The organism is Pilosibacter sp. NGB245 (assembly GCF_057397225.1).
Map to the genome: position 1 here is coordinate 2,967,501 of NZ_CM171584.1, position 461,373 is coordinate 3,428,873.

Consider the following 461,373-nt stretch of genomic DNA (forward strand, 5'->3'; position numbering starts at 1 on the left):
GAAGACAGATACACGGACGAGTCCGTTCTCCGGGATCATCCTGATGATGATCTTTTTCTCGCCGTCAATGTGGTGGATCGCATTGCTCAGATAGTTGGTAACTACCTGCTCGATCTTAAACTCGTCCGCCCAGACATAGACCGGTGTCTGATCGTCGAACTCCACCTGGATCTGGTTCTGCTCAATGAGGATCTTTGACGCATTCACAACGCCTTTGATCAGTTCCGTCAGGTTAAAGCGGTCCATCACCGGCTTGTCGTTTCCGCTCTCGAGAGAAGAGAGTGTCAGAAGCTGTTTTACCATCTGATTCATCTTGTTGGCTTCATCCACGATGACATCGCAATAGTAATCACGGCTCTCTTTCTCCTCTCCCATTCCTTCCTGAAGTCCCTCCGCGTATCCCTGGATCAGGGCGATCGGAGTTTTCAGTTCATGGGAGACATTGGCGATGAATTCTTTTCGCATCTCATCGATCTTTGTCTTTTCCTCAATATCCTTCGTGAGCTGGTTATTTGCGGATTTCAGTTCTGAGATCGTCTCTTCCAGGCGTTCTGACAGCGTGTTCATGCTGTTGCCAAGGACCTGGATCTCCTCCATCTCATGCTTTTCCGGCTCATATTTCGCTTCGAAATCGAGATTCGACATCCGCTCAGAGAGGTTTGACAGGCGGTAGATCGGTTTTGAGATCTGTCGCGCTGTCAGGTAGATGACCAGACCTCCGATCGCCGCTGCGATGATTCCCACATAGAGCAGGAACTGGTTTGCAAGCCGGACGCTCTCCCCGACGCTCGAGAGCGGCGCGCTCATGATGAAGGCCGTGCTGTTGTCCGTGAAAAAGCCCCAGCTTTCCAGGTACATACTCTCGCGCTGCGGGTCGTACGTCTTCTGGATCTTGTACTGTTCGTTTTCTTCCAGGATCGTATACTTTGCCTTTGCCCAGCCGAAGATATACCGGTCCACGCGGTCTTTTAAGAACTTCGTATCCCGGGACGTCGAGTAGACCGTCGCGTCCTCCGTGCTGTTATCAATGATCAGGACCGAAACATTCGCACTGTCGCTGAAGTTCCGGATCAGGCGCTGTAAGTTTCCTTCCGTGATGTTTCCGTTCGCGTCGCGATCGCGCTCCATCGCTTCCTCGATCGTGATCCCGTTGTCTTTATTCTCCGCGATCTGGGCATCGATCGCCGTGTACATGGTGTTTAATGCCTGGACTTTCTTCGTCACATAGAAGTCTTCCAGGTACCACTTGTTGACGCCCCAGATCACAGCCAGGATCACCGCGATCAGTCCAATGAACGTAACCGTCAGACGGGAACGTACCGATTTCATCATGCATCCACCTCGAGTTTATATCCCATGCCCCAGATGGTCTTGATGTTGTCGCCTTTCGGACCAAGTTTGCTTCTCAGCTTCTTGACATGTGTATCGATCGTTCTCGCATCACCGAAATAGTCATAGTTCCAGACATTATTCAGAATCTTTTCTCTGGAAAGTGCAATTCCTTTGTTTTCCATAAAGTAGGTGAGCAGCTCGAATTCCTTGTTGCTCAGATCCACCGGTTTTCCGTCGACTGTCACCTCGTGGGCGTCCTTGTCCACGCGGATTCCGTCCGCCTCCAGGATCTCGCCGGTCGCCACTCCGTTTCTACGGCGCAGGATCGCCTCGATCCTTGCAACAAGAATCTTCGGGCTGAACGGTTTTGAGATATATTCGTCCACGCCGAGCTCGAAGCCGAGAAGTTCATCTCTCTCTTCACTTCTCGCTGTCAGCATGATGATCGGAACCTGCGAGTAGCGGCGGATCGTTTTGCAGACCTCCCAGCCGTCCATCTTCGGCATCATGACATCCAGGATCACAAGGCTGATATCCTTTTCTTTAAAGAAGATATCGATCGCCTCCTCGCCGTCCCCTGCTTCCACAACACGGTATCCTTTGATCGTCAGGAAGTCCTTTACGAGCTTGCGCATTCTCTCTTCATCGTCGACCATAAGTACTTTTATTGCATCCATGAGTATTACCTCCGTATCTATTGTCTCACAAATTTCCTATAGAATAGAAAAATCCCACTTATCATCAGCTATATTTTAGCAGATAATAAGTGGGATTTCTATAAGTTCACGAACATTTCACAAAGGGATATTTCCGTTGTTCACGGGCATTTCTCTGAATGAAATTTCTCGTTTTATTCTTCTTCCTTCTTCTCCACGATCGCGATATCGAGATCCTCAAGCTGCTTCGGATCTACCGGAGCCGGAGCTTCCATCATGAGGCAGGATGCGTCTTTTACCTTCGGGAAGGCGATGACGTCACGGATGCTGTCTGCGCCTACCATGAGCATAACGACACGGTCGAGACCGTATGCGAGACCAGCGTGCGGCGGTACTCCGTACTTGAACGCGTCAAGAAGGAAACCGAACTGCTCTCTTGCTCTCTCTTTTGTGAAGCCGAGAACTTCGAACATCTTCTCCTGGATGTCATCCTGGTGGATACGGACGGATCCGCCGCCGAGCTCGGTACCGTTTAATACGATATCGTATGCTTTCGCGCGGACTGCACCCGGATCGGTGTCGATAAGTGGAAGGTCTTCCTCCATCGGCATTGTGAATGGGTGGTGCATTGCAACATAACGTCCCTCTTCCTCAGAGTACTCTAAGAGCGGGAACTCGGTTACCCACAGGAACTTGAAGTCGTCTTTCTTTAAGAGGTCTAACTGTCTTGCGATCTCGAGACGGAGATTTCCAAGAACATCGAATACAACTTTATTCTTGTCTGCTGCGAAGAACAGAAGGTCGCCCGGCTGTCCATCCATAGCCTTTACAAGAGCATCTAACTCTTCCGGCTTCATGAACTTGCCGAAGGAGCACTTGTAGGAACCATCCTCGTGAATTGCGAGGTATGCAAGTCCCTTTGCACCGAAGCCCTTTGCGTACTCAACGAGAGCATCGATCTTCTTTCTCGGCATTCCAGCCTGTCCGTTTGCGTTGATACCGCGGACAGAACCGCCGTTCTCAAGAGCGCTCTTGAATACAACGAACTCACAGTCTTTTACGACGTCAGATACATTCTTTAATTCCATGCCAAAACGCATATCCGGCTTATCGGAACCGAAACGGTCCATCGCCTCGCGCCATGTCATACGAAGGATCGGAGTCTGGACATCCACGTTGCAGATCTCCTTGAAGAGTTTCTTTAAGAGTCTCTCATTGACTTCGAGAACGTCTTCCACGTCAACGAAGGATAACTCCATATCGATCTGTGTGAACTCCGGCTGACGGTCTGCACGGAGGTCCTCGTCACGGTAGCATCTTGCGAGCTGGAAGTAACGGTCCATACCGGAGCACATTAATAACTGTTTTAATAACTGCGGAGACTGCGGAAGAGCATAGAACTCGCCCGGATGTACACGGCTCGGTACGAGGTAGTCTCTCGCGCCTTCCGGTGTACTCTTAATAAGAGTCGGTGTCTCGATCTCAAGGAAACCTTCATCTGCAAGGAACTGGCGGACCATAGTTGCCACGCGGCTTCTTGTCATGATGTTTCTCTGGAGATCCGGACGGCGGAGGTCAAGATAACGATATTTTAAGCGGAGATCTTCTTTTGTCTTGCTGTTCTCCTCGATCGGGAACGGCGGTACCTCGGACTCAGAGAGGATTCTTAAAGATTTCGCTCTCATCTCGATCGTACCTGTCTTTAAGTTCGGGTTTGCTGCGCCGGAACGCTTTTCGATCGTGCCGACAACTGCTACTGTGAACTCACTTCTTAATTTCTCAGCTTTCGCGAAGCTCTCAGCTCCGCAGTCGCTCTCCTCAAAGATAATCTGGATGATTCCGGAGCGGTCACGAAGGTCGGTGAAGATAATGCCGCCTTTGTTTCTGCTCTTCTGGACCCATCCCATAAGTGTCATTTCCTGGCCTACGTTTGCCTCTGTGACTTCAGCACAGCGGCAGGAACGTTTTAAGCCTGCCATTGATTCTGCCATGATTTTCCTCCTGAAACAGCCAGGATGTCAACGATCCCAACTGAATGTATTATGGTATATTTAGTGTTTTAAGTCTTCCTTATAGAATTCCTTAAACTCACTGTAGCCTTCTTTTCCAAGCTGTTCCTTCTGGAACTTCTTGTTCTTGTTCATCTGTGCGACAAGGATGATCTTTCCTTCCTTGCGGGCCGCCATCGCCTCTTTCATGATGGAAGCAAGTTTCTCGGAGCTCATGCCCTTTTCAAAGAGCCATGCCTCTTTCTCGTTGCCGCCCGGAACGGTAAATCCGTTGTCGAGAAGAATGGTAACAATACGCTCAAATCCGATGGAGAAACCGCAGGCCGGTGTGTCCATGCCTGTGAATTTTCCGATCATCTTGTCATATCTTCCGCCACCCGCTACGGAGCCGCCGAATCCTTCCATTGATACTTCAAAGATGGTTCCGGTGTAGTAGCCCATTCCACGGACTAAGGTCGGGTCAAACGCAAGTTTGAAGCTTCCGTCAGAAACATCGCCGACTGTCTCCATGATCTGTGCAAGATTCTCAGCTGCACCGTCCTCCAACACACCCGCAAGGATCTCTCCCATACGGCGGACACCTGAGGCATCGTTTGTTGCCTGCCCCATAAGCTCTAAGTATTTATCAGCCGTCTCCTCGGAGTAGCCGTTTTCCATAAGCTCTGCCTTTACACCATCCGTACCGATCTTGTCCATTTTATCGACGGTGATGAATACCTTATCGATATCTTCCTCCGGGAATCCGCTGTATACGGCCATCGCACGGAGAAGCTTTCTGTCGTTGACGCGTACCTCAAAGCTGTTGTCCGGGCAGATCTTCTTTAACGCGGTCGTTGTCGCGAGGATCAGCTCGATCTCGGCCTGATTCGTTGCGTCACCGAGAATATCGATATCACACTGGACGAACTGTCTGAAACGTCCCTTCTGCGGACGGTCTGCACGCCATACGCTGCCTACCTGAAGTGCCTTAAACGGAGACGGAAGGTTTGCGGAGTTGTTGGAGTAATATCTGGATAACGGAAGTGTCAGATCATAGCGGAGTCCGCCGTCTGCCAGATCGTTCTCCGTCTCTGCTGTCTCGATATTTAATTTCTCGCCGCGCTTTAAGATCTTGAAGATCAGCTTCTCATTGTCGCCGCCCTGTTTGCTAAGGAGGTTCTCAATGTGCTCCACGCACGGAGTCTCGATCGCGGAGAATCCGAAGCCGCGGTATGTCTCCTTGATCTGGTTCAGCACATAATCCCGGATCTGCATCTCTGCCGGGAGAATATCTTTCATGCCGGTGACCGGCTTTTTCTTTAATGCCATAAAGGTACCTCTGTTTCTCTCTTTATCGCGCAATTTCACGCCTACGTTCACCATAATACGCTGATTGCCTTAGGTTTTCAAGGGTTTTTTCTTTCCTTAATAAAAGTATTATATTTTTCGGACATGGATAAGTCAACTTATTTTGTGAGTTTTTCCCATCCCTCAGCGAAAAGATCGTTACTGTACACGGGTAGGAATTTTCTGAACTGAAAATTCCGTACAGTACAGTGGTGGTAGTGGATTTTGCCGATTTGGAATGCGAAGCATCGGCAAAATCAGTTACTGTTTGCGCAAGGCGTGAACAGTAACAAAAGAGCGGCGGGATCAGCCGCCTGCATAGAAAAAGGACCTCCGCCAGGAAACGGAAGTCCTTTTTCCTTATATTATACGTCTTTCTACAGTCCGGTCCAGCCGATGCTCTGTAAAATCGTTAAAGATACGAATGAGAGGATCACCTGGCATCCGAGGAGCGGCATGAGCCACTTTGCGTATTTTGTCCAGTCTGTCTTTGCGATCGCGAGGGAACCCATCAGAGTACCTGCTGTCGGGAAGAGGCAGTTGGAGAAGCCGTCACCGAACTGGAATGCCTGTACAGCAACCTGTCTTGTGATGCCTGCAAGATCAGCAACCGGAACCATAAGCGGCATAACTGCTACAGCCTGTCCGGAACCGGACGGAATGAAAAGGTTGATAATCAGGTTTGCGACGAACATGAAGTTCGCTCCGAGGATGGAACCCATTCCGGACATCGGGATGGACAGCCAGTAAACGATCGTATTTAAGATGTTTCCGCTTGCAAGGATCACAGAAATACCATTTGCGAAGCCAACAATGAACGCGGCGTTTACCATCTTGGAACAGCCACCGATAAATACCTTCGTTGTTCCGTTGATACCCATACCATTGAGAAGGCCAACAACAACCGCAAGTGTAAAGAATGTAGCTGCGATCTGATCATAGCCCCATTTATATTTTACAGAGCCAACCAGGATTGCCGCAACCGCTACGACAAGACCGATCAGGCTGATCAGGTGCTTCGTTGTTAAATGTGCTTCGATCGCCTTCGCTCCATCTTTTCCTGCGCCCATGCTGTCAGATGCACTCATACCAGCTTCATAGTTTAAGCTCTTCTTCGGATCCGCCTTGATGGTTTTCATGTAACGGATCGTAAAGAAATAGCAGATCGCGAAGTTGATGATGTTTAATACGACACGGACACTGAAACCGGAGAAGATCGGGAGCTCCGCGATCGGCTGTGCAGTACCGATAGTGGAGGCGTTCGCCCAACCTACGTTGAATCCGGAATAAGCGCCTATATATACAAGCAGGAAGCCTGTGAAGGCATCATACCCTAAGTTTGTTGCAAGGATGATTCCGATCGGGACCAGGGCAACGACCGCGTTTGCGAAAACGCCTGCTGCGCCGCCGATGGACATGAATGCCATTACTAAGAATACAAGTACGTTTACATTTAAGTTCTGCTTGGAAGCAAGTTTTCCGAACGCAGCGTGGATCGCTCCTGTCTTTTCAAGGACCTCAACGGCACCGCCGACAAACATGACCATGACCATTAACTTTGCGGCTTTGTAGAATCCCTGTACGACTGCCATGATAGTTGCCCACGGACCGACCGGGGAAGCTTCTACGGTGTGATAGGTACCTGCGATAACCTTGTTTAAGTTGCCCACTTTCTCTGTATCGAATTCACCTGCCGGAACGATCCAGGTCAGGATGGCGCAGACGATCATGAGCATGAATAACAGTGCACATGTACTTGGGATCTGCAGCTTTTTCTTGTTGTTTTCCATAAGTATTCTCCTTTATCTTAAGAAATCTCTCGCGTACTGGATGATGACGGATGCGCCTGTGCGGATGCACTTCTCATCGAATACGTTTTTAGAGTTATGAAGACCGTGTCTGGAATTCGGATCCTCGTTATTTCCGGATCCTAAGCGGAACTGTGCGCCCGGTCCGAACTTCGGGAAGAGAACAGAAAAGTCCTCGGAACCCATTGACGGATTCTTCACGTAGGAAACATGGTCAGCACCGATGGTCTTTGCAGCGGCCTCAGCAACTGCCTCGATGATGGAATCGTCATTTACGAGCGGCGGAACTCCGATTTCCCATTCAACCTCCGCAGTTCCTCTCATAGACTCGGCGCAGCCTTTTACGACGCGGTCGATGGCAGCCATCATTTTTTTGCGGCAGTCCGGATCAAGGCTTCTCAGTGTTCCATGCATCTCCACATAATCCGGGATGATATTGTTTACTGTTCCGCCGTGGATGCTGCCGATGGTAAGAACGCCCGGATATACCGGATAGTTTTCACGGGAGATCACGGTCTGAAGCTGTGTGATCACATAACCGGAGATTACGACCGGATCGATGCAGTTTTCCGGATGAGCGCCATGTCCGCCCTTTCCTTTGATCTTGATATTAAAGAAATCATTGGACGCGTTTGCCGGTCCCTTTTTTAATCCGATGCTTCCGGCATCGATCTCCGGTGATACGTGGAGACCGATAAATGCGTCCGGTTTCGCAACCTGCGTGAAATTGCAGTCGACAAGCTCTCCGGCTCCCATATGCTCTTCTGCCGGCTGGAAGATCAGCATGACCGTTCCGGCAAGCTCCTCACGGATCTCTGATAATACCTTCGCGCAGTAGAGAAGCACGGTTGTGTGGATATCATGTCCGCAGGAATGGCAGGCACCATCATTCTCGGAGGCGAACGGAAGTCCTGTGAGTTCCTTCATCGGAAGTGCGTCGATATCCTCGCGGATCGCAACGGTTTTTCCCGGTTTTCCGCCGCGGATAACGGCAACAACGCCGGTCTTCATCCCGATCTCAGCGATCTCCACACCGTATTCCGTCAGTTTTTCGCGGATGAACTCCGTTGTCTTATATTCCTTGTTGCTAAGCTCCGGATGTCTATGAATATGCCTGCGAATGGCAATCATTTCATCTTCATACTTTGCTGTGAGACTCATTGTATCCATATTGGAGTACCCCTTTCTAATTTATTTATAAAATTTTAACATTTCCATTATAATACATTGTTCTTTAAAGTTCAACCACTTTAATTCGGTAGCACTATAAGAATAAGATATGTCTGTCATAGACATTTTTTATTCTGAATCAGGAACGCCCCGTATAAGAGTCCCCGGATCAGGGAATCCTTCCGGAAAGCAGCGGCCTAAAACCGCAACAAAACGATTGCAATTTATGCCAAAAAATTTTATAATGGTTGGTATATTTCAGGAGTGTCTGCTTTTGTCGAAAATACCGGGAAAACGACGGATTTCTGCGGCGGACATGACCGGATGGTACGCTAAAAATGAAGGTGGGAGATTTTATGGAAGAAAACAAACTGAAAACGATCGAAGGCGAGCTGGAAGCGCCTGCTGATTTCACAAGTCCTGATATTCTTTACCGGGATCTTGTTGCCAGTATCAGAAAGTACCATCCGTCCGATGATCTGAGCATGATCGAGAAGGCATATCAGCTTGCGGATAATGCCCATAAAGACCAGAAGCGAAAATCCGGGGAACCGTACATTATCCATCCACTCTGTGTGGCGATCATCCTCGCGGATCTCGAGATGGATAAAGAGACGATCGCAGCCGGACTTCTCCACGACGTGGTGGAAGATACCGTATATACAGAGGAACAGCTCGCCGAGATATTCGGAAAAGAGGTTGCCCTCTTAGTCGACGGTGTTACAAAGCTGACCCAGTTATCCTGGTCGGCGGATAAGGTGGAAATGCAGGCGGAGAACTTAAGAAAAATGTTCCTCGCCATGGCAAAAGATATCCGTGTCATTATCATCAAGCTTGCGGACCGTCTCCACAATATGCGGACGCTTCAGTACATGCGCCCGGAAAAGCAGAAGGAGAAGGCGAGAGAGACCATCGAGATCTACTCCCCTCTTGCTGACAGACTCGGTATTTCCAAGATCAAGATCGAACTGGATGACCTTGCGTTACGGTATCTCGAGCCAAATGTATACAAAGAACTGGAAGAAAAGATTGCCCTGACTAGCGAAGCGCGCCAGAAATTCATCGATGACATTATCGCCGAGATCAAGGCCCACATGGAAAATGCTGAGATCAGGTGCGAGGTCAACGGACGCGTCAAGCACTTCTTCAGTATTTATAAAAAGATGTTAAACCAGCACAAGACGCTGGACCAGATCTACGATATCTTCGCGGTCCGCATCATCGTGGACTCCGTAAAAGACTGTTACGCGGCTCTGGGTGTGATCCACGAGATGTACAAACCGATCCCCGGCCGTTTTAAAGATTATATCGCGATGCCGAAGCCGAATATGTATCAGTCCTTACATACGACACTGATCGGCACAAACGGCCAGCCATTTGAGATCCAGATCCGTACCTTCGAGATGCACCGTACAGCGGAATATGGTATCGCTGCCCACTGGAAATATAAAGAGAGCGGCAGCGGACAGGTTGCTGCCGGTGATGAGGCGAAGAAGTTAAGCTGGCTGCGTCAGATCCTCGAGTGGCAGCAGGATATGTCCGACAACAAGGAATTCTTAAATGCCATCAAGAGCGACCTCGATATGTTCTCCGACAGCGTGTACTGTTTTACACCGACCGGAGACGTAAAGGCACTGCCAAGCGGCTCCACACCGATCGACTTTGCTTACTCGATCCACACGGCTGTCGGAAACAAGATGGTGGGCGCGAGAGTCAACGGAAAGCTCGTAAATATTGACTATGTGATCCAGAACGGTGACCGGATCGAGATCATGACATCCCAGAATTCCAAGGGACCAAGCCGTGACTGGTTAAATATCATCAAGAGCAGCCAGGCGAGAAACAAGATCAACGCCTGGTTCAAGCAGGAGCGGAAGGCTGACAATATCTTAAAAGGCCGCGAAATGATCGACCGCTACTGTAAGGCAAAGGGGATCAACTTCTCCGATATCAATAAGCCGGAATTCGTAGATAAGGTTTTAAAACGCTACGCGTTCCAGGACTGGGATTCTGTTCTGGCATCCGTCGGACACGGCGGATTAAAAGAAGGTCAGGTCATCAACAAGATGATCGAGGAGCGCACAAAGAAGCTGAAACGCGAAGTAACCGACGCGACGATCCTTGATGCCATCGGCGAGAATAACAAACCGGCGGTAGTTCCGATCAGAGGCAGCAAGTCAAAGAGCGGCATCATCGTAAAAGGCATCCATGACCTTGCAGTTCGTTTCTCCAAGTGCTGCAGCCCGGTTCCGGGTGACGAGATCGTTGGTTTCGTGACGAGAGGCCGCGGAATTACGATCCACAGAACCGACTGCATCAACGTCTTAAATCTCCCGGAGATTGAGAGAAGCCGCCTGATCGACGCGGAGTGGCAGGGCGTTGAGGAGGACAACAGTGCCGCGACCTACTCCACAGAGATCTCGATCTTCGCGAACAACCGGATCGGCATGTTCGTGGATATCTCCAAGATCTTCACAGAACGCGAGATCGATATCAAGGCCATGAGCTCCCGCGTGAACAAGCAGGGCAAAGCGACGATCACCATGAGCTTCGATATCCATGGAATCGAAGAATTAAACAACCTGATGGCAAAGTTGCGCCAGATCGACGGCGTGCTGGATATTGAGAGAACCACGGGCTGATAACTACAATTTCAAATGAATGTCTGCCGCCGGCTGTTCTGAAACAGAGCAGGTCGAATGCAGTCGGAAAAAGGTCTGCCGGAGGTATTACGGACGGTAGACCTTTTTATACATGGATTTTAAAGAAACATTTCCGTTACTGTACACGGCACAGGGCCGGAGTCCCTGCTTTGTGCCAGGAAAAATGGAGGAAAAGTAAGATATGAGCGAAATTCGCATTAAGACTCTGGTAGTCGGCATGGTCGGAACGAACTGCTACCTGGTCTATGATAATGAGACAAAAAAAGCTGCCGTCGTGGACCCGGGCGACAGCGCCGACAAGATCGTCAATATGGCAGTATCTCTGGGTTTAAAGCCGGAGGCGATCCTTCTGACCCACGGTCACTTCGACCACATGATGGCCGCAAAGGAATTGAAAGAAGCATGGCATGTGCCGATCTACGCCTGTGAAAAGGAGATCGAGGTGCTTTCAGACAGCAGAAAAAGCCTTGTATCCAGCTACTACAGGGAACCATATACGCTGACACCGGATATTACGGTGAAGGAGGGTGACGAGCTTTCCATCGCCGGATTTACATGGAAAGTATTTGAAACACCGGGACACACCATCGGTTCCTGCTGTTACTATATCGAAAAAGAATCTGTTCTCTTCTCCGGGGATACCCTGTTTGCAGGCTCCTACGGCCGCACGGATTTCCCGACGGGAAGCGGACGCCAGATCGCGGAGTCTGTAAGACGCCTGCTCTCCACACTGCCGGACGACACCATGGTCTATCCGGGGCATATGGACACGACTACCATCGGTTTTGAAAAGAAGTATAATCCTCTTTCGGGGGCAATGGAATGATTGGAATTTTATTGAACGATACTGCTTATGAGCAGGATATCCGGGAGCTTTTGATGGCGTTTTATCCGGGTGAGATTTTTGTCCATGAGAAACAGGACGATGTGGATTTTTACGTGGAGGGAACCTGCTCACAAAATGCGGATGAGACGAAATTTGGTTTGAAGATCACGGATCCGGCGGGCACCGTCGCAGATGAGACCGTATTTCCGATCGACTACGATGTGCGGTTAAACGCAAAGACAACGATCAAGAAAGAGCTTTACGGCATGTTAAAAAAGCGGACGGGAAAAGAACTCCCCTGGGGGACCCTGACCGGTATCCGCCCGACAAAGATCGCCATGACGAGACTTGATCAGGGTGAGGATGAGGAGAGCATCCGCTCCTTCATGCGGGACATGTACCTGACAAGCAAAGAGAAGATCGACTTAAGTGTGGAGGTCGCGAAACGGGAGCGGGAGCTCTTAAGCCATATCGACTATGAGACGGGATACAGCCTCTATGTGGGAATTCCGTTCTGTCCGACCACCTGCCTCTACTGTTCCTTCACCTCCTACCCGATCGGAGCGTGGGAAAAGAAGGTTCATCTCTATCTTGAAGCGCTGTTTAAAGAATTAGACTATGTGGCAGAAAAGATGAAGGGACGTACTCTCGACACGGTTTACTTTGGCGGCGGAACTCCGACATCCTTAAAGGCCGAGGAACTGGACGCCCTGCTCACAAAGATCGAGAATACCTTTGACCTCTCAAAGGTACAGGAATTCACTGTGGAAGCCGGACGTCCGGACAGCATCACCGAAGACAAGTTCAAAGTTCTCCGTGCCCACAATATCTCCAGGATCTCCATCAATCCGCAGACGATGAAGCAGGCAACTCTGGATCTGATCGGACGCCATCACACCGTGGATATGGTGAAGGAAAAATTCCGCATGGCAAGAGATCTTGGCTTTGACAATATCAATATGGACCTCATCATCGGACTTCCGGAGGAAGATATCGATGACGTCCGCAGCACCATGGAGCAGGTCAGAGAGCTTGCCCCAGACAGCGTGACGGTCCACTCTCTCGCCATCAAGCGTGCGGCGAGACTCAATATCTTCAAGGAGCGCTACGCGAACTTAAAGATCCAGAACACTCAGGAGATGATCGATCTCACCGCGAAGTACGCCCGCGAGATGGGTCTTGAGCCGTATTACCTGTACCGTCAGAAAAATATGGCCGGAAATTTCGAGAATGTCGGCTATGCGGCACCCGGAAAAGCATGTATCTACAATATCCTCATTATGGAGGAAAAGCAGACCATCGTGGCCTGCGGTGCCGGAACCACCACGAAAGTCACGTTCCCGGCGGAAAACCGTCTGGAACGCGCGGAGAATGTGAAGGATGTAGCTTCCTATATCGAGAGGATCGACGAGATGATCGAGAGAAAAGAGAAGCTGTTGAGTAAGTTAGTTTAAATATACCTGCTGCGCTGACTGCAGGATAGCGCAGATCAAACGCCAGATCTGGGCACGCGGCAACAAAATACGCTGTACATGGGGTTCATTCTCCTGTACAGCGTATTTTTTAGATTCAACATTTCATAGGCTGGAAGGCAAAAATCCCATCAGCGAAGCTGATCTGGAATGGATTTTTGCACGTAACTATGAAGGTACTGAATAGTTACCTTTTCTTTTTACCAGGTCTTCCTCATGTATAAAAGTCCTGTGAGATCTGCCAGTATCCAGCCGATCGGGATCGCCATCCAGATTCCTGTCTCACCGAGGAATGTGGCAGAGAGCACGTAGGCAAGTAACACACGGATTCCGAGGGAGATCACTGTAAGTACCACAGACATCTCCGCCCTCTTGATCGCCCTGTAATATCCGTAAAGCAGGAACAGGCAGCCGATTCCAAAATAGAACGCACCCTCGATCCTGAGATAACGGACGCCGGAGGCGATGACCGCCGTCTCTGCGGAGCTCACGAAGATCTGCATGAGCGGTGCCGCGAAGGCAAAGACCAGCGCTGAGATCACAAGGCTGAATGCCGTGCTGATGGCAAAGGATTCCTTTGTGCCGCGGCGGATCCGTTCTTTATTTCCCGCGCCGTAGTTCTGGGCAACGAAGGTCGAATAGGCATTTCCAAAGTCCTGAACCGGCAGATACGCGAAGGTGTCGATCTTTACTGCCGCCGCGAAAGCCGCCATGGTGGTGGCGCCAAAGCTGTTTACAAGCCCCTGCACCATGAGGATTCCAAAGTTCATAACCGACTGCTGCAGGCAGGTCAGGGAGGAAAGGCCCGCGATCTCCTTTAAAATTCCGCCGTCAAAGCAAAGATCCTTTCTCTCCGGAAAAAGGCTTCTGCATCGGAAAAGAACGTAGAGCAAAATACCGATCCCGGATACGTACTGGGCAAAGATCGTCGCATAGGCCGCACCGACGATTCCCCAATGAAAGACCGCCACAAATAAAAGATCCCACGCGATGTTTAAGATCGCGGATACCGCAAGAAACACCAGCGGAACCGTAGAGTTTCCCAGTGCTCTTAACAGACAGGAGAAGAAATTATAGAGGGACGTGGCGAGCAGACCCGCGAAAATGATCAGCAAATACTCTCTCATACCGCCCCAGACCTCCTCAGGGACCCGTAAGAAGCTTAAAATCGGATCAATGAAAATATAGACAACTGCGTTCAAAACAAGCGTTACAGCGAGGATCAGGCCGCAGGCGTGGGCGATGGAAGACTTCAGTGCTCTCTCATCTCCTTTTCCCCTGTAAATGGAAAACAGTGCGCCGGAGCCCATGCTGAGTCCCAGAAAGATCGAGGTCAGGAATGTCATCAGCGTGTAGGAAGATCCCACCGCCGCCAGAGCATTTTTTCCAAGGACACGGCCGACGATCAGGGTGTCCGCAATGTTGTAGAACTGCTGTAAAAGATTTCCTGCCATCATGGGCAGGGCAAATAAAAGAAGGGAGCGTGAGATGCTCCCCTTTGTAAGATCATGGTACATGGAAACTCACTCCGTTATCACAGATTTATAAACGTACTGCACAGATATTTCACTGCACCGTACAGTTCTTCCATCATAGCATGATTCCTGTTCTTTTACAAGGTGATCCCCACGGTCAAAGTCCTGTCAGCTTCCGCCGCGTTTTCATATAGACCGGTCACTCACAGCCATGTACCTTATCAGCACCGCCCTTTACGCAGGCGCAGACTTTGGCTCGTTGTTCGCGTAAACAAAAAGAAGGCAGAATCCACACCAGCTCGATTCTGCCTTCTGCTATTTTTATGTTGCTTAGATCACACCAGTCATCTTCAGAATGATCTGTGCGATGATCGTGGAGCCCAGGAATGTTCCTGCGAAAGTAAAGATCGCTACGATCACGATCGCAAGTCCCTGTTCCTTGAAGGTATCCACATCCTTGCCGATGGAAATTCCCGCATATGCAAGGATCGGAGTGCAGAGCGGAAGAAGTCCGATCTTTCCAATCTGTTCGATCGCATAATCTGCGATCGGGCTGACACCCGGGATCGTGATCAGGATCGCGATAAATGAGATATAAGCGATTGCCGGAAGATTCTTCGGTGAAACCTTATTGATCAGCTCATAAATGATACAGCCCACCAGCGTGCATAAAAGAAGAAGCACGAGCCCGGGCACTGCCTCAAGCGGGGTTACCGGGTTTCCGGCCTTTGATGTACTGATAAAATTGCCGATGGATGCGAAGATGCATACAAGGACAAGACATTTGATTCTTTTAAACCATACTGCTGCGTCCATATGGATCCCTCCTATTCTTCCCCGGCTGCTTTAACTTTTACCTTAGCGCCGATCGGGAGTCCGTCTTTATAATGCCTGTTGTTCTTTGTAAACAGCTTATACATGAATTCACACATCGGAAGTGCGATGAAAAGACTCATATAAAGGCCATCCACACTGCTCAGCATATTTGAGGTCGCCGCATAAGCAGTGATCTCCGCTTCCATATCCGGATATGCCTCAACGACTGCCGCAAGGCTGGCAGAAAGCATGGATGCGGAACCTGTTCCACACGCCATTCCAAGCGCGTACGGATGGAAGATATTTAAGGAGCAGAGGAGGGAAACAAAGATACCGTTGAACATGGTTCCGAATACAGTACCTGTGATATATCCACCCATAACACCGATTCCTTCATCTGAATCAAGACCGTATTTATCGGCAACGACCGCAAGGGAGCTCTCTCTTGAAATAGAGAAGGAAGTTCCAATTGCAGCGCGTCCCATATGGAATACAAATACGGCGATCGGGAGCGCTAAAACCGCAGTTCCCAGATTTCCGAATTCCTGAAGGATCAGCGCCGGTCCGGCTTTGACAACCGCGCCGAGGTTCGGTCCGATCGTGGATGCGATCTTTGCTGTCAGCATCATAACGCTGATTCCAATATACGGTGATGCTTCTGTCATCATCTTCTGTGGAATCATTTTCGCGATTCCAAGGATTGCTCCAAGGATCAGTACATACAGCATCGGAAACAGTGAGAAGGACAAAGGCCCGAAACTGAATTTTTTGGTGCCGATAAATTCGGCAATTACGGTGAGTACGAAAGCAAGTGCATGGATACGCCAGTCAGCCATATGCTCTTTCATATTCAATCCCTCCTTTTCTTTTTCGGCAGCCGCATCGAAATTCAACAACTACCCTTTTTCGCCTCTGCACGTTTCACTTTTGCTGAAATCATGTACCTGTACCATGTCCGTTCAGACAAAAAACACGTCTCTTTTCCGCAAACATTTGTCCGCAACGCAGAAACAATTTAACATTGATTCTATCAGATTCCCGGGAAAATGCAAGCATTTTTTGGCTTGTTTCGCGAAAAATACCGTGGTGATCAGGTACTGTATCACAGTATGCGATTTGTTTTTTCTATGTTTCATATTGTGGAATCTCTTTTGTATCATGGAATTTCCTGCTAAACAAAAAAGTTCCATCAGCCTTGTATTCAGCTGACAGAACTTTTTTATACGGTCTGTGCACGAGCCAGGAACATTATTCCCACATCATACTGATGGGTATCTTCTCTACTGTGACTCCTTCGTCAGTGTCACGTTCATATACTGATACGGGATCTCGATCCCTTCCCGGTCAAATGTGAGTTTGATCTCCTCCGTGATCGCCCATTTTGTTTTCCAATAGTCCTCACAGAGCACCCAGCCTCTCGCGCTCAAGTTCACGCTGCTGTCTCCGAGGCTGTCCACGATCACCTGGATATCCTGGTCTTTCATGATATATGGATTCTCCTCAAAGATCTGTTTCAGAACGTTTTTCGCCTTTAAGAGATCCGAGGAATATCCGATCCCGACGTTGATGATCAGGCGGCGTTTTCCCATTCTCGTGAGGTTTGTGAGCGGTGCGCTCGATACCGAGCTGTTCGGGATCGTGATCACACGGTTGTCGATCGTCAAAAGTGTCGTGTATACAAGACCGATCGTCTCGACTGTTCCCTCACCTGCCGATGTGCTGATATAATCCCCGACCTTAAACGGTTTTAAGAGCAGGATCAGCGTTCCGCCTGCGAAATTTGAGAGTGTATTCTGCATCGCAAGGCTGAATGCCAGCGTTACGGTACCGATAACCGCAACGAAGGACGTTGTCTTGATCCCCAGCTGGTCCGCTGCCATGAACACCATGACTCCGAAGAGGACGGCGTGCAACAGCATATCCAGAAACTTCTTTAACGTGATCTCCACGCCGGCGCGGTCCATGATCTGCCCTGCTGCGGTCCGGACCATCCGAATCACGCGGAGACCGACAAATACGATCACCGCGGTCCAGAAGATCCTGGTCCCGTATTTGATGGCCGTCGTAGTAAGAAAATCCAGTGTGTATTCTTTCATGTCTGTTTCCCTGCTGTTTTTCGGACATTTTCATGCCCTGTATTTTTCTGTCTATCCTTTGTTTCTTTTTCCCGTCTGGCTCTCCCGCGCCGTCTTTATGATCTGCCCGACTTTCTCAGAGATCACATCCAGCGGACTCGCCGGTATCTTTACGGACGGCTGCTTCGCCGGACGTTTTTTCTTTTCCGCCGGTTTCTTCTTTTCCGCCGGTTTCTTCTTTCCCGTCACAGGTTCTTCCTCATACGGGGTACAGGAGAATACCGCCACGGACATCGGAGCCAGGTTGATCACGATCGAGTTTTCTCTCGCGTCCCACTCCTCTTTCTTCGACATCTTGACTCTCGGATTTACCATGCCACTGCCGCCGAACTGCTTCGCGTCGCTGTTCAGGATCTCCTTGTACTTTCCGGCAAACGGAACTCCGAGGCGGAATTTCTCATGTTCCACCGGGACAAAGTTACAGACAAAGAGCAGTGTCTCCTCCGGTTTGTCCGTCTTCCTCTCGAAGATCACGATATTCTCGTCATTGTAAGTGCAGTTGATCCACTCGAAGCCTTCCGGCTCATAGTCCATTTTATAGAGAGCCGGCTGTGTGCGGTACAGGTGGTTTAACGCCTTCACATAATCCCTCATCTGGCTGTGGATATCGTACTTCAAGAGTCCCCATTCCAGACTCTCCTTCTCGTTCCACTCGTCCATCTGACCGAAATCCTGGCCCATAAAGAGCAGTTTCTTACCAGGATGCCCCATCATGAACCCATAGGCGGTACGGAGGTTTGCGAACTTTTTCTCCTGGGTGTCCCCCGGCATTTTTCCAGCCATGGAACCTTTTCCGTGGACCACCTCATCGTGTGAGAATACGAGAACAAACTTCTCACTGTATGCGTACAGCATGCTGAAAGTCAGCTCTCCATAATGGTCATGGCGGAAATACGGGTCGCACTGCATGTAATCGAGGAAATCATTCATCCAGCCCATATTCCACTTGAAGTCAAAGCCGAGTCCTCCGTCATTCTCATCGCCGGAAACCTTCGGCCATGCTGTGGATTCCTCCGCGATCAGGACTGCGCCCTCTGTGTCCCGTGCAAAGATGGAATTCAGGTGTTTCAGGAATTCCACCGCCTCCAGGTTCTCATTTCCGCCGTACATGTTCGCGATCCACTCGCCCGCGTTCTTTCCATAATCAAGATACAGCATGGATGCCACAGCGTCCATCCGGATCCCGTCGGCGTGAAACTCCCTCGCCCAGTATAAAGCGTTGGAGATCAGGAAGTTCGATACCTGCGGACGGCCGTAATTGTAGATCAGCGTTCCCCAGTGCGGATGTGATCCCTGGCGCGGGTCCTTGTGCTCGTAGAGACAGGTCCCGTCAAAGGCCGCGAGACCATGCGCATCACGCGGGAAATGGGCCGGAACCCAGTCGAGGATGACGCCGATCCCCTCTTTATGCATATAGTCCATAAACGCCTTAAAATCGTCCGGAGTCCCGAAACGACTCGTCGGCGCATAGTAACCGGTCACCTGGTAACCCCAGGACTCATCGAGCGGGTGCTCCATCACCGGGAGAAGCTCCACATGGGTGTAGCCCATCTCCTTGACGTAAGCAGCAAGTTTTTCCGCGATCTCCCTGTAATTATAAAACTGGCTGCCGTTGATGTCATCCCCATTTTCATCCTGAGCTACCGGTTTCTGCATCCAGGAGCCGAGATGGACCTCATAGATCGACATCGGCGAGTCCTTCAGCCGGTCTTTTGCCGCTTTTCTCTTTTCGATCCACTCGCCATCGTTCCACTGATAATCAGTCATATCCCAGATCACGGACGCCGTATTCGGTCGGAGCTCTGAGAAATTCGCATACGGATCCGCCTTTAACATCGGATCTCCCGCTTTTGTCTTGATCTCATATTTATAGATCGCACCCGGCTTCAGTCCCGGAATAAAGATCTCATAGATCCCAGACGGTCCGCGTTTTTTCATCTGGTGGCGTCTTCCGTCCCAGAAGTTGAAGTCGCCCACAACACTGACACGCATCGCATCCGGAGCCCAGACTGCAAAGTGCACTCCGGAGATCCCGGCTTCCACGGTCGGGTGCGCGCCAAACTTTTGATAGGAATCATAATAGATCCCGGCGCCGAATTTCTTTACTTCCGCCTCGGTAAACGCGGTGTAGAACTGGTAACTGTAGGGATCCACGATCTCCTCACTGTCCCCGTCCTCGTAAGTCACGAGAAAATGGTACGGCACTAACTCCAGACGGTCCTCAAGAAGGACTGCGAAGAATCCGTTCTCATCCGCCATCTCCATCGGAAAGCTTTCTTCCCCGATCTTTACGGAGACTTTCGCCGCATTCGGAAGGAACGCCTGGATCAGAAGTCCTTCCTTTATTACATGTTCCCCTAAAAGCCGTCCCGGATCGCTCGCCTCAGAATATACGAGTTCCTCGATCCCGGCCCAGTCCATCAGATCATATAAGATTTTTTCCATAAGCACTCCCCCTGTCGTGTTCCAATGCCGTTTTCCGGCATGGTCCACAAAGACCTGTCCATTTCTGGAATTTTCTGCGGCTGCGGATATCTGTTTCCTGATGTCCGAAGCCATTTTTTTCTTAACAATATTTTAGCATCATCATCTCTCTGATACAAGTGGCAGTATCGGCAAATATCCGTTTTTCCATCCGCATGGCGCTCCCGCATATTTTCCCATTAAAAAATTCCTTACCTTTTTCGAAATTCTCTTGCGAAACTTGACAATTTATCATAAACTCTTTATTGTATGTTGTGATGCCAGGGTCAAAAGTCCGGAAATCCGATGCCGGCTTGCCTGCAGGAAGATTTTTGAATCTGGGATCTGCCAAAAACAGGAATGTTTTTGAGTATATTAGTCAAACGAGGTTATCATCTTTATATGGAAAATAACGGAAAAGAAAAGAAAGAAAAAACAGGCTGGGTAGCGGAGCTGATCAGCTGGGTCCAGGTTCTTGTATCCGCCGCCGTCATTGCCTTCGTTCTCACGACTTTTGTCATCGCAAACAGTGAGATCCCGACCGGTTCCATGGAAAACACCATCATGGCAGGAAGCCGCGTCATCGGCTCCAGGCTGCACTACAAATTCGCAGATCCGGAACGCGGAGATGTCGCGATCTTCGTCTTTGGCTGGCAATGCCCGGAATGCAACGCCATCATCGAAGGCGACAAGCAGGATACCTGCCCGGCCTGCGGTTCCGAAGTTGGAAAACGTGGTCATACGATCTACTATGTAAAGCGTGTGATCGGTATGCCGGGTGATGTCATCGATATCATCGACGATAAGGTCTATCTGAACGGTTCCGACACTCCGCTCGACGAGCCGTATCTGGCAGAACCGATGAACCAGCATGAAACTTACCATTTTGAAGTTCCGGAAAACTGCTACTTTATGATGGGCGACAACCGAAATTATTCTCTGGATGCCCGCTACTGGCAGAATCACTACATTTCCAGAGACAAGATGGTTGCAAAGGTATTCTTCGAATACTTCCCGACACCGAAGGTAATCCACTAATCGGCAAAATCCGCGACCACAACGGTATCATACGGAATTTTCAGTTCAGAAAATTCCTACCCATGAAAAGTAACAAATATTTCACTTACACAGGAGACAAATTATGAAAAAGGTTGTAAAGTTCGGCGGCAGCTCTCTCGCAAGTGCCCGTCAGTTTAAAAAAGTAAAGGCGATCATCGACGCCGATAAGACACGCTGCTATGTCGTTCCGTCCGCTCCGGGAAAGAGAGACAGCAAAGACACAAAAGTAACTGACATGTTATACCAGTGCTACGATGCAGCCAGCACAGGACAGAGCTACAAGCGCATTCTCGACCAGATCAAAAAGCGCTACACAGACATCATCGACGGTCTTGAGCTCAACTTAAACCTTGACTTTGAATTTTCAAAGATCGAAGAAAATTTCTTAAATAAAGTCGGACGCGACTATGCGGCTTCCAGAGGAGAATATTTAAACGGTCTCATCATGGCAAACTACCTCGGATTCACCTTCGTGGACGCGGCTGACGTGATCCGTTTCGATGCAGACGGAAACTTCCTCTCCGAGGAGACAAACGAGGAGATGAGAGAACACCTCGCTTCCTTAAAGCAGGCTGTCATCCCGGGATTCTACGGTGCTAAGCCGGATGGAACAATCCACACCTTCTCCCGCGGCGGCTCCGATATCACAGGTTCCATCGTTGCCCGTGCGATCCAGGCTGATCTCTATGAGAACTGGACCGATGTCTCCGGTTTCCTTGTCGCTGACCCGAGGATCGTCGACAATCCGGCTCCGATCGAAACGATCACTTACACAGAGCTCCGTGAGCTCTCCTACATGGGCGCAAGCGTTCTCCACGAGGATGCGATCTTCCCGGTAAGAAAAGAGGGAATCCCGATCAACATCCGCAACACAAACCGTCCGGAAGATCCGGGTACCATGATCGTTGAGAACACCAGCAAACGCCCGCGCTACACGATCACAGGCGTTGCAGGAAAGAAAGGCTTCTGCGCAGTGAACATCGACAAGGCGATGATGAACTCCGAAGTCGGTTTTGGGAGAAAAGTCCTTGAGGTCTTTGAGAAGAACGGCATCTCCTTCGAACATATGCCGTCCGGGATCGATACGATGTCCGTTCTCGTCCATCAGGATGAGTTCCAGGAGAAAGAGCAGTCCGTTCTTGCAGGAATCCAGCGTGCAGTTCACCCGGATATCGTGACTCTCGAGTCCGATCTCGCAGTGATCGCAGTCGTAGGACGCGGCATGAAAGCAATGCGCGGGACTGCTGCAAGAATCTTCGCAGCACTTGCACACGCAAAGATCAACGTTAAGATGATCGACCAGGGATCCAGTGAACTGAACATCATCATCGGTGTCACAGATGACGATTTCGAGCCGGCGATCCGCGCGATCTATGATATTTTTGTAAAGACAGAGTTATAAGGGATCGCAATTCCATAAATTCTTAAAAATCCCCATGCACCGGTGAATGTTTCATAGCGGTGTGTGGGGATTTTTTTAATGAATCATCTTCGCACGAGTGTACATCTCAGACACGCAGTGCCTCTTTATTGAATAAAAAATTTTCTAAACAAGCGAAAACAAGCTTCGCGAGTTTCCACTTGTTATCGCTACAGTCGCCAAGTTCTCGCGCAAGCGCGGACTTTGACTCGTTGTTCGCGTAAAATAAAACTCCCCACACCGGTCATGTCCTCCGGTACAGGGAGCTTTTCCTGTCACTTTTCAATTCTTTATTCCGACTTGACTTCCTTCCACAGCGCACTGTAGAGGTCATCCGCCTCGGTTCCGAGATAACTGTATACCTCAGAGTTTTCCAGCTTATCGGTATCCGGGAATACAGCTTTGTTCTCCTGATATTCCGGATCCAGAAGGTCGAACGCAGCCTTGTTCGGCGTCGCGTAGGTGATGTACTCGAAGTTCTTCACCGCGATATCCGGACGGCAGAGGAAGTTGATCCACTTCTCCGCATTCTCTTTGTTCTTCGCATTGTACGGGATCACCCAGGAATCGATCCAGATGTTTGTTCCCTCTTCCGGAAGTACATACTCCAGATCATAATCAAGATTCAGCGTCTCCGCCTCCTCCTGCAGATAGAGCAGCTCACCGGAATAGATGACTCCTACCGCCGCCTCACCGTTCAACATCTTGTCGCGGACCTGATCCACGACATAGGCCTGTACGAGCGGTTTCTGTGCGAGAAGCAGCTTCTTCGCCTCCTGGAGCTCCGCCTCATCGGTCGTATTCATCGAATAGCCGAGTTCCTTGAGCGCCACCATAAAGGCGTCGCGGACGCTGTCCTGCATCAGGATCTCGCCCTTTAAGCGCTCATCCCAGAGATCCGACCATTTCGTCGGTGCCGGAACTCCGAGTTCTTCCAGTTTCTGGACATTGTAGATGATCCCGACGGTTCCCCATGTATACGGAACAGAATAGCGGTTATCCGGGTCAAATGCCTTCGACTTTTCAAGGTAAACCTGGTCGATGTTTTTGATGTTCGGAACATTGTCAAAATTGATCTCCGCAAGAAGTCCGTTCTCCGCCATCTTCTGGATCATATAGTCGGATGGACATACGACGTCGTAATTCACGCCGCCGGCCTCGATGACCGGGTACATCTCCTCGTTCGTCTCGAAAAGGTCATAGGTCACATGGATCCCGGTCTCCGCCTCAAATTCGTCTATCACGCTCTCATCGATGTATTCGCCCCAGTTGTATACATAGAGCTCATCCGAGTGGGAGGAAGAAAAGTGCAGGTAGCTGGTATATGCCACGCTTCCAACGATCAGGAAGGAGGCAAGCACGATCGCTGCCTTTCCGGTCCATGCCGGTTTCTTTCCGCGGTCCGGTGCTGCGTTCGGTCCGAAGCTGCCCGCTCCCGCCTTCGCCTGCGGTTTTGCCGGAGCAAAGTTTGTAATGAGTAGCAGCGCGAGCACAGTCACAAAGATCACTGTGGAGAGCGCGTACATGGACGGCTTGATGCCGCGGCGCACCTCACTGTAGATCAGCGTGGACAGGGTGTTGATCCCGGCGCCTTTTGTGAAGTGGGTGATGATAAAATCATCCAGAGACATCGTAAACGCCATCAGGAAGCCCGATAACACGCCCGGAAGGATATCAGGGAAGACAACCTTGAAAAACGCCTTTACAGGGCCTGCTCCGAGGTCCATGGCCGCCTCGTAAGTGTTCCGGCTCGTCTGTTTTAGCTTCGGCATAACGCTTAACATCACATACGGCACGTTGAACGTGATGTGCGCAAAAAGGATCGTCTTGAATCCCAGGGAGATACCGAACGCGATGAACATCAGCATCAGGGAGATGCCGGTCACGATATCGGAGTTTAACATCGGGATATTGTTGAGTCCCATGCAGATCGTTCTCGGGAGCTTCTTCATCGAGGAGATCCCGATCGCCGCGGCCGTTCCGAGGATCGTCGCGATCAGCGCCGACAGGAAGGCAATCAGCAGCGTATTATAGAGGGCGTCCATGATCGACGCGCTCTCAAACATCTGTTTATACCACTGTAACGTGAACCCGCCCCACTGGGATCTCGATTTCGAGCTGTTGAAGGACAGGACCATCATGACGAGGATCGGTGCATATAAGAAGATCAGTACCAGCACCAGATAAAAATCCTCAAAAAATTTCTTCAGTCTTTCTCTTACGGTTTTCATCAGAATGCAGTGCCCTCCCCATTCTTATCGTATTTTGCGATCATGGTCATGCTGAGAAGGATGAAGATCATGAGCACCATGGAAAGTCCGGCACCGAGGTTCCAGTTGCTTCCCTTTGTAAATTCCTGCTCGATGACGTTTCCGATGAGCAGGATCTTGCTGCCGCCCAGGAGGTTTGAAATAACGAACGTCGTGAGCGCCGGGACAAACACCATCGTGATCCCGCTGACAATGCCCGGAACGCTCAACGGGATCAGGATCTTTGTGAGTGTCTGGTAATTATCCGCTCCGAGGTCCCGCGCAGCATTGATCACATTGTCATCGATCTTCACGAGTGTGTTGTAGATCGGCAGGACCATGAACGGCAGGAAATTGTAGACCATGCCGAGAATGATCGCCGCCGGAGTGTTGATGATCGCAACATTCGGCAGATGCAGCAGCGTGAGGAAGGTATTGATCACACCGTTCTTCTCAAGCAGGGTCTGCCACGCCATGGTTCTTAAAAGGAAGTTCATCCACATCGGAAGGATAAAGATAAACACCACAAAGCTTCCTTTTCCGATATGGCGCTTTCTTAAGATCAGCGCCAGCGGATATGCGAGGATCAGACAGATCACCGTGCTGACACCCGCGAGAAGTAAGGACAGCCACAGCGCCTTTAAATGCTCGGAGGAACCGATCGCCAGGATATTTGCCAGCGTGAACGCGCCGCTGCGGTCCGTCAGACCATAGTAAAATACCATGAGCAGCGGGATCACGGTAAATCCCGCCATCCATATGATATAAGGATAAGCCAGAAATCTGGATGCTTTTCTATTCATTGACTCCAACGGCCTCCTCGTCCTCGGACTCCGGCTTGTTCATAATCTGGATATCGAACGGATCCACATGAATGCCGACTTTCTGTCCGACCGGGAACATGTCCGTGCTGTGGACCAGCCACTCGTAGCCGTCCGGGGTCGTCACTTCCATCTCGTAGTGTACGCCTTTGAAGATCAGGTGTGTAACAACGCCCTGGAGAGTGCCGTTCTCCGGCTTCACAAGATCGATATCCTCCGGCCGGATCACCACGTCGACCGGCTTGTTGTTTCCGAATCCTTTATCCACACAGGCGAATTTCGCGCCGAAGATCTCCACAAGCTCGTCGTGGATCATCGTTCCACCCACGATATTGCTCTCGCCGATAAAGTCCGCGACAAAGGCATTTTCCGGCTCATTGTAGATCTGCTCCGGCGTTCCCATCTGCTGGATATAGCCCTGGTTCATGACAACGATCGTGTCGGACATCGTGAGCGCCTCTTCCTGGTCGTGGGTGACATAGATAAAGGTGATTCCCAGCTCATTTTTCAGGCGGATCAGCTCATATTGCATGTCCTGGCGGAGCTTCAGGTCGAGAGCGCCGAGCGGCTCGTCGAGAAGCAGAAGCTTCGGCTCGTTTACGATCGCGCGGGCGATGGCAATCCGCTGCTGCTGGCCGCCGCTTAAAGAATCCACGCTCCGGTTCTCAAATCCGTCAAGGTTTACAAGTTTCAATGCATATTTGATCTTATCATCAATATAGCTCTTCGATTTGCCTTTGATCTTCAGACCGAACGCGATGTTCTCCGCAATACTCATGTGCGTGAACAGGGCGTACTTCTGAAACACTGTATTTAACTGGCGCTTGTTCGGCGGCATATTTGTGATGTCTTCCCCATCAAAGATCACCTGACCTTTATCCGGTTTCTCAAACCCACCGATGATTCTTAAGGTCGTTGTCTTTCCGCAGCCGCTCGGGCCGAGCAGCGTCACGAAGGAGTTTTCCTTTACGGAAAGGCTCAGATCGTCGAGGATCAGATCCCCGTCATAACTCTTAAAAATGTGGGACAAATCAATGAGCGGATGCTCCATTCCTTTTTCCTCCTGATGTAAACAGATTTCATACGATAGATTCCGCTGTTTTTGTGTTCGGCTTGAATGTATTTTTATACATGGTTTTCTTCAGATATACGAAAAACGGCAAAATGCCTATCATAGTATATTTACGCATTGTTTTCCCGTTCTGTCAATAGATTTCTCTTGTTTCTTTTTCTTGTTTTTTGTACACGATCGCATCCATACAATTTTCAGATTTCAGTTAACAAACCGGTCAGATTATGATAAAATGAGTACATCTATGAATCTCCGGAGGAGGTTGGCAAAATCGGCAGTTTTTGCGTCTCCGGACATCGAAAGCAAAGGGGAATTTACCTATGACTGGAAAATACATGGCCTATGTTGGCTCTTATTCCTATACGGGAAAGGCAAAAGGGATCACCGTATATGATGTTGATGTGGAGGCAGGAAAATTCATCTACCGCTGCGAAGTGGAAGTGGACAACTCTTCCTATCTGAAATCATCCCAGAACGGAAAAATCCTGTACTCTATCGCCGATGAGGGCGTTGTCGCGTTCCGCGTTCTTCCAAATGGAAGTCTCGCACGTTTAAACAGTGCTAAGATCAAGGGCATGCGCGGATGCCACCTTTCTACGAGCAAAGCAGATGACTATATCTTTATCTCCGGTTTCCACGATGGAAAGATCACGGTCCTTCATCTGAACGAGGACGGATCGGTCGGAGATATCGCCGACGGTGTCTTCCACAAGGGACTTGGCTCCGTCGCTGAGCGAAGCTTCCGTCCGCATGTGAGCTGCAGCCGCCTGACTCCGGACGAGCGCTTCTTAATGGTCGCAGACCTCGGGATCGACCAGATCAAAGTTTACCGTTTTGACCATAAGGACGGAAAGATCGCTCTCGTGGACACGATCCGCTGTGAGCTCGAATCCGCCCCGAAATATTTCATGTTCAGCTCCGACGGCCGTTTCTTCTATGTCCTGTATGAGATGAAAAATGTGATCGAGGTTTATTCCTATAAAGAAGGCGAACGTGTTCCGATCGTCGAGAAGATCCAGACGATCTCATCCACAGGAAGCAAACCGAACCAGCTGACCGCTGCCTGTGCGATGCATTTCTCCCCGGATGAGAAACATGTATTCTGTAGCAATGCCGGCGACAATACGGTGTCCATGTACGACCGCGATGATGAGACCGGAATGCTGACCCTGCGCTTCTGTCTTCCGATCAGCGGGGATTATCCGAAGGATATCGCGATCTTCCCGGGCGGAGAACATCTCGCTTCTATCAACCACGAGGGAAGTATTTCCTTCTTTAAGATCGACTATGAAAAAGGTCTTCTTGTCATGAGCGACCGCAGCATCAAGGTCAATGAGCCGAACTGCTGTGAAATTGTAAAGATTGGAGATTAAAATAACATGGCAGCAGGTTCTACCATCGGCACAATATTTAAAGTAACAACCTGGGGAGAATCCCACGGAAAAGCCATCGGCGTTGTCGTTGACGGCTGCCCGGCGGGACTTCCTTTAGAGGAATCCGATATCCAGAAACTTTTAGACCGAAGGAAACCGGGACAGAGCCGCTTTACGACCCAGCGAAAAGAGGGAGATGAGGTCGAGATCCTCTCCGGCGTTTTCGAGGGAAAGACAACCGGAACCCCGATCTCCATGATCGTGCGGAACACAGACCAGCGTTCCAAAGACTACTCCAATATCGCTTCCTGTTTCCGCCCGGGACATGCCGACTACACGTTTGAGGAAAAATACGGATTCCGCGATTACCGCGGCGGCGGACGTTCCTCCGCCCGTGAGACGATCGGCCGTGTTGCGGCGGGTGCGATCGCTGAAAAGTTCTTAAAACAGTTAAATATCTCTGTGACTGCCTATGCGAAATCGATCGGTCCGGTTGAGGTATCCCCGGAGCGCATGGACCTTTCAGAGATCCCGAATAACCAGTTCTGTCTCCCGGATGCGGACTCCGCAAAGGAGGCGGAGCACTATCTTGACCAGAAGATCGCAGAATGTGACTCCGTCGGCGGAGTCGTTGAGTGTGTGATCTCCGGTCTTCCGGCCGGTCTCGGTGAGCCGGTCTTCGAAAAGCTGGATGCCAACCTCGCAAAAGCGATCCTCTCGATCGGTGCTGTCAAAGGTTTTGAGATCGGAGACGGATTTGCCGCGACGAAAGCGTGCGGATCGGAAAATAACGATGAATTCCGTATGGATGGAGATAAGATCGTGAAGGAGACGAACCATGCCGGCGGCGTTCTCGGCGGCATCAGCGACGGAAGTGCTGTGATCTTCCGCGCCGCATTCAAGCCGACTCCATCGATCGCAAAATCCCAGGAGACAGTGACAAAGGACGGCGAGAATATCGATCTCGTGATCCACGGTCGTCACGACCCGGTGGTTGTTCCGAGAGCTGTTGTTGTAGTCGAATCTATGGCTGCGATCACCGCGATGGATATGCTCTTAATGTCCATGACTTCCAGACTTGACCTGATCCAGATGTTCTTCCAGGTGGAGAATGTCGATGATTCACCGGAACAGTAATATTGATCCGATTCCCACATGGCAGAGAGTCTGCTCTCTGTTCATGGAATAATAGTAAATAACAGGAGAAGAAAGAAATGAAAATCGCAATCGCTAACGACCACTCAGCTGTAGAGCTGAAAAACATCATCAAGGAGCACCTCGAGAGCAATGGCTACGAAGTATTAAACCTCGGAACAGACTCCACAGAGAGCTGTGATTACCCGGTATACGGTGAGAAGGTTGGCCGCGCAGTCGCTGACGGCGAAGCAGATCTCGGAATTGCCATCTGCGGAACCGGCGTCGGCATCTCTTTAGCTGCCAACAAGGTAAAAGGCATCCGCGCATGTGTCTGCAGCGAGCCGTACACCGCAAAGCTTTCCAGAATGCATAACAACTCCAACATTCTCGCGTTTGGTGCACGCGTTGTCGGAAGTGAGCTCGCAAAGATGATCGTTGACGAGTGGCTGAACGCAAGCTTTGAGGGTGGCCGCCACCAGAGACGTGTGGATATGATCATGGATATTGAGAATAAGTAATTGACGATAAAAACCCCCGAAGTGTACCAGACTTCGGGGGTTTTGTTTTATCTTCTGTTCGCCTTCTCCACATGAACGCTCTTACCTTTGATCTTCACATGGTTCATCGCATCCATGACGATATCGGCCTGGTCCTTCGGTACTTCGACGAAGGTGTATTTGTCGTACATATCGATGCTGCCGACAAGACGGCCCGGGATTCCGGATTCTCCGGCGATCGCGCCTAAAATGTCTCCCGGCTTCACATTCTGGTTCTTTCCGAGGTTGATGAACAGTCTCGTCATGCCGCCTCTGGCATTCTTTCTGTCCACATATTCCTCGTCATCGCCTCTGCCGCGTCTGCGTCCGTTTCTTCCGCGGTCATTTCTGCCGCCGCGGCGGTCGAGATCATCAAGGTCGCGGAGCGGTCTTCCCTCATCCACGATATCCTCGTAGTCATCTCCCATCGCCATCTTTAAGAACGCTGCTGCGAGCTCTAAGGAAGTATAATCCTCCGCGAGCAGGCGCTTTTCGATAATATCTGTCATGCGCTCGAGGTCGCTGTCCTCACCGATATGCTGCTGCACATCGTCCAAGATTTTCTCCGCCTTGATCGCTGTGACGTCATCTAAGGACGGGATCGGCTGCGGAACGATCTTTGTCTTACAGAATCTCTGGATGTCACGGAGTTTGTAGACTTCGCTTCCGACTGCAAGGCTGAACGCACGTCCCTCTCTTCCGGCACGTCCGGTACGCCCGATTCTGTGTACATAATACTCGTCATCCTGCGGGATATCGTAGTTGAATACCGCTTCCACGTCGTCCACGTCGATTCCTCGTGCAGCGACATCCGTTGCAACAAGAATCTCGGTCGCTCCGTTCCGGAAGCTGCTCATAACGCGGTCTCGCTGCTCCTGCTTTAAGTCTCCGTGAAGACCTTCCGCGAAATATCCGCGTCCCTGAAGCGCCTGTACCAGCTCATCTACCTGCTTTTTCGTGTTGCAGAATGCAACAGAGAGCTTCGGGGAATAGAGGTCCAACAGACGGCACATTACTTCCACTTTGTTTCTCGGTTTTACTTCATAATAATACTGGGTTACCTTCGGAACCGTCAGTTCCTTCTTTACGACCTGGACCATCTTCGGGTCTTTCTGGAACTTCTGGGCAATCTGGGCGATCGCGTGCGGCATCGTCGCGGAGAACATCACGGTCTGGCGCTCCTCCGGAAGTTCACCGAGGATCGTCTCCATGTCCTCAAGGAATCCCATGTTTAACATCTCATCCGCCTCATCGAGAACGACCGTGTGGATCGCATCGGTGCGGATCGTCTTTCTTCTCATGTGGTCCATCACACGTCCCGGGGTTCCGACGATGATCTGGACTCCGCCCTTTAAGGAACGGATCTGCTTTACGATTTCCTGTCCGCCGTATACCGGGAGGATCTTGATCCCGGACATATATTTCGCAAGACGGCGAAGTTCTTCCGCTACCTGGATCGCAAGTTCTCTTGTCGGGCAGAGGATCATTGCCTGTGTCTTTCTGTTTTCCGGATCCATCTTCATAAGAAGCGGGATTCCAAACGCTGCTGTCTTACCGGTTCCTGTCTGGGCCTGACCGATCATATCGTGGCCTTCCATCTCAACCGGGATCGCCTGGGCCTGGATCGGGGACGCTGCCTCAAATCCCATATCGGTAACTGCGCGGAGGATCCGCGGGTCTAAATTAAGTTCATCAAATCTGATTGTTTCCATTCAATATCCTTTCTGTTTTGTCTGCATAACGATTCCATGCCTCGGATATATTCCTATATCATATGGAATTTTCCATTCAGAAAATTCCTGCCCGTGAAAAGTCCCGATATTTCTTCCTTACTTTTCTATAACGATTCACCCGGATTCCCGGATTTCCATACCGGTCACAGAATTCTATATACAATGCTGACAGCTGCCTTTTGATTTCCAGCCGTGCGGGGTGCAAATGTAAAATATCTTATAACATAGAAAGAAAAAAGTCAAGCAAAAGCCTGCAAGGAAACAGAAAACCCCGGAAAACATGTTTTTGACGCCATGTTTTTCGGGGAAACTGCCTGATTTGCAGTGTTTCGGTCATACGTGAAATAATCTGAACAACTGCCTGTATCATGTCATAAAATGATTCTTTTTATAACCGTGTATGATTCTTTCCGCTATACACGGTAAATGAACATCCTCTACACCTCTTTTTTATGGTAGCACAGATATCCGAACGCCGCCGCAACGCCAACCGAGTAGATCACGAAGGTGCATGCAAACGGAAGCTTTGCATTTACAGAATAGATAAATCCGGCTGTCAGGGAACCCGCGATACTTCCCAGGGACTGGGTCGCGTTGAAGAATCCCATGACAAGGTTTTTCTGTTTCGGATCCGCCTGATTCGCCACCATGTTCTGGAGGACCGGGACGCTGACGGAGTAACCCGCATAGACAAGGATGCTGAAGAAGATGAAGATTCCGATATTCACGGAGATCAACGTTCCGATCGCCGCCAGCGCACAGAAGGCGGTGAGGACGACCATGGACTTTTTGACATTCGTCTTTTTGATGATCCAGATGCAGAGACTCATATTTGCGATAAAGGATACGAAACCAACGCCTGCCTTGATAATTCCGTTGTAGGAGGAAGTCAGACCAAGCTGTGCCTTTAAGTAATAGTTGAAAGCCTGGTCAAAACCGGTATTTCCGAAGTTGATAAAGATATTGATCGCGAACAGGAACACAAACGCCATGCACATAAAGTTTTTGCTGTCGATGAACGCCTGGAACGGATTTGCCTCTTTCATGAGCTGTTTTGCCGGAATATCCTTTAAATTTGCGGTACTGTCCGGCTCGCAGATCATAAAGAACGCAACTGCGACCGCGATCAGGGTTCCCGCCTGCACCAGGAATGCCAGCCGAACGGAAAACTCGCCTAAGAAGCCGCCAATCATATAGCCGAACGCACTGGCCACACTCTTGATCGTCGCGCTGTAAGTCAGATATTTTCCCTGGTCTTCCGGGTTTGACTTGTTTACGATGTAAGTCAGGAAGCTTACAAAGATCCCGCCGGTAAAGAGTCCCGCGAACATTCTCGCGAGGATGATCATGAGTTCCGTAGTCGCGTAGGCGAACCAGATCTGTGCCACGCCGTATCCAAGACAGCAGATCAATAAGGAAAGTCTCGAGGAAATATAGTTATTGATCTTTCCCCAGAACGGCGACAGCAGGAAATTCGTGATCAGCATGACTGCCAGCGCCACGCCAAACATATAGTCGTGGAGGCGGAGTTCCTGGATCACCGTCGGCGTTACCGGATGGGCAAAGTTCGCTGCCAGGTTGAATACGACCATGGCGGCGAAAAAGGCGAAAAATCTCATTTTGTACTTCATAGGCGGTGTCTTCCTTTGTCTTTATTCAGTTTCTGCCGGGCAGGCATTTCCAGTCGGCAACATTGCCTGCATCATGGCACACAAAGCCATATTGCGATCCGGATGCGCTTATCCATCAAGAACTGTTCTATCTTTTCTGTATTTACTTCGCTTTTTACAGAAAATTCGCATAATTCAAGTTTAAACGGATACAGTCGAAATGTCAAGCGCAAAACATCGCGGTGACCACTGCTGTTAAATAAAAAATACCTCTGAAGCAGATCTGTTTTTTCAACCAGTCTGCTTCAGAGGTATCTTCTCACATATCATGTTTCCCATGCGTCTGAGCGGGATTTCACGGCATCTTTTCTAAAAGTTTTCTTCTACCCATCTTCGTCTCCTGCAGATCAGACTTTAAACCGGTAGCCGACTCCCCAGATCGTCTCGATATACTGCGGTTTTGCCGTATTCATCTCGATCTTTTCACGGATCTTCTTAATGTGAACTGTGACGGTCGCAATATCGCCGATGGATTCCATATCCCAGATCTTTGAGAAGAGTTCTTCCTTTGTAAATACATGATTCGGGTTCTGGGCGAGGAACGCCAGAAGGTCGAATTCCTTTGTCGTAAAGTTCTTCTCCTCGCCGTTTACATAGACGCGGCGGGCGGTCTTATCGATCTTTAAGCCACGGATCTCGATAATGTCGTTTGCCGGGGTTCCGCTTCCGATCAGTCTCTCGTAACGGGAAAGATGGGCTTTGACTCTCGCTACCATCTCACTCGGGCTGAACGGCTTGGTGATATAATCATCCGCGCCGAGGCCGAGACCGCGGATCTTGTCGATATCGTCTTTTTTCGCGGAGATCATGATGATCGGGGTGTTTTTTGTCTCCCTGATCTTTTTGCAGATTTCAAATCCATCAACGCCCGGAAGCATCAGATCCAGGATAAAAAGATCAAATTCTTCCGACATGGCTCTCTTTAAGCCTGCTTCCCCATCATTTTCTATTTCAACTTCAAAGCCCGATAATTCCAGATAGTCTTTCTCGAGCTCTGCAATACTTTCCTCATCTTCCACGATCAGAATTTTGCTCATATTGTTGTTTCCTCCTATTAATCTGCTGTCGTCTTTCTCAGCACAAAATGGATCTCTGTTCCGATCCCTTCCTTGCTCGTCGCCCAGATCTTTCCGCCGTGATCCTCGATGATCTTCTTTACGATGGAAAGTCCGATGCCGCTTCCGCCCTTGCTGGAATTTCTCGAAGAATCAGTCCGGTAGAACCTGTCAAAGATGTACGGAAGCTCCTTCTGGCCGATCCCCTTTCCATTATCCTCGATCTCGATCTGGACAAAATCACCGACATCAAGGATCCGGATATTGATGATCCCATGCTTTTTGTCCATATATTTCAATGAATTTCCGATGATGTTGTTGATCACGCGCTTCATCTGCTCCGCGTCGGCGATCACCATCACGTCCTCATCCACAAAGTTAAAGTAGCCGAGCTCGATTCCTCTCGCTTCAAGCTCCAGGCCGACTTCCTCCACACAGTCACGGAAATAGTTTGCCACATTGATCTTTGAAAATGTGTACGGGATCTTATTTGTGTCGATCTTTGAGTAGAATGTCAGCTCATTGATCAGACGGTCCATATCATTCGCCTTATTGTAGATCGTCCGGATATATTTGTCCCGTTTCTCCGGCGAGGACGCGACACCTTCCATCAGTCCTTCCGCGTATCCCTTGATCGCTGTGATCGGGGTCTTTAAGTCGTGGGAGATGTTGCTGATCAGTTCCTTGCTCTCTTTGTCGTACTGGATCTTCTCCTCCGTGGATTCCTTCAGCCGGATCCTCATCTCCTCAAAGTTCTGGCAGAGCTGCCCGATCTCATCATCATCCTCAACGTCAAGAGTAAAGTCCAGATTGCCGTCACGGATCTGTTTTGTCGCCTCCTGGAGCTTTCCAATCGGCCATAAGATCGACCGGTATACCCACGCCGTCAGCATACCTCCGGTGATAAAAAGGATCATCGCGCTGCTGAGGAACATCTCCGTGATCAGGGATTTCACCTCCGGGATCACGTCCACCACGTTTGTCACGAGGTAGATCCCGATCCGGCATCCATCCGAAAGTTCAAATTCACGCTGTTTGATCAGGTGTTCCGTATTCTTATCCAGATAATTTCCCCACGAATCCACATCATTGATCTCCGCATAATCCGAGATCTGGCTCTCGAGCACCGATGCCGCTTCCTCATTTCCCGAATAGAAGAGTTTTCCATTCTTTGTCACCATCAAAAAGGAGTGCTTTAATTTCATCTGGTCATTCAGCGTTGCCAGATAAGTCAGGTCCTCGAAGTCAGACGGATCATTTTTGATTTCCTCCTCGATCTCTTTCTGGATACTCTCTGTCAGATGGCTGAACACGCGGATCGACGCGCCTGCCGAGAGATCCACCTGGCCGACTCCATATGTCTCACTGAATACCCGGTTCTGATATGTGCTGAGTCCCATGATCGCGATATAGATCAGGATGATCGGCACCACCGTGATCGTACAAAAGGTTACCAGTAATTTTGTTCGTATTTTCATGAGCGTCCGCGCGCTCCCTTCTTATTTTTCATCCGGTCTTCCGGTCATTCATCCGTTGTCAGGACTCCTGTCTGTATACAGAAAACCGACATATGATAAGTATAACACAACTCAGGGGTGGTGTTTATAAAAGTATTCTAAAATGTGGAATCTTCACATTGTTATCGCGACAGTCGCCAGAGTCTTACGCAAGTGTGGACTTTGGCTCATTGTTCGCGTAATATAGAAACAACGGCACAGTTTCCCGAACACCCCGGGGACTGTGCCGCTGCTTCCGATCATTTTCATGATATATGTCCATGATCTTTCTGTTCTTTTATCCTACAGATATTTCTTTAAATCCTCAACCTTGTCGATCTTCTCCCACGGAAGATCTACATCGGTTCTTCCGAAGTGACCGTATGCTGCGGTCTGCTTGTAGATCGGACGGCGGAGATCAAGCATCTTGATGATTCCTGCCGGGCGAAGGTCAAAGTTGTCACGGATGATCTCAACTAACTTCTCGTCGGATACCTTTCCGGTTCCCTCTGTCTCGACCATGATGGAAGTCGGATGAGCAACACCGATCGCATAGGAAAGCTGGATCTCACACTGATCTGCAAGTCCTGCTGCTACAATGTTCTTTGCAACATAACGGGCTGCGTATGCTGCGGAACGGTCTACCTTTGTGCAGTCCTTTCCGGAGAAAGCTCCGCCGCCGTGACGTGCATATCCGCCGTAGGTGTCAACGATGATCTTTCTTCCTGTAAGTCCACTGTCTCCGTGCGGTCCGCCGATCACGAAACGTCCGGTCGGGTTGATGAAGAATTTGGTATCTGCATCTACCATCTCCTGCGGAAGGATCTCATCGAATACATATTTTTTGATATCCTCATGGATCTGCTCCTGAGTCACATTCTCATCATGCTGTGTGGAGAGAACGACTGCATCGAGGCGGAACGGCTTTCCGTTCTCATCGTACTCAACAGTAACCTGGGTCTTTCCATCCGGTCTTAAGTACGGAAGAGTTCCGTTCTTTCTTACCTCTGTGAGACGTCTTGCAAGCTTATGTGCAAGAGCGATCGGGTACGGCATGTACTCCGGTGTCTCGTTTGTAGCGAAGCCGAACATCATACCCTGGTCACCGGCGCCGATCGCGTCTAACTCGTCATCGGTCATGTTGTTCTCTTTGGCCTCGAGTGCCTTGTCAACTCCCATCGCGATATCGGTAGACTGCTCATCGATCGCAGTGAGAACACCGCAGGTATCGCAGTCAAAACCATATTTTGCACGGTCATAGCCGATCTCGCGGACTGTCTCACGGACGATCTTCTGGATATCCACGTATGCCTTTGTTGTGATCTCACCCATTACCATAACAAGACCTGTTGTTGTGCATGTCTCACACGCAACACGGCTCATCGGATCCTGCTCCATTAAAGCGTCGAGGATCGCATCGGAGATCGCGTCGCACATCTTATCCGGATGTCCTTCAGTTACGGACTCGGAAGTAAATAATCTCTTTTCCATTGTAACTCCTTTCGATTTTAAACAAAACAAAAGTCCGCTCATGCTAAGCGGACTTGACAAACTTATCATCGGTCAAATCCTCTTATTGCTCGATTACTCGCTCAGGTTGGCACCTTCCTGCCCTCTCGCGAACGCGATTAACAGGGGTTGCCGTGACTTCACCGGTCCTATGTACCTCCATCACTCTGAATAAGGGATATTGCGAACTTTTTCACATTATGGCCGTAAGCCATCCCATGAATGACTCACGGACTGTATCTTATACGATTCAGAACAGAATGTCAAGCGGGAATCATAAAAAAAGCCCGAAAACCTGGAAAATCGGAAAAAATTCCCATAAATTCCGGGGTTTCGGACCGTTTCTTTATTCTCAGCCGACTCTCAGTCTGAATTTCTGTGCTTCCTTCTCGGAATCTACACGCTCGATCACAGCACCGAGAGAACGAAGTTTCTCTTCAAAATTTTCGTATCCGCGCTCGACATAGCCGATCTCATCAACAGTCGTATATCCGTCTGCAGCCAGTCCTGCAAGCACAAGAGCTGCGCCCGCGCGGAGATCCGGTGCGACGACCTGGGCACCTGTGAAGTTTGTGACACCGTCAACAATGGCAACACTGCCTTCTACCTTGATGTTTGCTCCCATGCGGGAAAGCTCATCCACATATTTGAAGCGGTTCTCAAAAATACTCTCTGTCACCACGCTTGTTCCGTCCGCCAGAGCAAGTGCCACCGTCATCTGCGGCTGCATATCGGTCGGGAATCCCGGGTACGGCAGAGTCTTAAAGTTCATGTGGCGCTGTTTCGGTTTTCCGACTACGCGGATCTCCTCATCGAACTCGACCACTTCACAGCCCATTTCCATCAGTTTTGCGGAGATTGCCTCCAGATGTTTCGGGATCACATTCTTTACGGTGATATCACCGCGGGTAATCGCCGCCGCACACATGAAGGTTCCGGCCTCGATCTGATCCGGGATGATCGAATAATTTGTTCCGTGAAGACGTCTGACTCCTTTGATCCTGATCACATCCGTACCTGCGCCTTTGATGTTCGCACCCATGCTGTTTAAGAAGTTCGCAACATCAACGACATGCGGCTCTTTTGCAACGTTCTCAAGAATCGTCTCGCCCTCGGCCATCGTTGCCGCCATCATGATATTGATGGTTGCTCCGACGGAAACCACATCAAGGTAGATATGGCTTGCGACAAGATCGATCGCGTGGGCTACAACTGCTCCGCGGACGATCTTCACATCGGATCCCAAGGCACGGAAACCCTTTAAATGCTGGTCGATCGGACGGCTTCCGATCGTACATCCGCCCGGAAGCGGAACTTCTGCACTCTTATATTTTCCGAGAAGCGCGCCGATAAAATAATATGACGCGCGGATCTTTCTCATATGCTCATCTTCCACGGTCACGGCGTGGATATTTGCGGCATTGATCCTTACGGTATGGCGGTCGATCCGGTCAACTTTCGCTCCAAGATGACTGATCGCATCCAGGAGAGCATTGATATCGCTGACATCCGGGAGATTATCGATCACAACATCGTCATCCGTCATAATCGCCGCCGCTAAGATTCCCAGAGCCGCATTCTTCGCGCCGCTTATAGTCACTTCACCTACAAGCGGGTTTCCGCCCTTCATAATGTACTGTTCCATTACGCACCTCTATCTATATATCTAAAAAAGGACATAGCTATCCTGCATCCGTCCCAGCTCGTTTTCGTTATGATTATAACATATCTGGGAAAAATGTAAAGTTTTTCTTAAGATACTCCCCTATACCGGTACACAGCAGATAAAATCATACCCCGCTGCGCCGAACATCTGGTTCGCCGTCTCCATGGACAGGACTTCCGTTGTCCCGCTTTCCGGATGGTACACGCGGACATGCGTCTGGTCATAGCCGGTCAGGTACATGCAGGTTCCCTCTCCTGTATACACCAGTACCGGGATATTCTGTCCCACAAAGTACAGGACCTGAACGATACTGCTGCCCGACGCATCCAGAAGGAAGGTTCCGTCTTCCATTGTCTGGTTCTTCTCAAAGGAATCCCGATAGCGCTCCAGCAGAGCGGAACCCGCGGTGAGATCCCTGATATAGAAGGCGCTCGCGCGGTTTCCGCGGACCCAGATGGTCCGGTCACGTCCCGCGGTCACGAATCCCATATGATCGTATGCTGCCTGCGCCGCATCGGCAAAGTCCACAAAACGTCCGAGGAATCGTCCTCGTCCATACGCATAAAATTCCGTAGTCTTACAAGCTGCCGCTGCGATCGGTTTGACTGTCGAACTGCTCTCCGCAAGCTTCGGAGATGTCTGGCGGATCTTTTTCTTTGACGCATCGACATCACGGTCAAGCTGTACAAACATGATCTGACCTTTCTGGTCTGATGCGTACCAGCCGATATCATCCGTCTTTCCTGGAAGGATCTCCGCATTGCAGACAAGCGTGTCCTCAGAATATGCTCCGAAAAATCCGTCCCGGCTGTTCACAGTCTTCATATGGATCCTGCTGTCATCCACAGACACCTCACGAATCCAGGAACCCGGCTTCTCATAATGCATGACCGACTTCATCTCCCGGTCAACGATATCGATGCTGTTCAGATAAGTCCCCATCACACGGCCGTTGGACATCAGATAGTCTCCGCTGTCCCCGGTTCCATAAATGCAGTCGTTTCCGACAAAACCAAGGATCCTCGTTACAGAACCACTCTGTCCGCCCACCTGAGTCTTGTCCCCGGTGTCGAGGTCCATGATCTGGATCGTCTGTGAATCCCAGATCCCGGTATTCTCCTGCCATGCCGCCCGGGAATGGTCCGCGCTGACCGCGAACTGCTCTTTTGTAAGTCCGGAGGCAAGTGCCACATACTCCAGACTCTTTAAGTCGATCCCATAGATCCCGTGATCCATATAGAAGTAGAAGATTCCATTCGTTCCGCGATGGGCAAGTACCGAGAGATCATCTTTTAACTCCTGATAAGGTTCCGACGATGGAATAAAGAATTTTTCTTCCAGCGCATTCTGTCCCATATCATAATGATAGTACGCGATCCCCGTGCTTCCTTCATGTGTTCCGCGGTTCATTCTCCCGTAAACGATAAAATCGATCCCGCCGTCCTCATCGACAGCGAGGATCTCGACGCCATGCTCCGGCACATTGTCCCTGATATCATCGGACGCTGCTCCGCCGAACGCGAACACCCGCGCCCCCACGTTCTCACCGCTGTCGTAAGCCCACAGTTCCCGGTCTGTCACAAATGCCGTATACTGGCCACCTGTGCTCTTTACGGCGTGAACTCCGTCACCGTTTCCGATCCCCAGAAGGATCCTCTTTCCGGAGAACAGTTCCGTGTCTCCGGTGAAAAGTTCCGTCATCGTGCGCTCGTAATCCATCATGTAGATCCTCTGGGATGACCATTTCATCGTGAAGTTTTCTGTCACTTCATAGTTTTCTGTCTTTTCACCATTTTTCGCCGTCACTCTCGACGTGATCTCCACATTCGCGAGATTGCCGGAAAGTTCCTTCAGCTTCGTGTATGCCTCTCCGGACCGCTCCACACCGAGCGATCCCCAGGTGAGCTGGGTAAATGTGTCCTTCAGTGTCACCGTCCCCAGGGATGTGCTGCCTGCGGTCGGGGATGTCTCCATATACATGGTCAGACTCTGGGCATCACTATACTTATAAGTTTTTGAAGAAAAGTCCTCCGCCAGCGACAGCATCTCATTCGCATGTCCCTGGTCCTGTTCCGTGATCCGCATATAGTACCAGGCCTCGGATCCATCAGAGAGTTCTGCACATACCCCGAGCAGATATTCCTTTCCTGCATCCAGAAGGTTCTGGATCGGAAGCTCTGTACTCAAGGCGTTCTCACTGTCCCCGTTTAATGACGTTTCAAACGATCCAATTCTCGTTCTCTCGATCAGATCCTCCGTATCGAGACTGCGGATTTCATAACGCACTCCCTGGATCTTCGTAGTCCCTGCAAACCGGATCTTTAGTTTCCGGTCCTCCGGAAGCAGGATCAGGCTGTCACGCCCTGCGGTCACGCCGCGCTCATCCGTCTGTCCGAACACGGGTGCCATCTCCCGTTCTCCCATCGTCGCATAGAGCACCGGGAATTTTGCTTTTTCCATCGCCGTGTACTCCGTGACTCCGTGCTCTTCTTTCTTCCCTACTGGGTGTACAAAATAAACCATTGCCGCCGCTACAAAAACAAGCAGCAGGATCATGACTTTCTTTCCGGTCTTCATCTCACTGTTTCCTCACTCTGTCTATCTGTCACTGCCTGTCGGCAGAATTTTTCAATTTCCGTAACTGTTCAGTACCTTCAAACCCGTGCTTTATTACAGTCAACGCAGCAAGTGCGCAGACCTGCTGAACAGTTATCAATTTTCAACTCTGTTTAAAATTCTTCTCCGGTAAATCTCATTCACAAACAGGACCTGCAGCAGATCCTGTTCTTCTGTTCCGCCCATAGTCTCCTCCGGGTGGCGTTCTCTGACTTTTAACAGTTCCCGGTATAAGAATTCCCGGTCCGGATATTCGTCATACATCGGACTCCCGGGGTATTCCAAAAGGTCACACGCCTCCTCGGCCAAAACCTGTTTTCTCTTCGCTGCTGAAGGATAGAGTCCTCTCAGATAGTCCATCTCCGACCGGAGCTCATTTCCGGTCAGGACCGGTCCTGCGCTCTGTTCCTCTCTCCGATAAAGCATCCAGGGCACTTTTTTCACTTCCGGGGGGTATCCCCGGTATCTCTTCTCCATAAAAACGTTCCCGCTCCTTTGCTGATCCCTATACAGGATTATCATATGCAAAAAGGAGCGGGAAAGCTACCATCTCATTTTATGATAATTTCGATCCACAGCCGGCAATTTCATGAAGTCTGACATGTCGGCGCCGGACCGGCTAAAACAGTTTTTTCGGATAAACACCCGCATCGACCAGCTTCTGGATCGACGCGACAACTGCCGGTTTGTCCTCTTTGTAGGTCACACCAAACCATTTATCCTTTGTCTCAAGGACGCGGACTGTACCTTTTCCGTTATGAATACAGCTGTCGATCACCGCTGGGAGAAGGTATTCCGCTTTCAGATCCCCCTCTTTCACGCCGGAGAGGAATTCCGGGAATCCTTTTTCCAGTTCTTTTACGAAAGATGCCGGCAGTCCGAACATATTCATGGAAACGTGCTGGTCTTCTTTTACAATAACCGGGTTGCCATCGTGGTCAGCCGCATGCATGCCGTCTTCCGCTTTGTAGACGTCGTATGTCTCTGTGACCTTGGAGAGATATCCATTGGCATCCACCGTGCACACGCCGCGGGTCACCGGACCATTTTCGCTTAACGTGTTGGAGAGGATAAAACCAGCCATACACATATCGAATGTAGCCTTCGTATCATCCATCTCATTTACCATATAGTCATGGACGATCTTAAAGCCTTCTTTTCCGTAGTAGTCATCGGCATTGATGACAAGGAACGGTTCCTTGATCAGATCTCTCGCCGCAAGAATCGCCTGACCGGTTCCCCACGGTTTTTTTCTACCTTCCGGAACAGAAAAACCTTCCGGGAGATCATCCATCTCCTGGTACGCATACTCGACCGGAGCGATCTTCTCGATCCTGTTTCCGATGATCCCCTTAAAATCTTTCTCCAGATCTTTTCTGATGATAAAAATAATTTTATCAAAACCCGCTTCCAGAGCGTCATGGATCGAATAGTCCATAATGATCTCACCGCTCGGACCAACCGGGGCAAGCTGCTTGATCCCGCCGCCAAAACGGCTTCCAATTCCTGCTGCCATGATGACAAGAGATGTCTTTTTCATGTAACAGTCCTCCTTTTTTCTGCAGATTCTTTCACACTCATATGGAGGTATCATAACACAGATTCAGATTCTTTTCAATCAGACAAAGAGTCCGGCTGCACTCTTTTAAGAAATTCGTAGGAATTTCTGCCAAAAAGCAGTTGCTTCCTTCGCATTTCCTAAGAGAACCACCGGACCCTTCCAAATGATCTTCTATACTACTGTTTCTCTACATTTTTCGTCGCGACCAGATCGCTTCCAAGACCTAAAATATTTTCTACGATCAGATCACCGGTATGGACCGGTGCATTTAAAGACAGCTTGCGGATCTCCGCCATCACCTCAAACAGCTTCTCCTTCGGCACTGCACGATTTAACCGCACGCTGACAAGTGGGAGAACTCCGTCTCTCACAGCCACGGAGCTTGCAATCGTACGCTTCGGCGCTTCGACCTCCTGCGCCGCGTACTGAGCCCCCTTCGGGCATAAATTTCCACTCACGGAGATGCATTTTCCATCCACGATCTCCGCCTCAAGCTCACAGCCATTCGGACATACGATACATGTCATTTTTCTAATCATAAGATGCACACCTCCACTTCCTGCTCTCCTTCAAACGCCTCTTTCTTAACCGGAATCTGGATCATCTCTGCCGGAAGCGCCTTCTTTAAATGCTTTTTCGCAAGAACCTTTTCTCCCTGTCTGACCTCGATCGTACAATTTTCGAATTTCCGTCCGACACGCATGGAGATCGTCACATCTTTCTTTCCACTAACCTTCATCGGCACCGTATGATTGATGCCGGAAGCTGCTTTCACCGGGATCGTGCACTCCGGCAGACTGCCGTTTTCTATATATTCCGCAACACCGTCTGCCAGCTTTTCTGCTTCCATGGACACAAAGTCTACCAGATCATGAACATGGAGGACATTGCCTGCTGCAAAGAAGCCGGATTTTTCTGTCTGGAAATATTCATCGACCACCGCACCCTTTGTTCTTGCATCAAGCGTAACACCGGCATCGATGGAAAGCTCGTTTTCCGGAATCAGACCGACCGAGAGGATCACCGTATCACAGTTGTATTCCTTCTCCGTTCCCGGAATCGGCTTCATGTGCTCATCCACCTGTGCAACAGTAACGCCTGTCACACGCTCATTTCCGCGGATGTCTGTGATCGTGTGGCTCAGATACAGCGGGATTCCGTAGTCATTCAGGCACTGTTCGATGTTTCTCGGAAGTCCGCTCGGGATCGGCTGGATCTCAAACACAGCCTGTACATGAGCGCCCTCTAAGGTTAAACGTCTCGCCATGATCATTCCGATATCTCCGGAACCAAGGATCACGACCTCTTTTCCGACCATGCGATTATAAAGATTGATGTAAGCCTGTGCAACACCTGCTGTGAATACTCCCGTCGGACGTTCGCCCGGGATTCCCAGAGCACCTCTTGTCCTCTCTCTGCAGCCCATGGTGAGGATCACAGCTTTTGCCTGAATCTTCTTTAAACCATTCGAAGAAGCAAGGGTTACAACCTTGTCCGGAGATACAGAAAGAACAGTCGTATCGGTCACATACGGTATCTTTAATTCCATGACCTTGTCAATAAATTTCTGTGCATATTCCGGTCCGCTCAAGGTCTCTCCAAATCTCGTCAGACCGAAACCGTCATGAATACACTGACGTAAAATACCGCCCATGGTCTTTTCACGTTCTACGATCAGAACATTCCTGATCCCTTTTTTATAAAGCTCTACGGCTGCCGCAAGTCCGGCCGGACCTCCGCCGACAATTACCACATCACGTGTTTCCATCCTACTGTTCCTCCTTTCTCACTTCTCCGGTAAACATCCAGGAATTCTGTCTTGCATACCGGATATCCGTATCCTTCACACCGAGCTCATCCTCGATCATTTTTTCAATTCTCATCTGGCAGTAACCGCCCTGACAGCGCCCCATCATGGATCTTGTACGGTACTTGATTCCTGTCATCGTATGAACTCCGAGCGGATTGTGGATCGCCTTGAGGATCTCCGCCTTTGTTACCTTCTCACAGCGGCAGATCACCTCACCGTAATTCGGATCTTCTGCGATCAGCTTTGCTTTTGTCTCGTCATCCTGCTCATCAAACCGGATAATTCCCTCCCGTTTCGGGTTAAATTCCGGATTTTCCTTAAATGCTTCGTATTCCTGCATCATCCGTGCCACCATACGTCCGATCGGAACTGCTGCCGTAAGTCCCGGAGACTCGATTCCTACAAGGTTCACCGCATGCGGCGCAAGCTCCGGACGGATCTCGATCTTGAAATCCTGGATCGTTCCGTTCTCATCCACCCACTTCGGCAGGATTCCGGAGTAGTTGCGGATATAATCTGACTTTTTAATATACGGCCAGATCTCAGATGCACTCTTTGCAAGGTAATCCATGTTCTCCTGCGGCACTCCATAGTACGTGAAATTCTCTGTCATCTCTGCATTCGGTCCGATAATTACATTTCCATCCGTCGTATTGGTAACATGGATTCCCATATATGTATTACTTGGAACCGGATAGATCGGCATCGGAAGAAGCTCTCCGGTCCTGCGGTCCAGAATGATGTAATCTCCCTTGGAGCCGATCACGCGATATCCTTTGATACCAAGCATATCAGAAATCTTTCCGCAGCCAAGTCCGGCACTGTTGACCACCCAACGGGACTCAAAGGTTCCGTGCGTTGTCGTTACCGTATAAAGATCTTCTCCTGTCTCGCCTGTTCCACGGCTGATTCCTGTCACTTCATGATCGAAGAAATATTCTGCTCCGTTCTGAGCTGCATTCTCCGCCAGTGCGATCGTATAGTTAAAGGGATCTACGATTCCGGAATTTTCCGAGAACATGGCAAACTCTCCAACTGCTGTCGGAACCAATTCATGAAGCTCTTCTTTATTCAGCAGACGAAGCTTTGTTGCTCCGTTCTTTTCGCCCTGAGCGATCGTCCGTTTTAATATCTCCAGATCCTCCGGAGTTTTTCCTACAAGAACCTTTCCACAGCGTTTGAATACAAAGCCAAGCTCCCTGGACAGTTCATCCATCCCCTGATTGCCTTCCACACAAAGCTTTGCTTTCAGTGTTCCTACATCATATGCGAATCCGCCGTGGACCACTCCGGAATTTCGTCCGCTCGTCTCATAACAGACATCCAGATTCTTTTCCAGCACACCGATCCGGAGCTGATATCTTGTAAGCTCTCTTGCGATTGCACTGCCGACAACACCGCCGCCAATGATAAGCACATCAAATCGTCCCATAACTTTTCTCCTTTTTGGATATTTTATCTCGTTGCTATTATTTTCTACAATGGTCAGGTCAAAATTTGTCCTACCTATTTTATGTTTGAATCTTACCACAGATCCCAGCGTTTTACAAGGACTTTTCTTGATCTCCCTGATATTTTTTCATTGCTTTTTCGCAGTATCCCAAAGGGGATCAGCACGCAGGATTTTTTGATCCCTCTTTCCTTTTATAAAAAAAATCTCCGAAAATTTGTCCTACAAATTCTCGAAGACTTTTCTTGCTCCAATCAGCCGGGCAGACGCAGAACCGTCATCGCTTAAAGTCCGTTCTGCTCTTCCTCATACCGGCTCGTATTATAAAGAAGATGATACTGCATCTCCATCTCTGCCTCAAAGGGCTTGTGATCCCGGATATAGCAAAAGATCTTTCGGTGCGAGATCCATGTCCGGTCATATTCTGTCTGTGCAACCTCCTTTGCAAAAACAGCCACGCCTTTTCCAATCACCGGAAGAAGGTTTTCCATCACGATATTATGCGTACACTGGGCAATCTTCGTGTGGAATTTCGTATCCAGCTCCGAATAATCCTCCCTCTTTTTCATTGCCGCTTCCATCTCTTCGAGGATCTCTTCCAGTTCTTTGATCTCGTGCTCCTTTGCACACTGGGCCGCAAGTGCCGCGATCTGCGGCTCCAGCATGATCCTCACCTGAAGCAGATCCTTTGTAAGCTTAACATGATCATTCACCATTGAAAATCCAAGAGGATCATCCGGGATCCCCTGTTTTTCAGACACAAAGGTTCCTGCGCCCTGACGGATCTCTAAGACATTTCTGGATGCAAGGATCTTTAAGGCCTCACGGACCGTATTTCTTCCTGCTCCCGTACTCTCACAGAGTTCCTTTTCTGTCGGAAGCTTGTCTCCCGCTTTGTATGGTGTCTCCTGGATCAGATTCATGATTCCGTCCGCAACCTGCTCCGCAAGTGTTTTCGTCTGTGTACCCATCAATTCCCGCCTCCTGTTCCTTCCCTGTCATATCCGGACAATGATCTGATCACAGCTCTTTCAATGTGATCGTATCAAGCCGTTTCTGTAATTCGTTAATAAACATGGACGTATGATATCCGTCTGCCGCTGCATGAGCTATATTCACACAGAACGGCATCTTCAGCCGTCCATCCCACTCCGTAAATTTTCCGCAGGTAATGATTGGGAACAGCATCGGTGTTCCGCTCTCCGTATACGCAGAATATCCGGTAAAATCAAGCCACGGCACCATGGAAATACAATAAAAGTTCTGTGGCTGTCCGGGCTTTGCTTTTACCGCCTTTACATGCCGATATGTTTCCATGTCACTGCACATATTTTTATAAAACGTCGAAAATTCTTCCGTATAGGCAGTCCATACATCGGAAAAGGTATGGTCATCCTCATGAAAGATCGTATAATTCGGATGAAGGACATCATAATATCCCGGATTCCCGTCTTTGTCCCGTCCCATTCGAAATTCCTTCGTTGCCGCGATCTGCCTCGACACGCAGTACACAAACACCGGATAAAATCTCAATCCTTTTTCCTTTACCTGACGGTGCAGCTTGGTGATATCAAGAGACACCGTCACACTGTAGCCGCATTTTAACAGGTTTGTATAATACTCGTAATGGGATCTTCTCTCCCAGCTATCCATATCGACTGGCGTAAATGTCATGGTCCTGACTCCTTCTTACGGATATCATGATTTCACATTCATGCAGCCTCATATGCACGTTCTTTCACAATGATATCCGGTCTCTACTTAAAAATATGGCAACTATTCAGTGCCTTCATATTTACAAAATATGAATCTTAATTTCTGCATCTACGATAACATATCCACCACAATAAGGCAATGAACAGAAACATTTATTTTGCTTTACAGGGAATTTTTCGGGATTTCCTATTGCTCACCACCTAAAAGAAGTGGGAGTCTTCTAGACTGAGATAAAAAAGGATCCGCAGACAGATTTTATCCGGCTGCAGATCCTTCATTATCTTATTTTGCAGTTTTTTTCGTCGCCGCAACTAACAGCAATACAATGAAAATACCCTGAATCAATCTCTGTCCGCCGACGCTTATGCTTGCGGCATTCAGGAAGGTAGACATCAATGTCATCATAAACGCACCAATGCATACGGCAATAATATTGGATTTACCACCTGCTGCATTTGTACCTCCCACAAAGCAGGCTGCGATCGACGGCAGAAAATATGTAGTACCAAGATCCTGATTTGCACCTCCGCAATATGCAGCATTCAACGCACCTGCAAGTCCGCAGAGAGCACCATTGATCACAAATGCAATAATTACCGTCTTATTCACATTGATTCCTGCAAGTCTTGCTGCCTCACGTTTCTGACCAACTGCATGAAGGTTCATACCATATTTTGTCCTGTACAGTACAAAGAAAAGAATGACCGCAATCAGAATCGCTATAGCCGTCATGGTATTGATCCCACAGATGTTTGCATTCGTAAACTTCACAAACGTACTGTTCGGAGAATTTGCAAACTTGTTGGATACAAGCAGGATCACCGTATAATACAGATATCCTGTAGCCATCGTCGTAATCATTGCGTGAATATTCAAATAAACATTGACGCTTGCGTTGATCAAGCCGCAGATCATGCCGACCACAATTGCTGCCACCAGTCCAAGAAGAATATTGTGCTGCATCAGCTCACAGGAAACATACGCTGCCAATGTCAAAATATATTTCTGGGAAATATCGATCGCACCTTTTCCACTCGTTACAACGATCATCTGTGCAACACCGAGAAGCATGGCGAATACACACAGTTTTAAACCAGAAGTAATAACACGGGCATTCACGCTGCCGGATACGATGCAGATTAGGATATACAGGATAATACAACCGGCAACCGGCCAGATCACCGGACTTTCTAATGCTTTTTTCATCTTATTATTCACGATGATCACGCTCCCCTCTATGAATCAGGAACTTTAAGGCAAGAACTCCTATCAGGATAAGTCCGATGATAGCAGTCTGATAATTCGAATTCATCTTCATTGCAGTTAAAAGCGAATTGATCAGATTCATAACGATCGCAGCCATAACAACTCCCACCGGAACTGGAAGTCCTCCGGCCATATCGCAGCCGCCAAGAATAACTGTTGCGATCGACATCATGTTATAGTTTACAGAGCTGTTTGCATCCGCACCGTTACATGTATTTGTATATGCCATACCAGCAAGAACTACAAAGAAACCAGCAATTCCATACGCAACCACTTTTGCAAGAAGATAGCTCCATCCGGAACGCTCCAATGCCTGGACATTGTTTCCTGCGCCTCTAAGAACGATACCATATCTGCATCGGTAAAGAAGATACCAGCATGCCAATCCGGTAACCACGGCAATGATGATCGGAAGCGGAATGACCGGTGTCTTAATTCTGAGGAAATCAGAAAGCCATTGCGGACATTTTCCTCCGGGTGTCGGGCAGATGATAAGGGCAAGTCCATACCATACAAACTGCGCTCCCATCGTAACAACGATTGCAGGGATCTGACGGATCTTGATCAAAGCTGCAAGAGCCATGTAAAGTCCTACAAATATTACAAGCCCAAGGAATCCAACCAGAGGGTTTCCGGTCAGCCAGATACCAACGATCACATTTACAAGTCCGATCGAATATCCATTTCCCATATCTACATCACCGCACATGACAATGAACATCTGACCAAGAGCTGCAAAGATCAGCGGCAATGCAGAACTGATTTTCATTCTCATACCGGCATAGGTCATTAATTTCGGATTGATGCAGACATTCGCCGCAAAAATAAGAATCAATGTGATAAGCGGAAGCATCCATGGCGCAGATAAGTACTGTGCAAACGCACTTTTCTTTTTTTCCTTTACCTCTTTCTTTTCTGTCTCGATAAAAGCCGCCTTTACGATATTCGGTACATCGATCTCGTCACCAATCAATTCTTTTGTAACATATCCGTCACGCATTACATAGACACGGTCACAGATCTCCATCTCCAGATCTTCCGTTGAATACAGGATGATGGATTTTCCCATTTCTCTTGTATCATCCAGCAATTTATAAATATCCTGCTTCGTTCCTATATCAACACCTGCCGTCGGATCGTTTAAGATAATGATGTCTGCCTCAGATGCAATACCACGCGCAATCAAAGCCTTCTGCTGATTGCCGCCGGAAAGTGACATAATGTTGCTCTCGATTCCTTCTGCACGGAACTTCAATTTGTCATACCACTCCTGAGCCGAAGCGTTTGCTTTTCCTGAATCGATCAGCAGTTTTCCTTTCACACGGTCAAGGTTGGCCACCAGAATGTTATTCTTAATATTCCAGAACTGAAATACTCCTTCTGTCGCACGATCTCCGGAAACATAGGCAATCGAACCGTTTAATTCGATTCCCTCTTTCTGTTTCTTTCTCGCTCCGTAGATCTGCTGTAAAAGTTCCTGTTGCCCGGAACCGGCAAGACCGGAAATGCCAATGATCTCTCCACGTTTCAAATTAAGGCTGACACCGTTCAAGCCCTTCGCCTTCAGATCCGTGATCGTTAACATGTCCTCGTTTTCAGAGAAATCACGAGCCACCCGTTCCTTCTTCTCTGATGCTCCGCCCATGTGCATGATCAATTCTTCCTGCGTGATTTCATCTGAATAGAATTCTCCGCGATTCTGACCATTTGTGAGCATCACGATACGGTCCGATACTTTACGGATCTCATCCAGCTTATGGGAAATATAGATCACTGCAACGCCTTTTTCACTGAGTTCTGCCACGATCTTATGCAGCTGTTCCGCTTTATCGGAGGATAATGCACTTGTCGGTTCATCCAGGATCAGAATCTTTAAGTGATCTGCCATCAGGGTTTTGCAAATCTCAACGACCTGACGATCCGTAAGGCTCAATGTCTCGATCGGTTTTGTAACATCAATATTGCTTCCCGGAAAATATTTTTCAAGGAGCTTTTCCACCTCTGTCTTTGTCTTATTTCTCCAGTTTTTGCTTGGTGCAATACTGTGGCTGACATTCAGCATCGCAAAATTTTCGAAAATACTAAGGTTGGTACAAAGTGACAGATCCTGGTATGCACAGCTAACACCAATCTGTTTTGCAATTTTTGCATTGTAGTTTTCTTCCGGAACTCCATTATAAATAATTTGACCTGCAGTTTTTGGAAGCACGCCTGTCAGAATTTTCATCATTGTGGATTTTCCGGCTCCGTTAGGTCCTACAAGTCCAATAACCTCGCCTTCATAGATATCCAGATCAACCTTCTGAAGTGCCTTGGTGATTCCAAAAAAACGGTCAATGCCTTTCAAGCTTAAGTATGGCTTTTGTCCCTCTTTATGCTTCAAGCGAATCACTTCCTTTCTATATTTTTACTTGTCGATCAATGCGATCAAACGCAAAGTCGAACCTGATCCCTTTTTAAGCCGACACGGAAGACCAATCACGCCAAAAAAGGGCGGAAGTATGTCGAGCTTGTCCACATTTTCAATAATATAAATCCCGTTTCCCAGAAGAACCTTATGCGCCGGATTTGTAGTTCCGATCGCATCCAGTGCGGATGCATCTGTTGCTGCTGCACTTACTTTTTTCGAAAGCAGATATTCCGCTGTCTCCTTTGAAATTCCGGGCCAGTCCTCCATAAATGCTTTTCCCTCTTCCCCGGCTTTCCACTTTTTGTCCCATCCAAAGCGGAAACATACGATATCTCCTTCTTTAAGCTCTCCGTGTTCGTTCTCGAACCTTTTTACATCTTCTACTGTCGTTACACCTCTTGCAAGTGTATGAGTCACATCGATATTCACGCCTCTTCCGATCAGGCGTTTCAGCGGGATTTCGTCCACATTTTCCGAATCCTTAAAGAAATGAGAAAGCGCATCAATATGTGTACCGGAATGCTCACAAAGCGTAACGCCTCTCCAATAAGAACCATCTTCAACATAATTCATACCGGTGTGAAATTTTACTCCCGGTTGTGTTGGCCAATGTGGAATCTCTTCTTCCAACGGGTGTGTCATATCGATCACTTCACAAGTACCAACTAAATCCAGCAATTTTTCAAGTGTCTTCATATTTCTTCCTCATTTCCACAAAAGAATCCTGATAGAAAAAGGGGGAAACAGCAGAAACTTGCTGTATCCCCCTCCTGCATCATGTTCGATCTGATATTCTCGTTCGTAAAGCTTTTCAGCTAATCACTACTGAGTCTCGATCTGAGCTCTGATATCATCCCATGACATTTCTGTAAAGGCAACATCATCATCGCCTAAACCTGTATACTGAGAAAGTGTATCTGCATCAACCATGCCAAACGGAATACTCATATTGTTAACTACCTTCTCACCATTGCAGATATCAACTGCTACGTAAAGAGACATTGCACCGATCCACGGGTTACTTGCTGCGGATAATGTCTTGTAACCTTCCGGAGCTTCATTTGCCCACCAGTTAAGGAAGCTTCCTCTGTTATCACCTGCGATAACCGGAAGAGTATCTGCGGAATATCCAGCGGAAAGGAATGCCTGTACTGCAGCGTAAGCATCTCCGCCCTGTGTTACAAGACCCTTCACATCAGAGAGTGTCGGAAGAACACTGTTTAACTCTGTCTGTGCTTTCGATGCTGTCCAGTCTGTATAGATCTCAGAAACGATCTTTACATCCGGATATTTTTCAAGAGCTGCTAAAACACCCTGATGGAACTGATCATCTGTCGTTGTACCTGCTGTACCACGAAGCTCGATCAGGTTGCCGGAGCCACCCATCTGCTCACATACATACTCGGTAAGAGCCTTTGTCATCTCTTCATTCTCAAAGTACATCTGGTATAACAGATCAGCTTCACAATCAACCGGACCATCATTGACAGTGATAACCGGAATGCCGGCATCACACGCTTCCATGATCGCATTGTTTAAAGAGCTTGTGGAAGCCGGATCAACAATGATAATGTCATATCCCTGAGTGATAAAATCCTCGATCTGGGCGATCTGGGTCGCTGTATCCTGATTTGCCTCAGCAACTGTATACTCACTGATATATCCATCTGCCTTCAGCTTATCCGCAACGATCTGCATCTGTTTTTCTTCTGTCTGACGGTAACTGTTTCCGTTGTAGCTGTTTGTAAAGCCAACCTTGATTCCTTTTGCTTCTCCGTCTTTTGCTGCAGCTGCGGTTGTTTCTGCCGCCTTTGTTTCTGCTGCGGCTGCGGTTGTCTCTGCTGCTGCGGTGGTTGCGGATCCACCGGAAGAACTGCTGCATGCAACGAGATTTGTTGCTACAGCGCCGACCGCTACGAGTGCTACTACTTTTTTCAGTTTCATAATTTTTCCTCCATTTAAAAATTTATTGTTGTTTTCCTCAAGGAAAACTTTTTCCCCTGCACATTACATCCAAATCCCCATTTGTACATAATTACCTTTTTTCGTCTTGTATATCCTCTTGTATACAACAGATTATACATGGTAATGTATCAAGTGTCAATGATTCATCGTAAAATATTAATTTTTTTGTGTGATTTATACAGAACGTCTGTTTTTTGTATGAATCGAATATATTTTTCGTTTTTTATCCATTTATTACAAAGGCCAAAGTAAACAGCTACACCCCGATATCGTTTCCGGCAGGATTGCTTCATAAGTAAAATAGATCTGGTTACTTATATCCCCCTGTTAAGATACTAATATATTGCCATATCATCCCAATAATATCTATTCATAATTTTTCCATAAATTCTTTCTATTTTTTGTGCATATTTTCATACGCATCTTCTGTTTTGTATATATTGCATATTATTTTTTCTTATGTAGATGGTTTTAAATCTGTTTTTTTGTCTATTTTGTATAATATATTTTGTTTTATTTTCCGTCTGCTTTCTCATTTCGTTGCCCATTCAAGCGGTCCAACAGCCTATACGTCTCAATAAAACACAATATTTTTCTTTTGTTAAAGCTTCTAATATATTTATTGTGCAAAGTTTTCGTTAAATTTGTTCAAAAAAGCCTGATATAACAGCATTACTGCCGTATACCAGGCTTAGTGATTCATATGATCTGTCTGCGATCTCCTACTCCGTAAAATATTCCGGATACAGTTCGATCTTTTTCTGGAGATCTCTCCGGAATCGTCCCAGATGTCCGGTCATAAAGTCTTCTACATTGACATCATTTGGGATCCCCATCATCATGTAATAATACATCCGGTTATGCTCCTCTAAGATCTGCTCCCGGTTGATATCATTCTCCCTTGTATCCAGATATCGAACACGGTCATAATGCGACCCGATATTATGGACACAGTACCATACATCCATTTTATGGCTGAACTCATACAACATACAGTGCATCTCATTGTCCAGATCAAAGAAATAATCGCTCATGGTTGTCTCACGGTTGATCTCCTGCTCCTGAAGCTGCAGATTGGTCTTCATGTTTCTTAGCTGCTCTGGCGAAAGTGTTCCGGCGGTTTCCTTAAAGATCGCTGTTTCGATCACACGTCTCGTAAAATATCCCTGTCTGACTAAATTCAGATCGATAAAGCTGACCTTGCTTCCTTTTTGTGGAAGAATGTCCACAAGCTTTTCATTTTTCAACAGGATCAAAGCCTCACGAACCGGAGTTCTGCTTGTTCCGAACTGTTCACTGATCACCGTCTCATCCAGAGCCTCTCCCGGAAGAAGCTTAAAGCTCATAATGCTTTCCCTCAGAAGACGGTATGCATATTTACTGTTTGTCTCTCCGTTTTTCCGTTCACTGAATATTTCAAATGGCATATAAATACCTCCATTTCCTTTCCCTGCTTTTATTTATAACAGAAAACCGTCATTTTGCCAATATAGCTTTTTGTTTTCTTATTGCAACTAATATACTATGTTTTTTACTATAATCACACGTTTTATCGCTTATTTATCTTGGTTTCTTTTCCTATTTTTCCAATCTAATATGTTTATTCCATCGTCATTTCGTCTGTTCTATTGGCTTTTCTTCACTTTCCAGCTCTTCATTCGTCATTTTTACCCAAATATATTGATATTATCCTGTTTGTATAGTATAATAATCCCTGTATAACTAATATATTATGTGTTCATAATCAAATGTGTCAAACCATTTTTTTGCGAAGCTCTCCGGAATCAAAAAAAGGACACTAAAATATCATCATAAAAACATGGAGGAACAAGATATGAAAGCAGTACAAATCGTAAGTCCTAACAACCTTCAGGTCATCGACGTAGAAAAGCCGTCGATCGATGAAAAAAACAATGTTATGATCAAAATGACCGCAGCCGGTATCTGCGGATCTGATGTCGGAATCTATCATGGAACAAATGCTGCCGCAACCTACCCACGCATCATCGGCCACGAAATGGTCGGACGTGTTGACGAGGTTGGAAGTAACGTAAAGAATTTAAAGGTCGGCGACCGCGTGATCGTCAATCAGGTAACAAGCTGCGGTCACTGCTATCCGTGCAAGATTGGCCGCGGAAATGTCTGCGACAATCTGAAGGTCCGCGGTGTTCATATCGACGGCGGATATCGTGAATATATTGCTGTTCCGGAATCTGACTGCTACCTTCTTCCGGATTCTCTTTCCGATCAGGATGCTGTTATGATCGAGCCGACAACGATCGCGATCCAGTCCTGTACAAGAGCACAGCTCGAAAAGGACGATATGCTTCTGATCTTCGGCGCCGGCGCTCTCGGAAGCACGATTTTAAAGGTAGCCCGTCAGCTCTGCGACCACATCATCGTGGCTGATATCATGGATGAGAAGCTTGAGGCTGCAAAGAAAAACGGAGCAAAATATACGATCAACGTATTAAAAGAAGATCTTGTTGAGAAGGTAAGGGAATACACCTTTGGTCATGGTGCAACTGTTTCCATCGACTCTGCATGCACAAAGGATTCCCTGATCAATCTTCTTCAGGCGACCGGCAATGCCGGAAGAGTCATGACCATGGGCTTCTCCACTGCACCAACAGAGGTCAACCAGTTCGCGATTACATCAAAAGAGCTGGATGTTCGCGGTTCCAGACTTCAGAATAAGATGTTCGGAAAAGCGATCGAGATGATCAATGCCGGAACTCTCGACCTGTCAAACTCTATTTCCCACACCTTCCCGCTTACAAAAGCACAGGAAGCATTCGATTTTGTTGATTCCCGCGATCCATCCATCCGAAAGATCGTATTTACCTTTGATAACCTTTAATCATTCTTTTTCATAATATTGCCGGTAGCAAAAGGCGGATGTATCCCCCTGAGATTTTTCAGTCACATCCGCCCTTGTTTCTCTCTTAAAGCATATTATTCAGGAGGTTCACTATGAAAGCAGTAAGAATCAACGAGCCAAAGAACGTTGTACTCGCAGACATTGAAAAACCAACGCCAAAGGCCGGTGAGGCTTTGATCAGGATCATAACAGCCGGAATCTGCGGATCCGATATCGGTGCATTCCGCGGAACTAACAACCTCGTTTCCTATCCGAGGATTATTGGACATGAGTTAGCCGGAATCATCGAATCCATTCCGGAGGACAATCCAAAAGGACTGAAGATCGGCGACAAAGTCATCGCAGATCCGTATTTGTACTGTGGCCACTGCTATCCATGCAGCATCGGACGTACAAACTGCTGTACCGATCTTCATGTACTCGGTGTCCATGTTGACGGCGGCATGGCAGAATACTTCTGTCACCCGGCAGACATGCTCGTAAAAATGCCGGATGATATGAGCTGGGAAGAGGCTGCAATGGCAGAGCCGCTTACAATCTCCCTTCACGGCATTCACCGCGGCGGTTTAAAGGCAGGCGAGTACTGCGCGATCATCGGTGCCGGTCCGATCGGTCTTCTTGCCGGAATGATCGCACAGGCATACGGCGCTCACGCGATCTTACTCGATCTTGTCGACGAACGTCTGCAGTTTGCAAAGGAGCTTGGCATCGAATATGTGATCAATTCCAAAACAGAAGACACGGTAAAACGAATCAGTGAGATCACAAACGGTGTTATGGCACAGCAGGTTATGGAATGCAGCGGTGCAAATGCAGCGATCCGCTCCACCCTTGATCTTGTAAGTAATGCCGGAAGGATCACCCTGACCGGATGGCCGAAAACAGAAACTCCGCTCCCGACCGATCTGATCACGAAAAAGGAAGTGGATATCCGCGGTGCACGTACAAGTGCCGGTGAGTTTGAGGAAGCGATCGAACTCATCCACAGTGGAAGAGTTGATATCAAGAAGATCCTGACAAAGGTCATCTCCATTAATGAAGCGCCGGCAACCATCATTGATATCGAAAAGAATCCGGGTAATTATATGAAGGTCGTTGTTCAGGTTAACGAGCCGTAATTCAAGTCGAATGTCTATGAGGCCCGACTGAGATAAAAATACCTTTGACAGTTTAAGAGCTGTTGTGTCTGTCACATCAGTTCCCGGCTGTCAAAGGTATTTTTGTATAAGGAATGCGCCTTGGCACATTCTCGCGCCTCGTGCGGCCGCTCACGACAATCGATGTCTTCGTACGAATTTCCTAATGCAAAAAGGTATCCACCCTGCGGCGGATACCTTTTCTATTCTCTGTTTAAGCCATATATTTCTTTAAAACTGTTCTTACTGCTCCAGGTCCTGCAATCTCTTCTAAGAACATCTCCTCGATCTTCTCACCGATTCCGGCCTTGTAAAGATCGATTCCGAAAATATTCTCATTGGAAAGAATGCTCTTTAACTGTCCATGGTAGGTTTCCGGCTTTCCAAGCTCGATTCCCTTCATTACCTCTGTAAGCTCCGCAAGCATCGGATCGGAGGAACGTTCGAAAGCTTCCCCGTCATCCTGTACACCGAGAAGATAACGGCACCAGCCTGCGATCGCAAGTGGAATTGCTGTCAGCTTCTTTGCATCTCCGTATTTTGCAACATAAGACTTGATCGTCTCTCCATAACGGATTCCGACCTTCTGGGATGTATCGGTTGCGATACGCTGCGGGGTATCCGGCATGAACGGATTCGGGATCCGGACATTGATCACCTCATCAACAAAGTCCTTCGGAGACAGAATTCCCGGATCTGTAACGACCGGCATTCCTTCTACCGGACCGATCTCATGAACCAGTTTGTTTAATTCCTGATCCTTCATCTCATCTGCGATCAGTGTATATCCAAGGACACAGCCGTAAACGGCAAGTGCTGTATGTAACGGATTCAGGCAGGTTGTAACCTTCATGCGCTCCACCTTGTTTACTGTATCGCGGTCTGTCATATAGACACCGGCTTTTTCCAGCGCCGGACGTCCATTCGGGAATTTATCCTCAATAACAAGGTACTGCGGCCCCTCGGCGTTAACAAACGGAGCGATATAGGTTTTCTTGGATGTGATGACCGGAGCAATATCTTCAACACCGGCTTTCTCCAACTCCTTGCATACAGAATCTGCCGGACGCGGAGTGATCTTATCGATCATGCTCCACGGGAAGGAGATCTGCTTTTCATCAGAAAGGTATGCAACAAAGTCTGCGCCTACAAAGCCCTTCTTTTCCCATTCCTTCGCCATTGTGAGAATGGAATTCTGGAGCTTTTCTCCATTATGGGAACAGTTGTCCATGGATACGACTGCCAACGGATGCTTTCCTGCCTTGAAACGCTCAAACAGCAGCGCACATACAACTGCCATCGCAGCGCCCGGCTTCTCCGGACCATTGTCGATATCTGCCTGAACAAATGGGAAGTAATTTCCCTCAGCATTTTTCAAAGCGTAACCTTTTTCTGTGATCGTGAAGGAGATCATCTGGAGACCAGGATCTGTAAAGATCTCTTTCAGGCGGTTCCACTCCTCCGGAACATTTGACTGTGCCTTGATCGCTTCCGCAAGGGAACCGATCACCTGCTTATCTGTAGAACCGTCTGCCTTTAAAGTGACAGCCAAAACCAGATTGTCATATGGCTTGTAAATCTTATCCACTACGTCAAAATCAAAAGTCTCCACACAGGTGATTCCTTTTTTCATTTCTCCCTGTGCGATCAGACGGTCAGCAAGCCCGCCAATAAAGATACGGAAAATATTTCCCGCACCGAAATGAACCCATACCGGTGCTTTTTTTGTTTCCTCTGCCACCTGTTCGATCGAATAGGACGGAAGCTTGATTCCTGCTGCTTCCCAGGCAGCTGTCTCTTTGATTCCATTTAATGTCAGTTTCATATTTGCCACGCTTTCTTTTTCGTATAACAGGATGTTGGGGCCAAAAGCTTTTGACCCCTCTGATACCGGACTGCTCTGCACCGCGTGCTCCCGCAATCCTCAAAACATTCGTAATTCGCTCATTTTTCTTCGAAAAATGGCTACAGATTATTTCTCGGAAGCTTTGGCATTTTTGTCGATTGCTTCCCAGAGTCCGTTCAGATAAGTTGCACCGAGTGCACGGTCATATAAACCATATCCCGGTCTGCCGATCTCATCCCAGATCATTCTGCCATGATCCGGACGGATATATGTATCCGGGCATGTATCGTAGATCGCCTTCATGATCTCGTAAAGATCCAGGGATCCGTCAGAGGAAAGGTGGGATGCCTCACGGAATTTGTGGTATCCGAGGAATTTTACGTTGCGGACATGCATTGCATTGATTCTATTCATCTCACCAAAGTGACGGATGATCTCCGGGATATTGTTGTCCGGATTGGATCCAAGTGAACCAGTGCAAAGGCAGAGTCCGTTTGCCGGTGAATCATGCAGAGCGCAGATCTTATCGAAATCCTCCTGGCTGTGAGCGATTCTCGGAAGACCGAAGATCGGCCAGGCCGGATCATCCGGATGACATGCCATCTTGACACCAACCTCTTCACATACCGGAATGATCGCATCAAGGAAATACTTATAGTTTCTGCGAAGATCATCTGCTGTGATATTCTCATACTGTTTTAATGTCTTTTCAAGCTCTGCAAGGCGCTCCGGCTCCCAGCCCGGAAGGGAGAAGCCATTGCTGTCTCCTGCTGTTTTCTTTACAATATCAAGCGGAGTCATCTCTCCAAGATCCTTTTCGTCAAAGTACAGGCTGTTGGAGCCATCCTCCGGGATCTCTCTTGCAAGATCTGTTCTTAACCAGTCAAATACCGGCATGAAGTTGTAAATGATTACCTTTACGCCGTATTTTGCGAGGTTACGGATCGTGGTGATATAATTCTCGATATATTTGTCTCTTGTCGGAAGTCCCATCTTGATATCCTCGTGAACGTTTACGCTCTCGATGACTTCACACTCAAGACCGGATGCATGGACATGCTCCATATATGCTTTGATCTCTTCTTCTGTCCATACCTCGCCTGCTGCCTTATAATCAAGTAAGCCCATCAACCCGGTCATCCCCGGGATCTGACGGATCTGTTTTAATTTGATCGGATCACTGTCTTCGCCGTACCAGCGGAATGTCATTTTCATAGTTTTTCCTCCTTAGGGTTCTGCCCTTTCCTCACATTGGTCTACTAATATATTTACTATACGATATTTTCCAATATGTGTCAACTGATATGCGCTTATATTAAGCATATTCTCATGTCTTTACTAATATATTTCTATGTTTTTATACGATGTGCATAAATATATTTTGCTCTTTTCCCTGTTTTATCCTGAAATTTTTTCCTTTTTGATCGTAACTAATATATTTGTTGCTTTTTTAATCCTATGATATTAAAAACAATCCCCCGGAACAGATCCATAAAATCTGTTTCAGGGGATATCATAAGGGGAGTTCCTCTCCCAGGGAGTTCGGTCAATCGGTGTAAATTTCATATGATGGGGCTTCACAATTTCTATACTTCCAGTACCTCTGCTCTGCACACTTTTTTGTTGCATGCAATTCCATAGTACAAGATTCTTCTTATACCTTCCTGACGAAATTCATATCCATAGTCTTTATCCTGTATCTGCCTTAACGCTTTTTGAACCATTTCCTCCTCATGACCTGCTTCCGCATATTTTACTTCAATAACAATTCCTGTGCCAGAATTTGAGATCCGGATCGTAATATCACTGAATCCTTCCCCTGATTCCCGGTTGGATCTGACGATCCAATCACTCTTATAACTCAGAATTCCAAGCAGGATTCCCTGATAAAAGTTTTCTTTCCGCGAGTGCTGTACAAAAGTGTCTCTGATACTGATCGTCTGTCTCATATATTCTGTAAATAGAGCTTCTACCTGTTCTGCGTTTCCCACTTCCAATGCGCTGCAGAATGAATCGGCCATCGTTCCATCGTTTTTTACATTTTTCTGGAACATTTGCAAAATATGTTCTGTGATGATGTTGCGAATCTCCTGATTTGGAATTGCCAGATCATATCGGTTTCCAACCGGTTCCCCTCTCTGCGTTAAATACCCTGTCATAAACAAAGTGCTCCAGAGATTGTCCATAGATGAATACAATTCCTTATAGGTAAGTTCCTGATTAATATTTTTTTGAACCGAACCACCATTGACAAGAAGTTCCAGTTCTTCTTTCGTTACTCCCGTCTGATCTTCCAGTCCATCAATAAAGTGGTAGATCATTTCATTTCCGCTTGTGTTCAGCCAATAATTCTGAGGCGGAAGATATGGATCTTCAATATGGTCACTGCAATAATTGATCACATCCCACGGACAATAAACATCCGCTTTTCCGAATCGGTATCCATCATACCAGTTCTTTACTGTTTCATAATCCGAATCCAATTCGTAATAGTGAAGCATATCTCTCACTTCATCGTCTGTAAAACCGAAATATTCATCAAATGCAACTTTTGTGATTGGAAATATTTTAAAATTATTAAGTCCTGTAAATATACTTTCCTTCGCTACACGCAGACACCCGGTCAGAACCGCAAATTTCAAACTATCATTTGTTTTCAGAACATTCTCAAATAAGTTCCGAATCAGCAATGCCATCTCGTCATAATATCCATTCTCATTTGCCTTTGCCAGCGGAACATCATACTCATCAATAAGGACAATAACTTTTCTGCCATAGCTTCGTTCGAGCAATTCCGAAAGTTCCTTTAAGCTGTATACAAGTGTATCCTGCGTCATACCGCGGTCCATTAATTCTTCAAACAGCTTTTTGTCGACATCACTGAGTTTCTGGCTATCCAGGGAAATAAATGCCCGCCTCGTCTCTGCATTCATGATTTTTACAAGGCTGCTGCAGGCACCTGAAAAATCACTGGCATTTACACCTTTCAGGCTAATGGAGATCACAGGGAACTGCCCCATATATTTTTCACATAGTGCTGACTTCTGCGAAATATACAATCCCCGGAAAAGTTCAGGGTCCGCCCCAATTTCAAAGAAGCTGCGGAGCATACTCATATTCAGTGACTTTCCGAAACGCCGCGGGCGTGTAAATAGGTTAGCCTTTCCCCACTGGCTCAAAAGCTGCTCGATCAATTTTGTTTTATCTACATAATAGAAATTATCTCTTCTTATTTCTTCGAAATTTTCGATTCCTACCGGAAGTTTCAAAAGCTCTGTCATATGTGTCTCCTCCTTTCCCTGTACTGTTTTCTTCATTTTACCATCTGGCATTTGCACATGCAAGTTGAATCATTTCACTCCATTCATCTTCACTTAATCCTTTGGAAATATCCAAAGAGTACGAGTAATTCCCATCTGTCCAGACAGCCAGCGTGAATACATTATTCTCGCCTTTCAATGTCACAGGATTCGCTCCAGCCATAATTTCTTTTACGCTGGAATACACATTATAATCTCCAGAGACATCATCCGTTCCCGTGCCCTTTCGGAATACGGCTGTCTCGCCTTCTCCGGTATACTCGATCTGCGCCATCTCTCCCCAGTAGGAGATGTATACCTCTTTTTCAACAGTAAACGGGAGTCCCTCCACTTCGTTTACCGGGAAACCTACTGCCGCGGAAAGCTCATCGATAGATTTTACTTCCACCATGCCGTTCGCGATGCTTACGCTTTCTTTCGTTTCCAGTTCTCCCGGTCCCGTGAGCTTCGGCCAGGCGAAGATACATACCAGAAGGATCGCGATACAGGCAGCCGCAGCTGTTATATTTCTCACCGTTCGTCTGCGGAACTGGCGGATCTTTGACTCTTCTCTGCTTTTTGCCGGCTTTTCCGTTTCCAGATTCAAGTTCTCCACATAGCTGAGGATCCGTTTGCGCATCGCCTCGTCTACCTCGATTTTGTTCATGATCTCATCATATTTCTTCAAAATCGTACTCTCCCTTCAGAACTTCCTTAAGCTTCTCCCTGCCCCGGCGAAGATCAGAACGGACTGTCGATTCATTTCTTCCGAGAACCTTCGCGATCTGAGCTGTCTGGTAACCTTCATGGTAAAACAGGTGGATCACCTCCCGGTATTTTACCGGCAGACTCTTTACCGCCTCCCACACAAAGGACAGATCCTCACGCTCTTCCGCGACAAGCTCATCATTCAATTCATCCGTCTCCCGAAGTTTATTATACCTGATCCTGTTTTTGCTCAAGTTCGCAGCGACTCGCAGAAGCCAGGCTTTTTCATGATTCTCACTTTCAAATTCCGGTGCTGTCTTTAAAAACTGCATCAACGTGTCCTGAAGGACTTCCTCTGCATCGCTCATATTATGAAGATATGTATAAGCATAGCGCAGGATGCTGTCTCCAAACCTAGTCAGAATCATTTCCGCCCGGCCGTTCGTCTCCGCCTGACGCATCCGCGCTTCCCATTCTTCTTTTTCGACCATATTCTGCCGGTTTTCGTCCTTTACCCCCGGCATAAAGGCCCAGATAAGGGCTTGCAGCCACCGGAGCAGGCGAAATCCCGGCAGCTCCCATGCTGTCCATATTCCCATTCCCGTTTTTCTCCCTGTTTTATCGTATCCTGTCATATGAAGCTCTATCCGTAGTCCGAGCAGTCCGCTCCGATATCCATTCTCAGCAGACCTGTCCCGCCATTCCAGTCATCTCATCCGCTGAAATTCCGGCTTCTACATACATAGAATAAGTATAACCATCCTCCGTCCAGGTGGCAAGGAATACCTTATCTTCCTCTCCCTTTAAGGTCAGTTCACGATTTTCCGCCTGAACTTTCTGCTCCTGCGCATAAGCAGTGTAATCTCCGCTGATATCCCCGGTTCCCGGTGCTTTCCGGATTCGTATTTCCTTATCCTCATTATTCCAGAAGATCACTTCGATCGTCAGAGCATCAGCAGAGTCCAGCACCTGGATCATCTTCTTTCCGTATTCTGCCGGAATTTCCGGAAGTTTTAAGTCAAAACCAGCCATATTTTTCGCCTCCTCCATCGTTTTTACCTCGATCCATGGATTCGCAATCTGAGCATTTTCAGATGCCTCCTGTGAGTCTTTCATTGTCTCGATTACTGCAGTCTCCTTTATTTCCTGTTTTCCATTTCCGCAGGCGCTCACGAAAGCCGCCATCATAACTACTGTTGCAAGCATTACTAAATTCTTCTTATACATATTGATTCCCTCACAATTCTTCATTTTGACTCCGGCATTTTTGCCTTTCTACCCTATATACAACCAGCCGAACGAAAATGTTGCGGTAAAAAATATTTTTTCGAATATCAGAATTAAAATGCTCAAAAAGAATATGCCCTGGCACATTCGGGTGTCTCGTGCAGTCGCTTGCGATAACCTACAGCCTCGCGTGAATGCACATCATTGGCACATTCGTGCTTTTTTCATCGGAGAACTCCCCCCGAATTTCCTGTTACAAAAAACACTCTCAGCACAGGCCAATTACGGTCTGTTCCAAGAGTGTCTCTGATGCATATTCCATATTTTATTTTATACGATCTTGCTTCCGTTCGCCGTCATCTTGAATTTCGCTCCGAGCATTTCACACGCACGACGGCACATGAGCATGCGCTGTAAGAAGATCTCGAAGTACTCCAGCATGGAGCAGATGTTTTCGTCGATCTTTAAGTTCAGGGTGATCACTTTCTTTTCCTCATTTACCTTTAATTTTGCCTCTGTAACCGCATAGTTTACGCGGTCGTGGATATCAAATGATGCCATCTCCTTCTGGCGGACGCGGTTTCTGCGTACATCCGTCTTGTCGGCGATGATGAGCGCCGCGGAGATCGGATCTACAGCTCCGCCCGTTGACTCATCATGGTTTCCGATCGCGGAGACGATGATCGCGCGGTCTGTGATCGGAAGATCCGTCTTTTCCAGGATCTGGGATGCCAGAAGGGCACCATACTCCGCATGGGCATGCCTGTTGATCGCATTTCCCATATCATGCATGAAACCGGCGATCTTCACCAGCTCGATATCGTGATCTGAGTAACCGAATTTCTTTAAGATCATTGCTGCCCGCTCCGCAACCATCGCGCAGTGCGCGTCCGAATGATCTGTAAATCCCATAGTCCCCAGATTGTCGTTTCCTTTTTTCAGGTAAGCTAAAACTTCCTCGTTTTTCTTGATTTCCTTATATGTCATATTCTTTTTCCTCTGCCGCAGTCGACCCAGCTCGTGACTGCTCTTTCTTTTTTCTCTCATTTTCACTTCTATATCATATAGCAGAAAAAAGAAAGGAACAATCACGCTCCGGTAAAGGAATGTAAAATCTGTGTAAAAACTCATTCTGTGAGATTTCCATCTTAATTCGAGGCGAACCTCCGTGAGGCAGGACGCAAAGTTCATATCTGTGAGACAGTATGCAAAGTTTTTCTTGACATATGTATGTAATCGTACTATGATTCTACGTACGATTTCGTACATTCATAACTGTAAAACTGTCCGATAGAAAAGACACGATTTTCCCCCGCGGGCAGACACAGTCAAAAACTGAAAGGGCACACGATGAATATTTCACTTTCCGACCACTTTACCTACAAAAAACTCCTGCGGTTCACGTTTCCGTCTATCGTCATGATGATTTTAACGTCCATCTACGGTGTTGTGGACGGTGTTTTCGTCTCGAACTTTGTGGGTTCCGAGGCCTTCGCCTCCATCAATATCATTATGCCGTTTCTCATGATCCTCGGTGCCATCGGCTTTATGACCGGCAGCGGCGGCAGTGCCCTGGTGGCTCTGACCTTCGGAACCGGGAATGAAAAAAAGGCAAAGGAGATCTTTTCCCTCCTCGTCTACGTTCTGATCGCGGTGGGCTTCCTCTTTACGGTAGGCGGTGAGATCCTTTTAGCCCCGATGGCAAGACTCTTAGGTGCTGATGAGATCCTTCTCCCCTACTGCGTCCGTTACGGCCGGATCATCCTGCTGGCTCTGATCCCCTTTATGCTGCAGAATGTATTCCAGAGCTTTCTCGTTGTAGCGGAACGCCCGCAGCTCGGACTCCTGATCACCATCGCGTCAGGACTTACAAATATGATCCTCGATGCTTATTTTATCGCTGTTCTGCGTCTCGGCGTTGTGGGAGCTGCCGCCGCAACGGCGATCAGCCAGTCCATCGGCGGATTGATCCCCCTGCTCTACTTTATCTTTCCGAACAGGAGCCGACTCCGTCTCGGAAGGACCTGTATGGACTTTAGTGCCCTGTTGAAGGCCTGTACAAACGGCGCTTCCGAGTTTATGACGAACATCTCCATGTCCATCGTTAACATGCTCTACAACTGGCAGCTCATGCGCCTTGCCGGTTCCGACGGTGTTGCCGTATACGGCGTCATCATGTACGTGAGCTTTATCTTTGCAGCGCTCTTTATCGGCTACTCTATGGGAAGTGCCCCGATCGTGGGCTATCACTGCGGTGCAGGAAATAAGAGCGAGTTAAAGAATCTGCTCGGAAAAAGCTTCCGGCTGATTCTGACCTTCCAGATCATCCTGACGATCGTGGCAGAAGCGGGTGCCCCGTTTCTTGCCGGAATTTTCGTCCGCTATAACACGAACCTCTTAGACATGACGGTCCATGCATTCCGCTCATACTCGATTTCTTTCCTGTTCATGGGCTTCAGTATCTACGCATCTTCCTTCTTTACGGCACTCAACGACGGATTCGTCTCCGCTGTGATCTCCTTCTGCCGTACCATGATCTTTGAAACAGGGGCCGTCATCATCCTGCCGTTTTTCCTCGGTGTCTCCGGGATCTGGTATTCCATCATCGCGGCGGAATTTATGGCGGTATGCCTGTCGCTCTTCTTCCTGATCCGGAAGGCAAAGAAGTACGGATACACATAGACTGACAGTCCGGGCCGGCGGATGCAAAGCCCTGCACTGCCCCCATACACTTATATTTTCAGGAGACCTGCCATGTACTCTGCATTTAAAGAATTTTACAACCTGCTCAGCCAGGTCAACAGTGTCTACCATGACGCTGCATTAAAGCTCGGTCTCACGGACAGCGAGCTTGATATTCTCTACTCCCTCAATGAACACGGTTCCGGCTGCAATCAAAGTATTTTTTACAAAGAGACCGGCACCACAAAATCCACGATCAACTCTGCAGTACGCAGGATGGAACAGGCCGGCTATCTGTATCTGAAACCCGGAACCGGGAGGAACACCTGTGTTTTTCTCACTGAAAAAGGAGAGGAACTCATGAAAAATACCGCCCATCGCCTGATCGCCATCGAAAATGCGATTTTTGAGAGCTGGTCTCCCGAGGAGCAGCAGCTCTTCATGAAACTGAACCGGGATTTCGCGGCTAAATTCATGGAGGAGACGAAAACCTTATAAGCTCTGCTAAAGCAGAATGTGCCTTTTGTGTAATAGGAAATTCCGAGGAATCCCTATTACGCAAAAATCAGCGCCTCTGAAAAATGTTTTCAGGCGCTGATCTTTTATGTCTATATGATCTGAAATTAAAACTGTCTGTAACTGTTCAGCACCTCACAGTTACGCGCAAAAATCCATTCCAAATCGGCTGTGCCGATAGGATTTTTGCCTTCTAGTCTAAGTTTTCTTACGGTCAGCGCAGTAAATGCGCAGACCTACTGAACAGTTAGAACTGTCTCATAAGATTTACCATCTCAATCGCGGAAAGTGCACAGTCATATCCCTTATTTCCGCCTTTGCTTCCGGCACGGGCGATGGCCTGCTCGATGTTCTCGGTTGTCAGGACGCCAAAGAGTACCGGCATCTTCTCTGCCAGTCCCACCTGCGCGATTCCCTTGGAGACCTCACTGCACACGTAATCATAGTGTGTGGTATCACCGCGGATCACAGCGCCGACGCAGATGATCGCGTCGTACTTGCCGGACTTTGCCATGGCAGATGCCGCAACCGGGATCTCGAACGCCCCCGGAACCCAGGCTGCCGTGATATTTTCTTCCTCCACACCGTGGCGGACAAGTCCGTCAACTGCTCCGCCTAAAAGCTTATTTACGATGATCTCGTTGAAACGGGAAGCTACGATCCCCACTTTCATGCCTTCCGGTGCTACAACTTTTCCTTCTAATACTTTGATCTCTTTCATGATGTTTCTCCTTTTCTTATGCTTACTGCTATTCAGAAGTCTTCATAATTACATATAAAATTCTATTTCCAATTGCCCATCACTTCCATCCGTGCGGGATGCATGCCCGTAGATCTGTGCCGCCTGCGCGGCTGTAATCATCTCAGCACTTCCGTCCGTGCGGGATGCATGCCGCCGGTGTACAGGACTTTCAGCAATGGTCGTTCCATCCTATCACACTTTAATTTTTGTAAAGATATGTCCCATCTTGTCCTGCTTCGTCTTCAGATAGAAGCTGTCGTACTGCTGCGGATCGATCTCGATCGGCACGCGCTCATGGATCTCAAGTCCGAAGCCGGAAAGTCCGTAGATCTTCTCCGGATTGTTCGTGAGAAGTCTCAAGGACTTCACGCCGAGATCCCTTAAGATCTGTGCCCCGATCCAGTATTCCCTGAGATCCGGAGCAAAACCAAGCTTGATATTGGCCTCCACCGTGTCAAAGCCCTGCTCCTGAAGCACATACGTCTTCAGTTTGTTGATCAGACCGATGCCGCGGCCCTCCTGGCGCATGTAGAGGATGATGCCACGGCCTTCCGCCTCCACCTGGCGCATCGCGGTCTGGAGCTGTTTTCCGCAGTCACAGCGCATGGAACCGAACACATCTCCGGTCAGGCACTCGGAATGCACGCGGCAGAGCACATCCTCGCCGTCCCCGATATCACCCTTCACAAGAGCCACATGGTGCTCGCCGGTAATATCGTTCACATAGCCGTAGATCTTAAAGTGTCCGTACTGGGTCGGCATGTCCGCGCAGGCCTCCTGCACCACATGTTTTTCATGGACACGGCAGTAATCCTGTAGTTCCTTGATCGTGATAAATTTCAGTCCGTACTCCTTCGCCAGCTTCCACAGGTTTGTGGTCCGCATCATGGTTCCGTCTTCCTCCATGATCTCACAGCACACGCCGCACTCGGAAAGTCCCGCCAGACGCATGAGGTCCACAGTTGCCTCGGTGTGGCCGTTTCTCACAAGGACACCGCCACGTCTTGCCACGAGAGGAAATACATGACCCGGTCTTCTGAGATCCTGAGGCTTTGTCGCCGGGTCCACGCATTTCATCATCGTGTAAGAGCGCTCCGCCGCGGAAATTCCTGTTGTCGTGTCCACATGGTCAATGGAGACCGTGAATGCCGTGCAGTGGTTATCCGTGTTCTCGGATACCATCTGCGGAAGTCCCAGCCGCTCTGCCACTGCCGCGCTCATCGGCGTACAGATCAGTCCCTTTGCGTGGCTTGCCATGAAATTGATATTTGCCTGTGTCGCGAACTCTGCCGCGCAGATCATATCTCCCTCATTCTCCCGGTCCGGGTCATCTGTTACGAGAATGATCTTTCCCGCCCGCAGATCTTCGATCGCTTCTTCGATTGTGTTGTATTGCTCGTTCATATTTTCCTGCCTTTCCAGAGCCTTTTATTAAAAGTTTTTCTTTCAGCAGGATTCCTACTGCTGAAACTTTAACCGCTCTGATCTCATATTTTCTGGATGTTTCTAAATATCTTCAAAGCATCTGTTTTAAAATCCATATTTCTGAAGAAACTCCATGCTGAGCCCCGAGTTCCCCTTTGCGTTTCCCGCAGCATTTTCATCGTCAGGCATTTTTCCCCGGTCCGCACCGGAATTTCTTCCGATATCCACAAATTTCTGAATATATTTCCCCACAATGTCGTTTTCCAGATTGACCGGATCTCCTGCTTTTTTCTTCAAAAGCGTTGTCTCCTCGCCGGTATGCGGGATTACCGACACCGAAAAGTTCCTCTTTGTCACCGCCGCCACCGTGAGGCTGATCCCGTCGATGCAGATCGACCCTTTTTCCACAATCAGATCCAGGATCTTATCTGTACATGCGATCGTGACCCAGACTGCATTCTCTTCCCGTCTCATCGATTCGATCTGACCGGTTCCGTCAATATGACCGGAGACGATATGACCGCCAAACCGACCGTCTGCCGCCATGGCCCGCTCCAGGTTTACATAACTTCCATCCTGCAGTGCTCCTAGGCTGCTTCTCCTCACTGTCTCCGCCATCACATCGGCGGAAAATTCATTATTTTTCATATTCGTGACCGTAAGGCAGACACCATTGACCGCGATGCTGTCACCGATCTTTGTTCCTTCCAGGACTTTTTTCGCTTTTACCGTCAGTGTACCGGAATTTCCGCGCAGGGAAAGTGCCTTCACCTGTCCGAGTTCTTCTACGATCCCTGTAAACATGCCCTTACTTCCTTTCCCATCTTCAATCTACCGAATATCTGAGCATCAGATCATCCCCGATCGTCTCCATCTGTCTCAACGTCAGCATCACGGCTTCCGCCGGATGCGCCACACCGATCCCGGAAACCGGAGTCTTCGCACCGGCACCGCCGAAGATCTTCGGGGCGATAAATGCACAGATCTCGTTTACGATCCCGGCTGACAGCGCCGCGTCATTTAAGGTACCTCCGCCCTCTAAAAGCACGCTGTCGATGCCCTGTTTTCCGAGATATTCCATGAGCTTTCTAAGATCCACACGCCCGTCTGCGTCCGGGACCGACACAGTCTCCACGCCGGCCGTGTGAAGCTGTTCCTCTTTCTCTTCCGCTTCTTTACAGCCTTCCCCGGAATGCTCCCCCGCATATGCTACGATGGTCCGGTACTCCTTTGCCGTCTTCACGATCTGTGAATCCATCGGGATCCTGAGTCCGCTGTCGCAGATGATCCGCACCGGACTCTTCAGCCCGGGGATCCGGACGTTTAACATCGGATCGTCTGCCAGGACCGTGCCGATCCCCGCCATGATCCCCATATACTGGTGGCGCAGCTCCTGCACCTTTTTCCTTGCGCTTTCTCCTGTGATCCACTTGGAGTCGCCGGTCCGCGCAGCGATCTTTCCGTCCGCCGTCATGGCGTATTTCATGACTACATAGGGCGTTTTCTTTGTGATGTAATGGAAGAATACCGGATTTAACGCATCGCATTCCTCACGCATAAAGTCCTCTTCCACCCGGACTCCCGCTGCTCTTAAGATCGCCGCTCCTTTTCCTGCTACCAGGGGATTCGGATCTCTTGAACCGATCACAACTTTTGCGATCTTCTGCTCGAGGATCGCCTCCGTACAGGGCGGTGTCTTTCCGTAATGGCAGCACGGCTCTAACGTCACATAGAGTGTCGCGCCCTCCGCGCTTTCCGTAAGCGACGCAATGGCGTTTCGCTCCGCGTGGAGTTTTCCGCACCGCTCATGATAACCTTCCCCTATGATCCTTCCGTCTTTCACGATCACAGCTCCCACGAGGGGATTCGGACTTGTCCAGCCAAGTCCCCCTTTTGCAAGCTCAATGGCCCGCAGCATATAATCCCGGTCCGTCATCTTTTTCACTCCTTTCCGCAAACCTGCCTTACGGGCGCAAGCAGGAAGTTCCATAGGAATTTTCTGTTAAAAAAAGCCCTGTAAAGCAGATGCCTACAGGGTTTTCCATATTCGGTCCGTTGTTTCATTCGGAAATATAAATTTCCGTTATTCCCAGCTTTTCCCGGATCCCTTTCATTAAAAAAGCCCTGAAACAGTTTCCTATTCCAGAGCTACTGATCCGATCTTCCGTGATCCGGAATTCCTCGATCCCATCCTCTTTTTCGAGCACCGGATCGCTTCCGCATATCACAAACAAACCTGAAATTCTTCTTTCATCCAGACTATACTGTCGGCCCCGGAATCTCACCGGATCATGCCTCTCGGCTCGCGGGCTTTACCGCCGGTAGGGACTTGCACCCTGCCCTGAAGACTTATTATTGAATTGTCCTATCGCTGACCGTTATTTTCATCAGCGGTTGTTTACAATATACTCCCGTTCTCTGCATTTGTAAAGTATTTTCGATAGGAATTTTTGTCATTGCCAGACAATATTTCCAGACAGCCCAATCCATACCCCTGACCGGCTCCGCAGTCCAGAAAGATCTTATCGTCCCTTATGATCATATCTCCCGCGTACTGTGTTCCATATTTGAATGTCGGCGTGTGTCCCACTACGGCAGTCATTCCCGCTGGAAGCCGGTTATCCGCGTCTGGTGATTCATATCGGTTTATGAGGACATCATAATCCGCTGTTTTTCTTTTCCCACCGGGATCTTTTTGCACTGCCAGAAGTTCTTTTTTCATTTCATCATCCGGCGCTCCGTGAATCAACACATACTTTCTGCCGCAGATCTCCATGGCTGCCCAGAGCGGCATCGTTTTGATAAACTCCAGAACCTTCCTGCGTCCTGTCTCTGACAGCATATTCATCTGCCTGATGATCCCCGCCCCGTCTCCGGCCACCCAGGGCCGCATCGTGGAATCCGGGATCCCGGCCGCGCGGTCTGTTCCAAAATACTGTAAGAGCCGCTGTTCATGATTCCCTCTCAGCGCCAGAATATTCTTATGTTCCATCACAAAGCACAAAAGTCCCAGGGAATCCGGTCCTTTCGCCACAAGATCCCCCAGGATCACCATCCGATTCGCATCCGTAAACCGGATCTTTTTCAGTATTTGCAGAAAGGGAATAAAATATCCATGAATGTCACTCATCAGATACAGGTTCCCGCTCATGCCGCTGTCTCCGGGCCGTACACATAGAGACGGTCCCCTTCCACATTCACGTAGCCTTCCGTGCCTTTTTCCAGATAGTTACGGCTTAAGAAGCAGAGCGGTTCTCCCATTCCCATCTTCGCCATAACGCGGTAATAATCCCCCTCGAAGGAGGAATACTCGACCGCCACCGGAAAACTGTTCTCCTGCCGCTCGTTTCCGGTCCACACCGTGTTCTCCGCGCGGAAGCGGACAGTCACCATGTCATCTTTGCGGATTCCGTTTCTTCCGAGTGTTCCGCAGACACTGCCACCGAGATCGATCTGCGTGCCGCCATCCTTCCTCGCGTATCCATGTACCCGGTTTCCGGCACCTAAAAGAGCCGCCACCGACTCCGTTCCCGGATTCCTGTAACAGTTTTTCGGGGAATCGATCTGGTCGATATTTCCCTTGTTCATGATCACGATCCGGTCCGCCATCGCGAACGCCTCCGATGGGTCATGGGTGACGTGAAAGACGGTCGTCCCAAGCTTCCGGAACAAGAACGCCATTTCGGTTCTCATCTCCACTCGGAGCTGGACATCCAGATTGCAGAGCGGCTCATCCATCAGGAGAATATCCGGCTTCGTGATCAGTGCCCGGGCGATCGCGACTCTCTGCTGCTGACCACCGGAAAGCTCCGCCGGATACCGTTTTTCCAGTCCCTCCAGATGCAGAAGCTTTAAGAGCTCCTGTACCCGCTCCTCGATCTCCTCTTTTCCGGTTTTGCTCCGCTTTAAGCCGTAAGCGATGTTATCATACGCTGTCATATGTGGCCACAGTGCAAAATCCTGAAACACCATGTTCATATGGCGTTTCTCCGGCGGTAGGACTTTTCCCGCCTCAGAGATCATCTGCCCGTTCATAGTCACGCGTCCGCCATCGGGAGCCAGCATGCCTGCGATAATGTTCAGCAAGGTGGACTTTCCGCAGCCGGACGGACCCAATACGCTGATGATCTCGTTTTTATGGACTTCCATGCTGATTCCCTTAAGCACTTCCGTCTTTCCAAAGCTTTTTGTCAGATCTTCTATTTTTAAGATGACTTCCTGTTTCTGAATCTCCATATATTCCTCCAAAAGCAGTTAGCGTGTACCCTATAAAGTCTCCCACTGTATCTGCTTTATTTCCTGATCGTCTAACTATTCTGTACCTTCATCGTTACCCGCTTATTTTCTTTCTGCCCCCGGAAGAGCTTCACCACAGATCCGGCTGCTCTTCTTCTCTGGAACAGCTGAGAATAAAGCGGTAAAAGCTCCATCAGTAAAATGAGAAGGACCACGATTCCGCCGCCAAACACCGTTGCCGCCGCAGAATATCCGAATTTCAGATTTTCCACTCCTTTGCTGATGTAGACCGGCAGTGTCTGATAGTTCGGCGGATAGAGGATCGTATTGATCGCAAGGTTGAACACGCTTCCGCCAAATGCGGATAAAAATGCGGACAAAACGGTTGCTTTTAAGAGCGGCCAGAGAATCGTCCGAATCCGCGTGATAAGACCGGCGCCGGAAAGCCGGGCCGCAAACAGGATCGGTCTCGGGATCTTTGCCATACCGCCGGTCAGAACTCTCGTGATGACCGGAATCGCCGCCGCAACGCTGGCAAGGACAATGATCCTGGGCGTTCCGTACATCTTAACCCCCACGGATTCGATCCATCGCTGGTTCCATACAAAGATATAGCCGATACCTAAAACGACTCCCGGCACTGCTAACGCAACCAGGGACAGCACATCGATCACGCGCTTTAAAACGAAGTCTGAATAGTTCAGCACATAGGAAACGAAAAATCCGAGAACCAGCCCAATGATGGCTGCCGCAAAGGCAATCATCAAGGAGTGTTCCAGACCATTTAAGAGCTCTTTGCTGTCTACGATGACCTTCTCATAATTCTTTAACGTGAAACTGAAATTTGCAACGGAGATCGAGTCGGAGAAGGACATGACCACTGTGGAACCAAGCGGCACGAACAGTGTGATAAATGCCAGAAATGCCCCTAAGAAATCGAGGATGATCCCGACTCCAAATGCAGGGCGGACCGGCACCGCCTTCACGGTTCCCGTATCAAAGAAATCATACCGTTTTTTACCAATGATCCTGTACTGGACGATCATGGCTGCGATGATGATCAGTACCAGATAGAAGGATAACACACCTGCCATATCCAGGCGGATCGGGGAACTGTAAAGCGCCGTATAGATCGCGTATGGCAATGTCGGGAAGCGATATACTCCGGAGATCGCTGCCGGAAGTCCGAAATCACCGATCGTATCCATAAAGATCAAGATCGCCGCGGAACAATAGGCCGGAATGCATAAAGGTGCCTGCACAGTCTTCCACTCTTCCCACGGAGATGCCCCATTCATTCTTGCTGCCAGAGACAGCCGTTCCGGTTTCCACTCCAGGGCCGCCTTGATCGTCACATAAGCAAAGGGGAACTTGTTGAGTACCATGATAAACACCAGCCCCGGAAAGCTGAATACCAGACTGTTTATGTTGTTCCAGTGAAGCCAGGACCTCGCGATCCCGTTTCCGGAAGCGAAATAGACCCAGCCTTGGGCAATGATGAAGGACGGCATGATCATCAGGATCCACGCCGCGATGTCTAAAAGTTTCGCTGTCTTAAACTCCCATTTTACCCGGAAATTTGCAAGAAACGCCCCAAACACCGTACCAAAAAATGTTGTCCAGATGCCAAGAGACATGGAATTTCCGAGTGCCTTATACCAGAGCGGTTTTTCAAAGACCTCAAAGAGCAGGCTCATTCCATCTGCTTTTTCCGTATTTCCAAAAAATCCGGGACTTACGATCTGTAAAAGAACGGCCCCCAGCGGCAAGATAATTAAAACAGCAAGCACGGAAAGGACGATCCAGCCGATCGCCCCTTCTGCCTGTCCTCTATGTGCTGCGCTTCTTAATTTTCCACTATTTCGCGGACTCATCTGCAAACCACTCCTTGATCTCTGCTTCGTGTTCAGATGCCCAGGATGCCTCTGCATAGACAAGCTTTCCATCTTTCTCGCGATCTTCTTTTTCGTTTACACCTGCAACGGACGGTTCAAAATATCCTTCATCTCCCGCATCCACCAGCTGCTGCTGTGTCTCCGGCTGTAAAAGGAATTCGATGAATTTCTTCGCAACCTCCGGCTGATCCGTCTTCGCGCTGATCGCTGCCACACGTACAGATGCCGGTGCGCCTTCTTCCGGCCAGATGATGCTGATCGGCTCTCCGGAAGCGATCATGCCGTATGCGTTGCTCTCCTGAAGTCCTGCCACCGCGATCTCACCGCTGGCAAGCGCCTGAACCACCTGCGGATTCTTTGGGTAGACCTTTAAGCCATTTTCGAACAATGAGCCGAAGTACTCTTTTCCGCTGTCCATTCCCTTCGAGTTGAAGAAGTATGACACGAAGGGATATGCCGGAGCCGCTACGCTCGGGTCTGCGATCCCGATCTTATCTTTATATTCCGGTTTTGCGAAGTCTTCCCAGGCCTTCGGAGCTGTTTCTTCTGTGAAAACATCATTCCTGTACGCGATCACGCCTGCCGCGTGTGCCCCGGTCGGATAGTATGCCTTGTCCGCCGGAACGATCTCCTTAAAGAAATCGGTGAGGTTTCCCGCATTGGATGGTTCCCAGTCTGTGAGAAGCATTCCCTTCTTTCCGAGAGAGTTGATACTTGGCATGGAATCCAGCCATACGATATCCCACTGTGGGTTGTCGCCCTCCGTCTCGATCCTTGCAAGTGTCTCCGCACCGTTTCCTGCTACGACTTCCACATCATATCCGGTCGCCTTTTTAAACATCTCTGGGATAATATCATCGAAGTCGTTTAAATATACTACAAGCGGTTTGGTCTGGGACACCTTCCCAGCCGTCTCCGCCACAGTTGTTGTCTCTGCCGCCATCGTCCCTGCTGCTGTCGTTGTCTCCGAAGCCGCTGTGGTCTCCGCTGTTTTCGCACCGCAGCCGGTCATGGATGCCGCCGCCATCAGTCCCGCCATGGTAAGTGCTGTCAGTCTTATTTTTTTCATAATGTGTTTCCTCCTGCAGATCGTCTCTGCCTTTTTCTTTTATGCCTGTCTGTCAGTTTCTGTCTTTATCCTATGCGTCCTCTGTAAAATCTGGTGCCGTCATCACCTAAAGTCTGTGTAAAATCTGTGTCAGGTAAGCTTCCGAAAATCCGGAAAGTTCCAAAGGTATTTCTTGCAGATCACTGCGATCCTTAGTATACTTGATCTATTAGGAGGGTGTCTTATGTTTAATTTTAATTTCTATACCCCGACCCGCGTCGTATTCGGAAAAGAAACCGAATACCGGATCGGAAAACTTGTAAAAAATGTCAACTGTAAAAAAGTCCTGCTCCACTACGGAAGCGGCAGCGTGATCCGCTCCGGTCTTCTCGGACGCATTAAGGAATCCCTGGACGCGTCCGGAGTCACCTATGTGGAGCTTGGCGGTGTTGTCCCAAACCCACGTCTTTCCTTAGTCCGTGAGGGGATCGAGCTCTGCAGAAAGGAGGGCGTTGATTTTCTCCTTGCGGTAGGCGGCGGCAGCGTCATCGACTCCGCGAAAGCCATCGGTTACGGTCTCGCGAACGACGGTGATGTCTGGGATTTCTATGAGCACACCCGTCAGGCATCCGCATGCCTTCCGATCGGCGTTGTTCTGACCATCGCGGCTTCCGGAAGTGAGATGAGCAACAGCTCTGTCATCACAAACGATGAAACACTGGAAAAACGCGGCTACAACAATGATATCTCCCGCCCTGTATTCGCTGTCATGAACCCGGAGATCACAATGACTCTCCCGCCGTACCAGACAGCCTGCGGCTGCACCGATATTCTGATGCATACCATGGAGCGCTATTTCACAAACGGCGGAAATATGGAGATCACCGATGCCATTGCGGAAGGTCTTATGCGCACCGTGATCACGAACGCGAAGATCCTTGTGGACGATCCAGACAACTATGACGCGAGAGCCGAGGTGATGTGGTCCGGAAGTCTCTCCCACAACGGCCTCACCGGCTGCGGAAACGACGGCGGAGACTTCGCCTCCCACCTCTTAGAGCATGAGATCGGCGGAATGTTCGACGTTGCCCACGGTGCGGGTCTTGCGGCGATCTGGGGCAGCTGGGCGAGATATGTGATCGATAACTGTACACCGCGGTTCGCGAAATTTGCAGTGAATGTCATGGGTGTTGAGCCTGGAAAAGATGATATGGAGACGGGTTTAAAGGGCATCGAGGCCATGGAAGACTTCTACCGCGCCATCAATATGCCGACAAACTTAAAGGAACTCGGGATCGACCCGACAGAAGAACAGCTTGAGACTATGGCGAAAAACGCGAGAATCGCTGCAGGCGGCCCGAAGGGATCCGCGAAGAAGCTGGAAGCGGAAGATATGCTTAAGATCTATCAGATGGCTGCAGGGAAATAGCAGAAATCTATCAAAATCGCATGAAGAAAACCGGGATGCCATCTATCTGCGCAGCATCCCGGTTTTCATATAATACCATGAATCCTTGTTTTCATCTATGCGTAATCTCTGACTAAGAACACCGGCTTGATCGCCATGATCTCGTCGAATTCCTCCTGGGTGACGGATACATCCGCGTTGATCTTTTTCAGATCATTTTTTACAACGTCAAACGCGTCCTCCACAGACTCGGCGCGCCCCTCACGGACAGCACGCTGCATCCGCTCTACAGTCACCGGATGAAGATAACAGGCCGGAACCGGAAGTCCAAGATGAAGGCTGTCCACATAACCCGTAACGGCTTCTTCCGCCACCGCAAGACGTTTTTCGATGGCTTTCCGGTTATTCGTACTCGTCGGCATGACATTCGCTCCGGAGAACAGAAAGATCGCCGCCATTCCAAAGAGGACAAAGTATACGGCAAACGCATCGTGATTCATAAAGGAGAATACGCCATATGCAAGTGCCGCCGCCCCCATGACTACCATGAATAAAGCGAGCCATTTGTAAAACGGCTTTGTCTTCTCATACGTTCTCTTTTTCTTTGCCGCGTTGGTGAGCTCTGTGAACAGGGACAACCGTTTCGTGAGAGCTGCTTTTGCCTGTTCCAGAACATTTACCGTCTCCTTCGCCTGCTCTGAGAGAGGAATGAGACGTTTCTCCGCCTGCTTTTTCTCAGCTTCCGCAAGGCGCTTTTCTGCCGCTTCACTCACGGTCTTTATCTGCGGGAACCGTTCCTTCACGGATGCCACGAAAGCGTCCACCTGATCCTCATATTTAAAGTTGCACTGTTTTTCCTTACCGTCCTCATAGACAACCACCAGATACGGCATGGTGGCAAACAGGCCTTTTCCCGTGAATCCACCTTTGCTCATCGCCACGCGCTTAAAGACACGGGAGACGGAAGCTACTGGGACATAATACCGCCGCTCCAGATAAAAGCTGTTGAGGTACAGTGCCTCTTTTCCGATTCCGCAGGGACCGATCTTCTTACAGTGCTTTTTGTCCTCTGAAAGAATACTCTCCGGAATCTCTTTTTCTCCAAGTTTTGCCGGTTTTAAGAACATAACTCTCGCCTCCCAAATACTGAATAACCAGTATAAGCTGCCCTCAGCCTTTCACCGGGGCAGCTTATACTTTCTGCATCATCTGCAGTCAGACACTCCCAGCTTTGCAGCCTGTCTTTCGTGTCATTATAATCTTACATTATGCTGTCTGTTTCTTCGTTGCGCGGATGAAGATTCCAAGGAATACAACCGCAAGTACGATACCTACCGGGTACGCAACTGCAGTACCGAGGTTTAAGCACTCTTTTGCGCAGAAGAAATATGTCATGGAAACAGCGCTCATGAAGGTTGCCGGAACTGCTGTGAGCCAGTAGTTCTTCTTTGCCTTGTAGAGGTACATGCTTGCTGTCCAGAGAACGATCATAGCCAGTGTCTGGTTTGTCCAGCTGAAGTATCTCCATACGATGCTGTAATCCATATGTCCAACGATAGCGCCGATTCCAAGTAACGGTACGCAAAGAATCAGACGGTTCTTCCAGTTCTTCTGGTCAACCTTGAACCAGTCAGCAAGTGTTAAACGTGCGCTTCTGAATGCTGTATCACCGGAAGTGATCGGGCAGGCGATAACACCTAACATAGCAAGAGCAATGCCGACACCGCCCATGGTCTTCTGGCAGACATCATAGATGGCTGCGGACTGACCGTTCTTCATGATCTCTGCGAGACCTGTGTTTAAACCACCTGTCACTTCGTAGAGAGAGCATCCTGCTGCTGCCCAGATCAGGGCGATAATACCTTCACATACCATTGCGCCATAGAATACGAAATGACCCTGTTTCTCAGATTTCATACAACGCGCCATAAGAGGTGACTGTGTTGCGTGGAAACCAGAGATCGCACCGCAGGCAACGGTGATGAACATGAAGCTCCATACCGGTGTTCCGCTCGGATGCATGTTTCTGAAATTGCTCCAGATCTCCGGGATCACATATTCCGGTTTTGTGAAGATACCAAAAGCAACACCGAGTGCCATGATGATCAGGCAGATACCAAAGATCGGATAGACCTTACCGATGATCTTGTCGATAGAAATAAAGGTCGCGATAAAGTAGTAAGCCAGAATGATCCAGAGCCACATCTCTTTGTTTACGACCAGACCCTGTGCTCCGCCATTGCTGAACAGAGTTACGATCAGACCGGCCGGACCAACTGCGAAAACAGTACCAACCATGACAAGAAGTACAACACTGAATACACGCATCACGTTCTGCATCAGGCCGCCGAGGTAGATTCCGCATACCTCTGAGATCGAAGCACCATCATTTCTCTCGGACATCATGCCGGAGAAGAAGTCATGAACACCGCCGGCAAAGATCGTACCGAAGGTGATCCACAGAAATACGATCGGTCCCCACAATGCACCCTGCATGGCTCCGAAGATCGGGCCCAGACCAGCGATATTAAGAAGCTGGATCAGAAAGAGTTTCCATTGGGGCATGACTACGTAGTCGACACCATCGTTGATTCTGACTGCCGGTGTCTCTCTGTCATCCGGACTGAAAATGTTATTTACGAGGTTGCCGTAAACAAAGTAACCTCCGATCAAAAGTGCCAGACAGACGAGAAAACTAATCATACAAATCCCTCCTTGAATATACATTATGCTTAGTTCTTTTTCTTCAAGCAAATGCATTATAGTATATTTTGCACAATATTTAAAGGTGGTCTGCATGAACAGCATGGTTATCTGCACAAACGGCACTCCTTTCGTCATGAACGGAGTGCCGCAGTTTCTCTTTCTGTCAGCTGATCTTCAACAGCTGTTTTAATGTTTTCAGTTTTTCTCTTCCCACCGGGAGTTCCCGGCTCTCATACCCCTTCATATGTACGGAAAGTCCGTTTCCGCTGCCTGCGAAAAGTTCCGAAATAAATGGCAGATTTATAAGATAGCTCTTATGGATCCGAAAGAATCCGAAGTCCGCCAGCTTTTTCTCAAGTTCTCCCAAAAGCTGGTTGACCTCATAGGATTTCGACGTGGTGTGGACCACACATCCGTGTCCATCGGTCTCCGCATACACGATCTGGGCGATCTCCAGAAACAAGATCCCGTGGCTGGCCGTCACAGGGATCTTGCCGAATACCGTTGCTTCGCGCCTCTCTTCCACACCTGCGTTTTCCTGCTCTGCCCCCTGTTTTTCTGCTGCTACCGGTTCCGTTTTTTCCTCCTGCTCCTCCACTTTCCCCGCGGGATCACGTTTTCCTTCTCCAATGCATTTTTTCACAACATGGTGCACCCGCTCTGGATCGAACGGTTTTAAAATATAGTCATCGATCTCCATCTCGTATGCTTTCGCGGCATACTGGGAATAGGCGGTGGCAAAGACGATCTTCGCCTTGGGAAACAGTCTTTTTGCCGTAGCCGCCAGCGTCGTCCCCTCCATGTCCCCGAGGTCCATATCCACAAAGATCAGATCAAACGAATCCGCCTCATTAAACATCTTTAAGGCGTCCGCTCCGCTCTCCGCTTCCGTGATCTCACAGTCCGGACGCACTTCCTTCACCCTGCGGATCAGCATTTTTCTTGCCGGTCTCTCATCATCGATCACTGCGATCTTCAAAACATCTCCCCCTGTCTCTCATAGTTTCCCCAATTTATAAAATAGTCCGGTCGTAACTGTTCAGTAGGTCTGCGCACTTGCTGCGCTGACCGTAAGAAAACATAGGCTGGAAGGCAAAAATCCCATCAGCGAAGCTGATCTGGAATGGATTTTTGCACGTAACTATGAAGGTACTGAATAGTTACGTCCGGTCACAGTATTTTCCTGTCAGCTCTCTGCCTGATACGGAATGCAGAACGAAACATCCGCCCCGTCATCCGTATTCCGGATCTCCAGCCCATAACGCTTTCCGTATGTACTCTTCAAACGTTCATTCACATTTTTTAATCCAACGCTGCCGGTCTTGTTTCCGGTCAGGATCCTCTCTGCCTCTCCCGGTTCAAAACCTTTTCCATGATCCCTGACTCCGATCCTCACCAGCTCCTCCCCGGGCCCGCTTTGCACCCGTTTTGCTGAAATCTCCACTCTGCGCACCCCGTCCGCACTGTTTCCATACCGGACAGCATTCTCCACGATGGGCTGCAGGATAAAGGACGGGACCTGACAGGAGAGACCGTCTTCCACGTTGATCTCCACCCGGAGCTTCTCCTCAAATCTCGCCTTCTCGATCTCCAGATACGTCCGGACATGGTTGATCTCCGTATCGATATCCAGCATGTACTGGTCGTTCTCCAGAGTCTGACGGTAGTAGGACGCTAACGTTAAGATCAGGTCACTGGCCTTTCCCGCATCCTCATCGCAGATGCAGGAGATCGTATTCAGCGCGTTGTAGAGAAAATGCGGGTTTACCTGAGACTGCAGCGCCTTAAACTCCGCTTTTTTCCGCAATTTCTTCTGATATTCTACATTGTAGACCCCTAACTGTGTGGAAAACATCTTCGCAAGTTCCTCCAGAAAATCCCCGATGCTTCGTTCCACACGGCGTCTCTTTTTCACGACAATGGACAGACTTCCGATCTTCTCATCTCCGGTCATGACCGGAACTGTCACCGTCACGAGGGAGTGAAACAGCGGCCGTATCTCCTCATCGAGATCTTCCTCCCAGATACATTCTGCTTTCATTCCTTTTGCCGGTCCTGTCAGATGTTCCAGAAACTTTTCCCGGCGGAAACGGCTGTCATCGATCAGGGAACTCACCGCCAGAACTTCCTTTTCATCCGTGATGATCACCGCCTGACATGGAATCTCACCGAAAATGATATCGGTCACGGCTTCCATATTTTCCCGCTTTCCGAAACCTTTTCTCAGATAGACGAGACTCTTGTCCGCGATTCCCATGGAAAGGCGCATCCGCTCCGCAAACAGGCTGTCCTCACGCATATACACCATATCAAAGGTCTTGAAAAAGAGCACCATTCCCACAGAATTCATGACGATCATCGGAACGGCAATCTTTCCCACAAGTTCCATGGCCGCACCGAGAGGCTTCGAGATCATCAGAATGATCACCATCTGCAGGATCTCCGCCTCGGCAGTCAGGAAAAACAGATCGACGCTGTCCATCTCCCCCGCCTTGTACTTTTTATAGACCAGGCTTCCCAGCACGCCTTCCACCAGCGTTGAGACCGCGCAGGAGACTGCTGTAAAGCCGCCGATATCAAACAGGAACCGGTGGGCTCCGGCGATGAGTGCCGTCATCATTCCAACAAACGGTCCGCCCATGATTCCTGCGGTCAGAACGCCGATGACGCGGGTATTGACGATGGCCCCGCCGGTCTTTGTCCCTGTGTAGGTCGACACGATGCTGATGGCACCGAAGATCACTGCCAACGCCATCTTCTGGATGATCGTGCTGCTCTCTCCCCGGAACAGCTTCCGCACCGATGCCATATTGGTGAGCAGCGTTGCCAGAAGCACCAGCAGTCCGATATTTAAAAGCATGTTGAAAAACATGGTTCCTGTCATAAAGCTCCCCCTGTCCCCGCAGACTGAATGTTCTTGTCTGCCTCTTTCACATGTTTTTATCATATCACATTTTTCTGTTTATTTGTTCAGAAAATGTCAAGCGGAGACGCATCACAGGCACGCTGTTTCAGAAAAAAGAATGTGCCTTGGCACATTCTCGCGCCTCGCGCGGTCGCTTGCGACAGTCTACATCTTCGCGCGAGTGCGCATCTTTGGCACGTCAGTGCCTTTTTATGTAACAGGGAATTCCCCGGGATTTCCTGTTACATAAAAAAGCTCCGGAAGACCTGGGCTTCTTCCCTCAGGTCTTCCGGAGCTTTGCACACCGACCATAAACCAGACCGGTATTTTCCTTATGAATTGTAGATATCCTCGTTTAACATTCCCTCGGATTTCGCAACGTAGATTGCAGTTGCGGAGTCGCCGACAACGTTAAGCGCCGTTACTAACATCTCGATCGGGCGGTTGATCGCAAGGATCAGGCTGTATGCTAAGAGTGCACCGTCGTTGATGTAGCCAAGACCGGAAAGGATCGTGAACAGGATGATCGCGCCTGCGCCCGGAGCTGCCGGTGTACCAGCGGATGCGATCAGGGCTAAGAGAGCGATCACGATGAGCTGGGACAGGGTTACATCGTAGCCTGCGCAGCCTGCGATAAACAGAGTCGCAACGACCTGCATGATCGCGGTACCGTTCATGTTGATGGTCATACCGAGCGGAAGTACGAAGGAAGCGATCTTCTCATCAACACCGAGCTCCTCTGTGGTCGTCTTCACGTTAAGCGGAAGAGCAGCCGCACTGGAGGAAGTGGAGAATCCGAATACTGCTACACGGAAGATCTTCTTTGCGAACTTCACCGGATTCTGCTTTGTTGTAACTGCTACAAAGATCGGGTATCCTACAAAGAGGAATAAGAGAAGCAGGATAACGGTTACGACAACGTATGCCAGAGCCGGTTTTAAGTGATTGATTCCGTATGTCGCGAATGTTCTTGCAAGGAGAACGAAAATCGCGAACGGACCGAACTTTGTAACAACGTAGTTTAAGAATACAACAACGATATCGTTTACTTCTGTGATGAGCTTCTTTAATGTTGCGCTCTTCTCGTCGCCGACTGCCTTCATGCAGAGACCGAGGGAAACCGCTAAGAACACGATCGCGAGAACGGAAGTGTTTGTGCTGAATACCGCTGTGATATTGGACGGAACAATGTTAAGGATCACATTTAACGGGTTGGAACCGGTAGATCCGGCGGAACCTTCAAGACCCTCCACCTGAATATTGAATACACCTGCATTGTAGATCATGATTCCGACTACGCATGCCATAAGTAATGCAAAGAAAGAGCAGATCAGGAAACCTGCGATCGTTTTTACGGAAATTCTGCCGAGAGTTCTTGTATCGGAAATCTGTCCGATCGCAAGTGTGATGGATGTGAATACCATCGGTACGATGACAAGCTGTAAAGAACGGATAAACAACTGACCAATAATATAGAAGATACCGAGTGCCTTTTCAGCGCCTGCCGCTGTGATGTCCTGGAACAGGATGCTGTTGATCGTTGCCCATACGGCTTCCTTGCCTGTGCTGTTGAGGTTTTCTCTTAAGAACATTAACAGAAGACCTGCTACCAGACCGCAGACGAGGGAAATACTCATTCTGACAGCGAGTGAACTTTTCTTTTTCTCCATGTAATCCTCCTTTTTTTAACCGCGCAACACACCCGGAAACATAAGCTTTGGGGCGGCTCTCCAAAACATTCCTGATATGCGGACACAGGCTTAGACTCATTGCCCGCATAAAAATCTCCGGGACACTGACAGGTTTTTATCGATCCCTGTCAAACTATCCCGGAGATTATATCGTAGTCTGAGCAATTCCGCAAGTAGGAATTTCAAATTTCTTTATGTTTTTTTTACAGAAATTTTATTTACTGGAATCGGCTGCCGGAACAGGCTCCGAAGTCTGTGTCTGATCCAGTGCCGCATTTAACTCCCGGAACGCCGCCGCGAGATCCTGCTCGTTGCCGTCTGTGTCATAGATCCTGCCGTACTGCTCGTGGGAATACATTTTAATATTGTCCAGTGTCACGCTTCGGTCTGTCGTGATCGAGAGATTGTAGTTTTCCTGCCACGGGATGGAACACTCATAATTTCCCGCTTCCGTCACCTGGACCGACTTTTTAGCGTCACCGATCTGGAAGGTGACCTTCGCTGCACCGTTCTTCGGTGCCGCCCAGAATTTTACATAGATCTTGTCCCTTTTTCCAAGACGCCCATGGACATTCTGGCTGAGCACACTGTCTTTTGCCAGAGTGACTGCCTTTGATCCGTCATGTTCCGTTTTCTCAACCTTTCCGGTGGTATCCCAGCCTGTCAGTCCCAGAGCGAACTGGCCATTGTATACACAATCATTTACATAATTCCGGTATACCCAGAGACCGTAGCCGCAGGTAGTATCCTTTAAGATCGGAGCGGTATTCTTCACAAAGTCCGCCACCTGGGACTCCTCGATCTGGGTATTGTAGGAGAATGCCTCTGTGGAATCCATATAGAGGAACTGCTCCATAAAATACTTCTTTCCGCTCTTTTCCACCAGACCGTTCATGCTGTTCTGCATGGATGCCAGCGCTGTTTCCGCGGAAATATGGTCTCCCACGTTCTGCTGTCCGAGGGACACGCTGTACATAAGAGCGGAGTACTCGGCATCGTCACACGGATACGTGGCGGAGTGGGAATAGTAGGTATAGCTTCCATCCAGCTGGTAGATCGGGTCTCCGTCGGACCGAACCTCCATGGATAGTCCGGGGAACACTCCCTGACTCTCGGAGAGGAGCTTATTTAAAAAGCTGTCATAGAACTCAAAAAACAGCTTCGCCTCCGGGCGCTTTCTCTCCGGGATCCAGATCTCGGAATAATCCCGGAATGTCTTTCCGTAGACCGCGCCGACCTCCGCAAGGGAGTAGTGGGCCTTCAGGTAATCCTGATATCCGCATCTGGATGCCAGACGGATACTGAGGGCTCTTGTGAGATCCCGGTCCATGTTTGACGTATAGTCCCAGAAGTCCTCCCAGGTAATAAATCCACCCTGAAAGTTCCCGTAGTCGGATACCCGGTCATAGATCGTCTTACAGTAATCCAGCCACAGCTTCCTATCACTGCTTCCGTCCTGCACCACACCGGCATATCGCTCCGGAAGGGACGCGTCACCGCTGTAATCCCAGCAGTAACCGATCCGCAGCGTCACCATAAGTCCATGGTCATCCGCGCACTTCATGACCTGATCGAGTTTGGCGAAAGCAGCCTCATTGTACATATTTCCCATATCTCCCGGCTGAAACTCTCTCCACGGGATCACGAGAATGATGCTGTTGAAGCCGTCCGCCTTGATGCGGGCAAAATTTGCCCCCATGTTGTCATCCTCTGTCCCCCAGTAGTTGATAGGCCAGGCATCACCGAAGTAGGTCACGGATTTTAAGTATTCCGGAAACGCCGCCTGCGCTTCCATCCGAAGTTCAGGGATCCCCGCCATCAGGGCTGCGGCGGCCAAAAGCGCTGCCGCTGGTCTTGCCAGTTTTCTTATGTTCATACGATCACCTTTTATAACTGTTCTTCACAGCTTCCTTTTTTGTTTCTGGTATGCATCGGCACACACCGATTCCCGTTTACTATACCACAATGTAAAAATTTCTGCAAAATTTATCCTAAAAAAATTCCGCAAAATTTATCCTTGACTAATTTAAGACTTACGGGGATACTTTTATTAGAAAGATCGTAACGGTTCAGCAGGCTGCGCGCTGACCGCACTGGTCGCGCCGGCCGTACTCGCCGCAGTAAAACGCAGACTTTACGGTAATGGAGCGTTGCGAAGTATTTATTAAAGGAGGACTTTATAAGCATGGAAAAATCAACGGTTTATTTTACCGATTTCCGGTGTTCGGTTGGAACCAGCCAGTTGGACAAGTTGAAAAAGCTCTGCGTTGCTGCAGGAATCAAAAACATTGACATGGACGGAAAATTCGTCGCGATCAAAATGCATTTCGGTGAGCTCGGAAATCTCGCCTTCCTTCGTCCGAACTACGCGAAAGCCGTTGCGGATCTCTGTAAGGAACAGGGCGGCATGCCGTTTCTGACCGACTGCAACACCCTGTATCCGGGCAGCAGAAAAAATGCTCTGGATCATTTAGACTGTGCAAACCTCAATGGCTTCAACCCGATCTCCACCGGCTGCCAGATCATCATCGGTGACGGTCTTCGCGGAACTGACGAGGTGGAGGTTCCGGTCGTGAACGGAGAATACTGCAAGACGGCCTTCATCGGCCACGCGATTATGGACGCCGACGTCTTTATCAGCCTGACCCATTTCAAAGGTCATGAATCCACCGGTTTCGGTGGTGCCATCAAAAACATCGGTATGGGCTGCGGAAGCCGTGCCGGAAAAATGCAGCAGCATGCAAGCGGAAAGCCGTCCGTCCGTGAGAAGCTCTGCCGCGGCTGCAGACGCTGTGCGAAGGAGTGCGGAAGCGATGCTATTACATATGTAAATAAGAAAGCCGTCATCGATTATGACAAGTGCAAAGGTTGCGGCCGCTGTATCGGTGCCTGCAGCTTTGATGCTATCTACAACCCGAACTACAATGCCAACGAGCTTTTAGACCGCAAGATGGCAGAGTACGCGCAGGCTGTCTGTTATGACCGCCCGTGCTTCCATATTTCCCTTGTGCAGGATATCAGCCCGAACTGTGACTGCCACGGTGAAAATGATGCCCCGATCCTTCCGGATATCGGAATGTTCGCAAGCTTCGATCCGGTGGCTCTGGACCAGGCCTGCGCGGATGCCTGTCTGAAGGCGGCTCCAATCGCCAATAGCCAGCTTGGAGAACATCTCTCCCAGCCGGGATGGCACTGCCACCATGATCATTTCAAAGATTCCAACCCGAATATCGAATGGCAGGCAACTCTCGATCAGGCGGAAAAGATCGGTCTCGGCACGAGACAGTATGAGCTGAAACGGATCTGATTGGGATTTTTCATGAAAAATGGGGAGAAGTTCCATTTTACGGAACTTCTCCCCGTTTTTTATGTACAATTGCAGCGCGTCATTCCGTTCACGCTCAATCGTATCAATCAATTTTTTACATCTTCATTCCAATCGCTCTCGGCTTGCATCCGTCCGGGATCGGGCAGTGATAGGTGTCGCCATCCAGCTCCTCCTCCATCTCCGCTTTCGCCTTCGCGATGATCTCCGGATCCTCATACATATCGATCGCTGCGCCTGCCATTGCCTTCGCCGCGTAGATCAGTCCCTTGTGTGCCAGTCCGCTCTTGCCCTGGGAAACAACCTGCCATGAGTGGCCCGGTGTTCCAGCCGCCCATGTAGCAACGTAGGCCTGGGCAGTCGGGCAGTTCCAGCTCACATCACCAACGTCCGTGGAACCGAAGGACATGATTCCGTCCGGGTTGAATGGAGCGACAAAGCGGTACATGCTCTCGCCCTTATGAGAAAGGACTTCCGCCTTAGCTGCTTTGTCCTTGCAGTTCTTTGCGATCTTCTCTAAGGACTCAAAACGGCTGTCGCCAACGCCCTCACTGATGGCTTTGGCAAACTTCATCTCCTCTTCCGTGTACTCCGGAGCGCCAAGCTCCACAAGATTGTCCCAGAGTTCCTTCGCGATCACCTTGTTGCTCATGAGGTTCGAGCAGCCCTTTACGAAATCGATCTCCACGCGGGTCTCTGTCATATGGGCAGCGCCCTCAGCGATCTTGTTGACACGCTGATAGATCTCCTCCACCTGACTGTTCTTCGGGGCACGGATCAGATACAGAACTTCCGCATACGGCTGTACAACGTTCGGGGAGTATCCGCCGGTGTTTGTGATCGCGTAGTGGATTCTCGCCTCCGGAACCACATGCTCTCTTAAGAACTGTACACCCATGTTCATAAGCTCCAGCGCGTCAAGGGCGCTTCGTCCAAGATGCGGTGCGCCGCCTGCGTGGGCGCTCTTTCCATAGAATTTATACGCTACCTGATAGTTTGCGAGGGAGCTTCCCGTGTCGGCCTGCGTTAAATCTCCCGGATGCCATGTGATCGCGGCGTCAAGGTTTGCGAACACTCCGCCTTTCGCCATAAATGCCTTTCCGGATCCGCCTTCCTCACCCGGGCAGCCAAAATAGATCACGGTTCCCGGTTTTCCGCTTTCTTCCAGATACTTTTTGATTCCGATCGCCGCGGAGAGGGACGCTGTGCCGAGCATGTTATGTCCGCAGCCGTGTCCGCTGGCGCCATCATGCACAACGATCTTCTCGGTAGCTCCCGCTTCCTGATCCAGTCCGGACAGGGCATCAAACTCGCCTAAGATACCGATCACAGGTTTTCCGGAACCGAATGTGCCCTTAAATGCTGTCTTTACGTCCGCAAGACCTGTCTCAACTGTAAAACCTTCTGCTTTCAGAACATCGCAGAGGATCTTCATCGACTTTTCTTCCGTGAAGGCAGTCTCCGCGCAGCCCCAGATCTCGTCGCTGGCGGTAAAGATCTCGCTGGATTTCTTATCAATTTCTTCCCAAGCTGTCTGTTTTCCCATCTCCATATCACCTTTCTTGTACATGATTTCCGGCTGTTGTCCACGCTGCCCTTTCATTTTCCGATCAGGCAGCTCTCAAAATTTAATTTTCGAGTTGTTCTGAATTTTTATATGAATCCCAACCAGTTATCAATAATTATACTATCGCATCCGTCAATGCGCAACCTTTTTCATGTTTTGTGCATAAAGTAAATGTATCATTTCGGATGTTCGCAAATTTTCCATCTATTTATTTTGGTTTTCTCAGCTTTCCCTGCCGCACATATTTTCTGTTCTGACTGCGCGAAGAGGGGTGGAATTTAATTTTGCAGGTGGGGCTTCTTACTGTTGGCACATCCTCTTCTTGAAAACTGCTTGCGCTTTTATACCTGCGATGGTATAATTTACAGGTAATGCCCTGTGATACAGGGCGAACGTGAACACACTGGAGGTATCCACATGAACTGGAGTATCGTAGCAAATGTCATTCTTGTCATTCTCCTGATCCTTGTCGTTGTCCTCGCTGTGCTTTACTTCCTCGGACGTAAGATGGAAAAGCGCCAGGTAGAACAGCAGAGCGCAATCGATGCCGCTAAGCAGACCGTGAGTCTGATGGCGATCGACAAGAAAAAGTTGAAAATAAAGGAAGCCGGACTCCCGCCGATCGTTTATGAGCAGACTCCATGGTATGCAAAGCGGATGAAGGTTCCGGTAGTAAAAGCAAAGATCGGCACAAAGATCATGACCATGATCGCCGATGAGAAAGTTTTCCTTCAGCTCCCGTTAAAGACTGAGGTCAAAGTTGTGATCAGCGGTCTCTATATCACAGAGATCAAATCCGTTCCGCGCGGAGGACTGATCCCGCTTCCAAAGAAGAAAACGATCGGTCAGCGTATCAAAGGAATTTTCAAAAAAGACTGAATCGACAAGAAAAAGACAAAATAAAAAAGCCCCTCTTCTGATGAATTTAGTTTCATTCAGAAGACAGGGCTTTTTTATTTGATTTTAAATCAGTCCCACGGATTTCATAAAGAAGATCCATAAGAACAGTGTAAACATGGACACCGCCGTACTGATCACGACAAACTGTCCGGCAAGCTCTCCGTCACCGCCCATATTCTGTGCCATGGGGTAGGATGCGGCTGCAACCGGTGTCGCGTAGACAGCGATCAGAAGGAACAGCTCAAGTCCACGAAGTCCAAAGGCGTAAGCGATCGCGATGATGATCGCCGGAAGAAAAAACAGCTTACAGGTAAGCGTTGGAACCAGATATTTGAGGTTTTTCCGGATCGCCTTAAACTGTAAGGTTCCTCCGAGCACATAGATCGCTAACGGAGAAGTCATATTGGAGAAGGCGGAAATCGGTGTCACAAGGCTTCCCGGCAGCTTGATCCCAAGGAAAAAGAAGATCAGACCTACGACGGCACCCTGCAGGAGTGGATTCGCTGCCACCGCCTTCAGCGTCTTCTTAATATCCGATTTTCCCTCTCCGTTGAACATCTCAAGAATAAATACCGACGTGGTATTGTAGATCGACACAACGACCGTAACCATCATAGCCGCGATCGATGCCGCTGAATCTCCAAATACCTCGATCGTGAGCGGCAGTCCAAACAGAACAAAGTTGCTTCGGAAGATCGCCTGAATGATAACGCCTCTTCTGGGGTTTTCCTTTACGATCTTCGGAATGATCACGATCAGGATCGCTTCCACGATCAGGATACTTGCACCCGTGAAGATCAAAAGCAATGGTCTCGGAAGCGACTCGGCATCGGCTTTATAAATATTGTAGAAGGTCATAAACGGATAAAATACCCGGAAGACCATCTGGTTCAGCTTCTGTAAAAATTCCTCTTTCACAACTCCTCTGATCTTCATCGTATATCCGAGCGCCAGATAACAGAAGAACGGGATGACCGCATTAACCGCGACTAAAAAACTCTCCATACATCGTTTGTCCTCTCACAGCTTCCCCTTTGACCGCGATCTTTCCAAATACAGTCCGCGGGACCCGCTGCGTCCTTTCTTTTTTATCCTGTAACCTTCCAATACCTCACATCCGTTTTCCGTTACATCGGGATTCCCAATACCTCTTCTTTTCTTGATGACGCCAGGATCTCTGTATTACAGTCGAATGCGTACTCCCCGTTCATCTCCATGGAATATTTGATTCTTAGAAGAATGGACTCTTCGTCCTCCTCAACTTCGAGCAGGGAAGTCGTGATCCCCATCAGGAACAGTCCCATCGGCGTCCGGTAGTTTGCTGTCGTCCGTCTTCCGGGTTCAAAGATCATGTGGCTCTCCACAAGTCCGCGTTTCATGACCTCGATCCGGTTCTCCATCACTTTCACCGTATTGTGGGTCGGTGTGCCCGTCTCGTCAAGCGACTCATCATAGATCAGATACTGCTTGCCGTTTTTCACATAATACGTCCCCGGGGTGATCATCTCGACCGTGTCCTCTTCCTCACCGATCGTCTGTACCCCCCGGACACGGACTAAAATATCCTTTGTCATGTAAATCTCCCCTGATATATCATTTTGAACGGTCCGCACGGCTTCAGGCACGGACCGCTGTGAACATTTTTATCTCTCGTATCTCCGAAACGCGTGATCGATCAGATCGTCGATCAGCTGTCTCTTGTTTACACCTCTTGCCTCCCACAACATCGGATACATGCTGATGGCAGTGAAGCCCGGAAGTGTGTTGATCTCATTGAATACGACCGTTCCGTCTGCTTTTACGAAGAAATCCACGCGGGATAAGCCGTAGCCGTCCACCGCGTTGAAGATCTTAACGGCAGCCTCACGGACACGCTCTGTGGCTCCGTCAGGAAGCTCCGGGTCAACGACGGTCTTGGACTCCGCATTGTAGTATTTCGCGTCGAAATCATAGAACTCAGCCGCAGCAAGGATCTCACCCACGCCGGAGGCTTTCGTGGAAGCACCGTCACCGAATACACCGCACTCAATCTCACGGCCCACGATCATCTCCTCAACGAGGATACGGCGGTCATTGTCAGCCGCTTCCTTTAAACCGGTAATCAGCTCTTCTCGGTTGTCTGCTCTTGTAACACCTCTGGAGGAACCGGCGTTAGACGGCTTTACAAATACCGGATATGGGATCTCTTTTTCGATTTTCGCGATAACCGCATCCATATCCTTTAATTCCGCTTTCATAACGGAAACGTAAGCTGCCTGACAGATGCCGAGTCCGCTTACCATGCGCTTTGTGGAAAGCTTATCCATCGATACCGCGGAAGCGAGAACGCCGCAGCCGACGTACGGGATCTTCGCAAGCTCAAGGATTCCCTGTACGGTTCCGTCCTCACCGTAGAGACCGTGAAGGACCGGGAATACCACATCCACCGGAATCTTCTCAAAAGATCCGTTCTCTGTGACGATCAGGCATTTCTCCTTTGCGTCCGGAGACAGCACCGCCCCAGCTTTTGACTCTCTCCAGGTATCATCTTTGACCTGGCTTAAGGAGTCCACCTTTACCCAGTGTCCGTCCTCCGTGATCCCGACGAGGATCACATTATATTTCTCCTCATTGATATTTGCTGCCACATTCTGTACAGACATACAGGATACCACATGCTCAGATGACTGTCCGCCAAACAGGACAACGATATTTTTCTTTTCCATGATATTTTTTGATTCCTCTCTGATTTTCTATTCAAGTCGAACGTCCGTGAGATTTTGCGCGTGATCCCGGTCAGCAAAGCCGGCAGATTCCTTACAGGACCACTGTGCACCCGAATCATTTACCCCGATGCACTGGCACTGGACGGGCTGTTTTGACATGTTATCGTTTAGATTATAGCACAACTGGTAATAATTACAAACAGGAAATAACATTTGCCTCTGACATAAAAAGCAAAAAGCAAAGAAGGTGTATCTATGAAACGAACCTGTAAGCTCAGTCTCTCTTTCCTGTGTTTTTTGATCTGTTTTCTTCTTTCCATGTCCGGCATCCGGGCGCGGGACGAGGCTCTGGCGGCGGATATTGCCCCAAAGATCCTGCGGTTCCATGTTCTCGCGAACAGTGATTCCGCCAAAGACCAGGCGTTAAAGCTTCGGGTGAAGGATCTTCTTCTGGAAAAGATCCGGGACGGGGCCGCCGCGGGTCAGATCGCCGGAAAAGAGGAGCTGAAAGCATATATACTGTCTGAATCTTCCACACTGGAAGCCGCTGCTGAAGACTTTATCCACAGCTTCGGGTATGATTACGGTGTGCATGTGGGGATCGAGACCTGCAGGTTTCCGGTGCGCACCTACGGGGATATGACATTTCCCGCCGGGATGTATGAAGCCGTCCGGGTAACCATCGGAAACGGTGCCGGACACAACTTCTGGTGCGTTCTGTACCCATCCTTATGCTACACGGACAGCGTTCATGCGTCGATGCCGGAGGAATCGAAGGAAATGTTGAAAAGTCTGATCCCAGAGGACGATTTTCAGTCGCTGCTAAAGGCAAGACCGGCCTGTTTCCTGAAAAGCACCAGCCCAGCGGCCACTGGCGAACACACTTCCCATACAGCTATCGCCTCTGCAGCCACCCCTGATAATACTGCCAAAACTTCGGGTAAAAAAAGTGAACAGGGAACATCTTCCCTGCCCACTGTGAAAGTCCGTTTTCGGATCGCTGAACTATTTTCAGCGCATCTGCAGCTTACTGACTAAGGCTTAAGTTTCCCTTAACCGCCCAGTCATAGGTCTCCATCGCCTGGAACAATGAGAGGTCTCCGGTCTTCACCGCGATCTCCTTTGTCTTTAAGGAGTTCTGCTGCTGCATATACTCAAGGCGTCCGATGGTTCCTAACTGCCATTTTCTCTCGGCAGTCTCCATCTTCGTCTTTTCCAGCTCGTAAGCTGCCTTTGCTGTCTGGAGCTCGTTTCTCTTCTGGAGAACGTCGTTGTAAAGGTTTACGAGGGAGGATGCGACTTCTTCCTTCTCCTGCTTGATCGTGCGCTGTAAGTTCTGGTACTCGACGGAGCCTGCGTCCTTGTTGTCGAGGTCCAGCACGTTGTATCGGATCGTAAAGTTGTTGTCCTGCGCCGCCTGTTTGTCCTTCTCCGGGTTCATTCCGTCGATCCTTGTGAGATCAGCTGCCGGGACATCCTTGATCTCCGGCTTTGCGTCATACTTCCATCCGAGCATCGTGCAGAGGGTCTGACGGAGCTTCTGCTCACTGGATGTCAGTGTCAGTTTCGTTGCCTGGGTGGACTCCAGCTGCTGTCTCGCGGAAAGGACCTGGCTCTGGGTCGCAAGACCGTTGGCTGCCTGGTTCTGGGTGGACTGGTAGACTGCCTCTAAGAGTGTGAGTCCGCTCTCTAAGCTCTCCTCGTTGAGCTTTAACTGCTTGTAGCCGATCATGGCGCTCTGGGCGCCGGCGGACAGCGCCGCGCGGGTGCTGTCCACAAGCTTGATATGCATCTGCTCTGGGGATACCTGTTCCAGGCTGTCGCCCTGCAGCGCAATTGCATCTGCCTGGTAGTCCATGAGTTCTGAACTGTAATAGAGCTGTGCGTAGTTTGTCGGAGTCATTGCCGGAACTTTACCGATCATCTCTTTGGCTGCGTCAAGAGAGCCTTTCAGTGTACTTGCCGTATCCGCAAGCTCTCCCGAACTATCCAGTAATTTTGATTTCAGCTTCACGACATCCTTTGCTGCGTCCTTCTTATCGGAATATGTCTCTTTCACTGTCTTAAACGTCGGGCTGTAGACCTCAACAAGCTTCCCGATCTCGTCATATTCCAGCATGTTATCCGCGAGCTTCTTCATCGTCGCGTCATCGTACTCATTTCCCGGCTGGGATATAAATCCGTTCTCATCCGCAACACCGGTCGCCTGAACCGCCTTCGTCGCTGCGAAAGAGTTCACAGGCGCTGCCGCAAGCGCAAGCGCAAGCGCCGCCGGGATCACACGTCCTGTCAAATTTCTTTTCATTCTGCTTCTCCTTTAGCTCTGTGATGAGGAACCGATATCGAGAAGTCCCTCAAGCGCCCACTGATAATTTTCGATCGCTCCTGTGAGGTCCAGCTTCGCCGCCGTGTGGGATGCTTCACTGGAAAGCCATGCAGACTCTGCCTGAAGGTATTCCTGACGGCTCAACATCCCCAGCTCATTCTTCCGGTCAGCAGCCGCTTTATCGGCCTTTGCCGCCTCATAGAGCGTTTCTGATGCCTCATAGGCTTTCTGTTTCTGTTTCAGGTCCTTATACATAAGATCCAGAGAAGAACGGACGGAATCTTCCTGATCCTTGATATTTCTTGCCTTCGTGATTACTCCGCCCGCCGATTTGGAACTCGTCATCCTTGTATCATACAAAGTGTAGTTCATCTCGATGGCCTTCGCCTCATCCTTCTTCGGATCAAAGGACGCGATCACGGAAAGATCCGGCTCCGGAACCTTCGCGATCTCCGGATCAGCGTTGTAATCCCAGCCCAACATTGTGATCAGCGTCTGTTTCTGGGTATTGAGACCGGACGCTGCCTGAAGAGCACTTCCGTTCGCGGAATTCAGTGCGTCCTCCACGGTCAGAACATCTTCCTTCGACATCATTCCAAGATCCTTTTTCTTTAACGCCGCCTCGTAATTCTGCTTTGCGATCTCCTGATTTAAAAGGGCGATCTCATACTGGTCCTTTAAGGTCTCATAGGTCCGCATTGCTTCCCTCGCGGTCTTTGTTTTCTCATTTCTCGTGATGCGGAGTCCGCGGAGTGCAGAGGAACCACCGGCTCCCTTTCCCTTTGCGGCATCCTCCAGCTGCTGCGCATATGCCCGCAGAGCATGCATATTTGCTTTATATCCTTTATACACGTCGCGGGATACTGTCTCGTCATACTGAACATCATTCGCATCCCGTTCCATTTCATCCGCCTCCGCGCGCAGATCCGCCGCCATCGCTAACATCTGATCCTTCGTAAGACCCGTGGATCCGCCCGGATTGTAATAATACTTCTGCAGCTGGTTCTGATAATCGGTATTGTAGCGCTCAATGAGTCCGGGGAGTTCCCAGTATTCCAGCGTGTTGTCCTTAAACTTTTCAAGCGCTGCTTCGTCATATTCTGTGACCGCGACGTCCTTCGTCGCAGCTAACGCAGGTATTCCGGTATCCGCTGCCGCTATGGAAAGACTTCCCATAAAAACAGCTGAGAACATGATCAGACCTGCTTTTTTCCATTTATTTCGTCTCATAGGTTTCCCTCCGTCTATGAGCATAACGATTTCATCGCAGAAACGCAATAACGTTTCTCTTACATTTTCTTTCCAAATACGGCAATCCGGTGGCAATTTTTATCCCCTGGCTGCCGCCTCCAAAAGCAGGAAGCCCCGCAGAGCGTTCCGCATTCCGGCTGACTGCCTCCCGACCGGGCAGCGGCCGTCTCTTGCAGACTCTGCAGGGATCCGCTTTCAATGTTCAAAGCTTTAATCTACGTCAATGATCTCTTTCTTATCCTGATTCTTTCCGCTCATGATCACATAGAAGACCGGAAGAACAAGAAGTGCCATCGCCGTAGAGACGATCAGTCCACCGACATCCACAAGTGCGAGTCCCTGCATCGTCTTACCGGCATTTCCATAAGCCGCCGCCATCGGGATCATTGCCACGATCGTCGTGAGTGTTGTCATGAACATAGGGCGCATACGGGTCGCGCCGGCTTCAATGACCGCCTCCTTAAAGTCCATCGTTGCCCGATACTGGTTCGCCGTATCGACGTACAAAATACCGTTGTTTACTACCGTACCGACTAACATTAAGAAGCCTAACAGGGAAGTCATGCTGATCGGGCAGTCCACAAGCCATAAAAACAGGAAAGAACCGATCAGGGCGAACGGGATCGTTGTCATCACCATGATGGAGAACTTCGGTGACTCGAACTGTGCAGCCATTACAACGAATACGAGGAATACGGCTGTGGCGATCGCCTGTCCCAGGGACGCAAACTCTTCGTTCATCATCTTTGTGGATGTGTTTTCCTGCATAGAGATCGTGCCGGATAAGTACTTATCGATGACCTCTTTCTGGATCTTATCCTTCGTGGTGCTGTCCGCTCCCTCTGTCAGCGTACCGGTGATCGTCACCTGATACTGCTTATCGCTCTTTGTGATACTCTGTGGACTGTCCTTAAAGCCGATATCCGCGATATCCATAAGGGCTACAGATCCGCCGGTCGCTGTCGGAAGAACGATTCCCTGGAGCTTATCGATCGTATCGTACTCATCATCCGCGTACTCAACCTTTACATCGATATCATTTCCGTCAACATTCAGGGTCGTTGCCGTCGTTCCGCTGACCATCATGTATACCTGGGAAGCAACGGCGGTCGGGGAAAGTCCCTCCGCTGCCGCCTTGACCGGATCCACATTGATCTTTACAAGTGGAGCGCTGTTTTCAAGGGAAGAGTGGATGTTTGTCGCATCCGGGCGCTTCTGGAGTTCGGAAACGATCTCATCCGATACCTTCTTTAAGTCATCGTACTGTGTGCTGACAAGAAGATATTCGAGATCCTCTGCTGCTCCCATGGACATGGTGCTCATGGAGTTCTGGCTCTCGAGGCTCACGGAGCAGTCGGACCACTTCTGCATGTCACGTTTCCATTCCTTGAGCACCTGATCCGTCTTTCTGCCTCTGTCATCCTTTAAATATGCCGTCAGGGTCGCTCCGCTTCCGCCCATATTCATGGAAAGTCCGGAACTTCCGTAGGAGAGCATGTAGGAATCAAGATCCGGATCCTGAGTCACATAGTCCTCTGCTCTCTGGAGGATCTTATCGACCTCCTCGATCTTAAGACCCGGCTGGGTCTCGATCGTCACCGCGATCGTTCCCTGATCATCTGCCGGCATAAGCTCTGTCTTTAACTTTGTCGCAAGGAACAGGGAGAAGATCACAAGCACAACGGCGGTTCCCATGACCATCGCTTTTTTCTTTAAAAGCTTCTCCATCAGGGAACGGTATCCGTTCTGCAGAGCTCTCATGATGCCGGAGGCCGGGGTATTTTCCTTCTCCTTCGGACGGTAGTACACGTAGCAGAGCGGTACAAGCGTCATCGCGGAGATCAGGGACGCGATCATACAGAATACGATCGTGAAGCCCAGCGGCTTGAACATCTGTCCGCTCATTCCGGAGATCAGAGCTAACGGGATAAATACGACACAGGTCGTAACGGTACCACCGATGATGGATTCCAGCACAGCTGCAGTACCATCGATTGCGGCTTTTCTCGTTTCAACAAAGCCACCGCCCTTATCCGTAAAGCGGAAGCAGCTTTCCAGAACTACGATCGAGTTATCGACCATCATTCCGACACCGAGAACCAGACTCGACAGGGTGATGACGTTTAGCGTAAAGCCTATGGCTTTCATGAGGATGAGGGCAGCTAAAATTGATACCGGGATGGAAGTTCCGACGATCAGGGATGCCTTGATATCCCCGAAGAACAGCCAGATGATGAGCATCGCGATAATGACTGCCATGATCATGGTCTGGAATACGCTGTTTAAGGAATCGCTGATCTGATCACTGTAATCATTGACAACGACGTACTCCAGAGACGGATCCTGTGCTTTTAACGTTTGCATTGTCTCCTGGACTGCCTTGGAAACGGTAATGTGGTCGCTGTCCTGATTTTTCTTGACACCGATCGTCATCGTGTCCTTGCCGTCGTAACGTCCGATACTGTCCTTTGCCTCAACGGTATTGTAGATATTGGCAACATCTTCCATATAGATGATGTTTCCGTTACCCAGTGTGATCGGGATCTTCTTTAAAAGCTCCATCGTGTCAAAGGATGTTCCGGATGTCACGGAAAGATCCTTGTTTCCAACGGAGGTACTTCCGATCGGCATAGAAAAGTCCGCAGACTTTAAAGCCGCAACGATGGTATTCATGTTCACATGATACTGGCTTAATTTTTCCGGGATCAGCTCCGCCTTGATATAAGCCTCCTGACCACCGGATACATCGACACTGGCTACGGAGGTCAGCTTTTCGATTTCCGGAACGATATCGTCATTTACGTAGTTATAGAGGTTATCCACGCTGTCATTGTTGACCGCGAGGGTGATGGACGGCGTACTGTTGATATCCATCTCGATGATCGTCGGGGTATCGACATCATCCGGGAGATCCGACTTGATCCCATCCAGCTTTTTCTTTAAGTCATCGTAAGCTTTATCGATATCCTGGTCATAGTCATACTGGACCAGGACCATTCCGAAGTTTTCCGAAGACATGCTGGTGACGGAATCGACACCGGAAAGCGTTCCGATCTCATCCTCTATCTTACTGATCACAAGCTGATCCACGTCATCCGGGCTTGCTCCCGGGTAGACCGCGCTGACGATCAGCATCGGCATCTCCATTTCCGGGATCAGCTCAAGCTGGGATGAAAAGATCGAGCTGAGACCGAATACGATCAGGCAGAGCACAACAAGAACGGTTGTGACCGGCCGTTTTAAGACCTTTTTGGTAAGTCCCATGTTCCTTGTGCCTCCTTATTTTGCTGCCGCTTCCGCGGCTTCTGTAGTCTCTTCTGCTGTTGTCTCACTGCTGTCGGCTGTCGTTTCCGCACTGTCATCACTGCCCTGAATATTTACCGCGGCGCCGTCATAAAGCTCCTTGGACCAGCTTGTGATGACCTCGTCGTCGTAGGAAAGTCCGGAAACAATCTGAATCTTGTCAGAATCGATGAGTCCGTCTTCCACCGGAGTCTTTTTCGCCGTTGCTGTCGCGGCATCATATGTATACACGTAAGCGTCTCCATTGCTGTAGTTCACACAATCTGCCGGAACGACCATGACGTTGTCCGCCTTCTCTGCTGTCACATAAACCTTTACCATCGTTCCGCTGGCAAGTCCGTCCGCGTCACCCAGGGTCGCTTTCACCTTGAAAAGTCCTGTGGACGCGTCCACCATGCTGCCGATCTCAGAGATCGCGCCGCTGTAGTCCGTTCCGTTCTTCTCCACCGTCACAGGATCACCGATATTTAATCCCTTCATGACACGCTCCGACACGTTGAAGGTCAGTGTTTTTCCGCCTGCACCGGATACAACGCCTGCGACAGAACCGCCCGCAGACATATCATGTACCTGCACGCCAAACTGTTCTAAGACACCGGCGATCGGCGCGGTAACGACCGTGTTCTCGCTCTGGGTATCATAGTTTAATTTTGCGGAATCATACTGGAGCTTCGCCATGGACAGACCGCTTACCGCCTGCTCGTAGGCCTGAGCGGAAATATCCCCGCTCTCGTAGAGCGCCTTCATCCTGTTTACAGATGTCTGGGCATCATTTAAGGATACCTGAGTCGTATTTAACGTGATCCTTGCCGCGTCTAACTGCTTGTTGTCGATGCGGAACAGCTTCTGTCCCTTCTGTACGGTATCGCCCTGATTTACATAAACCTCCAGTACTTCTCCGCTTCCCTTCGGGATAATGTATACCTGATCTGCCGGTTCCACGGTACCTGTCAGTCCTGTGGAAAGTTCAATATTTCCTGTCTCCGGTGTCTGGACGACGACGGTCGGGTTCGGAACGGCCTCGATCGGCTCTTCTTTTTTCGTAAATCTTGTGAACATCAGGACTCCAAATGCGCCGACGCATACAAGTCCGATTACGATCTTACCTGCTTTCTTCATGGTTCCTCCTCATTTTCTGCAACCTGTTGCTTTTTGATCTCTCCTGCGGATCCTTTTCCTTCTTCCGGTCCGCACGTTCTGTTTCGCGGGCAGCTTTTCTTTTCTATTCCTTACCGCTGCTCCTCTTCCCTGCTGTCTGATCTATATGCACATATGCCATAGTGGAGCATACGGATATGGCGTTTGTAATACGCGGAAGCTTCCTCTCTCTTCTCCCCGTCACGGAAAAAGCGCTTGAGCGACATCAGAAATACAACCATATGCATTTCGATCAGCTCATTTAAAGTCTCCCTGCTGATCGGCTCTTTGTCCTGATCGATATTTTCATATAATAGCTTCATAAAGCTCTGATTCTCCCGGCATACCTGCGGGTCATACTCCGGATCACCCCTGAAAATATCCATGAACTTTGCGCTCTTGATCAGATTCTGAAAAATATTGATCAGACCTGCCCGCTCCATAAGATCCAGTCCGCGGTCGAACACATTCTCAAGCATATCCCAAAGGTCGTCTCCGTTTTCCCGGAGCCGCTCGATATAGTTGTTAAAATGCTGTTCTGCCTGGGCGTAGATCAGCCACTTCAACAGATCCTGCTTATCTTCAAAATATGTATAAAAGCTTCCTCTTGATATGTCCGCGTCGTGGACGATCCGGTTGATCGACGCCTCCTCGAGAGGCACTCTTGTAAACTCCTTTGTCGCTGCGATCCGAATTGCTTCAATTTTTTCTTTCGGAAGCCGCAAAAACCGCTCGGTCGGCATAATTCCATCTCCCTTCTGTCGAAATCACAAAACGTATTTCTGACATTTCCCTTCTTTTGCAAAAGTGACAACCTGTTAACATTATAGTGACACCCTGTCATTCTGTCAATATCTGTTTTTTCACTTTATAATGATTTTATATTTTCGTAAGGTTTGCAAAATTTCTGTATAGAAACTCCTGCCTCCGGTCCGATCCCGTCTGTGATTTCCGCTGTTTTGCTCAGCCTACCATGCCCATGTTTCAGAATTGTTTTCCGATTGTTGCAGTTTCATGAATCCTGCAGATTTTGCCGGAAATATCGGATTGTACAGGAATAAATACCAATTCATAGCATGTTTGTAGGAATTGCTTCTTGCATATTTTTCTCAATACATGTATAATATCATTGAATCACCTAGTAAGTAACTAGGTTTAGTCCCGGCAGACGGAACGTATCCCGGAGATCAGCTCCGGTGCCGGTTCATATCTGTCCGGAAATTGCTGAAACTTACATTTTTACCTTATATAAAATACATGGAGGAATCCGATATGTCAGAACTATTATTAAATGTAAAAAATCTCTCCGTGAATGTGGAAGAGAAATCCATTCTTCACGGGATCAACTTAACGATCAACAAAGGCGAGACCCACGTACTCATGGGACCGAACGGTGCCGGAAAATCCACACTCGGCTGCACCCTGATGGGGAACCCGAACTATCATGTGACAGACGGTGAGATCTTCTTCGGAGGCGAGAACATCACAAAAGAAGCCGCTGACAAGCGTGCAAAGCTCGGCATGTTCCTCTCCTTCCAGAATCCGCTTGAGGTTCCGGGGATCTCCCTCTCCAACTTTATCCGCAGCGCTCTCTCCGCGAGAACCGGAAAGAATGTCCGCATCTGGGATTTCAATAAAGAACTCCAGAAAGCGATGGAGGTTCTCGACATGGATCCGTCCTATGGCTTCCGTGATCTGAACGTCGGCTTCTCCGGCGGTGAGAAAAAGAAAGCGGAGATCCTGCAGCTTCTCCTCTTAAATCCGTCCTTAGCGATCCTCGATGAGACAGACTCCGGTCTCGATGTCGACGCGGTCCGCACCGTTTCCAAGGGAATCGAGGAGTACCAGAAGAGCAAGGACGGCGCTCTCCTCATCATCACCCACAGCACAAGGATCCTGGAGTCTCTCCATGTGGACAAGACCCATGTTCTCGTAGACGGCCGCCTGGTTGCCGAGGGCGATGGTTCTCTCGTCGATGAGATCAATGAGAACGGCTTCGAGCAGTTTATCGCTTCCGCAAATGAGAAGGGAGAGAACGATTAATGAAGGAAAAGACGTATGTTGAGGACGTTGACCGCAACATGTACGACTTCCGCAATGACGAGAAGGACGCTTACCGTATTAAAAACGGTCTCACCGAGGACATTGTGGAAAAGATCTCCGAGGAGAAACATGACCCGGAGTGGATGCATGATTTCCGGTTGAACTCCTTAAAAATATATCATGAAATGAAGGTTCCGGACTGGGGCCCGTCCATCGAAGGATTAAACATGGACAACATCGCCACCTACGTCCGTGCCAACACAAAGATGAAAGGGGACTGGTCCGAGGTTCCGGAAGAGATCAAGGACACCTTCGAAAAGCTCGGGATCCCGCAGGCGGAGCGCACCTCCCTCGCCGGCGTGGGTGCCCAGTACGACTCCGAGCTCGTCTACCATAATGTCCGCAAGGAGGTCGCAGAGCAGGGCGTGATCTACACCGATATGGAGAGTGCTCTGACCGGTGAATATGCCGATATGGTAAAGGACCACTTTATGAAGCTCGTGACACCCCATGACCATAAATTCGCAGCCCTGCACGGCGCTGTCTGGTCCGGCGGTTCCTTCGTCTATGTTCCGAAGGGAGTTTCCGTCGAGATCCCGCTGCAGTCCTACTTCCGTTTAAATGCCGCAGGTGCCGGACAATTTGAGCACACCCTGATCATCGTCGATGAGGGCGCGTCCTTACATTTCATCGAAGGATGTTCCGCTCCGAAGTACAACGTGGCAAACCTCCATGCCGGCTGTGTCGAGCTTTACATCGGAAAAAACGCAAAGCTCCGCTACTCTACGATCGAAAACTGGTCGAAAAATATGTACAATTTAAACACAAAACGGGCGAAGGTCGAGGAGGGCGGAGTCATCGAGTGGGTATCCGGTTCCTTCGGTTCCCATGTTTCTTACCTCTACCCGATGAGCGTGTTAAACGGTGAGGGCGCAAGATCCGAGTTCACCGGAATCACATTCGCGGGCAAAGGACAGAACCTCGATACCGGATGTAAGGTCGTCCACAACGCACCGAAAACTTCTTCCTATGTAAATACGAGATCAATCTCCAAGGATGGCGGGATCAGCACCTTCCGAAGCTCCGTTGTCGTATCCGCAAAGGCAAAGGGCAGCAAATCCGCTGTCTCCTGCCAGTCCCTGATGCTCGACGATATCTCCCGTTCCGACACGATCCCGGCGATGGATATCCGCACAAAGGACGCCGATGTCGGACATGAGGCAAAGATCGGTCGCATCAGCGATGACGCCGTCTTCTATCTGATGTCCCGCGGTATCTCCGAGGAGGACGCGAGAGCCCTGATCGTCAGCGGCTTCGCCGACAATGTCTCGAAGGAGCTTCCGCTTGAATACGCGGTGGAGATGAACAATCTGATCCACCTGGAAATGAAAGGAAGTATTGGATGATGGAGAATATGAAGATCAACCAGCTCCCTTCAAAGACATGGAACTGGCTCAAAATGAATGAAACCGCGATCTCCGGGATCACTGTATCCGGAGCGCATGAAATAAAAGCTGAGATCCCGGCGGGGATCTCAAAAACAAACTGCCCTGCCGGCCTTCCGGATCAGTTCCGGGAGATCGCAGGCGGAATGGGACCGGATATGGATGTTCTCGTCAGAGAGTCCGCAGCCGGTGCCGTCCTGCTCTCGACGGATGGAGACCTCGCAGAGACACCGGTGCGCATCGGCTTCACATACGGCTCTTCCGAGCATAGCTTAAATACGTTCGGAATCTTCGCAAAAGAAGGAAGTAAGATGACCGTCATCATGGATATGGCGGCTGAGGCCGACGGTACTTCGGGTGCAGACCACACTGCTCTCTCCGGCGTCCAGACAAAACTGATCCTCGAAAAAGACGCCGAAGTGACTCTCGTCCAGATCATCCGCAATGACAATGCAAAAACCGTCTTAAACGACATCGGTGCAAAGGTTGCTGACGGAGCAAAATTCTCCGTGATCCACCTCTTCCTCCCCGGTGGTCATGTATACAACGGCTGTAAGGCAGATCTCGTCGGCAAAAAGAGTACGTTCACCGCGGACATCGCCTACACGGTCGGAAACGATGCAGTTCTTGATATGAACTACGTCGCTCTCCACGAAGGAAAGAAATCCGTCAGCGAGATCAAGACCGACGGCGTGCTTCATGAAAATTCGAAGAAACTCTTCCGCGGAACGATCGACTTTAAGAAAGGCGCGGCAGGCGCTGTCGGAAACGAGAAAGAGGACGTTCTTCTTCTCGACGATGACGTTGTAAACCAGACGATTCCGCTGATCCTCTGCGCGGAGGAAGATGTCGAAGGAAACCACGGTGCAACGATCGGAAAGCTTGACGATGACATGGTCTTCTATCTGGAAAGCCGCGGCATGGAGCTTCCAAAGATCTACAAGATGATGGCGAAGGCACGGATCGACGCCGTTCTCCGTCTGGTACCTGATGAAAAGACAAAGGCAGATGTTGCCTCTTATTTAGAAAGTGAGGCCACCAATGGACGTATCTAAGATCCGGGAAGATTTCCCGCTTCTCAAAAACCGTGACATCATTTACCTGGACAATGCGGCAACTTCCCAGAAGCCCGCAGCTGTCCTGGATGCTGAAAAGCAGTTTTATGAGAAATACAATGCAAACCCGTTCCGCGGTCTCTATGAGCTGAGCGAAGAAGCAACGGAATGTTATGAAGAAGCAAGAAAAACGGTCGCTGATTTTCTCCACGCATCCTGTCCGGAAGAGATCATTTTCACGAGAAATGCGACTGAGAGCTTGAATCTCGCCGCTTACACACTCTCCGAGTACCTGTTAAAACCGGGTGACGAGATCATCGTCAGCATCATGGAACATCACAGCAACATTCTTCCATGGCAGCAGGCCGCAAAGCGTTACGGTGCGACCGTGAAATACCTGGAATGCGACATGGACGGCACGATCCCGGCAGAGCGCCTCGAGAACATGATCACCCCGCACACAAAGATCGCGGCGATCACCCAGATTTCCAACGTGCTCGGATGCAAGAATGACTTAAAGACCTTCGCTGAGATCTGCCACCGCCACGGTGTGATCCTGGTCGGCGACGGCGCACAGAGCGTTCCGCACATCAAAGTCGATGTCCAGGACCTCGGAGTCGATTTTCTCTCCTTCTCCGGACATAAGATGCTGGCTCCGATGGGGATCGGCGCTCTCTACGGAAAGAAAGAGCTGTTAGAGCAGCTCCCGCCATTTCTCACCGGCGGCGAGATGATCGAATCCGTCACAAGAGAAGGTGCTGTCTGGGCAGAAGTTCCGCATAAATTTGAGGCGGGAACCGTCAATGCCGGCGGCGCTTATGCACTTGCCGAGGCGATCCGCTACATGAACACGATCGATTTTGATGCGATCGAGGAACAGGAAAACAAGCTCACAAGGATCGCTTATGAGGGCATGACAAAGATCCCGGGGATCCGTGTTCTCGGAAGTTCCGATCCAGACAATCATCACGGGATCCTCTCCTTCGCCGTTGACGGGGTTCATCCGCATGATGTCGCTGAGATCTTAAATGCCGATAATATCTGCGTCCGCGCCGGTCATCACTGCGCGCAGCCGCTCTTACAGTACCTTGGGACCGCCTCTACGACCCGTGTGAGTCTCGCATTCTACAATACTGAGGATGAGATCCGGGCGTTCCTCACAAGTCTTGGCGGATTAAGGAGAAAAATGGGATATGAGTAATACATTTTATAATGAAATTTTAATCGAGCACAACCTTCATCCGACCCACAAGCATGATCTGCCGGATGCAAATCTCGTCCTTGAGGGCGTAAACCCGAGCTGCGGCGATGATATCTGGCTGAAATTAAAAGTTGAAAACGATGAGATCGTTGACGGGGCGTTCGTCGGGGATGGCTGCGCCATCTCCCAGGCTTCCGCAGATATGATGCTGGACCTGATCATCGGAAAGAAAAAAGACGAGGCACTCCGCCTCGCAAACCTCTTCCTCGAGATGATCAAAGGAAATGTCAAAGGCGATGACCTCGAGCCGCTCGAAGAAGCCTCCATCCTCCAGGATGTCTCCCACATGCCGGCGCGTGTCAAATGCGCGGTCCTTGGGTGGCATACGATGGAAGAAATGTTTAAGAAAGCTGCAGATGGAAAAATGATTCCAGCCAGCTATTCCAAGTAGGTATTTTCGGCACCGAAAATACTGTAATATAATGTCCGGGATGCGGATTTTGCCGATTTAGGATGCAAAGCATCGGCAAAATCCCGTTACTGTTTACGCAAAGCGTAAGCAGTAACGCCGGGGTTGTCGGTGACGACCGAAGGGAAATAGTGCTTGAATTCGATTTGAGAATATGATAGACTATAGATACAAAAAAGGGAAAGTCAGATACACACGGCCTACCCTTTACAAGTAATCTGTTATAGTATAACAGCCGTCACTATTGGGGTAGTGGCGGCTATTTTCTTTTTCCGAAGATCGTGTAACACAATCCTACGAGAGCTACAATGAATATATCTATCTGGATCAAGTCCGAATATGTAACATACATTGGCATCGCCCTCCATAAAAGGAGGGCAGGCCGCCTTTTATGTATTCTGCTTTCCCATAAATTCATTATATATTGCAAACATTTGTTCGTCAATATTTTTTCTTAGCTACTATGTGCACCAGCGCCTCGATCGGCCTCCTCAACGACGTCACGACCATGATCCCCGCCGCAAGCGCGATCGCAAGTCCGATCGCCGCCTGCCCCTTTACGATAAACTGCGGCATGTCGCGCCGGAGAGCCGCGTCCATCGCATAGTACAGGGAACCTCCCGGGATCAGCGGGATGACCGTCGGCATCAGGACCGTCGTTGCCGGTGTCTTTAAGATCCTCGCCCAGATCTCCGAGTAGATCGTGATCAGGATCGCCACAACGAAAAATCCCAGATATTCATTATTCACAAAATGTAAAAATACAAGATACACTGCCCAGAAAACTGCCCCGCCGATCGCCGGGATCCAGACTCTGCGCCCGCGGATGTTGTAGATGATCGCAAATCCGAGCGACCCGAAAAACGATGCGATGACTGAAAGAACATCCTGACTCATAACATCCCTCCAAGAAGTATTTTAGAAAGAATAAACCCGGCTGCCACACAGACGGCTGTGATCATCGCCTCCGAAAAATGCAGAAGTCCGCTGATCATGTCCCCGCTGATGAAATCCCGGAATGAGTTCGTCATCAGGACTCCCGGGATCAGGAGCATGATATTCCCGATCATGATCATCTCGACATGCTGTCCGATCCCGAGATAGCAGACAAGAATACATGCCATACCTGAGATCAGAGAGCAGAGGATATTGGAGAAGATTGCCTTCAGCTTGATCGCGGAGAGCGCATATAAGGTCACGCGGATCAGCGCCCCGACAAACAGGGACGCAAATCCATCCCACAGATTTCCTCCAAAGAAAATGGCAAACGCCCCGGCTGTCATTGCATAGATCCCGCACTGCACCGCCGGGGAATATGTCGGTCCCTTTAAGATCTTTTCATATTCCTGATCGATCACCGCAAACGACGGCTGCGTCGCGCAGATCCGCCTCGAAAGGTCATTCAGCCGGTCCAGCTTCCACATATCCGTCCCGTAACTTAAAATTCTTCGCGTCTGCGTGATCCACTTCCGCTCCTTCGTCTCCAGCGTCACGATGATACACGACGCGATCGAGAAAATATGGCTCTGCCGGATCCCGTAGGCATTGCAGATCCTCCGGATCGTATCCTCCACACGGCTGATCTCCGCCCCGCTCACGAGGAGCTGCTCCCCGATATTGATCGCGCAGGTCAGGACTTCTTCGCTTGTCATCTCTTCATTCTTTTCAGTTGTCACCTTTTTTCCCCTTTTCCTCTGCTTCGGCGGCCATCGCGCGCTGATAATGCTTTAACGCGTCCCGATAGGCAACGATCAGCGCTTTCCAGGAAGAACCATGATATCGGCGCTGGATCGCCTCCTCGATCACCTTCGCATCCGTTTCCAGGTGCTTATGCAGAAAAATCTTTCGTATAAAATCATTTGTCAGCTCCAGCGTTCTCGAACAGTCTGTCTGTATGATCTCTCCTGTTGATGGGATCACCTCAAATGCGATAAAAAAGCTTCCATACACCTTTGTGATCGCGTTATCCACATTCGTTCTTGATTCTCCTACAATATAATATGTCTCCTCACCGGTTTCAGCCATTCCGCTCTCCTCTTTTCATCAGCTCGCACGCGGCTGGGTTCAGTCACGCTCTCATTTCCAATACTTGTCCCACCATATTTCAGCATCATAATATAGGAAATCCATTCTGTCAATCCCTGTACGAATTCCAGTACATCTGCGGCCACTACTATATTGTACGGAGTTTTCAGTTCAGAAAATTCCTGCCCATAAAAAGTAATCACATCTGCTCTCTCGTCCGGACCGGCGGCGTGCTTTCCAGAATTTCCGCAATTATTTTTCCACGTCTCCTGTCTTACGTTTCGAAAGATCTGTACTTTTTGTTCTCATTTTTGTATTTTCAGTAATTTTAATATTTTTAACCAAATTTTTATTTTTTATTGACAAACCATTTCCACCTCATTATAATAAACACAAATGAATACGCAATGTTGCTGCTTCATTCTGCAAATGGCAGTTACCGCTGTCTGGCAAGCAATCTGAAATCCGGCAAAAGCGAGAACCAACGACAAAAGCGAGATCAAACCGCTCTTGTCTTCCTGGTCTGCTTTTGGCGGATTTTTTTTGAGAGGAGGATGAGTATCTATGACTCTGAAAGAAGCTGTCGAACTTCAAAAAGAACCACTTCTTCAATCCCTGGCGGAAAGCATCCGGATCCGCAGTGTGCAGGAACCGCCTGCAGATGGCGCCCCATACGGCCCCAATGTCCGCAAATGCCTTGACCACGCCCTGGCTGTGTCAAAGGGACTCGGTTTCCGCACCACTGATCTTGATCACCAGATGGGATGGTGTGAATTCGGTGAAGGCGATGAGATGATCGCCGTCCTCGGGCATCTCGATGTTGTCCCGGAAGGGGAAGGATGGACCTTCGATCCGTTCGGCGGTGAGATCCGGGACGGAAAGATCTTCGGCCGTGGTTCCATGGATGACAAAGGTCCGACAATGGCCGCCCTTTACGCGATGGCCGCCCTGCGTGACAGCGGTCTCCCCTTAAAACGCCGGATCCGGATCCTCTTCGGAACAAACGAGGAGACCGGAAGCAATGACATGAAATACTACAAGAGCCACGGCGGCGAACTCCCTGTCATGGGATTCACCCCGGACGGAGAATATCCGGTCATCAACGGGGAAAAGGGGATCATCAATGTCAACTATGAAGCGGACTACACCCAGACCGGCAATGTCCGTCTCACAAAGATTTCCGGCGGATCCGCGCCGAATGTAGTCCCAGCCTCCGCGAGAGCAGAAATCACCTGCCCGGACGATATGAAGCCGCAGCTCATGGTCCTCGCCGCCGGATGTGACCGGATCACCTGCACTGAAACTGCAGACGGATTCGAGATCCTCGCAACCGGCGTCAGTGCCCACGGAGCTTCCCCGGAACTCGGGATCAATGCGATCGGCCTCCTGATGGATGCGCTCGGAACACTTCCGCTCGATGAACCGTTACTCGGTTTTGTTCACTTTCTCTCCGATCATGTCGGGCTGGAAAGCGACGGGACCTCCCTCGGGATCGCTCTTTCCGATGAACCGAGCGGAAAACTCACATTCAACCTCGGAACGATCCAGGGCGATGAGACAAGTTTCCTGATCCGCATCAACTATCGCTACCCGGTAACCTTCACCTACGATGACTGTGCTCCGATCTGCGACGCGGCATTCCTGAACGCAGGATTCCTGAAGGTAAATGAAACCCACAAAGCATGTCTCTATCTTCCGGAAGACTGCGAGCTGGTCCAGACTCTTCTGCATGTATACGCAGACGAGACCGGACTTCCTGCGATCCCGAAATCCATCGGCGGCGGCACCTACGCGAAAGCGATCCCGAACGTTGTCGCCTTCGGACCGATCTTCCCAGGCGATGAAGTCCGCGAGCACAAGCCGGACGAGTTCATGGAGATCGACCGATTGATGGAAAATGTACATATTTTTGCAGAAGCTCTTTACCGGCTGGCCAGATAGGAGGTGGTTCCATGGAAAAAAAGAAAACATCGATCGTTTTTACCGGAGATATCGGATTTGACCGCTACATGGATCACCGCTGGGAGGATGAACATCTGCTGTCTGCCCCCGTCCTCGATTTTTTCCACAGCGCTGATCACACCGTCGCAAATGTGGAGGGCGCACTGATCGATGCGAAAGATGACGGATCCCGCGGAGTCTTCTTTCACAGCATGAATCCCGCGGCGACGCGCGTCCTGAAAGATATCCATGCAGACATCTGGAGTATCGGGAACAACCACACGATGGATGCCGGGCGGGAAGGTGTTCTGAGCACAAAAAAGATCGCCGAAGAAATGGGTTGTCTCACGATGGGGGCCGGAATGAATGACACCGAAGCGTCCGAACCTGTGTATCTCGACGAGGCAGGCGGGATCGGCATGTTCTGTGTCGCCTACCAGGCAGAATGCATCCCGGCAACTGCCACCGAACCCGGTATTTTCCGCTGGGATGACCTCGATCTCATCGCAAAACGGATCGCCGAGATCAAATCCCGCTGCCGCTGGTGCGTGATCGTCTCCCACGGCGGGGAAGAATTCACAAGTCTTCCAAGTCCCTACACCAGAGACCGCTACCTCAAGTTTCTGGAACTCGGAGCCGATGTGGTCGTCGCCCATCATCCCCATGTCCCGGAAAACTACGAGCTCTTTGACAACGGAAAAGCAATTTTCTATTCACTCGGAAACTTCATTTTTGATACCGACTATCAGCGCGTCCACCTGTATACGGATGTCGGAGTCCTGTTAAAACTGATCTTCACCAAAGAAGCGATCGATTTTGAGGCGATCGGGATCCGGATCATCCGCGGAGATGAGCGGATCGATATCGCCCCACTTCCTGCCATCTTCACAGACATCCCGGCTGCGGAGTATGAACTTCTGGCACCGCTCTCCGCAAAGGCCTTTGTCGCGGAGGACCGCAGGAAAATGATCTATCTGGAGCCGGAGCGCTTTACAGATGCCTCCGAAGATGTCTGGAACGGATATTTCTTCAGCACCGAACCTGACGGTTACTTCGAGGGCGCCCACATGGATTTCCACATCATCGTCCCGTTTTCGGAGAAAGCGGAGGAAGGTGCATGGAAAAAGAGCACGTTGGAGCCGGTAAAAGAATACATTCTTCGCCAGCTCTGATACAACGACAACACAAATAGAAAAAGGAGCGTGATCCTATGTTAACGATTACAAACGGTTTTACTTACATAGCCTTCCTGATGCTGCTCGCAGGCGGTCTTCTCGCACTTGAAAAATACATGAAGTGGAAAATCTTCAACATCGTTCCGCCGCTCGTATGGATCTATATCTTCAACATGTTCTTCTGCACCATCGGTCTCTACAATTCCGATGAGTGTTCCGCAGCCTACAGTGCCTTAAAGAACAACATCCTATATGCCATGATCTTCGTCATGCTGCTCCGCTGTGATTTCCGCAAGCTCGGAAAACTCGGACCGCGTATGATCTGTATCTTCATGGGCTGTGCCATCACCCTCGGCATCGGATTCTTCGCTCTTTTCCCGCTGTTTGCAAATGCACTCGGCGGTGCTGACAAGACATGGGGCGCAACAGCTGCCCTCTACGCATCCTGGGTCGGCGGCTCTGCAAACATGGCTGCCATGGAGGATGCGCTTCCGGTCGATTCCGGTGCTTACTCCTGCGCTCTGGCTCTCGATACTGCCTGCTACTCCCTCTGGATCGCACTTCTGCTCTTTGCTGTAAAATATGCTCAGAAGTGGAACAAGGCCTGCAAGGCTGATACTTCCAAACTCGACGCTGTCGCTGCAGCTGCAAACGAGGAAGTTGCAAAAGAGACAAACGTAAAACCGAATGCTGCAGACTGGATCTTCCTGATTGGTCTCACCCTCGTTGTATCTGCAGTCTCCCAGTACATCGGCGTTCAGATGAATGGATTTTTCAAGGGTGTCGGACTTTCCTTCTTTGATAAAGGTACCTGCACGACCGTATTTGTAACGATCCTCGGACTGATCTGCGCAATGACTCCGCTCGGAAAACTTCCGGCAGTCACAGAGCTCTCCAGCGTTTATCTCTATGCGGTTGTCTCCCTCATCGCATCCACAGCAACCCTGATCGACCTCTTATCTGCTCCGATGTGGGTTGTCTATGGTCTCGGAATCCTTCTTGTCCATGTTGTGCTGATGTTCATCCTCTCCAAGATCTTCCACTGGGATCTCTGCATGGATTCCACTGCTTCCGTTGCCTGCATCGGCGGATCTGCTTCCGCTCCGATCATCGCAACCGCTTATGACGGTTCCTTCGCAGGTATCGGTGTTTTAATGGGAGTTCTCGGTGCCGCCATCGGAAACTTCATGGGACTCGGAATGGGCGCTCTATTGAAGCTGTTTGTCTGATCGTGAGTACATTTCATGAGTCTGCTATTTTATGGCTGCTCACGATGACAGGAAACCGTATTTCCCTACATTGTCCCTTCATCTGTGAGCGACCCAATTCTGGCGTCCCCATTCTTTCCCTGTTAGAATGGGGACGCCATTTTATCTCCGGCAGTAAATTGTACCGGTCAGAACAACTCACGGGATCACACACTGAGTTTCACATATATTCACCTTGAATTAACACAGGAGGAACTTTTATGAACGAAAACGATCTTCTTTCTTATCTGAATATCGGACTCCCGGAAGATGTTCTCCGCATGAAGCTTCACGGAGATTTCGACGGTGCAGTCCGGCTCATTGACCGGAAGCTCTCCGGTCCGGCACTTCCGGATCCGCTCCGTTACTGCCTGATGGCAGAACGGGAAATGATTCTGCGCATGCCTTCCGATTATCCTTTTACCCGCGAAGATGCACTCAAAAAGATCCGGTCCCGGATCCCGGAATTTACGGAAAAGGAATTTGACCACTGTCTCTCCATCGGGCAGATCCGCTGGATCTATGTAAACGGCGAAATGCGGATCTTTGACCGCTTTTTCGAGAGCATGTGCAAGTCCATGCCTGGCTTCCGGAAACGGACCGCAGTCACCCTTGACGGTTCTGAGAGTGCCGGAAAAGGAAGCAGCGGAGATCTCCGCTTAAACCGTGCAATGGAAATCATGAAAGAAAAAGGCTCTCTTTCAAACAGGATCCGGATTCGTGCATCTGTCAAAGTGAAAGATTCTGCATTCACTCCGGGAATGTTCGTCCGCGTCCATCTCCCGATCCCCGCCGCCTGCGACCAGCAGAGCGATATCCGGATCGAATCCGTTTTCCCTGAAAACGCAAAGATCGCACCGGAAGACGCACCGCAGCGCACTGTATGCTGGGAAGAGACTCTGAAAGAAAATCATGAATTTTCCGTCCAGTATTCGTATGTGCATACAGCGGTGTGGCATGATACAGAAAGTGCGTTAAAGAAATCTGATGCACGCAAAACATTTGGTACGGAAGCGAGCTCTGAAATCATATCCCAGGATCAAGCTCTGTATGCCGGTTTGGAACATGAGACTGCAAAAACTGTCCGGCTGTACGGGCATTCCAGTAATGGATCCAGCGCTTCGTCTCTGCATGAATTTAAGGCCGGCGTATCTGACGATCTATCCGAGCTTGCCCCGCACATCATCTTTACCCCATACATCCGCACACTTGCCGCAGAACTCTCAAAAGGCTGTGAGACTCCACTCGAAAAAGCCAGAAGCTTTTACGACTTCATTACCCTGAACTTCAAGTACACCTACATGCCGGCCTACTTCTCTCTGGAGGATATTCCGGGGAACTGCGCCAGAACCTTCACGGGGGACTGCGGAGTCTTCGCACTTCTTTTTATCACCCTGTGCCGCTGCGCCGGAATCCCCGCCCAGTGGCAGAGCGGACTCGCCGCAGAGCCGGACTTCATCGGCGGCCATGACTGGGTCCGCTTCTACGCTGCCCCGCTTGGCTGGATCTACGCAGATCCCTCTTACGGGATCGGAGCTGTCCGCGCCGAGAACGAGGAACGCCGCCGCTTCTATTTCGGAAACCTTGACCCATACCGTATGGTCGCCAACCGCGCCTTTCAGGCACCTTTTACCGTCGAAAAGAAATACTGGCGCACCGATCCCTACGATAACCAGTTAGGCGAGATCGAAACCGCAGAGCGCGGACTGAGGTATGAGGAATTTGAGCGCAGGAAAGATGTTCTGATGTGTGAAGAGATCGAAGAGAACTGATTAAAATGTCGCCATATTCATGAAAATATGCCGTGGAACCACTCCTTCGTGATCGGTTCCACGGCATGTTTTTTATGTGTGGTTATGAAAATTCTCGTTTTCGTGTAGTATTGGTACAGTCAAAAATCTTGTTTTCGTGTAAAATATGGGGGGATAAAAATCTCGTTTTCGTGTAATATTCAACTAGTCAAAAATCTCGTTTTCTGTGACAGTAGGTATCATCGACATGAAAAGAAAACTATACGACTCTTTAAAATGCTATATGGCCGATACCGGTCTCCTGATCAGCCACTCGTTTGATAAACGGGATTGTCAGTGAAGAAAGCTACAAAAAGCTGCTCTTCGACAAACTGGAAGTCAACAAAGGCTTTATTATAGAAAACATCGTCACTCAAATGCTGTCTGCGAGCGGACACAAGCTTTATTTTTACTATAATGCCTCCCGCGATGACGCATCCAGCCGTATGGAAATCGACTTTCTGATATCAAAAAGTAACTCACGAGTTACTTTCTTACGAGTATATTATTTTCCATGTTCCCGGAAACTTCGTGAAACAATAAGCATTCATAGCTTTTCACACTTTTCTTTGTTTTACCAGCATCTGATATATTTTTTTCACATCATATTCCGGTGCCGCCGCAATCACGGCCTCATACATCTCCTTCAGCTCTTCCGGAGATGTCTCCAGTGCATCTGCGATCTGCTCCAGGTTCTGTCCCTTTTTTATCTTCTTTATCAGCAGAACGATCTGGCTCTCTTGCCGTCCTTCTTGTCGCCCTTCTTCTCGCCCCTCTTCTCTCGCATCTCTCCGATCCAGTTCCCGCTGTTTCTTTGCATCAAATTCTGTCAAAAACACACGTCTCACCTCATTTCTGTTTTTTATCAGAATAAGTTTTTGATGAATCATCAAGACTTTTATCCCTTATGGCATTTTTATTACTCTCTTGTCTTTGCCAGAGTTTCTTTAAGTTCGTAACTCTCTAGCAGATCAGAACATGCCACCTACTTATCACTTTGGGAGGCTTGATTTATTGATATCGGCAATAATTTTTTCCTATGTGAGCTACATCATCTCCACATTCTGCCCCTTCAACCACATATCCACTCCATCTCCGCCAAATACCTCCGCTTCGATCACCTTCCCATCCTCGCCATCCGCAATAACCTTTGCGGTTGGCAGGCGGTCGAGGATCGCTTCTACGGACATTCCTGTATATTTGAACCGGATCTTCTTCAGTTTTCCGCCGTACATAAACTGCACGCGTTTCCGGAATTCTCCTTCTTCGAAGCGGTCTTTATATGGCACATTGAAATGTTCGTTGGTGATCGTAAAGGACTGGATGCGGTCGATCCGGTAGATTGTCGGGTAGACATCATCTTTATTGACGAATTCCTTTTCGCGGTCGATATTGCGCAGAAAGGCGGCCAGATAAAAATAATACTCCGAGAACAGAATTCCAACCGGCTCGATGGTCCTCTTGACAAATCTGGGCTCTTTCATTCGCTCGTACTTGATCTCCATGACATAGTGATTCTGTACGGCCTGCGCGATGTCCCAGAGGTCGGGGATGATGAATTTTCCGTGATGTGGTTCGATGTAGTGAAATTTTTCGTTAGATATGAGTGAGTCAACTGCTGCCCTGCTCTTTCGCGGGACACAGCTTGCTGTCAGTTTTTCGAGGATCGGAAACATTTCCTCTCTCCTCATGGAGCGGCTTTCCAGAAGGATCTTGCACACAGCCAGAATCTCCCCGTTATTTAACAGAGGTTTTTCCTCCCGCTGCAGACGGTCTGACTTACCTGTTGTACTGTTCATACTCCCTCCCATGCATTCTATGGCTTTATAAGCATATAATACTATCTGTTAGTTATAATATTATATTTTTCAGCTCATGTCAATTTTTGTCGTGATTCGCTATCATAAATATATTCGGAGGAAAATTCATGAAATCGATTCACACTGAAAAATATCGCCAAATTGGCCTGAAGATCGCCTATTACCGCAAGCTCCGTGGTCTCACCCAGGAAGAGCTTGCTGAACAGGTCGGACTGACTCCCGCTTACATCGGGCACCTCGAAGCGCCGAATATTTCCAAGGCACTGTCTTTAGATACCCTCTTCGATATCGCCGATGCCCTGCATGTCGAGGCTCAGAAGTTTCTTGTATTCGAGGAATCATGATACTGTTATTATAGCACCTTATATGGACAAAAATTGTCATCGATGTCATTTATTGTCATTATTTCCAATTTTTTTGCAAAAAAAGGCTTTTCAGAGATTGTTCTCCAAAAAGCCTTTTTCTTTTTTGCACATTTCACTTTTCGAATGTGCAAAATTTGCATATGTAAGTTCCGAATATGCAGATCATTTCTTATTTGTCCTAGAAATTTCCCGGCAAAATCTCCTTTCCCGCAAGGATCTCCTCATAATCCTTCAGGTTTCTCTGCAGCAACTCCGGTGTATTCAGTCCATACGGGCATTTGCTCATGCAGTGGCCGCAGTGGAGACAGTCTTTGATCTTCATCATCTTCGCCTGGACTTCCGGTGTGAGCTGGAGGTGGGACGGGGATCTTCTGAGAAGAAGAGACATTCTCGCACAGGTGTTGATCTCGATGCCGGCCGGGCATGGCATGCAGTAGCTGCAGGCACGGCAGAAGCTGCCGAACAGTTGCTTTCTGTCATTCTCGATCAGGGCGCGGATCTCGTCATCCATCACCGGCGGATTGTCGATGTAGCTTAAGAATTCATCGAGTTCGCTCTCCTTCTGGACACCCCAGATCGGGAGCACACTGTCGTACTGTGCCTGGAATGCATAAGCCGCTTTCGAGTTATTGATCAGACCGCCTGACAGCGCTTTCATCGCGATAAAGCCCATGTCCGCCTTCTTACATTTCTCCATGAGCGCCAGATCCGCGTCGCTGCAGAGATAGCAGAACGGGAACTGTAAGGTCGCGTAAAGGCCGGAATCGACCGCCTCGTTTGCGACCGCGAGACGATGGTTCGTGATACTGATGAAACGGATCTTTCCCTGTTCTCTCGCTTTTAATGCCGCATCGTAAAGGCCGGATTCATCGCCCGGCTTCGGACAGACTGCCGGGTTGTGGAACTGATATACATCGATGCAGTCCGTCTTTAACAGACGCAGGCTGGTCTCAAGATCTTTCCAGAACTCATCCGCTGTTTTTGCCGCGGTCTTTGTTGCGAGATAGATATGGTTTCTGACATCACTGAGCGCATAACCGATCTTCTCCTCACTGTCGGAGTAAGCTCTCGCCGTATCGAAATATGTAATTCCGCCGTCGTACGCCTTTCTTAAAAGCTTTGCCGCCTCTTCCTTCGTGATCCTCTGGATCGGAAGCGCACCGAATCCGTTCTTGTTGACCGTGATCCCGGTCTTTCCAAGTGTAACTGTCGTCATGAAGATATCCCCTTTCCCGATATTGTACGGCCCTGCGGCCTGATCATGTTTTTTCACAGCTGAACATGCTGTCTTCTTTATGAATTGCCCGCAGACAGCTGACATTTCTGGTTACAGTACACGGTCACTCCATGCCCGCGCACTGTAACAGGATTTTGCCGATGCTTCGCATTCCAAATCGGCAAAATCCGCGGCCATAACGGTATCATACGGAATTTTCAGTCCAGAAAATTCCTACCCGTGAAAAATAACCATTTCTGAACTGCGGGCAAATGATATTCCAGATTATAATACTTTCCGCCTCACAGCAGGCAAAATACCGTCAAAAAGCATTATTTCATGCTTCACGCAGCTGCCTACTGCTTTCCTGCGTCCAGCATCTCCTTCAGAGCCTCATCCCCATCATCGATCCACGCGTCCTCTTCGTCCGCGTTGAGACCGAGGAATTTCGCCAGAGTCCGCTCATCGTCACTGTTGTTCCACTCATCGACATAGTCGTCGATCGCTTCAAATTCAATTTCTCCTGCCTGGTACTTTTCTTTGAATGTCATTTTCCTGCTCCTTCAGATTCTTGAGAATCGTGATCTCCTGATTATCGATGTGTTCCCGCACAGCCATCTTCGCCTCCTGGATATGGCGCAGTGTCAGTGCCTTTAAAATGTGTTCATGCTCCACCATGAGGATCTGGCGCTTGTCCGCATCCTTGATATACTCCAGGCGGTAGCGGTACATCTGCTCTCTCAGGTTATTTAAGATCTGCACCAGCTTCTGATTCTTCGTGCTGTTATAGATGATCTCATGGAAGCTCTCATCTGTCTGGGCGATCTGCATCGCATCTCCGTTCTCGATCGCAGCCTTGAAATCAACTTCCGCTTTGTTTAACTCATCAAGCTCTTCCTCGGTGATCCTCTGGCATGCGAGGTCGATCGCAAGCTCCTCTAAGGAACGGCGCACCTCCAGAACATCCCGAAGGTTGCTCTCGGAGATCTTTGCAACCTCTGCTCCCTTTCTCGGGATCATGAGGACCAGACCTTCCAGCTCCAGTTTCCGGATCGCCTCTCGGATCGGGGTACGGCTCACACCAAGCCGCTCCGCAAGCTGGATCTCCATCAGGCGCTCGCCCGGTTCCAGTTCTCCTTTTAAGATTGCCTGACGCAGGGTCTTGAATACGACATCCCTGAGCGGCAGATATTCATCCATATTTACTTCAAAATGATTTGTCATCGTGTCTTTACTCCTCTATCTGGCTTTCTTCCGGTTGTAGAATTCAGTCAGGTACACCTGGCGGGTCAGACGCCCGTCATCCGCCTCTTTAAGCACCTGGCAGGTCTTTTCCGCGAGTTTCCTGTCCTTATAGATACCGAACACGGTAGGGCCGCTGCCGCTCATCAGGGAACCGCAGGCGCCGTTCTCCATCATCATACTCTTGATCCTTGCGATCTCCGGGTGATCCGGGATCGTCACAGTCTCGAGGACATTTCCAAGACGGCTGATCACGCCGTCAAGGTCGCCGTTTCTGATCGCCTCAGTCATTCCGTCGATATCCGGATGTTCCTCCGGTGCAAGCTCATTTACCCGCAGTTTTCCGTACACAGCTTTCGTCGAGACGGAGATCTGCGGCTTTGCGATCACGAGATGGCACTTCGGGGATGGCGGGAGCTCCGTTAAGATCTCGCCGATCCCCTCGGAAAGCGCCGTTCCGCGCATGATGCAGTACGGGACATCCGCACCGAGCTTTACGCCCCGCTCCATGAGTTCCTTCTTCGTAAATCCGAGATCAAACATCCGGTTCACGCCGACTAAAACAGCTGCCGCATCGGTACTTCCGCCGGCCATGCCCGCCGCCACCGGGATATATTTGCGGATCCTGATGGTCACGCCGTCTTTGATCCCTGCCTCATCTAAAAGAAGCTTTGCCGCGCGCCACGCAAGGTTTCCTTCCCCGTCCGGCACGAACGGAAGGTTCGTCTCCGTCTTGATCACGCCGTCCTCCGTCCGGTCCATGTCGATCCGGTCATACAGGTTCACGGTCTGCATGATCATGCGGACTTCGTGATAACCGTCCTCTCTCTTCCGGACCACATCCAGCCCAAGGTTGATCTTTGCGTAGGCTTTCAGCTCTAAATGGTCTTTCATCTTGTCACCTTCTATTTTCCATGTGTGTGATCCGGATCATGCCGCCTCTCACGCTCGCAGATCTTCGCTTACGCTCCATTCATCGCAAAAAAGGCACCATCCGGATCAAATTTCTGCCGAAACAGGCTTACACATTGTATTTATGTTGTTTGTATACAATGTTTAATATACACGATGATGACACCATTTGACAAGAGAAATCTGAGAGAAATAAATGACTTTTTTTCCTATTTTCTGCCCCGGCTCATCCGCAGCATGCCTCGATCGCAGGCGTGGTTCCTCACGCCGCCCTCACGAATCCAAGTCTCTCCGCCACCTTCTTCGACACGATATTATCCTTTTCGATCCGTGCGAGAAACTGAACTGTTCCGAATTCCTCTTTCGCATATTCAACAGCCGCCAGACATGCCTCTTTCGCATACCCCTGTCTCCGATATTCCGGAAAGATATGGTATCCGAGTTCCAGCGTGTCATCCAGGATATTTTCATCGTCAAAAGACAAAAGCCAGTCTTCCACATCCCCGGCCGCATCATCCTGCGGGATCCGGAATCCCACAACACCGGCGAGGTTTCCGCTCTTTTTTTCCTCGACCGCCCAGAATCCAAACTCAAACACTTCGTAGTGGCGCTTCGTGTATCCGGCGATCTTCTCCGCCGTATCCAGACCGTCATCGACATGATTTTTCACGATCTCCTCATAGTCGCGCTCCGCGATCTCACGGAGAATGAGCCGCTCCGTCTCACAGATCGTCCAGGGCAGTCCCAGATGGCGCCTTGCAATCCGCTCCAGAAACTCTTCATCTGCATCCTCGACATCTGTGATCAATGTGTCCGCACACCATTCATTTTCCTTCCCGTCTTCTCTCCATAATCCAACAATGGCTCTCCTTGCAGCTTTCGCCGCCTGGAGAGCCTCGTTTTCATCTGAGATCAGAACAGGAACTTTTTCACCGTCTACCATTGCGTAACGGATCTCCTGCATGGCCTCACTCCTTTTTTATCAACACTTCTCCGGTTCCGGATACTCTACGCCGAAGGTCTCTGCTATGATGGATTTGATTTTCTGTTCCTTCATCGGGCGGTCGCTGTAATCGGTGCGGACCTCAGCGATCTTGTTGACGATGTCCATACCGTCGATAACCTGACCGAATGCCGCATACTCACCGTTTAAGTACGGAGCATCTTTGTGCATGATGAAGAACTGGGAACCTGCGGAGTTCGGGTTCATCGCGCGGGCCATAGAGAGAACGCCCTCGGTATGTGCCAGATCATTCTGGAAACCGTTGTGGGAGAACTCTCCCTTGATGCAGTATCCCGGGCCGCCCATTCCGTTGCCGTCCGGGCATCCGCCCTGGATCATGAAGCCTTTGATCACGCGGTGGAAGATCAGTCCGTTATAGAATCCCTTATTTACAAGACTTAAAAAGTTATTTACCGTATTCGGAGCAACGTCCGGGTAAAGCTCAGCTTTGATGATATCGCCGTTTGTCATTTCGATGGTAATGACCGGATTTTTCTTTTCTGCCATTGTCTTTCTCCTTTTTCCTCAGACACGACCGCTGGCTCAGAAAACAGATTTTCTTCTTCCGCTGGCTGCGTCTTCATTCTTTTTTTGCTGCAGCCGTCCAGAAATCTTCCGGCTGCCGATTACCCTATATTATACAGGGCATGGCCCCGGATGTCCACAATTTTTCATGGCAACATTTTATCTCTATGCCATACAGCAGCGGTGAGACTCCGAGCAGGAGCGCCTTAATTCAGGGATCTGGTTCCTCTTAGCCCGCGGCCTTTAGCAGTCACACGAAGGCTTAGCGGAAGCTTTCCTGAATTACCGAGTGCTCCTGATCGGATGCTCACCGCGTACCCTCACCAATACACTACTTCTTAATCAACCATGGAGAACACGATCTTGATATTCGCATCAACTTCCATCTCTCCCGGCATCACGTTCATGTCCTCAACCGCATTCTCTGCTCCTGCTGCCATCGACACACTTTCTTTCTGCAGGTTCACGCCGCCGTCTATGTATCTGCCGTACTGGTTGTCCGAATATTCCTCGATGCTGACCACATCTCCGAGTGTCCGTCCGCTGGCCTCTGCGAGCGCCTGTGCTTTTGTTCTCGCCAGCTCGACCGCTTTCTTTAACGCTTCCGCATACGCATCATCATATCCGCTGGAATAGTAGGATACGGAATAGATCTCATTTGCACCGGCGTTGACTCCGCCAGAAAGCAGCGTCCCAACCTGCTCCACCGTCACGTCGGAGACAGTCACTTCCGTCTGCATCTCATATCCGATGAGTTTTCTTGTATCGGAACTCCAGTCATACCGCGGATTCAGGCTGTACCCGGATGTCGTGATCGATTTTTCGTCGATCCCCTGTCCTTTCAGATATTCAGTCAGAGAGTTCAGAGCTTCCGTATTCTTCTGCTGGCACTCATCCGCCTTCTGTGCCTCACTCGTCACCGCGAACACGATCTTTGCCATGTCCGGGACGATCTTCACGGTCTCGCTGCTGTCCATCGTGATCTTTCCGTCCGAGCTGTCTCCCACGTTCTCAACTCTCACCGTATCCGGCACCGATACACTCGTGCTGCATCCCGCAAGAGAAACTGCCATCATGGCTGATAATCCGATCGCTGTCAACATTCTTTTTTTCATACTGATTCCTCCTCTTCTCCAAACGTCCGCCTGACGAATAAATTCCCGGCTTTTTATGTACATGGTCCTTACTCAGGGGTCCGGAGCTCTCCGTTTCACCTTCCCTGCCCTGTATCATCTTATATGAAGGAGTATAGCAGAAAACTATGGAAGTATCTTATCTTTTCTCTTACAGTTTTTAGACAAATCCTTTATTTTTCCTGGTCTTTCTCCACCGGTCTTCTGTCACGAGTCTGCAGTCAGGAGGTTTCTGATCTGCAGATCCGTTCACACTGCTGTCTCAGCAAGCTCCAGCAAAATCTCCGGCAGCTCCACAAGAAGACTCTTTCGGTTCACGCGCTCTGTCCGTCTGTGGATGTCCTTTCCCCATGGGCCAAGGAGGACCGCCGGGATATTCAACTTCCCGATCTCCTTGAAATCGACCCGGTAACCGTCTCCCCACAGTGGAGTCTCCGACGCATAACCGGAAAAATCCATTTCCCCGCAGACACCACAATAGCTCAGATCGGAAATTCCCGTAAAATAGTGGACTTTCTTCACCGGGCAGCCGGCATTTTCCGATACCTTTTTGATCTTCCGGAACAGAAAACTCCCGACGCCCTCTTTTCCCGCCATCTGGTCGCTGTGGTAGGCAGGATAAAGTGGCGGCGCAAACCCAAGTACCATCAAAGGTGTCGTGATCCCCGACCAGTCCAGAACTTCGGTCATCAGCTCGATCGTCGCCTGCGGATAATTTGTTTCTCCGTTTTGGATCTTCTGCTCCATCTGGGTTTTCTGTTCCCGGAAAAATCTTTCAAATCCATCAGAATCCTTTTCCCGGCAGCGTTCCGCAAGTTCCGCAAAAGAGAGCACTTCAAAATCCTGCTTTTTTTCCTGTCCGCCTGCTGTCCTTTCAATATCTTCTGGAACATTTTCTGTTCTAAGGATTCGCCTTCCGCACAGCTTCCCTTCCAGTTTTTTCCGCTCTTCTTCCATCTTATCGATATACCCGGAAAATGCTTCATACCCGCACTCCCGAAGCTTTTCGATGATCTCCTCCGGCCCCGACCTAAAGCTCAGAACGTTCAGATATCCGGCGGCCCTGGCCGGGACTGACACATCATACTCCCGCTTCCTGTCACGGAAATTCAGCCATGTGGGCGGCATGCAGACCTCCCCGTCGAACATCTCGGCAAACTCCGCTGAGAGCTCCGTCTTCTCAAACATCCGCCCCAGAACGCCGACCGCATTGATCCCATCAAAACATCTGCTCACATGGGCCGTCCTGCCCTGTACAAGGACCACCGGCATACATTTCCCGACCGATCCGAGAAATACCTCCTGACCTTCCTCATCCCGGCTCATCGGCTCAAGATCGATCAGAAGATCATAGGAAAGTCCTTCCCGCTCCCTGAGATCCATGAGAAATCCTGCCGCACCTCTCATACCGGCCGAATAAGATTCCTCATCCGGCACAGCCAGAAACAGGATATTTCCATTCAATCTGTCCGTCCCGTCAAGAACCTGCTCTCCGATCTCGTCAAGAACTGCAAGACCTGCCGCCAGTCCGCCCTTCATATCCGCCGCACCGCGCCCGAAGATCCACTCCCCTGACACAACATCCTTCCAGAAATCCTCCTCCGGATCATGCGCTGAACCCGCACGCAGCGTTGCAGCACTGCTGCCCTCTCTCCCGTGCATTTCGCCTGCATCTTCACAACTCCGGACCTCAGCCATCCTGCGGCTCATCCGCTCACTGTACTCCCTTTCAAACGCCGCCCTCAGCTCCTCCATCGAAAACGCCAGCGGTTTCAACGGACCATAGTCCTCCACACCGACCACATCATAATGACCGGTAAAAATGACCGTCCGCCCGGAACTCTTATTCCCCCGCACCAGTCCATACACCAGCGGACGCTTTTTCGCATCCCCCGGGATCATGATCTCTCCAAAATTCTCCGGATAAACCTGAAAATACGACTGCGCTTTTAAGATCTCCCCGATCCTTTCCGCCGCCATCTTCTCATCATCCGTATCAGAAATTCCTGGAACTGCCACAAGCGCCTTTAAATATTCATAAACCTTTTCTTCCATTCGGTCCGTTCTCCTTTATATGAACATATGATGTCTTGTTTTTCTTACGAAATATGCTTTCATTATACTAAAACTTTCCGGGATTTTTCAAGATTTGCCGACACACGAAAAAAAGCACCCCGCCGAGTGCTTTTCTTCTACAAAATGATTATTTGAAAAAGGGAGGAGAGCTGATAATCACTTATCAGCTCGAGTATTATGAAAAAAATCTTATAAGCAGCATCTGTATCAGATGTCTTTCTGTTTATGGTTATATGATATCCATAAAACATGAAGAAATCGTGTGAATTGTGTAAAAGAAATTTGAAAACTTTTTGAACAAGATATGAACACCTGAAATCCCTTATTTTCACCCAAAGCATCTCCTCCCGCTGTGCCCCACGGCCGACCATGGTATTTATTCCGCCGTCTCACGCTTTCCCGTATCCCGCTCCTTCTCTCCCGGCGCATCGATCTCCCCAACAAGCAAAACCAGCGCCGCCAGATTTGGCACCGCCATGAGCCCGTTAAAGATATCTGCCACCTGCCACACCGTCTCCATCGCCCCAAGGCACCCCAGAAACGCCGCCAGAAGATATCCCGCCGTATAAATTGCCGGAATCCTGCCCGATATCTTCCCTCCAAGATACTCCGCCGCCTGCCGCCCCATATAATACCAGGCGATGATCGTGGAAAATGCAAACAGGACCACACAGACTGCCACCAGATACCCGCCCGGACTTCCAAGCGCCGTAAAGAAGCAGAGACTCGTGAGCGACGCCCCGTTTTCCGCGCCAGACTCCGAAGCCGCCCCTCTGCCCGCCACACAGAGGATCACGAGCGCCGTCAGTGTGCAGCTCACGATCGTATCAAAAAACACCTCAAAGATCGCCCACTGCCCCTGGATCTCCTCCGCCGCCGTCTCCGCACTTCCGTTTAAGACCGCAAGACTTCCGAGTCCGGCTTCATTTGAGAACACGCCCCGCGCGATCCCATAGCTGACACATTGCGAGATCCCGTACCCCGCGATCCCGCCCACTGCACTGCGGAACGAAAAAGCATCCGCCATGATCGCCAAAAAGACTCCCGGAATACGTCCTGCATACAAAACGATCACCGCCAGCGCTGCCGCCGTGTAGATCCCGGCGGACAATGGGACAAGCCGCTCCGCCGCGAGAAAGATCCGCTTTCCGCCGCCCGCCAGCACACTCCCGGCGAGAGTCACAACGATCACGCCCACCGCCGCCTCCGGGATCCCGTACACATAGGATACGGTCTCCGCGATCGCGTTGGCCTGCACCATGCTGCCCATCCCGAATGCCGCCGGAATGCAGAACGATCCGTACAGAACTGCCGCCCATAAACATCCCAGCCGTTTTTCCAGATACATCATCGGCCCCGCGATCCAGCCGCCGTCCCGACCTTTTTCCCGGTACCGGATCCCCAGGACTGTCTCCCCGTAGGCTGTCGCCATTCCAAGGAACGCGGAGACCCACATCCAGAACACAGCGCCAGGCCCGCCCGCGATCACAGCCGCCGCGACTCCTGTGATATTCCCGGTCCCGATCGTGGCCGCCAGCGCCGTACACGCCGACCGGAATGATCCCCTGTGCTCACTCCTGTCATGCAAAAGATTCCCGATCGTCGCATTCCACCAGTCCGGGATCTTCCTAATCTGAAAGAACCGGATCCGCACACTGTATACAAAGCCCACCATCAAAAACAGGACCGGCGTCCACGGTCCCCAGACGATCCCATGAATTTTCCCGATCATGTTCATCTCAAAGCTCCGTCCCCGACGATATGACGTTTCCCTGCTCCCATTCCCATCACATGCCATTCTCAGTTTCTCTCTACGTTTTATTCCCATTTTCACACAGGTATGATATAATAACTGTAGTGTCTGCCGTTGGCAGCATTTATACACAGGCAACGAGCCAAAGTCCGCGCTGGCGTGAGACCTTGGCATTTTCTTTCAAAGGAGATGATCCCTGTGCCGGGATTTACGACCCACTATCTGTTCGGTGTGAAAGCCTACAATGACCTCCCGAACAATTATTTAAAACATGTGATATCCAAATACCGCTGGCTGTACCAGCTTGGACTCCAGGGACCGGATATCTTTTTCTATAATGTCCCGATCCTCCGTCACAGAGACTACCGCAATGTCGGCTCCCATATGCACGAGTATCAGGTGAACGACTTTTTTAAGAACAGTCTTCTTGAACTCTCTGAGATCCGCTCAAGACAGCAGAAAGAGGAGGCAGCGGCGTTTCTCGCCGGGTTCATGTGCCACTATATCGCCGATTCGATCTGTCACCCGTTCGTCTACGGAAGGATCCAGTTCCGGACCGATAAGAAAAAGTCCGAATGTCATGGACTCCATGCCGCGCTCGAGAATGATATCGACGCGATCCTGTTGTGGAAGTTCAAACACAAAAAGCCGTCTGAATTCAATCAGGCCGCTTCTCTCTGTCTGAACACACAGGAAAGCCAGTTTGTCTCAAGATACCTGAGCAGGTGCATCAACCGCACCTACTACCAGATCACAGAAAAGAACAATTTTCAGGTGACGGAGGGAATGGTCGCCCGGTCCATCTTTGCGATCCGCTTCGGAAGCCGGATCCTGTCCGATCCCGCGGGTCACAAGACGCATCTGATCGGATCCGTGGAATCCATCTTTTTAAAGCATCCGATCGCATCCAAAAAGCTGGTGACCGATAAGCTCTCCGCAAAAGTCCATGAGATCCTGAACCTGGATCATGAAGTCTGGACGAATCCATGGGATCACTCCATCGCCTCCACGGCGTCTTTCCCGGATCTGTACCAGCAGACCTTAAAGAAATGCAATGCGGTCTACTACTACCTGAATGCATTCCTGATCGCGAATGTCCCCGCCGGACCGCCGGATATATCTGCGCTCCTCGCGGAGCTCGGAAACTATTCGTACCACAGCGGACTCGACGTCGGATAATCCGAAATACCCACGGCGGCTCTGAGCGGACGTGATGATATGAATTTTTATGATACATGCGGATGATCTCTGTCCAAACCGGCAGAATTATCATATACTCATGATACCGGGACCAGACTTCTTTGACCCGGATATCATATTTCTCGCGACTGTCAGAACTTTTTACAACTGCGGGAGAGCAAATTTCCGACCTGTCTGTATATGAAACAGCCGGATATTCCCGGAAATCTTCATTGCAGGGGGCAGGCAGGCGGGCAATACGAAAAAAGGAGAGTTAGATTATGAAACCATTGATCTTACTGACCGGTGGAACCGGTGCAGCAGCCAACGGAACACCGACATGGGCATTAAACCAGAACTATGCGGAGAATATCCGCCGCGCAGGCGGTATCCCGATCCTCGCTGTCAACAATGACTGCGCTGAGGAGTATGCGGATCTTGCTGACGGTCTTCTCTTAAGCGGCGGCAAGGACGTTGAGCCAAAGCTCTATGGCCAGGAGAAAATGTTTGACTTCGTTATCACAGATCCGCAGCGCGATGACCTCGAATACAAGATCATCAAGGCGTTCGTGGACCGCAAAAAACCAATCTGGGGCATCTGCCGTGGAATCCAGATCTTAAACGTATACTTCGGCGGCACACTCACCCAGGATATCCCGACTCAGCTCGGCGGCGACCACTCCAAGGGAGTCTGCCATCCGGTGCGCATCAAGAGTGATTCCATTCTCGGAAACCTCTACGGAGAGTCCATGGAAGTAAACAGCTACCACCACCAGGCACTCGACAAACTCGGCGACGGCTTCCAGGCGATCGCATGGGGCGAATCCAACGGTCACACCTTCACAGAAGCGATCCAGCATGAATCTCTTCCGATCTGGTCCGTACAGTGGCATCCGGAGCGCATGACCGGTCCGGTCACGAACCCGAAGGAGTGCGTGGACTCTCTTCCGATGTTCGAGTATTTTGTAAAGCAGTGTGCAAAATAAATGTACAAACACACCAAAAGCGCCGTATCTGTTCCCATGATGAGAACTGCGGCGCTTTGTCATTTTTTCATGTCTTAAACAAGCGAAAACACGCTTCGCGAATTTCCCCTTATTATCGCGACAGTCGCCAAAGTCTCGCGCAAGCGCGGACCTTGGCTCGTTGTTCGTGTAAATAAAAAATGGCAGAATGTTTTCCCCGACTTTGTGAGAAAACATTCCGCCGTCTTCTGATCCTAAATTGATTACCTTTTCGTAATTATTTCAATTATTTGGTCAATTATTTTGCAGCCTTTGTCTCGTCAAGCTTCTTCGGTGAATCGTCGGCAACGTCCTCCGGACCTGCTGCTGCGGACTCACTGCTCTTGAGATCGATCTTCTCGCCGGCTTTGTAGCTCTTATCTACGAGTGTCTTTCCTCCCTCAGTAACGACTTTCACGTCAAGGGAGAACTGGTTCCAGAGTGTTCCGAAGGAATCAGCGCTGGAGTTCTCGAGATCCATGCTCTGTGCTGCGATGATGTCGTTGAACTGTTTTACCATAGTTACGGCGTAATCCATCGCGTCATCGTTTGTTGTATCGTTCTTAACTGTCCATGTGAGACCGATATTTAAAGCGGACTCATCATAAGTGAACTCCATCTTTACAGACTGCGGGAATGCAGTTGTATCGTTGAACAGTCCGTCGCACTCGCTCTGTGCCTGCTCCCAGTCGTACATTGTTGTCTCGACTGTCTCGTCCTCTACAAGGAAATTCTGGTCTCTCGGCAGTGTCTCATCGTCGTCATCTGCCTCTGTCTTTGCCGGATCGATCTCTTCACTTCCGGACACCGGTGCATCTGTTGAAATGCTGCTCTTTGTACATCCGCCAAGGGCAAGAACTACTAAAGACAGCACAGCCATTCTCTTTAATAATTTCATAATAAAATTCCTCCTCTGAATTCAACGGGGTCTCTCATCCTGCTGTACAGAATCCCCCGGGAAATCGGCATACTCACGTATTATATACGATTCCTTTTTATTTTTGAAGTCCTTTTCTCAAATTTACACAAATTATTCATGATTTTGTAATGTTTTTCCAGTGTTTCCGGGGCTTTTTCGCCTGTCAGGCCGAGAAAATCTCCTTTTTTCACTGAAGTTCCTGTCCAACCGTATCCTGTTTTCGTTTTTTCCCGAAATTAGCAGTATCTCTCACGATATAGACCGGCCGGTCCTTGATCTCAGCAAACAGGATCGCGATATACTCACCGATGATCCCGACGATCACAAACAGCACGGAAAACATGAACGAGATCAGGACAACGATCGTCGCATATCCGTTCGGCGCCCCGTACAGTTCCCAGGTATAGACCGTATAGATCACCATGATCAGGCCGAAAAGCGCCGTAATCACACCGGAATAGATCCCGAGTTTTAACGGCAGGTCCGAAAAACAGAGGATCGTGTTGATGGAAAATTTAAACAGACTTTTGATGCTGTACTTGCTCTCCCCCGCAAACCGCGGTCTCGCCTCGTACTCGATCGTCGTCTTCTCGAATCCGATGCTCTGCACATAGCCGCGCAGGAAGCGGACCTTCTCCCGGTAGTTGTTCCGGAGGACCTCCGCCGCATTTTTGCTCACTGCGAAAAAGTCTGAGGCATTGGCCTCAAACTTCACGTCTGAGAGGTGGTTGATCAGCTTGTAGAACGCTGCGGATGTAAAGTTCTTTACAAAACCCGCCGTCTTATTTTTCGTGCGCACCATGCTGATCACTTCGTATCCCTCATCAAACTTTTCCACGATCTCCGGCAGGCATTCCGGCGGATGCTGCAGGTCCGCGTCCATGCAGACGATACCGTCACCGCCCGCATAGTCCAGTCCCGCGATCATCGCTGCCTCATGCCCGAAGTTCCTGGAAAAGTTGACGATCTTCACTTTTTCGTCCGACGCCGCGAACTCCCGGAGGATCGAAAGGGACTGATCCCTGCTGCCGTCGTTCACGAACAGGAACTCGTAGTCCCAGTCCGCCGGCAGCGTTTTTAAGATCTTCCCCGTCTCCGCATAAAATTCACGAAGCGCCAGCTCCTCGTTGTATACCGATACAACGACCGAAAGCAGTTTAGTCATAAATCTTGATCTCCATATCGGAATGTTCCGGAATCTGTTTTTCCTTCGGCGGAAGTTTCATGTAATCGCCGTAGAGCTGTGTCAGAAGTTCGTCCCAGCCGGACGGCACATAGAACTTCGTGTCCTCAAACGGCATCTCGACAACCTCGTCGTCCCACTCGCGCTTCATTTCCACATAGAACCAGTTTGGCGCATAGCCCGTGTAGAAATACAGCGGGCGCTCTTTTCTGCTGTCAAAGCAGCACAGAGCATTCCAGAGCTTCCAGATCACCGGGAATGGGATCAGCTTTCCGATATTGGCAAGGACCGCCACAAAGAGCTTCATAACGCCCTTATAGTCGCTGTAATCGATCTCATAGCGGTGTCCCAGGGCGAATCCGTAGAGAACGCAGTGGGAGAGCTTTGTGAGCTTCTTTGCGAGCTTTCCTGCCGGGAGTCCGTCCACGATGAACAAATCCACATTCAGGCGGCTGATCTTGTCGTCATAAAACTCCATCTTTCCGGAGTCCTCGAATTTCTGGCTCTTGTTGTACGTCACTCGGGAGATAAAGTCGTAGAATGCCTTTCCTCCATGGTATTCATTCGGCTCCACGAAGGACATGTCCTCCGGCAGTTCCCGTCTTACGACCTTCGCGAACATCTCATAGTTCTTTCTCGTGAACATGACATCCACATCGTCATCCCACGGGATAAATCCGCCGTGGCGGACTGCGCCAAGGAGTGTACCGGAGTCCAGGGCATATTTGATCTTATACTTTCTGCAGATCCGGTCGATCTCCTTTAAAAGTTTTAAATTGACCTCATGGACTTTCGTCAGGTCAAAGGATTTTTCTTCACTCACTGTAACAGCCCCTCTTTGATCACTTTCGCCATATAGTCGATCTTTTCGTCTGTCATTCCCGGATAAACGCCTACCCAGAAGGTATCGCTCATGATCCGGTCGGTATTTTCGAGTGTGCCGACAACTCGGTAGCCCTTTTTCTCCGCTCTCATTTCATCGAAGCACGGATGTTTGATCAGGTTTCCGGCGAACAGCATTCTCGTTTGGATGCCTTTGCTCTCGATGTACTGGACGAGTTTATTCCGGTCTGTTCCCTTCTTGCATGTGATCAGGAAACCAAACCAGCTCGGTCTGGAGTTCTCGGCCGGAACCGGGAGGATCAGGCGGTCTTCCGTCTCCGCAAGAGCGGCTCTCAGACGGTCAAAGTTGTGTCTTCTGCGCTCCACGAAGGTCGGGAATTTCTCGATCTGCGCGCAGCCGATCGCTGCCTGAAGGTCTGTCGCTTTCAGGTTATAGCCGAAATGGGAGTATACATATTTGTGGTCATAGCCGAGTGGAAGTTCTCCGTACTGTCTGTCGAAACGATGTCCGCACATATTGTCATGTCCGGACGGGCAGACGCAATCGCGGCCCCAGTCGCGGAAAGAGCGGATGATCTTATTTAACAGCGGGTTGTCCGTATAGACAGCTCCGCCCTCGCCCATCGTCATGTGGTGCGGCGGGTAGAAGCTGGAAGTTCCGATATCGCCGACCGTTCCGGTGAATTTCTCCTCGCCGTTGATCGTATATCTGGATCCCAGTGCATCACAGTTGTCCTCGATGAGCCATAAGTTGTGCTTCTCGCAGAACGCTTTGACTGCCGCAAGGTCGAACGGATTTCCGAGTGTATGGGCAATCATGACTGCCTTTGTCTTCTCGGAAAGTGCTTCCTCGAGCTTTGTAACATCGATGTTGTACTGCGGGATCGTCACGTCAACGAAGACCGGAACAGCGCCGTACTGGATCGCCGGGGTAACGGTCGTCGGGAAACCTGCCGCAACAGTGATGATCTCGTCTCCGCGCTTTACGCGGCGGTCGCCGAGCAGCGGGGAGGTCAGGGTCATGAATGCTACCAGGTTTGCGGAAGAGCCAGAGTTTACAAGAGCACAGTAGCGCACATGGAGGTACTCCGCAAGCTTCTTCTCGAACTCATCCGTGTAGCGTCCGGATGTGAGCCAGAACTCCAGGGAACTGTCCACAAGGTTTACCATCTCTTTGCTGTCGTACACGCGGGACGCATACGGGATGCGGTCTCCCTCATGGAACTCCTTTTTCTGGTTATGGAATTTATCGGCATATTCAGCTACGAGGTCAAGGATCTCTTTTCTTGCCTCTGCTTCTGTCTTATTCTCAAACATAATTTTTCCTTTCCTGTCTATTCCTCTACTGAAACATCTCCGCGATCTGTCTGTCCATCACAGCGACAACATCGCCGTTCTTCTCATACTCCTGGCACCACTCCACCGTGAGTCCGATCGCTTCCTTCACGCCGTAACGCGGGTGCCAGCCGAATGTAGTCTTTAACTTCGAACAGTCGAGCTTTAAGAAGTTCGCCTCATGGGGACCTCCGTCGCTCTTATTCTCCCAGGAAAGTCCGTTTCCCCAGGCATTGCAGAACATGTCCACAAGCTCACCGGTCGTCACACAGTCCTTGTCATCCGGTCCCACGTTGTAGTAACCGGCATATTTCCCGTCCTCATACTGTGCCTTTGCGACCATCAGATATGCCGCTAACGGCTCTAAAACATGCTGATACGGGCGGGTGGAATGCGGATTGCGGACGATGATCGGCTTCTTCGCCATCGCTGCGCGGACACAGTCCGGAACGATCCGGTCATTCGCAAAGTCTCCTCCGCCGATCACGTTTCCGGCACGGCAGGTCGAGATCGCACAGTGTCCGTCCGCAAAGAAGGACTTTTTATAGCTGTGTGTCACAAGCTCGGAGCACGATTTGCTGTTGGAATACGGATCATAGCCGTCCAGGCGGTCCACCTCGCGGTAGCCGTACTCCCACTCCCTGTTCTCATACACCTTATCCGTCGTCACGTTCAGGAATGACTTTACACACGGGTTCAGGCGGACGCACTCTAAAATATTGACAGTGCCCATGACATTCGTCTCATAGGTGTAGACCGGATCCTTGTAGGAATCCCTTACGATCGGCTGTGCAGCCAGATGCAGGACGATCTCCGGCTTTGTCTCCTCAAATACCTGTTTTAAATGGACGAGGTCCCGGATGTCCCCGATGACGGAATTCATCTTTCCATCAAGACCGGCCATGTCAAATAACGCCGGATCTGTCGGCGGATTTAAAGAATATCCTGTGACGTTTGCTCCGGCATTTACCAGGATCCTGGAAAGCCATGTTCCCTTAAAACCGGTGTGTCCCGTCACCAGGACATTTTTTCCTTTATAAAAGTCAAAAACTTCTTTTAAGTTCATCTCATCTTCTCCAATTACGGATCTTTATTTCCTTATTCCCAGATCTTCCAGGGCGCGTTTCCGGACTGCCACATCGCCTCTAACTGCTGTTTCTCACGCTGGGTATCCATGCACTTCCAGAATCCCTCATGGCGGTATGCCATAAGCTCGCCGTCCTTTGCAAGATTTCTTAACGGTTCCTGCTCGAATACGGTGGAATCGCCCTCGATGTAGTCGAATACGCCCGGGTTCATGACCATGTATCCGCCGTTGATCAGACTTCCGTCGTCATCATTCTTCTCGCGGAAGGAATTGATCTTTCCGTTCTCCTCGAGGTCAAGGACGCCGAAACGCTGTCCGATATTGACGGCTGTGATCGTTGCGATCTTTCCGTGGCTTCTGTGGAACTCTTCGAGCGCTTTCAGGTCGATATTCGCAAGGCCGTCACCGTAGGTCAGCATGAACGGCTCATTTCCGACATAGTCTCTGATGCGCTTTACACGTCCGCCGGTCATGGTATTTAATCCTGTATCGATCAGGGTCACCTTCCAGGGCTCGGAGTAATTGTTGTGGACCTTCATGCTGTTGTTTGCGAGATCGAAGGTCACGTCGGATGTGTGAAGGAAATAGTCTGCAAAGAATTCCTTTACCACATACTGCTTATATCCCAGGCAGATGATAAACTCATTGTATCCGAACTGGGAGTAATATTTCATGATATGCCAGAGGATCGGCTTCTCACCGATCTCGATCATTGGCTTTGGTTTTAAATGGCTCTCCTCGCTGATCCTTGTTCCGAATCCTCCTGCCAGGATAACTACTTTCATAGGTCTACCTCCATATATTCCAACCGTTTTCTTTCAGGATCGTAAGCGCTGACCGGCATCCCGGTTTGTGATATTCCAGCGCATCCTCTAGTGTGTTGTCTGACTCATTTTCAAAATTTAATAAGATCTGTTTTACTTCATCCCGGTTATGTTCTTTCCGGTATTTTCCGAAGCGGAACTCCTCAGTCGTCGTCATCACGTTTCCAATGAGGAACATGGCTGCGAGAGCGATAGATACAGTCTTTACAGGCATGGCCAGTGTGGCTTTTTTCCTGCAAAATCCGCACTTTGCCGCCAGGGCAAACGTCAGGAAGATCCCGATGATACCGATCTGGTACTGCAGTGCGTATCTGGAGCTCATTCCATACTTATCGTTCGGCATAAAGATATATCTGCTCACGAGCACCATCAGATGGTTCATGCCGCCGCCCGCCAAAAGCATCAGCGGCAGGATCGTCTTTTCCTCGATCCGGTAATAAAAATTCATCCACAGTGCGAAGAAGTACGAAACCAGTACGATCACACCGACCGCACACCATACTTTCCCCGGAATTCCCGCAAAGTTCCTGTCAATCAATTCTACTCCAAAAACCATGGAAGAAAAAGACTTAAGCAGAAATTTAATAAAAAATTTCGGATCCTGTCGGAAAGCCGTAAAGAGCGGCACATTCACCGCACCCGAATACTCATACACCGCCTGGGAATTGCTCCAGAGATAGATGAGGAACGGGATAACTGCTGCCGCGATCAGGGCGATCATGCGGGCCGTTCCGATCCCGGAACGTTTCGGAGATATTACAGCGATGATTCCGTTATCTTTTTTCCAACTTGCTTCATTTCCTGTTTCTGCTCTGTTCTTCTGATCTGACTGTTTTCCGGTCTGTCTTAAACACACGACATCCCGCACATAGATAAAAAGATATGCGAGTACGATCGTCACCGTATAGATCGCGCAGTACGGACCTGCTGCCCCGATCGTGATCACGAAAGGCAGCACAAAGAGCAATACCAGCTCCGACCGCTTTGCATTCCTGAAGCCTTTTTCATATACCCGGTCAAGCAGCGCATAATTCCAGAAGAACAATCCAAATGCCAGGAAATGCGCCCATCCGGTTCCGTTGTACAGCATCTCCCATTTATTCAGACTGAACATGACGATCATCATAGCCGCATACCAGACCGGACAGAGTTCTTTTTTCCTGCTGTACCAGCCGATCACCAGTGCGGAAAGCCCGAATCCGAGAACGCCCATCACGCGGTCCACGGTAACGCTGTAGCCGAAGATCATCACATTCAGACCGCGTTCTAAAAAGTTTACCGGAATTCTCGTGAGAAGATCCGCAACAAAGAACTTATCCGGATTCCAGACGTCCGGCAGATAGGAATTGATCAGCCGGATATAGTCGGAATACACCATGTCGATGGCGGAGCGTTTTAAATATGCCAGATAAAAGAGGATCCCAAGGATCGGAAGTCCGATGTAGATATAACTTTTCTTATTCTTCATGATCTCCTCCGCCTGCTGCGGTCTTCGCTGCCGGTCTTCTTCTCGCTCTGCGGCGTCTTGCCGCCTGTTTCGCCGTGTTCTCACTCTGTGTCTTCTGTGTTTCCGTCTGCGGTTGTTTATCCGCTTTTGATACTGCTGATCTTGTACTTTCGTTCCTGATCTGATCAGCTGCTGTACGTCCGCTCACCGGCTGGCTGAGTGTCACGATCCTCATGGATGTCGCCGGTGCGGCCTGACGGGGTCTGCGTTCTGTCCTGTTCCCTTCCTGACGAGCCGGGCGGGATTCTGCCGGTCTGACAGGCTTTGTCTGCGGTGCTGCAGTCTCACGGGACTCACGATTCATTCCAGACGTCCCGGCTGCCTCTCTTGCCGCCTGTGCCCGCTTTCTTCTCTGGCGTCTCTTTGCGGAAGAGCTTAACTTCTCCTGCTGTACATCCTCTGTTTTTTTCTCCAACGGCATCAACGGAAGCGGTTTTCCTGCAGTCTTTTCCGCTGGGGTCACCGGCTGTACCGGCTGCACTGTCACGATGGATCGCGGCTTTCTCTCTTCTGACTTTCCAGCTGTCTGTACTTTGATACTCACAGCAGCCTCAGCTTTCTCATTCTGCTGATGTTTATTTGTTTCCGGTTTCACTTCTTTGCCTGGCTGAGGCTTGTTCGCTTCGGTCTTCACAATCCTGCTCTGCTGAAGTTTGTTCGCTTCGACTTGCGATTCTTTCTTCTGTGGATTTTTTACCTTCCGCTCTTCCGGAACCTTTTTCGACATCGGCTGATCTGCCGCTTTTCTATTTTCCTTCACATCCCGGTCTGCATTTCCACCTGTTCTGATATTCTGTCCATTCTTAGCGGCGGACTGCTTTGTGTTGGACTGCTTTCCGTTTTCGCGTCTCTGAGCCTGTCCCTGACGGTTGCTTTTCGTCTGAACGTGCTCATGTTTTCCTTCGCCGCTCTTCGCCTGATCTCGTTCCGGCCTTCCCTGTCCACCGTTCTTTGACTGGCTTCGTCCAGTCTGATTCTGGCTATGTCCTTTTGACTGTCCGCGTCCCTGTGACTGATTCTGACCGCGTGCTTTCGTCTGCGCTCCGTATGTTTTTCTCACATTTGTCCCATAATGTCCTGTCTGGCTCTTTTTGATCTCCGGCCCCCGTTTTTTATGACGGTTCGCATGGCGGTCCGCAACGATCCGCAGAAGATCTTCCATGTAGTTATACTGATTCCAGGCATCTTCCTTGGAAACATAATTTTCATGTACCGCTTTGTTTCCGATCACGCGGATCTCATTTAATTCCCACTTTCCGACACGGTCCAGATACCCGTTCTCATCGAGCCACCATCCAAATTGCTGGAATGTCATGACTCTCTGGCGCTTTCTTCCGTTCATCCGGTAAGTCTCGCGCTGTCCTCTTCCATCTGAACTGCTCCGGGCATTCGCCATCGCCTGGGCGGAATTATCAAGCTCGATCCCGTTAAACTCTGCCACAAGCTTTAAGAACAATTCCAGATTCTGGCGGCCTTTTACCATTGCCGCATTATACTCCCCGCGCCGCAGCCATTGCTTTTCCTTCTTTAATTCCCGCTTTACGGGAGCAAGATGGGCGATCATGTTCCTCTTTCTCCGGAAAAATCCGATCACGAGGATCAGGACCACTGCAATGGCAAATCCCACGGTCATGGGAGCCAACTGCTGTCCATTCATTTTCTGATTCTCCTTTTTTCTCCGTAACAGCCATGCATCATCATGTCCGGCAGCCGCTGCACTTTTTTCGTGAAACCTTCAGATAAGCGGTTCCCTCGGATATCGCGCAGCTGCTGCCGCGGCTGCTTACTGGTCGACTACCTTCACGACCATTGCCAGATTTTCTTCCCCGCGGTGTTCCCGCGCACCTTTCACATAAAAGTTGCACGAAAACTCCAGCGTAAATCTCTGATACGGTGCGGCTGGGATTTCGTAGTACATCGTATTGTCCGTAAATACAAGGTCATCCATCTGCCGTCCGTTCACTTTGATCTTACAGGTCTCGCCGCCTGTAAGTTTGTCGGGGTAATAGCATTTCAAGGTCAGCTTGCTGCTCTCCCCGTTTGTCAGAACGATCTTTGCGTTCTCATCGATCCACCCGTCCGCATAGCTTCCGAACGGCGTGTCGAATCGCTGCCGCTTCACGATCTCCGTCACATCGTTGTACGCATTGTGCTCCGGGTCCTCACACAGGATCACCATATTGTCCGTGATCTCCTTGAGGTCCATATCGCTGTCGATAAACTGAAGTTTCGGAACCTTTGTTTTTCCTTTTGCGTATACTTTCAGGAATGTTTCTGCATTAAAATCACTGATCTCGAAATCTTTTCCGATGATATAGATCTCTTTGTCGAAGATATCGTCCCCGTATGTTCCGTATGTCTTTTCCTCCAGAGAATTGTACTGGCTCTGCGGTGCCCATAAATACAGGTTATCCCAGTTGTCCCGGTAATATGTCTCAACCGGGAATATCAGACAGCCGTATAAAAGTACCAGGATCCCCGCTTTTCCCATCACACGGGACAGATAAGCAAAGAACAGGAGCGCCGCTGCATAGGCCACATAGACCCAACGCATCTCGACACGGATCGTCACGCTGGAGCTGCCAATGCAGAGCGCGATAAATCCAAGAAACAGGATCGTGTTCTTTAAATGACAGACAATCTCTTCCCGATCTCTCACCATACCGAGAACGGCCGCCAGCACACCGGCTCCGAGAACGGCTTCCGCTGCCAGGATCAGGTTCCGGATCCCGTCCGGGCTGTCCACAAACGGCTCAATGCAGAGATAATCCGGTCCGGAGTTTCTTCCGAACACAAATCCCACCTGGCTGATCGCCTGGTTGATCGCATCCGTGAGCTGGAAGGTATCTGCCACATCCGTTCCGCCGGTTCCTGCCGGTGACAGCGTTCCGATCGTGCGGAGACGGATCATCTGGATCACTCCAAATACCACGATCGGGAGCAAGATGAGCAGGATCCCTGGCAGGCGGAAACTGCTTTCTGTGTCTGCTGCTTCCGCGCGGGCTGCTGCATCTTTCTTACTCTGTGCTCCGCGACTCTGTCCTCTTCCACGGCTGCGTCCCGGCTCTGCCGCGCGCTCCGGTTCGTTTTTTTTCTCCGGTTCCGCGGCCGCATTTTCCGTTCCCAGACCTTTTCCAAAGCCAAGGAGCACCGTTAAGAGAAGAAGCGGCAGGAGCACCATATACCGCTCGTGAATGAAGCTGACCACAAAGTATAGAACGTTGGCTGCGAGAAACGCCCCCGCTTTTTTCTCATTCACGTACCGGTACAGAAACCACAGCATCCCGAGCGCCGCCCAGAGTGCCAGGCTTTCCATCAGACCGTAGAACTGTCCGATCTGATAATATGCCATTCTCGAAGACAGGTAGAGAATGCCGGCTGCAAAGCTTAAGATCTTTCTCCCATCACTGAATGACACTGCCATCCGATAAATGCTGTACGCGATCCCCGCGTTCAGGATGATGTTGAACGGAACCATCCATTCCACATGTCCCCCGATAAAGAAAAGTTCCAGCCAGGATGCCAGGTAAAACAGGAAGCGGAACCGGCTGCTGCCCATCGGGAATACATACTCTGTAAACGACTGGTCCCCATAACAGGACCAGAGGTACAGATCATCCATATAAAGTCCCTTCAGTTCTACTCCACGATTGATCCAAAATCCAAATCCCAGAAGGAGCGCAAAGATCAGAAGCTCCGGGCTCCACCTCTTCCACGCCTCTGAGGTTTTCTCCTGTAAATTCATGTCTTATCCCCTTACTGCTGTTCTCCGGGCCAGTATTTTTCGGTAAACTCCGCCAGAAGCGCCTCGCTCTCCTCCGCGGAGAGTTCTCTCGGTTCTGGCGAGAATACTGCAAGCCCGTTTCCATTTTCATACAGGAGGTCTGAGAGATACCCCTGTTTTAAAAGCCCTGTCACATTTCGGAATCCGTCCGTTCCGGGCTTTAAGTATCCGCTTCCGAGATAGATATGATCCACTCCCGCGAATGTAAAGAACTCTGCCAGTGCCTCCGGGCTGGATGACAGATTGAAGTTTCCGCCGCTTCCCTCGATGTCCGTATAGCTCTGGGTGCTGCACGGGAAGCGCAGCATCTCCGGCTGTTCCCCGAATACGACGACGCGGTTTCTCGGATTTTCCGCCAGCACGTCCCAGATCTTCTCATTTCCGTATGAGACGAGCAGTTCATGGGATTCTTCCATATGATTATAATATCCTTTATGGAAGATTTTCACCGGTGTCAGTCCCAGCGTTCCACCCCAGTTGCTCACGGCTGTGATCGTCATATTAAAAAGAAGGAACGGGACCAGCATCCTGCAGATCGTTCCGCGGAGGAAACCGCTCTTTAATTTTCCTGCTGTGATCACCGCCAGGATCGCTGAAAGTGCATAGAGGAGCAGGAAATAGTTTCCATCCACCTGCCATAAAAGATAAAGCGCCGCGAGACTCACGATCCCATTCGTCACAAAGACCAGCGCCAGGCAGATCAGGGAGCTTTTTTCTTTCCGTCCCGATCTCTTCACATCCGCCAGCACCGGCAGACAGACCATCAGAAGAAAGATCAGGAGCAGCGGCGATCCCCAGGCGATCCGCACATGCGCCATATCTTCGCCCACCGGGGCCATGAGAACGCCGTAAATCCTCTTTAAAATGTGCTTGAGCCCCGCCAGGGAGATCAGTGCCCCGCCGTTTGACGGCAGACTCTCAAACCGGTACGGATACCGCACGGTAAAGCCGAGGGCCGCCCAGATCGAGTTGAACACGGATGTCAGCGGAAGTCCCGTGTGCAGCCATGTCCGGTACCAAATGAGAAGCCACATCGGGATCATAAAGCCAAGGGATGGAAGGAAACTTCCGCGGAACTTAAATCTCAGCTGTTTTGTGAGCAGGATGTAAAGTCCGGCGGTTCCTGCCGCCGCTGTGGAAAATACAAGCGCCGTCGGCTTTAACACGAGTGTCATCAGGTAGGCATCCACCGCCAGTACCAGATAAGCGTCCTTCTTTCTCCTGATGTAAAGCAGCAGAAACAAAAGCATGACAAGCTGCATAAATACCGTCATGGAGTCTGTCTTTGCAGTGATGGACATGTTCATGATCCCGGGTATGCAGGAGAGCAGCGTCATACAGCCCACCGCATGCTTTCTTCCGACAAAAAGTTCCACGATCTGGCCCGCGGTGATCAGGGTCCCAAGCGTCATCCAGATCTGGAAACTCAGGAAAAAGCCGTAGGACGGCAGTCCGGAGATCGGTAAAAGCAGTGTCTCCAGGCCCTTCGAGTACGTGTATACCACGTTGACCATTCCGAGATTTTCATAGATCCCGCCGCCGTTATCCAGGACATACTCACTCCGCAGGCCATAATGGAGCGAGTCGTAATCGGCGCAGATGTTCATTCTTCCGGCCTGCAGGAGGACCATCGCAAGAATGATCGCGATACAGGCGGACATTTCCAGAGAGATCTTTGTCTCCTTCGGGATCTGTTTCCACGGCTTTCCGCCATCTCCTGTCGTTCTTAATTCCATAAACCGGAAACCGATCAGAAATCCGGCAATGATCACCGTAAGTAAACGGAAGCTCTGGATCCCGCACCCGAAAAGCAGGGATCCTATACAGAATAAAAAGATCATACATCCGCTTCCCAGAAGGAAATCCGCAAGTCCGGTGATCACATGATACTCTCTCCAGACATGATTTCTGTCCATCCCTCTGCGAAGGCGCGCACCGAACATCAAAAGGACCAGAACATAGGCGCCGGACAGGAACATCGCCGTGAACGCCTGATGGATCCAGAGGAATCCGGCTGTGATCAGGAGAGCTGCTCCTGCTCTGAGCCGGTTCCGATCGATTTTCCATATCGCGAACAGATATAGGAAAAACAGCACAATGATCTCTGCCAGAAGTTCGATCGTCTCCGGTCTTCTAAGCCGGATCCCATCCACTCCTGTCACATAAACCTGTCCGATCGCAACTAAGAGCGCGGGCACCGCCGCCAGCGCCAGAATAATTAACGAGGCCCATTCCCGTCTCTTCATAATTCCCCCCCGGTTGCGGTTCTTCTCCGGCATGATTCCTGCTGTCTGCCCATTCGCACATCCGGATATCGTCCGCAGGCATTCATAGGATTTTTCAACATTACGCAGATACGTATTATCATATCGGTACTATTCCGCATAAAATCTGTCTTCCAGCATCAGGCAGAGCGCATGGTAGATCGGAAGGTGGAGTTCCTGGATCTTGTAAGTCTCCTGCTCCGGTACGATGATCGCGACATCTGCGATCTTTGCAAGTTTTCCGCCGGTCTTTCCTGTGAGTCCGATCACTTTCATTCCCTTCGCCTTTGCGGTCACTGCGGCATACATCACATTTTCCGCGTTTCCGGAGGTACTGATCCCGAGGAACACATCCCCTGCTTTTCCATAGCCGTTTACCTGCTGGGCATAGGAAAGCATCCCGTCCACATCATTTGCGAATGCGGAGGAAAGCGCTGCATGGTTTGTGAGCGCGATGGCCGGAAGTCCGCCCTGGAGTTTCTTCGCGAGTTCCGCTCCGCGTTCCGGGTCTGCCTGTTTTAAAGCCTCTGCGAGTTCCGCAGATACCGGGCGGCGTTTTACGAAGCCTTTCATCAGCTCACCGACGATATGGTCAGAATCTGCGGCACTTCCGCCGTTTCCTGCGAGCAGAAGTTTTCCGCCGTTCTCATAGCATGTCTCTAAGATCTTGTATGCCTCTTCGATCTGGTCCTTTACGGCATCCAGGACCGGATATCTCTTTACTAATTCCTGAATCATTCTTTCTCCTTTTCACCCGCCTGATCCTGTATAATGGGCAGGTATTGCCATTTTCATGCTATCCATTTTAACACATAAGCGCCGGTCTTTCCACCGTCAAATTGCTTACAATACAGAATCCTAAAATGAAAATTTAAATTCCACTTCTCCAAAGGGCGGTGGAGTTTACTCTTGCACAGTTGATATTTACTCATGCATACTGATATGATACTTTAATCGTCCTTCTGACAGCAGTAGAAGGAGTTTGACTATGAGTAAATATATCCCAGGCAACCAGAAGCATCTCACCATAGAGGATCGTATCTATATCCAGAATGAACTGGATAAGGGTACATCCTTTAAAGATATTGCCCGCTTTCTCTGTAAGGACCCTACTACGATTTCAAAAGAAGTGAAGGCCAGAAGAGCCTCCGATTGGTTTCACAAAGGGACTTTTCTTAATGCGAAGAACTTCTGTACCAAGCGTTTCCGTTGTAAGAAAACGAATGCCTGCAATAAGATCCTTCTTTGCGGCGTTAAATGTGCTTCCTGTCCCACCTGTAACCAGACCTGTCCGGATTTTCAAAAAGAATGCTGCAGCAAACTTGATCGGGCTCCCTACGTCTGCAATGGATGCAGTAAAAAGATCAATCATTGTACGATTGCCCACAAATATACCTACAATGCCAGGTTCGCTGATCGGAAATACCGGGAGTGTCTCAAGGATTCCAGGTCCGGAATCGCTATGACCAGACAGGAACTCCACAAAAAGGATAAGATCATCACTCCTCTGATCGATCAGGGCCAGTCTCCTTACCAGATCGTTGCAAACCATCCGGAATTGAATCTTTCCGTCCGCAGCGTTTACAACTACCTTGATATGGGACTTCTGACTGCCAGAAACGTTGATCTGAAACGTAAAGTGAAGTTTAAACCCAGAAAAGTCCATAAATCACAGATATCTGACCGCCGTGTCTTTAATGGCAGAACTTACGCTGATTTTCAACAGTTGCACCTGGAATCTTTTGTAGAGATGGACACCGTCCACTCCGCTGTTGGTTCCTCTAAAACACTGCTTACCTTCTTTTTTACAAGGGAAAAGCTGTTTCTTGCGTTCCTCATGAACCGGAATACGGAAGGATCTGTACGACTCGTTTTGGACCGTTTAGAAAAGCGTTTTGGTACCTTCGATTTCCTGACTCTGTTTGAATATATCCTCACCGACAGAGGCGCTGAATTCGGTGATCCTGATTCTCTCGAAACCGGTGTTACCGGTATCCAGAGAACCAACATTTATTACTGTGATCCCATGAGAAGCGGACAGAAAGGCGGCATTGAACAGGCACACACCATGCTCCGCATGATACTGCCGAAACGAACTACCTTTGAATTCCTGACTCAATGGGATGTGAATCTAATCACCAGCCACATCAACTCAACACCGCGGGAGAGTTTGAATGGGCGTACACCGTATGATGCCGCCCTGGAGGCTTTTGGGGAAGACGTCTTAAAAGCGTTTCAGCTTAGGCGTATTGACCCTGACAAAGTCATCTTAACACCTAAGCTGATCCGCTATAACCACTAACCCATGAAGAAATCTGCTGTCAGACTGGAAGTAAACTTTTCACATTTTTCAAATGTGGCTGGTGGAATTTAGTCGTGCACACCGACCTCCAGCAGCTTGTTTGCCATACAGAAAAACAGAAAATTTCGCCATAGATTACTTGTATTATAGCATAGATTCCGCTTTTCTTCTTAAAAATCACTAGATTATAAGCAACTTTTAAAAGAGCGGTGGAATTTACTTTTTCACTGGAATTTACTTTTTCAAGTCAGCTACAATACAGAATCTTACAGAGTTTTTACATTCTTGCGACAACCTTCATCTTCGCACGGGTGCGCAGCTTAGATACGCGGTGCCTTTTTGTTTAGCAGGAAGGTGACTTCCTGCTAAACAAAAAAATCCGCAGGAAGTCACCTTCCTGCGGATCTCTTGCTCATGCGGTTAATCCGTCCAATATCTCTGAGTCACAATATGCAAGCACATTCTGCCTCATAGCTGCTGTCCGGAACTTTTATCGTCAAATTACTTAAGAGTAATCTTAGCGCCTTCAGCCTCAAGTTTTGTCTTGATGTCGTTAGCTTCGTCTTTGGATGCACCCTGCTTAAGAACCTTCGGAGCGCCGTCTACAACGTCCTTAGCTTCCTTGAGGCCAAGACCTGTTACTTCACGAACAACTTTGATAACTTTAACCTTGTTCGGGCCTACTTCTGTAAGCTCAACGTCGAACTCAGTCTTCTCTTCCTCTGCTGCTGCGCCAGCGCCTGCTGCTGCAACTACTACGCCTGCTGCTGCGGATACACCGAACTCTTCCTCACAAGCCTTTACTAATTCGTTTAACTCTAATACGGATAATTCCTTGATAGCTTCGATAAACTCAGCGGTTGTTAACTTTGCCATTATAATTTACCTCCATAATAATTTATATTTCACGTTTTTTTCACAACTTTTATACAGCATCTATGCTGCCTTTGACGGGATCACGCGATGCGTGTTTCCGCCTGCAGGACCGGGATGAGGATTAAGCCTCTGCCGGAGCTTCTGCACCCTCGCCGTTCTTCTCTGCGATCTGGTTGAGAACACGAGCGAAGTTTGTGATCGGGGACTGCATGCTTCCAAGAAGTCTTCCAAGAAGAACATCTCTGGACGGGATGCTTGCGATTACACCGATACCTGCTGCATCGTAGTAGGTTCCCTCTACAACGCCGCCTTTTAATTCAAGCTTGTCAGCTTTCTTTGCGAACTCAGCTAATACTCTGGCCGGAGCTGTTGCATCTTCTTTAGAAACAGCAAGTGCTGTCGGTCCTTCAAGATTCGGCTCAAGTGCTTCGAACTCAGTTCCCTTTGCAGCGAAGCGGATCATTGTGTTCTTATATACTTTATAAGAAACACCAGCTTCTCTTAACTGTTTACGAAGAGCAGTATCCTGCTCAACAGTTAATCCACGGTAGTCAACGACTACAGCAGACTTTGCTCCGTTGAGGACTTCAGCGATCTCAGCAACTACCGGCTGCTTTAATTCAACTTTTGCCATGAATGGTTTACCTCCTGTTTTATTTAGTATTGGATTCGCCGTCACAGCATTTTTTCGCTTATCAGAAAAACCTCTCTGTCCGCAGACCGAGAGGTTTACAAAATTCTGTGTGAGTTTTGTACGTCCCTCGGCAGGTGTTTTTACCTTACGCCTTACGGCACCTGCTGTCTTCGGCATTCAATACCCGAATAGTTTATCATAATATATTTGGATTGTCAATCACTTTTTTAGTTTTTTGCATTAAAATACTGCCAGACGGTCAATCCGGCTGTACGCCGCTGGAGCGCAGAACCAGATCAATGTCTGACAGTTAAAATGACACAATCGACTAGTTTGTTAACTTAGCTACGTTTAACTTAACGCCCGGGCCCATTGTGGAAGTAAGAGTAACGCTCTTTAAGTAAGCGCCCTTTACTGTGCTCGGTTTAGCTTTGTTGATTGCATCCATAAGCGTCTGGAAGTTGTCCGCTAACTGTTCTTCTGTGAAAGAAGCCTTACCTACTGGCACGTGGATGATGTTTGTCTTATCGAGTCTGTACTCAATTTTACCAGCTTTGATCTCTTTGATAGCTTTTGTAACGTCCATTGTTACGGTACCAGCCTTCGGGTTCGGCATTAAGCCCTTCGGTCCAAGTACACGACCAAGACGTCCAACAACGCCCATCATATCCGGTGTAGCAACAACTACATCGAAATCTAACCAGCCTTCGTTCTGGATCTTCGGGATTAAATCCTCTGCTCCAACGAAGTCAGCGCCTGCAGCCTGAGCCTCATCAGCCTTCGGTCCTTTAGCGAATACAAGGATACGAACAGTCTTACCTGTTCCGTGCGGCAGAACTACTGCACCACGGATCTGCTGATCAGCATGACGGCCATCACAGCCTGTTCTTAAGTGAGCCTCGATTGTTTCATCAAATTTAGCAACAGCAGACTTTTTAACTAATGCGATTGCATCTGCTGTATCATAAAGAGTAGCGCGGTCGATAGCTTTTGCCGCTTCTACGTATCTTTTTCCTCTTTTCATTATAAAAAACCTCCTGTGGTAGTGTCGGGAGTCCTCCCTCCCACGTGATTGTTGCTGTATATGGAGGTCCGTCCTCCATTCAGTTGCTTACGATCAGTCTGTTACGGTGATACCCATGGAACGAGCAGTACCAGCGATCATGCTTGTAGCAGCCTCGATGCTTGCAGCGTTTAAGTCTGGCATCTTGAGCTCAGCGATCTTCTGTACTTCTGCTCTTGTAAGAGTAGCTACCTTTGTTTTGTTCGGTGTTGCAGAACCGGATTTGATCTTTGCAGCCTTCTTTAATAATACAGCAGCCGGCGGAGTCTTTGTGATGAAGCTGAAGCTTCTGTCAGCGTAAACTGTGATAACAACCGGGATGATCATATCGCCCTGATCAGCAGTTTTAGCGTTGAACTCCTTTGTGAACTGTACGATGTTTACACCGTGCTGTCCAAGAGCCGGTCCAACTGGCGGAGCCGGTGTTGCCTTGCCGGCAGGAATCTGTAATTTAATATAACCTGTAACTTTCTTTGCCATAATTAGGCACCTCCTAAATAATGTGGTAATGTCGGGGATTTCCCTCCCACGCGGGCACAAAGTCCGTTTTCCTAAAAAAGGTACGGACGACCGGTCCGGATCTTAGTCCGTTTACGGTCACATTTTCTTGATTTCAGAAAAGCTCAGTTCCACCGGTGTTTCACGGCCGAACATCTCGACGTTGATTGTAATGGACTGCTTGGACTCATTGACGGTTCTAATGACACCGACGGTATCCTTCCATGCGCCGGCCGTAACAACGACGGTATCTCCGACGGCGAAATCTACAACGACATCCGGTGCCTTAAAGCCAAGGCTCATCATCTCTTCTTCTGAAAGCGGCACCGGCTTGGATCCCGGTCCTACGAATCCGGTCACACCCCTGGTGTTCCGCACAACGTACCATGTGTCATCATTCATGATCATATGAATCAGCACATAGCCCGGGAACATCTTACGCTCGACCTGCTTCTGAGCACCGTTTTTAAGCTCGATGACTTCTTCCAGCGGGACGGAGACCTCTAAGATCTGATCCTGAAGACCTCTGTTTTCGATTGTTTTCTCAATGTCAACCTTTACCTTATTCTCATATCCGGAATAAGTGTGTACAACATACCATTGTGCTTCTGACATATCTTCACCTCATCCTTAACCAAGTACAATATTGAGACCAAATTTGATGATCAGGTCAAGGGCTGCGATAACAATCCCCAGAATTACTGTTGATACGACTACAACAACGGTCTCTTTTGTAAGCGTATCTTTATCCGGCCAGATGATCTTATTGAATTCAGCTTTTAAGCCTTTGATAAAGTCCGTTTTAGGGGCTTTCTCATTACTTGCCGTTTCTCCCATAAATTCACGTCCTTCTTGCAAACCGGATTACTTAGTTTCTTTGTGCATCGTATGTCTCTTGCAGAATCTGCAGTACTTCTTTGTCTCCATGCGGTCCGGATGAGTCTTCTTATCCTTCGTCATGTTGTAGTTGCGCTGCTTGCATTCTGTGCATGCCAGTGTAATCTTAGTGCGCACGACTTCCACCTCCGTTTAATTTCTTTGTAAGGCGGCCTTTTCTCTATTCATTGCTATCGTTTTTTGAGCATAAAAAAAAGACCTATATCTTCCATTCGCCCGAATATCATACCATAAGAATTTCGGCTCGTCAAGTATTTCCTTTAAGAACACGGTCTTTCCACGGATTTTTTTATAAAAAAGATATATCCTGCCACACTCAGGCGTCTCCCACTGGTGCAGACAAAAATATACTCTGGCACATTCTCCCGCCAGGCGCAGCAGCCTGCGGCAATCCGCATCTTCGCGCGGGTGTGTAAAAAAGAATGTGCCTTGGCACATTCTCGCGCCTCGCGCGGTCGCTTGCGACAAGCTACATCTTCGCGCGAGTGCGCATCATTGGCACGTTAGTGCCTTTTTTGTGTAATAGGGAATTCCTCAGAATTTCCTATTACACAAAAAAAGACTTCCTGTTTCCACACATTGGAAAGCAGGAAGCCTTCTGAAATCTACAATACCTTTGATAAAAATTCCTTTGTTCTCTCATTCTTCGGATGCGCAAAGAACTCTTCCGGTGGAGCTTCTTCGAGAATTTTTCCCTGATCCATAAACAGCACGCGGTTTGCGACCTCTCTCGCAAAGCCCATCTCGTGGGTTACAACGACCATGGTCATTCCTTCGTTTGCAAGCTCCTTCATGAGATCCAGTACCTCACCTACCATCTCCGGATCGAGAGCACTCGTCGGTTCATCGAAGAGGATCACATCCGGCTTCATCGCCAGAGCACGGACGATGGCCACACGCTGCTTCTGTCCGCCGGAAAGAGTGGACGGGTAAACGTCTGCTTTATCCTCAAGACCGATGCGGCGTAACAGCTCCAGAGCTTCCGCTCTCGCCTGTGCTTTGATCTCTGCCTTTGTCTTCGGCGCATCAGGTGCCAGCGTTCCTTTTCTCTTTGCCTTCTTTAGCTCTTTACAGCGCACATAGACCGGTGCCATCATGATATTCTCTATCACCGTCATATTGTTGAACAGGTTGAAGTGCTGGAATACCATGCCCATATGGCGGCGGTGGATATTGATGTCCACGCGCATATCGGCGATATCTACGCCGTTAAAAATGATGCTGCCGGAGGTCGGATCTTCCATACAGTTTAAGCATCTTAAAAATGTACTTTTTCCGGAGCCGGACGGGCCAATGACTACAACGATGTCACCTTTATTGATGGTCACATTGATTCCCTTCAGGACTTCCAGATCACCAAATGTTTTTTTCAGATCAATGACGTCTATCACTCTTCTTCAGGCTCCTTTCCATCAGTTTAACAAGAATTGAGATCACCAGCACGAGAACGATGTAGATCGCCGCCATGACAAGATACGGGACCATGAACTCGTAGCTGTTGCTTCCGATATAGTTGAAGGCAACATAAAGATCCGCCGCGCCGACAAAGCTGACAACGGAGGTTTCCTTGATCAGGGCAATAAACTCATTGCCCAGAGTCGGAAGAATATTCTTCACTGCCTGCGGGATCACGATCCGGATCATCGCCGGACCAAAGCCAAGACCGACTGCACGTCCCGCCTCAAGCTGTCCCGGATCAACGGACTGGATACCGCTTCGCATGATCTCGGAAATATACGCGCCGCTGTTCAATCCAAAGACCACCATGGCAACACGGACGCCCGGCAGCTTGATCCCCATAAGGGGCAGCATAACGTAGTAGAAGATCAGAAGCTGCACGACCATCGGGGTTCCGCGGAAGAGACCTACGTAGAAGCTGCAGACCGCGTTCAGCGCCCGCGGAAGTGTTTTATATTTCGGCAGGACGCGGACCGTCGCGATGATGGTACCGATCAAAACACCGATAATCATGCCGACTACCGCGATCAGAAGCGTATTCTGCAGACCCTGCACAACTTTGACGTAACCGTTTTTCTCAATAAATATCTGTACAAACTTGTTCCATTTGTTCCCGAAGTTTCCCATAATACCTCCAGATAGCAAAAACACAGCGTTTCCTGCCATGTTCCAATACAGTCAAAAAGCGGGAGCGAACCGTATCCTGCCCCCGCTTTTCTGACCGGTGTTTCCAATATTTTTACTGCATTGCGTTGATCGCCTTTGTGATGCTTTCTGCCGGAGCCGCATCAATGATCACGTACTTCACGTTGCCGTTGATCATATCCTGAACTGCAAGAGATGCACTCTTATACGGTACCCACTCTGCCGGAAGTCCTTCAAAGCCCCAGTCATCACTGCCCTCAACAAAGTACTGTGCTGTGGTTCCCTGCTGTCCGCCAATCTTGTCGCTCGCGCTTAAGCCCTTAAGAACCTCTTCTACGGAAGCTGCATCCTTACAGTCATCAAAAGCCGTATCATCTGCCAGTGTAACCAGTCTCTGGGATGCTTTATAATACGGATCGGAGAAAGTTACATATTCTTCTCTCTCCTCGTTGATCGTTAAGCCGGCCATTGCGATGTCGCATTTGTGCTGACCAACAGATAAGCATACTGCATCAAAGTCCATGTTTTCAATTACAAGCTCCTTGCCAAGCTCCTGTGCGAACAAAGCTGCGATTTCCATATCGATTCCCTTGTAGCTGTCACCGTCAACATACTCAAACGGCTCAAAGGATGCGTTTGTCGCAACCACAAGCTGATCCTTGGAAGCATCATACTCTGCAGATTCTACTGCAGCCGGCTCGCCGTCACTGAAATATTTATCACAGATCGCATCGAAGGTTCCGTCCTCCTGGATCTTTGCGATGAATGCATTTACCTGCTCAAGCAGCTCCGGCTGGTCTTTATCCACGCCGAATGCATACTGCTCATCTGTAAGATCATATTCGATCACTTTAACAACTCCTGCTGCCTCATCTTTCTTTTCTGCCGCAGCCTCACCTGCTGTTGTCTCTGTCTTATTCTCTGCTGCTGCCGTTGTCTCTGTAGTTTTGCTGCCGCAGCCTGTAAGAAGTGATGCCGCCATTGCAGCGGTCAAACATAATGCAATCGCCTTTTTCATAATATTTTCCTCCTCTAACCCAATACGAATTTGCAACTTTTTCGATGGAACCCACTATACCACAGGCCTATACAAAAAGCAAGCGTTTATGCATATGTTTTTGCATATTTATGCAGCCCCTCTCATTCTATAACCTGTATGCATATCACTTTTCCCTGTCCTATCGGCCCCCGGTCATGCAGATCACAACGAAATAGATCCGGCTGATCCCCGATGCCCGCAGGGCTCTCGCGCACGCCTCGATGGTACTGCCCGTTGTATAAATGTCGTCCACAAGGATCACACTCCTGATCCCCTCCGGAATCTCCCCCGCCGCAAAGGCACCGGAAAGGTTCTTAAGCCGCTCCGCTGCCGAAAGATCCTTCTGCGGCAGTGTCTTCTTATTTCTCACCAGCATTTCCGGTATTACCGGAATCCCCAGCTTCTTTCCGATGACCCGAGCCAGAATCTCTGCCTGATTGAATCCCCGGGTCTTTTTCCTCGTGGCATGGACCGGTACCGGAACCAGGACATCCGCCTGCATCCGGCGGATCGTCCGTCCGTACCGTGCCGCCAGGGCTGTCCCGTAAAAATCCAGATACTCTCTCTTATTATTGTACTTGATCTGCGCCATGGAATGCCTCGCCGCCTCGTCGTAATTTAACAGGGCGATCCCGTACTCAAAGGCACGCGGATGGCGCATGCAGTCCGGACAGAACTCCATGCTCTCATCTTCAATTTCTTTTCCGCATTTTTTACATACCGGCGATTTTACAAACGAAAGTTTTCGAAGGCAGTCCGGGCAGATCATCCGCCCGAAGCCGCCTGTGATATCCCCGCATACAGGACAGCGGCGGGGATATAGAACATCAAGAATTTTATTGAATTTCATGTTATCTCCAGAATCCGATCTTTCAGCCCCGAATACCGTTTCTGCTCCACCTCATTATCCACCATCGCCTGGAACACCTCCGGGATTCCCACGAGGCAGACGCAGGCTTTCGCCCTCGTAACCGCCGTGTAGATCAGATTTCTCGTCATCAGCATCCGCGGTCCTGAATGGACCGGGATCACCACTGCCGGATATTCGCTTCCCTGGGATTTGTGGATCGTGATCGCGTAGGCAAGCTCCAGCTCCTCCAACTGCTTAAAGCTGTACTCCACCATCCGGCGCTCATCAAACTCTACCTCCATCGTCTCCGCGAAGCTGTTGATGGAGCGGATGATCCCCGTATCCCCGTTGAAAACGCCTTCACCCTTATCCACCGGGATTCCGTAGCGGTTGCGTACTTCCCACTCGATCTGATAATTGTTCTTGATCTGCATGACCTTATCGCCCACACGGAAGATCGTCCCGCCGGACTCTTTCTCCTGCTTATTCGGCGCAGGCGGGTTAAACTTCTCCTGAAGCTGCTTATTTAATGCCTCCACTCCGAGAGCACCTTTCCGCATCGGCGTCATGATCTGGATATCCGACATCTCCGCATGGACGTAGTTCGGCAGCTTATCCTGTACAAGGACCATCATATCCTTCACGATGTCCGCCGGATAGTCACGGCGAATAAAAAGGAAATCACGGCTCTTCTTATTTAAGGGAACCACCTCGCCGTCATTGATCTTATGGGCATTGACAATAATGTCACTCTGGGCCGCCTGGCGGAAGATCTTTGTAAGTTTTACGACAGGGAACGCCTCAGACGCGATCATATCCCGCAGAACATTTCCCGGTCCGACGCTCGGAAGCTGGTTTACATCGCCCACAAGGATCAGCCTCGTTCCTACATTCACCGCCTTTAAGAGCGAGTGGATCAAGCTGATATCCACCATGGACATTTCATCGATGATGATCACATCCGCGTCGAGAGGATTTTCCTCGTTCCGCTCAAAATGCATGCCCTCCAGCCGGTTTTCTCCGGAATTCCCGTTATTTTTCGGATCCGCGACAGGCGCCCCGGTCAGCTCCAGAAGGCGATGGATCGTCTTTGCCTCATATCCGGTCGCCTCCGTCATGCGCTTTGCCGCACGCCCCGTCGGGGCCGCCAGAAGGATCTCCATATCTTCCTGGTCAAAATAGTGGATGATCGTGTTGATCGTCGTTGTTTTACCAGTTCCAGGTCCTCCGGTGATAATAAGGAGACCATTGCTCACCGCCTCCATCACCGCCTGCTCCTGGAGCTCATCCAGCTCGATCTTCTCCGCCTCCGTGATCTTTTTGAGCCGTTTTTTCACGTCCTCCTCATTGATCTTCGAGTGGATATTCAGATCATGCAGCATTCTCGCCGTATTGAGTTCCATATAGTAGAACTGTGCCGGATAAATGATCCGCTTTCCGTCCTTCTCCTTCACCACCAGCTTCTTCTCCATCTGGAGATCCACCAGGTGTTTTTCCATGTGCTCCGGTTCCACATTTAAGAGCGCTGATGCGTTGGCAAACAGCTCCTCCTCCGGCAGATATGTATGGCCGTTTCCCGTCGCCTGGAGCAGTGCATAGAAGAGTCCGCTGCGGATCCGGTAATCGGAATCCGTAAAGATACCGACTTTCGCCGCGATCTCATCCGCGATCTTAAAGCCTACGCCCTGGATATCATCCGCGAGCTGATAAGGATTTTCCTGGATGACCGAGTACATCTTCGGACCGTAATGCTGGTAGATCTTCACCGCAAGGTTCATGGAAATCCCGTACTGCTGGAGGAAGACCATCGCCTGACGCATATCCCGTTTTTCCTCCACCTGGCTGCTGATCTCCATCGCCATGCGCTCGCTGACGCCCTTGACCTCAGCGAGACGTTCCGGCTCCTCCTCCATGATCCGGAAGGTGTCCGCCTTGAACTTCTTTACGATCCTTTTAGCTAAAGCAGCTCCGATGCCTTTGATAGCACCGGAGCCGAGATACCGTTCAATTGCCAGTGTGTCCTCGGGAGCCTTTATCTCATAGCTCTCCACCGCAAGCTGTTCACCGTAGATGGAGTGTTCCACCATCCGGCCCGTCGCCTCGATCCGCTCTCCCTCGCTGATGTAGGGAAATGTGCCGACGAGGATATATTCTTCTCCCCCGTCCGCCACGCTTAAGACCGAATAACCGTTATCCTCATTGCGGTATTTGATTCTTTCCACATAGCCTGTTACAGTTGCCATTTTTATTTTTCTGCGCCTTTTCCGCCGTGTGCGAACTCGATAAACTTACCGGTTCCGATCGCAACCGCTGTAAGCGGCTCCTCCGCGATCATTGTCGTGATTCCGGTCTTCTCCTCGATCAGGGCATCAAGTCCAGAGATCAGGGATCCACCGCCGGTAAGAACGATTCCGCGGTCGAAGATATCGGCCGCGAGCTCCGGTGGGGTACGTTCCAATACATTGTGTACAGCGTCTACGATCTGCATCGCCGGCTCTCTTAACGCCTCAAGTGTCTCGTCGGATGTAACAACGATCGTCTTCGGAAGACCTGTCACAAGGTTTCTTCCGCGGACTTCCATCGTCACAAGCTCCGGACGGCGGTAAGCTGCGCCGATATTGATCTTGATCTCCTCAGCGGTTCTCTCACCGATCAGAAGATTGTGTTTCTTTCTCATATAGCGGACAAGGGCTTCATCGAAGTCATCTCCGGCCGTCTTGATCGAGGTGCTGACTACAGTACCGCCGAGAGAGATGACTGCGATATCCGCAGTACCGCCTCCGATATCTACGATCATATTTCCGCATGCCTTGGAGATATCAATTCCGGCACCGATTGCTGCTGCAACCGGCTCTTCGATAATGCAGACCTCACGGGCACCTGCCTGGTAAGTCGCATCCTCTACGGCCTTTCTCTCAACTTCCGTTGCACCGCTCGGGATGCAGACCGCGATACGCGGTTTTCTCAAGGTTCTCTTTCCGACCGCTTTGTTGATGAAATATTTTAACATCTTCTCGGTTACGGTATAATCGGAAATAACACCTTTTCTCAGCGGTCTTACCGCTACGATATTACCCGGAGTACGTCCGATCATCAGACGCGCCTCCTCACCGAAAGTAATTACTTTATTTGTTTCCCTGTCCAGTGCTACTACGGACGGTTCCTTTAAAACAACGCCTTTTCCTTTAATATAAACAAGGATGCTGGCGGTACCCAAGTCAATTCCAATGTCGTTTGACATCATCATTGTCGTCTTCCTCCTGTCTTTCTAACTGAAAATCTCCTGAATCTATTTCCGCGTCCGATACAGGACGCGCCTCGCTTCTCTCTATCAGAAAACCCTGTCCCCGCAAAATATATCCTGCATTGTACTGCATATTTCTGCAGCTTTCATGATCTTGCAGTATTTCCGGTCACGAAAGTGACCGCACATACAGGGCGCGAAATATCAGTTTTTATTATATACGAAAGGCATTTGTTTTTAAAGGGGTTTTTGAAATTTTTTACTGTACCCACACGCCGTTCTTATCAACATAATACTTTCCGTCGATCATCCGGCTTGTAAGCATCGCGCCGTCAGTTCCGCAATAGTACCATGTCCCGTTCGTCTGTACCCACTGGTTCTTCACCATCGCGCCACCGGCTCCGCAGTAATACCACTGGTTATTATTCAGGATCCACTGGTTCTCCACCATATATCCGGACTGGTTAAAATAGTACCAGACATTGTTGATCTGCTTCCAGTTTGCGACCGGATATGTCTTATCCGGATTGCACCACCACCAGCCATTGCTGTCGCGGAGCCATGCGCCATTCGCTGAACCGGTCGTACTTCCGCTTGTCTGACTCCCCGAACCGGAAGTACCGTTTCCATAGTACGCAGACGCCGCGTTCCGGTTCGCATAGATCGCAGCGGCTCCGCCCCGGTCTACATCCTTCGGCTCAGACTCTTTCCAGCTGCTCTCATCACTTCCGCGGATTGCCTTGACTTTAAATGTATAACTGCCTTCTTTTGTGAATGATCCGCAGAAATTATAATAGTTGTTTGTCGTCGTGTATGCGGAACCTACGCTGTCCCCGTCGCGGTATAAACGGACCTGATATTTCTTTGCATATTCTGTTCCTTCCCAATATGCAACTCCGCCATAGCTGTCGTCCCAGGAGAGATCATAGACATCCAGATCATAATCTTCATCATCATACTCCGAATCAATATCCGAGATCTGCTGAAGTGTCACATATACATACAATTTTGATGTACTTCTTGTCACCGATGTCACCTTCTGTTCATCATTTCCAAGATATACATCTGATTTGCTCAGTCCGGACGAAAACGCGTAGTCACTCTCGGCACCGATCGTAATCTTAACCTTCGGCTTCGTATCATCATTCCAGTCTCCGTTCGGCTCGTTGGTAATGGAGATCTCATCCACATAGCAGCCGTCATCTGACACATCCGCCTCCACTTCCAGGTTGTCCGAATCCGTCAGGACTGCATTGATATCGATCGTGACCTCCTCGATCTTTTCCGATGCCATTGCCGGGAATGCCAGCAGGGCAGTCATAAGAAGTGCTGCCGGTATTGCAACTATTTTTTCTTTCTTCATTGTGAACCTCCCGTTTTCCTGTCATGGATATTCAGTTTTATCAGGTCAGTAGCTTAAAAATCCTCCTGCTGAAAACTGCATCGGATCTTCAACCTTCGTCCCTTATATTATTCTATATTATACCAGAAATTTATGAATGATTTATGTTCAAATTTCCTGTTAAACTTCGGCAAAATTGCGGCACATCTCTGGTAAATCCGCGTCACGGAATCTATCGACTGTTTTCGACATAATTCTTTCTAAATCGTTAAGTAAATTTACTTTCTTTTAATTTTTTACTCACATTTTAGACACATTTTGCCTCTATAATACAATTACGTTATCCGAAAGGATAACCTGCCTTTGTTTCAAGTATTACACTTGAACACACAAAGCTTTTTCATACTCATACCTGTCGGAGGCGACTTCGGCAGGTCCCCCTAAAAAAATTGATACTTTCCATACTCCCCTTAGGGACTGCAGGAACGGCTGCGGTTCCTATTTTTTTGCCCATGATCTCCGCATTTTTTCACGCTTCTATCGACGCTTCCCATTCCATTGACTTTCATTCCATCTCACGGTATAGTAAATGTAATAACATTACCCGGATGCAGGACGCTGTTCACCGGTGTTGTCTCTGCACTGCGGTTCATTACATGAGGGGAGAATTATTATGAAATCGCTTAAACGTATCGCTGCAGCCGCATTATCTGCTGCACTCTGTTTTTCTATGGCTGTTCCGGCCTACGCCGACCACTATCAGACTCCAAAGTCCATCAAGGGTGTCCTGATCAATGAGCACGCCCAGATCCCGGATGTCCTCGAGGTGGGCGCATCTCAGGTCGTTTTAAACTTTCCGATGTCCTGGGCATTCAGCAGCCAGTTATCTGTCTGCCAGGATCTCTACACAAAGCTTGACCAGGCGGGTGTCACTGTGACACTGATCGTCCTGAACGACTGGGCGGCAGCGAGCTACAGCCCGTCCCTTCTTCCGGTATCCCAGCCAACCGGTGCAAGCTACTACGCGTTCAACACCTTAAACGATGCAGGCGTCCAGTCCATAAGAGATGCCGCAAAGTGCGTCACAGAGGCATTCAAGGACTGCGTTTCCAACTGGGTCATCGGCAATGAGATCAATGATGGACAGGCATGGAACTATATTGGTCAGATGGACATTGATACCTACTGCTCCAACTACGCGACCGGTTTCCGCACCTGGTATGACACCATCAAAGGATCCAACAAGCTGGCAAATGTTTATATCCCGTTTGACTTCCGCTGGAACTGCGGACAGGTCGAGGGCTTCAAGTACGGCGCTATGGACATGATCCCGCGGTTAAACAGCCGCCTGAAAGATACCGACTACGGCATCGCATGGCACGCATATCCGGAGACCTTCGAGGATCCGGTCTTCACCGATGATATCTACACGCTGGAGAAAGCATATACTTATATCATCAACCTGAAGAACCTCCACATTCTGACCGACTACATGCAGCAGGCAGACATGCTCTCCCCGACTGGAAAGGTCCGCCACCTGATCCTCTCCGAGCAGGGCTTCACATCCGATTCTCCTGCCCACAACGGCCAGTGCCTCGATCTCCAGGCTCAGTGCATCAAAGAGGCTTACGAAACAGCAAAGGCAAATCCATATGTTGAGGCATTCCTGTTAAACCGCATGAAGGATGAGCAGAGACTTCTGGATGCGCATTATGCGTTCGGCCTCATCGATGTGAACGGAAACAAAAAGCCGAGCTTTGAGGTTTATAAGAATCTTCAGTAATTTCCCAATGCCTGACTGTCCGCGTTAGGGATACAACAGACAGCCAGATACTTTTACAGTGAATTACCCACCACTTAATTTTGAAGAAATTTGAAGTGGGGGCTTCTGGGGAATCCTTGGACTCCCGTTTAAGAAGTTTGATCTTTGAGTTTCCGCCCGCTCTCAGGCGATCCTTATTCTTACAGGCGTATCCACATCGCCTCTATCATATAGAGCCCTTAGGCTCACAATGTTACATTTACGCATGATATTTAAAGCACCATTGACATCAGCGTTGATCCGCCTTCCAGAGCGGTCCTGATACAGGCCACGGCAGATCCGGCGGCCGGAAAAGACCGGTGGCACAAATCCTGCTTCTCCATATACGGGCATTTCATCCAGATCCCAGAAGGATGCCATGGAAGTATAGCTTTCCTCCTGTTCCACGTAGCGGATCCCATTCATTTCACACAGATATTTCAGTTTCCTGCGGAGTATCCCGAACGGAATTCCCACAAAGACCTGGTTCATCTGCCTGCCAAGATCTGAGGAGCGCTGGAATGTGGTATTGTAGCCCACGATCAGGGTTCCGATATCGTTCCGGATGCAGTAGGTGACCACCTGTTTCGCTGCTTTACCCATGTAGTCACGGACCTGGTTGTTTCTCTTCCTCTGCAAAACGGCCTGACGTCTGGTTGTTTTCTTTCCGTAGTGCTGCTTGTCTTTGACGCTCTGCAGGCAGGTGTTCCGCTTGTTGAACCACTGGTTGATGGATTTTAAACGTTTCCCATCGATGAGGAAGCTTTCCCCTCTGTTGGAAACGGCCGTCATGAGATTGTCGATCCCGAAGTCGATCGCCAGTGCATGGGTTGGATTCAGATTTCTCTGAGCCGCTTCCACCTGATAGGTGTACTGGATCTCAAAGAACCTGGCGTCTGCTTTTGGGATGATACGGATCTCCTTAATGGTTTTATCTGCCAGGACCGGCGGAATGGTAATGGTGACCGGTTTATGATGCTTCTTATACGCTGCTGAGTACGGAAGGACAAACCGGTTCCCATTCAGTCTTACAAACCCGACGATCAGGGTTGCGTAGCCGTCTTTTGGAAGGTATTTGGGCAGCCTGCAGGATGAAAACGGATACTTCCCCTGCTTTGCCAGTTTCAACAGACCGAAGAAAGACTTAAAAGATCCATCCACTTCCTTAAGGATCTGCTGGGCCATGTTGGAATTCAGCAGCCGATAGTTTTCGGAAGTCTTTAAGATGGCGTAGTTTTTCTCATATGGGAGATACCGGCTATATTCAAAGTAATGCTGCCGTACCTGGTAGATGGCCTGGTTGGTCAGGTTTTTGGCTGTGCGGCATAATTCCCGTAGAATGAGGAATTCATCTTTGGACAGACGCTTTAGCTGCTGGCATACGGTCAAATACAAAACGGTTCCTCCTTTCCTAATTGGTGCAGAACATATGTTCTGTATTAATTATAGCACATGGTTTCACAAAAGGGAAGAGAAAGAATTGTAATTGCTTACCGTTTTACATCTGTCTGTGTATCGTTATAGTGGCATTCATCCCGCCACCTACGAGGAATGGGGGTATTCTGCCGATTTTATGATAAATCAGTTAACAAAACAGCCGCCCCGGTCATATTGAAGTGACCCCCAAAAGTTAGACAATATTTTGAAGTAAAAATTGTTCAAGCAGCCGAAAGGGCTTGCTGTCTGTGAATTGCAGGCGGCAAGCCCTTTAGCTTTGCCTTGATCCTGCGGTTGTTGTAGTAATCCAGATATTCGATCAGTTCCTGTTTGAAGTGTTCCATGGATTGAAATTCTTGCAGATATAACAGTTCACTTTTGAGCAGTCCGAAGAAATTTTCTATCACAGCATTGTCCAGACAGTTTCCCTTGCGGCTCATGCTCTGTCGGATCCCCTTCTCGCGAAGCATCCGCTGGTACTGCTTGTGTTGATATTGCCAACCCTGATCAGAGTGGAGAATCAGGCGTGTTCCGGCCGGGATCTTTGCAAACGCCTCGTCCAGCATGGTGGTTACCATGCTGAGTACAGGATGATCCGATATGGTGTAACTGACCAGATCGCTGCTGTGCAGATCGAGAATCGGGGACAGGTAGAGCTTCTCTCCAAACAGGCTGAACTCCGTCACATCCGTGACCCATTTCTGATTCGGCTTTTCGGCATGGAAATCCCGATTTAGCAGATTTGGTGCGATTTTGCCCACTTCTCCCTTATAAGAGCGATACTTCTTCATCCTGACACGGCAAACTAAGCCCAACTCTTTCATAAGCCGCTGGACAGTCTTGTGGTTCACAGAGAATGTACGCTTGCGAAGTTCTGCCGTGATCCGGCGATAGCCGTATCGACCCCTGTTTTCATGGTAAATCGTTGTGATTTCTTCCTTAACAGATGCATATTTGTCTTCTTTCTGCATCTGCTTCAAATGATAGTAGAAAGTTGCACGGGGCAGTTGAGCGATTGAGAGCAGAATACTGAGTGCGTGTTTTTGCCTTAGCTTCTGAACTACCAGCGTTTTTTGTGCTGGTGTCGCTCGTCTTCCAAAACCAAGGCTTGCAAATTTTTTAGGTAATCGTTCTCCGCACGCAGTCGCTGCACTTCGGCCAGCAGATCTTCTTCTACCTGCTTCGGCAGCTGCTTTGGCGGACGACCCTTACTGCTGCGGCCACGCCGTTCGACGGCAAAGCCTTCCGGCCCTTCCTCCAGATAGATTCGCTCCCATGATTTGATTCGATCTCTGCTGTTTACCTCAAATCTACGACAGGTTTCGCTGTAACTTAATTTCTCTTCCTGCATAGTTTCAATCACCAGTTTTTTGAATTCCGGCGTATATCGTTTGTTTGGTACTCCTTTTGGCATAACAAAACACCCCACTTGTTAGATAGTATACCATACTGTCTAACAAATGGGGTGCAGTTCATATCCTGGGCGGCTGTTTTCATATCTGTTTTCTTTTTCCAATACAGTTTCCCGGTTGCGCCTTGTCATTTTCCCGTTCCTGTCGTATGATATGGATAATCTGAATTTACAACCGAGAGGAGATCTATGTACACTTACACCTGGTATCAATGGCTTACATTTTTTTATCTGTACTGTTTCTTTGGATGGATCTTCGAGTCCACCTATGTTTCCTTAAAACAGAAGCGCTTCGTGAACCGCGGTTTCCTGCGGCTGCCGATGCTGCCGTTATACGGAAGCGGCGCAGTCATGATGTTATGGGTATCTCTCCCGTTTCAGGACAGCCTGATCCTCACCTATATCTCCGGCGTTATCGGTGCCACGGCTCTGGAGTATGTGACCGGATGTGTGATGGAACGTCTTTTCAGAGTCCGCTACTGGGATTACAGCAACCAGCCCTTTAACCTTCACGGATACATCTGTCTCAGCTCCTCCATCGCCTGGGGATTTCTGACGATCTTTATGACACACCTGATTCATAAGCCCATCGCGCGGGCCGTCCTCGCAATGCCGCTCTACTGGGATCTGTTTTTTGTGTTTTTTGTGACGGTGCTCTTTGTTTACGATTCCATCGTCTGCACGAAGGAAGCACTTGCCTTCGGAAAGTCCCTGGAAGCTATGCAGAAGCTCCGGGCGGAACTTGACAATCTTCAGGTCCAGCGCGCGCTTCTCAGGATGAATACCGAAGACCGCTTACAGGCCGCCAAAGAGGAACTGCTGGATCAGATCGAGGCAAAAAGAATTCAGGCTGCGGCTCTCACCGGAATGAGTATGGAAGAATTCCGGGAAAAAGCTGGTACAAAGTTCAAATCCATCAAGGAGAAACCGGCTGCCGGCATGTCCCTGCTTCAGGAAAAAGCCGGAGCTGCCGCAGGTTCCATCCGCGATCTCTCCAATGTCAGTCTTGAGGAATTAAAGGCAAAGGCCGGAGGAAAGCTCGACAGCCTGAAAGACCTTACCGGAATCCATCTGGAAGCGCTCCGCGGGAAATCTGCGGAACAGCTCGCCGAGATGTTAAAGGAACGGGAATCCCGCCTCGCTGCACTCCGAAAGGAACGTCGCCGTTTCCGCAAAGAAAGGATCCACTCCAACCCGACCGCCGTTTCCCCGAAGTATGCGCGGGAATTTGAAGAATTGAAGAAATACTTTGAGGACGAAGGAAGAAACGCAACGCCACAGTAAATCTAAAAAATCACAAAGCGTACTTTTGGCGTTCTGCCTGCAGAACCTGCCGTTGACAGTTTTTTCCAGATACGCAATGCAAAAACACCGCCCTGCGCATGATACTCATTGCAGAGCGGTGTTTTTATTTGTAAATTTATGAACTGATCAATTCTCGCTCAGGTAATCCATAATGTACTGTACCATCACAGCCGCAGCTGTCGGGATTCCCCGCTCATCGAAGCGGTTTCCTCCATTGTGCAGACCTACATGGGTAGCCGGATCATCATTTCCTGTTCCCATGCGGAAGAGGATTCCCGGAACCTGCTCAAGGTAGACAGCAAAGTCATCAGATCCCGGAGAAGCATTCGGAAGACGATGTACGTGATCCGGACCGAGAACCTTGTCGGCGCTTACCGCAAGCTTTTCGATCATCTCTACGTTGTTTACAAGCGGCGGCATGCCTTCTTTGAAACTCACCTCTGCCTCTGCTCTCATGGCGCGACAGCAGTCCTCGCTGACGCGCTTGATGGAATCCAGAAGTTTCTGTCTCCATTCCGCGTTCAGACACCGCAGAGTTCCCTGTAATTCGACCTCATCCGGAATTACATTGGCGGCAGTACCGCCGCGGATCATTCCGAATGTAAGGACCGCAGACTCGACCATCGGAAGCTCTCTGGAGACAAGCGTCTGGAGCTGGGTAAGAAGATATGCGCTGACAATGATCGGATCTACGCACCGGTAAGGATGTGCACCGTGCCCACCTTTTCCTTTTACCTTGATCACGATGATATCGGAAGATGCATGGGAGGAACCAGGCTTAATACCTACCATTCCTGCCGGAGTATCCGGCCAGGTGTGAACGCCTAGCATTGCATCCGGCTTCGGATCTTCCAGAGCGCCATGGGCAAGCATTGTCTTGGCACCGTTTCCTTTCTCTTCTGCTGGCTGAAATAACAGACGCACCCGTCCGCTGAACTCGTTCTCCATGTCTTTCAGAGTACGTGCCGCCAACAACACTGCGGCCATATGAAGATCATGTCCGCAGGCGTGGCTCACGCCCTCGTTGCCGGAGGCAAACGGTTCACCGGTCTTTTCCTGGATCGGGAGCGCGTCGATGTCGGCGCGCACAGCGATCGTTTTTCCCTCTCCTGATTTCTTTCCGCAAATATCGGCGATCAGACCAGTTTCAAGTCCGGAATCCTTTACCTTGATCCTGTACTCTTCCAATTCTTTTCTGATCAGAGCTGTTGTTCCATACTCCATGCCACTGAGTTCCGGATTATGGTGGATCGTTCTTCTCAACTCAATCGCATGGGGCGTATAAGTATCGATTCGTTCCCGGATATCCATTTCTTATGCCTACTTTCCTGCGATCTTTTTAATCTCTGCGTAACCTTCTTCACCCCAGACTTTAACACCGAGGGTATCACGTACGCTCTGTGTAGCTTCTACAAACTCATCAAGGTTCGGCTCGCATACGATCATGCCTGCGTCAACACAAGTCTGACGATCTTTTTCCATTGCTGTCTCCATGTACTCTGTTGCATACTCGCGGGCCTGTGTGCTTGCATCAAGGATCAGTTTCTGGTTTTCTTCAGATAAACTATTAAAAAAGTCGTTATTGATCATAACGAATGCCGGTTTAACGATATGGTTAGACATTACAAGATATTTGTTAACATTCTGAAAACCGTAAGAAACGATCGTCTCGATCGGGTTCTCCTGTCCGTCAACAACACCCGTCTGCATTGCGGAGTAAACTTCGCCCATATCCATCGGAGTCGGGTTTGTTCCAAGAGCTTTGAATGTCTCAACATAATAGTCACGCTCCGGAACACGGATCTTCATGTTCTTCATATCAGCAAGGCTGTTGATCTCGATGTTGCTGGAGATGATACGCGGGCTTCTCGGAAGTGTGTCGATGATCTTGCAGTTTCTCTCATCAACACTCTTCTGGATGTAACTCTTACCAAGGTCTGTCTCCATGAATTCCGTGTACTGGTCGAGATTGTCAAACAGATACGGAAGGCATAAGTACTCAAGCTCTGCAACACCCGGGTCACCACTGCTCATCATCTGAAGCTGATTCATGGAAACCTGTTCAACCTGCTCGTTTGTGGAACCAGCCTGGTTGGATGGATAAAGGTCTACAACGATCTCGCCGTTGGAACCAGCTTCTACAAGCTCTTTGAATTTCTTCATTCCCTCATAAGCAGCCTCGCCATCACTTGCCCATGTGGAATATTTGATTGTAATGCCGCCCTTCTTTGCTGCCTCTGTCTCCTTGGCATCATCTTTTGCTGCCTCGGAACCGGCTGCTGCCGCTGTTGTTGCTGTTGTGGAAGAAGAATTTCCACATCCCGTCATGAACAGCGCTGCTGCTGTCGTTGCTGCTAATGCAAATGCAAATACATGTTTCATAAGTAACCTCTCCTTTTTCTTTGTGTTTATAACCTCATGCGTTTAGTGCATGAACAGATTCGGTAAGAATAAGCTGATCTGCGGTACGAAAGTGATCAGTAAGATTGAAATTACAAGCGGGATATACAGCGGCAGCATTGCTTTTGTTAACCGCGCAAATCCCATCTTTGTGATACTGTTTACTACAAACAACATACTTCCAACCGGCGGTGTACATCCTCCGAATGTCAGGGTAACTACCATGATCAGTCCGAAGTGGACCGGATCGATACCGATAGCTCTTGCAACCGGAAGAAGGATCGGTGCTAATACGACTAATGCCTGAGATGCCTGCATGAAGAATCCAATAATTAATAAGAGAAGCAGGATCAGGAATGTAAGCACGATCTTATTGTCACTGATGCCAAGCATAAGATTTACCAGCATATCCGGGGCCTTTGACATGGTCAGTACCCAGGAGAAGCAGCTAGCAGCTGCAAGGATCAGCATATTGTTCATACTGTTTACTCCGACCTTTTTCAGTGACTCGAAGAAAGTCAAAAATGTAATGTTCTTATAAACGAAGAATCCGATAATAATACCGTAAAGGACTGCGATCGCCGCACTCTCAGTTGGTGTGAATACACCAGACATTGTGCCGCCGATAATGATGATCGGCATCATCAGGGCGCTGAAGCCTTTCTTTACCGCATGTCCCATCTCCTTCGGAGTTGCCTTTGGGTAGCTCGGATAATCCATCTTGACTGCGTAAAAGTGTGTGTAGACCATCTGGCTGACTGATACAACAACGCCTGGCACGATTCCGGCAATCAGAAGTTTTCCTACGTCAGTACCTGTCAGAATTCCGTATAAAACAAGTGTGATACTTGGCGGAATGATCGGGCCTACACAGGAAGAAGCAACTGTGATCGCTGCGGAGAAGTCAAGATCATATCCCTCTTTTACCATTGCCGGGATCAGAGATGATCCCAATGCCGCTGTATCTGCGGTAGCGGATCCGGATACACCAGCGAAGAACATACTTGCCACGATATTTACCTGGGCAAGTCCGCCCTTCATATGTCCTACTAAAGCTTTCGCAAGTTCAATGATCTTATCCGTAACGCCGCTGATATTCATCAGTTCGCCTGCCATAAAGAAGAACGGGATCGCCAGCATTGTGAAGCTGTTGGCGCCGTTTACCATTCTCTGTACAATCATGGCAAGTGAAGTTCCTGTAGCCAGCATATAACCAGCGGAGGCAATTCCCAGAGAAAATGCTACTGGAATACCAAGAAGCATCATGACTACAAGTGCCAGAAAGAAAATACCTACTAACATCTCTTTGTCCGCCCCCTTCCTTATTTCTTTGTTTCGTCCACGACTGCACTGCCATCATTCTCCTCTGCCACTTCTGTGTCAGCATCCTTTAAGCAGAACTCTCCGTCGCGGAAGCGTCCAAAATCATAGATCCATCTGGCTAAAGTCATAACAGCCATCACCGCAAGTCCTACTGTTCCAGCCAGACGCCATGTATATCCAGGAATCGGAAGTGCTCCGAGCTGGGTCTTTCCGGCTGCCTTCAGAAGCGGTAAGCTTGAATAGGAACAGACTACGCAGAACACGAAGATCATGATCTGGCGGACTGTATAAAATACAAACTGTACAGGTCTCGGGAATTTCTCAACGATAATGTTGATCGTCATATGGTCATCATCAAAATTTGATACCGCGGATCCCACCATGCACAGCCATACAACCAGGAAGCGAACAAGTTCCTCACTCCACACCAGTGAGCGGTTAAACACGTATCTGCAGATAACCTGCAGACACGTAACCGCGATGATGATAAAGAATACTACACCCACTAGCTGTCGGAGGGGAGCTGCAAAGTCAGTTCTCTTTTTCATAAGCTCTCCTTCCACGCTCCACTAAAAAGCGTTTTTGAGATAATCCATAATTCTGTCTACACAGGCCTCTACGATAGCTTTTCCTTTTTCGATCGTTGCTACTGTAGAGTCTCCGATACTTCCGTTCGGTGTTTTTTCCGTAAAGTGAGAATACTGGAGAACATCCGGATAGTTGTTCGGGATATTCTTTACACATGTGATCTCATCATGGTCAACCAGCTCCGGATACAGATACATCATAACACTGGTACCGCATTCACTTGCATGACCGTGAGCCATCGGCCCCTTGTAGTCGAAGATCTCACCGCAGTTGGACTGTGTGAATCTCCACCAGTCGATCTGACATGCCTTGATGCCATCATCCAGATGTTTCTTAATTATATAGCTTACAGTATCTACGTTTCCTGCATGTCCTGTAATGAAGATAAAGTTCTTTACTCCGTCCTTGATCAGTTTGGAAACCAGGAATTCCAGGTAATCCTCCAGGATCTTTCTCGGCATCGGGAATGTGCACGGGAATGCCTGCAGTGCGCTTGACTCACCTGCTTCGATCGTCGGTGCGATCACAGCTCCTGTCTTGTCTGCGATGATCTCTGCAATCTTCTGTGCTACGAGAAGATCTGTTCCCATCGGAAGCTGCGGACCGTAAACCTCACATGCACCTGTCGGGATGATGACTGTTGGGTTCTCCGCAAGTCTTGCTAAGTACTTCTTTCCGCTCATTTTGCGAATGTAATTTTCCACTATCTTATCCTCCTTGAAGCGTTAAAATATTCACTATTGAAATTATAACATACTTCAGTTAAAATATTAGTGACACAATCTTATACTGTTATGACAAACTATCATATAGATTTTATATTTGCCAAATTTTCTATGTATTTACTGCTTTCTTTTTTATTTTTCGGTGGTTCTCACTCTATTTGGTTATGCTTTTTATGGACAACAGATATAGTTTTTGATCTTTTCACCGATCAGCAGGCAGCAGTTTTTCATTTATATGGGGGGGGATCTTTATGACGATAGAAAATCTGCACTGCTTCGTAGCGCTTGCAAAAGAACTGAATTTTACAAAGGCCGCTCAACGGTCACATATCACCCAGGCGGCCATGAGCCGCAAGATCAGTAGCATTGAAGATGAGCTGGGAATCCGGCTTTTAGACCGCAACCATCATACTGTATCCCTGACGCTTGCAGGCCAGTCTCTCTTTGAACAGATCCAACCGATCCTTGAAGACTACGAAAACACGATCTCCAGCGTCCAGAATATTGCCCGCGGTGTCTATGATTCTGTCCAGGTGGGTATCGGAATTTATGAGCACCATCTGTTGGCTCCTGTTATGGAACTCTTTTTAAAGGAGAATCCCATCGCGCAGATCAACTTTGTGCAATATAAATACCGTGAACTCATTGAACAGTTCAACCGCGGAAACCTTGATCTGATCATATCCAGCGACCAGTTTTTTGACCTGATTACCGTGGACAACACTGAAAAATTTCTGATCCACAACCATCCCTGGGACCTGGCTTTAAATAAAAACAATCCGCTCTCCCAGCAAAATCCGATCAGTCTTTCCGATTTGAATACTCAGAACATCATCACAATGTACAAACAATCAGTCAGCGCCCTGACCACAACATTCCGGGGACGGTTCCAGCCGACGTCGGCAGATTATGTAAACTCACATGAGACAAAGCTTCTCCTGATCAATGCCAACCGCGGCGTTGGATTTATCCCGGAGTTTGTGGACGTCCATGCGTATCCAGATATTGTGACCCGCCATCTGGATCCTTACTACAGGCCCCGGTGCTTTTACGCTGTAATAAAAAAAGATTCACCAAATATGTGTGCCCACCGGCTTGCGGAAATGCTCTGCGAGTATTACCGCCCGTCACTCTGGATGCGGAATCTCACAGAATAACCACTCGGCTCACCAAGTCAAAAAAAGAGGTTCATCTCCACATAATCGGAAATGAACCTCTTTCTTTTCTGTTTTTCAGGTCTTACGCCTCCGGTTTTTCAACCTGAACGATCGCCTGTTTCTGCATCGGGATACGGCAGTTCTTATTGTTGCCAAACTCAACGATAACAGTATCGTCTGTCATATCAATGATCACTCCGTAGAATCCGCTGGATGTCAGCACGCTGTCACCGACTGCGATGCTTGCCATCAGTTCCTGCATTTTTTTCTTTTCCTTCTGCTGCGGTCTGATCGCAATGAAGTACATGAAAGCAAAGATTAAAACAATATATCCAATCCAAAATGCCGGGCTGTTAGTCATATCCGTTGCACCTCCTTTTCTTATACCTTGTCTTTATAGTTCCCTGTCACGCCCTCCAACTTTTTCTCTTTGTACTCGGCGTAGCAGTGGTTCTCAATAGCTTCCCTGATCTCCGTCATCATCGTGTTGTAGAAGTAAAGATTGTGGAGCACGCATAAGCGCATTCCGAGCATCTCTTTTGCCTTCAGAAGATGGCGGATATAGGCCCTGCTGTATGAGCGGCAGGCCGGACACTGGCATCCCTCTTCGATGGGGCGCATATCCTTTGAAAACTGCTCATTAAACAGGTTGATCTTTCCGTGGTTTGTATATACATGACCATGACGGCCATTTCTTGTCGGGTAAACGCAGTCGAAGAAATCAACGCCGCGGTCCACCGCCTCAAGGATGTTCGCCGGGGTTCCGACGCCCATCAGGTAAGTCGGTTTCTCTTCCGGGAGATGCGGAACCACCGCATCGAGGATGCGGTACATCTCCTCGTGGCTCTCACCGACCGCAAGTCCGCCGACCGCGTAGCCGTCGCAGTTCATCTTCGAGATCGTATCTGCATGCGCGATCCGGATATCCTCGAAGGTTCCGCCCTGATTGATGCCGAACAGAAGCTGTTCCTTATTGACGGTATCCGGCAGGGAATTTAATCTCGCCATCTCCGCCTGACATCTCGCCAGCCATCTTGTAGTTCTCGCGACAGAATTCTCCATGTATTCTCTGGTACACGGATGCGGAGCGCACTCATCGAATGCCATCGCGATGGTGGAACCAAGGTTTGACTGGATCTGCATGCTCTCCTCCGGTCCCATGAAGATCTTATGACCATCGATGTGGGAGTTGAAGTAGACGCCCTCTTCCTTGATCTTTCTGAGTCCGGCGAGGGAAAATACCTGAAATCCGCCGGAATCAGTGAGGATCGGACGATCCCAGTTCATAAACCTGTGGAGGCCGCCGAGCTCCTTGATCAGCTTGTCGCCGGTTCGGACATGAAGATGGTAGGTGTTGGAAAGCTCCACCTGTGTCCCGATCCCGCGAAGGTCATCGGTGGACACAGCGCCCTTGATCGCGGCGACAGTTCCTACATTCATGAATACCGGCGTGTGGATCGTGCCGTGGACTGTCTCTACGTCAGCCCGTTTGGCACGTCCGTCTTTTGCCAGAATCTTATATTTCATATTTCTCTTGCCTTATCGTTATTTTCGTAGCAACGTTCTTCCGGTTATTTTCCGGATTTCTTCGCTTCCTTTGCTGCCTTCTCAGCATCCTTCTTTGCCTGTTTTTCAACCGCATCCTTCTTCTGCTTCTTTGTGGTCATTACATACCACATAGCGCCTGTCAGGCATACGGAAGAGTAGGTACCACAGATGATACCTGCCATTAACGGGAGTGCGAACTCACGGATGGAGGATACGCCCATGATGAACAGAACAAATACCATGACAAAGGTCGTCAGGGATGTATTGATGCTTCGTGTGAAGGTCTGGGTGATACTTGTATTTACGATATCAACGGTGGATGCCTTCGGTCCCATGAGCTTAATGTTCTCACGGATACGGTCGAAGATAACGATCGTCGCGTTGATAGAGTATCCGACGATAGTAAGCAGGCAGGCGATCGCTGTGGAACCAACGGACCACTTTGCGAGGGCATAGCATGCAACTACAACCAATACGTCATGGACAAGGGCTAAAACAGCACTTGCAGCGAAACGGATATCCTTGAATCGTACCCAGATATAGAGAAGCATAAATACGGTAGCGATCGCTGTAGCCATAACCGCGTCGCGCTTCATCTCAGCACTTACTGCACCGGAGATGCTCTCTGCAGTGATCTTTGACTCATCAACACCGAAGTTCTCAACAAGTGCCTCGTCTAATGCCTGACGCTCTTCCACGCTTAAGGTTCTTGTCTTGATGATCACCTCGTTTGTTCCGGCAACCTTCTGTGTCTGCGTATCCGCACTGTTTGTGATGGATTCGACTACCGGAACGACCTCGCTTGAGATTCTATCCAGAGACATGTCCTCATTGAAGGTCACGCTTGTGGAGGTACCGCCCTGGAAGTCAAGGGAGTAATTGAACGCGTTTCCGATGGAAGACTTGTTCATTACCATTCCTGCAACACCTGCGAGGATCATAACAGCTGAGATGATAAAGCAGATATTTCTCTTTCCGAGGAAGTTGAGCGCCTTCTTCTCTTTTCTAATGCCGTAGAACTTCTGATCCTGAAATCCAAGGTTATACAGGGTGTTCAGTGTGAACTTTGTAACGAAAAGTGCTGTGAACATGGAAAGAACGATACCAAGGGCAAGTGTTGTAGCGAATCCCTTAACTGTACCGGAGCCTCTCCAGTAAAGAACAGCCGCTGCGATCAGTGTTGTCACGTTACCATCGACGATGGCGGATAACGCTTTCGCAAAACCTGTCTTGATCGCGGAATGAACTGTCTTTCCGAGACCGATTTCCTCCTTGATACGGGTGAAGATGATGACGTTCGCATCAACTGCCATACCGATGGAAAGGATGATACCGGCAATACCCGGAAGTGTTAATGTAACCTCAAAGGCCGCGAGCAGGATCAGCATCAATGCCACATAGAGGCAGAGTGCAAGGGATGCCGCAAGACCCGGGACGAGGTAAACTACGATCATGAATACACATACGATTCCGAAACCGATCGCGCCGGCCTTTAAGCTTGTCGTGATCGCTTCCTGACCAAGTTTCGCGCCTACCACGTTGGAACGGAGTTCCTCCAGTTCCAGGGAAAGGGAACCGATACGGATCGTGGACGCAAGATTCTCAGCCTCTTCATAGGAAGTCATGCCGGAGATAGAGGCCTGTCCGCCTGTGATCGCCTGCTGTACGGTCGGGTTAGAGTACATCACATTATCGTAAACGATCGCGATCTTCTTGCCGACATTCGCTGCAGTCACATCTGCGAATTTCTTAGTACCTTCATCGGTAAATGTAAGCGCTACTTCATAGTTATTGTTTCCTGTCTGCTGGTCTTTATAGATCACAGCTTTCGCAGAAGCTACATCGGTTCCTTCCAGTACAACATTCCAGTTCTCATCATAGAACTGTAATGATCCCGGCTTACCGAGCTCTTCCAGGATCTTGTTCGCGTCTGTGACACCCGGAATATCAACATTGATACGGTTTCCGCCTTCCTGATAAACCTCTGCCTCAGAGCTGTAGTTCTGTACTCTCTGCTGCAGCTTGTACTGGGTATCGGACATATCCTCGGCGCTCGGATTCTCTTCCTTCGCCTGGTAGGTAATGCTGACACCGCCTGCCAGATCCAGACCGAGCTTGATTCCGCCATTCTGGGAAGTTACTCCGTTCTCATCGGTGACCAGCTTACTCTTCTGAAGAGTATCATAGCCGAAAAATCCGAAGATACCGAGCACAACGAGCAGTCCCAGGAGGCCGAGCAGTCCCTTTCCTTTGTTGCTCTTCATGATAAAATCTCCTTCTTGATATGATTTCGAGGTTCAAAAGGCTTTTTGTCCCTCTTGATTCCGGAGTCCGCCGTAATCACCGCCTCCGTCATCCTTACAATAACAATCCGGGGTTTTCTGCCCCTGACCGCTATGATCGATTTAGTTGTTTTCCTCGTCCTCCGCTAAAGCAGCACGGATCATAATCGCACACTCGATACGTTTTTTCTGCATTTCGCAGCCGATATCGTAGGCATCCGTAATGCTGCCGTGGAAGTTGAAGGAATTTGCCGCGCATCCGCCGCTGCAGTAGAATCTCGCAAAGCAGTTTTTGCATTTTTCTTTCGCGTATACGTTGCAGAGCTTGAATTCATCGCGCACCTTCGTGTTGACCACGCCGGTATCCACGTTTCCAAGCAGGAACTCTTCATTTCCAACGAACTGGTGGCACGGATATAAGTCTCCCCACGGAGTTACCGCAAGATACTCAGTTCCTGAACCGCAGCCGGACAGACGTTTCGCAACACACGGTCCCTGACTTAAATCAAGCATGAAGTGGAAGAATTTGAATCCTCTTCCCTCTTTCTGACGCTTTACAAACTCTTTTGCGAGTCTGTCATACTCATCCATGATCTGCGGAAGATCTTCCTCACGGATGAAGTACGGCTCTTCCGGAGCTGCAACTACCGGCTCCATAGAAAGCTTCTCAAAGCCGAGATCCGCATAGTGGAGGACATCGTTTCCGAAATCCAGGTTGTTTCTTGTGAAGGTTCCGCGGACGAAATAATCCTTCTCGCCGCGTGATTTCGCGAATTTCTGGAATTTCGGAACAATAAGTTCGTAGCTTCCCTTACCATTTCTGAACGGACGCATCCGGTCATTGACCTCCGGACGTCCGTCAAGACTTAAGACCACGTTGCTCATTTCCCTGTTGCAGAACTCCATGATCTCATCGTTTAAGAGTACGCCGTTTGTTGTCAGTGTAAAACGGAATTTCTTATTGTGCTCCTTCTCCTGGGAACGTCCGTATTCCACAAGCTGTTTTACAACGTTCCAGTTCATAAGCGGCTCGCCGCCGAAGAAATCAACCTCAAGGTTGATGCGGTTTCCGGAGTTTGCGATCAGGAAATCCAGTGCCTTCTTTCCGACCTCAAAGCTCATGAGGGCGCGGCGTCCATGGTACTCGCCTTCCTCTGCGAAGCAGTACTTGCAGGCAAGGTTGCAGTCATGGGCAATATGAAGGCAGAGTGCCTTCACGACCGTCTGACGTTTCTTGAAATCGATCACATAATCTTTGTAAATATCCGCAGCGAACAGCTCCTCCGCGTCGATGAGCTCCTGAATATCGGAGAGCGCATCCTCAATATCTTCTGCAGAGTACTTACAGACCAGTGCTTCTCTCACTGCTTTTTTCTGATCATCCGTGAGAGGCATCGGTTTTTCCATATCCGGGACGATCTTCGCGAGAACCTCCACGGCATCGTAGAGCAGCGCATCCACGGAATGAACCGATCCACTGTTTACGTCCAAAACAATATGGTATCCATTATTTATATACTGATGTATCAAAGCTAACTTTCTCCTACTGTCTTAATTTTCAGGTGACTGTTCCGTCTCTTCCCGATTACAGTCACGATCTGATGGTCTCCTGACTTCTTTCTTACCTGCCCTTTGTGGTCTGTCAGTGGCGGCTTTCCCGGCATCGCTGTCCGGGAAACCCGTCACCGGCAGATTCTTTGATCAGACAAGAAATAGCCCCTACAATCATACGACCGTAGGGGTCTCTTTAAAAACTTCCGTTTATTCGAAGCCCCGCATTAGCGGTTGCTGTTTTCACAGCTCTGGTTTCCTACTGTGCAGGATGTTTTGCACGCAGACTGGCAGGATGTCTGGCATTCGCCGCAGCCGCCCTTCTTCATGCTGTTCTTTAAAGTGTTGGAACTTAAAGTCTTTACATGCTTCATGGTATCATTTCCTCCTGTTCTCTTATCGTGGGCATAATACCCCGAATTTAAATGAAATTATACCATACGATTTTCTATTATGCAATGGATTTTATTGCCGTGATGCAGGAAAATCCGTTACAGAGATCCACTTTTTTCAGCCAAACAGGCTCACCGGTAACAAGATCAGCCGCGCAATGCATATGCATGGCCGTTCCCCACATATCCTGTATAAAGCAAACGCCCACATCATGATGTCCTCTCAGAATCTTTCTGTTCCCGACTTTTATGAGTTCTGGAAAGACTCCCGGAGTACATCCTTCAAGAAAGGAGTTTTCTCATGCAGACAAACCCGGTATGGCGCATGGTACGCGCCCTGATCGCAACTTATATCCTCTCCGGAATTCTTCTGGCGATACTGTCCTTCGCCCTTTTTAAGTTCCGCCTCCCGGAAAACCAGGTCAATCTCGCTGTCTGCGCAGTCTATATCCTCTCCTGCTTTTTCGGCGGCATGATCGCCGGAAAAACAATGAGGACCAGGCGTTTTTTCTGGGGCCTGGTCCTCGGAACTCTCTATTTTCTGTTTTTATATCTCATGTCCCTCGCCCAGAAGGACGGTGTCACGGAAGACACCAAAAGACTTCTCTCTGTCCTCGCCATGTGCACATTGAGCGGAATGGCGGGCGGGATGGTGAGCTAACGGTCTCCCACCTTCGTGAGGAGATAAACAACGAGCGCCAAAATCCCCATCACAACGAAGATTCCAAGCATTCCCTTCCACATGATCCCTAAAGCAAGCATTGTATTTACATTCATAGTCCAGACCTCCTACATAAAGAATCCAAGGACGATTCCGCCGGCAACTGCAGATGCGACCTGACCGGATACGTTCGCTCCGATAGCATGCATCAGAAGATGGTTTGTTTTGTCCTCCGCAATTCCCATCTTCTCAATGACACGGGCAGACATCGGGAATGCGGAGATTCCTGCTGCTCCGACCATCGGGTTCACTTTGTTCTTGCTGAACAGATTTAAGAATTTCGCAAACACGACGCCGCCGATGGAGTCAAAAATAAAAGCGAAAAGTCCAAGTCCCATGATCATCAGTGTCTGTAAGCTTACGAACTGATCCGCTTTCATGGAGAAAGAGATCGTGATTCCGAGAACAAGTGTGATCAGGTTCGCGAGTGTCGTCTGCGCTGTTTCGGAAAGGCTGTTTAAGCAGCCGCATTCACGGATCAGATTTCCGAACATCAGGAATCCTACAAGAGCAACAGACGCCGGAGCGACAAGTCCTGCGACAAATGTTACAATGATCGGAAAAGCGATTCTTGTGAACCGGCTTACTTTTCCCGGCTCATACGGCATGCGGATCATGCGTTCTTTCTTTGTCGTAACCGCTTTGATCGCCATCGGCTGGATGATCGGCACAAGTGCCATATAGGAATATGCCGCCACCGCGATCGCTCCGATGTAGTTTGACTTTAACACCTGAGATACCAAGATCGAAGTCGGACCATCTGCCGCTCCGATGATTCCGATAGAGGCAGCGTCCTTGATGTCAAATCCGAGAAGCGATGCCATAAAGATCGTAAAAAAGATGCCGAACTGGGACGCTGCACCAAAGAGGAACATCTTCGGGTTCGAAAGCAGCGGTCCAAAGTCGATCATGGCTCCGATACCGATAAAGAGCAGCAGCGGGAAAGCCTCCGATGCCTCAATGCCGGATTCAAAGAGCCACTGGATAATTCCATGAGTCTCACCGGCGCCCTCCATAAACTGGTTTAATACACCGCTGGCCGGGAGATTCACAAGGATCGCACCAAAGCCCATCGGTAGAAGAAGGGCCGGCTCATAATTTTTCTCAATTGCCAGGTAGATCAGTAAAAGCCCTACCACATACATGACGACCTGCTGCCAGGTGATCGATAGTAATCCATTCCATAAAAAGTCCATAAAAACTCCTCCTTGAAAATAGTATGCGCAGGTTTTTCTCTTTCCCTGCCAATGGATTCCATGAAATTTTACAGACCGTCTTTTTTTGCCGCCATATCGGATCGCTCTCGGATCCTCAGAGCAACAAAAAAAGACTTTCTGCAGAAATTTCTCTCTGCAAAAAGTCTCGTTACCATTTTACCGGTATGCACCACCAGACGTTTCCGCCGCGATTGTTGACAGTGCATTTCAACTACTCCCCTTTTGGATAGTTTCATATTAATTGGTTTGAAAAAAATTGTCAAGACCGAAAGCTGTACATTTTTCGCTAATTTTGTCGCGTTTCAGTAACTTCACCGTTCGGGTTTGCTCTCCTGCTCACTTTCTTCGCTCTTCTGCGGCGCATCCAGAATATACAGATGCACCTTATCAATCCGGTTTCTCTCCACCGTATCCACCACAAACCGGAGATTTCCGCTTGTGACTTCCTCCCCCGCCTGCGGGAGATGGTCTAAAAGGCCGATAATATAGCCGCCGACAGAGTCGTAATCTTCTGACTTGAGATCCAGACCAAGCTGGTCGTCGAGATCATCAAGTTTCATGGCACCCTCGATCACATATTCCTTCGGATTGATCTTCCTGATGCTGTCTTCCTCATCCGCATCGTACTCGTCGCGGATCTCTCCGACGATCTCCTCAAGCATATCCTCCAATGTGATAAGCCCGGCCGTCGCGCCATACTCATCAAGAACAATGGCAACGCTATTCATGGTCTTACGGAGTTCCACCATAAGCTCCGTCGTCTTTTTAAACTCGTAGGTGTAATACGGCTCACGCAGGTAATCCCGCAGCTTAAATTCCTTGTCTTTCGGGATCAGGAACAGGTCCTTGATATTCACGATGCCAATGACATTGTCCGTCGTCTCCTCATAGACCGGATATCTCGTATACTTCTCCTGTCGGAAAATATCCATGATTTCCTGATAGCTGGCATTCACATCGAGGAATGTCATATCGATACGCGGAACCATAATGTCCTTCGCGACAGAATCCCCAAAATCGAACACGTTGTAGATCATCTTCTTCTCGTCTGACTCGATCACACCCTCTTCGTGGCTGACCTCCACGATCGTGCGGAGCTCATCCTCTGTGATCGCGTCCTGTTTCTTGTTCGGATCCACATGGATCATCTTTAAAACGCCCTTGGAGAGGACATCAACGACCACGATCAGCGGTGTCAGGACCTGCATGATCAGGTAGATCGGTTTCGCGAACTTGAGTGACAGGGTCTCGGAATAGATCGTCGCGGAAGTCTTCGGTGTGATCTCACCAAAGATCAGGACTAACAGCGTCAAAACGCCGGTCCCGATACCGACATATTTATTTCCAAGCACGTCTGTGACCAGCACAGTCATCAGAGAAGACGCTGAAATATTGACAATATTGTTTCCTATTAAAATTGCGCTGAGCATTTTGGGCTGATTGCTTAAGATCTTCTCCAGCACAACGGCATGGCTGAGTCCCGCCTCCGCGAGATTCCGCACACGGATCTTATTTACCGTCATCATTGCCGTCTCCGCCGATGAGAAAAACGCGGATAACGCCAGAAGTCCAATTACGATCAGTCCCTGCAGGGCTTGCCCTGAATCCAAAAAAATCAACTCCTAAATCTTTATAAATTTGACGCCGCCCGGTTTCTTCCGGGTCTTCGTCCATGATTTGTCTCCCCGCACGCTCCGCTCTGTGTCCGGACCGGTCGAAGATTTACGAATGATTGTACAATACTCTATATGCAGTGTCAATGGTTTCGGGACGTTTCCGCGGTGTTTTTTTAATGGCACCGTTCCGTTCCCTCAGGCCTGTGATCTGCTGCGGTCAGCGCGACAGAGCTTAATCGTCCTCATTCTTCTCGATCAGACGCATCCCCGCTGTCTCCGTCACCGGCAGAGAGAAGACGATCGCCCCCGCCTTGCTTCCGATCCCGGCTTCCTTCATGATGCTCTGCATGATGCCGTTTTTATCCTTTGTCTTTGTGACCATAAAGATCATCTCTTTCTCCTGAGCAAGGGAAACGCCTAAAAACTTTTCCGCCTTCTCCATTCCCGTTCCCTTCGCATGGATCACGGTGCCGCCGGTAGCGTTGGCCTTTCGCGCCGCGTCCATGATCACATCCGTATAGCCCTGATTTGCGATCACTACAAGAAGCTCGTAGTCTGTTCCTTTCAAGCTGCTTTCCTCCTCTTTCTCAAATCCACGGTCCTCGGTCAAAAAGCGAAGCTGCCGCTTTCCGCCGATGCTGCTCAGGGGAGTCACAAAGGCGATCCCCGTTCCCGGAATATCGATCTTGATCTCCTGTTCCAGGCCCTTTTTTACCTTTTTCCATTCCGCCGCCGTCACTACTGCAAACTGGACGGCCTTTTCCGATGCCTCTAACCCGAAGGCGTCCAGCACCTCCGACGCCGCGGTTCCCCGGCCTAACGTCAGGAATGTGACGGAAATCCCATATTCTTTATAGAAGGCGAGGAATCTCCGGCTCTGGTTCCGGTCGCTGATCGTCGCCATCAAGTACAATTCGCTCATAAAACCTCCTACAATTCAATAATCGCGTCATCATCCAGCAGCTCAAACGCCGCGTATGCCCAGGACTGTCCATGAGCTGCGGACATTCCTTCCTGCACTCCGCGCTTCGCTCTTATTCTCGAAGCCAGCCCCATGACCTGGATCGTGATAAGCGGTGTCATGGCAACCATCGCGACCACACCGAAGGCATCTGTGACAATGTTTCCTCCAAGAGCGGAGCAGGCTCCCTGTGCCATCGGAAGCAGAAACGCTGCCGTCATCGGTCCCGATGCCACGCCGCCGGAGTCGAAGGCGATCGCTGTATAGATCTTCGGCACAAAAAACGAGATTCCCAACGCGATCGCGTATCCCGGAATGAGAAACCACAGGATCGAGATCCCTGTAAGTACCCGCACCATCGCAAGTCCGAGAGAAACCGCAACACCCAGGGAAAGTCCCATTCCCATGGCCTTCGAGGAGATCGCTCCGTCCGTGATCTCCTCAACCTGTTTATTGAGAACGTACACGGCCGGCTCTGCCTTTACGATGAAGTATCCCATGATCATTGCGATGGGAACAAGGAACAGCGGGTGGGCGGACTTCGCAAGCACCTGTCCGAGATAATTTCCCGCCGGCATGAAGCCCACGTTCACTCCCGTAAGAAAAAGTACCAGCCCCGCATATGTATAGACGAGACCGATCGCGATCTTCTTTAATTTTCTTGTTGTTAATTTTAACATGAAAATCTGGAAAATCATGAAAAATAAGATAATAGGCAGTAAGGAGACCGCGATCTCCTTCATGTAGGCTGGAAGTTCCCTCGCAAAGAGCAGGAACAGTTCTTTTGAATCACCGATCTCCGGGATCACCGGCGGTGTGTAGGCACTGCTGTCCGCCTTGAAGATCATACTTAAGATCATGACTGCGAGGATCGGTCCGATGGAGCAGAGCGCCACAAGGCCGAAGCTGTCGTCCGCCGCGTGACGGTCGCTTCGCGTTGCAGAGATTCCGACACCGAGAGCCATGATAAACGGCACGGTCATCGGTCCTGTCGTAACGCCGCCGGAGTCAAAGGCCACGCTTAAAAAATCCTTCGGCACGAACATCGCCAGTACAAACACCACGCCATAAAAGACAAGCAGCAACGGCGGAAGTGCCACGGAGAACAGCATTCGCAGCAGTGCCACAACAAGAAATGCGCCGACTCCGCATGCTACGGACAAGATCAGCGTCATGTTCGGCACAGCCGGAACCTGATTCGCCAGAACCTGAAGATCCGGCTCCGAGATCGTAATGATGAAGCCTAAGAGAAAGGACAGCCCGATCACCACCGGAAGCTTCCGGCTCTTCGTCAGGCACGTTCCCACTCGCTCGCCCATCGGTGACATGGCAAGCTCCGCGCCAAGCGTAAAAAGCATCATTCCCGCAAGCAAAAGGACTGCTCCCAAAAGGAAACAGAGCAGGATGCTGGAGGAGATGGGCGCGATCACAAAGCAGAGCACCAGCACGATCGCGATGATCGGCAGTACCGCCTGCAGCGCCTCATTCCACTTCTCCCGCAGTTTTTTTGTCATTCCCAATATTCCACTCTCCTGTCTTTTTGAGGCAGACATTCCCATTCTCTCAAAATCCGCCCTGTTACTTGGTTTCTTTCCACATTCGTGTTCTCTCCGCCAGGTATTTCACGAACAGGGGATGCCGTTACAGGATATGCGGGCTTTCAGCGCCACGATCCTGTAACCGGCGAATTATGTTTAGTATAACATGGGAATTGTGAGAAAAGTATGTTTTGAGAGGTTAAGATTCCGCTAAAAAAAGGCAGACCTGCTGCCGCATGCACCACATTTAGAGCTGCACGCGGCCGTCATGATCTGCCGTTTTTCAATATCAGCTAATATTACAGGTTTCTCTCAACCAGATTCTTTAAGGTTCCCTCGAACGGTTTGAACGGGATTTCCTTATCGTAATTTAAGAAATCTTTCACATATCCAAGTGCTGCTGCAACACCGTAGATCATGCCGCGCTCATCCACATCGAATTCCGGTGTGTGATGGTTTGCGCCGGTGCCGGCCTCCTCGCTCTGGATACCTGTGAAGGTGATGATACCCGGCCAGAGCTTTAAGCACGCCTGCATGCTCTCAGATGCCATCCACGGCTGTGCAACCGTAACAGCATCCTCACCGATATATTTTCTTACTGCGTTCTTCGCGATCTCGCTGCAGACTGCGTTGTTCTGGCACTCGAACAGCGGATCCGGCATATGAAGGATTTCATATGTACACTGACAGAGCTCGCACTCTTTCTCGACTACGTCCATCAACTGTTTTACAAACGGTGCGCCTGCGCCGTCAACATTGAAGGTACGGATCGTACCGCCGAAGGTCAGCTCGTCCGGAATAATGTTGCGGACGGTTCCGCAGTTTACGAAACCAACGGAGCAGGTCAGGATATCCGTCGGAGCCACATATTTCATGCGGATCATATTGATATGGTTATAGATATTGTTGAAGCAGTCTAAAACACTATGGGCAAGATCCGGACGGGATCCGTGACCAGCCTGGCCGTGAAGCTTGATGATAAATCCGTATGCACCGGAGAATACAGCGCCCGGCTCCGCGGAGATCGTTCCTGTCGGAACATCCCATTTTACATGTGTTGCCATACAGGTATCGATCTTTAATTTCATTGTCTCGACGGCATACGGAAGAAGATTTTTGATATTTCCGCCGGCTTCCTCGCCGCGCTCAAAGAGAAGAACGATATTGCCGTTTAAATCTTCCTTATTCTCGTTTAAGATCTTTGCCTCAGCGAGAAGCATTGCTGTGTGGGCATCATGTCCGCATGCGTGGGAGATCCCATCGTTCTTGGAGATGCAGACCTTTTCCTTTTTGAGGTTTGTCTTGCTCTCCTTGATCGGAAGTGCATCCATATCGGCACGGAGAAGAACGGTTTTTCCCGGTTTTCCGCCGTGGATCTGTCCGATAATACCACCTTCCGGAACTACTACATACTCGATTCCCAGCGCATCGAGCTCAGAGGCAATATATTTTACTGTCTCGTACTCAACACCGCTGTTTTCCGGATACTCGTGCATATGTCTTCTGATCCTTACCATGTAGTCGAAATTTTTCTTGGCTTCGTTTAAAATATCCATATTTTCTCCATTCCGGCGGAACCGCTTCGCCATTTACCGGCAGCGCAGTTTGTCCGTCTCTTCAGTTTTGGATTTTCAATAGCTGCTCATATCTTCACAGTCATGATCTGAAAATGTCTGTTTCCAGACATCTCTATATTAACATGCGCAGGGAACTAAATCCAGTCCCCTGCGCAGCTTATTTTTTTATTTAACGTTACAGTACACGGGCACTCCATGCCCGCGCACTGTAACAGGATTTTGCCGATGCTTCGCATTCCGAATCGGCAAAATCCGCGGTCATAACGGTATCATACGGAATTTTCAGTTCAGAAAATTCCTACCCATGAAAAGTAACTATTTAACTACAACGCGTCTGAAGTTCTTCTTACCGCGCTTTACAACGATTCCTTCACCGGAAAGCTGCTCTTTCGTGTATACAGCCTTAATATCCTTCACGATCTCACCGTCTACGGAAACGCCGCCCTGCTCTACGTTTCTTCTCGCCTCAGAACGGGATGCGCAGAGGCCGGATTTCTGTACGATGGAAAGGAGGTCGATCGAACCATCAGAAAGATCTGCGTCGGAAAGCTCTGCTGTCGGCATTTCTGCCGCAGCGCCGCCTGCGAATAATGCACGTGCGCTCTCCTGTGCTTTCTTTGCTTCCTCCTCGCCGTGAACAAGGCTTGTGAGCTCGTATGCGAGGATCTCCTTCGCCTGGTTTAACTGGCTGCCTTCCCATTTGTCCATCTCATCGATCTGCTCAAGCGGAAGGAATGTGAGCATCCGCAGGCACTTTAATACGTCTGCGTCGCCGACGTTTCTCCAGTACTGGTAGAACTCAAACGGAGTCGTCTTATTCGGATCCAGCCATACAGCGCCGGACTGGGTCTTACCCATCTTCTTGCCCTCAGAGTTTAAGAGCAGTGTGATCGTCATTGCATGAGCGTCTTTTCCGAGTTTTCTTCTGATAAGCTCTGTACCGCCGAGCATGTTGCTCCACTGGTCATCGCCGCCGAACTGCATATTACAGCCGTATCTCTGGAACAGCTCGTAGAAGTCGTAGCTCTGCATCAGCATGTAGTTGAACTCTAAGAAGCTTAAGCCCTTCTCCATTCTCTGCTTGTAGCACTCCGCGCGAAGCATGTTGTTGACGGAGAAGTGCGGTCCGATCTCTCTTAAGAAATCGATGTAGTTTAAGTTCATAAGCCACTCAGCGTTGTTTACCATCATAGCTTTTCCTTCGGAGAAGTCAATGAAACGGCTCATCTGCTTTTTAAAGCAGTCGCAGTTGTGCTGGATCGTCTCAACCGTCATCATGGTTCTCATATCGGTACGTCCGGACGGATCCCCGACCATTCCGGTACCGCCGCCGATCAGCGCGATCGGCTTGTTTCCTGCCATCTGTAAACGTTTCATTAAGCAGAGTGCCATGAAATGTCCGACATGAAGGCTGTCCGCGGTCGGGTCAAAGCCGATGTAGAATACGGCCCTTCCCTCGTTTACCATTTTGCGGATCTCTTCTTCGTTTGTGACCTGCGCGATCAAGCCGCGGGCCTGTAACTCTTCGTAAACTCCCATTTTATTTACTCCTTTTCTGTAATTTTCTGCGGATATTCGTTTTTTCCGCCTGTGTTGGTCTTTATATGAAGACCTGCTATCCGGACGAAGCGAAAAAAAGCCCCGTCCCTTGTTTCCCAAAAGGACGAGGCATACGCTCGTGTTACCACCTGATGTTCCCGAAACGCTCGCACGCTCCGGCTCATGGAGTCCTCATCATAAAAGACCCCGGCATTTCTAACGGGTACCAGTTCCGTCACAGCCTACTCACTTTTTCCGGTTATCTCCGTTCACGCTTTCGGTGTGCAGCTCCGGGATGTATTCAGAAAAAGAAGTCCACGCGCCTCTCATCTACCGGCAGCTTTCTGTGCGGAGCAAACCATTTTCCTACTTGTTCCCTTCATCGCTTTTCCATTATATACCGCATGCTTTAACGCGGCTATATGGGTCATTATATGGAGATTCCAAAGCTTTGTCAAGAGCGGAAGCCCTGAAATTCGTTAACTTCATATCCTTTCCTGCAATTTCCCCCTGATTTTTCTGGACAAATAACAAGAATGTGATAGAATAGAAAAAATGCCTGAACCCGTAAATCCATAGGCAGGCGCAAATACTAAAAACTACTCATCACCTAAGGAGGTCCCGTATGGAAAGCCATAAGATCATTCAGGTGGACGAAAAGGTTCCCTTTAACCTTTTGATCCCCCTGAGCATCCAGCACATGTTCGCCATGTTCGGCGCATCCGTTCTCGTTCCGTTCTTATTCGGAATCAATCCCGCGATCGTTCTTTTCATGAACGGTGTCGGAACTCTCATGTTTATCTTTATCACAAAGGGAAAAGCTCCCGCCTATCTCGGTTCCAGTTTCGCATTTCTCGCCCCGGCCGGCATCGTGATCGCAAAATTCGGATATGAATATGCCCTCGGCGGATTCGTTGCCGTCGGTTTCGTCGGATGTATCCTCGCATTCATCATTTACAAGATCGGTTATAAATGGATCGACATCGTTCTTCCACCGGCTGCCATGGGTCCGGTCGTAGCCCTGATCGGTCTGGAGCTCTCCTCCAGCGCAGCAAGCAACGCGGGACTCTTGGACGAGACCATTGATCCGAAGAATCTGATCGTGTTCCTCGTAACACTTGGCTTTGCCGTTTTCGGTTCTGTCCTGTTCCGAGGATTTTTATCTGTTATCCCGATCCTGATCGCCGTGATCGCCGGATATGTCGCTGCCGTTGCATGTGGGATCGTTGATTTCTCTGCGGTTGCCGCTGCCCCGATCTTTGCGATCCCGAACTTCACCGCTCCAAAATTTAATATGGAAGCGATCATGATCATCATGCCGGTCATCCTTGTCATCACCTCCGAACATATCGGACATCAGGTTGTAACAAGTAAGATCGTCGGCCGCGACCTCTTAAAGGATCCGGGACTTCACCGCAGCATCTTTGGTGACAACTTCTCCACCATGGTATCCGGTCTCATCGGCTCCGTACCGACGACCACCTACGGTGAGAACATCGGCGTTATGGCTGTCACAAAGGTCTACAGCGTTCAGGTCATCGCCGGAGCAGCCGTGATCTCCATCATCTGCTCCTTTATCGGGAAATTATCGACCCTGATCCAGACGATCCCGGGACCAGTCATCGGCGGAATCTCCTTCCTGCTCTACGGTATGATCGGAACTTCCGGTCTCCGTATTCTGGTCGACTCCAAGGTCGACTACGGCAAAAACAGAAACCAGGCCCTGACTGCCGTGATCTTTGTAACCGGCCTCTCCGGGATCAAGGTGAATTTCGGCAATGTGCAGCTCACCGGTATGGTCCTCGCATGTGTTGTCGGCATGATCTTAAGCCTGATCTTCTATATTTTTGATAGGATGAAGCTTACAAATGATCAGTAAAAGTAACTAAGTGTAACCATCTGGAATAAAACGTAAACTTGCAGGTTCTGCTCCGGTATGCGGTTCATCTCCGCTATCGTTTCAGAACCTGCTTTTTATTTTTTCTACAGCCTGTCCCGCACACATTTCCCCGTCCTTTTTATTTTTTACTCCCGGCTCATTCAAACCGATACTTTTTTCCTGCCCTCTTTTTCCTTTTGTTCTCTGACGATATTTCCTATATAAAGTATACTTACAGAATTATTAGTTTTCTCTGTTTTATTTACAAATTTTCTTTTTCGCGCTATGATATTTCTATCATATACAAATCGAAAGGATGGTTCCCACATGAAAGAAGCGATTCAGACACTTATAACGTCCGACAAGATGGCTCATGCCTTCGAATACCTGAAACAGGATGAAGCGCACACCATCGACCAGCAGATCGAGCTTGTTCAGATCTCCTCCTTCAGCCCATTTGAGGAGAAGCGCGCGATCCGTTTTAAAGAGCTTCTGACCGAGGCAGGTCTCGATCCGGTGATGGACGAGGTCCACAACGTGTACGCCCATATCCATGGAACCGGAAACGGTCCGACTCTCTATGTCTCCGCTCATCTGGACACCGTATTCCCGCCGGAAACTCCGCTCCCGGTGAAACGCGAAGGAACAAAGATCTACGCACCCGGAATCGGCGATGATACCCGCGGACTGGCTGAGATCCTTACGCTGGCAAGAGCCATCAAAGAATCCGGCTTAAAACCGGTCGGAGATATCATTATCGGCGGCAACGTCGGTGAGGAAGGTCTCGGAGACCTCCGCGGCATGCGCCACTTCTTCTCGAAAAACGCCGACAAGGTTGACGGTTTTATCTCCGTTGACGGTGCAGGCTGCCTGATCTGCCACGGCGGCACCGGAAGCCACCGCTACGAGGTAACCTTCCGCGGACCGGGGGGACATTCCTTCGGCGCCTTCGGTCTTGTAAACCCGATCTTTGCCATGGGGCGCGCCATCTCCTATATCTCTGAGCTCCGCACCCCGAGAGAACCGAAGACTACCTTCTCCGTCGGTGTCGTAAACGGCGGAACCTCCATCAATGCCATCGCATATGAGTGCTCCATGCTTGTCGATATCCGTTCCAACGGCTTAAAGGAGCTTGAAGAGCTTGATGCAAAGCTTCAGGAGTGCATCAAACGCGCAGTCGAGGATGAAAATAACCGTTGGGAAACCGAGCGTTCCTACGAAGAATCTAAGGACAGCTTCGATCACAACGGACGTATCACAGTGGACGTAAAACAGATCGGAAACCGTCCGGCAGGAAGCCAGCCGAAGGACTGTGAGATCGTGAGCGCCACAGCCTCTGCGTTCCAGGCATGCGGCGAAGATGTAGAATTCGAAAGCGCAGGAAGTACCGATGCAAATATCCCGATCAGCCTCGGAATCCCTGCGATCTGCGTCGGCGGAGGCGGAAAAGGCGGTGCCTGCCATTCCGTTGACGAGTGGTATGACAGCAAAGACGCCTATAAGGGATCTCAGAGAGTCCTTGCGGCGATCTTCGCGCTTGTGGGACTCGATGGGGTAAGTGAGCCGCTGCTTTCCAGGCGGAAAAGATAAGCTCCGCGCCAAAATACCTTTTGTCTCCAACATCATAATATAAAACAGCATGCCGGAAAGTCTCCTGTAAGTCCTGCTTACAAGCGTTCTTCCCGACATGCTGTTTTATTTTCCACTGCGTTTCACAGTTCTATCTTTAGTTTCCATCCACCAGCGACAATCTCACCAGCGCCCGCTTCAAAGCGGCTTCAGCGCGATCAATATCGGTCTGTGGATTCTTTTCCGCCAGACGTCTCTCTGCACGGATTCTGGCTTCATTGGCTCTCTTGCCATCGATGTTTTCCGGCCACTCGCAGGCTTCCGCGAGGATCGTTACCTTCTCCGGCAGGATCTGTAAAAATCCGGAAAGCAGCGCCGCTTTTTTCACGCCGTCTGCCCCGTGGATCTTAAGAACGCCCGGTGCAACCGCGACGACCATCGGGATATGCTTCGGATAGATTCCGGCTTCCCCGTCTGCCGTGTTGAGCTCCACCATCGAAACCTCTCCGTCGAAAAACGCCTCATCCGGCGTAACGATCTGAAGTCTCATCATTTCCGCCATGTCCACACCCCCTATTTCACGCGGGCGAGAACATCATCAATATTTCCTGCGTTGAGGAACAGATTCTCCGGAATATCGTCATGTTTGCCTTCGAGGATCTCCTTGAAGCCCTGGATCGTCTCGGAAAGCGGAACATAGCGGCCTTCCAGACCGGTAAACTGTCCAGCTACGAAGAACGGCTGGGATAAGAATCTCTGGATCTTTCTCGCACGGGATACGGTAAGCTTATCTTCCTCGGAAAGCTCATCCATACCGAGCATTGCGATAATATCCTGAAGCTCCTTATATCTCTGCAGCACTTCCTGTACGCCGCGGGCAACCTTATAATGCTCCTCACCAACAATACGCGGATCAAGGATACGGGACGTAGACTCAAGCGGATCTACAGCCGGGTAAATACCAAGCTCTACGATAGAACGGCTGAGTACGGTCGTCGCGTCCAGATGGGTAAAGGTATTTGCCGGAGCCGGGTCTGTTAAGTCATCGGCCGGAACGTAAACTGCCTGTACAGATGTGATGGAACCGTTCTTTGTGGAGGTAATCCGCTCCTGAAGGGCACCCATCTCTGTCTGTAAGGTCGGCTGGTAACCTACGGCTGACGGCATACGTCCGAGCAGCGCTGATACCTCGGAACCAGCCTGACTGAAACGGAAGATATTGTCAATGAATAACAGCACATCTTTTCCGCCTTCGTCACGGAAATACTCTGCCATGGTAAGACCGGTAAGTCCCACACGCATACGGGATCCCGGCGGTTCGTTCATCTGGCCGAACACCATGGTCGTCTTATTGATAACGCCCGAATCGGACATTTCATAGTAAAGGTCATTTCCCTCACGGGTACGCTCACCAACGCCTGTAAATACGGAATATCCGCCGTGCTCTGTCGCAATATTTCGGATCAGCTCCTGGATCAGGACGGTCTTACCTACACCGGCACCGCCGAACAGACCAATCTTTCCACCTTTCTGGTACGGGCAGAGGAGGTCAACGACCTTGATACCTGTCTCAAGGATCTCTGTCTCTGTGGACTGTTCCTCAAAGCTCGGGGCTTTGCGGTGGATCGGGAGCTTTTTCTCCGTCTTCGGAGCTTCTTTATTGTCGATCGGCTGTCCCAGAACATTGAAAATTCTTCCAAGTGTCTGCTCACCGACCGGCACCATGATCGGTCCGCCGGTCGCTACGGCATCCATGCCGCGGACAAGACCGTCGGTGGGACCGAGAGCGATGCATCTTACCGTATCATCACCGAGATGCTGGGCAACCTCAACCGTGAGGACCCCGCCATCCTTTGTGGTGATCTCAATGGCGTCATTGATCTCAGGCAGCCCGCCCTGGGGAAATTTGATATCCAGAACGGCACTGATGACCTGAGTAATTTTACCAATGTTTTTCTCTGCCATCTCACTTCTCCTTGTCTCTATCATAACTATTCAGCCACTCAGGCCAGCGGTAAAAATCTATCCCAGCACATCATGCCGACTGATTTCTGTCTCCTGTATGCTGTCTATTACCTCCAGCACCGCAAGTACGCAAGTCTGCCAAATAATTACTCATATTTCTTTTTAACCATCGATGGCATTCGCGCCCGCGATGATCTCTGTCAACTCCTGAGTGATGGATCCCTGACGCGCACGGTTGTACTGCAGCGACAGTTTTCCGATCATCTCTTCCGCGTTGTTCGTCGCCGAATCCATTGCAGTCATTCGCGCGCCGTTCTCACTGGCAACGGCCTCTAAGAATGCCCCGTAGATCAGGCTGCTCACATACTTCGGAATAATTGCATCCAGAACTTCGTCCTCGTCCGGCTCATAGTTCATAATGAGAAGATCCGGCTTTTCTTCTTTTACTTCTCCCTTTGGCCCTGCTGCCGCAAGATCCACCGGAAGAAGCTTTAAGAACGTCGGGATCTGGCTTACGGTATTTTTGAACGCCGTGTATGCCAGATAGATCTCTCCGATCTCATTCTTCTCAAACATGGCTAAAAGCTCTTTTGAGATCTGCTGCGCGTCGGAGTAAAGCGGCTCGTCGATCACATCAGAGTAATCCGCTTTGATCTCATAGCCTTTCCTTGCGAGTCCGTCGCGTCCTTTCCGTCCGATCGCGAAGATGAGGGCATCCTCTTTCGGGATCCCACTCTCCGTCACGAGACGGATGATGTTGGAGTTATATCCGCCGGCAAGTCCGCGATTGGAAGAAACGACGATAACTGCCTTTTTCTTCGAATCCCCGCTCTTTAAATAGCGGTGCCGGATCCCGGTGGATTTCTTCAGCATCTCCTGGATCGTCTGGTACATCAGATTGAAGTACAGTCTCGAATTTTCCGCCTTCGTTCTGGATTTCTGGAGTTTTACAGTGGCAACAAGTTTCATGGCTTTGGTAATCTGCTCGGTACTCTCAATACTGGATTTCCTTCGTTTAATATCTCTCATGGTTGCCATGATACATCACCTGCCTTATCTTGCTGCCTTGCACTCTTCAATAGCTTTTTTCAGCAATTCTTCAGTCTCCGGTGTCATCTGCTTCGCCTCGCGGATGCTTGCCGGAATCTCCGGATACTTTGTATCGATAAACTTAAACAGTTCTTTCTCAAAATCAAGAACCTGATTTGTCGGAATATCGAGGAGATATTTCTTCGTCGCCGCGTAGATAATGATGACCTGATACTCGACCGGCATCGGCTGATACTGCGGCTGCTTTAAAACTTCACGGATGCGTTCGCCCTGGGCAAGCTGTTCCTTTGTGCTGGCGTCAAGCTCGGAACCGAACTGGGCGAAGGAAGCGAGCTCGCGGTACTGGGCAAGCTCCACACGGATCGGGGCAGCGATCTTCTTCATCGCCTTGATCTGTGCCGCGCCACCAACTCGAGATACAGAAAGACCCGCGTTGATCGCCGGACGGAAACCGGAGTTGAACATCTCGGTCTCTAAGTAGATCTGTCCGTCTGTGATGGAGATGACGTTTGTCGGAATGTAGGCCGATACGTCACCCGCCTGCGTCTCGATAATTGGAAGTGCGGTAAGGGAACCGCCGCCAAGGTCATCGGAAAGTCTGGACGCGCGCTCCAACAGTCGGGAATGCAGATAGAAAACATCGCCCGGATATGCCTCACGTCCCGGCGGTCTCTTAAGAAGCAGGGACAGGGTACGGTACGCCGCCGCATGCTTACTTAAGTCGTCGTAAACGACAAGCACATCCTCGCCGTTCTCCATCCACTCTTCACCGATTGCGCAGCCGGAATACGGGGCAATATACTGTAACGGGGCAAGGTCGGAAGCTGTGGATACGACAAGCGTCGTGTAATCCATCGCGCCGAATTCCTCAAGAGTTTTCACGATTGTCGCAACTGTTGATGCTTTCTGTCCAATTGCAACATAAATACAGTGAACTCCCTGTCCCTTCTGGTTGATAATCGTATCGATCGCGATCGCCGTCTTACCAGTCTGACGGTCGCCGATAATAAGCTCACGCTGTCCGCGCCCGATCGGAACCATGGCATCGATCGCCTTGATACCGGTCTGAAGCGGGGTATCTACGGATTTTCTCTCGATAACACCGTGGGCAACACGCTCGATCTTTCTGAATTTATCCGTAAGGATCGGACCTTTTCCATCGATAGGCTGTCCTAAAGCATTCACGACACGTCCTGTCAGGGCATCGCCCACAGGAACCTCAACGACACGTCCTGTCGTCTTTACGGTGTCTCCCTCACTGATGCTTGAGGAATCACCGAGCAGAACCGCTCCGACGTTGTCCTCCTCAAGGTTTAACACCATGCCGTAAACCTCTCCCGGAAATTCCAGAAGTTCTCCCTGCATGGCATTCTCAAGACCGTGGATTCGTGTAATGCCGTCCGCTACCTGGATGACAGTACCCACGTCAGAGACTTCCAGCTTCGTCGAATATCTTTCGATCTGCTCTTTGATGACCGAGCTGATCTCTTCTGGTTTTAAATTCATTTGAGGTCTGCACCTTCTTTCTTTTCCATTTCATCACGTAACTGTTCAGTATTATTTCTGCTGCCGGACTGCTGTTTCCGGTCCCGGATCCGCCGGGATCACGCCAGCTGCAGCTTCATTAAGTCTCTCCGGATCTCCCCGAGTCTTGTCCTGATGCTGCTGTCCACCACGCGGTCACCGATCCTGATCACGAGTCCTCCAAGGATCGCAGGATCGACGCTATAGGTAACTTCCAGACTCACAAAAGCTGTGGTCTCCAAAAGCTTCGCCTCCGTATGGGCCTTCTGCTCCGCGGAGAGCTCCACCGCGCTTGTAACAGTTACGATACCGATCTTTTTATATTCCTTTACACGATTCACAAAATAGTCGAGGATCTTCGGGAGCTCCTTCTGCCGTCCCTTTTCGATCACGGTCTCAAGAAATCCCATCAGTTCATCGGAAACTCTTCCTTTAAAGATATTTTCCACGACCTTTAACTTCTCTTCTTTTATGATCTGCGGATGGTTCAAAAATTGTACAAGGTCTGCATTCTCCATGAGGATCGTCTGCAGTGACTGTACTTCCTCATATACGGGCGACAGCATATCCCGCTCCATGGCAGCTTCAAACAGCGCGTCGCCGTAGACCTTTGACACTAACTTTGCCATGTGCTCTCACCCATTTCCTTTAAAGTCTCCTCGATCAGGGAATCCTGGATCTTTACATCCATGGAAGCGGCAACCGCCTTCTCTGCCATCAGGGACGCAATGGAAACGATCTCCGTCTTCATGTCCTCAAGCGCTTTCTTCTTCTCCAGCTCGATCTCCCGGTTTGCCCGGTCAACGATGCGGTTTGCTTCCTCTCTCGCTTCCGCTAAGATATCAGCTTCCTGCTTTTTCGCTTTTTTCCTCGCTGCGTCGAGAATTTCCTGCGCCTCTTTGTCGATGGACTTTATTTTATCCTCATACTCTGCTTTCAGCGCGAGCGCATCTTCGCGGCTTGTCTTTGCCGTTTCCAGATCACCCGCGATCCGTTTTCTTCTTTTTTCCAGTACTTCACGCGCCGGATTAAAGAGGAAATACGACATTACAAAGAACAGGATAAAAATATTGATTCCCGTGATCACAATGTCGTTGATCCATTGAGGGTCAAAATTTATTAACCGTTCCAAGGTCTCATCTCGCCTCCTTTACAAACTTCCGCGCATAGCCGGAAGTTTTTTCCTGTTCCCATATCCGGATCAACCGAACGGCTTAACGAACATAAGGATAATGGCAACAACAAGACCATAAAGACCGGTCGTCTCGGCAACGGCCTGTCCAAGAAGCATGGTCGATGTAATATCAGATTTCGCGCCCGGGTTGCGGCCGACTGCAGATGCGCCGAAACCAGCGGCGATACCCTGTCCAACACCAGGTCCGATACCGGCGATCATCGCGATACCGGCGCCGATTGCTGAGCAAGCATGGATCAAATCCTGTCCTGTAATATTCATAGATAAAACCTCCTGTAAAAAAATTTTATAGCTGTCATTCACAGCTACAGGCAAAATCCTTTCCGATCGACTGCGTCGATGGGGTCCTGCCTTCCCTGTTCCGCCCTGCGTTCCTACAGTTTATCATTTACATAGACCATAGTCAGCATGCAGAATACGTATGTCTGGATACACCCGGAAAACAGGTCGCAATACACATGAAGTGCGGCCGGAATACCGATTTTTAATAAGACCGGCATCATTCCGTACCAGAGACCCATGATAATAACTCCGGACAGCATGTTCGCGAACAGACGAAGGGAGATCGAGATCGGATTCGCAAATTCACCGATCAGATTGATCGGGAACAGCACCGGGAGAGGTTGAAACAATCCCGTAAAGTGTCCGACACCATGATTTTTGATTCCCTGGTACTGTACGATCGCAAACGTGACCAGACCAAGAAGGAACGTAACACCAAAGTCGGCAGTCACCGTTCTCAGGCCGAACAGACCGCTCAGATTGCAGAACAAAATAAACAGAAAAATCGTTCCGATATAGTTCGCAAACCGGTTCGCTGAACTGCCAAGAATCCCTGTGGTCATATTTTCCAGCATTTCCATGCCGAATTCGATGATATTCTGGAATGTTCCAGGTACATCCGTCGCATGTTTTAATGCACGGTTCGCGGCTATCACCAGAATCAGCAGAACGATCGTAACGATCGTCATTCCGACCGTCGTCGTCGTCAGCCAGAGTTCATGACCGAAGAGATGGTATTTCACGATCCCGTGGATCATGAAATCAGCACCACTGCCACCACTCATTCTTTTTCCTCCTTTCCTTAAGACTCCTGAAAGACTGCTGTCTGTTCCACAACAGCAGCGTATAAGACTCTATCCGTCAAGCCTGAAGATCAGGCCATACGGTCGGTTCGTTTCTGAAGTACCGGATACACATAAGCTCCGGTCTTCAATCCCAGTGCGCCGAGAACGACTGCTAAAAGGTTAATCGTCGTAAATTTCCATAAAAGGCACACCAGTATTACCGCGCACAAGCTGCGGATCAGCGAATGGATCACCATCTTTTTGCTGCTGTACGCCCCATCAGCCGATTCCACACAGAGTTCCGTGGATCTCGCGATACTGATGAGCAGTACCTCCGCCGCCGCGGCTCCGATCAGCACTCCGGCGATCACCGGAACGGTTCGGAAAAAAATAAGGCAGATGAGAAGCAAGATCATATTATGGATCAGAATCCCGATGCTCATTCCCACTACCTGTCTCTTTGTCTTATCACTCACGATTGTTCCACCCTTTCAATCACCCTGCTGAGGCTGTCTTCTGTCGGACAGTTCCCTGCTGCTTCATATTCCGCTTTCGTTTACGGGTACCGTCTTCTTTGCCGTCCCTTCGGCCGTCACCGCCATCTTTTGGGACGGTCAGCACCGTCTCCGGTTCCGAAACGGCTCTCCCACTGCTTTACCTGCTCTTTCTTTTCCCTGTCTTCGTCTTCTTTCTCTCTGTCTACGATATGCTTCGCCATCTTATATGCACTCAGGCCGCCCGAGAGAACCCCCAGGATCAGAAAGATCAGAACGGTATGAAGTCCGGTCTTTTTATCGATCCAGCTTCCGAGAAGCACACAGATAAGGACCGGTGTCACAACATTGAGTCCGAGCTGGGTGATCAGCACCAGGTTTTCGAGTCCGTTTTTTTTCTGACGCATTTTCTCCCACCTCACTTACCGCGTAACGCATACCGCCATTATACTAAATATTTGCGGATTTGTCCATTTCTACGCATCGACTTTACAGATATTTCGTGAATTCTTTTGTCAATAACATGGTATATTTGGACACATATGGATAATTGTCCAAAAATCACCAGGTGTATTTCTGGATAAAAGTCAACAGGATTCATGTTTCTCCTATATTTGTATATAGGAAAAAGGGACACAGACACTTCCATGTCCCTTCATTTTTTCCTATTACTTTATTTTCTTATGTATCAGTTTCACGGACCCGTCAGATGTTTTCCCTTACAGTCCGTCTCTGTTTTAGTAGTTCATTCCGGTGATTGCGAGCTCTCCATCCGCAGTGACACCAAGAATGATGTTCGGAGCACCGTCACCGAGGACGATCCCGGCCATAACCGGCTCCAGGGAATCGACATCCACCTTTTCGATCGCAGCCTCCATCTCATCGGAGAAGATCTCTGCCGGATCCAGTTTCATAAAGTCTTCCTTCGTATCGACCATGCCTCCGTTCGTCTTCACACAGGAGACAAAGGTTGGAAAATCGATGTGGTCCGCAAGCCCCTCCATATCTTTATTCTTTACAATCGCGATGATCTCTTTTGCGTAGGACTTATAGTCTGTCTTCTCGAGCTGGGCAGCCGCCTGGCTCTGAAGCTTTGCCATCTCCTCATCAGAGATCTCTGCAACCTGCACGCCCTCAGAACTCTCGTCCGTCTCAAAAGCTCCCGGTCCTTCCGCCATCTTTGGGTCTACATTGGAGAGATCCGGTTTTGTTGTATCAACGGCGGATGTCTCCGCTGCGGAAGCCTCCACAGCCGCTGTTGTCTCCTGAGTGTTTTTTGAGCCGCATGCTGTCGCCATCACTGCTGTCACGCAGAGTGCCGCTGCTAACAATACATGTTTTTTCATAATACAATATTCCTCCTCTGATCTTATCCGGTCCATCCGGATCCGTGTCCGGCAGATTTTTACCGGGTACCCGGGCTTCCTTCTATTCATAAATGTACCTGTCTCACTGTATCAGAACTATACCACGCCCTCTTTTTCCTGACAATAAACAATTTCTAAAGAAATGGTTATTTTTTCGTTAGAAAATCTCCATTTATTTTATTTTCCTTTTAGAGTTTCTCCATACTTCCGTCACATTCTTCCTGTATACTTTGTATCATAAAAGATATCGATCAGTTAAAGACATCACGAACCGTTTTTAATACGGAAGACGAGGCGTGTAGCGCCTGATCAGGTATACATAAAAATGGGGCCGGCAGGCAAATGAAATGCGCGCACATTTATGCCGGACTCGACTAAACATAATTCTCGGATCCCTGTGATCCAGGATTGACATATATTCGATACTCATACATCCCCCTTTTTTAGTATTTGTGTGAAAAAACTCCGGTATGCCAGAACCGGAGTTTTTTCATGTCTGCAATTAAATGTCTCTTGACCCGTTCGCTCATCCCGCACGTTCACTTGCAGCATTCTGTATCTTCACACATGCGTATATCATTCAGTATTTCGTGCCTGTTGTGCAGCAGAAAGTTCATTGAGATTTTCTCCTGAGTAACAAGTGAAAAAACGGGACAGCCTTTGAATCCGGCCGCCCCGTTTTTATCATTTCTTCTTAAATTTAGTGTGTTAAAAGATCCAGTACCAGCTCTGCGCACTTGTTCAGATCATCGATCTTCAATGTTTCTCCAGTCGTATGTACCTTTGTCATACCTGTGGAGAGTACGATCGGCTTGATCCCGTGAAGTGCCATCACATTCGCGTCGCTTCCGCCGCCGCCTTTTGCGGTCACTGCCTGATATCCAAGACGTTTGCAGGACTCAAAGACTCTCTGCACGATCGGATCATCATTTTCCACGTTAAAGCTTACATAGTTTGTCTTCAACTCGATCTCAAGCTTTGCTCCCATCTCGTCGCAGGCATCCTGCAGGCACTTCTGCATATGCGCAGCCTGGGCATTTAATTTATCGAGGTTGCGGCTTCTGACTTCTGCCAAAAATTCTGCCTTCTCCGGAACGATATTGGTCGCATATTCCGCCTTCAGGGTTCCGATATTGCAGGTAGTCTCCTCATCGATTCTGAGCAGGTTCATCTTTGCGATTCCCTTCGCTGCGACCTGGATCGCACTGATTCCCTCTTCCGGTGCAAGACCCGCATGGGAAGATTTTCCAATGATCGTCGCGAAGATCTTGATCTGCCCCGGTCCACAGGTTAAGATCTTTCCAATATCACCGCTGGCGTCAAATACCATCGCTTCTTTTCCTTTAATCATGGACAGATCCATATTCTTGACACCGTTCATACCACCTTCTTCGCCGATCGTAAATAAGATCTCTGTATTGCGGCACGGAATATTCTGTTCTTTGATCACCTTGATTGCTTCCATGATCGCTGCGATTCCGGATTTGTCATCGCCCGCAAGGATCGTGGAGCCGTCTGTATGGATGATCCCGTCATCGACAAGCGGTCTGATGCCATTGCCCGGAGTCACCGTATCCATATGTGCACACATGATCGTCGGATCACCCGGGATCGTTCCCGGAAGATATGCGCATACATTAAATCCATTGGAGCCAAAACCTTCCCCGGCTTTGTCGGTCTTTACTTCCAGTCCAAGTACTTTAAGATCCTCAACCAGCTTTTCCCCCATCGCTTTTTCATTCTTTGTCTCACTGTCGATCATAACATAATCAAAGAATGTGTCGAGCAGTCTCTTCTCATTTATCATGGCATTACCCCTCCTGTTTTACATGCAAAATACCGGCATTTCGTTCTTTTGCATCACAATTTTGTGTTTTTATTCTAACATGGATCTGCTGTCTCCGCAAGAATCCACACTGCCCTGATACAGCGCTTTTCCATGCCGGCACGCTTCATATTTTCTCCGCGATTCCCCGAAGATCCATGATTTTTCCTCATCCGCTCCTTCAGCGCGCCGGAACTCACCTCTTTATTATTGTCTGAATTATCTGAATTATTTATTCTTTATTAACAATATAAACTGTAACAACTTTTTCACTAAATAAAAAAAGGTGTGGACAGATGTTTACAAAAGATATATAATCAATTCATAAAAAGTTTATATTCTTTATTCTTAACAAAGAATTAACTTTTTCTCAATCGGCGGAATTGCTGGAAATCTCCCTGTTTTTTCAGTTATTTCGTACTTTTACTATTGCAGGAGGTTTCTGTATGAGCAAAAACACCACTAGTACCACTAAGCAAACCTGGCTCGACAAGGCGTTAACAGTCGTTGAAAACGTATGCAACAAACTTCCCGACCCGGTAATCCTGTTCTGCTGGCTCTTCCTTTTCACGGCGATCATCGGTACGATCGCAACGGTAGCTGGCGTGAGCCTGATCAACCCGGCAACAAATGAAGCCGTTGTTTCCCAGAACTTCTTCTCGGTAGACGGACTCCACTGGTTCCTTGACAATATGGTAAAGAACTTTACCGGTTTCGCACCGCTCGGTCTGGTAATCTCCATGACCCTCGGCATCGGTCTCTGCGAGGAGTCCGGTCTCGTAATGTCCCTCTTAAAGAGCTGCTTAAGCGATGTTCCTCCGACACTCGTTCCGTACCTTATCGCATTTGTCGGCACGATCGGAAATATCGCTTCTGATACTGCGAACATCATCGTTCCTCCGATCGCCGCTCTTCTCTATATCGGTGCCGGAAAGCATCCGGTTGTAGGTATGATCTGCGGATATGCAGGTGCAAATGCAGGCTTCACTGCAAACCTGATGGTTGCAGGTACAGACTCCCTGCTTCAGGGTCTCACAAATGACGCAATCAAAGGTTTCCTTCCGGAGACTACCTTCCAGGTAGATGTTACCTGTAACTGGTTCTTCATGATCGCCTCCACAATCCTCTGCTCTATCGTGATCGGTGCTGTTTGTACAAAGGTTGTAGAGCCGCGTTTCGGAAAATACGAAGGTTCCTCCGATGAAAAGATCGAAAAACTGAGTGCTTCTGAGAGTAAAGGTCTCCGCTGTGCAGGAATTACAGCGATCATCTACATTATCATCCTCGTTGTTGGATTCTTTACTGGTCCGTTAGCAGGTGAGAATGGTGCCTTCGTTGGTTCTCCGCTCTTAAAAGGCCTGATCCCGATCCTGTTCGTATTCTTCTCGATCTGTGCGATCGCATTTGGTTTTGGTTCCGGTTCCTTTAAGAAATCCGGCGACATCAGTAAAGCTATGAACAAACAGATGGCAGCAATGGGCTCCTATATTTCCTTCTGTTTCTTCTGCGGACAGTTCCAGGGCTTATTCAACTGGACAAAACTCGGTACACTCCTCGCAATCGGCGGCGCTGACATTCTTCAGTCCGCAGGATTCACAGGTATCCCGTTATTTGTATGCTTCATCCTCGTTGTAACATGTGTAAACATCTTCATGTCATCCGGTTCCGCAAAATGGGCGATCTTCGCTCCGATCTTCGTTCCGATGTTCATGCTCCTCGGTTATCATCCGGGCTTTACACAGTTACTTTACAGACTCGGTGATTCCCCGACAAACGCGGTTACTCCGATGTCCCCGTATATCTGGATGGTTCTCGCAACTGCTCAGACCAAGTACATGAAGGACTTAAAGATCGGTACCCTGATTTCCAACCTTCTTCCGATCGCAGTGATCCTCGAAGTGATCTGGGTTGTCTTCTTTATCATCTGGTACCTCATCGGTCTTCCGATCGGTCCGGGTGTCGGTTCCGTTCTTCCGGCAGGAATCATGTAAATTATCCGATCCTGCAGAATTACATAACTGAATACGTTTATTTCGCCAGGGCATGTGAAGTGCCCTGGCGTTTTTTGTCTCATCTATGTCGGTCTCCGGCCACCCCGGAACACCGAATGTCCCTATGCATAAAAAGAAGGTGCCTCGGCACATTCGGCATCTCGCGCGGTCGCTTGCGACAACCTTCATCTTCGCGCGAGTTAGGCACGCAGTGCCTTTTTATTTAACAGGAAGTTCCATCGGAGTTTCCTGTTAAATAAAAAACAGGTGATCCGCTTGCCAGACCGCCTGTCTCATACCCTTTATTCTGTTTTCCGGTCCTCTCCTACTTTACAAGTCCTTTTATAATAGAAGAAACCTTATCATAGTCATACTGGACTTCTTTCACGCCGGACTGTTTTTTATACCAGCTTTTCAGTTCCTGATAAGTCGTGGAATAAGAACCATATCCGAGATACAGTTCCGGAGTCTGGTAGTTATCTGCAAAAACGACCATCGGCATAACCTTTAAATTATGGACTCCGTTTTCTTCCATGATCTTTCCGATCTCCTCCGCACCTTTCTTTAAATTAAGAAGCGGATTTTCAAATTCTTCTTTTCTTTTTGCGTCCTCTCGCCGCCACATTGCTCCGTCCGGAGTTCCGTATATCTTAATTCCCCAGCCATAAGTTCTTACAAGGTAAACGCCTCTCTTATCCATAAGGACCGCGTCAAACGTCATTTTTCCTTCCGGCAGATTTAAAGTCGCGTTCTTTAAAACCTCACCGGGCTTTCCACAGATCTTTTTCAGCCGCGCGGAGACCTTTTCTACAGCCTTTTCGTGATTCCGCTGTTTGTTCATGTGTTTCGCGATCAGCCAAAACACCATCACACCGGCCAAAATGTAGGCAAAGAACATAAAATAGTCCTGCGCCGAATGAAGTTTCCATGTCTGAAAGTTTCCACCAAACATATTTTATCCTCCCAGGTATTCAATTAACCGCACATTGGCACTTGCTGCCACTGACAGTCTTTTTTGAATCCGTCAGGCAGGATTCCTTTATTATCTGTCATCACGTTTCATGCACGATACTTTATCTTAACACGAAACCACTATAAACGCAATAATCTTCTCATATTCGCCATTTCCTGATTTGTGCATTTTTGCCAAATATTTATCATTCCATTTAGCGAAATCTCCGGCTTTTTTTCCAGTTTTCTAATTTAAAAATAAAAATTATAAACACTTTATAAAAAATATATAGCTTTTTCGAACCATTTATAGTATAATATCCATGCAAGCGGGATCTCGGGGGTTTAGATTCCGTAAATTAAGTTTACAGGAGGTTTTTCAAATGAGTGAAAACACTACCGCTAAGAAAACCGGCGTGGACAAACTGATTGATGGTATCGAAAAAGTTTGTAACAAATTGCCGCCGCCAGCGATTCTGTTCTGCTGGCTCTTCCTTATCACAGCCATCATCGGCTGCATCTTCAGTGTAATGGGCGTTGCCCTTACAAACCCGGCTTCCGGAGAGGTTGTAACATCTGCGAACCTGTTCTCCAAAGACGGCGTTGACTGGATCTTAGGCAACATGGTAAAGAACTTCACCGGTTTCGCTCCGTTAGGTCTGGTTATCACAATGACACTCGGTATCGGTCTCTGTGAGGAGTCCGGAATGCTGATCTCCATGCTGAACAGTTCCTTAAAGAACGTTCCGGCATCTATGATCCCGTATGTAATCGCATTCGTCGGTACAGTCGGAAACATCGCTTCCGATACAGCTATGGTCGTTATCCCGCCGATGGCTGCCATCGTTTACATGGGCGTTGGCAAACACCCGGTAGTTGGTATGATGGTTGGTTACGCAGGTGCTCAGGCCGGTTTCACAGCGAACCTGATGGTTGCCGGTACTGATACTCTGTTACAGGGTCTTACAAACGATGCGATCAAGGCATTCATCCCGGATACAACATTCCAGGTTGACCCGACCTGTAACTGGTTCTTCATGATCTTCTCCACCTTCCTCTGCGCAGCAGTTATCGGATTCTGTTCCGTACATATGATCGAGCCGCGTTTCGGAAAATACGAGGGTGCCGGAGAAGCAAAACTTGAAGAAGTTACTCCGCAGCAGAAGAAAGGTCTTAATGCTGCAGGTCTTACCGCGATCATCTACATCATCATCATTGCAATCGGATTCTTCACCGGTCTTCTTTCCGGCGAGAACGGTGAGTTTATCGGATCCCCGCTCTTAAAGGGCCTGATCCCGATCCTGTTCGTTCTGTTCTGTCTCTGCGGTCTTGCATACGGCTTCACTGCAGGTACATTCAAGAACGCTGTTGATGTCAACAAGGCAATGTCTAAGCAGATGGCTGCTATGGGTTCCTACGTTCTGTTCTGCTTCTTCTGTGGACAGTTCCAGGGCTTATTCAACTGGACAAAGCTTGGTACACTCCTTGCGATCGCAGGTGCTGATGGTCTCGAGGCTGCAGGTTTCACAGGCATTCCGCTCTGTGTAGCTTTCATCATCCTCTGCTCCTTCGTCAACATCTTCGTATCCTCCGGTTCCGCGAAGTGGGCTATTTTCGCTCCGATCTTCGTTCCGATGTTCATGCTCCTCGGTTACCATCCGGGCTTCACACAGTTACTTTACAGAATTGGTGATTCCCCGTTCAACTGTTGGACACCGATGTCCGCATATATCTGGATGATCTTAAGTGTTGCTCAGACAAAGTACGCTCCGGATCTCAAAATTGGTACTCTGATCTCCAACATGATTCCGATGTCCATCGTTCTTCAGATCGCATGGATCATCGTAGTTGTTATCTGGATGATGATCGGACTTCCGTTCGGACCGGGCGTAGGCGTTGCTCTTCCGGCTGGAATCCTCTAATTCAGAGTATAGCAGCTTGCAAAGCTTACTGTGTAAAATATAAAGGCAGGACGACCCGTCGCTTTTGCGGCGGGTCGTTTTTTGCTTAAAACTCACCTCCATGGCATCTTGATACCTCAGAGATGAGTTCTTTTCTTCTCAAAATCGGAAATTCAATTCTTCGCCCGAACTGCCGCTGCAAGCAGTTCACCGCAGCACGCCGAAGTTGATTTTATTATTTCTGGTTCTCTTTCAGATGTCTCTCCAGAATATCCGCTGCACAAGCTGCGAGCTCTGCACACGGGCGCTTTTTATAGTAGCTCTCCGTTCTCGCCTCCGGCACCGGATTCGTATCCGTATTAATCCCGGCCAGCAGCTCCCGGCAGATGTAGCTTCCGTTCTCGTTCTTGAACGTCGTTACAAGCTCCTGAATTTTCTTATAGTGATCCTGCTTCGCCGCTGCCGCCTTCGGGTCTGTATAGCCTTCCAGAGCCCCACAGACCAGTGCCATTCCGCTGACACAGCCACATACCTCCCGAAGTCTTCCGAGGCCGCCGCCAAACGAGGACGCCAGGCCTGCCGCCATCTCTCTGCTGATCCCCCGTGCTTCCAGCTCCTCAGCAAATGCCAGCGTCACCGCCTGGGAGCAATTGTAACCTTCCCGGAACAGTTCCCGCGCGCGGTCCCCGCGGCTTTTTTCACAGACTGTTTCATTTTTTGTTGGTTTTTCCACAATATCCATCGGCTTATTCTCTGCCATTCCTTCTACCCCTTTCGTATCTTTCCCGTTACCATAGCATATACTGTGTAACAATATTTTCCAATGCTTCGCATTCCGAATCGGCAAAATCCTTGATCGCAGCGGTATCATACGGAATTTTCAGTTCGTAAAATCCCTACTCGCGAAAAATAACTCGCTTTTCTCTTTGTCACTGTTCCGAAGAACCTTTGCTTGTATTTTTCCATGTCTTATGGTAAAATAATATCGTTATGGTTGTATCAAAGATTCAGCCGCATTCATATGACAGCGAATCATTTCCTGGGCCATCGCCAAGCGGTAAGGCACAGGACTTTGACTCCTGCATTCCACGGGTTCGAATCCCGTTGGCCCAGGAAATGATTCGCAAATCCAGTGCTTGTAATTTTTATTATAAGCACTTTTTTTATCTGTTTGCAACAGGAAATCTAACCTCTGAACGCGGTTAAAGCTCCCGGAAGTTTTTAATAGCTATCACAAACCATTCCAGAACCAACGATGGGGCAGAGTTCTTATGAACTCCGCCCCATCCATTGACATAGGACCTATTAGCACAGCAGCTTCCCCAACAAAACAAAAAAGCCCCGGGAACTGCTTCCCAGGGAAATACGGGTGGATACAGGGATTCGAACCCTGGGCCTCCAGAGCCACAATCTGGCGCGCTAACCAGCTGCGCTATACCCACCATAATATAAAATTCGAAATCGCACTTGATTTCAAATGAGCCTGAAGGGATTCGAACCCCCGACCCACGGCTTAGAAGGCCGTTGCTCTATCCAGCTGAGCTACAGACTCATTATGCTTTTTCGCAAAAGCAAAGCGGGTGATGGGAATCGAACCCACGTATCCAGCTTGGAAGGCTGGTGTTCTACCATTGAACTACACCCGCAGGAAAACTTTGTTTTATTTTCGCTGACTTGAACATTATATCTCATATCCGTTCATCTGTCAACAATTTTTTTATCTTTTTTTCGATAAAAATCGGGGTGACAGGATTCGAACCTGCGACCCCCTGGTCCCAAACCAGGTGCTCTAGCCAAGCTGAGCCACACCCCGGAATTTCTGCGAAGCATTTGAAAAGCAAAAGTTCACTAAATGCGTTTAAAATTATACCGTGAACGCGATAGATTGTCAACCATTTTTTTGAAATCTTCCAATAAAATTGCAGTCCACATTACCCTCCAAGTCAGTAAAACCTGCGGTCTCCACTGCAGCCGGCTGGGAGCTTCCGACCAAGGACCTCGATCCAGGCATCTACTTTTTCTTAACTCGCAGGTATAACTGTTTCAGCAAAGGGTGACTGTATTCTCGACACTACCAGCGGTGATCTTCCGCCCAGGAGTGCCTTGATCCGGGGATCTGGTTCCTCTTAGCTCGCGGGTGACTGCGTTGGGACGCAGAGACCGCACTGTCTGAGCGAAGCGAGTTTGCGGTATCTGTGTCCCGCCCTTAGCAGTCTCCCGGGAGCTTAGCGGAACCATCCCCGCATCCCTGAGCGCTCCTGGGCGGAAGATCACCGCGTACTCTCGCTAACACTGCGATCCAGTCAAAATCTTTCTTCGCCCTCTCGCCAACACCATATCTCAGTCACACCCCGTCTAATACAACCCCGATGGAATATCCCGATCCTGATCCACATAACAGACCGTATAATGCGCCTCCCCATTCCGGTCGATCTCCATCAGCATATACGATGGTTTTCTCCCGTCCTGTCTCGGATAAGAAAGACTTCCCGGATTCAGCACCACAAGCCCATCCTCACAGTACTCCAGATGCGGCTTGTGGGTATGGCCAAACATGACAATATCCACCTTTCTGGCTCTCGCCTCTTCCTTGATCGTCTCCAGCTCAAACGATACGCCGTACATGTGACCGTGAGTCAGAAATGCCCGGTATTTCCCGATGGAGATCTCCTTCTCCTTGTCTGTCTGGGAAAAGAAATCATTATTTCCGCGCACAACATGGATCACGCAGTTATCATTATTCACCCATTCCTTAAAATAGATCTCGCTGCCCTCGGTATCCCCCAGATGGATCAGCATATCGAACGGGGACTGTTTTTCAATAATTGCCCTGAGATTTCCATCTCTTCTGTGGGTATCGCTCACGATCAGAATTTTCATACCTTACTCTCCGATTTCTTCTGCAAGACATTTTTTCATCGCCCGAAGCGCTTTACCGCGGTGGCTGATGGCATTCTTCTCATCCATAGTGATCTCCGCCGATGTCTTCCCGTATTCCGGAAGCATCAGGATCGGATCATAGCCGAATCCGCCGGCACCAGCCGGTTCATGCGCAATCACGCCTTCCATCGTTCCCTCCGCTGTCAAGGTTCTTCCATCCGGAAGGACCGCTGCGATCACACAGACGAAGCGCGCCGTGCGCTTCTCCTCCGGGACACCGTCCAGACGATGGATCAGATTCCAGTTCTTGATCTCATAGGAAGTCTTCTCCCCCATATACCGCGCGGAGTAGACGCCCGGCTCCCCGTTTAAGGCATCGATCACAAGCCCGGAATCATCCGCGAGAACGATCCCACCGGTCTTCTCCCAAACAGCTTTTGCCTTAATTAACGCATTTGCCGCGAATGTATCTCCATCTTCCACAATATAAACATCCACGCCTGCCTCCTTCATCGACAGGATCTCCGCTCCGAGGTCCTTTAAGATCTCACGGATCTCCCGCATCTTTCCGGCATTTGATGTTGCAAAAACAATCTTATGTTCCATGTTCTTCTCACTTTCCAATGATCCTGCTGTAGGCTTTCAGGCACACGTTGCATCCCTTTGACTCTTCGGTCCGCTCCCATGTGCCGCCATCAAAACTAATATACCCCTCACCGTCACTTATGTCAACATTTCCTGTCCGCCCGCTGCCTGCATACTCCACCGCCACCGGCTGCGTTGTCCCCGGCGTGTGGATCTTAACTGCCACAGCGAACGGCTCTCCTGCATTCACCGTCTGCGGTTTTGCCAGGCGGACCGTATAAAATCCTGCATCCGTGACCATGCCGAATGCCAGGACTTTTCCACTGTCCACCTGAAATTTCACACCGTTTTCCACATGTTCACGGAAACTGTCCCCGTCAAACACATACACTTCGTATTCCGTGTCCGGCGCCGTGGCATAAAATCCCACTGCCTCCAGCGTCTCCTCCGACTCTGCTGTATACACGTTCGCCATCCATGCGTCCGGCTCTCCATAGCCCATCTGACCGGTCCATCCGCAGAGATCACTCTGGTAATTCCTGTCATAATTATCCGACGGCTCGATCCCGCGATAGGAGATACTGCTCTCCGCGATCCGGCTGTCCTCGTAGGAGACATGAAAAAATCCACCATCCCCAAAGGTTTCTCCCCAGCTGTTGATGCAGAGAAACGCTCCGTCCGACTCCGGAGCTGATGCGAACTTTTCCTTCGGATAATCGTCATCCCAGCCGATGATCACGGTGTCATGGTTCGGCTCCTCGCTGCCTTTATAACAGACATTTCCGTCGCCCCCACGGTTTTCCGCCGGAAGATAGAGCGATGTCTGGACGCCTCCGTATAAAAATACCGCCCGTTTTACCGCGCCATAATCCTTCGCTTGCAGGATCCTGATCTCCTGGACATGACAGACCGGTGCAAGACCGTCCGGTGAGGTGCTGTCCCCATATGGATCGTCCGCCTCCGAGACAGGTCCCTGCCAGGCGAGAAGGTAGGCCATCGCCATACTGTAATCCCCGCCGGAATTCTGACTGATTCCGAAGCTGTTGTGGATCGACATATGGTCCGCCGAGAGCGGCACTGCCATGGATTCCGGCATGGACGTCTCCACCGCCTTTAATGCCGCGAATGCCCAGCACGTACCGAGATCTCCCTGGTCGGAAACACGGATCGCCCGGTGTTCCCTCAGATCGTAGGATGACCGGAGTTCTATAAACTCCTGCTCCCCGGATCCATCTGCGGAAATTTCACTGTCCGCATCCATGTATTTCCGGTCAGCTCCCGTTTCATCTGTACTGTTCGCTCCGGCATCCGTCAGTGTTTCTTCCCCATCAGCTGCAGCGTCAGAATTCTCCGTGACGCTCAGATCAGGCTTCTCTGCGCTGTTTTCCTGATGGTCATCGTCCACTACGAGGTCGATCCCTGTCTTTGCCAGATCCAGGATTTCTGTCCTCGCAGCAAAAACCATGCCTGCTGCCAGCACTGCGACCGCTCCGGGCCACAGACCGCTCCCACGTCTTTTCCTTCTTCGGCTTCTCATCTTCTCCGTCTTACCCACATTCCGCCTGCAATCGGCATTTTCCCTGTCCTGCATGGCAGGTTACGATCAAAAATCCATTCCTGGTCGGCTGCGCCGATGGGATTTTCACCTTCAAGCCTGTGCTTTATTACGGTCAGCGCAACAAGTGCGCAGACCTGCTGAGCAGTTATCACTGCTCTTCTTTTCTCTCCTCACGTTTCCTTGCCGGTGGCTTTGGTCCCAGGAACTGGTAGAAATACGTCTTCATCATACCATTATAGATCTTCCGGTTCTTATCCGCCTTGCGTCCGAAATAGCGCTCGGTATCTTCATACGCCGTGATGATATAAGCTGACCAGGAATCAAGCGCCGCGAAACGCTCTCCGATCGTCTTATATAACTCCGGCAGGTTCTTCTTCTCCTCGATTCGCTCCCCATACGGCGGGTTTGTGATCAGGAATCCGTATTTTTTCGGATGGCTGAGCCCACTCACCGGACGCTGCTGGAAATGGATCAGTTCGTCCACGCCTGCTGCCTTCGCGTTCGCTCTCGCTGCACGGATGATGTCCCCGTCAATGTCGTAGCCCTGGATATCCGTCTGGACAGAAAGATCCACAAGATCGTTCGCCTCGTCCATCGCATCATACCAGCATTTTCTCGGGATCAGATGTTTCCAGTCCTCGGAGAGGAATTCCCGGTTCATGCCCGGCGCCATATTCGCTGCGATCATCGCCGCCTCGATCGGGAAGGTTCCGCTTCCGCAGAACGGATCCACGAGGATCCGGTCGCTCTTCCACGGAGTCAGCATGATGAGTGCCGCCGCCAGCGTCTCCGTGATCGGCGCCTTACTTGTCAGGGTCCTGTAACCGCGCTTATGCAGGGATTCTCCGGTCGTGTCAAGCGCTACCGTCACCGTGTCCTTGTGAAGGAATACGCGCAGCGGGAAGCTTGCACCGCTCTCCGGGAACCATTCGATCCCATATGCCTTTTTCATCCTCTCGACCATTGCTTTTTTCATGATGGACTGGATATCGGACGGGCTGAAGAGCTTGCTCTTAATGGAGGAAGCTTTCGCGACCCAGAATTTCGCATCCTTCGGGAGATATTCCTCCCACGGGATCGCGCGGGTCCCCTGGAACAGTTCCTCGAAAGTCTCTGCATGGAAACTGCCGACCTTTAAAAGTACGCGCTCCGTTGTTCTGAGGAAAATATTGGCACGGCAGATCGCCTCCGCGTCGCCGATAAATGTCACACGCCCGTCTTCCACCTGGCTGACCTCATATCCAAGGTCCAGGATTTCTTTTTTCATCACTGCCTCCAGGCCGAAATGGCATGGGACGATCAATTCAAATGTATTCAATCTGATTTTCTCCGTTCTGATGTATCGCGCAGCTGCTCACGTAACTGTTCAGTACCCTCACACCTACAGGAACAACCTCCCCCGGAGCTTCCCTTCGGATGCATGGCAACCTACAAGCAAAAATCCATTTTAAATTCGCAGCCACTTTATTTTCATAGTTTCATTCCATCCGTATCGTTCGCCGGATGGCTGTATTCCATTTAATTTTAAGGGTTCGCAGTCACCCTGTCAATCCCTGTAAAACTACAATCCAGGCTTCCTGTCCACGGTACAGGAGTTTTCTGACCATGCAAAGCACCCGTGACCGTGACCATATCATGCCAAGCATTGCATCCGGAATTTTTTTCGATAATCGACAGTCCTGCCCTGCCAAATCATCACTTTCTTTTCTTCCGGAACTTTTACTCCCGGCATCCCACATAATATTTTCCCCTGTAATAATGCAGTCCTCCCAGTGCATTCACCGCATCATACCCGCGTCCCGCGAGTTCTCTCGCCGCGAGCAGGCTCTGACCTCCGTAGGCGCAGTAGATGACCACAGGACGGTCTTTTGTGATCTCTGCCTCCACTTCATCCAGCTGTTCATAAGGCAGGTTCACAGCCCCCAGGAGATGCCCTGCCTCATATTCCTTCTGTTCCCGCACATCCAGCAACGTGAATGTCCGCTCCCCGTCCAGAAGTTGTTCCAGCTGCTGCATCGAGATCGTCCGAAACATATTCCTTCTCCTGAAACATATCCTTAATTTAAAATATGCCGGGCGGCCCGGACATGGTTCCTTTCTGCACAGTCAATTCCAGCACATTTCAATGCTTTATGCAGCTGCCGTGGACCGTTCTGTGTCCGCATAACGTCTGAAATCATATACCTTTCGTCTGCAATAACCGCAAAAATGGCGGCAGGATCACCCCACCGCCATTCTTATCAGATCTGACTGTTCGACCACGCAATCTTTCCACACAGCTTCCTGCACAGTCAGACCGCCGCATCTTTTTTATCTTTTGCAGTTTCTCCCATTGTCCGTAGAGTCCTTAGAACTGTTCTTCGAACGGTTCTGACTGTTATTCTCCGAACGGTTCTGGCTGTTTCTGCTCTGGTTCTTTGTCTTGTCGTAAGTCTCAGACCCACTGTTTTTCATGTTGTCGTCCATATCATAGCTATTTCTTGCCATTTTTTCGTACCTCCTGGAGTTGTTGTTCCACGGCACCTGTAAGACGCACCGGCGGAAATATTTTGCTGCGGCATCCTCTGCCGCACCTGCATTCTCTAGTATGGTCCGAACCTGAACTTTTATGCACCGCTGTCCATGATCTTTTCAGGCAACATCTTTTATGCCGTTTCCCCAAAAAGCACTTTTAATTTTTTCATACAATGAAAGAACGCCGGGATCAGGAACGCATCCGCAAAGATCCATGCAAGCGGACTCGCAAAACATGCCGGAAGGAATCCGAACACCGGAACAAGGCAGAAGCCAACGAGAGACCGTGCAGCCATCTCGCAGACACCGGCCAGGATCGCAAACGTCGAAAATCCCATTCCCTGGATCGTAAAGCGGACCACATTCACAAACGTCAGTGGAATGTAGAACATACTGTTTCCGATCAGGAACATCGCCACACGACCGATGATCTCCGTCTGATCCGCGTCCATAAAGAGAAGCGCGATATACTTTCCGCCAAAGAACAGGATCACAAACGCGATCAGGGAGTAGACGATACCGATCAGGCTTGCCGCCTTCAGTCCCTCTTTCACACGGTCAAGCTTCTTCGCACCCACGTTCTGTCCCGCGTAAGTCGCCATGGTTCCACCCAGAGCATCAAACGGACAGCAGAAGAACATACTGACCTTGCTTCCCGTAGAAACGGCCGCAACCGCCATAGAACCCAGAGAATTTACCGCAGTCTGGAGCACAACGCTGCCGATGGCCGTGATGGAATACTGAAGTCCCATAGGAATCCCCATGCTGCAGAGTGTGCCGAGCATGCGTCCGTCCGGCTTCCACTCTTCGTCTTTCATATGAAGGATCGGATAGTGCCGGATCATGTAGATCAGACAGAGCACTGCCGAAATTCCCTGCGAGATTACCGTAGCCAGAGCCGGTCCGCCCACACCCATGCCGAGTCCCAGGATCGTAAAGAAATCAAGACCGATGTTCAGGAGGGACGATAACAGCAGAAAGTAGACCGGGGTCTTGCTGTCGCCGAGGCTGCGGATAATTCCCGCCAGCATGTTATAAAGGTAAGTGACCGGAATTCCAAGGAAGATCACAAAAATGTAATCATATGCGCCCTGAATAATATCCTCCGGCGTATTCATCCACTGTAAAATATTCATGCAGAGTGCACCTACGACCGTCGTCATGACCACCGCGAACACCGCTGAAAGCCATCCGGCATTCGCCACGAACTTTCTCATTCCCTTGTAATCTCCCGCGCCGAACTTCTGCGCCACCGGAATCGCAAATCCGCTGCAGGCACCGGTACAGAAACCGATGATCATAAAGTTGATCGACCCCGTCGATCCAACCGCCGCCAGAGACGATACTCCCAGACATTTTCCGACAATGATCGTGTCTACCATGTTATAAAACTGCTGAAAAAGAAATCCCAGCAGCATCGGAACCGCAAAGCTTAAGATCAGCTTCATTGGCGATCCGACTGTCAGATCCTTTACCTCACTTTTCTGCATATGTAATTCTCCTGTGTCTGTTTATTTGATTTCATATCTTTTATGACTCACGGGTTTCTAATGAACTTGATGTATTATAAATCAGGGTTTCCGAAAAATATAGACATCAAAACACCGAAATTGTGGAAATTTTTTTCGCTTTCTTTCGTCAAAAATGCCTTTTCTTCGTTTGGCGCTTTACATTCTGCATCATTCATGATACTGTAATGGCATCAGAGCGCCAACCGCCCTGAAAATCAAACAAACATGCAGAGTAGACGTGTGCGCGTCAAGTGCCCGCCAGACAGGGAGTTGCTGGCAGGACGAAGGGAATTTCCCGCGGTGCACATATCGCATCCCGCTGCATCAGAAGATAGCTCCGTATATTATCTCCTGTTGTGGTCCGAGAATCTGCAAAGGAGGTATTTTTTTATGCAAAAAAGCTCAAGCGACCTCTTTTCCAGGATCTTTGAATCATCCCGTGAATTTAAGAAGGTCACCACCATCACTACCTGCGCCATGTTCGGCGCCCTCGCCGTTGTTCTCGGCTACTATTCCTTAAAGATCACACCCAACTTAAAGATCGGCTTCGGCTCGATCCCGAACATGCTCGTGGACTACCTCTTCGGCCCGGTCGTCGGCTGTCTCTTCGGAGGCGCGATGGACGTGATCAAATTCATGCTGAAACCGGACGGCGGCTTCATGCCCGGTTTTACCTTTGATGCCATGCTGGCCGCATTCCTCTACGGATTGTTCTTCTATAAAAAGAAGCTCTCGCTTCCGAGGATCCTCACAGCCAAACTCGTTGTGATCATCATCTGCAACATCATCCTCGCGACCTACTGGCTGACGCTTCTAAATGGAAAAGGTTTTCTCGCACTTCTGCCTGCCCGCGCGATCAAAAATCTGATCCAATGGCCGGTGGATTCCCTGATCTTCTTCCTTGTGGCGAAAACGCTGGAACAGGCCGGAGTATTTCGTCTGATCCTGCACGCGGGGTACCGAAAAAAATAGCTTTCTTTCACCGTTTTACCGCCATAGATGCAAAAGGGGCTGTCGCACTAACGTGCGGCAGCTCATTTCATATTCCCAACACAAAACGCCGAGCTTCGAAAAGCCCGGCGTTCGTGGTATAATCAGTTTGTGCGACTAAACAAAATAATACAGAGAGATTATACCTCTTTTTCTCTGTATTATCAAATCAAACTTCCGTTGGATTTAGAGATTTCTATTCCATCTGATGATCCGGTTCGTCTGGTAAGTGCCTTTGTGGAGGAAATGGACCTTTCTGAACTGTATAAAACTTACAGCAGGATCAGAAAAAATCAGGCAACGCCGCGTCAGATGCTGAAACTCGTCATCTATGCAGCAATGAATCGAATCTACTCAAGCAGGGATATCCAAAAGGCATGCAAACGGGATATCAACTTTATGTACCTCCTGGAAGGAATGCCGGCTCCTGACCATGCAACGATCGCGCGTTTTATCTCCCTGCATTTTTCGGCTTGTGCAAAGGTACTGCTTGCCCAAATGTCAGATCTGCTCTATCTTCTTGGTGAGATCTCAGGAAAGACCATTTTTATTGATGGCACCAAGATCGAGTCTGCAGCCAATAAATATACCTTTGTATGGAAACGGGCTATTACGAAAAATCAGGCCCGGTTATACACAAAACTATCTTCTTTTGTGGCTGAATGCGAAGAACTCTATGGAATCAGGACCGTATACCATGACCGGATATCCATCCACACATTAAAACGGTTAAAGAAGCAGTTGTGCCGCATAAAAGTGCAGGAGGGAATTGTGTTTGTACATGGAATCGGGCGTAGAAAAACACAATTACAGAAATCTCTGGAACAGCTGGATCAATATCTGGAGAAACTAAAGGAATATACAAAAAAGCTGTATACGCTTGGGGATAGAAACAGCTATTCCAAAACAGACCCTGACGCAACCTTCATGAGAATGAAAGAGGACGCGATGCTGAATGGACAGTTAAAGCCTGCTTATAACATTCAGCATGGAGTGGATTCCGAATACATCACATGGATCGATATCAGCCCGCACCCTACCGATACACGTACCCTGATCCCGTTTTTGAAAGACATGGAGAATCACCTGGGATTTAAGTATTCAGAAGTCGTTGCAGATGCCGGGTACGAAAGTGAAGAGAACTATCTTTTCATTGAGGAAAACGGACAGACCGCCTATATAAAGCCGCAGAACTATGAGATTTCGAAGACCCGAAAATACAAAAAAGACATCAGTAGAAGGGAAAACATGGAGTACCATGCAGACAGAGACAGCTACATCTGCCTCAACGGAAGGGAACTAACTGTCACAAATGAACGCAGAAGTAAAACAACTAGCGGATATGTCAGTGTAAAAACTTATTACAGAAGCCCAGACTGCACTGGTTGTCCTTATAAAACGGAATGTATCAAGGGAAACAACTGCAAAACACCTATGGAAAAGCGCAATAAAGTGCTGATGGTTTCAAAAACAATGAGCCAGAAACGCGCAGAAGATCTGGAACGGATCACAAGTGAGTATGGAACGATGCTCCGTATGAATCGCAGTATTCAGGCAGAAGGTTCTTTTGCTGACGTAAAAGAGGACATGAATTTTCGAAGATATCTGTATCGTGGAAAGGCAAATGCACTGGCAGAGAGCATCCTTCTGGCGATGGGACGAAATATCAATAAGCTTCATTGCAAGATTCAGACCGGAAGAACGGGAAGTTATCTTTTTCCATTAAAAAGGGCATAGATTTTGATAGTTGAAAACAAAACAGCCTGAAATAAGGCATGCCGAAAGGGATGCCTGGGAATGAACTGCGTTTATAAAGAATGGCATCGAAAACGTGACCGATTTCGATGCCATTTGGGCATAAAGCAGGGCTGCCGCCCAGCAAAAAATATTTGCTAATGCGACAGCCCCTTTTTTATCCTTTTATCCTTTATCCAATTTTCAGGTTAGTCACCAAGTACATTCACGATCCTCACTGGTGTACGGTAGTTCCATCTGGAAACCTTAATTCCGGTCTTCTCTGTGGAGGCATGTACGATCTGTCCATTTCCGATATAGAGGGCAACGTGGTTGATCCTCTTTCCGGAACCATAGCTGATAATATCACCCGGGCGCATCTCGGAGCTGCTTACCACACGACCCATGCGGGACTGTCCGCCGGAAGAATGCGGGAGCTCTACGCCTGCTGCGTGACGCATTACGTAGGATGTAAATCCGGAACAGTCAACACCGGTATTCGGATTTGTTCCACCGTATTTGTAACGGTTTCCTACAAACTGAAGTGCATATGTAACAATCTCGGAGCGGAGGTCATCCTCAACATCGACCTCTGCCTCTAATACTTCCTCGTCATCCGCATTTTCCTCATCTGCGTCTGCCTCTTCTGCCTCCGCACTGTCAGCTGCAGTATCGTCTGTGTTTTTCTCTTCGGAAGCTGTATCGGTATTCTCTTCAGAACTCTCTGTCGTTGTCTCTGTCTGCTTGTCCTCTTCTAACGGATTTCCGTTTTCATCGAGGTGGATGATCGTTACTACTTTTTTATTTTCATTCACTGCAGTCTGCTCATCCGCGAAGGAAACGATCGGAAGCGCTGCGGTTAAAGCCATACATAAACAGGTGATCTTTAAAGTTCTGAAAAGTTTATTTGTCATTGAAATCCTCTTATTTTAAAGCTTTCATAGTTTGTAAGGTTTGTTACAAATATGTTACGTTTTGTTACAAACAAATTATATTTCCTGTGGCCTCTTTTGTCAATAAAAACAAAGGAATTCATAAACTCTTAATAATTTAGGCGAAAATCACCAGTTTTGTGGCAAAAATGCGGCGCTCCCAAAAGAGAACGCCGCACCTGTTTACATAACTTATTTCAATTGTAACATCCTGTAATCTGTTGATTCTTTCAGTAAAATCAAGGCTTTTCAGATATTTCCGGCTTTAAATTCATGAATCGGTCCGCCGTTTTCCGTGCCTGCATCTGCAGCTCACAGCTCCGACTGCCTGTTCATTATATTTACTTTGCTATCTTCCCCGGAAATTCTTAACGATCCAGTAAATGATCAGGCACATCAGGATCGGTCCTGAAAACCGGATCAGGAGATAGAACACGCCGCCCATAATGCTGAACACCACGGAGATCACAAGAAACAGGATCACAACAAGGGCCAATTTCCAGTACCACTTATTCAGATCGAAATAATGGATATTCGGCGCGGAGCCGTTCTGATAACTTCCCTGGCTATAAGTGCTTCTTCTGTCATCGTCCCGCGGGGACGCATCCTCAAAGCTTCCATGACCATCTCCGGTCTCTCCCGCAGCCTCCGCGGAATTGATGATCGTGCGCGCCACGATATTCGGCTCGCCGATCTCCTCTATGATCTCGTCCATGGTACGTCCTTTCCCGAGTTCCTGGGAAAGATAATCCGCGTAATAATTTAGGTTCTCGCGGATCACGGACGCCGGGACTTCACCCGAAAGCGCGTCCTCTAAGCGTCTTAAAAATTCGTCCTTGTTCATGCAATTCTACTCCAGTTTTTCTTTAATGATGCCGCCTCTGTATGCTGCCACAAGTTCCTTCAGGTCCGCGATCTTTGCCGCAAGTTCTTTTCCGGTATCGGTATCCGCGACCATCACACGTTTTTTCATTTTCTCTACGATCGTGACCTTCGGTGTATTTTCATGATCCCTGTCAAACGGTTTGTGCTCCGCAAGCGCCAGATGATGGGAATTGAAGATCAGGGTATAACCTGCGATCCCCGTCTTTGGCTGGTAGGACTTGGAAAGTCCGCCGTCGATGACGAAGAGTTTTCCGTTTCCCTTGATCGGGCTCTCACCATCCTTTAATTTTACCGGTACATGTCCATTGATAATGTGGGAACCTTCCACCGGAAGTCCGAACTCCTTGAGAATCTTATTACAGAATTCCTCTTTTTCACTCAGTTTATAATACGGGTTCATATTTTCCTTTGCAGCTGCCTTGTCAGCGACAAAGTAGTTCTCAAAGGTTGCCATATTGTCCTTTCCGTATACCGGGGACTTCGGACCGCACCATAAATACCACATAAAGTCACGGTACCAGTCTTTCGTCGGGTCATCCTCTGGCAGGAAATATGCCATCTTCACCGCGTCCTCGATATAGTCGAGCAGACGTTTTCCGGAATAGATGATCCCTTTCAGCTTCAGCTCCTCGAAGGTACCGTCCTCTTTCATCGGGATGCAGCCATGGTACAGCAGGTTTCCGTTGCACCTCTTGTACATTGCGCCATGGGAATATACGAAACGGATATGACGGTGAAGTGTCTCACTGTGGTGGAACGAGAGCGCCAGATTGTAGATCAGCTCCTGCTCTTCCTTTGTGAATTTTAACGGATCCTTCGGATCGATCGTCGGGAAGTTCATATCCAGCATCTTGTAATCTTTTCCGCGGATATTTACTGTTCCTTTTTCAAAGTTGATATGTTCCAGATGGATCCGGTCATTGATCTGATAGTCCGGATGGCGTTTCGTGATCTGACCTTCCACCTTGAACTGGATCACTGTGATCGCTTTGTGCATCTTCGCAGCAAGACCCGGATCTACTGCGTCGTAGATATTTTCATCCAGGATCTTCGGCATGAACCGCTCACACGGATCATCCTTATAAACTTTCGCCGCAAACATGGATAAGGGGCGAAGGTTGATCCCATATCCATCCTCCAGGACATCGAATCCATTGTAACGGATCGCAATCCGGAGCACGTTGCAGATGCACGCCAGGTTGCCGGTCGCCGCACCCATCCAGGAGATATCATGGTTGCCCCACTGGATATCCACGTCGTGGAAGTGCATGAGCTCATTCATGATAATGTCCGCGCGCGGTCCACGGTCAAAGATATCACCGATAATGTGAAGGCTGTCCACTGTCAGGTTCTGGATCAGGTTGCAGAGTGCCATGATGAACTGGTCACCCATCTCGATGTCGATGATGGAGTGGATGATCTCGTCATAGTAAACTTTCTTATTATCATCATTGTAGTCCACATGAAGGAGCTCATCGATGATATAAGCGAATGCCGGCGGCATTTTTTTACGAACTTTCGATCTCGTAAATTTCGAGGAAACCTCTTTACAGATGCGCACCAGACGGTAGATCGTAATTCTCTGCCAGTCTTCTGTAAATTTTCCCGCTTTCTGGATCTTCCGGATATTCCGCTCCGGATAGTAGATCAGGTTTGCAAGAGCGATCTCCTCTTCGTCCGAGATCACATACCCGAAGGTCTCCGAGATCTTCTCGCGGATAATACCGGACGCACTGCGGAGCAGGTGAATAAACGCTTCGTATTCCCCGTGCAGGTCGCTGAAGAAATACTCGGTTCCTTTCGGAAGTCCGCGGATCGCCATCAGGTTGATGATCTCACTGGAGGCCGCTTTCACGGTCGGATACTCTTTTGCAAGCAGCTTCAGATAGTCCAAATCTCTCATTGTCTCTGTTTTCCTCCCTGCGATTTCCCGGATATTTAAATCCTGTTACAGTACACAGCACCTCCGTCTGTGCTCCGCAGCGGAATTTTGCCGATGATTCGCATTCCAAATCGGCCAACTCTGCACTAATTACTGTATGGTAGAGAATTTTCATTTTAGAAACTTTCGGCCATGAAAAACAACAGCTTTTTTCTGGTTTTTGCGGAGCTTTTCATGCTCTTCTTCCACCTTACAGGTTAAAAATTTAACCGCCCGGGAATTGCTTTTCCATTTATTTTATAGTAACATATTCATATTCAAAACTCAACCAAAGAATCTGGTGTCCGGCCGATGTAGACAGTGATGATCGCCGATCTGGACGGCACGGCACTTATGAGCAGGAAGAAAAGGAGATTTTCATGGACAGCGAGCTTCTCTACGTTTTTGGTACCGGAAATGCCACGGTTACCAACCTTTATAATACATGCTTTGCGCTCCGCGACGGGGACGAATATTTTATGGTGGATGCCGGCGGCGGAAACGGGATCTTAAAGATCCTGGACAACATGCAGGTTCCCTTAGAGCGGATCCACCACATTTTCGTGACCCACGCCCACACAGACCATGTACTCGGCATCGTCTGGATGATCCGCATGATCGCAACAAAGATGAAAAAGGACCAGTATATCGGGGACGCCCACATTTACTGTCACGCAGAGTTGATCGAGACGATCAAAACACTCTGCCGCCTGACGATCCAGGATAAGTTTTACAACATGATCGGTGACCGGATCCATCTGGAGGAAGTGAAGGACGGGGAGACGCGCCATATTTTAAGCTATGATGTGACGTTCTTCGATATCCACTCCACGAAATTAAAACAGTTCGGCTTTACGCTGACATTAAATAATGGAAGAAAACTCACCTGCGTCGGAGATGAGCCGTACAATCCGGACTGTGAACAGTATGTGCGCGGCAGTGACTGGCTGCTCCACGAGGCGTTCTGCCTCTATGCGGAGCGCGATATCTGGAAGCCGTATGAAAAGCATCACAGCACCGTGAAGGACGCCTGTGAACTTGCGGAGTCTCTCGGGATCCCGAACCTCGTTCTCTGGCACACGGAGGACAGCAATGTTGCCGGAAGGGAACGTCTTTATAAGAGTGAGGGAAAACGCTATTACAGCGGAAATATCTATGTCCCGGATGATGAGAGCCTGATCGCATTATAATGGAGGAAAAAGCTATGTCTATCAAACCATGGATCTGCAACGGATCACGGACGATCGTAAAAGACCGCTGGATCGATCTTCATGCCGATGACTGTGCACTGCCGGACGGTACAAAGATCTCTCCGTTTTATGTAAATACTGTGCCGGATTTTGTCGTTGTGGTCGCTGTCACTGTGGACGGGGATTTCGTTTTCGTGCGCCAGTACCGCCATGGAACAAGACAGATCCTTCTGGAACTTCCGGCAGGCTGTATGGAGCCGACGGACGCCGATCCGGGCGCCGGAGCCGTGAGAGAACTCTTCGAGGAGACAGGCTACGCCGGGAGCAAACCGGTATTTCTATGCAAGGTCGCACCAAATGCGGCATGCATCAGCAATTTCGCCCACTGCTATCTGATCACGGACTGCAAAAAAGTCAGCAGCCAGCATCTGGACGCCACCGAGGATCTCGAGATCGTTGTCATGTCCGCTGAGGAAACGAAAAAGCTGATGGCGGAAGGCGGACTCGTGCAGGCGGTGCATGTGGCGGCAATGTATTATGCGGAAAAGCTCCTGAATAAATAAGCGCAGGGATTGCCACAGAACAGAAAATTTTAATACCAAAAGGGATACTGCCCTTTTGGCTCATGTTTCTCCCCGGTTTACACTTTAACCGGGGATTTATGTCGGATACAATTTCCACTGATTGAGAGCGATGAGCATCCGGTATATTTCTCAGTTCGGAGCAGTTTCTGCACAAATTCAATTTGAATTGAAAAGGGTATACATTATGAATAAACGTGAAATTTCAGAAATTAAAAAGCAATTTAAAAAAGACAATAATGCGATCACCCGCATCTGCGGATGCTATGTTGACGCTGAAAAACAGATCAAGACAACCTTGAAAGAGGCATTCTTTGCACTCTCCGAGGAAGAGATCTTCAAATATTATGAGATCTTCAAGAAGGCACTCTCCGGCGGGATCGGCAAGAATCTCCACAACCTGGAATACTCGATCCACGATGAAGGCCCGGACAGCGCCCACGCGCTTCTCATGAAGCTTCGCGACGAAAAGATCGCTGATGATGAGACTGTAGATGCTTTCTATAACAAAGTGATCGAGAATTACGAGTACGGAGAGAATTATTACATCATCCTGATCCACAGTGCCTACGATGTTCCGGGAAAAGCTTCCGACAATGAGGAAATGTTCGATGCATCCGAGGAAGTCTACAACCACATTCTCTGCTGCATCTGCCCGGTAAAGCTCTCAGAACCGGGACTTTCCTACAATGAGGCGACAAATGCGATCGAGGAGCGCCCGCGTGACTGGTGGGTCCAGGCTCCGATGACCGGATTCCTGTTCCCGGCTTTCAATGACCGCAGCAGCGATATCCATGGAGTTCTGTATTTCTCCAAAAATCCGGAAGAACTCCACTCCGAGTTCATTGACGCCTGCCTCGGCGCTCCGACTCCGATCTCCTTCAAATCACAGAAAGAGGCATTCCAGGAGATCTTAACTGATACGCTCGGCGAGGAATGTGACTACGAGACTGTCCGACAGATCCATGAAAATCTCACGGAGCTTGCGGAGGAACATAAGGAGGACGAGGTCCCGCTGACTCTCACAAAGCCGGAGGTCAAAGATCTCCTCGAAAAGAGCGGCGTGGAGCCGGAACGTCTGGAACATTTCGATAAGGTCTATGAGGATGCCGCCGGGGAAAACACCGCGATCCTCGTTCCTGCGATCACAGGAACCGGAAAATTTGCCGTAAAGACACCGGACGTTGACATCAAAGTCAACCCGGACCGCCTTGATCTTGTCGAGACAAAATTCATCAGCGGCCGCCGCTGCCTTGTGATAGCGGTCGAGGACAACGTGGAAGTCAACGGCATGCCTGTGAAGATGTGGGAGGAGCAGAAGGAGGCGCCGGAAGCATAGCCTTCGGAATATCTTCGCTGCTTGAGAAACCGACTCCGATAATGTTTTGCCATCTGGAGGTTCTTATGCTATCATCGACTCGTTTTACCGAAGATTTTGCATATGAAGTTCTGTCCGTTGTGGAAGAAATCCCCGAGGGAAATGTCGCTACTTACGGACAGATTGCCCGCCTGATCGGCCGGGACAAAAATTCGCGGCTTGTGGCGAGAGTTCTCTCTCACGCGTCAAACTATGGTGATTTTCCCTGCCACCGTGTTGTCAACCATGCCGGCCGCCTTGTCCCCGGCTGGCTGGAACAGGGATTTCTCCTGCAACAGGAGGGCGTGGAACTTAAAGATCCCATGCATGTAGATCTGAAAAAATATCAATGGAACTGCTGAGGCATCTCGCCCCGGCAGTTTTTTATTATACGTTTTTTCGGACCGGCAGACTTTCTCCCTGTGAAACATAATTTTTTATATTACTTTTCATGGATAGGAATTTCCGTATAATACCATTGTGATCGCGGATCTTGCCCGGATTTCTCGAAAACTTGACATTTTTCTTCATTTTTGCTATATTATTTCTGTAATATTTTTGTAATATTTGAAACATATTTCGCAATTACTGCGATGCATCTGACAACTATGAGGAAACCGGCATGAAAAAATTACAGCAATTGATTCCATCTATTTCAAAAGCAGTCTTTATCAAAGCGGCCATTGCCGCGTCCGTTTTATTGTTTTCCGTCTCCCACTCTGCTTTTCCATCCCACGCCGCATCCGCCTATGACAATATGGCTGTCGCAAATGTAAACAGCGACCCGTTAAATATGCGCACAAAACCGTCCACAGAAGGGGACATTATCGGAAAGTGCTACCGCGGAGCTGGCGGAACTGTTCTCGAGCGAAAAAGCGGCTGGACAAAAGTACGTTCCGGAAAGCTTGAGGGCTGGATGAAAGATGACTATCTTCTCTATGGAAATGATATTGAACCACTTGCAAAAGAGCTCGGTCTCATAAACGCAAAGATCACCGCAACGACCTTAAATATCCGGGAAACTCCATCCACGACGTCCGATATTCTCAAACAGGCCGCTGCCGGAGATACCTTTCCGGTTTTAAGCGAAGATAATGGCTGGGTGCAGATCCAGCTGTCCGCTGACACGACCGGCTATCTTTCCGGAAAATATGTATCGATCATTCCGATCCCGGGAGCTGCTGTTGATGCGAAGGAGGAATCTGCTGCATTAAATTCCTCCGGCCAGTCCGCCGCAGCGCCATCTTATGTGATCCCTGCAACAGATGATGAGGTCTATCTGCTGGCAGCCTGTACCGCAATGGAAACGGGAGATGGTTCCTACGACGCACAGCTCGCTGTTGCAAGCTGTATCGTCAACCGTGTCAAAACAAAAGAATGGGGCAAAACGATCTCCAGTGTGATCTACGCTGATGGTCAGTTTCCGGGAGCAACGTCCGGACTTCTGGACCGTTACCTCTCAAAAAGTCCGTCAAAAACGGCTCTAAAAGCCGCAAAAGACGCTCTGTCCGGCTCCAACAATATTGGAGATTATCTCTATTTTAAATCGGCGAAGCGGGCCTCCGTCAGCAGCTATTCGTCCTATAAGATCGTTGGTGGGAACTGTTTCTACAAAAAATAGGCCGATTCATCCGATAAAAACAGGGAAAATACTCTTTTTCTCAAGAGACTTTCCCTGTTTTTCGAATGATTCTTCTATTTCTCCTTACATCTCACCGCCGCCCGCGCCTTTCCTCCTGTCGTACACGTAAACAGCGTCAGGTCCCAGTCGCCGGATTCCATTTTTTCGATGTCGGTTCCGCCGACTGTCTCGATCGTATCCACTTCATAAGAAAATACATTGCCGTCCGCATCTGTAAAGATCACCTCATCGCCCGGATCCAGGCGCTTGATGCCGGAAAAATGCGTGCGGTAATTATGTCCGGCAATAATCAGGTTATTCTGGTACGCGGATCCACTGTAGCGGCACGGCGCTTTTTTCAGCTTCGCATAACTCCACTCACTGATCACCGGCAGTTTCAGGTCAAGCAGCGGGATCTCGATCGTCCCGATGCATTCCTGGCCGTTTACCTCCACGACCGGCATCTCCATCTCCGGATGCTTTTTATACTCCGGAACAAGTTCCTCGCTCTCCGGTTCCAGCCGCTCCGGAAGACCGGCCTCCAGCGATTCCATCTGAACCACCATCTCCTCTGCTGCCTTTCCGGCCTGGTCCGATTCTCTTATGTTGTAAATTGTGAGAAGAAGAGCCGCTGCAACTAACAGCAGCCCTCCGCCCATCAGGATCTTACTTTTCATTGTCCTTCTCAGCTCCTTTTTTACCATTGTATAGCCGTCTGAGATTTTGTCAATCTTGTTAATACCCACAACCCGGATCATTTTTGTCTTTTTTTTAACAATCTTTCACTTTTTTTCTCATATTCATTGTCTGAAATGTACAATTTTGGTATAGTATACCCATAAAAAATTACAAATGGTGACGATTTCGGACTTTTCTCTCTGTGCGATCCTTCAGCGGCAACGCCTTACCGGCGAATCGCAGCTTATTTTCATGGATCCGCGGACTTGTCAGATGATCGCCGCTGCAATGTTCTCAGGCGAGAATCTACTCCGCAGAGAACGGAAAACAGGAGGATATCATGAAAAGAACAATGAAAGCTACCGCATTATTCTTAGCAGCCGGACTGCTGCTCACCGCGTGCGGTGGAAAGACCGAGACAGCTGCAACAACTGCCGCCGCAGGAGATGCCGCTGGTGCTGAGACAACCGCTGCTGCCGCAGAAACAGACGCAAAGAAGCCGTCCTTCGTATTCGTCTGCACCGGTCAGTTAGGAGACAAGTCCTTCAACGACTCCGCAAACGCAGGTATGGAAAAGATCGCATCTGATCTTGGCTGCGAAGTAAAGGTGATCGAGATCGGCCGTGACCAGACAAAGTGGGAGCCGACATTCCAGGATCTCGCTGAGGAAGGAAAATACGATGTTATCATTTCCAACGGATCTTCCTCCGCTGAGGTCATCGAGCAGGTTGCGGAAGAATTCCCGGATCAGAAATTCGTTATGTTCGACTCTGATATGGAAGAGGGCAAGTGGCCGAACCTTTACGCGATCAGCTACAAACAGAACGAGGGCAGCTACCTTGCCGGCGTTCTCGCAGCACTTGTAACAGAATCCAAAGACATGCCAAACGCAAATGAAGACAAGAAGATCGGTTTCGTCGGCGGTTCCGAGCACCCGATCATTACTGACTTCCTTGTTGGATACATCGCAGGCGCAAAATCTGTTGACCCGGATATCAAGGTATACGTTTCCTACATCGGTTCCTGGGATGATACCGCAAAGGGTAAAGAGACAGCTATCGCCCAGTACAATCAGGGCGTTGATATTATCTTCCCGGCTGCTGAGCAGGCCGGACTTGGCTGCGTAGAGGCTGCTGCTGAGATGGGCAAATACATCATCGGCGTTGACTCTGATCAGGCAATGCTGTTCTCCGGTTCCGATGAGGCAAAGGCAAACGTGATCCTTTCTTCCGTATTAAAGAATGTCGGCGATTCCCTCGTGAGAATGGCTGAAATGGAAGAAGAGGGAACGGTTCCTTACGGCAAATGTGAATTCCTTGGTTTAAAGGAAAACGGTGCGGGTCTTGCTGACAACGAGTACTTCCAGAAGAACGTTCCGGACGAGATCAAAAAGACGATCGAGGAGAAGAAACAGGAAGTTCTCGACGGAAAAATCGAGATCCCGACTGCTCTCGGCGATGCTGACCAGAACGAAGTTCAGGCTCTCATCGACTCTGTAGCTCCGTAATTTTATCCGGCAGATCCACTCAAAACCTGCTGCGATATTTTATGTAAACCATCTGGGGAATCTTTCCAAGGCCATTGATTTTCCCAGAATATCGAGTACATCAGGGGACTTGTCAACAAGTCCCCTTGGCTTTTATAAGAAAGGAGGATCCGTATGGGCAAAGAGATCCTGAAAATGGAACATATCACAAAGATCTACCCCAACGGTGTCATGGCCAACAGGGATGTCAGCTTTTCTGTCCGGGAAGGTGAGATCCATGCCCTGATGGGTGAGAACGGTGCCGGAAAAAGTACCCTGATGAAGATCCTGTTCGGTGACGAGGACGCCACTGAGGGCGATATCATCTTCGAGGGAAACAAGATCCAGCCAAAAAGTGCCGCTGACACGATCCGTCTCGGAATTGGAATGGTGCATCAGCACTTCATGCTCGTGGATTCTCTACGGGTATATGAGAACGTGATCCTCGGCATGGAACCGAAAAACGGGATCATGATCGACAAGGAAAAAGCGATCCGGGCGGTGGAGGAAACCGCCAAAAAGTACAACTTAAAGATCGATCCGATGGCTGTCGTTGGAGAGCTCTCCGTCAGCCAGAAACAGAAGGTCGAGATCTTAAAAGTCCTGCTCCGCGGGGCGAAGCTCCTGATCTTAGATGAGCCGACCGCAGTTTTGACGCCACAGGAGACAGACGAACTCTTTGAACAGCTTCTTTTACTAAAGAAAAATGATCACACGATCATCTTCATCTCCCACAAGATCCGCGAAGTCATGCAGATCTGCGACAATATCACAGTCCTCCGCAACGGACGGACAGTGGGATCGATTCCGGTCGCCAACGCGACAGAAGAAGACATCTCCCGCTTCATGGTGGGCCGCGATGTCATCCTGAAAATGAATAAAAAGCCGGCAGAATTCGGTGACACGCTCTTAAAAGTCACTGATCTGACCTATGAAAATAAAGAAGGACGAAAGCTCCTGGACCATGTCTCCTTTTCACTGAAAAAGGGCCAGATCTTAGGTATCGCGGGAGTTGAGGGAAACGGACAGAATGAACTCGCCGAGGCGATCTTCGGTTTCTACTCCGGTGTCAAAGGCAGTATCCTCTTTGACGGGAAAGAAATCCTTGGAAAATCCATCCGCACGATCCGCGATGACGGAATTTCCTATATCCCCGAGGACCGTATCAAAACCGGAGCGGCCGGAAACATCAGCCTCTGGGGCAACATGATCGCAGACATCATCGACAGCCCGCTGTTAAAAAAACACGGACTTCTCAATTATAAAAATATCCATGAACGGGCAGATAAACTTATCAGCGACTTCGGCGTCCTCTGCCAGAATGACGATCAGCCGATCGGTATGCTGTCCGGCGGAAATATGCAGAAGGTCGTAGTCGCAAGGGAATTTTCCTCTGACCCGAAGCTTCTGATCGCCAACCAGCCGACCCGGGGCATCGATGTGGGTGCCAACGAGTTTATCTGGAAAAAGATCATTGAACAGCGCGATGCCGGAAAGGGCGTTATCCTGATCTCCGCGGACTTAAACGAGATCATGGAGCTCTCCGACAGCATTCTCGTCATGTGCGGCGGACAGGCTGCCGCCTACTTCGAGGACGCGAAAAAAGTAGATGAGTTCGAGCTCGGAAACTACATGCTCGGGCTGAAACATCAGGAGGTATCGGAATCATGAAACAGAAAAAACCTCTCTCATCTTATGTAGAAATGCTGCGGACCATGATCGCCATCCTGATCTCCCTGATCATCGTCTTCGCGATCATTCTCCTGATCAGCAGCCAGCCCCTCTCCGCTCTCGGAGACTTTATTTTCGGACCGCTGACCTCCGTCCGCCGTTTCGGAAACGTCATCGAAGGTATGACACCGTTAATGTTTACAGGACTTGCGGTCATCATCCTCTTCAAACCGGGGCTTTTCAATCTGTCCATGGAAGGCGCGTTCTTTATCGGCGCCGTTGCTGCCTGTGCGGCTTCCCTGGGACTTGGACTTTCCGGAAAAACGGCACTGATCGTGGCCATGGCGGCTGCGGCGGTCGCAGGCGGATTTATCTGCTTTATCCCGGGCATCATGAAAGTAAAGACCGGCTCCAATGAGCTTGTAACTTCCCTGATGCTCAATTACACCTGCCTGTACGTCGGGCTCTGGATCATCACCACCTTCTTCTATGATCCGACCCAGAACTCCAACTATTCCTACAAATTTCCGGAAGGATGCGCTTTAAGCAAGATCATCACCGGCACGCGTATCAACTCCGGTACGATCATCGCCCTTGTGACTGTCCTTGTGATCTGGGTCATCGTAAACCGGACACCCTTCGGCTTTAAGGCAAACCTTGTGGGCGAAAACTTCAATATGGCAAACTACGCGGGCATCAACTCCGGCCTCATAATCATCCTGACCCAGATTCTGGGTGGTATGCTGGCGGGACTCGGCGGCGCTGCGGAGCTTTTCGGCATGTACCAGCGCTTCCAGTATTCCGCACTCCCGGGCTATGGCTGGGACGGTGTTCTGATCGCCATCGTCGCCAGACGGAAGGTACAGTATGTCCCGTTCGCAGCACTGTTTTTATCTTACCTGCGGATCGGCGCGGATATCATGTCCAGAAATTCCGATATCCCGTTTGAGATCGTAAACATCATTCAGGCAGTCATGGTCCTTCTGATCTCCGCCACCGCGATCCTCAGCGGATATAAGAAGAAACTCATCATCAAAGAGACAAAAGAATTCGAAGCTGCAGCGAAAAAGGAGGTACAGGCATGAATATCTGGAGTGTGATTCTTTCCCCTGACTTCCTCTTTACCTCGATCCGTGTGATGACTCCGATCCTGTTCGCGGCCATGGCCTGCATGGTCTTCGTGAAAGGCGGCATCGATCCCATCGGAACTGAGGGAATCATGTTAAGCTGTGCCCTTGCGGGACCTGTCGGCGGTTACTTTACCCACAGCGCTCTGGGCGGCGTGATATTCGCAATGGCAGTCGGCGTGGTGCTGGCTTTCGTGTTTGGTTACTTTACGCTGATCCTGAATACAAACCCGGTGCTCGCCGGAATCGCCCTGAATACCTTATCCGGCGGTCTCACGGTCTTTACGACCTACTATCTGACCGGAAATAAAGGTTCCACCCAGAGTTTAAAGAGTCCGGTGATGCCGGAGATCAGGATTCCGCTTATCAAGGATATCCCGGTTCTCGGCGCTATTATCTCCGGACATAATGTCCTGACTTATCTCGGGCTGATCCTCGTGGTCGTTCTCACAGTCTCCTTCTGGAAGACTACCATCGGTCTGCGGATCCGCGCCGTCGGTGAGAATGAGAGTGCCGCAAAATCCGTAGGCTTAAACGTCATGAAATATAAGTACATCGCCCTTCTCATCGCCGGCTGTCTCGCCGGGATCGGCGGAGCATACATGTCCATGGGTTATGTTTCCTTCTTCTCAAGAGACATGATCGCCGGACGCGGATGGATCGGGATGGCGGCGGAATCCATGGGTCTCGGTATTCCATGGAAGATTGCCTGCTCGGTACTGATCTTCGGTATGGCAGATTCACTGGCCGTACGGCTTCAGATGTTAAATCTTCCATCCCAGCTTATTCAGACGATTCCTTACGTGGTTACGATGATCGCGATCGGAATTTATTCGAAGAGAAGTATGTCGGGAAAGAGGAATTGATGAAATTATTTCGAAATTCCGAGCTATTATAAATATAAGTAAAGCTTCTGTATGATCCATTTTGACAATGTGTTTTCTTCCGATCTCTGCCCTGTTTCTTATCCTGAGCAGAGACAGGAAGTGGTATTTACAGCTGAAATGAGGGAGATTTTTTATGAAAGCATGGGAATTTGAACATAAGCTGACGGCGGACGCGGTTCCGCCGGAGCTTCACGACGACAATGAGGCGGACTGGATGGCCTACACGGAAGCCGGCCGCGCCTCCGACAAACAGCTTTTCCACGACTGGGACAATAAGGTTCCGGGATCCAAAGCGCCCTGCGACGTGGTGATCGCCGCGGTGCAGAGCATGCACAACCGGGGATATGATGTGACGGAAGCTGAGAAATTCATGGAGGAAGGCCTGAAGGCGTCCGAGGAAAAGGACGGAGCCGCGATTCAGGTGGCTACCGCGAAGATCTTCCACGCACTGAATGAAGCGCCGAAGGATCCCGCCTCCCCTTACTGGAGCTACAACACCTACCGCACCTTCGCGGATGTAGAAAAAGAGGCTGATTTCGGCCCTGCAGCGCCCTATGACGTCTTTTCCGATGACTTTGCAAAGAAAGTCACCGCAGGATGGATGGGACAGCTCATCGGCGGTTGCCTTGGAACCCAGATTGAAGGTTATACGACAGAGCAAATCCGCAAACGCTTCGGCGAGGTCTACGGATATCTCCGCCGCCCGGAGACATACAACGATGATATCACCTACGAGATCGCCTATCTCGACGGATTCATCGAAAAAGGCTATGACATCACGCCTGCCGACGTTGCCTACAAGTGGCTGGAGCTGATCTCCGACGGATATTCCGCCGAGAAGACGGCCATCGAAAATCTCCGCCGCGGGCTTCTTCCCCCTGAGAGCGGAACAACAAACAACTACTTCTACGACTGGATCGGAGCGCAGATGCGCACCCCGCTTCACGGAATGTTAGCACCCGGAAACCCGAAGCTCGCTGCGAGACTTGCCGCGGACGATTCGATCGTCTCCCACTCCAACAATGGCATGCTGGGCGGGATCTTCAACGCCCTGCTCACCTCCCTCGCTTTCACGGAGGACCATATCCGGACCGTTGTTGAGAAAGCGGTGGACATGATCCCGCATAAGAGCGAATACTACGCAGTCGTAAAACATGCGCTGGATCTCTGCAAGGAAAATTCTTCCTGGGAGCCGGTATGGACGGCCTGCGAGGAGCGTTACAAAGAGTACAACTGGATCCACGCCTATCCGAACGCAGCCGCCGAAGTTATTGCACTCTGGTTCGGAAATATGGACTTTAAGGAGACCTGCCACATCATCGCTATGGAAGGTCAGGATGCGGACTGTACCGCAGCCCCGGTACTGAACGCACTGGCGATCATGATCGGTCTGGATGTCATTGATGACAGCTATATCAAGCCCATCGGGGATAGGATCCTCACGACTATGAGACGGTATCAGGATTTCAAGATCGCTGAGCTTTGTCAGTGGACAACGGATGCGGTGAGGAATGCGGTGAAGAAACAGAAGTAATACGGTTGAGTTTTTGAAACATCTTCTGTCGCTCGGATATTGGTAAGTCAAGCGGATATTCGCAATCCGCTTCGCTACTTGCTCATAACCGAATAACTGCTCCGCAGTTTATCAGAAGGAGCTTGCACTCCTCCTGATACAAGCAAGTCCCCACCCACTGCTTATTGCTTTTCGCAATTGAAGCAGGGGACTTACTTGATTCGGTTAAAAACAGGCTCACTTGATTTCTGGATTTGTATCAAATGGGTCTGTTTTTTTAATTATTTCTTCAATTTTTCTCAGTCCTTAAATATCTCCTTCAGCCTCTTCAGCAGCCCTTCCTCATCATTCTTCCCGATCACCATCGGTGCCCGCCTCCGCACATTCTCCGGCGCATTTCCCATCGCTGCGCCAAATCCTGCCGCACGCATCATGGAAAGATCGCTCTCGCCGTCACCGAAGGCCGCTGCCTCTTCCGGTGAGATTCCGAGTTTTCCACAGAGCGTCTTCAAACCTTCCGACTTTTCCACGCCCGCTGCCGTGATCTCCAGATATTCCGGGTTGGATGCCGCGGACTGAAGATCAGCGAAATCTCTTGCCAGAACCGCCGCCAGCTTTGTCATCACGTCCGGATCTCCCATGAGGAGAAATTTATGAATTCCGCCTTCTGTTTCAAATGTATCTTTAATAGATCCAATTTCAGCCGGAAATCCCACGATTTTCTCTTCCCGCTGCTCTCTCCAATCGTCCCGGTCATCCACGATCCACTTCTCGCCGCCGAAAGTATTGCAGGCAACAGCCGGAAAATCCTTATCCAGCATCGCCTTCAGTTCCAGTGCCCGTTTTAACGGAATCATCTTACTGTAGATCTCATTTCCGTCATCATCAAGGATCAGCCCGCCGCAGAACGCAATGATCGGTGCATGATTCCCCAGCATTCTCTTAATGACCCGCACGCCTTCCGGTGACCGCGCGGAAGTCAGGATAAACGGGATCCCCTTATTCTCAAGATTCAGGATCATCTCCTTCGTCCCCTCCGTGATCTGTCCGTCCGACGTCAGCAGCGTGCCGTCGATGTCACTGAATACGATTTTGCAAGTTTTATCTTTTTCCATCTTTATCTCCATATTTTTGATGTTTATCCGTTGTATTTCCACACCAGTACGACCGCCTGACGCAGTCCGCAGCTTCTCGCGAATGCGCCTTCTCCTATCCCCGCTGCAAAATACTCCTCTCGTTCTCCCGCACTTTCCGTGCCAGCAGCGTATACTGTCTGATCTCTTCCTCTGTAAAATTTCCAAACTTCGCCTGATAGTAATCGTTCTCCGCCGCCTCAAGATCCGGGATCACAACTTCTGATGCCGGAAGAAGTTCCAGTCGGATCTTTCGTTCTGTTCCCCGCCTTCTCGGAAGCTCCGTTACCTCCACCATCTTTTTCGCGGACAGCCGCTGAACCGCCACCGCAAGGTCTCCGCGGCTAAGATCCATAAGATCCGCAAGATTCTTTCTGCTCAGCTCATGGCTTGCATCCTTCAGATATAAAAGCAGAGAAAGTTCCTCCATTGTCATATCATGCTTCAATGCCGCCGACTCCAGATATCTCTCCAGAAGTTTCCGGTCCCGGTATTTATCCACAATGATCCCATCATCGGAGATCACCTCCTGCAGCGCACTGCTCCGCTCCTCTCCGAGCTTCCGGTTTCCGGGGATCGATGCCGGGAAAACAAAGCCGTCCTTCGCTGCATCCACCAGAAAATGGTACACCTGAAGCCGGTTTTTCTCATAATCTTCTTCGTCCAGCACATGCTTATAAAAGTTGTTGTAGTACTCAAACATCATAAGCTTCATCTTCACAGTCTTCGTGATGCTGATCTTCTGGTTCACCAGCGAACCTTTTGTCTTTACATAATAATACACCGGTGTCCTCAGCGCATAGAATGTCTCTGCATAGCGGACATACTCCAGATTGAACATGAAATCCTCACACCAGCTGATCTCCGCATCCATCCGGATCCCGAAGCGGTTTACGAGATCGCGCCGGTACAGCTTATTCCACAGCACTCCATAGTAATAATCCGCCGGATTCTCCATCATAAACGACGCGAATTCCTCCCGGTCGATCACGCAGTCTGACTCGATGTCCCCTTTTCTGGATACCATATCCCCAACGACACGGTAAAAATCGGAGATCACCATATCACAGCCATGTTCCTCTGCCGCCCGGACCATAAGCTTTGTCGCATCCGGCGTCAGCCAGTCATCACTGTCCACAAACTGGAGATATGTTCCCTTTGCCCTTTCAATTCCCTGATTTCTCGTGTCTGAAACCCCGGAATTTTCTTTGTGGATCACCACCACACGCTCATCCGTCTTCGCATACGCATCACAGATCGAGCCTGACATATCTCTGCTCCCATCATCTACGAGAATCAGTTCAAAATCTCTATATTCCTGTCCGAGAATACTGTCCACACAGCGGTTCAGGAATTTTTCCGCATTGTAGACAGGAACAATTATACTGACGGTCGGTTTCATTCTCCTCCTCCATTCTCTATAATAACCTGTTGGAATATCTCCTATGAAATAAATTTACTATACGATCTATCATATCATATTTTTCTCACAATACGCGATTTATTTTTTTTAATTCTCTTGACTTTTGAAAATCTGCGACTATAATAAAGGTCAGTTTCAAATATTTCCTGCGATGATGGGAACGCTCTTAACGAAGGCCTTTCAGAGAGCAGCTGGCTGGTGAAAAGCTGCAGACACCGCGTTACAGACAATCCTCCCGGAGCTAACCACTGAAAGTGTTCCAAGTAGGCTGGTTCGGTTTACACCCGTTAACGTGTTGCCTGTTAATTTTTCATATTTGAAAAACGACGGGATCGAGAGGCTGTTTTTTGACAGCAATAAGAGTGGTACCGCAGAAGTTTCGCTTCTGTCTCTTAAAAATAAGAGACAGGAGTTTTTTTTTGCCAGAAAGCGTTGTCAAGCGGCTGAACAGCCTGCGTGCTCGCACGCAAGGATGTTCAGACATTTGACAACCAAGCCGTCATGAGTAAGCAGGGCGAAAGCCCGGATTACGAATGCCGGCGGAGATTGCGGGAGCACGCAGTGCGGAGCAATTTCCTTTCGCGCACTTTGCCAACACCACCATCAATTCCTTAGTTTCTTATCTGCGAGGGGCAGTTAAGATATATACTTATAATCCATCTATTCTTAAAAGATTTCAGGAGGTCATTATGAAAAAAAGTGCAAAATTATTATCCGCTGTAATGGCAGGCGCTATGGTACTTTCCATGGCTGGATGCGGTTCTTCCAGCAATTCTGCAGAGACAACTGCTGCTGCCGCTGAGACAACAGCCGCTGCTGCTGATTCTTCCGCTGCTGAAAGCAAGGAAGCGACTTCAAACACAGACGCAACCGTAATAAAGCTTGGTACGACCGTAAACGAGCAGGACAGTTTCCAGGTATGTGCTGAGAAATTCGCTGAGCTCGTAAAAGAGCGCACAAACGGCGCCTACGAGATCGAGATCCATCCGAACGGAGCTCTCGGCGATGAGCGTACCATGCTTGAGAGCATGCAGATGGGTACTCTTGATATGGGTATCATCACAAGCGGTCCGTTCGTAAACTTCTCCAGCGCTATGGGCGTTCTTGATATGCCGTTCCTGTTCGCAAACAACGAAGAAGCTTACAAGATCCTCGACGGCGAGATCGGTAAAGAGCTCCTTGCAACTCTTGAAGATGCAGACTTAAAGGGACTTGCTTACGCAGAGCGTGGTTTCCGTAACATCACAAACAGCAAGAAACCGATCACAAACGCAGCAGACGTTGCAGGCTTAAAGCTCCGTGTCATGGAAAACGATGTTTACACAGCAACATTCAAAGCTCTTGGTGTAAACGCAGTTCCGATGGCATGGTCCGACGCTTTAACAGCTCTTCAGCAGGGCACTATCGACGGCGAGGAGAACCCGATCAACGTTATCTACTCCTACAAACTCTGGGAGTCCCAGAAATATGTAACACTTGACCGTCATTCCTACTCCACAGCGATCATCACAATGAGCAATGACCTCTTCAAATCCTTACCGGAAGATGTTCAGACGATCTTCGAGGAATCCGCTCAGGAAGCTGCTGAGTACGAGCGTCAGTGGGTTGCTGATCAGGAAGCTGACCAGCTCCAGGAGATCAAGGATCATGGTATGGAAGTCGTAGAAAACCCGGATGTTGACAGCTTCCGTGCTGCTGTTCAGAGCGTATACGATGCATATCCGGATTACGCTGACTACATCACAAGAATCCAGGATGCTTTAAAGTAATCCCGGTTTCTGGATCGTAACTTTTTGTGCTGATATCCGCTGGCACTGCTTTCGCAGTCGGAATTTCAGCATGTGATCTGACCCGGCTGCCCAGGATCTCCTGTGCAGCCGGTCCCATCTTAAACACATTTCATGGTTACTGTTCACGATAAGCATTTTCCACACCTGCAGGACCTGCCGCCGGCGTCCCCTTACAGACGCATGGCTGCGGAAAACGCCTGTCGTGAGCAGTAACCGCTCAGGATTTAAAAAGGAGGAAACACCGTTGGCTTTCGTTAAAGGTTTTCATAAACTCAGCGATCTCCTGGACACCTTATGTTCCTACATCATCGTTGTCATGCTCGGCGCCATGGTCATCATCACCGGCGCCCAGATCGTCTGCCGTATGGCATTTACCGCTCTCTCCTGGAGTGAGGAAGCGACCCGTTATCTTTTAGTCTGGTCCTCATTCTTAGGTGCAAGCTGTGTATACAAACACAGCGGCCATATCTCCATCACCTTCATCCAGGATATGGTTCCGGCCGCATTCAGTAAGATCTTAAAACTTCTCGTCCATGTGATCTGCTGCATCCTCTTCGTTGTTGTGATCATCTATGGAATGAAATACTTCGGAAAACAGGGAAATCAGCTGTCCGCAGCGATGCGTCTTCCCATGAAATACATTTACCTCTGCATCCCGGTCGGATGCGGCCTCATGTTCGTCCATGCAGTAGATGCAGTTCTCGGACTCTTATTCGGAAAGGAGGAGGCATAAAATGGCAGCATTATTATTTATTTCCTTTATCGTTCTGCTCCTGATCGGTGTTCCGGTCGCATTCGCGATCGCAGCCGCAGCTCTCCTCGTTCTCTTAAAAGGCGATGTAAAGCTCCTGATCCTCGTGCAGCGTATGTTCGCCAGCACCGATTCCTTCTCCCTGATCGCGGTTCCGTTCTTCATCTTTGCCGGTGATCTTCTCGCAAAAGGTAAGGTTTCCAAGGTGCTCGTTGAGTTTGCTGAGTCTCTGCTCGGTATGTTAAAGGGCGGTCTTTCCATCGTATCCGTCCTTGCAGGTATGTTCTTCGCAGCGATCTCCGGTTCCGGTGCCGCTACAACAGCAGCTGTCGGCGCGACTCTGATCCCGGAGTTAAAGAAACGTGGTTATCGTGAAGACTCCGCGGCTGCCCTGATCGCAGCTGCCGGAACGATTGGTGTCGTTATCCCGCCGTCCGTTCCGATGGTCCTTTACGCCGTTATCTCTGAGGACAGTGTCAACACCCTGTTCCGCAACGGTTTCATCCCGGGTGCTTTGATGGGTGTGATCCTCGTTGCGATCTCCCTCTACCAGGCACGCAAGTTTAACTACCCGAAGGGAAAGCCTTTCTCCGTAGGAAATGTGCTCCGCACCTTCAAGGAAGCGATCTGGGGAATCTTAATGCCGCTGATCATTCTCGGCGGAATCTTCTCCGGTTACTTCACACCGTCCGAGGCGGCTGCCGTAGCGGTTATCTACGCGATCTTCGTCTCCTTCTTTATCTACCGCGACCTTGATTTCAAGGGTCTCGTTGAGATCATGAAGGGAAGTGCAAAGACATCTGCCGTTATCATGATCATCATCGCATGCAGCGGTCCGTTCGGCTGGGTTCTCGCAAACTACAAGATCCCGGAAGCCATCGCAAGCGGAGTATTGGGAATCTCCACAAACAAGTATGTGATCATGTTCCTGATCTCCCTGATCATCCTGCTCGCCGGAGTCTTCATGGAGACCTCCTCCGCGATCATTATTCTTTCCCCGGTGTTCCTGCCGCTTGTCAAGGCCATGGGAATCAGCACCGTACATTTTGGAATCCTGTTCGTAGTTGGTATCGCCATCGGTATGATCACACCGCCGGTTGCCATCAACCTGTTCGTTGCTTCCGGTATCACGGGACTTCCGATCGAGCGGATCTCCAAATCTGTTATCCCGTACCTGATTGGACTGATCATCGTATTCTTTATGATCGTATATGTTCCGCTTCTGATCCCCGGACTTATGTAATCGTATAAGAAATCATAATACGCAAAAAAAGTCCGCCAAACCTTTCGATTTGGCGGACTTTCTATTTCCCCATTCACAAGCCGCTCTCTGCGGCTATATCTTTTTGCAGGACCAGCGTCAGGAAATCACTCCGGACAAGTTTCCCGGAGAACTAAACTGCCTGCGCTTCCTCCAGTGTGGTCGTCTCGTACTTGTCGAGGATCACTCTCTGGATCATGTCCCGTGTTCCGGAATTGATCGGATGGGCGATATCGCGGTATTCGCCGTCAGCAGCTTTTCTGCTCGGCATCGCGATAAACAGGCCTTTCTCCCCTTCAATGACCTTAATATCGTGGATCACGAACTCATTGTCCAGTGTGATGGACACAATTGCCTTCATCTTTCCCTCTTTCTCAATTCTTCTCACACGTACATCTGTTACCTGCATAATAACCTCCCCCATCTGCGCTCTCCGCAGATTTTATGTAATCACCGGCCAGTCAATATTTGAATGCCTGTTTTTCTGCCTTTTGCCGCGCCATCCGGAATATCCCGCTTCCGGCCTGCGGCTCCCTTTTTACAGGGTGTATCTCTCGTTCTTCTCGATGACGATCTTCACATCGTCCGGTTTGCCGATATACGTTGTGTTAGCACGGATCGTGTCGCGGCTCTCAACGATGCAGTTCTCAATAACGGTATTATCCCCAATATACACGTCATTTAAGATCACCGAGTTCTTGATGATACAGTTGTTTCCGATATAGACTTTCTTGAAGAGAACAGAGTTCTCAACAGTTCCGTTCAAGATACAGCCGCTGGATACCAGGCTGTTCTTCACGGACGCGCCCGGATTGTATTTTGCCGGCGGAAGATCATCCACCTTAGAGTAGATATCCGGATACTCTTTGAAGAAGTAATTGCGGACTTCCGGTTTTAAGAAGTCCATATTTGTCTGGTAGTAAGCATCGACGGATGCGATGTTGTTCCAGTATGTATTCAGCTTGTACGCATAGATCCGCTTGAGGCCCTTGTAGCGTACCAGAATGTCCTGTACGAAGTCATATCTGTCCTCGTTCGCGCAGCGCTCGATAAGCTCGATCAGCTGACGGCGGCGGACAACATAGATACCGCAGGAGATCGTGTGGGAATCAGCCACCATCGGCTTCTCCTCAAACTCAACGATCCGTCCGTCCGCGTTCGTCTTCACCATACCGAAGCGGGTCACATCCACATCGCCCGGCATGTCCTTGCAGACAACCGTGATATCAGCTTTCTTTTCGATATGATATTCCAAGACCTTATTGTAGTCCAGCTTATAGATACCGTCTCCGGCAGCGATCACTACATATGGTTCGTGGCTTTTCTTTAAGAAGTCCAGATTCTGGTAGAGCGCGTCCGCTGTTCCGCGGTACCAGTCGCTGTGCTCCGCCGTGATCGTCGGAGTGAATACATACATTCCGCCCTGTTTTCTTCCGAAATCCCACCATTTGGAAGAGCTTAAATGTTCATTTAAGGAGCGGGAGTTATACTGTGTCAGTACGGCAACGCTCTGGATATGAGAGTTGCTCATATTGCTTAACGCAAAATCCACGCTTCGGAAACTGCCCGCGATCGGCATCGCCGCGATCGCTCTCTTATTGGAAAGTTCGCGCATCCGCTTGCTGTTTCCGCCTGCTAAAACAATACCGATTGCTCTCATACGATTCCACCTGCCTTTATAATGTAGCCGCCACTCTCAAGCTCGCCGTTCGGATAATCTTCCGCAGCCGTCGCGCCTGAAATTGCTGTATTCTTGCCGATCTTTACGTTTTCCGGAATTACGGAATGTTCACCGACCGTTACAAGATCAAACTGGTAAACCTTCTGGTCGTATTTGCTCGGTGCGTATTCGCCGACGCCAAGGTGTGCCCCGGCTCCGACCTTTACGTCCTCGGCAATGATGGACTTTTCGACCACAGCACCTTTTCCGATCACACTGTCCTGCATGATGATCGAATCCTTGACCACGGCGCCCTCCTCGATCACAACTCCGGATCCGATAACGGAATTCGTCACCTCACCGTAAATCTCGGAACCCTCTCCGATGATACATTTTGTAATCTTCGCGTCAGAAGAGATATACTGTGGCGGGATACGGTCGCTCTTTGTGTAGATCTTCCAGTATTCCTCATACAGGTTGAACTCCGGAATAATATCGATGAGCTCCATATTTGCTTCCCAGTAGGAACCGAGGGTTCCGACATCTTTCCAGTAGCCATTGTACTCATATGCAAAGATCCGTTTGCCCTGCTCGAAGCAGTACGGGATCACATGCTTTCCAAAGTCACAGCCCGGTTCTTCCGAAAGCTTGATAAGAGCTTCCTTTAATGCCTTCCAGCTGAAGATATAAATACCCATGGAAGCGAGGTTGCTTCTCGGATTCTTCGGTTTTTCCTCAAATTCCGTGATCCGGTTGTTGTCATCCGTGATCAGGATTCCGAAACGGCTTGCTTCCTCGATCGGTACCGGCATAGCGGCAATCGTGACATCCGCATTATTCGCTTTGTGATATTCCAGCATGACCTCATAATCCATTTTGTAGATGTGGTCACCGGAAAGGATCAGAACGTATTCCGGATTGTAGGACTCCATGTACTCCAGATTCTGGTAGATCGCATTTGCGGTTCCAGTATACCAGTCGCTGCCTTTGCTTCTCTCGTAAGGTGGAAGAACCGTAACGCCGCCGACGTTGCGGTCTAAGTCCCACGGAATACCAATTCCAATGTGCGCGTTTAAACGTAAGGGCTGGTACTGGGTCAATACTCCCACAGTATCAACACCAGAGTTGATGCAGTTGCTGAGCGGGAAATCAATAATTCTGTACTTTCCGCCGAAGGAGACGGCCGGTTTTGCCACTTTCTGTGTTAACACACCGAGACGGCTTCCCTGTCCTCCTGCCAACAGCATCGCTATCATCTCTTTTTTTACCATGATATCACCTCTTGCTGCTCTTTTTGTCCCATACACTAGTTTCTTAGATGGTGACTCTATTATAGCATACTTTTTAGAAGATGTGAACAAACTTTTCATCCTTTCAATCCCAATTTTGTGTATATTCTGACATTTTTTTCTTTTTGTACGATAAGCAATACAATACCTATGTTTCTGCTTGGTTACATAAGTACCAAAAATGCCGATTCAAAATTGTATAAACCTATTAATACGTTGGATTAAAGGAAATGAGTGATGACGTATCACAGAATCTATGTTAATATAGTAGATACACTACCTGTGCGGGGAATTTCACAGGCAGAGAATACAATTATGGGGGGGATAAGCCATGGAGAAAAAAAAGGGCTTCCAGATGCCGCACACTTACATCATCATTTTTGGTGTCATTCTGTTCGCGGCTCTGCTCACCGTATTTATCCCGTTGGGTAAATACGACACAAAAGAAATCACGTATATGCAGAACGGCGTGGAAAAAACAAGAACCGTTCTGGATCCGGAAAGCTTCCAGTATATTCTGGATGAAAACGGAAACAAGGTGACCAAAGCAGCTCCGATCTTCGGAACCGAAGACTTTGGCGGTCAAGGAATTTTAAACTATGTATTCGAAGGTATGACCGTCGGCGATAAGAATGGTACCGCTGTCGGAATCATCGCCTTCATTCTGGTCGTAGGCGGTGCCTTCGGTATCGTTCTCCGGACAGGAGCGATAGAAAGCGGCATTATGCGGGTCATCGCTTTGACAAACGGACGAGAGATCCTTCTGATCCCGATCCTCGTAGTCCTGTTCTCCCTCGGAGGCGCAGTCTTCGGTATGGGTGAGGAGGCAATCCCGTTCGTTATGATCCTCGTACCGATGTTTATCGCAATGGGATATGACGCAGTTGTCGGAATTATGTGCTCCTACGTATCTACACAGATCGGCTTCGGTTCTTCCTGGCAGAATCCGTTCGGACTGGCTGTTGCCCAGGGTGTTGCCGGTATTCCGGTCATGTCCGGTGCATGGTTCCGTATCCCGTTATGGATCTTCTTCACAGGACTTACGATCGTCTTCACGATGCGCTACGCGGTAAAGATCAAGAAAGATCCGAAGCTCTCCGTTGCGTATGAGTCTGATGAAGAATATAGAAAAGAATTCGCAAAGAACGGCAAAGAGATGCCGCCGTTCACCCTCGGCCACAAGCTTGTTCTCCTCACGGTCGCTGCCTGCATGGTATGGACGATCTGGGGCGTTGTAAGCGAGGGCTACTATATCCCGGAGATCGCTTCCCAGTTCTTCGTGATGGGTCTCGTTTCCGGTATCATCGGCGTTGTATTCAAGCTGAATGACATGAAAGTAAATGATATCGCAAAATCCTTCGACCACGGTGCTGCCGATCTTTTAGGCGCTGCAATGTGTGTCGGAATGGCGCAGGGTATCATCATCATCCTTGGCGGCACAAGCGCAACCGACGGTACAGTCTTAAATACGATCCTTCACAACATCAGTGACGGAATGCAGAATTTCCCGCCGGTGATCTCCGCATGGTTTATGTATATCTTCCAGTCCGTGTTCAACTTCTTCGTTGTATCCGGTTCCGGACAGGCTGCCCTTACCATGCCGATCATGGCTCCTCTCGCCGATCTTGTCGGTGTCGAGAGACAGGTTGCTGTTGTTGCGTACCAGCTTGGTGACGCCTTCACAAACTTCATCGTTCCGACCTCCGGCTGCCTCTTAGGCGCGCTGGCCGCAGCAAAGCTCGACTGGGGCAAATGGGCAAAATTCCAGATCAAATTCCAGGCTGTCCTGTTTACTTTCGGATCCATCGCTGTGATCCTTGCCGTTTTGATCGGTCTCTCATAAAAATCGGTCTGCCTTCGGTATCAGCCATCTGAAGCTAATTCAGGTATAGCAAAAACCCCGTATCATCCGCGTGACTCGATCGCGGATAATACGGGGTTTTTTTGAACGCTTCCCGATGATATCTGAAGAAGGAGCTAACCGGAGCAAAAAGACTTTCTCCCTTGGGAAAAATATGATAGAATTTACTGAATACGATAGCACCGGCCGCGATACCGGAGAAAGGAGCTTTTAATGATCGAATCCAGCGCGCCTGCCATGAAGGGGGAAAAAACAAAATACCGTCTCGCCGCAGCCATGAAGGAATGCATAAAGACAACTCCGGTCGATGCGATCACTGTCCGCCAGATCACAGAGCGCTGCGGCGTCACCCGCCAGACCTTTTACCGGAATTTTCTTGATAAATATGACCTGATCAACTGGTATTTCGACAAGCTCCTCGCCCGCTCCTTTGAACATATGGGCCGCGGGACCACGGTCCTTGACAGCCTGGAGAAAAAATTTACATATATTCAGGAGGAAAAGGCATTTTTTGCCGCCGCATTCCGCTATGACAGGCAGAATTCCCTGCGGGAGCATGATTTTAAGCTGATCCTCGCCTTTTATGAAAATCTGATCCGGGAAAAAAGCGGCAGACCGGCCAGCCCTGAGATCCATTTTCTTCTGGAAATGTACTGTCAGGGCTCGATCACCATGACCGTAAAGTGGGTTCTCGGTGGCATGGACCTGACCCCGTCCCAGTTTGCCGGGCTTCTCGTCCGCGCGATGCCGGCAGCATTGCGGGATCTGTTTCTTGAGCTTCATCTGCTGTCCTGATCTATTGTTATTTTGCACAATTTTTCCATATCTTTCTTTTGCAATATGTCGATTTTCCTTGAAGTGTTACACTTGGCCTTTTCTGTAACTTTCTTTTTGCCCTTCGGATTTGTTAATATAATAACAAAGGCACAGAAAGCTTTTGAGTTCAAGTATTCATGGAAGGAGTTTTTTATCATGGCAAATCGTATTATGTTAAATCAGACATCTTATCACGGAGCAGGCGCGATTCAGAAGATCGCGAACGAGGCAAAAGCCCACGGCTTTAAAAAGGCGTTCGTATGTTCCGACCCGGATCTCGTAAAATTCAAGGTTACCGCCAAAGTAACCGACATTCTGACCGCAAACGGTCTTGACTACGAGCTCTACTCCGATATTAAAGCAAACCCGACGATCCAGAATGTCCAGCACGGTGTTGAAGCCTTTAAGGCATCCGGCGCTGACTACCTGATCGCCATCGGCGGCGGCTCCTCCATGGATACCTCCAAAGCGATCGGCATCATCATCGCAAACCCGGAATTTGAGGATGTAAGAAGTCTTGAGGGTGTTGCACCGACGAAAAAACCGTGTGTTCCGATCATCGCCGTTCCGACAACAGCCGGTACTGCTGCCGAAGTTACGATCAACTATGTTATCACCGATATCGAGAGAAAACGTAAATTTGTATGCGTTGACCCGCATGACATGCCGATCATTGCGATCGTTGACCCTGATATGATGTCCTCCATGCCGAAGGGACTTACCGCTTCTACAGGTATGGATGCCCTGACCCATGCCATCGAAGGCTATACAACAAAGGCTGCCTGGGAAATGACCGATATGTTCCATCTGAAAGCCATCGAGATCATCTCAAGATCTCTGCGCGGTGCTGTAGCAAACACAAAGGAAGGCCGCGAGGGAATGGCTCTCGGTCAGTACATTGCCGGTATGGGCTTCTCCAATGTTGGTCTTGGTATCGCCCACTCCATGGCACACACACTCGGTGCTGTCTATGATACCCCGCACGGTGTTGCCTGCGCAATGATGCTTCCGATCGTTATGGAATATAATCAGGAATGTACCGGCGAGAAATACCGTGAGATCGCACGTGCAATGGGCGTTGCAAATGTTGATTCCATGTCTCAGGACGAATACCGGAAAGCTGCTGTTGACGCTGTCAAGAAGCTTTCCGCGGATGTCGGAATTCCGTCTGTCCTTGAGGCGATCAAAGAGGAAGACCTTCCGTTCCTTGCGGAGTCCGCACATGCAGATGCCTGCGCGCCGGGCAACCCGAAGGATGCCAGCGTAGAAGACCTGAAAGACCTGTTCCGTAAGATCATGGCATAAAAATGCCTTCTCGCATTTATGAAAAGAGCTCCGGCAAATTGGCCGGAGCTCTTTTTATCTGTCGCTTTTTATCGCATTCACTTCTCACCCATTAGTGCATAATGTCATAAACCACACCGCAGAAGATCTTCACTGCATTCGGAAGAACCTGCTCGTCGATATCGAAGATACGGCTGTGACCCGGGCCAGCTTCGTGGGTGAGGACACGCATGAAGGTCGCCTGTCCGCCCTGTTCCTGGACGCGGTTCATCATGTAGGAGACATCCTCGCTGCCGCCGTTTTTGCTGCTCATTTCCTTCGCAACCGGCAGATGGAGATCTTCCTCGCAGACTCTCTTCACCCGCTCCATCAGCGCTTCACTGCTCGTCAGGGAGTTTGCCGCGCCCATAAGCTTCATCTCACAGGTGCATCCGTGCATTTTTGCCGCGCTCTCGATAATGTTCACTGCGTAATTTTTCATGTACTCGTTGATCTCTGTGGTCTCACCGCGGACCTCGATCTCCATCTTCGCCTCGTCCGCGATAACATTCCGTCCGCTTCCGGCGACAACGGTTCCCACATTTACTCTGGACACGCCGCCGGAGTGACGCGGGATCGCATAAAGGTTTAAGATCGCCGTTCCGACTGCCAGCATGACATTCCGTCCAACCTCCGGTGATCCGCCCGCATGGGCAGATTTTCCGTGGAAGATCACATCATATTTTGTCGTTGCGAGAGAGCCATAGCTTCCCGGAATTACCACTGCCGGATCGTCCTCTTTCTTATTTGTCACATGAGAGCCGATCAGGTAATCCACGCCGTCAAGATGTCCGTTATCAACGATGGATTTCGCACCGCGGACACCCTCTTCTGCCGGCTGGAAGATCAGCTTTACCGTTCCGTGGAGCTGGTCCTTAATGGACATCAGGACCTTCGCCACACCGAGTCCGATGGTGGCATGTCCATCATGTCCGCAGGCATGCATAAAGCCTTCATTTACGGAGTTAAATCCCTCTTTCGCCGGTCTGTGGCTCGGATCATGCTCCTCGAATACGCCGAGGGCATCGATATCAAACCGCATGGCAACCGTCGGGCCCTCGCCGCAGCGCAGGATTCCGATCACTCCGGTCATTCCTCCCTTTGTGTATTTCACGAACTCCGGATCTGCCCCCTGGGCAACCGCGCGCTCATACTGTTCCTCCAGCTTCTCATCGGACGGAACGCCCATTCTGGAATCCTTTTTGCAGACTTGGTCCCCCACGAGCACTTCATATCCGAGATCCGTCAGTTTTCTCGCAATGATGGACGAAGTCCGCATCTCAAACCAGCCCGGCTCCGCATACTTATGAAAATCACGTCTCTGTGCCACAAGATCCCCGGCCATCTCATCGGTCATCGTTTTGATCTGATCATAAATATTCATTCATTTGCCCTCCCGTGTGATGTTTTTCTCTATTATAATGGGCTCGCAGCCAAAATTCCACAAAAACATTTTATTTTATGGGCGATTGATGTACTTTTTATTTATCTTTCTCCATTTTTCTGTTCTTTTGAACCATATTAAAGTATGTGCGGAAGATGCGAAGAAGCTCTTCCACCATCAGAGTTTTTTTCTTGTAAACAAAATTTATTTCCACATTCTCCAGATTTTCTGCTTCCGGAAGATGATACTGTACAATGTCTGGATCCTTCTCAATAATTTCCGGAGGCAAAAATCCGACTGCAAGCCCCTCTCGCACAAAAGAAGTTATTGTTGTAAGCTGATTCGCATAAAAAATCACATTTGGGATTACATGATATCCAGCGAAGTATTCCAGGATAAAAGTATTCAGCTGAGAGGATTTAAATTGAAAGACCATCGGAATTCCTTCCAGTTTCTTCGGTGATATAATTTGACTATCCAGTTTGAAAAATGTCGATGATGCACATAACGCCAATGAAAGTTTTCCAACAGGGATATATGTGAGAGCCGGATCCCTCATCTCCTCCCGGCAGGAAAAACAGGCCGCATCCAACAGATTATTTTTCAGAAGCTGTGTCATATTTACGATAAAATTTTCCTGCATGTTGATCGTCACACCCGGAAGCTGCTCCTGCATATAGGGAAACAATTTCGACAAATGAATGGCTGCAACATTCGGAGCGATTGCAAGGGAAACAGACTTGTCCATCTGCAGCTTCTCAATACTTGTCCGAAACTCTTCATAATGCTCCACCAGACGTTTCGCCTGTTGATAAGCGATATTTCCTGTCGATGTCAGGAACAGATCATTGTGATGTCTTTCAAAGAGCGAAACGCGGAATTCTTTTTCCAGATCCCGGATTGCCGATGAAACTGCCGGTTGGGACACATGAAACTGCTCTGCGATTCTCGTAATATTCAGTTCTTCCGCAACTGCAACAAAATATACAAGTTGTGTCATCGTCATTGTTTTTATTCTCTCCTGATTTTTTGTTTTCAAATTTTCAGTTTGTATTTCTCTTTTTATTGTACCATAAGTTTTTTCTTATAGTATAAAAAAATATATTCTTTTATTTATTTTGTTTTGATGCTACGATATTTCCATGATCATTCTGTGCATAATGATGAACCAAAGACCTTATCTCTGGCTGCAGACAGGAGCAAGGCGAAAAACAAATGTTTCTACTTTTCATACAGGAGGGAATTGTATGACAACGCAAATTGCTATTGTATTGGGGATCATTGCCCTTATGAGTATTTCATTCTTTTTTGAATTGCTGCCACTTGGCTTCACAGCTTTAATGGTACCTGTTCTTCTTCAGGGAACCGGCATCCTCGACGCAAAGACTGCATGGTCCGGCCTGTCCAACACAACAGTTATCACATGGATTGGTCTTTTCATTATCGGCGCTGTTTTTGCAAAAACAAGTTTCACCTACCGCATCCGCGTATTTATTCAGAAAAACACAAAAGGAAGTCCGTTAAAGGTCTTTCTTATGATCATTGCAGGAATCACCGTTATGGGACTTGCAACAACCGCTACTGCTACGATTGCAGCATTAACTCCGATCATCATGGAACTCTGCAAAGATTCCGGACTCAGCGAAAAACGTGTATTCAAATCCGCTGCTGATCTCTGCACCTGGGTCTGTGTACAATGTTTTCCGATCGGAAGTTCCATTACCTACCTGCTTCTTTTTAATCAGTACATTACAGACGCAGGTTCTGAAGTCCAGTACGGTCTTATGGATTTTACATGGATCAAGCTTCCAATGTTCTTCTTCCTGCTTGTTTACTATATCGTCATCTGTAAGAAGTTTGTCGTTGATAAAGAGGCCTCTGCTCGTGCTCAGGAAACGCTTACAGAAGAAATTGATTACTCGACCAAAACTCCATATACCCCTCTTCAAGAAAAACTGGCTACATTCATTTTCCTTGCAAACGTTGTCCTGATGGTCATTGCCACTGCAACAAAGATCGTTCCGGTATATCTCGTATCCACAACATTCGCAGCTCTGGCTGTCGGCCTAAAATTAATTTCTCAGAAAGACGCATTTAATTCTGTAAGCTGGGGGGTAATCTTTCTTGTTGCCGGAACACTTCCGCTCTCCAACGCAATCACTGCTTCAGGTACCGGTGAATGGATCTCCAATCTGTTCAGCAACGCATTCCCGAACCTGACAAACCCGATCATCCTCGCGACAATCTTCTGCTTTGTTTCTATGTTTATTACACAATTCATGAGCAATGCTGCTGTTATCGCGATCTTCTCCCCGATCGCAGCAACCATGGCGATCAATCTGGGGATTGATCCCCGTCTCCTTGTTGCCGGCGTTGCCTGTGGCTCCATTATCTGCTTTGGAACACCGATGGCTGGAACTGCAGAGGGATATGTATACGGTGTCTGCGATTTTAACATGAAAGATTTTATCAAGATTGGCTGGATTCCTTGTGTAATCATGACAATTGCATTTGCCGTATGGGCACCATTTGTTCTCAATATGATCTACTAAAAAAAATTACTTGAAAGGACTTTAAATTATGATTGAATCTACTGCTGAACGCGCTGCTCGCATGAAGGCGCTCGCTGAAAAAGCTGCTTATTTTACAAGCAATCCATGGATCCTCTACCATGAGCCATTTCAGGTTACTGACAATATTTATTTTGTCGGAAACACCTATGTCTCCACCTATCTGATCGACACCGGCGATGGTCTGATCCTGATCGATCCGGCCTTCAAAGAAAGTGTCTATCTTGTTTTTGACGGAATTCGAAAACTGGGATTTCATCCGGAAGATATCAAACATATTTTTCTTTCCCATGGCCATTTCGATCATGTGGCTGCTACCAGATTTCTTCAGGAATACACGAAAGCAAAGGTGTGGATCAGCGAAAACGATGCATTCTTCTTTACCGAACGTCCCGACCTCATCTGTGGAGAGATCCCGCCGTTTACGATCAGCGAATATTATGATTATTCCAAACCATTTGAAATGGGAAATGTAAAGATCGAGTTTAAGCTTTGTGCAGGACACACCCCTGGAACAACGACTTTTGTGATCCATACCTCCCACCATGGAAAACCAGTGATCGCTGCAATGCACGGAGGACTCGGATTAAATGGCCTTACTTATGAAGAATTGGAAGAAAACCGGCTTCCTGCTCATCTCCAGGCTGATTATGTAAATCAGCTTCGTGAAATGATGAAGCTTCATGTCGATATCGTCATCCCTTCTCATAACCATAATTACGATCTGCTATCCCGCTATAAAAATGATGACGGTAGCGGTGACATTTATCTGGATCCAACAGGATGGCAAACGATGTTGCAGGAAATGTTGGAAAAAGCAAAAAGTGTAATTCCGGATCAATTCTCGTAAATAATCCGGATTTCCTTACACAAATATCATATTGAACGCCAAAGATACTGTATGACCATGTTTTTCCTGTCATGCAGTATCTTTTCGTTTCATTTGATCCAATTCCAGCAGTACCCATCATTCTGATGATGTCTTGTCACAAATTTCCACTCCAAAATTCTTCCCCTACCAGACAATAAAAGCGATAAAAAACCGTCTTATGCCCATTTTTCCTTGAATCCACACACAAAATACGCTATACTAGTAGCAGATTGCATTTAAAAAGAAGAGACTATGTAACACACCGTTACAGGAGATGTATTTAGAAGGAGAAACAATCATGCAGTTGACAACAGTCAAAGAGCTCTTTAAAGAGCGTGAGAAATATTTAGACAAGGAGATCACCGTCGGTGGCTGGATCCGCAGCATCCGTGACTCCAAGGCATTCGGCTTTATCGTATTAAACGATGGTACAAGCTTCGATACCTTACAGATCGTTTACCATGATACAATGGCAAACTTCGCTGAAGTTTCCAAGTTAAACGTCGGCGCTTCCATCATCGTAAAAGGTACTCTCGTTGCAACACCGGAGGCAAAGCAGCCGTTCGAGATCCAGGCGACAGAGGTTGTTGTTGAAGGCGCTTCCAGCGCGGATTACCCGCTCCAGAAAAAGCGTCACACCTTCGAATACCTTCGTACGATCCCGCACCTTCGTGCGCGTACCAACACCTTCCAGGCTGTATTCCGTGTGCGTTCCCTGATCGCCTACGCGATCCACCAGTACTTCCAGGAGCAGGGCTTCGTCTATGTCCACACACCTCTGATCACATCCAGTGACTGTGAAGGCGCAGGCGAGATGTTCCAGGTAACAACTCTCGATCTCGATAACGTCCCGAAGACTGAGGACGGCGCAGTTGATTACAGCGAGGACTTTTTTGGAAAGCATACAAGCCTTACCGTAAGCGGACAGTTAAACGCTGAGACCTACGCAATGGCATTCCGCAATGTTTATACCTTCGGACCGACCTTCCGTGCTGAGAATTCCAACACGACCCGTCATGCTGCCGAGTTCTGGATGATCGAGCCGGAGATGGCATTCGCTGATCTTGATGACAATATGACTGTGGCAGAGGGCATGTTAAAATATGTCATCCGCTACGTTCTTGAGAACGCTCCGTCTGAGATGAACTTCTTCAACCAGTTCGTCGACAAGGGACTTCTCGACCGTTTAAACAACGTATTAAATTCCGAATTCGGCCGTGTTACCTACACAGAGGCTGTCAAGCTCCTCGAAGAGCACAACGACGAGTTCGATTACAAGGTATTCTGGGGCTGCGATCTCCAGACGGAGCATGAGCGCTATCTGACTGAGAAGATCTTCAAGAAACCGGTATTCGTTACCGACTACCCGAAGGAGATCAAGGCGTTCTACATGAAGTTAAATCCGGACGGAAAGACAGTTGCCGCTGTGGACTGCCTCGTTCCGGGTATCGGCGAGATCATCGGCGGAAGCCAGCGTGAGGACGATTACGACAAGCTTCTCGCCCGCATGAATGAGCTCGGATTAAAACCGGAAGACTACGGCTTCTATCTCGACCTCAGAAAATACGGCAGTGTCCGCCATTCCGGTTTCGGTCTCGGCTTCGAGCGCTGCGTGATGTACCTCACAGGAATGGGCAATATCCGTGACGTGATCCCGTTCCCGCGTACCGTTAATAACTGCGAGTTATAAGGAAAAACAGCAGCCCGCCGCGTCCTTTCGATGCATGGCAGCCGCAGGGAGCGCACAGACGATCTGTTGCGCTCCTTTTCGATTTTTCCTGATCTTTTACACTGGGAGGAACCTATGAAATTTATCCACACCGCCGATATCCACTGGGGCATGATCCCGGACAGTGATAAGCCCTGGGGCAAAAAGCGGGAACAGGCGATCCGACTGACATTCCAGGGAATCATTGAGGACGCGAGAGACTCCCGCGCCGATCTCCTTCTGATCTCCGGCGATCTGTTCCACCGCCAGCCGCTGGCCCGCGACTTAAAGGAAGTCAACTATCTGTTCTCTACGATCCCCGGGACCAGAGTTGTCATCATTGCCGGAAACCATGACCGGATCCGGAAGAGTTCCGCACTCCTCAGCTTTACCTGGGCGCCAAACGTGACATTTCTGATGGACGAGGACCTCTCTTCCGTCTATTTTGAGGAGCTGAACACAGAAGTTTACGGATTCAGCTATCACACTGCCGAGATTACCGAGGCAAAGGCCGACAACATCTCTCTTCCGGCATCCCGACGTACCCGGATCCTCATGCTCCATGGCGGTGATGCAAAGCATGTTCCTTTTGACCGGAATGCACTGGCTGCATCCCCGTTCTCCTATATCGCCCTTGGGCATATCCACAAGCCGGAGGTTCTCCTGGAAAACCGCATGGCCTACGCAGGTTCCCCGGAACCGCTCGACATGACGGAGACCGGACCGCACGGATATTTTGTCGGGGAAATCGACACCGCAAGCGGTCATGTGACCTCCCTGCAGTTTAAGGAAGTCTGCCAGGCCCAGTATATCCCGTTAGTGGTCAATGTAACTCCTCAGACGACCAACACCGAGCTCTCCCAGATCATCGCCGACGAGATCCGCAAGCGCGGCGCGGGCAATATCTATCGTTTCCGCATCCGCGGCATGCGGGATCCTGATATCAGTTTTGACCTGGATCTTCTCTCCGGTCAGTGGAATATCATCGAGATCCTGGATGAATCGGAACCGCAGTATGATTTCCACGCATTGTTCGCGGAACATCCGAGCGACATGATCGGCTTTTATATCCAGGCGCTCATGAAGGAAGATATGAGTCCTGTGGAGAAAAAAGCGCTTTATTACGGGATCCACGCCCTGCTTATGACAAAAGACGAAAGGAGTCAGCCATGAGATTACTCGAATTACATATCGACGGGTTCGGAAAATTTCATGACCGGACCATCTCCTTCAACGACGGGATTAACATTATCTACGGAAAGAACGAAGCCGGAAAATCCACGCTCCACACCTTTATCCGCGGCATGCTCTTCGGGATCGAGCGCGGGCGGGGACGGGCGGCAAAGAATGACCTGTATACAAAGTACGAACCGTGGGAAAACAGCGGGACCTACGAAGGCTGGCTGAGACTGGAAAAAGATGGGACCATCTACCGCATCGAGCGGCGGTTCCGGAAAGAAAATAAGTCTTTAAAGATCATCAATGAAACGAAAGGTCTTGAAGAGAACGCAAGTCCGGAGTTTATCTCCAGGCTCTTAAACGGGCTCACTGAGACCATGTACAATAACACGATCAGCATCGGCCAGCTGAAGAGCGCCACCGAGGACGGAATGGTGACGGAACTTAAGAATTATATTGCCAACATGAACACCACCGGCAATATTTCCTTAAATATCACAAAAGCCACCGCATTCCTGCGCAACCAGAAACGTTCGCTCGAAGCCGGGCTGATCCCGGAGGCAAGCCGGGAATTCACCTCTCTTCTCGCTGAGATCCGGAATATTGAATCTGAGATCGCCGGCCCGGAATACGAGAACCAGCTCGCCTCCTACCAGAATATGCGGACCCAGGTCAATGGACTGATCGAAAATACCCAGACACAGAAAAAGGATCTGGACGAGAAACTCGCAAACGGAAAGAAAGTCCTGGCAGACAATGGTTTTACAGACCAGGCTTCCGTGGATGCGATGTCCTCCAATGCAGAAAAATTATACAGTGAATACAATATGCTGAATATGGAGTGCAGCAAGAAGTCCAGAAAAGTCCTGTCCGCGCTTACGGCCGTTCTCGGGATCGCAGGACTCGGGGCAGCGGCGGCTCTTGGATATTTCAATCTCACCGCATATCTCCCTGTCTGCGGAGCTTCTGTGGCGGCGGCTGTGATCTTTTTTATCATCTCCCTGATCTTCCGTCAGAAAGATAAAGAATATCACAAAATGTGCGACAGCACCTCGGCGGAACTTGGCGCTCTTCTTGCGAGACATCTCGGAGATTCCGCAGTGTCCGAAGATGCCATGAACGCATTCCGCGCGCGGATGGGCGAATTTTCGAAGCTCTGTGATATGGTCGCCCAGTCCGAGGCGGAAATCCGGAAATTCCTGGAAGATCTGAGCAATCTCCAGACAAGACAGGCCGGCTGCAGCGAAATGATCGAAAAGCAGCAGCGGACCCAGTGGGAACTGGAAAAGAAGCTGGAGCATTTAAGCAACTGCAAGAATAAAGCAAAAGCATTAAAACGGACACTTGCAGAGAATGACCGGATCCACGATGAGATCGTCGCCATCGACCTCGCCCAGGAGACTATGGCAGATCTCTCCTCCACGATCCGTGATTCCTTCGGACTTTATCTGAATAAAGAGGCCTCCCAGTACATCACCGGCATCACCGGCGGGATCTACGACAGCATGAGCATCGATGAGAATCTGAACGTCTTCCTGAACACGAAGACAAAGCTTGTCCCGCTTGAAAATGTCAGCAGCGGAACGATGGACCAGGTCTATCTCGCCCTGCGCCTTGCCGCCGCAAAGCTTCTCACGGGGTCCGGCTCCGAATCCGGAGGTTTTCCGCTGATCTTCGACGACAGCTTTACCCAGTACGATGATGATCGCCTGAAAACAGCTCTCGAATGGCTTGCCTCCGCCTACGGCGGTCAGATCATCATCTTCACCTGCCATCGCCGCGAAGCGCAGATGCTGCGCGCAAGACAGGTGCCGTTTCAGTTGATCGAGATGTAAGATCCTGTCCTGGCCGATCCGTAATTGTTCAGCACCTTCCCGGCTGCGAACAAAAATCCACGTTTTCTGCAAAAAATGTCGGCAGTAGATTAAAACTGCCGACATTTTTATATTTATAAGGATTCCGTCTTTCCACAGCACGCAGTCTTTTACGCATACTTTTCCACAATCGCCCGGAATTCATCCCCATGACCAGCGATCCAGGTCTCCCAGTTCATGTTAGATGCTGCCGCTGCTTTTCCAAGCTCCACGAGAAGCTTCGGAAGATCACGCTCCAGGATCACGGCTCCGGCCTCGCCGAATTTTGCCGCACCGAGTTTATCACTTCCACCGACGAACATCTTAAACGCAGACTCCGGCTTTCCGTCTACGGTCTTTGCTGCGCCCTGGAAACCGAGCGCCGCCGCCTGATGCGCGGAACAGCTGGACGGACATCCGGAAATACAGATCTTCGGAAGAGCGCCGTCCGGAATTCCTGCCTCTCTGACGGCCGCTACAGCCGCTCTGAGCGCCGCCTGGCTGTCTCTGACGCCCTGCTGGCAGATCGATGCGCCGATACATGCAACACTGTTCTCAAAGGCTGTCTGGGCTCCGTCAGCCGTTGCTGCGAGAACCTTCTTTGCCTCGTCTGCAGTCAGGTTGATGATATAGATCGTCTCATGCGGTGCGATCCGGCACTCTGCATCCGGGATCTCCTTTAAAAGTGCGAGAAGCTCTGCCGGTTTTCCAGCCGGGAGACATCCTCCGATCGGATGATAAGCGACTGCGTAGAGCCCCGGCTGTTTCTGGGCAATGACGCGCTTATCAGAGATTTCTCCGGAACCTTTTTTCGTAACCGTTTTTTCTTCCACATGGAGGTCCAGACCGCCTTTTTCTTTCATTTTCTGCACGTTCTCAAGAAACGCCGTCTTTAATCCGTCAACTCCCAGTGTCTCCTGCATGAAACGGGTGCGGGCTTTCGCGCGGTTCTCATAATTGCCGTGCTGGCAGAATGTCTCGATCATGGCGCGGATATAGTAAAGGATCTCTGTCGCCTGGACATGTTCATCTACGAGGACTCCCATCTTATAGCCGCCGCCGAGTCCGCCGGCGATCCGGAGTGTGAATGTTCCGTCCGGATTTGCCATGAATCCCATATCACGGAATGCACTGTGTACAGAATCGTCAGCGCCGTTGCAGAACGCCACTTTCAGCTTTCTCGGCATATGGATCTCACCAGCGATGGAGAGCAGATACTCTGCCGCTGCCTCCGCATACGGCTTTACATCGAAAGCTTCCCCTTTCTGTACTCCGGAGAGCGGGCTCATCATGATATTTCTCGGATTGTCTCCGCCGCCGCCCCGGCTGTAGATCTCGGCATCAATTGCTTTTTCCATGAGGACCGGAACCTGCTCCGCCTTTAAATTGTGAAGCTGGACAGTCTCACATGTCGTAAGCTTCATGAGCTCCACACCGTAATCCTTTACCGCCTCTGTAAGGAATTCCAGGCGCTTTTCCGTCAGGTTTCCGCCTGCCATTCTGAGACGCAGCATATGTTTGGAAGGATCCCGCTGCGCATAGCTTCCGAATCCTCCGGAGATTCCCTTGTATGCCTTCCGGTCGATCTCGCCTTTGTCAAATTTTTCAATTGTCTCCACGAAATCATGGATCTGTTCGCGAAACTGTTCTTCCCATTTTTCATTCATCATGATTGTTTTCCTCTTTCCCCTTTTTCCTTTTCCAGGCTGTACGGATCCTTCCGGTGTCTCACCTTCCGGCGGAATCCGCAGAATTTCTACTCTTTCCAGTGCAGATGATGCAGATGTCCTTCCATCGTCATCTTCTCAAACCCGTTCTGTCTAAGCGCCTCATAGAGCACGATCGCCACGGAATTTGAAAGATTTAAGGACCTGATATCTCCCCACATCGGGATCCGGATACAGTTTTCACGGTTCTCCACAAGGATCTCCTCCGGGATCCCGCGGCTCTCCGGTCCGAACATGATATAGGCGTCCGGATCATACGGAACATCCGTGTATACATGTTCGCCTTTGGTGGTCGCCATGTAGATCTTTGCTCCCGGATTCTTCTTTAAGAAATCCTGATAATCACTGTACACCGTCACATCCAGCTTGTCCCAGTAGTCCAGTCCCGCGCGGACCAGGTGTTTCTCACTGAGCTTAAATCCCAGCGGCTCGATCAGGTGCAGCTTCGTGTTCGTCGCCACGCAGGTGCGTCCGATATTTCCTGTGTTGGCCGGCATTTCCGGCTCGTATAATACGATGTTCATGTTGTGGTCTCTCCTGTCATATAAAAAGAATGTGCTTCGGCTCGTTATTCGCATAAATAAGAATGAATGTGCCTTTTTGTTTAACAGGAAGTTCCATCGGAATTTCCTGTTAAACAAGAAATTTCCCGGCCCGACCACCTTCATGATCAAGCCGGGGAAGCTCCGTTTTCCATGACTGTCCGGTATCCGCACAGTCACAATTCTTTTTATTTCTCTTCGTTCAGGTGTCTCTTTACGAAACGCTCCATTCTCTCAAGCGCACGTTTCAGATCATTTAAGGAGTACGCATAGGAGATTCTCAGATATCCTTCTCCGCAGTCGCCGAACGCAGTACCCGGAACAACGGCCACCTTCTCCTCCTCAAGAAGCTTTAAAGCAAACTCATCGGAAGTCATACCGAATTTCTTGATGCTCGGGAATACATAGAACGCGCCCTGCGGCTCATAGCAGTCAAATCCCATATCGCGAAGTGCCTTTACAAGGTAACGTCTTCTCTGGTCATATGCCTCACGCATCTCGACCACATCATGATCACCGTTTCTCAGCGCCTCAACCGCAGCATACTGGCTTGTTGTCGGCGCACACATGATCGCAAACTGGTGGATCTTTAACATCTGTTTCAGGATGATCTCCGGCGCACATGCATAGCCGAGACGCCATCCGGTCATCGCGAAGGATTTCGAGAAACCGTTGATCAGAACGGTACGCTCCTTCATTCCCGGGAATGCGGCGATCGTGCAGTGCTGTCCCTTGTAGGTAAGCTCGGAGTAGATCTCATCGGAGATAACAAACAGGTCTTTCTCCACGCAGACCTTTGCGATCTCCGCCAGATCTTCCGCCTCCATAATGGAACCGGTCGGGTTGTTCGGGAACGGAAGCACCAGGACTTTCGTCTTCGGTGTGATCTTTTCCAGGAGTTTTTCTTTTGTCAGGCGGAACTTGTCCTTCTCCTCAAGCTGGATCGTAACCGGAACACCGTCCGCCAGGATCGTACACGGAGTGTAGGACACATAGCTCGGCTGCGGGATCAGAACTTCGTCTCCCGGATTTAACATCGCGCGAAGCGCGATATCGATCGCTTCACTTCCGCCGACGGTTACCATGACCTCTTTGTTATAGTCATATTCTACGTCAAAACGTCTCTTTAAATAGTTGCAGATCTCGATCTTCAGATCTTTTAAGCCTGCGTTGGATGTATAGAAGGTACGTCCTTTTTCCAGAGAATAAATGCCCTCTTCACGGATATGCCACGGAGTATCAAAATCCGGCTCGCCGACGCCTAAGGAGATTGCATCTTTCATCTCACTTACAATATCAAAGAATTTACGGATCCCGGACGGCGGGATCGTTACGATTTTATCAGATAACGGGTTTCTCACGGTGTAATCATCATCCTTTCATCCCCCGGCTTCTCATACATGATCGTGCCGTGGTCCTTATATTTCTTGAGTACAAAATGGGTCGCTGTGCTGAGGACGGAATCCATCGGGGACAGTTTTTCAGATACAAACTGAGCGACCTCACGCATGGTCTTTCCTTCGATGATCACGGTGAAATCAAACGCACCGGACATCAGATATACGGAATTCACTTCGCTGTACTGGTAAATACGCTCCGCGATCTTGTCAAATCCCATTCCTCTCTGCGGAGTTACTTTCACTTCGATCAATGCGATCACTTTCTCGTTTCCGGTGTTATCCCAGTTGATCATGGTGTGATATCCACAGATAATATTTTCTTTTTCCATGTCCGCGATCTCATTCGCGACGGCTGCTTCACTCTCGCCCAAAAGGGCGGCCAGATCTTTCAGATCAATTCGGCTGTTCTTTTCAATGATCGCCAAAATTTTTTCACGCATGATAAATCCTCCTTGTTACATATCTGTTCAGTACTTTCACCTGAGAAATCTGCCGCCGGCATTCTCTTATGGGCAGCAGTTTCTTACAAAGTCATAGCAGCGATTACAGGTAAATCCATATTCCGACCGGCTGTCCAGGCAGGAAAGCTTTCTCCCAGTCAGATCACTGTCATACACATTCTCCTGTGATCTTATAGATTTCATCCTGTGCCGGGCGTTCCAGAAATCCTGTTGTTCCGATCCCGGTCATCTTTCTCGCGATACCTTTTTCCACTTTTCCGATCACTGCGGACGGGATCCCCGCCTCGCTTAAGATCCTCACGGCATCCCCACCGTTTTCCACCGCCATCAGAAGGCATTCTCCCGATGCGAGCCGGTATGGATTCAGGTCAAAAAGTTCACAGATCTCGATTGTTTCCTGTGCGACCGGGATTTTCCTCAGTTCAAAGGAAATTCCCTGCTCATACGCTCCTGAGATAGTCCAAAGGGCGGCCAGTATGCCGCCCTCCGAAATTTCTTCCCATTCTCCTGCGCCGCAGGCATCGAACATCTCCGGAGTCAGTTCTAACTTTTTATCTGCCTGCTCCCGGATCCGCTTGACAAACCATTCCGGGAATCGGGCCGATATCTCTTTTTCTTTTGCCGACAGAGCCGCCTTCACACCGTTTTTTCCGATCGTCCCTGCGACTACCAGATCCTGTCCCGGTCTGAAGATCCCCGCTCCGTTGGGTTCGCGCTCAATTTTTCTCATGATTCCGGTCTCTCTTCTATGCGGCCTAAGCCGCGTTCTCACCCATTCCAGGGCCATAATTTTCGCCCGGCTGCAGTCCGGCAGTTTCAGCAGGTGCCTGTGTTTCCGGCGCCTCTGTCTCAACCGGTGCCGGCGCCTCTGTCTCGGTCGGCGCTGCCGTCTCAGTTGGCGCTGCCGTCTCGGTCGGTGCCGGTGCTGCTGTCTCAGCAGCTCCCGTTCCTACACGGTAAACTGTTTTTGACGCATTGTATGTGTCAGAGTTCAACAGAGTACGTTCCTGCAGCTGTCCATCCACATATACGCACTTATATAATTTCGACTTTAATCCCGTATGCCCGGATTCCACTTTCACGCGCTTTCCGGCCGGAAGGCTCGGATCCTGGATCTCCTGGGTTGGTGACGGCACAGTCTGAAGTGTCTCTGACTCAAATGCCAGAGTGCGGTTCGACGGTCTCGTCTCTTTTCCGTAGATCGTGAACGTCAGTGTCTTTCCCTGTGTGTATCCCTCGATATAGATCGGGGTATCATAAGGATTCTTCACCTTCAGGTCTTTGTAAGTTCCGGCAATCGCCGCATCCATAGACGGTTTTACATAGCTGACCGACATGGAATGATTCTGGCGCTGAATGATCTCCAGCTCCGCGTATAAAGCCGCGTTGTAGAGAGTTGTAGAGATCTGGCAGACACCGCCGCCGATACTGTCAACAGACCGGCCATTCTCATAAGCAGTCGCCGTCTTATATCCGTTTTCCAGTGTGAACGGATGCATACACTCATACCCGGAAAGAACCTCTCCCGGCATCAGCACATGTCCGTTGATCTTTCCCGAACCTACTGCAAGGTTTGTGGATCGGGAAGCACCGCTGGTCGCAAAGCTCGTGGAAAAAGTTCCGAGAACATCCTTGATCGTCGCGAGATCTTCCTCCGTCACCTTCGGCTTATCCACAGTAACGGACGCCTCCACACGGATCGCGCCTGTGTCCTCACTGTTCAGCGCCTCATTAAGGGCCGCTTTCGTTGCGTCCATATCTACTGTCACACCTTCTTTTGAAGGTGTGATCTCAAACTTTCCGTTCTTTCTCGTGATCGTTGCGTCGACAGCATCCGCCACCGCAGAATCACAGTTCGCGGATACGAAAGAAGAGATCTTATCCTGATCCACAGAGAGATCCAGCTCGATCTTCAACGGATTTACCTCAAGGTCTTTCTTTTTCATATACCTTTTTACAAGATTTCCCTTCAGCTCTGTCCCCTGGATCGCTTTCGCCACCTCATCCTGATTATCCCAGGCAACGCCAAGCGTCTTCGCATCGGATTTCGCCTCCGCGCCATTTACCACAAGTGTGATATCCTGATTTAGTTTTTCATTTACATAGCTTTCGATCTGCTTTTCGGCTTCCGCTTCCGTAAGTCCGGAAAGGCTGACGGCTCCAACGGAGACCCCATCCGGGATCCGCTCATCTGCCAGTGTGGAAACCGGGGCGATCCAGACAAGTCCGGCGCTCAGTAACGCCGTCACACCTGCGATCCACACATTTTTTTTCATTCTTTTTTCCTCGCTGATATCTTTCTGCTGCCTGATATATCCCAGGTCTTTTCTCATCATATTAAAAGATAGAAAGAAGGGAACCGAGAATCATCGGCACTACCATTGCAAGTACGACCAGCACGATCACGATGGTAGAGAAAATCTTTCTTGTTTTTTTGTTATTCATGTTAAACAAACCATTCACCTCTTCTTGCTTTCCATTCCGGTCCGCATCTCACAGCTCTCATCAGCTGTCATGCCGTTTAATAGTCATTCTTCCAGCGTTCCCGAAATCTATCCCTGTTTTTTCGCATTTTCCGGTATTCTTCCATACTGGAAAATGATCTTGTCGATCATCCGGGAGATTTCATTTCCGGACATGTGATCGATCTCGACAGTTATGTCTATTCTATGATATTTTAGTAAATCCTGCAAGTGTTCTTTTTGCCTTTTAGACGCCGTCCGTTCCTTTTTTGCCTTATATTGCAGCATTTTTGCGGTGAAGAGTTCCGGGCGCTCTTTTCCGAACCTTCTTTTTAATTCCTGGTAGAGATCATGGGCGGCATAAGCGTCGGAAAGCGCGCGGTGTGCCGTGTCCTGATGAACGCCAAAATATGCGCAGGCAGCACCCAGATTTTTCTTTTCCGCTCCCGGCATCAGATAGCGGCAGAGCTTCAGCGTATCAACCCCATATTTCTCGAATTTCCGCTTCTGGTTTACCGCAGCCTGAACAAGGAAACCGTAGTCGAAAATGATCTGATGTCCAAGGAGCGGGAGATCTTCCGTGAAGTTTAAGACCTCATCCAGGATCTCATCGATCCCCGGTGCATCCTTCACCATATCATCCGTGATCCCCGTCAGCTCCACGATCCTCTCCGGGATCTCCCGGTGCGGGTTTACCATCGTATGATAGGTGTCCACTGCCTCGCCATCTATCACCTTCACCATACCGATCTCCGTGATCTTTTCATGGCGTGCACCGATCCCTGTCGTCTCAAGATCCAGTGCGACATAAGAATTTATCATTTCATCTGCCATGTCTCTTCTCCATCCTTGTATACAAAACGCACCGCTCCCGCATTCCCAGACAGCGGATCCCACTTTTTATAATCAAACAGTACAAACGTCCCATCTTCCATATGTTCCAGATGAGCCATTTTCGCCATCTGCCTCGAATCAAAGCCAGCGTAATCCGTGAGCCATTTTGGATTTTCTTCCTCCGCCATGAAGAATTCGCGGACTTCCTTTTTGTACGGAGACTGGTCGCTGGCAAAGGACGGACGGCTCTTGATGTTTTCGCGGACATAGAGGTCATACATTAAACTGTCACGGAAGTCCGCTAAGGACGGCTGTCCGGTTTCCGGGACCTTTGCAGCCGTAACATGATCCCGCTCTTCTTCCCTCATATCCTCTTCCAGGAACCGGTACAGGATCTCATACCTGGCCAGTCTGCTGTGGCTGATCCCGGTAAGGCCGTTCTTCTCATAGTATTCCGCCAGATTCACAAAAATCTCCGATGGTCTCTGGAATCTTTTCTCCAGCAGCTTCATCGTCGCCGGGAACTGGCCGCTGTTATAGTAGACCTCGACCATGTCCTCCACGCCTTTCAGACGGATCACATCGCTGTAAGGAAGCCACTTTGTGGAAAGCACTTCATATGGCGGGATTCCCCGGTATTTCAGATCATATGCCGCAACCTGCTCCTCCATGTAGGATCCTTTTAACACCTTTAAGAACCCCATCTGGAGCTGATCCGGACGCATCCGGTAAACGTCATCAAATGAGCGCATAAATGATTCATAGTTCTCATAGGGAAGTCCCGCGATCAGATCAAGGTGCTGGTGGGTATTCCGGTAATCGTAAACACGGTCCACCGCCCGTTTCAGTTTTACCAGATCCATGTGCCTGTGGATCTCCCGGATCGTGTCCGGATTTGTAGACTGGACACCGATCTCCAGCTGGATCAGACCCGGGCGCATCTTTCCGATCAGTTCCAGCTCCTCCTCGTCAAAGATATCCGCGGAAACCTCGAAGTGGAAGTTCGTGATCCCGTTATCATGCTCCACAAGGTACCGCCAGATCCCCAGCGTGTGTTCTCTTTTGCAGTTGAAGGTGCGGTCCACAAATTTGACCTGTGGAACCTTGTGGTCCAGGAAAAACTGCAGTTCCGGGAGTACCAGATCGAGACTCCGGAAGCGCACCGTCTTATCGATGGAAGAAAGACAGTAACTGCAGGAAAACGGACACCCGCGGCTGCTCTCATAGTAGACGATCCTGTTCTCGAATCCTGCCATATCATCATAGTAAAATGGGATCTCATCGAGACTGAGAAGACGCTGCGGACCATGTTCCTCGATCTCGCAGTTTGCTGCGCGATAAGTAATTCCCGGAATCTGACTTAAGTCCAGACGATCTGAATGCGCATTTTCTCCTTCGGCATTCTCCGGCATCCGGGTATTTTCCGCACAGCCGGAAGTTTCCTCCTTTGCCTGTCCCCTAAAGCTTTCACCTGTATATCCGTCCGGTACGGACGTTTTTTCTCTCTGAAGATAAGCACGCACAAGCTCTGTGAACGTCAGCTCGCCTTCCCCGCGCATGATACCGCGAACATCCGGCTCTCGCGTCAGCACTTTTTTCGCATCATAGGACACCTCCGGACCGCCAAGCCAGATCTCCGCCTCCGGCAGCACTTTCTTTACGTCCCGGACGATCTCCATGATATAGGAAATGTTCCATATATAGCAGGAAAAGCCGATAAAATCCGGCTTTCTCCTGTAGATATCCTGTAAAATTAAATCCATCTGATGGTTGATGGTATATTCTCCGATCTCGATATCCGCTCCCGGGATCTTTGTCCGCGCAAACGCGCGCAGACTGTATACACCAGGATTTGAGTGGATATATTTGGCGTTGATCGCCGCCAGCAAAAATTTCATTGATTCCTCCGTTATACCCGGTACTCGATCTTGCGTCCTGTCGGGTTATACTGATAATACCGCACGCCAGCTGCATTTAACATTCTCTTGGACGCCCGTGTGGACGCATCGTTCGCGTACTTGTCGCTCTCGTAAACGATCGTCTGGATACCGGCCTGGATGATCGCTTTCGCACACTCATTGCACGGGAACAGGGTCACATAGAGTTTGCTTCCTTCCAGACTGCCGCCGCGGTAATTTAAGATCGCGTTCAGCTCACTGTGCGTCACATAGAAATACTTTCTGTTGTACGGGTCCTCATCCATCTTATCCCACGGGAATTCATCATCGGAACAGCCTTTCGGAAATCCGTTGTAGCCCATGGACAGGATCTTATTGTCCTGACTCACGATGCAGGCACCTACCTGCGTATTCGGATCTTTGGATCGCATTGCGGAAAGCTTCGCAACTCCCATGAAATATTCGTCCCAGGTAATATATCCGTCTCTCTTCTCTGACATGGTTTCTCCTCCATCTCTGTGATGATCTATTATTGTATCACGATGTAACTGTTCCATGGATTTTTACACATTTATAATATGATATCCCGCTGCCTTGCACAGGCGGTTCATGATCGCCTGGCCAAGCTGGTCCTTGGAAAAGCTCTCTGAGAAGATGCAGTCTACCTTGCGCGCATCAAAGTCACGCAGCACCGCAAACAGGTTGTGGGCAACTGTCTCCTCATGTTCTCTGCTTCCGATCACCTCAAGATTTCCATCCAGATACAGATCCCGGCTCTCCTCGGTGCAGATGATGCCGACTTTCTTTCCCTCGGCCTCCGCCTTCTTTGTCTGCTCATTGATATAAGCCACGACCTTGTCCATATCGCCCTCGACCAGCGTCATGTCCGCCTTCGGGGCATAATGGCGATACTTCATTCCCGGCGCTTTCGGCTTAATATCTCCGCTCACCGGTCCCAGGATCACCGGATCGATATCAACCTGCCCCAGTGTCTCACGGAGCATCTCGATCGTGATCGCCCCCGGTCTTAAAAGTGTCGGAACCTCACTCGACACATCCACGATCGTGGACTCCACGCCGATCCCAACGGCACCGCCGTCGATCACCATCTCGATCTTTCCGTCCATATCTTCGATGACATGTTCCGCCTTTGTCGGGCTCGGTCTTCCGGATGTATTGGCACTCGGCGCCGCGACCGGAACTCCCGCCAGATGGATCAGGCAGTTTGCCACCGGGTCAGACGGCATGCGGACCGCAACGGTGTCAAGACCACCGGTCGTTCCGTAAGGCACAATGTCTTTTTTCGGAAAGATCATGGTCAGCGGGCCCGGCCAGTATTTTTCCGCCAGTTTCCGCCCGGCTTCCGGGATTTCCTTTACGATCGCCGGGAGTTCCTCCATACAGGAAATATGGGCGATCAGCGGATTGTCGGATGGACGTCCTTTTGCCGCATAGATTTTCTTTGCCGCTTCCTCATTTAACGCATTCGCGCCGAGACCGTAAACAGTCTCGGTCGGAAATGCCACAAGGCCGCCGTTTCTTAAGATCTCTGCCGCCTCCAGAAGCCCCGGATTCTTTTCCAGTGCTTCTCTTGTCTTTTCTTCTTTTCTGATGCGAACTACTTTTGTATTCATATTATGCACTCTCGATTCTCTTATCAATAATGTTTGGAGCCGGAGTCTCTTTCCCCACGCTCTCAGAACTGCCCTGCGCCTTGAAATTCGCAGTATTTCTGCATGATCCCAGTTTTTTCTAATGATAAAGGTGCTGCACAAAACGCAGCACCTTACTTTGTTTAATTGCGTATTCAGTTTAGCACATGGATGTTATGGTTGCAACAGATTTCCGGCGGATTTACTGGCTCTCCGTCAATCCTTCCGTTACAGTACACGGGCACTCCATGCCCGCGCACTGTAACAGGGTTTTGCCGATGCTTCGCATTCCAAATCGGCAAAATCCGCGACCATAACGGTATCATACGGAATTTTCAGTTCAGAAAATTCCTATCCGTGAAAAGTAACATCCTTCCATCTTCTTATCTCTTTCAGTCCGGAAAGGATCGACTCCACAAAACTGTCGTAGATCTGATTGCCTTTCTCTGCCGTTGCCCCGCTCGGGTCTCCGCCGATCCCGATCGGCTTTCCATCCTCGGTTTCCCACTCTTCCGATACCCAGCCGAGTGTGATCGGTCCGTAAACAGTGAACGTCTTGTTTCCCATAAATTTCTTCGGGATCCCCGCCTCAGAGGTCTCCAGTTTTACCGTCTCCGGCCGTTCCGCGAGGACCATCGATGTCTCCATCTCTCCTCCATGGAAATCCCAGACATTTCCAAGTGTCACAGTATCTTTCACCGCCTGATTGCCAAAAAATGCACCGCAGTTGATGATAAATACGGCAATTCCAAGCTCACTTCGAAGTTCTCTGCTCAGCACCTGGATGATCGGAGAATTTCCGCCGTGGCAGTTTAAGATCGCGATCTTTTTAAAACCATGATGAGCCAGCCCTTTGCAGATGTCATACAAAACGTGGTAGAATGTGTCCGGTTTCAATGTCACGGAGCCGCAGAAATTGATGTGTTCCGTGCTGAGTCCCACCGGAATCAGCGGGAAAATGAGCATCGGATAGTCCGGGATCTCCCGGTCCAGCGCTTCCTTGATCCGTCTCGCTGTTCCCTCTGCAATGATCTCGTCCGTGCCAAGCGGACACTGGTTTCCATGCTGCTCCAATGCCCCTACCGGGATCATGACTACCGTCTCATCTTTATCGACCTGTTCCATTTCCAGTCTTGTCAGTTCATTATAGTACCTTACCATTGTTTTTTCTCCATTCAGTGCCTTCAAACCAATGTTTTCTTACAGTCAGCGCAGTAAATGCGCAGACCTACTGAATCGTTTCAGTTTTCTTCTCTCTGTGGATCCCGGAATGAATGATCGCACTGACATGCTTGTATACAAGCGCCGTCACGATCGCATTCAGTCCGCATTTTACAATGTTAAACGGGATGATTGCGAAAAGAGCGAATGTGTAAAGGTTTGTGATCGCCGGGTTGATCTTTGTTCCCATCGCGATGATATTCTCGATTCCGCCGAAAGCAACTTTTGCGTAGAACGGAAGAGTGATCGCACAGTTTACAAATACTGCACCGATAACTGCACAGAATACACCGACAACAAGAGCGATCATCGCTGTCTTTTTCGTCTTATGTCTGCGGTAGATCAGAGCTGCCGGCACGGAGAACATACAGCTTCCGATGATGTTTCCAAGCTCACCGACATAGTAAGTGCTTGTTCCGTTTAAGAGCAGTTTTAAAAGATTCTTCACGATCGCAATGAGTGCCGCCTGTGCCGGTCCCATGGCGAAACCACCGATCAGTACCGGGAGCTCTGCGAAATCCAGTTTATAAAACGGCGGTGCAAACGGAACTGCCACCTGGATCGTCTCCAATACGGCTGCGAGTGCGCTGAACATGGCGATCAGCACGATGTTTCTGACACTTAATACTTTGTTCTGGTTCATAATGATCCTCCTTGTACGTGTTGTTCTTCTGCAGAAATACCGGATAGGGGCACGGTATCGTAACAAGGAATTGCTGTGCAGGAAAAAATTCATCGGAATGTGCCCCGGCACGTTCTCGTTGTTATACAAAAAAGATCCCGGACAATTAAAAAAGTCCGGGACCTGTATCTACTATATCCTGTCATACAATTTCTTCTCTCATCCAGACTATACTGTCGGTTTTGGAATTTCACCAAATCAGCTGCTCAGCGCAGGTCGCGGACTATACCGCCGGTGGGGAATTTCACCCCGCCCCGAAGAACGATATTTATTTGTTCGATAACAGAATATCACATTTTTATTTGCTATGCAATCATTTTTTATCCGTGCAAGTTCCCCCTTAGCGGAAATGTCCATAGGAATGTCCTGCTGCCATTCCGCCGCGAAGCTCCGCCATCTCGCTGACAGTCACAAGCTGGTAACCTCTCTTTGTAAGCTCCGGGATCAGCGTCTCCGCTGCGATCGCGCTCTGCTCATAGAGATCATGCATCAAAACGATATCCCCGTCTTTGACCTGGCTTAAAACGGTATCGATCGTCTTCTGGGCATTTCTCGTCTTCCAGTCCAGAGTATCTACCGACCATACGATCGACGGCATTCCTGCCTTCGCAAGAACTGCTTTGCTCGCATCATTGATCTTTCCTCCCGGCGGGCGAACTCCTTTCGGTGCATTTCCGCCTGCTGCAACGATCGCATCACGGGTCTGGTTTAAGCTCTGCAAGATCTGACCTTCGGACATATTTGTGAGATATGTATGCGCCCAGGTATGGCTGTTCGTCTCACATCCGAGATCCGCCATGCGCTTTACCGTGGATGCATAAGAAGCCACACGATTTCCAACCATAAAGAACGTTGCTCTTCCGCCATTCGCCTCCAGCGAATTCAGAATACGCTCTGTATATTTGGATGGTCCGTCATCGAAAGTCAGCGCCACCATCGGTCTTGTTGGATCAATTCCTCCATTCTTCGGTCCCTCCGGAGCTGCTGCATCTTTTTCTGTCACAGTAACCCAGATTCCGTCCACGCGAAGTCCCTGTCCTTCTGTTCCGGCAGTCTCACCATTTTTTACCGGAGCTGTCCATGACCCATTCTGGAATACTGAGTAATAAACATCATAATGATCTTTTAACTGCCCTGTGAGCTCCATCCGGATCGCCTCGAGCGGCATCCCCGTCTCGATCGTTCCGGTCTCCGCCATATTTTCCTGCCAGGAAAGCCAGCCGGAACCGCTTAAATTTACCTGATAAGAAAGTGTTCCGCTCATTCCCTCCGGCTGTCCGGAAAGACTCGCCCGGATCGCCGTCACATAAGTCCCGTTTCCGGCACGTTCCGCCGTCTGGTCTCCGTGGTATGCGCTCCAGCCGACTCCATGCTCAAATATTCCGTACACAGCTCCCATATCTGCCGCATATACCGGTTTTGTGTTCATTCCTGCTGCCGTAAAGCATACAGCGACGGCCGCAGCTGCCCCACAGATTGCCCGTCTGATTTTTTTCCAATCCATTTGTTCCCCTCTTTTCTCTGATGCTTTTCACCATATTTCCTATTTCCATATTCTAACATGAAAATACAAATAAAGGTATCTTTTCCGCGTTTTTTCTCAATCTTCATAAAATCGTCAGAATTTAACTATTCACACCGTCACAGTTACAGAAACGGGGCTATTTCGAATTGGTTTTTCGATATAGCGAACACGGCTGTCAGCTGCTGTAAAACGGTACCCGCCTGTTTCATCACTTGCGCACAGCATAGCGCAAACTTGCCTATCCCGTATTTTTCCTGTATAATAAGATAGTATGACTTACAGGGGTTATTATCGAAAGGAGTAACAAAAACATGATTCAGAATCTGAACGAAGAATTATTTTCTTTTATCAAAAAGAGTCCGACTGGTTTCCATGCTGTTCATGAGCTGGCAAACTACCTGACTGAAGCAGGCTTTGAGTGCCTCGCTGAGGGAAATACCTGGAACCTTGCTGAGGGCGGCAAATATTTTGTAACCCGCAACCAGTCCGCGATCATCGCATTCAAGGTATCCCGCAAAGATTATTCAGGCTTCCATATCGCGGCAAGCCACAGCGACTCCCCGACTTTAAAGATCAAAGAGTCCTCCGAGATGAATGTTGAAAACCAGTATGTAAAATTAAATGTTGAAAAATACGGCGGAATGCTCTGCGCTCCGTGGTTTGACAGACCACTCTCCGTTGCAGGCCGTATCATCGTAAAAGATGGTAATCGTCTCACAACAAAGCTGATCAATGTTGACCGCGATCTTCTCATGATCCCGAACCTCGCGATCCACATGAACAGGGAAGTAAACGACGGTTATAAATACAACATCCAGAAGGACATGCTCCCGTTATACCGTATGAGCAATTCCGGCAAGGCATTTAAAGAAATGATCGCCGAGGAAGCCGGTGTTTCCGTTGATCAGATCAAGGGAATGGATCTTTTCCTCTACAACCGCATGGAAGGTACGATCTGGGGCTGCGACGGCGAGTTCATCTCCGCTCCGCGTCTTGACGACCTTCAGTGTGCATTCACATCCACGATGGCTCTGTTAAACAGTGAGAGCGACCGCTGCATTCCGGTCGTTGCCGTATTTGATAATGAGGAAGTTGGAAGCGGCACAAAACAGGGCGCCGGCTCCACATTCCTTTATGACATCCTTCGCCGCATTAACCGCAGCCTTGGAAGAACAGAAGAAGAGTATCTCACTTCCCTTGCTTCCAGCTTCATGGTATCTGCGGATAACGGACATGCTGTACATCCGAACTACGCGGATAAGACAGACCCGACAAACCGCACATACTTAAACGGCGGTCTTGTGATCAAACACAGTGCAAACCAGAAATACACAACAGACGCTGTTTCCGCTGCAGTTATGCGCTGCCTCTGCGAGCGCGCAGGTGTTCCGTATCAGGAGTTCTTAAATCGTTCCGATATTCTCGGCGGTTCCACTCTCGGAAACATCTCCAATGCACAGGTTTCCTTAAACACAGTGGATATCGGACTTCCGCAGTTAGCGATGCACTCTCCGTATGAGACTGCCGGTTCCAAGGATATGGCTTACATGGAAAAGGCATTTGAAGAGTTCTTCAAATCTGCGATCCGCGCCGAAGGTGACGGTACACTCGTACTCGAATAATTTTTATAAAAATGCTCCGCCGGAAATTCTCGCATTTCCGGCGGTTTTTTATCCTTCCAATGCAGAGGCACGCCGGAAATGTTCCTTTTCATATTTTCGTCCTGATCAGTATTTCACTATTTGTGCAGTTTCCCATGATCATTTTCTGCCATTCAGATACTCCGCCACTCCCATATGGATCGTATATGCCAGCTTATCCTGATATTCCCCGCTGTTCAAAAGTCCTGCTTCCTTTCGGTTGCTCAGAAACCCGCACTCCACGATCACGATCGGACATTTCACATGCAGAAGAAGATAATAATTGCCATTTGCCTTCGGAAGTCTCCGGTTCTGTTCTCCAAGGACATAGCTGAACCTTTTCTGCAGGATTTCCGCCAGCGCTTTGCCTTTTGCTGAATCCCGGTAATAAAATACCTGGCCGCCGGACACGGATTCTTCATGATAACTGTTCTGATGGATGCTGACCACAAGATCCGCGCCGCTCTCTTCAATGATCTCGCACCTTTTTTTCATATCTGCCATTTTTTTCCGGCTATCCGTATCTGAATAAAGTCCTGTATCCGTTTCCCTTGTCATGATAACCCTGATATCATCCTGCTCTAAATATGTTTTTAACCGTTTTGCAACAGCCAGGTTGATGTCTTTCTCCAGGCTTCCGTCAACACCGACTTTCCCCGGATCTGTTCCTCCATGTCCGGCATCAATCACTACCACCGGCATCTCTTTTATGTAGGCATCGGTGCTCCCTGTCACATGAATGCTCCCATATTTTACTGCCAGGATCACTATTCCAAGCAGGCAGAAACCAAGAACCGGCTCTATCAGATTCCGCTTCATGCACTGTTCTCCCAAAGTTTTGTTTTTCATAACACTCTATTTTCTCCCTCATCGAATTATGTGTGATCCAGAGGTCCCTGTTTTCAGATTCTTTCCCTTACTTTCCTGCATTGACACATCAATATGTCATCTGTATAATAGAGTCAGACAACGCGAAAGGTCAGGTTTATGACATGGCAAATGAAAAACTGAAATTTACCTGTGACTACATGGAGGGGGCTCATCCTTTGATCATGGATGCACTTCTCTCCACAAATATGATGCAGACCTCCGGATACGGTCTCGATGAGTTTTCCGCCTCCGCGAGAGATAAGATCCGCAAAGCCTGCGATGCGCCGGATGCAGGTGTCTACTTTCTCGTCGGCGGTACCCAGACAAATGCCACGGTAATCGATGCACTTCTACGTTCCTATCAGGGAGTCCTCTGCGCGGAGACCGGACATATTGCGGTCCATGAGGCCGGCGCTATCGAGTTTGGCGGACATAAGGTTCTCCCGCTGCCCCATACATACGGAAAGATCTCAGCCACACAGATCTCCTCTTATATGGATACCTTCTTATCCGATGAAAACCATGAGCACATGGTCATGCCCGGCATGGTCTATATCTCACAGCCGACTGAATACGGGACGCTGTATTCCCTGGAAGAACTGACTGCTCTCAGCGAGGCCTGCCGCAAATACCATCTTCCGCTTTATGTGGACGGTGCAAGACTGGCATATGCACTGGCTGCTCCGGAAAATACCGTTTCATTAAAAGATCTCGCAAGACTCTGCGATGTCTTCTACATCGGTGGGACAAAATGCGGTGCTCTCTTTGGCGAAGCTGTCGTGATCCCCGATCCGGCACTGATCCCGCATTTTTTTACGATCGTTAAACAGCACGGTGCCCTGTTCGCAAAAGGCCGTATCCTGGGGATCCAGTTTGATGTCCTGTTTACCGATGATCTCTATCTTCATATCGGTGAATCTGCTCTCAACTATGCAGACTCGATCAAAAACGTATTAAAAGAAAATGGTTATCAGTTTTTCCTTGAGACTCCGACAAACCAGATCTTTATCATTCTGGAGGATGAAATCCTCCACGCCCTTGAAGGATCCGCAGAATTCAGTTTCTGGGAAAAATACGATGATACGCACACAGTGATCCGGATCGCCACAAGCTGGGCAACCACAAAGGAACACACCGATGCGCTGATCACACTTTTAAAACAGATATGTGCTTAGCAGGAGGCATCTTCCGGCATTCCAATACCCGGATATTTCCCACCGCGCACTATGACCGGGTTTTTCCGATATTTTACATTCAGGAACGGTTTCACATCCCGATCTGTGATCGTTTCCTTCAATATTACATACTCAGGAGGTATTTCCCATGACAGACAGACAACAACTGATCGTAAACAACGTAGACACTGTAAGACAGCTCATTCTCGACGCAGAGCGCTGGATCTGGGCACATCCGCAGACCGGTTACACCGAATGGCAGGCCCATGACTATCTTGTAGAAAAATATGAGGCACTTGGATACACACTTGTAAAAGCCGGGAATATTCCGGGATTCTACACCGATGTGGAGACCGGGAAACCTGGTCCGAAGGTTGCGATCTTTGGCGAACTTGATGCACTCGACATCGCCAATCATCCGGAGTCCGTAAACGGCATGACACACTGCTGCGGACACAATGCACAGTCTGCTGCCCTTTTAGGTATCGCTGCCGCATTAAAGCAGCCGCACGCGCTGGACGGTTTATGCGGATCGATCCGTCTCGTCGCTGTACCGGCCGAGGAAATGATCCAGCTGGCCTTCCGCGAGGAGCTCCGCCAGAAAGGGATCATAAAATACAACGGCGGCAAGACCGAGTTCATGTACCGCGGTCTCCTGGACGGTGTCGATATGGCAATGATGGTCCACGGAATGACAAAGGGAACCGGTGTCAATGAGGACGGAGACACGGATCTCGACTTCCACGCACAGCTCGGAATGAACGGCTGCATGGCGAAAAATATCCGTTACAAGGGAAAATCCGCTCACGCCGGCGGAGCTCCTCATATGGGAGTCAATGCAGAATATGCCGCTATGCTCGGTCTGCAGGCCTGCAATGACCTGCGCGAAACCTTCCAGGAAAAAGATACCATCCGTTTTCATCCGATCTTAATGGGTGCAAACTGTGCTGTAAACATCATCCCGGATGAGATGAAGATCGAAAGCTATGTTCGCGGAAAATCCCTGGAAGCGATCAAACGTGAAAATATCAAGATGAACCGTGCACTGACAGGTGCCGCATTAGCTATGGGCGCAGGCGTCGAGCTGAGTGACCGCCCGGGATATGCACCGGAGTATCATGATCCGGCATTTATGAAACTGGCTGAAGACTGCTGCGTGGCACTCTGCGGAAGAAAGAAGGTTGTCTTCGACTATGACGGCTGGAGCACAGGCTCCTCCGATTTCGGCGATATCACATGTGTAATGCCGGGTGTTCAGATTTCCGCAGGCGGAGGAACCGGTACTCTTCACGGCATCGATTTCCAGATCGCAGATCCGAACCGGATGTGCGTGAATGCCGCAAAAGTTGAACTCTTCCTCGCAGATGCCCTGCTCTCCGATGACGCAAAGGCAGCAAAGGAAATCATCGCAAACTATAAACCGCAGTATCCATCCATCAAGGCATACCTCGATGCGATCGACGCACTGACTCTTGATAAGGACGCAGTCAAATATGATGAAAAAGGGAACGTGACCATAGATTTCCAGAATTAGATCATTCCTGACCTCAGTGCCAGTGCACATTCCTGCACCGTGTACGATCACTTGCGATAATCTTCTTTCCGCAAATGAAACAAGAGAAAACACACTTCGCGGGTTTTCCCTTGTTATCGCGGCAGTCGCCAGGGTCTCGCACAAGCGCAGACTTTGGTTCGTTGTTCGCGTAAATAAAAATCCGTCGGAGGCATTTTTCGATGACTCCGGCGGATTTTTTCATTAACACTTTCCACTCCCTGCTCATTTTCTCTCTTATCCTTTTTTTCTCTGCAATACACAACTTTTCCCGCCAGCACACTATATAACAACTAAATCATTTTTCACAGAAAGGCATGGTAATATTATGAGAACGATCGCACTTCCCGTAAATCTTCTTTCAGAAGGATCCCGTCAGAAAATCTCCGATTTTGAGCCCTGGCTTCTTCGAAGCGGAAAAGCTTATCAGACGATCCGATCCTATCTCTATGCTGCTCGCCAGTTTCTCTCTTTGTATCCTGATGTTACCCACGATAATCTGCTTCTCTATAAGTGTTATCTGATCGAGCGTTACAAACCGCGCACCGTAAATCTGAGGATCCGGGCGATCAACTGTTTTATGGAATTTCTCGGGATCCCCGCTTCAAAACTCCTCATGGTACGGCTCCAACAGCGACCATTTCTCGAGAATGTGATCAGTCAGGCTGATTATGAATATCTGAAAAAATGCCTGATCCGCGACGGAAAGACCAATTATTACCTTGCAGTGCGGATCATGGCTGCCACCGGGGTCCGGATCAGTGAACTTGTTCAGATCCAGATAGAGGATATCCGGCGTGGTCAGCTCGACCTTTATTCAAAAGGCAACAAGATCCGACGTATTTATTTCCCCCACAGTGTACGGGAGACCTGTCTGATGTGGCTGCAAAACGAAAACAGGTCCAAAGGCAGTCTGTTCCTGAACCGCTTTGGCCGTCCTATCAGTACTAACGGGATCCGTGATCAGCTGAAAGTTTTCGCTCTGCGCTATCAGCTTGATCCATCCGTTGTTCACCCACATTCCTTCCGCCATCTGTTCGCAAAAAATTTTGTGGAACGATGCAATGATATTGCACTTCTCTCCGATATTCTGGGTCACGAAAGTATCGAGACCACCCGCATCTATCTTCACAAAAGCAGCATTGAACAGCAAAATCTCTTCAATCAGATCGTAACCTGGTAATCCACCATCAAATTCAAAGGATAAAAGCATGAAAAAACTTTCTAAAGACCAGGAAACCCTGGCAGAATCGTTCAGATCATATTTAAGAAAAAAGAACATGTCGGAAAATACCGAAAATGCGTATGGGCGGGCGATCCGTCAGTTTTTCTCTATCGAATCGTACATATCCGAAGACCAGCTCCGGAAATACCGGAGTTTTTTAATTTCCAATTATAGTCCCGCCACGATCAATCAAAGGATCTTTGCCATCAATCAGTTTCTTCTGTTTCTGGAAAAGGAGTGTCCTGCACTTGATCCGGCACTTGCCGGATTTCGTCTTCATTCAGTGAAAGCCCCCAGAGATACCTTTCAGGACTCTATCATCACAAACGAGGACTGTGAAGCTCTCCAGACGAAGCTGAAGGCAGAGCATCATGACTTCTGGTACTTTGTTGTCCGTTTTCTGGTAACCACCGGCGCCCGAGTCAGTGAACTGGTACTGATCAAAGTGGAGCATCTGGCCTGCGGATATCTTGATCTTTATTCCAAGGGCGGAAAAATCCGCCGCATCTACATTCCAGATTTGCTCTGCCAGGAAGCAAAAACATGGTGCGAACGCCGCGGCATTGCCTCCGGCTTTCTTTTTGTTGGAAAAAATGGACGCCCCGTGACGACCAGAGGCATCCATTCCCAGTTAAAACATTATGCAATCCGGTACGGGATCGATCCCACTACCATATACCCACATTCTTTCCGCCATCGCTTCGCGAAAAACTTTTTATCCAGAAGCGGCGATATTTCTCTGTTGGCAGATCTTCTCGGACATGAAAGCATTGAGACCACCCGTATCTACCTCACACGTTCCAGTAAAGAACAAAAACTTCTACTGGATGAGATGGTAACCTGGTAGGATCCGTGTGATCCTCCGAAAGTTTCTCAGTTCCACTGGATTGAATCCCATGCAGCGGAATCTTCAAAGCCAAGTTTCCAGCATGCGACTCCTGCCAGATCATTCTGTCGGATCACGTTCATCTTCTCTTTCAGAGACCGCTCCTCTTCCATCCAGAGGAACTGAGCTCCATCACTTGTCTGCACCTCGCCATAATACTGGGCAGTATCTGCCTGCCAGGTGAGCTCCACCTGATTATTATCCACCCATCTTTTTTCCTCTGCGATCCCCATCGCTTTGGACGTGATCGTTCCATCTCCGGCTTCCGTCCAAAGTCTCGTATAAAACGGAACTCCGCCTATCAGTTTTTCTCTCGGAACATTCTCCAGCATTCCGGCAATCCCGTTCTTCACATAATTGATAGAAGATACAGAACCCGCCTCACCTCCTGCAAAGTGCTCATCATATCCCATCATGATCACATAATCTGCCACGATCCCCTGTTCTTTCAGATCATAAAAACTGTTATATCCGGCCGGAACATAGTTATCCACCGACAGGATGATCCCTTTCTGTCTGCACGGGATCGACAATTCACGGATAAATTCAATATAATGGACACCTGCTTCTTTTTTCAGGCTTTCGAAGTCAAGATTCAGACCGTCCAGATCATATTTTTCTACATCCGCGATCAGGCTGTCGATCAGTTTTCGCCGTGTGGAAGTCGACGCCAGCAGCGTCTCTGTCTGAACATCTGCGCTGAAATTATCAATCAGTGCCCACACCTGAAGTCCTTTTGCATGGGCTTTCGCCACATAATCTTTGCTCGCAAGCGACTTGTAATTTCCATTATTATCCGTCAGGGAAAACCATGTCGGGGAGATCACGTTCATTCCTTTTGTCTTTGTCACAACGCTGTCAAAGCTATTATTTCCATCCTGGGTCGTCACCTGATGCCATCCGAGAACGATCTTCCCACTCATACTGGTACTCTTGTATACAGGTGCTTCAAAATTCCCGGAAAATTTCTGACTTTCCACATCAGACAGTCTCTTATTCTCTACATACCCGACATTTCCGTCCGGGGATGCGACCCGCGACCATTTTTCCATCGTATCGATGACCGTCACCGTATCATCCCTGCCAAGATCCGTTACGATCTTGCTCTTGACCCCGCCTTTTATCCTCAGACTGGTATTTTTCTTCACGCGGGCTACATTTCTCGCCCCCCAGTCATCGATCAGGACTCGTTTTCCATCACCGGAATCAAAAGCCTGGATCTGCACATCCGTGTAGTTCGCGATCAGACCGAGAGTCAGGTAGACTTCTTCATCCTTCACAAGAAGCAGCGGCGCACCATTGGAGCCCTTTGTCTCCGCATCGGCATAGACAATCTGATCCGGCAATGCATATACAAGAAGATCTTCTATACTGTCCCAGTAAAAACGCTCATTGATATGGTCATTTACCCACGAGATAGGCAGGTAAGTCTGACCGTTTTCATAGATTCCTGTCTGCTCCTGCTGTTCATAATTATAAATGATCGCCGTCTCATCCCCGGATACATGATAAACTTCCGCAAGATCTGCCCGCTCTTTCGTCGGCATATACCGCTCCAGTACCCGGAATCCGACAAAGCCGGCTGCGATCAGGATGATCAGACTGACAGCGGTCAATACAGGAACTATTTTTTTCATTTGTCATCACTCTTTCCGCATGCTATTCTTCAAAGATCCGCATCTGTTTCTGCCTCTCTACGTATACATGCTGAATCGTTATTTTATTACGGATGATCCGGCAAAATACACACGGACGTATACTTTGCCGGATCTTAAGGATAGTTTTAGTATACCACAACGCGAAATGTCTGTCTGTTAACTTTTTGTAACGAATTACCGTCAGCAATCTTACGGACCATCCGGCAGAACGATCCCCTGTTTTTTGAATCTGTATTCCGTTATTCGCGTCTGTCCAGGATCCTCACCCGGAACCGGCAGTTTTTCCATCTGCGAGCGGCAACACTTTTTCTATCTTCTCGTTCTTCTTCTCCGTCCGGAATTTCTCGTCTCTGAAATATCTGCTTCGCTCAGATATACTTTATCAAACCGGATCTCCTTTAATCCACCTCCTTCTGCCTGCACATAATCCCCCATGTAGAACATTCCGTCCTCACGCACTTCAAACAGCTTTTCCCACTCTCTCTGACCGGAAAGCTTTCCATCCATGTAGATCGGGATCCCTTTTTCCGTGTACCTCTTAAGTCCGTTCAGGTAGCGAGTCATCTCCTCGGTCTTCTGCTCTTCTGATCCATACGTTCCATTTACTGTTTCCATACTCATATATACCTTTCCCTTTTTCATATCGCGCATTGATCCTGCGCATGGTCTTTCCGTCATCCCGCATCGATCTTCCCCCTGTTGTCGCTCTTCGTCTGTTCAATCCACTGTCAGTAAATTTCTGCCATTTTTGCTTTCAAGCCAATGTTTTCTTACGGTCAGCGCAGTAGATGCGCAGACCTACTAAATAATTACGTTAAATGCATCTGAATTCAGGTCAGATCTGCGCCCGGCAGAAGAAGGTATTTTCTGTGACATGTTTCTCCCCAATGCTGCGTCATTGACTGATCAGATCTCATTTATCATGTTGCTTTGTAAGCATTCAGCAAGCCTGTTTATTTCCATCTTCTTATCACAGGATCCGTTTAAAAAATTCTCCGCATTCCTCCGTGACCGAGAAAGCATCCGCTGAAAACGGAATCCGTTCTGCATTGATCCGATATCTTCTTGAGAATTCTCTTCTGGTCTCCTCGCTCCCAAATACCGCGAGACTCTGCCAGCTCTTTTTCTGCTTCGCTCTTTTCTCCATCTCGAATTCCCGGAAACTTTCCTGCTGCCACTCTGTAAAGGAACCCACCAGAAATTTCTTATCACATCTCCAGTATGATTCATGTTCACCGTCTTTGACCGATCCAAAATCGATCAGGATATCGTCATATCCTTCCAACAGCACCTCCTTTATATTCTCCGGCCCTGCATGTTTATAATAATCCGCATCCAGGATCCTGTATGGATTTTTCCGTCCCGTCTGTCCCGTACAGACCTGCTCGAGTCTTTCAAAGTCTCCTGACTCATTAAATTCCAGCAATATTGCTTTTCTCCTGAGATAACCCGTGAGATAGTTTGCCAGCATGATTGAAAAATGTGTGCATCCCACTCCGACATTGCTGCCCGCGATCCCAATCATCCTGCATCGTTTCTCCTGTATCCCGCCAATAATTTTTTTCTTTTCCATCTGGTCCCCCCTGTACCATCATTCCACAATTCCCGGTAACAGGTGTTGGCAGCTTTATCTTCTTTAAATGGATTCGAAAAGAACGGAAGAAAGAAATAATGAATATCAGATAAAACTTTTGGAAGTTTCAGACGTGCTTTTTTCTCCATATGGTTGAAGAGCAGGATCACCTTTCCACGGCTTTTCAGCATTTTTGCCGCATTTACAGCCCTGTCGATCTCCCACCATTTTCCCCCGCATACAAGAACATAAAAATCTGCTCCCGGAAGTTCCCGTCCTGACTGGATCACTCCCGCGTCCTTTATGATTACTGGAAAATAAAGATATGGCAGCTTCACAGCTTCGCCATAATAAGGCCGGATGTTTCCGCATCCGATTTGATATACGCCGTTCCGGTCCGCCTTGACCCCCATATTTTTCGCAAGGGTGCGGACCGTATCCGTATCGTATTCTTCCTGATATAAAGCCGGACACCCGTTTCGGGTCAGAAAGTAAGACATTCCGAGAGCTGCATGGGTCGTTCCGATCCCCGCCCCAGCTCCGGTAAAAACAACGATTCGAGATTCTATTGCCTGCTCTTTTATCTGGTTTTGCAGTTCCTGCAGCGTCCTCTGCAGTTCTTCCGCGCTCTGGTACCGCTCCTCTTTCTCCGCTTTCATGCACCCGCGGATGATCCGGTCAAGTTTTCTGTATTCCGGTTCGTTTATAACTTCCAAAGTACTCCCTGGAACGTCTCCATGACTCATAAAGTAAAGCAGCGCACCGATCGCGTATACATCCGTTCTGCAGTCTAAAGGTTCTCCTTTATACTGTTCCGGTGCAGCAAAACCAATTGTCCCATACCGTTCTCCAAATGCGGCGGCATCTGACGCGTATTGTGCGTGATCAAAATCCGTTAGCCGAAGGATTCCGTTGCATACCAGCAGATTTTTTGGCTGCAAGTCTAAATATAAAATAGGGTTTTCTGCTGAATTCATGAACTGAATGATACGGCAGATCTGTATTCCAAGATTCACTGCCGTCTTAACCGACAAGCTGCCCAGGCGTTTCACCAGAGCATATAAAGATTCGCCTTCCAGATATTCTTCGATCAGATAACTGTATCCGGTATCTTCTTCCACATCATAGACGATTGGGATTCCCGGATGTCTCAATGTTTTCAGAAAAAGTGCTTCTTTTCTAAAAGTATCATAATCCGCTATGGACTTGGGAACGACTTTTACTGCCCGATACTCTTCCAGCTCTACGTGGTACGCCAGATACACGGTACCGGACCGTCCATTTCCCAATTCTCCGCACAACCGATATTTGCCAAACAGAACGCGTTCGATAAATCTTCACACCTCCTTTCGGCAATACAACCTCTTGTGACTATTCTAATATAGATACTCCCATTTTAAATCATCTTGTAGATGTCAAAACTGATTAAATTTTAATAAATTCTCCTCATATGATTGCAAAAGCCGAATAGGATATAGTATATTATAGATGTAAAAATGCGGTCTTTTGCCCTTTTACCAGAGACCGATCGACCGCAATGATCTTTGATTAGTAATAAGGCAGGAAGTGATCCTATGAAAATAGAACGTATCAATGAAAACCAGATCCGCTGCACACTCAGCAACTTTGATCTGAGCGTCCGCAATATGAACCTCGGCGAACTGGCTTATGGAAGCGAAAAGGCGCGCAGCCTTTTCCGCGAAATGATCCAGCGCGCAGCAAACGAGGTCGGCTTTGAAGCGGAAGATATCCCACTTATGGTCGAAGCGATCCCTATGGCGAACGAAAGTGTTATGCTGATCATCACGAAAATGGAAGATCCCGAAGAACTCGACACCCGTTTTTCCAAGTTCTCACCGGCAGACGATGAGGATGAGAATGGATGGGGAAATCTCACTGCGGAGGTACTGGAAGGCGCTGACGGTCTGATCAATATCCTGACCCAGAGCGGGATCCTGAAACCGAAAGACGCGAACACTCCGGCACCATCCTCTGCATCTGCAACTGATCCGCAGAAAAACCCGGAACCGGCAAATCCGGCACAGTTTACGAGGATCTACCAGTTCTCTTCCCTTGACCTAGTCTGCGAGGCAGCAAGACAGACCGGTGCTGTTTTTAACGGAAGCAGTGTTCTCTACAAGAATCCGGAAAATGGCGTTTTTTATCTGATCCTCAGGAAGGAAGATGACGATGAGCTGTCCTTCAGCCGGGTCTGCAATACCCTCTCCGAATACGGAACAAGATTAAAAGGCGATGCGGCAGCATCCGGCGCCTACTATGCGGAGCATTACGATGTGATCGTAAAAAAAGATGCCCTGAAGGTACTTCAGAACTTATGATCTTTGTGAAATATTTTATGTATATCTCCGCGCGAGTGCGCATCTTAGGCACTCAGTGCCTTTTTGATTAACAGGAAGTTCCATCGGAATTTCCTGTTGATCAAAAAAAGGCTGTGATCCGGGAAGATCTCCCCGGTGTCACAGTCTTTTTTCATTTCTCTGATATTTTCCAAAGTCAGCAGACCGATCGTTTTCGATCAGTTACACATTACTGCTGCTTCTGAGCCAGATATTCGTTGATCACACTTACAAGTTTCTCTACCGGAATTCCGTGAACCATGCAAGCCTCTTCCAGAGACTCCATCTGAGAAGACGGGCATCCGATGCAGTGCATTCCAGCGCCCATTAAGATCTGAGCCATATTTTCATCAACCTGAAGAAGCTCACCGATGAGCATTTCTTTTGAAATCTGCATGATAAATCCTCCTTTCACCTTCGAAATCTGCCGAGGGCAATTTTCTACGATTGTTTCCAGCATAACAAGCGTACCGCCATATATGCCAGCATATCGAGAGTATAATACTTTTTTCGTTTCTTGGCAAGGAGGTTTTGCAAAACTAACCGCAGTTATCTCTGTCTAACCGCATATTTACTGGTTTTTTGTTCCTCATTAGGTACATTTTTTTCATGATTTACCCCTTGAATAATTTGACCGTTTATTATAGAATGAAAGAAATAAACAAAGGAGGTATTTTGTCATGGCATATGTAATTAGCGATAGCTGCGTTAGCTGCGGTACTTGTGCTGGTGAATGTCCGGTAAACGCTATTTCTCAGGGAGATGGACAGTACGTAATCGACGCTGATACTTGCATCAGCTGCGGTACTTGTGCTGGTGTCTGTCCGACAGGCGCAATCAACGAGGGTTGATCACAAACGCAAACCAATACATAAAAGCCGTTGTTCCCAAAGGAGCAGCGGCTTTTTTGATCTATGCAGATCTTCCTCATCACAATTTATTTGCATTGCGTCCAAACTTTTTCTTTCTGAAGAGTGATGGCAGAAACGGCGCCTTTGCCGCCGCAGCTTCCGCCCGCCCCCTGCTCTCCTTCTGGTAGAGTCTTATCGTCTCGTCCAGCTGGCGAAACCGCTCTTCGTCCCGCTCATCCGCTACCCTCATCAGATAATCGATCTCCTTCAGCACCTTATCATTCACCATCCTGCTGATATCCTGACTCAGCTTTTCATTGTTCTCTTCGATGGCCTGTCCGATCATCTGGGTGAGGAAATCCTTAAACTGTTCCGCCTTCTCCCGGTTCATGAGCTCCGTGATCTCCCCGGGATCCATCTTCTCCAGATCCTTCTTCTCCTGTTCCGCGCATTCTCTCAATGCCGACACAACATCCTCCTCTAAAATATCTGTAGGTGCCACCGATTCTCCCTCCGCATCCAGGGTTTTCGCAAGTGCCGCCTTGATCGCCTTGAGCTGATACCCTTTTTCCTTCAATTCCTTGATCTGCTTAAAAAGACGAATATGAAAATCCGTATAATACCGATGTCCCATCTCGTTGCGCGGGATATTCATCTCCAGTTCTTCCTCCCAGTAGCGAAGTACATGAGATTCCACGTCAACCTTTTTCGAGGCATCAGAGATCAGATAATGTGTTTCTGACATGGCTGTTCTCTTCCTTTCACATGATTTCCCATTACAGCATCATACAGAATTTTCTGCTGATCAGATTTCTGTCCGCAAACTGTAACGATTTCTCAACTCTGTTCCTTCTGATTCTGCAGCATATTTCAGACCGCCCTCTGCACGCAAACCAGTTACCAGATCGTTAATAATATATGTGAAGGCATGTCCCAATATGACAAAAGCGCCCGTTTTCATCTGAAGATCAGTTGAAAACGGGCGCTCAAACAGCAATCTGTTACTGCTGCTCTTTTGCAATATTCACAAACCGGGTCAGCTCCGGTTTCCATCCAAGATATACCGTTCCGATCGGGCCGTTACGCTGTTTAGCGATAATGACTTCCGCCGTATTCGGATTATCCGTATCTTTATTATAGTAATCATCACGGTACAGGAACATGACTACATCGGCATCCTGCTCAATAGCTCCGGACTCTCGAAGGTCCGAAAGCATCGGACGATGGTCTGTTCTCGTCTCACAGGCACGCGACAGCTGGGACAGGGCGATGACCGGAACACTCAGCTCCCTGGCGATCGCCTTCAGGGATCTGGAAATCTCGGAAATCTCCTGTTGGCGGTTGTCGCCGTTCTTTCCGCTTCCCGACATTAACTGCAGATAGTCGATCATGACAAGATCGAGACCATGTTCCAGTTTGACCTTCCGGCATTTGGAACGCAGCTCCATGATGGAGATACCAGGTGTATCATCAATGACAAGTTTGGAACTTCCGATCGTCCCGATTCCTTCCACGACAGCATCCCAGTCAGCATCCGTCAGAGTACCGGTACGGAGTTTCTGGGAATCCACATTGGACTCCATGGAAAGCATACGGTTTACCAGCTGTTCCTTCGACATCTCCAGGCTGAAGATCAGGCAGGTCTTCTGTCTGCGGACCGCGATATAATCCGTAATGTTTAACACGAATGCAGTCTTACCCATAGACGGTCGGGCCGCAATCAGGATCAGATCCGACGGCTGAAGTCCGGACATCCGGTAATCCAGATCGATAAATCCGGTCGGAAGACCCGTTACCGTGGATTTTGACCGGGTTGCCTGCTCGATCTTGTCGAGAACATTTAACGCAACCTGGCGGATCGGCACAAAATCTCCGGACGCACGGCTCTCCAGAAGATTAAAGATCTGTTTTTCCGTGTCGGCCAGGATCGTCTCCAGGCTGTCCTTTCCTGCATAGCAGTTGTTCGCAATCTCCTCGTTGATCCTGATCAGACGGCGGAGAACTGCTTTTTCATGAACGATCGTCGCATAGGACCGGACATTTACCGAGGTCGGAACAGTCGCAAGAATATCGCGGACAAAGTCCAGACTGCATACCTCCGGCGGAACATCCTTCTCCTTCAGTCTGTCCTGAAGTGTGACCAGGTCTACCGGTTTTCCTTCATTGAACAGCTCCACCATGGTATCGAACATGATCCCGTACTGTTTCTGATAAAAATCATCCGCAACCACGATCTCCGACGCCGCGATGATCGCATCCCGGTCCATTAACATTGAACCGATCACCGACTGTTCCGCCTCAATACTGTGCGGCAGGACTCTCTTTACTAACGCTTCTTCCATCTTTTTTTACGCTTCAACGACTTTCACGCTGAGTCTCGCTGTTACTTCTTTGTGAAGTTTGATCGGGACCTCAAAGCTTCCGATGCTCTTGATCGGCTCCGGAAGTACCATCTTCTTCTTGTCGATATCGAGCTTTAACTGATCTTTCGCCGCTTTAGCGATTTCTTTCGTGGAAACAGAGCCAAACGCACGTCCGCCTTCACCGGCTTTGATCGATACGGTAACGGACATCTTGTCGATCTCCTCCGCAAGCTTCTTAGCCTCCGCAAGCTGCTCTGCCGCAACCTTTTCCGCGTTTGCTTTCTGGAGCTTTAAGTCATTTAAATTCTTGGATGTAGCCTCAACACCAAGTTTTTTCGGAAGGATAAAGTTTCTCGCATATCCGTCATTTACCTTTACAACCTGGCCTTTTTTGCCAAGTGCCTTCACATCCTCTAATAATACAACTTCCATCTTAAATTTCTCCTTTCTCCAGCATCATATCAATGACGCCTTTCACCTTCTCCTTGGCCTCCTCAACGGTAACGCCCGGGAGCTGTGCGCCTGCAATCGTTCTGTGTCCGCCTCCGCCCAGCTTTTCCATCATGACCTGGACATTGACTTCGTCAATCGATCTCGCGCTGATATAGATCTTGCCTTCATATGGGGTAAGAACGACAGATGCCTTCATTCCCACAATGTCAAGAAGCTCGTTTGCAGCCTGTGCGCCTACTACTGTCGGGCTTTCTACGCCCTCTGCCGGGCACACGCTGATGGCAAAGTATTTCTTATAGACCTCTGCCTGACGGACTGCCTCGGCTCTCGCCTTGTAGTCCTCCATACTGTCACGGAACAGCTTCCGGACTCTCGTCACGTCCGCTCCGTTTCTTCTAAGGAACGCCGCCGCCTCAAAGGTGCGGACACCCGCCTGATTTGTAAAGTTGTTCGTATCGATCACGATCCCGGCATACATGGCATCCGCCTCCGGGGATTTGATCCGGATGCTGTCCGCGACGTACTGTAAGATCTCCGCAACCAGCTCACAGGCAGACGATGCATACGGCTCCACATAGGACAGCGTCGCGTTCGTGATGATCTCGCTGGACTGACGGTGATGGTCGATGACGACGATCGTTTTCACAAGTTTTAAGAGATCCGGCTCTTCCGTGATACTCGGGCGGTTGACGTCCACAACGACAAGCGCTGTGTTGTTATCCACGATATCTGCGGCTTCACTTCCGGTCAGGAACAGATCTTTCGGATAGTCACCCGTCTCAAAGCGTTCCATCATCGGGCGCACCGAAGATGTCACCTCATTGATCACGATGTGGGCTTTTTTATTCAGCGCCGATGCGATCCGGTACATACCGATCGCCGCACCGAAACAGTCGATATCGCCGATCTTATGTCCCATGATCAGCAGGCAGTCCTTCGTCTCAAGAAGTTCCCTGAGCGCATGGGCTTTGACGCGCGCCTTGACACGGGTCGTCTTCTCTAACTGCTGGGCCTTTCCGCCGTAATACTGGATCTTCTGGCCGCATTTTACTACCGCCTGATCACCGCCACGGCCGAGGGCCATATCAATCGCTGTACGGGCATACTCATAGTTCTGGATGTAGGTATCGCCATTCATTCCGATACCGATACTTAGTGTCACCGCCATCTCGTTTCCGATATTGACTGTTTTTACTTCTTCCAGAAGTCCAAACCGCTCTTTTTCCAGACGCGGCATATAGCACTGCTTGATCGCAAAGAAATATTTGTCCTTCTCCAGTTTCTTTACGATACCGTTGACCGCCGAAATGTACTTGTTAATCTTTCGGTCGATCAGGGCCGTTAAGAGCGATCTGCGGACTTCCTCGACGCTCTCCAACGCCTCATCATAGTTGTCCAGATAGATCAGGCCCGCGACCATCTTCTGGTCTGTGATCGCCTGCTTGTAGTTATAGAGCTCTGTCTCATCATAGAGATATACCGCAAGGATCTGCTGCTCCGTCTGCTTCTCCGGGATTCCGGAGGCAAGCTCATCCGGGCGGATCGTCACGCGTTTCATACTCACGCGGTATTTCGATTCCCCATAGATCACATGGACTTCCATCGTATTTTCCATCTTCTCGAGGGATTCCACTGTGATCTCCTTGAAGAGCATTGTCAGGCTTTTCCCTGCGCTCTTCTCTTCTTTGGTCACCGCCTCAAAGGCGCGGTTCATCCAAAGGATCTTACCATCCGTGTCCGCGATCGCGTAGGGCAGCTCCAGAGACGCCAGAAGCTGTTTCTGGCTCCAGCTGTATGCTGACGCAAAGGACACCAGACTGCCGAGAGCCCGCTTCTTTCCGTACATATACAGGGTTCCGGCACACGCCGCGTAGATCACCGTAAATGCAAGCATCACGAATCCCGCCTTGCGTGAGATCAGGTTGACCGCAGCTCCCGCAAGGATTACCAGTGCCGTTAAAAATACCGGCCACTGAAGGTAAAGCTGCAGAATATGGCTGACCTTTTTATCATCTTTCATTCTTATCTCCTATCCGCCGCCCGGTAAAATGGGCATAGCAAGACCATAAAAAGAATGTGCCTTGGCACATTCCCGCGCCGAGCGCAGTCGCTTGCGATAGACTCCTCTTGCGCGAGTGTGCATTTGGCACGTTAGTGCCTTTTTATGCATGGAGAAATTCGGGCAGAATCTCTCCATGTATCAGAACCGACTTTGGGGATAGTATACCATAGATACAGGCATTTGTCCATGATCCGCTTGGGGCGGACATGGCTGGCTGCTGAGTGTTTATCATATTTATACTGTATACAAAATATCCTGTGTCTTTTCGCTTTTGTTTACTGAGAAATTAAAAAGTATGATATAATGGCTTAAATACAGATAGATCGTATGAGCACAAGTCACCAATTCAAAAATTTTGTGTATGAAAGGACATATGTTTATGAAAGCAACCGTACTCTCAGACAACATCCCCGCCGAAAATCTCGGCTGTGAATGGGGATTATCAATTTTTATTGAATATCATGGGAAACATATCCTTCTCGATGCCGGGGCATCCGGACTTTTTCTGAAGAATGCTGATGTGCTTGGACTGAACATGAAAGACGTGGATTTCGGAGTTCTCTCCCACGCGCACTATGACCATGCAGACGGAATTCCGGAATTTTTTAGGGTAAATTCGTCCGCACCGTTCTTTTTTAGGGAAACCACCGGAGAAAACTGCTGCAAAGGTGTCTGGAACTATAAGAAATACATCGGTATTCCAAAGGGCATGTTAAAAAAGTATCCGGACCGGATCAAACTCGTCTCCGGGGACTTTTCCCCATGTGACGGGGTTTATCTGATCCCGCATAAAACTCCGGGACTGGAGAAAAAAGGTATCCGGGAGCACATGTACCTGAAGGAAAAACGGCGTTGGAAGCCGGATTCCTTCTCCCATGAGCAAAGTCTCGTCTTCGACACACCGGACGGCCTTGTGATCTTCAACAGCTGTTCCCACGGCGGCGCCGATACCATTATCCGTGAGGTCACCGCGACTTTCCCGGATAAAAAAGTAAAAGCCCTGATCGGCGGCTTCCACCTCTACAATAAGACCGACGCAGAGATCCTTGCCCTCGCCGAAGGGATCCGCTCCACCGGTATTTCTGAAATCTACACCGGCCACTGTACCGGAGATCATGCCTTTGATCTCCTGAAAGAGACGTTAGGAGAATCCGTTCACAAGCTGCATGCGGGGCTTGTGATGGAGTTTTAATATGTCCCGGTCTGCAAACGCAATGCAAGCGCTAACCTTGTGATCGCGAATTGAACAAGAAAATCTAACTGAAGAATTTGCAAGCAAAAACGGCACCGTTCTAACCAGTGCCGTTTTTGCTTATTTTGTTATAAGCCAGACTTTTTCAGCCAAACTTTCGTGTGGTTTGATCTCTCACCTATTTACACTGCGAGGAAAGATTCTATCCACATTTTTAGCCATCCTACGACAAACATTACTCCTCGGTTTCTGAAACAGCATCCGTTTTTCTTAGCGCATTGGATGCGGTTTCCGGATTCACCGGTGCTCTGCGCATCACTTTTTTTGCACCATCGGTCTCAGCTTTATAATGGTAACTATATATCGTCTGACCTTTTTTACATTCACTAACTTCTATTCTTTTCTCCGGATCCTCATACCAAATACCGCTTGGAAATACGAGTCCATTACCTACAAATGTTGTTAAATACTCAAAAAGATTAATCGACATCCCACCCGCGTTCAATTCAGTAAGCATACTCACATCAAGATGCTTTAAATTCGGTGTTGAAGTAATTGATAAGTTCTTCAGCTTCAAATTGTGGCTTAAGTCAAGAGAGTTTATAGTCACCCCTTTCGATACCTTTTCACGAACCGCAAACCAATGTGGGAACAGCATAGCCGTGTACTGTTTCTCCATAAGACTTCCTCAGAAGGCTAAAAAAAGGGTCCAGAATAATGTCCTGGACCTTTCAATGACTTCTCGAATAGTGTACTGCCCTTCCACATTGCTGTTTCTTTTTTTGACTTTTCCTCTACGTAGTATAAATGGCGTCAGCAAAAAAGTCAATTTTCAGACATAAATATCCTTAATTATCCTTAAAAGCAAGTTTCATGCAGTTCCTTATATTTTCCCTGCTTTCAGAAAAAACAAATTTCTTTTTCTTGTTTCGATTTAATGTCAATATCAATCATAGCTCCATCTGGTGAACCTGATCTTCACGCGAACGTGCATCATTAGCATTTAGCGCCTTTTTGTGTAACAGAAAATTCCCTGCTGCGCAAAAAAGGATCCCACATGATCTCTCATATGGAATCCTCGAATGATGCTTCAAATTAATTAGATAAAACCTTACTTTATCAGTGAAAATCCTTATTCTAAGGAATTATTCACATGTGTACGGCATAAGAGCGATATGACGTGCTCTCTTGATAGCTACTGTTAAAGCTCTCTGGTGCTTTGCGCAGTTGCCAGTGATTCTTCTCGGGAGGATTTTTCCTCTCTCGGATACGTATCTCTTTAACTTGTTTACGTCCTTGTAATCGATCTCGCCGTTCTTATCGCCGCAGAATACGCAAACTTTTTTTCTTCTATGCATGCCGCCTCTTCTTACTCTGGAAGAATCGGACTTGTCACCTTTATTGAATGCCATTTTAAATTACCTCCTGTTAGTTTCGTTGTCTGTAACCGTCCAACGCTTGTCCGGCCACGTGCAAACTCAGTCTACTCACAGCGAATTAGGAGTAACGCACTGTATTGTCTCAGACTGGTATTTAGTTGAATGGAAGTCCTTCGTCCTCGACTCCATCCGGAATATTCATAAATCCATCGCCGATGGCACTGGACGGAGCAGGTCTTGTCCCCTGCTGATAGCCGCCGCGGTTTCCGCCGCCGTAGCTGTTGCCGCCGCCAAAGCCGCTGTTATCGCCGCCCTGACCCTTGCTGTCAGCGAATTCCTGGTCATCTACAATAATATCTGTTGTATAGACCTTCTGGCCATCCTTATTTACATAGCTTCCGGTCTGGATTCTTCCGGAAACCAGTACACGCATGCCCTGACGGAAATATTTCTCCGCAAATTCACCGGCACGATCAAAAGCTACGATGTTGATAAAATCGGCCGTCTGACCCTGATCGCCGTCCTGGCTTCTTCTGCCTCTTCTGTCAACTGCAAGCGTATATCTTGCGATTGCCATGGAGCGCTCGCCCTGGGAATAGCGTACTTCCGGATCTCTGGTTAATCTACCCATAAGGATAACTCTGTTCATATTCTCACTCTTTCTTTATTAAGCGTCCTGTCTTACGCAAAGATAGCGAACAACCGGCTCCATAATACGGATGTGAGCCTCAACCTCGTTCGGGCAGTTTGCCTCACCCTCGAAGTGGATGAAGTAGTAGAATCCCTCTTTGCTCTTCTGGATCTCGTATGCAAGTCTCTTCTTGCCCCATTCGTCCACATCAACGATATTGCCGCCGAAACGTGTGATATAGCCTTTCACTTTCTCAAGTGCGGCTGCTCTCTCGTCATCTTCAAGTTTTGCGCTAAGAACAACTGCTAACTCGTATTTGTTCATAGTTTCATAAACCTCCTTCTGGTCTTCCGGCCCCCGATTTTCAGTATCAGGAGCAAGGATTTTTTACATGTCACAGGTAATAATCTTAGCAAAAAAGAGCAGGAAATGCAAGCACTTTTTGCCTGATTTCCTGCTCTTTTTATACTTTTTTCATTTCTTACCATCTTTCACACCGGTGAGAGATCCTGCGCCGGTCGAAATTTGGTGATCCGGCCTGTTTTTCAGAAGTTTTATCTGAAATTACGCCGTTTTTCTCGTAAAGATCCCTTTTACTTTATCGATATACGGCTTCGTCCACGGAATATTTCCAAGAAGGACGAATAATGTACAAATCGAAAGAACGATCGTGATCGGATGTCCGAACATCGCCATAAACGGGTTGTCGGAGGACGATGCCAGGGACACGGCCTGACGGAAGTTGGAATCCATCATCTTTCCGAGTACCATCGCAAGGATCAGCGGGGCAACCGGATAATCGAACCGGCGCATCATGAATCCCATCAGTCCGAAGAAGAACATGAGTCCCACATCAAACAGACGGTTGTTGCACGCGAAGGAACCGATCACACAGAGGCTCGTTACCACCGGGATCATGATGTTCTTCGGGATCGTAATGACCTTACAGATCCTCGGGGCAACAATCAGTCCTAACAGTAAAAGCGCAAAGCACGCGATGATCCCCGCTACTACGATCGAGTAGAAGGATTCTTTGTTCTGGGTGATAAATAACGGCCCCGGCTGTAAGCCATGGACATAGAATACGGAAAGGATGATCGCGGTAACTGCGTCGCCCGGAACCGCTAACGTCAGCATCGGAATCAGTGCACCGCCGATACATGCGTTGTTGGAGGACTCACTGGCCACGATTCCTTCCACCGCACCCTCACCGAAGGGAACCTCCGGCTTCTTTACGAGACGCTTCGCCTCATTATATGCGATAAAGGATGCCACCGGTCCGCCTGCTCCCGGAAGAGCGCCGACTAAAAGACCGATCGTGGATGTATATAAGGAAAGCTTCCAGCTTTTTAAGATCTCTTTCAGGCTGACCTTCGCCTTTTCCATCGCAAGGACATTCTGCTCCTGCTTCATGTTGTATACAACAGAGAGCACTTCTGCGAAACCGAAGAAGCCGACAAGTGCCGGGACTGTGCTGACACCGCCCGCGAGGTTCTGGATTCCGAAGGTCAGGCGCTTTGTTCCCATCAGCGGATCCAGTCCGATCATGCTGATCACAAGACCGATCATAACGCTGATAAGACCCTTCGCGTAGTTCTTCGTGCTGACGGAACCGACTGTCGCAAGTCCGAAGAGGGCCAGAAGGAAATAGTCCATCTTTGTAAATTTAATCGCAACTCTCGATACCGGTTCCGCTAAGAGTCCCAGAGCCAGAAGACCAAATAAGCTTCCGATAAACGAGTAGATCGTTGCGGTAAAGAGCGCCTTGTAGGACTGACCCTTTTTCGACATCGGATAGCCGTCCAGTGTCGTTACGACCGATGAAGGTGCGCCGGGGATATTGATCAGGATCGCCGATACCGCACCGGAGAAGACTCCGACTACATAGACACCCATGATCATCGCCAGGGCATCTGAATGTTCCCAGGTATAAGTAATGGATACGAGAAGCGCGGTCGCCATGGACACGGAAAGTCCCGGGATCGCGCCTACGAACAGACCAGCCACAGAACCAAGGAGAACCATGAGGATAAACCGCGGATCGACCACGGATAACATCTGTAACATTTTCCCTTTCTCCTTTCTATGGCAGAAGCACATGTAAGAATGTGCGGAATGCAAGGCTTAAAAATAATGTAGTTCCGATCGGTACAAATACGAGGACCGGGATCTTTCTGACGCCCATGAAGATCATCATGGCGATCAGGAACACGATGGTCACAACTTCAAATGTTGAAAATGTGTACGCAAAAGATAAAATTCCGATGGTCACATACGGAACTTTTATAAAAGCAAGTGCTGCATAGTAGAGCACACAGAGGATCAGCGCGATCACGACCCAGCGCCGCTTTTCTGTTTTTTCTTCTTTTGACACCTTCTTGTCATTCGGAACCGCGGCTTCTTTTTTCATTGCCGTAACTCCCTCTCCGACGATCCATAAGGACAGACCGATCATGGCAAACGCCACGATGAGCGGAAACAGATACGGGGACTGCTCCCAGCTCTTGTTAAATCCCTTTGCGTAGGATGAAAGAGAATACGAGAGCAGCACAAGGCCGCTCCCGCAAAATACAATTCCTTCGACGATCAGCGAATGAATTTTATTCTTCATTGATTATTCTCCAATTCTCTTGATGCCGAACTCTTCCGGACTCTTTTCAGCAACACCGTTGTCATACTGTAACCAGCAGATAACAGATTTCCAGTTGTCGTAGAATGCCTGGATGGAAGCGTCATCTGTATACTCTTTGTATACCGGATCAGCTGCATTCTGCTCTACGAACTCTGTCCACTCCGGATCAGCAAATACTTTCTGGGATGCTGCCTTTAATACGTCGACAACCTCCTGCGGAGTATCGTTGTTTACAACGAAGGAAAGAAGTGTGTACGGAATATTTAAGTACTTCTCAGCTTCCGGAACTGTCTCTGTGAATGCCGGGATATCCGGGTAAGCATCCATTCTCTTGTCAGAGAATACTGCTAACGGTTTTACGTCGCCGCTCTCGATATAGCCGCCGAGTGTGGAGATGTTCGGGTTTGTAAAGTCAACCTGTCCGCCGATAACTCCGAGAAGTGCGTCATTACCGGAATCAAAGCTTGTCATTGCTACTTCATAGCCGAGCTCCTTTAATACGAGCCCCTGGTTGTGTCCGCTTCCTCCAGGACCGGAGTGGGACATTGTGATCTTGCCCGGGTTTGCCTTGATATCGTCAAGAAGCTCTTCCAGTGTGTTGTACTTGGAATCTTTGCCAACTACGAGAACCTTCGGATCGCCGACTAACGGGGAGATAACGGTGAAGTCATCATATCCAAGGTCGCAGATGTTCATGGTTCTGTAGGTTCCCATTGTCTCTGCACAAACAAGAAGTGTGTAACCGTCGGACGGCTGCTCTTTTACGAACTGGCTGCCGATGGATCCGGATGCACCGCCCTGGTTGGTAACCGTGATCGGCTGTCCTAAATACTTCTCAAGCAGAACTGCCAGCTTTCTGCCCCATGTATCGGTTGTTCCGCCTGCGCCGTAAGGGATGATCATTGTGATCGGCTTTGTCGGATAATCAGCAGTTGCAACGAGATCGCCGGCTGCCTCTGCGGTGCTCTCTGCGTCTTTCGCTGCCTCTGCGGTTGTGTCTGCTGCTGTTGTTTCTGCTGCTGCGGTTGTCTCAGTCTTGGAAGATGTTGAGACGCTGCATGCAGTCAGGGACATGCACATCATAGCTGCTGCCATGCCCAGTGCGATCATTTTTTTCATTGTGGTACTCTCCTCTTTTTTAGTTTTTGCTTACGCCATCAAACTCATAACCCCGTGCTGACGCACTCACTGCCTGAATTTACAGGCTTTTTGTTTGTTAATGGCAAAAGAAAAATGAAGCTCTGCCAAGCAGCTGCTTATTTTTCTTTTGCGCTCATTATAACACACTGTTTTTTCAGAATCAATATAAAAACTTTTCCACTTTAAAGTTTTTATGCGTATATCACATTAAATTGTTAAGTCTTACGCCAGTCCCTGGATCAGGATCACCAGGATCAGGATCGGGAGAATATAGCGGAAATAAATCTTTACCCACTTCGCTTCCGGCATCTTAAGTCCCGTTCCATGGTTTGCTTCCGCAAGATACTTATCGTATCCCCAGCCCCACTTGCTCACGCAGAACAGGAGATAGACCAGAGATCCCAGCGGAAGGAGCAGGTTGCTGACCAGGAAATCCTCAGAGTCCAGGACATCTCTCGCACCGATAATGTGCAGACTGCTCCACACATTATATCCGAGTACGCAAGGCAGGCTTGCGATCAATACAAAAATACAATTTAATATAGAAGCTTTCTTTCTGCTCCATCCAAAGTTGTCCATGCAGCTGGAGAGCAGGTTCTCAAACACAGCAATGACTGTGGAAAAGCTCGCTGCCGACATGAATAAGAAGAACAGCATTCCCCATATCCGTCCGCCTGCCATGTTGGCAAACACATTCGGCAGAGTGATGAAGATCAGCTGCGGACCGGCATCCGGCTGTACCCCGAATGAAAAGCAGGCCGGGAAGATAATGAGTCCGGCGGAAAGCGCTACCAGCGTGTCGAGACCGCAGATCCGGACCGCTTCGCCCGCAAGTGTGTGGTCCTCGGACATATAACTTCCAAAGATCTCCATCGCCGCGATGCCAAGACTCAATGTAAAGAATGACTGGTTCATGGCGCCCATGATCACGGAGCCGAGTCCGACGTCCGCCGCACGCTTAATATCCGGAAGAAGGTAGAAGCTGAGTCCCTCTTTCGCTCCCGGAAGGATCAGGCTGTGTCCGGCCAGCACAAGGATCAGGACGAGCAGAGCTGCCATCATCCATTTTGTGATCTTTTCAAGTCCGTTCTGAAGTCCCCTGCTGCAGATAAAGAATCCGGCAATGACTGTTACTGCCATCCAGAGACCCATCTCGCCGGGATTGCCGAGCATTTTCCCAAATACTCCTGCCACCTGGTCTGCATCCATTCCGGTGAAAGTTCCTGTCGCAAACTTTACAAAGTAGCTGAGCATCCAACCGGAAACCGTCGTGTAATACATCATCAGAAGATAACAGCCGATCATACAGAACCATCCGTGTACATGCCACCGGCTTCCCGGCTTTTCAAGTGCCTTGTAAGCACCGACAGCACTCTTTCGTCCCGCACGACCGACCGCAAGTTCCATTGTAAGGACCGGAACGCCCATACAGAGCAAAAACAGCAGATAGAACAGGACGAATACTCCGCCGCCGTTCTGTCCCGCCACATACGGGAACCGCCATACGTTTCCGATTCCGATCGCGCAGCCCGCGCTCACCAGTAAAAATCCCAGGCGCGAACCAAAATTTTCTCGTTTCATGATATAACTCCCCTTTTCCATCTCCTGTCGGCTTTTATGCCGTCAGGGGTTCTTGACGCCGATGATGCTTCGCAGCCCAGATCGGCAAAATCCGCAGCCCCGACGTCAGTAACCTTATGATACTGCCCGATAAAAGGATTTGCAACCGCGCTTTTTGTATGGTATCATAAGGAAAACTTATGTTATGCAGGAATCATCGATCATTTTCATCAAACATGTGGAATTTATGTATATTCTTCAGGCGATACAGAATTTTTTGAGAGGAAGTTTCCGTTATGAATACAAACCAGCTCCGATATTTCGTGGCTGCCGCCGAGTGCCGCAGCTTCACGAAAGCAGCCGATCAGTTTTATATTACGCAGACCGCGATCACCCAGCAGATCCATGCCCTGGAGGACAGTCTCGGCGTCCCGCTCTTCGACAGGACAAGCCGTCCGATCACACTGACTCCCGCAGGAAGCGCCTTTTTGAACGATGCCAGATCCATCCTCGACCGGATCGACCAGGCGGTAAACAGGATCCAGGAGGTTTCTACCGGTATGGTCGGTACACTCCGCATCGGATACACGAAAGGGTTTGAGCGGAGCAATTTTTCCAGCTCGCTGCGTTTCTTCCATAATAAATATCCGAATATCCTCGTCTCCTGCTACCGGCGGAACACAGATCTTCTCGCCGCAGGGCTCCTGAAGGATGAATACGATATTATTTTTACATGGGACAGTACCGAGCTTGTAAAGAATGATTCCATCGAATACCGGCTGATCGAGCGGAGTCCGCTCATGGTTGCGGTCTACGGCAGCCATCCGTTTGCCGGGCGGTCATCTCTGCGCCGCACGGAGCTTCACGGGGAACGTCTCCTGTTTATGACCCCATCCAGCACCGGCGATTCCGTCAGTGATCTGCGTTTTTACGAGATGTACGAGCGAGCCGGCTACCACCCGGATATCTTTTTCCGGTCCAACGACGTCGAGAGTATCCTCATGATGGTGTCCGCCGAAGAGGGGATCTCGATCATCCCGGCTTACGTCACTCAGAAACTGACGAACGCCGATAACCTTGTCTTTATTCCGTTGATCGGCGAGGAGGAAGTCGTCGAGATCATCGCCGCCTGGAAGAAAGCGTCCGGGAATCTGGCTCTTCAGCAGTTTCTGGGACATCATCCACTTCTGAAGGCGGAATAGCTGCTGCAGTGCTGACTCATAAGTTGCGTTTCCTCTGTTTTTATGGTATTTTATATGTGTTTTTACTGATTTTACGGTCAATCTGCATTTTCACATGAGCGGTTTGGAAATTATGAGATCTGCTGAAGTGATATGTTCTTATATAATGAAAGGATTCGATATGACAAAAAACTGTCCTATTATTTTATGCGGCTTTACAAGCAGCGGAAAGACCACCATCGGAAAGCTGCTCTCCGAACGTCTTGGACTTCCATTTTACGATACTGACCAGATGCTGATCGAACATTATCAGATGACGATCCCGGAAATCTTTGCCAAAGGCGGCGAAACACTTTTCCGCGATTATGAACACGAGATCGCCCGCCGGGTATGCACACTTGGTCCATCCGTCGTCTCCACCGGCGGCGGCATGCTGACCTTTGACCGGAATGGCGAGATTCTCGCCAAAAACGGAATGATCTTCTACATTGACCGCCCATTTGAGGACTGCTATGCCAATCTTGCACAGCATCCGGAGCGGCCGTTGTTTAAGAATCATACAAAAAAAGAAGTTCAGGATATGTACCTCATTCGCCGTGATCTTTACCGCAAATATGCGAAGTTTGATATTAAAAACACGGGTACGGCAGGCGAAGCGGCTGAAAAAATCTGCGATTTATTAAAATAAGGATTTGCTGTTACGATCATTCCCGATTTGATTCCATATTCATTTTCATCCGCCTCAACAACGCGGGCTGAAAATTCATGTCCAGGAATTCTGGGATAGGAAACATACGGAAGATTTCCACGGTAAGTACCAAGATCACTTCCACATATTCCACCATATAAAATGTAAAGCGGACATTCGCAATCCGCTTCGCTACTTGCTCATGAACGCAGTCGCTTCGCGATCTGTCAGTGGGAGCTTTCAACTCCCACTGACATAAGCATCCCACTCACCCACCGCTTAGTGCTCCGCGCACTTGAAGCGGGGGAATGCTTATCTGCGTTCAAGTAATGCTATGCCTTTTTCACGTACCGGAACATCGTTCTGAAGCACCTCAACCTTTCTGGGTTCAAGCATTTTTACTGTCTTCATCGTACTTTTTCCTCCATCTTAGAATCCGATCAGTGCCCCGCCGTCAACCGGAATACATGTACCTGAAATATATCTCGCCGCATCACTGCAAAGGAATGCTGCGCACATACCGACATCCATCGGATCTCCAACACTTTTTGCTGGAATACGCCCCAGGATCTTCGCGAGACGCGGCGGATCATTGTCCACGGCTTTGTGGAACATCGGAGTATCGATCCAGCCAGGTGCGATCGCATTCACTGTGATCCCGTATTCCGCCACCTCCGCTGTCAAGGTATGGATCAGACCAAGATATCCTGCTTTTGCAGTAGAATAGCCACATACCTGCGGCTGTCCAATATAGCTTGTCATGCTGGCCTGGAAAATAATTCTTCCCCAGCCCCGTTCCTTCATCTGCGGGATAAAGGCCTTTGTCAATGCAAATGCACCGACAAGATGAACATCCAGGACATTTTTATAGTCCTCCACGCTCATATCCCAAATATATTTCTTGCAGTGATTTCCGGCATTATTCACCAGAATATCAACCGGTCCCTGTTCTTTCTGAATTCTGTCTGCGATTACCTGTGCATGATCCGTATCTGTGATATCAAACTGGTAGAAAACTGCTTTTCCGCCAAATTCCTTCAGGATCTCATTTCCCTTCTTCTCATCTGTCCGGCTCAATGCGATCACTTTTGCGCCGGCACTGACCAGACATCTTGTGATCGCAAGTCCCAGACCGGTGATTCCTCCCGTCACAACTGCTGTTTTTCCGGAAAGATCATACCATTTCTGCATAGAAAATTCTGTTTTCTGCTGTTCTGTAAAAGCTGCCATGATTTCCTCCAGATCCCCTATATTTCTGTCTTTTCACATTTTCGAAATGCAACTTCTTTTTCCTGATACTTATATGGCACAAAGTATTCCCGATGTCCCAATTCTTCACCTTTAGATAGATTTCCCTTTGCTACCTGTACCACATAATCCATCAGCCGGTCCGCCTGTTCATCCTGTGTACATTCTCCGTACAGAACAGGACTGGCGTCAAAGTCCATATCCCCATTCATTCGTCGGAATGTCTCCCGGTTTCCCGTGATCTTGATGCATGGGCTTACTGCGCTTCCGACAACATTTCCTCTTCCTGTAACTAAAAAGACAATGTGAGCGCCGCAGCTGATCAGATCCATCAGACCTTCCGAGTCATTCGGATTTGTGATCCCGAACTGCATCCAATAGGGATCCGGTGTCGAATCCAAAAGCCAAAGGCCATGTCTTTTCGGCGGGCACGAGACTTTGATCACTCCCTCGATCGGACTGGAACCGCTTTTGATCACCGCTCCCATACTCTTTTCTTCGATCGTCGAAAGACCGCCGGCAAAGTTTCCGGGGCTCACCGAATACTGGCGCACGGATTTACAATACTCCAGTGCCTTGTCGTATGTATACTGGATCTCCTCTTTCGCGGTCTCAGATGCCGCACGGGATGTCAGCAGCCAGTCAAGGCCGACTGCCTCAACGATCTCCTCAAAGATCGCGGTACCTCCGGCTTTTACAAGTTGATCAAAAAGGCGGCCGACTACAACATTTCCGGCAAGTCCGCTCGTATAATCACTTCCGCCGCATTCTGCTCCGATTACCAGATCCTGCAGCGCCATCTGAACTCTCGGAGTATTCTCCAGCTCTTTCAGCGCCTCACGAACCCAGGCGACTCCTTTTTTGATCGACGGAACCGTTCCTCCTTCATCCTGGATCCGGATCCAGGATGAAATTTTCTCTTCCTGAAGTGCGATCTTTTCCAGCCATTCCGGCTGAACATATTCGCATCCGAGTCCAACCGTAAGCACCGCACCTACATTTGGATGACGGATCAGACTGATCAGCATATTTACAGCATACTGATTATCCGTGCAACCATCAAATCCTAAAAGTTCCACTTCCGGATGATGGACTTCATCCACGATTTTCCTTGCAACATGCTCTGCACATTTTACTGTATAGATCACAAGTACACGATTTCTGATCCCTTTTCTGCCGTCTTTTCTCTTATAGCCCATCCAGGAAATTTCTGTGTGATTCATGTCCGTTCTCCATTATTCATAGCGTGTATCTTTCGGCGCTCCTGTATGCACATCAAGGTGGCTGGACCGCTGGTCATAAATGCTGCACATGACATGCAGATGAACCCACGTCCCCTGACGGATATCTTTCGTTGCACGACCGATCACAACCCCATATTTTACGATATTTTCTCCAGCCGCAATATCTGTCAATGCCACCTTATGTCCCGCAGGGATCTCTTCTCTGACTGAAAGCTTTTTTTCCCGGCTGTCGCCAAGAAGTCTTACGGTCCCCGGTTCCAGCACTTTCAGAGCCGTTGCCACATTATCCCGCTCATCAATCTGAAACGCTGTCATTTCATCTTCCATTTTGCTCATCGTCAGAACTCCTTCAGGTCGTCTTTCTGTTACATGTATCAGATAATTTCATCATACTCTCACATTTTGTATTTGTCAATTTGACATATTTACATATTTTTTGTCTACATATTTGGCGATATGCACAAAACAAATGCAGTCAAGCAAAAAGCGACCACGATCGTATATTCCGATCAGCAGTCGCTTTCATTTCTGATTTGTCTCAAAAAATATTTCTTATGGTCTGAATCCGATAGGATCCTGCTCTTTCTTCCGGAGCCAGTCTCCATATGACGCAAACGTGTCAAGAGATCCTTGTTTTGCTTTTCTTAAATGATTTTTCATCTTATCTGCAGCATCTTCATATCGATCTTCAAGAAGAGCATCAATAATCTCCGCATGTTCCGGTTTTGACTGCATCAATCGATTCAGGTCAAGACTTGTAAGAACGCGAAGACGGGTATTCTGATTATAGATCAGCTCCATCGACATCCACATATATGGATTAGGACTGTTCCGAACAATATATTGATGGAATTCATCATCCAGAGTAAACATTTCGATCAATCGTTTTTCTTTCGCCGCATCCATAACTTTCTCCGGCGTAATATCAGTTTCGAACTTTTTCTTATATTCCCTCAGTTTTTCCTTATCCAGACGGTTTCCATACATCCGGATCACATATGGTTCTACCATGCATCGCATTTCAAACACAGAACTGATATCATTCATATTCACATCCGAGATGCGAATTCCCTTTTTAGGCATGATCACCAGAAGATGTTCCTGTTCCAGCCGGCCCAGAGCGTCTCGAATCGGCGCCCGGCTATATCCCGTATCCTGAAGCAGTAATTCTTCATTCAGGACCTCATTTGGGGCATATTCGCAATATAAGATCTTATTTTTTATGATCCGGTATGCCTGCTGTTTTAGTGTTTCTCTTCCAGTCTCCATTTACTTCACTTCCGTCCCGTCCGGTTTCCGGAGTCCTCTGGTGTTTTTCTCCACCAATCGTCTCGTAACCATCACCATGTGGCCGCAGCCCATGCATTTCAGGCGGAAGTCCGCGCCCACGCGCAGGATCTCCCACTCCTGACTGCCGCACGGATGCGGTTTCTTTAATTTTACAATATCTCCTACCTCATATACCATCATTCTGTCTCCTGTCTTTTTTCCGTCCCGGACCAGCAGCCTATGCCAGAATTTCGTCAATCCTCTTCAGCTCATCCTCGGAGAAAGCTGTATTTTTTAACGCCGCAAGACTATTGTCCAGCTGGGAAACCCGGCTCGCTCCGACCAGGACCGTCGTCACCTCCGGCCGGCGTAAGATCCATGAGATCGCCATCTGCGCCAGTGTCTGACCACGCTCTGCAGCAAATTGATTTAATTGTTTGATTTTTTCTAATTGTTCATCCGAAAGGTATCTCTGTGCGACGGTCGTTCCTGCACGCGAAGCGCGGGAGTCCGCCGGGATCCCCTTCAGATATTTATCCGTCAGCGCACCCTGCGCCAGCGGGGAAAAGCAGATACAACCGACGCCGTTCTCATCAAGCGCGGAGAGCAGTCCGTCCTCCACCCAGCGCTCCAACAGGTTGTAGCGCGGTTGGTGGATCAGACACGGAGTTCCGTTCTCCTTTAGGATCTTCACCGCTCTTCTCGTCTCTTCCTCTTTATAGTTGGAAAGTCCGACATAAAGTGCTTTTCCGCTGCGAACGATATCACTGAGCGCACCCATTGTCTCCTCAAGAGGCGTCTCCGGGTCCGGTCTGTGGTGGTAAAAAATATCCACATAATCGAGTCCCATGCGTTTCAGGCTCTGGTCAAGACTCGCCATCAGATACTTTCTGGATCCCCAGTTGCCATACGGGCCCGGCCACATATCATAGCCGGCTTTTGTGGAGATCACAAGCTCATCGCGGTATGTACCGAGGCAGTCCTTCAACGCCTGGCCAAAGTTTTTCTCCGCAAGTCCATTCGCCGGATGACCGTAGTTATTCGCGAGGTCAAAGTGTGTGATCCCGCAGTCGAACGCATGACACAGAATCTCCTCCTGGTCTGCGATCGTCTTTTCCAGTCCAAAATTCTGCCACAGTCCCAGCGCGATCCGCGGGAGTTTTAACCCGCTTCTTCCACAGCGCTTATATTCCATCAAATCATAACGATCTTCTGCTGCCTGATACATTCTGTCTCCTCCCCGTCTCCTGCCGGACCATATCTTTTCCTTTCATCGGATGAATCCCTTATGTATGTTTTCGGCTTTTTCTATTCCATCATAAACACCTGCAGTCCCTGTTTTCAGGTCCTTTATTTTTTGTATCCCCGATTTCCGTACTCAGACTCCGACTGCATCCCCGAGCACTTCCCCGATCGGTCCGCTGATCACAAGGTCGGCGCGGCTGTCCATCGGCGTCACCGACTTGTTGATCAGGATCAGCTTATGTCCTCTGTAATAATCGATCAGTCCTGCCGCCGGATATACAGTCAGGGAAGTTCCTCCGATGATCAGAACATCCGCATTTGCGATATAATTTACAGACTTTTCGATCGTCTCCGAATCCAATCCCTCTTCATAGAGCACAACATCCGGCTTGATTGTTCCTCCGCAGGTACATTTCGGCACACCTGTGGAATTTAAGATCGCATCCAGACCGTAAAATTTTCCGCAGCGGATGCAGTGATTCCGCAGAACCGAACCATGAAGTTCCAGAACTTCTTTGCTTCCCGCCTTCTGATGGAGTCCGTCGATATTCTGCGTTACGACTGCCTTCAGCTTTCCCATCTTCTCGAGCTTTGCCAACGCTTTGTGCGCCCGGTTCGGCTCCGCATTCGGGAACAGCATCTTATTCCGGTAGAACCGGTAAAATTCTTCCGGCTTTCTCATATAGAAGGAATGGCTGAGGATCGTCTCCGGCGGATAATCGTATTCCTGGTTGTACAGTCCGTCTGTACTCCTGAAATCCGGAATATGGCTCTCCGTGGACACACCTGCCCCACCGAAAAATACAATGTTGCTGCTCTCATCCAGCCACTTTTTTAATGTTTCCCGCTCTGTCATGACAGATCTTCTCCTTCCTATTATAAAAGTATTCTCAATCAACCGTTCACAATTTCACATATTCGGCCGATATCACTCCGCACCTGTCCCCCGTGAGTCCGGTATCACACGACTTCGTCCAGGAACACTCCATGGAACGGCTCGATAAATTCCCCATATGGGATCTTCTTTACCTGAGCCGGCGTCCGGTATCCGAACAACCACTCCGTGAGTTCCGAGATCGTCAGGACCTCCATCTTGCCTTTCGCGATAAACCTGGATTCCTGCGTCATCCTGGAACCATACTTCGTCAGATGCCATAGCCACGCCCCCTGATTCTGAGGAACGAAAAGGTCGTTGATCCCGATCTCCACTGTCACCTCGTCCTGAGGGCAGTCTTCTGAGAGGTGGATATTTGTCACAAACTCCGGCATGCAGACGATCCTCGCCATGATCGCCGGTTTCTGCCCCGCCTCACTCCGGTAGTGCTCTCCGGTATAGAGATAACGCATCTCTCGCTCCTTTAAGCCCCACTCACTCTGCATTCCGATAAACCAGTCGTCGTCGTAGAGCAGTGTGCAGGTTCCGTTCTCGCTGGCAAGTTCTTTCTCCATCCGCTGTAAATATGCCTCATCACGGATCGCAAAGACCTCATATTGTCTCTTTAACCACGCTGTCTGCCATTCCGCAAGATCTGCTCCAAGTGTCTTCAGATCACATGGCTCCCTGTGGATATGGGGATTATATTTGAGGACCCAGCGCGGCTGATCATAAATATACCGGAAATCATACGGGCGGTACAGGGATTCCCTTGCAGGCATCAGAAAGGTAAACGGCATGCGCTCTTCCTGCATATCCCGCAGCATCGCCAGCATGAGACTTCTCATATATCCCTTGTGGCGCTCAGAAACCAGCGTTGAGACACCGACAATGTAATCACAGACCGCCTCATTTCCCCGCATATAGATCCGGTACGGATTCCGGTGGACCATAGACACGATCTCACCGTTTTCCTCCCGTACAAGGACCCGGTTGTCCTTCATCTTTTCCTTAAAATAATAATCACAAAATTCCGTGGAATCTTCCGGGAATGCCTCTCTCCAGAGATCCTGGCATCTTCCCTTTTCTTCTGTCTCCAAATACCGTATCATAGTTTACTCCGCGCTTCCTGCCTGATAATCGAGCTGCTTAATCCGATACTTTCTCGCAAATCCCATCGGCGCATAGGACATCTTTGCCTGTCTGAGCCCCGGAAGACCCATATCGTCCTCACGGTTTACGATCTCCGCGTCCGGGAATTCATGGATCAGGAACTGCTGGTTGATCATCTGGTAAAGCCCCCGCATCTCCGGATTTGCCTTTTCAATATGAATGATCGCCATCTTTTCCTTACTGTTATAGCTTCCGATCGAGAACGCCTCTAACTGGTCATCCACATAGATCCCGCCCATGCGGACCGATAACATCGAACAGTTTCTCAGGATCTCATGGATCCCTTCCACTTCATAATCCAGATGTCCCTCGACTTCCTGTCCTTTTCCTTCTCTCCATTTGTCCAGGAATTTCCATACTTCACAGCCGTCGGAACAGCAGAGAGTCCTGTATTCATACCGTCCGTCATATGCCTTCTTAAAGGCGTTCAGGTTATTTTTCTTCTTGTGGAGTGCCTTTCCTGACAGTGTCTTTAACGCCTCAGCGCTGTAAAGATAGTCCTTCGCGTCCGGGAGTTCCGTCACGGAATATCGCTCAGCCGGGAGATTTAAATAGTCCACAGCTTCCTGATCCGCAAGATAGATCTCCAGCGGCAGATGAAGATTTTCATTGAAATACCGTTCGATCTCATTGAAATAGTGGGACATATCCTCGATCGCGCATACCGGAAGAGACGCATACATCTTGCCCATGATCTTCATCGTCCAGAGAACTGCTCTGTCGTCTCTCTCGCAGAAGTGGACATGATAATAGTCCGCCCAGAGGAAGTTGTCGAGCATCACGCTGTCGCATGTATTGTCGTGGCGTCTTCCGTAATACTTGCTGAGCTTCTCAAAATTCTCAGCGCTCAGCTTATGAAACTGTATATCCATATATTATTATTTTTTCCTTTCTAACCTGCTCATCATCTCTCGCAGCTGTTTTTGCCGGCGTGTTAAATACACAAACCCATCAGGCAGCTGCCTTTTTTACTTTTTATAGTTTACCACACTTCCATTATAAAATGAAGCGATTTGTTTTTCGGCAGTTTTACTCAGAAAATCCAGTAAAATTAGGCTTTTTCGCTATTGACAATTTGAATCGCGTGAGTATAATCTAATTTAGATGATACCGCAATGCGAAACATGGTTCCGCATTATGAAACTCGGTATTAAAACTCAATATGACTTGATTATTGACTAAAACTGAATTTCCTAAATTTATAAAAACAAAAGGAGACAGGAATCATGAACGAAGTTTTAGAGAAGATCCAGAAAATTGGTATCGTTCCGGTTGTAGTTCTGGACGATGCAAAGGACGCAGCACCGCTTGCAAAGGCACTTTGCGAGGGCGGTCTTCCGTGCGCTGAGGTTACATTCCGTACAGCAGCTGCTGAAGAGTCCATCCGTATTATGGCAAAAGAGTTCCCGGAGATGTTAGTCGGAGCTGGTACTGTTCTTACAACAGAGCAGGTTGACCGTGCAGTAAACGCCGGCGCAAAATTCATCGTAAGCCCGGGCTTAAATCCGGAAGTTGTTAAATACTGTGTAAATAAAGGAATTCCGGTAACTCCGGGTACTTCCAACCCGAGCGACGTTGAGATGGCTATCTCCCTTGGTCTTGATGTTGTTAAATTCTTCCCGGCTGAGGCTGCTGGCGGAATCAACATGATCAAAGCTATGGCAGCTCCGTACACACAGATGAAGTTCATGCCGACAGGCGGAATCAACGCTAAGAACATCAACTCCTACCTTGCATTTGACAAGATCCTTGCTTGCGGCGGAAGCTGGATGGTTAAGAAAGACCTCGTAGCTGCCGGTGAGTTCGATAAGATCCGCGACCTCACAAAGGAAGCTGTTCAGACAATGCTCGGCTTTGAGCTTGCTCACATCGGAATCAACTGCGACAACGAAGCTGAAGCTGAAAAGACTGCTGATGCATTTGACGGTCTGTTCGGATTCACAAAGAAAGTTGGCAACAGCTCTGTATTCGCAGGAAAAGCTGTTGAGGCTATGAAGTCCAAAGGACTTGGCGCAAAGGGTCACATCGCTGTTGCTACAAACTCTGTAGTAAGAGCAAAGAACTACCTTGAGATGATGGGCTACAAGTTCAACGAAGAGTCCGCTAAGTTCAAAGGCGACAAGATGACAGCAATCTATCTCGCAGACGAGATCGGCGGCTTCGCAGTACATCTGGTACAGAAATAAGCTTCATCTTCCGTTATAAAAATCGTAATTTATACCGCGTAACCAGGGACTCTGCTAACCGCTTTCCCTGCTCCGCGCGGTCCATGACTATAAATCATATTAATTTTAAGGAGAATCCTCATGTCCAAGAGAGTTATTACATTTGGTGAAATCATGCTCCGTCTCGCTCCGGAGGGATACTATCGTTTCGTTCAGGCTAACAACTTTGGCGCAACATACGGCGGCGGCGAGGCTAACGTAGCTGTTTCCCTTGCAAACTACGGTTTTGATGCAGCATTCGTTACAAAGCTTCCGAAGCACGAGATCGGCCAGGCAGCTGTAAACGAGTTAAGAAGATACGGCGTTGATACTTCCACTATCACCCGCGGCGGCGACCGTGTAGGTATCTACTTCCTTGAGAAGGGTGCTTCCCAGAGACCGTCCAAGGTTATCTACGACCGTGCACATTCCGCAATCTCCGAGGCAACTCCGGAAGATTTCGACTGGGCTAAGATCTTCGAGGGCGCTGACTGGTTCCACTTCACAGGTATCACACCGGCATTAAACGACACTGTTGCTGCTATCTGCCTTGAAGCATGTAAGAAAGCAAAAGAACTCGGCATCACTGTTTCCTGCGACTTAAACTACAGAAACAAACTCTGGACAAAGGCAAAAGCAGGCGAGGTTATGGGCGAGCTCTGCAAATATGTTGATGTCTGCATCGCAAACGAAGAGGATGCTTCCGATGTATTCGGTATCAAAGCTTCCAACACAGACGTTACAAAGGGCGCTGTAAACCACGAGGGCTACAAGGACGTTGCAAAACAGCTTGCTGACCGTTTCGGTTTCCAGAAGGTTGCTATTACGCTTCGTGAGTCCATCTCCGCTAACGACAACAACTGGTCCGCTATGTTATACGATGGCAAGGACTACTACTTCAGCAAGAAGTACGCTATGCACATCGTTGACCGTGTAGGCGGCGGCGACAGCTTCGGCGGCGGACTGATCTACGCTTGCTTAAGCGACATGGATGCTCAGAGCATCATCGAGTTCGCAGTAGCTGCATCCTGCTTAAAGCACTCCATCGAAGGCGACATGAACATGGTTTCCGTAGACGAAGTTAAGAAATTAGCTGGCGGCGACGGATCCGGACGTGTACAGAGATAATCAAAATCTTTGATCCTGCATCACCTGTATATCGGGTGATGCGATCATGAAATAGTTGCCCAATTTGCCAATAAGGGCAAGTTTATTCCTCAATATATACCATAAAAATAAGGACCTCAGCGGCTGCCAATCGCTGAGGTCCTTGTTTTTTATCTGTTATGAAATTTCCTGACCGTTTCCGGTGCACCGCAGAGCCGCCATGGCCGGATAAGTCCTCTTTAGGTTACTGAATTTCTCTCACCAGGCAATACTGCTTCAGTCCCATGCCTTTCTCCACGATCCCGAACACCTTAAATCCGAAATGCGCGTAGAACGCCACATTCTTCTCATTGTGCGTCTCCAACGAGATCATCATCCGGTGCTCTCCGGCATACCGGATCGCATCATCCATCAGTTTTTCCGCAACCCCGTGATGCTGTACACTCGGACTCACCGCAAGGTAGATGATATGTAAGCGGTTTTCCTGGTGAAGCTGGGCCGTCCAATGGGAGTTTAAGTAGTCGCGGCCCTTGATAAAGTTCCAGAGCGTCTTTAAGCTCTTGTCCTCCTTGATCAGATACTCATCTGTCTTTAAGGACGCCCACGCTTCTGTAAGGTAAAAGCGGACCGGATCATATTCCTCCGCCTCATCGGAGACGACCAGGAGTCCGTTTAACTCCGGGCTGTCCGCAAAAATTTCACATGTCTCATAAAACTCGTTCAGATCACACTCAAAAAGTTCCGGCATCAGCCGCTTTCTCGTCTCGGCATCCGGGATCAGAGTCTCATAAAGCGGGTCTCTGGCAAAACATTCTACCAGCATTTTCTGGAGCCGGGGCAGATCTTCTCTCTGTACCCGGTACAATATCTGGCTGTCCATAACTAAAAATCCAACACCTCTTTCGCTTTTTTTAACCCGTCCGTCAGGGTATCCACGGCCTGGGTCATATATCTTATGTCATCGTCAAAGCAGGCAAGCTGCTCTTCCTCCATTTTTTTCAGTGCATAAAGCTCTTCCGACACGTCATGTCCGCCCTCGGCGATCTTCTTTTTAAGGCTCTTGACCTCCTTCGAGAGATCCACATGATGGACGATCCGTCCGGCTCCCCACTGCAGCCGGTCTTTTCCCTGGTTCAGGACATATTCCGTAAAATAGTGATATACTTCATCGTCAAACTGAAACGCATACTGATTGTTGTCCACCAGGTACAAGGCGTCAAGAGCCCCTCTGACGTCCTTATTTTCCAGACTGCGCACTGCATCGCCGATATGGCGCAGATTGCTCTGGGCGGCCTCGTGGGGGAACAGGACCTCATCGTGCCAGTTGAGACGGACAAAATAGTCCTGGCATTTGCGGAACAAATACAGGAGCTGCCTCTGAAGCGCAGCATATTTTGTATTTTCCGGACCGGACAGCTCTCTTTTCTCCGCTTCCGGCATACTGCCGAAAGCAGCTTTGCCGCTCCATCCGGCACTCTTTTCTCCGGTTTCCACATTCCGCAAATTGCATTCATTGTCCCGGGAGATCTCATTAATCTCTTTCACTCTTTTATATACCGCATCCGCGATCTTCTTCGCCTCTGCCGTCCGCTCCAGCAGGATCCTGATGCCCTTTTCATCTTCCCGGCCAGTAACCGGTCTGACGCTCTCCTGGAGCGCCTGAAGCGTCCGTCCGACATTCACCGGAGCTACTTTTACCCGGTCAAACGCCATGACGAGAAGTCCGTAGAGCTCATGGTGAAACTGAAATACATCCGCATTATAATACTCGTCATTATCAAACTGGGAGTGGTAATGTGTCTCCATGAACTCCGCACTGCTAAATTCATTCACCATCGACGGGATTCCTGAGATCGCGACGGAAAAATCATCCGACCAGGTCTCGATCGGGCACTGGACGCCGAGACCTTCCGGGTAGACCTTTTTTGCGTCCACCGGAAACTCTTTTACAAATTCCTTCAGAAAATTCTCATATTCATAGGTAGACCGGATCGCATCCCACGGATTATGCGCATAGGCCGGAAGCTCAAAATTCAGGTCCACGATCACCTTTCCCTGCCATTCCGGCCGGATCTTAAAGACCTGCTGCCATGCCCCCGTCGACCAGTCGTACTTGGAGTTTTCAATTCCCCACTCTTCCGCCGCCATACAGCAGAATACGATGGTCTTTTCCGGCTGATAGCCGATCCTTAACAGCGTCCTTGCGATCCCGAACATCAGCGCGATCGCACAGTTGTCATCCTGGAATCCGTCAAAATAGGAATCATAGTGGCCGCTGAGCAGGATCATATCGTCCGACTTTCCCGGGATCGTTCCCCATACATTGTAGGCAGGCATATCTTCCTTCACGACAGACTTTGCATCAAACTGCACTGTAATCCGCGGAGTCTCTTTTAACGCAGTCTTCAGGATCTCCGCATCTTTCTTTGACATGGAAAATGCCGGGGCATCCTTTGGGCCCGCGATATCCTGGGCATTGAGCGCCTCGCTGTCGATCTCCGCATAACCGTTATCCTGAACTGCGATCACCGCCGCTGCACCCTTTAAATGAGCCTGATAGACCGGATAGTTGATCCACCACTCATCTCTCTGGTTGATGTCCACCATCACAAGACATCCCGTCACATCCACGCCGTCGTAGTCCGCTTCCTTTCCGCGGCCTGCGTAGACCAGTGGATATTCCTTCCATCCATCCGTCACAAACTCCGTCTGATAGGCACCGAGCTGGAATTCATGTTCCTTTCCATCCCGGTCCGCAAAACGCAGGACTGCCTTCTCGAACTCCCAGGAATCCAGGCAGAGTTCATCTTTATGGATATCTGAAAGCCCGATCCGCTCCATTTCCTCTTTCAGAAATTCCCCGGTATCAAATTCCGCTTTCGATCCCGCTGTACGGTAACCAAGGACCGGATTACTCTTAAACTCCTCCATCTTTTTCGCCAGATGGTAGGAATAACCGATATCCACCGCTTTTAAATATGCTTCTTCGATCTTCCTTCTGTCGCTCTCCACAGCTGTCATCCTCCTCATCCCGCGCAATCACAAACTCCGCCGCATCCTGCGCACTATTCCCAGTGACGCGAACACGCCGGAGTCTGATCCCGTAACAGAACCGTTACTTTTATTTAGTTTTCAGTCTTGTTCTCAGCTTCGGCTTCTTCCTGTGCTCCGGCTCTCTCGCTGTCCGCCTTCACTTCCACCTGAGTTGCCTGGACCTCTTCCGGTGTGCCTGCCTGTGCAGCCGCTTCCGGATTCGGCACGGTACGCTTTGTGATCGGCATCTGAAGGTTTACGCCGAACGGGTTTACAACAACGCCCTTTGCCTCTTTTACGAGGATGCTCGGGATCTTGTTCGCTGTAACCGCGATCGCCTTAAACTGGTTTTTCGCATTGAATTTGCCGAACTCGATGATATCTGTAAAGATCGGCTGGTACGCATCGCCGTTTTTCTGTTTTAATAACGGAACGCCGCTGCCTTCCTGGAATGCGGTAATGTAGGTTCCCTTGGTGAAGTCCGCAAGGATCTCCTCCTGCATTTCCTTTAATTCTTCCGGCATCGTCTCAAATTTCTGTCTGCGGAGCTCCTGCATGAAGTACAGGGCCGTCAGATGAAGGCTCGGATTCTCGATCCATGTCTTCTTCTCGTCTTCCGGAGTATCCGGCTTATTCTGGCCAGGACGGCTTACAAGTTCCGGAAGCTGGATCCGGCATTCGCTATCCATGTACTGGTCCACCATCAGGCAGTTCACGCCCATCGTGTAAAGGTTTCCGTAGAAGTGGAGCATCTGGTTCGCATCCACTTTTGCGATCTGTACCGGGATCTTTTCTTCAACCAGGCGCTTACCTTCGCGCTTAACATCTTCCTCCGTGAAGTAGATCAGGACTTCATCATCAAATGTCTCCTTGTCGCATACCACATACGGCATTCTTGTGCACAGAGACATGATCACATAGATCTCCTTCGCGTTTCTTAACTGATTTAAAACCTGCTGTTTATCCATTTTTGTTTTCCCTTCCGGTGTTTTCATTCCTGCTGTTTATCCCAACAGTTTTCTATTATTTTTTCGAATTCCAGATGCGCAGGATCCGCTTTCTCAGTTCAAACCCCACTCACTCTCTCATACTCTGCAAATTTCCCTAGTTACAGCAGATGATCGGAATTCCCTTATACGCATTCTCATAGACCTGCGCTGCTACTTTCGGCGGCAGATTGATGCAGCCATGAGAACCATTTGTCTGGTAGATCGTACCGCCGAACTTGCTTCTCCAGTTCGCATCATGAAGTCCGATCCCGCCGTTGAACGGCATCCAGTATTTTACAGGAGTCGCGTAATCTTCTCCCTTTAATACGCGGTCTGTCTGCTTATAATACAGCTCAAACAGTCCCGGAGGCGTCGTATAATTCTTTGACACGTTTCCGGATACGAACGGGCTGTCGATGATCACTTTTCCGTCCTTATAGAAATAGAGATGCTGGGTCGCAAGATCCACCTCGATATAGGTCTGTCCGAAGTCATATCCGTCGTGGGTCGCACCGCGGCTCTCGTAGATCGGTTCCCGCTCGGTCGTCTGGCATGCTTTCACAGCCGCTACCAGCGCATCCGTCTCTGCAGCCTGATTGATCTTCCAGCCGTATTTTCCATATACGACAACATCGCGGCCGGATGTCGTCTTATATTTGTGGTTTCCGTAAGTGTCATACTTATCCGCTAAAGATTTCACATATGCAGCGGCTTTCTCACGGTCCACCTGAATCTCATTTCCATTTGTCCCGGTCACCCATTTTGCCAGCTCCATACCGTCCAGAGTCTCTTTCTTTGAACCGAAATCATAAGTGATCTTGATGTCCTTATACGCATTTAAGGTCGCACAGAGCTGTACCAGGGCTGCGTCATCTGACTTCACCGTGACTTTTTTGTAGCAGTCATGATCTGTCAGTTTGATCTGCTTTTTCTGGTTTAAAAGCGCATCCTTGACAGCTGCTTTCAGCTTGTCCATATCAAGCTCATTTCCCTGAACTTCCGGAACGATCGTAAACGGTTTTCCTTCCTCATAAGCAGAGATATACGCATTCGAGGTCGGTGTTGCCGCCGTTACACAGTGCAGATTTGCAAGCGCTGCGGCAAGCTTCTCATCGTCGACCGTCGCCTTCACAGTCACGGTATAACTCTGGTCAGAGCCCGGTCCTGTCTTTCTTCCTGCGTCATTCTGCTCCTTTAAAATATCATCAACGCTGCCGGTGACATCCAGATGATATCCAACATCTGTTCCCTTTAAGGTCTCCAGATTTCCGTCCGCGTCCTGTATTTTAATCTCGTAATGCTCGTTGAAGTAGCCTTCAAGATAGCCTTTCGCCTGTGTCGCTGTCTGCTTTGACACATCTACCGCATTGATCGTTGTGCCGCGCACAAACTTGGCCGTGTCCGTATCAACAACAGCCGCCATTGCAGGAAACGCTGTTCCCACCGCCAGCATACCGATCACAGCGCCGATCGGAAGAAGCATTCTTAATTTTTTCATGTTTCTGTCCTGCCTTTATTATTTTTACAATTGGGCTTATGCATCTTTTCGGATAAAAGCGCTTATGCAAGCAAGCTTGCTTGAGCATCCTGCAACGGGGCGGATTGCTCTCTTCTTGAATGCCTGCGGCCTTCAAGAAGCTCCGGGCGTCGCCCTTATGCAGATTTTCACCCAGAATTGCTTATGCAAGCAAGCTTGCAACACAATTCCGGGTAAAAATCTGCGCAATCCCAACTGTTACCATCTATTGTAGCTAACCAATAAGAGGGTGTCAAGGTGATTATTTCTTGCTTTTTCCTTGCTTTTCTACGGCAAAAGTGCGGCTCTAAAGTTCATTCCGTATTGCAGAACAAATCCCTGGATTTCCTGTTCCGCAAAAACGAAACGCAGGTCCGTCCATATAGGACAAACCTGCGCTGTTTCGATCAGAATATAACAATTCCGTACCTTTTTCTGACATTCTTATGTAACTGCGAGAGTACTGAACAGTTACGATCTTATTTCTCGATGATACTTTCCACTACATCCGTTCCTGCGCAGAGAAGTGCCAGGAGCAGTGTCTGCTGGCAGCCCTTATAAGCTCCCTCGACTTTAAACTGCTCAGACAGCATATGCGCATGGATATCGTAATCTGCGCCCATTCCGAGGCAGACGGCCGGAAGTCCTGCTTCCAGTGCACGGTTGCAGTTTGTAGAACCGCCGTTTCCGAGCTTCGGCTCCGCACATCCAAGGTACTCTGCTGCCGCCATCGCGCCCTCTACGATCGGTGCATGCGGATCCTGGTGGCCGGCATTGACATCACAGATATGTTTTACGTCATATGTGATGGTGTCCATACCCCAGCGCTCGGTCTCCTCTTTGCATGCCTCATCGATTGCATCAAAGATCTTCTTGCGAAGTTTCTCGAGTTCTTCCTGGGAGTTGGAGCGGAAGTTGAAGCGGATCTGTGCGACCGGAACGATCGCATGGACAGCCTCAAAGCTGCCTGCCTGCATCGTTGTAACCGCAAACGTGGTCATCGGCTCCTTCGGAACCTGGATCTCAGCGATCTTTGCGATCGCGCGTCCTGCCGCATGGATCGGGTTCGCAACCTTTGCAAAAGCTCCGCATGCATGTCCGCCGACGCCATGGAAATTGATCTCATATGTCTGGATTCCGGTTGCCTCGTAGGTGATCTCCTCAAATCCCGGTCCGTCAACGGAGATGCTGGCATCCAGCTCCGGATGATGGTTTACATAATATTGCATTCCCTTTAAAGCGCCGGTTCCTTCCTCCTGGACAGTTCCGACGAACTGGATATCTCCCTTTGTCTGGATTCCGGCTGCGTTCAGCGCACGGATTGTTGAGAGGACCGTCGCACATCCTCTTGTGTCATCCACGATGCCCGGGCACTTGATAAAACCGTCTTCACGGACGATCTCAAGCTTCGTGTCAAGCGGGAATACCGTATCCATGTGGCCTTCCACAAGGACTGTCTTTCCGCCGCCGGTACCTTTCCGGATACCAACGCAGTTGCCGTACTCGTCGATATGGCAGTCGGTGAGTCCTTCTTCCTTAAACATCTCAAGAAGTCTCGCAGCTTTCTTCTGCTCATGGTTTGTCGGCGCCGGGATCAGTGTCAGCTCGATCTGTTTGTCGATCACGGTATCCTGGTCCTCTTCCATGAACTGTAACGCTTTCTGGACCTTTGCATCCTTTGTCAGGGTGTCAAATTTCTTCTGAACCTTTTCGGAAACTTTGTATTCCATATCTGTGTTCCTCCATTTTTTGAATGTCCTGCCGTGTGCACACACGGGCAGTCGTTCTATGCTGTCTGCCAGTGTACCACAAAAAGCTCCGCATGCGTATTTTTTATACGTACAAAAGTTTTCTTCACGCGCACACGCAGGTGAACAGGCAGGTCTGTCACTTTTCACCCTGACAGACCTGTTTTCCTTCGTATTCTTATTCTAATGCCATTCTGCAATTCTGCGAATCCCGGACATCAGAACTACAGGCGAACCACCATCTCATCGATCGGCATTCTATCTGCGTGAAGTCTTGACGGATGTGCCGTCTCCGCCGGATAACCGAGCGGGAGCATCGCTGTCGCAACGAGTCCCTTCATCTCCGAGAATGTCTCATGAAGCTTTTCCTGGCTGAACATGCCGACATAGCAGGTTCCAAGACCGAGATCCGCAGCCTGCAGCATCATCTGGGTCGCTGCGATCGTTGCGTCGATCTCGCCATGATTCTTCATATCGCCCTCACGGTTCCATGCCTTCGCCGGATCATAAGCGACAACCAGGATCACCGGCGGGTGGAACTTGCACGCGGTGCACTCTTCCGCTTTTTCCAGTGCCTCTTTGCTCTGCATCACGAGAATTCGCTGCGGCTGAAGGTTATGAGCCGTCGGTGCATTGTGGCCTGCCTCCAGAACCTTCTCCAGCTTTTCTGCTTCGACCGGACGGTCGCTGAACTTTCTAAGCGAATATCTCTCTGCACATAATTTTTCGAAATCCATTGTTCTCCTCCTGTCAGTTTCTGAACATCTATTTTCCTACTATCTTTGTGCCATTCATTATATCTCATCATTCCCGTTTTGTGAACCCTGAAATGTTCTCTGGATGTTTTTACTATTCCTGTCTTTTTAACAGTCTCCGATACGTCACATCCATCCCGATCGCCCCGAGCGGCGCCGTGATCAGGATCGCGAGAACCGCCACTGAGAGAACAATCTGTCCGCAGGAAAGCCCCATCGCCATCGGAACAGAACCGATCGCCGCCTGGACTGTTGCCTTCGGCAGATACGCGATCACGGTAAACAGGCGCTCTTTCTTGTTCAGCGCGGTTCCCGCCATGCACACGCAGACTCCGGCTGCCCGGAAAATAAGTGCAAGCAGGATCATCACCACAGCCGCGCCTCCTGCAGTCGCCGTATACCGGATATCCACTGCAGCGCCGACCATCACAAACAGGACTACCTCCGCTGCGATCCAGAGTTTTCCAAACTTCTCTGAGAGTCTTCCGGAAACTGATTTCGGACATTTCATTTTGAGGACGCATGCCATGCTGACAACCGCAAGAAGTCCGGAGACGGAGACATACGGTTTTGCCCATGTTTCCACCGCCATCAGGAGAAACGAAAGCCCGAGGACCACAATGACTTTCATGCTGTTTCTCACATAATGTTCCTTCGCATAAGCAGTCTCAAAGAAAAGGCTGAGAAGATACCCGACAGCAGCGCCCAGCAGGATTCCGAGCACAATGGACACCGGAATATTCAAAAACTGCGTAAAATCTGCCGTTCCTCCCTGTGCCATGCCGGCAAATGTGGAAAACAGGACGATCACGAAGATATCGTCGCACGATGCCCCGGCCAGGATCATCTGCGGGATACTCTTTTCCGTTCCATATCTATTTTCCATCAGCTGTACCATCCGCGGCACAACGACCGCCGGGGAAACAGCCGCGAGGACCGCACCCATGACAGCAGACTCAATTCTCGTTATCCCCAGGATCATCGGAGCGCAGAGAAGATATCCACAGATTTCAAAACTCGCCGGTACAAAAGCCATCATGACGGCCGGACGCCCGACTTTCTTCAGATCCGCAAGGTTCAGGGAAAGTCCTGCCTTTAACAGGATGATGATCAGCGCGATCTGGCGAAGTTCCGAGGAGATCGATAAGATCTTATCATCGAGAAGTCCCAGGACATGCGGTCCCAGGATGATGCCGGTAAACAGCATTCCGATAATGCGCGGCAGGTGAAGATATCCGCAGATCGCCGCCGCGGAAAGTCCCACCAGAAAGATCAGTGCAAGTGATGTCAACATAATTTTTCTCCTTTTTTCTGCAAAAACGTGCCTTCCACAATTCTGCTTTTATTTGGGAAACTGTTACTCAAAATTCCATTTTTAAGGTTCCTATCCCATACGAAACGATTGCTCCCAATTTTATTAACGAAAAAATATTTTCCCGAAAAAATGTGCCTTTTTGCGCGGCAGGAAGTTCCATCGGAATTTCCTGCTGCACAAAAAAAGAGCTGACTCTCCTGTGATTTAAGCCCCGCAACACACGCTAAAAAGCGCCGTCCCGGACAGCCCGTCATCACAGAAGTCATCAGCTCATCATAAGCGGTTCTGGTTTCCCATGGGAGAACTTCATTCCCGTCGAAGATTATACAATACCTATCTCCGGTTGTAAATCATATTTTTCAGTTTTTCCTATAGGTGGGTTTTCCCGATGTTTCACATTCCCGATCGCAAGGTCCTACAGGATCTCCCCATATCTTCCGAGGAAACTCTTCATTCTCTCATTGTCAGAGGAGAATACCTTCTCCGGCGTTCCTTCTTCCACGATCACTCCGCCTTCCATGAAGATCACGCGGTGGGAGATATCTCTCGCAAACGCCATCTCGTGGGTGACGATCACCATGGCGATATTTAAATCTGCCAGGGAACGGATCACCTTCAGCACCTCCGCCGTCAGCTCCGGATCGAGCGCAGAGGTCGGCTCATCGAAGAACAGGATCTTCGGGTTCAGCGCCAGGGCTCTTGCGATCGCCACACGCTGGCACTGTCCGCCGGACAGCTGGCACGGATAATAATCTTCTTTGTCCGACAGACCCATCTTCTTTAAAAGCTCTCTCGCTTCCTTATATACAGTCTCCTTATCGCGCTTCTGAACATGGATCGGTGCGTCCGTGATGTTCTTTAAGACCGAATAATGCGGGAACAGGTTAAAGTTCTGGAATACGAGGCCATACTGGCTCCGGATCTCCTTCATTTCCTTTTTGTCCGCATAAACGACACGTCCGTCCTTGTCTGTCCATGCAGCCTTTTTCCCAAGATAGACGATCTCGCCGCCATCCATTTTTTCTAACATCGTCGCACAGCGAAGCAGCGTTGATTTTCCGGATCCGGATGGTCCGATGATGGATACGATCTCGCCCTCACCGATGCTGATGGAGATATCTTTCAGCACGGATAAATTTTCAAATGATTTTTCCACATGATTTAATTCTAACAGATTCATGATCCGAACACCTCCATCCTACCGGTAATAATCCAGTTTCTTCTCGATCCACTCCATAACGACCGCCACGATCAGGTTGAACACATAATAGAAGATTCCGGCTGCCACAAACGGGATCATGTTTGTCTGGGAAGCCGCCAGCGCCTTCGCGATCGAGAACATCTCGGCAACGCTCAGCGTGAACGCCAGAGAAGTATCCTTCACAAGTGTGATAACCTCATTCGTGATCGACGGCAGGATCCGCTTGATGACCTGCGGCAGAATGATCTTGAAAAATGTCTGTGCTTTATTGTAGCCCAGGATCTGTGCTGCCTCATACTGTCCCACCGGCATGGACTGGATGCCGCTGCGGTAGATTTCCGCAAAATACGCGGCGTAGTTGATCACAAAGCCGATGAATGTCGCTGTCAGACGATAGCTGCTCCCGACTTTGATATGGAACAGATAGTATGGTCCGAAATAAACGACCATCAGCTGCAGCATTAACGGAGTTCCACGCATGATCGAGATATAAAATTTTACGATCATGCTGATCACGCGGTTTTTCGACATGCGCCCGAACGCTACAACAAGTCCGAGCGGCAGGGAGAACAGCAGCGTGATCACAAAGATCTGCGTACTGATCAGCATACCGCTTCCGAGCTGAGCGATCATCTGCCCGATTGTCATTTTACCCATACGATCTTACCTGCTTTCCTTCATGGTTTCACGGTCCATATCATCTGACCGTGCTTTTGTAAAGTTTCTTTTTAAACAAGACAAATTACGGGAACTGTCAACCGGTTCCCGTAATCTGAGTCCTGCATTCATTTTATATGATATTGACATATGTGTCAAATATCATTTATTTATGCGAACAACGAGCCAAAGTCCGCGCTTACGCGGGACCTTGGCGACTGTCGCGATAACAAGGGGAAACTCGCAAAGCGTGTTTTTACTTGTTTCCGATCGTTGTAACGTCCTCACCGAACCACTCATCAGAGATCTTTGCAAGTGTTCCGTCTGCTGCCATCTCCTCTAAAGTTGCCTGAACCTTGTCTCTTAACTCTGTGTTGCCTTTCTTGAAGCCAACACCGTACTCTTCCTCGGAAAGGGAATCGTCAAGGATCTTGAAATCTGCGTTTCTCTGTTTGATCTGATATCCTGCAACGATAACGTCCATCGCTACGGCATCAACAGCGCCCTGTTCCAGATCCATGAACGCTGTGTTGTAATCAGCAGTTGTTAAAAGCTGTCCGAAGGTGTTTGTGAGGTCCGGATTTTCCTTTAATGCTGTCTCAGCGGAAGAATCTGCCTGTACCTCCACATTCTTTCCGGCGAGATCAGCCTGGCTCTTGATATCAGAATCGTTTGCTACAATGAATACCTGCTTGTTTGCCATATACGGCTCAGTCCATGTGTAATCATCCTCACGGCCTGTAATCGTAAATCCGTTCCAGATGCAGTCGATATTTCCGGACTCAAGCTCCATATCCTTGGAGTCCCAGGCGATCGGCTGTGCCTTGTACTCTAAGCCAAGACGTTTTGCAACTTCCTTTGCAAGGTCAAGGTCGAATCCTGTGTACTCTCCATCATCACCAACGAATCCCATTGGCGGGAAATCCTGGTCAAAACCAACGATCAGTGTGCCGCCTGCTGTCTTTGTCTCCTCTGCTGCGGATGTATCAGCTGCGGTTGTCTCCTCTTTGGACTCAGCAGATGTCTCTGCTGCGGTTGTCTCTGTCTTTGCTCCTCCGCATGCTGCGAGAGAAAGTACCATTGCGGATGCCATAACTGCGCTTAATAATCTTTTCTTCATAATAATTGTCCTCCTCATATCTGCCTGCCCTTGATCAGGCGGTTTCCGTTGACTTTTTTCCTATCCTAAAACCGAATGTCGCGTTTTTGTATTCGATTTTGTTTCTCTGTTTTCATCGTGTTATCATGTTACCATACTAAAGTGTTTTTGTAAAGCTCTTTTTAATGAATTTTTTCAGGGAATGCGGTATACTGTTACAGTACGGGCATTCTTTGTCCACACGTGCAGCCGCTTTTGCCGTCATTTCGCGTTCGAGTCCAGGCGGATCAGCAGCTGCAGACGATTTCTTACTGATTCGAAACTCATTTCAGAAGACATGCAGTCCATTCTGCACCTTTGGCAGACAGTTCGGTATCTGTCCGGGCATCTGTGCAGTCTTCTATTGGCAGTTCGTAACTGCTCAGTACCCTCACAGTTACGAGCAAAAATCCATTTCAAATCGGCTTCGCCGATGGGATTTTTGCCTTCAAGCCTGTGTTTTATTACGGTCAGCGCAGCAAGTGCCCAGACCTACTGAACAGTTACGACAGTTCTTTGTTCACAACAGGAATGGAGGTTTTCTCTTATGTGTACAGCAGCAACTTACAAAACAAAAGGATTTTACTTCGGACGAACCTTAGACTATGAATTTTCCTATGGAGAAGAGATCACGATCACCCCGCGCAATTACCCGATCCCGTTCCGCCATATGGGCACGCACGACTCCCACTATGCGATCATCGGCATGGCACATATCGCCGGGGATTATCCGTTATATTACGATGCCATGAACGAAAAAGGGCTCGGCATGGCCGGACTCAACTTTGTCGGCAATGCGGCATATGCGGATATGAAAGACGGGGTTGAAAATGTCGCCCAGTTCGAATTTATTCCGTGGATCTTAAGCCAGTGCGCGACCGTCAGCGAGGCGAAAGAAAAACTCGCCGTTATGAACCTTGTCGGGACCCCGTTTAATCCCCAGCTGCCGGCGGCCAGCCTTCACTGGATCATCGCAGACAAAGACGAGGCGATCGTTGTCGAGTCCATGAAAGACGGACTCCATGTTCATGACGATCCGGTCGGAGTTCTGACAAACAATCCGCCGTTTGATATGCAGATGTTCCATTTAAATAATTACCTCAGTCTCTCCCCGCACCAGCCGGAGAACCACTTCGCGCCGGATGCACCGCTTTCCACCTACAGCCGCGGCATGGGTGCCCTCGGACTCCCGGGCGATCTCTCCTCCCAGTCCCGCTTTGCGCGTGTGGCGTTTACCCGTGCACACTCTGTCTCCGGTGACAGCGAGGAAGAAAGCGTCAGCCAGTTTTTCCATATTTTAGGGGCTGTGGACCAGCAGCGCGGATGCTGTGAGGTTGCGGAAGGAAAGTATGAGATCACGATCTACACCTCCTGCTGCAGCGCGGAGACCGGAACTTATTACTATACAACTTATGAAAATCATCAGATCACGGCGGTGGATATGAACAAGGAAAATCTTGATTCCGGGAAGCTGATCCGCTACCCGATCATTTTAAAGGGCGAAATTCGAAGACAGAATTAGAGCTCCCAGCTCTCAGCTCTCAGCTCTCAGCTCTCAGCTCTCAGCTCTCAGCTCTCAGCTCTCAGCTCTCAGCTCTCAGCTCTCAGCTCTCAGCTCTCAGCGTGATTTTAGGCGGCCATTGCCAAAATATCAATGCAACAGCATCTGACTGAAGCATTTTTACAAAATCGTCAAATACAAGCCAAGCCACGATCATCCAGCGCTGCTATGTTAGGCTCCGCAAAATTACCGACTTTAGCTTAAAATAATCCATTTTCAGGAGGAATCTTCCATGAATTCTTACGCACTGATCGACCTGCACTGTGACACTCTCACCGACTGCATCCACAAGAACTCCGACCCGGACACTCTGGATGACCCGGGGCGTGTTCTCTCTTTATCCGCGATCCCGGCCGATGTCCACTGGGCACAGTTCTACGCGGTATTCATTCCTGACGAATACCGCGGGCAGGCCGCGATCGATTACTATGAGACGAACCGGGATAACTTCAACCGGCAGATGAAGAAATTCTGTGACCGCGTCGCTCCCTGCCGCACCGCTTCCGATATGAAGGCTGCGTGGAATTCCGGCAAAACCGCAGCATTTTTGACCATCGAAAACGGCTCCGCGCTTGCCGGTGACATCACCCGCGTAAAAAAGCTTGCGGATGATGGCGTCCGCTGCATGACGCTCACCTGGAACGGCGAAAACGAACTCGGTTCCGGTCATACGACTGCACACGGCATGACAGATTTTGGCAGACAGGCTGTCCATGAGATGGAAGACTGCGGAATTCTCGTCGATGTCTCCCACTTAAATGATGCCGGATATGCCGATCTCTTTGAGACCGCCCGCCGTCCGTTCGTCGCGACCCACTCCAACGCCAGAGCTGTCTGCTCGCACAAGAGAAATCTCACGGACGACATGATCCGCGAAATGGTCCGCCGCGGCTGCCTGATCGGTCTCAATTACTGTAAAAGCTTCATCACCGACGGCGGCACTGGCGATTCCCCGGAGGACCTCTATCGCCACATCGAGCACTTTTTCAAGCTCGGTGCATACAAAAATCTCGCACTCGGCTCCGATTTCGATGGCGCGACTCTCCCTACATACCTGAACAGTCCTGAAAAAGCAGCTGCACTGTACGAATATTTCCTTGATCAGGGGATGTCAACAGAACTGGCTGAAGGGATCCTGTTCCGGAATGCGGAGGAGTTTTTCGAGAAGAATCTGTAAAATGTGCAAGACTGAAATGCAGGAGTCTCCTGCATTTCAGTTTTACATATAACACATATAAAATGTTTCTTAAACATTTTCGTTTTCTATTGCAATTCTTATCAGGGTAGCTTACACTATTGCTCACCATCTTCTGAATCCTCTGGTCCTATAATCTTGTATCGCATAAATTTTCTACATTCCTTTTAATTTCTTTTTTATACAATCATTACTTCTAAACATGACATCCGTATTATCTATTTCACTTTATTTATCAAAGTCACTTTATAACATTTCTTTTCTGTTTGACATGTACATGCAAAACAGGTATAATTGAGGTACATAAATATGATAAAAAACTTCGCAGATAAAGAAACTGAAAAAATCTATAATCAGGAATTTTCAAAGAAACTACCACAGTTCATTCAGAGAATTGCTCTGAGAAAACTAATCATGATCGACAATGCTACTTCCCTAGAAGATTTAAGAATTCCTCCTGCCAATCATCTGGAATTGCTTCATGGAAATCGCGAAGGGCAATACAGCATTCGAATTAATGCACAATACCGCATCTGTTTTAGAATTATAGGAAATGATTTTTTTGACCTCGAAATAGTTGATTACCATTCATGATCATCACATAGTTTAAAATGAAAGGAGATCTTTTTATGCCAAACTATATCACAACTCCAACCATCAGCGAAATTTTAATCGAAGAGTTTATGAAACCCTACGGCATTTCCGCCTACCGCCTCGCGCAGGATATCCATGTCCCTGTCTCCAGGATCCAGGACATTCTGCATGACCGCCGTAAGATCACCGCAGATACTTCTCTCCGCCTCGCCAAGTATTTCGGTGTGTCTGACAAATATTTTCTGGATATCCAGACCGATATCGATATCAGAAATCTCAAACTGTCTGAACAGGAAGAACTCGATTCCATTCCCGTCTGCCCGATGATGGTCTGATTTCCAAAACGTTGTTACTCCGGTTTTCAGATTAGCCCGTATATAAAAAAGGGACAGTCCAAAGAGTATACTGTGCTTCATGCGTCAGGTTTTAAAATCTGACTTCTAAGGCAATATCCTCTTCAGGCTGTCCCCTTTTCGTTTCTTCTTAATTATCTCACATAATGGATCCTGCTCTGATCAAACCGATCCTGCTGGGTGCGTTCCTCAGCCGGATAGCCCATTGCGAAGATTCCGAATGCGCGCTGTCCTTCCGGGATCCCGACGATCTCTTCGACCTCTTTCATGCGGTCCTCACGCGGTGCAACACCGAGCCATACGCCGCCGAGTCCGATCTCATCAGCTGCAAGCCACAGGTTCTCCATCGCGATGCTCATGTCGATGTGTGCAAACTCCGGCAATTCGCAGTCCTCGCGATATGCACTCACGATCGCAACCGGTGCGTTTCCTGCCGGACCCGAGAACGGGCTGGATTCTCCAAGCTTCTTTAATACCTCACGGTTCTGGATCACATAGAACTCCCACGGCTGCTGGTTCTTTGCCGACGGGGCTGCCATCGCCGCTTCCAGGATATATCCGATATCCTCACTGGAAACTGCTTCGTCTTTGAATTTTCGAATACTTACACGGTGAAATAAATCTGCCATCTTAAGACCTCATTCCTTTCCTGTTATATCATCGGCATGATTCGCTGCCATGACAGTATCATTCAGACTTTGGGAATCTGAAGACTCCCGCCATGAAAAGCAGCAAATATCCGCCTTTTTTATTTCCGGATTTTATCGATCCTACTTTACCTGTCGCTGATCGCCTCAGCCTTATCCCTCTAATTTCTTGATCTCCAGCGGAAAGCTCACATCTTCGGAATCCATATAGACAACTCCAACCTTCGCACCGCTGTCTCCGCCTAAAGCATCTTCATCCATCGGGCAGCCATCTTTCATAAATCCCATCTCGGTTCCATCCGCTGTCACCATGGTAAATGTGCTCATCGCGTTGGCGGTCGTTGTTCCTTCCGCATATGCGATCGTCCAGTCATCATCGCCCGGAGCCGCGATCACCAGCTCAACATCTTTCAGCTGATCGCTGTCATGAAGTTCCTCTCCGATATATCCGATCGCTACAACACTGTCATCCGCGATCTCCGTCTCCACATCATGGATATTTTCCGTTGCGAGCGTATATTCCGCACCGTCATCAGTCTTTACGGTGAAAGTGCCCTTTTCAGAATCCGTCTTTACGATGACACCCTGAAGGAGATGATAATTCTTCAGTATCTCCGCGTCATCCGATGTCTCACTCTCAGCAGGAGACGTACTTTCTGTCTCCGTACTCTGTTCTGCTGTTGTTTCCACAGTTACCGTGGTCTCTGCCGTATCTGCCTTCTGACAGCCAGCCGCCAGAGCAACGCTCATTCCCAATATGCTCATGTACAAATATGTTTTTTTCATCTTGGTCTCCTCTCTGCAAGCTGCACATTATTATACCATGTTTTGAGAGTCATATCAATCCGAGCAAAATCAAAAGACTCATTATCTTTTTGCGGCAGCAAATGCCCGGACATCAGATATTATAATGATGACCGGGCATTTTTATTGCTTTCGATATACAAGATTCCAGACTTACTTCCTCTTATACTCCCCATGTCCCCTCTTCTCCAGGAACGCCGTAGTCGCTTCCAGATGGTCTTCCGTCGCGAAACAGGAAGCAAAGATCCCTGTCTCCGTGTCGAGGCTCTCGGAGAGTCCAATACTCATCACTGTATTGATCGATCTTTTCATGTTTTCAACCGCGAGCGGTGCCATATCCGTGATCACATCTGCCAGCTCAAAGGCTTTTTTCATGAGTTCATCCGGCTCGACCACAAATTCAACCACACCGAGCTCCTTCGCCTCCTCCGCGGACAGGCTGCGTCCGGTATAGAGGAGTTCCTTTGCTCTTGATGCACCGACCGTTTTTGGAAGAAGAATGGTACTTCCCCATCCCGGAATTCCACCAAGTTTGATCGTCGGGATCCCGATCTTCGCATCCGATGCTGCAATCGTGAAATCTGCAGCAAGAATCATCTCCATGCCGCCGCCGAGCGCGTATCCGCGTACCGCGCAGATAACCGGGACCCTGTGATTTAAGATCGACAGGATCATCTTTTTACCGCGCCTGGAAAACGCCTTTGCCGTCTCCTCATTTAACTGTACTTCCTCCTTGATATCACCGCCGGCTGTAAACGCGCGCTCTCCCGCCGCTGTGAGGATCACACATCGGATCTCAGGATCCTGCTCCGCCAGCGCAAGGGCTTCCGTCAGTTCATCCAGCATCTGGGAATTAAACGCGTTCAGCGCCTTCGGGCGGTTGATCGTAATCTGCGCTATTGAACCTTTTTTCTCGTAAATCATGAATTCCATGGCAATTTCTCCAATTCTTTGTAGATCGTTTTTCCAGATTCATTTTTCGGGATCTTATCGATAGGCAGGATCCGGATCCCACCCGGATAAAGTCCTGTTTTTTCCGTCAGGAACTCTGCCGCCTCTTCACAAACGGCAGGGGATGTTCCTTCCATATAAATCCGCATCCGGTCATCCGCACCGGTGCAGGCGATCTCAACTCCCTCGTACTGTCCGCGCAGGATCTGCTCGATCTCATCCATGTTGACGCGCTTCCCGTACATCTTGAGAAACCTCTTTTTGCGGCCTGTAATGTAATAATATCCGTCCTCATCGCGCTTCGCCATGTCCCCGGTGAACAGGATCCCGCCGCGCTCGTCTCCCTTTTCAAGGTCCGCCGCGCACTCCGCGTATCCCATCGTGACATTCGCGCCCTCATATACGAGTTCCCCGACCGTATCCGGAGCTGTGATCTCTCTTTTTTCATCTTCCATGATCCGGAACCTTCCTCCGGGGATCGCAATCCCCATGCTGCCGCATTTCCGGATCGCGTCCTCCGCCGGCAAATAGCTCATCCTCGCCGTTGCCTCCGTCTGTCCATACATCACGATAAAATTTTTACCTGTCGACGCGGCATACTCCGCGAATTCCCGGTGCAGACTGACCGGAAGCTTTCCTCCTGCCTGCGTCATCGTCTTTAAAGACGGCAGATCCATATCAAAAAGGTTCAGACGTTTTAAGATCTGGTAGGTATAAGGCACACCGCCAAAGGATGTTGCCTTCTCTTCTCTGAAAAACTCCCAGAACTCCCGCTCAAAAAGAGTATGTTCTGTCAGAAGAACTGCCGCTCCCACCTCAAAATGGCTGTTCATGATCGAAAGTCCATATGTGTAATTCATCGGAAGTGTCGTGATCGGCCGTTCCGATGAATCCAGATTCAGATATTCTGCGATCGACTCCGCGTTTGCGCAGATATTCTTCCGACTTTGTCTTACCAGTTTCGGACTTCCCGTACTTCCGGATGTTGTGAGAAGAAGTGCCAGATCCGGATGCAGTTTTGTACGTCTCTTCGGCTCTCTTTTTTTGATCCGATAATCAAAACAATCAGATCCATCCATGACCGCTCCGTCCGATCCGGCTTTTTTCAGATCTTCCGGCATTCCGATCAGATACTCCGGCTCATACGTTTCCAGAAGAGCTTTCAAAAGTTCTTCATCCATTTGGTGCTCCAGAAGAAGCGGTACGACATGTTTTCTGAGGCAGATCCTGTAATAAAGAACGGATCCGACCGCGTTCCGGCAAAATAGAAACGCAAGTGTTCCGCTTTCCAGCAACTGTTCTTCTTTTTCATAGATATCTTCAAAATCACCATAAGTGATCTTATTTCCTTTATCGTCGATCAGCATCATATTTCCTGCAAATATATCCTGCTTTTCAATAAATTCCATCCGGCGCTCCTTTCCGCCCTACCGGATCGTCCGGGACAGAGCCTGAATCATATCTTTTCCGTCCCAGACCAGATCCATCCACAACGTCTGCCCCACAGGCACGATCTGATGGGTACCTCTGAGCCTGTGATGCAGAACGCTTTCCCGGAGTTCCTGTTTCTCCACGCCGAAAAACACCAGGGCCTGTGTCTTTTCGGTCACTGCGTTGATCCATTCCTCTCCGTTTTTCATATGATATTCCAGAAAGCTTCCGAACCGCATCCTTTGCTCCGAAGTCATTCCGGCTATATCCTTCATCTCTGTAACATAAAGCCTGTTTCCATATCTTCTGACCTGTCCGATCCTTGCGCCGCCCCCTGCAAATCTCCAGAAGTCCCCATATTTCAGGCTGACCTTGTTTTCTGTAAGACCATAACGTTTTGCCGCCTGCGCAAGCGCATTCCAGAATCTGTCCGCCGCCCGGCCTCCTGTCTCCATGCTGCTTTCTCGCCAGAACACTACGCGCGGACATGCACACGCATTCTGGTCCATGCTGAATGTGTCATTATAAAAACGGCCCGCGATCTCATTCAGTTCATCTTCTGAAAGCCCGGCTATGGCATCTGCATCCAGAACCGCCATCGAGGTCCGGTCCGGAAACACAAGTTCCGAAGCCGATGGCGACAGCGAGATCTTCCGGATTTCCTCCACAGTCATGTCTCCTCCCCAGATGACCCGTCCATCGCACTCCCGGCTGAAATTTTCCGTCATTTCACGGTTATTTCTGCCGTATGTAATGATCGAGATCCGCTGCTTCAGCATCTCAAATTCCGGAAGTCCCAGCAGTTCATCGATCAGCTCACAGAGCTTTTCACTCTCTGCTGTACGCCTTGCAGAGACACGCACGCGGCAGGAATTTCCTGCCATCAGACCGATCGCCAGTGTATACGCAAACAGCAGCGGAACATTCGATGGTGCGACATGGAACGTGCGTCCAAGTCCCAGTCGGATCATGTCGCTCTCATATCGTTTTTTATAAGCTTCCAGATTCGATCTCCGCAGCCAGAAACCCAGCATACGCATCTCTTCTCCCGACAGCATTCGCGGCAGCTCGCGGATCCGATCCGACAGTGCGGAGAGAAAGTTCATCGTCGTCTCCTCAAACGGGACCTCCGACGCTGATGTCAGATCCATCCCACCGGCAAGCAGAGTGACATCCGCATCCTCTTCGCGGATTTCCCGCCCTGTTTCAAATGTGTCGCTACAGCCCCGGACTTCAGCTTTCGGGATCCTTCCTGTGATCCTGATATATTTTCCTTTTCTTCCGCACGGGCAGTCATCCTCTCCGAGGATCATCCCTTTATCTTCTGTGAGGATCGAATGTCCCGGATATGACCAGGCCATCGGAGTCAGGACCTGGATCACTCCTTCTGTTCCATTTTTGCAACAGGAGAAATCCTCCATATTCCGGATCAGGACATCAGAATAACTGCTTGCATGCAGATGACCGCATTCACATTCCATGTAAATACAGCCTGTCTGCTCTGCCATTCCGTAATAGTTGCGCACATCCAGAATACCGCAGACTTCCCGCAGGCCGTCCCGGAACTGCTCTGCCGATACCGCCTCATTTGCCAGCTTTTTCCATCCGCCGCCGTGGATCATAAAGCCATGTTCCAGATGGAGCTTATGTCCGGATTTTTTCAACGGTTCATAAAAATATTTCCAGATCATGTAGGTGAATCCAAAGACAAGGACCGGTCCGTCTCCTGCCTTTTCAAGAAAGCTTTCTACCGCTTCCAGATCCAGCGACATGTCCTCGCGGAGCGCATAGCATCGTTTTGAGCCAAAAATAGAAAAGCCCAGGATCCCCGCACCTCTCGCGGAAAACAGGGCTCTGTCCCGCAGAACATTCGGGGCATCGATGATCAGCATCGGGATCCGTTTTTCACCGATAAAATCTGCAACGATCTTCTGAAGAGTGCGCTGCTGCCACGATGCAGTCTGTTCGTCCAGGACGATCTTTGATGTCTTTTGTCCGGATGTCCCGGATGATGTCACAGTTTTGAATACTTCCCCGGTCGGCACACTTCGCATCTCTGTCTCTTTAAACATGGATACCGGAACCATGGGAATTTCTTCTTCTGTACGGCGGCTCCCGCGTTGATCGCCCAGTGCTTCACACGAGTGGTCATACACCCGACATCGCTCTCTGTGGCTGTCCGTCAGCTCTCCCAGCATTTCTCCATAAAGTTTTCTTTTTTCTGCCGCACCGATCTCATATGGACCTCGTTTTAAGAGTTCTTCATATGTCATGAAACGCCCTCACCTCCCTGTTCATCTGAAAAGGTTCTCCATGCCCCGGAAAGATCCATGTTCCGTCCGCGATCTTTCCCAGCCATGGCCTTGCATATTTTTCATAGGCATCTCCGTCTCCCCCCGGCAGCCTCGTGACAACTTTGTCCCCCGGAAGAAGATAATCTCCGCAAAATACACATCCGTCATACCGGATCACCATGCTTCCCGGTGTATGGCCGGGAAGCCGGATCAGTTCCAGCTCTTTTGCTCCAAATTCACAGGAGAGCTGATCCGTAAATGTCAGATCCGCCTTTTCACATTGAAACGGCGGATAATGTACAAAGGTCTTCTCCCCGCTTTTGAAGTATAAAAATGTCTCCATCATGCGGGACATATTCCTGGTCTTATTCCCGATCCCCTCACTGCATGCCTGTGTCGCCACAACCGTTACCGGATATGTCTCCCGCAGCTGATTCAGACCGCCGATGTGATCGCAGTGTTCATGGGTTAAAAGGACCAGTTCCGGCTTCATGTTCCATTTTTGCAACAGTTCCCGGATCGCCGGAAAATCGTTGGGATCAATGATCATACATCTGTTCTTTTCCCGGATCACATAGCAGTTGCTCTCCGTCACCGGCTCTGTGATCCGGAATATCCGGTCCGGATACGGACTACTCAATCGTCACTCCGTAGCGCCCAAGGACTTCTTTTCCCTTTTCGTAGGATGTGAAATCCAGGACATCAGGAGTATCCATATGGATATCAAATGCCTCTTCCAGCTCCCCTACAAGATCCATATGTCCGATCGAATCCCAGAGCGGGATCCCGCGGTATTTTAAGCCCGGAAGCTCCTCTTCTGTCTTGTGAAACATGCCGATAAAGATTTTGTTGTATTTTTCAAGATTTGTCATATTCTTTGCCCTCGCTTTATTTTTGTTATTCGTTTTCTTTCTCCGGATGCAGCTCAACGGAAAATAATTCCTTTGACATCAGCTGTCTGCACTCCGCCCAGACCACCGTCTCATGGTCCTGATTTTCACAGATACCGGAAAATGTCCCGATATAGCCGTCTGCCCGTTCTTTACATGATGTGAACGTCACTTTTGCGGTGATCATGTCTCCATAAAAAACAGGTTTCAAAAAACGTACCTGCTCCTCAATGAATACCGTTCCCTCTCCCGGAAGCTTCATTCCCATCACCGTCGAGATCAGGCTTGCCGCCAGAACACCGTGAACCACCGGCTTTCCGTAGGGCGTTTTTTTCGCAAATTCCGCATCTGTGTGAAGTCTGCTGTAATCTCCTGTGAGCGCTGCGAACCTGTCCACATCATCCTTAAAAAAGGCCTTTGTGATCTCCGCCGTATCACCGATCCGAAGATGCTTTCTCTGATCTCCTTTTTCCTCCGCACCCGGATCCTCTCTCCCGTTTCCGGCGGCGTCTGTCTTCTTTTTTGTTTCCCGGTCCTGCTCCAGATACATCTTCACCTCGGAAAAGCTCCGCTCTGTGGGGAGAAGAAACAGCTTTTTCCTCGGCGCAAGTCCGTCCACCGATGCACAGGCACGGACACAACCGCAGACTACAAGACCGATCTCGCAATCCTTCATATCTCCGGCCGCAAACTGAAAATCATGTTCCGGAAACTGTTCCTGCAGCCGTTTTACCTGGCGTCCACGGTTGTACACGGGATTACATCCGCCGCAGTATTTTACACCGATCAGCATAAGCCGTCCTGTACTCCATGATCGTGGTTTAAAAGCTTTCTCGCAAAATCCAGCAGCTCCGGGCTGACTTCATTTACAAGAACAACTTCTTTTACTTCCGGAATCTCCTTCTGGACCTCCGCCGCGATCAGCTCCTCCGTCGTCAGTCTTGCTGACGGACATCCGGAACAATGTCCCGTCAGGCGAATCTTTAAGACTCCGTCTGCATATTCTACGATCTGTACGTCACCTTCATGGGATAGAAGTGCCGGACGCACCTTTTCTTCCAGTACCTGTTCAATTCTTTTTATCATGTTGATACCTCCTGATCTGCCCTCGAAAGACCGGGGTCTTTTTCATTGTTGCGAATCTGGTACAGAGACTTTTCTGCCAGATCATCTGTTCTGAATAATAAGCAATTTTTATGCCAAGCTTTCCACTCCGGCTTTCGGGGATTCCGTGGGTGTCCCGTTCCCCATATGTTTGATCCCCAACGCGGCGTGCACTTCCTTTTTCCATGCCGTAAAACACGTATTTCAAGTAATTTATCCTGTCTTTCCGCATCTTCCATTTTTCTTGTTTCTGTTATCATCGTTCCATATTCCGGAGCTTTATTGTTGCACTTTTGCAATAAATGACATTTTGTTTCATTTATGCAACACATTTTTCCGCCAGTTTCTTCCGTCTGCGGTCCGGAATTTTTCCTCCGGCTCATTTTTCATCCGAATTTTTTTCCTGCCCGACACGTCTTTTTTCCTTAATATATCGTTTCATGTCGTGGAAAAAAATTGTCTTTTTTGAGAATTTTTCTCTCACGCTTTGTAACTTTGGCACACGGGTTGCTTTATACTAGGTCAGTTCCGAAAACGGAACACAAAGCTTTCGAATTCCAAAAAGGACAACGAATCTTACAAGTCCTTCGGATGTATAGCAACTACTCACAAAAACTTTTTAAGAAAGGATGCAGCTGCCACGGAAAACGGCTGCGAAGGGAAAACGAGTTATGGCATTAATGACAGGCGAACAGTATGTAGAGAGCATGAGAAAATTAAATCTTCAGGTTTACATGTTTGGCAAAAAGATCGACAATCCGGTCGATGATCCGATCCTCCGTCCGTCTTTAAACTCCGTAAAAGCAACTTATGATCTTGCACAGGATCCGGAGTACGCAGATTTAATGACAACAAAGTCCATCCTCACAGGCGAGACGATCAACCGTTTCACACACATCCATCAGAGCACAGATGACCTGATCAAGAAGGTTAAGATGCAGAGACTCTGCGGACAGAAAACAGCAGCCTGTTTCCAGCGCTGTGTCGGCATGGACGCATTCAACGCCGTTTACAGCACAACTTACGAGACAGATGAGAAATACGGAACTCATTACCACGAGAACTTCAAGAAGTTCCTCCAGTACGTTCAGGAACACGACTACACCGTTGACGGCGCTATGACAGACCCGAAGGGTGATCGTTCTCTTCCGCCGCACTTACAGGCAGATCCGGATCTTTACTTAAGAGTTGTTGAGAGAAGACCGGACGGAATCGTGGTCCGCGGTGCAAAAGCTCACCAGACCGGTTTCGTAAACTCCCACGAAGTGATCGTAATGCCGACACAGGCTATGGGCGAGGACGATAAGGATTACGCAGTTGCATTCGCAGTTCCGACAGACGCAAAGGGCATCTTCATGATCGTCGGCCGTCAGTCCTGTGATACAAGAAAACTTGAAGGCAGCGAGATCGATGTAGGAAACTCCGAATTCGGCGGAACAGAAGCTCTCGTAATCTTCGACGACGTATTTGTACCGAATGACCGTATCTTCTTAAATGGTGAGAATGAGTTCGCTGGTGTCCTCGTTGAACGTTTCGCAGGCTACCACAGACAGTCTTACGGCGGATGTAAGGTTGGTGTTGGTGATGTCCTCATCGGTGCTGCAGCTGTTGCCGCAGACTTCAACGGTGCTCAGAAAGCATCCCACATCAAAGACAAACTCATCGAGATGACCCACTTAAATGAAACTCTCTACTGCTGCGGTATTGCCTGCTCCGCTGAAGGCCGTCCGACAAAATCCGGCAACTACCTGATCGACCTTCTGCTTGCAAACGTATGTAAGCAGAACGTTACAAGATTCCCGTACGAGATCGCACGTCTCGCAGAGGATATCGCCGGTGGTCTTATGGTTACTGCACCGTCCGAGAAAGACTTAAAGGATCCGTTCCTTGGCAAATATGTTGACAAATACTTCCGCGGTGTAAACGTAGTTTCCACAGAAAATCGTCTCCGCATCATGAGACTCATCGAGAACTTAACACTCGGCGCAGCCGCTGTTGGTTACCGCACAGAGTCCATGCACGGCGCAGGTTCCCCGCAGGCTCAGAGAATCATGATCTCCCGTCAGGGCAACCTCGCAATGAAGAAGAAACTTGCAAAAGATATCGCGAAGATCACAGAATAATAGCGGGAGGTATCTTCCATGAGTTGGGAAAACGAATATAAATCTAAGCTCACCACTGCCGAAAAGGCAGTGGAGCTTATCAAATCCGGCAACCGCGTTGTCATCGGTCATGCATGTGCAGAGCCGTCCTACTTAGTAGACGCAATGGTTGCCAATGCAGAAAGCTATCACGATGTTGAAATCGTTCACATGGTCGCAATGGGAAAAGCCGGCTACGCACAACCTGGCATGGAATCCCACTTCCGCCACAACGCTCTTTTCGTTGGAGGAACAACGAGAAAAGCCGTTGCGGAAGGACGCGGAGATTATACCCCGTGCTTTTTCTACCGGATCCCGGAATTATTTACAAACGGCAGTCTTCCTGTCGACGTTGCACTCGTCCAGGCAACTCCGCCGGATGAGAACGGAAACATGAGTCTCGGTATTTCCGTAGACTACACACTTCCGGCAGCAAGAGCTGCAAAGACCGTGATCGTTCAGGTAAACCATGAGCTTCCGAGAACCGGCGGCGACAGCTGCATCAACGTATCCGACGCGAATATCGCCGCGATCGTAGAGCATGATGCCCCGATCATCGAACTTGCTCCGCCGAAGATCGGCGATGTCGAGCGTGCCATCGGTGCAAACTGCGCATCCCTGATCCACGATGGAGACACTTTACAGCTTGGAATCGGTGCGATCCCGGATGCCGTTCTTCTCTTCCTTACAGAGAAAAAGGATCTCGGTATCCATTCCGAGATGTTCTCCGACGGTGTTGTAGAACTTGTTGAAAAAGGCGTGATCACAAACGCAAAAAAGAAGACCCATGTCGGCAAGTTCGTTGCGAACTTCTTAATGGGAACAAAGAGACTTTACGACTTTGTCAACAACAACCCGGATGTCGAGATGTACCCGGTAAGCTATGTAAACAATCCGGTCGTTGTCATGAAGGAAGACAATATCGTTTCCATCAACTCCTGTGTCCAGATCGATCTGATGGGACAGGCCGCTTCCGAGAGTATCGGATATACCCAGATCTCCGGTGTCGGCGGTCAGGTGGATTTCGTCCGCGGCGCTGCCATGGCAAAGAATGGCCGTTCCATTCTCGCCTTCCCGTCCACAGCCGCGAAGGGAACCGTTTCCAAGATCGTTCCGCTGCTTGACGAAGGCGCAGCCGTTACAACCTCCAGAAATGACGTGGATTACGTCATCACGGAATATGGTATAGCAAAATTGTCCGGAAAGACCTTAAAACAGCGTGCGCATGCTCTGATCGAGATCGCCCACCCGAATTTCCGTGACGAATTAAAGAAGGTTTACGAGGAGCGGTTCCACTGTTCCTATGAGTAAACGACGAACTCCCTGCCGTTAGTCCGGTGCCCTCGGGATACGGCAGGATGAACCACCAGTCCTGTACCGGCCTTTCAGTTACTGATCGTCTTCCGGTACGGGACTGCACTTCCATAATGTATGATAGGAGTTACACATATGGCCTTACATCGTGAAAATGGCAAAGAACAGCCCTTTATTCCGGCCGGTCCATTTAAGATCCGGATCCCATTTATCCATTATCGCTGGGAAATTTCTGAATGTCTTCAGGCGATCTTAATGTGTGCGACCTGTCTCGGTGCAATTCCGGTTCTTCAGGAGCTCTTAGGGGTTCCTTACGAAGTTGCATGGAGCATGGTCATCATCAACGGTTTCTTCTACAACCTCCACTCTTTATTAGGAGATCCGGTTGTACCGGGATGGATCACACCGGCGATTCCCCTTGTAACTGCATTTTTAACACTCACAGAGCAGGGACCTGAACGTGTACAGACCATGATCGCCTTGCAGCTTGTTGTCGGACTGATCTTCCTCTTTATGGGAATCACAGGTCTTGCAAGTAAGATCATCGGTGCGATTCCGAATGCGATCAAATCCGGAATTCTCCTCGGCGCAGGCTTCTCTGCAATCATGGGCGAGTTTAAGGACGGCGGACGTGCCGGTCTTTATCCGGTAACCGTTCTCGTCGGTTCCATCTTTGCATATTTCCTTCTCTTCTCACTTTTGTTTAAGAAGATGAAGGCAAAAAATAAACTCTGGTATATGGTCGGCAACTTTGGAATGCTGCCGGCAGTCATCGTAGCCGTGATCGTAGGACCTCTCTCCGGTGAGCTTCCGGCCCCGAATCTGGTTCTTGGTTCTATTATCAAGATTCCGGATTTCGCGATCATCTGGAATACATTAAGCCCGTTTGCGATCGGCTTCCCGAGCATCGGAAAGATCATTTCCACGATCCCGACAGCCATCGCTGTTTACATCATCGCATTCGGTGACTTCGTATCCAGTGAGCAGCTCATCCGCAGTGCTGAGGAAGTCCGCACCGATGAAAAGATCGATTTCAACGCAAACCGTTCCAACATCATCAGCGCGATCCGAAACATCGTCCAGGCATTTATCTGCCCGTACCCGAGCCTTTGCGGTCCGCTTTGGGCAGCCGTTACAGCCGCTGTTTCCGAGCGATACAAAGACGGCAGAAAAGCAATGGATTCCATCTTCAGCGGAGTCGGTACATTCCGTTGGTCCACCTTTATCTGCGTATCTCTCGTTCCGGTTGCATCCTTCGTACAGCCGATCCTTCCGGCAGCTTTGTCTCTGACTCTTATCGTGCAGGGCTTTGTCTGCTGCCAGATCGGACTCAGCATGATCCACACAGATTCCGAGCGCGGACTCGCCGGTGTTATGGCAGCTGTTCTCGCGATCAAAGGTGCAAGCTGGGGACTCGCAGTCGGCGTGATCCTCTACGTTCTGATCTACGGACATTTCAAGAGCGTTGAGGTCCCGGAAAAAGCATTAAATGCACAGACAGAATAAAAAATGATCCATTATTGACATACTTTTATAACCTCCAATACCCCCTTTTTCCCGGCAGATCTCCCCACAGGTCTGCCGGATTTGCGCGTTTTTATAGATATTTTTTTAACAACATGATATAATACAAGTTGATTTTTTTACATTCTGATCGAACTAGCTGGGGGAATTACACATGGGATGCACAAAAACAAACGAAGCAGTGTTTAGTAACGAACTGTTGGATACTGTAATTGAACATTCCTTTGATGGGATCTACATCACGGACGGACAGGCAACCACCATAAAAGTAAACCGTTCCTATCTTACCATCTCCGGATTAAAGGCCTCCGAGGTGCTCGGAGTCAATATGAAAGAGCTTGTAAATAATGGAACGATCTCCGCTTCCGGAACGCTGATGGCCCTGGAAGAAAAGCGGCCGATTACGATCCAGCAGGAATTTAAGACCGGAAAACGGGCACTCATCACGAGCAGCCCGATCTTCAACAATAAAAATGAGATCGTTCTCGTGATCACCAATGTGCGCGATGTCACAGAGCTGTATCATCTGAAAGAAGAAGCATCACACTTAAAGACAGAGGGAAATCTGCTGCGCGAGGAGATTCTCCGGATCCGGAAGAATCACAGAAATCAATGCAGCATGGTAGCCGAGGATGCCCGGACTGAACTCGTTCTGTCCATGATCGACCGGGTAGCGCCTCTTGATACCACCGTGATCCTGTTTGGGGAAACAGGTGTCGGAAAAGAAGTCTTCGCAAAATATATTTACCAGCACAGTGCAAGAAAAGACAAACCGTTTATCAAAGTAAACTGCGGTGCGATCCCTGCGAATCTGGTAGAAAGTGAGTTGTTTGGATATGAAAAAGGTGCATTTACAGGAGCTGACAAAAACGGGAAAATGGGTCTGTTCGAGCTGGCGAACACCGGAACGATCTTCCTTGATGAGGTAGGAGAACTTCCTCTCGATATGCAGGTAAAACTTCTGCGCGTTTTGCAGGAACAGGAATTTGAGCGGATCGGCGGCAGAAAGCCGGTTAAGGTGGATGTCCGCGTTCTCGCCGCTACCAACCGTGATCTTGAGGAGATGGTAAAACAAAAAACATTCCGCCAGGATCTCTATTACCGCTTAATGATCTTCCCGGTCCATATTCCGCCGCTCAGGGAACGCCCGGACGACATCCTGCCTCTGGCCCAGTCGTTCCTGCAGGCTCTGAACCGGAAGTATGATTTCAAAAAATATCTCTCTCCTCTCTCCGCAAAAATGATGCAGGATTACAACTGGCCGGGAAATATCCGTGAACTCAGAAACATCATCGAGCGTGCCGTCATTATCAGCAATGAGGATGAGATCGGTCCGGATGCACTCCACTTATTTCCGGTAAAGGAACGCCCGGAGACAAAGTCGAGAGTCCTGGATCCCGTGAAGGACTTAAAGACTGCTATGGAAGAGCTGGAACTGGAATATATCAACCATGCCTACGAAAAGTACGGAAACGTCCGTGAGGCCGCAGAGAGCCTCGGAATGACACCCTCAACGTTCGTTCGGAAGAGACAGAAATATACGAAAGGTGCGGATTGATAGATGGAAAGCCCAATGTTTATCTGGTTTTGAGGCTGCAAATGTGATATATTGATGATATCTGAGCAAAGGTATCATGTACCTGTGGACTGCCACAGGCAGCCCTCAAACCAATGATTCTGAAAGGGGTATCACTATGAAAAAAATCGGCGCGATTACTGTCGGCCAGTCTCCCAGAGTTGACCTGATTCCTGAGATCCAGCCCATCCTCGGAGACTCGGTTGAGATCATTCAGGCCGGAGCACTGGACGGACTTTCAAAGGGAGAGATCGCAAAGTTTGTTCCGCGTCCCGGTGAAAACGTCCTTGTGTCCAGACTCACGGACGGAACCTCAGCAACATTCGGAGAATCCTACATTCTTCCCCTCCTGCAGCTTTGCATTGACGATCTCGAACAGCAGGGCGTTTCTCTGATCCTTTTCCTCTGCACCGGAGAATTTCCGGCTGAATTTCACTCCAATGTCCCTCTTATCTTCCCTGACCATATCTTAAAGGGACTGATCCCGGCCATCGGCGTAAAAAATCTGTCGGTCATCATTCCTACAAAGGCGCAGGAGGAACAGATGCCCGGAAAATGGAAAGACTGCTGTGACTCTCTCCACGTGACCTCTGTATCCCCATACGGTGATCCTCTCGCTGTTTTTGCAGCTGCAAAGGAGATCCCCGCTGATACGGATCTGATCCTTTTAGACTGCATCGGATACACCATCGAAATGAAGGAGCGTATCCAGGCTCTGACCCAGAAGCCAGTCCTTCTTTCCCGTACTCTCGTAGCCCGGGTGATTCGTGAATTAGTCTAATGTTTTTTCCCACTTCATTTTCCAAGGGATTTTCAGTATCTCCTGTTTCCAATACTGTTCCGGTTATCGGGCCAAAACAGCCGAATATCCTGGCATCTCAAGGCGCTGCCTGCAATATAGGATCAAAGAGTACCATATCTCATCGCAATCTCACTATGATGAAAGCTGAATCTTTCGCAAGAGTCCCAGAAATAAAGAAATGCCTGTCCTTCTCCGGAAATTTTCCGATAAAGGACAGGCATTCTTATATGGTCACATAATTTCTAATTCACTGCGGTTCATTCGCTGCCAATATTCTCATCTCTCCCCGGCGCGGTACTTCGTCAACAGGCGGTTGATCCTTCCTGTCGGGTTTAAGAGATCGCTCAAGGACGCGTCGTGGTTTAAGTTGTCGATGATAAGAGCAATGTACTTACTCATGTCAACATTGATGTAGTACGGTTTTGAGAGCAGCTCCGGTGTCTGATAGATAAGGTTTGTCGTCAGGACGCGGTCGATTATGCCATTCTCGTAGTACTCATCAAATTTCTTTAACCCGCCTGTAAAGAGACCGAATGTCGTGCAGATGAAGACCTTTCTTGCCTTCATTCTCTTTAACTCTTTGGCGGTGTCGAGCATGCTCTCACCGGAAGAGATCATATCATCAACGATGATCACGTCTTTGCCCTCTACGCTTGCGCCGAGGAACTCATGGGCAACGATTGGGTTGCGTCCGTTGATGATCTTTGTGTAGTCACGTCTCTTATAGAACATACCGAGATCAAGTCCAAGAACGTTTGCGAAGAAGACTGCACGTCCCATACCGCCTTCATCCGGGCTGATGACCATCATGTGGTCGCTGTCGATCTGAAGGTCCTTCTCATTCTTTAACAGATATTTGATGAACTGGTAAGTCGGCTGTACGGTCTCGAATCCTTTTAACGGGATCGCATTCTGGACACGCGGGTCATGTGCATCGAAGGTAATGATGTTCTCGACACCCATATCAACGAGCTCGCGGAGCGCCATTGCGCAGTCTAAGGACTCACGGCCGGTTCTCTTATGCTGACGGCTCTCATAGAGGAACGGCATGATGACATTGATCCTTCTGCCCTTTCCGCCTACTGCTGCGATCACACGTTTTAAGTCCTGATAATGATCATCCGGAGACATGTGGTTCTTTAAGCCGTTCATCGTATAGGTCATATTGTAGTTGCAGACATCTACCATTAAATAGAGGTCATCACCGCGGACAGACTCTGTCAGCTCTCCTTTTGCTTCACCGGAGCCGAAACGCGGAGTCTTCGCGCCGATAATGTAGGAATCTCTCTGATATCCGGCAAAAGCGATCGTGGTCTTGTGCTCGCTCTCTCTTTCTTTTCTCCACTCGACCAGCCAGGCATCTACCTTCTTACCCAGATCCTCACAGCTTTTCAGCGGAATCAGACCTAATGGTCCAACCGGTATTGTCTCAATCTGCTTTTCTTCGTACAGCATTCCTGTTCCTCCCTGATAATTTTCATTTTTTGATATTTTCCGCCGCATCCGGATCCAGCGTTTCCGGATTTCCCCTTCATTTTTGCGGCATCTGGATCACTTCCGCCCGCTTTCTCTGCAGAATCCAACCGGGCATTCGCGATACATCTCATTTATAGCACCAACCATCCATACCGTCAACCGGATTTCCGACCCGTTCTGACAGGATTTCCCATTTTCCGATTAATTTTATCCGGCATCTGGATCCGGCACCTCACAATGCTGTTTTCTCACAGCGCCAGCTCCACTTTTCCTGAAGCTTTATCAGCCTCTCCGCACAAATCCTCTTCTCACTAGGCGGAGATCGTCACCGATCAGCGGTATGATCTTATACTTGCTCATGATCCTCGAAGTCACGCGCTCCGTGAATGCATCCTGGAGTTCCCCCAGTGTCAGGTTTGTGGAGATGATCGTTCCCTTGTTCCGGTTCAGGCGCTCATTCACACAGTAGAACATCTGCGACGCCGTAAAGGTATTGATCAGCTCCGTTCCCAGATCATCGATGATCAGAAGGTCACAGTCCAGGATATAAGCGGCCCGGTCCTTCGCCTCATCGTCATCATTTCCATTAAACCGGCTGCCCGCCAGAATATCGAACATATCCGTCGCTGTCAGATAGACAACGGAATAGTACCTGCGGATCAGTTCTCTCGCGATGCAGTTGCTCAAAAACGTCTTACCACAGCCGGTATTTCCGGTAAACAGGATACTTTCCTTTTCATTTTTGAAGTTTTCCACATACTCTTTGCATTCCCTGATCATCATGGACATATAGTCGTAGACGGTCATTCCCGTCTTCTCATCCACATGGGTCCTGTCATAGTATTCCATGGACAGGGTATCAAAATTCTCGCGCTCCAGGACTTCGCGGATATTGGACTGATCGTAAAGGATCTCAATTTCCATATGCCGGAAACAGTGGCATTTCTTTCCATCTGCATAGCCCGTATCCTTACAATCCGGGCAGACATACTGGAGTTCCAGATAATCTGCCGGATATCCGTTCTGTTTTAAATAGAGCGCTTTCTGCTCCTTTAAGAATTCCGCGTCCTTTTTCAGCTGGTCCGCTGCCGCCCGGTCACCGGCAAGGAGCTTTCTCGCCGCCTGGGCCATCGTCGCCGCAAGCTCGTCGGACAGCGCCTCTACCTGCGGAATCTTTTCAAAAACTTCAGCAACCCGCTGATCCTGGTCCCGCTTATCCTGAAACTGTCTCTGGTTGTAGACCCGCATGATCGCATCATACTGGGAATTACTGAGTGCCATCCGCACTTCCTCCTTCTTTTCCAGGTCGATCCCGTCCCCGGGATTTTTCCTTCCTGCCTGTCTTTTCCATGTGCCGCGCAGCAAGTGCGCTCATCTGCCGGAAAGTTACTTTCTGCTTTTTATATCCGCCCAGACATAATCATCATAATTATAGGACCGCTGCTCAAAATTATTGAAGCGGTTTGAGGACGTGTTCCGGTTCTGCTTCGGTGCTGCCGTGGATTTCTTCGCCTGCTTTTCCTGACGGCGTTTATCCAGGGCTGCGACGTCCTGTAAGGTCCTCACGCCGTTTTCTTTCCAGCCCGTGAGGATTTTATCCGCATACGGGAAACTCGCCGATCCTGTGGCCGTGAGCGTCCTGTTGCATGCCTCCGTGACGATCGCGGAATCGAAGCCAAATTCCTTAAACCAGCGGCGCATAAATTCCTGCTCCGCAGTTCCGGGAATCCTTCCCATGATGCCGAATGCTTTCTTAACCGCAGACATATCTTTTGAGTATCTTATAGAGTATTCTCGCGCCTCATCCTTAGTATGAATTCCTTCCTCATACCATTTTAAAGCTACTTTCTCTATGTAGCGAATGCTCGTGTGGCCGCCTTCAGCACAGTATTCCGCGAGATATTCGAGAAGCTCGCATGACATGTGCAGTACATCGTAAAAGTAGGCAAATTTCTCACATTCGATCGCGCTGAATGTCTTTCCGAGATACTGCTGAACCGCGTAGAGAAGCGCGGAGAATTCCTCATCGGAGGAAAGGCGTTTCATACGGTCGTAACTGTTTCCTGCATCCGGGATCGCAGGTTTTTCCATGGACGGCACATCCTGGGATGCCCCTTCGTCCATCGGAACCTCCGCCCCTGATTTCTGTCCGTTCATTTCTCCCCGTCCGGGCGCAGATCCCGCATTCTGACGGTTTTCTGCGAACCTCGCGCCTGAATTTTCTGTCTCTTCTGCCATCTCCCGCGTCACCGCAGTCTCCTGCTCTTCCACGGATTCTCTTTCCGGTGCAAGGACACCGGTCCGCTCCCAGTATGCCAGAGCGCGGCGGACATCCGCCTCTGTGTGGTTCAGCGCATCCGCGATATCCGGGATCTCTATGTTCTCACCTTCATGGCGCAGAAGATACAGATACACTTTTACATATTCTCCGCTGGCTGTCCCCATATATTCGTCGATAAAAGTATTGGAAACGGCGGTCACCGCCGCATTGATGTTGTTTTTATAGCCCAAGCTCATTCTTTTCACCCTTTATATTCACGTTACAGTACGCGGGCACTTCAGTGCCCGCGCACTGTAACAGGATTTTGCCGATGCTTCGCATTCCAAATCGGCAAAATCCGCGACCACAACGGTATCATACGGAATTTTCAGTTCAGAAAATTCCTACCCGTGCAAAGTAACATATTCACGTCCTATCTGCAAATATCATACCATACGCCCTAAAAAAATGAAATAGCCGGAATTATCCACTACTCTAATTGTGGATAATGTGGATAACGTGGATAAACGCATTACATAACTGTCAAAAAAGCTCTTAAAATCCCCATAATTCCTTATTTTTCCCGGCTTTCCGGCATTTCCCGATTTTCAGTTATGTAAATCAAAAAATCCACAGGGTCTTCAACAGATTTCTGTTGAAAACTCTGTGGATAATGTGGATAACTTACTGTCCAAGGAGCTTTTCGCCCACTTTTACAATATCTCCGGCCCCCATAGTTATCAACAGGTCGCCGTTGACACAATTTTCAAGAAGGAATGTCTCGATCGCGTCGAAACTCGGGAAATAGTGGGTATCCGTCCCCAGCGCGGCAATCTTTTCCGCCAATGTCCCAGAGCTGATTCCCAGATTGTCCGTCTCCCGGGCTGCATAGATGTCCGCGAGAACCACATGGTCCGCTGCGGATAAGGACTTCGCGAAGTCATCCATCAGCGCCTTGGTTCTCGTATATGTATGCGGCTGGAAGACGCACCAGATCTCACGGTGCGGGTAATTTTTCGCCGCTGCCAGAGTCGCCGCGATCTCCTGCGGATGATGCGCGTAGTCATCAATGACGGTCACGCCGCCGATCATGCCTTTTTTCTCAAATCTGCGGTGTGTACCCGTAAATCTTAAGAGTCCGTTCCTGATCCCATCGCCGCGGATTCCCAGCTCGTGAGCCGCTGCGATGGCCGCCAGGGAATTGTATACATTGTGGATCCCCGGTACACCGAGAGTAATCGTGTCAATGGCTTTTCCGTCCTCTAAAAGAGTATAGGTTGCGCAGGCATTCTCGTTGAATGTCACGTCTGCGGCGCTGTAATGGCTCTTTTCCGGGTCGCTTCCGACGGTGATCACCTTGATCGGAAGTCCGTCGCAGATCTCTCTGTAGTCACGGATATCGCTGTTGATGATGAGGATTCCGTTTTCCGGGAGAAGTTCCGCAAATCTGCGGAATGAATGGCGGATATCTTCGATATCTTTAAAGAAATCGAGATGGTCTGCTTCTATATTTAATATGATCTCCATATTCGGGAAAAAGGACAGGAAGCTGTTTGTATACTCGCAGGCCTCTGTCACGAAAAGTTCCGGTCCGCCGACACGGATATTTCCGCCGATGGAGTCCAGCATTCCGCCGACGGAGATCGTCGGGTTCTTCTTTTCATCCATCAGGATCTCAGTCAGCATGGAAGTTGTCGTTGTCTTTCCGTGGGTTCCGGACACAGCGATGGATTTCTCATAGTTTTTCATGAGCTGTCCGAGAAGCTCCGCTCTGGAGAGGATCGGGAGATTCTTTGCCGCTGCCGCCGCGTACTCCGGGTTATCCGGGTGAACCGCCGCTGTGTATACAACAGCGTCGATATCGTCGGTAATGTTCTCCGCCCGCTGCCCGTAGACGATCTTTGCGCCGTGGGCGGTGAGCTTGTCGGTGAGCTCGGACTCATGGGCATCAGAGCCGCTTACTGTGAATCCTCTCTCCAGCAGGATCTCAGCCAGTCCGCTCATGCTGATTCCGCCAATGCCGATAAAGTGAATATGTTCTGGTTTATTAAAATCGATTTGATACATCGCAGTCTCCTTTCGGATATTTGATCTCTATTTTAGATATTTTTATACTGTGTACATTTAAGCACATAAAAAATATGTGCTTAAATATGCACGGTCTTTTACACATGATATCACAAAAGCAAAAGAAAATCTATCCTCGTGGAAAAATTAACATGCGGCGAAATTTACGCAAATCTTTTCTTTTCCATGCAGCACTTTCTATAAAAGAATGTGCCTTGGCACATTCTCGCGCCTCGCGCGGTCGCTTGCGATAATCTACATCTTCGCGCGAGTGCACATCTTTGGCACGTTAGTGTCTTTTTATGTAACAGGGCATTCCTCGGAATTTCCTGTTACACAAAAATCCCGCATCTACTGAATTTCTCATCCAATAGATACGGGATCACTGATTTTACGCTGCAGCTTTTCCAAAAATCACATGCTGATACCGGATCAGAACGGATAACAGGATCTGTCCAAGAATACCGATAGCCAGAATCTCTCCGATTCCGACTGTGATCGTGGAAAACCAGATCATGTCCTCAGAACCGTATGCGAAACGGAGCACCCACGGAACAATGATCATGTTCGCGAGGATCGGCGGAACAGATACCAGATAGCGGTTTTTCCGAAGCAGATAGGAACCTACCGCACCGATCAGGGTGGCAATACTTCCAAAGATCACATCGAGAGCCGCCGCGCCGCCAAGGAAGTTGGCCAGCAGGCATCCGATAAAGAGTCCCGGAATTGCCGCCGGGGTAAAGTACGGAAGTACGCAGAGAAGCTCAGAGATCCGAAACTGGATCGGTCCAAAGCTGATCGGCAGGAACACCATCGTCAGCACCACATAGATTGCCGCGATAGCCGCCCCGTATACAAGTGTCAGTACCGGGCTGTTTGTTGCGTTGTTTTTCATATTCAGTTTCTCCTTTAGTTTTGTTTTACGAGTGGAAGGTCACGAACACTCGATTCATTTTCGCGCAGCAATGAGTCAGGCGGACATGCAAGTATGTATATCTGACGAATGCTGCGGAAGGCATATACTGCAAGTATATGACCTTACGCCGGGAATCGGCGAAAGCCCTTTAAGACCTTGGTTTTTGCGGGCTTAGCAACGTTTGAAAGTATATCACTGCCTTTCTAAGATTTCAAGTTAAAAATTCAATTTTTCCAGAAGATAAATGGGTACGGTCTCTATTTTTCCTTCCTGCCCCCCTAACGTATCACCTTTCAAATACAATAAACAATCAGCTTTTCCCGATTCCAATACTTTTTTTGCCGTATTTCCAATATGTTTTCCAGTTTTCACTTCTATTGCATATCTCCGGGAGGACTTCAGACCTTGTACCACAAAATCTACTTCTCCACCCTTAAAAGTCGCAAATGCTGGCATTTCAAAGGCAATTTCTTCTGGAAAATCCTGCCGCTTCTTCAAATTAATATATACAAAGTTTTCACTCAGCATGCCTGCAATTTCTGTTTGTGCAGCCCCAACTCGCGCCATATAATAACTTGCTAATCCCAGATCCATAAAATAACATCTGCATCCTGGTTTAAAATTTAGAATGTCCATTTCTATAATTTTCCCACAAAATCCAATTACGCCGCAAAAACGTAACCAACTAATTGCCCGGTTGCAGACTGCCTTACTAATATTGCTGGAATAGTCTCTTGTTACCAATTTTTGAAGTTCTTCACTGATACTATCTTCTTCAAGTCCCTTTTTTTCTCTGCCAAGTATCCTGCAAATTGAAAGAAAAATATCCGTAAATACCTGGGTGTCAAGAACATCTGTAAAATAACGAATTGATTCATTCATAAAGGTATCAATGATTCTAATCAATTCACTCCGTGCTCGCTCTATACTTTTCGAATTTAAGTATTCACGAACAACAGATGGATAACCACCAATTTGACAATATATATCATACCATGATTTTAATTCTGCCCCTGTCACTGAATCCAGTTTTTTTCCAAGCAGCTTATATTTTTCAAATAGATCCGTATCCGCTGCTTCCAGAAATTCTTCATATGATAAGGTATAGATTTGAATACTTGTAACATCCCCACTTGAATACCGAAATTCCGGTTCATAGATTCTTCCAAGATAGCTGCCTGTAACAATAAAGCGGCACCGAAACTGTCGTGTGAATTCACGAATTCGGTTATAAATTTCTGCTGACTCTTGAATTTCATCTATGATAATAACGGTGTCCTCTGTGTCTGAAAAATTTTCATCAAACAGACGAAATGCATCATGTAGCGGAGCTTGAGGGCGCGGTCCCTCTCCCGGCTGCCAATCGCATGCCTTTTGATAGCAGGAAAGGAACTGTTCTCCGCTCAGTTCAAATAAGTTTATATACACTTTATGACTAAAATTTTCATCTGCAAATTTGTTAATGATATACGTCTTTCCTACCTGCCTCGCACCATTAACCTCTAGTGTCGTATGACAATTGTCATTTTTCCATTTGAGTAATGTCTGGTAAACATGCCTTTTAATATCCATACATTCACTTCCTATTTTAATTTTATTGGCTTTCCCTTCTTCAGCTGCTTTCATATTTAACAGGTTATATTTTTTTGTACTCAACAGGAGTATAATTTCCTATTACCACTGCTGCATTGAGTGCTGCCAATTTTACAAGAGCGGATACTGACAATTTTTTATCTTCCCAAAACAATTCCATAGGAATATAAAATTCCGGGAAAAATTCTCTTGAATTTGAATGCCAATAGCCATATTTTCTCGCAAACACAGGAGCTGCCTCATATTCCAAGTTAAATGCATTTCTATGAGTCTCATCTCCGCCTGATCTTCCCCGCGTCAAAGAAAGCACAAATGCACAAATCCAAACAGCAGCAAACTCTTCTTCCTTTTCACAAGAACATAACAAGGCAGCCGTTCTAATTGTTCCTTTGCTCCACCCTGCTTCAATTTCCATTCGTCCTGAAGTTAGGGCCGCTACATCAGATTCAATAGATTCCTTCTCTCTTTCTTTTTCAATCCAGTTGAAGCTGTAACACGGTCCAAATCGCGGTTTAGAAATTTCTGTTTTTAAACAGTACTTTTGAGCTGATAAAACAGGAAATTTACACATTTCCCATTTCCAGACTTTATAAATGTCTTCCCATTTCATTGTATCATTTTTATTCATACTATCTCCCTAAATCTTACACTATCTCTTATTCATTATCCATATAAAATTGCTGTTCATTCCAATGCGTGAAAAAATACGGATGATCTTCCTCTAAATTACTATTGGAATATAAAAAAGTAATAATATCTTCATCATCAAACATGTCAAAAACCCAGTCCTCTGAATAGCCCAAATTTTTACTATCTGTTGCTACCCGTTCATCGCTGACTTCCATAAACGCCATTGCTTCCTCATTACATAAATAAATAATGAGTTCTTCCATAACTGTATGTGCTTTAACCATTCTCCCAGTACTTAAACTTCTGCGCAAATGAACAAGTGTACATTTCATTTGATAAAGAAAATCATACGTATATCTCATCAGAAACTGTGCAGGAAGATCCATCTTAATAAACGATGTGTTTAATTGACCAATATGAGAACCCACAGGCATAGATGCAAGATCTGATAGATCCTGTTCAATATAATCAAGCAGGACATCACTGCCTACGGCAAAAGACACAGCTGCTTTAACTCCATAGTTATCTGCTAAAAACTGTGACCATGCTTCATGTCCCTTGTATTCTTCAATCAAATTTTTCCCCGGCTCACTGCCTGCATTGTCAGGAAAACTGCGCCAGTTTAGAGCCTTACAAATTCCTTTACATTTATCTTTTCGAATAGAGCCTCCTGATTCATAGCGGCACCAGGTTTTTACACCTACGCCCGCTCGCGAAGCCGCTTCTTCAATTGTGAGTCTAAGTTCATTGCGCCTGACTTTTATTTTTTTTCCAAGATCCTCATTGCTTAATATTGTTTTAGGAGCCATATTCACTTTCCTCCTTGGTATTTATTGACATGTTATTATATAGTCATTATGTCATTATATATTATGATTGTCAAGTTAAAATTCTCCTCAACTATAAAAGACCTCCATTCCCAATTGACATTTCCCTACTCATCTGCTATGCTGAATACCGTTAGTTAGCTACAGCTAATTGAAAGGAGTTTTACTTTGACATATTTATGGATCAATCCGGTATCGGAGAGGATGATCTCGGGGGCGGCGCTTGAGGGGCTGCTTCGGAGGCATCAGCTGACACGGGTCACCTGCCAGGGGGACTGGGGCGAGATCGTGCTTCGAAAGTACCGGGAGCTTTTAGAACATGCAGATGGAACTTTTGCGGATGCAAGATGCCCGGAGGCGGTATCTCTGGTGCATTCCCTGCAGCCTGAGATCCAGATCGCGGATATTGAGCCGATTCTGATCCACTGTGCAAGAGAACTTGCAGAACGTCCGGATCTTGCGGATGGCAGAAAGATCATCACGACTCCATGCCGGATCTTAGCTGATATGGGAAATAAGTTGGAATTAAAAGACACACATTTCGTACCGTGGAACAGCTTTCTCGCATCAATCAGCGAACCGATGGAACCTGCGCCGGACGCAAGCCCGATCCCGCCTGGATTCTTTAAGGACCTGCCGTTTCCAGTGGTCAGTAAGTCCGGCCGCCCAGCGATCGAATCCTATGTAACCGGAAATGAATGGAAGGATGCAAGACTGATCGAGCTTTTATACTGCGTTCAGGGCTGCCACAGAGGAGATGGAGTGCGATGAATCAGAAATTTAAAAAATATTTCCCACCGCTCATCGGTATCCTGGCGGTCTTCACCGTCTGGTATATCGTCTGCCGCGCGGGCATCTTAAGTTCCTATGTGCTCCCGTCCCCGGGGCGGGTCTTCCAGAGCTTCTGCAAAATGCTGCAAAGCGGTGAACTCTTCCGTGACTTAAGGATCAGCTTCCTGCGCGTTGGAAAAGGCTTTGTAATCGCCTTTATCCTGGCATTTGCCTTCGGCATGCTGCGGGCGATGATTCCGGCCTCCGCAGGTTACTATGAGTACCTGGTGCAGTTCTTCAAGAACGTACCGCCGCTCAGCATGATCCCGCTACTTATTTTATGGTGCGGAATCGGCGAAACTACAAAAACGGTCATCATCGTTCTGGCCTCCTTTTTCCCGATGTATTTAAACATCGTCAAGGGATTTACGGGCTGTGACCGGAAGCTTCTGGAGGTTGGAACCATGTTTGGCTACACAGAACGCCAAAAATTTTTCCGCATCATGCTGCCCTACGCCATGGCGGACATTCTCGTAGGAATGCGCATCGGTCTGGGCTACAGCTGGCGCGCTATCATCGGTGCGGAGATGGTCGCAGCGTCCACCGGTCTGGGACACATGATCCTGTTCGCCCAGCAGATGTCCCGGACTGACAAAGTCATCGTCGGCATCTTCGCGATCGGCATCGCAGGCTATGTGACAGACCGGCTCTTCGGTCTTCTCATCAGCATCTTTCTGAAAGGAGCCGGTGAAAATGGCTGGAATTAAGTTAAAAAACATTCATAAGACATATCAGGTCGATGGCCGGGCATTTCCTGTCCTGAACGGCATCGATCTTGAAATCCCTGCTGGAAAGATCACCGTGATCCTCGGTCAGAGCGGCTGCGGAAAAACAACACTCCTGCGGCTCACCGGCGGTCTGGAATCCGCCGACGACGGCGAGATCCTCTGGGACGGCGATCACAAAACCGCCTTTGTGTTCCAGGAACCGCGGCTCATGCCATGGTTAAACGTCTGGGACAACATTATTTTCGGGCTGAAAAAGAATCAGGTCGATCGGGCCAAAATTCAGGACATCATCACGACGGTAAATCTTTCCGGCTTCGAGAAAGCATACCCGTCCCAGCTCTCCGGCGGCATGCAGCAGCGCGCGGCGATCGCCAGGGCGCTTGCCTATGAGCCGACTTTCATCCTGATGGACGAGCCGTTCGCCGCTCTCGATTATTTTACGAGAGAGCAGATGCAGAAAGAGCTTCTCCGCGTCCAGCAGAAGGAACATTCCAGCATCATGTTCGTAACCCACAGCATCGATGAGGCGCTGATCCTGGGTGACCAGATCGTTGTGATCGAAAAAGGTCTCGTGAAACATGTCTATCCGGTGAAGGCAGCGGCCGGAGCGCGAAATCTGCTGGATGAGGAGTTTATTGCGCTCAAGAGAGAGATTATAGAGCAGTTGAATTTTCTTAATTAGATATATTTTATATAAAATTCAATTTAACAAAGTCAGGGACACCTCTGCATTGCATAAGCAATGGGCGGGGACTTACTTATATCGGGATGGAGCAAGCCATCTCTGACAAGTTGCGCAACAGCTATTTGATTATGAACAAGCAACAAAAGCAGATTGCGAATATCTCTTGACTTCTTATGGATATCCGCCTGCAACCCAGGCATATCACATACATTTAATTTTCTACTTATTATGAGGAGGACAACACAAAATGAAAAAACTGATCGCATTAGGACTTGCGGCGTGCATGACATTTTCCCTTGCGGGCTGCTCCGGATCCACAAGCAAAGAGACAGCGGCTGCTTCTGCAGCAGAGACAACCGCAGCTGCTTCCACAGAAGCGGAAACTTCCGCTGCAGCATCTGACACAGCGACTTCCATCGACAAACTCACCGTTACTTATGTGACATCCCCGTTAAACGTACCGACCATCATCGAAAAAGACCAGGGAATCTTCGAGAAAGAGCTCGGCGTTCCGGTTGAGTATGCAGAGCTTACTTCCGGTGCTGACCAGACACAGGCTCTTGCTTCCGGCGATGTTCAGGTTCTTTACGCAGTAGGCGCAACTTCCGTGATCCTTTCTGCTGCAAACGGCGCTGACATCAAGGTGTTAAACATGTATAGCCGTTCCCCGAAGGCATTCTGCATGTACTCCAAAGATGAGACTCTGACAACTCCGGAGAGCTTAAAGGGCAAGACGATCGCAGGACCGACAGGTACCAACCTTCATGAGCTCCTTGTCTCCTACCTTGCTCAGGCAGACATGACTCTTGACGATGTAAATTATGTAAACATGACCATCCCGGACGCAAAGGCAGGTCTTGACGGCGGCAGCGTTGATGTTGCCCTGCTCGCAGGCGCAACTGCTTACAACGCAGAACAGCAGGGCTACCACCTTGTTGCAGACGGCGAGGGCCTGATCAGCGCCCTGATCGCGGTTGCGACAACTCAGAAGTTCTACGACGAGCATCCGGATGTCATCGAGAAATTAAATGCTGCACAGGACGAGATCGCATCCTACATGGCTGACAGCCAGGACGAGACCATGGAGACTGTTGCCGCAGCTCTTGACCTCGACGTGGACGCTGTAAAAGAGATGTACGGCTACTACGATTTCTCCACAGAGATCACCGACGCCGACAAAGAAGGTTTCCAGAAGACTGCTGACTTCATGTATGAGTCCGGCATGATCGAGAACGAGCTGGATGTGAATACGCTGTTTATCCAGTAAGATCCGGTGTACGCGGAAAGACGCCTTGTAAATCCCAATGTGATCAGACAGATGTTCTCTGTTTGATGTTCTGTTGGCATCTTATTTTATTTCACACGTTTATCGAAAATAACCGCTCCTGTTTTCTAAGGACAGGGGCGGTTATTTTTGTTTTTTGAAACCCGGAGCAAAATATCCACATTTTCCATCCGTCCCCTGCGGAAACTCTTCCTATTTTCCCATTATTACGGTATACTAAAAAACGTGCATTCACTGTTTTCCAGATTTTCTTCATGATCTCAAGATACACATGGTGCATTCACATACTCCCACATATATTATTTTCTCGAAAGGACACGTACATGACAATTTCCCACCCACTCACAAGACTTCAGAAGTTCCGGCTTCTGTCTCTGATCCCTATTTATTTCATGATCGTCGGCCTGTTTTTGCAGCCTGTCACTGAGATCATCCCCGGTCTCATCACGATCATCAAAGAACCGGATTTCCTAATCACAGACTACTTTCTGATCGGCGGGATCGGGACTTCCTTTATCAACGCCGGTCTGCTGACTCTTCTTTGCATCTGGACAATCTATTTTCTCGGAATGGAGATGGACGGACACACGATCACGTCGAGCTGCCTGATGTTCGGGTTTTCCCTTTTTGGAAAGAACCTTTTAAATATCTGGGCAATTCTTCTCGGCGTATACCTCTATTCCCACTATCACAAAAAACACATGTCCAGCTACATTTACATCGGTTTTTACGGCACCAGCCTGTCCCCGATCATCACGCAGATCATGTATATCTCGGATCTGCCCTATGCAGTCCGGCTCATTGCAAGTCTCGCGGTCGGGCTCATCATCGGTTTCGTGCTGCCGCCGTTATCCACCCATGTCCACTATGCGCATAAGGGCTACTCGCTCTATAACGTCGGATTCTCTTCCGGTATCATCGCCACTGTTATCGTATCCGTGCTGAAATCCTTCGGGATCACCACCGAATCCCGCCTGATCTGGTCTGAGGGCAACAACCAGCTTCTGTTTGCGATCCTCTGCGGTCTCTTTATTGCCATGATCGCAGCCGCGTTCCTCTTTGGCGGAAAGAACGTTGGAGACTCTTACTGGAAGATCTTATCCTGTTCCGGGATCGGCGGAACCGACTATCTCCGTGACAACGGCGGCGCTGCAACCGTCCTCAACATGGCGCTCAACGGGCTGTTCGCAACAATCTTTGTTCTCGGAGTCGGCGGCGAGTTAAACGGACCGACGATTGGCGGGATCTTCACGATCATCGGCTTCTCCGCAACCGGAAAACATATCCGAAACATCGCTCCGATCATGTTCGGCGTTCTCCTCGCAAGTTTTACGAAACACTGGACCATCAATGCCCCGTCACCGATCCTGGCGCTTTTATTCTCGACCACATTGGCACCCATCGCCGGAGAATTCGGTGTGTTTGTCGGACTTCTCGCCGGATTCCTTCACTCCTCCGTCGCCTTAAATGTCGGAATTGTGTATGGAGGCATGAATTTATATAATAATGGATTTGCAGGTGGAATTGTTGCAATTTTCATGGTCCCAGTGATCCACTCGATCATGGATCGACGGGCGCGGGCGAAGGAGGATGTTTCCCTGTAAGAAATTGGGGCAAAAACCTCGGCTGGCATCTGCCATGAAACAACGTAACCATTGTATTGCTTCGAATTTCCTGCCCTCAAGACCATTGCTGTGAACGATACAGACTGTAAATAAGATTTTATATAGAAATGATAATGAATAACAAGCAACCAAAAACGACTCCTGCATTTTCATCAGAAAATGCTTTCAACAACAACCGATCAATCTATCTTCGCCTGCTCGCCTGGATTCCGGCACTCTTTGTCGCCACCGCGATCTTCTGGTTCTCCTCAAAGCCGGCCGTCGAATCCACGGAAATGAGCGATTCCGTGAGCCGACTGATCCTGCTGATCGGGACGAAACTCGGTTTCTTCCGCGGGAATCCGGCACAGTATGCCGAACTCATCGAACTCATGAGTTTCCCCGTCCGGAAAACCGCCCACATGACAGAATATCTGGTCTTTTACGGAACGGTCCGCTTTGGACTCCATTTTTCGTACCGGGCCCCGTATCTTCGACACCGCCTTTTCGCCGCTTTTGCGATCGTGTTCTGTTACGCCTGCACGGATGAGTTTCACCAGCTCTTCGTACCGGACCGCGCGGGACGATTTACGGATGTGATGATCGACTGTTTCCTCGTTCTCGTTATCACCGTCATTTGTTTCGCCCGCCATTACAGACAGAACCGGCAGGAAAAATCTGACTCTGCCCGATAACCCAGGGAAAAAATCCGCATATAAAATAACAAAAATCCCCGGCTATGACTTTCTCACCATAGCCAGGGATTTTTATTATTTCAGGAATTTTATAACGACCATTTTTTCATAACTACGAAAAAAGTCACGTTTTTACAGCATCGGCACCACCACATTCCCCCAGAACCAGCTCACCGGCATGACAAGCACCATGGCGGGGATCATATCAGCAACCGGGAAGTTGTGGATCTTTGCGATGCGGAAACCTGTGGCCAGAAGAAGGAAACCGCCGCAGGCCTTGAAGTCCGCGATCATATCCGGTGTGGTAAGCGGAAAGATGAACTTCGCCGCAGCGAAGATCGCGAGAAAGATCATGCACTGTGGGATCGCAACAGCCGCAACCACCATTCCCAGGGTTCCTCCAAAGATCATCGCAGTAAAGAAGTCCAGGATGGACTTGGAGATCAGGATCGTGTGGTCACCGCTCATTCCGGAGTCCAGGGAACCATAAATTCCCGTTCCGCTGGCACAGAACAGCACGATGATCGTCACGAGCATCGTCATGTACTCTTCTCTGGACATGGACGTATTCTTATTCGGGAAGATCTTTCCGACCGGCTTCTCCATGCACGCCGCGCCGTAGTTGATGATCCCGCCGAGATTCACCGCCAGTCCAAACGCGGTTCCAATGATCACCGCAAAAATAACGGCGGGCATATTTTTCATGAGTCCGATGGAACTCACGCCCATTCCCATGGAGCAGACACCGAAGATCTTCGTGAGTTCTGAATTGATCCTTGTGGGCAGCTTATGCCCAAATAAAGCCCCAACCACACCGCCGATGGCGACGGACAGGGCATTGATGATAATTCCTACTGGCATACATCCTTCTCCTTTGCACAAGTAACTGCGGTGCAAGGGAGTCCCTGCACCGCAGAATTGACAGTTCGTTATTTAATTTTAGCACAAAGTACGGTATAGCGCAAACACTTTACCTCGCAAAAGTGCATGTTCCCAATTACCATTTCGACAACATTCTTCTGCATTTAAGTCGAACGACCGTGAGACTTGGCGTGTGATTCTGGTCAGCGAAACTGGCTTATTCCTATCAAAATCACTGTACATCCTCGCGGAGCGTTTCCCGGACGATTCTTAGATCCCATGCACCGCGTCACACATCGACTTCACATATTCCTTCACATACGGAACCGCGTCTTTTCCATACGTTCCGCAGAGCTTCACGATCGCGGAACCAACGATAGCTCCGTCGGAGAGACCTGCCATCTTCTTTGCCTGCTCCGGTGTGGAAATTCCGAAACCAACCGCACACGGAATGTCCTTCGCTTTCTTCACAAGTTCTACCATCGCGCCGATATCCGTTGTGATCTCGCTTCTCGTTCCGGTAACGCCAAGAGAGGATACGCAGTATACAAAGCCGGATGCCTCTTTCGCGATCATGCTGATACGCTCGTGGGAGGTCGGGGCAATGAGGGAGATCATGTCCATGTTATACTTCTTGCACACAACATCGAACTCCTCCTTCTCCTCATACGGAACATCCGGTAAGATGATTCCGTCCATGCCGAGCTCAGACGCCTTCTTAATAAAGCGCTCTGTCCCGTAGGAGAACACAACGTTCGCGTATGTCATGAATACCATCGGAATTTGTGTATTTTTCCGAATTCTTTCAACCATTGCAAAAATTTTGTCGGTGGTCACGCCGCCGGACAGAGCGCGGGTATTGGCCGCCTGAATCACCGGTCCCTCTGCCGTCGGATCGGAGAACGGAATTCCAAGCTCGATAAGGTTTGCTCCTGCCTCCTCCATTGCATATACAAGCTGCTCTGTGACCTCTAAGGACGGGTCACCGCAGGTGATAAACGGGATAAATGCCTTTCCATTTCCGCCTTTGAAGGCGTTTGCGATCTTACTCATGAATATCCTCCCCTCTGTATCTTGCGATTGCTGCACAGTCCTTGTCTCCTCTTCCGGAAACATTGACGACAATGATCTTATCCTTGCCCATCGTCGGCGCGAGCTTCATTGCATGCGCAATGGCATGAGCGCTCTCGATCGCCGGAATGATTCCCTCGATTCTGGAAAGATACTCGAACGCCTCGACTGCCTCGTCATCGGTGATCGCCACATACTGGGCACGGCCTGTATCGTAAAGATTTGCGTGTTCCGGTCCGATTCCCGGATAGTCAAGACCTGCGGAGATGGAATATACCGGGGCGATCTGTCCGTACTCATCCTGACAGAAGTAGGACTTCATGCCGTGGAAAATTCCGAGACGTCCTGTCGCGATGGTCGCCGCTGTCTCTGCTGTGTTCACGCCGCGTCCTGCTGCCTCGCAGCCGATAAGCTGAACGTCCTTATCCTCGATGAAGTTGTAGAATGCGCCGATAGCGTTGGATCCGCCGCCGACACAGGCGAGAACCGCGTCCGGAAGACGTCCCTCTTTCTCTAACATCTGCTCCTTGATTTCCTTGGAGATAACCGCCTGGAAGTCACGGACGATAGTCGGGAACGGATGTGGTCCCATGCAGGAGCCGAGAACGTAATGGGTGTCCTCGATCCGGTTCGTCCACTCTCTCATCGCCTCGGAAACAGCATCCTTTAATGTGCCGGTTCCTGTCGTCACCGCATGGACTTTTGCTCCGAGAAGGCGCATCTTGTATACATTGAGCGTCTGTCGCTTCGTATCCTCCACGCCCATGTAGATCTCGCACTCCATGCCAAAGAGCGCCGCCGCCGTCGCTGTCGCCACGCCGTGCTAACCGGCTCCGGTCTCTGCGATGACACGGGTCTTTCCCATCTTCTTCGCGAGAAGGACCTGACCGAGTACGTTGTTGATCTTGTGGGCGCCGGTGTGATTCAGATCTTCTCTCTTTAAATAGATCTTTGCTCCGCCGAGATCCTTTGTCATGTGCTCCGCATAGTAGAGTCTTGACGGTCTGCCTGCGTACTCATTTAAAAGTATTGTAAGTTCTTTCTGGAATTCCGGGTCATTTTTGTAATGGTTGTATGCCTCTTCGAGTTCCAGTACCGCATTCATGAGCGTCTCAGGAATATACTGACCGCCATGTGCGCCAAATCTGCCTTTTGACATAGATGTTTCCTCCTCTTGTAGCCTGATATTGTTTCAGATCGACTTTGTCGATCATTTTTTGCGTTCTGATTAGTATTTCTCCGAGTAAAACTCTCGCACCAGCGGGTAGATCCCCTTATATCTCTGGTAAATCCCATGATACCTCGCCGAGATCTCCGGATCCGGTTCCACGGTATCGCAATGTCCGCGGCTCTCCAGCGTGCTGATAAATGCCTGATAGTCCGGGATCACGCCCTCCGCAACGAATACCGCCGAAGCGATCGCCAGCGCCGGAAGAAGGTCCGGATCTTTGTATACAAAAATCTTTTGTCCCATGACATTGCTCAGGATCTGGCACCATCGCCGCTCTCTCGCTCCGCCGCCGATCAGTGTGATCTTTTTCGCGGGCTGGTCAAAGAGCTCCAATCCCTACCCGTAAAAAGTAACCATATCGCACTATATGCTAAAAAATATTCTGACTTTTCCAATTATGTACATACATAAGTTACAAAATTATTATTTTTTGAACATTTCGCCGAATTAAGTAAAGTAAAAGTAAAAAATACTTGACTTTTTTAAGTTCTGGTTTTATTCTTAGGCACATAATTTTATTAACGATCCCCCCATTTATCAAAGGCGATAACTTCTGTCAGAAGTGCGCCTTTCTTTTTTACCCGGATCTTCCAAAGCGACTGCCGGTTTTATTTCACCGGTACCAGGATCCGGCGGATCGTTCGTAAAAAAAGAGAGAGGAGAGATTCTTATGAAGAAAAGACGATTGATCGCACTTGCAGCCGCAGCCGTTATGGCAGCATCTTCCCTGGCAGGATGCGGCGGTTCCCAGACGACCTCCCAGACAACAGCCGGTTCCACCGCTGAGACGGCTGCTGCCTCATCCAACGCAGTGTCTCCGGATGCCAAATCCACAGATCAGACACTTGCTTCCGGTATCGCAGTTGGTTCTTCCGACGGAGAAGCCGTAAAGGGCGGAACACTGGTAGTGTCCATGCCATCTTCCCCGCTGACTCTCGATCCGAAATCCTACTCCACGATGTATGAAAACCACATCATGTACAACGTCATGGAGACTTTATTTATCTGGGATCAGGATTACAAAGAACTTCTTCCATGTCTTGCGACGGATTACACCGCCAGCGATGATGGTCTCACCTACACCATCAACTTAAGAGACGATGTCTATTTCCAGAAAGGAAAGTTCCAGGACGGAAGAAAGATGACTGCAGAGGACGTCAAGTACTCTCTCGAACGAAGCAAAAATGAAAGTACCACAGACCGTATCTGCCGTGACTTCTTCGATTACTGCGAAGTGACAAGTCCGACTCAGGTCGTGATCCATATGAAGTCCGTTGCAGGACCGTTCATCAACCAGTTAGCTGAGATCGGAAACGTCATTCTTCCGAAAGAGGAAGTCGAAGGCTGGGGAGATGAGTTTGGTTCCCATATCGTTGGTACCGGTCCATTCACCCTCGAAGAGATGGTAACCGATGAAAAGGTTGTTTTAAAGAAGAATGACAATTACTGGGGGACCGAGCCGAACGTCGATGGAATTGAATTCCGCATCATCTCCGACTCCAATCAGGCGATCAACGCAGTACAGACCGGTGAGGTCGATATCGCGATGTATCTCCAGGGCGAAGCGATCAAGCGTGCCCAGGATGCAGGTCTCTTACTCCAGACCGCAAGCTCCGCTGTCACCTACGTCCGCTTTAATATGCAGAATGGTCCGACTGCAAATGCAGATGTCAGAAAAGCTCTCACAATGGCAGTCGACATCGATTCCATGGTAGCCGGCATTTATCAGTACGGTGAGGGCACGAGAGCTTACCAGCCGTTACCGGTATACTCCTTCGCATATGACACTGCCTACAATGACCTCGTACCTTCCTACGATCCGGAAGGTGCAAAGAAACTCCTCGCGGAGGCCGGTTATCCGGATGGCTTCACCATGAGCCTTTACATCGGATCCACTACATACCGTGAGAAGATGGCGCAGATGTTACAGTACTACTGGAGCCAGATCGGAGTCACACTTGATATCAAGTCCTCCACGATGGCCGACTGGTCCGCAACCGTTGTCGATTCCTGGCAGGCTGATACCGTAAACAGCTACGGCGTAAGCTGGAACAGCAACCCGGATCCTTACGGTTTCCTTGGAAAGTTCTTCAGTTCCCAGACCATCCACGCTTCCTCCAACGCAGGCGGCTACAATGATCCGGAGATGGATGACCTCCTCAACAAAGGCTTTGGCTCCACTGACACTGCTGAGCGTGCCAAATACTACAAGGAAGCAATTGAGAAAGTTATGAACGAATACACCGGTATCTACTACGCATACGAGTGCCGGAACTGGGCAGTATCCCCGAAAGTACATAACGCGGTTCTCCGTGCTGATAACCAGATGTTAGTCGCAACACCGTTCAACAATATCTGGATCGAAGAATAAAACTATTACAAAATCTGCAGAAAGGGGAAGCAAATCTGATTTGTTTCCCTTTTTCTGTAGAAATGTTCGCAAAAATCGACTGTTCCCCCATTCACAGTCCCGATGATGGATCCGGACAGTCATGAAAGGATTGGATTTTTATGGGAAAGATCATCATCAAACGATTATTGCAGACGATCCCCACACTTCTGGTCGTCGTTACACTGACCTTCTGCCTGACAAGAATGCTGCCCGGCGATCCGGCTGTGGCGATCCTGGGCATTGAGGCAAATGCGGAGGACATCGAAGCCATGAGAGCCGAGATGAACCTCGATAAACCGCTCCCGGAACAGTACGCACTCTATTTAAACGGACTCGTCCACGGTGATTTCGGTTACTCCTACAGTTACCGCCAGGACGTTCTTCCGCTCATCACTTCCAGGATCCCGAATACACTGACTCTGACGCTGACAGCACTTTTCTTCGCTTTCATCATCGGAACCAGCGTCGGCATCATCGCTGCTTTAAAGCAGAATACGATCTTCGATTACATTGTCATGGTCATCACGCTCGTCGGCGTGTCCATGCCAATCTTCTGGCTGGCTCTTATGCTGGTCCTCCAGTTTTCCGTTAAAATGAATCTCCTGCCTGTCATGGGCATGGGCGACATCTCCAAAGGCATCGGGGATGTGGTGAGCCACATGATCCTGCCAGGTTTCTGTCTCGCGACGATCCCGATGGCGACTTTCGCGAGAACCATGCGTTCCAGCATGATCGACATCATGAGCAGTGACTACATCCGATGTCTCAGAGCCCGCGGCATCCGGAAAATGAAAGTCATCCTGATCCACGGATTAAAGAACGCACTCCCGCCGCTGATCACCGTTCTCGGACTTCAGATCGCCGGAACCTTTACCGGTGCGATCATCACAGAGGGAATCTTCTCCTGGCCGGGCATGGGAACCATGATCAACACCGCGATCAACAACCGCGATTATTCCCTGATCCAGGGAACCGTTCTCTTCTCCGCGATCATGTTCGTCTTCTGCAACATGTTAGTCGATATCGCTTATGCGATCCTGAATCCGAAAGTAAAACTGGAAAAGGGGTGATATGCCATGACATTCTTCAAGAAAAAACCTGCTGCTGCCGCAGCTTCTTCCACATCCGGCGATGCTCTTGGAAAAGACGCCAACATCGCAATGCTCTTAAAAGAACGAAATGCCAACAATGCATGGCATAAGTTAGCCAGAAATAAGACCGCTCTCGTAGGCTTCTTCATCGTTGCCTTCATGGTCATCCTCGCCGTGTTTGCTCCTCTCATCGCGCCGTATGACCCGAATGCGATCAATCCTGTTCTGCCGTTTAAGGGGATCGGAACGCCGGGACATCTCTTCGGAACGGACGATCTCGGGCGTGACATCTTATCCCGTATCATCTACGGCTCCCGCGTATCCATGATCGTCGCAGTCGGTGCCACGATCGTCGGCGCCATCATCGGCGTGCTCATCGGACTCACTGCCGGATATTTCGGTGGATGGATCGATTCCGTTCTCATGAGAGTCATGGACGGCATGTTCTCTTTCCCATTTATCCTGTTAGCCATGATCCTGATCACCGTTCTCGGAAACGGCGTCATGAACGTCATTCTGGCCATCGGTATCGCGAGTGTTCCGGGATTTGCCCGTGTCACAAGAGGTCAGGTCCTGATCGTAAAGGAAGAGGAATACTGCAACGCCTGCCGCGTTGTCGGAGTCTCCCCGGTGAGACTCTTATTCTTACATATTTTACCGAACTGCGTATCCCAGATCATCGTGTACGCAACACTCCGTATCGCAAGTGCGATCATTTCCGAAGCTTCCTTAAGCTTCCTCGGACTCGGCATCGCGCTTCCGACCGCATCCTGGGGCAGCATTCTCCGTGTCGGCCGTGACTGTCTGACAACAGCTCCCCATGTAGCCGGAACTGCAGGCGCCTTCATTCTTGTGACCGTCATCGGTTTCAACCTGTTGGGCGACGGGATCCGCGATGTCATGGATCCGAAAATGAAACAGTAGGAGGTGCAGGCTATGAGTGAAAACGATGCAATCTTAAAAGTAAATGGATTAAAAACATATTTCTACCAGGCGAGCGGCGTTTCCAAAGCGGTCGATGGCGTCAGCTTTACACTGAAAGAAGGAACGACCATGGGGATCGTCGGCGAATCAGGTTCCGGAAAAAGCGTCACCAGCGCCTCCGTCATGCGGCTCATGCCGGCAAAAACAGGAAAGATCGTGGACGGCTCCATCATCTTCGACGGAGTTGATATCCGGAGTCTTTCTGAATCCCAGATGGAAAAATTCCGAGGCGATGAGTGCTGCATGATCTTCCAGAACCCGATGACCTCCTTAGATCCGGTATTCAAGATCGGCCACCAGATGGTCGAGATGATCCGAGAACACGAAAAGATCAGCAAAAAGGACGCCTGGAACAAAGCCGTTGAGGCATTAAAGCTTGTCGGCATCCCGGAGGCTGAGAAACGAATGGACGCGTATCCGCATGAGCTCTCCGGCGGCATGTGCCAGCGTGTCATCATCGCGATGGCCGTCTGCGGACATCCGAAGCTCATCATCGCCGACGAGCCGACGACCGCTCTGGATGTGACCGTACAGGCACAGGTTCTTGAGCTCTTAAAGGACCTCCAGAAGAAGCTCAATACCGCGATCCTGCTCATCACCCACAACCTCGGCGTTGTCTGGGAGATGTGTGACACCGTCATGGTCATGTATGCAGGAAATACCGTAGAATATGCGGACACAAAGACTCTTTATCAAGAGCCGCTTCACCCGTACACCTGGGGTCTTTTGGACTCCATGCCGAAACTCAGCAGCTCCGCGAAAGAGGATTTGAAGACGATCCCCGGAACACCGCCGGATCTCCGTCTTACCGGTTACTGCTGCAACTTTTATAACCGCTGTCCTTATGCCACGGAGATCTGTAAAAATCAGGTACCGCCGCTGAAGGAGATCGCTCCCGGACATTTCGTGGCGTGCCACAGACAGGACGGAGAGCACAGATTAACACGAGGGGAAGTGAATAAGACATGCAGAAAAATGTAATCATGAGCGTCGATCATCTCAGTAAGGATTTTGTGATCCGCGGAAAAAAGTTAGGGGAAAAGAATAAACTTCTCCACGCGTTGAGCGATGTGTCTTTTGATATCTATGAAGGGGAAACATTAGGGATCATCGGTGAGTCCGGATGCGGAAAGTCCACACTGGGCCGCTGCCTTGTAAAGCTCCACAAGCCGTCCGGCGGAACGATCACCTATAACGGAAAGGATCTCTGGAACATGCCTGTCTACGACCGGGAAGCGGCCCGCAGGGATATCCAGATGATCTTCCAGGATCCGTATTCCTCCCTGGATCCCAGAAAAACGGCTTCCTACTCGATCGAGGAGGCGATGAAGGTCCACCACATCGGTGACACTGCAAGGGAACGCCGCCAGAAAGCGTTAGAGTATCTCCAGGAGGTCGGACTCGACATCCAGCACATGGAACGCTACCCGCACGAGTTCTCCGGCGGCCAGAGGCAGCGTGTGAACATCGCGCGCGCCCTCTCGATGAAGCCGAAGATCATCGTCTGTGACGAGCCGGTATCCGCCCTGGACGTTTCGATCCAGGCACAGGTCATCAACCTCTTCCGCCGTCTGCAGAAGCAGTTCAACCTGACCTATGTGTTCATCTCCCATGACCTCGGCATCATCAAATATATCAGTGACCGGATCATGATTATGTACCTCGGGCGCGTCATGGAGTTCTACACCTCCGAAGGCATCTACGCAGATCCGAAGCACCCGTACACGCAGGCTCTGCTCTCCGCGATCCCGCCGGAAAGCCCGTTTGAGAAAAAAGAGCGCCTGCCGCTCACCGGCGATATCCCGAGCCCGATCGGGGATCAGGTCGGCTGCCCGCTCGCAGGCCGCTGCCCGCACTGCACGGAGCGCTGCAAAAAGGAGATCCCGAAACTCGTCGACACCGGAGACGGACATATGGTGGCATGTTTCTTATACGAATAACCTGCCTGCTGCCATCTCATGCGGAATTTTCAGTTCAGAAAATTCCTATCCGTGAAAAACAACTGCCAAACAGCTTTACGGCTGAATACTTTCATAAAGGAGTAATGTAAGATGATCGATTCTAAAAAACTGATCGCAATGGTCGAAAAATATGAAAAACTGATCTATGACACGGCAGACTATATCTGGGCACACCCGGAGACGGGATTCCGCGAGTGGAACACTTCCGCTTACATGGAAAAACACTTTGAAGAGCTCGGATACACCCTGACAAAGGCCGGAAATATCCCGGGATTCTACGCAGATCTCGACACCGGAAAGCCGGGTCCGAAGATCGCGATCCTCGGAGAGCTCGACTCCCTGATCGTCGCAAACCACCCGTGCTGCGATCCGGAAACCCATTATGTTCATGCCTGCGGCCATCATGCCCAGTGTGCGGTTCTTCTCGGAACAGCCGCTGTCTTGAAGGAGCCGGGCGCTCTCGACAGTCTCTGCGGATCGATCCGCTTTATCTCCGTTCCGGCGGAGGAGCTGATCGAACTCGGATTCCGTGAAGGTTTAAGGAAACAGGGCATCATCAAATATTTCGGCGGCAAGGTCGAGTTCATTCACCGCGGATATTTCGACGGTGTGGACATGGCGATGATGATCCACTCCGGAAAGCTTGCGGAAGGAAAAGCACTTTCCATCAGCGACGGCTGCAATGGCTGCGTCACAAAGAACATTACATTCAAAGGCGTTTCCTCACATGCGGGCGGATCTCCGGAAAATGGCCGGAATGCACTCTACGCGGCAACCTGCGCCTTAAACGCCGTCAATGCACTCCGCGAGACCTTTACCGACAATGACCACATCCGTTTCCATCCGATCATCACGGAAGCCGGTCTCGCCGTCAACGCGATCCCGGAGACTGCAAAAGTGGAGTCCTATGTGCGCGGCGCTTCCTTCGACGCGATCCGCAAATACAATATCAAGGTCAACCAGGCACTTGCCGCTTCCGCTGCCGCGATCGGCTGCAACGTGGAGCTGGATGACCATCCGGGCTATTTCCCGTTAAACAACGATAAAAATATGGCCGCTGTCATGAAAGAGGCGATGGAGACCGTTGCAGGCCCTGACAGCGTCGTTGAGGGCGGCTGGGGAACCGGCAGCACCGATATGGGCGATGTGTCCGCGATCATGCCGGTCGTTCACCCGCACGCAGGTGGGTCTGTCGGAACCAGTCATGGAAAGGATTACTATGTGCAGGATAAGAAGCTCGGCTGCCTCTACCCGGCAGAATGCCTTGTTCTGACTGCTGCAAAGCTGCTCTCCGATGATGCTGCTCTCGGAAAGAAAGTAATCACGGAAGCAAAACCGTATTTCAAGTCAAAAGAAGAGTATCTGGCTGCCATCGACGCGATCACGATGGATCAGGATGCTGTTGTATATAATGATGATGGAACGATCACTCTGAAATTCACAAAATAATGTGTCTCACTAATGAACCCTTCAGAAAGGACGGGAGATCTTGTATGAAAAACTTTGTTATCACGGTTGCCAGGGGATTTGGATCCGGCGGGCGTGACATCGCCGCTATGCTTGCTGACGAGCTGGGCGTCCACAGCTATGATAAACGGATCCTGACACTTGCGTCCCAGTACAGCGGCTATCCGGAACACTTTTTCCGGGAAGCTGACGAGACTTTAAACGGCAGTCTGATCACCAAACAGCTTCAGGCACTGCCGAAACATCATGCACCGACCGGAGAGCTCTCAAAGTTTACTTCCGATGACCGGCTTTTCGACTATCAGAAGATCATCATCGAAAAACTTGCCGCCTCCGAGTCCTGCGTCATCGTCGGAAAATGTGCCGATTATATCCTGAAGGATTATGACAATGTCGTCAGCATCTACGTGGAGGCGCCGAGAAGCTATACACTGCGGCGCGTCATGGAACGGATGGATGATATCACGGTCGAGGAGGCGCATCACCTGATCACGAAGACAGACAAGTACCGCGCGGATTACTACAAGTATTACACCGGCGGCAACTACTGGACTAACCCGGTCAACTACGACCTGACGTTCAACAATGCGAGACTCGGGGATGAGCGCTGCGTGAAGCTCACACTCGACTGCATGAAGCTGAAATTCGGGGATGATTTCGTGGAATATATGAAGAGTATCGGCAAAGATATTTAATATCTGTTCACGCCTGCTTGATCGTTATGATTTTTCCCTTTATTTTGTAATACTGGATCCGGGGCTCCAATCCTGCTCCGGACCAGCACCAGCCCCGCCGCACTTCCTCTCTCTTGCGGCGGGGATTTTTATTCAGGAAATTTCTGTCCTTAAAAAGTATCACTCCCACATCTTTTCCTGTTCGCTCGGCTGGAATTGATTTTTATTTTCTGATATGTTACGATAGTTCTATGTTCTCTGACCTGCGAGAAGTTTCCTATTCTTTCGGGAAAGAGTCGAATTCGCTATTACTGACCTTAAGAATGTTCTGACAGGGAAGAAATTGTTATCCGGCATACATATATGCCCTGCAAAAGAAAGTCTGATCCCCTCGCTGCAGCTTCTTGAACTGCATGGAGTCTTTCATATTTAACACTCGGTCTGTATCATACACTTGTACGGGCTTATTTCTTTTCTCTGTCATTTCTTCTGGTCATATTTCCCACAGGAGGACCTCATGGATACTGATTTTATGAACACCGCATTGCTGGAAAACAAGTTAAACCCGAAATGCTGGTGGAAAGAGCCGGTCCGGAACGGCGTGACTGATCCGGTCTGTCTCAATGAATTAAAAGCGCTGATCGACCGTCTGGAAGCAGGCGAAGCGCTCACGAAAGACGAATGGGTCCGTCTCATCGACGGCCGTTCCCCGGAGCTTGCAGCCTACCTCTTTCCAAAGGCGCGGGCCGTCCGGGAGCGCGTATACGGCACGGACGTCTATGTCCGCGGACTCATCGAGTACAGCAATTACTGTAAGAATAACTGCCTCTACTGCGGGATCCGGGCCGGAAATAAGAACGCAAGCCGCTACCGCCTTTCCACAGAAGATATTTTATCCTGCTGCCGGAGCGGCTACGCGCTGGGATTTCGCACTTTCGTCCTTCAGGGCGGGGAAGATCCTTTTATGACTGAGGATCGGATCACAAATCTCGTCTCCATGATCCGGAGGGAATTTCCGGACTGTGCGATCACGCTTTCCCTGGGTGAGATGGAATACGAGAGCTACAAGCGCTTCTTTGACGCTGGTGCAGACCGGTATCTGCTCCGCCATGAAACGGCAAACGCAGAACACTATCAGAAACTTCATCCGACGGAAATGTCCTTTGAGCACCGTATGAACTGTCTGAGAACATTAAAGGAGATCGGCTACCAGACCGGCTGCGGTTTTATGGTCGGCTCCCCATACCAGACATCGGAATGTCTCGCCGGGGACATGATCTTTATCCGCGATCTCAAACCGGAAATGGTTGGGATCGGGCCGTTTATCCCGCAGCATGACACGCCGTTTGGAGACCAGACTGCAGGGACCATGGAACTCACCCTGTTTATGATGGGACTTCTCCGTCTTCAGGATCCGAATGTCCTGCTTCCCGCAACGACGGCGCTCGGCACGATCCATCCGTTCGGGCGCGAGCTCGGGATCCTTGCTGGCGGAAACGTTGTCATGCCGAATCTTTCCCCGGTACAGGTCCGTGCAAAATATCTTCTCTATGACAATAAAATCTGCACCGGCGATGAGGCAGCAGAATGTGTGAACTGCATGAAACGGCGGATGGAAAGCGTCGGATATCATGTCGTTGTGGACCGCGGGGATCACAAAGGATAATCCAGAAAAAAGAAAGGGATGGATTTGTTTGTGACAACAGATTCAAAAGGTGTATATATGGGAATGAATGAGACGCCGTCCGGCGAGAGGATCCACATCGGATTCTTTGGCAGAAGAAACGCCGGAAAGTCAAGTCTTGTAAACGCAGTGACCGGTCAGGACCTCTCCATCGTCTCTGAAGTCCGGGGAACGACCACCGACCCAGTCTCAAAGTCCATGGAACTTCTTCCGTTAGGGCCGGTCGTGATCATTGATACGCCCGGAATCGATGATGAGGGGGAGCTTGGGATCAAACGTGTCGGAAAAAGCCGCCAGGTACTGAACAAGACCGATCTCGCGATCCTGGTCGTGGATGCAACGACCGGAACCGGCAGCTGGGAAACTGAGATGATCCGGTTGTTTGAGAAAAAAGAGATTCCATATCTTGTTGTATACAATAAGGCAGATCTGCTCCCGGATCCCGCCCCGTCAGACAGGAAAACCAGCCGGAATGCTTCACAGGCTGGCGTTCCCACCGGAATTGCGACCGGGGACTCTCCGGCATCAGATCCGGCAGTTTCAGGATCCGGTCACAGCAATATGGTCTATGTCAGTGCGAAAACCGGTTTTGGCATCCACGACTTAAAGGAGCGCATGGCACGCCTCGTTGCCCCGGATGGAAGCGGGAAACGCCTTGTCGCCGATCTCGTACATCCGTTGGACGTTGTTATCCTGGTCGTCCCGATCGACAAAGCTGCCCCGAAAGGCCGCCTGATCCTGCCGCAGCAGCAGGTGATCCGGGATCTCCTTGACTCCGGCGCCATGCCGATCGTCTGTCGGGAGTCGGAACTTGCTGCAGCGCTTGATTCCTTAAAGAAAAAGCCGTCTCTCGTCATCACGGACAGCCAAGTCTTTCCTCTCGTGGACCGCATGACTCCGAAAGAGATCCGCCTGACCTCTTTTTCGATCCTGTTTGCGAGATATAAAGGAAATCTCACCCAGGCCGTCCACGGCGCGCGGGCTCTGAATACGATCCAGGATGGTGATAAGATCCTGATCTCTGAGGGCTGCACCCACCATCGCCAGTGCGGGGACATCGGAACCGAAAAACTTCCAAACTGGATCCGGGAATACACCGGAAAACAGCCGGAATTTCATTTCACCTCCGGCACCGAATTTCCGGAAGATGTCTCCGATTATAAGCTCATTATCCACTGCGGCGGCTGTATGTTAAATGAACGGGAAATGCGAAGCCGCTTAAGGAATGCCGCCGACCAGGAGATCCCGATGACAAATTACGGGATCGCGATCGCATATATGAAAGGGATTTTGGAGAGAAGTGTCGAGTGTCTCGGACTCTGAGCGCAGTCTCCATGCTCTTCTGTTTTTATGACTGCTCTGCATGATTTCTGTGCGAATGAGCCAAAACATCGCGACAGTCGCCAAGGTCTCGCGCAAGCGCGGACTTTGGCTCGTTGTTCGCGTAAGTAAAAGCTCCGGTAAAGAAAGGCATCAACACTTTCTGCCTTTTTACCGGAGCTTCTCCATTTATTCGCCAAATCTCAATACAGGCTCTTTTTCTATTGGATCATACAGACCCCGCCTATGCATAAAAATCCGCCTTTTATTTTTCCAGACCTTCAAAATAGGCTCTCAGCTCGTCTACAAGCTCACCGAACTCTTTTCCGGTCTCATCAAGCGTGATATCCGCATATTTCTCATAGTACGGAAGGCGCTCATTGTAGAGATCCCTGAGTGTCATTCCGTCTTTTAAGACAACCCCGCGATCCACAAGATTTCCGAGACGTGATTCCAGATCTTCGTAATTTAATTTCAGATACACGATCGTTGCGGTCTCTTTATAGTGCTCCATGGCTTTCGCCTCATAGATCACACTGCCGCCCGGCGCGATGACAGACTTTTCGACATCCAGATCAAGGTTCGCCTGCTCCTCAACGCGAAGGAAACCGTCATCTCCTTCTTCCGCGATGATCTCCTTCAAAAGTTTTCCGGTCTTCTCCTGGATCACAAGATCCACATCCACGAAGGAATAGCCAAGGCGCTTTGCAAGCAGCACGCCGATGGTGCTCTTTCCGGATGCCGGCATTCCGATCATCAGAATATTTTTCTTCTTCATCACTAAAGTCCTTTCTGCTGTCACACATCCTGTCATTTTTCCGGTTCACGCATCATGATCCGATCACCAGATCTTTACTGTCTGCGCGGTTTTCCGGCTCCTGATCCGGCCTTCCGTCCTGGATTTCCGATGTTTTTCCTTTCGGACGAGGTCTTTTTTCCGGTTTCCGGTGTCTTTCCTCCGGCCTTATTTCCGGCTTTCCTGCGCGGCTGCAGTTCTTTTTCCGCAGTCTTCTTTCCGGTTTCCGGCGCTTTTCTTCCAGCCTGTTTTCCTGCGGTCTTTCCGATCAGAATCTTCTTTTTCTCCGCCTTTCTCACGCTGTAGCCGAAGCTTCCCAGCTCCTCGCCCATCCCGTAATATCTTCCATGGGAATAGGCAAGCGGCTTTGCCATAGAGAGATGGAACGTATCTTTCTCATCCATGTACGCTTCGTCCACATCCACCGCCACGACATCAGCGATAAACATGTGATGGCTTCCGAGCTCCTCGACTTTCACAACACGGCACTCAATGTTTACCGGGCTTTCTTTGATCACCGGCACATTGACAACATTTGCCTTCTCCGGCGTCAGTCCCGTGTCTTTCCACTTATCTGTATCGCGCCCGGAGCGCACGCCGCAGTAATCGGTCGCCCACGCCATGGACTCGGTCGTCAAATTGACCACGAACTCTCCGGTCTCTCTGATCATATGGTAAGAGTGGCGTTCCGGCCGAACGCTGATCGACAGCATCGGCGGGTTTGTGCAGATGGTTCCCGCCCATGCCACCGTAAAAATATTCGAATTTCCTTCCCGGTCGGCCGCTGTCACAAGGACCGCCGGAACCGGATAGAGCATATTTCCTGGTTTAAACTGTCGTTTTTCCATTTGCAGATCCCGCCTTTATTCAACTTTTACTGCTGCAATGCCATCATGATCTGCGGTGCAAGCTGTTTCTTTCTGGAAACAACGCCCGGCAGCTTCACGATTCCGGTCTGCGCACTCACATTTTCCACATCCTCATCTGCCACATGGAACGCTGTGGTGATCAGCTGCTCCGCGCCCTGTCCGGTGCAGATCAGATCTGTGGACTCGGTCAGGATGTTGGTGAGCATGAAGAACATCATGTCGATCTCATGCTGCTCTCGTTCTTTTTCCGTGTATACGGACATTCTTGATCTCAGATCCTTCAGCTCCACTGCGTTTAAGGATGTGATCTGTCCAATTCCGAATACGGAATTTCCTACCGTAAAGCGCTTGAAATCCTGATAGAAGATATCGCCGTCAGACTTTCCTTTCAGGTTGCTTCCCGCAGAGAACATGTCGATCGCATACTTTTCAATGTCAAGTCCGGCGATCTGTGCAAGTGCAAGGCCGGCTGCCTTATCGACTGCTGTACAGGTCGGGGAACGGAATAACAATGTATCGGAAATGATCGCACTGCATAACAGACCTGCAGTTGTCTTATCGATCTCCATATGATTTTCCTGATACATCTGATAGATGATGGTCGCGGTACAGCCTAACGGCTGGTTTCTGAAGAATACCGGGGACATGGTCTCAACTGTTCCGAGACGATGATGGTCGATGATCTCACGGATATCGGCGCTCTCCATACCTTCTACCGCCTGACTCTTCTCATTGTGGTCCACAAGGATGATGCTCTTTCCCTTTGCACCTAAGAGGTTACGTCTGGAAATCATACCGATATACTTTCCATCAGAATCCAGGACCGGGAAATCACGGTGTCTCTTGCTCGCCATGATCTCGCGGATATCGTCGAGATAATCTTCCTCGGAGAACTCGATGATATTCTCTTTCGTCATGAAATAGCTGATCGGCATGGACTGGTTGATCAGACGGGCGGTCGTGTATGTGTCATACGGTGTCGTGATGACCGCGCAGCCGCGCTCCTGTGCCAGTTTGCGGATCGTTAAGGAAACGCCCGCACCCTCACAAACGATGATACAGCCTGCCTCCATCTCGATCGCGCAGAGCTGGGACTCATAACGGTTTCCGAGGATGACAAGGTCATGTTTCTCGATGTAGTTTTCCATCAGATCCGGGTTTGCAGCCGCGATCAGGACTTTTCCCTGATCAAAATATGTTTCGGAGTCGCCGACTACCATGCTGCCTTCCAGCGTATCCAGGATGTTCGCATATTTTGTGCATGCTTTGGAAATGATGCTGCTGTCATATAAGTTCATGTAGGACTTGGTGATATCGCCGATAGTGATAACGCCCTCCAGGAGACCTTCCTCCGTCACACACGGAAGTGTTACGACGTTGTTCTCCTGCATGAGTCCCCATGCATTCTTTAATGAAATTCCGCGGGATACGCCTTTTGTCTTGCGGATCTCGATATCCTTGACCTGCGTCTTTACGTTCTCGACAAGGCGCGGCGCCTTTAAATTAAAATAATCCAGTACATACTGTGTCTCCGGGTTTACATTTCCGGCACGGCACGGCTCATAGTTCTCGCCGGTAAGCTGATGCTTGAAACCTGCATAGCAGATGGCTGAGCAGATGGAATCCGTATCCGGATTTCTGTGTCCAAGGACAAGTGTTTTTTTCAGTCCCTCAACTGCCATTGATCTTCTCCTCTCCATTCCATGCGCATATCCCCAGAAAGTTTCTCTGTCGCATTCCTTCGCAGGTTTTCCCTTTATATCCTTTTCTGGAGCTTTATGCGTTTTTCTCAGACGCACAAATGAGAATGTGTTACAATAACTTCATAGTGCGTTCATAATTTATTCATATTTGTTTTTTATACTTATTGCATAAACAAAAAGTCATTCGACTTCGCTAACTAGACAAATTGCACATAGATTTTTCATAATTGCCCCGGTTGTCGCGACCGGGGTCTCCTCATGTTTAGGGATCTTATATGTCCGTTTATGGCGGACATTTTTCTTTATCTCCCATACACTCAAGGCCTATGCGCATCAGGCACGCTTCGTATCCTTTTCCGGCAGTAAAAAGGGAGCCCGTTTTACCGGACTCTCTCTTCTTTTATCCGAGGATCAGCTTCGCAGCTCCGTAGATCCCGGCATCGTTTCCAAGCTTTGCAAGGACGATGTCCGCTTTCTTTGTCGCCATCGGAGATAATTCATCGTGATATTTCTTGATCATGTCAGTCAGAAATGTCCCGGCTTTGGAAACGCCGCCTCCAATAATATAAGCCTGCGGATCCAGGACCATGGACAGTGTTGCAAGGACCCAGCCAAGATAATAGCAGGACTTGTTGAGGGAATCGAGCGCAAGCTCATCCCCCGCTTTTGCTGCATCCAGCACATTCTTCGCGCTGATATTCTTTAAGCTTCTGAGGCTGGATGGACGGCTGTCCGCCGCCAGCATTCTTCTTGCAGTTCTCGCGATCCCTGTCGCGGAAGCAACCTGCTCCAGGCAGCCATGGCCGCCGCAGTTGCAGGCCTCTTTCTCGCCTTCCATCACATGGATATGACCGATCTCGCCGCCAACGCCCTGCTCGCCGGTCCAGATCTTTTCGTTCAGGATAATGCCGCCGCCGACACCTGTTCCGAGCGTCACCATGACGAGGTTCTTATATCCTTTTCCGCCGCCCTGCCACATCTCACCGAGAGCCGCCACGTTTGCGTCGTTACCGCTCTTTACAGGCATTCCGTCCAGCAGTCTGCTTAATTCCTGCTGCGGATTTCCGGCTTTCCAGCCAAGGTTTACACACACTTCGCAGTGTCCGTCCGGAAGAACCGGTCCCGGGAATCCCATTCCCGCGCCGGAAAAATCAGAGAGTTCAAGTCTGCTCTCCTTCACTGTTCTGCGGATCGAAGCCGCAATATCGCCCAGGATGTACTTTCCGTCCTCTTCTTTTCTTGTCGGGACCTCCCATTTTTTTACAAGAGTCCCATCTTCCTCAAAGATACCAAGCTTCACGCTTGTTCCGCCGATATCGATCCCAATACACTTTAAGCTCATGTGTTTTCCCCTTTTTCCTAAATCTGCCGGATCCATTTCAAACACGTTTTCAGATCCCGCGTGCCCTTAAAACCGTGTCAGTTCAGCCATGCTGCCTTCCGATGTGGATCGCTGCATGACTGAACCGTCACGTTCGGGTTATTTAGAACAGTGTCTTTACTGTATTTACAACGTTCTCAACTGTAAATCCGAATTTCTCGAACAGCTTCGCTGCCGGGCCGCTTGCGCCAAAGGACTTCATTGTCACATAAGCGCCGTCGAGGCCGACATACTTGCCCCAGCCGAAGTCGGAAAGTGCCTCAACGACAACTCTCTTTCTGACCTCTTTCGGAAGTACGGACTCTTTATACTCCGCACTCTGCTCCTCAAAGATATCCATACACGGCATGGATACGACACGGATCTTCTTTCCTTCGTTTGCAAGCTCTGCTTTTGCCTTGACCGCAAGATCAACCTCAGAACCGCTTGCGATGAGGATCGCATCCGGTGTTCCTTCGCAGTCGTCGATGACATAGCCGCCCTTTAACGCTTCCTTGCTGCTTCCCGGGATCGGATTGAGATTCTGTCTGGAAAGAACAAGCGCTGTCGGTGTCTTTTTGGATGTTGCTGCGGAGAGCCATGCTGCAGATGTCTCTGTCGCGTCACACGGACGGAATACATGGAAGTTCGGCATTGCGCGGAACATTGCAAGCTGCTCGATCGGCTCGTGGGTCGGTCCGTCCTCACCAACTCCGATGCTGTCGTGAGTCAGAACGAAGGTCAGCGGAACTCCCATCAGAGCGGAAAGTCTTGCCATCGGTTTTACATAATCACTGAATACGAAGAATGTCGCAACGTAAGCGCGGAGACCACCGTGAAGCATGATGCCGTTTCCGATCGCTGTCATCGCAAGCTCTCTTACGCCGAAGTGAAGGTTTCTGCCTGCCGGATTCTCTGCGGAGAAATCTCCTGCATCCTTCATTGCTGTCTTGTTCGACGGTGCGAGGTCAGCGGAACCGCCGATCATGTTCGGCATGATGTCCTTTAAGATGTTGATCATCTTGCCGGACAGGGAACGTGTTGCCTCTGCCTTGTCTTTTGTGAGCCAGAGTGCCTCGTTCTCGATCAGTGCCTTTGCGTCCGGAGCTGTATGGTACTGCTCCCAGAGCTTCTCCATCTCCGGGTACTCATCACAGTATGCAGCGAACATTGCGTTCCACTCTGCCTCTGTGTCTGCTTTTTCCTCTGCAAGACGGGAATAATGCTCATAAACCTCTTCCGGTACGAAGAACGGCTCCTCATACTTCCAGCCGAGGTTCTCTCTCATTGCCTTGATATTGTCAACACCTAACGGCTCGCCGTGCGCGCTGGCTTTTCCCTGTTTTGCCGGGCAGCCGAAGCCGATCTCTGTCTTGATCGTGATGAAGGACGGATGCTCCGTATCAGCCTTTGCAACTTCGATCGCAGCGCCGATCGCATCGATATCTGTTCCGTCTTCGACTGTGATCGTCTGGAAGCCGAATGCTTTCATGCGCTCTTCCACGTTCTCGCGGAATGCGATGTCCGTGCTTCCTTCGATGGAAATACGGTTGGAGTCGTAGAGAACGATGAGTTTTCCAAGTCCAAGTGTACCTGCAAGGGAGAATGCTTCAGAGGAGATTCCCTCCATCATGCATCCGTCTCCGCCGAGTACATATGTGAAGTGATCGACAACCGGATAGTTTTCCTTGTTGAATACAGCTGCCAGATGTTTCTCAGCCATCGCCATACCAACTGCCATTCCCATACCTGCGCCGAGCGGTCCTGTTGTCGCCTCAACGCCTACGGTGTGACCGTATTCCGGATGTCCCGGAGTCAGGGAACCAACCTGACGGAAGTTCATTAAATCTTCCTTTGTCAGACCATAGCCGAACAGATGAAGCAGGGAATATAACAGCATGGAGCCATGGCCGCCGGATAAGATAAAACGGTCACGGTTTGCCCACTCCGGATTTGCCGGATTGTGGTTCATATGGTGTGCCCAGAGCTCATAAGCAGCCGGTGCGCTGCCAAGCGGAAGTCCCGGATGTCCGGAATTTGCCTTCTGGATCGCATCTGCGGATAAAATTCTGATGGAATTGATCGCCAGATTGTCGATTGTGTTCATTGTTTCATTCCTCCTGATAATCCATAAGTGTTGGGAACTGTTGAAGTTTCACAGTTCCATTTACCTTAAATTAATCTCTTTCATCACCTCGCTGCCTGCGGTGATCAGAGAATTGGTACGATTTTTTCCAGCCCTGACGAGCGATACAGAATAATCGAACTGTCCGTTAAACTTTTCGTGCCCGTCCAGGTTGTAGACCCTGCATGATTCCTCATTATACAGGATAAGCCTGTCCCCGTCAATGAGAGCGCCCGTGTAGGCGTAGTCGAAATCAATGCTTGTAACTTTCTTTCCATCCGTGTTGTATACATCAAGCCGGTACGGACTTCCGGATGTGCTGTCAACAATGACAGCCGCGTATTTATCCGAGTAGCAGATACTTCGGATCTCTTCTTCTACCGGAACATAGATCACATTTGTGTCCGGTATCACATTTTTTACAGAGATAAAGGTCAGTCCTTTATCGGAAAAGGCGCAGACGGTCTGGTCATTTAAGTATCGGACGCGCCCCACCATCTTATCATCAAATTCTTCCTCAAACGCGGCGATGAAACGGTTGTTGACATTCTTTCCGATCTCAGAGAAATCGTAGAACGCGACCTTGTTCTTTAACGCGCCGTTTTTCATGTACATGATGGACATGACGATCTGTTTTCCGTCGGGGGAAAGTGCGATGTCCACCGGATAACCATCACCGGAAAGGAGCATCTTGATGTTGATCCCGAGCGACTCGCCGTCCTTCTTGAAGTAGAATATGTAGCTCGCCGTGCTGTCCTCGACTACGGCCGCCGCAACGCCGCGGGCCGATACCGCCGCTTTCGTGATCGGAAGCTGTGTCTTCGCGGTTCCGGTACATCCCTCTTTGTTGCAGATGTACATCTCATTTCCCTGCTGATCCGCGATCACGGCATAATCCCCGTTGATATTGATGATCGGGGTCTTCATCTCATAGCTCTGTGTCCAGATCGTCTTGCCGGAGGCATCAATGTAGGAAGCACCGTCTTTTGTGTACTTGATCATATTGTCGCCGAACACGGCAAATCGGATAAAACTGCTGTCGCTGACTGTCTTTGAGACTTCGGCCGCGGAAGTTGCCGCAGAGTCGGAGTTTCCGGTGTCCGTACCGGCAGCGCTTTCTGCCGCAGCGGTCTCATCGGTCCCATCTGTTCCCTCATCGGCCGCCGCACTTGTTTCCGGCGCCTGTGTTTCTTTATCCGCGTTGGACGTATCAGTATACCGCATGGAGCGCTCCCACTGAACACTGTAGCTGGTATATTCATACTCATTCATATATCTGTATCCGGTAAATCCCAATGCTGCAAGGAAACATGCGGCTGCAACTGCGATGATCCGCTTTTTCTTTTTATATCTGGCAAGCCGTTCGTCATCCATCGGTTCATCCGATCCGGCGTCCGGCATCTGTACGATATTTTGTCTGAGCTGCCTCTTTTTGTTCTCTCTGTCCATAGATTGCATATCACTCATAAAAAATCTCCTGAAAAATGGACATATATAGATTAGTATACACCATTTTCAGGAGATGCGCATTAAATTCTTTGTTTTTATTCCAGTTCATTCCGGCAGGCGGAAATCCCCGATTTCTATGGCAGGACCAGCTTCTGCCCCGCTACGATATGGTTCACATCGTCCAGGTGATTGAGCGCGCAGATTTCGGACAACCGCTTTAAATTTCCGTACTCTTTCCAGCAGATCCCATATAACGTCTCACCGTCACCGATTTCATAGATCCGATAGCCGTTCGCGGCCGCGGCGGCGTAGTCCACCGGCTCTTTTCCCTGACCGGATGCGTCGCCCTGTCCTTCCTCTTTTCCCATACCGACACGTGGCGAGGTCGGAGCTTCAGCACTGGTGGGTGGAACTGCTTCCTCCACGGCTCCGGACGCTGCAGCGGTCTCGGTCCCGTCAGTACCGGGCTTTCCTGTTGAAGCAGCTGTATCTGGATTGTCTGGCTGGCTTGAAGCAGCGGATTGCCCCAACACGCCGGTTGTCTCCGGATTTCCTGTACTCTCTGATACTTCTGAAGATTTGCTGTTCGTGCCTGCCTCTGTCGCTTCCATCGTCTCCGCCGCGTAACTTTCCCCGGTCTCCCTGCTCTCATCCGTCGGAAATACATTTCCCGGCCGCTCTTCAATGACAAAATCCGGTTCCTGATTCAGCTTGTCCAGATAATCGCTCCAGTTTGCCGTCCCGGCAGGCACCACGGAAGTCAGCACCGTCTCCATCTGCCGCATCTTGTGATAATTATTGACGAGCACAACACCTCCTGCCAGGACCGCCACCGTGAGGACTCCGCACGCCGTCCCCAGGATCCCGGACATATGCCGCCCTGCGTCCGCCTGTTCTTTCCTGACCGTCATCCGCTGCCGGAAATCTTTGATGACCTTCTCATGCGAGCCGGATTCCACCCGGCGCACGTCTTTCCTGGTCACCATGTAATCCTGCATCATCTGATTTCTCTCGTAATAGATGCAATGTCCTTTCAGCCGGTAAAAGCCGTCCTCCGAAGTGATATAGACTGCTTCCTCACCTTCCAGACCATGATTTAAATACATCAGCTTGTTTTTCCCGTTAAAGTACTGGTTGTGCAGTTTCCAGTAATTCAGGGGACTCAGCTGGCTCGACGGAGTGCCGCAGATAAACCATCCCTGAACGGTCCGCTTCGGAAACGACTCCTCGATCCCACGATACGCCTTTTTCCAGGCATTTTCGGAAAATTCCACCTTCTCCCCGGATACTTCCACGTCCTCCATCTCGATGGCGCCATCGATAAAGATATACGGAGTCCCGTCATAGTTTTCCGTATTTCCCAGCAAAAGTCCCACACGCAGCGTCTGATTTCCTGCCGGATACAGGCGTTTCAAATATGTATTTACATAGTCCTCCACATACAGCCGGACCACCTGGTCCGTATCACCGATCTGGCGGATATTTTTCGGAAGTTTCGGAAACGGATTGTATAATTCTCCCATGCTGCCACCTCGTTCTATCTTCAGGCAGCCGGCATGTCCAGACAGCGGCCGGCCGCCTCTTTATTTACGCGAACCACGTAAACGCGCTTCGTCGAATTCTTTCCGAAGTATAGCATGGGAGATCTGCAAAACATGTCAAAACGGCACAGTCTGACCGGAAAAGTTTTCGACACGTCTCCCGATGATCCGCAATCCAAGGCAGATGCTGCGGCTGATGCAGTCCGCAAGCCGCATGACCTGGGACAGGCGTATGCTCTGTAAAAATAATGGGTCTCCGCTCTCCGCCCCGCCGACGATCCCGGTGATGGAAATGTCGCCAACGGCGGTAAGTTCCTTTCGCACGCCGAGTCCCGGACGCAGCGGCCCTTTTTCCAGCGTCACAAGCCCCACATGATCCCAACGGCCCACGGCGGCGTCCACAGCTACAATGATCGCATCCGGGTAATGTTCTTCCATCTCCTCGATCGTCCGGTCAAGGTTCACCGCATGGACCGGATGTTCCAGTGTCCCGATCACCGTCACATCGCCGGTCACCTCCGCCGCCAGCTTTGAGCCGATGAGCGGTCCCAAACTGTCCCCCGTGGACCGGTCTGTCCCGATGCATAAAAAAACGATCCTGCGGCGCCCGGATGCCCGCATCTCATTCATCAGAAGAAGCAGAAGTCTCGCCGCAAATTTCTCCGCCTCAAATCCCGCTTCCGTATCATAATAAGTGATCTTCCGCCTCCCGAATCTCATCGTGAACACTCCGTTTCCTGGTTGGTTTCTATGAGACATTATAGGCGGGATTCAGGAAGATTATACATGTGCAATAACAGCGAATGTGCCTTGGTGCACAATACCTTTGGTTTTGTGCAGAAAATCCTGATGAAATTTTTATAAAATTGAAAGAGGACCGGGTATGATATATCCCCGATCCCCTATTTTTATCCTGTTTTTCTGTATTGCATCATTGATCTCTTAATACTCAAAATGCATCAGATCCGCTCTGCTGAATCCAACTCCCCATCTCCAGCCATGTTTTCCGAATGCCTTTACGACATCACTGTCACGACTGATAGAATACGGATTTACGCTTGGCTCCCATTTATTTCCAACAAGAACCGTTTTGCCATCTGTATCTATCTGTGGGTTTGCGTCCGGGTTAATATCAATGGCCAGACCCAGGCTGTGATTGCTTCCCACTCCGTTGCTTCTCCAGTTATATCCGCCAACACTTTCGATCGGGAACTGTTCCGGTCCATTATAGATTTCTGTAAAAATCTCTTTTACCTGATCTGCGACAGAACTTAAGACCTGTACATGAGCTGTTCCAGCAACTTTTTGACCGTTTTTCAATCTCCAGACAGGAATCTCTACGCTGACCACTTCCGCAGATGCCGTCGCATCATTCTGATTGGCTAAAATTCGGTCAACCTGTTCATTTACCTTTGCATCACGCTCTGCGCTGCGGCCATCCCAGCTATAATATTTTGCATAGTAATGATAGTATGCTATATCTAATTCACTTATTCCATCTACTTTGAAATACCAATCTGTATCATAAGAATAGCTGCTGTTGGAATTTGAACTGTTAGAGCTACTGTTGTTTCCGGATCCGCCGTTCTTTGTCTCGCCGCCGGCTTTCTGCTTTACCTCGCCTCCAACGACCCAGGCACCGATCCTGTTTACCTGGTAACCATCCGGTGTGGTGGTATTTCTAAGAACATATCCGTTGGAGTCAAAGTAAAAGCTCTCCGCCATTCCATCATTATCGGTATCGATCCATGCCCATCTTCCCTTGGGACATGTTCCATCGTCAAACTGATACCACATTCCGTTTGCATCCGATTTCCATGTCCCGGCAAACGATGCGAACGGCATCGCCATGCAAAATACAGCGGCAGCAAGCGCAAGTTTTATTCCATACTTTTTCATCTTTTGTCCCTTTTCCTGTAATTCTGTCCTTTTTGTAACTGCTCAGTATTTCCTGACCATATTTTATTGCGGCCAGTGCATCAGCTGTTATTTTGCCGTATCTCCCTGACTCTTATAGACCGAGATCGCATCACTGATATTGGATGCCGCACCGCTTCTCACGATATCCGCAAGCGCCGCGAGTTTCTCCGGCGTCATATATTCTTTTCCTATATAAACCTCGTAGTGATCCGTAATGAACAATGCTTTTTCCTTCGCAGCCGTCCGCGTACTACGAAGTTTTTCTGCCAGAGAAGAAAGCTCGTCCTCCATCCGGTTGATCTCCTCTTTGTTGTTTGCCGTGATCTCATCAGAGATGATCGTCCGTGTCACGGTATCGAAGGTCGTAAGTGCTTCCTTCTTTTTCCGGTTGATCTCCGCCGCATCCTGGTCGAGCTGGGCGATCTCATCGTCAAATTTCTGGAGATTGTAGACCGTCTCGTTCTTATCCCGTCGGATCGTCTTCGCGATGACCTTCATCTCTTTTTTATTCGCGCGGATCTTCGCCCGGATCCCAAGTCCTTCTTTCAGCACTTCCATATAGCGCACCTTGGTCATGTTTCCGATCGTTACATAGATCCCGCCAAAGATCAGGATCGCCGCCACATAGATTCCCACGAGATACATAGTCCGTCTCTCCGGGATCAGGAAATATGCTCCGCACGGGATCGCGAGGAAGCAGATCATGATCGTCATGAGAAGTGCCAGAAAATCCTTAAATGTTCTCGTAAAATAGAGCGCGTAATAGTAACTTCCACGGCAGAATCCCGGAACATGGTTTGCTTTAAACAAAGTTTTCATCTGGTCCGCAAGTTCTTTATTCTCCCGCACAAGCCCCCTGGTATCTTCCTCGATCCGCTCTTTGACACCCTGGTTTTTCGCTTTTTCACGCTTCGCTCTTACTTTTTTCAGGCGATCCTGCACCTTCCCGAGCTCCGCATCGTAGCTTTTTGTAATCTCCTCTTTCCGCTGCTTCACCGTCTGGCTGATGGTTTCTGTAACAGAACGCTGTTTTCCCTTGAGGGAACTCTCTAACTTCTTCTCATCCGCTTCGAGCTGCTCCACCTCTGTATTCAGAGCTTCCAGTTCCTCAACTGCCTGTCCTGCGCTGGCAAAAAAGGCAGCATGATCTGTAATTGGCTGTCCCATCTTTTGTCCTCCTGGCTTTGGTTCAAGTATGTCATCAAATGTCCATATAGGTATAGATTACTACAATTTTTCAGGCGATACAAGGCATTTTCAGTAAAATTCGCATGTCCGTCCCGTGTGATGCCAAAACGTGCTTTTGTAATTTCAAAAATGCGCTGCCGCTGTTCACGTGGCTTTACTTTCTTAAAAAAATCCGTTATACTGTTTTTCAAATCATGACCGTGAACGAAAAAGAATGGAGGACTGTTTTATGTTCCGAATCTGGGGAAAAATATGGAAAGATAATCATCTGATCAAAGATATGGTGTCCTGCAACAACGACTATTCCATGTCGAGAACCGCCATGGTATTTCAGGCTCTGGATGAGATCTGTCACGAATTCGACTTAAGCCAGCCGATCTGGCTCGATTCCAATATCCGCGATTTTCAGCTGCATGATAAGACGCGGTTTACGAAAGACAGTTTTATCGAATCCATCGACTTTGATTATCTGGAGTTTCAGGTGATCGAGGAGTGATCAAAAAACGACTGATCTGCCCGTTGTGTCATTTCTGCCCTGACACATGGAGATCAGCCGTTTTTATTTTATCGTTTCTCATCCTATCCGGCAACATTTTGCCGAATACGTCTAATATTATATTTCTTTATTATAATCTCTTGAGAAGCGCCTCTCTTGCCTCCTCATAACCCGGTTTTCCGAGCAGCGCGAACATGTTCTTCTTATAGCTCTCAACACCCGGCTGGTTGAACGGGTTGACTCCGAGAATGTAGCCGCTGACGCCGCATGCGAACTCGAAGAAGTAAAACAGCTGACCAAGGCTGTAAGCATCCTGCGCCGGGATCTTTACCATAAGGTTCGGCACACTGCCGTCTGTATGCGCAAGGATTGTTCCGTTCATGGCACTCTTATTTACAAAATCAACGGTCTTTCCTGCCAGATAGTTCATGCCGTCTGTATCGACGTCCTCTTTCTGGAGAACAATCTCCGCCGGGGATTCTTCCACGTTCAGAACTGTCTCAAACATGATGCGGGCACCATCCTGGATGAACTGCCCCATAGAGTGAAGGTCTGTTGTCAGATCTACGGCTGCCGGGAAGATACCTCTCTGGTCTTTTCCTTCGCTCTCGCCGAAGAGCTGTTTCCACCACTCAGATACATAATGAAGGCTCGGTTCGTAGTTTGCTACGATCTCCACCTGTTTTCCTTTTCTTAACAGGATATTGCGGACTGCGGCATATAAAAGAGCCGGGTTCTTCTCATATTCTGTCTCAAGAGCAACCTTTCTCGCATCTGCTGCCCCCGTCATCAGGGCATCGATATCCGCACCGCTGACTGCGATCGGTAAAAGACCTACGGCTGTGAGCACGGAGAAACGTCCTCCAACGTCATCCGGAACAACGAAGCTCTCGTATCCCTCTTCGTTTGCCAGATTCTTTAAAGCTCCCTTTGCCTTGTCTGTGGTCGCATAGATCCTCTTGTTGGCCTCTTCCTTACCATACTTGCTGATCAGCATTTCCTTGAATACGCGGAATGCGATCGCCGGTTCTGTTGTCGTGCCGGACTTGGATATAATATTAATGGAGAAATCTTTTCCTTCCAGTACATCCTGAAGATCATGGATGTATTTGCTGCTGATGCTGTTTCCCACGAAATAAATCTCCGGAGTTTTTCTCTTCCCCTTCGGCAGCACATTGTAGAAGCTGTGGGATAAAAACTCGATTGCAGCACGGGCACCGAGGTAAGATCCGCCGATACCGATCACAAGAAGTACATCGGAATCTCCCTGAATCTTCTCCGCCGCTTTCTTAATTCTTGCAAACTCCTCTTTATCATAATCAACCGGGAGGTCGATCCATCCAAGATAATCATTGCCTGCACCGGATTTTGCTGTCAGGACATCTTTTGCACCCATAACGATGCTCTTCATGTTCTTCATTTCCTCTTCACTGATAAATCCGGCTGTCTTGGAATAATCAAATACGATTTCTTTACCCATAACCCTGTCTCCTTTTCTTGTGTGAGATTCACAGTCTCTGTCCGTTATTATACCACTTCGTGAAACCCTTGACAATGCTTCGCATTCTAAATCAGTGTGTTAAATAATGTTTTCAGCAGCGCCATTTCTTCCGCCGGGATCGAGTTCCGTATCAGCTCAAGATCATCCGGCATTTTCTGACTTTCGCCCGGCTGTTCCCGGCTTGCGGCGATCTGCCTCAGGCTTTCGCTCAGGTGGTTGATGCTCTGGGCAAGTTCTGTCTCACTCGTCAATACTTTTCCACCCGTCCCCATGCTTTTTGAGCCGGCATCCCGGGCATTCTGGCCCGTGCTTCTATTATAGTCAGTTTTTCCTGTTGGCTTTTTTGATGAACTGCCGATACTATTTCCATTTACGGCCGGACCGGTTCCATTCCCTTCAGACACAGATGTTTTTCCGTCCAGCCGCGACAGCTTCACGGCATCCCCGGTTCTTGTAAGGTTTTCATTTTCCAGATTCTCTGTTTCATCGCTTTCATCAGAAATCTGTGCGTCTTTTTTCCTTCTGAGAACAGAAAAACGTCCATTTCCTCTGCCATTTCTCACACTTTCCTGAGTTCTCCCATAGCCTGTACCACTGCCGGAAAAATCTCCAGCCGGAGAAGCTCCCACCGCCTTTTTCCGCTCCTGTCCGGCATAAACGATGTTATCCACACTTTTATAGAAATGCGGTGAGTTTTCCACATAATCCACCAAATGATCCGCAAGCTGTTTCCGTTTCATTCCCGTCCCGATCCAATTGTCCACAAATGCAAGAAACAATCCGCTAAAGACGCCTGCCGCACCATATAATACGATGTAGGAATTGTCACATCGATACCAGTATGCGCCAAATGCCGTTACTCCTCCGACCATAAAGCAGAGGATCATCGCCTGCACGGACAGTTTGTCCCAGCCATCGAGACTTACATGGAGGAATCGGAATCCGTAGAGCTGTTTTTCTATGTATGCGTTTACATTTCGGATCCCGTGGTTGATAAGGAACACATTTTCCATGCGCTGTTTCAGCGTCTTTAAGTTCTTATCTTTCGTCAGCGCCATATTTCCGGTTTCTTTGATCAATCTTTTGTAGAGGCTTCCTGTTGCGAGCTTGCTGAGTGTCCCGAGCGCACAGATTGCCGCCAGAACATAGAGCATTCTCCCTGTCTGTAAAAATTCCAGCATAATCAGTTCCCCTTTCTCCGTCCGGATCATTCCAGATGATGCCACTAATTATAGCGGGCTAGAATGATTTTGAGAAGATTGAGAACGGAAGAATCGTTCGTCAAATGTGGACAGGAAACGAGTTCTTAAGGTAATGACAAGATCAAAGTCTTTTTACTAAAGCAAGCATGAGATTTACAGAATGTTCAACCGCCTTTGCCTCGAACTCACCGTAATCCATATGGGCACTGTCATCTGCTTTATCAGAGATCGCGCGGACGATCAGGTACGGAATCTTATTTAAGTATGCCGCCTGTGCAACAGCTGCGCCTTCCATCTCTGTGCAGTACGCGTCAAATGTGTCACAGATCCATTTTTTCTTTTCCTTACTGTCAATAAACTGGTCACCGCTGGCAACGCGTCCTTTGAAGGTGCTGATGTCCGGGTTTGCCTCTCTGCACGCCTCTTCCGCAAGAGTTAACAATCTCTCATCCGCCGGAAATTCCTTTACACCGAGCTGTGGGATCTCTCCGACCGGATATCCGAATCCGCCTGCGTCCACATCATGCTGTACTGCCACTGTGGAGAGAACGAGATCCCCGATGTTGATCTCATTTCTCAGGGATCCCGCGATTCCTGTATTCACGATCCCATCAACCTGATAGAGATCCACAAGGATCTGACTGCAGATACCAGCGTTTACCTTACCGATACCGGAACGAACAATGACAACGTCTTTTCCTTCCAGTTTTCCCTTGCAAAAGTTCATTCCGGCCACTGTCTTCATTTCTGTCTCTGTCATTTTTGCGCGAAGTTTCTCAACTTCTACTTCCATTGCTCCGATAATACCAAGCATTTGAATTCCTCCGTGTTATAACATTATTTTACCAAAATATCGATCCTGTCTGAGTTTCAGACAGATTCTCATCATCTTTATCGTTTTCATTATACGGGATAATGGGGCGCAGGTCAAATAAAGTTCCTTTTCATCGTTATCTTTGGCGAACTAATATAAGTCGCTGATACACCCTGCCTTCACACTGTAACGGGAATTTTCCGATACACCGAATCAGGGATCGGCAAAATCCGCATCCGCAGCTGTATAACGCGGATTGTTCATTTAACGAATTTCCGTCCCGCGAATAGTACGGGCAGAGTCTCCAACAAAATGGACTTCAGTGCTTCTCTTGACAATGATTCTCTGCTGTGAGTATAATAAGGATACTTTCAATTCGGCCAGACGGCCAGACTTTTACAAACGGAGGTTTTTATATGGTATACAAGACACAGGGCACCTGCTCCAGAGAAATCCATTTTGACGTAGAGAACAACAAACTCAAAAACGTAAGCTTCGTTGGCGGATGCAACGGCAACTTAAAGGGTATCGGCCTTCTTGTTGAGGGCATGGATATCGACGAAGTGATCAAAAGAGTCGAAGGCGTAAGCTGCAACGGCCGCCCAACTTCATGTCCAGACCAGCTTGCGAGAGCTTTAAAGCAGTATAAAGAGCAGCAGGCGTAATCCATCTTCGAACCCATTGATCAGACCGTATACTATTTATCTGATCGCTTTTATACACAGAAATATCAAAAGGCTCTATGTCAACAACGAAACAGGATTCTAAGCAATTCCCCCCATCGGTTGATATAGAGCCAAAAATAGCCCCGCAAGAGGTTGTATTGAGCGGGGCTACGTCTTTTCATTCAGTTTATAAATTTTGAATCGTTGTTCTTACTGACCTCGGTCGGCCTTATCCTCAGTCTCCTCCATCAACCATCTCCCTTTATCAAACATGTATTTATATTATTCGGCCGAAATAATATACGAAATTTACGAGTTATACCTCGTGGTCGGTGAGAAGGACGCCATCAGTCTCGGTCGCTTTACCTTCCATCTGATCTCCATCCCATTCAACAAGATGCATTGCTCGCGCACGGTAATAGCGGTTAACCACACAATTATCCACGATAAATCCTACATGATATGAGTTTAATTCTCCACTTTCCTCTTCTTCCTTTGTTCTTTCAAACTCCCATGAACCTATCTGAACCCAAGCTTCTTTAGTACCATCCCACTCGTCAAGAAATACGACCTGATAAATCCTATCTATATTTTTATGTGCAGTTGTATCTACAGAAATGTGTAATGTTCCATTCTGCTCATTGGAAATTGATAACATTGCATTTGACAAACGAATTCCTCTAGCTGAATTGCTTGCATTTAGTACATCCTCTGCTTCTGCTTTACCATCCGTCAAAAGTATGCTTTGATTATGATGCCCCGGTAATTGCAGCCATGTATTTTCATTAGCATATACTTTCTGCGACATTACCATAGAGGTCAACATTACCATAGTTAAAACTTTTTTTAATCTTTTCATCATCCATTTCTCCTTTTCTTTATTTACTAATATAAACGTAAATAATTGAGAAACGTGACCACTAATCAATAAAAATTTAAAAATTCTAATATTTTTTTAAATTCTGTTTCCGGCATAATTCCCGATATATAATAGCAACTATCTCCTTGTGTTATCACCGCTTCATATTCTGTACCATTTTCATTCAGTGAATTCCACGAATACGCGACTTCTTTTCTCAACCATTCATTATATATCTTGTTATTACCTGCTCTATCTGATTCATAATGAACCGATGCACTTTTTTCTTTTTTTATCTGAAAAAAATTAACCATATTTTCTTCATATCTAAATTTCAGCTGTGCTTCGTCATAATAAATATCAACATTCTCAAAAATCAGCTTTGTCGGACAATAACCCATTTTCAAAACAGGCATGTCCAGTTGTTGTTCTATGATTTTGTATGCATTTTGTAACTCTGAATCCTGTTTCTTGTTCTTATCGTTATCAAGCTGAACTGCAGGCGTGCTGTTATCAAGTTTCCTAAAGAAATAGTTCTTCTTCCCAATCGCCGTCCCCCCAAGCATCCCCGCGATCACTGCAACCAACGCCGCCGTAGCCAGGACCCTCTTTTTCCCAAACCGAACAATCTTCTTTTTATTCTGCTTTTCACCCTGCTTTTTCTCAAGTTCCAGCGGTTCCGGTCTATTTTCTTCTACCAATGTACATTCTTCAGCCTCTGCCGTTATTTCCGGGATTGCTCCAGCCTGTGCGTCCGGCTTCATCGTTTCCGGTGCTGCTTCAGCGGCTTTCCGCTCCATTTCGGCTTTCCGCTCCATGAACCGCTTCATAAGGCGCTCCTCGGCTCCGGCAAAAGAAACATCCTTAAAATTTTCATTCACATGATCCAGCTTTTTTAACAGCTGCTCATCGGAGTATCCAAATGCTTCCTGAAGGCATTCACTTATTTTCTGATCTTCCTGATTTTCCATGTCTGCCATGATTCAGCACCTCACTTCTTTTCTTCCTTCGTTTCTTTTAGGGGTTGACATTTCTTTTTCAGCCGTTACTATTAAAATATCGGTAATCTCGTGTATCTTGATCACCGCACATGGGTTCCCGCATAACCTGCCGGAGCCGAAACTCCGGACAATTGTCCGGAAATTCCATGGAGGCATTTATGAAAACAATTATTCTCACCGGCGGCGGCACAGCCGGCCACGTTACACCGAACCTCGCCCTGATCCCGTCCCTCAAGGCAGCCGGTTACGATATTCGATACATTGGTTCCTACAATGGTATGGAACGCAAACTGATTGAAAACGCAGGGATTCCTTATGACGGAATTTCTTCTGGAAAACTGCGCAGATATTTCGATCTTAAAAATTTTTCCGACCCATTCCGCGTCTTAAAAGGTTACGCGGAGGCGTTAAAACTCTTAAGAAAATACAAACCAGATGTTCTCTTTTCAAAAGGCGGCTTTGTAGCGGTTCCGGTTGTTCTCGCCGCTAAACACTACCATATCCCGACGATCATTCATGAATCAGATATGACCCCGGGTCTGGCAAACAAACTCTGTATCCCATCCGCCAAATGGGTATGCTGCAACTTCCCGGAAACTCTAAAATATCTTCCGGCGGGAAAGGCAGTTCTCACAGGATCCCCGATCCGTGCGGAGCTTCTTCAGGGAGACAGACTTGCCGGTCTCCAATACACCAACCTCTCCGCTGCAAAACCGATCATCCTGGTTATCGGTGGAAGTCTCGGCTCCGTCAAGGTAAATGGCGCAGTCCGCAGCATTCTTCCAAAGCTCTTAGAGCAGTTCCAGGTCATCCACATCTGCGGAAAGGGAAACCTGGATGAATCCCTGATCGGGACTTCCGGTTATGTTCAGTATGAATATGTTGACAGTCCGCTGAAGCACTTATTCGCAGCAGCTGATCTGATCGTCTCCAGGGCGGGCGCAAATTCCATCTGTGAAATTCTTGCGCTCAGAAAGCCAAACGTCCTGATCCCGCTCTCCGCCGCTGCCAGCCGTGGAGATCAGATCCTGAATGCAAATTCTTTTGCAAAACAGGGGTATTCCACAGTCCTGGAAGAAGAGAAAGTAACGGATGATACTCTTTTTGACGCGATCCATGATACTTATGAAAATCGCCGGACATTTATTGAAAATATGGAAAAGAGTCATTTAAATAACGCGATCGATACGATCATGAAACTGATCAACGACTGTGCGGATCACAGATGACCTTTGTCAATATGACTTTGCAGTTCTTCTCTTAAGTATTTTCTCGCTCTTGAAATTCGCGAACGACACATGTCGTTCGTGATTTCAAGACGCTCACAAATTTCTTCAGTCGTCAGCCCCTGAATGAAATACATGATCGTAACGTCTTTCCACGATTCTCGTAATCCATCCAGGATCTCATAAATCTGACCACAGCTTTCTCTGCTGATCACAGCCTGAAGCGGGTCATGTGCAGAAAAGTCCGCGATGATCTCCAGCTCGCTCAGATCTTCATCCTCATTCGGCCTGATACTTCGTTTCTCTTTTCTGAAATAATCAATGCATTTATTTTCAACAATACGGGCCAACATTGCCTTTACGACTTTTTCATTTTCCAGCTTCCCACCATAATCCGCCCGGTAGAACGACCAGAATGCCTCCATGACAATATCTTCTACATCGTCAAACGGCACTCCGATCGCATACGCCAGCTTCATATACATTTGAGCATATTGCGTAATCAGTACTTGCAGCAGTTCATCTTTGTCCTGCGGCATATAATCTCCTTCAACTCTTTTCTGATTACCGTTTACAGTGCACTCTTGATCTTTTCTGCAGTTTCAGCGAGCACTTCCGGTTTTTCCTCTCCCGGTGTCCAACCGGCAATGACCGGACCACCCTCATAACGCGGAATTACATGTACATGGAAATGAAATACCGTCTGGCCGGCTGCCTCACCGTTATTCTGAACCAGGTTAAAACCGGCACAGCCGAGAGATTTCTTCATTGCTGTTCCAAGTTTTGCCCCGAGAGGAAGTACTTTTGCGGCAATCTTCGGATCCAGTTCGGTAACGTCCTTAAAATGTTCTTTCGGAAGGATCAGGGCGTGACCTTTTGAAGCCGGACCAAGGTCCAGGATTACACGAAAATCCTCATCCTCATATACCGTTGAAGATGGGATCTCACCATTTGCGATCTTACAGAAAATACAATTACAGTCTTTCATTATATGATACCTCCGTTCGGCCATCGGTCTCCCTTAGGCCTATGATATAAAATTATAGCAAGAATAATGCCGATTACAAGGCCAGACAGGTGTGCAATGTTGTCCACACCGGTACTTGTATAGCCCAGATACAGGGAAAAGAAGATCATGACCACAAGCTGTCTTGTATTCAGATCCTCCAATCTTCCTTTATTGATCGTGACCACGTAAAGCAGCCCACCGACCACTCCAAAAATTGCACCGGACGCTCCTGCTGATACTGTCATTGTATCAGCTGTATGCGCCATCATCGACACCCAGTTCGAGCCAATCCCACAGAGCAGGTAAAAGATCAGATACTTCACATGCCCAAGTGCCCGTTCCAGATTATCTCCAAGAACAAACAGGACCAGCATATTATTCATGATGTGCCGGATCCCGAAATGCATGAACATTGCCGTCAAAAGCCGGTAATACTCACCGTCCTCCAGGACCGCCGGCGCGTACATTGCGCCTTTTGTATACATGAAATACGCGTCCTCCGACGAACCTGTGATCTCAAGATACAGGAAAAACAGCACATTCAGAGCGATCAGGAGTCCATTTACATAAGCCTTTTTTCCATATTGGCTTCCCATGGGTTCCATCCTTTCCATGCTGTTATTTCATGACGCCAAGTCCTTTTGCGATAATCGTGATGAAGTCCTGTACATTCGTCACGATGGTCGTCGCCGAAAGACTTCCCCGATCCATGAGCTTGTTCACAACAAATTCATCTGCATCGACCGTGTACAGATAGACCGGTCGGATCGTTCCGTCCTTCATCACGCGGAATGACGGTGTCATATTTCCCGTCGCGATCGTATGGAGCATGGTTGCCAGGCAGATCACGCAAGTTGCGTCCCTGACCATATCCCGCATTGCACTCTGCCCCTGGTACGCGTCTCCGATCACCTCCGGCATCGGACCATCGTCACGGATCGAACCGGTCAGAACAAATGGAATATGATTTTTTACGCATCCGTAGATGATCCCATTGTCAATATGATTTTCCTCGATAAACTTTGGGATCGATCCGCTTCTCCGCACCTTGTTCAGCACATCCAGATGGTTATAATGTCCGTTTGGCTGGGAAACCTGTGTATAAATATCCTGTCCCAGCGCAGTATGTAACAATGCACCTTCCAGATCATGGGTTGCAAGCGCATTTCCGGCCATCAGACCATGTGCGTATCCATTCTCGATCAGCGACTGCATCGCGTTTCTCGCGTCATAGTCGAAGGAGAACGCCGGTCCCATGACCCAGACGATCTTTCCATGTTCTTTCTCATACCGCAAGAGATCCATCAGGCGGTCATAGTCTCTCGCATAGGAGGTCTCTCTGCTCCGGCCCTGGCGAAACACAAACTTATCCGCAAGTTCTGCCTCTTCCTCTGTCTGAAATCCGGTGCTGTGGACATAAATGCCCTCTTCACAGCCTTCACTCCGTCCCAGGATCACCTTATCTCCTTTTTTGAGATTCCGGTTTTCAACCACTTCCAGATGTCCATCCGGACAGATCACTACGCTGGAATCCATGCGGCTTTCTTCCGCCAAAACCCATTTCCCCTGGATCTTAAAATATTCCGGGAACATGGATGTGCTGTGAAAATATTCAGGAGCTACCCCATCCATCTCCACAACTTCCCATCTTGCGTCAGGAGCCTTCAAAAATTGTTCCTGTGAAAAATCGGGATGATGATATTCCGGTATCTGAAATGCCATGATACCCCCTCCTTTCATTATTGATGGATTTATCATAGACCAAATGTCAGAAAAACACCACCCCTGTTTTTATTTTTCCACTGTTACAGTACACGGGCACTCCATATCTCCTCACTATAACAGGATTCTTCCGATGCTTCCCATTCCGAACCGGCAAAATCCACGATGGCTCAATATATGCTTGTCCGTTTTCTATAAGAAACGATATCTCTGATCCGCAAAAGATAACTGATCCCCCGGAGAGATCGTCATGCTTTCATTTGTTTCCAGAAAATGACCGTTCACACTCGTTCCATTCGTGGAGTTGAGATCCGTGATGATATATCCGTCCCCGCTTTCCTCGATCTTCGCATGGATCCTGCTGATCTGGGGAAGATTCAGGCAGAGGTCCGAGATTTCCCGGTTCTTCCCGATCAAAAAGGGAAAATATCCGACCTGAACATCTTCGCCTCCGTTCTCCGGTACGAGCCGCCTTGTCACCGGATAGATCTGCCGCCCGGTAAGAAGGACCGTATGCATCTCATCCGCGTCTTTTTCCCGCCCGGTCTTTTCCTCGGTTTGTGACCCGCGATCATTCTGATCCCGTTCTTCCTGAAAAAAGTGTTTTGCTGCGCCTGAATATCCCGCTTCCGGGATTCCTCCCCGCTCCAGCTCCTCTTCCTCCCGGAACATGATCTCCCAGTCCTCTCCGTTCTCCTCCTCATCTTCTCCTTTCTTCCCGCCCGTTTCTTTTCCCACAGCAAAGATCCCGGCAAGAAGAATTCCCCATGCAGCTAAGATGCCCCATTTTAAACGGATCACCAGTTCCATTCCACCGGCAAGAAATACAGCCGCCGGAACTGCAGGCAGCAATATTCCCTGCAAAACCTGCAAAATTCTCCATTTTATGTCCGGCTCTTCCGTGTCATCGGCGTCCTCCTGTTTTTCCTGCTCTGATTTCCGGACCTGTTCCATATATTTTCCCGGTTTCTTTCCTTCTCTGCGTTCCTGCTTTCCCACATAAAATTCTCCCGGATCTGGTTGCTTTTCTTCCTGATCTGCCCGTAATTCTCTCTTATCATCTATACATCCTCCCTGAATTTTTCTCTCATATGTTTCCATTTTTCCTGCTTCCCTGTCGTTTTTTCCACCCGCCCTCAGACATGATTCCAGGTCCGCGATCCCAAAGTTCTCCTTTTCTCCTGCTTTGAACAACGCAAACGCAAGGATCACCGCATCACCGTCCGTATGATCCACATGGTCCAGAATATATCTGGAGAGTTTGCGGAAATTTATTTCAAACGATCCTTCCGTTCCCGGAATAAAACAAAAATTTGCCTTGAGATCATCCGGATCCACATAGATCAGATCGGGATCCAGGGCAAGCTGGTCTCCATCCATCAAAAACTTTTCTAAAGCTGCCATTGCCATGAGCAGATCTTCCATGATCTGCCGGATCTCTTTCGCTGTAAAAAAGCGGTACTCCATCATCCTGGAAAGTGCCTGTTTTGAAGTAATGTTAAAATAAAGATAGCTTTCCCCATCGACCCGTTTTTCCCGGAAAGGAAGCAGTCCTGTGATCCGGTTTTCTGACAGCATGCGCAGCGAATATGTTTCATTCATTTCCGTTTCCGGATGCAGGACCATATAATTCCGGTTCATTTCTCTCTTAAATTCCGTCCTCATCAGTCCTCCAGCCTGTCCATGATCTTCTTTGCGGCATCCTGTTTTCTAAGGAAAGTTGCCGGCTGAAAATCGGTCCGCTCCATACTCAGATGCCAGTCTCCTGCCGATGCGTCTCCTGTAATCCCGGTTATCCCCGTTTTCAGGCCGATCGTGTACTCTCCAAGAAAAAGTCTCGGATTTCCCATCCGGGTTCCTTCCGCTTCGAACATATCTGGCGTTTTTTTCTTATCAACATTATTTCTCACCCTCTCGATCGTCTCTTCCAGGATCATACCCCCTGTCACAGTATCATGAACGGTATAGGCATACCGGATCAATGAGGCCAGCGACAGGATGACCACCGACATGACTATGGATGCCTCAACAGTCATACTTCCATCGTATTTTTGATTCTTTTGCCTTTTTTCCCTCATAAAACTCTCATCACCGCCATCCACAACGCAGTCGGAAGCAGAAATGGCAAAAATGGAAGCCGCATTTTCCGCAGATTCCCGTTTCCGCCTCCTATCGTCATTACACTTACCGCCATCGCAAGTCCGAAAATACCGCAAAAGAACTGTCCGGAGATCAACAGCAAGACTATCTCCTTCCATTCAAGGAAAAAACCGGCCACAAGAAAAAATAATCCATCTCCCTCCCCGATAATTCCATCCGCAAACCGGTTTATGAGCAAAAGTGCAATCCCCGGGATCATCGCCGGAACAATTTCTTCAAGTCCACGGCCTTCCAGCACACAAACAGCCATCCCTGCTGCCGCACCCGCAGTCAATACCTCCAGGCTGATACTTCTTGTTCTGAGATCCTGCCACGCAGCGATCCCCAAAAACAGAAAAAACAGACTCATTCCAATTCCCCCTTTTTTCTCGCACAATAGGAACATAGTCCCATATGTTCCGCTTCCCCGCGCGGCATTTCACGGACATAAGAGATCATAGATGCACAGTTTTTATCGAAATGGTAATGTTCCCCCGCTGCTGTGACATAGACGATCCCGGATCCGTTTTCCTTTCCCGCACACACTGCGCAGGGCGTTCGCTTTTTCCCATAGCTCCCGCCTTTTTCCGCTTCCATCTGCGTCACGCTCTGGTACTCATTGGAAATATAATGGCAGTCACGAAAAAGATGATAACGCCCCATCCCGGCCCCCACATAGACGATCTCTTCGTCCGAATCGCGGTCCGTCTCCAATCCGGTCCCATGTCCTCTCAGTTTTCCCCTCAATCCGATCCATGTCCGCCTTTTTACAGCTGCATTTCTCTGTTGTTTTCCAAGAATTCTCCCATAAAAAGGAACATCTTCCCGGTACTCCACCTCAAATGTGATATCCCCATTTTCTCCATACACCTCTGCCTGTTTTACCAGTACATGATCCGCATACTGCCCGACTCTTCCCCTGATCCAGAGTGCTGCTGCCGCGTCTGTACAGAATGCGGGAAGTCCGCTATTTTCTTCTTCAGGATCCGTATCCATCAGAAGACCATACTGGCTGATCTCCTCCCCTATCCGCTCGGTGCAGGTCTGCACTTTTCTCTGCCGGTCAAGCCAGGATACCGGCTGCAGAAGTGCCAGGAAGAAAAATATCGCGAGCGGAAGCGCAATGGCTGCCTCTGCCGTCATAGATGCCTGAAATCCGGAGGCGCATGGATGTACTCTCCTTGCCGGCGGGGTTAAAAACGTATATTCGTGTACCTGGAGAGACACTTTTTGATGAAAGAAGAGTTTTCGTATATTGATTTTCATAAAGAAACCGGCAAAGAAGAGCACGTCCACACACCTCCTTTCTTTAATTTCTTAGCATTTTTACAGCAACCCGCAAACCTCACTCCAGATCTGCTCCGGCAGCATGATCCCGGCATTCTGTTCCAGCCGTCAATATGATCCCGCCGCATGTACTGTTCCTCTGTATTCCTCTTTTTGAAAAAACATATGCTTTTGCATGACCTCCGCCTCGATCTCGATCTGATACGCACAGCTCGCTACGGAAAAATCAGCCTGTCCCATCCGGATATTCCACTGGATGAGATCCATCATGCGGAAATTTCGTACCCCGCGGTCCATAAAGAACATCATGCAGCTCAAATATTCCGTATAATTTCTCCCGTCCTGTCCGCTCTCTGCCGTTTCTCCCAAAAACGACTGATCCAGCAGACCGGAAAGTCCTGTTTTCCATGTCGCATCCGTTTTCCAGAACGAGACCCTGCCTCCGGCCAGAAGTGTCTTTACATCCAGCACTGCTTCCCCAAATGCCCATAGCGTCAGGATCAGGAATGAGACTGCCATCTGAGCCGGGATGATCCCCGCTGTCACTGCTGCTGCCAGCGCTTCTGCTTCCGCCTTTTTATCAGGAGAATTGAGCAGATACAGAAGGTTCATCGATCCGCGCAGCATAAGCACCTTGTTTACCGCTTCTTTTAAGTTTTCACGGTCTGATTTTTTCCCTGAGAGAAGATATTCCATCTCATAATCAAGAGCAGCATCCGCCTCCCCTGTTCCGTCCGTAAATGATCCAAAATAAAGCGGAATATATTTGCTGACAAGCAGTTCCTTTTCTGCCGTCTCCAGGATTCCCATCGCTCCTGATCCGGTATTTTCAGATCCTGTCTCATGTTTTCCCGCAGATGGGATCCCGTTTAAGGATACTGCCCGCCCGGAAACTTCCGTTCCCGCCGGGAGCAGCTGTTCAAAAAGCTCTTTGTCAAAAAGCTCCTCCAGTCTCTCCAGGGCAGCCACTTTTTTCGCGTCTTTCGGTCCGGAGTTCTCTGACTCCGGGATCTCCATTTCATCAGCACACTGGCTGATCGCATCCCAGTCCACGTCGTCCTCTTCATCCGTGTCTGGCTCCATCTCGAGATACCCACAGGCTTCCTCTAAAAGTTCCAGATTTCGTTCCACCTGTGTTTCTGCTTCCCGATACCTTTGCAGACGCTCCTTCGCGCTTTTTATGACCTCCTCGCATGCGGAAATTTCCTGCCCGAGAGTCTCCGCTGCTGTTTCATCCTCCACAGCCTTGAACCCTGATTCTTCATTCTCTTTCTCCAGCCGTCTGATCTCCTGTTCAAACTGTTCCACAAGCTTTGGGAAATCCTGGAATTCCTTCTTTAATTTCCTGGCACTCCTTTTCAGCGCAGACGCACTCTCATCAGATGCTGCATTGCTGAATCGGTTCTTACAAGTTTCCATTTCCAGCAAAGAATTTTCAACCTCCCGGGCCGCCTTCTCCAGTCTCCGTACTGCCCGTCCGGACTTTCTGCAGGAATCATACAGATTTCGGAAATCTCCCGCTTTCTTTACCTGTTCCGCCTCTTTTAAGAGCCCGCTGCCGGATGCAAAAAGTTCCGGGACCCGGTACTTCATGTAATCCGCGATCTCTTCCTCCAGCCACCGTCCATTCTCATCAGTCATGCGGAGTACCCCGGAGAGAGAAACCTTTTCCCGTCTTGCCGGATACATATTGGTCTGTTCCAGATAAAAATCAAGATAACGCCCGAATGTCTCCTGGATCGCCGCCTCCGAGTCATATTCCAGAAACAGGAGCTGATAGCGATCCCATAAATTTCGGTTATAATAGCTCATCACCGATGAGACTGCCGAGTCAGACGCCATCCTCAGATACAGTCTTGCCCCGGCCGTCCTGGCTGATTCTAAAAGTCCAAGCATCAGCGACATCACACACAGGATCGTCAGACTCAGAAACACTGTGATCTCTCCCCGGTACCGCATTTAATATACCTCTTTCGCCTGTTTATTGATCTCCGTGAAAATTCCGGTCAGAAGTTTGTTGATCTGGGTCTTAAATACAATGACCAGACCGATCAGCACGACAATAAAATCCAGTACCTGCCCCGGAATGCTTGAAAATAATTGTCTCATCTTTCACATCACTCCGATGTGTAAATTATTTTTCTTTTTAATTTAGTAAAAAAGCAGGCTCTTGGATATCCTCTTGTCCAAAAGTCTGCTCTCTTACTTTATGTAAAATTACCTATTTTCTTTCAACCTCTGATTTTCCTCTTCTAGTAATTCTATCTGCAGCTCTAGCTCTTTAATTCGTCTCTTGTATAAAATCATTTGTCTTTTCAGCTGCTTATTAACTTCCTCAGTCGCTCTATCAAAAATTGCCTTTTTAGGGTTATAACATTCTCCCTGCTTCAATTGTGCATCTTCTACCATTTGTTTGGCCTGCAAATTTCTATAAAAATAGCTCCTATCCACCCCTGCATATTTTGCCAATGCAGTAATTGATATCCGCTCCTTTCTTCGAAGCATCGCATCAATCTCTCTCTGAATAATTTCTAAATTCTCTTTTTCTTGCTGTTTCTTGAGCCCTACAATTTTATCATACTTCATTTAACATCACTCACACCTTCCTGTTGTCTTCGCAAAAAATCTAACTCTGATTCTAACTTTTGATTTTCTGCTTTCAATTTTATAATCTCGATTCTCATAGCTAACAATTTTTCCTTATACTCATCAAGGAGTTCCACTTCGTCTATGTTCATTTTATAGCTTTGATTTTGAATATCAACAGCTTTATGTACTTCTTCTTTGATTTTTGGATTTCTGTAAAAAAACGAGTTAGATAAGCCTGTTCTTTTGCATAATCCGGAAACTGTAATCCTTTCGCCCTCATTACGCATTCTTTGAATTTCATCCATTGCTAGTTTTACTTTTTGCCTGCTTTTTTCCTGGCTCATTTCGATGATTTTATTTGCCTTCATCCTTAATCACAACCTTTATAGTTTTTTTAACAATGCAATTTCCTTTCGATCCAACCGTTTCTTCAATGTGTCCACCTCTTTTTGAAGTATACTGCACTTTTGGAGAAGCTGCTCATTTTCAGCCTTTAACCTTTGATTCTCTGACTGGCAGCTGTTAAAATCCTTCTTCAATTCCTGAAAATTATAATCTGCAGCATTTCTTTCTTCAGATGGCTGCTGTACATCTATCCGCCGTGGCTGTTTAATAGCTTCCTCCAGTTTCTGACGGACTTGCACATTCTTATAAAAAAATCCTCTTGATAAACCTGTCCAACGAACCAATTCTGTTACAGAAATCGGCAGCCCTCTGGCACCCATATCATCGATTGCCCGAATCGCCTTTTTTATTTTCTGCTCACTCTCAGCTTTGTTAACGGCTATCATCTTATCATATTTCATATCCATCCCACTCCTTTACCACATCCATTAAAATCATATCGATTTTCTCTCTGACTGCCCTCGTTTCATCCGCCATTATCTTGTTCCCAATCTTTCGGTAATGATGTACACTTTGTAATGTTTTATGCCCCAAAAGCCTTGCGATCATCCAGTCGTCGATATGCATCTCTGTCAGCTTTTTCCCATAACAATGTCGGAATGTATGTGTTCCAAAATTCAGCAACTCTCCATTCTCATCCCGAATATCATTTTTCCTAATCATCTGCATGACTCGATGTTGAAGCATGCTATACTGAAATGGTCTCAATGGATCCTCTTTTTTTACAAAAATATATTTTGTCTTTCCATAATGTTCCTCGGTATAATCAATTGACTTTATAATAAGCTGTGCTATTTCATCACTAATTGCTTTTTCAAATGTAATTGATTTTACCTGCTCGATTCGTATAAAATATCGATTTTCTCTTATACTCAAACAGTCTGTTTTTAGTGTAAGCGTATCCGAAATTCGTGTTCCCAGCAGCTGATGAAGGATTAACGCCCTCGCTATTTGTTCATCCATCTGAAAAATGTTTTCATTCAGCTTCTTTATGGTCTCGTCCGAGTAAAACTTAAATAGATATCTTGGCGTGCTAGGAAAATCTGTACTTATAAATAGGTTTTTAATATCCTGCCTATCATAATGATTTCCCACATCTTCAATTACCCTTCGTAGACCATATAAATCAGAGCGATAATTTTTCCTCTCCTTTGCCTCTGTCTGAAGATAGATCAAATAGCTTTCCATAATATCCCGTGTCAAATCTAGTAATGATATAATCTTAGGATACCTTAATGCCAGATATCTACAAAATCTTTTAGTCGCTACCATCTCAGCCATAATACTTCCTATTGCCATATATTTCAAATGCATAAAAATTACTGTTTTAACTTCTTTTCGGATTGTTATTTGACTAATTCCTTTAAAATTTATAGTCTTTACATTCTTTATCGGGTTGCTGCGGAGAGGAAATTCAAACTTGTCCAATTCCCACACATCTCTCTCCTGTTCTAAGCACCCCCCATCTTTCTGAGAATACCTCAGAATCTTCTTCATATGCTTTATTATGCCAGGTGTTTCTGTTGCTACAATTTCATAAACGCTTCGATACTTCTTACTTGTAAGGGCATATCCCTTTTCCATCATCCAACTCTTTAGCTGCAAAATAATCTTATTCTCGTCTTCATATCTCAGGATTTTAATATTCTTTTCTATAAGAAAATTCCGGATATTATTAAAATATAATATTTCAGATGCCAAACTACTTGGAGCAAGTTTCTTTCCCCTTTCCCAGACAAAATCTTCTAGGAGCTTTCTTACTTCTTCTGACGGAAGTCCCTCCAAGTCGAAGTAACGGTCTTTCCGAACCCTCATTCTCTTTTTTTGTTCTTCAGTCGCATTCTTATAGCAGTCTAATTCATAGATATGTATCTTATTTTCCAGTTTTTTCACCCCGTTTCTTTGGAATAATTCCAGTTGCAAGAAGATTTTCTGCCTGATTGAAATATTCCTTATTCGCCTGTTCGATCCGTTTAGGCATGTAGTCTATATACTGCTTTGTCATATTTTCATTGTTATGCCCTAAATAATCCCGAATCGTCTGAATGGACACTCCTTCATCATAGAAACTACTTGCCAATGTATGCCTGTAATCATGCGTCTTGAATGTTTCGCCCGAAATATGTATTCCATACTTCTTACAATTTGCTTTGAAGCCCTTAACAAAGGTACCAGTCCTATATGCCCCGCCATCCTTTGATTTAAACAGGAAATCGGTAGGTTTAATATGATGCTTTTTTATATAAATTTTCATAATTTGATAAAGCACCAATGAAATTGGTATCATTTTCTCCGTTTTCATTTTAATTTGATAAACCTTAATCCATGCATCTTCCCCATCCCAATAATACGCACCTCCTTTTAATGTACATACCTCACTGATCCGTAGTCCTGTTGCCCATAAATTTAGGAAAATAAGTCTTTGTACTTCCGGAAAAAACTTTAGCTTTTGTAATATTTCCATATACTCATCTTCCTGAACACTTCGATCATGGTGATATGGAAAAACTTTCTGGATGTAATAATTCGGATCAAAAATTATTCTCTTGATATGTCCTTTAGCATTTAAGTACACAAAAAATCTGTGAATATCAAATATCTGTCTGTTTACTGTTTCTGCTTTAATTTCCTCTTCCTGCAGAAGTTTGAAATACTCTGCTATCTGTTCTTCCGTAATTTCACATATGGATTCCAATGTGTTAAAGTAAACTAGAAATTTTTTAATATAACACAATTGATTTCGTATATTTCCAAGTGCTAAATCACCGATACCTACTTGATATTTCATATACTCTTGCAGCAATTCTCTGTTTCTCTCATTCGTCACTTCGTAAAAACTGAGTCGCTGCACAGGATTGCTTGGATTTACACGCTCTGGTGCAAAATTAAATCTTTCCATATACCAGACATTTGCATGCCAGTGAATTTCTTTTCCACTCATAAATAGTATTTTGCGGCTGTTATCCACAATCTGCATACTATTCTTCACATTTGCAACTTTCCTGGCTACAATTGTTTCCAATTTCTTTATTTGCTCCAGTTCAAGCCGCTCGATATCATCAATTCCTTCCTCTACGCAAAACTCATACATCCACCTTAAAGGAAGTAGATAGCGCACTCTGCGATCCTTGCTGTCTTTTATATTTCTCAAGGCATAGCATAAAATCTGAAAAATTTGTTTTTTTAAAGTTTCTGGCACCTTTTGACTAAAATCCCATACCAGTTCGCTTTTATCTTGGATATAATCAAAATCTGATGCTATGTCCTGATCCGGTATATAGGGAAGAAAAATCACTTGCCCTTCATACTTGAGCCGCTCTTTATTTCTTCCAGAAAGGGTTTCCATTTCTTTTCGGATATCAAACTGTTTGATCCGATCCAATGTCTTCAAATATTCAAGACCTTTAGAGGAAGTTTTTGTCCTGCGCAACTCACTTTCATACAGTTCTCTGATTCTATAATCAATTTCCTTTACATGATGAATTCCCTGCCGTATCAAGAAATTCCTGACATTTCCTTTCAAGCGTTCTTGCACTGTATTGCACTGCTCAATTTCATCCAACAACTCTTTATACTCTTCTTGGATGAGAGTCTTCTTCAAGTTTCGCAGGAACCCAGTTCGCTCAAATACCTGTTTCTTTGTAAAATTCCCTGTTTCACGCAAAAAGATTTTATAATTACGGAAATCCTGTTCTTCTATAAGGAAAACATCATATATCCCTACACCTTTTAGGTAGGACTCTGCACACTCCCAGTATGTACTCGGTACATTTATATCTGTTATCAACTGGTTGTGAAGATAATCCGCTTTATCCTGTGATTCCGTATTCAATAATCTTAATGCAATCACATACTTCTCCTCCTTCCCTAAAGTAATTTGTCAATTTCATAAATGGACTGATGTTTTCTATAAAATTCATCACTGACATCCATCAACTCCTGATCCGATATATTTAAATATCTCATTGTTGTTTCTATATTTCGATGCCCAAGCGCTTGACTGATAAGTTCCAGCTTCCATCCAGCCTTCCGGCGAGCATTTGCAAAATAATGCCGCAGCATATGTGGTGTTACTTTAATCCCAGTCTTCTTCTGCAGCCGTTCCATCAATGCATAGACGCCTGAGTCCTGCATCGGTTTTCCTGCATAATCTCCCGAAATGTTAATAATCAAGTATTCCTGCTGGAAAATAAGGTCTTTATATTCCTCTATATAAAACTGCAGAATTTCAAAGGTGGCATCGCTGATTTTTGCCTTTCTGTATTCTGCATTCTTAGCCCTGGCTCCATTTTCATTATCTTCTCTAAAATTGACATACAGTAAGTGTCTTTCATAATCAATGTCTGTCGCATACCGGACTCCCAAAAGTTCCCCGATGCGAAATCCCGTTTCTGCTAATAATAAAAGCAGGATTTGATCGCGACAATTGGCACATGCCTTTAATAAAATCACGATCTTATCCTGCTCTATGGTCTTCCCTATATGTCCTTTTTCCTGTAGATATCCATGAAATGTATTCCGATATAATGTTCTTTTTACTCCCACTGAATTATGTACAATAATTCTCATATCAGAGAGGACTTTCAATTGCTTTGTAGATTCATCCTGCTGTCCAGAAAATCTATAAAATCGGAACACCTCTTTTAAATACGCATTACAGGTCTCATTATATGGTTTCTTTTTGTAACTATCTCCACTATGCAATCCTGCCTGTAACCATATCAAATAGTCTGTAAAGTGTTCCTGCTGCTTATTATATGGCATCTCCCATACATCATCTAACTGAATGCCAGTCTCATCTATATAATTCAGATAGTATGAAATGGCTCCTGCACTTCTTCTGATAGTGTTAGGTGACAATTTTGATCTTTTTTTATGCATTAGATACTTGGAGGGCAGTAATACTATATCCTGGCTCTCCTGTTCACGAATGAAATAATATTTTTCGTGATTATCTATCTGGGAATCCACAATATACCTTGCCATATTACTTTACTCCTTTCCTCTAACGCTATACACAGTATACCGTGTTACTCTTCTCATAGCTATCACACAATGTAACAATCTTTCCTTTTCAAACGAAGCATTATCAATAAACAACGTCAATCGATTTGATAACTCCCTGCTATTCCAAATGCAATACCTGCAGTTAACAAAAATCCAATAATTCCAACTGCCGCAACAATCAATATCCCAATCATGATCGTTCTACCTCCTCAACAATCTCTATAACATCTGACATTCTGCCATCGTAACCTCTTCATCTTCCATAGCAAAATATTCATCTGCCACATTGCGTTCCACCGCCAAAATCTCTCCAGCCTCCTTCTCTCCCAGCTGGATCGGCGCCAAATACTCAATAATTCTCCCACATAATTTCTGGTCCGGACAAACATCCAGCATCCCCATACAGGTATTCACAATCAGGCGATCCAACACATCGGTAATCACTATTTTTTTAGCATCATATCCTCTCGCACCGATAAAATTTGCCAAGTTCTCCGGGGTCAGTGCCAACATATATTCTTTTCTGGCTCCCCCACCATATGGATACTCATAGGCATATCCCATCGTTTCTGTGTCCATGATCCGTTCTACCATATTCTTTTCTTCTGCTCTCATAAAATCTTCTCTCCTATTTTTTCAACTGCCAAACTCAATTTTCCCTTCCAATGGCGAATATGCATCGACATCATAGCTTTCCTGAAGGATCTGAAATCTTGCGAGCTGCATGGATGATCTGGACAGCCTGCCACGGTTTACAATCAAAAGAACATCTACCTGTTCTCTCTGAACCGCTTCTATAAAATGACGAAATCCATTTCGATTCCAAAGCGGAGTTGTCCCCACATCACTGGAACTTCCAACCAGTTCAAATCCCATCTGCTCTCCATAATCAATCAGCTGTTTAAACTGACTTTTTAATGCACCATTTCTATCTTCCGGTGCATCAATCGCACAATAGATCCACGCACGTTTTCCCTGACCCATTCCTGCCTCCTGCTCCTTTTCCAAACACCCTTTATGTTCTTCTCTGTACTGTTACACCAAAACTCACGAGAATTGCCTCATCTACTTTACGCATCATGGCTCCACTCAGACTTCCTACATACCCTCTTAATCTTATCCGGTCAATCGTCCTTACCTGCTCCAATAAAATAACAGAATCATTATGGAGTCCTCTTACATGATTTCCCAATTCGATATGTGTAGGTATCCAGTGCTTATTAGGCCGACTTGTAATTGCTGCCACAATGACGGTTGGACTGTAACAATTACCAACATCATTCTGAATAATCAAAACCGGCCGGATTCCCCCCTGTTCAGAGCCTATTACCGGCATCAGGTCTGCATAATATATATCTCCTTTTTTTATCGTAACACTTCCCCTCCTTCCATCTACTTTGGACTACGAATGTTCCTACTCTTTATGAAAAGTCTCTATCTCTATGTAATTCTGCCGTCATATGGCAAATGCCCTTTTTCCAGCTTACGCTGATGACCTCGCCTGCCAAAAGTTCATCAGCTCGGATTCCCTTTCCCAGCTCCTTCTTGGCTGCTTCTTTCTGCCCTTCCAAAAGTATGGATTTTACCTGGTCAGAATTCAGAAATAAATATCCTTTCGATGTCATAAAATGAAAATTGCTGTCAGAATATAATTCCATAAATTCTTTGACACGCATATACATCTTCCTCCTTATCATTTTGTGATTTAGAACACAAGGATAGCGGCAGCCTTATCCAGCTGATCTATCTTTCCTTTTCCGCTGGATAAATATAAAGCTGCCGCCATAGTTTCTGTTAAAAATCACTTGTTCTTCATTTTCAAAAGTTCCTATTCGACACAACTTCCCGGAACCAGATATCGGAAATACTGATATTCCTGTTACAACCGATATCTTTGGGCGGCAACACTGACCAGCCATGGCTTAAGGCTGTCATGGGATTGTTCCCCTCCGAGGGTCTCTCCGAGCCGCCCTCATTGCGTGTTCCCGTTTTGCGGGGCTGTGACTGGACGGAAGTATCATTATAGGCTGTTCAGGTCATTGCAGGCAGTCTGCCAAAACTGCTTTAAGGACAAATTTTTTTCGCTCTGCACCTTTGATGTCATCTTATTGACAGACACTCTGACTATCTGCAGGTGGTCGTGGCGGATTTTCCTTTGTGCTTTTCCTTTTGGGCTGAACAACTAAGGTATCTGTATTGCCGGATATGACTGTTTCACACAGTTTTTGCCAAAGAACAGAAAGAGAAATCAGTCCCCTTCACTTCTTTCCACGCTGGCAGAGAAGTTTGAGAACCAAAAACAGAAAAATAATTAAAATAATTTTCTCAGTTTCTCTAAAATCTTCTGTCTCCGTTTGTTTATCGCCTTCTGTGACAATCCAAGTACCGAAGCTACCTCCCGTTCCGTCCGTTCCTCAAAATAGAGTTCCTGAATCAACCACTGTTCTTCTTTCGAGAGTTCTAAAAGGAATTTATGTAACTGTTCACACTCTATTTTTTTCAGAATCTGATCCTCAACACTTCTGTTTTCTTCTGGAAATTGCACAGCCATTTCCTGCAGGCGTTCATAGGAATCCTCTCTGCTAGGAATGGTCATTTTCTCTCCTGTTTTAGGATCTACGATATTTCTTGCTCTTTTTAAGTCATATTCCTGATACTGCATTTTTCTTTCACTTGTTCTCAATACAGCGATTACTTCCTCGCTGGCTTCCGGATACATTTTTCTAAAATCCGGTATCTTATACGGTTTTGCCATGTTCCTGTCCTCCTTAGTTTTCGTCGGGTGGTGAAAACGAAGGACAAGTGGCGGACTACGACATAGGTTTCTGGCAATCCTCAAGCAAAAGCTTTTCTCCATACGCTGCTCCTTAGAAAAAAAGAAGCCAACGGGAAGATCCCGCTGGCTCTTAACAAATTTGAAATTGGATGCAGCGCACAAAACACTATAAAAAAAGACCCCATACATTTCTGTATGAGATCTTCTCGCTCAGCACACTGACCATCCAGTGTACTGACTATAACATGAGAGAAGTCGGACTTTCAGTAGGACTATTGTCGGACTTTAGTCGGACTATTTAATTAATATGAAGCGTTCTCGGTTTGCTTCCGTCACTTTCAATCAGATGTTCTTCCTTCAATTGCCGAAGATAACCATGCACAGTTGATGGGGAACGATACCCTAAACCTTTTCCGATATCCCGCACAGTAGGCGGATATCCATACCTTTTTATGTATTGCTCAACAAAATACAAAACTTCCATTTTCTTTTTGTTGCTCATAAAACCACCTCTCCTCTATTCATAAAGTAACGGTTCTTCCAAAGCCTGTTTGATTTGAGGAAGAGCACTCCCCCAAAGGGATAGACCGAATATTTTAATTGCTTCCTTTTTTCTATCATAATATGTGCTTCTTTCCATCCGAAGCGTTTCCAGTAATTCAGGTTCTGTATATCGGAACCGGCTTAAATAACACTTAAACACAATGTCAAAATAAAGCTGTGGTGAATATGGAAAATCACGCATTTTAACCATGGCCGAGTCTACCAGTTCCACAAGCCACTTGGTCTGGAACAGGCTTTTTACTGTTTCTTCAAACTTTTCCCTCTCTACAGTAGGAGCAAAATCATTCAGATATAGAAGCCCCTCCTCCAGTTCTCTGCCATAACAATATTCTGCTTCTTCACGAAGCATTGCAGCACGGTCACAGGCCGTCCAGCATACATTTCGATAAATAGATAATAACAATTTTGACCTTTCATATAAATTTTGTTCATCCAGATGCTGCATCACACACAGCATCTGAATACTGTTTTTTGCCAATGAGTTTTTCCGTCCCATAAGCCCCTCCTATCTTACCGGTTCATAACTCCCGGCATAATCAAACCATGATCTCGGTATTCCGGCATCTTCAGATCCTTCATCAAGGCCGCTGGATAGATAGCCCTTTTTCCAAATCGCCGCCGAATTTCCTCAATCGCCAGAAATAATTTTTCTTCTTTCTCAAGCCGGATTGGATCCGAAAACAAACAGATTTGCTCCGGTTCTTTTGCTGATACCAAGTTGATTGCACGAACAGTTACCGAACGCACAGGTTCCTTCCAATCATAATTTCTCTGAAATAGTTCCCTCGCCAGTTTAGCAATTTCCAAAGGCACTATCGTCGGAAGGGAAAGTTGACCTTGATACTGCCTTATAAATAGTTCCTGACTGCGAATCGCTATCTGAACCCCCTGTGCTTTCAATCCATGAATCCTTAATCGATGTCCTATGTCCTGGCATAATTCCAGAATAACCTTCCAGACCTCCTCTTCTGTTTTAAGATCTGCTGTACAAGTAATTCCATGCCCCACACTTTTCATCGGAGACACAAAGTCCTTCTCCATTACCGGACTATCATCCAGACCATTTGCATATGACCACAGCATCAGCCCATTTTTACCAAGAAGCTGGTTCACATAATCATGATCCATTTCTGCCAGATCTCCTATCGTATAAATTCCAACTTGCTCCAGCTTCTTTGTAGTTGAGCGGCCACAGAATAATAATTCCGATACCCGAAGCGGCCAAACCTTTTGTTTCCATTCTGATTCTTCAATGCTAGTTATGGCATCCGGCTTCTTCATATCACTTCCCAGTTTTGCAAATATTTTATTGAATGAAATTCCTATACTAACAGTCAATCCCAGTTCATTCTTCATCCTGCAGCGAATCTGGTCTGCAATTTCTTTTCCAGAACCATAAAGAACCTGACTTGCTGTCACATCTAGAAAGCACTCGTCCATTCCGTAAGGCTCTACCAGGTCTGTATATTCCTGATAAATCTCTCTTGCCATATTGGAATATTTTAAATACTGTTCATACTGGGGTGGAACCAAAATCAAATCCGGACAAAGTCGTTTTGCCTCCCAGTTAACCATCCCTGTTTTTATTCCTGCTTGTTTCGCTTTCTCTGATTTTGCAAGAACAATTCCATGACGGTTTTCTGTGGACCCGCACACTGCTACTGCTTTTCCCTGTAGCTCTGGGTTCAGCATCATTTCTACAGAAGCATAAAAACAGTTCATATCGCTATGAAGGATTGTCCGATTCATATTCTGTACCCTCTTCCAATTTTTTCTAGCAAGTATTAGCACACTTATTCTTGACAGTTTGCACACTTACCATTATAATTTGCATATAGTCACTGATACTTGCTAACTCTTGCTAATTCAAATATTAGCAACTACATGCACACTTGTCAATAGCACAGTTAGCAAGTTTACGCACACTAAAACGAATGGAGGTCTGACATGAAATCTTTTGGTGCTAAAGTTAAAGAACAACGCGGAAATCTTGGATTAAGTCAGAAACAATTAGCAGAAAAAGCCGGAATGGGTATCCGGACAATTACTTCTTATGAATTAGGCGAAAGAAAACCATACCAGGCACAGCTTTATAAACTGGCAAAGGCACTGGAGGTATCAACCGAGTATCTGCAGAACGATAACATAGAGGATCCATCTTACGGCTTAGACCGCATGGAATATGTAGAAGATATGAGAAAAAATAGCGGAACCAGGGAGGCGTTGGATCTACAGAAAATGCTGGCTGAGAACACAGCTCTTTTTGCAGGAGGCACTCTAAGCGAAGAAGCAAAAGATGCTTATTTTCAGGCAGTTGCCGAAGCATACTATGACTGTAAAAAAGCAGCCAGAAAAACCTTTGGCAAAAAGAAAAATCCACAATAATCTTCTCCCGTAATATAGTCCGAAAGGAGGGAGCTGTTTTGACTATTCAATCCATATCTGAAGAAGTCAGACGGATCCAGAAAAAATATGGTGAATCGGATCCATTCCGTCTGGCACAGGCAATGAAAATTATCGTGGTATTAAAACCGATGGGAAGATATAAAGGGTGCTGCAAAGGATTTTATGTTCAGCACCGCAGAATCAAACATATCACAATCAACAGCGATTTACCGGAAGTGATTCAACGGGTCATACTAGCTCATGAAATTGCTCACTCCGTGCTTCATACAAACATAACAGCTGCGTTTCATGAATTTACACTATTTGACGATACAGATCGGCAGGAATATGAAGCAAATCTCTTTGCTGCCGAACTGCTGTTATCCGATGACTGCGTATTAAATGCATTAAACGAAGACCAGTTTTTCTTTCAGGCAGCCAAAGCTCTTTATGTACCAGCAGAATTACTGGACTTTAAATTTCGTGTCATGAAACGTAAAGGTTATAAACTGGAGTCTCCCATCGTATCACATGGGAATTTTCTGAAAACAATTGAATAGGAGGACTACTGATGAACGAAGATACTATCCGCGATATATACTATGTAGAACATAAATGGAACCCCCATTTTTTCTATCTTTCCCCAAAATCATTTTGCCAGGATCTTGAAAAAAATGGCTCCGATCTATACCTTGACTTGTTCCATGCCATGTATCAGGAAGAGTCTGATTATATTTGTCCATATACGGAAAACGATTTTTCCCTTAGAAAAGAACTTTGCAACAATGGGACAACTATCATCTATCAGCTTATTACTCCATCTCCTGTCCTCTCCCCTCTTACCCGGTGTGCCTATTTCTGCTGTCAATTAGATAAGCAGCAATATTTTTACTATACCTCTGAGCTAACACATACCGGTGATTATCTGCTATGCGGATGGACAAAGGATGAAGCACATCTCATTTTCCATTCAGATGCATCTACACTTGAGGAAGAACTGGAAGAAGTTAAAAAACTTTTTAAGGAGGTAGAACTATATGAGCGGTGTTCAGACAGACTGCAAGGTTTATGTAAACGTAAGAGCAGCCTTCCTTCCAGACGGAAAAATGCTTCCAGAAGAACTTACCTGGGAAGACGGAATGCCTTATACAATTGACCGCATTTTGAATGTGAAACCCTCTGTCGCAAGGAAAGCTGGAGGTCAGGGCGACTGTTATACAATTTTGGTAAACGGAAAGCAAAGCCATCTCTTTTTTGAACGCAGTACAAATTTAACGGGAGCTTATATAGGCCGGTGGTTTGTAGAACGAAAATCTTAACCAAAACCCTTATATAAAAAAGATAGCTGTCATTTTACGATATAATGTCAACTATCTTTTTTATATGGCATCATTTTATATTAACGCATTCCAGATGCACACTCTCCCATATTAATGTCCAGCACCCCTCTGAGCGGCTGGATCAGAGCGTCCTCATACTGGCACTTCCACTGAATCTCCCGGCACATCTGGCCATCCGCCACGCCGTCTATGGTTTCCCCATCCTGAATGGGGTTATCATGCTCCAATATGTACGATGCCACATTGTAGGCGTGGTTTACCACCCAGTTGGGGTCCATGTCGTGGAAGTGGTACTGGAGGTCGGGCAGGAACAGGGTGCTCATGCCCACCGTGTCGATGAGCATATCTTCGGTGCCCTCAATGTTAAAGAAGCGGACATTGACGCCAAAGCGGATGAACCGATCCGAACCTTCAATCTGGTGAGAACGCACATCCTCCGCCAGAAACAGTTTGCCGCAGTTCTGGAAATAGAATGCCTCACAGGTGGGGTATAGCTCCGCCAGAGCCTCCAAAAAGTCGGCATCCAGATTGGCACGCTCCAGCGCCGGAAGCGCCGCAGACAGCATATCGGTGGCTACCACCTGATATTTGCACTCCCGGAAGATCCGCTCCCGGTCCTCCTGGCAGTCCCACATCTGGCTCATCAGGAAGGCATCAAAGCCTTTGCCCTTGAACTTGTCGCATTTCATCACCATCAGCTGCACCGGGCATTTTCCGTCCTTGAACTCTGCAATATGCTCCTGTGCGGCAAAGCCAGCCATTTTCTTATCATAACAGAAGCACTCTGTTGATCCGATGTGCTTCTCCATTACAGCAGTCATTTTTTCTTTATCCGGCATTTCTACCGGCTCTTTGAACAGCATCTGAATGAGATAGGGGCCACCGGGCTGGGGGCCTTTTTTGTCGTTCAGATTTTGCCGGAAAACTTGATTGCTCATTTAGTTTCCTCCTTATAGCAGTAGATTATGTGGCAATGGACAATCACTACTTTGTGTGTGGAGTTACTCCAAAGGCTAAAAAAAGAACCACACAAAACAGAATCAGTCCGATGAAGTTGCGTTCTATCAGCAGTTTTATAGCCATGAGAAGCAGCAGACTACAAACCAGAATAATAATACCGTTCATTTTCTTTCTTCCTCTCTGTTAGCGAACAGCTTCCACCGGAACTCCAGTTCTTTCTGGACAAATTCTTTCGGCAGACCCCGGGGATTGGCGATGAGATACCATACCCGAAAGGTGCGTTTCTTCGGATCTGTTTCCTGCTGGTAGAGCTGATAGCCCGCCTCATCCTCCTGCGTCCACTGTCCTGTCTGCCGCTTGGCCTGCACAAAGGGTTCCACCACCTGGTCCAGTTCCTCTCTGGTGCGGCTTGAGGCCCAGGCATGATCCACATCCTTGGCATGGGACTGGTAGAACAGCAACTTTCCGGTATGGGTCTTCGCCTTGCACTCCGGCGTTCCGCGCAATTCTGCCTGACGGCGGTACTCCTCCATCTGCTCCGCCGTTCCGTACCGTTTCACCATCTGCTCCCGCACATAGATGAACCATCTGTAGTCCTCCGCCTCGGTGAAGGGGGCGCAGACCGACTGTAATGCCTCCACGGGGTCTGCCTCGAAGCGGTCGATGAAGTCAAGGTAGTGGGCTTTGATCAGGGGCAGAAAGGTGTCCAGCAGCCCGGTGTTCAGCCGCAGGTCCTCTGTCAGCATCCGAAAGAATGAACCGCCTGTTGTGGGTTCAATTCTGAAAGAGTAGAGGTAGTCATCTCCCTGCTTTATGATACAGCTGAAACCCACCTCCACATTTCCATGGCCGATTTCGTAGTCTATGTAGTTGTAGCGGCTCCGGTCAAACCAGATCTGATAGGTCAGCCCGTTTTTCGTTTTCTTTTTGAAGTCGCCTTTTTTCAGACGCTTCCAGCCCTTTTCCTCCAGGCCCAGGCCGTTCCATAGGTAGTCCAGAAGTTCCTGGAATATATCTGCCGGGCGTTTTTGTTCCACGGACTTCACCTCCTGATGAATCCTCTTTAATAATCAAGCAGGATGGGCACCTGCTGTTCCTCGGCAAACCGCATGGCCCGCCAGAACATGGAGAAGGCAAACTTGGCAAGGGATTGGGTGTCATACTGGGTGTGTTCCGGGATGTCCGCCTTGCTGTACTGTCCATCCGGGCCCAGGGTCCCGTCTACCGGGTATCCCTCCGTGTCTGCCCAACCAAGGATGGTATCCTCATCTGCCTGCCATGCCAGCTGGTTCAGCTTTTCCAGTTCCTTCCGCAGTCCGCCCAGGGTGGCGATCATCGCCTGATCATCGGTGGGCAGAGGCGCCTGAAAGAAGAAGGCATCCGCCAGAGGCAGCCACCAAGTTGCGCCCCGAAGCAGGGACCACACCCGCTCCTCGTCCGATGCAAGACGGGCGACCAGAGGATGCTCCCCGAAGATCCAGTCCTTCTCCACGGTGGAAGGCACCGGTTCCTCGTATGTACGACAGGCGGCCACCAGCAGCATAGCGCCGAAGGCATCCCAATCCGGCTTGTCGGTGTAATAAGGTTTCTCATTATCTTCAAGCCAGGGAGCGTAGGGGGGCTGGCCCGGCTGAGAAATGGCGCTCAAGATCTGATCCCGCCAGTTCTCCACCGCCGCCTGAACCTCAGCCGGGGACATTTCTTCCTCGTTATCAGCAGGTTCCCCATCCGGGGTGATGCAGTTGAAGGAGTATCCGTTTTCCTCCGCCCACTGCTGGACAACGGTTTTCCAGTTGTGAGAATAGTACCGGGTCAATGTTCCGGCGTAGATGTCAAGTCCCATAGTATTGCCTCCGTTTCTGTTCGGTCAAAACCGTTCCAGGGTACAGTCGTGCCCGGAATGGTCTGTATCCAAAATGATTTCCACAATGGTGTCCATAGTCACTTTTCCGAGATTACGGACGCTTTTTTCATAGGCCAACCACTGGATGTGGATGGGCTGTCCATACTCATGCCGTCCAAAACCGCCCCGGAGAATATCGTTGAAAGCGTTCAGGTTCCGACCGTTCTTCCGGTCCAAACCAAAGGTAAACACCCGCTCCACCTCGTCATAAAAACCAGCCATGTTAGAAAAGCGGCGACCGTCGATGGTGAACTTCTGCCGCTGTGGTTGCTCCGCTGTAAACACCCGGTCAATCTGCTCCAGATTATACTCCAAGATCCAGCCATGAAACTGATGGTAAAGCGGCAAAAGCAGTTCTCTGGAACTGCCCAGCACATCCAGCCCCCGGTCATCGTACAGGTGGTAGAGGAACGGTCCAGGCCCTGTCAGATAGACGCTGGACACAAAGCCGGACCAGCCTCCGATATCTCCCAGAATGATCTCCTGCAAAAGTTGCTCCGGCTGAAAGGTAATCCCGCTGAGATCCCAGTAAAACTGCACTTGTGCATGGGTATCCCCATCTTCGTCCAGCTCTATGACCGGAAGTTGCTCATTGGGAACCGGGAGTCCCATTCGCTGCCGGATAACGGTCAGCAGGGACTCGGCAGGTTCTTCATCGGGATATCCGTCGATCCGCAGAAGGTCCGGCACCTCCGGAAGTGCCCGATAGATCGCGGCGGCCCGGTCCAGCGCCCCCTGAACATAGGCGGGGTTGGTTCTCAGCTTCGCCGCACTCCTGTCCAGATAGATTGGTTCCTCCCCGCCGATCTCAAACCGAATGCCTACCGGCGCATGGTAGAACAGAGGGTGTTCCAGTTCAGCCATGCCCAGCTTATGTAAAATATCTTCAAACCGCTTTGCCAGCATAGTATCCCTCCGCCTTATAACATTTCATACAGCAGGGCAACGTCGCCCCGCACCAGTTCCAGATGGGAGCGCAGCGTTTCAAGCCCGCTTTGCACCGCCTCGGTGGGCAGGTCCCAGTCAGGGGCAATTTCAGCGGCCAGCTCCGGGAGGTCCCACTCCCGCAGAGCTGCCAGCATATTATACGCCAGATCTCGCTCCAGCAGAGCGCAGTCCAGGGTGTCCTCCGTCTGGGGAGCAGGAAAACGGACATCCAGATCCAGCTCGCTCTCACACCAGTCCCAGATGGCCATATAGACCACGCCGGAGCAGTCTCCGTTGGACAGTTCCTGCCGCTGGCCGTCTTTGAGAAGATAAAAGGATGCAATCTGTGACATGGTGATTCCTCCTGCAAGTTAATCTTACGCGTCTCCTCTTTGCTCCAGCAAAGCAAAAACTTCATTCATATCCATTTCGAACATGACACTGTTTGCCTGCACCGGTGCAAAGTAGTAGGCAACTTTTTCTGCGCCAAATTCCTGCTCTATCTGCTCCCATTCTGAAGTGGGATAAATACAGAAAGCGAGGGTATCGCTACCGAGCGAGCCCATATACCAGCGGAGCTGATACTGCGGCGACAGATACTCCTGAATACTTCTCAGTGTAGTGTCACGGTCGGTACAATCATCTGCGTAGGGGATCGGTGCGCTGACACCATTCTTTTTCATAAAAATATCAACACCGCGTTCTTTTTCTGTTTCTACACATTCAAACTGAATTTTATCTTCATCAGGCAGTTTTTTATTGAAGTATTCGATGATAGATTCATCAAAATCTCTCCAGTCCACCCAGATCAGAGCATCGCTTTCCCAAAATTCGTCCTGATGTTCCTCAGGTTCCGATAAAAACTTTCTGATTTCTTCCATACCGCTTTCCTCCGTTTTGTTTTCTTACTGTAATTTATTATATCTTTTTCAGATACTCCCGGGAAGCATTCGATGAACTCCCGATTCCGCTTAGGGACATCGAACCCCCTCCGATAGGGGAAGAACCCCTCTCGTTCCACATCGTCCAGCAGCTTCGGCAAGTCGGAAAACCGGGCGAAGAACGGCAGGGCATAGTCCCGGATCTGCCCGGAAATCTCCTGGATGGAGCGTTCCCGCTCCAGCAGAGTAGATACCTCATAGCGGGGGAAGTCATCATACCGGTGGGTCAGCCGGGCGATGGAGGTACCAACGATACCATCATAGGTTTCCTCCGTCCCTTCCTGCTCACTGCGCCACTGGGCAATCACCGGGGAACTCACATCGAAGAAGGCAGTAAAAGTGGTGGAGCCAAAGCAGATAGAGGGGGAAAAGTAAAAGGAGAACACAAAGATGCCGTCTTTTTTGTAGATGTCATTTTTGCTCTTACGGTATTTGTAGCCCAGCGGGATCAAAGGCTCCGCGATCCGCTCACAGGTATAGACGAAGATCTCGCGGGGCTTGGTTCCCTTGGGAAAATCCTTCTTCTCCATGTTGCCACCTCAATCAAAATCCATCCAGACCAGGTGCTTTCCGCAGTGGAGGCACTGGAACAGATAGCATTGCAGGTGCCCGCCATTGACGGATTCCCGGATCATATCTTTCTGCTCCTCGTCCCACATGGGATCGTCCAGCACCTCCTCCAGCACACCCAGTGCCCGCAGTTCTCTGGCACCCACATAGCCCAAAAAGGCACAGTAGTCGCCGCAGTGAGCACGCCAATATTCCTGCTGCCAGCCGGAGTAGCCGGGGGTGCGGTGGATCAATTCGTCCAGCTTCTCCGGATCGTCTACACCATCATCCAGAGAGAAATCATCTTGAAAATTACCGTCATATTTCCGGACCGCTTCGCCGCTGGCGATGCACTCTGGGCACAGATATGCAATATCCTCCACTGAAAAGAACGGATTTGTATAGAAAACATGGGTCGTCTTGCCACAGCAGTCGCAGACAACGCCATCCGCGGACTCCTCAAAAGCGCCGGTTTCCAAAGGGTAGGGGTGATACCGGAAGGCGGGCAGACCCAGCTGGGCCCGCCGCTCCTTCTCATTCTGCTTTTCCTCTGGTGTTTGGGGCTTGGGGATGGCGTAGTGATTGCCCCAATTTTCCGCATAGTCCTTCAAGACTCCCAACCGCTTGAGGGTCTTCTTGTCGGAACGATTTCCAATTTGGCAGAGCAGTTCGTAGGCATCCTTCTTGAAGTCCAGCAGATCATACACATCCACCAGCACTTCCTTGGCCTGCTTGTCTTCCGACAGCTCCAGTTTCTCCTTGAAGGTATAGAGAGCACGGACACTGTCTGGATCTCCTTCTGTCTCCCGAAACTGCTTTTGGAGTTCAATATATTGCTTCAGGTATTCGTTCATGGTCACAATCTCCCATCAATCCCACCAGAAGTACCAGACGGTGGACTGCCGCAGCACATCCGCCAGATTGCCCACAGTGGGGTCATCCTGCTCCTGATCCACGATGTCCGGGCAGAAGCCGTACTGCTCTGTGGCAACTTCCATAGCCTGCTCCTGGGAAACAGGGGCCGGGAGCAGGAACTCCAACTCATCGTGGCTCATAGCGGCGGGGATGGCACCATGCTGCTCAAACCAGTATTTTGCCACCGCCATCAGTTCCGGCGTATCGGGACACTCGTTCCAGTTCCCAAAGGGCAGGTAGGCGAAGATCTCCCAGGGGTTCTTGACCGGAATTTTGGCCAGAATGAGCGGATAGGTCATGTGGCTATCCGAATCCCAATAGCAGGAGAAGCGGTCATTGTCATAGCCGCCCTCCATCTCGCCCAGGACTTCCTCCTCCCAGTCCATGTCATCGTCCTCGGCTTCTTCCTTACGCTGGCCGGTCAATTCCTCCAAAACCGCCTTTCCGTCCTTGACGGGAGCGGCCAGCATCTTCTTCCGGTACTCCATTACCGTTTTGAGGTCAAATTCATAGAAGTCCGCATCATGCTCCGGATCGGCGTTCATTACCAGACACTCCAACAGCGTTTCATCATCCGCCTGGATAAGCACGGGAACAAAGCCCTCCCGTACCCCCAGCCGCTGGGCGTAGCTGTATGCCGACCTGATGGGGTCATCATCCTTCATGGAGGGGAAATAGGTACACTCGCAGTCCAGATACTCCATGATGGCCTGGGCCACCTCGGAAGGCTCCAGCGTGTCCCCGTCGAAGTCCTGTCCCTGCCAGTTTTCAAAACGTTCCCCGATCACCTCTGCCATAACCTGATAGTAGTCCTCGTCAAAGGGGATGAACAGGTAGGCTTCGTCCTGGAACTCAGCGGAGTGATACCGCTCCGGGCCGAAGAAGCGGAGGGCGTTGTCGTCAACATCGGCAGGATAGTAGGGGCTGTCGCCCTCTCCGTAGTAATAGCCTGCAAAGGCACGGCCTTGCTGATTGAATAGCACAGAGAACAGACAGCCGTCCAGCTCATCCCGGATAAACTCCCGCAGATCCACACTGGCAGGGTCAGCTTTGACCTGTTTGGCCACTTCGCTGTATTCTTTCAGGAAGTCCTCACCCATCAGGTCGTGCTCCATGCACCAGCGCAGGTAGATGGCCATGTGGTTATAAGCATTGATGGGGTCAATAGGCAGTTCCTTCTCCTCAATGCTCTCAAGGTGATAGGAAGCGTCGTCCATCTCACCGTCAAAATCATCATTGGAAAGGGTGCCACGGGTGATAGCATTCTGGCGAGTGGGGTTTACGACAAAACTGATCCCCCTCATCTTGTTCAGCAGAGCGTCTACATCATGTTCCAGTTTATAGTCCAACTCGTCCTCATAAAGCGGAATGACCTGATAGAAGTTGACCTCCTCGCCGCCCGGCAGAGTGCAGACCTCGCTGCCATCCTCCGTATCCTGGAGACCGATCAGGGTAGCAGTACACAGTTTGGTGTTGTCTGCAAATGGTTCCCGGTTCTCCACCGTATGACCATGCCCCAACCAGCTGTCACAGTTGATGGGCAGACGGGCCAAGGATTTCAGCAGGCGGATGGGCCAGTACCACTTTTCGTCTTTCATGGACTCCTGATCCAACTTCCAGTCCGCAGGCAGCGCGATAGCCAGCTCCGCCCGCTCCAGCTTGTATTCCGCCAGTTCCACCGGCACATTCATCCGGTGGGCACCCATACCCATGGTGACCAGGGTGTAATAGTCCCGCTCCTCAGTGGGCGGCACCATGCAGATGTCCACATGGATGTCGGGAGAAACCAGCTCGTGGAACACATTCTCGACCTTGCCGAAATACTGCTCAATGTGCCCCTCGACGGCCTCCATCTCCTCCTCGGTGTAGACTTCGGGATTACTGAATTCTTCCTCATCCTGCGTGTCATCATTGTCTGAGTGGTCGCAGCTGTCATCCTCCGGATCTCCCTTTATAGGCTCGTAACTGATTTTCAGGGTCATCTGCTCCTCCGGCAGAGAGACGCCGGGGCTGCGGGTGATGGTGTGCTTATCGTCCGCGGAAAAGCCGATAGTCTCGCCGTCTTGTAGCGTCACATCACACGCCAGCACATAGGAGGCAAGGCTTGCCAAAAAGTCCCGCAGTTCCTCCGGCTCGGCGTCGGTGTTCAGCACCTCCATCTCCTCCTTGCCAAATACATCCATGCCGTAGGTGTAGCCGTTCAAGCCATCCTCGCTCCGGTACAGGCCGAACCAGACCCAGTTGAAGATGGGCAGCTCGTCCTCTTTGAGCATATCGGCAAAGCCCTCGTAGAACCGGGGCTCAAACACCACGCCGCTGGTGTAGACGCCGGTGGCATAGCTCTGGCGGCAGCAAGCGGCCATCAGCTTGGTGAAGAGCTTGCCCTTCTCCAGAACCTTTTCCTCTTTGCCCAGCACCGCCACCATGATATGGGCACAGTGCTCCCTGGCGATTTTCACCGCATCCGGCCACATATAGTTGTTTTCCGCATTTACCTCGGCCTCACCACCGGGGATAGGGGAGGAGGCCAGGCTGACGGCGGCCAGCATATCGCCTACTTCAAACACCAGGGCGTCATCGTCCTTTTCCTCGCTGGCGTCGTATTCATCCACGGTGATGTCCCATTTTTCCTTCATGTCCCGGATGAACTGCTCTTTATCCCATTCTGCCTTGGACAGGAGGACAAAGCCGGTGAAGACGCCTGTGTGGCTGTTTTCCTCCCCGTCAGCGTCATCTTCCTCGTCGAGATCGTCTGTATCTTCTTCATCCGGATCATACAGGGATTCATGCTCCAGTCCCCGGATAAATTCCTCAAAGCTGTCTGCCAGATGGGAAATTTTATAGTTATTTTCCTGATCCACATGGACCACCGCAGGCTCTCCCTGGGGACCGCAAGCCCGGTAGTCCAGGAAAACCATATCGTGTCCGGCGCTGGGACAGTCGCAGATGGCCACGCCGATGGCGGGATACTCCCACTCATCGATCATAAACTGGCTGCCCAGCTCTCCGCAGAGGGAGCAGCTCTTTTCTCGCCCGATGCCGAAAATTCCGGTGATGGCCACATGGTCCTCTGCCCAACAGGTAGGCTCATCGCAGGGATAGCAGGTATTCACCGGAATGCCGCCGTTGTGCTGCTTCATCAGCCAGATGTAGGCGGCGGGCAGCTTGTAGCCCAGTTCCTCCTCCACGCTGGCAATCAGCTCATCGGAAGGCGGCTCACTGACATATTCTTTCAGTGCATACCAATTATCATCCCAGAAGTTGGTGAGGTCGAAGCCCTCAAAAGGGGTATTACCAGGCACGAATTTGGCCTTCTTCCGGCCGCGCTGGCGTTTCCGGATCTCCGCCTTACACTCCCGAATCACCGCCGGAGCGTCCTCGTCTTCCGGGTCCAGTTCTGCCCAACGCTGGGCGTAGGGAATGGCCTTTGCCTCCTGGCCATAGAGATACTGATAGCCGTAGGCCATCCGCATATTCCACTCCGCCTTGTCCTGGCCTTCCTCCCGGACGGACTCCAACACCTCAATGGCCCTCAGGAGGGCTTTGTCTCCCTTGGATTTCAAAGTACCTTCGTCATGGTCCCCGATGATGGCGTAGTTCTCCAGTGCACGGGCCAGGGCGTAGGCGGTGCGGTAGTTCCTCCAGTCCTCCGGGATGGCATTCAGTGCCTGGATACAGCGGGTGTACTCGTCCTCGTCGTTCCACTGCTCCAGCTGAGCGAAGAATGCTTCGGCGTTCTGTTGGGTATAAGGAATATAGTCCATGCCCGTAAGCGTTTCATCCAACTCGTCATCCTGATTCTCAGTTTCTGGCCCATCATCTTGTTGCTTTAGGGGTACAGAACCGGCTTCACGGCGGAAGGTGTGGAAGATGGCCCATGGGATGTCCGTGCCTTCAAAGAACTCTTTCGCCATGTTCAGCGCCTCTTGGATGTCCCAGGCGATGAAGTCCACATAGCCGCAGTAGCGGCCGGTGGCCCCGCCGGTGAGAGTGAGCACTTCCGATCCTTCATCAGTGGTAAACACTTCTTCCAGCTTGTCTCGGAAGTCGAAGATCTTCTGACTGCCTTCCTCCTCCCGCAGGGTATCCAGGGGATAGCAGAAGAAGCCCGCCACCGTGCCATCGGCATGGAGATCGTCCATAAAATCATTGTCGGCATTCAGATAGCCGTTGATGAGCGGCACACAGCAAGTGGAGCCCACCATGGTATCCAACCGCCAATCGGCGTCGGGATCTTCATTGGGTTCCATTTTGTAGCCAAGGTAGCTCTCCAGATAGGCTTCCGGGTCGGTGGAGAGTTCCAGCCCCCGCTCCTTCAGAGCGTCGGGAAGCTGAGACAGGAGGAAGGACGGCTCTGTCTTGGGTTCCTCCAGCACATCAAAGCTATCTATGTATCTCATGTGGGGGATCTCGCCCAGCACCTGGTCGGTGAGGGTGGTGAGCATCCACCAGGCCCTACTTTCCTCCTCCCGGAGCATAGGCAGCAGCTTTTCACAGTAGGCGGAGATGGAAAAGCTGTTTTCGCCCTGCTTCTCCAGCCAGATCTGCACATCCTCCCCGGAGATATCCCAGCCATCGTCGGTGCGCAGTCCGATGTTTCGGATGGGCTGACGGCCCACAAGGATGTTCCAGTGCTCCAGCACCTCCTTGGGGGCATGCTTCTGGAAGTAGATCAGCTCAAACAGTTTGACCTTATCACCCTCCGGGGTGAGGATCAGCTCGTACTTCTCGCCGTTAAATCCCATTTCAAAGGAGATTTCATCAAAGACCAGATTCAGGGTTTCCTGCATTTGGGCCACGAGTTCGGCACCGCGGGTGTGATCTTTGTCCTCATCCATCATCTGGCGCAATTCTGCTTCCATTTCCGCAAAGGTTTCCCACCAGTCCTCTGTCCGCTCCCGGAAGCACTCCGAGAACTGCGGCAGGGAAATGCCCTTCTGGCACCAGTCAATCAGTTCCTCAATGTCCTGTTGGGTGTTGAGCTTAGGATCATCACCGGGATGCAGTTCCAGAGCTTTTTCAAAATACCGAAGAGCCCGGCCTTCCTGATCCAGATAATAATAGGCATATCCCATGCGGAAATTCCAGGAATAAGTGTCTCCAAATTTCTCCTCTTGGGACTGCATCAGTTCCAGTGCCCGGTGAAGCAGCTTTCTTCCCTCCGGCTCGCTGGGGTTCGCCAGATTGTTGTAGGCCCGGGCCAGTTCCATATCGATTTCCGGGGTACGCTCTTCGGCAGGAATAGCCTCCAGCGCGTTAATGATCTTCTGGTGTTCGTCGTTTTCATGCCACTTCTGGCACTGCTTCAAAATATCCATATCAGGCTCCTCCTCATCCTGTTCCGGTTTCCAGCCTTGAATCTGCTGAAACACACCACTCTCGTCCCGCTCAAAAGCGCAGGGGGCGGGCGTATGCAACAGCGAAATGATGTCGGGATCGTCGTTGCAGATCGTATTCAGCTTGTAAATCCCGGCATTGTTGGGATCATCCATGTACGCCTCGCTCTCGTCACCAGCGGTAAAGCGCCAGCCGCTGTCCCAGCCGCCGTCCGGCTCCTCCCTGTAGCAGTAGCCCACCTTGCGGCCCTCTACTGTGATGCGGTTGGTGGCGATACAGCCATCGGCGCCCTCCCAGTCGGGCAGCAGATGTTTCACATCTTCCGCCTTTACATGGTAGTTCCGATTACGGCCGGAGGCTTCGTACAGCTCTTTCCGCAGCATCTCCACCTGATAAGCCATATCTGTGATCTCATCCTCGCCCATCATCTCGCTGATGTCGTATTCCAGCGGGGCATGGACAAAGTCCGCCAGGGCCTTATTCATGGCGTCGTGCTCCTCCGGCGTAACCGTGATGCGGATACGGCGGGCGGGGGTGTTGTACTCGTCCAGATCCTGAAGGTTTACACTGCCACTGACGCTGCACTCCAGCAGGATGGCGGCCAGGTCGGTGACCACATCAATGGCGAAGTGGAAGTCCATCTCCACGCCATCGGAATGTGTAAACTCCAGGTACTCCACGGTTTGGCGAAAGTCCCAGTTCTGCTTGTCCAGACCGATCTTGGCGAAAATCTCGCTGAGGGGGATCTCCTCCTTTTTCTGATCCTCTAAAAATGCCACAAGGTTCAGACTGTCATCGGAACCTCCGATAAAGTTGCCCCAGTATTTTTTGATATACATTTTCCGCACCTCCTGTTCTGAATCCAGTCGATCAATGAGCTGATTCAAGTGTTCCAACCACTCAGGAGCGATCTCACCGCTATCCTCGTTCTTCCAAAGATCCACAATCTCACGGATGCCGTCCTCGTCCGGCACCTCGTTTTTGATGTCGGTGAGCTGCCGCAGCAGGAAGGCAATGGCTTCTTTGGATGCTGTGAAACCGGTGATTTTATCCCATATAGCTTCTTCATGATCGTAGTCCAGCTTGCTGTTATCCTTCCATTGGAAATACAGCTCAGCCAGAGCCATAGCGGTGTTATCATAGAGAAAGTCGATGTCGGAGAGATCTTCTCCCAACATACCTTCCTCTTTCATCAGTTCGATCATCTCACCCAGATCCATTACCGGATGCTCCGGTACATATTCATTTTTGAGGATGTTCAGTACATCCAGCCCTTCGTCACGCTCTAATGCTTTTATACCCCATGCTCCCATGTCGGCACCTCTCTTTCTTTATTTCGTATCAAGCTTCTATTGTCAATCATAGTTCTCCAGCCGAATGATAGGCCGATAAAAGTCATAATCTCCGTTTAGTTCATTGTCCTCCTGCACTTCCGGCTTACAGTGAGGCGAACAGGGTAGGAAACCGAGAAATGGGCCCAGCCCACCACAGATATTGCATCCGCCGTCACCGCCGCAGGTGGTAAGCCTATCAGCCTGCACCACTTCCCGCATATAGGGATCGTAGGCGATGGACAGGCCGAAGAAGTTGGGTTCCTCCATGTCATAGGGCCGGTTCTCATCCTCATCCATGTCCTCAAACCAGTGCAGATGCATGGAGTAGTCTAACCCATCTCCCCATGGGAACAGGGTCCGACATCCGCCGCCACACAGGTAGGCCCACTCGTCCGCCGTGGGCAGCGAAAGCCCCTGCTTTTCCAGCCTGGCAAGAAGCGCATCGTAGTCTGTGCGGTTATAGATCCAGGTCTGAAATCCATCTTCTGTCCGTTCTATGCGAGCCGACTGATGCAAGGTAAGACTGCTGCTGTCACTCCAGGCAAAATCACGGAATTCCTTCAGCCAGTCAGGGTGGGCAGTCAGCCTGGGATCGTCCATTTTGACTGGCTCCCAGTTAATTTCCTCCAGCTCCCGGCCCACCAGCATGGGTCCAATGGCCGCCTGCCGAACAGGAGCCATGCTTTCCCGGATCATCTCCTCCGGGTTCTGCGGTTCCATCTCCCACTCCTGGAACAGATAGTCCAATTCCTCCCGGCTCTCCTGATTCAGTCCCACGGCAAACTGCTCCCAGCCCAAGGTGACGGTATCGCCGGGGACAAAGACGAACTCCCGGCCATCTTTCTCGAAGATGCCGGTGATGCAGCTCTGACCCCAACGGTCAAAGGTATGTAGACCGAGAAAGGTCATATCATAATGAGCAGCCAGGCTTTCCATCAGCGCCTGCTTCTCGGTGGTATCCATTTGATTGAATTGGGGACGGGACAGTTTTTCGTTCATGGCAAGTCCTCCTTCGATTCGTTTTGCGTGTTCCAGCAGATAGCTCCGGCCATCCTGCTTGGCCCGTTCCAAGTATTGTGGAAGCAGGTCGGAATGGATGACATCCAGCGAGACCAGAACAGCGATCCGCTGGTATTCCTGAAGTTCAGGAGGGTAACAGTTGCGCTCCCAAAACAGCGGAGCGAACTGTTCCACACAGTCAGGACGCAGAGCGGGCATCGCCAAAAGCGCCCGACGGCTCACATATTCATTGGGGTCCTTTGCGAAATTCAGAATTATATCCCTGACTTCCTGACTACATGAGCATTCCGGCAGATAGGCGGCAAACTGCCACTTGGCCTCATTCTCATTGGAGGCTACGGCCCTGCGGCAGAGGCACTCAAACCATTGTGGATGGGAAGTGGTCTCCTGTATAACCCCCTCCGCTTCGTTGTCCCTGGCTATCAGATAGACCATCTCATCCAGCAGGACGCTGTCTGCCGTTTCTGCATCCATTTGGGTCAGCACATGGCAAAAGGCATCAAAAATATCATTCCATGCAGGGTAATCGACCTCCCACTCACCGCCAATCTCCTCGGTGTTTTTTCCGGGATAAGTGATTTCCTGCCACTGATGAAATTTTCTTGCCTGCTCTAGCAGGCACTCCCTGATGTCCTTTGCCATACGCTTACCTCACAATTCTCTGCACAGTTTTCCCAGTTCCAATGCCTGTTCCACAAGGTCCAGGAGCAGGCTGGAAAAATTCTCGGCAATCTCCTTCAGATCGGCATAGTCACAGTTACAGCCCCGGACTCTGCCGCTCTCCAAGTCGATAAATACGATACTCCCGTCACCCAATCCTCCGATTGGAAAGGCGGGACCGTGGTCATATTCGCTCATGTAATCCTCATAAGCCTCTTGAAAAATCGGGTAGGCTTTTTCCAACTCTTTCAGTGTGAAAATCCACGGCTCTGCCAAATAGCAGCCGCCGAAGTTCAAAAGTAGCCAGCGGTACTCTGCGGGGATGGGAGTATACCTGCTTTCAAATCGTTTCACAGCATCCTCCGGTTCTGGGCAGGTACCCTTTGTGAAGGGGCTTACTTTATAAGCAGTTTGAATTTTACTGCGGTTTTTTTCCAAATTCATGTCATGCATTGTATTTCCCTCACAGAGCATCCAGGTTTTCCTGTAAATCGCCCTGCATCAAGTGCTGGGCAATGGCTTGGTTCAGTGGCTTATGGGGGTGATAGGCTGCCTCCTCTACATCGTGCAGACACTCCTCCATCAGTGCCTCCGGAGAAATGCCTTCCCGTTTGCCATAAAGATGGCCGAAGGCATAGCACACGGACTTGAGAAAGCCGAAAATATAGTCATGATTTCCACGCATACTGGGCAGGTCATTGAACGAGCCCATGCCGCCGTATGCCCGAAGATGGTGGGCAACCTCATGGCGCTGGATCCAGTCCTGAATATCCCTCTCCAGCCAGTCAATCCAGTTTTGAAATTCTGGATGGTCTGCCAGAAGGATGGAGCGCAGACAGGTCAGAGCTTCGGTATAAATATCTGTCTGTTTCATCAGAACCCTCCTGATTCTTTTAACGCTCCATCATAGGTGTGGCTTTCCCAGATGGCCTCAAATTCCGCTTTCTCTATGACGCAGGCGTGGAATTCCTCGCCCCAGACATGGGCGTTCAGTTCCTCCACAGTGGGGACGGGCGTGATTTCAATAGCTCCATCGTAAAGGTCGGGTATGTTGCGGGTGCGGCCGTCCCTAAAGATGTCAATGGAGCGGAGGGCCAGCCGCTCATTTCCGGTATCCACTTCATAGAGGATCACCAATGGTTCTCCCTCCGGTGCGCCCTCCCAAAAAAGTTTGATGTACTCGATCATCTCGATTCCCTCATCGTATCATTTGAAATAATAATACCAATTCCCGCCAAATTCCCGGTCACATTCCTCCTGGGAGGCAAAGGTGCAGTCCTTGATTCCCTCAATGGGGTAATGACGCTTTATCAGCTGCCCTCTGTGATAGGAATTGATCTGTTCCGTCAGGCCGCTCCGCCGCGCCGTCTCTAATTGTGCATCGGTGGCAAAGATGTAGGACACAAAGTAGTTGTCCGGCTGGATGTAGCAGCCAAACTCAATGGCCTGCTGGATGTCATCGAAGTGGTGTTTCACATTCTCCATGCAGGCTTCTATTACTTTTTGCCATACGAACTCCTGCTCCTTATTTCTCATGTTCCACCTCTCCTTTGCCCAGATAAGTCCGCATCGTTTTTTCATTGTCACAGGCCGCTCGGATCATTTTGGACAACAGCATCAGGTCATCGATGTATTGGGAGTATACGCAGAACACATCTTCGTCGGAGTCGAAGTGAAACAGATCCACGCCGCTGTTATTTTCCTCGAACTCCTGGATCACGCCCCGGGCAAGCCGCTCCCAGTCCTCGCTGTTGCCAATCAGTCCCAGCCGTCGGAATTCCTCTGTCCGGAACCCGTCACTGATTTTCAGCAGAAGGGAGATCGCATAGGGGTGGTGGGGGATGAGAAAGAATGGCGCGATCTGCTCCAGCTTCGCCCAAATTTTGAAGGGCGGGCGCGGATCAGGTATCCATGGCAAGATTTCCCATTCGTCCTCCGGTCGGTTTCCGTATTGGCAAAGGTCTTTCATAGTGTTCTCCTCATTCGATGTCGTTTCGTTCTTCTTTCACATCCAGTGGAGCGCCGTCCAGAGATGTGATCTGTGACAGTTCTGTTTCAGTCAGATTCTTCAGGAAAATGCAGTATTCGTCCGGGTGGCCTCCCACAAATTCCATTTTAGGCATTCCGATCTGCTGTGGGTCGGTGATCCACAGGCAAGGCTCTCCTGTTGCCCAAAACCGAGTCAGAGTAAGAATTTGGCCGTTGTAAATTACTTTCTGCTCCATCCTCATCCCTCCTGTAACTTCTTCAGCAGTTTCACGATCCGCTCCCGGTTCTTTGCGGTTTTCATGAAGGTGGGGAGATGGTCAGCCTGGGTCATTTTCGCTCTTCCCATCGGCTTTTCCCGCAAATCGGCACTGAGATAGTTGATCAGATAGGCAAGGTGCTCCCGGTTGAGGGCCCAGACTGGCTTACCCTGGAAGGAGGTCAAAAACCAAAGTTCCAGGCCGAAATAAGGTTCTCGTCCGTCCTGAATATCAGCAATATAGGAGAAAGCCTCTGCTGTTTTATGAACTTCTCCCGACATGGTTGTTCCACAATAGGGACAGGCCACATGGAGAACGGAAAAGTGCTTCCTTTCCTCATCTTCAATATCCACCCGGTAGTACCTGCCGCAGTTTTTGCACTGGTTATGGACATCGTAGCGGTAAATCGTCCGGTCACGGGTCTCCTGATGGCCGCAACTCAAACAGCGGAAATAGGCGTTATCCTCATCCGCTGTCACCACACCCGCGCCGTGGCACTTGGGGCATTTCACCTGAATGCCGGAGGTCAGGGCGTTGTATGCACTGTATGTAAAGTAGGGTTTATCGACGATTCGGCTCATGCGCCCACACACTCCTTTCATCCGTCTTTCTCTAAATAAAATCCCCATACGCAGTTGGAGAACTCTCCAGCAGCAAAGCGGTGGATCTGCCCATCAATCTCTACCTGCCAGACCTCGAAGGTATGGTCTTGGTGATAGATGGGGTCTTTGATTTTTACCCGCTTGCCGGTGGTTTGCCAGTCGTAGTCAAAGATGTTCACACCGAACAATTTGCATTGACCGTCCGGGCCAAAGGTTTCATATTCCCAAGCCATGTGATGCCTCACAATTCCGTGCGCTGCCAGCCGTTCAGCCGCTCCTGCACCGCATCAATCTTCCAGCCTTCGCCCACACGTTTCATAAGAAAGCGGCGGTCAAAGCCGATGTTTTTCTCCCTGGTGTAGATGTAGAGCTTGTTTTTGGTGATCTGCTCTGCGTCAAGGAATTCTTCCCCGTTGTAGGTGCCCTGGGCGCTGTATGAGAGGCCCAGAGGTCGATAGCCCGGACGGGGCTTTTCGTTCACATACTTCTCCCAGATCGCCAGCAGGCGGGGCACCGCCTCAGCATCTTCAAACCCGGCCTGCTCCATATACTGCTCCCATTCTGTCATTTCGGCAAAAAAAGCGGACAAGATTCTGCGACATTCCGCCGCCGCCTGTTCATCCAGCTGGACGGGCTTTTTGGCCTTTTCCCGCTGGAGCCGGGAGAAGTGTTCCATCTGCTCCTTGGCAAATTGCACATGGGCCACCGGCTTGATATAGTTGTTGCCGGCGATGGCCAGCAGGCCCTCGTATGTCACAGCGGTATGGTCAATCTGGATGTGGGAGAGTTTGGAGATGGAGGCTGCCTGGAGCAGACCGGCATCATCCAGCCCGGTGCGGTTAAGGGTCAAAAGATCCAGCTTGCAGCCTTGCAAGGCGGACAGGCCCCTGCCGTGAATGGCGAAATTGCCGTCCAACAGCAGATAGCGTAGCTTTGGCATAGCGGAAAAGACGGGGAAACAGGCGTCAGTGAGCGCGCCGTCCTCCACACCGAAATTCACCATGCTTTTGTGCCCGGCAAAGGGGGCAAGCAGTTCATCCGTCGCCGGATAATCTTTCACATGGAATCCCACCAGGCTGTAACCGGCCAGCCGCTCCATGAGTTCCATGGTCAGCTCCGGAATTTCAAATTTCTTTTCTCCGTCTAAGGTCAGGACACCGTTTTCCCAGTCCGCTGTCGCGCCCGTTTTGGTAATTCCATAGCGTGCCTCCTTATTCCTGCTCTTTGTAACTGGCTTCAATGTCGATGAAGCGCACATACACGGCGCAGACTTCGCCCTTGGCGTCATAGCCGAAGTAGACGGGATAGTAACCGTCACCCCAGCCGGAAGCGAAGATGGGCAGGTTGCAGTCCGTGTCCGGCACCGTCCAGTTGAGCCAGTCGCCGTAGTCCCCCTGATATTTTGGGTGGGCTTGGGCGTTTTCCTCCAGTAAGTCACAGAACAAGTCGTTGTAGGGGTCGATGTCCGGGTCCACCTCCAGCCGCTTGGCCCAGTATGTCTTGAAGGCCGCCTGGGTCTGGATGTCCGCAATACACCCCATCCCGGCATCCACGCCGAAACCGAAGTAGTCGTCATCTCCCAGCGCCGTGTCCAACTCCTCGTTGCCCACCATGCCCAGCTCATAGCGGACAGGCTTCTTCTGAGAAACCTCCACCTTGACGCAGGCGTAGCGGTCGCCGTATTGTTCGCTGGGTACCACGCAGATTTTCACGGGATAAGTTCCGGCGGGGATCGTTTGAAGGAACGGCAGAGTGTCCTCCAGTTCCACCAGCGGATCACAGGCGAAGATCTGCCCGGTGGGGAAATGGACGGCGCCGATGTCCAGTACATCCACCGCCATGTTCCCAATCACTTTCTCTGTGAAATGGGCCTCCAAGTCATCTTTACAGGTCAGTTTATCCTTGATTGCTTCGTATTTGTTCAGCCATTCAGTTATAGGCATATCAGTTTCCTCCTGTTGATTCTGTTTCTTGATGTACAGACTCTTTGAGCCATCCCAGTAGCAGTTCACACACCGGCCATCCTGAAAATGATGGCCACAATTCGGGTAGCCATAGAGAATATGGGCACATTCCGGGCACAGCCCCATCATCTGTGAGGAGCCTTTGAAAAACAGGCTGCCGCACTCATCACTAAGGGCCAGTTCTTTTTCTGCCATAGGGCTCACCAGTCCCGTTCCCGGATGGCCTCCTCGGTGTCAATAGGGATGCCAAACCACTCCAGAATGTAGGCCACGGTTGCCGCGATACATTCCCGTGCCACCGTTTCGATCTCGCTGTCGTGCTCGTCAAACTCCTCCTGGAGATCATTGATGCCGCAGACCGCCTCGTCCAGTGTTTCCTGCACCACTTCGGTGTCGGTTTCGCCGCTTTCCAGCAGGTCGATGACCTTCTGAAGCTCGTCCTTTACCTTGTCTACCAAAAAAGCAGGATAGTAATTGTCCTGATACATCTCGTCCAGCAGTTTGTAATTGGGGTCAAATGCTTTCATCGTGATTTCTCCTTTCTCATTCAAACATCAAACCGTATGATTCGGTCAGGCTTCCGTCGTCCTCGTGAAATATACACTGATACAGAGGCTCACGCTGGGTTGCTTTGCGGAACCGCTCCAGAACCGGAGCCAGCGGCTCACCGTTAGGGATGCCGAGGGCATCAGACACCTGTTGCAAGCTGTCCATATCCATATCTTCCAAGTTACAGTTGCGCTGTCTCTGCCCATACTCCTCCAATGTTTTGGAATCTACATACTGCTTTGTGTCACAGCAGTCGTGCCAGCAGATACAGCTCACAAGCAGGGAAAAGAGGTCGTCCATGCTCTCGGCCAGACGGCCTGCCTCCCCTTCGCTGCTGTAATATCCAATGGAGCCATCTTCCAACAGGTGGTATTCTCCGCCGGAGCCATCTCTGGCAAAGGCCATGCCGGGCAGGGAAAAGGTGCATCGGCCTTCTGCGTCATCCCGCGGGGATAACTCATCCAGCAGGAAGAAGTCAAACAGCGAATCAAATTCATCCGCCAAATCAGGGTTTTCATGTAATATCTTCAAATAGTCCATAGCCGTTTTCCTCCGTTTACGGTTCTTGGGTCATTTTGCGAAGCTGTTCCAGCCACAGCGTTTCTTCCATTATCTCATCATTTTGGTAAAAATGGTCTTTGTCGCGGGCCAGATGATCGGCAAGCGGAGCCGCATCCACAGGAGTGCAGACTGTGAAACTGTCCCGATCCGCCCCCTTGATCTCCCGGTTGAGGTAGTACACCCGCTTGGCATCGCGGGAATACCAGTGCCCAAGCAGCTCCCAGGAAGTCAGCTCTGCTTTTGGAAGCTGTTTGCCGTAGGCATAGATCCGCTTCTCATCTCTGGCAAAATAGGTATCACCCAACGAGCGGAAAGAGGAAACTTCCGCGCCCTTGATGATCTTCACCTTGCCGTCTCCGTTGTGGAAGTAGACCTGTCGGCTGTCCTTTGCATATCCCTGGGGCGCACCCGAATCGTTCTGGCCGTTGTCTAATACCTGGAAGGCTGCCAGCTCTACATCTGGTATTCTCCCGCTGGTGGTGTAGACAGCTGTTTTATCCATCGCGTAGGCATAGTTTAACACCCGAAACGACGCCGGGTCTGCTCCACGCAGGCGAATCCCGCTGAGAAAGCAGGCCGTAGAGGATTTTCCCCAGTAATGCCAACAGCAGAAGTCTTTGGGCGCAATACCCTTCAACAAGCCGTTTTCATATAGACCGGAGAAATAGACCGCTCCATCCCGAAGGAAAAATTCGTTGTCCACCGGCTCTGTGTTGGTGAGCGGTTGGAGCATTTCTCCGTGCTCGGCTGTGATGCTCAACTCAATCTCATCGTCGCTGTAAACTAAGTAGAGTTCATGAGGGTCCTTTCTATCGAAATGCAGTTCAATGTCACAATATTTGAGAATCAAAGGTTTCCCGTCGCTTCTCATGGTGGAAACGGCATCGGGATTCCCGAAGATTTCTATGACCTCATCCTGCGACATTCCGAATTTCAGCGGTAAAATGTCCCGTGGATTCTGCAATATTTGATTGCGCCAAATCGTAAAGTCCTGTTTCATAGTTTTTCGTCCAGTGCCTCCACAGTTTTCATGGCAGCGGAATCAAATTTGCACTGCCGCAGTTCCCGTTCGATCAGGGCAAACACATCTGGAAAGCACTCAATCTCATCCTGGTACTCATATTTCGCATACAGTTTCCCATACTCCGAGATCCAAACCTCTGTCGGGTAGTAGTAGCCGATGTGACCGATGGGCTGGCACTTCTGACCAGCTGCCTGCTCGATCTCCGCCAGCTCACAGCCGGACATATCCCGGAAATAGGCGTCCTCCAAATGGTTTTTAATTCCGTTGACCAGGTAAGGGAACAGAGCAAACTCAAAGTCAGCCGCCCATTTCAGCTTTTTCTGCGCCAGGTACCACTCGTAGCACAGGCCGAAATATTTGCGGTAAAACCGCTGGGTGGTCTTCATCATCGGGACGCCATGATCGGCGTAATACTTCTCCGCAATGGAAATATCCACACTGCGGCCTTCCTGCCATCCGGCGTACTCCATCAGCTGCTTGACCTTGCTGCCCAGGTCGCCAGAGATAGGGATGCGTTCTTTGATCATTCAATTCACCTCCTGTCTGCTGCGAATCAAAGTTCATTTGGATACCCGATCTTGTCCAGGCCCGCCTTGATTTCTTCCCATTCATTGCGCTTGGGGTTCAGTGCAGCGACCAGTTCTTTTGTTACCGGCCCCCCATCAGCAAGCTGGCGCACAGCCTCCAAAGGCAGGTCTGCTGGGTAAAACCACTTTCCATACTTCACATAGGTCTGTGGATTGCCATCAATCGTGGGGAGCAAATCCTTGGATGCATCCTCGCCGTCCATGGGATTGCAGTTCCAGGTGGTGCCATCTTCCGTCCAGACGCAGAAGGTGCTTTTCATCTTTTTGACTTCACGGCTGCTCATGAGTTTTTGCAAAGCAGGGGGCATCCCATCTGTCAGGTCTTCGATACGGGGAAGTTTTTCCTCCCAGTCGTAGAGTTCAGAATCCACGCCGTTAATCACGCAGCCTTCGGGCGCGAATAGGACAATCATACTCTGGTCGCTACCATCGGTGGCAAAGAATGCCTCCTTGCCTTTTCGCCATGCGGGGTTGTATGTATAGTGGCGGATGAAGCTCCATTCCTCCTCCACCATGATGATGTCCAAAGCCGCCAGCCCTTTGCAGAAGTTTTTCAGGCGCTCCGCATTGGGAAGGCCAGATAAATCTTTTGTGGAAATCATGTGGTTATCCTCCTGTTTTTCATCACCACAGCCGGTCGATCTGGGTATATATCATATTCGGTTCTCTGTCCATAAAACTGGTCAATGCGTCGGTGGGTTCTGTAAGCGGCATCACATTCAAAATGTCCAGCACATAATACCAAATCCCTGTGTCCCAGTCTCGAAACCTCCCATTGCAGATAGCCCGACCATAATCACCAGGAATCAAATCCAGTGCCAGCTCATTGAGGGGCTGTTTTTGCCCGGTCTTATCATAGGTATATCGCTCCGGCATCGCACCAATATGCCAATCATAGCGGTAACGCACCTGGATTCCGGACTCCTGCTGAATCAGTTCAAAAGAGTGAACCCGCATTGTGCCATTAAGCTTCCATTCCATCAGCCTGCGACAGTCCTTATTGATCTGAAATCCATCGGGCCTCTGTAGGATAGATACAAAGTGTGTAGGCAGGCCAAAGGAATAATAAGAGAAGAAGTCTTTCGGCAGCCGCATCGCTCTGGGATACTGGTTTCGCTGTGCGGCGGCGTTTCCTCCCCGGCAGTCTTTATACCATTGCAGGCGGATCTGCTGGATCAGAAGTGTGGGCAGATATTTTTCTCTTTTTCGTTCCTCAGCTCTCATGTGTAATACAGAAAATATCCTTGTTCAAATCAAAGTAGATTACCAGCAGCTCGTCTGTGATCTCCGGGTTGAAGGACAGATCCATGATGAACACTTGTTGATCCATTTCGTCATCCACCAGACTACCAAACCGCTTGAGTTTCAAAAAGTCCACCATCTCGGCAAAGGACAGCTTGGATGGGGCGGTTCCCGGAAAAAGTTCCGCCGCAATATCTGAGCCTACATCGTCCCGGTGGAACTCCATGAAAAATGTCACAACGCTATGGTAGCGACTGTCCTCGTCCGCCAGCGCCGCTTTGATGGCGGTTTTGGCCTTCTCCGCCAATTTCTCCGCCTCATCCAGCATTTCTCCCACCGCATCCATGGCAGCAGGATCGCCGGTCAGTTCTTCCTCTACATCGAAGATAAAGGGTAGTCCCGATTCCTCGGGAAAGTTGAAGATTTCCTCGCCGGGTGTATATGTAAAATCAATGCGTTTACAGTTCAGTTTCATAATATTATCCTCCTTACCCCTCAATGTTGGCAGTTTTGAGGCCCTTTTTCAAGGAGCCGTAGACTGTCACTGCATGGTCGGTGAACATCTCGTCGCAGTCAAACCAAGCGGTGAAGCTGCCGCCGGAGGTGACGGACAGGCTGGTCATGCTGATTCGCCGGGCAAGTTCTTCCTCCGTAATGGGGTCTGTTTCCGGATCACGGGGATTTTCCTCATCCTGAGAGAGCCAGTTGTTGGCCAGCCCGGTCAGGTTCTTGGCTGCAAGCTCTCGCATGGCCTTGTCCCAGGTTTCACAGTCGGCCAGCAGCTTCTTGGCGGCACTGCGGGCGCGGGTCCAGGAGGGCTTGCTCTCGGCATTGACCTCAAGGGAAAGAAGCACATCCTTTCCGCGCCACTGGATCTCACCCTCAAAGACATCATGGTCCTTGTCCAGTGTCAGTTCTCCCAGCACCTGGTCCTGGATCACGACCGGCTTGTGGTACTCGTCCAGAACGGTCTGAAGTTCCGGGCAGTCCTCATGGGCCTTGACCACCTGGGAGATACACCAGGGCCACGCCACCAAATCCTTTGCCCATTCTTCTTTCATCCGGCGGATCTTCAGGCGGCAGATCTGCTCGTTTTGAAAGCGTTCCCAGCCCTTATCGCTGTTTCGTTCCTCGTCTGTGACTGGCCACTCCAGCCGCTCCTCTTTGGTGGTAACTTTGCCGGTGTCACAGAACACCATGCCCAGCGTCACAACGGTCATTTGCCAAAAGCCACCCTTGTTGTTATATCCGCCCCCGATGCAGCGATTGATCAGAGCGACCACTTCCTGCTCCTCGGGCTCGTACATCTCATAAAATTCTTCAAACATAGATCATTCTCCTCATCCCTCTATATGATTGTGGTATTCCTTTTCAAGCTGGGTGTACCACCGTTTCAGCATGGTTTCCAGACTGGTCTTTCCTTTCCGATCATAAAAAGCAAGGAACTTGTCCAGCAACTCAGGAAACAAATTCTTACCGGTATTTGTCAAGTCCTGATTGAGATAGACCATCCGCAGGATACGGTCATACCGGTCCAGAGGGTTCTTTTTCAGCAGCTCCTTTTCAAAGCAGAAGCGCAGGAATACCACATTCTCGTCGTAGAAGTCCTCCACCACTGCTGCTCCAATGCTGGTGTAGGTGATGTCGTACACCAACCGGCTCCAGTCAAATTTCTCGGTATAGAGCAATTTCAGCGCCTTCGCCCAATGTTCCTCCGGGATCACCAGCATCCTGTGCTGGGCGGTGCTGGAGTAGCCGCGGTAGACGGGTTCCGGCTGCCCCAGCAGTTCACTCACACTGTCGGCGTAGACGAAGCACAGCGCCTCATCGAACGGGCCACCGATGAAGTTGCCATTGCAGTACAGCATATAATTCTTGGACTTGGCCGGAGAGTAAGAGAGGTTGTATTCCTGCGAATCCAGGATTTTATGTACTTTGTTCAAAAAATCTATTGATGTCATCGGTTTGCTCCTTATTCCTCAAACTCGCCCTCGATCATTCCATTGAGATATTTTCCGGGATCAGCGATAAATTCCTCCCATTTGGCCAGGGGATGGAACTCCTTGTGCTCGATGTCCAGATACCACAGCTTTTTGTCCCTGGGGCTCCACAGCAGCAGGTAGTCGCTGTAATTGTCCATGGCCGCCATGAGGGAGAGCAGCCTTTTTCGTTTCCAGGTCATCTCCTGCACATCCATGTAGGCGTACAGCTCCGCCCATTTCACCCACTCCTGCTCCGGGAATTCCAAACGCAGGGGGCCGGTCTTCAAGTATTCCACCAGCTTGGCGGGCAGTTTATAGGGCATGAGCTGCCGGATCTTTTCCTGCTCATTGTGCCAGTCCTCCGGTTCCAGGGCTTTTAAGTAGTCGGCCAGCTCCTGATTTTTGTTCTGCACCGCCACGGTGTAAGGCCGGTCGCCGTATTTGTCGGCAATGGTGATGTCGGCCCCCTGTTCCACGAGCCAGCGCACCATAGGGAAATCGTTGGAGCGGGCGGCCTCGGTGACAGGGGTGGAAGCATAAGGGAACACCATGTCCGGCTTGTGGTAATTGATGTCTGCACCTTTTTCCAGCAGGAGTTTGGCAAGTTTGGCCTCTCCATCAGACACAGCGGCCCGAAATGCCTCGCCGCCAAACTTGTCCACTGTGATCCCGGCTTGCTCCAGCACCGGGATATTCTCCGGGCGCTTGCCCCAGCGTACTTCCTGGAAGGCACGCTCTTTCTGCTTCGGGCTGAGTTTTACGGCCTGTCCAGCAAAGAGGGTGACCACCTCCGGCCCACAACAGCGGGCAGCGGTGAGCAGCAGGGGCTGTTCCTCTGCCAGACCGGGATCAGCTCCATGCTCCAGCAGGAAGTGAATCATAGGCACATCGTTCCGAAAAACCGCGATTTCCAATGGCATCAGCTTGATGTATTCGCTGAGCTGGATAGGAGCACCCAAATCCAGCCCGCCTTGGAGCAACGCCTCCAACTTGGGAGTGTCATGGTCACAGATGGCGGCAGCCGTTTCCGGGAGGGTCTCCCAGCGGCCAATATATGCAATTTGGTACATAAGGCACCCGCTTTCTCGTCTTGTACTCATTCATCCCCGAACCGCTCAGCAGCATCTTTGTAAACAGTAATACTTTCTTCCACTTTTACTTTTTCGCTGCGAATACGGAAGTAGTCCCGCAGAATGCTCTTCAGTTCCGGGTTTTCTACCTTGCGGGGCAGCAGGCTGATGAACATTTCGTCGTAGCTTCCATATAGCACACCGCTCCGGTTGTAGGTCTGCCATGTCACCGTAGGTTTGCGGCCCTCCGGGTCCTTGGCCAAATCAAAGAGCCACCGCTCATCCAGATCCACATAGCGTTCAATCATAAACCTTGTGTCATAGGTTCCATAGCTATAATTCCCCCAGAAAATCAGAGCGATCATTCCATCCGGCCCCAGGCGTTCATAGGTCCAGCCTTCCGGATAACAGCGGTAATGGAGCATTCCCAGCGCATGGAACAAATAGCCTTTTTGCGGCGTATCCAGAAGGGGCGAATAGGTCTCGTACACCTGCTCCTTGGGCTGGGTGATGATCGCCTTCATAAAGACCGGCATCAGCCAGTTGCCGCCGTAGCGTTCATTCAGCTCATCAGCCAATGCTTGCAGTCGCTCATCCGGGTTGCGGATCAGGGAGGCGGTCAGCACCACAGCGGGAATTTTCTCTTTTTCCTTGGGTGTGGCATCCCAAATGCGAAGCCCGTCCGTGATCCACCAGGAGGTACAATCATCATCAGAATAAACAGGCGTGCGTTTCAGCTGGGCGATCCGCTGGGTGTTTTCCGCCAGGAAGCGGTAGACCTCCAGCATTTTAGGCGAGGCTTTCCCCAACATCAAATGGAAACAGAAGTTCAGTTGTTCTATATCCAGCGGCTTTGTGTCCCCCTCGTCCAGCAGCTTGGAGAGAGTCTTCAGAATAACTGGGGCGATCTGCTCCGATACACAGTCGGAACAGGCATCCGACATGATATTGCTGCCCATCCATTTACCCTTGACCAACTTGGCCCACAGTGGGGCAGCAGGGGCATACTCCAGATGCGCCAAGGCCTTCTGAGCAGCCGTTTTGTACTTGCCCTTTTCTGTATTCACAAGCTGGAACAGCAGTTCGGCGTTTGCTTCATCCTTGCCCAGCTCCAAAATGGCCTGTTCTCGCTTTACGCCCTTGGGGGGCAGTTGTTCCAAAGTCATCATTCATTTTTCTCCTATCCCACAATGGTGGTTTCCTTGACGGCCAGATTGTCGTAATTCATAGCGATCAGCTTCTCGGCGGCCTCCGGGGTACACATGAATCAAGTGCTCTCGCCCCAGGCGTCCATCCTTGTGACGGTGAAGAAGTCGGTTTGGGCAGAAGCAGGTTCTCTTGCGTCAATATAGTAATCGGAGTAGAGATACACCAGATCGACCTCTCGCTCCGGTAGCCACTTGGCCCGGCGCGCACGCGGTTTACCATTTTTCAGAGTCTTTTCTCTGGGGTTCTCAAACCACGCCAGTTCCTTGAGCTTCAGACCGGTGAAGGTATCCATGAGCCGCTGGGCAATCTCCCGGTGGGTGAATACTCCGCAGTCCCAGGAGCCCATCAGCCATGTCTTTATAAAGTCGCCCACCTTGCTGCCGGGAGCAGGCGGCCCATAGACGCTCTCATCCGCCCACATGACCTCCAGCTTTTCACATTGATCTGGCCGAGGACAAGACTGCTTATTGCCATAGCGGTACATGATATTTACATAGCCATAGTCTTCTCCGGTTCGGTCATGACCGACGGCTTCTACTTTATAGGCAGTTATGGACATTGCAGTTCCACCTCCTGAGCCAGTACAAATCCGCACAGTCCAAGGGATGAGTCGATGACAAATACCCGGATGTGCTCCCGTTCCATGCGCTTCCGCAGTTCCTCGATACTGCAGCAGGCGGGAAAGCCGTAAGAGATAGTCCCGCCCAGCAGGTCTTTGTACTGCTGGAAAAACCCATCCACGGTAATCTCTTCCATACCAAAGAGGATGTTGTCCTGAATCACATTTTCAAACCAGTGGGCCAGCAGGCCGGTGAAGCGAACGGATACTTTCTCTCCGGCCTCGGTCTGGGTATCCATGTGCAGGGTATGGGCTTCAAAGTCAGCGCAGTAGCGCAGGACTCGGTTGTCGTGCAGATTGTCAAAGGATTGAATTACCATACTCATGCCAATTCCGCGTCCAGTATCTGGACGGGTTTTCCTTTCTCATTCACATAGTAAAGGGCGATATAGTCGATGCCATCCCGCTTGACCTGCTCCCAAGGTATACGCTCACCGTTGATTAGTTCCACAGTATCTGCCTCGTCCGGGTCGAAGTCTTCTTTTTCGTCTTCATAGTCGATACTGTAACCCAGCTCCAGCACCAGTTTGGAGGCAGGGATTTCGTACCGCTTGAGGGGACGGTGTTCCAATTCAGATGGATTATGTTCATCGCAAAACATATTGTCGTAGCCATGCCGTCCACCGTCAAAGATGACGAACTCCTCGCCGCTCTCCGGATCACGGGCTGCCACCAGTCCGGGAGCCGGAGAGCCATCTACAATATAGGATTGGGGCTCTCCTTTCACCGTGAGCAGATCTCCGTAATACCAAACCTCCAGCAGTTCATTGCCGGTGGTGGAACAGAGTGTCACGGTGGGCAAACGCTTCTCCGCCCACTCTTTCACATGGCCGGTGAGCTAGGTGGGATATTTCTCAGTCATCATAGTCTTTCTCCTCCTATTTCAATTTCAGTACAAATCCCCAGATGCTCACTACGATCAGGAGGACACCCAGCAGGAAGAACACCACCCGCCGGTATCCTCTGCTGTGGCGGTGGGCATCTCGCGTACCAGTGGGATTGCAGAGCCAGTTCCAGTTGCGGATCGCTCCAATTAAAATCACGGCCCCGATGAGCACCGAGGCAATATACCAATGCTCTTGCAAAAATGCTGTGACCTGTTCGCTGTTCATTCTACTTCCTCCTCACGCAAATACCTGCTGGTATTTCTCTTTCAGTTCCTTGGGCGCCGTCTTGATGACCTTGCTGCCGCCGTTTTCAGAGGCTGTGCCCCAGATGGCCCAGAGCACATCACGCCACAGGTAGGCCAGCGCCCTTTTGTTGCTGCCGGATTCTTCCGACAGGTAATATTCCAGATGCCCCTTGATCTCCAGTAGCGCATCCAGGCTCTCCTCATTGGCGATCAGGGTGCGGAACTCCTTTGCGGGCTTCAGATTCTGCATGGACTGGACACCGTGGACCAGCACCGGCAGGGACTGAGCAGTAAACCCGTACTTCTTAAAAAAGGTGTGAATAAACTTTTCTTGCAAAGAGGAGTGCTCGTCATCACAGCGATCCAGGTAATCGCACACCAGCCGCCACCACTTCGGCCCTTCCAGTCCCAGGGCAAACACGGCAAAGGTGCCAGGCATGGCGCAGGACTCATCAGAGAGGTTGTTGTACCACTCGTCCTCCTGCATGGCCAGCCGAGCATAATTCTCCATCCGGACATGGAGACGGGGATACCGCACCGCACAGGCAAAAAGCTGATGGACACCCTTCTTGGGCAGGCCGGGGATGGGCAGGTAGATCTTCTCTGGTCCGCGAAACTCGATGGAGTAGCTGCGGGGGAACTCCGGCTGCTCCAAAATCTCAATCAGATAGCTGAGAGCCTCCTCACAGGCCCCCTCGCCGCAGTCCTTGGCGGTAATGCGGATGGTGGCGAAAGCGTCGTTAGCCGAGGCGGTCAGGTGCTTTGTTTTCCGCTTTTGGATATTAGGCGGCAATTTGCCGCTACCATTGGTTTTCAGTTCCTTTACCATGTCAGGACGAATCTGGGAAACCAGGCCAAGGATGTGTTCAGTGGTGAGGGATTCAAAACTCTGCCCATACACCGTATGGCAGATCGCCACATAGCAGGCAAAGCGCAGCAGACCTTCATCCACATCCTCCGGATGCAATTCTGGCAGTACTGTACAGGGCGGGAAGACGGTAAAGCCATCATCCCGCTCTCCCACAAGGAAGAACCGCTCCTGCACCTGCTTTTCTATGTACTTCTCCAATGTATAGCGGATCTCTTCCCAGCCAACCAGCCGCCGCATGGCATCGCATAGGGAAACAGCAACATCGCAGGGAAATTCCTTCAACGGCAGACCGGTCAGATACCGCTCCAGCAGTTGATCGGGAAGAAACGGTGTCCCGTTGTGATTTCGCACTACGGTCGGGTAGGCGGAGTGATTTTCACGGGCGGTGCCATTCAGCACATCCTGAATGCAGAGATCCGCCTCTGCCAGCACCTCCGGGGAGGTGTCCGGCTTGTGGATCAGATAGTAGCGGTCATGTACGCCGTCACGCTTTGGTAAGCTCATGGCAAGGTCTCCTCTCAGGTCTGCTGGTGCTGCATGGATACGATCTGGCAGTCCGAGCAGAACTCCACATAGAGCGTGCCCTCCGCACAATCAAACACCGTATCCCACTGGATCTGAGCCAGATACTTCATGGGTTTGCCGCAGTGGGGGCAGGTGGTATATTCCGCGTCCTGCACCCAGTTGGCAAAGCCGCCGATGGTGTTCACATCCTGGCAGGCCGCGCCGTAAAACAGGGGCACAGGCGCTTCGCCCAGCACAAAGGGATTTTCCGTGAGGGCCTTGTAGTCCTCGGAACTGACATAGCAATCCGTCTTCTCCGCCCCGTCAAAGAGTTCGGAGGGGAAGACCTCCACGCCGCCATCCAGGGTGAACCGGTTGAAGGCGGGGCCTTTGAGAAATCCCACACAGCTGGGGCAGCAGGTGGCGGTCAAGATGCCGTCCAGTCCCAGGAACCGGAGCCGCTCATCCCGGCCGTCCAATACCAGCATGTCCACCATGCGCCCGCCACAGTGGGGGCATGTGTCCTCCCTTGCCCGGCCAATGCGGACGGGAGATTTCTCATCGGTGGTTCCTTTGACCATAGGATAGCAAGTGTCGAAGTTGAGTTGGATTTTCTGGCCCTCCTTGTTGAAGGTCCAGCCTCCGATCTGCGCATAGCTGGATGGGTCCACATAGAGGCCCTTGCGCCAGGGCCGGGGATTTCGCTCCAGCTCCAGCAGCGTCTCCATTGCCTTGTCATCTCCCTGCATAGCAAGGCAACTCATCAGGTTGGAAGCCGCGCTGGAATATTCCGCAGACAACAGCGCATGGATCAGACCATCCCGCACATCGGCGGGAGCGTGATAATAGATTTCACACGGCCAGAACACCTCTGCGGCCAGTGCCACTCGCTGAATCTCCGGGGTGATGGCATCATGGTAGCCAAGCAACTGCCAAAAGTCGGTGAACTCCGGGTCCTCCATATCAGCCAGCCTCTGGATGTTCTGGATCAGGTTTTTCTGTTTCTTCGTGATTTGTTCCGGCGTCCAGGCAAGAGCAGCTTGCCGTTCTTGCTCGCACTTACATTTCCAACACAATCCCTCATAACCCAAGGGGGTTCCACAGCTGGGGCAGGTATATTTCAGACTCATGTTCTCATACTCCTTTCAGGCAATAAAAAAGCCCCACGCCGCACTGTCATAAAGACAGGCTGACGCAGGACATGAAGAAGCCGCGTTGAAGGAGCCGCATCCACCAGCAGATGTAGTTTCTTCAACAACCAAAATATTTTTTTCGTATCTTAAAGCAGCAAATTGCTGTCCAATATATTGATTCATCGCAACACCCTTTTTATTCACATAGCATTGTCTTTTATTATACCACATATTGTTTTATTCGGGAATATTTTTCTTACCCTAAGTTGTTTTATATTCACCAAAAATTGATACGCATTAACCTCACACTCACCTTCTTTTTTTATAGATAACTGTCTAATTTTTTCTCTGATTATTATATTTCTTCAAGTGATACCTTCTCTTCATATGTCATATTGCCATATCCCATATGCCACCAAGAAAACAAACTGATCCCTTGGTGGCGTATCTTTTAGCTGCTGTCTATCAGCGTATACAAAAGACTGCTTTTTCCTCCGTTTTCACGCCACCTCTGTTCCTTTTTTATAAGCCCAGCCTTTACCAGATCCTGAATCGCCCGCTCTACAGTTCTCCGTGATAGGTTTAATTCCTTTGCGATAGTACCAATCGCAGGATAGCATTGTCCGTCTGTATTACTCCGGTCTTTCAAATACATATACACAGCTTTAGCCCGATGAGGCAGATCTGAAGAATAAATTTTAGAAAAATAAGCCATCTGTTCTCCTCTCTGCTAATCAGTTCTAAGAGGTAGTCTTCGAGTAGCTGCCTTATGCTGTTTTTCCTTCGCTGTCTCTCCATGAGCCTTTCCCCCTAAAAAAGAAGCCTCCTCCAACTTTCCGCTTTCAACAGATCCCCTCCATAAGTATTCCTCATCAAAATCAGACCGCCTTACTATTTCCTCCTCCAATTCCAATCGGTCAGCATATACAACCTCTCTTGCTGCCTGTTCCGGGACTTCATAAACCTCCTCAAACCGGATACCCCATTTTAAAAACAAAGGAAGTCTTGTCTTCATAGGGCATACCCCTGTCTTAGCAAGAATGAAATTCCCTTTTGGCAAGGTCTTTAACTCCTCCGGCGCCATTAATGGTCTGCTCATCATTTGCAGGCTCTGGCTGGGGTCATTTTTTCCTCTGGATATAGAACCAGACAACACCGTTCTGTTTCCCAATGCTTTTGATAAGATTTCTGCGCTCTCTGAGTTTGGTGCAAAACCTCCAAACAAAATATCCTGGCAGTTATCGATGATAATACTGGAACCTTCTTTTCCATAATTCTTTTCCAACTGCGCAAAGCTTTGAATGATAGGAACCATGCTGATCCGTCTTGAACGGCCTGCGGAAAACATCATCTCCATGGATTCAATTTTTGGTATGGTTCCGATTTCATCTGCAAACATCATGACTCTGTTGGGCAGCTTTCCTCGATGTTCATCTGCAATCGTCAACATTTCCCGGTAAAGCTGTTGTAAAAACAGGGATACCATAAAATACTTCGTGTTATCTTCTTCCGGCAGCACAATAAAAATTGCTGACTTTTCCCTACAGAATGTTTCCGTGTCCAAAGTACTCTCAAAGCACAGGATCTGTTCCATCTCAGAATCCAGAAACGCATTCAATCTGGACATTGTTGTGGATAGCACAGAGGCCATTGCCTGATCCGCAGAATTTAAAGCTGCTCCTGCAAACCACTTCGCCTTGTGAGTAGGTGGCAGCTTATCCATAAGTAACTGGAACAGGCTCCGGTTCTTCACGGGGGATGGCGCCAGAAGATCCTGAATCAGCTTGAACACAGAAATGATATGGCGTTTCTCTGGCGGGCAATACTCTGCAATCAACAGAATCACAGAAGTCAGCAAACCTTCTGCTGCATCATAGAAAAAAGCATTTTGTCCATAACTGCTGGCAGAAGCCCCTTCAGAGCAGATAATTGTTTTAGCTGTAATTTTCGCATACTTCTCTGCTCTTGCCTTTGCTGCCAGATTTTCAGGATTCTTTAAATACTCATCCATGTATTTATTAACCAGCGTCAGGATATTGTTGCCATCAGAACGGGTGGGATTTCGTAAATCCAGAATGGAAATCCGATAGCCATAATATTCCTTGGCTATACCTGCATAATTACGAAACAGATCGCCCTTCGTGTCTGTGGTGAGGAAACTCATTCCTGAAGCACAGGCATATTCGATATTGGGGTATAAGAAGTTTGCGGTCTTACCCACTCCTGCTGCCCCGATCATGAGACAGTGAATATCTCCACTGTCTACCAGTGCTGAAATGGAATTTCCTTTCTTTTTGCATCCAACTACCAGCCCCTGCTCTTTTGGTAGATGCTTTCCTGCTCTCCATTGTTCCGGTTCATATGGTACATGTGCATACGTTTCCCGTATTTCCTTTTCCGTTGCAAACCGTGCAGTTCCATACTGCCCGTCTCCTACCGTTCTCGATTTAATTCCGTTTAAGGTATAATGATTTGATATCATTACCAGACTGCCGATTACAGCGAACATCCCCAAACCTATACAAATAAATATAATGACTCCCTGTATCCTACTCCCCTCCTCTCACATCATCTGTATAACTGTCTGCTGTCTATTCATATATTCCGGCGGTGGCTTCTTCAGTTCTTGAAGATCCTCATTCCAATCCTTAAGATTTGAAAAAAGCGAGAATACCATATGGTATCCCCGCTCAGACAGGTTTTTCTTTATCCGTTCCCTTGCCTGGATTCCCGCCTTATCATGATCCAGACATAAAGCAATTTGGGAGATGTGCGGTGCATCATTCAAAAGCTGCATCAACGCATGTTCTGCCACCCCACAGAGTGCCACATAACTATGATCCATCCACCCCTTTTGATACATGGAAATAAAAGACAGCATATCAATCGGTGCCTCAAATACATACACGGTATTACTCTTCCCAATCCAACGAAAACTGTACCTTGGATCACATCCTTCTACATTCCCCTTAAATGGTTGTCCCTTCTGACAGGTTCCCCTTTTATGTGCATGGCGTGGAATTCCATCTGAATCAAAACCCACAAACACAACATTATGATATTTGACATCTTCATAAATCATGTGTTTTCCTGCAAATACAGATACTACTTTAGGATCCACACACCTTGTCTTTATCAGATACGCAAAAGCACGGTGCATGGTCTGGTTCGCCTCTGGAAGTACGAATGGCTTTTTCGGTTCTAGTTGCTGATTCACGCTTTCCCGGTATGCAACTCCCTGTTCTCCGCCAAGCAGCATTGTAACTGCGTCCGGAAAGCTCTGGTTATAAAACATCCGCACAAAGTCAATGGCACAGCCTCCCTTTTCTGTCGCGTGATCATACCATCGATTTCCCCTCACTGTAATACTGTGATCACTGGCCAGGCGCTTTTCTCTTCCAGAACGAAGCAGCTTTTCCCCCTGCCTGGAAAGAAAATCTTCCAGATCCACCGCATTGGCCCTCTGTTTCTGTTCTTCCGTAAAATAAACAAATTCTCCCATGCCATCCTCCTTCGTCAATAAATACCTTGTGCCGGCTCCTGATCCTCCCTATGATGTCCTTGAGCCTGCTTTTTCTCTAACAGTTTCCTGCGTCGTTTCCGGTCAATCTGATACCGCTTCATTTCCATTGGTCTCTGTACTTCTTCGCAAAACAGCTTTTCCAGATGATGAAGCAGTCTGGTTGCTGCCAGAAACAAGGACGGATCCTGATATGCATCCAGATGTTCCAGTAAAAAACTGGCATACAGATTTCCTTGTTCTGCCGATGCTGTCAGATATTCCACTGCCTTTTCCCGATCACGGGAAACATCTCTGCCACAGAGATATAACTTTCCCAATACATACTGGGCATACTGGTTTCCTTTTTCCGCACATAGTCCTAGGTAATGTACTGCTGTTTCCACATTTTTCGTTACATGTTCTCCTGAAAGATATAACTTCCCTAACTGATAAAAGGCCCATTCATTTTTCTGCTCCGCTGCCTGTTGAAGCCATTTCATTGCCACTTCCACTTGAGGAGAATACTCTTCCCCCTTGAGATATAGCATTCCAAGCCGATACTGCGCATACGGATTTCCTTTTTCCGCTGACAGGCTGAGCCACTTCACAGCCGCTTCCACATCCTTCGGTATTTCCTCCCCCAAAAGCAACAAACATCCCATCCGATATGCAGCATATTCATTTCCAAGTTCCGCTGCAGAGCGGAACCATTTCATGGCCTGATCCATATCTTTATTAAAATACACACCATCCTGGTATAATTTCCCCAACACATACTGGGCAGCTGAGTGCTCTGCATTTGCTGCTTTTGTAAGCCATTCCACTGCCTGGCCGCTGTCTCCACTTCCCGTTTCCAGCCAGAGTGTTCCAAGTGCATACTGAGCATTGATATTCCCCAGCTTTGCAGACTTTTCCCAATACCTGGCCGCCCCCTCATCATCTTTGCTGGTTCCCGTTCCAGTATGAAGCATCTGACCAATCCGGTACTGGAGTTTATCATCATGACTTTTTTCTTCCAGAACCACAAAACCGGAATACGCATTCTGAAATCTCCACTCTGCCTGCTGTAAATCCGGCTCTGTACCCAAACCATCCCTATACATCTTCGCCAGTTCCAGGCTGGCATAAGGATTTCCCTGCTCTGCTGAACTCATATATAGAGAAAACGCCCGTATATCATTTTGCTCCACCCCCCGGCCCCGCCGGTAAAGCCCAGCCAGCGAATACTGGGCATACTTATGATCCATTGCAGCCGCCTGAGAAAACCAGTGTGCCGCCTTTTCATAATTTTGTTCTGCTCCCAAACCAGAAGCATACATTTTCCCAATACGATATTGCAGATAGGGTTTCTCCTTTTTCTTTACGGATTCTTCTCTTACAAGAAATGCTTCCAATGCTTTCTCATACCATTTCTGTGCCAGCCCAACATCCGCATCCCGTCCCAAGCCATCCGCAAACATCCGGCCAAGGTCGTGCATGGCAAACCCATTCCCCTGCTCTGCTTCCTGAAGGAACTTCTGATATGCCTTTTCAAAATCCTGTAATGTAGAATCGCTGCCATACAAATAATTCCTAGCCTGTATATATCCATCTGTCCACCAGTTGGAACTGGATTTTTCTTTTCTGCCATTAGGAAAAAGCTCTTGCTTGAGTTCCTCCTCCGCATAGTCCGAATCTAGTTCCCCTGTCAGCTCTGCTACCGGATTTGGTTCTTGTATAAAAAAATCGTCCTTTGGTTCTGAGTATCCATCTTCATTCTCTTCAAACAAAAAATGATGACTGCCAAGCCTCAATGCTTCTGCAATCACCATATTTTTGATACTTTTTAATTTAGGCTGTTTTGATAAAGGCGGTAATTCTTCCGTCTGTTTTCGGTAGGTCTTCACAATCTCATCCTGCCATAGCCCCCATTCCCGGTACAGGGCAGACACCCGGTCATCTTTCTCCAACTCGTCTACGATGTGATCGACCAGATCCTTCACATCTCTCTTCAGGTAGCCATAAACCTTTTTCCCACCTGTATTCTGCAGCCGTTTAGAAAGCTGCATCATACTGGTTTCAATTTCCGAACTCTTAAGCGTCCCCGCCCGTATTTCATCTATCCATGTCTTCATTACAACTTCCGACCGTTCCTTTAAATCCATACGAGACTGCGCCTGTTCCTCATAAATATTTGCAAAATCCTGACGGAAAATATCATGCGCCAGCTCAGAACGCATGGCCTCAATCGACTGCTTTGTCAGATACCCTTCTCCATCTTTTACTGAGTACACCAATAGATGAACATGGGGATGATGGCTTTCATTATGAAATGCAGCGTACCATTTCAGATTGGCGCTGTCAATTTTCATATGCTTACACAGCATTGCCCGTTTGGAACGCAGCAATGCCATCCACTGAACAGCACTGTCATACCCTAACCGGGCTGCATCCTCGCGCCGAAGGGAAATCACATGGGTCCACACAATTCCCTTGTGATCTGCCACTTGATTCTGCACCTGTCCAAGAACCACCGGTTCTCCCTCATCTGTAAACAGACCATGCTCACCAATCTTTTCTACACGGGGACGATGCGCCAGATAATCCACATAATTTTTTCGCGTCGCTGCTATATCAAGATTTTGTTCCAATGCACAGAAAATAAATTCCGAGGCATTTTCGATTGTTGGTTTTCTTTGATAATCTTCATACTCCAGCATTTCTTTTGTCGCCGGAAAATCCTGCAGGAGCTGATGCACTAACTTCTTTTGACTCACCGTTGCTGGGAGGTGCTTTTTACTTGTATCAATTTTCTCTACCCCTTTCCGCGTTCCAATGTAATGGACATAATTTTCTTTCTGAGATGGTTTTGCATCTTTTAAATATCGGGAAGTAAAAATAAGTTTTGTCATGTTACTCCTTTTTAGAAAGCAAAAAGGAACCTATGGCTTATCACACACCATGGCTCCTTTTACTTTTTATCACATCTTCTTCCGTTACATAGTTTCAATATTTGAACATATCATGTACATTGCTTGATCCAGTCAGAAAGAAAGTCCATCTGCTCTTTCGTATGAAACCAGTGCTCCCCGTTTTCCATAACTGTAAGTGTTGCTCCGATTCTATCTGCAAACTCAGCTATTGTTTCATACGATGTCAGGTTATCCTTTTCTCCATACAGAATGTGCGTTGGAACAGTCCAGGTAACAGGATGCTCCCTCACATAACAAAGATAAGCCCAGGAAAGTGTTTCCCCAAAGGATGTCGGGATTTCTTTCTGTTTCTGCAAGTCATCTTCGGTCACATTCGCCCACTGCATCATATTCCGAATCAATCTTTCCATGTCTACAACCGGAGAAATAAAGTATGCCTTCTCTATTTTGCTGTCTGCCAAAGCACTCATAGCAAAGAAAGCACCAATGCTGTTCGCAATCACTGTTACCGTTTCATATGTTCCGCATAGGTTATCAAACAATCTGGGGAACTCTTTTTTCGCTTCCCAAGGTGACTGTGAGGAATAGTCAAAACCAATTACATCATATTCTTCAAAGAGCGCTTTATAATACTCTGCCTCTTTCGGATTTCCACCTTTACCATGTATATACAAAATTGCCTTGTCCATTTATTTGTTTTCCCTTCGCAATACCTATTTTTTCTTTTTGGGTTTGGGCAGCGGCAGTTCATCATACATCGCGTGGAACAGTCCTGTCAAAAATTCTTTCTGATCAACCTCCTCTACCAGCAGCATCTCTTTTGCTCCCTCATAAGGTACTTCATATACCGGATCTGTCATATAGGCAATTGCTGACTTTGTGGGTTTTACAAGCAGTCTGTCATCATAAATGCCTCCTACAATCTTGCCACGATAATAAATAATAAACTCTCCCATCATCGTCCGATATGTAATTTCATCCAACTCGGACAGCTGCTCTAAAACAAATTGTAAATAATTTTTACTTGATGCCATCGTTTACCTCAAACCAAATTTTGTGTAAGAATACATTACATTCTTAATGCCCTCGATGTTTCTCTTTTTTCTTTTTTTGTTTTAAATCAAACATTTTTTTCTCTTCTGCCAATTTGTCTTCCCGGCTTTTAGACTTACGCTGCTGTTTCCTTTGTTCCTGCTGCAGCTTTAGTGCTTGCTGAGATTTTGTTCCAACGCCCCTATCCAACATTTGTTTATGAATTTCACGCTGGAGCTTCTTTGGGTTTTTTGTTAGTTCCTTTGCAGTAACCTCCACAGATGGACTAAATTGCAAACGATCATATTCCTTTAGCACAAACTCCCAAATCTCATAGTCCTTTGGTTCAGTTCCAAATGTTACTTTGGAAACGGAAAGTTTCCCATTTTCAACTCTCTCAAAAATACCTACCCAAAATGGTTCCTCAAAAAACACTGTCAGCTTGCCTGTCCTTATACTCATGGCAATCCCTCCTTAATGATTGAAATGAGCAAAGAATGGACAACCCGGAGGGGCAGGTTACTTACCCTAATATGCAGGACGGCCGGGCTACCTACCGGCTCTGGTATGCATCACTGCATACGTTGCGTTTTTATCTTTACTTTTATAATCAAGCCTCCTCGGCCAGATTAACACATATAATTTTTCTGTTTCTGATTAAAACCAACTAGTCTTTTCATCTCTAAATTTAGGCGTATCACTATCCTCATAAGGATTATAATTGTTTAAGTTACATCCAAACTCCTTTAATGATTTTATTTTATTATCTGCTGTCCATACAATCAAGGACATTCCGTCAAATTCCTCTATATTCCCATTATTCATTTCATTTTTAAAATACCACTCTACAACCGTCTGGTTATCTTTATGAAAGAACTGCTTGATCTTCCACTCCATCACCTTGCCACGTGTATTCCATTCATTAAACCAATGTTTTACAACTTGACGGTTATTATATTTTGGACTCCAGCTTTCAGTATAAATCACGTCTTCCGCAAAAATGTCATCCATACCAAGATCCTGTTGTGTAAGCCACATTTTGAACCATAGTTGAATGATTTGTTCTCTCTCATTCAAAATTCTACACCTCGATTCATTTCTTAGTATATTATAATCGATGAGTTATTGCATCGTAAAGGACAAATCTATTTTTTATCTCTTCTGAAAATTCATCACACAACTAGAGGGAAGTACAAATAAATTCTCTTTCCATCGTTTCCTTTCCAACAATATCTACACATCCCGCTTTTGATAATGATACGCATCTTCAAACTTCACAGTTCCATTGATCCGTCTCACTTCATCAACACATTTTACGTGCAGCCTGTTTAAAGATTCTTCATCCACATCATGGGTGTAGGCAATTACCTGTGAGAGCTTGGACAATTCCACTGCTATCTTAAAGTCCATCCTGGCCAGACGGTTCTCACTATCCTGAACGGTTCCCGTAAGCACAGAAGCCAGTGACTGCAAAAAATAATTTTCTGCTTTTCCTGCAAGAAGATACCCCATATAGAATTTAAGTGCTTCTGCTACAAATTCGTTTCTGGAACGCACATTGGCAGTCTCCAACAACCCGTCTGCCTGTTCTAATATAGCTTTTTCAATATAAATCCCAACACGGACTTTCGCATTTTCGCTCCCCATCGTTCCCTCCTTACCAGGTATTCACAAAATCTCTCTCATTTCCTCCAAAATCCTGCCACTTTCAAAAATCCAGCACCATTCTTTCGACCGCCTTTTCCAAAAGTATTCAAACCAGATTTCCCGAACGGCTTTGCCGGTCGGTGTTTTCCAGGGGTAGGCTGCCAAAAGCAGCATACCCCCTTTAACCTGCACACGTTTCGACCCTGCCAACCACTCAGGAATCCCATATCCCCCGTGTTCTTGCTGTTTCCATAACCTTCTCTCACATTTGCCCAACACCGCTTAAAATCCTCGTATGGGTACCACGATGCCACCTAGCTGTCCAAAGCCCGACACAGGGGCACACAGGGGGCTACACGGGGATGTCATGGATGACTGGGGATTCCGTTTTCTTTATTCTGGTTATCATACGATTTCTGATTCTTCCAGCTGGGACTCCTCCCGTCTTACAGTCCGATCAGCTCTACGGGTACGTTCTCTGGTGGATATTTCTCTTGCCACCTTGTCATCAATATATTCACGGGTAGCCTGCGGGACATATTTTTCATACAGTTTCTGTACTGTATCATTTAATTCCCCCTGAAGATCGGTGTCCCTTTTTTCCATGTGGAACTTTAACGCATCCAATTTTTCTGTGTTAAAACTGACATTGATCGTAGTATTTCTCATTTCAAATCTCCTTTTTCTTTCAGAAAGCAAATCAGGCGGCTGCTCACACAGCCGCCCGATCTCGTTTCATCAGGTTCTTAAATAATGGATTAGTTCAATGGCATCTGCAAGACCCGCCTTATAATACCTCAAACGCTCCTGTTCCGGTATATCCATTTTAGCCATAAGCTGGTCATCCAACCATTGCCGGTCATCCTCTGAAAGGCTATTGAGAATTCGATCCATGCGGAGGACATGTTCCTTGGTCTCTGTGCAATAAGCGGGAACCTTGTCCTCTTCACTTTTTCTCTTCAGCTCCAGAACTCGTTCTTCGATTACCTGATTTAACTGATCCATAATCTCATCCATCGGTTACTTCCCTCCTTTCAGCCACACACAATACCGAACTTTTTTCTAAAAGTCGATATCACATATCCATAAACTGTCCAGGCAAATCTGCACAAATTTCATTTTTAGCTGCCTCATTCCGGAATAGTTGCCAGCCTTCCAAAAGCATACAGATGGCTGTTCCAGTAAGGAGAAGTAAGGTCCGCATAGCCAATAGGCGAACCACAATGCAGCATCCTAGAGCCTCCAACATAAATCCCCACATGGCTGACCGCCCCTGCAGATGCATAAGTTCCCGTAAAAAACACCAGATCTCCGGGTCTAGCTTCCTCTCTTGACACAATCGCACACTGGTCATAAATCCCCTGAGCTGTTGTTCGGGAAAGGTGATACACCCCGGATCTCGTGTAGACCCAACAGATATATCCACTGCAGTCGAAACTGGTGTCTGGAGAACTACCGCCCCATACATAGGGATAACCAATATAACGGGTTGCCTCTGCCATCAGCGCGGAAAAACTCCCATCTCCCATAGCCTGTCCGGGAGGAAGACCATTTCCACCTGGTACACTCACACCGTATTTTGCCAGCATATAGATGCGCTGTACATTCGTTTTATCTTCCAGAGAAACCTCCTGGTTTAATTCTGCAGCAAGATTTCCGTAGACCATATTCAGGCTTTGGATTGGAATTGCAACTGTATAGGTTTCTCCCTCTTCATCCTCCCTCTCCTCATACTCTACAAAACAATCTGCGAATGCCCGATAGTCCCCCTCATCCATCCGAGGGTACTCCTTACCAAAAAACAGGGCATAAAAAATCGCTTTTACCTGGTAGGGATCTACTTCTTCGGCTTCTGCCATACCATTAATTTCATTTAACACCCCATCCAGTTTTTCAAAACTGTCCTGCATATTTTCGATGTACATCCGATACTCTGCTGGCACCTTTGAGGACAAATACCCTCCATGAAAGGACAGCTGGACAGCAGAAATGTTATGGTCTACAGTCCCAGAAAGCGTGCACATAATCATGGTGGCAATTAAAATAACAGGGGTTACTAATGCTGCAATAACAGAAAAAACCACAGTCCGCCCATTCCGGTCAGATAGGGTAAGCGCTACCAGTTTTGCTGTCACAGCGGCAGCTGAGACGGCCATAAAATCACTCCTTCCACACTTTTTATCGAGATATTCATCTGACGCATCAGGATTTATTTCATTCCATCATAGCCCCCCATATGAAACAGGCTCTGCTGATAGAAGTCTCCCTCTCTTTCCTGTTTCTGTACAAGCTGATAAGCATGTTCGATTGCGTCCTCCAGAAACTGGGTTTCAAACCCTGCCGTTTCGTACCCTTGCCAGATTACATTGGAATAATAGTCAGAGGGAATTCCAAATGAATGCCCTGGTGTCATCACATAAACCATGGCCGGAACAATTTTTCCATCCAGTTCAATCTCCAGCATCTGCTTATCATAGAAATTCGGATACCCTTCATAAAGATCCAGCGATGCCTCGTCTTTCTTCTGAATCTCCCAGACCAGTATCGGCACAGTACTCCCTGCTTTAGGTTCTACGGTTGCCACAGCCCCCCTGCGGCCTCCCCGAAATAACAGTTCGTAATCCTTTAATTCACTCTTTCCTACTACCTTCGCAGTCGGACAACGAAATGCCATCTGCTCCAGATTCAGATTGCTCCCATAGGCAATATAAAGTCTTTGTTTTCCTTTCAATTTGCTTCCTCCTGTCACATTCGCATACAAAAAGCCGGGGATTCCTGTGCTTCCCCAGCTGATTCTAATTCCTCAATTGGATGAATGGTTTCCTGTCTCTGGATCCGTTCTGCCAATTCCTTCTCCCGCTTCTGTCGCATTCTTTCCTTTTGTGCTTCCGCCTGAGCCGGATCCTTCCAGGCAATACAGCCCGGCAGATTTGCCAGCAGATGTTGACGAGCTGTGGCGAATTCTTCCCCATTTAATCCTAGCCGTAAAAGCCAAGTGCGGAATGTATACTTCTCATTGCTGGTCTGAGTTTTTCTTCTGCTGGCGCAGGACTGATTCAGCGCTTGGGCGCCAATCGCCAGACAAAACTGGATATAGGCCTTAATCTTGCCTGCATGAAGCGTCCCATTGAACAGACGAAATTCCACTGTTCCTTTCTGAAAAACAGAATGAAGGTTCAGACAATGATAGCGGCTATCATCATAATGCTGGTCTCTGCGGCTCTCCCCGTTATACCAGATCCGTTCCACTGCCTCCATACTCTTTGGTTTTCTTCTGTTTAATTCTTCCAAAAATCGTGTGTCTACTGGCTGACACCACCGATGCTGTCGATCCACGGACACCCCCAGAGCTTTATAGATCAGATCTTCCTTGGCTGCCATGATATTAGTGATATTACGAAGGGTTCTGGCATCAAACGGTTCCGCATTGATATGCACATGGATACCGCAGCTTCCATTCGTCAGTGCCCCATGCTCTTTCAGCTTCCGGATGATCTCCTGAATCGTCACAATATCCTCATAGCGACAGATGGGACTTACCATCTCCGTCTGATATTCTCTCCCTGCATTGATCTTTCTCCCATTCGATTTTTTCTGCGCTGTTATACTCCCATCACTCATAAACTTCCACTGCCGCCCCTCCGTGTCAATGGCTGCATAGGTATCGTAATAGGTTCCCAGATATTTGACTCTAGTTCCAAAATACTCTGCCGTTACCTCAGCCGCTTTCGCACGGGTAATGCCGGTCATCTCAATCTCAATGCCAAATTTCTGCTCCTTTAACTCCATTCATAGTCTCCCCTTTTAGCGTCCTCCTGCCTTTCCGAACAGTCTGGCTTTGTGTTCCGGGGCATTTACCATTAAGTTATATCGCTCATTTCCACATTTATACAGGCAGACTCCCCGTTGTGGATACCGGATCAGGTTATACTCACTATCCTCCAGCTGCAGGGTATCCGTATAAAACTTGGCATCAATGCTCCCCGCATTGAACAGAAACTGATGCGTCGGGATGGAAAACAGCGGCTTGGTATACTCCCTCACGCCATCCAGATTAAAATCCTCTAGGTTCTGGCTGGTGTAGTAAGTTTGAAGAGACTTCTTAATCAATCAAATTTAAAGAGTTGGAGCTCCAAAATGATTAAAAAGTCTCTTGAGGCTTATTTTTTTACCTTAAAGAACAAAATTGTATTTTGTAAAAAACAATTTCAAAACATGTCCGTATTTTGTTTCGTCAGTACAGAGATTGTGTAAGGAACTTTAAAAAGATGACACGAAATCAAAAAAGATGCAGTAAGGGGGCTGTAAAAAGACCTCTGAGCATTTCGTTTAGTGTAAGAATCTTTTTTACTTCTTACACGAACCTTGAAAACGAAACAGTCTGCCCGTAGTGATACCAGAACTGAATAGGCATTCAGCGTGTCTTTTCTGGTTAATACGTCCCGGAAACATCAGAACCCGGTACAGGAACGGATATGGGATGAGAACAGGCAATTAATAAACAAAGGAAGGAGGACATCTGACTATGACAGAGAAACAGGGATTCATGACAGCGTTGTATGAACGTCTTAGTCGTGATGATGAATTAAACGGGGAATCCAACAGTATTTCAAACCAAGATGTAATATGTAGAGGGTGGTTTCTACCGCCTAATACTATTACATGACTGGCGGCTCATTTGTGGTGAATTGGTCTGGCAGTTGTGGGAAAGGAAAAAAATCCGCATAACTGCTGACATTTTAGCACGAAGGGAGCATGAAAATGAAGTCTATTTTTGAAGAAATGGGCGGCACATATACGAAGGTTGGCGATTACTATATCCCCGACCTTGCGCTGCCGGAGACCGAGGAATATCAGATCGGTAAGTATGGCCGTATGCGCCGCCGCTACTTGAAAGAGCATCGTCCCGTCCTTTATGCACACTACCTAACAAGCTGCACCCTGCATGAACATCTTGCAGAGATAGACAAATCCTGCAATCAGCGTATGGAGATCATGTGCGAAGCTATGGCACGACTGGAAGGTGTGACCGAGGCACTTAAAGCTACCGATCAAATGGAATGGGTACGGCGCATGAACAACATTCATAACCGTGCAGAGGAAATTGTTCTGACGGAGCTTGTATATTGCTAAACACATGTTAGCCCCGCATCAGCATGAATGAACGCTGGTGTGGGGCTAATTCTGTATCACTTAGCTCTTTATATTCCAGTAGCCTTTTCGGTCAGACCCGATGCGCTCGATGATTCCTTTTTCCTTCAGCTCCTTCAGACGCTGAGAAACTGTTTTTCTGCTGATAGATAGCTTATCTGCTATGGTGGTAGATGTGTATGCAGGATCTTCGGAAATCAGGGCCAGAATTTGCATGGATTTTTCATCCAAGGTTTCTGTTACCTTTTCTGTTACCTTTTCTGTTACCTTTTCTGTCACCTTGTAGGTGGCAGATCGAATAACCCGATCCTCTGACGCTGTAAACTGAATCATAATATCGCCGGGATGCACGGTGTACGCAGGAAGCGGGCTTCCATCTTCCTTGCAAGCCTGACAGATTTTCTCAATACCACGTCCCCAGCTCTCGATGAAGCCGGCCAAATAATACACATTCGCAATCGCCGTGTTGTAAGGGCGGGATGCGTGTTTGGACATCAGGCTGTCTGCCGTCCAGTTGTCTGGAAGCCTACCACAGTTAGCGATATACAGCTTATCCTCATACACGCTGATCTGAATCGGAACGCCGCTTTCATATTGCTTGTGGCATAGAGCGTTAAGAAGGGCTTCACGCAGGGCAGCGTCGGGAACAAAATAACGCTCAATGCGCTGCATCCCTTCGTAAGTGATTTTCGCTTTCATATATTTCAGATGGATGACTTCAATGATCTTGTCAATCTGTTCCAACAAGGAGCCGTGAATTTCATCCTGATAACGGAGATCGGCATCATTCTCGAAAAAGCCGATTTTTGTGTATGCGCCCAGCTGCCAGCGGTCAGGGTCTTTGCAGAACAGCAGCATCGCTGCGTTGGTATAATACCCGGCATTGGTCAGACGCAGCTTTTCCATTAAATCCGCTTTGTCCTCGTCTAAAACGCTTTGGTCGATCCGGCCCTTCTTGGCGGCAAGGGTCTTGAATCTCTTGACCAACTCATCATCAATATCATCCAACGTAAATCCCGGCAAGGGCATATTATCCCACGAAGCACCACGTTTGCGTAGAATGAAGCTCTCCAGTTCTGGGCCAGAAAGGGTCTGCATGGTGCTGCCGCTTCTATAATAATAGACACCTTTGCAGTTTATGGCAACGGGATATGGTGGAACAACGATTTCCAGATATTCTTTCCCGTCACGCTCCAGCTGATTGACATCCACCACGATGCTCATGGCATTTCGGATTTTGTTTGGAACATCCTCCAGCAGCTTGCGGATATTGGGCAGGCCGATAACTTTTCCATCATCGTCACAGCCAATATAAATCTTGCCGCCCTGTGCATTGGCGAAGCCGCAAATCCATTCCAGATAGTCATCCTTCCACTTAGCTTTCCATTCTATGTTCTGATTTTCAGGCATTATTATCACCATCCTCTGAT

419 protein-coding genes, 5 tRNA genes, 6 pseudogenes, 5 riboswitches and 2 other annotated features (2 of these 437 running past the window's edge) are annotated in these 461,373 nt (G+C 49.1%); of the genes and pseudogenes, 106 read left to right on the forward strand and 324 right to left on the reverse strand.

The window, feature by feature from the left end; all coding sequences use genetic code 11:
- The 6 genes from ACXMYH_RS13270 to ACXMYH_RS13295 all read right to left on the reverse strand — a co-directional run.
- Nucleotides 1-1,332, reverse strand: partial view of a sensor histidine kinase gene (locus tag ACXMYH_RS13270; protein WP_486555049.1) — the 5' portion only. 213 nt of this gene lie to the left of the window's left edge; the window shows 1,332 of its 1,545 coding nt (coding positions 1-1,332); the start codon lies at nt 1,330-1,332; its stop codon lies off the left edge, out of view.
- Nucleotides 1,329-2,009: a response regulator transcription factor gene (locus ACXMYH_RS13275; protein ID WP_486555050.1), complete on the reverse strand. Its 681-nt coding sequence runs from the start codon at nt 2,007-2,009 to the stop codon at nt 1,329-1,331. The genes ACXMYH_RS13270 and ACXMYH_RS13275 overlap by 4 nt, the downstream gene beginning before the upstream one ends.
- Nucleotides 2,010-2,182: 173 nt before the next feature.
- Nucleotides 2,183-3,979 (reverse strand): aspartate--tRNA ligase, encoded by a 1,797-nt coding sequence (gene aspS / locus ACXMYH_RS13280; RefSeq protein ID WP_118322537.1) that lies wholly within the window; start codon nt 3,977-3,979, stop codon nt 2,183-2,185.
- Nucleotides 3,980-4,039: 60 nt separating this feature from the next.
- On the reverse strand, nt 4,040-5,305 hold the full coding sequence (hisS, locus tag ACXMYH_RS13285; protein WP_486555051.1) for a histidine--tRNA ligase: 1,266 nt from the start codon (nt 5,303-5,305) through the stop codon (nt 4,040-4,042).
- 395 nt (nt 5,306-5,700) lie between these two features.
- Complete coding sequence (locus tag ACXMYH_RS13290) at nt 5,701-7,113, reverse strand: YfcC family protein (RefSeq protein ID WP_486555052.1); 1,413 nt, start codon at nt 7,111-7,113, stop codon at nt 5,701-5,703.
- A 12-nt stretch (nt 7,114-7,125) separates the two neighbouring features.
- On the reverse strand, nt 7,126-8,301 hold the full coding sequence (locus tag ACXMYH_RS13295; protein ID WP_117471266.1) for a M20 metallopeptidase family protein: 1,176 nt from the start codon (nt 8,299-8,301) through the stop codon (nt 7,126-7,128).
- 356 nt (nt 8,302-8,657) lie between these two features.
- Here ACXMYH_RS13295 and ACXMYH_RS13300 point away from each other — a divergent pair, with 356 nt between their 5' ends.
- The 3 genes from ACXMYH_RS13300 to hemZ all read left to right on the forward strand — a co-directional run bounded on the left by ACXMYH_RS13300 (nt 8,658) and on the right by hemZ (nt 13,244).
- On the forward strand, nt 8,658-10,943 hold the full coding sequence (locus tag ACXMYH_RS13300; RefSeq protein WP_486555053.1) for a RelA/SpoT family protein: 2,286 nt from the start codon (nt 8,658-8,660) through the stop codon (nt 10,941-10,943).
- A gap of 202 nt (nt 10,944-11,145) precedes the next feature.
- Nucleotides 11,146-11,790 carry an MBL fold metallo-hydrolase gene (locus ACXMYH_RS13305; RefSeq protein WP_486555054.1) on the forward strand — a complete coding sequence of 215 codons (645 nt, stop codon included), beginning with the start codon at nt 11,146-11,148 and terminating at the stop codon, nt 11,788-11,790.
- Nucleotides 11,787-13,244 (forward strand): coproporphyrinogen dehydrogenase HemZ, encoded by a 1,458-nt coding sequence (gene hemZ, locus ACXMYH_RS13310; protein ID WP_486555055.1) that lies wholly within the window; start codon nt 11,787-11,789, stop codon nt 13,242-13,244. Before ACXMYH_RS13305 ends, hemZ begins: the two co-directional genes overlap by 4 nt.
- 218 nt (nt 13,245-13,462) lie before the next feature.
- On the opposite strand, the gene ACXMYH_RS13315 is transcribed toward hemZ, so the two are convergent.
- From ACXMYH_RS13315 to glgB, 5 genes are all read right to left on the reverse strand, one after another.
- Nucleotides 13,463-14,779: an MATE family efflux transporter gene (locus tag ACXMYH_RS13315; protein ID WP_486555056.1), complete on the reverse strand. Its 1,317-nt coding sequence runs from the start codon at nt 14,777-14,779 to the stop codon at nt 13,463-13,465.
- Nucleotides 14,780-15,067: 288 nt separating this feature from the next.
- Complete coding sequence (locus ACXMYH_RS13320; protein WP_118530867.1) at nt 15,068-15,553, reverse strand: DUF340 domain-containing protein; 486 nt, start codon at nt 15,551-15,553, stop codon at nt 15,068-15,070.
- An 11-nt stretch (nt 15,554-15,564) separates the two neighbouring features.
- The gene (locus tag ACXMYH_RS13325) at nt 15,565-16,401 is read right to left on the reverse strand and encodes a DUF3100 domain-containing protein (protein WP_117485796.1); all 837 of its coding nucleotides are present in this window, start codon (nt 16,399-16,401) and stop codon (nt 15,565-15,567) included.
- Nucleotides 16,402-16,833: 432 nt separating this feature from the next.
- Nucleotides 16,834-17,649, reverse strand: a complete 816-nt coding sequence (locus ACXMYH_RS13330) for a mechanosensitive ion channel family protein (protein ID WP_118530871.1) — start codon at nt 17,647-17,649, stop codon at nt 16,834-16,836.
- 51 nt (nt 17,650-17,700) lie between these two features.
- Nucleotides 17,701-20,133 carry a 1,4-alpha-glucan branching protein GlgB gene (glgB, locus tag ACXMYH_RS13335; RefSeq protein WP_486555057.1) on the reverse strand — a complete coding sequence of 811 codons (2,433 nt, stop codon included), beginning with the start codon at nt 20,131-20,133 and terminating at the stop codon, nt 17,701-17,703.
- Nucleotides 20,134-20,553: 420 nt separating this feature from the next.
- On the opposite strand from glgB, the gene lepB reads away from it, so the two are divergent.
- Nucleotides 20,554-21,189, forward strand: coding sequence for a signal peptidase I (gene lepB / locus ACXMYH_RS13340; protein ID WP_118530873.1), 636 nt, complete (start codon nt 20,554-20,556; stop codon nt 21,187-21,189).
- A 103-nt stretch (nt 21,190-21,292) separates the two neighbouring features.
- Nucleotides 21,293-22,612 (forward strand): aspartate kinase, encoded by a 1,320-nt coding sequence (locus ACXMYH_RS13345; RefSeq protein WP_486555058.1) that lies wholly within the window; start codon nt 21,293-21,295, stop codon nt 22,610-22,612.
- Between the two features lie 308 nt (nt 22,613-22,920).
- On the opposite strand, the gene ACXMYH_RS13350 is transcribed toward ACXMYH_RS13345, so the two are convergent.
- From ACXMYH_RS13350 to ACXMYH_RS13360, 3 genes are read right to left on the reverse strand one after another with little or no spacing between them, the layout of a single operon-like run.
- Nucleotides 22,921-24,861, reverse strand: a complete 1,941-nt coding sequence (locus ACXMYH_RS13350; protein WP_142412709.1) for an extracellular solute-binding protein — start codon at nt 24,859-24,861, stop codon at nt 22,921-22,923.
- Nucleotides 24,861-25,682, reverse strand: a complete 822-nt coding sequence (locus tag ACXMYH_RS13355; RefSeq protein ID WP_118530879.1) for an ABC transporter permease — start codon at nt 25,680-25,682, stop codon at nt 24,861-24,863. The genes ACXMYH_RS13350 and ACXMYH_RS13355 overlap by 1 nt, the downstream gene beginning before the upstream one ends.
- A complete protein-coding gene (locus ACXMYH_RS13360; RefSeq protein WP_118322549.1) occupies nt 25,675-26,751 on the reverse strand; it encodes an ABC transporter ATP-binding protein in 1,077 nt (358 codons plus the stop codon). Before ACXMYH_RS13360 ends, ACXMYH_RS13355 begins: the two co-directional genes overlap by 8 nt.
- Nucleotides 26,752-27,092: 341 nt before the next feature.
- Between ACXMYH_RS13360 and ACXMYH_RS13365 the strand changes: the two genes are divergently transcribed.
- The 3 genes from ACXMYH_RS13365 (at nt 27,093) to rpiB (ending at nt 29,800) form a co-directional block, all read left to right on the forward strand.
- Nucleotides 27,093-28,145: a lactonase family protein gene (locus ACXMYH_RS13365; RefSeq protein WP_118530881.1), complete on the forward strand. Its 1,053-nt coding sequence runs from the start codon at nt 27,093-27,095 to the stop codon at nt 28,143-28,145.
- A gap of 6 nt (nt 28,146-28,151) precedes the next feature.
- Entirely contained in the window at nt 28,152-29,282 is a 1,131-nt protein-coding gene (gene aroC / locus ACXMYH_RS13370; RefSeq protein ID WP_486555059.1) for a chorismate synthase, read from the forward strand.
- A 77-nt stretch (nt 29,283-29,359) separates the two neighbouring features.
- A complete protein-coding gene (gene rpiB, locus ACXMYH_RS13375) occupies nt 29,360-29,800 on the forward strand; it encodes a ribose 5-phosphate isomerase B (protein WP_118530885.1) in 441 nt (146 codons plus the stop codon).
- Nucleotides 29,801-29,847: 47 nt separating this feature from the next.
- Here the strand turns inward: rpiB and ACXMYH_RS13380 are convergent, their stop codons facing one another.
- From ACXMYH_RS13380 to ACXMYH_RS13470, 19 genes are all read right to left on the reverse strand, one after another.
- On the reverse strand, nt 29,848-31,530 hold the full coding sequence (locus ACXMYH_RS13380) for a DEAD/DEAH box helicase (RefSeq protein WP_118297165.1): 1,683 nt from the start codon (nt 31,528-31,530) through the stop codon (nt 29,848-29,850).
- Nucleotides 31,531-31,988: 458 nt separating this feature from the next.
- The gene (locus ACXMYH_RS13385; RefSeq protein ID WP_215702671.1) at nt 31,989-33,182 is read right to left on the reverse strand and encodes an MFS transporter; all 1,194 of its coding nucleotides are present in this window, start codon (nt 33,180-33,182) and stop codon (nt 31,989-31,991) included.
- A 386-nt stretch (nt 33,183-33,568) separates the two neighbouring features.
- Nucleotides 33,569-34,258: a response regulator transcription factor gene (locus ACXMYH_RS13390; protein WP_118297167.1), complete on the reverse strand. Its 690-nt coding sequence runs from the start codon at nt 34,256-34,258 to the stop codon at nt 33,569-33,571.
- A 17-nt stretch (nt 34,259-34,275) separates the two neighbouring features.
- On the reverse strand, nt 34,276-35,754 hold the full coding sequence (locus ACXMYH_RS13395; protein ID WP_486555060.1) for a sensor histidine kinase: 1,479 nt from the start codon (nt 35,752-35,754) through the stop codon (nt 34,276-34,278).
- A gap of 321 nt (nt 35,755-36,075) precedes the next feature.
- The gene (gene metK, locus ACXMYH_RS13400) at nt 36,076-37,263 is read right to left on the reverse strand and encodes a methionine adenosyltransferase (protein WP_486555061.1); all 1,188 of its coding nucleotides are present in this window, start codon (nt 37,261-37,263) and stop codon (nt 36,076-36,078) included.
- A 79-nt stretch (nt 37,264-37,342) separates the two neighbouring features.
- A riboswitch (SAM riboswitch) is annotated at nt 37,343-37,459 on the reverse strand.
- A gap of 174 nt (nt 37,460-37,633) precedes the next feature.
- Nucleotides 37,634-38,926: a UDP-N-acetylglucosamine 1-carboxyvinyltransferase gene (gene murA, locus ACXMYH_RS13405; RefSeq protein WP_118530888.1), complete on the reverse strand. Its 1,293-nt coding sequence runs from the start codon at nt 38,924-38,926 to the stop codon at nt 37,634-37,636.
- 120 nt (nt 38,927-39,046) lie between these two features.
- Nucleotides 39,047-41,524 carry a hypothetical protein gene (locus tag ACXMYH_RS13410; RefSeq protein WP_486555062.1) on the reverse strand — a complete coding sequence of 826 codons (2,478 nt, stop codon included), beginning with the start codon at nt 41,522-41,524 and terminating at the stop codon, nt 39,047-39,049.
- 135 nt (nt 41,525-41,659) lie between these two features.
- The gene (locus ACXMYH_RS13415; protein WP_118530892.1) at nt 41,660-42,040 is read right to left on the reverse strand and encodes a hypothetical protein; all 381 of its coding nucleotides are present in this window, start codon (nt 42,038-42,040) and stop codon (nt 41,660-41,662) included.
- A 142-nt stretch (nt 42,041-42,182) separates the two neighbouring features.
- The gene (locus tag ACXMYH_RS13420; RefSeq protein WP_486555063.1) at nt 42,183-43,103 is read right to left on the reverse strand and encodes a nucleotidyltransferase family protein; all 921 of its coding nucleotides are present in this window, start codon (nt 43,101-43,103) and stop codon (nt 42,183-42,185) included.
- 197 nt (nt 43,104-43,300) lie between these two features.
- Entirely contained in the window at nt 43,301-43,663 is a 363-nt protein-coding gene (locus ACXMYH_RS13425; protein ID WP_486555064.1) for a DUF1667 domain-containing protein, read from the reverse strand.
- Nucleotides 43,660-44,892, reverse strand: a complete 1,233-nt coding sequence (locus ACXMYH_RS13430; RefSeq protein ID WP_486555065.1) for an NAD(P)/FAD-dependent oxidoreductase — start codon at nt 44,890-44,892, stop codon at nt 43,660-43,662. Before ACXMYH_RS13430 ends, ACXMYH_RS13425 begins: the two co-directional genes overlap by 4 nt.
- Nucleotide 44,893: 1 nt before the next feature.
- Nucleotides 44,894-46,366 carry an NAD(P)/FAD-dependent oxidoreductase gene (locus ACXMYH_RS13435; protein WP_486555066.1) on the reverse strand — a complete coding sequence of 491 codons (1,473 nt, stop codon included), beginning with the start codon at nt 46,364-46,366 and terminating at the stop codon, nt 44,894-44,896.
- Nucleotides 46,367-46,668: 302 nt separating this feature from the next.
- On the reverse strand, nt 46,669-47,355 hold the full coding sequence (locus ACXMYH_RS13440; RefSeq protein ID WP_118530900.1) for a FadR/GntR family transcriptional regulator: 687 nt from the start codon (nt 47,353-47,355) through the stop codon (nt 46,669-46,671).
- A gap of 49 nt (nt 47,356-47,404) precedes the next feature.
- Nucleotides 47,405-48,058, reverse strand: a complete 654-nt coding sequence (locus ACXMYH_RS13445) for a CatA-like O-acetyltransferase (protein ID WP_486555067.1) — start codon at nt 48,056-48,058, stop codon at nt 47,405-47,407.
- 324 nt (nt 48,059-48,382) lie between these two features.
- On the reverse strand, nt 48,383-49,318 hold the full coding sequence (locus tag ACXMYH_RS13450) for an ABC transporter permease (protein ID WP_243022271.1): 936 nt from the start codon (nt 49,316-49,318) through the stop codon (nt 48,383-48,385).
- Entirely contained in the window at nt 49,311-51,749 is a 2,439-nt protein-coding gene (locus ACXMYH_RS13455) for an ATP-binding cassette domain-containing protein (RefSeq protein WP_118322044.1), read from the reverse strand. Before ACXMYH_RS13455 ends, ACXMYH_RS13450 begins: the two co-directional genes overlap by 8 nt.
- Before the next feature lie 24 nt (nt 51,750-51,773).
- Nucleotides 51,774-52,472, reverse strand: coding sequence for a cyclase family protein (locus ACXMYH_RS13460; RefSeq protein ID WP_118530907.1), 699 nt, complete (start codon nt 52,470-52,472; stop codon nt 51,774-51,776).
- A 126-nt stretch (nt 52,473-52,598) separates the two neighbouring features.
- A complete protein-coding gene (locus tag ACXMYH_RS13465; protein ID WP_329751238.1) occupies nt 52,599-53,720 on the reverse strand; it encodes a substrate-binding domain-containing protein in 1,122 nt (373 codons plus the stop codon).
- 743 nt (nt 53,721-54,463) lie between these two features.
- A complete protein-coding gene (locus tag ACXMYH_RS13470) occupies nt 54,464-55,168 on the reverse strand; it encodes a GntR family transcriptional regulator (RefSeq protein ID WP_118322041.1) in 705 nt (234 codons plus the stop codon).
- Nucleotides 55,169-55,575: 407 nt separating this feature from the next.
- Here ACXMYH_RS13470 and ACXMYH_RS13475 point away from each other — a divergent pair, with 407 nt between their 5' ends.
- Nucleotides 55,576-56,601 carry a zinc-binding alcohol dehydrogenase family protein gene (locus tag ACXMYH_RS13475; protein WP_486555068.1) on the forward strand — a complete coding sequence of 342 codons (1,026 nt, stop codon included), beginning with the start codon at nt 55,576-55,578 and terminating at the stop codon, nt 56,599-56,601.
- Between the two features lie 113 nt (nt 56,602-56,714).
- A complete protein-coding gene (locus ACXMYH_RS13480) occupies nt 56,715-57,740 on the forward strand; it encodes a zinc-binding alcohol dehydrogenase family protein (RefSeq protein WP_486555069.1) in 1,026 nt (341 codons plus the stop codon).
- 232 nt (nt 57,741-57,972) lie between these two features.
- On the opposite strand, the gene ACXMYH_RS13485 is transcribed toward ACXMYH_RS13480, so the two are convergent.
- The 7 genes from ACXMYH_RS13485 to ACXMYH_RS13515 form a co-directional block, all read right to left on the reverse strand.
- A complete protein-coding gene (locus tag ACXMYH_RS13485; protein WP_329751239.1) occupies nt 57,973-59,583 on the reverse strand; it encodes a mannitol dehydrogenase family protein in 1,611 nt (536 codons plus the stop codon).
- Nucleotides 59,584-59,730: 147 nt separating this feature from the next.
- On the reverse strand, nt 59,731-60,819 hold the full coding sequence (gene uxuA, locus ACXMYH_RS13490; protein ID WP_118530912.1) for a mannonate dehydratase: 1,089 nt from the start codon (nt 60,817-60,819) through the stop codon (nt 59,731-59,733).
- Nucleotides 60,820-61,190: 371 nt separating this feature from the next.
- A complete protein-coding gene (locus ACXMYH_RS13495; RefSeq protein ID WP_486555070.1) occupies nt 61,191-62,885 on the reverse strand; it encodes an AAA family ATPase in 1,695 nt (564 codons plus the stop codon).
- Between the two features lie 37 nt (nt 62,886-62,922).
- Nucleotides 62,923-63,591, reverse strand: a complete 669-nt coding sequence (locus ACXMYH_RS13500) for a hypothetical protein (protein WP_486555071.1) — start codon at nt 63,589-63,591, stop codon at nt 62,923-62,925.
- Nucleotides 63,578-64,210, reverse strand: a complete 633-nt coding sequence (locus ACXMYH_RS13505; protein ID WP_405580697.1) for an RNA polymerase sigma factor — start codon at nt 64,208-64,210, stop codon at nt 63,578-63,580. Before ACXMYH_RS13505 ends, ACXMYH_RS13500 begins: the two co-directional genes overlap by 14 nt.
- Before the next feature lie 82 nt (nt 64,211-64,292).
- Entirely contained in the window at nt 64,293-64,838 is a 546-nt protein-coding gene (locus tag ACXMYH_RS13510) for a hypothetical protein (RefSeq protein WP_215702664.1), read from the reverse strand.
- 330 nt (nt 64,839-65,168) lie between these two features.
- On the reverse strand, nt 65,169-65,825 hold the full coding sequence (locus ACXMYH_RS13515) for an HD domain-containing protein (RefSeq protein ID WP_117469133.1): 657 nt from the start codon (nt 65,823-65,825) through the stop codon (nt 65,169-65,171).
- 363 nt (nt 65,826-66,188) lie between these two features.
- Between ACXMYH_RS13515 and ACXMYH_RS13520 the strand changes: the two genes are divergently transcribed.
- Together ACXMYH_RS13520 and ACXMYH_RS13525 are read left to right on the forward strand one after the other, a co-directional pair.
- Nucleotides 66,189-67,520, forward strand: coding sequence for an MATE family efflux transporter (locus tag ACXMYH_RS13520; RefSeq protein WP_486555072.1), 1,332 nt, complete (start codon nt 66,189-66,191; stop codon nt 67,518-67,520).
- A 72-nt stretch (nt 67,521-67,592) separates the two neighbouring features.
- Nucleotides 67,593-68,018: a MarR family winged helix-turn-helix transcriptional regulator gene (locus tag ACXMYH_RS13525; protein ID WP_486555073.1), complete on the forward strand. Its 426-nt coding sequence runs from the start codon at nt 67,593-67,595 to the stop codon at nt 68,016-68,018.
- 265 nt (nt 68,019-68,283) lie between these two features.
- Here the strand turns inward: ACXMYH_RS13525 and ribH are convergent, their stop codons facing one another.
- From ribH to ACXMYH_RS13565, 8 genes are all read right to left on the reverse strand, one after another.
- The gene (ribH, locus tag ACXMYH_RS13530) at nt 68,284-68,748 is read right to left on the reverse strand and encodes a 6,7-dimethyl-8-ribityllumazine synthase (RefSeq protein WP_425518591.1); all 465 of its coding nucleotides are present in this window, start codon (nt 68,746-68,748) and stop codon (nt 68,284-68,286) included.
- 222 nt (nt 68,749-68,970) lie between these two features.
- On the reverse strand, nt 68,971-70,182 hold the full coding sequence (locus ACXMYH_RS13535; protein WP_021904510.1) for a bifunctional 3,4-dihydroxy-2-butanone-4-phosphate synthase/GTP cyclohydrolase II: 1,212 nt from the start codon (nt 70,180-70,182) through the stop codon (nt 68,971-68,973).
- A 126-nt stretch (nt 70,183-70,308) separates the two neighbouring features.
- Complete coding sequence (gene ribE / locus ACXMYH_RS13540) at nt 70,309-71,007, reverse strand: riboflavin synthase (RefSeq protein WP_486555074.1); 699 nt, start codon at nt 71,005-71,007, stop codon at nt 70,309-70,311.
- Between the two features lie 22 nt (nt 71,008-71,029).
- Nucleotides 71,030-72,139 carry a bifunctional diaminohydroxyphosphoribosylaminopyrimidine deaminase/5-amino-6-(5-phosphoribosylamino)uracil reductase RibD gene (gene ribD / locus ACXMYH_RS13545; RefSeq protein ID WP_486555075.1) on the reverse strand — a complete coding sequence of 370 codons (1,110 nt, stop codon included), beginning with the start codon at nt 72,137-72,139 and terminating at the stop codon, nt 71,030-71,032.
- A 302-nt stretch (nt 72,140-72,441) separates the two neighbouring features.
- Nucleotides 72,442-72,556: riboswitch (FMN riboswitch) on the reverse strand.
- A gap of 45 nt (nt 72,557-72,601) precedes the next feature.
- A complete protein-coding gene (locus ACXMYH_RS13550; RefSeq protein WP_486555076.1) occupies nt 72,602-73,354 on the reverse strand; it encodes a metallophosphoesterase in 753 nt (250 codons plus the stop codon).
- Nucleotides 73,351-74,439, reverse strand: a complete 1,089-nt coding sequence (locus tag ACXMYH_RS13555) for an ABC transporter ATP-binding protein (protein ID WP_486555077.1) — start codon at nt 74,437-74,439, stop codon at nt 73,351-73,353. The genes ACXMYH_RS13550 and ACXMYH_RS13555 overlap by 4 nt, the downstream gene beginning before the upstream one ends.
- A gap of 71 nt (nt 74,440-74,510) precedes the next feature.
- Complete coding sequence (locus ACXMYH_RS13560) at nt 74,511-76,313, reverse strand: ABC transporter permease (RefSeq protein ID WP_486555078.1); 1,803 nt, start codon at nt 76,311-76,313, stop codon at nt 74,511-74,513.
- Entirely contained in the window at nt 76,297-77,403 is a 1,107-nt protein-coding gene (locus ACXMYH_RS13565) for an extracellular solute-binding protein (RefSeq protein WP_486555079.1), read from the reverse strand. The genes ACXMYH_RS13560 and ACXMYH_RS13565 overlap by 17 nt, the downstream gene beginning before the upstream one ends.
- Nucleotides 77,404-77,626: 223 nt before the next feature.
- Between ACXMYH_RS13565 and ACXMYH_RS13570 the strand changes: the two genes are divergently transcribed.
- Complete coding sequence (locus tag ACXMYH_RS13570; protein ID WP_486555080.1) at nt 77,627-78,811, forward strand: iron-containing alcohol dehydrogenase; 1,185 nt, start codon at nt 77,627-77,629, stop codon at nt 78,809-78,811.
- Between the two features lie 95 nt (nt 78,812-78,906).
- On the opposite strand, the gene ACXMYH_RS13575 is transcribed toward ACXMYH_RS13570, so the two are convergent.
- The 6 genes from ACXMYH_RS13575 to ACXMYH_RS13600 all read right to left on the reverse strand — a co-directional run bounded on the left by ACXMYH_RS13575 (nt 78,907) and on the right by ACXMYH_RS13600 (nt 87,968).
- Complete coding sequence (locus tag ACXMYH_RS13575) at nt 78,907-79,917, reverse strand: ATPase P (RefSeq protein WP_486555081.1); 1,011 nt, start codon at nt 79,915-79,917, stop codon at nt 78,907-78,909.
- A gap of 139 nt (nt 79,918-80,056) precedes the next feature.
- The gene (locus ACXMYH_RS13580) at nt 80,057-81,493 is read right to left on the reverse strand and encodes a carbon starvation CstA family protein (RefSeq protein WP_118530942.1); all 1,437 of its coding nucleotides are present in this window, start codon (nt 81,491-81,493) and stop codon (nt 80,057-80,059) included.
- A 166-nt stretch (nt 81,494-81,659) separates the two neighbouring features.
- Entirely contained in the window at nt 81,660-82,475 is an 816-nt protein-coding gene (locus ACXMYH_RS13585) for a LytR/AlgR family response regulator transcription factor (RefSeq protein WP_486555082.1), read from the reverse strand.
- Between the two features lie 207 nt (nt 82,476-82,682).
- Nucleotides 82,683-84,380, reverse strand: a complete 1,698-nt coding sequence (locus tag ACXMYH_RS13590; RefSeq protein ID WP_486555083.1) for a LytS/YhcK type 5TM receptor domain-containing protein — start codon at nt 84,378-84,380, stop codon at nt 82,683-82,685.
- A gap of 353 nt (nt 84,381-84,733) precedes the next feature.
- Nucleotides 84,734-86,071: a dicarboxylate/amino acid:cation symporter gene (locus ACXMYH_RS13595; protein ID WP_117469123.1), complete on the reverse strand. Its 1,338-nt coding sequence runs from the start codon at nt 86,069-86,071 to the stop codon at nt 84,734-84,736.
- A gap of 235 nt (nt 86,072-86,306) precedes the next feature.
- Nucleotides 86,307-87,968: a hypothetical protein gene (locus ACXMYH_RS13600; protein ID WP_486555084.1), complete on the reverse strand. Its 1,662-nt coding sequence runs from the start codon at nt 87,966-87,968 to the stop codon at nt 86,307-86,309.
- 309 nt (nt 87,969-88,277) lie between these two features.
- Here ACXMYH_RS13600 and ACXMYH_RS13605 point away from each other — a divergent pair, with 309 nt between their 5' ends.
- Nucleotides 88,278-89,399 (forward strand): DUF362 domain-containing protein, encoded by a 1,122-nt coding sequence (locus tag ACXMYH_RS13605; RefSeq protein ID WP_486555085.1) that lies wholly within the window; start codon nt 88,278-88,280, stop codon nt 89,397-89,399.
- Nucleotides 89,400-89,514: 115 nt separating this feature from the next.
- Here the strand turns inward: ACXMYH_RS13605 and ACXMYH_RS13610 are convergent, their stop codons facing one another.
- Entirely contained in the window at nt 89,515-90,963 is a 1,449-nt protein-coding gene (locus ACXMYH_RS13610) for a M20 family metallopeptidase (RefSeq protein ID WP_142412479.1), read from the reverse strand.
- 438 nt (nt 90,964-91,401) lie between these two features.
- Here ACXMYH_RS13610 and ACXMYH_RS13615 point away from each other — a divergent pair, with 438 nt between their 5' ends.
- Nucleotides 91,402-91,863 (forward strand): hypothetical protein, encoded by a 462-nt coding sequence (locus ACXMYH_RS13615; RefSeq protein WP_215702649.1) that lies wholly within the window; start codon nt 91,402-91,404, stop codon nt 91,861-91,863.
- A gap of 84 nt (nt 91,864-91,947) precedes the next feature.
- Here the strand turns inward: ACXMYH_RS13615 and ACXMYH_RS13620 are convergent, their stop codons facing one another.
- The 3 genes from ACXMYH_RS13620 to ACXMYH_RS13630 form a co-directional block, all read right to left on the reverse strand.
- Complete coding sequence (locus ACXMYH_RS13620) at nt 91,948-92,889, reverse strand: AEC family transporter (protein WP_486555086.1); 942 nt, start codon at nt 92,887-92,889, stop codon at nt 91,948-91,950.
- A 122-nt stretch (nt 92,890-93,011) separates the two neighbouring features.
- Nucleotides 93,012-93,458 carry a YwiB family protein gene (locus ACXMYH_RS13625; RefSeq protein WP_117469120.1) on the reverse strand — a complete coding sequence of 149 codons (447 nt, stop codon included), beginning with the start codon at nt 93,456-93,458 and terminating at the stop codon, nt 93,012-93,014.
- 69 nt (nt 93,459-93,527) lie between these two features.
- The gene (locus tag ACXMYH_RS13630; protein ID WP_486555087.1) at nt 93,528-94,589 is read right to left on the reverse strand and encodes a D-alanine--D-alanine ligase family protein; all 1,062 of its coding nucleotides are present in this window, start codon (nt 94,587-94,589) and stop codon (nt 93,528-93,530) included.
- 255 nt (nt 94,590-94,844) lie between these two features.
- Between ACXMYH_RS13630 and spoIIR the strand changes: the two genes are divergently transcribed.
- The gene (gene spoIIR, locus ACXMYH_RS13635) at nt 94,845-95,627 is read left to right on the forward strand and encodes a stage II sporulation protein R (protein ID WP_486555088.1); all 783 of its coding nucleotides are present in this window, start codon (nt 94,845-94,847) and stop codon (nt 95,625-95,627) included.
- Here spoIIR and ACXMYH_RS13640 read toward each other — a convergent pair.
- From ACXMYH_RS13640 to ACXMYH_RS13660, 5 genes are all read right to left on the reverse strand, one after another.
- Nucleotides 95,617-96,894, reverse strand: a complete 1,278-nt coding sequence (locus tag ACXMYH_RS13640; RefSeq protein ID WP_486555089.1) for a TolC family protein — start codon at nt 96,892-96,894, stop codon at nt 95,617-95,619. The genes spoIIR and ACXMYH_RS13640 overlap by 11 nt on opposite strands.
- Before the next feature lie 12 nt (nt 96,895-96,906).
- A complete protein-coding gene (locus tag ACXMYH_RS13645; protein ID WP_486555090.1) occupies nt 96,907-98,145 on the reverse strand; it encodes a TolC family protein in 1,239 nt (412 codons plus the stop codon).
- Nucleotides 98,146-98,376: 231 nt separating this feature from the next.
- Nucleotides 98,377-101,430, reverse strand: a complete 3,054-nt coding sequence (locus ACXMYH_RS13650) for an efflux RND transporter permease subunit (protein ID WP_486555091.1) — start codon at nt 101,428-101,430, stop codon at nt 98,377-98,379.
- 15 nt (nt 101,431-101,445) lie between these two features.
- The gene (locus ACXMYH_RS13655; protein ID WP_486555092.1) at nt 101,446-102,588 is read right to left on the reverse strand and encodes an efflux RND transporter periplasmic adaptor subunit; all 1,143 of its coding nucleotides are present in this window, start codon (nt 102,586-102,588) and stop codon (nt 101,446-101,448) included.
- 110 nt (nt 102,589-102,698) lie between these two features.
- A complete protein-coding gene (locus ACXMYH_RS13660; protein ID WP_486555093.1) occupies nt 102,699-103,349 on the reverse strand; it encodes a TetR/AcrR family transcriptional regulator in 651 nt (216 codons plus the stop codon).
- A 529-nt stretch (nt 103,350-103,878) separates the two neighbouring features.
- Here ACXMYH_RS13660 and sufC point away from each other — a divergent pair.
- From sufC to sufU, 5 genes are read left to right on the forward strand one after another with little or no spacing between them, the layout of a single operon-like run.
- The gene (gene sufC, locus ACXMYH_RS13665) at nt 103,879-104,649 is read left to right on the forward strand and encodes a Fe-S cluster assembly ATPase SufC (RefSeq protein WP_118530971.1); all 771 of its coding nucleotides are present in this window, start codon (nt 103,879-103,881) and stop codon (nt 104,647-104,649) included.
- On the forward strand, nt 104,649-106,055 hold the full coding sequence (gene sufB / locus ACXMYH_RS13670; protein ID WP_118530973.1) for a Fe-S cluster assembly protein SufB: 1,407 nt from the start codon (nt 104,649-104,651) through the stop codon (nt 106,053-106,055). The genes sufC and sufB overlap by 1 nt, the downstream gene beginning before the upstream one ends.
- Nucleotides 106,052-107,149 carry a SufB/SufD family protein gene (locus tag ACXMYH_RS13675; RefSeq protein ID WP_486555094.1) on the forward strand — a complete coding sequence of 366 codons (1,098 nt, stop codon included), beginning with the start codon at nt 106,052-106,054 and terminating at the stop codon, nt 107,147-107,149. The genes sufB and ACXMYH_RS13675 overlap by 4 nt, the downstream gene beginning before the upstream one ends.
- Nucleotides 107,136-108,350, forward strand: coding sequence for an aminotransferase class V-fold PLP-dependent enzyme (locus ACXMYH_RS13680; RefSeq protein ID WP_118530977.1), 1,215 nt, complete (start codon nt 107,136-107,138; stop codon nt 108,348-108,350). The genes ACXMYH_RS13675 and ACXMYH_RS13680 overlap by 14 nt, the downstream gene beginning before the upstream one ends.
- Nucleotides 108,343-108,801: a Fe-S cluster assembly sulfur transfer protein SufU gene (gene sufU, locus ACXMYH_RS13685; RefSeq protein WP_118514815.1), complete on the forward strand. Its 459-nt coding sequence runs from the start codon at nt 108,343-108,345 to the stop codon at nt 108,799-108,801. The genes ACXMYH_RS13680 and sufU overlap by 8 nt, the downstream gene beginning before the upstream one ends.
- Nucleotides 108,802-109,260: 459 nt before the next feature.
- On the opposite strand, the gene ACXMYH_RS13690 is transcribed toward sufU, so the two are convergent.
- Genes ACXMYH_RS13690 through ACXMYH_RS13700 form a run of 3 tightly spaced genes read right to left on the reverse strand, consistent with a single transcriptional unit; the run spans nt 109,261 to nt 110,844 of the window.
- Entirely contained in the window at nt 109,261-109,716 is a 456-nt protein-coding gene (locus ACXMYH_RS13690) for a threonine/serine exporter family protein (RefSeq protein WP_215705070.1), read from the reverse strand.
- Nucleotides 109,713-110,495: a threonine/serine exporter family protein gene (locus tag ACXMYH_RS13695; RefSeq protein ID WP_243021247.1), complete on the reverse strand. Its 783-nt coding sequence runs from the start codon at nt 110,493-110,495 to the stop codon at nt 109,713-109,715. Before ACXMYH_RS13695 ends, ACXMYH_RS13690 begins: the two co-directional genes overlap by 4 nt.
- On the reverse strand, nt 110,485-110,844 hold the full coding sequence (locus ACXMYH_RS13700; protein ID WP_329751263.1) for a DUF3870 domain-containing protein: 360 nt from the start codon (nt 110,842-110,844) through the stop codon (nt 110,485-110,487). Before ACXMYH_RS13700 ends, ACXMYH_RS13695 begins: the two co-directional genes overlap by 11 nt.
- Before the next feature lie 564 nt (nt 110,845-111,408).
- Between ACXMYH_RS13700 and pepV the strand changes: the two genes are divergently transcribed.
- From pepV to ACXMYH_RS13720, 4 genes are all read left to right on the forward strand, one after another.
- Complete coding sequence (pepV, locus tag ACXMYH_RS13705) at nt 111,409-112,785, forward strand: dipeptidase PepV (protein ID WP_486555095.1); 1,377 nt, start codon at nt 111,409-111,411, stop codon at nt 112,783-112,785.
- Between the two features lie 11 nt (nt 112,786-112,796).
- Nucleotides 112,797-113,957 (forward strand): CapA family protein, encoded by a 1,161-nt coding sequence (locus ACXMYH_RS13710; RefSeq protein ID WP_117515135.1) that lies wholly within the window; start codon nt 112,797-112,799, stop codon nt 113,955-113,957.
- A 38-nt stretch (nt 113,958-113,995) separates the two neighbouring features.
- Nucleotides 113,996-115,189 carry a DUF819 family protein gene (locus tag ACXMYH_RS13715; RefSeq protein WP_117503660.1) on the forward strand — a complete coding sequence of 398 codons (1,194 nt, stop codon included), beginning with the start codon at nt 113,996-113,998 and terminating at the stop codon, nt 115,187-115,189.
- 239 nt (nt 115,190-115,428) lie between these two features.
- Nucleotides 115,429-116,979, forward strand: a complete 1,551-nt coding sequence (locus ACXMYH_RS13720; RefSeq protein WP_486555096.1) for a transglutaminase-like domain-containing protein — start codon at nt 115,429-115,431, stop codon at nt 116,977-116,979.
- 575 nt (nt 116,980-117,554) lie between these two features.
- Here ACXMYH_RS13720 and ACXMYH_RS13725 read toward each other — a convergent pair.
- A complete protein-coding gene (locus ACXMYH_RS13725; protein WP_486555097.1) occupies nt 117,555-117,830 on the reverse strand; it encodes a hypothetical protein in 276 nt (91 codons plus the stop codon).
- 213 nt (nt 117,831-118,043) lie between these two features.
- Complete coding sequence (locus tag ACXMYH_RS13730) at nt 118,044-118,796, reverse strand: helix-turn-helix transcriptional regulator (protein ID WP_486555098.1); 753 nt, start codon at nt 118,794-118,796, stop codon at nt 118,044-118,046.
- A 128-nt stretch (nt 118,797-118,924) separates the two neighbouring features.
- Here ACXMYH_RS13730 and ACXMYH_RS13735 point away from each other — a divergent pair, with 128 nt between their 5' ends.
- A complete protein-coding gene (locus ACXMYH_RS13735; protein ID WP_118297206.1) occupies nt 118,925-119,161 on the forward strand; it encodes a helix-turn-helix domain-containing protein in 237 nt (78 codons plus the stop codon).
- Nucleotides 119,162-119,360: 199 nt separating this feature from the next.
- Here the strand turns inward: ACXMYH_RS13735 and ACXMYH_RS13740 are convergent, their stop codons facing one another.
- From ACXMYH_RS13740 to ACXMYH_RS13780, 9 genes are all read right to left on the reverse strand, one after another.
- A complete protein-coding gene (locus tag ACXMYH_RS13740) occupies nt 119,361-120,398 on the reverse strand; it encodes an aldo/keto reductase (protein WP_486555099.1) in 1,038 nt (345 codons plus the stop codon).
- Nucleotides 120,399-120,754: 356 nt separating this feature from the next.
- Nucleotides 120,755-120,949, reverse strand: coding sequence for a hypothetical protein (locus ACXMYH_RS13745; RefSeq protein ID WP_015553121.1), 195 nt, complete (start codon nt 120,947-120,949; stop codon nt 120,755-120,757).
- On the reverse strand, nt 120,912-121,622 hold the full coding sequence (locus tag ACXMYH_RS13750) for a GntR family transcriptional regulator (protein WP_118297207.1): 711 nt from the start codon (nt 121,620-121,622) through the stop codon (nt 120,912-120,914). Before ACXMYH_RS13750 ends, ACXMYH_RS13745 begins: the two co-directional genes overlap by 38 nt.
- 15 nt (nt 121,623-121,637) lie before the next feature.
- Nucleotides 121,638-122,534, reverse strand: coding sequence for a 4-(cytidine 5'-diphospho)-2-C-methyl-D-erythritol kinase (gene ispE / locus ACXMYH_RS13755; protein ID WP_486555100.1), 897 nt, complete (start codon nt 122,532-122,534; stop codon nt 121,638-121,640).
- 280 nt (nt 122,535-122,814) lie between these two features.
- A complete protein-coding gene (locus ACXMYH_RS13760; RefSeq protein ID WP_118531013.1) occupies nt 122,815-123,516 on the reverse strand; it encodes a GNAT family N-acetyltransferase in 702 nt (233 codons plus the stop codon).
- Between the two features lie 18 nt (nt 123,517-123,534).
- On the reverse strand, nt 123,535-124,062 hold the full coding sequence (locus tag ACXMYH_RS13765; RefSeq protein ID WP_486555101.1) for a peptidylprolyl isomerase: 528 nt from the start codon (nt 124,060-124,062) through the stop codon (nt 123,535-123,537).
- Between the two features lie 356 nt (nt 124,063-124,418).
- Nucleotides 124,419-125,195: an SIMPL domain-containing protein gene (locus ACXMYH_RS13770; RefSeq protein ID WP_215702632.1), complete on the reverse strand. Its 777-nt coding sequence runs from the start codon at nt 125,193-125,195 to the stop codon at nt 124,419-124,421.
- A 267-nt stretch (nt 125,196-125,462) separates the two neighbouring features.
- Complete coding sequence (locus ACXMYH_RS13775; RefSeq protein WP_486555102.1) at nt 125,463-127,268, reverse strand: M20/M25/M40 family metallo-hydrolase; 1,806 nt, start codon at nt 127,266-127,268, stop codon at nt 125,463-125,465.
- A gap of 397 nt (nt 127,269-127,665) precedes the next feature.
- A complete protein-coding gene (locus ACXMYH_RS13780; protein ID WP_486555103.1) occupies nt 127,666-129,027 on the reverse strand; it encodes an alanine/glycine:cation symporter family protein in 1,362 nt (453 codons plus the stop codon).
- A gap of 204 nt (nt 129,028-129,231) precedes the next feature.
- On the opposite strand from ACXMYH_RS13780, the gene ACXMYH_RS13785 reads away from it, so the two are divergent.
- Both ACXMYH_RS13785 and ACXMYH_RS13790 read left to right on the forward strand, forming a co-directional pair.
- Nucleotides 129,232-130,221, forward strand: coding sequence for a zinc dependent phospholipase C family protein (locus ACXMYH_RS13785; protein ID WP_252197391.1), 990 nt, complete (start codon nt 129,232-129,234; stop codon nt 130,219-130,221).
- 281 nt (nt 130,222-130,502) lie between these two features.
- Nucleotides 130,503-131,207 carry a gamma-glutamyl-gamma-aminobutyrate hydrolase family protein gene (locus ACXMYH_RS13790; protein ID WP_118531021.1) on the forward strand — a complete coding sequence of 235 codons (705 nt, stop codon included), beginning with the start codon at nt 130,503-130,505 and terminating at the stop codon, nt 131,205-131,207.
- Between the two features lie 277 nt (nt 131,208-131,484).
- Here ACXMYH_RS13790 and ACXMYH_RS13795 read toward each other — a convergent pair whose 3' ends face one another.
- From ACXMYH_RS13795 to ACXMYH_RS13845, 11 genes are all read right to left on the reverse strand, one after another.
- Nucleotides 131,485-132,123: a hypothetical protein gene (locus tag ACXMYH_RS13795; protein WP_118297217.1), complete on the reverse strand. Its 639-nt coding sequence runs from the start codon at nt 132,121-132,123 to the stop codon at nt 131,485-131,487.
- 208 nt (nt 132,124-132,331) lie between these two features.
- Nucleotides 132,332-133,309 carry a glycosyltransferase family 2 protein gene (locus tag ACXMYH_RS13800; RefSeq protein ID WP_118531026.1) on the reverse strand — a complete coding sequence of 326 codons (978 nt, stop codon included), beginning with the start codon at nt 133,307-133,309 and terminating at the stop codon, nt 132,332-132,334.
- The gene (locus ACXMYH_RS13805; RefSeq protein WP_329751277.1) at nt 133,302-134,150 is read right to left on the reverse strand and encodes a LicD family protein; all 849 of its coding nucleotides are present in this window, start codon (nt 134,148-134,150) and stop codon (nt 133,302-133,304) included. The genes ACXMYH_RS13800 and ACXMYH_RS13805 overlap by 8 nt, the downstream gene beginning before the upstream one ends.
- Nucleotides 134,147-135,487 (reverse strand): lipopolysaccharide biosynthesis protein RfbH, encoded by a 1,341-nt coding sequence (gene rfbH, locus ACXMYH_RS13810; RefSeq protein WP_118297220.1) that lies wholly within the window; start codon nt 135,485-135,487, stop codon nt 134,147-134,149. Before rfbH ends, ACXMYH_RS13805 begins: the two co-directional genes overlap by 4 nt.
- A gap of 25 nt (nt 135,488-135,512) precedes the next feature.
- The gene (gene rfbG, locus ACXMYH_RS13815; RefSeq protein WP_118322004.1) at nt 135,513-136,571 is read right to left on the reverse strand and encodes a CDP-glucose 4,6-dehydratase; all 1,059 of its coding nucleotides are present in this window, start codon (nt 136,569-136,571) and stop codon (nt 135,513-135,515) included.
- Between the two features lie 32 nt (nt 136,572-136,603).
- Nucleotides 136,604-137,377, reverse strand: coding sequence for a glucose-1-phosphate cytidylyltransferase (gene rfbF / locus ACXMYH_RS13820; RefSeq protein ID WP_118297222.1), 774 nt, complete (start codon nt 137,375-137,377; stop codon nt 136,604-136,606).
- Between the two features lie 4 nt (nt 137,378-137,381).
- Nucleotides 137,382-138,884, reverse strand: a complete 1,503-nt coding sequence (locus ACXMYH_RS13825) for a hypothetical protein (RefSeq protein ID WP_118531032.1) — start codon at nt 138,882-138,884, stop codon at nt 137,382-137,384.
- Nucleotides 138,874-140,580, reverse strand: coding sequence for a hypothetical protein (locus ACXMYH_RS13830; protein ID WP_118531034.1), 1,707 nt, complete (start codon nt 140,578-140,580; stop codon nt 138,874-138,876). The genes ACXMYH_RS13825 and ACXMYH_RS13830 overlap by 11 nt, the downstream gene beginning before the upstream one ends.
- 126 nt (nt 140,581-140,706) lie before the next feature.
- On the reverse strand, nt 140,707-142,668 hold the full coding sequence (locus tag ACXMYH_RS13835) for a hypothetical protein (RefSeq protein WP_486555104.1): 1,962 nt from the start codon (nt 142,666-142,668) through the stop codon (nt 140,707-140,709).
- 11 nt (nt 142,669-142,679) lie between these two features.
- On the reverse strand, nt 142,680-144,953 hold the full coding sequence (locus ACXMYH_RS13840) for a hypothetical protein (RefSeq protein WP_486555105.1): 2,274 nt from the start codon (nt 144,951-144,953) through the stop codon (nt 142,680-142,682).
- A gap of 129 nt (nt 144,954-145,082) precedes the next feature.
- Entirely contained in the window at nt 145,083-145,709 is a 627-nt protein-coding gene (locus tag ACXMYH_RS13845) for a D-sedoheptulose-7-phosphate isomerase (protein WP_215702624.1), read from the reverse strand.
- Nucleotides 145,710-145,959: 250 nt separating this feature from the next.
- On the opposite strand from ACXMYH_RS13845, the gene ACXMYH_RS13850 reads away from it, so the two are divergent.
- Complete coding sequence (locus ACXMYH_RS13850) at nt 145,960-147,273, forward strand: IS30 family transposase (RefSeq protein WP_486555106.1); 1,314 nt, start codon at nt 145,960-145,962, stop codon at nt 147,271-147,273.
- A gap of 501 nt (nt 147,274-147,774) precedes the next feature.
- On the opposite strand, the gene rplL is transcribed toward ACXMYH_RS13850, so the two are convergent.
- The 14 genes from rplL to ACXMYH_RS13920 form a co-directional block, all read right to left on the reverse strand.
- Nucleotides 147,775-148,149 carry a 50S ribosomal protein L7/L12 gene (gene rplL, locus ACXMYH_RS13855; protein WP_015553100.1) on the reverse strand — a complete coding sequence of 125 codons (375 nt, stop codon included), beginning with the start codon at nt 148,147-148,149 and terminating at the stop codon, nt 147,775-147,777.
- A 121-nt stretch (nt 148,150-148,270) separates the two neighbouring features.
- On the reverse strand, nt 148,271-148,783 hold the full coding sequence (gene rplJ / locus ACXMYH_RS13860; protein ID WP_118531042.1) for a 50S ribosomal protein L10: 513 nt from the start codon (nt 148,781-148,783) through the stop codon (nt 148,271-148,273).
- Nucleotides 148,784-148,837: 54 nt separating this feature from the next.
- Nucleotides 148,838-148,975, reverse strand: a sequence feature (ribosomal protein L10 leader region).
- A gap of 136 nt (nt 148,976-149,111) precedes the next feature.
- Nucleotides 149,112-149,807 carry a 50S ribosomal protein L1 gene (gene rplA, locus ACXMYH_RS13865; RefSeq protein WP_015553098.1) on the reverse strand — a complete coding sequence of 232 codons (696 nt, stop codon included), beginning with the start codon at nt 149,805-149,807 and terminating at the stop codon, nt 149,112-149,114.
- A 93-nt stretch (nt 149,808-149,900) separates the two neighbouring features.
- On the reverse strand, nt 149,901-150,326 hold the full coding sequence (rplK, locus tag ACXMYH_RS13870; RefSeq protein ID WP_015553097.1) for a 50S ribosomal protein L11: 426 nt from the start codon (nt 150,324-150,326) through the stop codon (nt 149,901-149,903).
- Between the two features lie 117 nt (nt 150,327-150,443).
- Nucleotides 150,444-150,959 carry a transcription termination/antitermination protein NusG gene (gene nusG / locus ACXMYH_RS13875; RefSeq protein ID WP_015553096.1) on the reverse strand — a complete coding sequence of 172 codons (516 nt, stop codon included), beginning with the start codon at nt 150,957-150,959 and terminating at the stop codon, nt 150,444-150,446.
- Nucleotides 150,960-150,974: 15 nt separating this feature from the next.
- Complete coding sequence (secE, locus tag ACXMYH_RS13880) at nt 150,975-151,181, reverse strand: preprotein translocase subunit SecE (RefSeq protein ID WP_015553095.1); 207 nt, start codon at nt 151,179-151,181, stop codon at nt 150,975-150,977.
- Nucleotides 151,182-151,208: 27 nt separating this feature from the next.
- Nucleotides 151,209-151,358, reverse strand: coding sequence for a 50S ribosomal protein L33 (gene rpmG / locus ACXMYH_RS13885; RefSeq protein WP_008726232.1), 150 nt, complete (start codon nt 151,356-151,358; stop codon nt 151,209-151,211).
- Between the two features lie 488 nt (nt 151,359-151,846).
- Nucleotides 151,847-152,632, reverse strand: coding sequence for an amino acid ABC transporter ATP-binding protein (locus tag ACXMYH_RS13890; protein ID WP_486555107.1), 786 nt, complete (start codon nt 152,630-152,632; stop codon nt 151,847-151,849).
- Nucleotides 152,616-153,326, reverse strand: a complete 711-nt coding sequence (locus ACXMYH_RS13895) for an amino acid ABC transporter permease (protein ID WP_021904616.1) — start codon at nt 153,324-153,326, stop codon at nt 152,616-152,618. Before ACXMYH_RS13895 ends, ACXMYH_RS13890 begins: the two co-directional genes overlap by 17 nt.
- 112 nt (nt 153,327-153,438) lie before the next feature.
- Complete coding sequence (locus ACXMYH_RS13900) at nt 153,439-154,362, reverse strand: ABC transporter substrate-binding protein (protein ID WP_486555108.1); 924 nt, start codon at nt 154,360-154,362, stop codon at nt 153,439-153,441.
- A gap of 160 nt (nt 154,363-154,522) precedes the next feature.
- Entirely contained in the window at nt 154,523-155,233 is a 711-nt protein-coding gene (locus tag ACXMYH_RS13905) for a ComF family protein (RefSeq protein ID WP_486555109.1), read from the reverse strand.
- Nucleotides 155,230-157,476 carry an SF1B family DNA helicase RecD2 gene (recD2, locus tag ACXMYH_RS13910; RefSeq protein WP_329751286.1) on the reverse strand — a complete coding sequence of 749 codons (2,247 nt, stop codon included), beginning with the start codon at nt 157,474-157,476 and terminating at the stop codon, nt 155,230-155,232. Before recD2 ends, ACXMYH_RS13905 begins: the two co-directional genes overlap by 4 nt.
- A gap of 2 nt (nt 157,477-157,478) precedes the next feature.
- On the reverse strand, nt 157,479-158,480 hold the full coding sequence (mreB, locus tag ACXMYH_RS13915; protein WP_015553090.1) for a rod shape-determining protein: 1,002 nt from the start codon (nt 158,478-158,480) through the stop codon (nt 157,479-157,481).
- Nucleotides 158,481-158,736: 256 nt separating this feature from the next.
- Complete coding sequence (locus tag ACXMYH_RS13920) at nt 158,737-159,840, reverse strand: hypothetical protein (protein WP_215702619.1); 1,104 nt, start codon at nt 159,838-159,840, stop codon at nt 158,737-158,739.
- Between the two features lie 652 nt (nt 159,841-160,492).
- On the opposite strand from ACXMYH_RS13920, the gene ACXMYH_RS13925 reads away from it, so the two are divergent.
- Entirely contained in the window at nt 160,493-161,602 is a 1,110-nt protein-coding gene (locus ACXMYH_RS13925) for a DUF5722 domain-containing protein (protein WP_486555110.1), read from the forward strand.
- 162 nt (nt 161,603-161,764) lie between these two features.
- On the opposite strand, the gene ACXMYH_RS13930 is transcribed toward ACXMYH_RS13925, so the two are convergent.
- The 3 genes and pseudogenes from ACXMYH_RS13930 to ACXMYH_RS13940 all read right to left on the reverse strand — a co-directional run bounded on the left by ACXMYH_RS13930 (nt 161,765) and on the right by ACXMYH_RS13940 (nt 164,471).
- Nucleotides 161,765-163,015, reverse strand: coding sequence for an RNA-guided endonuclease InsQ/TnpB family protein (locus tag ACXMYH_RS13930; protein ID WP_486555111.1), 1,251 nt, complete (start codon nt 163,013-163,015; stop codon nt 161,765-161,767).
- 263 nt (nt 163,016-163,278) lie between these two features.
- Nucleotides 163,279-164,130 (reverse strand): annotated as a pseudogene (locus tag ACXMYH_RS13935) (IS3 family transposase); the annotation flags it as partial.
- Nucleotides 164,118-164,471 carry a helix-turn-helix domain-containing protein gene (locus ACXMYH_RS13940; protein WP_118655571.1) on the reverse strand — a complete coding sequence of 118 codons (354 nt, stop codon included), beginning with the start codon at nt 164,469-164,471 and terminating at the stop codon, nt 164,118-164,120. The pseudogene ACXMYH_RS13935 and the gene ACXMYH_RS13940, both read right to left, overlap by 13 nt.
- A gap of 186 nt (nt 164,472-164,657) precedes the next feature.
- On the opposite strand from ACXMYH_RS13940, the gene ACXMYH_RS13945 reads away from it, so the two are divergent.
- The gene (locus tag ACXMYH_RS13945; RefSeq protein ID WP_486555112.1) at nt 164,658-165,752 is read left to right on the forward strand and encodes a putative ABC transporter permease; all 1,095 of its coding nucleotides are present in this window, start codon (nt 164,658-164,660) and stop codon (nt 165,750-165,752) included.
- 147 nt (nt 165,753-165,899) lie between these two features.
- On the opposite strand, the gene ACXMYH_RS13950 is transcribed toward ACXMYH_RS13945, so the two are convergent.
- Genes ACXMYH_RS13950 through ACXMYH_RS13970 form a run of 5 tightly spaced genes read right to left on the reverse strand, consistent with a single transcriptional unit; the run spans nt 165,900 to nt 170,788 of the window.
- Entirely contained in the window at nt 165,900-167,084 is a 1,185-nt protein-coding gene (locus tag ACXMYH_RS13950) for a M20 metallopeptidase family protein (protein ID WP_486555113.1), read from the reverse strand.
- A 9-nt stretch (nt 167,085-167,093) separates the two neighbouring features.
- Complete coding sequence (locus ACXMYH_RS13955; RefSeq protein WP_118599353.1) at nt 167,094-168,155, reverse strand: TRAP transporter substrate-binding protein; 1,062 nt, start codon at nt 168,153-168,155, stop codon at nt 167,094-167,096.
- Between the two features lie 42 nt (nt 168,156-168,197).
- Nucleotides 168,198-169,475, reverse strand: a complete 1,278-nt coding sequence (locus ACXMYH_RS13960; RefSeq protein ID WP_118599351.1) for a TRAP transporter large permease — start codon at nt 169,473-169,475, stop codon at nt 168,198-168,200.
- Nucleotides 169,476-169,495: 20 nt separating this feature from the next.
- Entirely contained in the window at nt 169,496-170,044 is a 549-nt protein-coding gene (locus tag ACXMYH_RS13965; RefSeq protein ID WP_118599350.1) for a TRAP transporter small permease, read from the reverse strand.
- A gap of 21 nt (nt 170,045-170,065) precedes the next feature.
- Entirely contained in the window at nt 170,066-170,788 is a 723-nt protein-coding gene (locus ACXMYH_RS13970; RefSeq protein ID WP_182427738.1) for a creatininase family protein, read from the reverse strand.
- A 272-nt stretch (nt 170,789-171,060) separates the two neighbouring features.
- Between ACXMYH_RS13970 and ACXMYH_RS13975 the strand changes: the two genes are divergently transcribed.
- A complete protein-coding gene (locus ACXMYH_RS13975) occupies nt 171,061-171,966 on the forward strand; it encodes a LysR family transcriptional regulator (RefSeq protein ID WP_486555114.1) in 906 nt (301 codons plus the stop codon).
- A gap of 82 nt (nt 171,967-172,048) precedes the next feature.
- Here ACXMYH_RS13975 and yajC read toward each other — a convergent pair whose 3' ends face one another.
- The 5 genes from yajC to scfA all read right to left on the reverse strand — a co-directional run bounded on the left by yajC (nt 172,049) and on the right by scfA (nt 177,721).
- Complete coding sequence (gene yajC / locus ACXMYH_RS13980; protein WP_015553085.1) at nt 172,049-172,327, reverse strand: preprotein translocase subunit YajC; 279 nt, start codon at nt 172,325-172,327, stop codon at nt 172,049-172,051.
- Nucleotides 172,328-172,347: 20 nt separating this feature from the next.
- Nucleotides 172,348-173,493, reverse strand: coding sequence for a tRNA guanosine(34) transglycosylase Tgt (gene tgt / locus ACXMYH_RS13985; protein WP_015553084.1), 1,146 nt, complete (start codon nt 173,491-173,493; stop codon nt 172,348-172,350).
- A 44-nt stretch (nt 173,494-173,537) separates the two neighbouring features.
- Nucleotides 173,538-175,778: a protein translocase subunit SecD gene (gene secD / locus ACXMYH_RS13990; RefSeq protein WP_118599347.1), complete on the reverse strand. Its 2,241-nt coding sequence runs from the start codon at nt 175,776-175,778 to the stop codon at nt 173,538-173,540.
- Nucleotides 175,779-175,919: 141 nt separating this feature from the next.
- Entirely contained in the window at nt 175,920-177,326 is a 1,407-nt protein-coding gene (gene scfB, locus ACXMYH_RS13995; protein ID WP_486555115.1) for a thioether cross-link-forming SCIFF peptide maturase, read from the reverse strand.
- Nucleotides 177,327-177,574: 248 nt separating this feature from the next.
- Nucleotides 177,575-177,721: a six-cysteine ranthipeptide SCIFF gene (gene scfA, locus ACXMYH_RS14000; RefSeq protein ID WP_015553081.1), complete on the reverse strand. Its 147-nt coding sequence runs from the start codon at nt 177,719-177,721 to the stop codon at nt 177,575-177,577.
- Between the two features lie 319 nt (nt 177,722-178,040).
- On the opposite strand from scfA, the gene ACXMYH_RS14005 reads away from it, so the two are divergent.
- Entirely contained in the window at nt 178,041-178,400 is a 360-nt protein-coding gene (locus ACXMYH_RS14005) for a TIGR04086 family membrane protein (protein ID WP_117469065.1), read from the forward strand.
- Here ACXMYH_RS14005 and ACXMYH_RS14010 read toward each other — a convergent pair.
- The 7 genes from ACXMYH_RS14010 to tyrS form a co-directional block, all read right to left on the reverse strand.
- Nucleotides 178,397-178,516: a hypothetical protein gene (locus ACXMYH_RS14010; protein WP_021904606.1), complete on the reverse strand. Its 120-nt coding sequence runs from the start codon at nt 178,514-178,516 to the stop codon at nt 178,397-178,399. The genes ACXMYH_RS14005 and ACXMYH_RS14010 overlap by 4 nt on opposite strands.
- 12 nt (nt 178,517-178,528) lie before the next feature.
- Entirely contained in the window at nt 178,529-179,656 is a 1,128-nt protein-coding gene (locus ACXMYH_RS14015; protein WP_486555116.1) for a sodium ion-translocating decarboxylase subunit beta, read from the reverse strand.
- A gap of 332 nt (nt 179,657-179,988) precedes the next feature.
- Nucleotides 179,989-181,287: an HlyC/CorC family transporter gene (locus tag ACXMYH_RS14020; RefSeq protein ID WP_117469063.1), complete on the reverse strand. Its 1,299-nt coding sequence runs from the start codon at nt 181,285-181,287 to the stop codon at nt 179,989-179,991.
- A gap of 238 nt (nt 181,288-181,525) precedes the next feature.
- The gene (locus tag ACXMYH_RS14025) at nt 181,526-182,215 is read right to left on the reverse strand and encodes a P-II family nitrogen regulator (protein WP_015553074.1); all 690 of its coding nucleotides are present in this window, start codon (nt 182,213-182,215) and stop codon (nt 181,526-181,528) included.
- Between the two features lie 8 nt (nt 182,216-182,223).
- A complete protein-coding gene (locus ACXMYH_RS14030; protein ID WP_118531170.1) occupies nt 182,224-183,768 on the reverse strand; it encodes a DUF1538 domain-containing protein in 1,545 nt (514 codons plus the stop codon).
- A gap of 323 nt (nt 183,769-184,091) precedes the next feature.
- On the reverse strand, nt 184,092-185,348 hold the full coding sequence (locus tag ACXMYH_RS14035; RefSeq protein WP_486555117.1) for a M20 metallopeptidase family protein: 1,257 nt from the start codon (nt 185,346-185,348) through the stop codon (nt 184,092-184,094).
- A 336-nt stretch (nt 185,349-185,684) separates the two neighbouring features.
- Nucleotides 185,685-186,908 (reverse strand): tyrosine--tRNA ligase, encoded by a 1,224-nt coding sequence (gene tyrS / locus ACXMYH_RS14040; RefSeq protein WP_015553064.1) that lies wholly within the window; start codon nt 186,906-186,908, stop codon nt 185,685-185,687.
- A gap of 625 nt (nt 186,909-187,533) precedes the next feature.
- Here tyrS and uraA point away from each other — a divergent pair.
- A complete protein-coding gene (gene uraA / locus ACXMYH_RS14045; RefSeq protein WP_486555118.1) occupies nt 187,534-188,787 on the forward strand; it encodes a uracil permease in 1,254 nt (417 codons plus the stop codon).
- 327 nt (nt 188,788-189,114) lie between these two features.
- Nucleotides 189,115-190,377 carry a M20/M25/M40 family metallo-hydrolase gene (locus ACXMYH_RS14050; RefSeq protein ID WP_486555119.1) on the forward strand — a complete coding sequence of 421 codons (1,263 nt, stop codon included), beginning with the start codon at nt 189,115-189,117 and terminating at the stop codon, nt 190,375-190,377.
- A gap of 136 nt (nt 190,378-190,513) precedes the next feature.
- Here the strand turns inward: ACXMYH_RS14050 and atpC are convergent, their stop codons facing one another.
- The 12 genes from atpC to ACXMYH_RS14110 all read right to left on the reverse strand — a co-directional run bounded on the left by atpC (nt 190,514) and on the right by ACXMYH_RS14110 (nt 200,825).
- Nucleotides 190,514-190,918, reverse strand: coding sequence for an ATP synthase F1 subunit epsilon (gene atpC / locus ACXMYH_RS14055; RefSeq protein WP_015553059.1), 405 nt, complete (start codon nt 190,916-190,918; stop codon nt 190,514-190,516).
- Nucleotides 190,919-190,929: 11 nt separating this feature from the next.
- On the reverse strand, nt 190,930-192,321 hold the full coding sequence (atpD, locus tag ACXMYH_RS14060; protein WP_021904594.1) for a F0F1 ATP synthase subunit beta: 1,392 nt from the start codon (nt 192,319-192,321) through the stop codon (nt 190,930-190,932).
- 162 nt (nt 192,322-192,483) lie between these two features.
- Nucleotides 192,484-193,359, reverse strand: coding sequence for an ATP synthase F1 subunit gamma (gene atpG / locus ACXMYH_RS14065; RefSeq protein ID WP_021904593.1), 876 nt, complete (start codon nt 193,357-193,359; stop codon nt 192,484-192,486).
- A gap of 15 nt (nt 193,360-193,374) precedes the next feature.
- Nucleotides 193,375-194,877: a F0F1 ATP synthase subunit alpha gene (gene atpA, locus ACXMYH_RS14070; protein WP_117469052.1), complete on the reverse strand. Its 1,503-nt coding sequence runs from the start codon at nt 194,875-194,877 to the stop codon at nt 193,375-193,377.
- A gap of 98 nt (nt 194,878-194,975) precedes the next feature.
- Nucleotides 194,976-195,524, reverse strand: a complete 549-nt coding sequence (gene atpH / locus ACXMYH_RS14075; protein ID WP_486555120.1) for an ATP synthase F1 subunit delta — start codon at nt 195,522-195,524, stop codon at nt 194,976-194,978.
- The gene (gene atpF, locus ACXMYH_RS14080; protein WP_021904590.1) at nt 195,512-196,027 is read right to left on the reverse strand and encodes a F0F1 ATP synthase subunit B; all 516 of its coding nucleotides are present in this window, start codon (nt 196,025-196,027) and stop codon (nt 195,512-195,514) included. Before atpF ends, atpH begins: the two co-directional genes overlap by 13 nt.
- Before the next feature lie 69 nt (nt 196,028-196,096).
- Nucleotides 196,097-196,351 (reverse strand): ATP synthase F0 subunit C, encoded by a 255-nt coding sequence (atpE, locus tag ACXMYH_RS14085; RefSeq protein WP_015553054.1) that lies wholly within the window; start codon nt 196,349-196,351, stop codon nt 196,097-196,099.
- A 113-nt stretch (nt 196,352-196,464) separates the two neighbouring features.
- Nucleotides 196,465-197,157, reverse strand: a complete 693-nt coding sequence (atpB, locus tag ACXMYH_RS14090; RefSeq protein WP_015553053.1) for a F0F1 ATP synthase subunit A — start codon at nt 197,155-197,157, stop codon at nt 196,465-196,467.
- Nucleotides 197,158-197,246: 89 nt separating this feature from the next.
- Nucleotides 197,247-197,633, reverse strand: a complete 387-nt coding sequence (locus tag ACXMYH_RS14095) for a hypothetical protein (RefSeq protein ID WP_021904589.1) — start codon at nt 197,631-197,633, stop codon at nt 197,247-197,249.
- A 116-nt stretch (nt 197,634-197,749) separates the two neighbouring features.
- Complete coding sequence (locus tag ACXMYH_RS14100) at nt 197,750-198,058, reverse strand: AtpZ/AtpI family protein (RefSeq protein WP_015553051.1); 309 nt, start codon at nt 198,056-198,058, stop codon at nt 197,750-197,752.
- A gap of 330 nt (nt 198,059-198,388) precedes the next feature.
- Entirely contained in the window at nt 198,389-198,997 is a 609-nt protein-coding gene (locus tag ACXMYH_RS14105; RefSeq protein WP_118531092.1) for a hypothetical protein, read from the reverse strand.
- Between the two features lie 721 nt (nt 198,998-199,718).
- Nucleotides 199,719-200,825, reverse strand: coding sequence for a M20/M25/M40 family metallo-hydrolase (locus ACXMYH_RS14110; protein ID WP_486555121.1), 1,107 nt, complete (start codon nt 200,823-200,825; stop codon nt 199,719-199,721).
- Between the two features lie 464 nt (nt 200,826-201,289).
- Between ACXMYH_RS14110 and ACXMYH_RS14115 the strand changes: the two genes are divergently transcribed.
- Entirely contained in the window at nt 201,290-202,834 is a 1,545-nt protein-coding gene (locus ACXMYH_RS14115; protein ID WP_486555122.1) for an AbgT family transporter, read from the forward strand.
- Between the two features lie 325 nt (nt 202,835-203,159).
- On the opposite strand, the gene ACXMYH_RS14120 is transcribed toward ACXMYH_RS14115, so the two are convergent.
- On the reverse strand, nt 203,160-203,786 hold the full coding sequence (locus ACXMYH_RS14120; protein ID WP_329751309.1) for a nuclease-related domain-containing protein: 627 nt from the start codon (nt 203,784-203,786) through the stop codon (nt 203,160-203,162).
- 382 nt (nt 203,787-204,168) lie between these two features.
- On the opposite strand from ACXMYH_RS14120, the gene ACXMYH_RS14125 reads away from it, so the two are divergent.
- Nucleotides 204,169-205,707, forward strand: coding sequence for an AbgT family transporter (locus ACXMYH_RS14125; protein WP_486555123.1), 1,539 nt, complete (start codon nt 204,169-204,171; stop codon nt 205,705-205,707).
- Nucleotides 205,708-205,921: 214 nt separating this feature from the next.
- On the opposite strand, the gene ACXMYH_RS14130 is transcribed toward ACXMYH_RS14125, so the two are convergent.
- On the reverse strand, nt 205,922-206,446 hold the full coding sequence (locus tag ACXMYH_RS14130; protein WP_483880000.1) for a C-GCAxxG-C-C family protein: 525 nt from the start codon (nt 206,444-206,446) through the stop codon (nt 205,922-205,924).
- Nucleotides 206,447-206,726: 280 nt separating this feature from the next.
- Between ACXMYH_RS14130 and ACXMYH_RS14135 the strand changes: the two genes are divergently transcribed.
- Nucleotides 206,727-206,799: transfer RNA gene (locus ACXMYH_RS14135), tRNA-Gln, on the forward strand.
- 255 nt (nt 206,800-207,054) lie between these two features.
- On the opposite strand, the gene ACXMYH_RS14140 is transcribed toward ACXMYH_RS14135, so the two are convergent.
- The 11 genes from ACXMYH_RS14140 to ACXMYH_RS14190 form a co-directional block, all read right to left on the reverse strand.
- Nucleotides 207,055-207,128: transfer RNA gene (locus ACXMYH_RS14140), tRNA-His, on the reverse strand.
- A 36-nt stretch (nt 207,129-207,164) separates the two neighbouring features.
- Nucleotides 207,165-207,238: transfer RNA gene (locus ACXMYH_RS14145), tRNA-Arg, on the reverse strand.
- 23 nt (nt 207,239-207,261) lie between these two features.
- Nucleotides 207,262-207,332 (reverse strand) — tRNA-Gly (locus tag ACXMYH_RS14150).
- Between the two features lie 92 nt (nt 207,333-207,424).
- Nucleotides 207,425-207,499 (reverse strand) — tRNA-Pro (locus ACXMYH_RS14155).
- A gap of 542 nt (nt 207,500-208,041) precedes the next feature.
- Complete coding sequence (locus ACXMYH_RS14160; protein ID WP_118297260.1) at nt 208,042-208,566, reverse strand: metallophosphoesterase family protein; 525 nt, start codon at nt 208,564-208,566, stop codon at nt 208,042-208,044.
- A gap of 3 nt (nt 208,567-208,569) precedes the next feature.
- On the reverse strand, nt 208,570-209,172 hold the full coding sequence (locus ACXMYH_RS14165) for an XTP/dITP diphosphatase (protein WP_486555124.1): 603 nt from the start codon (nt 209,170-209,172) through the stop codon (nt 208,570-208,572).
- A gap of 7 nt (nt 209,173-209,179) precedes the next feature.
- Nucleotides 209,180-210,688: a lectin like domain-containing protein gene (locus tag ACXMYH_RS14170; RefSeq protein ID WP_486555125.1), complete on the reverse strand. Its 1,509-nt coding sequence runs from the start codon at nt 210,686-210,688 to the stop codon at nt 209,180-209,182.
- A 169-nt stretch (nt 210,689-210,857) separates the two neighbouring features.
- On the reverse strand, nt 210,858-212,027 hold the full coding sequence (locus ACXMYH_RS14175) for a THUMP domain-containing class I SAM-dependent RNA methyltransferase (protein ID WP_118297262.1): 1,170 nt from the start codon (nt 212,025-212,027) through the stop codon (nt 210,858-210,860).
- Nucleotides 212,028-212,428: 401 nt separating this feature from the next.
- Nucleotides 212,429-212,743 carry a rhodanese-like domain-containing protein gene (locus tag ACXMYH_RS14180; protein WP_118531104.1) on the reverse strand — a complete coding sequence of 105 codons (315 nt, stop codon included), beginning with the start codon at nt 212,741-212,743 and terminating at the stop codon, nt 212,429-212,431.
- 276 nt (nt 212,744-213,019) lie between these two features.
- On the reverse strand, nt 213,020-213,196 hold the full coding sequence (locus tag ACXMYH_RS14185; protein ID WP_182426430.1) for a hypothetical protein: 177 nt from the start codon (nt 213,194-213,196) through the stop codon (nt 213,020-213,022).
- A gap of 158 nt (nt 213,197-213,354) precedes the next feature.
- The gene (locus ACXMYH_RS14190) at nt 213,355-214,713 is read right to left on the reverse strand and encodes an MATE family efflux transporter (RefSeq protein WP_486555126.1); all 1,359 of its coding nucleotides are present in this window, start codon (nt 214,711-214,713) and stop codon (nt 213,355-213,357) included.
- A 247-nt stretch (nt 214,714-214,960) separates the two neighbouring features.
- Nucleotides 214,961-215,058: riboswitch (THF riboswitch) on the forward strand.
- A gap of 66 nt (nt 215,059-215,124) precedes the next feature.
- Here ACXMYH_RS14190 and ACXMYH_RS14195 point away from each other — a divergent pair.
- Complete coding sequence (locus tag ACXMYH_RS14195) at nt 215,125-215,706, forward strand: folate family ECF transporter S component (protein ID WP_486555127.1); 582 nt, start codon at nt 215,125-215,127, stop codon at nt 215,704-215,706.
- A 129-nt stretch (nt 215,707-215,835) separates the two neighbouring features.
- Entirely contained in the window at nt 215,836-217,461 is a 1,626-nt protein-coding gene (locus tag ACXMYH_RS14200; RefSeq protein WP_486554761.1) for an IS1182 family transposase, read from the forward strand.
- A 206-nt stretch (nt 217,462-217,667) separates the two neighbouring features.
- Here ACXMYH_RS14200 and ACXMYH_RS14205 read toward each other — a convergent pair whose 3' ends face one another.
- The 3 genes from ACXMYH_RS14205 to ACXMYH_RS14215 all read right to left on the reverse strand — a co-directional run bounded on the left by ACXMYH_RS14205 (nt 217,668) and on the right by ACXMYH_RS14215 (nt 221,178).
- Nucleotides 217,668-218,372, reverse strand: coding sequence for a C40 family peptidase (locus ACXMYH_RS14205; protein WP_486555128.1), 705 nt, complete (start codon nt 218,370-218,372; stop codon nt 217,668-217,670).
- A gap of 367 nt (nt 218,373-218,739) precedes the next feature.
- On the reverse strand, nt 218,740-219,234 hold the full coding sequence (locus tag ACXMYH_RS14210; protein WP_329751318.1) for a DUF1700 domain-containing protein: 495 nt from the start codon (nt 219,232-219,234) through the stop codon (nt 218,740-218,742).
- A gap of 6 nt (nt 219,235-219,240) precedes the next feature.
- Nucleotides 219,241-221,178: a fructose-1,6-bisphosphatase gene (locus tag ACXMYH_RS14215; protein WP_329751319.1), complete on the reverse strand. Its 1,938-nt coding sequence runs from the start codon at nt 221,176-221,178 to the stop codon at nt 219,241-219,243.
- Nucleotides 221,179-221,576: 398 nt separating this feature from the next.
- On the opposite strand from ACXMYH_RS14215, the gene ACXMYH_RS14220 reads away from it, so the two are divergent.
- The 5 genes from ACXMYH_RS14220 (at nt 221,577) to ACXMYH_RS14240 (ending at nt 225,945) form a co-directional block, all read left to right on the forward strand.
- A complete protein-coding gene (locus tag ACXMYH_RS14220) occupies nt 221,577-222,386 on the forward strand; it encodes an MBL fold metallo-hydrolase (RefSeq protein ID WP_118297270.1) in 810 nt (269 codons plus the stop codon).
- Between the two features lie 14 nt (nt 222,387-222,400).
- Nucleotides 222,401-222,949 (forward strand): NUDIX hydrolase, encoded by a 549-nt coding sequence (locus ACXMYH_RS14225; protein WP_118531118.1) that lies wholly within the window; start codon nt 222,401-222,403, stop codon nt 222,947-222,949.
- A gap of 205 nt (nt 222,950-223,154) precedes the next feature.
- Nucleotides 223,155-224,306, forward strand: coding sequence for a DUF4317 domain-containing protein (locus tag ACXMYH_RS14230; RefSeq protein WP_329751320.1), 1,152 nt, complete (start codon nt 223,155-223,157; stop codon nt 224,304-224,306).
- Between the two features lie 65 nt (nt 224,307-224,371).
- On the forward strand, nt 224,372-224,686 hold the full coding sequence (locus ACXMYH_RS14235; RefSeq protein WP_118531122.1) for an MGMT family protein: 315 nt from the start codon (nt 224,372-224,374) through the stop codon (nt 224,684-224,686).
- Between the two features lie 260 nt (nt 224,687-224,946).
- Complete coding sequence (locus ACXMYH_RS14240; protein WP_329751321.1) at nt 224,947-225,945, forward strand: SH3 domain-containing protein; 999 nt, start codon at nt 224,947-224,949, stop codon at nt 225,943-225,945.
- Between the two features lie 74 nt (nt 225,946-226,019).
- On the opposite strand, the gene ACXMYH_RS14245 is transcribed toward ACXMYH_RS14240, so the two are convergent.
- Nucleotides 226,020-226,622: a sortase gene (locus ACXMYH_RS14245; protein WP_486555129.1), complete on the reverse strand. Its 603-nt coding sequence runs from the start codon at nt 226,620-226,622 to the stop codon at nt 226,020-226,022.
- Nucleotides 226,623-226,963: 341 nt separating this feature from the next.
- Between ACXMYH_RS14245 and ACXMYH_RS14250 the strand changes: the two genes are divergently transcribed.
- The 5 genes from ACXMYH_RS14250 (at nt 226,964) to ACXMYH_RS14270 (ending at nt 233,367) form a co-directional block, all read left to right on the forward strand.
- Nucleotides 226,964-228,130: a BMP family ABC transporter substrate-binding protein gene (locus tag ACXMYH_RS14250; RefSeq protein WP_486555130.1), complete on the forward strand. Its 1,167-nt coding sequence runs from the start codon at nt 226,964-226,966 to the stop codon at nt 228,128-228,130.
- Between the two features lie 153 nt (nt 228,131-228,283).
- The gene (locus ACXMYH_RS14255; protein ID WP_329751324.1) at nt 228,284-229,819 is read left to right on the forward strand and encodes an ABC transporter ATP-binding protein; all 1,536 of its coding nucleotides are present in this window, start codon (nt 228,284-228,286) and stop codon (nt 229,817-229,819) included.
- Nucleotides 229,816-230,904 (forward strand): ABC transporter permease, encoded by a 1,089-nt coding sequence (locus ACXMYH_RS14260; protein WP_215703466.1) that lies wholly within the window; start codon nt 229,816-229,818, stop codon nt 230,902-230,904. Before ACXMYH_RS14255 ends, ACXMYH_RS14260 begins: the two co-directional genes overlap by 4 nt.
- Nucleotides 230,901-231,812: an ABC transporter permease gene (locus tag ACXMYH_RS14265; RefSeq protein ID WP_486555131.1), complete on the forward strand. Its 912-nt coding sequence runs from the start codon at nt 230,901-230,903 to the stop codon at nt 231,810-231,812. The genes ACXMYH_RS14260 and ACXMYH_RS14265 overlap by 4 nt, the downstream gene beginning before the upstream one ends.
- 154 nt (nt 231,813-231,966) lie before the next feature.
- Complete coding sequence (locus ACXMYH_RS14270) at nt 231,967-233,367, forward strand: ADP-ribosylglycohydrolase family protein (RefSeq protein ID WP_142410585.1); 1,401 nt, start codon at nt 231,967-231,969, stop codon at nt 233,365-233,367.
- A gap of 278 nt (nt 233,368-233,645) precedes the next feature.
- Here the strand turns inward: ACXMYH_RS14270 and ACXMYH_RS14275 are convergent, their stop codons facing one another.
- Nucleotides 233,646-234,461 (reverse strand): Cof-type HAD-IIB family hydrolase, encoded by an 816-nt coding sequence (locus tag ACXMYH_RS14275; protein WP_486555132.1) that lies wholly within the window; start codon nt 234,459-234,461, stop codon nt 233,646-233,648.
- A 94-nt stretch (nt 234,462-234,555) separates the two neighbouring features.
- On the reverse strand, nt 234,556-235,881 hold the full coding sequence (locus tag ACXMYH_RS14280; RefSeq protein ID WP_015553026.1) for a glycosyltransferase: 1,326 nt from the start codon (nt 235,879-235,881) through the stop codon (nt 234,556-234,558).
- 163 nt (nt 235,882-236,044) lie between these two features.
- Nucleotides 236,045-236,298: a binding site (T-box leader), on the forward strand.
- 293 nt (nt 236,299-236,591) lie between these two features.
- Between ACXMYH_RS14280 and ACXMYH_RS14285 the strand changes: the two genes are divergently transcribed.
- From ACXMYH_RS14285 to ACXMYH_RS14295, 3 genes are all read left to right on the forward strand, one after another.
- On the forward strand, nt 236,592-237,671 hold the full coding sequence (locus tag ACXMYH_RS14285) for a TRAP transporter substrate-binding protein (RefSeq protein WP_118531136.1): 1,080 nt from the start codon (nt 236,592-236,594) through the stop codon (nt 237,669-237,671).
- 265 nt (nt 237,672-237,936) lie between these two features.
- Complete coding sequence (locus ACXMYH_RS14290; protein WP_118531138.1) at nt 237,937-238,425, forward strand: TRAP transporter small permease; 489 nt, start codon at nt 237,937-237,939, stop codon at nt 238,423-238,425.
- A gap of 1 nt (nt 238,426) precedes the next feature.
- The gene (locus ACXMYH_RS14295; RefSeq protein WP_118531140.1) at nt 238,427-239,686 is read left to right on the forward strand and encodes a TRAP transporter large permease; all 1,260 of its coding nucleotides are present in this window, start codon (nt 238,427-238,429) and stop codon (nt 239,684-239,686) included.
- Between the two features lie 151 nt (nt 239,687-239,837).
- Here ACXMYH_RS14295 and spoVG read toward each other — a convergent pair whose 3' ends face one another.
- The 3 genes from spoVG to ACXMYH_RS14310 all read right to left on the reverse strand — a co-directional run bounded on the left by spoVG (nt 239,838) and on the right by ACXMYH_RS14310 (nt 242,635).
- Complete coding sequence (gene spoVG / locus ACXMYH_RS14300) at nt 239,838-240,113, reverse strand: septation regulator SpoVG (protein ID WP_015553023.1); 276 nt, start codon at nt 240,111-240,113, stop codon at nt 239,838-239,840.
- A gap of 129 nt (nt 240,114-240,242) precedes the next feature.
- Complete coding sequence (gene glgD, locus ACXMYH_RS14305) at nt 240,243-241,364, reverse strand: glucose-1-phosphate adenylyltransferase subunit GlgD (protein WP_486555133.1); 1,122 nt, start codon at nt 241,362-241,364, stop codon at nt 240,243-240,245.
- Nucleotides 241,361-242,635: a glucose-1-phosphate adenylyltransferase gene (locus ACXMYH_RS14310; RefSeq protein ID WP_021905186.1), complete on the reverse strand. Its 1,275-nt coding sequence runs from the start codon at nt 242,633-242,635 to the stop codon at nt 241,361-241,363. The genes glgD and ACXMYH_RS14310 overlap by 4 nt, the downstream gene beginning before the upstream one ends.
- A gap of 349 nt (nt 242,636-242,984) precedes the next feature.
- On the opposite strand from ACXMYH_RS14310, the gene yfcC reads away from it, so the two are divergent.
- The 3 genes from yfcC to fucO all read left to right on the forward strand — a co-directional run bounded on the left by yfcC (nt 242,985) and on the right by fucO (nt 246,635).
- Complete coding sequence (yfcC, locus tag ACXMYH_RS14315) at nt 242,985-244,496, forward strand: putative basic amino acid antiporter YfcC (protein WP_486555134.1); 1,512 nt, start codon at nt 242,985-242,987, stop codon at nt 244,494-244,496.
- 231 nt (nt 244,497-244,727) lie between these two features.
- Complete coding sequence (locus tag ACXMYH_RS14320) at nt 244,728-245,309, forward strand: TetR/AcrR family transcriptional regulator C-terminal domain-containing protein (protein ID WP_486555135.1); 582 nt, start codon at nt 244,728-244,730, stop codon at nt 245,307-245,309.
- A 177-nt stretch (nt 245,310-245,486) separates the two neighbouring features.
- A complete protein-coding gene (fucO, locus tag ACXMYH_RS14325) occupies nt 245,487-246,635 on the forward strand; it encodes a lactaldehyde reductase (RefSeq protein ID WP_486555136.1) in 1,149 nt (382 codons plus the stop codon).
- Nucleotides 246,636-246,726: 91 nt separating this feature from the next.
- On the opposite strand, the gene ACXMYH_RS14330 is transcribed toward fucO, so the two are convergent.
- Together ACXMYH_RS14330 and ACXMYH_RS14335 are read right to left on the reverse strand one after the other, a co-directional pair.
- A complete protein-coding gene (locus ACXMYH_RS14330) occupies nt 246,727-248,037 on the reverse strand; it encodes an amidohydrolase (protein ID WP_486555137.1) in 1,311 nt (436 codons plus the stop codon).
- A gap of 97 nt (nt 248,038-248,134) precedes the next feature.
- Nucleotides 248,135-249,043: a LysR family transcriptional regulator gene (locus ACXMYH_RS14335; protein ID WP_329751333.1), complete on the reverse strand. Its 909-nt coding sequence runs from the start codon at nt 249,041-249,043 to the stop codon at nt 248,135-248,137.
- 241 nt (nt 249,044-249,284) lie between these two features.
- Here ACXMYH_RS14335 and ACXMYH_RS14340 point away from each other — a divergent pair, with 241 nt between their 5' ends.
- The 5 genes from ACXMYH_RS14340 to ACXMYH_RS14360 all read left to right on the forward strand — a co-directional run bounded on the left by ACXMYH_RS14340 (nt 249,285) and on the right by ACXMYH_RS14360 (nt 256,200).
- Nucleotides 249,285-250,589 carry an SLC13 family permease gene (locus tag ACXMYH_RS14340; protein WP_329751334.1) on the forward strand — a complete coding sequence of 435 codons (1,305 nt, stop codon included), beginning with the start codon at nt 249,285-249,287 and terminating at the stop codon, nt 250,587-250,589.
- A 28-nt stretch (nt 250,590-250,617) separates the two neighbouring features.
- On the forward strand, nt 250,618-251,457 hold the full coding sequence (locus tag ACXMYH_RS14345; RefSeq protein WP_215703457.1) for an MBL fold metallo-hydrolase: 840 nt from the start codon (nt 250,618-250,620) through the stop codon (nt 251,455-251,457).
- 319 nt (nt 251,458-251,776) lie between these two features.
- Nucleotides 251,777-253,168: an asparagine--tRNA ligase gene (gene asnS / locus ACXMYH_RS14350; RefSeq protein WP_118321889.1), complete on the forward strand. Its 1,392-nt coding sequence runs from the start codon at nt 251,777-251,779 to the stop codon at nt 253,166-253,168.
- Between the two features lie 114 nt (nt 253,169-253,282).
- On the forward strand, nt 253,283-254,359 hold the full coding sequence (locus ACXMYH_RS14355) for a DNA repair exonuclease (RefSeq protein ID WP_215703456.1): 1,077 nt from the start codon (nt 253,283-253,285) through the stop codon (nt 254,357-254,359).
- Nucleotides 254,356-256,200 (forward strand): ATP-binding protein, encoded by a 1,845-nt coding sequence (locus ACXMYH_RS14360; protein WP_486555138.1) that lies wholly within the window; start codon nt 254,356-254,358, stop codon nt 256,198-256,200. The genes ACXMYH_RS14355 and ACXMYH_RS14360 overlap by 4 nt, the downstream gene beginning before the upstream one ends.
- A gap of 149 nt (nt 256,201-256,349) precedes the next feature.
- Here the strand turns inward: ACXMYH_RS14360 and ACXMYH_RS14365 are convergent, their stop codons facing one another.
- From ACXMYH_RS14365 to ACXMYH_RS14425, 13 genes are all read right to left on the reverse strand, one after another.
- The gene (locus tag ACXMYH_RS14365) at nt 256,350-257,888 is read right to left on the reverse strand and encodes a nitrite/sulfite reductase (protein WP_486555139.1); all 1,539 of its coding nucleotides are present in this window, start codon (nt 257,886-257,888) and stop codon (nt 256,350-256,352) included.
- An 86-nt stretch (nt 257,889-257,974) separates the two neighbouring features.
- Nucleotides 257,975-258,469, reverse strand: a complete 495-nt coding sequence (trmL, locus tag ACXMYH_RS14370) for a tRNA (uridine(34)/cytosine(34)/5-carboxymethylaminomethyluridine(34)-2'-O)-methyltransferase TrmL (protein ID WP_118297287.1) — start codon at nt 258,467-258,469, stop codon at nt 257,975-257,977.
- 206 nt (nt 258,470-258,675) lie between these two features.
- Nucleotides 258,676-259,848, reverse strand: a complete 1,173-nt coding sequence (locus ACXMYH_RS14375; protein WP_118297288.1) for an aminotransferase class I/II-fold pyridoxal phosphate-dependent enzyme — start codon at nt 259,846-259,848, stop codon at nt 258,676-258,678.
- Nucleotides 259,845-260,327, reverse strand: coding sequence for an Lrp/AsnC family transcriptional regulator (locus tag ACXMYH_RS14380; RefSeq protein ID WP_118533419.1), 483 nt, complete (start codon nt 260,325-260,327; stop codon nt 259,845-259,847). The genes ACXMYH_RS14375 and ACXMYH_RS14380 overlap by 4 nt, the downstream gene beginning before the upstream one ends.
- A 169-nt stretch (nt 260,328-260,496) precedes the next feature.
- Nucleotides 260,497-261,078, reverse strand: coding sequence for an AIR synthase-related protein (locus ACXMYH_RS14385; protein WP_118297290.1), 582 nt, complete (start codon nt 261,076-261,078; stop codon nt 260,497-260,499).
- 25 nt (nt 261,079-261,103) lie between these two features.
- Nucleotides 261,104-262,624: a VanW family protein gene (locus ACXMYH_RS14390; protein ID WP_486555140.1), complete on the reverse strand. Its 1,521-nt coding sequence runs from the start codon at nt 262,622-262,624 to the stop codon at nt 261,104-261,106.
- A gap of 276 nt (nt 262,625-262,900) precedes the next feature.
- Nucleotides 262,901-263,644: an exonuclease domain-containing protein gene (locus ACXMYH_RS14395; RefSeq protein ID WP_346011284.1), complete on the reverse strand. Its 744-nt coding sequence runs from the start codon at nt 263,642-263,644 to the stop codon at nt 262,901-262,903.
- Entirely contained in the window at nt 263,629-265,542 is a 1,914-nt protein-coding gene (locus tag ACXMYH_RS14400) for a B12-binding domain-containing radical SAM protein (RefSeq protein WP_486555141.1), read from the reverse strand. The genes ACXMYH_RS14395 and ACXMYH_RS14400 overlap by 16 nt, the downstream gene beginning before the upstream one ends.
- A gap of 11 nt (nt 265,543-265,553) precedes the next feature.
- Nucleotides 265,554-266,042, reverse strand: a complete 489-nt coding sequence (locus ACXMYH_RS14405) for a deoxycytidylate deaminase (protein ID WP_118297292.1) — start codon at nt 266,040-266,042, stop codon at nt 265,554-265,556.
- Nucleotides 266,043-266,105: 63 nt separating this feature from the next.
- Nucleotides 266,106-267,176 carry an L-threonylcarbamoyladenylate synthase gene (locus ACXMYH_RS14410; RefSeq protein ID WP_486555142.1) on the reverse strand — a complete coding sequence of 357 codons (1,071 nt, stop codon included), beginning with the start codon at nt 267,174-267,176 and terminating at the stop codon, nt 266,106-266,108.
- A gap of 369 nt (nt 267,177-267,545) precedes the next feature.
- Nucleotides 267,546-268,355: a creatininase family protein gene (locus tag ACXMYH_RS14415; RefSeq protein ID WP_486555143.1), complete on the reverse strand. Its 810-nt coding sequence runs from the start codon at nt 268,353-268,355 to the stop codon at nt 267,546-267,548.
- Between the two features lie 67 nt (nt 268,356-268,422).
- Entirely contained in the window at nt 268,423-269,058 is a 636-nt protein-coding gene (locus ACXMYH_RS14420; protein ID WP_118533411.1) for an ECF transporter S component, read from the reverse strand.
- Between the two features lie 186 nt (nt 269,059-269,244).
- Nucleotides 269,245-269,363, reverse strand: a riboswitch (FMN riboswitch).
- A gap of 74 nt (nt 269,364-269,437) precedes the next feature.
- A complete protein-coding gene (locus ACXMYH_RS14425; RefSeq protein WP_215703451.1) occupies nt 269,438-270,601 on the reverse strand; it encodes a polysaccharide deacetylase family protein in 1,164 nt (387 codons plus the stop codon).
- Between the two features lie 332 nt (nt 270,602-270,933).
- On the opposite strand from ACXMYH_RS14425, the gene ACXMYH_RS14430 reads away from it, so the two are divergent.
- Nucleotides 270,934-272,244: a M18 family aminopeptidase gene (locus tag ACXMYH_RS14430; RefSeq protein ID WP_118297297.1), complete on the forward strand. Its 1,311-nt coding sequence runs from the start codon at nt 270,934-270,936 to the stop codon at nt 272,242-272,244.
- A 138-nt stretch (nt 272,245-272,382) separates the two neighbouring features.
- Here the strand turns inward: ACXMYH_RS14430 and ACXMYH_RS14435 are convergent, their stop codons facing one another.
- Nucleotides 272,383-273,111 carry an N-acetylmuramoyl-L-alanine amidase gene (locus ACXMYH_RS14435; RefSeq protein ID WP_346011283.1) on the reverse strand — a complete coding sequence of 243 codons (729 nt, stop codon included), beginning with the start codon at nt 273,109-273,111 and terminating at the stop codon, nt 272,383-272,385.
- A gap of 143 nt (nt 273,112-273,254) precedes the next feature.
- Here ACXMYH_RS14435 and ACXMYH_RS14440 point away from each other — a divergent pair, with 143 nt between their 5' ends.
- The 4 genes from ACXMYH_RS14440 to ACXMYH_RS14455 all read left to right on the forward strand — a co-directional run bounded on the left by ACXMYH_RS14440 (nt 273,255) and on the right by ACXMYH_RS14455 (nt 277,931).
- Nucleotides 273,255-274,307: a threonine aldolase family protein gene (locus ACXMYH_RS14440; RefSeq protein WP_486555144.1), complete on the forward strand. Its 1,053-nt coding sequence runs from the start codon at nt 273,255-273,257 to the stop codon at nt 274,305-274,307.
- A 148-nt stretch (nt 274,308-274,455) separates the two neighbouring features.
- A complete protein-coding gene (locus tag ACXMYH_RS14445) occupies nt 274,456-275,841 on the forward strand; it encodes an amidohydrolase (protein ID WP_118606282.1) in 1,386 nt (461 codons plus the stop codon).
- A 346-nt stretch (nt 275,842-276,187) separates the two neighbouring features.
- On the forward strand, nt 276,188-277,042 hold the full coding sequence (locus tag ACXMYH_RS14450; RefSeq protein ID WP_486555145.1) for a tyrosine-type recombinase/integrase: 855 nt from the start codon (nt 276,188-276,190) through the stop codon (nt 277,040-277,042).
- Between the two features lie 28 nt (nt 277,043-277,070).
- Entirely contained in the window at nt 277,071-277,931 is an 861-nt protein-coding gene (locus ACXMYH_RS14455) for a tyrosine-type recombinase/integrase (protein WP_486555146.1), read from the forward strand.
- Nucleotides 277,932-277,957: 26 nt separating this feature from the next.
- On the opposite strand, the gene ACXMYH_RS14460 is transcribed toward ACXMYH_RS14455, so the two are convergent.
- From ACXMYH_RS14460 to ACXMYH_RS14475, 4 genes are all read right to left on the reverse strand, one after another.
- Nucleotides 277,958-279,607, reverse strand: a complete 1,650-nt coding sequence (locus tag ACXMYH_RS14460; protein ID WP_329751344.1) for a glycosyl hydrolase family 18 protein — start codon at nt 279,605-279,607, stop codon at nt 277,958-277,960.
- A gap of 330 nt (nt 279,608-279,937) precedes the next feature.
- On the reverse strand, nt 279,938-280,249 hold the full coding sequence (locus tag ACXMYH_RS14465) for a hypothetical protein (RefSeq protein ID WP_346011282.1): 312 nt from the start codon (nt 280,247-280,249) through the stop codon (nt 279,938-279,940).
- A gap of 349 nt (nt 280,250-280,598) precedes the next feature.
- Nucleotides 280,599-281,201 carry a hypothetical protein gene (locus ACXMYH_RS14470; RefSeq protein ID WP_142410610.1) on the reverse strand — a complete coding sequence of 201 codons (603 nt, stop codon included), beginning with the start codon at nt 281,199-281,201 and terminating at the stop codon, nt 280,599-280,601.
- Nucleotides 281,150-282,490: a serine/threonine protein kinase gene (locus ACXMYH_RS14475; protein ID WP_486555147.1), complete on the reverse strand. Its 1,341-nt coding sequence runs from the start codon at nt 282,488-282,490 to the stop codon at nt 281,150-281,152. The genes ACXMYH_RS14470 and ACXMYH_RS14475 overlap by 52 nt, the downstream gene beginning before the upstream one ends.
- Nucleotides 282,491-282,775: 285 nt before the next feature.
- Between ACXMYH_RS14475 and ACXMYH_RS14480 the strand changes: the two genes are divergently transcribed.
- A complete protein-coding gene (locus ACXMYH_RS14480; RefSeq protein WP_118533393.1) occupies nt 282,776-283,540 on the forward strand; it encodes an adaptor protein MecA in 765 nt (254 codons plus the stop codon).
- Nucleotides 283,541-283,748: 208 nt separating this feature from the next.
- Here ACXMYH_RS14480 and ACXMYH_RS14485 read toward each other — a convergent pair whose 3' ends face one another.
- Nucleotides 283,749-283,955, reverse strand: coding sequence for a DUF1858 domain-containing protein (locus ACXMYH_RS14485; protein ID WP_015552988.1), 207 nt, complete (start codon nt 283,953-283,955; stop codon nt 283,749-283,751).
- Between the two features lie 283 nt (nt 283,956-284,238).
- On the opposite strand from ACXMYH_RS14485, the gene ACXMYH_RS14490 reads away from it, so the two are divergent.
- Nucleotides 284,239-284,409 carry a DUF362 domain-containing protein gene (locus ACXMYH_RS14490; protein WP_021905155.1) on the forward strand — a complete coding sequence of 57 codons (171 nt, stop codon included), beginning with the start codon at nt 284,239-284,241 and terminating at the stop codon, nt 284,407-284,409.
- A 79-nt stretch (nt 284,410-284,488) separates the two neighbouring features.
- Here ACXMYH_RS14490 and ACXMYH_RS14495 read toward each other — a convergent pair whose 3' ends face one another.
- The 4 genes from ACXMYH_RS14495 to ACXMYH_RS14510 all read right to left on the reverse strand — a co-directional run bounded on the left by ACXMYH_RS14495 (nt 284,489) and on the right by ACXMYH_RS14510 (nt 289,245).
- Nucleotides 284,489-285,154 carry a helix-turn-helix domain-containing protein gene (locus ACXMYH_RS14495; RefSeq protein WP_329751346.1) on the reverse strand — a complete coding sequence of 222 codons (666 nt, stop codon included), beginning with the start codon at nt 285,152-285,154 and terminating at the stop codon, nt 284,489-284,491.
- Between the two features lie 256 nt (nt 285,155-285,410).
- The gene (dnaB, locus tag ACXMYH_RS14500) at nt 285,411-286,751 is read right to left on the reverse strand and encodes a replicative DNA helicase (protein ID WP_118297308.1); all 1,341 of its coding nucleotides are present in this window, start codon (nt 286,749-286,751) and stop codon (nt 285,411-285,413) included.
- Between the two features lie 6 nt (nt 286,752-286,757).
- On the reverse strand, nt 286,758-287,204 hold the full coding sequence (rplI, locus tag ACXMYH_RS14505; RefSeq protein WP_015552983.1) for a 50S ribosomal protein L9: 447 nt from the start codon (nt 287,202-287,204) through the stop codon (nt 286,758-286,760).
- A gap of 1 nt (nt 287,205) precedes the next feature.
- A complete protein-coding gene (locus ACXMYH_RS14510) occupies nt 287,206-289,245 on the reverse strand; it encodes a DHH family phosphoesterase (RefSeq protein WP_486555148.1) in 2,040 nt (679 codons plus the stop codon).
- A gap of 421 nt (nt 289,246-289,666) precedes the next feature.
- Between ACXMYH_RS14510 and ACXMYH_RS14515 the strand changes: the two genes are divergently transcribed.
- Nucleotides 289,667-290,479 carry an MBL fold metallo-hydrolase gene (locus tag ACXMYH_RS14515; protein WP_486555149.1) on the forward strand — a complete coding sequence of 271 codons (813 nt, stop codon included), beginning with the start codon at nt 289,667-289,669 and terminating at the stop codon, nt 290,477-290,479.
- 235 nt (nt 290,480-290,714) lie between these two features.
- Here ACXMYH_RS14515 and ACXMYH_RS14520 read toward each other — a convergent pair whose 3' ends face one another.
- The 8 genes from ACXMYH_RS14520 to ACXMYH_RS14555 all read right to left on the reverse strand — a co-directional run bounded on the left by ACXMYH_RS14520 (nt 290,715) and on the right by ACXMYH_RS14555 (nt 297,842).
- On the reverse strand, nt 290,715-291,158 hold the full coding sequence (locus tag ACXMYH_RS14520; protein WP_486555150.1) for a hypothetical protein: 444 nt from the start codon (nt 291,156-291,158) through the stop codon (nt 290,715-290,717).
- Nucleotides 291,159-291,624: 466 nt separating this feature from the next.
- Nucleotides 291,625-291,891: a 30S ribosomal protein S18 gene (gene rpsR, locus ACXMYH_RS14525; RefSeq protein ID WP_015552975.1), complete on the reverse strand. Its 267-nt coding sequence runs from the start codon at nt 291,889-291,891 to the stop codon at nt 291,625-291,627.
- A gap of 121 nt (nt 291,892-292,012) precedes the next feature.
- The gene (locus tag ACXMYH_RS14530; RefSeq protein WP_021905147.1) at nt 292,013-292,507 is read right to left on the reverse strand and encodes a single-stranded DNA-binding protein; all 495 of its coding nucleotides are present in this window, start codon (nt 292,505-292,507) and stop codon (nt 292,013-292,015) included.
- An 18-nt stretch (nt 292,508-292,525) separates the two neighbouring features.
- The gene (gene rpsF, locus ACXMYH_RS14535; protein WP_015552973.1) at nt 292,526-292,813 is read right to left on the reverse strand and encodes a 30S ribosomal protein S6; all 288 of its coding nucleotides are present in this window, start codon (nt 292,811-292,813) and stop codon (nt 292,526-292,528) included.
- Nucleotides 292,814-293,053: 240 nt separating this feature from the next.
- Nucleotides 293,054-294,556 carry a tripartite tricarboxylate transporter permease gene (locus ACXMYH_RS14540; RefSeq protein WP_486555151.1) on the reverse strand — a complete coding sequence of 501 codons (1,503 nt, stop codon included), beginning with the start codon at nt 294,554-294,556 and terminating at the stop codon, nt 293,054-293,056.
- Nucleotides 294,557-294,572: 16 nt separating this feature from the next.
- The gene (locus ACXMYH_RS14545; protein WP_486555152.1) at nt 294,573-295,100 is read right to left on the reverse strand and encodes a tripartite tricarboxylate transporter TctB family protein; all 528 of its coding nucleotides are present in this window, start codon (nt 295,098-295,100) and stop codon (nt 294,573-294,575) included.
- A gap of 3 nt (nt 295,101-295,103) precedes the next feature.
- Nucleotides 295,104-296,240 (reverse strand): Bug family tripartite tricarboxylate transporter substrate binding protein, encoded by a 1,137-nt coding sequence (locus tag ACXMYH_RS14550; RefSeq protein ID WP_118297316.1) that lies wholly within the window; start codon nt 296,238-296,240, stop codon nt 295,104-295,106.
- Between the two features lie 243 nt (nt 296,241-296,483).
- The gene (locus ACXMYH_RS14555; protein WP_486555153.1) at nt 296,484-297,842 is read right to left on the reverse strand and encodes a sodium-dependent transporter; all 1,359 of its coding nucleotides are present in this window, start codon (nt 297,840-297,842) and stop codon (nt 296,484-296,486) included.
- Between the two features lie 275 nt (nt 297,843-298,117).
- Between ACXMYH_RS14555 and ACXMYH_RS14560 the strand changes: the two genes are divergently transcribed.
- Nucleotides 298,118-299,023 carry a LysR family transcriptional regulator gene (locus ACXMYH_RS14560; RefSeq protein ID WP_118531563.1) on the forward strand — a complete coding sequence of 302 codons (906 nt, stop codon included), beginning with the start codon at nt 298,118-298,120 and terminating at the stop codon, nt 299,021-299,023.
- A 160-nt stretch (nt 299,024-299,183) separates the two neighbouring features.
- Entirely contained in the window at nt 299,184-299,690 is a 507-nt protein-coding gene (locus ACXMYH_RS14565) for a shikimate kinase (protein ID WP_287524608.1), read from the forward strand.
- On the opposite strand, the gene ACXMYH_RS14570 is transcribed toward ACXMYH_RS14565, so the two are convergent.
- The 10 genes from ACXMYH_RS14570 to ACXMYH_RS14615 all read right to left on the reverse strand — a co-directional run bounded on the left by ACXMYH_RS14570 (nt 299,606) and on the right by ACXMYH_RS14615 (nt 307,615).
- Nucleotides 299,606-299,854 (reverse strand): alcohol dehydrogenase catalytic domain-containing protein, encoded by a 249-nt coding sequence (locus tag ACXMYH_RS14570; protein WP_142410859.1) that lies wholly within the window; start codon nt 299,852-299,854, stop codon nt 299,606-299,608. The genes ACXMYH_RS14565 and ACXMYH_RS14570 overlap by 85 nt on opposite strands.
- A 265-nt stretch (nt 299,855-300,119) precedes the next feature.
- Nucleotides 300,120-300,920: an SDR family NAD(P)-dependent oxidoreductase gene (locus ACXMYH_RS14575; RefSeq protein WP_329751985.1), complete on the reverse strand. Its 801-nt coding sequence runs from the start codon at nt 300,918-300,920 to the stop codon at nt 300,120-300,122.
- Between the two features lie 17 nt (nt 300,921-300,937).
- The gene (locus tag ACXMYH_RS14580; RefSeq protein WP_486555154.1) at nt 300,938-302,161 is read right to left on the reverse strand and encodes a UxaA family hydrolase; all 1,224 of its coding nucleotides are present in this window, start codon (nt 302,159-302,161) and stop codon (nt 300,938-300,940) included.
- 12 nt (nt 302,162-302,173) lie between these two features.
- Complete coding sequence (locus tag ACXMYH_RS14585; RefSeq protein ID WP_346011286.1) at nt 302,174-302,518, reverse strand: UxaA family hydrolase; 345 nt, start codon at nt 302,516-302,518, stop codon at nt 302,174-302,176.
- Nucleotides 302,519-302,734: 216 nt separating this feature from the next.
- Nucleotides 302,735-303,451, reverse strand: coding sequence for a GntR family transcriptional regulator (locus ACXMYH_RS14590; protein ID WP_118297323.1), 717 nt, complete (start codon nt 303,449-303,451; stop codon nt 302,735-302,737).
- The gene (locus tag ACXMYH_RS14595) at nt 303,452-303,649 is read right to left on the reverse strand and encodes a DUF951 domain-containing protein (protein ID WP_015552966.1); all 198 of its coding nucleotides are present in this window, start codon (nt 303,647-303,649) and stop codon (nt 303,452-303,454) included.
- A 40-nt stretch (nt 303,650-303,689) separates the two neighbouring features.
- Entirely contained in the window at nt 303,690-304,679 is a 990-nt protein-coding gene (gene mgrA / locus ACXMYH_RS14600) for an L-glyceraldehyde 3-phosphate reductase (protein WP_118321862.1), read from the reverse strand.
- A gap of 150 nt (nt 304,680-304,829) precedes the next feature.
- Nucleotides 304,830-305,552 carry an NAD-dependent protein deacylase gene (locus ACXMYH_RS14605; RefSeq protein WP_486555155.1) on the reverse strand — a complete coding sequence of 241 codons (723 nt, stop codon included), beginning with the start codon at nt 305,550-305,552 and terminating at the stop codon, nt 304,830-304,832.
- Nucleotides 305,553-305,656: 104 nt separating this feature from the next.
- The gene (locus tag ACXMYH_RS14610; RefSeq protein WP_486555156.1) at nt 305,657-306,682 is read right to left on the reverse strand and encodes a GNAT family N-acetyltransferase; all 1,026 of its coding nucleotides are present in this window, start codon (nt 306,680-306,682) and stop codon (nt 305,657-305,659) included.
- Between the two features lie 3 nt (nt 306,683-306,685).
- Nucleotides 306,686-307,615, reverse strand: coding sequence for a phosphatidylglycerol lysyltransferase domain-containing protein (locus tag ACXMYH_RS14615; RefSeq protein WP_329751980.1), 930 nt, complete (start codon nt 307,613-307,615; stop codon nt 306,686-306,688).
- Between the two features lie 354 nt (nt 307,616-307,969).
- Here ACXMYH_RS14615 and ACXMYH_RS14620 point away from each other — a divergent pair, with 354 nt between their 5' ends.
- Both ACXMYH_RS14620 and ACXMYH_RS14625 read left to right on the forward strand, forming a co-directional pair.
- Entirely contained in the window at nt 307,970-308,929 is a 960-nt protein-coding gene (locus ACXMYH_RS14620) for a bifunctional 4-hydroxy-2-oxoglutarate aldolase/2-dehydro-3-deoxy-phosphogluconate aldolase (RefSeq protein ID WP_118531547.1), read from the forward strand.
- A gap of 120 nt (nt 308,930-309,049) precedes the next feature.
- Complete coding sequence (locus tag ACXMYH_RS14625; protein WP_021905128.1) at nt 309,050-310,075, forward strand: sugar kinase; 1,026 nt, start codon at nt 309,050-309,052, stop codon at nt 310,073-310,075.
- Between the two features lie 223 nt (nt 310,076-310,298).
- Here the strand turns inward: ACXMYH_RS14625 and ACXMYH_RS14630 are convergent, their stop codons facing one another.
- From ACXMYH_RS14630 to ACXMYH_RS14675, 10 genes are all read right to left on the reverse strand, one after another.
- Nucleotides 310,299-310,934 (reverse strand): GNAT family N-acetyltransferase, encoded by a 636-nt coding sequence (locus ACXMYH_RS14630; RefSeq protein ID WP_117468983.1) that lies wholly within the window; start codon nt 310,932-310,934, stop codon nt 310,299-310,301.
- A 2-nt stretch (nt 310,935-310,936) separates the two neighbouring features.
- The gene (locus ACXMYH_RS14635) at nt 310,937-313,066 is read right to left on the reverse strand and encodes a M28 family peptidase (RefSeq protein WP_486555157.1); all 2,130 of its coding nucleotides are present in this window, start codon (nt 313,064-313,066) and stop codon (nt 310,937-310,939) included.
- A 113-nt stretch (nt 313,067-313,179) separates the two neighbouring features.
- Nucleotides 313,180-314,055 (reverse strand): SseB family protein, encoded by an 876-nt coding sequence (locus ACXMYH_RS14640; protein WP_118531610.1) that lies wholly within the window; start codon nt 314,053-314,055, stop codon nt 313,180-313,182.
- A 136-nt stretch (nt 314,056-314,191) separates the two neighbouring features.
- On the reverse strand, nt 314,192-315,574 hold the full coding sequence (locus ACXMYH_RS14645; RefSeq protein ID WP_118531541.1) for a L,D-transpeptidase family protein: 1,383 nt from the start codon (nt 315,572-315,574) through the stop codon (nt 314,192-314,194).
- A gap of 497 nt (nt 315,575-316,071) precedes the next feature.
- Nucleotides 316,072-317,322: a M20/M25/M40 family metallo-hydrolase gene (locus ACXMYH_RS14650; RefSeq protein WP_118531539.1), complete on the reverse strand. Its 1,251-nt coding sequence runs from the start codon at nt 317,320-317,322 to the stop codon at nt 316,072-316,074.
- 242 nt (nt 317,323-317,564) lie between these two features.
- Nucleotides 317,565-318,077, reverse strand: a complete 513-nt coding sequence (locus ACXMYH_RS14655; RefSeq protein ID WP_118531537.1) for a nitroreductase family protein — start codon at nt 318,075-318,077, stop codon at nt 317,565-317,567.
- Nucleotides 318,078-318,189: 112 nt separating this feature from the next.
- A complete protein-coding gene (locus tag ACXMYH_RS14660) occupies nt 318,190-319,389 on the reverse strand; it encodes a cation:proton antiporter (protein ID WP_118531535.1) in 1,200 nt (399 codons plus the stop codon).
- Nucleotides 319,390-319,659: 270 nt separating this feature from the next.
- Nucleotides 319,660-319,733, reverse strand: a riboswitch (Fluoride riboswitch).
- Nucleotides 319,734-319,825: 92 nt separating this feature from the next.
- A complete protein-coding gene (locus ACXMYH_RS14665) occupies nt 319,826-320,590 on the reverse strand; it encodes an amino acid ABC transporter ATP-binding protein (protein WP_118297335.1) in 765 nt (254 codons plus the stop codon).
- An 18-nt stretch (nt 320,591-320,608) separates the two neighbouring features.
- Nucleotides 320,609-321,268 (reverse strand): amino acid ABC transporter permease, encoded by a 660-nt coding sequence (locus ACXMYH_RS14670; protein WP_118297336.1) that lies wholly within the window; start codon nt 321,266-321,268, stop codon nt 320,609-320,611.
- Between the two features lie 256 nt (nt 321,269-321,524).
- Entirely contained in the window at nt 321,525-322,388 is an 864-nt protein-coding gene (locus tag ACXMYH_RS14675) for an amino acid ABC transporter substrate-binding protein (RefSeq protein ID WP_118531533.1), read from the reverse strand.
- 565 nt (nt 322,389-322,953) lie between these two features.
- On the opposite strand from ACXMYH_RS14675, the gene bsh reads away from it, so the two are divergent.
- The 4 genes from bsh to ACXMYH_RS14695 all read left to right on the forward strand — a co-directional run bounded on the left by bsh (nt 322,954) and on the right by ACXMYH_RS14695 (nt 326,091).
- Nucleotides 322,954-323,928 carry a choloylglycine hydrolase gene (bsh, locus tag ACXMYH_RS14680; protein WP_486555158.1) on the forward strand — a complete coding sequence of 325 codons (975 nt, stop codon included), beginning with the start codon at nt 322,954-322,956 and terminating at the stop codon, nt 323,926-323,928.
- 271 nt (nt 323,929-324,199) lie between these two features.
- Nucleotides 324,200-325,144 (forward strand): dipeptidase, encoded by a 945-nt coding sequence (locus ACXMYH_RS14685; RefSeq protein ID WP_486555159.1) that lies wholly within the window; start codon nt 324,200-324,202, stop codon nt 325,142-325,144.
- Nucleotides 325,145-325,471: 327 nt separating this feature from the next.
- On the forward strand, nt 325,472-325,756 hold the full coding sequence (locus tag ACXMYH_RS14690) for a type II toxin-antitoxin system RelE/ParE family toxin (protein WP_486555160.1): 285 nt from the start codon (nt 325,472-325,474) through the stop codon (nt 325,754-325,756).
- 35 nt (nt 325,757-325,791) lie between these two features.
- Nucleotides 325,792-326,091 carry a HigA family addiction module antitoxin gene (locus ACXMYH_RS14695; RefSeq protein WP_215703485.1) on the forward strand — a complete coding sequence of 100 codons (300 nt, stop codon included), beginning with the start codon at nt 325,792-325,794 and terminating at the stop codon, nt 326,089-326,091.
- 152 nt (nt 326,092-326,243) lie between these two features.
- Here the strand turns inward: ACXMYH_RS14695 and ACXMYH_RS14700 are convergent, their stop codons facing one another.
- The 9 genes from ACXMYH_RS14700 to ACXMYH_RS14740 all read right to left on the reverse strand — a co-directional run bounded on the left by ACXMYH_RS14700 (nt 326,244) and on the right by ACXMYH_RS14740 (nt 334,212).
- Nucleotides 326,244-326,738 carry a nitroreductase family protein gene (locus ACXMYH_RS14700; RefSeq protein WP_118531523.1) on the reverse strand — a complete coding sequence of 165 codons (495 nt, stop codon included), beginning with the start codon at nt 326,736-326,738 and terminating at the stop codon, nt 326,244-326,246.
- A gap of 171 nt (nt 326,739-326,909) precedes the next feature.
- Entirely contained in the window at nt 326,910-327,542 is a 633-nt protein-coding gene (locus ACXMYH_RS14705) for a hypothetical protein (RefSeq protein ID WP_486555161.1), read from the reverse strand.
- Nucleotides 327,543-327,713: 171 nt separating this feature from the next.
- A complete protein-coding gene (locus tag ACXMYH_RS14710; protein WP_486555162.1) occupies nt 327,714-328,493 on the reverse strand; it encodes an enoyl-CoA hydratase/isomerase family protein in 780 nt (259 codons plus the stop codon).
- Nucleotides 328,481-329,920 (reverse strand): AMP-binding protein, encoded by a 1,440-nt coding sequence (locus tag ACXMYH_RS14715; RefSeq protein WP_486555163.1) that lies wholly within the window; start codon nt 329,918-329,920, stop codon nt 328,481-328,483. The genes ACXMYH_RS14710 and ACXMYH_RS14715 overlap by 13 nt, the downstream gene beginning before the upstream one ends.
- 18 nt (nt 329,921-329,938) lie before the next feature.
- On the reverse strand, nt 329,939-332,215 hold the full coding sequence (locus ACXMYH_RS14720) for a LuxE/PaaK family acyltransferase (RefSeq protein ID WP_486555164.1): 2,277 nt from the start codon (nt 332,213-332,215) through the stop codon (nt 329,939-329,941).
- Nucleotides 332,205-332,876 (reverse strand): MBL fold metallo-hydrolase, encoded by a 672-nt coding sequence (locus ACXMYH_RS14725; protein ID WP_486555165.1) that lies wholly within the window; start codon nt 332,874-332,876, stop codon nt 332,205-332,207. Before ACXMYH_RS14725 ends, ACXMYH_RS14720 begins: the two co-directional genes overlap by 11 nt.
- Entirely contained in the window at nt 332,869-333,108 is a 240-nt protein-coding gene (locus ACXMYH_RS14730) for an acyl carrier protein (protein WP_117469288.1), read from the reverse strand. Before ACXMYH_RS14730 ends, ACXMYH_RS14725 begins: the two co-directional genes overlap by 8 nt.
- Nucleotides 333,109-333,133: 25 nt before the next feature.
- Complete coding sequence (locus ACXMYH_RS14735) at nt 333,134-333,919, reverse strand: MaoC family dehydratase (protein WP_486555166.1); 786 nt, start codon at nt 333,917-333,919, stop codon at nt 333,134-333,136.
- Nucleotides 333,913-334,212, reverse strand: coding sequence for a NifU family protein (locus ACXMYH_RS14740; protein ID WP_486555167.1), 300 nt, complete (start codon nt 334,210-334,212; stop codon nt 333,913-333,915). Before ACXMYH_RS14740 ends, ACXMYH_RS14735 begins: the two co-directional genes overlap by 7 nt.
- A 689-nt stretch (nt 334,213-334,901) precedes the next feature.
- Here ACXMYH_RS14740 and ACXMYH_RS14745 point away from each other — a divergent pair.
- The 5 genes from ACXMYH_RS14745 (at nt 334,902) to ACXMYH_RS14765 (ending at nt 341,566) form a co-directional block, all read left to right on the forward strand.
- Nucleotides 334,902-336,353, forward strand: coding sequence for a 4-hydroxyphenylacetate 3-hydroxylase family protein (locus tag ACXMYH_RS14745; protein WP_486555168.1), 1,452 nt, complete (start codon nt 334,902-334,904; stop codon nt 336,351-336,353).
- An 18-nt stretch (nt 336,354-336,371) separates the two neighbouring features.
- Complete coding sequence (locus ACXMYH_RS14750) at nt 336,372-337,682, forward strand: acetyl-CoA hydrolase/transferase family protein (RefSeq protein ID WP_486555169.1); 1,311 nt, start codon at nt 336,372-336,374, stop codon at nt 337,680-337,682.
- 138 nt (nt 337,683-337,820) lie between these two features.
- Nucleotides 337,821-339,191, forward strand: coding sequence for a hypothetical protein (locus ACXMYH_RS14755; protein WP_486555170.1), 1,371 nt, complete (start codon nt 337,821-337,823; stop codon nt 339,189-339,191).
- A gap of 172 nt (nt 339,192-339,363) precedes the next feature.
- Nucleotides 339,364-340,767, forward strand: a complete 1,404-nt coding sequence (locus tag ACXMYH_RS14760; RefSeq protein ID WP_486555171.1) for a sigma-54 interaction domain-containing protein — start codon at nt 339,364-339,366, stop codon at nt 340,765-340,767.
- Nucleotides 340,768-340,903: 136 nt separating this feature from the next.
- Complete coding sequence (locus ACXMYH_RS14765) at nt 340,904-341,566, forward strand: AroM family protein (RefSeq protein WP_486555172.1); 663 nt, start codon at nt 340,904-340,906, stop codon at nt 341,564-341,566.
- Nucleotides 341,567-341,863: 297 nt separating this feature from the next.
- On the opposite strand, the gene ACXMYH_RS14770 is transcribed toward ACXMYH_RS14765, so the two are convergent.
- From ACXMYH_RS14770 to ACXMYH_RS14805, 8 genes are all read right to left on the reverse strand, one after another.
- Nucleotides 341,864-343,042 (reverse strand): ribose-phosphate pyrophosphokinase, encoded by a 1,179-nt coding sequence (locus ACXMYH_RS14770; RefSeq protein WP_486555173.1) that lies wholly within the window; start codon nt 343,040-343,042, stop codon nt 341,864-341,866.
- A 303-nt stretch (nt 343,043-343,345) separates the two neighbouring features.
- Nucleotides 343,346-344,344 (reverse strand): ATP-binding protein, encoded by a 999-nt coding sequence (locus ACXMYH_RS14775; RefSeq protein ID WP_118531606.1) that lies wholly within the window; start codon nt 344,342-344,344, stop codon nt 343,346-343,348.
- A 105-nt stretch (nt 344,345-344,449) separates the two neighbouring features.
- Entirely contained in the window at nt 344,450-345,580 is a 1,131-nt protein-coding gene (locus ACXMYH_RS14780; RefSeq protein WP_243022289.1) for a DnaD domain protein, read from the reverse strand.
- Nucleotides 345,581-346,007: 427 nt separating this feature from the next.
- The gene (gene murC, locus ACXMYH_RS14785; RefSeq protein ID WP_118531507.1) at nt 346,008-347,390 is read right to left on the reverse strand and encodes a UDP-N-acetylmuramate--L-alanine ligase; all 1,383 of its coding nucleotides are present in this window, start codon (nt 347,388-347,390) and stop codon (nt 346,008-346,010) included.
- Nucleotides 347,391-347,781: 391 nt separating this feature from the next.
- Nucleotides 347,782-348,285 carry a QueT transporter family protein gene (locus ACXMYH_RS14790; protein ID WP_015552939.1) on the reverse strand — a complete coding sequence of 168 codons (504 nt, stop codon included), beginning with the start codon at nt 348,283-348,285 and terminating at the stop codon, nt 347,782-347,784.
- A gap of 237 nt (nt 348,286-348,522) precedes the next feature.
- Nucleotides 348,523-349,962 (reverse strand): ATP-binding protein, encoded by a 1,440-nt coding sequence (locus ACXMYH_RS14795; RefSeq protein WP_486463573.1) that lies wholly within the window; start codon nt 349,960-349,962, stop codon nt 348,523-348,525.
- Complete coding sequence (locus tag ACXMYH_RS14800; protein WP_215701886.1) at nt 349,943-350,527, reverse strand: hypothetical protein; 585 nt, start codon at nt 350,525-350,527, stop codon at nt 349,943-349,945. Before ACXMYH_RS14800 ends, ACXMYH_RS14795 begins: the two co-directional genes overlap by 20 nt.
- Before the next feature lie 28 nt (nt 350,528-350,555).
- Nucleotides 350,556-351,338, reverse strand: a complete 783-nt coding sequence (locus ACXMYH_RS14805) for a helix-turn-helix domain-containing protein (RefSeq protein ID WP_215701887.1) — start codon at nt 351,336-351,338, stop codon at nt 350,556-350,558.
- 186 nt (nt 351,339-351,524) lie between these two features.
- Between ACXMYH_RS14805 and ACXMYH_RS14810 the strand changes: the two genes are divergently transcribed.
- From ACXMYH_RS14810 to ACXMYH_RS14835, 6 genes are all read left to right on the forward strand, one after another.
- Entirely contained in the window at nt 351,525-352,127 is a 603-nt protein-coding gene (locus ACXMYH_RS14810) for a hypothetical protein (protein ID WP_486555174.1), read from the forward strand.
- A complete protein-coding gene (locus ACXMYH_RS14815; RefSeq protein ID WP_486555175.1) occupies nt 352,124-352,894 on the forward strand; it encodes an ABC transporter permease in 771 nt (256 codons plus the stop codon). Before ACXMYH_RS14810 ends, ACXMYH_RS14815 begins: the two co-directional genes overlap by 4 nt.
- On the forward strand, nt 352,881-353,597 hold the full coding sequence (locus ACXMYH_RS14820; protein ID WP_118597555.1) for an ABC transporter ATP-binding protein: 717 nt from the start codon (nt 352,881-352,883) through the stop codon (nt 353,595-353,597). Before ACXMYH_RS14815 ends, ACXMYH_RS14820 begins: the two co-directional genes overlap by 14 nt.
- A gap of 250 nt (nt 353,598-353,847) precedes the next feature.
- Complete coding sequence (locus tag ACXMYH_RS14825) at nt 353,848-354,867, forward strand: ABC transporter substrate-binding protein (RefSeq protein WP_486555176.1); 1,020 nt, start codon at nt 353,848-353,850, stop codon at nt 354,865-354,867.
- A gap of 341 nt (nt 354,868-355,208) precedes the next feature.
- Nucleotides 355,209-356,489: a DUF1576 domain-containing protein gene (locus ACXMYH_RS14830; RefSeq protein ID WP_118531495.1), complete on the forward strand. Its 1,281-nt coding sequence runs from the start codon at nt 355,209-355,211 to the stop codon at nt 356,487-356,489.
- Between the two features lie 134 nt (nt 356,490-356,623).
- Nucleotides 356,624-357,184, forward strand: a complete 561-nt coding sequence (locus tag ACXMYH_RS14835) for a VanZ family protein (RefSeq protein WP_486555177.1) — start codon at nt 356,624-356,626, stop codon at nt 357,182-357,184.
- Between the two features lie 132 nt (nt 357,185-357,316).
- On the opposite strand, the gene ACXMYH_RS14840 is transcribed toward ACXMYH_RS14835, so the two are convergent.
- From ACXMYH_RS14840 to ACXMYH_RS14855, 4 genes and pseudogenes are all read right to left on the reverse strand, one after another.
- Entirely contained in the window at nt 357,317-358,045 is a 729-nt protein-coding gene (locus ACXMYH_RS14840) for a DUF554 domain-containing protein (RefSeq protein WP_486555178.1), read from the reverse strand.
- 270 nt (nt 358,046-358,315) lie between these two features.
- Complete coding sequence (trpA, locus tag ACXMYH_RS14845; RefSeq protein ID WP_486555179.1) at nt 358,316-359,098, reverse strand: tryptophan synthase subunit alpha; 783 nt, start codon at nt 359,096-359,098, stop codon at nt 358,316-358,318.
- Nucleotides 359,091-360,275, reverse strand: a pseudogene (gene trpB / locus ACXMYH_RS14850) (tryptophan synthase subunit beta). Before trpB ends, trpA begins: the two are co-directional and overlap by 8 nt.
- Nucleotides 360,276-360,344: 69 nt before the next feature.
- The gene (locus ACXMYH_RS14855) at nt 360,345-360,680 is read right to left on the reverse strand and encodes a hypothetical protein (protein ID WP_486555180.1); all 336 of its coding nucleotides are present in this window, start codon (nt 360,678-360,680) and stop codon (nt 360,345-360,347) included.
- A 337-nt stretch (nt 360,681-361,017) separates the two neighbouring features.
- On the opposite strand from ACXMYH_RS14855, the gene ACXMYH_RS14860 reads away from it, so the two are divergent.
- From ACXMYH_RS14860 to hydF, 9 genes are all read left to right on the forward strand, one after another.
- Nucleotides 361,018-362,718, forward strand: coding sequence for an ABC transporter substrate-binding protein (locus ACXMYH_RS14860; RefSeq protein ID WP_118297566.1), 1,701 nt, complete (start codon nt 361,018-361,020; stop codon nt 362,716-362,718).
- Nucleotides 362,719-362,858: 140 nt separating this feature from the next.
- Complete coding sequence (locus tag ACXMYH_RS14865; protein WP_118297567.1) at nt 362,859-363,809, forward strand: ABC transporter permease; 951 nt, start codon at nt 362,859-362,861, stop codon at nt 363,807-363,809.
- A gap of 6 nt (nt 363,810-363,815) precedes the next feature.
- Nucleotides 363,816-364,754, forward strand: a complete 939-nt coding sequence (locus ACXMYH_RS14870) for an ABC transporter permease (RefSeq protein WP_243121918.1) — start codon at nt 363,816-363,818, stop codon at nt 364,752-364,754.
- Between the two features lie 12 nt (nt 364,755-364,766).
- A complete protein-coding gene (locus ACXMYH_RS14875) occupies nt 364,767-365,795 on the forward strand; it encodes an ABC transporter ATP-binding protein (protein WP_486555181.1) in 1,029 nt (342 codons plus the stop codon).
- Entirely contained in the window at nt 365,780-366,754 is a 975-nt protein-coding gene (locus ACXMYH_RS14880; RefSeq protein WP_486555182.1) for an ABC transporter ATP-binding protein, read from the forward strand. Before ACXMYH_RS14875 ends, ACXMYH_RS14880 begins: the two co-directional genes overlap by 16 nt.
- Before the next feature lie 111 nt (nt 366,755-366,865).
- The gene (locus tag ACXMYH_RS14885) at nt 366,866-368,224 is read left to right on the forward strand and encodes an amidohydrolase (protein ID WP_486555183.1); all 1,359 of its coding nucleotides are present in this window, start codon (nt 366,866-366,868) and stop codon (nt 368,222-368,224) included.
- A gap of 44 nt (nt 368,225-368,268) precedes the next feature.
- Nucleotides 368,269-368,937: a cytidylate kinase-like family protein gene (locus tag ACXMYH_RS14890; RefSeq protein ID WP_118531443.1), complete on the forward strand. Its 669-nt coding sequence runs from the start codon at nt 368,269-368,271 to the stop codon at nt 368,935-368,937.
- Nucleotides 368,938-369,433: 496 nt separating this feature from the next.
- Nucleotides 369,434-370,582, forward strand: a complete 1,149-nt coding sequence (gene hydE, locus ACXMYH_RS14895) for a [FeFe] hydrogenase H-cluster radical SAM maturase HydE (RefSeq protein WP_252197313.1) — start codon at nt 369,434-369,436, stop codon at nt 370,580-370,582.
- A gap of 57 nt (nt 370,583-370,639) precedes the next feature.
- On the forward strand, nt 370,640-371,923 hold the full coding sequence (gene hydF, locus ACXMYH_RS14900) for a [FeFe] hydrogenase H-cluster maturation GTPase HydF (RefSeq protein ID WP_486555864.1): 1,284 nt from the start codon (nt 370,640-370,642) through the stop codon (nt 371,921-371,923).
- A 262-nt stretch (nt 371,924-372,185) separates the two neighbouring features.
- Here hydF and ACXMYH_RS14905 read toward each other — a convergent pair whose 3' ends face one another.
- The 10 genes from ACXMYH_RS14905 to ACXMYH_RS14950 all read right to left on the reverse strand — a co-directional run bounded on the left by ACXMYH_RS14905 (nt 372,186) and on the right by ACXMYH_RS14950 (nt 384,850).
- Entirely contained in the window at nt 372,186-372,698 is a 513-nt protein-coding gene (locus tag ACXMYH_RS14905; RefSeq protein WP_118297709.1) for a shikimate kinase, read from the reverse strand.
- Between the two features lie 74 nt (nt 372,699-372,772).
- Nucleotides 372,773-373,564, reverse strand: a complete 792-nt coding sequence (locus tag ACXMYH_RS14910; RefSeq protein ID WP_118531441.1) for a flavin reductase family protein — start codon at nt 373,562-373,564, stop codon at nt 372,773-372,775.
- 26 nt (nt 373,565-373,590) lie between these two features.
- On the reverse strand, nt 373,591-375,267 hold the full coding sequence (locus ACXMYH_RS14915) for a putative manganese-dependent inorganic diphosphatase (protein WP_118531439.1): 1,677 nt from the start codon (nt 375,265-375,267) through the stop codon (nt 373,591-373,593).
- Nucleotides 375,268-375,688: 421 nt separating this feature from the next.
- Nucleotides 375,689-376,630 carry an ROK family glucokinase gene (locus tag ACXMYH_RS14920; protein WP_118297710.1) on the reverse strand — a complete coding sequence of 314 codons (942 nt, stop codon included), beginning with the start codon at nt 376,628-376,630 and terminating at the stop codon, nt 375,689-375,691.
- 142 nt (nt 376,631-376,772) lie between these two features.
- Nucleotides 376,773-378,755 (reverse strand): transketolase, encoded by a 1,983-nt coding sequence (gene tkt, locus ACXMYH_RS14925; protein WP_118297573.1) that lies wholly within the window; start codon nt 378,753-378,755, stop codon nt 376,773-376,775.
- 60 nt (nt 378,756-378,815) lie between these two features.
- Nucleotides 378,816-380,240 (reverse strand): DUF5711 family protein, encoded by a 1,425-nt coding sequence (locus tag ACXMYH_RS14930; protein ID WP_118513648.1) that lies wholly within the window; start codon nt 380,238-380,240, stop codon nt 378,816-378,818.
- Nucleotides 380,241-380,356: 116 nt separating this feature from the next.
- On the reverse strand, nt 380,357-381,745 hold the full coding sequence (locus ACXMYH_RS14935) for a LysM domain-containing protein (protein WP_329751947.1): 1,389 nt from the start codon (nt 381,743-381,745) through the stop codon (nt 380,357-380,359).
- Nucleotides 381,746-381,880: 135 nt separating this feature from the next.
- A complete protein-coding gene (yyaC, locus tag ACXMYH_RS14940) occupies nt 381,881-382,483 on the reverse strand; it encodes a spore protease YyaC (protein ID WP_215701907.1) in 603 nt (200 codons plus the stop codon).
- A gap of 222 nt (nt 382,484-382,705) precedes the next feature.
- Complete coding sequence (locus tag ACXMYH_RS14945) at nt 382,706-383,662, reverse strand: M15 family metallopeptidase (protein ID WP_486555184.1); 957 nt, start codon at nt 383,660-383,662, stop codon at nt 382,706-382,708.
- A gap of 87 nt (nt 383,663-383,749) precedes the next feature.
- On the reverse strand, nt 383,750-384,850 hold the full coding sequence (locus ACXMYH_RS14950; protein ID WP_215701909.1) for a hypothetical protein: 1,101 nt from the start codon (nt 384,848-384,850) through the stop codon (nt 383,750-383,752).
- Between the two features lie 250 nt (nt 384,851-385,100).
- Here ACXMYH_RS14950 and ACXMYH_RS14955 point away from each other — a divergent pair, with 250 nt between their 5' ends.
- On the forward strand, nt 385,101-385,367 hold the full coding sequence (locus tag ACXMYH_RS14955; RefSeq protein ID WP_118297578.1) for a hypothetical protein: 267 nt from the start codon (nt 385,101-385,103) through the stop codon (nt 385,365-385,367).
- Between the two features lie 130 nt (nt 385,368-385,497).
- Here ACXMYH_RS14955 and ACXMYH_RS14960 read toward each other — a convergent pair whose 3' ends face one another.
- The 3 genes from ACXMYH_RS14960 to ACXMYH_RS14970 form a co-directional block, all read right to left on the reverse strand.
- On the reverse strand, nt 385,498-386,847 hold the full coding sequence (locus ACXMYH_RS14960) for a glucose-6-phosphate isomerase (protein WP_118321463.1): 1,350 nt from the start codon (nt 386,845-386,847) through the stop codon (nt 385,498-385,500).
- A gap of 86 nt (nt 386,848-386,933) precedes the next feature.
- A complete protein-coding gene (locus ACXMYH_RS14965) occupies nt 386,934-388,049 on the reverse strand; it encodes a hypothetical protein (RefSeq protein WP_147354842.1) in 1,116 nt (371 codons plus the stop codon).
- 142 nt (nt 388,050-388,191) lie between these two features.
- The gene (locus ACXMYH_RS14970; RefSeq protein ID WP_486555185.1) at nt 388,192-388,884 is read right to left on the reverse strand and encodes a 5'-methylthioadenosine/adenosylhomocysteine nucleosidase; all 693 of its coding nucleotides are present in this window, start codon (nt 388,882-388,884) and stop codon (nt 388,192-388,194) included.
- Between the two features lie 416 nt (nt 388,885-389,300).
- Here ACXMYH_RS14970 and ACXMYH_RS14975 point away from each other — a divergent pair, with 416 nt between their 5' ends.
- Complete coding sequence (locus tag ACXMYH_RS14975) at nt 389,301-389,549, forward strand: TIGR03905 family TSCPD domain-containing protein (RefSeq protein WP_118603887.1); 249 nt, start codon at nt 389,301-389,303, stop codon at nt 389,547-389,549.
- 316 nt (nt 389,550-389,865) lie between these two features.
- On the opposite strand, the gene ACXMYH_RS14980 is transcribed toward ACXMYH_RS14975, so the two are convergent.
- Together ACXMYH_RS14980 and ACXMYH_RS14985 are read right to left on the reverse strand one after the other, a co-directional pair.
- The gene (locus tag ACXMYH_RS14980; protein ID WP_486555186.1) at nt 389,866-390,411 is read right to left on the reverse strand and encodes a hypothetical protein; all 546 of its coding nucleotides are present in this window, start codon (nt 390,409-390,411) and stop codon (nt 389,866-389,868) included.
- A gap of 62 nt (nt 390,412-390,473) precedes the next feature.
- Nucleotides 390,474-391,388, reverse strand: coding sequence for a hypothetical protein (locus ACXMYH_RS14985; protein ID WP_486555187.1), 915 nt, complete (start codon nt 391,386-391,388; stop codon nt 390,474-390,476).
- 179 nt (nt 391,389-391,567) lie between these two features.
- Between ACXMYH_RS14985 and ACXMYH_RS14990 the strand changes: the two genes are divergently transcribed.
- On the forward strand, nt 391,568-392,638 hold the full coding sequence (locus ACXMYH_RS14990) for an undecaprenyldiphospho-muramoylpentapeptide beta-N-acetylglucosaminyltransferase (RefSeq protein ID WP_118531423.1): 1,071 nt from the start codon (nt 391,568-391,570) through the stop codon (nt 392,636-392,638).
- Here the strand turns inward: ACXMYH_RS14990 and ACXMYH_RS14995 are convergent.
- The 8 genes from ACXMYH_RS14995 to ACXMYH_RS15030 form a co-directional block, all read right to left on the reverse strand.
- The gene (locus ACXMYH_RS14995; protein ID WP_118531421.1) at nt 392,629-393,174 is read right to left on the reverse strand and encodes an RNA polymerase sigma factor; all 546 of its coding nucleotides are present in this window, start codon (nt 393,172-393,174) and stop codon (nt 392,629-392,631) included. The two genes, ACXMYH_RS14990 and ACXMYH_RS14995, sit on opposite strands and share 10 nt — an antisense overlap.
- Before the next feature lie 32 nt (nt 393,175-393,206).
- On the reverse strand, nt 393,207-393,623 hold the full coding sequence (locus tag ACXMYH_RS15000; RefSeq protein WP_118321469.1) for an HIT family protein: 417 nt from the start codon (nt 393,621-393,623) through the stop codon (nt 393,207-393,209).
- Nucleotides 393,623-394,240, reverse strand: a complete 618-nt coding sequence (locus ACXMYH_RS15005) for a rhomboid family intramembrane serine protease (protein WP_118297588.1) — start codon at nt 394,238-394,240, stop codon at nt 393,623-393,625. The genes ACXMYH_RS15000 and ACXMYH_RS15005 overlap by 1 nt, the downstream gene beginning before the upstream one ends.
- Before the next feature lie 22 nt (nt 394,241-394,262).
- Nucleotides 394,263-395,366 carry a putative NPN-dependent ornithine cyclodeaminase gene (locus tag ACXMYH_RS15010; protein ID WP_486555188.1) on the reverse strand — a complete coding sequence of 368 codons (1,104 nt, stop codon included), beginning with the start codon at nt 395,364-395,366 and terminating at the stop codon, nt 394,263-394,265.
- 192 nt (nt 395,367-395,558) lie between these two features.
- Nucleotides 395,559-397,031, reverse strand: coding sequence for a DUF6382 domain-containing protein (locus ACXMYH_RS15015; RefSeq protein ID WP_486555189.1), 1,473 nt, complete (start codon nt 397,029-397,031; stop codon nt 395,559-395,561).
- Entirely contained in the window at nt 397,031-397,444 is a 414-nt protein-coding gene (locus ACXMYH_RS15020) for a hypothetical protein (RefSeq protein WP_142410687.1), read from the reverse strand. Before ACXMYH_RS15020 ends, ACXMYH_RS15015 begins: the two co-directional genes overlap by 1 nt.
- Nucleotides 397,441-397,875 (reverse strand): prepilin peptidase, encoded by a 435-nt coding sequence (locus tag ACXMYH_RS15025; protein ID WP_215701918.1) that lies wholly within the window; start codon nt 397,873-397,875, stop codon nt 397,441-397,443. The genes ACXMYH_RS15020 and ACXMYH_RS15025 overlap by 4 nt, the downstream gene beginning before the upstream one ends.
- The gene (locus ACXMYH_RS15030) at nt 397,872-398,648 is read right to left on the reverse strand and encodes a hypothetical protein (RefSeq protein ID WP_486555190.1); all 777 of its coding nucleotides are present in this window, start codon (nt 398,646-398,648) and stop codon (nt 397,872-397,874) included. The genes ACXMYH_RS15025 and ACXMYH_RS15030 overlap by 4 nt, the downstream gene beginning before the upstream one ends.
- An 87-nt stretch (nt 398,649-398,735) precedes the next feature.
- Here ACXMYH_RS15030 and ACXMYH_RS15035 point away from each other — a divergent pair, with 87 nt between their 5' ends.
- Complete coding sequence (locus tag ACXMYH_RS15035) at nt 398,736-398,909, forward strand: hypothetical protein (RefSeq protein ID WP_486555191.1); 174 nt, start codon at nt 398,736-398,738, stop codon at nt 398,907-398,909.
- Here the strand turns inward: ACXMYH_RS15035 and ACXMYH_RS15040 are convergent.
- The 16 genes from ACXMYH_RS15040 to dinB all read right to left on the reverse strand — a co-directional run bounded on the left by ACXMYH_RS15040 (nt 398,901) and on the right by dinB (nt 411,882).
- Nucleotides 398,901-400,751 carry a DUF5702 domain-containing protein gene (locus ACXMYH_RS15040; protein WP_486555192.1) on the reverse strand — a complete coding sequence of 617 codons (1,851 nt, stop codon included), beginning with the start codon at nt 400,749-400,751 and terminating at the stop codon, nt 398,901-398,903. The two genes, ACXMYH_RS15035 and ACXMYH_RS15040, sit on opposite strands and share 9 nt — an antisense overlap.
- Nucleotides 400,752-400,901, reverse strand: coding sequence for a Flp1 family type IVb pilin (locus tag ACXMYH_RS15045; protein ID WP_405577995.1), 150 nt, complete (start codon nt 400,899-400,901; stop codon nt 400,752-400,754).
- Nucleotides 400,902-401,009: 108 nt separating this feature from the next.
- Nucleotides 401,010-401,378 (reverse strand): DUF6262 family protein, encoded by a 369-nt coding sequence (locus ACXMYH_RS15050; RefSeq protein WP_008400326.1) that lies wholly within the window; start codon nt 401,376-401,378, stop codon nt 401,010-401,012.
- A complete protein-coding gene (locus tag ACXMYH_RS15055; RefSeq protein WP_008400327.1) occupies nt 401,375-401,749 on the reverse strand; it encodes a DUF6262 family protein in 375 nt (124 codons plus the stop codon). The genes ACXMYH_RS15050 and ACXMYH_RS15055 overlap by 4 nt, the downstream gene beginning before the upstream one ends.
- Before the next feature lie 15 nt (nt 401,750-401,764).
- Complete coding sequence (locus ACXMYH_RS15060) at nt 401,765-402,187, reverse strand: DUF6262 family protein (protein WP_118482088.1); 423 nt, start codon at nt 402,185-402,187, stop codon at nt 401,765-401,767.
- The gene (locus ACXMYH_RS15065) at nt 402,177-403,679 is read right to left on the reverse strand and encodes a site-specific integrase (protein WP_008400330.1); all 1,503 of its coding nucleotides are present in this window, start codon (nt 403,677-403,679) and stop codon (nt 402,177-402,179) included. The genes ACXMYH_RS15060 and ACXMYH_RS15065 overlap by 11 nt, the downstream gene beginning before the upstream one ends.
- Entirely contained in the window at nt 403,660-405,636 is a 1,977-nt protein-coding gene (locus tag ACXMYH_RS15070) for a tyrosine-type recombinase/integrase (protein ID WP_008400331.1), read from the reverse strand. Before ACXMYH_RS15070 ends, ACXMYH_RS15065 begins: the two co-directional genes overlap by 20 nt.
- A 17-nt stretch (nt 405,637-405,653) precedes the next feature.
- On the reverse strand, nt 405,654-406,772 hold the full coding sequence (locus tag ACXMYH_RS15075; protein WP_008400332.1) for a tyrosine-type recombinase/integrase: 1,119 nt from the start codon (nt 406,770-406,772) through the stop codon (nt 405,654-405,656).
- 240 nt (nt 406,773-407,012) lie between these two features.
- Entirely contained in the window at nt 407,013-407,408 is a 396-nt protein-coding gene (locus ACXMYH_RS15080; RefSeq protein ID WP_008400335.1) for a hypothetical protein, read from the reverse strand.
- 21 nt (nt 407,409-407,429) lie between these two features.
- Nucleotides 407,430-407,777, reverse strand: coding sequence for a recombinase family protein (locus ACXMYH_RS15085; protein WP_044944624.1), 348 nt, complete (start codon nt 407,775-407,777; stop codon nt 407,430-407,432).
- A 31-nt stretch (nt 407,778-407,808) separates the two neighbouring features.
- The gene (locus tag ACXMYH_RS15090) at nt 407,809-408,129 is read right to left on the reverse strand and encodes a type II toxin-antitoxin system PemK/MazF family toxin (RefSeq protein ID WP_008400338.1); all 321 of its coding nucleotides are present in this window, start codon (nt 408,127-408,129) and stop codon (nt 407,809-407,811) included.
- Nucleotides 408,130-408,214: 85 nt separating this feature from the next.
- Nucleotides 408,215-408,469, reverse strand: a complete 255-nt coding sequence (locus ACXMYH_RS15095; protein WP_002593745.1) for a hypothetical protein — start codon at nt 408,467-408,469, stop codon at nt 408,215-408,217.
- A 635-nt stretch (nt 408,470-409,104) separates the two neighbouring features.
- Entirely contained in the window at nt 409,105-409,548 is a 444-nt protein-coding gene (locus ACXMYH_RS15100) for an RNA polymerase sigma factor (RefSeq protein ID WP_002593746.1), read from the reverse strand.
- 319 nt (nt 409,549-409,867) lie between these two features.
- Nucleotides 409,868-410,071: a LexA family protein gene (locus tag ACXMYH_RS15105; RefSeq protein ID WP_002593747.1), complete on the reverse strand. Its 204-nt coding sequence runs from the start codon at nt 410,069-410,071 to the stop codon at nt 409,868-409,870.
- 15 nt (nt 410,072-410,086) lie between these two features.
- Nucleotides 410,087-410,629 (reverse strand): hypothetical protein, encoded by a 543-nt coding sequence (locus tag ACXMYH_RS15110; protein ID WP_002593748.1) that lies wholly within the window; start codon nt 410,627-410,629, stop codon nt 410,087-410,089.
- A 14-nt stretch (nt 410,630-410,643) separates the two neighbouring features.
- Nucleotides 410,644-411,882: a DNA polymerase IV gene (dinB, locus tag ACXMYH_RS15115; RefSeq protein ID WP_044944626.1), complete on the reverse strand. Its 1,239-nt coding sequence runs from the start codon at nt 411,880-411,882 to the stop codon at nt 410,644-410,646.
- A gap of 198 nt (nt 411,883-412,080) precedes the next feature.
- Here dinB and ACXMYH_RS15120 point away from each other — a divergent pair, with 198 nt between their 5' ends.
- From ACXMYH_RS15120 to ACXMYH_RS15130, 3 genes are read left to right on the forward strand one after another with little or no spacing between them, the layout of a single operon-like run.
- Entirely contained in the window at nt 412,081-412,518 is a 438-nt protein-coding gene (locus ACXMYH_RS15120; RefSeq protein ID WP_002593750.1) for a helix-turn-helix domain-containing protein, read from the forward strand.
- 38 nt (nt 412,519-412,556) lie between these two features.
- Nucleotides 412,557-413,078, forward strand: a complete 522-nt coding sequence (locus ACXMYH_RS15125) for an ImmA/IrrE family metallo-endopeptidase (protein ID WP_002593751.1) — start codon at nt 412,557-412,559, stop codon at nt 413,076-413,078.
- Between the two features lie 11 nt (nt 413,079-413,089).
- Nucleotides 413,090-413,674: a hypothetical protein gene (locus tag ACXMYH_RS15130; RefSeq protein WP_002593752.1), complete on the forward strand. Its 585-nt coding sequence runs from the start codon at nt 413,090-413,092 to the stop codon at nt 413,672-413,674.
- Between the two features lie 243 nt (nt 413,675-413,917).
- Here ACXMYH_RS15130 and ACXMYH_RS15135 read toward each other — a convergent pair whose 3' ends face one another.
- From ACXMYH_RS15135 to ACXMYH_RS15395, 53 genes and pseudogenes are all read right to left on the reverse strand, one after another.
- Nucleotides 413,918-414,796 (reverse strand): DUF4261 domain-containing protein, encoded by an 879-nt coding sequence (locus tag ACXMYH_RS15135; protein WP_002593753.1) that lies wholly within the window; start codon nt 414,794-414,796, stop codon nt 413,918-413,920.
- A 183-nt stretch (nt 414,797-414,979) separates the two neighbouring features.
- Entirely contained in the window at nt 414,980-415,864 is an 885-nt protein-coding gene (locus ACXMYH_RS15140) for a hypothetical protein (RefSeq protein ID WP_008400348.1), read from the reverse strand.
- A gap of 17 nt (nt 415,865-415,881) precedes the next feature.
- The gene (locus ACXMYH_RS15145; protein WP_002593756.1) at nt 415,882-416,661 is read right to left on the reverse strand and encodes a hypothetical protein; all 780 of its coding nucleotides are present in this window, start codon (nt 416,659-416,661) and stop codon (nt 415,882-415,884) included.
- Nucleotides 416,662-416,685: 24 nt separating this feature from the next.
- Entirely contained in the window at nt 416,686-417,627 is a 942-nt protein-coding gene (locus ACXMYH_RS15150; RefSeq protein WP_486555193.1) for a DUF3885 domain-containing protein, read from the reverse strand.
- Nucleotides 417,628-417,641: 14 nt separating this feature from the next.
- Nucleotides 417,642-418,001 (reverse strand): hypothetical protein, encoded by a 360-nt coding sequence (locus ACXMYH_RS15155; RefSeq protein WP_002593758.1) that lies wholly within the window; start codon nt 417,999-418,001, stop codon nt 417,642-417,644.
- Between the two features lie 24 nt (nt 418,002-418,025).
- Nucleotides 418,026-418,529, reverse strand: a complete 504-nt coding sequence (locus ACXMYH_RS15160) for a hypothetical protein (RefSeq protein WP_038292374.1) — start codon at nt 418,527-418,529, stop codon at nt 418,026-418,028.
- Nucleotides 418,457-419,119 carry a DUF4304 domain-containing protein gene (locus ACXMYH_RS15165; RefSeq protein WP_002593760.1) on the reverse strand — a complete coding sequence of 221 codons (663 nt, stop codon included), beginning with the start codon at nt 419,117-419,119 and terminating at the stop codon, nt 418,457-418,459. Before ACXMYH_RS15165 ends, ACXMYH_RS15160 begins: the two co-directional genes overlap by 73 nt.
- 9 nt (nt 419,120-419,128) lie before the next feature.
- Nucleotides 419,129-419,992, reverse strand: coding sequence for a CbrC family protein (locus ACXMYH_RS15170; RefSeq protein WP_215653357.1), 864 nt, complete (start codon nt 419,990-419,992; stop codon nt 419,129-419,131).
- Between the two features lie 15 nt (nt 419,993-420,007).
- Complete coding sequence (locus tag ACXMYH_RS15175; RefSeq protein WP_002593762.1) at nt 420,008-426,703, reverse strand: immunity protein Imm33 domain-containing protein; 6,696 nt, start codon at nt 426,701-426,703, stop codon at nt 420,008-420,010.
- Between the two features lie 42 nt (nt 426,704-426,745).
- The gene (locus ACXMYH_RS15180; protein ID WP_038292392.1) at nt 426,746-427,723 is read right to left on the reverse strand and encodes a hypothetical protein; all 978 of its coding nucleotides are present in this window, start codon (nt 427,721-427,723) and stop codon (nt 426,746-426,748) included.
- 672 nt (nt 427,724-428,395) lie between these two features.
- Entirely contained in the window at nt 428,396-428,758 is a 363-nt protein-coding gene (locus ACXMYH_RS15185; protein ID WP_330363956.1) for an SMI1/KNR4 family protein, read from the reverse strand.
- Nucleotides 428,759-428,867: 109 nt separating this feature from the next.
- The gene (locus ACXMYH_RS15190) at nt 428,868-429,278 is read right to left on the reverse strand and encodes a DUF6966 domain-containing protein (RefSeq protein ID WP_002593765.1); all 411 of its coding nucleotides are present in this window, start codon (nt 429,276-429,278) and stop codon (nt 428,868-428,870) included.
- On the reverse strand, nt 429,278-429,592 hold the full coding sequence (locus tag ACXMYH_RS15195; protein ID WP_118556207.1) for a DUF6881 domain-containing protein: 315 nt from the start codon (nt 429,590-429,592) through the stop codon (nt 429,278-429,280). Before ACXMYH_RS15195 ends, ACXMYH_RS15190 begins: the two co-directional genes overlap by 1 nt.
- A gap of 18 nt (nt 429,593-429,610) precedes the next feature.
- On the reverse strand, nt 429,611-429,940 hold the full coding sequence (locus tag ACXMYH_RS15200; protein ID WP_002593767.1) for a hypothetical protein: 330 nt from the start codon (nt 429,938-429,940) through the stop codon (nt 429,611-429,613).
- Nucleotides 429,930-430,373, reverse strand: coding sequence for an Imm51 family immunity protein (locus tag ACXMYH_RS15205; protein ID WP_002593768.1), 444 nt, complete (start codon nt 430,371-430,373; stop codon nt 429,930-429,932). The genes ACXMYH_RS15200 and ACXMYH_RS15205 overlap by 11 nt, the downstream gene beginning before the upstream one ends.
- Before the next feature lie 10 nt (nt 430,374-430,383).
- Nucleotides 430,384-430,629: a hypothetical protein gene (locus tag ACXMYH_RS15210; protein WP_002569132.1), complete on the reverse strand. Its 246-nt coding sequence runs from the start codon at nt 430,627-430,629 to the stop codon at nt 430,384-430,386.
- Nucleotides 430,630-430,631: 2 nt separating this feature from the next.
- Entirely contained in the window at nt 430,632-431,231 is a 600-nt protein-coding gene (locus ACXMYH_RS15215; RefSeq protein WP_002593769.1) for a hypothetical protein, read from the reverse strand.
- Nucleotides 431,232-431,248: 17 nt separating this feature from the next.
- On the reverse strand, nt 431,249-431,485 hold the full coding sequence (locus tag ACXMYH_RS15220; RefSeq protein ID WP_002576922.1) for a hypothetical protein: 237 nt from the start codon (nt 431,483-431,485) through the stop codon (nt 431,249-431,251).
- 8 nt (nt 431,486-431,493) lie between these two features.
- A pseudogene (locus tag ACXMYH_RS15225) lies at nt 431,494-432,452 on the reverse strand (NTF2 fold immunity protein).
- 11 nt (nt 432,453-432,463) lie between these two features.
- Nucleotides 432,464-433,411 (reverse strand): DUF4241 domain-containing protein, encoded by a 948-nt coding sequence (locus ACXMYH_RS15230; protein WP_002593771.1) that lies wholly within the window; start codon nt 433,409-433,411, stop codon nt 432,464-432,466.
- A 5-nt stretch (nt 433,412-433,416) separates the two neighbouring features.
- Nucleotides 433,417-433,743 carry a DUF5713 family protein gene (locus ACXMYH_RS15235; RefSeq protein ID WP_002593772.1) on the reverse strand — a complete coding sequence of 109 codons (327 nt, stop codon included), beginning with the start codon at nt 433,741-433,743 and terminating at the stop codon, nt 433,417-433,419.
- A 16-nt stretch (nt 433,744-433,759) separates the two neighbouring features.
- A complete protein-coding gene (locus tag ACXMYH_RS15240; protein ID WP_008400358.1) occupies nt 433,760-434,305 on the reverse strand; it encodes a hypothetical protein in 546 nt (181 codons plus the stop codon).
- 16 nt (nt 434,306-434,321) lie between these two features.
- Entirely contained in the window at nt 434,322-435,326 is a 1,005-nt protein-coding gene (locus ACXMYH_RS15245) for a DKNYY domain-containing protein (protein WP_002593774.1), read from the reverse strand.
- Nucleotides 435,323-435,877, reverse strand: a complete 555-nt coding sequence (locus tag ACXMYH_RS15250; RefSeq protein WP_486555194.1) for an SUKH-3 domain-containing protein — start codon at nt 435,875-435,877, stop codon at nt 435,323-435,325. Before ACXMYH_RS15250 ends, ACXMYH_RS15245 begins: the two co-directional genes overlap by 4 nt.
- Nucleotides 435,878-435,903: 26 nt before the next feature.
- Nucleotides 435,904-436,539 carry a hypothetical protein gene (locus tag ACXMYH_RS15255; protein ID WP_002593776.1) on the reverse strand — a complete coding sequence of 212 codons (636 nt, stop codon included), beginning with the start codon at nt 436,537-436,539 and terminating at the stop codon, nt 435,904-435,906.
- 22 nt (nt 436,540-436,561) lie between these two features.
- Nucleotides 436,562-436,918 (reverse strand): hypothetical protein, encoded by a 357-nt coding sequence (locus ACXMYH_RS15260; RefSeq protein ID WP_242828543.1) that lies wholly within the window; start codon nt 436,916-436,918, stop codon nt 436,562-436,564.
- Nucleotides 436,919-437,150: 232 nt separating this feature from the next.
- Complete coding sequence (locus ACXMYH_RS15265; protein ID WP_002593778.1) at nt 437,151-437,654, reverse strand: DUF2004 domain-containing protein; 504 nt, start codon at nt 437,652-437,654, stop codon at nt 437,151-437,153.
- Between the two features lie 13 nt (nt 437,655-437,667).
- On the reverse strand, nt 437,668-438,507 hold the full coding sequence (locus tag ACXMYH_RS15270) for a DUF2262 domain-containing protein (RefSeq protein ID WP_002593779.1): 840 nt from the start codon (nt 438,505-438,507) through the stop codon (nt 437,668-437,670).
- 12 nt (nt 438,508-438,519) lie between these two features.
- Nucleotides 438,520-439,140 (reverse strand): hypothetical protein, encoded by a 621-nt coding sequence (locus ACXMYH_RS15275; RefSeq protein ID WP_002593780.1) that lies wholly within the window; start codon nt 439,138-439,140, stop codon nt 438,520-438,522.
- Nucleotides 439,141-439,151: 11 nt separating this feature from the next.
- Nucleotides 439,152-440,231 (reverse strand): ankyrin repeat domain-containing protein, encoded by a 1,080-nt coding sequence (locus ACXMYH_RS15280; protein WP_038292377.1) that lies wholly within the window; start codon nt 440,229-440,231, stop codon nt 439,152-439,154.
- 26 nt (nt 440,232-440,257) lie between these two features.
- Nucleotides 440,258-441,400 carry a hypothetical protein gene (locus tag ACXMYH_RS15285; RefSeq protein WP_002593782.1) on the reverse strand — a complete coding sequence of 381 codons (1,143 nt, stop codon included), beginning with the start codon at nt 441,398-441,400 and terminating at the stop codon, nt 440,258-440,260.
- Between the two features lie 98 nt (nt 441,401-441,498).
- Nucleotides 441,499-441,999 (reverse strand): hypothetical protein, encoded by a 501-nt coding sequence (locus ACXMYH_RS15290; protein ID WP_002593783.1) that lies wholly within the window; start codon nt 441,997-441,999, stop codon nt 441,499-441,501.
- Nucleotides 441,990-442,385, reverse strand: a complete 396-nt coding sequence (locus tag ACXMYH_RS15295; RefSeq protein WP_002593784.1) for a hypothetical protein — start codon at nt 442,383-442,385, stop codon at nt 441,990-441,992. The genes ACXMYH_RS15290 and ACXMYH_RS15295 overlap by 10 nt, the downstream gene beginning before the upstream one ends.
- Nucleotides 442,382-442,861, reverse strand: a complete 480-nt coding sequence (locus ACXMYH_RS15300) for a hypothetical protein (protein WP_330385452.1) — start codon at nt 442,859-442,861, stop codon at nt 442,382-442,384. The genes ACXMYH_RS15295 and ACXMYH_RS15300 overlap by 4 nt, the downstream gene beginning before the upstream one ends.
- A gap of 76 nt (nt 442,862-442,937) precedes the next feature.
- A complete protein-coding gene (locus tag ACXMYH_RS15305) occupies nt 442,938-443,171 on the reverse strand; it encodes an immunity 17 family protein (RefSeq protein ID WP_002593786.1) in 234 nt (77 codons plus the stop codon).
- A 12-nt stretch (nt 443,172-443,183) separates the two neighbouring features.
- Nucleotides 443,184-444,566, reverse strand: a complete 1,383-nt coding sequence (locus tag ACXMYH_RS15310) for a DUF6138 family protein (protein WP_002593787.1) — start codon at nt 444,564-444,566, stop codon at nt 443,184-443,186.
- 14 nt (nt 444,567-444,580) lie between these two features.
- Nucleotides 444,581-445,696 carry a hypothetical protein gene (locus ACXMYH_RS15315; RefSeq protein ID WP_002593788.1) on the reverse strand — a complete coding sequence of 372 codons (1,116 nt, stop codon included), beginning with the start codon at nt 445,694-445,696 and terminating at the stop codon, nt 444,581-444,583.
- A gap of 15 nt (nt 445,697-445,711) precedes the next feature.
- On the reverse strand, nt 445,712-445,882 hold the full coding sequence (locus ACXMYH_RS15320) for a hypothetical protein (protein WP_166434145.1): 171 nt from the start codon (nt 445,880-445,882) through the stop codon (nt 445,712-445,714).
- Between the two features lie 268 nt (nt 445,883-446,150).
- The gene (locus tag ACXMYH_RS15325) at nt 446,151-446,414 is read right to left on the reverse strand and encodes a helix-turn-helix domain-containing protein (protein WP_002593789.1); all 264 of its coding nucleotides are present in this window, start codon (nt 446,412-446,414) and stop codon (nt 446,151-446,153) included.
- Between the two features lie 15 nt (nt 446,415-446,429).
- Nucleotides 446,430-448,208 (reverse strand): VirD4-like conjugal transfer protein, CD1115 family, encoded by a 1,779-nt coding sequence (locus tag ACXMYH_RS15330; RefSeq protein WP_486555195.1) that lies wholly within the window; start codon nt 448,206-448,208, stop codon nt 446,430-446,432.
- Between the two features lie 54 nt (nt 448,209-448,262).
- Nucleotides 448,263-449,201, reverse strand: a complete 939-nt coding sequence (locus ACXMYH_RS15335) for a DUF3991 and toprim domain-containing protein (RefSeq protein WP_002593791.1) — start codon at nt 449,199-449,201, stop codon at nt 448,263-448,265.
- A 14-nt stretch (nt 449,202-449,215) separates the two neighbouring features.
- The gene (gene mobP3, locus ACXMYH_RS15340; RefSeq protein ID WP_002593792.1) at nt 449,216-452,092 is read right to left on the reverse strand and encodes a MobP3 family relaxase; all 2,877 of its coding nucleotides are present in this window, start codon (nt 452,090-452,092) and stop codon (nt 449,216-449,218) included.
- 110 nt (nt 452,093-452,202) lie between these two features.
- Nucleotides 452,203-452,802, reverse strand: coding sequence for an alpha/beta hydrolase (locus tag ACXMYH_RS15345; protein ID WP_002593793.1), 600 nt, complete (start codon nt 452,800-452,802; stop codon nt 452,203-452,205).
- 24 nt (nt 452,803-452,826) lie between these two features.
- Complete coding sequence (locus tag ACXMYH_RS15350; RefSeq protein ID WP_002593794.1) at nt 452,827-453,147, reverse strand: TfoX/Sxy family protein; 321 nt, start codon at nt 453,145-453,147, stop codon at nt 452,827-452,829.
- Nucleotides 453,148-453,190: 43 nt separating this feature from the next.
- The gene (locus ACXMYH_RS15355; RefSeq protein ID WP_002593795.1) at nt 453,191-453,607 is read right to left on the reverse strand and encodes a YjdF family protein; all 417 of its coding nucleotides are present in this window, start codon (nt 453,605-453,607) and stop codon (nt 453,191-453,193) included.
- A gap of 195 nt (nt 453,608-453,802) precedes the next feature.
- The gene (locus tag ACXMYH_RS15360) at nt 453,803-454,222 is read right to left on the reverse strand and encodes a nuclear transport factor 2 family protein (protein ID WP_002593796.1); all 420 of its coding nucleotides are present in this window, start codon (nt 454,220-454,222) and stop codon (nt 453,803-453,805) included.
- A gap of 156 nt (nt 454,223-454,378) precedes the next feature.
- Entirely contained in the window at nt 454,379-454,792 is a 414-nt protein-coding gene (locus tag ACXMYH_RS15365) for a hypothetical protein (RefSeq protein ID WP_002593797.1), read from the reverse strand.
- 405 nt (nt 454,793-455,197) lie between these two features.
- On the reverse strand, nt 455,198-455,461 hold the full coding sequence (locus ACXMYH_RS15370) for a DUF6103 family protein (protein ID WP_002593798.1): 264 nt from the start codon (nt 455,459-455,461) through the stop codon (nt 455,198-455,200).
- A 69-nt stretch (nt 455,462-455,530) separates the two neighbouring features.
- Nucleotides 455,531-455,809: a hypothetical protein gene (locus tag ACXMYH_RS15375; RefSeq protein WP_002593799.1), complete on the reverse strand. Its 279-nt coding sequence runs from the start codon at nt 455,807-455,809 to the stop codon at nt 455,531-455,533.
- 113 nt (nt 455,810-455,922) lie between these two features.
- Nucleotides 455,923-456,309, reverse strand: a pseudogene (locus tag ACXMYH_RS15380) (C40 family peptidase); the annotation flags it as partial.
- Nucleotides 456,310-457,001: 692 nt separating this feature from the next.
- Complete coding sequence (locus ACXMYH_RS15385; RefSeq protein WP_044944792.1) at nt 457,002-457,466, reverse strand: gamma-glutamylcyclotransferase family protein; 465 nt, start codon at nt 457,464-457,466, stop codon at nt 457,002-457,004.
- Nucleotides 457,467-457,537: 71 nt separating this feature from the next.
- Nucleotides 457,538-458,581, reverse strand: coding sequence for an amidoligase family protein (locus ACXMYH_RS15390; protein WP_002593802.1), 1,044 nt, complete (start codon nt 458,579-458,581; stop codon nt 457,538-457,540).
- A 15-nt stretch (nt 458,582-458,596) separates the two neighbouring features.
- Nucleotides 458,597-458,872, reverse strand: a pseudogene (locus tag ACXMYH_RS15395) (type VI secretion protein); the annotation flags it as partial.
- 466 nt (nt 458,873-459,338) lie between these two features.
- Between ACXMYH_RS15395 and ACXMYH_RS15400 the strand changes: the two are divergent.
- Nucleotides 459,339-459,410, forward strand: a pseudogene (locus ACXMYH_RS15400) (recombinase family protein); the annotation flags it as partial.
- Nucleotides 459,411-459,553: 143 nt separating this feature from the next.
- Entirely contained in the window at nt 459,554-459,925 is a 372-nt protein-coding gene (locus ACXMYH_RS15405; RefSeq protein WP_055145291.1) for a TnpV protein, read from the forward strand.
- A 60-nt stretch (nt 459,926-459,985) separates the two neighbouring features.
- On the opposite strand, the gene ACXMYH_RS15410 is transcribed toward ACXMYH_RS15405, so the two are convergent.
- A complete protein-coding gene (locus ACXMYH_RS15410; RefSeq protein ID WP_055145294.1) occupies nt 459,986-461,353 on the reverse strand; it encodes an ATP-binding protein in 1,368 nt (455 codons plus the stop codon).
- Nucleotides 461,346-461,373 carry the end of a hypothetical protein gene (locus ACXMYH_RS15415; RefSeq protein WP_055145297.1) on the reverse strand. The gene runs 899 nt beyond the window's last position, so 28 of the gene's 927 nt are visible here — the last part of the coding sequence; its start codon lies beyond the right edge, outside the window; the stop codon is at nt 461,346-461,348. Before ACXMYH_RS15415 ends, ACXMYH_RS15410 begins: the two co-directional genes overlap by 8 nt.

What these genes read in the sequence shown, in the direction of transcription:
- ACXMYH_RS13275 (WP_486555050.1), bottom strand. Translation starts at nt 2,009, where the DNA reads ATGGATGCAATAAAAGTACTTATGGTCGACGATGAAGAGAGAATGCGC.
- aspS (WP_118322537.1), bottom strand. Translation starts at nt 3,979, where the DNA reads ATGGCAGAATCAATGGCAGGCTTAAAACGTTCCTGCCGCTGTGCTGAA.
- hisS (WP_486555051.1), bottom strand. Translation starts at nt 5,305, where the DNA reads ATGGCATTAAAGAAAAAGCCGGTCACCGGCATGAAAGATATTCTCCCG.
- ACXMYH_RS13290 (WP_486555052.1), bottom strand. Translation starts at nt 7,113, where the DNA reads ATGGAAAACAACAAGAAAAAGCTGCAGATCCCAAGTACATGTGCACTG.
- ACXMYH_RS13295 (WP_117471266.1), bottom strand. Translation starts at nt 8,301, where the DNA reads ATGGATACAATGAGTCTCACAGCAAAGTATGAAGATGAAATGATTGCC.
- ACXMYH_RS13300 (WP_486555053.1), top strand. Translation starts at nt 8,658, where the DNA reads ATGGAAGAAAACAAACTGAAAACGATCGAAGGCGAGCTGGAAGCGCCT.
- ACXMYH_RS13305 (WP_486555054.1), top strand. Translation starts at nt 11,146, where the DNA reads ATGAGCGAAATTCGCATTAAGACTCTGGTAGTCGGCATGGTCGGAACG.
- hemZ (WP_486555055.1), top strand. Translation starts at nt 11,787, where the DNA reads ATGATTGGAATTTTATTGAACGATACTGCTTATGAGCAGGATATCCGG.
- ACXMYH_RS13315 (WP_486555056.1), bottom strand. Translation starts at nt 14,779, where the DNA reads ATGTACCATGATCTTACAAAGGGGAGCATCTCACGCTCCCTTCTTTTA.
- ACXMYH_RS13320 (WP_118530867.1), bottom strand. Translation starts at nt 15,553, where the DNA reads ATGGACGCAGCAGTATGGTTTAAAAGAATCAAATGTCTTGTCCTTGTA.
- ACXMYH_RS13325 (WP_117485796.1), bottom strand. Translation starts at nt 16,401, where the DNA reads ATGAAAGAGCATATGGCTGACTGGCGTATCCATGCACTTGCTTTCGTA.
- ACXMYH_RS13330 (WP_118530871.1), bottom strand. Translation starts at nt 17,649, where the DNA reads ATGAAAGAATACACACTGGATTTTCTTACTACGACGGCCATCAAATAC.
- glgB (WP_486555057.1), bottom strand. Translation starts at nt 20,133, where the DNA reads ATGGAAAAAATCTTATATGATCTGATGGACTGGGCCGGGATCGAGGAA.
- lepB (WP_118530873.1), top strand. Translation starts at nt 20,554, where the DNA reads ATGGAAAATAACGGAAAAGAAAAGAAAGAAAAAACAGGCTGGGTAGCG.
- ACXMYH_RS13345 (WP_486555058.1), top strand. Translation starts at nt 21,293, where the DNA reads ATGAAAAAGGTTGTAAAGTTCGGCGGCAGCTCTCTCGCAAGTGCCCGT.
- ACXMYH_RS13350 (WP_142412709.1), bottom strand. Translation starts at nt 24,861, where the DNA reads ATGAAAACCGTAAGAGAAAGACTGAAGAAATTTTTTGAGGATTTTTAT.
- ACXMYH_RS13355 (WP_118530879.1), bottom strand. Translation starts at nt 25,682, where the DNA reads ATGAATAGAAAAGCATCCAGATTTCTGGCTTATCCTTATATCATATGG.
- ACXMYH_RS13360 (WP_118322549.1), bottom strand. Translation starts at nt 26,751, where the DNA reads ATGGAGCATCCGCTCATTGATTTGTCCCACATTTTTAAGAGTTATGAC.
- ACXMYH_RS13365 (WP_118530881.1), top strand. Translation starts at nt 27,093, where the DNA reads ATGACTGGAAAATACATGGCCTATGTTGGCTCTTATTCCTATACGGGA.
- aroC (WP_486555059.1), top strand. Translation starts at nt 28,152, where the DNA reads ATGGCAGCAGGTTCTACCATCGGCACAATATTTAAAGTAACAACCTGG.
- rpiB (WP_118530885.1), top strand. Translation starts at nt 29,360, where the DNA reads ATGAAAATCGCAATCGCTAACGACCACTCAGCTGTAGAGCTGAAAAAC.
- ACXMYH_RS13380 (WP_118297165.1), bottom strand. Translation starts at nt 31,530, where the DNA reads ATGGAAACAATCAGATTTGATGAACTTAATTTAGACCCGCGGATCCTC.
- ACXMYH_RS13385 (WP_215702671.1), bottom strand. Translation starts at nt 33,182, where the DNA reads ATGAAGTACAAAATGAGATTTTTCGCCTTTTTCGCCGCCATGGTCGTA.
- ACXMYH_RS13390 (WP_118297167.1), bottom strand. Translation starts at nt 34,258, where the DNA reads ATGAGCAAAATTCTGATCGTGGAAGATGAGGAAAGTATTGCAGAGCTC.
- ACXMYH_RS13395 (WP_486555060.1), bottom strand. Translation starts at nt 35,754, where the DNA reads ATGAAAATACGAACAAAATTACTGGTAACCTTTTGTACGATCACGGTG.
- metK (WP_486555061.1), bottom strand. Translation starts at nt 37,263, where the DNA reads ATGGAAAAGAGATTATTTACTTCCGAGTCCGTAACTGAAGGACATCCG.
- murA (WP_118530888.1), bottom strand. Translation starts at nt 38,926, where the DNA reads ATGGAACAGTACATTATGAAGGGCGGAAACCCGCTTGTAGGTGAAGTG.
- ACXMYH_RS13410 (WP_486555062.1), bottom strand. Translation starts at nt 41,524, where the DNA reads ATGAAGACCGGAAAGAAAGTCATGATCCTGCTGCTTGTTTTTGTAGCG.
- ACXMYH_RS13415 (WP_118530892.1), bottom strand. Translation starts at nt 42,040, where the DNA reads ATGGAGAAGAGATACCGGGGATACCCCCCGGAAGTGAAAAAAGTGCCC.
- ACXMYH_RS13420 (WP_486555063.1), bottom strand. Translation starts at nt 43,103, where the DNA reads ATGAAAAAGACATCTCTTGTCATCATGGCAGCAGGAATTGGAAGCCGT.
- ACXMYH_RS13425 (WP_486555064.1), bottom strand. Translation starts at nt 43,663, where the DNA reads ATGATTAGAAAAATGACATGTATCGTATGTCCGAATGGCTGTGAGCTT.
- ACXMYH_RS13430 (WP_486555065.1), bottom strand. Translation starts at nt 44,892, where the DNA reads ATGGAAACACGTGATGTGGTAATTGTCGGCGGAGGTCCGGCCGGACTT.
- ACXMYH_RS13435 (WP_486555066.1), bottom strand. Translation starts at nt 46,366, where the DNA reads ATGGGACGATTTGATGTGCTTATCATTGGCGGCGGTGTTGTCGGCAGT.
- ACXMYH_RS13440 (WP_118530900.1), bottom strand. Translation starts at nt 47,355, where the DNA reads ATGGGTACACAGACGAAAACACTTGCGGAGCAGGTTGCGGACGGAATC.
- ACXMYH_RS13445 (WP_486555067.1), bottom strand. Translation starts at nt 48,058, where the DNA reads ATGACATTTACGCCAGTCGATATGGATAGCTGGGAGAGAAGATCCCAT.
- ACXMYH_RS13460 (WP_118530907.1), bottom strand. Translation starts at nt 52,472, where the DNA reads ATGAAGACACTTGAAAAATTGCTGGATTTAGTTGGTACTTGTGAAGTG.
- ACXMYH_RS13465 (WP_329751238.1), bottom strand. Translation starts at nt 53,720, where the DNA reads ATGAAACTGAAAAAAGTAGTAGCACTCGTAGCGGTCGGCGCTGTAGCA.
- ACXMYH_RS13470 (WP_118322041.1), bottom strand. Translation starts at nt 55,168, where the DNA reads ATGCCATTTGAAATATTCAGTGAACGGAAAAACGGAGAGACAAACAGT.
- ACXMYH_RS13475 (WP_486555068.1), top strand. Translation starts at nt 55,576, where the DNA reads ATGAAAGCAGTACAAATCGTAAGTCCTAACAACCTTCAGGTCATCGAC.
- ACXMYH_RS13480 (WP_486555069.1), top strand. Translation starts at nt 56,715, where the DNA reads ATGAAAGCAGTAAGAATCAACGAGCCAAAGAACGTTGTACTCGCAGAC.
- ACXMYH_RS13485 (WP_329751239.1), bottom strand. Translation starts at nt 59,583, where the DNA reads ATGAAACTGACATTAAATGGAATCAAAGAGACAGCTGCCTGGGAAGCA.
- uxuA (WP_118530912.1), bottom strand. Translation starts at nt 60,819, where the DNA reads ATGAAAATGACATTCCGCTGGTACGGCGAAGACAGTGATCCGATCAAA.
- ACXMYH_RS13495 (WP_486555070.1), bottom strand. Translation starts at nt 62,885, where the DNA reads ATGACAGAGCTTTTGAAACTTCCGGTAGGAATCGAAAATTTCGAAGAA.
- ACXMYH_RS13505 (WP_405580697.1), bottom strand. Translation starts at nt 64,210, where the DNA reads ATGGGAATATGGACAGCATGGGAGCTGCCGGGATTTCGCCTGCTCCGG.
- ACXMYH_RS13510 (WP_215702664.1), bottom strand. Translation starts at nt 64,838, where the DNA reads ATGTATAAGAAGAATTTAGTAATGCTTGCAACAGTAGTTATGATGGCG.
- ACXMYH_RS13515 (WP_117469133.1), bottom strand. Translation starts at nt 65,825, where the DNA reads ATGACATATAAGGAAATCAAGAAAAACGAGGAAGTTTTAGCTTACCTG.
- ACXMYH_RS13520 (WP_486555072.1), top strand. Translation starts at nt 66,189, where the DNA reads ATGAATATTTCACTTTCCGACCACTTTACCTACAAAAAACTCCTGCGG.
- ACXMYH_RS13525 (WP_486555073.1), top strand. Translation starts at nt 67,593, where the DNA reads ATGTACTCTGCATTTAAAGAATTTTACAACCTGCTCAGCCAGGTCAAC.
- ACXMYH_RS13535 (WP_021904510.1), bottom strand. Translation starts at nt 70,182, where the DNA reads ATGAACGAGCAATACAACACAATCGAAGAAGCGATCGAAGATCTGCGG.
- ribE (WP_486555074.1), bottom strand. Translation starts at nt 71,007, where the DNA reads ATGTTTACAGGGATCGTAGAAGAACTCGGACAGGTGAAGGCACTTTCC.
- ribD (WP_486555075.1), bottom strand. Translation starts at nt 72,139, where the DNA reads ATGACGGACCGGGATTATATGCTGCGGGCCATTGAGCTTGCAAAAGGG.
- ACXMYH_RS13550 (WP_486555076.1), bottom strand. Translation starts at nt 73,354, where the DNA reads ATGAGCGGGAACCTGTATCTGATGAGTGACATTCATGGATATTTTATT.
- ACXMYH_RS13555 (WP_486555077.1), bottom strand. Translation starts at nt 74,439, where the DNA reads ATGGAGATTCAGAAACAGGAAGTCATCTTAAAAATAGAAGATCTGACA.
- ACXMYH_RS13560 (WP_486555078.1), bottom strand. Translation starts at nt 76,313, where the DNA reads ATGAGTCCGCGAAATAGTGGAAAATTAAGAAGCGCAGCACATAGAGGA.
- ACXMYH_RS13565 (WP_486555079.1), bottom strand. Translation starts at nt 77,403, where the DNA reads ATGAAAAAAATAAGACTGACAGCACTTACCATGGCGGGACTGATGGCG.
- ACXMYH_RS13570 (WP_486555080.1), top strand. Translation starts at nt 77,627, where the DNA reads ATGTTTAATTTTAATTTCTATACCCCGACCCGCGTCGTATTCGGAAAA.
- ACXMYH_RS13575 (WP_486555081.1), bottom strand. Translation starts at nt 79,917, where the DNA reads ATGTTCTTAAAACCGGCAAAACTTGGAGAAAAAGAGATTCCGGAGAGT.
- ACXMYH_RS13580 (WP_118530942.1), bottom strand. Translation starts at nt 81,493, where the DNA reads ATGATTAGTTTTCTCGTCTGTCTGGCACTTTTGATCGGAGGTTACTTT.
- ACXMYH_RS13590 (WP_486555083.1), bottom strand. Translation starts at nt 84,380, where the DNA reads ATGACAGGAACCATGTTTTTCAACATGCTTTTAAATATCGGACTGCTG.
- ACXMYH_RS13595 (WP_117469123.1), bottom strand. Translation starts at nt 86,071, where the DNA reads ATGGAGAAAAAGAAAAGTTCACTCGCTGTCAGAATGAGTATTTCCCTC.
- ACXMYH_RS13600 (WP_486555084.1), bottom strand. Translation starts at nt 87,968, where the DNA reads ATGAACATAAGAAAACTGGCAAGACCAGCGGCAGCGCTTTTGGCCGCC.
- ACXMYH_RS13605 (WP_486555085.1), top strand. Translation starts at nt 88,278, where the DNA reads ATGGAAAAATCAACGGTTTATTTTACCGATTTCCGGTGTTCGGTTGGA.
- ACXMYH_RS13610 (WP_142412479.1), bottom strand. Translation starts at nt 90,963, where the DNA reads ATGGGAAAACAGACAGCTTGGGAAGAAATTGATAAGAAATCCAGCGAG.
- ACXMYH_RS13615 (WP_215702649.1), top strand. Translation starts at nt 91,402, where the DNA reads ATGAACTGGAGTATCGTAGCAAATGTCATTCTTGTCATTCTCCTGATC.
- ACXMYH_RS13620 (WP_486555086.1), bottom strand. Translation starts at nt 92,889, where the DNA reads ATGGAGAGTTTTTTAGTCGCGGTTAATGCGGTCATCCCGTTCTTCTGT.
- ACXMYH_RS13625 (WP_117469120.1), bottom strand. Translation starts at nt 93,458, where the DNA reads ATGACAAAGGATATTTTAGTCCGTGTCCGGGGGGTACAGACGATCGGT.
- ACXMYH_RS13630 (WP_486555087.1), bottom strand. Translation starts at nt 94,589, where the DNA reads ATGGAAAAGAAAAATATCGTTGTCCTGTTTGGCGGACAGTCATCTGAG.
- spoIIR (WP_486555088.1), top strand. Translation starts at nt 94,845, where the DNA reads ATGAAACGAACCTGTAAGCTCAGTCTCTCTTTCCTGTGTTTTTTGATC.
- ACXMYH_RS13640 (WP_486555089.1), bottom strand. Translation starts at nt 96,894, where the DNA reads ATGAAAAGAAATTTGACAGGACGTGTGATCCCGGCGGCGCTTGCGCTT.
- ACXMYH_RS13645 (WP_486555090.1), bottom strand. Translation starts at nt 98,145, where the DNA reads ATGAGACGAAATAAATGGAAAAAAGCAGGTCTGATCATGTTCTCAGCT.
- ACXMYH_RS13650 (WP_486555091.1), bottom strand. Translation starts at nt 101,430, where the DNA reads ATGGGACTTACCAAAAAGGTCTTAAAACGGCCGGTCACAACCGTTCTT.
- ACXMYH_RS13655 (WP_486555092.1), bottom strand. Translation starts at nt 102,588, where the DNA reads ATGAAGAAAGCAGGTAAGATCGTAATCGGACTTGTATGCGTCGGCGCA.
- ACXMYH_RS13660 (WP_486555093.1), bottom strand. Translation starts at nt 103,349, where the DNA reads ATGCCGACCGAGCGGTTTTTGCGGCTTCCGAAAGAAAAAATTGAAGCA.
- sufC (WP_118530971.1), top strand. Translation starts at nt 103,879, where the DNA reads ATGTCAGAACTATTATTAAATGTAAAAAATCTCTCCGTGAATGTGGAA.
- sufB (WP_118530973.1), top strand. Translation starts at nt 104,649, where the DNA reads ATGAAGGAAAAGACGTATGTTGAGGACGTTGACCGCAACATGTACGAC.
- ACXMYH_RS13675 (WP_486555094.1), top strand. Translation starts at nt 106,052, where the DNA reads ATGATGGAGAATATGAAGATCAACCAGCTCCCTTCAAAGACATGGAAC.
- ACXMYH_RS13680 (WP_118530977.1), top strand. Translation starts at nt 107,136, where the DNA reads ATGGACGTATCTAAGATCCGGGAAGATTTCCCGCTTCTCAAAAACCGT.
- sufU (WP_118514815.1), top strand. Translation starts at nt 108,343, where the DNA reads ATGAGTAATACATTTTATAATGAAATTTTAATCGAGCACAACCTTCAT.
- ACXMYH_RS13690 (WP_215705070.1), bottom strand. Translation starts at nt 109,716, where the DNA reads ATGAGTCAGGATGTTCTTTCAGTCATCGCATCGTTTTTCGGGTCGCTC.
- ACXMYH_RS13700 (WP_329751263.1), bottom strand. Translation starts at nt 110,844, where the DNA reads ATGGCTGAAACCGGTGAGGAGACATATTATATTGTAGGAGAATCAAGA.
- pepV (WP_486555095.1), top strand. Translation starts at nt 111,409, where the DNA reads ATGACTCTGAAAGAAGCTGTCGAACTTCAAAAAGAACCACTTCTTCAA.
- ACXMYH_RS13710 (WP_117515135.1), top strand. Translation starts at nt 112,797, where the DNA reads ATGGAAAAAAAGAAAACATCGATCGTTTTTACCGGAGATATCGGATTT.
- ACXMYH_RS13715 (WP_117503660.1), top strand. Translation starts at nt 113,996, where the DNA reads ATGTTAACGATTACAAACGGTTTTACTTACATAGCCTTCCTGATGCTG.
- ACXMYH_RS13720 (WP_486555096.1), top strand. Translation starts at nt 115,429, where the DNA reads ATGAACGAAAACGATCTTCTTTCTTATCTGAATATCGGACTCCCGGAA.
- ACXMYH_RS13730 (WP_486555098.1), bottom strand. Translation starts at nt 118,796, where the DNA reads ATGAACAGTACAACAGGTAAGTCAGACCGTCTGCAGCGGGAGGAAAAA.
- ACXMYH_RS13735 (WP_118297206.1), top strand. Translation starts at nt 118,925, where the DNA reads ATGAAATCGATTCACACTGAAAAATATCGCCAAATTGGCCTGAAGATC.
- ACXMYH_RS13740 (WP_486555099.1), bottom strand. Translation starts at nt 120,398, where the DNA reads ATGACGACAGTTACACTTGGAAAGACCGGGATCACGGTCAACAAGAAC.
- ACXMYH_RS13745 (WP_015553121.1), bottom strand. Translation starts at nt 120,949, where the DNA reads ATGACATTCAAAGAAAAGTACCAGGCAGGAGAAATTGAATTTGAAGCG.
- ACXMYH_RS13750 (WP_118297207.1), bottom strand. Translation starts at nt 121,622, where the DNA reads ATGACAAATCATTTTGAAGTAAATATGGATGAATATCTGCCGCTCAGG.
- ispE (WP_486555100.1), bottom strand. Translation starts at nt 122,534, where the DNA reads ATGAAAGACCATTTAGAGCTGAAAGCCTACGCAAAGATCAACCTTGGG.
- ACXMYH_RS13760 (WP_118531013.1), bottom strand. Translation starts at nt 123,516, where the DNA reads ATGCAGGAGATCCGTTACGCAATGGTAGACGGTGAAAAAGTTCCTGTT.
- ACXMYH_RS13765 (WP_486555101.1), bottom strand. Translation starts at nt 124,062, where the DNA reads ATGGCAGAAAAGAAAAATCCGGTCATTACCATCGAAATGACAAACGGC.
- ACXMYH_RS13770 (WP_215702632.1), bottom strand. Translation starts at nt 125,195, where the DNA reads ATGAAAAAAAGAATGTTGACAGCGATCGGATTATCAGCCATGATGGCA.
- ACXMYH_RS13775 (WP_486555102.1), bottom strand. Translation starts at nt 127,268, where the DNA reads ATGGAAGAAAAGGTTTATGAATATTTAAAGGCGCTTGTGGCAGTTCCA.
- ACXMYH_RS13780 (WP_486555103.1), bottom strand. Translation starts at nt 129,027, where the DNA reads ATGAACATGATCGGGAAAATTCATGGGATCGTCTGGGGACCGTGGACG.
- ACXMYH_RS13785 (WP_252197391.1), top strand. Translation starts at nt 129,232, where the DNA reads ATGATCCCTGTGCCGGGATTTACGACCCACTATCTGTTCGGTGTGAAA.
- ACXMYH_RS13790 (WP_118531021.1), top strand. Translation starts at nt 130,503, where the DNA reads ATGAAACCATTGATCTTACTGACCGGTGGAACCGGTGCAGCAGCCAAC.
- ACXMYH_RS13795 (WP_118297217.1), bottom strand. Translation starts at nt 132,123, where the DNA reads ATGAAATTATTAAAGAGAATGGCTGTGCTGTCTTTAGTAGTTCTTGCC.
- ACXMYH_RS13800 (WP_118531026.1), bottom strand. Translation starts at nt 133,309, where the DNA reads ATGACTAAACTGCTTTCGGTCGTTGTATCGGTATACAACGAGGAGCTG.
- rfbH (WP_118297220.1), bottom strand. Translation starts at nt 135,487, where the DNA reads ATGTTTGAGAATAAGACAGAAGCAGAGGCAAGAAAAGAGATCCTTGAC.
- rfbG (WP_118322004.1), bottom strand. Translation starts at nt 136,571, where the DNA reads ATGAACTTAAAAGAAGTTTTTGACTTTTATAAAGGAAAAAATGTCCTG.
- rfbF (WP_118297222.1), bottom strand. Translation starts at nt 137,377, where the DNA reads ATGAAAGTAGTTATCCTGGCAGGAGGATTCGGAACAAGGATCAGCGAG.
- ACXMYH_RS13825 (WP_118531032.1), bottom strand. Translation starts at nt 138,884, where the DNA reads ATGAAGAATAAGAAAAGTTATATCTACATCGGACTTCCGATCCTTGGG.
- ACXMYH_RS13830 (WP_118531034.1), bottom strand. Translation starts at nt 140,580, where the DNA reads ATGAATGGACAGCAGTTGGCTCCCATGACCGTGGGATTTGCCATTGCA.
- ACXMYH_RS13835 (WP_486555104.1), bottom strand. Translation starts at nt 142,668, where the DNA reads ATGAATTTACAGGAGAAAACCTCAGAGGCGTGGAAGAGGTGGAGCCCG.
- ACXMYH_RS13840 (WP_486555105.1), bottom strand. Translation starts at nt 144,953, where the DNA reads ATGAAGAGACGGGAATGGGCCTCGTTAATTATTCTGGCGCTGGCGGCG.
- ACXMYH_RS13845 (WP_215702624.1), bottom strand. Translation starts at nt 145,709, where the DNA reads ATGATTCAGGAATTAGTAAAGAGATATCCGGTCCTGGATGCCGTAAAG.
- ACXMYH_RS13850 (WP_486555106.1), top strand. Translation starts at nt 145,960, where the DNA reads ATGAGTAAATATATCCCAGGCAACCAGAAGCATCTCACCATAGAGGAT.
- rplL (WP_015553100.1), bottom strand. Translation starts at nt 148,149, where the DNA reads ATGGCAAAGTTAACAACCGCTGAGTTTATCGAAGCTATCAAGGAATTA.
- rplJ (WP_118531042.1), bottom strand. Translation starts at nt 148,783, where the DNA reads ATGGCAAAAGTTGAATTAAAGCAGCCGGTAGTTGCTGAGATCGCTGAA.
- rplA (WP_015553098.1), bottom strand. Translation starts at nt 149,807, where the DNA reads ATGAAAAGAGGAAAAAGATACGTAGAAGCGGCAAAAGCTATCGACCGC.
- rplK (WP_015553097.1), bottom strand. Translation starts at nt 150,326, where the DNA reads ATGGCAAAGAAAGTTACAGGTTATATTAAATTACAGATTCCTGCCGGC.
- nusG (WP_015553096.1), bottom strand. Translation starts at nt 150,959, where the DNA reads ATGTCAGAAGCACAATGGTATGTTGTACACACTTATTCCGGATATGAG.
- secE (WP_015553095.1), bottom strand. Translation starts at nt 151,181, where the DNA reads ATGGGAGAAACGGCAAGTAATGAGAAAGCCCCTAAAACGGACTTTATC.
- ACXMYH_RS13895 (WP_021904616.1), bottom strand. Translation starts at nt 153,326, where the DNA reads ATGGGAAACTTCGGGAACAAATGGAACAAGTTTGTACAGATATTTATT.
- ACXMYH_RS13900 (WP_486555108.1), bottom strand. Translation starts at nt 154,362, where the DNA reads ATGAAAAAGGCGATTGCATTATGTTTGACCGCTGCAATGGCGGCATCA.
- ACXMYH_RS13905 (WP_486555109.1), bottom strand. Translation starts at nt 155,233, where the DNA reads ATGAAATTCAATAAAATTCTTGATGTTCTATATCCCCGCCGCTGTCCT.
- recD2 (WP_329751286.1), bottom strand. Translation starts at nt 157,476, where the DNA reads ATGGCAACTGTAACAGGCTATGTGGAAAGAATCAAATACCGCAATGAG.
- mreB (WP_015553090.1), bottom strand. Translation starts at nt 158,480, where the DNA reads ATGATGATGTCAAACGACATTGGAATTGACTTGGGTACCGCCAGCATC.
- ACXMYH_RS13920 (WP_215702619.1), bottom strand. Translation starts at nt 159,840, where the DNA reads ATGAAGAAAGAAAAAATAGTTGCAATACCGGCAGCACTTCTTATGACT.
- ACXMYH_RS13925 (WP_486555110.1), top strand. Translation starts at nt 160,493, where the DNA reads ATGAAATCGCTTAAACGTATCGCTGCAGCCGCATTATCTGCTGCACTC.
- ACXMYH_RS13940 (WP_118655571.1), bottom strand. Translation starts at nt 164,471, where the DNA reads ATGCCAAAAGGAGTACCAAACAAACGATATACGCCGGAATTCAAAAAA.
- ACXMYH_RS13945 (WP_486555112.1), top strand. Translation starts at nt 164,658, where the DNA reads ATGTACACTTACACCTGGTATCAATGGCTTACATTTTTTTATCTGTAC.
- ACXMYH_RS13950 (WP_486555113.1), bottom strand. Translation starts at nt 167,084, where the DNA reads ATGGATATCCGGGAACGAATCGATACTTATACGCCCCATGCGATTGAG.
- ACXMYH_RS13955 (WP_118599353.1), bottom strand. Translation starts at nt 168,155, where the DNA reads ATGAAACATGTATTTGCATTTGCATTAGCAGCAACGACAGCAGCAGCG.
- ACXMYH_RS13960 (WP_118599351.1), bottom strand. Translation starts at nt 169,475, where the DNA reads ATGTTAGTAGGTATTTTCTTTCTGGCACTTGTAGTCATGATGCTTCTT.
- ACXMYH_RS13965 (WP_118599350.1), bottom strand. Translation starts at nt 170,044, where the DNA reads ATGAAAAAGAGAACTGACTTTGCAGCTCCCCTCCGACAGCTAGTGGGT.
- ACXMYH_RS13975 (WP_486555114.1), top strand. Translation starts at nt 171,061, where the DNA reads ATGACGATAGAAAATCTGCACTGCTTCGTAGCGCTTGCAAAAGAACTG.
- yajC (WP_015553085.1), bottom strand. Translation starts at nt 172,327, where the DNA reads ATGACTAACAGCCCGGCATTTTGGATTGGATATATTGTTTTAATCTTT.
- tgt (WP_015553084.1), bottom strand. Translation starts at nt 173,493, where the DNA reads ATGAAATATAAGATTCTGGCAAAAGACGGACGTGCCAAACGGGCTGAC.
- secD (WP_118599347.1), bottom strand. Translation starts at nt 175,778, where the DNA reads ATGAAGAGCAACAAAGGAAAGGGACTGCTCGGCCTCCTGGGACTGCTC.
- scfA (WP_015553081.1), bottom strand. Translation starts at nt 177,721, where the DNA reads ATGAAGCATGTAAAGACTTTAAGTTCCAACACTTTAAAGAACAGCATG.
- ACXMYH_RS14005 (WP_117469065.1), top strand. Translation starts at nt 178,041, where the DNA reads ATGCAGACAAACCCGGTATGGCGCATGGTACGCGCCCTGATCGCAACT.
- ACXMYH_RS14010 (WP_021904606.1), bottom strand. Translation starts at nt 178,516, where the DNA reads ATGAATGTAAATACAATGCTTGCTTTAGGGATCATGTGGAAGGGAATG.
- ACXMYH_RS14015 (WP_486555116.1), bottom strand. Translation starts at nt 179,656, where the DNA reads ATGGACTTTTTATGGAATGGATTACTATCGATCACCTGGCAGCAGGTC.
- ACXMYH_RS14025 (WP_015553074.1), bottom strand. Translation starts at nt 182,215, where the DNA reads ATGAGCGAATTGTACTTGATGGCGACGATCAGCGACCGGAACCAGAGC.
- ACXMYH_RS14030 (WP_118531170.1), bottom strand. Translation starts at nt 183,768, where the DNA reads ATGACAAAAAAACTGCGGGAGAAGTGGAATGAGGCGCTGCAGGCGGTA.
- ACXMYH_RS14035 (WP_486555117.1), bottom strand. Translation starts at nt 185,348, where the DNA reads ATGGATATTTTAAACGAAGCCAAGAAAAATTTCGACTACATGGTAAGG.
- tyrS (WP_015553064.1), bottom strand. Translation starts at nt 186,908, where the DNA reads ATGGGAGTTTACGAAGAGTTACAGGCCCGCGGCTTGATCGCGCAGGTC.
- uraA (WP_486555118.1), top strand. Translation starts at nt 187,534, where the DNA reads ATGGAAAGCCATAAGATCATTCAGGTGGACGAAAAGGTTCCCTTTAAC.
- ACXMYH_RS14050 (WP_486555119.1), top strand. Translation starts at nt 189,115, where the DNA reads ATGAAAGAAGCGATTCAGACACTTATAACGTCCGACAAGATGGCTCAT.
- atpC (WP_015553059.1), bottom strand. Translation starts at nt 190,918, where the DNA reads ATGGCGGAAATGATGAGACTTCAGATCGTTACGCCGGATGAGGCGTTT.
- atpD (WP_021904594.1), bottom strand. Translation starts at nt 192,321, where the DNA reads ATGGCAGAGAAAAACATTGGTAAAATTACTCAGGTCATCAGTGCCGTT.
- atpG (WP_021904593.1), bottom strand. Translation starts at nt 193,359, where the DNA reads ATGGCAACCATGAGAGATATTAAACGAAGGAAATCCAGTATTGAGAGT.
- atpA (WP_117469052.1), bottom strand. Translation starts at nt 194,877, where the DNA reads ATGAATTTAAAACCAGAAGAGATCAGCTCGGTCATCAAAGAGCAGATC.
- atpH (WP_486555120.1), bottom strand. Translation starts at nt 195,524, where the DNA reads ATGGCAAAGTTAGTGTCAAAGGTCTACGGCGACGCGCTGTTTGAAGCT.
- atpE (WP_015553054.1), bottom strand. Translation starts at nt 196,351, where the DNA reads ATGAATATTACAGGACAGGATTTGATCCATGCTTGCTCAGCAATCGGC.
- atpB (WP_015553053.1), bottom strand. Translation starts at nt 197,157, where the DNA reads ATGAGTGGTGGCAGTGGTGCTGATTTCATGATCCACGGGATCGTGAAA.
- ACXMYH_RS14100 (WP_015553051.1), bottom strand. Translation starts at nt 198,058, where the DNA reads ATGCGTCAGAAAAAAAACGGACTCGAAAACCTGGTGCTGATCACCCAG.
- ACXMYH_RS14105 (WP_118531092.1), bottom strand. Translation starts at nt 198,997, where the DNA reads ATGAAAAAACATGTATTGTTAGCAGCGGCACTCTGCGTGACAGCAGTG.
- ACXMYH_RS14110 (WP_486555121.1), bottom strand. Translation starts at nt 200,825, where the DNA reads ATGATAAATGAGAAGAGACTGCTCGACACATTCTTTGATTATGTTATG.
- ACXMYH_RS14115 (WP_486555122.1), top strand. Translation starts at nt 201,290, where the DNA reads ATGAGCAAAAACACCACTAGTACCACTAAGCAAACCTGGCTCGACAAG.
- ACXMYH_RS14120 (WP_329751309.1), bottom strand. Translation starts at nt 203,786, where the DNA reads ATGTTTGGTGGAAACTTTCAGACATGGAAACTTCATTCGGCGCAGGAC.
- ACXMYH_RS14125 (WP_486555123.1), top strand. Translation starts at nt 204,169, where the DNA reads ATGAGTGAAAACACTACCGCTAAGAAAACCGGCGTGGACAAACTGATT.
- ACXMYH_RS14130 (WP_483880000.1), bottom strand. Translation starts at nt 206,446, where the DNA reads ATGGCAGAGAATAAGCCGATGGATATTGTGGAAAAACCAACAAAAAAT.
- ACXMYH_RS14160 (WP_118297260.1), bottom strand. Translation starts at nt 208,566, where the DNA reads ATGAAAATTCTGATCGTGAGCGATACCCACAGAAGAGATGGAAATCTC.
- ACXMYH_RS14165 (WP_486555124.1), bottom strand. Translation starts at nt 209,172, where the DNA reads ATGGAACATAAGATTGTTTTTGCAACATCAAATGCCGGAAAGATGCGG.
- ACXMYH_RS14170 (WP_486555125.1), bottom strand. Translation starts at nt 210,688, where the DNA reads ATGAGAAGCCGAAGAAGGAAAAGACGTGGGAGCGGTCTGTGGCCCGGA.
- ACXMYH_RS14180 (WP_118531104.1), bottom strand. Translation starts at nt 212,743, where the DNA reads ATGTTTCGGACGATCTCGATGCAGCAGCTGGAACAACTTCTGGACGGG.
- ACXMYH_RS14185 (WP_182426430.1), bottom strand. Translation starts at nt 213,196, where the DNA reads ATGGCAAGAAATAGCTATGATATGGACGACAACATGAAAAACAGTGGG.
- ACXMYH_RS14190 (WP_486555126.1), bottom strand. Translation starts at nt 214,713, where the DNA reads ATGCAGAAAAGTGAGGTAAAGGATCTGACAGTCGGATCGCCAATGAAG.
- ACXMYH_RS14195 (WP_486555127.1), top strand. Translation starts at nt 215,125, where the DNA reads ATGCAAAAAAGCTCAAGCGACCTCTTTTCCAGGATCTTTGAATCATCC.
- ACXMYH_RS14205 (WP_486555128.1), bottom strand. Translation starts at nt 218,372, where the DNA reads ATGACAAATAAACTTTTCAGAACTTTAAAGATCACCTGTTTATGTATG.
- ACXMYH_RS14210 (WP_329751318.1), bottom strand. Translation starts at nt 219,234, where the DNA reads ATGAACAAGGACGAATTTTTAAGACGCTTAGAGGACGCGCTTTCGGGT.
- ACXMYH_RS14215 (WP_329751319.1), bottom strand. Translation starts at nt 221,178, where the DNA reads ATGAGAGATTTGGACTATCTGAAGCTGCTTGCAAAAGAGTATCCGACC.
- ACXMYH_RS14220 (WP_118297270.1), top strand. Translation starts at nt 221,577, where the DNA reads ATGGACAGCGAGCTTCTCTACGTTTTTGGTACCGGAAATGCCACGGTT.
- ACXMYH_RS14225 (WP_118531118.1), top strand. Translation starts at nt 222,401, where the DNA reads ATGTCTATCAAACCATGGATCTGCAACGGATCACGGACGATCGTAAAA.
- ACXMYH_RS14230 (WP_329751320.1), top strand. Translation starts at nt 223,155, where the DNA reads ATGAATAAACGTGAAATTTCAGAAATTAAAAAGCAATTTAAAAAAGAC.
- ACXMYH_RS14235 (WP_118531122.1), top strand. Translation starts at nt 224,372, where the DNA reads ATGCTATCATCGACTCGTTTTACCGAAGATTTTGCATATGAAGTTCTG.
- ACXMYH_RS14240 (WP_329751321.1), top strand. Translation starts at nt 224,947, where the DNA reads ATGAAAAAATTACAGCAATTGATTCCATCTATTTCAAAAGCAGTCTTT.
- ACXMYH_RS14245 (WP_486555129.1), bottom strand. Translation starts at nt 226,622, where the DNA reads ATGAAAAGTAAGATCCTGATGGGCGGAGGGCTGCTGTTAGTTGCAGCG.
- ACXMYH_RS14250 (WP_486555130.1), top strand. Translation starts at nt 226,964, where the DNA reads ATGAAAAGAACAATGAAAGCTACCGCATTATTCTTAGCAGCCGGACTG.
- ACXMYH_RS14255 (WP_329751324.1), top strand. Translation starts at nt 228,284, where the DNA reads ATGGGCAAAGAGATCCTGAAAATGGAACATATCACAAAGATCTACCCC.
- ACXMYH_RS14260 (WP_215703466.1), top strand. Translation starts at nt 229,816, where the DNA reads ATGAAACAGAAAAAACCTCTCTCATCTTATGTAGAAATGCTGCGGACC.
- ACXMYH_RS14265 (WP_486555131.1), top strand. Translation starts at nt 230,901, where the DNA reads ATGAATATCTGGAGTGTGATTCTTTCCCCTGACTTCCTCTTTACCTCG.
- ACXMYH_RS14270 (WP_142410585.1), top strand. Translation starts at nt 231,967, where the DNA reads ATGAAAGCATGGGAATTTGAACATAAGCTGACGGCGGACGCGGTTCCG.
- ACXMYH_RS14275 (WP_486555132.1), bottom strand. Translation starts at nt 234,461, where the DNA reads ATGGAAAAAGATAAAACTTGCAAAATCGTATTCAGTGACATCGACGGC.
- ACXMYH_RS14280 (WP_015553026.1), bottom strand. Translation starts at nt 235,881, where the DNA reads ATGAAACCGACCGTCAGTATAATTGTTCCTGTCTACAATGCGGAAAAA.
- ACXMYH_RS14285 (WP_118531136.1), top strand. Translation starts at nt 236,592, where the DNA reads ATGAAAAAAAGTGCAAAATTATTATCCGCTGTAATGGCAGGCGCTATG.
- ACXMYH_RS14295 (WP_118531140.1), top strand. Translation starts at nt 238,427, where the DNA reads ATGGCAGCATTATTATTTATTTCCTTTATCGTTCTGCTCCTGATCGGT.
- spoVG (WP_015553023.1), bottom strand. Translation starts at nt 240,113, where the DNA reads ATGCAGGTAACAGATGTACGTGTGAGAAGAATTGAGAAAGAGGGAAAG.
- glgD (WP_486555133.1), bottom strand. Translation starts at nt 241,364, where the DNA reads ATGAGAGCAATCGGTATTGTTTTAGCAGGCGGAAACAGCAAGCGGATG.
- ACXMYH_RS14310 (WP_021905186.1), bottom strand. Translation starts at nt 242,635, where the DNA reads ATGGTAAAAAAAGAGATGATAGCGATGCTGTTGGCAGGAGGACAGGGA.
- yfcC (WP_486555134.1), top strand. Translation starts at nt 242,985, where the DNA reads ATGGAGAAAAAAAAGGGCTTCCAGATGCCGCACACTTACATCATCATT.
- ACXMYH_RS14320 (WP_486555135.1), top strand. Translation starts at nt 244,728, where the DNA reads ATGATCGAATCCAGCGCGCCTGCCATGAAGGGGGAAAAAACAAAATAC.
- fucO (WP_486555136.1), top strand. Translation starts at nt 245,487, where the DNA reads ATGGCAAATCGTATTATGTTAAATCAGACATCTTATCACGGAGCAGGC.
- ACXMYH_RS14330 (WP_486555137.1), bottom strand. Translation starts at nt 248,037, where the DNA reads ATGAATATTTATGATCAGATCAAAACGATGACCGATGAGATGGCCGGG.
- ACXMYH_RS14335 (WP_329751333.1), bottom strand. Translation starts at nt 249,043, where the DNA reads ATGACGATGACACAACTTGTATATTTTGTTGCAGTTGCGGAAGAACTG.
- ACXMYH_RS14340 (WP_329751334.1), top strand. Translation starts at nt 249,285, where the DNA reads ATGACAACGCAAATTGCTATTGTATTGGGGATCATTGCCCTTATGAGT.
- ACXMYH_RS14345 (WP_215703457.1), top strand. Translation starts at nt 250,618, where the DNA reads ATGATTGAATCTACTGCTGAACGCGCTGCTCGCATGAAGGCGCTCGCT.
- asnS (WP_118321889.1), top strand. Translation starts at nt 251,777, where the DNA reads ATGCAGTTGACAACAGTCAAAGAGCTCTTTAAAGAGCGTGAGAAATAT.
- ACXMYH_RS14355 (WP_215703456.1), top strand. Translation starts at nt 253,283, where the DNA reads ATGAAATTTATCCACACCGCCGATATCCACTGGGGCATGATCCCGGAC.
- ACXMYH_RS14360 (WP_486555138.1), top strand. Translation starts at nt 254,356, where the DNA reads ATGAGATTACTCGAATTACATATCGACGGGTTCGGAAAATTTCATGAC.
- ACXMYH_RS14365 (WP_486555139.1), bottom strand. Translation starts at nt 257,888, where the DNA reads ATGATGAATGAAAAATGGGAAGAACAGTTTCGCGAACAGATCCATGAT.
- trmL (WP_118297287.1), bottom strand. Translation starts at nt 258,469, where the DNA reads ATGAACATCGTATTATACGAGCCGGAAATGCCGGCCAACACAGGAAAT.
- ACXMYH_RS14380 (WP_118533419.1), bottom strand. Translation starts at nt 260,327, where the DNA reads ATGCGTGAAAAAATTTTGGCGATCATTGAAAAGAACAGCCGAATTGAT.
- ACXMYH_RS14385 (WP_118297290.1), bottom strand. Translation starts at nt 261,078, where the DNA reads ATGAGAAAAATTGAGCGCGAACCCAACGGAGCGGGGATCTTCAGACCG.
- ACXMYH_RS14390 (WP_486555140.1), bottom strand. Translation starts at nt 262,624, where the DNA reads ATGAAAAAAAATGTGTGGATCGCAGGTGTGACGGCGTTACTGAGCGCC.
- ACXMYH_RS14395 (WP_346011284.1), bottom strand. Translation starts at nt 263,644, where the DNA reads ATGGCAGATGAAATGATAAATTCTTATGTCGCACTGGATCTTGAGACG.
- ACXMYH_RS14400 (WP_486555141.1), bottom strand. Translation starts at nt 265,542, where the DNA reads ATGAAATTTTTGCTGGCGGCGATCAACGCCAAATATATCCACTCAAAT.
- ACXMYH_RS14405 (WP_118297292.1), bottom strand. Translation starts at nt 266,042, where the DNA reads ATGTCAGAGAAGAGAGACGGATATATTACCTGGGACGAATATTTCATG.
- ACXMYH_RS14410 (WP_486555142.1), bottom strand. Translation starts at nt 267,176, where the DNA reads ATGAATACAAAAGTAGTTCGCATCAGAAAAGAAGAAAAGACAAGAGAA.
- ACXMYH_RS14415 (WP_486555143.1), bottom strand. Translation starts at nt 268,355, where the DNA reads ATGGTAAGGTACTATAATGAACTGACAAGACTGGAAATGGAACAGGTC.
- ACXMYH_RS14420 (WP_118533411.1), bottom strand. Translation starts at nt 269,058, where the DNA reads ATGAACCAGAACAAAGTATTAAGTGTCAGAAACATCGTGCTGATCGCC.
- ACXMYH_RS14425 (WP_215703451.1), bottom strand. Translation starts at nt 270,601, where the DNA reads ATGGATTGGAAAAAAATCAGACGGGCAATCTGTGGGGCAGCTGCGGCC.
- ACXMYH_RS14430 (WP_118297297.1), top strand. Translation starts at nt 270,934, where the DNA reads ATGATTCAGAATCTGAACGAAGAATTATTTTCTTTTATCAAAAAGAGT.
- ACXMYH_RS14435 (WP_346011283.1), bottom strand. Translation starts at nt 273,111, where the DNA reads ATGAAAAACAAAACTTTGGGAGAACAGTGCATGAAGCGGAATCTGATA.
- ACXMYH_RS14440 (WP_486555144.1), top strand. Translation starts at nt 273,255, where the DNA reads ATGGCAAATGAAAAACTGAAATTTACCTGTGACTACATGGAGGGGGCT.
- ACXMYH_RS14445 (WP_118606282.1), top strand. Translation starts at nt 274,456, where the DNA reads ATGACAGACAGACAACAACTGATCGTAAACAACGTAGACACTGTAAGA.
- ACXMYH_RS14450 (WP_486555145.1), top strand. Translation starts at nt 276,188, where the DNA reads ATGAGAACGATCGCACTTCCCGTAAATCTTCTTTCAGAAGGATCCCGT.
- ACXMYH_RS14455 (WP_486555146.1), top strand. Translation starts at nt 277,071, where the DNA reads ATGAAAAAACTTTCTAAAGACCAGGAAACCCTGGCAGAATCGTTCAGA.
- ACXMYH_RS14460 (WP_329751344.1), bottom strand. Translation starts at nt 279,607, where the DNA reads ATGAAAAAAATAGTTCCTGTATTGACCGCTGTCAGTCTGATCATCCTG.
- ACXMYH_RS14465 (WP_346011282.1), bottom strand. Translation starts at nt 280,249, where the DNA reads ATGAGTATGGAAACAGTAAATGGAACGTATGGATCAGAAGAGCAGAAG.
- ACXMYH_RS14470 (WP_142410610.1), bottom strand. Translation starts at nt 281,201, where the DNA reads ATGGAAAAGAAAAAAATTATTGGCGGGATACAGGAGAAACGATGCAGG.
- ACXMYH_RS14480 (WP_118533393.1), top strand. Translation starts at nt 282,776, where the DNA reads ATGAAAATAGAACGTATCAATGAAAACCAGATCCGCTGCACACTCAGC.
- ACXMYH_RS14485 (WP_015552988.1), bottom strand. Translation starts at nt 283,955, where the DNA reads ATGCAGATTTCAAAAGAAATGCTCATCGGTGAGCTTCTTCAGGTTGAT.
- ACXMYH_RS14490 (WP_021905155.1), top strand. Translation starts at nt 284,239, where the DNA reads ATGGCATATGTAATTAGCGATAGCTGCGTTAGCTGCGGTACTTGTGCT.
- ACXMYH_RS14495 (WP_329751346.1), bottom strand. Translation starts at nt 285,154, where the DNA reads ATGTCAGAAACACATTATCTGATCTCTGATGCCTCGAAAAAGGTTGAC.
- dnaB (WP_118297308.1), bottom strand. Translation starts at nt 286,751, where the DNA reads ATGGAAGAAGCGTTAGTAAAGAGAGTCCTGCCGCACAGTATTGAGGCG.
- rplI (WP_015552983.1), bottom strand. Translation starts at nt 287,204, where the DNA reads ATGGAAGTTGTATTATTAGAGGATGTGAAGGCACTTGGCAAAAAAGGC.
- ACXMYH_RS14510 (WP_486555148.1), bottom strand. Translation starts at nt 289,245, where the DNA reads ATGAAAGATGATAAAAAGGTCAGCCATATTCTGCAGCTTTACCTTCAG.
- ACXMYH_RS14515 (WP_486555149.1), top strand. Translation starts at nt 289,667, where the DNA reads ATGAAAGCAACCGTACTCTCAGACAACATCCCCGCCGAAAATCTCGGC.
- ACXMYH_RS14520 (WP_486555150.1), bottom strand. Translation starts at nt 291,158, where the DNA reads ATGGAGAAACAGTACACGGCTATGCTGTTCCCACATTGGTTTGCGGTT.
- rpsR (WP_015552975.1), bottom strand. Translation starts at nt 291,891, where the DNA reads ATGGCATTCAATAAAGGTGACAAGTCCGATTCTTCCAGAGTAAGAAGA.
- ACXMYH_RS14530 (WP_021905147.1), bottom strand. Translation starts at nt 292,507, where the DNA reads ATGAACAGAGTTATCCTTATGGGTAGATTAACCAGAGATCCGGAAGTA.
- rpsF (WP_015552973.1), bottom strand. Translation starts at nt 292,813, where the DNA reads ATGAACAAATACGAGTTAGCAGTTGTTCTTAGCGCAAAACTTGAAGAT.
- ACXMYH_RS14540 (WP_486555151.1), bottom strand. Translation starts at nt 294,556, where the DNA reads ATGTTACAGATGTTATCCGTGGTCGATCCGCGGTTTATCCTCATGGTT.
- ACXMYH_RS14545 (WP_486555152.1), bottom strand. Translation starts at nt 295,100, where the DNA reads ATGAAGAATAAAATTCATTCGCTGATCGTCGAAGGAATTGTATTTTGC.
- ACXMYH_RS14550 (WP_118297316.1), bottom strand. Translation starts at nt 296,240, where the DNA reads ATGAAAAAAATGATCGCACTGGGCATGGCAGCAGCTATGATGTGCATG.
- ACXMYH_RS14555 (WP_486555153.1), bottom strand. Translation starts at nt 297,842, where the DNA reads ATGAAACGAGAAAATTTTGGTTCGCGCCTGGGATTTTTACTGGTGAGC.
- ACXMYH_RS14560 (WP_118531563.1), top strand. Translation starts at nt 298,118, where the DNA reads ATGAATACAAACCAGCTCCGATATTTCGTGGCTGCCGCCGAGTGCCGC.
- ACXMYH_RS14565 (WP_287524608.1), top strand. Translation starts at nt 299,184, where the DNA reads ATGACAAAAAACTGTCCTATTATTTTATGCGGCTTTACAAGCAGCGGA.
- ACXMYH_RS14575 (WP_329751985.1), bottom strand. Translation starts at nt 300,920, where the DNA reads ATGGCAGCTTTTACAGAACAGCAGAAAACAGAATTTTCTATGCAGAAA.
- ACXMYH_RS14580 (WP_486555154.1), bottom strand. Translation starts at nt 302,161, where the DNA reads ATGAATCACACAGAAATTTCCTGGATGGGCTATAAGAGAAAAGACGGC.
- ACXMYH_RS14585 (WP_346011286.1), bottom strand. Translation starts at nt 302,518, where the DNA reads ATGAGCAAAATGGAAGATGAAATGACAGCGTTTCAGATTGATGAGCGG.
- ACXMYH_RS14590 (WP_118297323.1), bottom strand. Translation starts at nt 303,451, where the DNA reads ATGGAGACTGGAAGAGAAACACTAAAACAGCAGGCATACCGGATCATA.
- ACXMYH_RS14595 (WP_015552966.1), bottom strand. Translation starts at nt 303,649, where the DNA reads ATGGTATATGAGGTAGGAGATATTGTAAAATTAAAGAAACCGCATCCG.
- mgrA (WP_118321862.1), bottom strand. Translation starts at nt 304,679, where the DNA reads ATGTATCAGGCAGCAGAAGATCGTTATGATTTGATGGAATATAAGCGC.
- ACXMYH_RS14605 (WP_486555155.1), bottom strand. Translation starts at nt 305,552, where the DNA reads ATGACAGAGCGGGAAACATTAAAAAAGTGGCTGGATGAGAGCAGCAAC.
- ACXMYH_RS14610 (WP_486555156.1), bottom strand. Translation starts at nt 306,682, where the DNA reads ATGATACGGTATTTGGAGACAGAAGAAAAGGGAAGATGCCAGGATCTC.
- ACXMYH_RS14615 (WP_329751980.1), bottom strand. Translation starts at nt 307,615, where the DNA reads ATGGATATACAGTTTCATAAGCTGAGCGCTGAGAATTTTGAGAAGCTC.
- ACXMYH_RS14620 (WP_118531547.1), top strand. Translation starts at nt 307,970, where the DNA reads ATGAACGAAGTTTTAGAGAAGATCCAGAAAATTGGTATCGTTCCGGTT.
- ACXMYH_RS14625 (WP_021905128.1), top strand. Translation starts at nt 309,050, where the DNA reads ATGTCCAAGAGAGTTATTACATTTGGTGAAATCATGCTCCGTCTCGCT.
- ACXMYH_RS14630 (WP_117468983.1), bottom strand. Translation starts at nt 310,934, where the DNA reads ATGGACAGCCAGATATTGTACCGGGTACAGAGAGAAGATCTGCCCCGG.
- ACXMYH_RS14640 (WP_118531610.1), bottom strand. Translation starts at nt 314,055, where the DNA reads ATGGATAAACAGCAGGTTTTAAATCAGTTAAGAAACGCGAAGGAGATC.
- ACXMYH_RS14645 (WP_118531541.1), bottom strand. Translation starts at nt 315,574, where the DNA reads ATGAAAAAATTAAGAATGCTTCTTCCGATCGGCGCTGTGATCGGTATG.
- ACXMYH_RS14650 (WP_118531539.1), bottom strand. Translation starts at nt 317,322, where the DNA reads ATGGAATACAAAGTTTCCGAAAAGGTTCAGAAGAAATTTGACACCCTG.
- ACXMYH_RS14655 (WP_118531537.1), bottom strand. Translation starts at nt 318,077, where the DNA reads ATGGATTTCGAAAAATTATGTGCAGAGAGATATTCGCTTAGAAAGTTC.
- ACXMYH_RS14660 (WP_118531535.1), bottom strand. Translation starts at nt 319,389, where the DNA reads ATGTTGACATCACTTGCACTGATCTTTCTGGTGGGACTTTCCGCGGCG.
- ACXMYH_RS14665 (WP_118297335.1), bottom strand. Translation starts at nt 320,590, where the DNA reads ATGAATCTGTTAGAATTAAATCATGTGGAAAAATCATTTGAAAATTTA.
- ACXMYH_RS14670 (WP_118297336.1), bottom strand. Translation starts at nt 321,268, where the DNA reads ATGGGTAAAATGACAATCGGGCAGATGATCGCTCAGCTCGGAAGCGGT.
- ACXMYH_RS14675 (WP_118531533.1), bottom strand. Translation starts at nt 322,388, where the DNA reads ATGAAGAAAAGATTATTAAGCGCAGTTATGGCATCCGCAATGGTACTT.
- bsh (WP_486555158.1), top strand. Translation starts at nt 322,954, where the DNA reads ATGTGTACAGCAGCAACTTACAAAACAAAAGGATTTTACTTCGGACGA.
- ACXMYH_RS14685 (WP_486555159.1), top strand. Translation starts at nt 324,200, where the DNA reads ATGAATTCTTACGCACTGATCGACCTGCACTGTGACACTCTCACCGAC.
- ACXMYH_RS14690 (WP_486555160.1), top strand. Translation starts at nt 325,472, where the DNA reads ATGATAAAAAACTTCGCAGATAAAGAAACTGAAAAAATCTATAATCAG.
- ACXMYH_RS14695 (WP_215703485.1), top strand. Translation starts at nt 325,792, where the DNA reads ATGCCAAACTATATCACAACTCCAACCATCAGCGAAATTTTAATCGAA.
- ACXMYH_RS14700 (WP_118531523.1), bottom strand. Translation starts at nt 326,738, where the DNA reads ATGGCAGATTTATTTCACCGTGTAAGTATTCGAAAATTCAAAGACGAA.
- ACXMYH_RS14705 (WP_486555161.1), bottom strand. Translation starts at nt 327,542, where the DNA reads ATGAAAAAAACATATTTGTACATGAGCATATTGGGAATGAGCGTTGCT.
- ACXMYH_RS14710 (WP_486555162.1), bottom strand. Translation starts at nt 328,493, where the DNA reads ATGGAATTCATGATTTACGAGAAAAAAGGTTCAATAGCGCAGATTACG.
- ACXMYH_RS14715 (WP_486555163.1), bottom strand. Translation starts at nt 329,920, where the DNA reads ATGGAATTTATTGAAAAGCAGGATATATTTGCAGGAAATATGATGCTG.
- ACXMYH_RS14720 (WP_486555164.1), bottom strand. Translation starts at nt 332,215, where the DNA reads ATGACATATGAAGAACTCTTAAAACGAGGTCCATATGAGATCGGTGCG.
- ACXMYH_RS14730 (WP_117469288.1), bottom strand. Translation starts at nt 333,108, where the DNA reads ATGACAAATCTTGAAAAATACAACAAAATCTTTATCGGCATGTTTCAC.
- ACXMYH_RS14735 (WP_486555166.1), bottom strand. Translation starts at nt 333,919, where the DNA reads ATGCTGATCGGTGTAAAATACTGCGGCGGATGTAATCCCGTGTACAAC.
- ACXMYH_RS14740 (WP_486555167.1), bottom strand. Translation starts at nt 334,212, where the DNA reads ATGATAAAAAGAATTGAACAGGTACTGGAAGAAAAGGTGCGTCCGGCA.
- ACXMYH_RS14745 (WP_486555168.1), top strand. Translation starts at nt 334,902, where the DNA reads ATGGCATTAATGACAGGCGAACAGTATGTAGAGAGCATGAGAAAATTA.
- ACXMYH_RS14750 (WP_486555169.1), top strand. Translation starts at nt 336,372, where the DNA reads ATGAGTTGGGAAAACGAATATAAATCTAAGCTCACCACTGCCGAAAAG.
- ACXMYH_RS14755 (WP_486555170.1), top strand. Translation starts at nt 337,821, where the DNA reads ATGGCCTTACATCGTGAAAATGGCAAAGAACAGCCCTTTATTCCGGCC.
- ACXMYH_RS14760 (WP_486555171.1), top strand. Translation starts at nt 339,364, where the DNA reads ATGGGATGCACAAAAACAAACGAAGCAGTGTTTAGTAACGAACTGTTG.
- ACXMYH_RS14765 (WP_486555172.1), top strand. Translation starts at nt 340,904, where the DNA reads ATGAAAAAAATCGGCGCGATTACTGTCGGCCAGTCTCCCAGAGTTGAC.
- ACXMYH_RS14770 (WP_486555173.1), bottom strand. Translation starts at nt 343,042, where the DNA reads ATGCTGTACGAAGAAAAGCAGATTGAGACAATACCGGTTGGACCATTA.
- ACXMYH_RS14775 (WP_118531606.1), bottom strand. Translation starts at nt 344,344, where the DNA reads ATGGCACTCAGTAATTCCCAGTATGATGCGATCATGCGGGTCTACAAC.
- ACXMYH_RS14780 (WP_243022289.1), bottom strand. Translation starts at nt 345,580, where the DNA reads ATGAGCTTGGGCTATAAAAACAACATCAATGCGGCGGTGACCGCCGTT.
- murC (WP_118531507.1), bottom strand. Translation starts at nt 347,390, where the DNA reads ATGTATCAAATCGATTTTAATAAACCAGAACATATTCACTTTATCGGC.
- ACXMYH_RS14790 (WP_015552939.1), bottom strand. Translation starts at nt 348,285, where the DNA reads ATGAAAAACAACGCAACAAACAGCCCGGTACTGACACTTGTATACGGG.
- ACXMYH_RS14800 (WP_215701886.1), bottom strand. Translation starts at nt 350,527, where the DNA reads ATGAATAAAAATGATACAATGAAATGGGAAGACATTTATAAAGTCTGG.
- ACXMYH_RS14805 (WP_215701887.1), bottom strand. Translation starts at nt 351,338, where the DNA reads ATGGCTCCTAAAACAATATTAAGCAATGAGGATCTTGGAAAAAAAATA.
- ACXMYH_RS14815 (WP_486555175.1), top strand. Translation starts at nt 352,124, where the DNA reads ATGAATCAGAAATTTAAAAAATATTTCCCACCGCTCATCGGTATCCTG.
- ACXMYH_RS14820 (WP_118597555.1), top strand. Translation starts at nt 352,881, where the DNA reads ATGGCTGGAATTAAGTTAAAAAACATTCATAAGACATATCAGGTCGAT.
- ACXMYH_RS14825 (WP_486555176.1), top strand. Translation starts at nt 353,848, where the DNA reads ATGAAAAAACTGATCGCATTAGGACTTGCGGCGTGCATGACATTTTCC.
- ACXMYH_RS14830 (WP_118531495.1), top strand. Translation starts at nt 355,209, where the DNA reads ATGACAATTTCCCACCCACTCACAAGACTTCAGAAGTTCCGGCTTCTG.
- ACXMYH_RS14835 (WP_486555177.1), top strand. Translation starts at nt 356,624, where the DNA reads ATGAATAACAAGCAACCAAAAACGACTCCTGCATTTTCATCAGAAAAT.
- ACXMYH_RS14840 (WP_486555178.1), bottom strand. Translation starts at nt 358,045, where the DNA reads ATGCCAGTAGGAATTATCATCAATGCCCTGTCCGTCGCCATCGGCGGT.
- trpA (WP_486555179.1), bottom strand. Translation starts at nt 359,098, where the DNA reads ATGAGTAAGATCGCAAACGCCTTCAAAGGCGGAAATGGAAAGGCATTT.
- ACXMYH_RS14860 (WP_118297566.1), top strand. Translation starts at nt 361,018, where the DNA reads ATGAAGAAAAGACGATTGATCGCACTTGCAGCCGCAGCCGTTATGGCA.
- ACXMYH_RS14865 (WP_118297567.1), top strand. Translation starts at nt 362,859, where the DNA reads ATGGGAAAGATCATCATCAAACGATTATTGCAGACGATCCCCACACTT.
- ACXMYH_RS14870 (WP_243121918.1), top strand. Translation starts at nt 363,816, where the DNA reads ATGACATTCTTCAAGAAAAAACCTGCTGCTGCCGCAGCTTCTTCCACA.
- ACXMYH_RS14875 (WP_486555181.1), top strand. Translation starts at nt 364,767, where the DNA reads ATGAGTGAAAACGATGCAATCTTAAAAGTAAATGGATTAAAAACATAT.
- ACXMYH_RS14880 (WP_486555182.1), top strand. Translation starts at nt 365,780, where the DNA reads ATGCAGAAAAATGTAATCATGAGCGTCGATCATCTCAGTAAGGATTTT.
- ACXMYH_RS14885 (WP_486555183.1), top strand. Translation starts at nt 366,866, where the DNA reads ATGATCGATTCTAAAAAACTGATCGCAATGGTCGAAAAATATGAAAAA.
- ACXMYH_RS14890 (WP_118531443.1), top strand. Translation starts at nt 368,269, where the DNA reads ATGAAAAACTTTGTTATCACGGTTGCCAGGGGATTTGGATCCGGCGGG.
- hydE (WP_252197313.1), top strand. Translation starts at nt 369,434, where the DNA reads ATGGATACTGATTTTATGAACACCGCATTGCTGGAAAACAAGTTAAAC.
- hydF (WP_486555864.1), top strand. Translation starts at nt 370,640, where the DNA reads ATGGGAATGAATGAGACGCCGTCCGGCGAGAGGATCCACATCGGATTC.
- ACXMYH_RS14905 (WP_118297709.1), bottom strand. Translation starts at nt 372,698, where the DNA reads ATGAAGAAGAAAAATATTCTGATGATCGGAATGCCGGCATCCGGAAAG.
- ACXMYH_RS14910 (WP_118531441.1), bottom strand. Translation starts at nt 373,564, where the DNA reads ATGGAAAAACGACAGTTTAAACCAGGAAATATGCTCTATCCGGTTCCG.
- ACXMYH_RS14915 (WP_118531439.1), bottom strand. Translation starts at nt 375,267, where the DNA reads ATGGCAGTTGAGGGACTGAAAAAAACACTTGTCCTTGGACACAGAAAT.
- ACXMYH_RS14920 (WP_118297710.1), bottom strand. Translation starts at nt 376,630, where the DNA reads ATGAGCTTAAAGTGTATTGGGATCGATATCGGCGGAACAAGCGTGAAG.
- tkt (WP_118297573.1), bottom strand. Translation starts at nt 378,755, where the DNA reads ATGAACACAATCGACAATCTGGCGATCAATTCCATCAGAATTTTATCC.
- ACXMYH_RS14930 (WP_118513648.1), bottom strand. Translation starts at nt 380,240, where the DNA reads ATGAGTGATATGCAATCTATGGACAGAGAGAACAAAAAGAGGCAGCTC.
- ACXMYH_RS14935 (WP_329751947.1), bottom strand. Translation starts at nt 381,745, where the DNA reads ATGGGAGAATTATACAATCCGTTTCCGAAACTTCCGAAAAATATCCGC.
- yyaC (WP_215701907.1), bottom strand. Translation starts at nt 382,483, where the DNA reads ATGAGATTCGGGAGGCGGAAGATCACTTATTATGATACGGAAGCGGGA.
- ACXMYH_RS14945 (WP_486555184.1), bottom strand. Translation starts at nt 383,662, where the DNA reads ATGAAAAAGTATGGAATAAAACTTGCGCTTGCTGCCGCTGTATTTTGC.
- ACXMYH_RS14950 (WP_215701909.1), bottom strand. Translation starts at nt 384,850, where the DNA reads ATGGGACAGCCAATTACAGATCATGCTGCCTTTTTTGCCAGCGCAGGA.
- ACXMYH_RS14955 (WP_118297578.1), top strand. Translation starts at nt 385,101, where the DNA reads ATGTTCCGAATCTGGGGAAAAATATGGAAAGATAATCATCTGATCAAA.
- ACXMYH_RS14960 (WP_118321463.1), bottom strand. Translation starts at nt 386,847, where the DNA reads ATGGGTAAAGAAATCGTATTTGATTATTCCAAGACAGCCGGATTTATC.
- ACXMYH_RS14965 (WP_147354842.1), bottom strand. Translation starts at nt 388,049, where the DNA reads ATGCTGGAATTTTTACAGACAGGGAGAATGCTCTATGTTCTGGCGGCA.
- ACXMYH_RS14970 (WP_486555185.1), bottom strand. Translation starts at nt 388,884, where the DNA reads ATGCTTGGTATTATCGGAGCAATGGAAGTAGAAGTTGAGAAACTTCGC.
- ACXMYH_RS14975 (WP_118603887.1), top strand. Translation starts at nt 389,301, where the DNA reads ATGGTATACAAGACACAGGGCACCTGCTCCAGAGAAATCCATTTTGAC.
- ACXMYH_RS14980 (WP_486555186.1), bottom strand. Translation starts at nt 390,411, where the DNA reads ATGATGAAAAGATTAAAAAAAGTTTTAACTATGGTAATGTTGACCTCT.
- ACXMYH_RS14985 (WP_486555187.1), bottom strand. Translation starts at nt 391,388, where the DNA reads ATGGCAGACATGGAAAATCAGGAAGATCAGAAAATAAGTGAATGCCTT.
- ACXMYH_RS14990 (WP_118531423.1), top strand. Translation starts at nt 391,568, where the DNA reads ATGAAAACAATTATTCTCACCGGCGGCGGCACAGCCGGCCACGTTACA.
- ACXMYH_RS14995 (WP_118531421.1), bottom strand. Translation starts at nt 393,174, where the DNA reads ATGCCGCAGGACAAAGATGAACTGCTGCAAGTACTGATTACGCAATAT.
- ACXMYH_RS15000 (WP_118321469.1), bottom strand. Translation starts at nt 393,623, where the DNA reads ATGAAAGACTGTAATTGTATTTTCTGTAAGATCGCAAATGGTGAGATC.
- ACXMYH_RS15005 (WP_118297588.1), bottom strand. Translation starts at nt 394,240, where the DNA reads ATGGGAAGCCAATATGGAAAAAAGGCTTATGTAAATGGACTCCTGATC.
- ACXMYH_RS15010 (WP_486555188.1), bottom strand. Translation starts at nt 395,366, where the DNA reads ATGGCATTTCAGATACCGGAATATCATCATCCCGATTTTTCACAGGAA.
- ACXMYH_RS15015 (WP_486555189.1), bottom strand. Translation starts at nt 397,031, where the DNA reads ATGAGGACGGAATTTAAGAGAGAAATGAACCGGAATTATATGGTCCTG.
- ACXMYH_RS15020 (WP_142410687.1), bottom strand. Translation starts at nt 397,444, where the DNA reads ATGAGGGAAAAAAGGCAAAAGAATCAAAAATACGATGGAAGTATGACT.
- ACXMYH_RS15025 (WP_215701918.1), bottom strand. Translation starts at nt 397,875, where the DNA reads ATGAGTCTGTTTTTTCTGTTTTTGGGGATCGCTGCGTGGCAGGATCTC.
- ACXMYH_RS15030 (WP_486555190.1), bottom strand. Translation starts at nt 398,648, where the DNA reads ATGACGGCAGAGGCAGCCATTGCGCTTCCGCTCGCGATATTTTTCTTC.
- ACXMYH_RS15040 (WP_486555192.1), bottom strand. Translation starts at nt 400,751, where the DNA reads ATGCGGTACCGGGGAGAGATCACAGTGTTTCTGAGTCTGACGATCCTG.
- ACXMYH_RS15045 (WP_405577995.1), bottom strand. Translation starts at nt 400,901, where the DNA reads ATGAGACAATTATTTTCAAGCATTCCGGGGCAGGTACTGGATTTTATT.
- ACXMYH_RS15050 (WP_008400326.1), bottom strand. Translation starts at nt 401,378, where the DNA reads ATGAAGTATGATAAAATTGTAGGGCTCAAGAAACAGCAAGAAAAAGAG.
- ACXMYH_RS15055 (WP_008400327.1), bottom strand. Translation starts at nt 401,749, where the DNA reads ATGAAGGCAAATAAAATCATCGAAATGAGCCAGGAAAAAAGCAGGCAA.
- ACXMYH_RS15060 (WP_118482088.1), bottom strand. Translation starts at nt 402,187, where the DNA reads ATGAAATATGATAAGATGATAGCCGTTAACAAAGCTGAGAGTGAGCAG.
- ACXMYH_RS15075 (WP_008400332.1), bottom strand. Translation starts at nt 406,772, where the DNA reads ATGGCAAGGTATATTGTGGATTCCCAGATAGATAATCACGAAAAATAT.
- ACXMYH_RS15080 (WP_008400335.1), bottom strand. Translation starts at nt 407,408, where the DNA reads ATGAGAGCAGAAGAAAAGAATATGGTAGAACGGATCATGGACACAGAA.
- ACXMYH_RS15085 (WP_044944624.1), bottom strand. Translation starts at nt 407,777, where the DNA reads ATGGGTCAGGGAAAACGTGCGTGGATCTATTGTGCGATTGATGCACCG.
- ACXMYH_RS15090 (WP_008400338.1), bottom strand. Translation starts at nt 408,129, where the DNA reads ATGCCGGTAATAGGCTCTGAACAGGGGGGAATCCGGCCGGTTTTGATT.
- ACXMYH_RS15095 (WP_002593745.1), bottom strand. Translation starts at nt 408,469, where the DNA reads ATGCGTGTCAAAGAATTTATGGAATTATATTCTGACAGCAATTTTCAT.
- ACXMYH_RS15100 (WP_002593746.1), bottom strand. Translation starts at nt 409,548, where the DNA reads ATGGCAAAACCGTATAAGATACCGGATTTTAGAAAAATGTATCCGGAA.
- ACXMYH_RS15105 (WP_002593747.1), bottom strand. Translation starts at nt 410,071, where the DNA reads ATGAGCAACAAAAAGAAAATGGAAGTTTTGTATTTTGTTGAGCAATAC.
- ACXMYH_RS15110 (WP_002593748.1), bottom strand. Translation starts at nt 410,629, where the DNA reads ATGGGACGGAAAAACTCATTGGCAAAAAACAGTATTCAGATGCTGTGT.
- dinB (WP_044944626.1), bottom strand. Translation starts at nt 411,882, where the DNA reads ATGAATCGGACAATCCTTCATAGCGATATGAACTGTTTTTATGCTTCT.
- ACXMYH_RS15120 (WP_002593750.1), top strand. Translation starts at nt 412,081, where the DNA reads ATGAAATCTTTTGGTGCTAAAGTTAAAGAACAACGCGGAAATCTTGGA.
- ACXMYH_RS15130 (WP_002593752.1), top strand. Translation starts at nt 413,090, where the DNA reads ATGAACGAAGATACTATCCGCGATATATACTATGTAGAACATAAATGG.
- ACXMYH_RS15135 (WP_002593753.1), bottom strand. Translation starts at nt 414,796, where the DNA reads ATGAGCAATCAAGTTTTCCGGCAAAATCTGAACGACAAAAAAGGCCCC.
- ACXMYH_RS15145 (WP_002593756.1), bottom strand. Translation starts at nt 416,661, where the DNA reads ATGGGACTTGACATCTACGCCGGAACATTGACCCGGTACTATTCTCAC.
- ACXMYH_RS15150 (WP_486555193.1), bottom strand. Translation starts at nt 417,627, where the DNA reads ATGCTGGCAAAGCGGTTTGAAGATATTTTACATAAGCTGGGCATGGCT.
- ACXMYH_RS15155 (WP_002593758.1), bottom strand. Translation starts at nt 418,001, where the DNA reads ATGTCACAGATTGCATCCTTTTATCTTCTCAAAGACGGCCAGCGGCAG.
- ACXMYH_RS15160 (WP_038292374.1), bottom strand. Translation starts at nt 418,529, where the DNA reads ATGGAAGAAATCAGAAAGTTTTTATCGGAACCTGAGGAACATCAGGAC.
- ACXMYH_RS15165 (WP_002593760.1), bottom strand. Translation starts at nt 419,119, where the DNA reads ATGGAGAAGAAGGATTTTCCCAAGGGAACCAAGCCCCGCGAGATCTTC.
- ACXMYH_RS15170 (WP_215653357.1), bottom strand. Translation starts at nt 419,992, where the DNA reads ATGAACGAATACCTGAAGCAATATATTGAACTCCAAAAGCAGTTTCGG.
- ACXMYH_RS15175 (WP_002593762.1), bottom strand. Translation starts at nt 426,703, where the DNA reads ATGGGAGCATGGGGTATAAAAGCATTAGAGCGTGACGAAGGGCTGGAT.
- ACXMYH_RS15180 (WP_038292392.1), bottom strand. Translation starts at nt 427,723, where the DNA reads ATGAACGAAAAACTGTCCCGTCCCCAATTCAATCAAATGGATACCACC.
- ACXMYH_RS15190 (WP_002593765.1), bottom strand. Translation starts at nt 429,278, where the DNA reads ATGAAACAGACAGATATTTATACCGAAGCTCTGACCTGTCTGCGCTCC.
- ACXMYH_RS15195 (WP_118556207.1), bottom strand. Translation starts at nt 429,592, where the DNA reads ATGATCGAGTACATCAAACTTTTTTGGGAGGGCGCACCGGAGGGAGAA.
- ACXMYH_RS15200 (WP_002593767.1), bottom strand. Translation starts at nt 429,940, where the DNA reads ATGAGAAATAAGGAGCAGGAGTTCGTATGGCAAAAAGTAATAGAAGCC.
- ACXMYH_RS15205 (WP_002593768.1), bottom strand. Translation starts at nt 430,373, where the DNA reads ATGAAAGACCTTTGCCAATACGGAAACCGACCGGAGGACGAATGGGAA.
- ACXMYH_RS15210 (WP_002569132.1), bottom strand. Translation starts at nt 430,629, where the DNA reads ATGGAGCAGAAAGTAATTTACAACGGCCAAATTCTTACTCTGACTCGG.
- ACXMYH_RS15215 (WP_002593769.1), bottom strand. Translation starts at nt 431,231, where the DNA reads ATGAGCCGAATCGTCGATAAACCCTACTTTACATACAGTGCATACAAC.
- ACXMYH_RS15220 (WP_002576922.1), bottom strand. Translation starts at nt 431,485, where the DNA reads ATGGCTTGGGAATATGAAACCTTTGGCCCGGACGGTCAATGCAAATTG.
- ACXMYH_RS15230 (WP_002593771.1), bottom strand. Translation starts at nt 433,411, where the DNA reads ATGGCAGAAAAAGAACTGGCCCTTAGTGATGAGTGCGGCAGCCTGTTT.
- ACXMYH_RS15235 (WP_002593772.1), bottom strand. Translation starts at nt 433,743, where the DNA reads ATGAAAGCATTTGACCCCAATTACAAACTGCTGGACGAGATGTATCAG.
- ACXMYH_RS15240 (WP_008400358.1), bottom strand. Translation starts at nt 434,305, where the DNA reads ATGGACTATTTGAAGATATTACATGAAAACCCTGATTTGGCGGATGAA.
- ACXMYH_RS15245 (WP_002593774.1), bottom strand. Translation starts at nt 435,326, where the DNA reads ATGAAACAGGACTTTACGATTTGGCGCAATCAAATATTGCAGAATCCA.
- ACXMYH_RS15250 (WP_486555194.1), bottom strand. Translation starts at nt 435,877, where the DNA reads ATGATCAAAGAACGCATCCCTATCTCTGGCGACCTGGGCAGCAAGGTC.
- ACXMYH_RS15255 (WP_002593776.1), bottom strand. Translation starts at nt 436,539, where the DNA reads ATGATTTCCACAAAAGATTTATCTGGCCTTCCCAATGCGGAGCGCCTG.
- ACXMYH_RS15260 (WP_242828543.1), bottom strand. Translation starts at nt 436,918, where the DNA reads ATGGAATGGAAGCTTAATGGCACAATGCGGGTTCACTCTTTTGAACTG.
- ACXMYH_RS15265 (WP_002593778.1), bottom strand. Translation starts at nt 437,654, where the DNA reads ATGAAACTGAACTGTAAACGCATTGATTTTACATATACACCCGGCGAG.
- ACXMYH_RS15270 (WP_002593779.1), bottom strand. Translation starts at nt 438,507, where the DNA reads ATGTTTGAAGAATTTTATGAGATGTACGAGCCCGAGGAGCAGGAAGTG.
- ACXMYH_RS15275 (WP_002593780.1), bottom strand. Translation starts at nt 439,140, where the DNA reads ATGACATCAATAGATTTTTTGAACAAAGTACATAAAATCCTGGATTCG.
- ACXMYH_RS15280 (WP_038292377.1), bottom strand. Translation starts at nt 440,231, where the DNA reads ATGTACCAAATTGCATATATTGGCCGCTGGGAGACCCTCCCGGAAACG.
- ACXMYH_RS15285 (WP_002593782.1), bottom strand. Translation starts at nt 441,400, where the DNA reads ATGATGACTTTGGAACAACTGCCCCCCAAGGGCGTAAAGCGAGAACAG.
- ACXMYH_RS15290 (WP_002593783.1), bottom strand. Translation starts at nt 441,999, where the DNA reads ATGTCCATAACTGCCTATAAAGTAGAAGCCGTCGGTCATGACCGAACC.
- ACXMYH_RS15295 (WP_002593784.1), bottom strand. Translation starts at nt 442,385, where the DNA reads ATGAGTATGGTAATTCAATCCTTTGACAATCTGCACGACAACCGAGTC.
- ACXMYH_RS15305 (WP_002593786.1), bottom strand. Translation starts at nt 443,171, where the DNA reads ATGAACAGCGAACAGGTCACAGCATTTTTGCAAGAGCATTGGTATATT.
- ACXMYH_RS15310 (WP_002593787.1), bottom strand. Translation starts at nt 444,566, where the DNA reads ATGAGCTTACCAAAGCGTGACGGCGTACATGACCGCTACTATCTGATC.
- ACXMYH_RS15315 (WP_002593788.1), bottom strand. Translation starts at nt 445,696, where the DNA reads ATGAGTCTGAAATATACCTGCCCCAGCTGTGGAACCCCCTTGGGTTAT.
- ACXMYH_RS15320 (WP_166434145.1), bottom strand. Translation starts at nt 445,882, where the DNA reads ATGAATCAATATATTGGACAGCAATTTGCTGCTTTAAGATACGAAAAA.
- ACXMYH_RS15325 (WP_002593789.1), bottom strand. Translation starts at nt 446,414, where the DNA reads ATGGCTTATTTTTCTAAAATTTATTCTTCAGATCTGCCTCATCGGGCT.
- ACXMYH_RS15330 (WP_486555195.1), bottom strand. Translation starts at nt 448,208, where the DNA reads ATGTTCGCTGTAATCGGCAGTCTGGTAATGATATCAAATCATTATACC.
- ACXMYH_RS15335 (WP_002593791.1), bottom strand. Translation starts at nt 449,201, where the DNA reads ATGGGAGAATTTGTTTATTTTACGGAAGAACAGAAACAGAGGGCCAAT.
- mobP3 (WP_002593792.1), bottom strand. Translation starts at nt 452,092, where the DNA reads ATGACAAAACTTATTTTTACTTCCCGATATTTAAAAGATGCAAAACCA.
- ACXMYH_RS15345 (WP_002593793.1), bottom strand. Translation starts at nt 452,802, where the DNA reads ATGGACAAGGCAATTTTGTATATACATGGTAAAGGTGGAAATCCGAAA.
- ACXMYH_RS15350 (WP_002593794.1), bottom strand. Translation starts at nt 453,147, where the DNA reads ATGGCATCAAGTAAAAATTATTTACAATTTGTTTTAGAGCAGCTGTCC.
- ACXMYH_RS15355 (WP_002593795.1), bottom strand. Translation starts at nt 453,607, where the DNA reads ATGAGTATAAGGACAGGCAAGCTGACAGTGTTTTTTGAGGAACCATTT.
- ACXMYH_RS15365 (WP_002593797.1), bottom strand. Translation starts at nt 454,792, where the DNA reads ATGGGGAGCGAAAATGCGAAAGTCCGTGTTGGGATTTATATTGAAAAA.
- ACXMYH_RS15370 (WP_002593798.1), bottom strand. Translation starts at nt 455,461, where the DNA reads ATGAGAAATACTACGATCAATGTCAGTTTTAACACAGAAAAATTGGAT.
- ACXMYH_RS15375 (WP_002593799.1), bottom strand. Translation starts at nt 455,809, where the DNA reads ATGGATGAGATTATGGATCAGTTAAATCAGGTAATCGAAGAACGAGTT.
- ACXMYH_RS15385 (WP_044944792.1), bottom strand. Translation starts at nt 457,466, where the DNA reads ATGGCATTTCGTTGTCCGACTGCGAAGGTAGTAGGAAAGAGTGAATTA.
- ACXMYH_RS15390 (WP_002593802.1), bottom strand. Translation starts at nt 458,581, where the DNA reads ATGGAGTTAAAGGAGCAGAAATTTGGCATTGAGATTGAGATGACCGGC.
- ACXMYH_RS15405 (WP_055145291.1), top strand. Translation starts at nt 459,554, where the DNA reads ATGAAGTCTATTTTTGAAGAAATGGGCGGCACATATACGAAGGTTGGC.
- ACXMYH_RS15410 (WP_055145294.1), bottom strand. Translation starts at nt 461,353, where the DNA reads ATGCCTGAAAATCAGAACATAGAATGGAAAGCTAAGTGGAAGGATGAC.